This is a genomic window from Sphingomonas sp. J344, assembly GCF_024700005.1.
Classification (GTDB): Bacteria; Pseudomonadota; Alphaproteobacteria; order Sphingomonadales; family Sphingomonadaceae; genus Sphingomonas.
Window position 1 is genome coordinate 2,434,536 of the sequence record NZ_JAJONB010000001.1, and the last position, 444,424, is coordinate 2,878,959.

Consider the following 444,424-nt stretch of genomic DNA (forward strand, 5'->3'; position numbering starts at 1 on the left):
CCTCGGCCTCAGCCATGACCAAAAGGGTAACAACGACATCCTCGCGCTGACCAAGCCCGAGGTGCCCGCGTCGATCCACCGCGCCTATTTCGAGGCGGGGGCCGATATTGCCGAGACCAACACCTTCTCCGCCAACCGCATCAGCCAGGCCGATTATGGCGCCGAGCATCTGGTGCGGGAGATCAACGTCGAAAGCGCGAAGATGGCGCGTCAGATCGCCGACGAGTTCGAGGCGAAGGATGGACGTCCGCGCTTCGTCGCCGGCGCGCTCGGGCCGACCAACAAGACGCTGTCGCTGTCGCCCGACGTCAATGATCCGGGCTATCGCGAGATCGATTTCGATACGCTCAAGGACGTGTATCGCGAGCAGATCGATGCGCTGGTCGAAGGTGGGGTGGACTTCATCCTGATCGAGACGGTGTTCGATACGCTGAACGCCAAGGCCGGCGTGATGGCGGCGATCGAGGCGGGCGAGGCGCTGGGCCGCGACCTGCCGATCATGATGTCGATGACGCTGACCGACCTGTCGGGCCGCAATCTGTCGGGCCATACGGTCGAGGCGTTCTGGGCGGCGATCCGCCACGCCAAGCCGGTGACGATCGGGCTCAACTGCTCGTTCGGGGCGGAGCAGCTGCGCCCGCATGTCGCGACGCTCTCCAAGCTCTGCGACACGCTGATCATGGTCTATCCCAATGCGGGTCTGCCCAACGAACTGGGCGCCTATGACGAGGCACCGCAGACGACCGCCGGGCTGGTCAAGGAATGGGCCGATCAGGGGCAGGTCAACATCCTGGGCGGCTGCTGCGGATCGACCCCGGAGCATATCAAGGCGATTGCCGATGCGGTGAAGGACCTGCCGCCGCGCGCGATTCCGACGCCGCCGGTGCGGACGCAGCTTGCGGGGCTGGAGCCGTTCGTGATGGCGGCGTGACCAAATCCTCCCCGGAACGGGGAGGGGGACCGCGACGCGAAGCGGCGTGGTGGAGGGGGCCCTCCACCAGCGGAAAGATTAGCGGAGGGCCCCCTCCACCATGCTTCGCATGGTCCCCCTCCCCCGTTCCGGGGAGGATTTGGAAAGTGACATGACCTCGACGACCCCCACCTCCACCGCCTTCGTCAATATCGGCGAGCGCACCAACGTCACGGGCTCTGCCAAGTTCAAGAAGCTGATCATGGCCGGCAACTATACCGCCGCGGTCGAGGTCGCGCGGCAGCAGGTCGAGAATGGCGCGCAGGTGATCGACGTCAACATGGACGAAGGCCTGCTCGACGCGCATGAGGCGATGACGACCTTCCTCAAGCTGATCGCGGCCGAGCCGGACATTGCGCGCGTGCCGGTGATGATCGACAGCTCCAAATGGGACGTGATCGAGGCGGGGCTGAAGTGCGTTTCGGGCAAGCCGATCGTCAATTCGATCAGCATGAAGGAAGGCGTGCCGCAATTCCTGGAACACGCCCGCAAATGCATGAACTATGGCGCGGCGGTCGTCGTCATGGCGTTCGACGAGGTCGGACAGGCCGATACCCAGGCACGCAAGGTCGAGATTTGCGAGCGGGCGTACAAGGAGCTGATGGGCATCGGCTTCCCGCCCGAGGACATCATCTTCGACGCCAATGTGTTCGCGGTCGCGACGGGATCGAGGAGCATAACAATTACGGCGTCGACTTCATCGAGGCGGTGAAGGAGATCAAGGCGCGCTGCCCGCATGTCCATTTCTCGGGCGGCCTCTCCAACCTGTCGTTCAGCTTTCGCGGCAACGAGCCGGTGCGCCGCGCGATGCACAGCGTGTTCCTCTACTATGCGATCCCTGCGGGCCTCGACATGGCGATCGTCAATGCCGGTCAGCTCGACATTTACGACCAGATCGAGCCGGAACTGCGCACCGCATGCGAGGATGTGATCCTCAACCGCGATCCCGAGGCGGGTGACCGGCTGGTCGCGCTCGCCGAGAAGTTTCGCGGCACCGATGCGGTGGCGGAGAAGCAAGCGGCGGAGTGGCGCGGCTGGGCGGTCGAAAAGCGGCTGGAGCATGCGCTGGTCAAGGGCATCGACCAATATGTCGTCGAGGATACCGAGGAGTGCCGCCAGAAGGCCGCCAAGCCGATCGAGGTGATCGAAGGCCCGCTGATGGACGGGATGAACGTCGTCGGCGACCTGTTCGGGTCGGGCAAGATGTTCCTGCCGCAGGTGGTGAAAAGGGCGCGCGTGATGAAGAAGGCGGTCGCGCACCTGCTCCCCTATATCGAGGCGTCGAAGGAGCCGGGGGCGAAGGGCAAGGGCAAGGTCATCATGGCGACCGTCAAGGGCGACGTGCATGACATCGGCAAGAACATCGTCGGCGTCGTCCTGCAGTGCAACGGGTTCGAGGTGGTCGATCTGGGCGTGATGGTCCCGTGGTCGACGATCCTGCAGGCGGCAAACGAGAATGACGCCGACATGATCGGCCTGTCGGGCCTTATCACCCCCTCGCTCGACGAGATGGTGACGGTGGCCGAGGAGATGAAGCGCTCCGGCATGACCATGCCGTTGCTGATCGGCGGCGCGACCACGTCGAAGGTGCATACTGCGCTCAAGATCGCGCCGGCCTATGACGGGCCGGTGGTGCATGTGCTCGACGCGAGCCGCGCGGTCGGTGTTGCGACGACTTTGGTCAGCGACACGATCCGCGACGATTATGTCGCCAAGGTCGCCGACGAGTATGAGGCGGTGCGCATTGCCCGCGCCAACAAGGGCCAGAGCGATCTGGTGCCGCTGGAAACCGCGCGTGCCAACGCGTTCGACGCCGATATGAGCCTCAAGCCCGGCAAGCCGCGCATGCCGGGCGTCCACACATTTCCCGATTGGGACCTGAAGGATCTGCGCCAGTATATCGACTGGACGCCGTTCTTCCGTGCATGGGAGTTGGCGGGCAATTATCCGGCGATCCTGGAGGACAAGGTGGTCGGCGAGAGCGCGACCAGCCTGTTTGCCGATGCGCAGAGGATGCTCGACCGGATCATCGAGGAACGCTGGCTGACCGCACGTGGCGTTGCCGGGCTGTGGCCGTGCCGCCGTCAGGGCGACGACATCATCGTCCATGTCGAGGACGAGAAGCATGTCACCCTCCCGATGCTGCGCCAGCAGATCCAGAAGCGCGAAGGCCGCGCCAATATGTGCCTCGCCGACTTCATCGACCGGCAGGGCGACTGGATCGGCGGGTTCGCGGTGTCGATCCACGGGATCGAGCCGCATCTGGCGCGGTTCAAGGCGGCGATCGACGATTACAGCGACATCCTGTTGAAGGCGCTGGCCGATCGCCTTGCCGAGGCGTTCGCCGAGCGGCTGCACCATTTCGTGCGCACGGCTCTGTGGGGCTATGCCGAGGGCGAGCAGCTGACCAACGAGGCGCTGATCAAGGAGCAGTATCGCGGCATCCGCCCGGCACCCGGCTATCCGGCCTGCCCCGAGCACAGCCTGAAGCCGATCCTGTTCGAGATGCTGGGTGCGCACAAGAAGACCGGAATCACGCTGACCGAGAGTTTTGCGATGCTGCCGACCGCGGCGGTCAGCGGATTTTACTTCGGGCACCCGCAGTCGGAATATTTCGGCGTCGCGCGGGTGGGGCGCGACCAGCTGGAGGAATATGCCGGGCGGCGCGGGGTCAGTGTCGAGCAGGCGGAACGCTGGTTGCGGCCGAACCTGGACTAGCCGGTCACGCCGCCGGAAAACTGCCCCGCGTGCGGTTGGCGAAGGCGACGAGGCTGAGCATCACCGGCACCTCGACCAGCACGCCGACCACGGTGGCGAGCGCCGCGCCGCTCGACAGGCCGAACAGGCCGATCGCGACCGCCACCGCAAGCTCGAAGAAGTTCGACGTGCCGATCAGCGCGCATGGCGCGGCGATATTGTGCGGGACTTTCCACGCCTTGGCCGCGGCATAGGCGATGGCGAAGATCGCATAGGACTGGATCAGGATAGGCACCGCGATCAGCGCGATCAGCAGCGGGTTGGCGACGATCGTTTCCGCCTGAAATGCGAACAGCAGCACGACGGTGGCGAGCAGGCCGATGATCGACCAGGGCTTGAGCCGGGCGGTGAAGGCGTCGACCGCTGTTACGTCTCCGCCATGCGCGGCGACCACCCGGTTGCGCGTGACGGCACCGGCCACCAGCGGGATCACGACATAGAGCGCGACCGAGAGCAGCAACGTCTCCCACGGCACGACGATGTCGGTGACGCCGAGCAGCAAGGCGACGATCGGGGCGAAGGCGATAATCATGACGAGGTCGTTCACCGACACCTGCACCAGCGTGTAGGCGGGATCGCCCCTGGTCATCTGGGCCCAGACGAACACCATTGCGGTACAGGGAGCGGCGCCGAGCAGGATCAGGCCAGCAATATATTGCTGGCCCAGGTCGCGCGGGATCAGGTCTGCATAAATCCAGTCGAAGAACAGGATCGCGAGCGCGGCCATGGTGAAGGGCTTGATCAGCCAGTTGACGACCAGGGTGATCACCAGCCCCTTGGGCTTGCGCCCGACATCGCGGATGCTGGCGAAATCGACCCCGACCATCATCGGATAGATCATCGCCCAAACCAGCACCGCGACGACGAGGTTGACCGAGGCAATTTCCAGCCCCGCGAGCGCGGTGGTGACGCCCGGCGCGATCAGGCCAAGCGCGAGTCCGGCAAGGATCGCCAGCGCGACCCAGAGCGAGAGCCAGCGCTCGAACAGGCCGAGCGGGGAGGAGGTGTCGGTCATGGTGGTCCTGTCAGGAAAGTCGGTTGCCGGCGGCGTCGACGACGCGCTCGCCATCTTCCTTGGCGAAGGCGCCGCGCTGGGCGGCGGGCAGCAGGTCGAGTACCGCTTCAGACGGGCGGCATAGTGCGACGCCGAGCGGGGAGACGACGATGGGCCGGTTGATCAGCAGCGGATGCGCCATAATCGCGTCGAGCAGTGCGTCGTCGGAGAGAGTCGGATCGTCGAGGCCGAGCTGCGCATAGGGCGTGCCCTTCTCGCGCAGCCAGTCGCGCGGGGTCGCGCCCGCGCGGGCGAGCAGTTCGACCAGCAGTGCGCGGCTGGGCGGGGTCTTGAGATACTCCACCACATGCGGCTCGATTCCCGCATTGCGGATCATCGCCAGTGCGTTGCGCGACGTGCCGCAATCGGGGTTGTGATAGATGACGATATCGACCGGCTCTGACATTCCCCGACCCTCAGCAGCAGGCGGACTTGGGGGCAGACGCGGGTGGCGCGAGCTGCGGCGCGCAGCAGGCGTCGGGCCGCGCATTGTCCGACAGCGCGGACAAAGCGGGGGAGTCGCCATAGACGGTCGCCTCCCCTTCGGTCAGGAACGCTTCCCACACGACGCCATCGGGATCGGCGATCCAGCTCTTTTCGGACTTGGCATAGCAGCAGGTGGTTGCGCCCTCCTCCAGCACCGGGCGGTCGGCGGCGCGCAGGCGGCCATAGACTTCGACCAGCTCGTCGCCATCCTCGACCTGAATGCCGAGATGTTCGATCCCCGTCGCGGCGTGATTGCCCGCCGAGATCGCGAAATTGACACGCGGATCTTCCAGCATCCACTTGGCATAGTCGGGCTTGGTGACGCTGGGCTGCACCCCGAACAGGGTGGAGTAGAAGGCGATCGAACGATCGAGGTCGGTCACGCCGACATGCACATGCATGCGCTTCATGCGGATTTCCTTTCGGGCTGTTCGGCGGGGGCCGCGCATCCCGCGCCGCCGCAGCAATTTTCCATGAGATAGCCGAGCAGGCCGTTCATCGCGGCATAGTCGGCGGCATAGATCAGCGACCGCCCCTGCCGCGTCTGGCTGACCAGCCCGGCGCGGTTGAGATGGCCGAGATGGAAGGACAGCGACGAGGCGGGGACGCCGAGCTTTTCGGCGATGGTTCCGGCGGGAAGCCCGTCAGGCCCGGCCTGAACCAGCAGGCGGAACAGCGCGAGGCGATGCTCCTGTGCCAGTGCCGAAAGGGCTGCGACGGCGGCGGTGTCGTCTTTCATTTCCATAATCGTGGAAATATCGAATCGTTAGCCGCCGCGCAAGTATTATTTCGAGTATGTTGGAAATGTTGCGGGTCAGCTTGCGCCCGACGCATCCTGATAGAACATCAGCGCATTGCCGTCGGGGTCGTAGAAAGTGAGCAGGCGGACCATGCCGGGGATTTCGTTGATCGGGCCATCCTGTCGCACGCCCGCCGCATCGAGCGCCGCCTTGGCCGCGTCGAGATCGGTGACGCCGAAGGTCAGCGTCGCACCACCGGGGCCGCCCGCGCTCTCGACCTGCGACAGGCCTAGATTGACCCGCGCGACCCCCGTTTCGAGCTCGCACCACGCGATCTCGTCCATCCGGTAGAGCAGTTTCAGTCCCAGCACGCTTTCGTACCAGGGAATCGCGCGGTCGAGGCTGGTGACGCTGAGCGCGCAGGTCAGGCCGCCGTCATAGGGGATCGTCGCGTGAGTTGCCTCAAGGGTAGCTTCGCTTGCCATATCGTCCTCCCGACTCTATGGTTCCATTTGTATAGCAGATTGCGATTTGGTCAAGCGCGTGGATGATCCGGTTCTGACAAGTGCGGTATTGCAGCGGCTGGCGGCGGGGCGGTGGACGATTCCCGTGCTGGCGCTGCTCAGCCGCGAACAGGGGTCGCGCTTTGCGGTGATCGAGCGGCGCTTTTCGATGTCGCGCAACAGCCTGACGCGGACGTTGGCTTACCTGCGCGAACAGGGCTGGGTGATGCCCAATCCCGGCCATGGCCACCCGCTGCGCCCCGAATATGTGCTGACCGAAGCCGGGCGCGCGATCGGCGCGGCGTGCGAGCGGATCGAGGACGTGCGCGTGCGGCTGGGACTGGAGGCGCCCGATCTGTCGCGCTGGACGTTGCCGGTGGCGGATGGGCTGGGGGCGGACTGGACCCGCTTCAACGCGCTCCAGTCGCGGCTCGCGCCGGTCACGGCGCGCGCGCTGTCGCTGACGTTGCAGGCGATGATCGGACAGGATCTGGTCGCGCGGCGACTGGAGGATCGGTTTCCCCCGGTGGCGCTCTATGGGTTGACCGGGCGCGGCGCGGAGCTGGCGGGGGCGGTGGCGGGGTGATCAGGCCGCCGTGCCATGCCCCTGCGCCAGATACTCTTCCGACTGCATTTCCATCAGCCGCGACACGGTGCGTTCGAACTCAAACTTGCCGTCGCCCTCCGCATAAAGATCGATCGGGGCGGCGTCGGCCATCGCCAGCAGCTTGACCTTATGCTCGTACAGCGCGTCGATCAGCGTGACGAAGCGCGCCGCCTCGTTGCGGTTTTCCGGGCCGAGGCGCGGGATGCCGACGATGATGACGGTGTGATAGCGTCGCGCGATGGCGAGATAGTCGGACGCGCCGCGCGCTTCCCCGCACAATCGCTTGAACGAGAAGACCGCGACGCCCTTCAGCGCCTTGGGGACGTGCAGCGTGCGGCCCTGTACCGACAGGTCTTCGCTCGGCACATGCGCGCGGTCCTCGACCGAGAAATCGGTCAGGCGGAAGAAGGCAGCAGAGAGTGTCGCGGTGTTGGCCGGGCTGTTGGGGGTCAGCCACATGTCCATCATCCCCAGCCGATCGCGGCGATAATCGGTCGGGCCGTTCAATGGCAGGACGTCGAGCTTGTCCTTGAGCAGCGCGATGAAGGGCAGGAAGCTGTCGCGCTGCAGCCCGTCCTTGTAGAGATCGTCGGGCGGGCGGTTCGACGTCGCGACCACGCACAGCCCCTCGGCCATCATCGCGGTGAACAGGCGCGAGAGGATCATCGCGTCGGCGGTGTTGTTGATCACCATCTCGTCGAACGCGAGCAGGCGGAGGTTCTCGGCCAGCGCCTTGGCTACCGGCGGAATCGGGTCGCCGGCTTCCTTCTTGCGCTCCTCGGCGATCCGCGCGTGGACCTCGATCATGAACTCGTGGAAATGGACGCGGCGCTTGCGCTCGATCTTCACGCAGCCGAACAGCAGGTCCATCAGCATCGACTTGCCGCGCCCGACACCGCCCCACATGTACACGCCGCGCGGCGCCTCCGGCGCGCGCCGGGCGAGTCGCCACAGCACGCTGCCCTTGCGCGGTCCCTGTTCGAGTTCGTGCGCGAGATGGGCAAGACGGCGCGCGGCAGCGGCCTGATCGGGGTCGGCGCGCAGTTCGCCCGCGGCGACCAGCGCCTGATAGCGTTCGAGGACGCCGGTCATGGGGCTGGAGATGATTTGCGCACGGTGCCGGAAAAGCTGGCGAGAACACTCTCCTCCTGTCGCACCAGCCCGCGCATGAACAGCATCCGCCCGGTTTCACGCAGCAGTTCGACCTCGGCGACGATCGGCTCGCCGATGCGGCTGGTGCCGATGAACTGGGCCGAGAGATCGAGCGTCACTGCGCCGCCCGCGCTGAGCAAACCGAAGCTGCGCGCGGCGGCGAACAGCGCGACGTCCATGAAGCCGAGCAGCGCCCCGCCATGGGTCGAATCGCGCAGGTTGGAGTGTTCACGCCCCGGCACCATCCGCACCAGCGCCTTGCCGTCCACGATCCGGGTCAGGATCGGGCCGAGAAAGGCGTTGAAGCGGGACGGGTCGCGCAGCTCCCAGCGCTTCCAGCCTGGATGGTCCGGGTCGTCGGTGTAGGTGAAATGCGGCTCGGGATTCATGCGGGGCAGTTCTTGTCCAGGTCGCCGCTGCGGATGCGGTTGGCGTAATAATCGGCCATGCCGAGGATGCGCACCTTCTCGGTCGCGAATGTGCTGTGCGACGTTGCGCGGTCGTACCAGCCAGCGGCGCAATAGGTCACCTTCTGCGTCCCGCGTGCGCAGTCGACAAAGGCATCGAAACTCGTCTTCCACGCCAAAAACGCTGCGCGATCCATCGGTGCGCCATGGCCGGGGATCAGCGTGACGAAGGGCGTTGCGGCGAGCGCGTCGAGCGCCTTGCGCCAGCCATCGGGGCAGGCGGTATCGAGGAACGGCGCGGGATCGGTCACCAGATCGCCCGCGATCAGCACGCGGCTCTGCGGATCGTAGAGCCAGACGTCACCTTCGGTCGCGGCGTGGCGGGCGAGGTGGATGTCGATGCGACGTCCGGTGCTTTTGTCCGCGGTCGTTCGGCGGATCACGTCATCGGGGCGTAGCTCCTTACCCCGCGCAAAGGTGGCGAGGTCGCCGCGCACGTCGCTCGCCATCGGTTCGGGGATCTTGCCCGCGTCGAGCGCGGCGCGGGCACCCTCGGCGCTGCGTTTGAGGAAGCCGTCGAGCGCGCCGTCGATCGCATTGCTGGCCGATACGCGGACGTCAGGATGCTTCGCCTTGAGCGCAAGATTGCCGCTGACGTGATCGAGGTGCCAATGGGTGTTGACGATGCGACGGAGCGGCTTGCCCCGGGCCGCGATCGCCGCCTCGACCTTTGCCAGATGCGCTGCGTGGCGGCCGGTGTCGATCAGCAGCAGGCCGTCGGGACCCTCGATCAGCACCGAATTGCCATCGGGCTGGCGGCCGGGTTCGAAGCTGCCTTCGATCAGCCGGATGCCGGGGGCGACCTCGCGATCCTGCGCGGCGGCGGGGGCCGCGAGCAGGACCAGTGCAAGGACGGCGCGCGCGATCAAACGATCCGCTCGGCTTCCATCTTCTTGATCTCCGCGATCGCCTTGGCGGGGCTGAGGCCCTTGGGGCAGACATTCGCGCAGTTCATGATCGTGTGGCAGCGATACAGGCGGAACGGATCCTCCAGCTCGTCGAGCCGCTCGCCGGTCGCCTCGTCGCGGCTGTCGGCGAGCCAGCGATATGCCTGGAGCAGGATCGCCGGACCCAGGAAGCGGTCGCTGTTCCACCAATAGCTCGGGCAGCTGGTCGAGCAGCAGGCGCACAGGATGCACTCATAGAGGCCGTCGAGCTTGGCCCGGTCCTCGGGCGACTGCAGTCGCTCCTTGCCCGAGGGCGGCGGGGTCACCGTCTCAAGCCACGGCTTGATCGACGCGTACTGCGCGTAGAAGTGCGTGAAATCGGGGACGAGGTCCTTGATCACGTCCATCGCGGGCAGCGGGGTGATCTTGATATCGCCCTTGATATCCTCGATCGCGGTGGTGCAGGCGAGGCCGTTCTTGCCGTCCATGTTCATCGAGCACGACCCGCAAATGCCCTCGCGGCACGAGCGGCGGAAGGTGAGCGACGGGTCGATCTCCGACTTGATCTTGATCAGCGCGTCCAGAACCATCGGCCCGCAATCGTCGAGGTCGATGGTGAATTTGTCGTAGCGCGGGTTCTGGCCCGAATCCGGGTCGTAACGATAGATGGTGAAGGTCCGGGGCCGACCCGCGCCCTGCGGCGCCGGATGCGCCCTGCCCTTCGTGATCTTGCTGTTCTTAGGAAGGACGAAATCGGCCATTCTGAACCCCGTACGGTATCTATGGGGGCGTCGCCCCGTCAGCTTTTGCCGGTCAGATACATAACCGCCGCCCCGGCTGCAAACACAAGCGGTGGAAAAGTCGCATGGGCGGTTCGTTGTCGGGCGCACCGGGGGTGTGCAGGGCGGTGGAGAGGGGGCTTGCGAACCCGCCCCTCTCCCGACGACCTACGCTTCGGTCAGGGGAGCCGAGCGCCCGCCCCAGTCGAGGTTGCGGGTCAGGTACATCACCGCCGCCAGCGCCGCGAAGAGCAGCAGCGATCCGATCAGCAGCGAATAGGCCTCCAGGCTGAGCAGGATGTATAGCACGCCGTAGAGCGCGATGAGCAGCCCGGCGATGAACCCGGCCCTGCGACGGCTGCCGAGTACAGCAGCGCTATAGGCAGTGAGCAGCGCGATGATCCCCGCGCCCGCGACCAGATAGGCGGGGGTGAAGCCGATGACTTCGGCAAAGGCGAGCAGCAGGACGAAGAACAGCACCAGCCCCGCGCCGACCAGCAGATATTCGACCGCCGACACCCGCACGCCCGCAACCACATCGAACAGCAGGAATGCCATGAAGGTGAAGCCGATGAACAGGAAGCCGTACTTCACGCTGCGGTTGACCTGCGAATAGAGGTCGACCGGCTGGATCAGGCCGACCTGTGCCTCGGCGGTGGGGACGTTGCTGCCGCGCGCATAGGCGGAGGTCGTCTGCACCTCCGGCGCGCGCAGCTCGACCGCGGAATCGGCGGTGCTGACCAGCGTTACCCCGAGCGCGAGGTTCGAAATCTTGTACGTCGCGGAAAAGCCGTCGGCGGTCACTCCGCGGCTTTCGGGCAGGAAGCCGCCGGTGAAGCTGGGATGCTGCCAGGGCGAGGTGACGGTCCAGCGGGTCGCACCGGCGCGCGGCGCGAGCGCGATCACCGAATGGCCGCGCAGCGCAAACGCAAAACGTGCGGTCACCACCCCATCGCGCAACATTGCGGCGTCGAAGCTGGCGAAGAATCCCGATCCACCGGTCGCGGCAGGGCCGTTGCCGGGCTGGGCGGCAACGGGGGGCTTCGTCGATCGTGATGCGGTTGGCGGGTTTCAGCCCGCGCGGGTCTGCGACCCCGAAGCGCAGTTCGGCCTTGTCGAATTCGAGCGTGGCGACATCGACGATCCGGGCGGTGTCGGCGGGCAGGCGGAAGGTCGCGGCGCCGCTGATATCGGCGTCGTAGACCACCGCCTCATAGATTGAACGCGCGCGCCGCTCGGGCTTCACCTTTGTGTCGAGATCGAGCGTCGTCGGGGCGAGGAAGAGTTCGCGGCGCTGGACGGACGTGCGCGTCACCGGCTTTCCGCCTTCCTGCACGGTCTGCGTCACCTCTTCTTGATAGGGGATGGCGATCAGCGGACCGGCCAGCGTCTGCGGCCCGCCCCATCCCTCGGCGATGCTGCTTCGCGCCGTCTCCGACTGGCTCTGGCGGTCATAGACGAGGAGATAGACGGTGAAGAGCGGGATGGTCAGCACTGCCGCGACGAGCAGCGAGAGCAGCAGTTTCATTCCGGGCGAACGGTCGGGCGCATGCAGATCCATGGTGATCTCCGGTTGGTGAGCGCTTTGGGTAGCGCCGATCCACTCCGGCGGCATGAGCGGGCGGTGAGGAATTTCTGAGCGCGTCAGATCACGTCGAGGACAAGGCCCAGCTCGCGCGCTTCCTCGGCCTCGATATACCAGTTTTCCGGTGCGCGGCGGCAGACCTCCTCGAACGCGATCTTCGATCCGGCGATCAGGTCACGAAACCCCTCCTCCTCGATCCGGATCGAATGTTCGATCTCGTGCAGCTTGGCCTTGAGTGTCGCGGTGAGCGATTTGAGCGGGCCGGACAGATGCATGTCGGCGGTGAGGATGCGTTCATGCACCATGATCCGCGTGCCGCAGGTCAGAATCGCTTGTCGGTCGGGAATGCCGCCATGAAGGTCGCTCCGGCCGAATAGACCGCGACCTTGCCCAGGAACAGCGTCTCGCGTCCTTCATAATCGCGGATCAGCCTCACCTCGTCGCCCATCAGCCGCGCGACCTCCGGGTCGCCGCCGAGGGTGGAGATCGCGACGACGAGCGTTCCTTCGGTCGGCGCGGCGGCGAGCTGGTCGCGGAAGCTCTGGTACATCAGCTGGTCGACCGGGCCAGACAGATGGACATGCGGCGCGGCGAGCAGCGGGTAGTTGGTGGCGTGGGTCATGCCGCGCGTAACCGGCGGCGCGGTGGGAGGTTCCGTCAGGGCGCGCCGAGGCTGTCGACCGACGGCTTGCCGACCGGCGCGGTCGCGACCTTGGGCATGCGCGCTTCGAGCGGGGCGAGCCATTTCTGCACCTCGACCCCAAAGCTCTGCTGGGGCAGCGATGGCTTGAGGCGGCCGCGCGTTTCCCACCCCGCGATCTGGGCGAACGCCTCGGTCACCGCGCTGCCGAGCGGCTGGGGCTTGCGCAGCGCGCGGTTGACCAGCGCATCGCCGAAAAAGGTCCAGTCATTCTCCGCCGCACAGCCAAAGGACGAGCGGTCCGACGCGGCGGCGCTGACGACCGCGCTTTGCGGGCCGGACAGGACGGGGACGAATACGCCCGAATAACAGGCGCTGACGATCAGCAACCGCCGCTCGATGCCGTGCGCGCGGAGCAGGGCGGCGAGGCGGCGGGGCGAGATCGCGCCGAACCCTTCATTGCCGTCATTATACACCACCCCGAACGGTGCGCCGTGACTGGTGGTGTAGAGGACCAGCACATCCTCCTTCTCGTCCATCAGCTCGGCGATGCGCGCGAGCGCCGCCTCGATATTGGCGGGCGATCCCATCGGGAGCGGGGAGGGGGCCTTGCCGTCGCTGCCGCCAAGGATGATCGTGCGCCCGAGCGCGTCATAGCGGCGGCTGAGCACCTTGCCCGCCTCACGCGCCTCGCGCCCGAACACGGGGTCGCTGTCGAGGCCGACCGACAGGACATAGGCATCGACCACTCCCTTGCGGTGGGGCAGCAGCGTGGCGAGTGCACGGGTCAGGCGGCGATGTTCGGCAAGCGCATGGGTTGCGGTCCGGTCGCGTTCGATCTGGAGACCGCCATCGGCCTGCTGCACCACCTCCTCCGGCGTCGAGCGCGCGACGCCCGGCGGCGGGGGGCGGTGTGCTTGGGCGGGGAATAGGGCTGCTGCTGCGCGGAAGCGGCGGGAAGCGCGAGCAGCGCGAAGGCAAACGGCAGGATCGAACGCATCAAATCACCCCCTTGGGGGAAGGTGATTGGCGATAACGATCAGGTCAAGCACCAGCTGGCGGCGGCGCGGTCACCTATTCCATTGTATCGGGCAACGACCCATCCGGTTTTGGCATTCTTTCGGGGCGCTGCGGGATGGGAGTGCCGGGATCGAGCTGCACGAAGATGGCGCCCAGTCGTGCGATTGCAGCCGCAACGCGCGCCTGGTCTGCGTTGCCGATGGTTGCATAAACTCGAACACCCCTGAGCGGGCCGACCTTTGCTTGCGTCGCCTCCAGGACAAGTACGCTCGCGAGATTGGCGGTGTCGTAGGATGCGATGCCGAGTACATCGCCGAGCGGCTCTCTTGACAGAGCTCCACCTAGCCATTTGCGAGATTGAGCATACTCCTCGCTCTCGGGCCGATCGAGGACCTGTGTGTCGGGATACGCTGTCTTCCACTCGGGATCGAGGCGCTGAAACGCTTCGGTCAAGTACCAGTGCAGGGTACGCTTGTCCCTGACTCCATCCGGCGCAACGAGCGGAGAGCGCAGCATTTCGATATGTGCGGCCTGCGCTGCGCGCACCGGAATTGCCTCTCGCTTGGCAATCGCGAGCGCTTGGCGCCAAGCGGTTGTCTCGCGCGGAATTGCTGTCCCTGTCGCGGGGTCGATGGCGATTTCCGTATATTTCTCGTCGTCGTCCGAGCCGCCGGGATACGCGATCTGCAAGACTAGCTGACCATTTTCAAAGCGATGCGTGCCGCCCCACCAAATGGAGCTAACCGATCGCGGAAGTGTCAGGAACCAGTCTTCGGGAAGAAAGTCGGTAAGCGCCATCGCGCGGACGAGCTTTCCGTCCCGATCATAAATGACAACGGCGCTCTTACCCCATCCACCCGAGTGCCAGTTGTCAAAGGTCGCGACATAGTCCCCCAGATCGCTGACGATTGCGCTGGCGGGTGCGACGTCGTTGACCAGCACCGTCTCCCAGACACGCTCCCATCCGCCAGAGGTCGAGCGCTGCTCAAGGATCGCGCGTGGTTCATCTTGGCCGCCGGCGGTTTGCCCGGGCTTACGCTTCTATCGGATCGCATCCGTGAAATAGGACAGCTGGCTGTCAAGCGCGCGAGGCGTAACGGTGAGGCGACGACAACCACCCGGGGAAACATAGGTGGCGGTAGTCGGAAGAGCCCAGCTATCGGCGCAGGCTGGTCGCGGCCAGACGATCGCCGCTGGCGCGACGATTGCCGCGATAGCAGTGATCCAACAAGAGCCGGTCAGCAAAGCGCGCATGGGAAATTGTTAGCGCGCTTCCAGCCTCAATACACCCGCTTCTTCGGCTTGATATACTCGATCTCGTCGGTGAGCGTGTATTCGTGGACCGGGCGGTAATCGATCGCGACAGCGCCGCCCTTGCCGCCCCAGCCTTCGAACGATGCCACCGTGTGCTTCATCCAGGTCGCGTCGTCGCGCTCGGGGAAGTCCTCGTGCATGTGGGCGCCGCGCGATTCCTTGCGATTGTCGGCGCTGCGGATCGTCACGACGGCCTGGCTGATGAGGTTGTCGAGCTCCAGCGTCTCAATGAGGTCGGTGTTCCAGATCAGCGAGCGGTCGGTGACGGCGACGTCCTCCATCCGCTTGTACACCGCGTCCATGTGCGTGACGCCCTCGGCCAGCAGCGCGGTGTCGCGGAACACGGCGCAGTGGCGCTGCATCGTCTTTTGCATGTCCTGACGGATCTGCGCGGTGGGCGAACCGCCCTTGGCGTTGCGGAAATGGTCGAGGCGGGTGAGCGACAGCTCTTCCGACCCCTTGGGCAGCGGCTGGTGCGGTGCGTTGGGCTTGAGCAGCTCCTTGAGCCGCAGGCCGGTTGCGCGGCCGAACACGACAAGGTCGATCAGGCTGTTCGAGCCGAGGCGGTTGGCGCCATGCACCGACACGCACGCCGCTTCGCCCACCGCGAACAGGCCGGGGACGACCGCATCGGGGTTGCCGTCGCGCAGCTGCACCACTTCGCCATGATAGTTGGTCGGCACGCCGCCCATATTGTAATGGACCGTCGGCACCACCGGCAGCGGCTTGCGGGTCAGGTCGACGCCCGCGAAAATCTTGCCCGTCTCGGTGATCCCGGGCAGCCGCTCGGCCAGCACCTTGGGATCGATATGATCGAGGTGCAGGAAGATATGGTCGCTGTCCTTGCCGACGCCGCGTCCCTCGCGGATCTCCATCGCCATCGAACGCGCGACGACGTCGCGGCTGGCGAGATCCTTGGCCGAGGGGGCGTAGCGCTCCATGAAGCGCTCGCCTTCCGAGTTGGTCAGGTAGCCGCCTTCGCCGCGCGCGCCTTCGGTGATCAGCACGCCCGCGCCATAGATGCCGGTCGGGTGGAACTGGACGAACTCCATGTCCTGCAGCGCGATGCCCGCGCGCAGCGCCATGCCGTTGCCGTCGCCGGTGCAGGTATGAGCCGACGTCGCCGACTGATACACGCGCCCGCCGCCGCCGGTCGCGAGGACCACGGCATGCGAACGGAAGCGGTGAATGCTGCCATCCTCCATGCACATCGCGATGACGCCACGACACGCGCCGTTTTCCATGATCAGGTCGAGCGCGAAATATTCGATGAAGAAGTCCGCGTCGTACTTCAGCGACTGCTGGTACAGCGCGTGCAGCATCGCATGGCCGGTGCGGTCGGCCGCCGCGCAGGTGCGCTGCACCGGCGGGCCTTCGCCCATATTCTGCATATGGCCGCCGAACGGGCGCTGGTAGATGGTGCCATTGTCGTTGCGGCTGAACGGTACGCCGGCATGTTCCAGCTCAATCACCGCCGCCGGTGCTTCGCGCACCATATATTCGATGGCATCCTGGTCGCCGAGCCAGTCGGACCCCTTGACGGTGTCGAACATGTGCCAGGTCCAGTGGTCGGGCGAATTGTTGCCGAGCGAGGCGGCGATGCCGCCCTGTGCCGCCACGGTGTGCGACCGGGTCGGAAACACCTTGGTGATGCACGCGGTCTTCAGCCCCGCCTCGGCGCAGCCCATGGTCGCGCGCAGGCCCGAACCGCCCGCGCCGACGACGACGGCGTCATAGCTGTGGTCGATGATCTTGTAGGCGGCGGTCATTATGCGGGCGCTCCGGTGGCAACGGTGGTGAAGGCGATCTTGAGGATCGAGAAGATCGCGAACGTTCCGGCGGCGATGGTGAAATAATTGAGCAGCGTCAGCAGCACGATGCGCGTCTCGTCATGCTGATAATCCTCGATCACTACCTGAAGCCCCAGGCGGAAATGATAGAAGACGCTGATCACCAGCAGGATCATCGGCACGGCGGCGATCGGCGCGGACAGCCATGCCTGGACAGTCTCGTAACCCAGGTCGGGCAGGCGGATCAGGCTGACGATCAGCCAGGTCATCAGGAATAGGTTCGATCCCGCCGACATCCGCTGATGCCACCAGTGATGCGTGCCCTCATGCGCCGAGCCGAGACCGCGCACGCGGCCGATGGTGGTTCCGTTGCCCATTACTTCTTCTCCACCGCGATCGGGGTTTCGGCCTTGGGTGCCTTGGTCAACTCGCCCCGCACGATCCAGCCCCACAGCGCGGCGGTCAGCGCGACCGACACGACCATCGTGAGGACCGCAAAATTCTTGTTGGTCTTCAGCTCATAGCCCGCGCCCGCATCGAGGAAGAAGTGGCGGATGCCGGTCATCGCGTGCTGGAAGAAGCTGAGCGTCAGGCCGACGCCAAGCAGGTAGCCGAGCCAGTTGGGTGCGCCGGTGTCGCTCGTCAGGCAGTCGAGGAACTTGGCATAACCCTCCGGCCCTGATGCCAGTGCGCACAGCCACCACAGGAAGACGCCGACGCCGACGGTGGCCATCCCGCTGCCCGTGACGCGGTGCAGGATCGAAACCAGCATGTGCGGACCCCATTTCCAGACCTGGAGATGCGGCGAGAGCGGGCGGTTGACGTTGCGGGCCTTGGCCAAGGCATATCCCCTATGATTTGCGGTCTCCATTAGCCCGCGTTGCCGCCGATGCAAGATACAGCGACATGGTCGTCCCTAACTCGCCCTTAACCAATTCCCTTTTAGCGTTGTGAGTAAGGCCCGGCGTGAGGTGCGTCCGGGACAATGGGGGACCGATTCCGTGACTCGAGCGCGAGCGAACAAGGACATGCCGGCAACCGGCGCGATGAGCGCGCGGATCGACATTGCCGCGCGGCTGCGGATCTTCGACTTTGACGGGTCGCTGGATCGCCTGAGCCGCGACGTCTGGGACCTGCTCGAACCCGAAATTCGCGCGGTTTCGGAGGCATATTGGCAGCAATGGCTGCGTTGTTTCGCCGACGAGCGCGACTGGGCGCCCGACGATACGAAAAAGATGATCGATGTCGGCGTCGTGTTCCTGCGCAACCGCTTCCTCGACACGCGCGGGCGCGCCTGGGTCGAATCGATCGAGCGTTCGGTCGCCGCCGCCTATGGTGCCGATGTCGAGCCGATGGCTCTGCTGTCGATGATCAACGCCAGCGACCGCGCCGCGCTCGAAGTCCTGGTCCGCCGGGTCGAGCCGGGCGATGCGCGGCTGCCGACGCTCATCGACACGCTGATGCGATTGTCGGCGCTGGAAAGCGACATCACCGTCGAAATCTACAACCTCTATCGCGAACACAGCGCTACCGTGGCGCGCGACCGGCTGGCGGGGCAGTTCCGCGATTCGATCGGCAACACGGTCGAGCGCGCGTCGAGCGAGGGCGAATCGCTCCGCGCCCAGGCCAGCCATACCTCGGCGGCGGCGCGTGGCATGCTGGGCAAGGCGAGCGAGGTCGCCGCAGCGGCCGAGCAGTCCGCGCTGGCGATGCGCGAGGCAGCGCATACCGCTGCAGGACTGATTCGCGCGATCGAGGATGCGCGAACCGAGGTCGAGGTTGCGGCCGATATCGCCACCCGCGCGTCGGCACAGGCGGGCGAGGCCGTGGCGATGAGCGAAATGCTGTCGGATCACGCCAAGTCGATCGAATCGATTCTGGGTCTGATCCGCGACATTGCCGGGCAGACCAACCTTCTCGCGCTCAACGCGACGATCGAGGCTGCCCGTGCCGGGGACGCAGGCCGCGGCTTCGCAGTGGTGGCGCAGGAAGTGAAGAGCCTCGCCAACCAGACGGCGCGCGCGACCGACGATATCGCGGGCAAGATCGCTGCAATCCAGTCGGCAACGCGCAGCACGGTCGAGACCAACGCCTCGATCCGCAACACCGTCCAGGAAGTTCAGGCCAGCGCCGACCGCATTCGCGGCGCGATGGAGGTCCAGGCGCAGACCGTGACCGCGATCACGGCAGCGGTCGACGAGACCGCGCTCGCGGCGGATTCGATGTCCGCTACGATCGGCGCGATCCGTGAAGATACCGAAAGCGTCGCGAGCGATATCGAGCGCGTCGGCCAGGGCTTTGCCGTGCTCGACGGTGAACTCGGCACACTCAAGAACAGCGCGGGCGAATTCATCGCAAAAGTCGCTGCATGATGGAGGGGATCAATGGCCGGAGCCAAGGAGCTCGGGCAGTGGAGCGGCGATGACCGCCCCATTGCCGAGCGAATCCGCGACTATGACTGGGACGGCGCGATCAGCGAGGGCTGCGCCCAGATCGCCGAACTGATCGCCGACGATTTCGAGACGATCGCACGGGCATTCTGGGATCATTATCTGACCCTGCCCGGCACCGAGCATGTCCGCAGCCTGTTCGTGGGCAACCGGCTGGAGGAGCAGATCGTCCTCAGCACGCGCTACACCCGCGTCAAATATTCGCGCCCGTTCGACAGCGAATGGGTCGAGATGGCGGCGAAACATGCCGACGACACGCATCGCGCGCGGATTCCGCTGCGCGCGCTGCTATCCGGCTTTGCCTTTGCCCATGCCCGTACCTTTGAGGTGCTCGGTGACCGGCTGCCCGACGATATCGCGACCTTCCGCAAGCTGAGCGATGTTGCGACACGCATGTCGATGCTGGAGGCGGATTTCATGGCCTCGCAGCTTGGCGTGCGCGATGCGGAACTCGCCCGGCGCGAGCGCAAGGGCCAGTCCGACCGCTTCCGCGCCGACATCGCCGGCACGATCGATGTCGCGAGCTCTCTGGGTGCGCGGGTGCGCGATCAGGCGCGCGGCGCGGCCAATGCGGCGCGGGGCATGCAGGGCAAGACCAACGAGGTCGCCGCCGCCGCCGAGCAATCCGCGTTGGCGATGCGGGAGGCGGCGACCACCGCCGCCGGCCTTATTCGTGCGATCGAGGATGCCCGCGCCGAGGTCGAGGTTGCGGGCGATGTCGCGCAGCGCGCCAGTGTCCATGCGAGCGAGGCGGTGCTGATGAGTGCGACGCTGGCCGGCCATGCCCAGTCGATCGAATCAATCCTGGGCCTGATTCGCGACATTGCCGGGCAGACCAATTTGCTTGCGCTCAACGCCACGATCGAGGCGGCGCGCGCAGGTGATGCCGGGCGCGGCTTTGCCGTGGTCGCGCAGGAGGTGAAGAGCCTCGCCAATCAGACCGCGCGCGCGACCGACGATATCGCCGCCAAGATCGCCGCGATCCAGGCGGCGACCGATCAGACCGTGGCCACCAGCACCACGATCCGCGCCACGGTGAGCGAGGTTCAGTCGAGCGCCGAGCGCATCCGCGAGGCGATGGCGATGCAGGCGCAGACCGTCACCGCGATTACTGCGGCAGTCGACGAGACTGCGCTCGCCGCCGATTCGATGTCCGACACGATAGGCGCGATCCGTGAGGACAGCCATGCCGTGGCGGGCGAGATCGACTCGCTCGAACACGCATTCGGCGAGATCGACGCGCGGCTCGGCCAGCTCAGCGACGCGGCGACGGATTTTTCGGCAAGCGTGGCGGCGTAAGCTCCCCTCCCGCAAGCGGGAGGGAGATTTGACATGCGGGATGTTCCGACTAACCCGTCCGCCATGACGACCCATATCCTCGTGACCGGCGCCAGCCGCGGCATAGGCGCCGCGATCCTTTCCAGCTTCGACGGTCGCGACGTCCGCGCGGTGGGGCAGGGAACCGCGAGCGGCATTCCCGCCGACTTCACCGATTCGGACGCGCCCGCTGCGCTGTGGCGGACGGCGCTCGACCAGCTCGACGGGCGGATCGACGTGCTGATCAACAATGCCGGGATCTTCGAGGCGGCACCGATCGACCTCGACGACGATGCATGGCTCGCCGCGTGGGAGCGGACGATGCAGGTCAACCTGACCGCGTCGGCGCAGCTCAGCCGCTTTGCGGTGAAGCATTGGCAGCAGCGGGGCGAGGGCGGCCGTCTGGTCAACATCGCGAGCCGCGCCGCCTATCGCGGCGATAGCCCGGCACACTGGCATTATGCCGCGTCCAAGGCGGGGATGGTCGGCATGACCAAGAGCATCGCGCGCGGCTATGCGCGCGAGAATATTCTCGCCTTCGCGATCTGCCCCGGCTTCACCATGACCGGCATGGCCGACGACTATCTGGCCAGCCGCGGCGGCGACAAATTGCTCGCCGACATCCCCTTGGGCCGCGTCGCGATGCCCGATGAGGTTGCGACGATGGCGCGCTTCTGCGCGCTGGAGGCCCCCGCGTCGATGACCGGCGCGGTGCTCGACGTGAACGGGGCGAGCTACGTTCGATGAGTTCGTGGAAACTGACCCTGCCCTGTACCCGCGACGAAGCCGAAGCGATCGACTTCGAGGGCGCTGAACTGACCGGCATCGACCCCGCACCGGTGCTGCTGACCAGCGAGACGATCCCCGACGACCCGTTCGCCTGGCAGCTCGAAGCCTATTTCGAGGCCAGGCCGGGCAAGTCGGAGATCGCCGCCGTCCGCACGCTCGTCCCCAGCGCGAAGAAGGCGAAGGAGGTCGTCGAGCAAATTCCCGATGAGGATTGGGTGACGCTCAGCCAGCAGGGGATCGCGCCGGTTCATGCCGGGCGCTTCTATGTCCATACCTCTACAAATCGCGGGACGGTGCCGGTCGACGCAAAGACCTTCCAGATCGAGGCGAGCCGCGCCTTCGGCACCGGCACGCACGAAACCACCGCCGGATGCCTGCGCACGCTCGATGCGATGCGCGCGCGGGGGGAGCGGGTCCACAACCTCGTCGATATCGGCACCGGCACCGGCCTGCTCGCCTTTGCCGCGATGCATTTGTGGCCGCGCGCTTATGCGACGGCATCGGACATCGATCCCGTGGCGGTCGATGTGACGGCGGAGAATGCCGCGATCAACGGCGTGCGGCTTGGCGTGATGCAGGGGCAACTCGCGCTCGCCGCCGCGGCGGGGCTGGAACATCCGCTGCTGATCGGCCGCGCGCCCTATGACCTCGTCATCGCCAATGTCCTCGCCGGCCCGCTGATCGAACTCGCGCCGAGCATCAGCGCGGTGCTGGCCGAGGGCGGGACGCTGATCCTCGCCGGATTGCTGGAGACGCAGGCCGAGCGGGTCGCGAACGCCTATCGCCGCCACGGTCTGCGCCTTGCCGGCAAGACCCCGATGGGCGACTGGCCGACGCTGCGCCTGCGCAAGCGGACGCGCTATGGCTGGGAACGCACCACGCGGCCCGGCCCGGACGGGCAGGGGCTGGCTCCGGGGTTCGGGAGCTGGTGAGGGATCCGCCAGTTACCGTCATCCCCGCGAAAGCGGGGACCCATCTCCTATGCTTTCCACTTACTAACCGGTTCGGCGCGCGGCACGTCCGGGAGATGGGTCCCCGCTTTCGCGGGGATGACGTCGGAGGTGGCAGATCAGGCCGCGTCCCGACTCCGCGCATAGTCCTGCGTCCCCAGCGTGATCACCCGGTCGCCCGGCTCGATCGCCGCAATCGCGATGTCCGGCTGAGCCAGAATCTCGTCGTAAAGCGGCGCGAAATCGGTTTCGATCGTGACGCGCAGCAGCTCGTCGAAGCTGGGGATGACGAAGTAGTTCTGCTGGAAATCGTCGATGCGGTACTCGGTCCGCATCACCCGCTTGAGGTCGAAGCCGATCCGGTTCGGGCTGTCGCTGTCGAGCGCGAAGCGGCTTTCGCCATAGCTCGAGACGATCCCCGCGCCATAGATGCGCAGATCGTCATCCTCCTGAATCAGCCCGAACTCGACCGTGTACCAATAGAGCCGCGATAGCTGCTTGAGCGCGCCATGCTGCAACGCGCGCTGCCCGCCGCGGCCATAGGCTTCCATGTAATCGGCGAACACCGGGTCGGCGAGCAGCGGGACATGGCCGAACACGTCGTGGAAGACGTCGGGTTCCTGCAGATAGTCGAGCTGATCGGCGCGGCGGATGAAATTGCCCGCGACAAAGCGGCGGTTGGCCATATGGTCGAAGAACACGTCGTCGGGGACGAGGCCGGGGACAGCCACCACCTGCCACCCCGTCGCCTTCATCAGCCGTTCGGACAGCTCCTCGAAATTCGGAATGCCGCTCTCGGACAGCTTGAGCAGGTCGAGCCCGCGGAGATACGCCTTTGACGCACGACCGGGCAGCAGCTTGATCTGGCGTTCGTACAGCGTGTCCCACACCGCGTGTTCTTCGCGGGTGAATGCCTCCCAATTCTGGGGGATGGTCCAGTCGGTACCGGCGCCTTCGGGGGGACGCTCCAAAACATGGGTTTCACTGATCATGCCGACAGCATAGCATGAGTGCGCGCGGCGCGGAACCGAGGGGTTTGCCGGAGATTGTGTCCGCGAGGAGTGATGCGATGCCCGTGAACGTCGAAGCCAAGGCCCCGCCCGCATCCGCGCTGCTCGCCGAATGGCCGCGCGCGGCGCTGTCGCTGGGGTCGCTGCCCTTCGCGTGGAAGGAGTTGCTGGCCGAGCCGCGCGGCGACGGGCGTCCGGTGCTGACATTGCCTGGCCTGGTCAACAGCGACATGAGCAACATCGTGATGCGCCGCTATCTCGATGCGCTCGGCTATCGCGCTTACCCTTGGGCGCTGGGCCGCAATTTCGGCGCGCGCGCGATCGGGGCAGAGGGCGAGCGGCTGATCGAGCGGATCGCGCAGGTTCGCGACGAGACCGGGGAAAAGGTGACGTTGGTCGGCGTCTCGCTCGGCGGGATCATGGCGCGGATCGCGGCGCATCGCAGCCCGGAGCTGGTGCGGGAGGTGATCACCGTCAGCTCGCCCTTTGCCGGACTACCCACCGCGACCAATGTGTGGCGGGTGTTCGAGCTGGTCAGCGGCCAGCGCGCCGACGATCCGGCGGTGCGCGCGATGCTTGAGGAGGCGTCGTCGCCGCTGCCGGTTCCGGCGACCGCGATCTGGAGCGCGAGCGACGGGCTGGTCAACGGCGCGGTCTGTCACGAGCCCGACTGCGAAACGGCCCGCTCGATCGAGGTCGATTCGAGCCATCTCTGGGTTCAGATGAAGCCGCAGGTGCTTCGCGCGATCGCGCAGACTTTGGGACGTGGATCGCCACAGAGCTAAGCGCCTCTGTGCTCCTGCGAAGGCAGGAGCCCAGAGCAACGCGCGATTAGCCTCGCCACTCTGGGCTTCTGTCTTTGCAGGAGCACCGAGGGGACTCAAATCAATCGCAGTCGTCGGGGTCCTTGCGGCACTTTTCGTCCTGCTTCTTGCGCTCGCGACCTTCCTTGGCCTCTTTCTCGCGCATCTTGCGGCCGTAATTGCGGTCGGCCTCGTCCTGGCTTGTAGTCGCCCAGTCGGCGGCCTGGCCGACCGCCTTGACCGGCATGGTGACAATGTCGAACGCGGTCTTGGCGACGCAGCCGCCCGACAGCAGCGGCAGAACCGCAACAGCAACAATCAAGCTCTTGCGCATCGCGCGGTCCCTCAGTCGGCCGAGCGGCGGGAGTGCCGGTCGCGTGCCTCAACCGCGAGATAAGGGTAATCGGTGAATAAACCATCCACGCCGGCATCGAGAAATCGCGTAATTTCTTCGGCCAGTCGCCCATGTCCCGCCGGGTTGATCCCTTTCCGCAGTCCGGAGGGGAGAAAGAAATTCTCCGCGCGGAAGGTCCAGGGATGGACCTTGAGCCCTGCGGCATGGGCATCCGCGACCAGGGGGAGACCGTGCCGTCGCCCGCCAACACCATGTCCTTTTGCGGGCCGATGCCGGCGGCATAGGCGGCGATGGCCTTCAGCCCCTCCGGCGTCGCCATCGCCTTGTAGCTTGGCTGCGCCTTGTCCGCCGGGCCGCCGTCCGCCGCCATCAGCTGGATCAGCGGCACCTTGGTCAGCTGCCTCAGCGCCTTCAGATTATTGACCTCGAACGACTGGATGAACACCGGCGCATCGGCGCGGTCCCAGCCCGCCGCCTTGAGTTCGGCGACCAGCAGCGCCTCCATGGCCAGGCCGATGCTGGCGAAATAGCTGGGATGCTTGGTTTCGGGGTAGATGCCGATCATGCGGCCCGTCTTCGCGGTCGCCGCCTTCGCCAGCGCGATGATCTCGCGCAATGTCGGCACCTCATACTGCCCGTCGAACTTCGTATTGCCCCGGCGCAGCAGAGGCAGTCGCTCCTTGGCGCGTAGCGTCTTCAATTCGGCGAGGGTGAAATCCTCAGTGAACCAGCCGGTATGGCTGACGCCGTCGATGACCTTGGTCGCCTTACGGTCGGCGAACTCCTTGCGGCTCGACACATCGGTGGTGCCGCTGATGTCATTCTCGTGCCGCGCGACGAGCTGGCCGTCCTTGGTCACTACCAGATCGGGCTCGATAAAGTCCGCGCCCTGTTCGATCGCGAGTTGATAGGCCGCGAGCGTATGTTCGGGCCGCTCCCCGCTAGCGCCGCGATGCGCGATGATGATGGGATTGGACGAGATGACGGGTTCCTTCGCGGCGGCGGGCGTCGCGATCATGGCCAGCGCCAGCGCCGCTCGCAACATCTTCGACATGGCCCTATCTCCTCCAAGCATCTCAACCGGCTAGGTGATTCGGATGACAGTAGCGAGGCACCATGGCCGATAACGACAGCGTGATCGCCGCAGCGCGCGGATGGGCCGGGGCGCGGATGGCGCTGGCGACGGTGGTGTCGACCTGGGGCTCCGCGCCGCGCCCGCGCGGGAGCCACCTACTGGTCCATGAAGATGGCCGCTTCGAAGGGTCGGTGTCGGGCGGGTGCGTCGAGGCGGACATCATGGCGCTGGCGGCGGAGGTGATCGCGGGCGCGCCGTTCGCGCTGCGCCGTTATGGCGTCGCCGATGCCGCGGCATGGGAGGTCGGCCTGCCGTGCGGCGGCGAGATCGAGGTGATGGTGCAGCCGGTGACGGCAGACGGCTTCGACCCGACGTTGTTCGATGCGATTGCCGATGCGCGGGCGGAGGGGCGGGGGCTGGAGGTTTTCACCGATCTGGCGACCGGGCGCAGCAGCATCGACCCGCAGCCCAACGCCTTCATCAACCGCTACGAACCGCCGCGCCGCTTGCTGATCGTGGGTGCGGTGCAGATCGCGCAGGTGCTCGCGGGGCTCGCTCGCGAACTCGGCATTTCGACCGTCGTGATCGACCCGCGCGGGCGGTTCCTGACGCCGGAGCGCTTTCCCGACGTGACGCTCGACGATCGCTGGCCCGACGAAGCGGTGGAGGCGCTGTGCCCCGATGGCGCGACGGCGGTGGTGACGCTGAGCCATGATCCCAAGATCGACGACCCCGCGCTGATCGCCGCGCTCAAGGACGGCGCGGGTTATGTCGCGGCACTGGGATCGCGACTGAGCCATGCGGCGCGGCGTGAGCGGCTGGCGGCTGCCGGCCTGACGCCCGAGCAGATCGACCGGGTCGAGGGGCCGGCGGGCATCGATATCGGCGCGATCGGCCCGGCGGAGATCGCGCTGTCGATCGCGGCGGGCATGGTGAGGGCGCTGCATGATCCGCGCTGAGCGCACCGCTCTGGTCCTGCTCGCTGCCGGGCGCTCGCGCAGGTTCGGCGACGCGGACAAGCTGACCATTCCCTATCTCGGACGACCGCTGGGGCTGCATGTCGTGGTCGCGCTGGAGGCCGTGCCGTTCTGCTCCCGGATCGGAGTGGTCGCGGACACCGCGCTCGATCTGGCCAACTGCGGCTATACCATCGTCACCAATGACGACCCCGCCGCCGGGCTGGGCCGCTCGCTGCGGCTGGGTGTCGAGGCGGCAGCGCAATTCGACCCCGATGCGATCCTGATCGCGCTCGCCGATATGCCGCGTGTCACCGCGACGCAGATCTATCGCCTGCTCGACGATGCCGATGGCGATGCGGCGATCGTCGCATCGAGTGACGGCGTGGTCCCGCGCCCGCCGGTGCTGTTCGGGCGAGCGCATTTCGCCACGTTGCTGGCGGCACAGGGGGACATGGGCGCGCGCGATCTGGTGCGGCGCGGGCGTCATATCGTGGTCCCGCCCGCCGAATTGATCGACATCGACACGCCGGAGGATCTGGCAAAGCTGGCGCATGGCTGACCAGTCGCTGGCCATTGCGCTCGGGCTGCTCTCGGCCTTCACCCTTGCGCTTGCCAATATGGCGGTGAAGCGCGGGGAGGACATCCTGGTCGGCCGCGCGGTACTGTCGTCGAGCGCGGCGATTGTGATCGCGCCGTTCGCGCTGATCGTGCCGTTGCCCGATGCCGCGACCTGGACCGCGCTCGCCTGGGCGGTGCCGGCGCATTTTGCCTATCAGTTGTGCCTGGTGCGCGCGATGGAGCGCGGTGATCTCAGCCTCGTCTTTCCGATCATGCGGGGGGCAGCGCCGCTGCTGACTGCGGGATTTGCGATGCTGGTGCTGCGCGAACATCTGCCGCTGATCGGCTGGGTCGGGCTGGTGCTGGCGACGGGGGCGGTGATCGCCTTCGCGCTGCCCGCGCGCGGAATTTCGCTCGCCGCGCATCCGGACAAGGTCGCGCTGGGCTGGGCCTTTGCCACCGCAATCGGCGTCGCGCTTTACAATATGGCGGACGCGCGCGGGGTGCGCGTCGCGCCCAGCCCGTTCACCTATATCGTCTGGCTGTTCATGCTCGACTGCGTGTGCATCACCACCACCGCATTGCTGCTGCGCCGCCGCGAGCTGGGGCAGGCGGTAAAGGCGACCTGGAAACACGGCGTGGCGGCGGGGGGCGCTGTCGAGCATCTCGTTCGGCTCGGCGCTCTACGCCTTCTCGCTGATGGAGGTGGCGAAAGTGTCGGCGCTGCGCGAGACTGCGGTGGTTTGGGCGGCGCTGATGGGCGCGTGGATGCTCGGCGAAGGATTTGGCGCGCGCCGCATCGTTGCGGCCCTTGTGTTGGCCTTCGGTCTGATCCTGCTACAGTTCAGCTGAGTTTTACTCGTGCCGCAGCGCGTCGATCGGGTTCAGGCTCGCCGCGCGGCGAGCCGGGAAATAGCCGAAGACCACCCCGATCCCCGCCGCGATGGCAAAGGCGATGATGTTGATCTGCAGGTCGAATGTCCACGGCACCTGCATCACCGGGGTGAGGATCGCGACCGCCACCTGCGCCACCAGCAAGCCGATCACCCCGCCCAGCATCGACAGCACGATCGCCTCGACCAGGAACTGCATCAGCACCTCCCGCGCCACCGCGCCGATCGCCAGCCGGATGCCGATTTCGCGCGTCCGTTCGGTCACGCTGACCAGCATGATGTTCATGATGCCGATGCCCCCGACGATCAGGCTGATCGCGGCCACCGTCGCGACGATGCTGGTCAGCAGCTGGGTGGTGCCCGTCAACGTCGCGCTGATCTGGGCGGTGTCGAAGATGTTGAAATTGTCCTGCTCGCCAGCCTCGATCCCGCGCCGCTCGCGCAGCAGGTCGCTCAGCGAAGCCTGTACCGCAGCAGTGTCATAGGCGCTGTCCACGCCGACCAGCATCAGGCGGATGTCGCGATTGCCCGAAAAGCGGCGCTGCACCGTCTTGATCGGCATGATGACGATGTCGTCCTGATCGCCGCCGAACCCGGCCTGGCCGCGCGTCGACAGCGTGCCGATCACGTCGCAGGAGACATCGTTGATCCGTAGCCGTTGACCCACCGCATTGCCGCCGCGGAACAGGTTCTGGCGGACGGTGTTGCCGATGATGCACACTGCCTTGCCCGCCGCTTCTTCGGCTGGGGAGAAGGTCCGCCCCCCGGTCAGCGGCCAGGGCTGGACGCGGAAATAGTCGTTGGTCGTGCCGTTGATCGTGGTGGACCAGTTGGCACCGTTATAGATCGCCGTGCCGCTTGCCTGCGCTTGCGGAGCCACCGCAGTGACGCCGGCAATCTGTTCGCCGATCGCCTCGACATCCTGCTGTTCGAAATCGGGCGGACGCGGCCCGCCGCCGCCACGACCAAAGCCCTGGCCGGGGCGGACCTGGAGGATGTTGGTGCCGAGGCTGGCGATCTGTTGCTGCACGGCCGCCGTGGTGGCGTTGCCGAGCGTGACCATTGCCACAACGGCAGCAACACCGATGATGATGCCGAGCGTGGTCAAAAACGAGCGCAGCTTGTGGCGCAGGATCGAGCGGATCGCGAGGGTGAAGATGGTGCCGAGCATCAGGCGCTGACCCCCGCCCGGGCGCCGGTATCGATCCGCTCGACCAGCCCGTCCTTGAAATGCACGATGGTGCGGGCGAACGCCGCCATGTCGGGCTCGTGGGTGACCATCAGCACCGTGATCCCGCTGTCCTTGTTGAGGCTGGTCAGCAGCTGCATGATTTCCACCGAGCGTTCGGAATCGAGATTGCCGGTCGGTTCATCGGCGAGCAGCACGTCGGGGCTGGTCACGATCGCGCGGGCTATCGCCACGCGCTGTTGCTGGCCGCCCGACAGTTCAGCGGGTGTATGGTCCCACCACGGGTCCAGCCCCACCTTCTCCAGCGCGGCCATGCCCAGCATGTGCCGCGTCTTCTTGTCCTCGCCGCGATAGAGCAGGGGCAGTTCGACGTTTTCGAGCGCGCTGGTGCGGCTGAGCAGGTTGAACCCCTGGAACACGAAGCCGAGATAGCGGCGGCGCAGTAGGGCGCGCTGGTCGCGGTCGAGCGTTTCGACATGGACATTCTTGAACAGAAACTCGCCGCGCGTCGGCACGTCGAGGCAGCCAAGGATATTCATCGTCGTCGACTTGCCCGATCCGGACGGCCCCATCACCGCGACGAAGTCGCCCTGTTCGATGTCGAGGTCGACGCCTTTCAGCGCCTGGAATGCGGTCGGCCCCTCGCCATAGGTCTTGGTGACGCCGCGCAGGCGGATGATCGGGTCAGCCACCCGTGCCGCCTCCCGCGCCGCCGCCGCCGGAGCGGCGCTGACCTCCGCCGCGCTTCGACTGGCCGCCCTTGGACTGGTCGCCGGCAAATTGGCCGGTGATGACCTCCATGCCCGGCTTCAGGTCGCCCGATAGGATTTCGGTCACCTGACCGTTGGTGTCGCCCGTGGTCACCTCGATCGCGCGCGGTTGACCATCTTCGCCCTTCACATAGACAGTCTGCTTGGCACCGCGCGTGATCGTCGCGCTCTTTTCATTGTCCTGCTGACCGCGACGACCGCGGCGCGGAACCAGTGCACCGGCCATCCCACCGCCACTCGACGCCTGCTCTCCCCCGGTGCTGGGGGTAAAGCGCAGCGCTGCGTTCGGGACCAGCAACAGATTGTCCTTCTGCAGCGTCACAATCTCTGCCGTCGCGGTCATGCCGGGGCGCAACTTTTGCTCCGGATTGGCGACCGACAGGATCGCGGCATAGGACACGACCTGTGCGGTCGTACTGGTGGTGCTGGTGGTGGTCTGTGCCGACAGGTTCGATCCGACATCGACGCGCTGGATCACCGCGGGGAATGTCTCGCCGGGGAAGGCATCGACCGTGAAGCTTGCCTTTTGCCCCTGTTTGACCTGGCCGACATCGGCCTCGTCAATCGCGACCTCCAGCTCCATTGCGCTAAGGTCTTCGGCGATGACGAACAGGGTCGGCGTGTTGAACGACGCTGCGACCGTCTGGCCCGGCTCGACCTGACGCGCCAGCACCACGCCGTTGACGGGGGAGCGGATGATCGCCTTGTTCCGCTGGGTCACCGCCGATCGCAGCGCCGCCTGTTGCGAGGTGACCTGCGCCTGGCTGGCGCGCACCGTCGCGACCGCGCGGGCAAGTGCGGCGCGGGCATTGTCGAGCTCGGTCTTGGCCGGGACGCGCCCGCCCGACAGGCGGCTCACTTCCTCGAACCGGGCAAGCTGGCTCCGTGCCTCCGTCAGCGTCGCCTGATTCTGTGCGACCGTCGCCTGGGCGGCGGCGACCGATGCGCGTGCCTGGGTGATCGAGTCGTCGAGCCGCTCGGGGTCGATCAGCGCCAGTGGCTGGCCGGCCGTCACCCGGTCGTTGACGTCCACCAGCACGCGGTTGACCAGACCTGACAGCTCGGAACCGACCTGAACCTGATTGGTCGGCGCGAGCTTGCCCGTCGCGGAGACGGTGACGGTCAGCGACCCCTTCTCGACCGCGCGCGTGGCATAGCCCGCTTCCTCGGTCCCGCCGAACATCTTCCACGCGCCGAACAGCACCGCGACGACGACCAGCGCCAGCGTGATCCATTTGGCATGGCGCTGCCACGCCGGGGTCGTCTTCCCGCCGAGAAACTCGTCGATCTTGGGGTTCGCAGTTGCGTCGGCCATCAATTGCTTCCGGTGATGATTGCGGGGGCGGGGCGGGGACGGTGTCCGGGGTCGGCGCGACCGAGGCGTCCCAGCCGCCGCCCAGCGCGAGATAGAGCTGGATCAGCGCATTCGCCTTGTCCGAGCGGGCCTGATTGAGGCCATTGCGCGCGGAGATCAGCGACGCCTCGGCCTGGCTGAGCGTCAGGAAATCGGCAAGGCCCGCACGGTACGAGCTGCGCGACAGGATCGCGCTGTTGGTGGCGGCGTCGAGCGCGATGGTGAACTCGCGCTCGCGTGCCTGCGCGGTCTGCAGCGCGACGGCGGCGTTCTCGACCTCTTCGATGCCGACCAGCACGGTCTGTTTATAGGCGTAGAAGGCACCATCCGCCGCCGCCTGCGCCGAGCGCACCTGCGCGCGGTTGCGCCCGGCGTCGAAGATGGTCTGGGCGATATTGGCGAAGACCCGCCCGGTGATGACGTCGAACAGGCTGCCGATGCTGCCCGCGCCCGCATCGATGCTGCCGCCAAGCGACAACTGGGGGAAGAGTTGCGCCTCCGTCACGCCGATCTGCGCGACGGCGGCGGCAAGGTTGCGTTCGGCCAGCCGCACATCGGGCCGCTGGCGCAGCGTGTCCGCGGGAATGCCCACCGCGATCCGTTCGGGTCCCTGGGGGATCGGGCGCACCGCCTCCATCTGCGCCTTGAGCGCCCCTGGAGCCTGACCGGTCAGCACGCCGAGGCGGGAGACGGCGCTGTTGTAGCTTGCTTCGATTGACGGCACGGACGCGGCGGTCTGCGCCCGGCTGGCGCGCGCCTGTTCCTGATCGAGCGAGGAGACGAGACCCGCCTGCACGCGAAAGCCCGCAATCTCCAGATTGTCGTCCTGAATGGACAGGCTCTCGCGCGCATTGGCGAGTTGCGCCTGCGCGGCGCGGGCAAGAATGTAGTTGCGCGCGATCTCGCCCTGAATCGACACGAGCGTGGCGGCGTAGCTGTAGCCGGATGCCTCCAATTGCGCGCGGCTTGCCTCGACCCCGCGCCGCACGCCGCCGAACAGATCGACCTGATAATTCACGTCCGCGCCGAGCGAGAAGCTGGTGCTGCCGCCCTGCGACACGGTGGTGACGGTGCCGTCGGGCAGGGTCACCTGGGTGCTGGTGCCGCGGATCGGCTCGCTGCGCGACGCGCCGCCGCCGGCGCTGACCGACGGGAGAAGCGTCGCGCGCGACTGGACCAGCGCCTCGCGCGCCTGACGGAGGCGAGTGACGGACTGCGCCACGTCAAGATTCTGCGTTGCCGCCTGTTCGACCAGTCCGGTCAGCATCGGATCTTTGAACGCGGTCCACCAGCGTTGCAGATCGGCCTGCGCCTGCTGGTCCGCCGCGACCGAGAAGGTGGGCGGAACCCCGAGTTGCGCGGCGCTGCTCGGACGGTAATCGGGTCCGGCGGCACACCCCGCCAAGGGGAAGCGCGGCGATGCCGAGGATCAGAAACGGGCGAACCATCATCTCGCGAAAATGGCTGTCACCTGCGGGAACGTCCACCAAAAGAGTGTCGCAAATTGTAAGCATCCGCGTTGGAACACGCGCGAAACGAATTAGTTGCGCGGGGGATTTACCGCGTCAGCCATTGATCCAGCGCCAGATGCCGGCGGGCATTTGCGCCAGCGGAAGGTGCGCCCAACTCGCCGCGAGCCACAGGATCGTTCCGCCGACGACCGCAATCCTCCCTGGCCACGCAGCGGCACCCTGTGCGCGACCCTGCGCGATGGCGACGAACGGCCAATAGCTGGTCACGCCCTGCCAGCGCGGCCAGAAATCGGGCTGGAGTTTGCGCTTCTTGTCGTCCTGAAACTTTGCGCCGACCAGGGCAAGCAGGCCGATGCTCGTTGCCAGCACAATCTGCGCCGGCTGCGGAAAGACCAGGATATGCACCAGCGCCCACAGGGCGAAGCTCCACATCATCGGGTGACGGGTGATCGCGAACACCCCGCGCGGGCGCGGCACGGCCTTGGGCCTTCCGGTCGGGTCGGGCAGCGCCGGGTTGCCGATCAGCGACCCGACCAACAGCACCGATGCGAGCAGCATGATCGCGCTGGCGGCAGCCCACAGTGCATCGCCGACCGCCCAGAGCGGCGCTTCGTCTGGAATGCGGCCATAGGCGTGGACCATCCAGCCCAACGTGGCGAATGCGACGAGGGAATAGAGCCCAAGAAAAATCCGCTCGCCGACAGCGTCGACCAGCGGCTTTCGCAAGGGATGGGAGAGGAGAAAATGGGTTCCCAGAAACGCCGCACATGCCGCGATCAAAGTTTCCATTTTCCCTCTCCCGGTGTCAGTCGATCAGCGCTTCTCGTCTTCGAGATGCACGCCCGGTGCTTGCGGCTCGGCCAGCTGGGCAGTCCCGGCGAGCTCGCCGTCGTCGCGCAGCGTGTCGAGGTGCATCAGCTTCTTGATCAGTGGCGATACGACCAAGATCGCTACGCCGACGCCGATCGCGACCCAGCCGATCGTGCTGTACACATCCAGCACCGTCTGAACATTTGCCGCCTCACCGCTTGCACTTTCCGAACCCGTCGCTGCGGCGATCAGTCCGGCGACGAAATTCCCGGTGGCTGACGCGAAGAACCAGGTGCCCATGATGAGCGATGCCATATGGGCCGGTGCCAGTCGGTTCATGGCGCTCAGGCCCACCGGTGACAGACAAAGCTCGCCAGTGGTGTGGAGCAGGTAGATCAGGAAGATGAACACGAGCGGGATCATCACGCCATCGCCCGCTCCCGCGCCGCCCGCGACCAACACGAGAAAGCCGATACCAAGTTGTACGACTGCCAGACCGAATTTGGCCGGGGTGGACGGCTCGATGCCCTTGCGACCCAGCGTGGTCCAAAGCCAGGCAAACAGCGGTGCCAGCAGCACGATGTAGATCGCGTTGAGCGACTGGAACATCGACGCCTTGGCTTCCCACCCAAAGATCGTGCGATCGACATGCCGATCGGTGAGCAAGTTGAGGGACGAACCCGCCTGTTCGAACAACGCCCAGAACAGGATCGATCCGACGATCAGGAACATCGCCGCGAAAATGCGGTCGCGATCGTGATTGGAGCGCCCAATGGATTGCCAGATGACGACGAGCAGGGACAATCCGAAGCCGCCGAGCGCCAGATTTTGCGCGGCGCTGTCCGTCATTGCTCCGATGAACATGGCGAGGAATGCAGCGATCGCGAGCGCGCCGCCGAGTGCGAACAGTCCGAGGGGCAGCTTGGGAGCTGCGGCATAGGAGCCGTGGACGAAGACGAAGGTCGCGACGCCCAGGACATAAAGATCAGGATTGTGCCGCCGATGCCCAGCAGGGTGCCCACGACCGCCTGATTCTGCACCAGCCACCAGCACACCACCACGGCGACTAGACCGACCACATACAGCAGCCATTCGAGCTTGATGCCAAGGACCGGCTTGGCAAGTTTTGCGGCGTCGGGGGCTTCGCCCTTGCCCATGAGCAACGGCTTGCCGAGCACGAAGACGATCAGACCCAGCAGCATGCCGACACCGGCCGCGCCGAAGCCGTAGCTCCAGCCATAGGTTTCGCCGAGATAGCCGCAGAGCAGCGAACCAAGCGCCGCGCCGAGGTTAATCCCCATATAGAAGATCGTGTACGCGCCATCACGCCGCACGTCCGTTCGCGGATAGAGTTGGCCGACGATCACCGAGATATTGGCCTTCAGGAAGCCCGAGCCGACAATGATGAAGGCGAGCGCGAGCCAGAAGACGTTGAGGGCGCTGGGATCCTGACCGCCAGTACCCTCGAACCCCATCAGGAAGTGGCCAAAGGTCAGCAGCACTGCACCGTACAGTACCGCCTTGCGCTGCCCCAGATATTTGTCGGCCAGATAGCCGCCCAGCACCGGGGTGATGTACACCAGCGCGGTGTAGGCGCCGTAGATAACGCTCGAAGACTGGTCGGAAAAGAGCCAGTGCTTGGTCAGGTAGAACATCAACAGCGCGCGCATGCCGTAGTAGGAGAATCGCTCCCACATTTCGGCGAAGAAGAGGATGAAGAGGCCGAGCGGGTGGCCCAAAAAGGTTCGCTCGCCGCCCGGTGCGGCTGCTGGTGTGTGCGCCATCGGCACGAAACTCCCTGACATTTCTTGGCCCCTGGGGCCGGATGGCGGGGAGACTAGCGGCGAAAACCCGCATGTGAAGCATGATTGTTACAGTGGAAACCGTGACCGGTTCGGCTTGGCCCATTGCGACTCGTTCGCAATGGCCCTTTGCGGCGGCGGATCGGCGCGCTAACGGGCGCGGATGACTTTCAACGACACCACCACCCCGCTTTCGCTGCTGCGCACCCGCCGCTCGGGCAAGGCGCGCGACCTGATCGCTCCCGGCCCCGACGCGGCACAGCTGCGCGACATCATCGAGATCGCCGTGCGGACGCCCGATCACGGCAAGCTCGCCCCGTGGCGCTTCGTGGTGGTGCCGGGTGAGGCGCGCGATGCCTTCGCGACGGCTTTGGTCGATGCCTATCGCGCCGAGCGACCCACCGCCGCACGGCTGGAGATCGAAGCGATGGAGCAGTTCGCGCGCCAGGCGCCGACGCTGGTGGTGGTGCTGCACGCGCCGAAGGTCGGCAGCCACATTCCGCTGTGGGAACAGGAGCTCTCCGCAGGCGCGGCAACGATGAACCTGTTGCACGCCGCGCATGCGATGGGATTCGCGGCAAGCTGGTTGACCGGATGGGCGGCGTTCAGTGACACGGTGCGCGACCTGTTCGGCACCACGCCGGAGCGGATTGCGGGCTTTGTCTTCATCGGGACCCCCGCCAAGCCATTGGAAGAACGTCCGCGCCCAGATCTGGATGCGATCGTGTCGGACTGGGTAGCTTGAGCGTCAGACGGTTTCAGTAGAAACCGCATTGGGGGTGGAACTTTAATCCCCCGTGCTGTATTAAGGCAGCATGACAGCACTCGAGCATGAAGACAGCCCGGTTTATCTGAAGCTGCGCGCCAGCATCGCGACCGCGATCCTGCGTGGCGAATACCGGGCGGGGGACCAGTTGCCATCGGTGCGCGCGCTCGCCGCCGAACATGGCGCCAACCCGCTGACGGTGGCCAAGGCCTATCAGAGCTTCCAGGACGACGGCTATGTCGAGGTTCGTCGCGGCGTCGGCATGTTCGTGCTGGCCGGAGCGGTCGAACGGCTGAAGCTGGCGGAGCGCGAGCGCTTCCTGACCGGATACTGGCCCAAGGTGCGCGAGCATATCGCGCTGCTGGGGCTCAGCGCGCACGAATTGCTGGATCGTGAGATCGCCTGAACCAGCCGTCACCCCAGCGAAAGCTGGGGTCTCGTGCCTTTAGAGCTAGGCGCGTTGCAGTAGACCCCAGCTTTCGCTGGGGTGACGATCAGGCCGCGAACGTTTCCGCATCCACGGCGTACAACGCCTCCGCGCTCGCCGTTGCCGCCGCCTTGAGCCCCATCGCCTCTGGCACCACCTGCGCGACATAGAAGCGCGCCGCTGCGCCCTTCATCGCCAGGAACGCCGGGTCGCCCTGCGCCTCCGCCGCGATCCGGCCCTGTGCCTCCATCAGCCAGCCACATACCGCGACCGACAGCATCGTGAGGAACGGCGCGGAGCCCGCCAGCCGGTCGTCCATCTCGCTCGCCAGCATGTGCCGTGCGACCTCTTCGCACGCATCGATCAGCGCGATCAGTCCCGCGTCCTGCGCCTCGCCTTTCATCCGCGCGGTCAGCGCCAGCAACGTCGCACCGCCATCCATGCTCAGCTTGCGCCCGACCAGATCGGCGGCCTGGATGCCGTTAGTGCCTTCATAGATCGGGGTGATCCGCGCATCGCGGAAATGCTGGGCCGCGCCGGTCTCCTCGATATAGCCCATGCCGCCATGAATCTGGACGCCGATGCTGGCGACCTCATTGCCGATATCGGTGCCATGCGCCTTGGCGAGCGGGGTGAGCAGTTCGACCAATGTCTTCGCCTCCGCATCGCCGGCATTGGCACGGTCGAGCTGGCCAAAGGCGAGATAAACCAATGCGCGCGCCGCCATCGTCTGCGCCTTCATCCGCATCAGCATGCGGCGGACGTCGGGGAATTCGACGATCGTCGCGGGCTTGCCGTTGCGACTGCCCTGCACCCGCTCACGCGCATAGGCGACCGCGCGCTGAGTCGCGCGCTCGGCGACCTCGACCCCCTGAAGCCCGACATTGAGCCGGGCATTGTTCATCATCGTGAACATCGCACGCATGCCGCCCATTTCGGGACCGATGAGCTCGCCGATGCAATCGTCATTGTCGCCAAAGCTGAGCACGCAGGTGGGGGAGGCGTGAATGCCGATCTTGTGCTCGATCGACACCACGCGCACGTCATTGGCCGCACCCGGATTGCCATCGGCGTCGAGGCGGAACTTGGGGACGAGGAACAGCGAAATCCCCTTGGTCCCGGCGGGTGCATCGGGGGTGCGGGCGAGGACGAGGTGGATGATATTGTCCGCCATGTCATGGTCGCCAAAGGTGATGAAGATCTTGGTCCCCTTGATCGACCATTTGCCATCGGCGCGCGGTGTCGCGGTGGTGCGGAGCGCGCCGACGTCGCTGCCCGCCTGCGGCTCGGTCAGGTTCATCGTGCCGGTCCATTCGCCGGTCGACAGCTTGGGCAGATACGCCGCCTGCTGCTCCGGCGTGCCGTGGTGGATCAGCGATTCGATCGCCCCGACGGTGAGCATCGGGCAGAGCGTCAGCGCGAAATTGGCGCTGCCGATCGTCTCCATCACAGCGGTCGCGAGCGAGATCGGTAGCCCCTGTCCGCCGAACGCCTCCGGCGTGCCGATCGTCCCCCAGCCACCATCGACATAGGCCTTGTACGCCGCTGCGAACCCGTCGGGCATGCGCACGCCCTCTGGCGTCCATTTCGCGCCGACCGTGTCGCCGGTGCGGTCGAGCGGTGCCCATTCCCCGGCGGCGAGCGCACCGGCCCCTTCCAGCACTGCATCGAGGATATCGGCATCGACGCCGAGTTCGGCGATCTGCGCGACATGCTCCAGCACGAACCGCTGTTCGGCGATGGCGGGGGTGAAGCTCATTTCGTCCTCTCTCTTGCAGCGCTTTTGCCCGCGCTATAGCCACCGGAAATGACCGCGCCAAATATGCAGATTTTACCGTACGGCGAGGCTGCCATCGCGCAGGCCGCTGCCATCATCGCCGCGGGTGGATGCGTCGCGACTCCGACCGAGACGGTGTACGGGCTGGCCGCCGACGCGACCAATGCAGAGGCGGTGGCGGGCATCTATGCGGCCAAGGGGCGTCCCAGCTTCAACCCGCTGATCGTCCATGTCGCCGATCGCCGCGCGGCCGAAGCGATCGCGATGTTCGACCGCGACGCGCGCGCGCTCGCCGATGCCTTTTGGCCCGGTCCGTTGACGCTGGTGCTGCCGCTGCGCCCCGACGCGCCGATCGCCGGGCTGGTCACCGCCGGGCTGTCGACCGTGGCGATCCGCGTGCCGCAGCATCGCGCGATGCAGGCATTGTTGGCGGCTACCGGAAAGCCGCTCGCCGCGCCGTCCGCCAATGCCAGCGGATCGATCAGCCCGACCCGCGCGAGCCACGTAGCCGCGTCGCTGGCGGATCGCATCCCGCTGGTGATCGACGATGGCGCGACCAGCGGCGGGATCGAATCGACCATCGTCGCGCTCGGCGCGCAGCCGCGCCTGTTGCGGCCGGGCCCGATTTCGGCGGCGGATATCGAGCGCGAGATCGGGCGCTGGCTGGGTGTGGCGGGGGACAAGGTCGAGGCGCCCGGCCAGCTCGCCAGCCACTACGCCCCGCGCAAGCCGCTGCGGTTGAACGCGACCGAGGCGCGCGCCGGCGAGTGGTTGATCGGGTTCAGCGACGTGGCTGGAGACGATACGCTGTCGGCCAGTGGCGATGTCGTCGAGGCGGCGGCCCGGCTGTTCGACGCACTGCACCGCGCCGATGCATCGGATCGCGCGGGAATTGCCGTCGCGCCGGTGCCTGACGGCGGGATTGGGCTGGCGATCAACGACCGGCTGCAGCGGGCTGCGGTGCGTTGATTGTCGCGTCACCGGGGTGACGGCAAGCGCTACGCCCCCTCTTTCGCCTTCAACCGCTCGGCAAAGCTCTTGCGCAGCTTGTTGAGCTTGGGCGGGATCACGCCCAGGCAATAGGGGTTCCGCTGGCCTTCGCCTTCCCAGTAATTCTGGTGATAATCCTCGGCCGGCCACCAGGTGTCGGCATGTTCGATCGTCGTGACGATCGGCGCGGGCCATTCGCTGGCATTGCGTTCGATCCCTGCGCGCGCCGCCGCTTCCTGTTCGGGCGACTGGGGGAAGATCGCCGAGCGATATTGCGTGCCGACATCGCCGCCCTGACGGTTGAGCGTCGTCGGATCATGCGTCGCGAAGAAGATGTCGAGCAGATCGTCATAGCGGATCTGTTCGGGATCAAACGTCACCTTCAGCGCCTCGGCATGGCCGGTATCGCCGCCGCACACCGCCTTGTAGGTCGGGTTGTCGACATGGCCACCGATATAGCCGCTTTCGACCGACTCGACGCCGATCAGGTCCTTGAACACGGCCTCCACGCACCAGAAGCAGCCACCCGCGAGGATTGCGGTTTCGGTAGTCATTCGCTTCAACTCCTTGCTACGAGGCCCAAGATAGGATTGAGCGCAACGCGCAACTAGGGGTGAGACGAAGATGCGCGACGGCACGGTGATGGTGACGGGCGGGGCGGGCTATATCGGCAGCCATGCGGTGCTCGCGCTGCTCGATGCGGGGTGGCGCGTCGTCGTTTTGGACAATCTGGTCACGGGTTTCGACTGGGCGGTCGATCCGCGTGCAGCGTTGATCGTCGCCAATATCGCCGATGAGGACAAGGTCCGCGCCGCGATCCGAGAGCATCAGGTGACCGCGATCATGCACTTCGCCGGGTCGGTGGTGGTGCCGGAATCGGTCAGCGATCCGCTCAAATATTACCGCAACAACACCGCCGCCAGCCGCAGCCTGATCGAGAGCGCAGTGGCGGAAGGGGTGAAGCATTTCATCTTCTCCTCCACCGCCGCAACCTATGGAATCCCGGAGGTCGTGCCGGTACGCGAGGAGGCGCCGAAACAGCCGATCAACCCCTATGGCATGTCCAAGCTGATGACCGAGATCATGCTGAAGGACGTCGCCGCCGCGCACCCGATCAACTATTGCGCGCTGCGCTATTTCAACGTGGCGGGCGCTGATCCCGAAGGGCGCAGCGGACAGAGCACGGCGGGCGCCACTCACCTGATCAAGGTCGCAGTCGAGGCGGCGACGGGCAAGCGCGACGGGGTTTCGGTATTCGGCACCGATTTCGCGACACCCGACGGCACCGGGGTGCGCGACTATATTCATGTCAGCGACCTTGCCGCCGCCCATGTCCATGCGCTCGACCTGCTGATCGCCGATCCGGGGAGCAGCCATACACTGAACGCCGGTTATGGGCGTGGCTATTCGGTGCTCGAAGTGCTCGACGCGGTCGATCGCGTGACCAATGTGACGATCGAGCGCCGAATGGAGGGCCGCCGCGCGGGTGACCCGGACGAGCTGGTGTCGGACAATCGCGCGATCCTGGCGGCGCTGCCGTGGCGGCCGCAATATGACGATCTCGACCGCATCGTCCGCGATGCGCTCGCCTGGGAACGCAAACTGGCAGAGAGGCAAGTGCAATGATCGAGCTGTTCCTGTCCGCCTTTGCAATGCTGTTCGTGGTGATCGACCCGCCCGGCTGCGCACCGATCTATGCCGGGCTGACCAAGGGCGCGCGCCCGACCCAGCAGCGCGCGATGGCGGTGCGCGCGGTGATGATCGCCACCGCGATCCTGCTGGTGTTTGCGCTAGTCGGCGAAGCTCTGCTCCGGACGCTCGGCATCAGCCTCAGCGCGTTCCGCATCGCGGGCGGGATCATGCTGTTCATCATCGCGCTCGAGATGGTGTTCGAGAAGCGCCAGGAGCGCCGCGAGGATCGCGCGGAAAAGGTGATGCAGACGCCGGAGGTCGAGGATGTATCGGTGTTCCCGATGGCGATGCCGATGATCGCGGGACCGGGGTCGATCGCGACGATCATGCTGCTGGTCTCACGGGCGGAAGGGCCGGGCGAGACTGCAGCAGTGTTCGGCGCACTGTTGCTGGTGCTCGCGCTCACCCTGTTCGCACTGCTGGCCGCAGGACCGCTGATGCGGGTGCTCGGAGCAAAGATCGAATCGGTCATTACCAGGTTGCTCGGCGTGCTGCTCGCGGCGCTGGCGATCCAGTTCGTGATCGACGGAGTGAAGCGGAGCTTCGGGGTTTAGGGCGCGAGCCTCAGCGGTCGTACCGGATGCGCCACAGCCGGTAGGGGGGCGCCTTTGGGCAGCGGCATCGGCTCCAGCCAGTCGGGGACGTTGCCCTTGGCCAACTGACCGTAGAACCCATCCTTCGCCCGTGCGCGGTACATCGTCGTCTCGGCCATATTGGGGCAGACCAGCAGATATTGCGCGTCATAACGCCGCGCGATGCCGCGAAACGCCTGCGGTGCGCCCTTGAAGGCGTGGTGGACGTCGAGGATCGCGCGCTCGTTGCGGTGATAGGGGCCGGCGATGCCCTTGTGCCGCGTCATCACGATCAGGCGCGGGCCAAGGTCGACATGGGTGAACAGGGTCGAGGGGGGGCAAAGCGCGGTCGAGGGTCCGCATCGCGGCGGCGCTCATGCAGCGGCTGTTCGCCTTGCTTACCGCGACACGGACCTTGCTCGGCGGGCCGTTGACCGGGAGATACTTGACCACGAACCCGGCGAAAAGGCCGGATACCATGAGGAAGGCGGCGACCGATCCCAGCACGCGCACGGCCATCCACTTATGCCCCAGAAACCACGGCATGACCGTCCAGGCGAGCCACACCGCGCCCGGCACCGCGAGCAGCTGTGCCGCCGGTCCCGCGCGCACCTGCCACAACAGCATCGCTCCGGCGAAGGCGGTGAACAGGCCGATCGCGACCCAGGCGACCAACTGGTCGGCGGTCTTCGCACGCCATGCGGCGAACCCCGCGCCGATGATGCCGATCACCGGCAGCACCGCCATCGGAAACGCCATGCCGAAGCTGTGCTTGTAGATCGGCCGGGCCTCTCGGACATTGTTGAGCCAGGTTTCGGCCAGCTCGTCCGACACGCCTTCCGGGCGCTGGAGGCAATTCGGGAACAACCCTGCGAACCCGCCCGCGACGATGCTGCCTGCGATCACGGCAAGGCCCAGCCGGAGAAGTCGATTGGCGGGATTGGCGAGGCTCAGGAGGAACAACAGCGCCCCCGCCGCGACCATCACCGACAGCCACACTGGGGTCAGCGCATCGCAGCGCATCGCGTAATTGGCATTGGACGCAAACAGCACGAAGCCCGCGCTGCTCCCGCCCGCGAGGCTGAGGCCATAAGCGCGCATCCGCGGCATTTCGTCGCGGTCCCACACCCAGCGCAGCGCGACGATCGCTCCGGCCATCGCGCAGAACGGCAGCAGTTCCAGCCCGATCGTCAGCGAGCCCGCGCTCGCCAAACCGACGGTGAGGCCGCCGCGCGTGCGCTGCGGGTCGGCAATGCCCATCACGGCGAGTGCGAGAAAGGCGAGCTGCCAGCCATGATGGTCGATGCGCAGCGGCACGAACTGCGCCATCGTCGCGGTGCAGCCCATCAGGATGATGATCGCCAGCGTCCATGCGGCGGGCGCGATCAGCCGGCGGACGGCAGCGCCCATCGCCAGCATCGTCACGGCGAGTGGAAACAGCGGCGCGATCCCCGCCGCCAGCCGTTCGGCCATCGCCGTGCCGGTAAACGGCTGGAACAGCAGGATCAGCCCCGCGATCGGCAGGTCGACGAGGCGCGACCAGTGGATGTCCAGACCGTTCGGCGGGCTGAGGCGATATTGCCGCAGGTCATACCAGTCCTGCCCGGCGAGCAGGCCGCGTACCTGCATCAGCCGCATATTGTCGTCGGTATCGCTCAGCGTGAGCGCGTTGATCAGCCCCCAGCGCTGCCACAGATACCAGCCCGCGATGACGGCCCAGGCCAGCAGGGCCCAGCGCACCCATCGCGCGGTCAACTCGTGTTCGAGGTCGAACCCCGCGAATCGTGTCGAACTCAAAACTGCTTCCCCTTCTGCAGCGCGAGCATTAGGGCGGCGCGCGAGTTCAGGGCAAGGCGGGCGTGGCTTCACTCATTCATCGACTGGACGATTTGCGGCGGAGCGGGATGCTCGGCCAGCTGATCCGTTTCGGCATCGCGGGGGGCATCTCCACCGTGATCTATTCGGCCGTCTATCTGCCGCTGGTGTGGTGGGTGTTCCCGAACCTCGCCGTTGCGGCGGTGCCATTCGCCTTTGCGGTCGCGGTCACCTGCGGCTTTTTCCTGCATAGCTTCTGGAGCTTCAAGGGGCATGGCAGCCGCGACAATAGCGGGCGCCAGCACTTCAAATTCCTGATCGTCCAGGGCTTTGGGCTGTTGCTCAACGCGCTGTTCACCTGGGTGCTCGCCGACCTGATGCACTATCCCGAATGGGTGCCGCTGATCCCGATCGTGACCGTAACCCCCGTCGCGACATTTGCACTCAACCGCCAATGGGTGTTTGGGTAGAGGGTCTGAACTCACTTGAAACGAGGATCGAGATCGCCCGTGGAAGGCCGCCGACAAGGAGCGCAGCGCAGACGCGTAGCAGCGCTACGCGCAAGCAAGCGACGCTGCTCGGCGGCCTTCCACGGGCGACCGCGCAGGGCGGGCCGAATTTGGCGCCATGCGTCGTCGATCGTCGGTCACGATGTAATCCCATCGCTCCCTCCTCTCCCCTCGCCTGGCGCCAAATTCGGCTCCGTCTCGACCTCGTTTTAAGTGAGTTCAGACCCTAACATGGACCGCATCGTTTACGACCGCATGGCCGAGCATGATTCCACCCATTGGTGGTATGTGGCGCGCCGCGACATCCTCGCCGATTATATCGCGCGCTATGTAAAGCCGCCCAAGGACGCGCGAATTCTCGAGATCGGCTGCGGCACCGGGCACAACCTCCCCATGCTCGGCGCGTTCGGGCAGGTCGACGCGATCGAAATCGACGCCGCCGCGCGCAGCGTCGCCAGCGCACGACTGGGCAAGGAAGTCGGCAGCGCGCCACTGCCCGAGTTGAGCGGTGTGGCCGAGGGTCAATATGACCTGATCGCGGTGCTCGACGTGGTCGAGCATGTCGAGGACGATGTCGCCGCGCTTGCCGGCATGGCCAAGCGGCTGAAGCCCGGCGGGACGATCCTGATCACCGTGCCGGCGCATCAATGGATGTGGAGCGCGCATGACGTGGTGAACCACCATAAGCGCCGCTATTCCAAGGCGACACTGACCGCCGCGCTGGAAAAGGCGGGGCTGAAGTGGCGCAAGCTGCGCTGGTTCAACTCGCTGCTGTTCCCCGCTGCAGTCGCCGCGCGACTGGCGGGCAAGCTGACCGGCAAGGACGACAGCGACGATTCGCCACCGCCGGGGCCGCTCAACTGGGCGTTCGAAAAGATCTTCGGGCTAGAGCGCCATCTGCTCGGCCGCGTGCCGATGCCGCCCGGCCTTTCGATCATCGTGCTGGCACAGCCGAAGTAAGCGATAGCCGCCACGCGACGCGGATACTGGTCGCGAACACGGGCGCGTAGCTGCGCAACTCGTTGCTCGCCGCCGCGTCGAAGGTGCGGAAACGGGCCTGTGACTCCATCGCCCCGGCCATTGCCGCGCGCAACCGGCTGCGGGCTTCGGCTTCCAGTCCGGGGCGGGTGGCGAGCAGGTCGCCCAGGCTCCACTCGCCGATAATGCGGTCGCGATTGTCGGGGGGCAGGAAGCGCGCCTTGATACTCAACGCCTGCCGGTAGCGATCCTCCGCCTCCGCGGTCATCCCGGCGGCGCGGTAATTGGCGGCGAGGCCGTTGAGCAGGTTGGCGACGTCCGGATGATCCGCGCCCGATGCGGCGGTGAACATCCGCATCGCCTCGTTCAACAGATCGCGACCCTGCGTGAGGAAGGCGCGTTTGCGCAGCGGATCGAGGCCGCCGCTATCCTCCATGTCGGTGGGTGCGACCACCGAACGGGTGGCCCCCGCGCGCCGCCGGAACATTGGCGGGATCACCGTTGCGGTCGCCATGCGGTAGAAATTATTGCCGCGATTGTTGAGAAGAATGGCGAGGTCGGGGTCGCCGATCTGGCGAGCAATCGTCACCGCTTCTGCAAACAACGGTTCGGCGTCGAATGCCTTGCCCTGCGCTGCCAGCACCTCGGCCATGGCGTTGAGCGCCCAAGCCAGCTCCATCGCTCCCGGCGACACGGCGCGCTGAATGTCGAGCGAGCGCCGCGCCAGCGCCCCCGCCTCGTTCAGCGCGCCGCGCGCCATCGCCAGCGCGGCGAGCTGGCGCAGGCTGCGCGCGGTGTCGCCATGCTTCTCGCCAAGCTTGGCCAGCCGGATCTCGAACGCGCGACGATAGAGCGGTTCGGCGTCGTTGAGGCGCAACTGCATCGCCAGATTGTCGGCGAGCTTCTCCGCAGCATCTGCCGCCGCGACAGTAGCGGAGCCGCGCCGCTGGACCTGTTCATAGTGCGTCCGGCGCGCGCGCTCGGCGTCGGCGTAGCGCCCCGCCGCTTCGAGCGCGGGGGGCGTCCTGGACCAGCATCATCGCGGCGAGCAGCATGGCCTTCTCCCCCTCATCGGGGGCGGCGTCAGTTCGCTTCGGCGACCGCCACCAATGCCGCGTCGATCATCGGCGTTCCCGACGCATCCCCCGGCACATCATTGGCATAGGCGGCGAAGGTGAGCAATTTTCCACTCTTGCCAATCATATAGCCGGCGAGCGCGTTGGTCGCGTTGATCGTCCCGGTCTTGGCGAAGATGCGGCCTTCCAGCGCGGTGCCCTTGAACCGGCGCGACAGGGTACCATCGACCCCGCCGACCGGCAGCGTCTCACGCCACGCCGCGCCCCAGGGCTGGCGCGCGATCCAGTCGAGCAGGGTGACCATGCCGCGCGGCGCGATGCGGTTATAGGTCGACATGCCCGATCCGTCGGAGAAATCGAACGCGGTGCGCGGCACCCCGGCGGCGGCGAACAATGCGGCAACCCGCTTCTGCCCGTCGGCGACCGATCCGGTCCCCTCGACCAGCCCGGTGCGGCGCAGCAGCAATTCGGTGTGCAGGTTTTGGCTGACCTTGTTGATCGTGTGCACATCCTCCGCCAGCGGAGGCGGGGTCAGTGCGGCGAGCCACACCGGAGCGGGTGGGCGCGGGGGCGGGGCGGCGCGCTTCGCCGGATCGTCGGTAGCGGGATCGAGCGTGCGATAGCGCGAGGTGATCGTGCCGCTCACCTTCACCCCGCGCTCGCGCAGCATCGCGGCGAGCCGCCATGCTGCATAATGCGCCGGGTCGTCGATGCCGAAGCGGATCGTCTGGGGCGTCGCGTCGGCGGCGATGGTGCCGGTGAAGCGGATCGTTCGGTCAAAGGGGAGGCGGTCGAAATCGATATCGGTCTTGCCGCCCGCGACAGTCACGACGCGATTGTCGATCTTTACATAGCCGAGATGCTCGACCTTCGGTGCCTCGCCCGGCTTGCCCGGGGTGACGGTCGCGGCCAGCTCGTTATCGTCGAGGGTGAGCGCGGAATTGGCGGTGCCGTAGCGCGACGGGATGTTGTTCCAGCTCATCCCCGAGCTCCAGCGTTCGTCGGGGAACAGGGTCGCGTCGCCGGTGATGTTGCGGACCCGGCGGATACCTGCTGCGATGGCGTTGGCGAGCTGGCCGAGGCAGTTGGTGACGCAATCCGCCGCGCTCGACAGGCGGGCGTCGCCGCGCCCGGTCAGGATCACGTCCTTGCCCTCGACCCGCACCGCCGCGCCGCCGCTGGTGTCGGGCGCGGTGATCGCGTCAGGCATTGTCCACCATGCTGCGGCCGTGGTCACGATCTTGGTGTTGGACGCGGGGATGAAGCGCTCGTCCGGGCGGATCGACACGATCTCACGCCCCGCGCCATCGCCGACGACCAGCCCGAAGCGCGCGCCGGTCGGGGCCTTGGCGAACTCCGCTTCGACCCGGTCGCGCAACGACGGCGCGTCCTGTGCGAGAACCGGCGCGGCGAGCGCGAGCGCGGCAAGGGCAAAGGCGTGCTTCACAGCAGCGTCGGCGGTTCAGGCTTGCGCTTGGGCGTCTTGGTGGGGGCGGGTGCGGGTTCGTCGGTGTCGGCGCGCGGGGGCGCGAACGGCGCGACGGTGACCTCCCCGAATCCTGGAAGCGGTAGCCGAGTGAGGCGTGACCCTTCACCGGCCCCGCCACATCGGCGACGAGGTAGAGCGGACGCCGCTTCGATTCGACATAGAGGCGGCCGAGATACTCACCGATCATGCCAAGCACGAACATCTGCACCGCGCCGAGGAACACCACCACCAGCATCGTCGAGGTCCAACCCTGCACCGCGTTGCCGAACAGCCACCCGACGACGATGTAAAGGAACAGCAGCGCCGACAGGCCGGTGAGTGCGAGACCGACATGGCTGGCGAAGCGGAGCGGCGCGGTCGAGAAGCCGGTCACCGCATCGAGCGCGAAGCGGACCATCTTGGCCAGCGGATATTTAGTCTCGCCGGCGTGGCGCTCATGCCGGTCATAGACGAACGGTACCTGGCGGAACCCGACCCAGGCGACCATGCCGCGAATGAAGCGCGCCTGTTCGGGCAGTGACAGAAAGGCGTCGAGCGCACGGCGGGTCATCAGGCGGAAATCGCCGGTGTCGAGCGGGATCGGCGTGTCGGTGATCCGGTCGAGCATGCGGTAGAAGAGCGCGGCGGTCGCTTTCTTGAAAAACGTCTCGCCATCGCGCTTGCGGCGCACCGCATAGACCACGTCCGCGCCCTGTTCGCGCATGGTCGCGCGCATGTCGGACAGCAGCTCGGGCGGGTCCTGAAGATCGGCGTCGATCACGAGAATCTCCTCGCCCGCGCACAGGTCGAGCCCGGCGGTGAGCGCAAGCTGATGCCCGTGGTTGCGCGACAGATTGACCGCGACCAGATGCGGGTCGGCGGCTGCCAGTCGCTGCATTACCGCCCAGCTGCCATCGCGCGACCCGTCATTGACCAGCACGATTTCATAATCGTCGCCAACCGCGGCGCGCGCCGCTGCGGAAACGCGACCGTGGAGTAGCTCGAGACAGCCTTCTTCATTGTAGCACGGCACGACGACCGAGAGCTTGGGACGTTGCATGCGACGGCTTCTAACGCGGCGCGCGGCCTTCGTCATGCGCGATTTATGCCGACGTGGTTGACACCCGAAACGACGCCGCCTACTCGAACCGCAAATGAGAATCACTCGCATTCGCAAGTTGAAGGGGTTTGGTATGAAGTCGCAGCGTATCGTTCTTGTCTCGGGAGTCGCGCTCGCCGCGCTGCTCGCTTTGCCCGCGCGGGCAAACGACGCGGATGCCGACCCCAAGGACGTCGTCACCATCACCGCGACCCGCACGCCGATTGCGACGCAGGATGCGCCCGCGACCGTCAGCGTGATCGACGAAGCGCAGATCGCCGATGAACTCGTCACCGACATCAAGGAACTGGTGCGGTTCGAGCCGGGGGTGAGCGTCGCGCGCCAGCCGACCCGCTTCGGCGCGGCGCTGGGCACCACGGGGCGCGCGGGCAATGAGGGGTTCACGATCCGCGGCCTCGGCGGCAACCGCGTGTTGATCCAGGTCGATGGCGTGCGCGTCCCCGACGGGTTCACGTTCGGCGCGCAGGGCGTGGGGCGCGGCGACTATGTCGACCTCGGCCTGATCAAGTCGGTCGAGATTCTGCGCGGCTCGGCGTCGGCGCTTTACGGCAGCGACGGACTGGCGGGCGCGGTCAGCTTCATCACCAGCGATCCCGAGGATCTGTTGCGCACGGGGCAGAATGTCGGTGGCCTCGTGCGTGCGGCCTATTCCTCCGCGGACAACGAGTTCAGCGAGACCGCGATCCTCGCCGGGCGCTCGGGCGACTGGTCGGTAATGGCGGCCTATACGCGCCGCGACTTCCATGAATATGAGAATCGGGGGACCGTCGGTGGCACCGGCGCGGCGCGGACCCAGCCCAACCCGCAGGATGGACGGTCGAACGCCGCGCTCGGGCGGCTGGTCTGGGAGAGCGGCGGGCACCGCATCCGTCTGACCGGCGAGTATCTCGACACGCACCTCTACACCGATGTGCTGACCGGCCACAGCGCGAGCGTGCTCAACCTCGACGCGACCGACACCGGCCATCGCTGGCGCGCAGGACTCGACTGGAGCTGGCAGGGCGACGGCACGATCGAGGCGGCGCGGCTCGCCGTCTATCTTCAGGATTCGGAGGACAGCCAGTTCACGTCCGAGGATCGCAACCCGGCGGTCGATCGCACGCGCCTCAACATCTTCGCCAACCGCGTCTACGGCGCAGCGGGCGAAGCGCGGCTGAACTTCGGGACGGCGGAGGCGCCGCTGCGGATCATCCTGGGTGGCGACGTCAGCCGGACCGAGCAGCAGGGACTGCGCGACGGGACCGTCCCGCCGGCGGGCGAAACCTTCCCGACCCGCGCCTTCCCCGATACCGACTATACGCTGATCGGCTTGTTCGCGGCGGGTGAAGTGGCGCTTGGTCCTGTGACGCTGCACCCGGCGCTGCGCTTCGACCATTTCGACCTGTCCCCCGATACGAGCCAGACCTTCCCGGGCATCACTCCGGTCGCGCAGAGCGGGTCGCGTGTGTCGCCCAAGATCGGCGTGGTCGCGAAGCTGGGCGAGCGCGTTCGCCTGTTCGCCAACTATGCGCAGGGGTTCAAGGCGCCCGAACCGAGCCAGGTCAACGCCTTCTTCGGCAATCTCGGCTTTGGCTATATCGCCGCGCCCAACCCCGATCTGCGCCCCGAAACCAGCGCCAGTTTCGAAGCAGGCGTGCGCTTCCTCAGCGACAATGTCCGGCTCGACGTCACCGCCTTCCACGCCGATTATGACGACTTCATCTCGCAGGAGGTGGTCGGCGGCAGCTTCACCCCGACCGATCCGGCGATCTACAAGTTCATCAACATCGACAAGGCCGAGGTCGAAGGGATCGAGGCCAAGTTCGAGGCGTGGAGCGACACCGGCTTCACCGGCCGCCTCTCGATCGCCTACGCCACGGGTGACGAGATTGCGCCGAGCGGCACCCGCTCGCCCCTGCTGACGGTCGATCCGTTCAAGGTCGTGATCGGCGCGGGCTGGCGCGATCCGGGCGGGCGGTTCGGCGGGCAACTCATCGCCACGCACAGCGCGAAGAAGGAAACCGACCGCGCCGGCGGCGGCTACACCCCGCCCGCCTTCACCACGCTCGACCTCACCGCATTCGTCAAGGTCACTGACAGCATCACGCTGCGCGGCGGCGTCTTCAACCTGACCGACGAAACCTATGCCTGGTGGAGCGATGTGCGCGGCCTGTCGCCGACTTCAACTATCAAGGACGCCTACACCCAGCCGGGCCGCAACGGCAGCGTGTCGGTCAGCTTCCGCTTCTGAATACCGACATCAACGGAGGGTAAGGTGAAACACTGGATTCGATTGAGCATCGCCGCCGCGCTGCTGACCGCAACCGCCGCCCCGGCGCTGGCCGACGGCCCCGTGCGGGTGCGCACGCCCGAGGAAGAGAAGGCGAGTTTCGAGGCCGACCGCCGCGACATTCTGGCGATGGCTGGTAACTACAAGGTCAAGTTCGACATGCGCGAATCGACGCCGTGGCGTGGGGGCTATGCGCCGATCGAGGCGAAGATTTCGGGCGGGCATGAATCGGTCCGCGTGATCGAGGATACCGGCCGCATCATCCGCCTTCAGCACCTGCTGGTCGTGACCCATGAGGGCAAGGACCACGTCATCAAGCATTGGCGACAGGACTGGGAATATGAGCCGGAAAAGGTGCTGGTCTATTCCGGCCCCGACAGCTGGACCTGGGAAGAAGTGCCCGAACGCATGCGCGCCGGCCGCTGGTCGCAGACCGTGTATCAGGTCGATGACAGCCCGCGCTATGGCGGCTGGGGCCAGTGGACGACCGAGGGCGGGGTCCGGCGCTGGCGCTCCAACTGGATCTGGCGTCCGCTCGCCCGCCGCGATGCGGTGCGCGGGCCGGTCTATGACCGCTATCTCGGCATCAACCGCCACCAGAACTTCCCCGGCGGCTGGGTCCATTGGCAGGACAACACCAAGATGGGCCAGTTCGACGGCAAGCTTCAGCCGGTGGTGCAGGAATATGTGCTGAACACCTACACCAGGTTCGACGGCTACAGCGTCAAGGCGGCGGACGAGTATTGGGCGGCGACCAAGGGCTATTGGGCCGCAGTGCGCGCCGAATGGGACCGCATCGCTGCCGTCAAGAACGGCATCCGCATCACCGAAGCGGCCGAGTCCGGCACCGTGATCGCCAGCCGCCTGCTGGAAATCGCTGGCGACGTCCGGTCGGGCAAGCTTGCTGAAGCTGATGCGATCAAGACGGCCAAGGCGCTAATGGATCAGGCCACCCGCGCTGCGAACTGACGTGACCCTCCGGCCCGCGCAACCGTGCCGGTTCCTGCCTGCCCCGGACTTCAGCCCCTGCGGCGGGCGTTTTGGTGGTTGAGGAACGGCGAGATTGGGTAGAGCGTCGCGCGTCCAATTTGGATCGCTCTACTGCCGTTTGCCCTGAGCTTGTCGAAGGGCAGGGGGCTGCCCTCCGTGAGCGCGGCAGCGGTGCTTCGACAAGCTCAGCACAAACGACTGTGTAAGCCTGCCTTGCGCCCTAAACCCGCTCCGCCGAACTCACCGCGTCCGCCGCGCGGAGTGCCGCGATCAGTTTCATCAGATGCGCGGCGTCGCGCACCTCGACGTCGATCAAGTTGGTGTGGAAGGTCGTGTCGCGCGTGTCGAAGCGGATGTTGAGGATGTTCGCCTTGTGCTGGCCGAGCAGAGTCGCGACCGCGCCGAGCGCGCCGGGTTCGTTTTTCAGCGTCACCGCGATGCGCGCAGTGCCCCCCCTCCGCCTTGTCGCCCCAGCCGATATCGACCCAGTCCTGATCCTCGACGGCGTCGAGCCGGGAGCAACTGATCTGGTGAATTTCGATCGGGGCGTCGGGGTGGCGCACGCCGACGATGCGGTCGCCGGGGACGGGGTGGCAGCACGCGGCAAGCGTGAAGGCGACGCCCGGGGTCAGCCCCTTGATCGAGATCGGCATGCGCTGCACCGGCTGGAGCAGCGCTTCGTCGGCGGTCGATCCAGGCATCAACGCTTCCATCACCTGCGCATCGGTGACTTTCTGGCGCGCGATCGCCTCCATCAGTGCGTCGGCATCCTCCAGCTTGAGCCGGGTCAGCGCCGCGCCAAGCGCTTCCTCGCCGATCGGCACCGGCAGTCGGCCGACAATCTCGTCATAGAGCTTGCGGCCGAGCGCGATGGTCTCGTCGCGCTCCTTGTGGCGCAGATGGCGGCGGATCGCGGCGCGCGCCTTGCCGGTGATCGCGAAGTTGAGCCAATTGTCCTGCGGCCGCTGCGCCTTTGAGCGCAGGATCGCCACCTGATCGCCCTGCGCGATCTCGGTGCGCAGCGGGACGACGCGGCCATTGACCTTCGCGCCCACCGCCTGGTCGCCCAGATCGGTATGCACCGCATAGGCAAAGTCGATCGGCGTCGCGCCCTTGGGCAACTGGATCAGCTCACCCTTGGGCGTGAAGGCGAAGATGCGATCCTGATACATCGCCATCTTGGTATGTTCGAGCAGCTCCTCGGGGCTTTCGGCCTGTTCGAGGATATCGACCAGATCGCGGATCCAGCTGACCTGCGTGTCGGGGCGCACCGCATTCTGCTTGTACGACCAGTGCGCGGCGAGGCCATGTTCGGCCTGGCTGTGCATTTCGCGGGTGCGGATCTGGATTTCGACGCGGGTGTCGCCGGCATGGATGATGCTGGTGTGCAGCGAGCGATAGCCGTTGCGCTTGGGCGTCGAGATATAATCCTTGAACCGCCCCGGCACCATCGGCCAGCGGCGATGGATGATGCCGAGCGCGCGATAGCATTCCTCTTCGCTGTCGACGATCACGCGGAACGCCATGATGTCGGACAGCTGCTCGAAGCTGACGTGCCGCTCCGACATCTTCTTCCAGATCGAATAGGGGTGCTTCTCGCGCCCCGAAATCTCCGCCTCGACTCCGCCGCGCGAGAGCAGCAATTTGAGACCCGAGCCGATCTTGGCGATGCGGTCCTCGCCTTCGACGGTCAGCGCTTCTAGCCGCCTGGTGATCGACTCATAGGCTTCGGGCTCGAGCTGCTGGAAGGCGAGCGTCTGCATCTCCTTCATGAATTCGTACATGCCGATCCGCTCGGCGAGCGGGGCATAGATGTCCATCGTCTCGCGCGCGATCCGTCGCCGCTTCTCGGGCTTCGCGATATGGTGCAGCGTGCGCATATTGTGCAGCCGGTCGGCGAGCTTGACCAGCAGCACGCGGATGTCGTCCGACATGGCGAGCAGGAATTTGCGGAGGTTCTCCGCGGCGCGCTCGCTTTCGGTCTGCGCCTCGATCTTGGACAGTTTGGTGACGCCGTCGACCAGCCGCGCGACGCTGGGGCCGAACTTCGCCAGAATCTCTTCGGGGGTGGCGACGGTATCCTCGATCGTGTCGTGCAGGATCGCCGTCGCGATCGTCTCGTCGTCGAGATGCAGGTCAGTCAGAATGCCGGCCACCTCGATCGGGTGGCTGAAATAGGGGTCGCCGCTGGCGCGCTTCTGGCTGCCATGCGCGTGCATCGAAAACACATAGGCGCGGTTGAGCAGCGCCTCATCGGCTTCAGGGTCGTAGGACAGGACCCGGTCGACTAGTTCATATTGACGCAGCACCGGTCGAAGATGGGGGCGGGTGGTGCTGCTTTGCAACAGGATTCACGCGGAACGGGCACCGGCGCTGGCCGATGCCCGTTCAGTGTTGCGTCAAGGTGACGGGTGTGGCGCGATTACTTCGCGCGGGCGTTGCACGCCGCAAGCGCCTCGGCGTCGAATGCGGTGCCGCCGACTGAGAAGCTGGACAGCGCGCCGACGCGCTGCACGACGCGCTCGCACATCACCTTCTCGCTCATCGTCGACTTCGGCGCGGCGCAGATGCCGTCCTTGCACTTCCAGACAGTGGTCTGGGTGATGAAGCTGGCCTTCTTCGGCGCTTGGACCGGGGTGGCAGTGTAGTGGCCGGACTGGGCAAAAGCGGGGGTCGCGGCGCTGACGAGGCAGAGCGCGGCAGCGGCGATCGGGGCAAGGCGGATCATGATACTCTCCCTGGGGTGCACTGCAACAAAGGTTGCGAATCACTACTTACTCCGATAGGTTTTCAGTTGCAACTAGAAACTGTTGCTGCACCGCAAGGAACTAATCGCGTTGTGTGGCCGTCAAAATGAGGTAGATTCAGCGGTTATGGGCCACAATGGACTGCGAGAGCCGCTTCGACAGCTCGCCAACAACTGCAGCCTTCCGGCCGCGCTGGAGGCGATGGGAGAGCGCTGGTCGTTCCTGATCCTGCGCGCGTCGTTCAACGGCCTGTATCACTTCGAGGAGTTCCAGTCGGAGCTAGGCATCGCCCGCAACATTCTCGCCAACCGCCTCGCGCGGTCGGTCGATCATGGCATCCTCGCGCGACAGACCTGTGACGACGATCGTCGCAAGGTCGAATACCGACTGACCGAAAAGGGGTTTGCGCTGCTCCCGACCATGGTTGCGCTGCGGCAATGGGGTGAGCGCTGGGAGACAGGAATGCCCGCGACGCCGGTGCTGGTCGACGCGCGCGACCATCGCCGCATCGCGCCAGTTCAGGTGATGAGCCATGATGGGCGCGTGCTGGGCAAGCACGACCTGATCTGGTCGCTGCCTGAAGATGTTGTCGGGGAAGGCGCAGTCGAAGCCGCTGAATAGTCACGCGGCGGCGAGTTCGCTGCGGTTGCGGCCGCGCGATTTGGCACGGTAGAGTGCGACGTCGGCAATGCGGAACACTTCGTCGGACGACAGGTCGGGGCCGATCGGCGCGATGCCGACACTGACGGTGATGGTGAACGTCGCGCCGCCGGCATGGATACGAGCGTCCTGAAGCGAGTTCCGCACCCGCTCGCACGCTGCCAGCGCGGCGGCGGTCGACAGGCCCGGAAACAGCACCGCGAATTCCTCGCCGCCCAGTCGCCCGATCACATCCTCGACCCGCAGATTGGCGCGCAACACATCCGCGAAGTGCAGCAATGCCGCGTCACCGGCATCATGGCCATGGCCGTCATTGACCTGCTTGAAATGATCGAGGTCGAACAGGGCGAGCGTGCCGGGCCGGTCCGGGGTGTCCATGCGATACTGGTCGATGCGGTCCTGGAAGGCACGACGATTGAGCACGCCGGTCATCGGATCGGTGTTGGCCTGCCGCACCAGATCGGCCTCGCGCGCCTTGCGCTGGCTGACCTCGCGGATCACGGTGACGACGCTCAGCACCGCATCCTGCTGGTTTCGCACGGCGCGCGCTGTCGTCTCGAACCAGCGCACACCGCCCGTCGCGATCTGGCCGCGAAATTCGAAACGGTGGACGCGATCCGGTTCGGCGATCACCCGGCGATAGGCGTCGCGCACGCGCGCGCGATCGACCTCGTGCACCAGCTCGACCGGGCTCTTGCCGATAATCGAGTCGGGCGGATGGCCGGTCACGTCGCGCATCGAGGGCGAGGCGAACTGGACGACGCCGTAAGGGTCCAATGTCATCACCACGTCCGAGACATGATCCGAAATCAGCCGATAACGCGCCTCGCTCGCCGCGACGGCGACGGCGAGTCGCTGGTTTTGCGCGATCATCGTCGCGAACGGGACCGCGATCAGGAACAGCACGGCCAGATAGAATTGGAAGAATAGCAGCTTGAACGCATGGCTCCCGTCGATCAGCTCGATCGGACCCATGCCCGCGACGGTGAAGCCCGCACCGATCACCGCGATCAGGAAGACGCCGAGAGTCGCGCCGGCGACGCGAAAAGCCATCGTCGCCGCAATCAGCGGAAGGATCGGTACGAACAGCAGCGGCAATCGGGTCTGGGCGAAGCAGAGTGTGGTCACACCGACCATCAGCGTCGCGATCACGACGAAACGTGTCACCGTAGCGCGGCTCGCGGCTTGCTCTCGATAGGTGTTGCCCGCCAATGCAAGTAGTGCGATCGGGGTGGCGATCAGCGCGCCCAGGCCATGGCCAATACCCCAGCTCATCCAGACCGCCCAGGGGTTTGCTCCTTGATAGAGCGCCAGCGTCGCGGCGGAAATGACCCCCGTAGCCAGCGGCGCGACCACCCTGCCGCAGCGACAAACCCGGCCAGCGCGCGCAGCGACAGGAACACGCGCGCGTCCGCGCCGAAGCGGGCGAGCAACCCCCAGGCGATCAGCGCTTCGGCGATATTGGCAACGCCAAACACCGGCGCGAGGGGGCGTAGGGCGAGACCGCCAGCGTCGCGGCGACCGATGCGCCAAAGCAGCTCGCAATGTGCAGCGGGCGTTCGGTTGCGGGGCGGGTCAGCAGGGCCGCGACCAGCACGCCATTCGCGATCCACAGTAGCGCCACATTGCCGCTCAGCCGGGTGAATGCAATCGCCCCCGCTGCGCACAGAAAATAGGTGAACGCAATCGCGGCGACCACCAACAAGTCAGTTCGAAACAGGCTGCCGCGATGCATCCACCGACGCTAGTCAGTGCCGGTTAACACCACGTTTCGCGTACCCCCATCCGAACCGCGTATCACAACCGCTTCAATCGCTTGGCAGCATTCGCGCGCGGATGGCGGGCGGTACCGGAGTTGAGCGCCCCGCGTCGAGATCGACGTTGACGTGAACCAGCTCAATCACCGTGTGCAGCACGCCGGTCTGGGCATGGACCAGCTCGACGCGGCTGGTCACGCTCGACGTCCCGATCCGGTCGGTTCGGGCATAGGCATCGAACTCGTCATCATAGCGGAGCGGGGCCCGGTAATCGACGGTCGCGCGGGCGACGTGGAATTCCATCGCGAGCCATTCGGGCAGGTCGGCCAGGGCCAGCCAACGCCAATATTCGCTGAGCGCCACATCGGCATATTCGAGATAGCGGGAGTTGAAGACCACCTTCTGCCCATCGATCTCCGCGTAACGCACGCGCAGCCGGTGGCAGAAGGCAAAGCCCTCTCTCGACGGCGCGATCACGCCGATTTTGCGCCGGTGTTCACGCCCATCGACTGAAGATAGCGCTTCACGTTGCGTGCGGCCTGACGCAACCGTTGCTCATTCTCCACCATCGCGATGCGGACGAACCCCTCGCCATTCTCGCCGTAACCGACGCCGGGCGCGACCGCGACCTTGGCGTGTGTCAGCAGCTGCTTGGAGAATTCGAGGCTGCCGAGATGCGCCAGCGCGGGCGGGAGCGGAGCCCAGGCGAACATCGATGCAGGTGGGGGGCGGGATGTCCCAGCCGGCGCGGCCGAAGCTCTCGACCAGCACGTCGCGGCGTTTGTGGTAGAGCTGCCGGTTCTTCTCGACGATGTCCTGCGGGCCGTTGAGCGCAGCACAGGCGGCGGCCTGAATCGGGGTGAAGGCGCCGTAATCGAGGTACGACTTCACCCGCGTCATCGCGGCGATCAGCTGCTTGTTGCCGACCGCGAACCCCATGCGCCACCCGGCCATCGAATAGGTCTTGCTGAGCGAGGTGAACTCGATCGCGACATCCTTTGCGCCCGGCACCTGCAGGATCGACACGGTGGGCTTGCCGTCGAAATACAGTTCCGAATAGGCGAGGTCGGACAGGATCCAGACCTTGTTGTCCTTCGCCCAAGCGACCAGGCGCTCGTAGAACGCAAGGTCGACGGTCTCGGCGGTCGGGTTCGACGGATAGTTGACGACCAATATGCTCGGGCGGGGGACAGTGAAGGCGATCGCGCGCTCGAGGCTGTCGAAATAGGCCTCGTCCGGGGTCGTCGGCACCGCGCGGATCGTCGCCCCGGCCAGGATGAAGCCGAAGGTGTGGATCGGGTAGCTCGGGTTGGGCGCGAGCACGACGTCGCCCGGCGCGGTGATCGCGGTGGCGAGGCTGGCCAGCCCCTCCTTCGACCCCATCGTCACCACGACCTCGCTATCGGGATCGATATCGACGCCGAAGCGGCGGCCATAATAATTGGCCTGGGCACGGCGCAGGCCGGGGATCCCCTTCGACTGCGAATAGCCATGCGCGTCGGGCTTGCGCGCAACCTCGATCAGTTTTTCGATGACATGATCGGGCGGGGGCAGGTCGGGATTGCCCATGCCCAGGTCGATAATGTCCTCTCCCGCCGCGCGCGCCGCTGCCCGCATCGCATTGACTTCGGCGATGACATAGGGGGGCAGTCGCTTCATGCGGTAGAATTCTTCGGACATACTGCTGGCTTTCGGCTCCTCGTGGTCGCGCATTGCGCTTGGGCTCGTTATACAGGGGGCGGGGCGGCAAGCCAGAGGAGAGGCGCGTGGCGACGGCAAAGAAAAAGACGGCGACCGCAAAGACGAAGCCTGAGCCGACCACCACAGCAAAACCCAAGGCGAAGCGCGCGGCCAAGCCCAAGGCGGCGGGAGTGCCACCGCCGGAATCCGATGCCCCGGCTCAGCCGGGCCTTGAAGATCTGCAGCACTGGACCTGGGTGTTTGGCCGCGCGCAGCAGATGATGATGGAGCAGGGGCTGGACCTCGCCGGGCAGATGTCGGCGATGCCCCAGATGCCCGCCATGCCGACGGTGCCCCCCGCTCGACCCAGCTGCCGCGATGCGTGCGGGGGCCGAATTCTGGGCCGACACGATGAATTTGTGGCAGCGCTTCCTCGATCCCGCCAAGGCGCAGAAGTTCGAGGAAACGCCAGAACAGGCACGTGACAAGCGCTTCAAGGCGCCGCAATGGCGCGAGCAGCCGGTGTTCGACTTCATCCGCCAAAGCTACCTCACCTTGTCGGGACATCTGCTCAAGGGGGTCGACCAGATCGAGGGGCTTACCCCGAAGCAGAAGGAGCAGTTGCGCTTCGCGACGCAGGGCTTCATCGACGCGATGAGCCCGAGCAACTTTCCGGCGACCAACCCGCTGGTGGTCGAACGGACGATCGAGACCAAGGGCGAGAATCTGCTCAAGGGTCTGGCGCACATGCTCAACGACCTTGGCAAGGGCCAGATGACCCAGACGGTCGAGGGCGCGTTCGCGGTGGGGGGAGAATATCGCGACCACGCCGGGCCGGGTGGTCAAGCGCACGCCGCTCTATGAGCTGATTCAGTATTCGCCGACCACCGACACGGTGTTCGAAACCCCGCTGGTGATCTTCCCGCCGTGGATCAACCGCTTCTACATCCTCGACCTGACGCCGGAAAAGAGCTTCATCCGCTGGGCGGTGGAGCAGGGGCTGACGGTGTTCGTCGTGTCGTGGAAATCGGCCGATGCGAGCATGGCCGATGTCGTGTGGGACGACTATGTCGAGCGCGGTCAGATCGACGCGATCGACACGATTCGGGAATTGCTCGGCGTCGAGAGCGTCCACACGATCGGCTATTGCGTCGCGGGGACGACGCTCGCCGCGACGCTGGCGGTGCTCGCCGCGCGGGGTGAGGCGGCGAAGGTCAAGAGCGCGACCTTCTTCACCGCTCAGGTCGATTTCAGCGAGGCGGGCGACCTCAACGTATTCGTCGATGACGAGCAGCTCGCGCTGATCCAGTCGTTGACCAGCGATGGATTTCTCGACGGACGGTACATGGCCGCGACCTTCAACCTGCTGCGCGGGCGCGACCTGATCTGGAATTACGTCACCAGCAATTACCTGCTGGGCGAGGATTATACCCCGTTCGACCTGCTCCACTGGAATTCCGACGTCACCAACCTGCCGGCGAAGTGGCATGCCAGCTATCTGTGCGACCTGTATCGCGACAATCTGCTGGTCCAGCCGGGTGCGCTGGCGATCGGGGGGACGCCGATCGACCTCACCTGCGTCAAGACCCCGGCCTATGTCCAGGCGGGGCGCGAGGATCATATCGCGCCGCCGCGCAGCGTGTGGAAGCTCACCGGCCATCTCGCGGGGCCGATTCGCTTCGTGCTGGCCGGATCGGGGCATATTGCAGGCGTGGTCAACCCGCCCTCGTCGGGCAAATATCAATACTGGATCAACGAGGCGGGCGCGACCAATATTGACGAATTTGTTGCAGGTGCGGTCGAGACCAAGGGGAGCTGGTGGCCGGACTGGATCAAGTGGATCGAAGCGCTGGATGCAGCGCGCGTTCCCGCAAAGAAAGCCAGAATCCCTAGCGTAAATGAGGAACTCGGGGCGGCTCCGGGACGTTACGTCCGAACCCGCTGAATTTTTTGTGCACTGCACAATAAACCTCTTGAAACACGGTTTACATCGGCGTATATGCTGCAATGCAATAGTCGCAGCGAGGACGTCGATATGGCCAGCAAGGGTCCGCGTACCGGGGCGAAGAAGCCGGTAGCCAAGTCGCCAGTCGCGAAGGTCGCGCCCAAGGTTGCAGCTCTGGCCATCGAGCCGAAGCCGGAGCCTGTGGTCGAAGCCGTCGCCGCGCCGGTCGAAGCCGTCGCCGCGCCGGTCGAAGCCGTCGCCGCGCCGGTCGAACCGGTGGTCGAAGCCGTCGAAGCGGCAGAGCCCGTCGTCGCGGCCGAGCCGATTGTCGAACCGGTGGTCGAGGTTGTCGCCGAGACCGTCGAGCCGGTCATCGAAACTGTCGCGGAAACCGTCGAAGCGGTCGCCGCACCTGTAACCGAGATTATCGAAGACACCGCCCCGCAGACGGCGGACACCGCAAGCAAGGGAATTTATACCATGGAAGCCATTGAAAAGACCCAGGCGATGTTCGCCGAGCTGAACGACAAGGCGAAGGCGCAGGTCGAAAAGAACACCAAGCTGGTCGGTGAAATGACCGAACTGGCCAAGGGCAATGTCGAAGCGCTCGTCGAGAGCGGCAAGATCACCGCCAAGGGCCTCGAGACGCTGGGCCAGGACGCTGCGGAATACAGCCGCAAGTCGTTCGAGAACGCGACCGCCACCCTGAAGAGCATGTCGGCAGTCAAGTCGCCCGCCGACTTCTTCAAGCTGCAGAGCGACTATGTCCGCAGCGCGTTCGACTCGATGGTCGCCGAGACCTCGAAGAACACCGAAGCGTTCATCAAGCTCGCCGGCGACGCCGCGCAGCCCGTCTCGAACCGCGTCGCGGTCGCGATGGAGAAGATCAAGACTGCGGCCTGAACCGGCCATCGGTCCTGATTGGACGAAATTGGGGCGGTCGCGGGAGCGATCGCCCTTTTTCTTGTCCTGCACCCGCGATTTCGCACGATCCGCCCCTTGCCCTCCACCCGGGCCTGCCATATTTTTCCGGGCTCATGTCAGCACCGCATCTCACGACCCCGATGGCCCCGATCGCGATGGCCGACGATCCCGACCGCGATGACGAGGACGGGACCAATACCGGCGTCGCGACCCGCACCCGCGCGAAGACCAAGAAGCCGACGCCCTATCGGGTGCTGATGCTCAACGACGATTACACGCCGATGGAATTCGTCGTGCTGGTGCTCCAGCGCTTCTTCAAGCTGGATATGGAAGAGGCAACGCGGGTGATGCTTCAGGTCCATCAGCGCGGCGTCGGGGTGTGCGGCGTGTTCAGCTATGAAGTCGCGGAGACCAAGGTGGCCCAGGTGATCGACTTCGCCCGGCAGAACCAGCATCCGCTTCAGTGCACACTCGAAAAGGCGTGAGCCGCCGATAGCTAGATGTAGCGTCACCCCGGGCTCGACCCGGGGCCCCGCTATCTTGCCTGGTCGAAGAAGCTGGACCGCGGGTCAAGCCCGGGGCGACCGATTGGCTCAGTAATCCCGCCCGCGATAACGATGGTCGGTGCCTTCGACGGGCGTGTCGCCGATGAAGGTCGCCCAGACGCCCGCGGGTTCCCAAACTGAATTCAGTTCGGCGCGTGCGGCCTCCTCGCCAATCGCATCGCGGCGGTAGCGATAGAAGAATGCCGAAACGCGCGCATTGACGATGCAGTGGACATGGACCGCCCGCCCGTCCGCCTCGGCCATGGCGGCGGCGAAGGCGGCATAATCCGATTCGGTCGGGGCTGAGAAATCGACCGGAATATAGGTATAGCGCATGCCCAAGGCTGTGACGCTGGCCGCTTCGTCGGGCAGTGCCTGGACATGTTCGTGCGGGCCGAGATTGATCACATCGGTCACGCCGAGCGCGGCGATCTCGGCTAGCTGCGCTTCGGATGGCTGGCCCGAGCAGGTCAGCGTCGGGCCAAGACGGCGCCAATTGAGGATGGCGGGGTCGCTCATCCCGCACCTATAGCATTGCGGTTGCGGACAGGCGACCGGCTCAGCGCGCCTCCGGCAACCAGCTCAGGTCCAGCCCTTCGTACCGGTTCACATAATTCGCCGCACGTCCCATCGCCGCCTCGTCGAGCAAGGTGACGCGGCCCGATCTGCGACCGATCATCCCCTCTTCCTCCAGCTGGCGCAGCATGCGGTTGACATGGACCGACGTCAGGCCGGTCGCGTCGCCGATCTCTTCCTGGGTCAGGCCGAGGTTAAACGCCTTGTCGATCGTCTTGTCGGTGCCGCGCAGCCGGTTGCGCATCTCCAGCAGCAACGCCGCAACCCGCGCCTTGGCCGAGGTCCGGCCGAGTGCGGCAAGCCGGTCGGTCAGTGCCACCCGCTCGATCTGGCAAAGGACGAGGATCAGCGATGACAGGCGAGGGTGGGCAACGCTCAGCGCGCTGAACGCCTGCCGGTCGAACGGGCAGACGACACAGTCCGAAAGCGCGCACAATGTCTCGGGCGATTCGCGATAGACCAGGCTGGATACGCCCAGCATGTCGCCTGGGAAGTGAAAGCGCAGAATCTGGCGGCTGCCATCGTCGAGCAGGACATAGCTCATCACCAGTCCCTTGCGCAGGACGAATAACTCGCCCGCCGGCTCATTCTCACGCAACAGGATCGCGCCGCGCCGGATATGGCGCTGTCGTTCCTCCAGCCGCTCCAGCGCAGCCCTCTCTCCCGGCACGAGCGTAACCAGCTCGCCGAGAATTTCCGCGAAACAACTCCCTGACACTCTGTCCCTTCCCCCAACTTCCCCCTGCAAAGCATTGCTGCAAAATCAGCGCATTAAAGTCGATCAAGCCGCGTAACGGTTGGCCGCACTTGCGCGCGGATTTCGAGTCGATAGAAGCCCGTCAATGGACCGTATTCTCATCCGCGGCGGAAACCGCCTATCCGGTAACATCGCTATATCCGGTGCGAAGAACGCCGCGTTGACGCTCATGCCGTGCGCGCTGTTAACCGACGAGCCGCTGACGCTGCGCAATCTGCCGCGTCTCGCCGACGCCGACAGCTTCGGGCATCTGCTCAACGAGCTGGGCGCCTCGACCGCGATCGAGGGGACGCGTCCCAATGATTTCGGCCGCGTGCTCACCGTCCGCGCATCCCGCCTGACGTCGAGTGTCGCGCCGTATGACATCGTGCGCAAGATGCGCGCGTCGATCCTGGTGCTCGGCCCGTTGCTGGGGCGTGAGGGCGAGGCGACGGTTTCGCTGCCCGGCGGCTGCGCGATCGGCAACCGTCCGATCGACCTGCATCTGAAGGCGCTGGAAGCGATGGGCGCGGAGATCGAGCTGGCGGCGGGCTATGTCAAGGCGACCGCTCCCGGCGGGCGTCTGGCTGGCGGGCGCTACCGCTTCCCGGTGGTGTCGGTCGGCGCGACCGAGAATGCGCTGATGGCGGCGGCAACCGCGCGCGGCACCACGGTGCTCGAAAATGCGGCGCGCGAGCCCGAGATCGTCGACCTGTGCAACCTGCTGGTCGCGATGGGCGCGTCGATCCACGGCATCGGCAGCGAGACGCTGACGATCGAGGGCCGCGACCGGCTGCACGGCGCGACATACAGCGTGATGCCCGACCGGATCGAGGCGGGCAGCTATGCGTGCGCCGCCGCGATCACTGGCGGCGACGTCGTACTCGAGGGCGCGAAGGCCGACGATATGCGCGCGACGCTGGACGCGCTGGTCGAGGCAGGCGTGACGGTCGAGGAGAAGCCCAACGGCATCCGCGTCGCCGCCGATGGTCCGTTGAGGCCCATCACGCTGTCGACCGCACCCTATCCGGGCTTTGCCACCGACATGCAGGCACAGTTCATGGCGATGCTGTGCAAGGCCGATGGCGCGAGCGTGCTGACCGAGACGATCTTCGAAAACCGCTACATGCACGTGCCCGAACTGACCCGGATGGGCGCGAATATCGACGTGCGCGGGCGCACGGCGGTGGTCCATGGCGTCGATCGCATGGTCGGCGCGCCGGTGATGGCGACCGATCTGCGCGCATCGATGAGCCTGATCCTCGCCGGCCTGGTTGCCGAGGGCGAGACCCAGGTCAGCCGCATCTATCACCTCGACCGAGGGTATGAGCGGCTGGAGGAAAAGCTGCAGGGCGTCGGCGCGGACATCGAACGCGTCGGTGACGGCTGACCCGCAGGCTGTTACCTGACCGGCGAGACCGACTCGCCGGAGACTGCATATGCGCCTGATCGTTGGATTGCTCGCGGGCCTCGCGCTCAGCGGCTGCGCGTCGCAGCGTGCCGCCACGCCCGCCGCGCCCATGACGGTGCGGATCATCGCCTTCAACGACTTTCACGGTGCGCTCGAAACCCCGGCGCGGCCGATCGACTTGCAGGCGGCCGACGGCAAGACGGTCAAGGTGCCCGCCGGTGGCGCGGCCTATTTCGCCTCGGCGGTGAAGGCGCTCAAGGCGGGCAACCCCAACAATGTCGTCGTCGCGGCGGGTGATCTGACCAGCGCCAGCCCGCTCGTCTCCTCGCTGTTCCTCGACGAACCGACGGTCAAGGCGCTGAGCATGGCTGGCCTTGAGTATAACGCCGCGGGCAATCACGAATTCGATCGCGGGACGAAGGAGTTGCTGCGCCTTCAGCGCGGCGGGTGCGAAAAGAACGCCGTCGCCCAGCCGTGCCAGCTCGAGCCGTTCAAGGGCGCGTCCTACACCTATCTGGCGGGCAACACGCTCGACGCATCGGGCAAGAGCCTGATGCCCGCGACGGGCCTAAAAAGCTTCGGCAAGGGCCGGCGCAAGGTCACGATCGGCTTTATCGGCATGACCACGCGGATGACCGGCACCTATGTCGATCCGGCGGGCATCGTAGGATACAGTTTCGCCGACGAGGCAGAGACCGCGAACAAGCTGATCCCGCAACTGAAGGCGCAGGGTGCCGACGCGATCGTCATCCTGGTGCATGAGGGCGGCTATCCCGCGCGGTCGGATCAGCCGGAGAAATGCGAAGGGCTGTCGGGACCGATCCTCGACATCATGGACCGGCTCGATCCCGGGGTGGACGTGATCGTCTCCGGCCATACTCACCGCGCCTATATCTGTGATTACTCGGTCACCAACCCGGCCAAGCCGGTACTGCTGACCAGCGCGGGAAATAACGGGGTAATGCTGACCGCGATCGACCTGACCTTCGACCTCGCGACGAAGAAGGTGTCTGAACGCTCGGCGAGCCAGCGGATCGTTCAGGGCAGCGGCAATGTCAGCGCGGGCGGGCCGGTGAAGAGCAATATGTACTTCCCGGTCTATCCCGCCGATCCGGAAGTCGCCGCGCATGTCGCACGCTATGCCGCCGCCGCCGCGCCGCTCGCCCGCCGCCCGGTGGGCAAGGCGTCGGCACCGATCCTGCGCGACGAGGATAGCGAGACCGTCGAATCGCCGCTGGGCCTGCTGATCGCCGATGCGCAACTGGCGGCGACGAAGAAGGATGGAGCACAGATCGCGCTGATGAACCCCGGCGGCGTGCGTGCGTCGATCACCCCGGCTGCGGACGGGACGGTGACGTTTGGCGACCTCTATACGACCCAGCCTTTCGGCAATAACCTTCAGGTGCGCGAGTACACGGGCGCGCAGCTGCTGGCGGTGCTCGAACAGCAATTCACCAACGCGGACGGGCCGAAGCTGCTGTTCCCGTCGGGCCTGACCTATAGCTATGACCGGTCGAAGCCGGAGGGGCAGCGGATCATTGCGCCGCTGGTCGATGGCAAGCCGCTCGATCCGGCGGGCAGCTATCGCGTGGCGATGAACGGGTTTCTGGCCGGCGGCGGCGACAGCTTCACGACGTTGAGGGTCGGGCGGATCGTCGCGGGCGGCGTGCTCGACCTCGACGCGCTGGAGGCGTGGTTCGCGCGGGGGCAGGTGGTGACCCCGCCCGCGCTCGGACGGGTCAAGGATGTGGGGGCGGAGTAACGCTGGATCGTCACCCCCGCGAAAGCGGGGGCCCATCTCCCGAACGCGCGGCAAACCGCACCGGTGTGGATTTGGAGGGCGCAGGGGGATGGGCCCCCGCTTTCGCGGGGGTGACGGGCGTGGGTTACGCCCGCACCACCTTCGCAATCGCGTCGAGCAGCCCGTTGACGAAGCCCTTCTCGCGCCGATCGTAAAAGGCGTCGGTGACGTCGAGATACTCGCTGATCGCGGCCCCGGTCGGCACGTCCTTGCGCGCCAGCAGCTCATAGGTGCCCGCGCGCAGGATCTGGCGCATCGGGCGGTCGATCCGGTCGAAGCTCCAGTCCGCCGTCAGCTTCGACGCGATCAGCGCGTCGATCTCGTCGCGGCGCGCATCGACGCCCTTGACGATATCGTCGAAGAACATCGGATCGGCGTCGATATATTCCTCATCCTCGATTGTCGCGCCCAGCCGGTGCTGGTGAAACTCGGTGAGCAGCTGGGGCAGGGGGGGTCTTCTCCATCTCCTGCTGATACAGCGCCTGCACGGCGGCGAGGCGCGCGGCGGCGCGGGCCTTGGATCGGGTCTTTGCGGTTGGGCTAGGCATATCTATCTCTTTAACAATTCGGGGCGGCGACGCGCTACGAGCTTTTTTTCGGAGCAAGCATTAAACGTCGGTCCAGAAATCCGAGTTGGGGTCGGCGATGGCCGCCTTGCTATCTTCGCTGGCGTATTCCCAATTTATGATGTGCCGTGCTTCAAAGTCGATCCACGCTCCATGATCTAGCCGGGCATCGTCGGGTCTACTCGCAGGGGTATTCGCCAAACGGCCGCGATACTTGCCGCGATCGTTCGAATGGATGATTAGCCACATTCGTTCGACCGCCTCCCCACCTTCGATTTCAGCGCTGGGAAACCTAAAGATCGCTTTGGCGTATTCGCCCGGCTCCAGTCGGACGCGTGTTTCCTTTGGCGCGATATGGAAGGTGTCAGGATAGAGCTCGGCTAACTCTTCAGCGTCATCCAGCGTCCATCTCACCGCATTCATCGCGGATGTCCGAGCCGCAGCGCCACCGACTTGGCATGCGCCGGAAGCCCTTCGGCCTCCGCCAGCGCCACTGCGGCGGGGCCGATCGCCGCCAGCCCCTGTGCATCGAGTGCGAGGAAGCTGGTGCGCTTCATGAAATCGAGCACCGACAGGCCGCTGGCAAAGCGTGCGCGGCGGCCGGTGGGCAGGACGTGGTTGGGGCCAGCGACATAATCGCCGATCGCTTCGGGCGTCATCCGGCCGAGGAACACCGATCCGGCATGGCGCACGCGCGCGAACAGCGCATCGGGATCGTCCACCGCCAGTTCCAGATGCTCGGGCGCGAGCTTGTTGACCAGCGGGATCGCCTCGTCGAGGTTCGCGGTCAGGATGATCGCGCCGTTGGCGTCCCAGCTCTGCCGCGCGACGTTGCGCGTCGACAGCTCGCCGATCTGGCGATCGACCGCTTCGGCCACCTTGCCCGCCAGCACCGCGTCGTCGGTGATCAGGATCGACTGGCTGGTCGGGTCATGTTCGGACTGGCTGAGCAGATCGGCGGCGATCCATTCGGGGTCGTTCTTGCCATCGGCGACGACGACGATCTCGCTCGGCCCCGCGACCATGTCGATGCCGACCACGCCGTACAGCTGGCGCTTGGCCTCCGCGACCCAGGCATTGCCGGGGCCGGTGATGACATCGACGGCAGCGATCCGCCCGGTGCCATAGGCGAGCGCGGCGATCGCCTGCGCTCCGCCCACGCGCCAGATTTCATCCACCCCGGCGATATGCGCGGCGGCGAGGACGAGCGGGTTGATCTCGCCATCCGGGGTCGGGGTGACCATCACGACGCGATCGACGCCCGCGACCTTGGCGGGGATCGCGTTCATCAGCACCGAGCTGGGATAGGCCGCGCGGCCGCCGGGGACATAGACACCGGCTGCTTCGACGGCACTCCAGCGCGCGCCGGTGCGGATGCCGGCGGTGTCGGTCGTGTCGCTGTCGCTGGGCTTCTGCAACGCATGGTACGCGGTAATGCGTGATGCAGCGAGTTGCAGTGCGTTGCGCAGGTCGGGCGCAAGCGCATCGAACGCCACGGCGCAGTCGCTCTTCTCGATCCGCCAGCCGGTTTCGTTAAGGTCGTGCTTGTCGAACTTGCGGGTAAATGCGTGCAGCGCGGCGTCGCCCTCGTCGCGGACGGATGCGACGATGGTGCGCACATCGCGCGCGACATCGGCGTCGGCCTCGCGCCGCGCATCGACCAGCTCGCGAAACGCCTGGGCGAAGCCGGGTTCGGAGGTGGACAGGCGGATCATGCCGCGACCGCCCGGCGGAAAGCGTCGACCAGTGGCACGACTTCGGCGCGCGTCTTGAACGCGGCGCGGTTGGCGATCAGGCGGCTCGACACCTCCATGATCGTCTCGACCTCGACCAGCCCGTTTTCCTTGAGCGTGCGACCCGACGAAACCAGATCGACGATGCGCGGGGCCAGGTCGAGCAGCGGGGCCAGCTCCATCGCGCCATTCAGCTTGATGCACTCGGCCTGCACGCCGCGCGCCTCGAAATGGCGACGGGTGAGGTGCGGATATTTGGTCGCGACGCGGACATGGCTCCACCCGCGCGGATCGTCGGTCGCGGCGAGCGCGGAGGGTTCGGCGACCGACAGGCGGCAATGGCCGATGCCGAGATCGACCGGCGCGTAAAGCTCCGAATAGGCGAACTCCGCGAGCACGTCCGATCCGACGATGCCCAGCTGCGCCGCGCCATGCGCGACGAAGGTCGCGACATCGAACGCGCGCACCCGGATCAGGTCGATGTCGGGGCGGTTGGTCTTGAAGCGCAGCGCGCGGCTGCCCTCATCCGAAAAGGCCGGTTCCGGCACGATTCCGGCACGCGCGAGCAGGGGCAACGCTTCCTCGAGGATGCGTCCCTTGGGCACGGCCAGGATGATCGGATCGGGCGGGCTGTCGGTCATGGGTTGCGCGCCTTTACTTGGGGGGGCGTTGCGGCGCAACAAGAGCGCAGCTTTATCGGCGGAAAGGGCAGGGCATGACCGACTGGATGGCGCTGGAGGATGTGCGGACCGCGTTCGCCAATCAGGTCGACTATTGCCGCGCCAACGATGCGGCGCTGACCGCCAGCGTGGTGCAGGCGATCCTCGACGGGATGGCCGGGCCGGGGGCGTTCCGCGCAAAGCTGCGCGACTGGCCGGGCAAGCCGATGGCCGACGCGCTGCCGCTGCGTGCGGCGGGCGGGTTGCATGCGCTGTATCTGACCGGTGCCGCGCCGTCGCTTGGGCCGCTCTATGCGGGGGAGGCGGTCGATGCGGGGCAGCTTATCAACGCAGCGATCGACGCGCATGACGCGGCTTTGCTTCCTTGGCTCGACGGCCCGCCGCAGACCAATGAGGCGGCGCGGTCGAGCAACTATGCCGCCGCGATGCTGTGGCTGGCGGCGCAGGGGCTGCCGGGGCGGTTCGAGTGTATCGAGATCGGGTCGAGCGCCGGGATCAACCTGATGATGGACCGCTATCGCTACGATCTGGGCGGGGTCGGGGTGGGGCCGGAAGATGCGGCGATGCGGATCGCGCCTGAGTGGCGCGGCCCGCCGCCGCCTGCGGGTGCGGTCGAGATCGTATCGCTGCGCGGCTGCGACGTCGCGCCGATCGACCTGACCGATCCCGAGGCACTGCTCCGCCTGCGCGCCTATGCCTGGCCGGAGCATCGCGTGCGGGCAGAGCGGCTGGAGATCGCGGCGGCGGAAGCGGCCCGGCGCTCGCCCGATCTGGTGGAGGCCGACGCGGCGGCGTTTGTCGTCGAGGCGCTCGCCCGGCCACAGGCGGCGGGGACGACTCGCGTGCTGATGCATTCGATCGTGTGGCAATATCTTGCGGCCGAGGGGCAGGCGGCGATCACGGAGGCGATGGAGGCTGCGGGGGCGACGGCAACGCCCGAGCGCCCGCTGGCATGGATCGCGGTCGAGGCGAACCGACAGACCTTCCGCCACGAACTGACGGTGCGGATGTGGCCGGGAAGCGGGGAGCCGCAACTGCTGGCGGCGGCGCATGCCCATGGTGCGTGGGTGGAGTGGATGGGGTAGTTATAAATCTTCCCCCGCCAGGGGGAGGTGTCAGCGCAGCTGACGGAGGGGGGAGGACGGCGGCGCACTCGCAAATGTTGTGCTTCCTCCCCCTCCGTCGCCTTCGGCACCACCTCCCCCTTGCGGGGGAGGATTGATCGCCCGTCGGTCGCCCCGCAGACCAACCGTCACCCCGGACTTGTTCCGGGGGCCACCGGGAGGCAGGCGCGAGGCAAGCGGCTCAAGCGACGCGCTGGAGCATGAGTGGACCCCGGCACAAGGCCGGGGTGACGAGCTTGTTTTAAGCTACGAACTTGCAAAAGCCGTCTGTCGAGAAACGACCCCATAGCGGACATTCCGGAATTGGCCTTATGATGGCGCAATGCGATGCCTGCGATACATGCTCCTCTGCCTGCCACTGCCGCTGCTGGCTGGATGCGAACCGGAGCGCGGTATCAGGTCAGGTCGAGATGTTCCTTCGCCAGTAGACATAGCATGCGTTGATCGAGCTCTTCGTTAGGCTTTCGGCAAAATCGAACGATGGGATTATGTTAGCGACGGAGGCATCTTCCCGAAGGGAACCTCTGTCGCACAGTTCGCCTACTTCAAGTCGGATGACGGAACAGGGTGGGCCAAACTACACGTTGGTTCGCTGGGGCAGATGACCCGCATCTCGCACGACTTCACCGGCATTGGCGCGAAGTTGCCTCAATCCGCGTTTCCACCCGCCATCGAGGCAATGGCTAACGCCACAGATATTATTCAGGCTGCATGCGGGCTGAATATCGCCGCAGACGGGTGGCAAGAGATTGGGCAAGATGTGGAAGCGCTAGATTGACCTCGACCTAATGGCCGGTTCCCACCCACAGTCGGACAAACACTCCGCAAATGCGGCCGCATCCAACCTCAGAACCTACGCCCCCGCCTCACTCTTCCCAGTCTTCCCCATCCCCCACGCAAACAACCGCGGGATCGGTGCATTACGCTCCATCCACTCGCTATACGCCCGGTATTCGGGGTCTTCGCCGAGATGCTTCTCCTCGGTCTTGGCGCGGACATAATAGATCAGGCTGACCAGCCCGAGCAGCAGGGTCGCGCGCGCCGCGTCGGCGAGGCTGCCGGTGGTGACGAGCAGCGGGCAGGTCGCGATCCACCAGAACAGGTTCTTCGACAGATAGGCCGGGTGCCGCGTCCACGCATAGGGGCCGTGGGTGATGATGCCGCGATGGGTGAGGTTGGAGAAGCGGAAGCCGAACGCCATCGTCGCCCAGGCATAGATCCCGGTCAGCGCCACCAGCACCGCGCCGACGATCCACAGCAGCACATCATGCCCGGCCAGCCAGTGCGTCCAGTCCGACGTGCCGGGGTGATAGTCGAGCGGGCCGCCATTGCCCATCAGGATGAATGGCGGGTAGCAGATCAGCGCCACCGCCCACGCGCCCGCGTACGGGTTGGCGGTGCGGATATGGCTGTCGAGCGGGCGGAAGGTGAGAATGTAGCCGACCGTCGCGAACGCCACGTCGAGCATGAACATGCCGGTGATCAGCCAGTTGGCGAGCGCGATCGGGTTGGTCAGGATGCCGCTCGCATCCGCTCGCACGAATGCACCGAACCCCGGCGGCACGATGGCGAGCATGAAGGCGAGGAAGAACGCCTTCACCGCCCAGCTGCGCAGGTGATTGTGGATCGCGGCCTCGTCCACTGGCTCTTTCGACCCGATCAGCCATGCGCCGAGCATGAAGGCGCCGTCCTTGGGCTTTTCGAGGTGGCGGTCGATCCACAGCACATAGGGGATCGACAGCACGAACAGCGCGGGTGCGGCCATCTGGAAACACCACATGGCAAAGGCGAAATTGCCCTCCCAGTAGAAGCGGCACACGGCATAGATGCCCGCGATCGCTCCCCAGGTCAGCCACAGGCCGGCGAGCTTGGTGATCGAAATGTCGAGCGTTTCCTTGAGCGGGCGCGGATCGCTCCACTTGACCCCGGTCGTCGGATTGCGATGCACCTTGTCGACGAACACCGCCCACAACACCATCGGGATGCCGCCCGCGGCCAGGTTCACCAGCGCCGCGAACGGCCCGTCGAGGCCATAGGTCCGCGCGACGGTCAGCCAGATCGCCATGCCGACCAGTCCGGCCAGGCCGCATCCGGTGCTGACGGCGGATTTGGGCCGCGGATCGGCCTTCACGCTGCGGGCAAGGGCGGGGTCGTGATACATGGCGTATCGTCTAGCGCGAAAATGGTAAGCAAGCCGTGAAGCACAAATCCTCCCCGGAACGGGGAGGGGGACCATGCGCAGCATGGTGGAGGGGGCCCGAGGCAACCGACTCCTTTGCCTCGGGCCCCCTCCGTCAGCGCTACGCGCTGCCACTTCCCCGTGCCGGGGAGGATTTACGCGCGTCCCGGGCGTGGCTACGGTAACAACATCTCCCGCCTCTCCCGAAAGGTTCCTGCATGCGTCGCGCCGTTGCGCTCACCGCCCTGTTGCTCGCCACCTCTGCTGCCACCGCCCAGAACAGCACGCCCCAGCCACTGCCGTTCGACAACCGAATCCCCGCCGCGCGCGACACCGCCTATCCCGGCACGATGATGGTCAAGGTCGATGCGACCGACATCCAGCAGGCAATCTATCGCGTGAAGCAGGTGATCCCCGTTGCGGATGCGGGGCCGATGGTGCTGATGATGCCCGCCTGGCTGCCGGGCAAGCATGCCGCACGCGGCGAGATCGAGAAGCTGGCGGGCCTCAAGATCAGCGCCAATGGCAAGCCGGTTGCGTGGAGCCGCGACACGGTAGATGTCTGGGCGTTCCATGTCGAGGTGCCGGTCGGCGCCAAACAGCTCGACATCGAGTTCCAGTTTCTCGGTGCCACCGACCGCGATCAGGGGCGCGTGTCGATCGCGCCCAATATGCTCAACCTGCAGTTCGAGCAGGTCAGCCTCTATCCCGCCGGTTACTTCACCCGGCGCATCCCGGTGGCTGCGACCGTGACTTATCCCAAGGGCTGGACCGCCGTGTCTGGCCTGCCCGCGAAGAAGCAGGGCGACGCCTATGTCTATGAGACCACCGATTACGAGACGCTGATCGACTCGCCGGTGTTCGCCGGGCGCCACTATCGCGAGTTCAAGCTGTCCGAGCGCGTCGACCTCAATGTCTTCGCCGACGAGCCAGGCGAGCTTGACGCAAAGCCCGAGCAGATCGAGGCGCACAAGAAGCTGGTCGAACAGTCGATCAAGCTGTTCGGGTCGCAGCATTACGACCGCTACGAATTCCTGCTCGCGATCAGTGAGGAAATGGGCGGCATCGGCCTCGAACATCACCGCAGTTCCGAGAACGGCGTCGGTCCGGGCTATTTCACCAAGTGGAGCGAAGGCCCAGGATCGCGCAACCTGTTGCCCCACGAATTCGTGCACAGCTGGAACGGCAAGTTCCGCCGCGGCAACGACAGCTGGACGCCCGATTTCCGCACGCCGATGCGCGATTCGCTGCTGTGGGTCTATGAAGGGCAGACGCAATTCTGGGGCTATGTGCTGCAGGCGCGCTCGGGGATCGTGTCGAAACAGGATACGCTCGACATGCTCGCCAGCATTGCCGCGAGCCTCGACAACCGCCCGGCGCGGCAGTGGCGTGCGCTGGTCGATACCACCAACGATCCGATCATCTCTGCGCGCCGCCCCAAGGGTTGGGTGAGCTGGCAGCGGTCGGAGGACTATTACAATGAAGGCATGCTGGTGTGGCTCGAAGCCGACGCCAAGCTGCGCGAACTGTCCGGCGGCAAGAAGTCGATGGACGATTTCGCGCGCGCCTTTTCGGGATGCGCGACGGTGACTGGGGCGTGCTGACCTATGACCTGGCCGAGGTCGCGGCGACGCTCAACGGCATTCAGCCCTACGACTGGGCGACATTCCTCAAGACCCGCGTATACGATGTCGCGCCCAAGGCGCCGCTCGCCGGGTTTACGGAAAATGGCTATCGCCTGATCTATACCGATGAGCCGACCGCCGCGTTCAAACATGCCGAGAAGCGCGCGAGCCGCGCGGACTTCAGCTATTCGCTGGGGCTGGCGGTCGGAAAGGGCGGGGCGGTGTCGAGCGTCACCTGGGATTCACCTGCGTTCAACGCGGGACTCGACCTGGGTGATACCATCGTCGCGGTCGCCGGGCGCGAATATAGCGACGACCGGCTCAAGGCTGCGATCACCGAGGCGAAGGCGAGCAAGGCACCGATCAGGCTGCTGGTGAAAAGCGGCACGCGCTATCGCGAAACGACCATCGACTATACCGGCGGCCTGCGCTATCCGCGCCTCGAAAAAATCGGCACCGGAGAGGGTGGCCTGGATAGGTTGTTGCAGGCCCGCTGAGGCGGGCAAGGCATCGGCCGAACCAGATATAAGGAAGACCAATGCGTATCGACATGATCCCTGTCGGCGACAATCCGCCGCACAGCCTGAACGTCATCATCGAAGTGCCGACCGGCGGCGAGCCGGTGAAGTATGAGTTCGACAAGGAATCGGGCGCGCTGTTCGTCGACCGCATCCTGCACACGCCGATGCGCTATCCGGCGAATTACGGCTTCGTGCCGCACACGCTGTCGCCCGATGGCGATCCGCTCGACGCGCTGGTGATTTCGCGCTCGCCCTTCATCCCGGGCTGCGTCGTACGCGCGCGACCGATCGGCGTGCTGAAGCTGGAAGACGAAGCCGGCGGCGACGAAAAGCTGGTGTGCGTGCCGGTCGACACCACCTTCCCTTATTATTCGGACGTGGGCGAGCGGCAGGACCTGCCCTCGATCGTGCTCCAGCAGATCGAGCATTTCTTCAAACACTATAAGGACCTGGAGTCCGAAAAGTGGGTCCGGATCGGCCAGTGGGGCGATGCCGAGGAAGCCAAGCGCATCGTCGTCGAGGCGATCGAAGCTGCCAAGCAGGCCAAGGCTGCCGCGACCGCCTGACCCGCTTTACGCTGAGCAATTTGCAAGGCCCCGGATGCACCTGCATCCGGGCCCTTGTTCGTTCAGAACGCGCCGCCTGCCGGGCGGACGATGATCTCGCTGACATCGACCCCGCCGGGCTGGGCAATGGCATAGGCAATCGCGCGGGCGATGGCGTCGGGGGTCAGCGACTTCTGCCGCCACTGCTTCAGGCCCTCGGCGATCTCCGGCACCGTGATGTCGTCGCCCAGTTCGGTCGCGACCACGCCGGGGGAGATGATCGTGGCGCGGATATCGTCATGCTCCATCCGCAGCCCTTCGGTGATCGCCCAGACGGCATATTTGGTGCCGCAATAGACCGCTGCGGTCGGAGCGACCATGTGCGCGGCGACCGAGGCGACGTTGACGACATGGCCGCTGCCCTGCGCCGTGAAGCGCGGGAGCACCGCCGCAATGCCGTTGAGCACGCCATGGACATTGACGTCGATCATCCGCTTCCACTCGTCGCGCTTGAGCGCATCGAGGCGGGAGAGGGGCATCACGCCGGCATTGTTGACCAGCACGTCGACGCGACTGAAGCGCGCTTCCGCCGCCGCGACGAACGCCTCGAAGCTGTCGTCATCGGCAACGTCGAGCTGCTGCCAGGCGACATTCGCGCCCAGTTCGTCGGCCAGCGCGGCAAGGCGGTCGGTGCGACGCGCACCGATGAACAGGCGGGCACCCGCGGCGGCGAGTTCACGGACGGTCGCCTCACCGATGCCGCTCGATGCGCCGGTGACGAGGATGGTCTTGTCGATGGGCGTGGTCATGGGTCGGTTCCTTTCCGCTGGAGTTGATGGCGGTGAAATGGCCCCGGAGCCGCCGAAGGCGGTAGAGTGATTGCCCGCAGAAATTGCACGATTCTCCAAATCAATCGCGCGCGACTTGCGATCCCGCATCGTGCGCGCGACAAGGCGGATATGGAACGTATCGCGCAACTCGCATCGGTCATCGCTCGCCATACGCCGGAACCCGGTATGTTCGCGTCGCGCGTGCCGCGACTGGCGCTGATCCGCGGGCATGAGCCGACCCAGCCGGTGCCGGCAGTCTATGAGGCATCTCTTTGCCTGATCGCCCAAGGTTCCAAGCGCGTGTCGCTGGGCGAGCACAGCGTCGTCTATGACGCTGCGCATTATCTGGTGGTGTCGGTCGACCTGCCGCTGGTCGGCCATGTGCTTCAGGCCAGCCCGGACCAGCCCTATCTTTGCTGCAAGATTGACCTCGACATGCCGGCGCTCGCCGATCTGGTGGTGGCACAGGGCGGGCCGGGCGCACCGGCGGGGCTTCCTGCGCTCGCGGTTTATCCCAGCGATCCGGGGCTGGTCGATGCGGCGTGCCGACTGGTCGCGCTGCTCGACACGCCCGGCGATATCGCGATGCTCGCTCCGCTAATCGAACGAGAGATCCTCTATCGCCTTCTCGCCGGCCCGCACGGGCCGATGCTGCGCCATATCGCGGCGGGGGACAGCCATTTGCGGCAGGTCAGCCGCGCGATCCAGACGATCCGCAGCGGCTATGACAAGCAACTGCGCATCCGCGACATCGCCGATGCGGCCGGGATGAGCAGATCCTCGCTGCACGCGCATTTCAAGGCGATGACCCGGATGACGCCGATCGAATATCAGAAACAGCTGCGACTGCAGGAAGCGCGGCGGCTGATGCTGGCGGAGGGGGCGAGCGCGGGCAGCGCAGGCTTTGCGGTCGGCTATGACAGCCCGTCGCAGTTCAGCCGCGAATATCGCCGCCTGTTCGGGGCTCCGCCACGCCGCGACATCGCGCAGATGCAGGGCGCATTGGCGAGCGCGTGACGCGCGTCAGCCGCGCTTCTTCTTCACCGGAGCGCGGCGGCTGGCCTCCAGTGCCAGCTCCGCCCAGCGCTGCATCGAATCGGCGTCGTCATAGACATCGTCCGGCGCGCGGCGGTAGTTCATCGACATCGTCTCGCCGTCCTTGCCGGTGAAGGTGAAGGGCGGGCAGCCTGCTTCGTCCCAGACGGGCGCGCTGACCTTGTCGTTCTTGAAGTAGATCGCTTCCTCGTCGACCACCGCGAACACCAGACCGTCGCAATAGAGCGTCGCCGCGCCCATCATCGGGCGGTGCGTGATGGTGCCGAGCGGCTCCAGCGCCTCCTTCGCCCAATCGACCAACCCCGCGTCAAACGCCACTGGCCAGCGCCTCCAGCGCATCGTCCTGCATCCGCCAGCGTTCCCAGCCATCGACATGCGCCGCGCCGATGGTCCGGTAGAAGCCCTTGCCCAGCTCGTTCCAGTCGAGGACGTTCCACTCCAGCCGCGCGCCGCCGCGCTCGATGACCAGGGCGGCAAGGCGCGACAGCAATGCCCGACCGAGGCCCACGCCGCGCGCATGCGGCTCGACGAACAGATCCTCCAGCCAGATGCCCGGCTTCCCCTCGAAGGTCGAGAAGGTCTGAAAGAACAGCGCAAACCCCGCTGGCGTGCCATCCACTTCGCCGATCAGCACCTCCGCAGCCGGGCGAAGGCCGAACAGGTGGCGGCGCAGCGTCGCGTCGTCGAAGCGGACCTCGTGCGCCAGCTTCTCATACTCCGCGAGCTTGCGGATGAACCCCGCGACCAGGGCGAAATCCTGCACCTCCGCCTGACGAATCGTGATCAAATCTGTGCCTCCGTATCGGCGACCGGGGCATGGTCGCGCCGCCGCGCCGCGATGATGCAGCCGCCGACGATCAACGCAGCGCCGGCCACGGTGAAGAAGGAAACGCTCTCGCCGAACACGACCCATCCCCACAAGGTCGCCCACAGAAAGCCGGTATATTCGGTCGGCGCAAGATAATTGGCCTCGGCGCGGGCATAGGCCCAGCTGAGCAGGAACAACGACGCGGTGGCGAGGATCGCGGCAAGCGCGAGCGCGGGGACATGATCGATCGCGGGTAGTTCGAGCAGCCACGGCGCGGCGAGCAGGAAGGCGAGCGAGATGAACAGCGACTGGTAGAAGGACACCTCCATCGGCCCCGCGACCAGCGACTGTTGCCGCATCAGGATGATGTTCCAGGCATAGCAGACCGCCGAAACGAGGATCGCGATGGCGCCAAGGAACGCATCATGCCCCAGCTCAGCCTGCGCCTGTCCCCACAGGATGAGGAGGACGCCGGCAAAGGCCAGCGCGGTGGCGATGATCGTGACGCGCGTAATCCGCTCCCTGAGCAGCCATGCGGCAAGGAACAGCGCGATGATCGGCGCGATGAACGACAGCGCGATCGCCTGCGCCATCGGCACTCGGCCGAGGCCCCAGAAGAACAGAAAGGCCATCACGGCGGACACGGCGGCGCGGACCAGGTGCAACCGCATCGCCTCCCGACTCGGCCGCTTGGGTCGCGACAGCGCATAGGGCACTCCGCTCGCGACGATCCCCGCCATCGTCCGCCAGGTCAGCGCATTGTACGCGCCGAGCGCCAGCACCAGCCCCTTCATCACGGCATCCATCGACGAGAAAATCGCGATGCCGAGCGAGGCGACGGCAAAGGCGATGAGGGGGAGGCGGGGCGCATGGGGGGCGATTGGCGGGCGCGCGCCGCGCGGTCAACCTATCGCGACGTCGCCTTCTCCTTCGCGAGCCGCGCGTCGAGCCGTTTGCCATAGGTCGCGGCGAGCGTGCGGCACGCGCCTGGCTCGATCAGCGGGTTGGGCACACGCCGCCGCGTCAGCATGGCGAGGTGCTCCAGCGTGGCATTGGTGTCGGGATGCGTCGGGATCGCGATGTCACAGCGGAGCGCGGCCAGCCTGGCGGCACCCCGGCGCAGCATGGTGACCCGCTCCGGATGATCGGCGAAACGGTAATCGTCGTCGCTGACCGGATTGATGCTGGCAGCGAACACGATGTTGACGCAGCTTTTGCCTTCGCACGAGCGCCAGGACCAGCTGCTGCTGCCTGTCGTATGCCCGGCGGTCGCGTGCGCGGTGACGGTGACGGAGCCGAGGCGGATCGTCGCGCCATCGCCGACCCCGCGCACGCGGGCAACTGGCGGAAACGGCGCGTGAATGTCCGCCTGCGGATCGTCGGAGCCGACCTGCCCCGCGCGCAATGCCGGCGCGGCCGCCGTGCCGGCGATGACCATCGCCCGGCTGTCGCGCGCTAGTGCCGCGATGCCGCCGGCATGGTCCCAATGCGGCTCGGTGCTGAAGATGTAGCGGATTCGCTTGGGGTCGAAGCCGAGCGACCGGATGTTCGCCTGAAGCGTGCGCACCGATTGCGGGACGCCGCCGTCGAACAGCAGCAACCCGGCACCGGTATCGACCAGCACCACGGCGAGCCCGCGGAACCCGACATAATAGCTGCGCCCATGCAGCCGCTGCGGTGCGATGTGCGGTTCGATCCAGCGTTGTGCATAGTCGGGCGCGATCGGTCGCAGCATCGGGTCTCCCGCGTCGGTCTGCGCGGCCGGGGCGGCGCCAGAGAGCGTTGCAACGGCGATCGGTATGAACGCAATTTTCCTCATCGACTTTCCTCTGCGATCTACGGTCGCTTGACGGTGTCAGCATGGTGCGATCGACACAAAGCATCGTTTCTAGACTTTGCCATGAATTAAGCTCATGCGATCGGGATGGACCGCCCCCAGCTCCCGCTCAATGCCCTGCGTGCGTTCGAGGCCGCCGCGCGGCATCTGAGCTTCACCCGCGCGGCGGTCGAACTCTGCGTCAGCCAGGGCGCGGTGAGTCATCAGGTCGCGGCGCTCGAACGGCGGCTTGGGAGTCAGCCTGTTCCGCCGGTTGCCGCGCGGGCTCGCGCTCACCGATGAGGGGTTGGCGCTCGTGCCGGTCGTGGGCGAGGCATTCGACCGGATCGGCGCGACGCTCGATCGTTATGCGGGCGGGCGGATGCGCGAAGTGCTGACGGTCGGCGTCGTGGGCACCTTTCTCAGTGGCTGGCTGTTGCCGCGCCTCGATGATTTCGACCGGACGCATCCGGAGATCGAACTGCGGCTGATGGGCAACAACAACCGCGTCGACCTGTCAGGGGAGGGGCTGGATTGCGCGATCCGCTTCGGCGACGGCGCGTGGCACGGGACACATGCCGTGCCGCTGATCGACGCGCCGCTGTCGCCGCTCTGCACACCCCTGATCGCCGCGCGGCTGGCGGTGCCGGGCGATCTTGTACGTGAGGTGCTGTTGCGCTCCTACCGCGCCGACGAATGGCCGCGCTGGTTCGATGCGGCGGGGATGGCGTGCCCGCGGCTGGGGGGGCGGTGTTCGACAGTTCGGCGGTGATGGTTGCGGCAGCGCTGGCGGGGCATGGCGTCGCGCTCGCCCCGCCCGCGATGTTCGCCGCCGACCTTGCGGCGGAGCGGCTGGTCCAGCCCTTTGCGACACAGATATCGCTGGGCCGCTACTGGCTCACCCGGCTCCAGTCGAAACGCGAGACGCCGGCGATGGCGGCGTTCGCGGCATGGGTTGCGGAGTTGCGCTAGTCGGGACCCGTCCGGCGCGACCGCACCGCGCTTCGCTAATGGGCGAGCTTGACGCGAGCAGGCTTCACGCCGCCGCCACCGCTGCGGCCTCGTTCGCCGCCTCGATCTCCGCCGCCTTGGCCTCGACCAGCTTTACGATATGCTCCAGCATGTCGGCGTCTTCCACCGTGTGGTCGGTGACGCCGGACAGATAGACCATATGCTTGCCGTTGCCGCCGCCGGTCAGGCTGATATCGGTCTCGCGCGCTTCGCCGGGGCCGTTGACGACACAGCCAAGCACGCTGAGCGACAGCGGGGTGCGGATGTGCTGGAGGCGTTCCTCCAGCGCCTGGACGGTGCGGATCACGTCGAAGCCCTGGCGCGCGCAGCTGGGGCAGCTGACGACGCGGACGCCGCGATTGCGGATGCCGAGCGCCTTCAGGATCTCGAAGCCCACACGGACTTCCTCCTCGGGCTCGGCGGACAGTGATACGCGGATCGTGTCGCCGATGCCGTACCATAGCAAAGATCCCATCCCGATCGCGCTCTTGACCGTGCCCCCGACGAACCCGCCCGCCTCGGTGATGCCCAGATGCAGCGGGCAGTCGACCGCTTCGGCGAGCTGCTGGTACGCGGCGGCGGCGAGGAACAGGTCGCTCGCCTTCACCGCGACCTTGAACTCGTGAAAATCGCGGTCCTGGAGCAGCTTGATATGGTCGAGCGCGCTTTCGACCAAAGCCTCGGGACACGGCTCGCCGTACTTTTCGAGCAGGTCCTTTTCGAGCGACCCGGCATTGACGCCGATGCGGATCGCACAGCCATTGGCCTTGGCGGCGTTGACGACTTCGTTCACCCGCTCAGCCGACCCGATGTTGCCCGGGTTGATGCGCAGGCAGGCGGCACCGGCATCAGCGGCTTCGAGCGCGCGCTTGTAGTGGAAATGGATGTCGGCGACGATCGGCACGCGCGCGGCGCGGACAATCTGCCTGAGCGCGGCGGTGCTTTCGACATCGGGGGCAGGACACGCGGATGATGTCCGCGCCGGCATCCTCGCAGCGTCGGATCTGGTCGATCGTCGCGACCGGGTCCGACGTCGGTGTGTTGGTCATCGTCTGGACGGTAACGGGGGCATCGCCGCCGACGGGGACGTTGCCGACCATGATCTGACGGCTTTGACGGCGCACGATATCGCGCCATGGACGCACGGACATTGGGGTTCCTTCGGTCTTTGCCGCGCCTATAGCCTATCGCCCTGCGCCGAGAAAGGCGGCGACGCGCTGAACCGCATTGTGGCGGACGTCCATCCAGACCAACTGGTAATCGAGCGCGTGGTAGCTGCCGTCGGGACGCATGAACCGCGTGTAGGGGCTGCCCGGGGTCGCGATGACAAGCCGTCCGTCCGCGCCGCAGGTCGCATCGATCAGCCATGTGTCGGGGCCGCGCAGCGGCTCCGGTCGTTCGAGCCCATCGCGGAACCACGCGCCGCGATGCTGGCGATAGACTGACGGCATGTCGGTCGACCAGTTGATCGGATTGATGCACGCTATCGCCGCGCGCGTGCGCGGCACCTTTCTCCCCTCAAGCCAGATCGACCAGCTGGCGATGCATCCGGTATCCGTCGCTGCGGTGCACGCGCGAACCGACTGTCGCGCCTTGAACCAGTCCAACTGGATTGCATGGCCGGGCAGATAGGCGGCCACCATCCGCGCCGCGACCGGCTGGCCGTCGATCGCGCGCTCGATCAGCATCTGCCCAAGCTGCGATCCCTGTCCATGCCCGGCGAGGATGAACGGGCGGTCGCCGACCCGGCGACGAAACTCTACAAAAGCGCGTGCCACGTCCGAATAGGCGATCGCCAGCGCCGCGCCGGACTCCCCGTCCGGGTTCGCCTGGCGATAGCGCGGGGCATAGATCGCGCAGCAACCGTTGAACGCGCTCGCCTGATTTCGGATCGTCGTTTGGCCGACATCGCCGTTGAACCAGACGTCATTGGTGTCGGCGTTCCAGACGGGGCGACGCAGCGGCACGGCGGCGTGGATGAAGAAGACATCGGCAGGCGCGCGCAGCTGGGGTGGCTCGGGCACGCCTTGAGGCGTCGTGTCCCCATCGTCGCGGATCGACGGGAGCGAGGCCCAATGGGTCGGTCCGGCATAATCCGGCGCGGGCGGGGCGGCGGCCGGGTCGAAACGGGCCGGGGGCGGTTGATTCTGGTGCAACACGGCCTGCTGCGCCGCAGCAGGACCGGAGGCAAGCGCACAGGCCATCGGAATGGTCCGCAACAAGGTGAGTCTTCGCCGCATTTACGCTCCCGCTAACCAATTGGTGAGGCCCGCACGCCTATAGCGCAGCGGGTGAACGAAGCGAACGAGTCCCTTGAGCGCACCGGGCGGCACTACGGGTTGGACTGGCTGCGCATCGCCGCGTTCGCGCTCCTGATCGTCTATCATATCGCGATGGTCTTCTCGCCCTGGCCCTGGGTGATCCATACCGACTACAAGTTTCCAGCGCTGATCGCGCCGATGGCGTTGCTGACGCCGTGGCGGCTGCCCCTGTTGTTCGCGGTGTCGGGGTTCGCGTCCTGGCACCTGTTCGCCAAATCGCGCGATCCGGGCGGGTTCGTGCGCGCGCGCAATTTGCGGCTGCTGATCCCGCTCCTGTTCGGAATGGCGGTGTTGATCCCGGTCGAGATGTGGGTGCGGGTGGTCGAGGCGGGCTATCCGCACGGCTATCTGCGCTTCTGGACCAGCGACTATTGGCGCATCGGCGACTATTGGGGGCGCAGCTTCCCGAGCTGGGAGCATCTGTGGTTCGTCGTCTATCTCTGGGCATACACGCTGGTCCTCGCCCTGATCCTGTGGCGCGGACAGCGCGGCTACGACCTGCTGGCCGACCATGTCGTGCCGTGGATGGCGCAGGGCTGGCGGCTGGTCTGGGTGCCGGCGGCGCTGCTCGTGCTGGCGCGACTCGCACTCCAGTTCGTCGTCGCGGACGAACAGGGGTTGCTGCGCGACTGGGCCGGGCATGCGAATTACTTCCCGATCTTCCTGTTCGGCTTTGTACTTGCGGGATCGCCGATGCTGTGGCCGGTGTTGCGCCGGGTGTGGCGCGGCGCGCTGGCGCTGGCCGCGATCAGCGGTGTGGCGGTGGTGCTGGTCGAGACCAGCTATCCGGGCAACGCGGTCCCGCCGCACTGGGTGATGGCGGTGGCGCGCGCGGCACAGGTGGCGATGGGCTGGGCAATGACGATATTTCTGATTCAGGTCGCCGACCGATTCTGGAATTGCGATCATCGCTGGCGCAGGACGGCGGCGGAGGCGGTATTCCCCTTCTACCTCGTTCACCAGCCGGCGATCGTGCTGATCGCGTGGCACACGCTGCCAATGCGCCTGTCGGCCGGAGTGCAGTTCCTGGTCCTGCTCGGTGGGACCGCGCTGGCCTGTACGCTGACATATCTGGTGGGGCGTGAGATCGGCTGGCTGCGACCGTTCATCGGCCTTGGTCCGCGCCAGCACGAAGCCCCCGTGCAGATTTCGACGCAAGCCGCCTGACAAGCGCTTGCACCCTCGCTATGGCGCGCGGGTGGAACGGCATTATGGCATGGACTGGTTGCGGATCGGGGCGTTCGGCCTGCTGATCCTCTATCATATCGGCATGGTCTTCGTGCCCTGGGGGTTCCATGTGAAGACCGCAGACCCGGCTGCATGGGTCACGGTGCCGATGCTGTTCACCAACCCCTGGCGGCTTACCCTGTTGTTCGTCGTTTCCGGCTATGCCAGCCGCGCCTTGTGGCTCAAGTCGCGCGGGCCGGGCCAGTTCGTCGCCAATCGCAGCTGGCGGCTGGTGGTGCCATTGCTGTTCGGCGTCGCGGTGATCGTGCCGCCGCAGAGCTGGGTCGAGCTGCGCACCCAGTGGCCCTATCCCTACGACTTCTGGACCTTCTGGACCCGGCATTACTGGTATTTCGGCGATTTCGGGCCGATCATTCTGCCGACCTGGAACCATCTCTGGTTCGTCGGCTATCTCTATCTCTACACGCTGGGACTGGTGCTGGTCGCCAGCCTGCCCGGCGGCGCGGCGGCGCAGACGATGTTCGACAAGCTGTTCGCGGGCACGCGGGTCTTGTGGCTACCCGCAGCTTACCTGCTGATGACTCAGGTGGTGGTGTTCCAGCGCTGGAGCGACAGTCATGACGTGATCAACGACGGCGTCGCGCACCTTGCCTATTTCCCCGCCTTTCTGTTCGGCTTTGCGCTCGCCGGATCGGAGCCGGTGATGCGCTGGATTGCGCGGCTGTGGAAGCCGGCGCTGGCGATTGGGCTGGCCGGTTACGCCGTCACTGCGGCGATCGACATCGCCTATCCCGCACGAATCCCCTGGCTTCCGGGCCGGATCATGCTCGCGGCGCGCTATATCCAGGCGTGGATGATGATCGCGGCGCTGATCGGCATTGCCGAGGTGTATCTCAACCGCGACCATCGCTGGCGGCCGATGCTGACCGAAGCGGTGTTCCCCTTCTACCTGATCCACCAGACGGTGATCATCGTGGCGATGTACTGGCTGCTCAAACTGGCGCTGCCCGCCGCAGTCGAGTTCGTGGTGCTGGTGCCGGTGACCGCGCTCGGCTGCTGGATCTTCTACCGCTATGGGCGCGAACTTCCCTGGTTGAGGCCGCTGATCGGGCTGCGCTATGCCCGGCGGGACCGGCCGGAACCGACCCGTCCCGCCAGCCCGGAGGCCGCATGAACCGCCTAGCCCTTCTGATCGGAGCCCTGATGATGTCCGCCGCAGCACACGCCCAGACCAAGCCCCAATGGACGCTCGTCATTCATGGTGGGGCAGGCGTGCTGGAGCGCGAGCGGATGACGCCGGAGCGTGAGGCGGCGGCACGCACGGGGCTGGATGCGGCGCTGGAAGCGGGGGCGAAGGTGCTCGCTGCGGGCGGGACGGCACTCGATGCGGTCGAGGCTGCGGTGAAGGTGCTGGAGGACGATCCCCACTTCAACGCCGGGCGCGGCGCGGTGTTCACCTATGAAGGCACCAACGAGCTCGACGCCGCGATCATGGAGGGCGCGACGCGCAAGGCGGGCGCGGTAGCGGGCGTCACGCGCACCAAGAACCCGATCAGCCTGGCACGCAGGGTGATGGAAGACAGCCCGCACGTCATGCTCGCCGGCAAGGGTGCGGACGTGTTCAGCGCCGAGAAGGGGCTGGAGCAGGTCGGCCCCGAATGGTTCGCGACCGACGAGCGCCGACAGCAGCTCGAAACGATGAAGGCGCGCAAGACCAGCTGGTTCGATGTCGACATGAAATACGGCACGGTCGGCGCAGTCGCGATGGATTCGAACGGGGATGTCGCTGCCGCGACCTCGACCGGCGGTGTCACCGGCAAGCGCTGGGGCCGGGTCGGCGATTCGCCGCTGATCGGGGCTGGCACCTATGCCGACAACCGCGCCTGTGCCGTTTCGGCGACCGGGGCGGGGGAGTTCTTCATCCGTGAGGGCGTCGCGCATGAAATCTGCGCGCGCGTCCGCTTCAAGGGCGAAAGCCTGAAGGTCGCCGCCGATGCGGTGATGGCCGATACCAAGGGTCTGGGCGGCACCGGCGGGGTCATCGTCACCGGGCCGAGCGGCGAAATGGCCTGGAGCTTCAACACGCCCGGCATGTATCGCGGCAAGGTGTCGGCGGGGGGCAAGAAGACCGTCGCGATCTACGGCGACGAACAGTAAGGCCCGTCGCATGATTCGCCGCATCCTCGCGCTGTTCGCGTTCGCCGCCAGCCTTTCCGCCACCCCTGCGCTCGCCTATTGGGAGTTCGGGCACGAGACGATCGCGACGATTGCCTACAAGAATGTGAAGCCCCAGACGCGCGCCGCGATCGACCGGTTGCTGCGCCAGCAGGGGCTGCTCGAAACGCCGACCTGCCCCGCAAGGACGCTGGAGCAGGCGAGCGTGTGGGCCGATTGCATCAAGCCGCTCGGGGTGCGGTTCAGCTATGCCTACAACTGGCACTATCAGAATGTGAACATCTGCAAGCCGTTCACGCTCAAGGGCAATTGCCCCGACGGCAACTGCGTGTCGGCGCAGATCGAGCGCGGCGTGAAGCTGTTGCAGGACAAGGACGTGCCGGTCCGCGAGAAGGTGATGGCGCTCGCTTTCCTGACGCACTTTGTCGGGGACCTGCACCAGCCGCTGCACGCGGGCGACAAGGGCGATCTGGGCGGCAACCGCGCGCGCACCGATTACGGCATCTACGCCCCCGAGCGACTCAATCTGCACAGCATCATGGACGGCTGGCTCGCCGAGCGCGCGATCACCACGCCGCCGCCGGTGGTGCAGGTCTATTCGGACGAGGAGCGCGCGAAGGAAAGCGCCGGGACCGTCGAGGACTGGAGCCGCGAAAATTGGCAGGCATCGCACATGGCCTATGAGGCGGCCTTTGACGGCGATCCCTGCCGCGCTGACCTGCCCGCGCGCGGCAAGCTCGACGATGCGGATATCGAAAAGCTGGTCCCGATGATGCAGGCGCAGATCAAGCGCGGCGGCCTGCGCCTTGCCCGGTTGCTTGACGAGGCGTTCGGCCCGCCGCCGCCGATGGAGGCAAAGCGGTAAAGAATAATCCTCCCCTGGCGGGGGAGGATTGGGCAGTTCACCCCTTCGCGTACTGCTCCAGAAAGCCGCAGCGCTGGCAGCGCCAGGTGGCGATATCGACGTAGGTTTTGGGCAGCTTCAACCCGAACCAGCCCGCCACTGGCGCGCCGCGGTACCAGCGGCCGAGTCCCGGCAGGCTGCTGCGCTCATGCGGCACATAGCCTTCGGCCATCGAACCCTGACATTTGGGGCAGCTATTCGAACGCATTGGCGAACTTCCTCGTTAGAGCGCGGCGATGCCGATGACGAGCATCAGCAGCGATGCGGCGAACAGCCAGATCAGGTGCGAGCGGCGGGCGAACATCACGATCAGCATCATTCGTCTCCTTGTTTCGGTGGCCTTCCGCGCTTGGCACGCACCGGGTCGGCCAGTTTCACGCCGCGCCGGCCCAGCGCCTCGCGCAGCAGGCATTCGACTTGCGCGTTGACGCTGCGCAGGTCGGTTGCCGCGCTCCGCTCGATCGCGGCGTAGAGCGCGGGATCGAGGCGGAGCGGGAACGCTTTCTTGGATGGGGCGTCGGCCATCGGCCCGATCCGCTTACTGGTACAGCGACCCGGCGTTCACCACCGGCTGAGTGTCGCGTTCGGAGCAGAGCACGACCATCAGGTTGGACACCATCGCCGCGCGGCGCTCGTCGTCCAACTCGACGACATTCTTGTCGCTGAGCTGCTCCAGCGCCATCTCGACCATGCCGACCGCGCCCTCGACCAGTGTCTTGCGCGCCGCGACCACCGCCTCGGCCTGTTGCCGGCGCAGCATCGCCTGGGCGATCTCCTGCGCATAAGCGAGGTGGGTCAGGCGGCATTCGTCGATGTGCACGCCCGCAGCCAGCACACGCTCCTGCAGCTCGACGCGCAGTTCCTCGCTGACATGCTCGGCATTGCCGCGCAGCGTCACCTCCTCATGGGTGAAATCGTCATAGGGGTAGCGCGAGCCGATCGCGCGGACGGCACTCTCGATCTGGATATGGACGAACTCCCGATAGTCATCGACGTCGAACAGCGCCTGCGCTGTGTCGGCGACGCGCCACACCACGTTCGACGCGATCTCGATCGGATTGCCGCGCAGGTCGTTCACCTTCAGCCGCTCCGAGGTGATGTTGTGGATGCGGACCGAGATTTTCTTCTTGCTCAGCCACGGCCATGCCCAGCGCAGCCCGGTGGTGCGGTCGGTGCCCTGATAGTCGCCGAACAACAGGATCGCTGCCGCCTGATTGGGCTGAAGCAAGTAGAAGCCGCACGACACGAAGGTGAGGATCAGCGCGCCCGCGACCGTGATGAAGGGTGCCCATTGCACCTCACCGATCTGCGGTGCCGACGCGATAATGGCGATGAGCGACAGCAACGCGACGAGCAGCATGACATAGCCGCTGGCGGTGCTGGCGGGCCGCTCCGCACTGGAGCGAAGCGCGCGCAGATCGAAGTCCGACATATTTGCCTCCCTGTAAAATATGATATCATATTTATATCGAATCTTGGGGTTGGCAAGCGGAATCGGACGCCCCCCGCCGCGCGGGGCGGCGGGGGGCAAGGGGTCACCGCGCACCGACCTCCCAGGCCAGCCAGCAGATCACCAGGAAGGGCAGCGCAATCGCTGCGGCCACCACCAGCTGTCGACCGATGCCCAGCCGGAAATGCTCGGGGTGATCCGCCTCGACCCGGCGGATCGCGGCGGCGGTGGCGGGGTCGCCCTTGAGCATCCCGCGATCGACCGCTGGGCCGGACTTGATGAAAGTGATCAACTCGTCGCGCTCGACGGGGTCGAGTGTGGGGTAGCGGCCGAGAAGCACCGCCATGCGATCGCGCAGGCGGGTGTCGTTGGTGTCGTTCATGCTGAAATTCCCGTTGCGGCGCACGCGCACAGGCGCGCGCCGACCGCCGCTGGGGGCGGTCATGTGATACGTCAGATGTCGGGGTTCAGGCTGAGTAAGGCGGCGCGCGTGCTTGATAGGGGCGTCCCCGGCGGGCGAAGGGCGCTATTTCCGGCGTCGCTGGGGCGAACCGGACAGAGGGTGCCGCATGAAGCGGGGTACGCGCGGCGGACTGCGCGGGGATCGGCGGATCCCCATCGCGGTGATCTGGCCCCTTTAGCGCGCGCTGTGCCGCCGCCTCGATCGCGGCGGCAGGGTCGCGGAACTGGGCATGGGCCGGCGTCGGCGCGCTGAGTGCGGCAGAGCGCAGCTCGGCGGGGTCGATACGCGGTGCCCCGGGCAGCGCGGCGGCGGCGTTGATCGCCAGCAACAGCCCGGCAAGCCAAAGCCACAAGCGACGCGAGGCTCGGGCCGTGACGGGGCTGGAGGGCAGAGCGGGGGTCATGCTGCGGTCAGATATAGGGAGGATCGTCGGAATTGCCCGCACAAACAAAAGGGGCGCGACCGCAGTCGCGCCCCCTCGTTCCGGTCGGGACGGCCGATCAGTTGATGACGATCGTCACCGCACGGCGGTTCTGCGCCCAGCTGGCTTCGTCCGAACCCAGCGCGATCGGGCGTTCCTTGCCATAGCTGATCGTCGTGATCCGCGCGGGTGAGACGCCGCGCGCGGCGAGATAGTTCTTCGCAGCATTGGCGCGGCGGTCGCCGAGCGCGAGGTTGTATTCGCGCGTGCCGCGCTCGTCGGCATGGCCCTCCAGCGTGATCCGCGTGTTCGGATACTGCGTCAGCCACTGCGCCTGGCTGTCCAGGATCTGCCGTGCGCGCGCGTCGATGTCGTACTGATCGAAACCGAAATTGATCGTGTCGCTGACCACGTTCTGCCGGAAATGTTCCGCCGTGCCGGGTTGGGCATAGCCGCCGCTGCCACCGCCGCCGGTCGAGCCTGAATCGACTTCACCGCCGGGGCCGGGGGCAGCGTTTCGGGGCGCTTCTTCTGGCAGCCGGCGACCGCGACGGCCATGGTTGCGATGATCAGGGCGGTCTTGAACTTGGCCATTGGTCTATTCTCCCTTGGCTGTTTCGAATATCGATACCCCTGCGTAACGGGCAGGGTGCGGGTGTGTTCCCCTCCGCGTCAACCCCGCATCATGGGCGTAGCGGTCCCCATGCGGGATCTGAACCGTCCAATTGGGTCGGAATCCGGCGCGACGTGCTGCCGGTCAGGTCCACCGACCAGATGTCGGACTTGCCCGACGGCCCCTGCGCCCCGCGCGAGAACAGCAGCACGCGGCCATTGGGCGACCAGCTCGGCCCCTCGTCGCCCCAGGCATCGGTGAGCAGCTTCTCGCCGCCGCCCGACGGGCTCATTACCCCGATGCGGAATCCGCCGCCGATGCGGGTGAACGCGATCAGGTCGCCGCGCGGGCTCCACGCCGGCGTGGCATAGCGCCCGCCACCAAAGCTGATCCGCTGCTGGTTCGATCCGTCGGCGTTCATCACATACAGCTGCTGGCTACCCGAACGGTCGCTCTCGAACACGATCTTGGACCCATCGGGCGAGTAGCTGCCGCCGGTGTCGATGCCCGGCGCGGTGGTCAGCCGCTGCGGGGTCCCGCCACTCGCCGCGATCCGATAGATATCGGCATTGCCCGCGACCGACATGGTGAACAGGATCCAGCGCCCGTCGGGCGAGAAGCGCGGCGCGAAGGCCAGGCTGACATTGGTCACCAGCAACCGCTGCGTGCCATTGGCCAGATCATAGACATAGAGCGACGGCTTGTCGTTCTGGTAGCTCATATAGGCGATGCGCCGCTCGTCGGGCGAGAAGCGCGGGGTCAGCACGATCGACTGGCCATTGGTCAGGAAACGGTGGTTCGCGCCGTCCTGATCCATGATCGCCAGCCGCTTGATGCGACGGTTCTTCGGCCCGGTTTCGGACACGTAGATCACCCGGCTGTCGAAATACGGCCCCTCGCCGGTCAGGCGGGTGTAGATCGTGTCCGAACATTTATGCGCCGCGCGACGCCAGTCCGCCGGGCGCACGATAAACCCCTCCCGCGCCAGTTCGGTGCCGAGCGCCACGTCATAGAGATAACAGCCAACGGTCAGATTGCCGTCGCCATTGGCGCGCACAAAGCCCTGAACCAGTGCCTGCGCTGTCGCGCCGCGCCAGTATCCGAAATCGGGCGCGCTCACCTCGCTCACCGGCACCGCGCGGACGCCGGTGGGGCCAAGCGGCTTGAACAGCCCCGTATTGCGCAGATTGTCGGTGACGATCTGCGCGATCTGGCGGCCGAGCGCATCGGTGCTGCCCGCCGGCGTGTTGACGACCTGCTGCGTCGGCATTGGCGGGACGATGATCGTCAAATCCTGCGCGCTCTCGTCGGTGACGTCGATCGTCGGCAGTTCCTGGCTCTCACCGGTGGGCGGTGCGGGCGCGGGCTGTTCCTGTGCAAGCGCAGGCACAGCCAAGGCGAGCGCCGCGCTTGCGGCGAGAGAGGTGCGCAACTTCATCTACAGTCTCCTGTCGAAGGACAGTCGGAAGGCTTTCCATCCGTCATAATATTCCTCGGGCAACCCTTCAAAGGGCGCGGCGAGCCGGATCGCGGCGAGCGCGCGCTCCTCGTGCAACTCCTGCTGGGGCCGGTTGCTGGCGGTCTTGCCGGTCTGTTCGACGACACGCGGCGGCCCGGCGAGCGATCCGTCGCGGTTCAACCGCACCTCGACAATCGTCGCGAGCAGGTTGACGTCGGCACCGGTCGGCGCGCGCCAGTGCGGCTTCACCTGCCGACGGATCAGCCCGAAGATCGAGGAGCGGACCTCGGGCCCCATCTGCGCGGCCTGGGGTGTGGTCGCCTTGCCCTTGCTTTGCTGGTCGGTCAGTCCGTCGGTGATGCCGGTCAGGCGACCGGTCGGCTTCACCGCACTTCGTTCGGTCTTGGGCAGCGCCTTCGCCGGGGGCGGGGTTCGACTTTTTCGCCTCCGCCTTGGGCTGGGGCCTGGGCGCGGGGGCGGGCGCGGCCTTGGGCGGGGTCGGGTCGGGCTTCGTCACCGGTTCGGGCTGCGTCACCGGCACCGGCGGGGGCGAGTCGAGCTCGGGCGGGCCGGGGACTTCGGCCAGCCGCTCGGCGGGGGCTTCCTTCTCGATCACTGGCGCTTCGCTGACCAGCCCCGCCTCGTCGGTCAGCGAGACCTCGATCGGGGTCGATTCGAGCTTCAGCGGATTGGGCGTGGCGAGGAAACCGACCGAGAGCAGGCCGAACAGCGCGACATGGCCGATCACGGCCACCCCGATCGCTGCGCCTTCCCTCCGGTCGATAGCTACTGCCATCAGTCCTTGCCCTCACCCGTGGTGACGAGCGACACCTTGTTCAGCCCCGCGCGGTTGAGTTCGCCCATGACGCGCATGACCTTGCCGTAATCGAGGCGGGTGTCGGCGCGCAGGAACACCTGGGGCGTGTCCTCGGCGCGCGCGCTGGCGATCTCGGACAGCAGGTTCGGCAGTTGGTCCTCCGCCACCTCGCTATTGTCGAGGAAGATCGCGCCGCGCTCGTCGATCGAAATCTGGACCGGCTTCTGATCCTGGTCGAGCGGTTTGGCGCGGCTTTCCGGCAAATTCACCTGCACCCCCGCGGTCAGCAGCGGCGCGGTGACCATGAAGATGATCAGCAGCACCAGCATCACGTCGACCAGCGGCGTGACGTTAATGTCCGCCATCGGCGCGCGCCGCCCCTTGCCGCGGGAGGAGGGGAGGTTGGCACCCATCAGAGCACCGGCTTGCCGCCCGCAGGCGCACTGTCGAGCTGGCGGCTGAGCGTTGCGTGGAATCCGTCGGCGAAGCGATTCAACCGCGCCTCGACCCGGTCGATGCCGTGGCCGAAGCGATTATAGGCGATCACTGCGGGGATCGCCGCGAACAGGCCGATCGCGGTCGCAAACAGCGCCTCGGCAATACCAGGCGCGACGACCGCGAGCGAGGTGTTCTGCTCGGTCGCGATTGCGGTGAAGCTGCGCATGATGCCCCAGACGGTGCCGAACAGGCCGACGAACGGCGCAACCGATCCCACGGTAGCGAGAATGTTGAGCCGGTCGGACAGCTTGTCGATCTCCAGCGCGACCGCTGCGCCCATCGTCGTCGCCAGCCGCTCGCGCGTGCCGTCCTTGTCGAGCGCGCGCCCGCCGGTCGAACGGCGCCATTCGGTCACCCCTGCGGCAAACACGCGCGCCGAGGGATGGTCCTCGTCACCATGCAGTTTGTAAAAGGCGTCGATATCGTCGCTCTTGCGGTAATCGCCCTCGAAGCGGTCGGCGGACTTGCGCGCTCGCGCGATTCGTCCGCGCAGCGAAAAAATGATGCCCCAGGTCCAGATGCTGGCGAGGAGAAGGCCGATCATCACGCCCTTCACCACCCAATCGGCCTGGTAAAAGAGGCCGAGCGGCGACATCGCGTCGGCGTTGAGGTTTACGAACCAATCCATGTGACGCTCAGTTTCCCTTCCAAACAAGCGGCACGAACGCTTCGACCCACTCTGGCGGTTGCCGCCGCGCGCGCCCCGTCGGGGTCACGAACGCCGCTTCCACATCCGCCTGGGTCAGCAATTCCCCGTGCCGCATGACTCGTTGCTGAATATCCACCGCTGCCGCCCGCACGCGCATCACCCGGCTGACGACCACCAGCGCATCGTCGAGCCGCGCCGGCGCGACATAGCGGATGGCGATATTACGCACGACATAGACGCCTTCGCCCGCCTCATGCGCCGCCCGCTGATCGATCCCGGCACAGCGGAGCATATCGGATCGCGCGCGCTCCATGAACCGCAGGTAATTCGCGTGATACACTACTCCCGACAGGTCGGTGTCCTCAAAATAGACACGTACCGGAAACAGATGCTCGATCCCGTCGAAACGGCCCGATGCCGGGGGAAGGTCAACTACGCTCACCCGTTTGCCCATAGCGGCGGGGGGAATCGAAGTTCAACTGTCACTGTCCAGATGCGCCGCACCCGCGATCAACGGAGGGGCGGGGGAGGGGTTCCGCTCTTGCCGCGTCACCGCTTCGCCATCTCCAGCACCACATCCCATTCCTCGGGGCTGACCTTGCCGACCGACAGCCGCGAATATTTGACCAGCTCCATCCCGGCCAGGCGGGGCTCGGCCTTGACCTGCTTGAGCGTTACCGGCTGCGGCAACGGCTCGACCGGCTTCATCTGGACCGACACCCAATGCTTGCCCTCGCCATCGGGCTTGGCCTCGCGGCTCACCTCCATGACCCCCACGATCTCCAGCCCGATATTGCTGTGATAGAAAAAGGCCCGGTCGCCCAGCTTCATCGCGCGCAGATTGCCTGCGGCGGTGTGGTTGCGCACGCCGTCCCATTCGGTGCTGCCATCGCGCACCAGATCGTCCCAGCTGAACACATCGGGTTCGGATTTCATCAGCCACAGGGCCATCACGCTATCTCCTTTTGCGGCTCCCATCGCCCTCCCTCATCTAAACCGCAAGTGAACATCCAATTCCGCAGTAGTTCAGGCGGGCGGGCGCATTGTGCATCCATGGCGCCCGCTCATGCGTTTTGGCGTCAATCAAGTGCAGAATGCACGAGGAGGACAGTCATGAAGAACACCCTGACCAAGGCAGTGCTCGGCCTGACGCTCGGCGCCACCGCCCTCACCGTGGCGGCGCCGGCAGAAGCCCAGCGCTATCGTCACCGCGACCGTGACAACACCGGCGCAGCCGTTGTTGCCGGCATCGCTGGCGTCGTGATCGGTGCGGCCATCGCGGGTTCCAGCCGCGACCGCTATTATGATCGCCGCTATGATCGCTATGACGGCTATTACCGTCAGCGCGGTTACTACCCGCGTGAGAGCTATTACTATCGCGACTATGAGCGCCGCGGCTGGCGCGGTTGTTCGGTGCGCCGGGTCTATGACCCGTATCTCGGTCGCCGGGTGAAGGTGCGCTACTGCCGCTAAGCGCGGACTATCGAGAACAACGGGCGGCGCGGGTTTATTCCCGCGCCGCTTTTGGTTAGAGGGCGCGCCATGAGCGACACTCCTCCCGACCGGCTCTCGGTCAACCCGAAGAGCCCCTATTTCGATCAGGCCACGCTTCAGCGCGGCATCGGCATCCGCTTCAAGGGCAATGAACGCCGCGATGTCGAGGAATATTGCATCTCGGAAAACTGGATCCGCGTGCAGGTCGGCAAGACCATGGACCGCAAGGGCAACCCGCTGACCATCAAGCTGTCCGGCCCGGTCGAGGCGTGGTTCGAGAGCCCGGCACCGGGTGAGGGCGAAGCCGAAGCCTGACCTGCATAAGCCCCTCCCCTTCAGGGGAGGGGTTGGGGTGGGGCGTTTAAGTCTCACCGAGACCGACGCGCCAAGAGGATAGGCCCCACCCCCAACCCCTCCCCTGAAGGGGAGGGGGCTTTAAGGGCTATCCCAGCAACCCCCGCGCCGCCTCCTCCACCGCGCGCATCGCCGCGCGGAACGGGAACGGCCCATGACTGATCCGCGCGACGCCCGCCGCGGCCACCGCCGCCGCATCCGGCGCTCCCGGAAATGTCATGAAGTTCACTGGCAGCGGCGATTCGCGGCAGACGCGCGCCAACAGGTCGAGATCGGCCAGCCCCGGCACGAAGAACCCGCTCGCCCCCGCCGCCGCATAGGCATGGGCGCGGGCGATCGCCGCATCGACCTTCGCCGCGTCATGCGTGCCTGCCGCCGCCTGCAGGAAGATGTCGGTGCGCGCGTTGATGAAAAACTCCGGCCCGACCGCCGCGCGGATCGCCGCAATGCGTGCCGCCTGGACCTCGGGCGCGTGCATCCCCGACCCGCCGATCACCTGATCCTCGAAATTGCAGCCGACTGCGCCCGTTGCGGCGAGCAGCGCGACGTTCGACGCCACTGCGTCGGGATCGACCGCATATCCGCCTTCGAAATCGATCGATACCGGCAGGTCGACCGCTCCCACGATCCGCCGCGCATTGGCCAGCGCCAGGTCGAGCGGCAGCGCCTCCGCATCCGAAAAGCCGTTCGCCGCAGCGACCGACGCGCTCCCGGTCGCAATCGCCGTCGCCCCCGCCGCCGCGACCGCCCTGGCCGACCCGGCATCCCACACATTGACCAGCACCAGCGGCGTGCCCGGCACGTGCAGCGCGGCGAATTCAGCGAATCGGCTCATGGACATCCTCCTTCGTTCCGGCCCTGATAGGGTCGGAACGAAAGAGGAACAATCCCGATTCTTGCGATCAGTGCGTCAGTGGACGAACCGCGCGACCACGTCGCGATAGCTGCGGCTCACCTTCACCTGCGACCCGGAATCGAGCACCAGGAAGCATTCGCCGTTGGTGTGCGGCTTGACCTGCTTGACCTGATCGAGGTTGACGATGGTCGAGCGGTGGACGCGCTGGAACCGGCGCGGGTCGAGCCGCTTTTCCAGGTCCTTCATCGTCTCGCGCAGGACGAGCGTGTTGTCCGCGGTCTTGATGCACATGTAATCGCCGGCGGCCTCGACCACCTCGATCGTGTCGACATCGACGCGGAAGATCTGGCCGCGATCCTTGATGTTGATGAGCTTTTCGTAGCGGCTCGACGACACGTCGCCGTCGCTGGCGGCAAGTTCCTCGGCGGCTTCCGGCGCGACCTCGGCGAGCACTTCCTTGAGCTTCTCGACCTCCTCCACGCCGCGCTTTTCGGTCAGGCGCTGGCGCACCCGCTCCAGCGTGTCGGCCAGGCGGCCTTCGTCGACCGGCTTCATCAGATAGTCCATCGCATTCGCCTCGAACGCGCGGATCGCATGGTCCGAAAAGGCGGTGACGAAGACGAACAGCGGCGGCTCGACCTCCATCAGCCCCTGAACCACCGAAAACCCGTCGAATCCGGGCATCTGGATATCCAGGAAGACCAGATCGGGCTTGTGCGTCTTGATCGAGCGAATCGCTTCGCGGCCGTTCTGGCATTTGTCGATGATCTCGACATCCTCATGCGCGGCAAGGCGCAGTTCGAGGCCCTGAATGGCCAGAGGTTCGTCATCGACCAGGATGGTGCGGATCGTCATATCTCTCTCTACTCTCATTGACGCCGTTCCGATGCCCCCGGTCCGGCGTCCCACAATCCCCTGCCTTTTATCCTTCGAAATCAATAGTTACGGTCCGGTTCCGATCAGGCTGCCTCCTTGGCTTGCTCCTCAAACTGGAACGGAATCTCGATCTCAACGCGGAAACCGCCTCCGGGGTCCGAATGCGTCGAAAAGCGATGCTCTGCGCCGAATGCCTGCACCAGTCGTTCACGGATATTGGTGAGCCCAACCCCGGTTGAAAGGCTTGGCCGGTTCTTGCCCTCGATCAATCCCGGCCCGGTGTCGGATACGGTGATCTGCACCCGTTCGCCGTTCAGTCGAGCGGCGACGCGGATTTCGGCCCCTTCTTCCTGCGGCGTGACGGCATATTTGATCGCGTTCTCGACCAGCGGTTGCAGCAACAGCGAGGGCAGTCGTGCCTTGGCGGTGCGCGGGTCGATGTCGAACTCGGGCTTCAACCGCGCGTCGAACCGCATCTTCTCGATCTCGAGATAGAGTTTCAGCGTCTCCACCTCCTGCGCCAGCGTGACATGCGCGGTCGGTTCGTTGGCGAGCGTGTAGCGCAGGAAATTGGCCAGGCGGGCGAGCATCGCATTCGCCCGATCGGTCTGCTTGAGCAGCACCAGGGTCGAGATCGAGTTGAGCGTGTTGAACAGGAAATGCGGGTTGAGCTGATAGCGCAGCATCGCCAGCTGCGCCGAACTGGCCTGACTCTCCAGCATCTGCATCCGGTCGCCCTGATCCTCGACGATCAGGTAGAAGTTGATCCCGAAATACAACGCCGACCACCCCGCCAGCACGGTAAAGTTGAGGAACAGGCTGCCCAGAATCAGCGGCAATTCGATCCCCGGATCGCCGCGCATCACCGAGACGGTGAAAGCGTTCAGCACCGCATAAATGAGCGTCGCTGCGGCGAGCGTCGCGATCGACGCCAGGATGCCCGTGATCCGTGGCAGGGTACGGAAATAGCCGAAGAGTGCCGAAAGCAGCAGCGTCAGGCAGTACCCGACGATCGATCCGATCGTGACGCGGATCAGATCCTCGAAGCTGAAGGTGCGGTTCGAGAAGTTGGACACGGCACGCAGCAACAGATAGCCGCCCCAGCCCGCACCCTGGAGCATCCAGAAGGCGCGGGTCTTCTGTTCGAAAAAAGGCCGGGAGAAGATTGTAGGGTTGGTCATTGCGTTGGCGGCTTCTCTACATCGCAGGTCGCCCGGTGGGAAGAATGCGGGAACGTGGGCGTCACGATATCGTTGCACAGGCGGTTCACACCCGCGTCGGGACATCCCATATCCCGATCCCGATCCACCGCAGGAGACATGCCGATGACCACGCGCACCGCCACCGCCCGCTATTCCGGCTTCGGCAAGGAAGGAAAGGGCGCGATCACCACCCAGTCAGGGGTGCTGACCGACCAGTTCTATGGCTTCAATACGCGGTTCGAAGAGGAGCCGGGGACCAACCCCGAGGAGCTGATCGCCGCCGCCCATGCCGGTTGCTTCACCATGGCACTGAGCTTTGCTCTCGCGCGCGGGCTTCAGCGAGGGGACGCTGGAAACCAAAGCCGCAGTGAAGCTGGAGCAGAAGGATGGCGGTTTCGCCATCACCCGCTCCGACCTGACGCTCGAAGCCAGCGTGCCGGGCATCGACCCCGACCAGTTCGCGCAGCTGGCCGATGAGGCGAAGAAGAACTGCCCCGTGTCGAAGCTGATGAACGCCGAAGTCAGCCTGGCGCACACGCTGAGCTAGGTTCCTGTGCTCCTGCGAAGGCAGGAGCACAGGGCATTTGAGCGAGTCGCCCGTGGCTCTGGGCTCCTGCCTCCGCAGGAGCGCAGACCTTACCGTTCGCTCAGATAATAGCGATCCATCGCGGTCAGATCGTCCGCCAGCTCGTACACGATCGGCTGCCCGGTCGGGATTTCCAGCGATGCGATATCTGCGTCCGAAATCCCCGACAGATGCTTGACCAGCGCGCGCAGCGAATTGCCGTGCGCGGCGATCAACACGCGCTTGCCCGCGCGCAGGTCCGGGGCGATCCGCTCTTCCCAATAGGGCAGCACGCGCGCGATCGTGTCCTTCAGGCTTTCGGTCTGCGGGATCGGAATGCCCTTGTAGCGCGCGTCCTTGGCCAGGTCCCAAGGCGACCCTTCCTCGGGCAGCGGGGGCGGGATGTCGAAGCTGCGGCGCCAGATCTTGACCTGATCGTCGCCATGCTTGGCTGCGGTCTCCGCCTTGTCGAGCCCGGTCAGCCCGCCATAATGCCGCTCGTTCAGCTTCCAGCTCTTCTCGGTCGGCAGCCACAGCCGACCCATCGCCTCCAGCGCCAGATTGAGCGTCTTGATCGCCCGGCTCTGAAAGCTGGTATAGGTCATGTCGAAGTCGAGACCCTTCTCGCGCATCAGCTCGCCCGCGGCCCACGCTTCCTTAACGCCCTGTTCGGTCAGGTCGACGTCCCACCATCCGGTGAAGCGGTTTTCCAGATTCCAGGACGACTGGCCGTGGCGGATCAGGACGAGCGTGGGCATGGGCTACTCCTTGCAGGACTTTGCCCGCGTCCTTAGCGAAGTGGGCCGACAGGGCAACGGAGGATGGCCATGGCAATTGAAAGACAGACCATCGTCTATGACGGCCCCGGCGGCCCGTTCGCGGGGGTCGCGGTGGTCGACAGCGACTGGACCGCGCCGCGCCCCGGCGTGCTGATCGTCCCCAATGTGCTGGGCGAAAAGGAACAGGACCGCGTCACCGCTGAGCGGATCGCGGCGCTGGGCTATGTCGGCTTCGTCGCCGATCTCTACGGACAGGGCAAGCGCACCACGCGCGAATCACCCGACCCCGCAATGTATATGAATGCGCTCAACGCGGACCGCCCGCTGCTGCGCGACCGCCTGTTTGCCAGCCTCGCCGCGCTCCAGGCGCTGCCACAGGTCGATGCCGGGCGGACCGCCGCCATCGGCTATTGCTTCGGCGGCAAGTCGGTCATCGACCTCGCCCGCGCGGGTGGCGCGGTGCGCGGCGTGGTTGCATTCCACGGCATCTTCGACCCGCCGGGCTATGCCTATCCGACCCCGATCGCGGCGAAGCTGCTGGTCTGCCACGGCTGGGACGACCCGCTCGCCCCGCCCGACGCGGTCACCGCCCTCGCCGCCGAGCTGAGCACTGCGGGGGCGGACTGGCAGCTCCACGGCTATGGCGGGGCAGGACACGGCTTCACCGACGTGAGCCAGAAAGGCTCAACTCGCCCCGGCTTCGGCTACGACGCGAATGCCGACCGCCGCAGTTGGGCTGCGATGATGGGGTTTCTGGCCGAGGTATTCGCTTAAAAATCCTCCCCGGAACGGGGAGGGGGACCGCCCGCGCAGCGGGTGGTGGAGGGGGCCCGAGGCTAGGGGTCCGGTGCCTCGCCCCCCTCCGTCAGCGCTACGCGCTGCCACCTCCCCGTCCCGGGGAGGATTTGCGACTAAGCAACCGCCGCAACACCCGACGCAACACCACCAGCGCCGCTACCGTCGCCGCCAGCACCAGAACCGCAATCACCACCGCCGCCACCGGGTTCGCCAGCGCCAGAAACAGCAGCCCGCCGGTCAGGATATCCTCGCCCGTCGACACCACGACATTGCTCACCGGCTCCGGACTGACATTCACCGCCGCCCGCGCGCCTGCCTTGGCGCCATGCGTCAGCAGCGCGCCCCCACCGCCGAGCAGCAGCGCAGCGACCTGCCACGCCGGATCGCCCGGATCGACGATGGCGAGCGCGAGCAATGCGCCGCCAATCGGTCGGATCGCGGTGTGGATGCTGTCCCACACCGAATCGATCCACATCACCTTGTCGGCAAAGAACTCCGCGACCGCGCCGATCCCGGCAATGCCGATCACCCACGGGTTCGCCAGCACGTCGAGGGCCTTCAGCTGATGCGGCAGCTCGACCCAGCCGGTCTGCATCGCCAGGCCGACCGCGAACACGCACAGATAAAGCCGCCAGCCCGCGAGCAGGCTGACCGAAGCGGCCAGCCCGATGATCTCGACCGCGCCCACGGGCTCAGGCGGGTGGAGTCTTGGGCTTGGCGGCGCGGGGCGCGCGCGGCTTGGCGGGAGCCTTTGCAGCGGGCTTGGCGGCGGGCTTCTTCGTTGCGGCAGGCTTCGCAGCAGCAGGTTTCGCAGCAGCAGGTTTCGCCGCGGCCGGCTTCTTCGCGGCAGTTGCTTTGAGTGCAGGCTTTTTCGGCGCTGCGGGGTTCTTCGGCGGCGCGGGCGGAGCTTCAGCAGCGGGTGCCGCGGGGGCCTCTGGTGCCTTCGGAGCCTCGGGCGGCTTCTCGCCAGCCAGCCGCGCCGTGATCTTCTCCGCCGCGCGCGCCGCAATCAGCGTGGCGAGCGACGAGGCGTTCCTTGCAAAGTCGTCCATACCCGACGGCTTGGGCGCGTCGCTCGCGGCGGGAGTGGGGGCAGGGGCGGATTGCGCGTCCGCCGCCTTCTTGCGGACATTGCCCGCCAGCGCGACCAGTCCTGCGGCAACGATATCGGCGACCAACGGGTGCTTGGTCAGCTCGAGCAGCTTGGCACCCTGTTCGCGCAATTCCTTGGGCAATTCGATCCCGGCGACCGTCTTGGGCAGCTTGGGTGCCTTGGCGGCCTTCGATGCCTTGGCCGTCTTGCTCTTCTTCGCCTTCGCCCCGTCCTTCGCCTTGGCCATCGTCACGCCTCCTTGGTGTGTCACTCGACTGACACACCCGGAGGCATGTCGTCAATCCGCGAATACCCGTGCGAAAATGGTATCTACCGCCTTGAAATGATAGTCGAGGTCGAACTTCTCCTCGATCTGCTGCGGCGACAGCGCGGCGGTGACCTCGGGATCGGCCTTGAGCAGTTCGAGCAGCGACAGTTCCCCGTCGCTCTCCCACACCTGCATCGCGTTGCGCTGGACCAGCCGATAGCTGTCCTCGCGGCTCACCCCGGCCTGGGTCAGCGCCAGCAGCACGCGCTGCGAGTGGACCAGCCCGCCCATGCGATCCAGATTCTTCTGCATCCGCGCCGGATAGACCAGCAGCTTGTCGATCACCCCGGTCAGCCGGGCGAGCGCGAAGTCGAGCGTGATCGTCGCGTCCGGGCCGATATAGCGCTCGACCGACGAGTGACTGATGTCGCGCTCATGCCACAGCGCGACATTCTCCATCGCCGGGATCACCGCGCTGCGGACCATGCGGGCGAGGCCGGTGAGGTTTTCGGTCAGCACCGGGTTGCGCTTGTGCGGCATCGCCGACGAACCCTTCTGCCCGGGCGAGAAATACTCCTCCGCTTCCAGCACCTCGGTGCGCTGCAGATGGCGCACCTCGACCGCGAGCCGCTCGATCGAACTGGCAATGACGCCCAGCGTCGCGAAGAACATCGCATGCCGATCGCGCGGGATCACCTGCGTCGACACCGGCTCGACCGCGAGGCCCAGCTTGTCGGCGACATGCTGCTCCACGCGCGGGTCGATATTGGCGAAGGTGCCGACCGCGCCCGAAATCGCGCAGGTCGCAATGTCCGCGCGGGCCGCGATCAGGCGGGTCTTGCACCGCTTGAACTCGGCATAGGCTTCGGCAAGCTTGAGGCCGAACGTCACCGGTTCCGCATGAATGCCATGGCTGCGCCCGATGGTCGGGGTCAGCTTGTGCTCATATGCACGGCGCTTGAGTACCGCGAGCAGCTGGTCGAGATCGTCGAGCAGGATATCCGCCGCGCGCGTCAGCTGCACCGCAAGGCAGGTGTCGAGCACGTCGCTCGACGTCATCCCCTGATGCATGAAGCGCGCTTCGTCGCCGACATTCTCCGCGACCCAGGTCAGGAACGCGATCACGTCATGCTTGGTCACCGCCTCGATCGCGTCGATCGCGGCGACGTCGATGGTCGGGTTGGTCGCCCACCAGTCCCACAGCGCCTTCGCCGCCGATTCGGGCACCACGCCCAGCTCGCCCAGCTTCTCGGTCGCGTGCGCCTCGATCTCGAACCAGATGCCGAAGCGGGTTTCGGGCGACCAGATCGTGGTCATGGCGGGGCGGGAATAGCGGGGGACCATGTCAGAGCCTTTCGTGGGACGCGGCGGCCCCTAGCAAAGCCCCGGCGGCGCGGCAAACCCGGCCACACTGAAGTGTTCCAATCGGCTCGTCGCATCGTTCGCACAGAATTTGGTCGAACAGATGCGTTACGGAGGCGAGTTGCGCTGATTGAAATAATATTGTGGAACGTGACAAATATGCAACTCGTTCTCTTGTCACACTCGCTGGAACTAAATGTTCGGCGTTTTCGGAATTAACATTTCTGATGACTGGAGAATGACATGTTGAAATCTATCCTTTTGGCCAGTGCGGTTGCGATCTCGGCCCCGGCACTTGCCCAGGACATGCCCGACCCGCAGACTCCGCCGACTCAGGAACAGCCGGCCCCGGGCGAGACGACCGAGCCTGTTCCGCAAGAGGTTCCGGCACCCGCGCCACAGCCCGACGCTGAGCCGGTTCCGGAAGCGACGCCGACGCCTGAGCCGACTCCCACGCCGACTCCGTCGCCCACGCCGACTCCGGAGCCTCAGGCCGCAGAGCAGGCACAGGCGACTCAGCCCGCTCAGCAGCCTGCGCAGCAGCCCGCCAATGCGGAGCAGATTGCGCAGATCGTCGATCAGGGCTTCCCGACCTATGACAAGGATGCCGATGGCAGCCTGAAGCAGGAGGAATTCGGTGCCTGGATGGTTGCGCTGCGTTCGGCGACCGAGCCTGCGTTCACCGGCGAATCGGCGGCTGACAAGGAATGGCTCGGCAAGGCGCTTGCCTCGGCGGATGCCGACAAGTCGGGCGGCGTGAGCAAGGACGAACTGAAGGCCTTCCTTGCCCCTGCTGCGGCGTCGTAACCGTGTCTCCTCGGAGGGGCGTACCGCATCGCGCCCGTCCACCGGCCGCCGGAGTTCGCTCCGGCGGCCGTTTATCCGGGCTCCTGCGCAGGCAGGAGCCCGGAGCCAAGGCGGATGTCTGGTGCAACTCTGGACCCCTGATCTCGCAGGAGATCAGGTCGCCGGACAGCGCCGAGCGCTACATCAGCCCCTGCGCGCGCAGGCTGACATGCCCGGCGGTGCCGATGACGATATGGTCATGCACCGCAATGCCCAGCCGCTTCCCCGCCTCCACAATATTGCGCGTCAGTTCGATATCCGCCCGGCTCGGGCTCGGGTCGCCACTGGGATGGTTGTGGACCAGGATGATCGCGGTCGATCCCAGATCGATCGCACGGCGGATTACTTCGCGGACATAGACCGGGGCCTCGTCCACCGACCCTTCCTGCATCAATTCGTCGCGGATCAGCATGTTGCGGCTGTTCAGATGCAGTACCCGCACGCGCTCGATCGCATGATGCGCCATGTCGGCGCGGAGATAATCCAGCAGCGCCTGCCAGTTGGACAAGATCGGCCGCGCCGCGACCTCTCCCCTTTAGGAGCCGCAACGCTGCCGCATGCGCGATCTTGAGCGCCGCGACCGAGGTCTCGCCCATCCCCGGCACCCGCGCGATCGCTTCCGCGTCGGCGGTCAACAGTCCGGCGATGCCGCCGAACTGATGGAGCAGCGCCTTGGCCAGCGGCTTGGTATCGCGCCGGGGAATCGCCAGAGCGAGCAGATACTCGATCAGTTCATGGTCGAGCAGCGCTTCATGATCCGCCAGCAACCGCGACCGCAGCCGCGCGCGATGCCCGGTCCCGTCGGTAATCGCCTCGCTGCCGCCGTCCCCCATAAAGGGAGCCTAGCGGCAGAGGCGGGGGCGGGAAAGGGGCGCAAAAACCCTCCCCCTGGCAGGGACGGATTGATCTGTCGGTTGCAACAATGTTGCACCGCGGTTGACTCGGCGACCCCCCTTTCTAAAGCGCGCGTGCCTTGGCGGGCTCGCCGCTCGGCCCATGCGTTTCGCCCTGGAATATGACTGGCGGAGGAAGCGAAATGACCGAGAACGAGCCCGGACTGGACCCCCTCAAGGAGGATTCCCGCATCACTTCGCTCAACGAGCGGCTGGCGCGGGCCAAATCCGAAGAGGCGGATCGGCGGGGCGAGGGGCAGCAGGATGGCGATCGTAACTATCGCCTCGGCAACCGCGTCCTCGCCGAGCTGATCGGAGGAATGGTCGGGGGGCGCTGATCGGGTGGGTACTCGATCGGTTCCTGGGAACCTCGCCATGGCTCCTGCTCACGCTGCTTGCCCTCGGCATCGTCAGCGCGTTCAGGAACATCATCAGGATTTCGAACCAGCGCTCGAAGTGACTTTCGGGCGCTTGCGTTACATGGGAAACGGGCGTGGCTGAAGAAGCAGGCAAGATCGATCCGATGCACCAGTTCGAGGTGACGTCGATTGCCGACATGTTCACCGTGGGCAATCAGACGATCGCCTTCACCAACAGCGCGCTATGGATGGTCCTCGCGACCGTCGCGCTGTGGGTGTTCATGCTGGGCGGCATGAAGCGCGACGTCGTGCCGGGCCGCTGGCAGATGGCGGTCGAGGGCTTTACCGGCTTCATCGACAATCTGCTCAAGGCGAATATCGGGCATGAGGGGCGCAAGTTCCTGCCCTATGTCTTCTCGCTGTTCATGTTCATCCTGTTCGCCAACGTGATCGGCCTGCTGCCGTTCGGCGCGATTCCCGGCGTGCATCCGTTCACCGCGACCAGCCACTTCACCGTCACCGGCGTGCTCGCGATCCTCAGCTTCTCGATCGTGCTGATCGTCGGGCTGGGCAAGCATGGCTTCCGTTTCTTCTCGCTGTTCGTGCCAAAGGGCACGCCGCTGCCCGTGCTGTTCCTCGTGGCGCCGATCGAGTTCGTCTCGTTCATGGTCCGCCCGTTCAGCCTGGCGCTGCGACTCTTCGTCGCGATGACCGCGGGCCACATCCTGCTCAAGGTGCTGGCGGGCTTCATCATCAATTCGACCAATGCCGGCCTGGGCTGGGGCGCGCTGGTGGGCATCCCCAGCTTCGCGCTGATGCTCGGCGTGTCGGCGCTCGAGATTCTGGTCGCGGGCGTCCAAGCCTATGTGTTCGCGCTGCTCACGTCGCTGTACATCAACGACGCGGTGCACCTGCACGATCATCACTGAGTTTTTTCCAACCAACGACTGATTTTTCTAAGGAGTGATTTCAATGGAAGCAGATGCATTCAAGCTGCTCGGCGCCGGTCTCGCGGCGATCGGTGCGGGCCTCGCGGCGATGGGCGTGGGCAACGTGTTCGCGGCGTTCCTTCAGGGCGCGCTGCGCAATCCGGGCGCGGCTGCCAGCCAGCAGGGCAACATGTTCATCGGCTTCGCGGCTGCCGAGCTTCTCGGCCTGCTCGCGTTCGTCGTGGCGGTGCTGCTGATCTTCGTCGCCTGATGTCTCTGCCGCCCTGCGTGATCCACGCGGGGCGGATTTGACGACGGACCAGAGGACGGACCAATGCCCCAGATCGAACAAGTCGCAGCGACCTATGCGTCGCAGATCTTCTGGCTGCTGCTGACCTTCGGGCTCACCTTCGTGATCGTCGGCCTGGGCATTTTGCCCAAGGTCTCCGGCACGATGGATGCGCGCGACAAGTCGGTGGCCGACGACCTTGCGGCTGCGGAAGCGGCGCGCACGGCGGCGGACCAGGCCGAAGAGACGTGGCGTGCGCAGGAAAATGCGGCGCGTGATGCGGCGCGCAAGCGCCTGGCCGAGGCGCGTGCCGAGGGGCAGGCGCAGACCGACGCCGCGCTCGCATCGGCCAATGCCGAGATCGAAGGTCGCGTCACCGCGGCCGAAACCCGGATCGCGGAGGCCAGCGCCGCCGCAGCCGGTGAGATCGAAGCGGTCGCGACCGACGCTGCGCGCGACATCGTCGCCCGCATCTCGGGCGTCAGCGTCACGGCTGCGGAGGCCGGACAGGCAGTGAAGGCGGCGCTCAATGGCTGAGGAAGCAACAGTGACCACGGGAACCGCGGCTCCGGCTGAGGTCCATCACGCGGCGCCGGCGGTGTTCGGCATCGACGCGACCATGTGGGTCGGCCTCGCCATGCTGGGCCTGCTGCTGATCGTGGTGTGGAAGAAGGTGCCGTCGGCGATCGGCGGCATGCTCGACAAGCAGATTGCGGCGATCCGCACCCGGCTTGACGAAGCGAACCAGCTCCGCGCCGAGGCCGAAGCGCTGCGCGACGAATATGCGCGCAAGCTCACCAATGTCGAGCAGGAGGCCGCCGCCATGGTCGCCCATGCCGATGAGGAGGCACAGGCGCTGCTGGTCAAGGCCAAGTCCGATGCCGAGGACCTGATCCGTCGCCGCACCAAGATGGCCGAGGACAAGATCGCCGCGGCCGAGCGCCTCGCGCTCGACCAGGTGCGCGCCACGGCCGCCGAGGCCGCGACCAAGGCGGCCGGTGCGATCATCGCGCAGAAGCACGATGCGAGCGCCGACAAGGCACTGGTCGACCAGACGATCGCGGGTCTCTCGCGGCTCAACTGAGCGGCGGGTTCCGGGTGAAGAAAAAGGGCGTCGGTCGAAAGACCGGCGCCCTTTTTCTGTGCCTGTCGTCACCCCGGGCTTGACCCGGGGCCCCGCTGCCTTTGCCGGTCGAAGAAGCTGGGCCCCGGGTCAAGCCCGGGGTGACGGGTAATGCCTCACTTCCCCAACAAATCCAGCACCGCCACGGTCATCGCGGTCGTCCCCAGCGTCACCGCCGGCTTCGCCTCGACCTTGAAGAAGGGCGAATGGTGCGCGGGCAGCGTCTTCTCGCCGCGCTTGGCCGCGTCCAGCTCGGCCTGCGGTGTCCCGCCGACCACGAAATAGGCCCCCGGCACGCCCAGTTTCTGCTCGATGAAGTACGCGAAATCCTCCGCGCCCATGCTCTCGCGCGGTTCGGTGCGCAGGATGTCCTTGCCGAACGCCTTGGTGAACGCGCCGCGCACCCGCGTCGTCAGCGCCGGATCGTTGAGCGTCACCGGGGTCGATTCGAACCCGACGCGCACCACCGGCAATTTGTCCTCGGGCAGACCGTTCATCCGCCCGACATTGGCGGCGATGCGCTTGATGCCGTCGAGCAGCTTCTTGCGCGTGTCTTCGTCATCCGACCGCACGGTCAGTTGAAGCTCCGCCTTGTCGCTGATGATGTTGTGCTTGAATCCCGAATGGAACGATCCGACGGTGACCACGCCGGGCTTCAATGGCGCGATCTCGCGGCTCACCAGCGTCTGCAGCGCCATGACGATCTGCGACCCCATCACGATCGGGTCCTTCCCCATATGCGGCGCGGCACCATGCGTGCCGATGCCGTGGATGGTGATGTCGACGCTGTCCGACGATGACGAGCTGATCCCCGGCTCCAGCCCGATCTTGCCGGTCGGAAAGCCCGAGGTGACGTGGAACGCCACCGCATAATCGGGCTTGGGGAAACGGGTGTAGAGCCCGTCCTCCATCATCTTGCGCGCGCCGCCGATCCGCTCCTCGGCGGGCTGTATGACGAACACGACGGTGCCCTTCCACCGGCTCTTGAGCTTGGCCAGCTGCCGCGCGGTGCCGATCAGCGAGGTGATGTGCACGTCATGCCCGCACGCATGCATCACCGGCTTCACCACGCCGTCGATATCCTCCTGCGTCACCGTCGAGGCATAGGCGAGCCCGCTATCCTCCTTGAGCGGTAGCCCGTCCATGTCGGCGCGCACCAGGATCGTCGGACCGGTGCCGTTCTTCATCACGCCCACGACGCCGGTCCCGCCGACCCCCTCGGTCACCTCGATTCCACCGACCGCGCGCAGCTCCTTCGCCATGATCGCGGCGGTGCGCGTCTCCTTGTACGACAGCTCGGGATTCTTGTGGAAATCGATGAACAAGGCTTCGAGATGCGCCGCATAATCCGCCTCCACCGCCGGGGCGAAATCGGGCTCGGCCAGTGATGGCGTGGCGAGCAGCGAAGTTGCGAGCAGGGCGGTGAGCAGGCGCATGAAGGATCCCCCGAAATCAGATGGCGGACACGCTAACAGATGGGCCGCCCCGTGCAATTCCCTCGCTCAGCGGTCGCCATGCAGCGCTTGCGCGCGCGCCACGGCGGCGGGCAGTGCGGCATTGAGCAGGCGGGACCGAAATGCCACGCTGTCGGTCGCGCGCCAACCGATCGTCACGTCAGGAACGATGCCCGCCACCTCATTGCTGCCATCGGCGCGGAACCGTGCGCAATCGGGCAGCAGCAAGGTCGCGCCGCTGTGATTGAGCGTCGTCGGCGTGCCGCCCCAGGTATAGCCGCATCCCGCGCCGCCGGTCCGCGCACCGACGATCGTCGCGACGCGCGCGTCCTGTAACAGCGCGGTGAATTGTTCGGCGGCGGACCAGGTCTCCTGATCGACGAGCACCATCACCGGGCCGCGCCACGCGCCCTCCTGATAGGCATGCTGGCCCGCGCTGAACACCCATGCGCCCCATTCGCTGCCCAGCCATTCGCCGGGTTCCGCGCTGCCGACCAGCCCGGTCGCATAGCCAGCGCGACCCAGCCATTGGCAGCCGGTGTCGGGAGCGCAGGGCGTCTCCGCCGCCACGCGCGCCGCATCCGCCTTCTCCGCCAGCGCGCGCAGCTTCGCCCGCTCCGCTTCGGGGGCGGTCCTGGCCCAGCCGTGCAGCAGCTCGGCCAGCCTCCCCCAGGTCCCTGCCCAGTGCGGACCGCGCACGAACCCGACCGGGGCCGAAGTAAGCCGCTTCGCCGTGACCATGCGCGCGGCGGCCTCCGCCCATTCGCTGCCCCCGCCATTCCCGGTCAGGTCGACCAGCAAAGACGTCGCTCCCACAGCCTGTAGCTGGCCCAATCGCGTCGCCATGTCGCGGGTGAGCGCAGCATAGGCGTGGGTGATCACCGCATTCTTGCAGCTATCATCGCACGGCTTGTCGATCGGCAGTTGCAGCGCGGCGACGGCGTCGGCGCATAGCTGAGGAAAGGCGTGCGGATCGAATACGGGGATGCGCAGCACGCCCACCGTCTCACCCGCCGTCGCCACGACGCCCGCATCGAGCGCCCCCTTATCGACCAGCGCGCGGTAGCCGAGGAGTGCAGACGCGATACCGGGCCGCCCCTTGCGCGCGTCATAGCCGATCGACTGGCAGAGCGACGCCACGCTGGTCGGCGCCGGGGCCGTGGCGGGCATAACGGGAGTAGCGGACTGCGGGCGGGGCCAGCGCAGCGCGACATGGCCATCGCCGATGCCCCGGATGGCGCGGTCGAGAATCGCCCGCGCCTCCGCATCGCTTCCGGCGGTCCGGAGCTGCGCCGCCAGCTGGTCGAACGTGCGGGCGATGGCAACGCCGCGCTCCTGCTCCAGCCATTCACGGTTCGCATATTTGGTCTCGAACGCCGCACGCATCTGCGCGACATCGGCGAGCCAAGGCGCGGGGTCCCACGCGCGCGCCTGCCCCTGCGCGCTCCCAACGACGAGCGCAAATCCCGCGAGCGCCGCTAGCATCTTTCGCATCGTTCCTCCCATGTGTGTTGCTGATGCAATACACAAGGATTGTGCTCTGGCCTAGCCCCCCGCGCAATGCCTAGATCGGGCGTTCGATGTCCGACCCCAATTCCCCCAACCGCTTCAACGAAGACTCCGCCACCTATGCCGTGCGCGGGTCGGAAACCCCCGATCTCGACGCCGGGGTCGCGGCCATCCGCAATGTCCTGAAAACACTCCCCGCCCGCCCCGGCGTCTATCGCATGCAGGATGCGCGCGGCGACGTGCTCTATGTCGGCAAGGCCCGCGCGCTCAAGAACCGCGTCGCCAACTACACCCAGCCCGCGAAGCTCTCAATCGGCTGCGCCGCATGATCGCCCAGACGCGGTCGATGACCGTGGTGACGACCAATAACGAGGCCGAGGCGCTCCTCCTCGAAGCGCAGCTGATCAAGCGCTTCCGCCCGCCCTACAACGTCCTGTTGCGCGACGATAAGTCGTTCCCCTACATCCTCCTGCGCGGCGACCATGACTTCCCCCGCGTCCAGCTCCATCGCGGCGCGCGCCGGGCGAAGGGCGACTATTTCGGCCCGTTCGCCGGCGCGGGGCAGGTGCGCAAGACATTGAACGCGCTCCAGAAACTCTTCCTGCTGCGCAGCTGCACCGACAGCTTCTTCAACACCCGCGACCGCCCGTGCCTGCTCTACCAGATCCGCCGCTGCTCGGCCCCCTGCGTCGATCGCATCGACAAGGCGGGCTATGCCGAGCTGGTTGCCGACTCCCGCGACTTCCTGATGGGCAAGTCGACCAAGGTTCAGGCCAAGCTCGGCGAGCAGATGCAGGCCGCCGCCGAAAATCTCGACTTCGAGCTCGCCGCGATCCTGCGCGACCGGTTGAAGGCGCTCACCTTCATCCAGGGCAGCCAGGCGATCAATGCGGAGGGGATCGGCGACGCAGACATCTTCGCCATGGCCGCCAAACAGGGCCAGATCGGCATCCAGGCCTTCTTCATCCGTGGCGGCCAGAATTGGGGCCACCGCGCCTTCTTCCCCGCGCACACCGCCGATGTGCCGGAGGATGAGGTGTTCACCCAATTCCTCATGCAATTCTATGAGGAAGTGCCCCCGCCGCGCACCATCTTCGTCGACCGCAATCTCGACGACCTGAAGCTCCTCTCCGAAGCCCTCGCCGAACGCGCCGGGCGCAAGGTCGCGATCGGCATGCCGCAGCGCGGCACCCGCCGCCGCCTGCTCGATCAGGCCAAGCGCAACGCGATCGAGGCGCTCGACCGCCGCATGGCCGAATCGACCACTCAGGCAAAGATCCTGCGCGATATCGCCGACCTGTTCGGCCTGCCCGAACCGCCCGACCGCATCGAAGTCTATGACAACAGCCATATTCAGGGCGCCCACGCCGTCGGCGCGATGATCGTCGCTGGGCCAGAGGGATTCCGCACCGGCCAGTATCGCAAGTTCAACATCAAGAGCGCCGCCACCGACGACGATTTCGCGATGATGCGCGAAGTCTTCACCCGCCGCTTCGCCCGCGCGCAGGAGGAAGACCCCGACCGCGACAAGGGCGTGTGGCCCGACCTCGTCCTGATCGACGGCGGCAAGGGCCAGCTCAGCGCCGCCCGCGCCGTGCTCGAGGAACTGGGGATCGAGGACGTCTGCATGGTCGGCGTCGCCAAAGGCCCGCACCACGGCCGCGAAGGCCGCGAAGTCTTCCACCTGATGGACGGCAGCGAACGCATGCTCCCGACCAACGCGCCGGCCTTGTTCCACATTCAGAAACTCCGCGACGAAGTCCACCGCTTCGCCATCGGCGCGCACCGGGCAAAGCGTGCCAAGGCCATCGGTGCCAGCCCGCTCGACGAAGTCCCCGGCATCGGCCCCGCGCGCAAGAAGGCGCTGCTGATGCATTTCGGCACGGCCAAGGCGGTGCGCGGCGCGAGCCTGGAGGATCTACAGAAAGCGCCCGGGGTGAGCGCGGCGGTGGCGCAGCAAGTCTATGATTTCTATCATGCGCGGTGACGCGGCGTGACGCAGGGCCGGGACCGGGCGCATCTTCAATTGTCCAACCAGTTCGCAGTGATCATGCCCCGATGCCCCGCCGGTGCGAGCGTGGCACGGAGCGCCTCCAGCAGCGGCGGCAGTTCCTGCGTAAAGGCATAGGGCGGATTGACGATGAACAGGCCCGCGCCGTTGTAGATGCTGGGCTGGTCGGCATCGTACAGCCAATGCTCGACGACCAGGAATTTCGGGATGTTCAGGTTGCGCAGCTTGTTCTTCCACTGCTGATGCGTCGCGCGGTCCTTCAGCGGATACCAGATCACCGTCACGCCATGCGCCCATTTGCGGTGCGCGGCAGCGAGGGTGGCGGTGATCCGGGCGCGCTCGTCGGTCTGCTCGTACGGCGGATCGACTACCACCACGCCGCGCGCCGTGCGGGTCGGCAGCATCGCCAGCCACAGCTCATAGGCATCGCGTTCGTGCACGGCGGCGGGCGTACCGCGCATCGCGCCGCGCAGGGCGTACGCATCCTCGGGATGCTTTTCGTTGAGGATCAGCGCGTCCTGCGGGCGCAGCAGCTGCGCCAGGACCTGTGGCGATCCGGGATAAAGGCGCGGCTCCGCGCCGACATTCACCGCCCGCACGGCAGCGCGATAATCGTCCAGCAAAGGGTTCGCATCGGCAAAGACGCGAAAAACCCCCTGTGCAGCCTCGCCGGTGCGCTGCGCCTGCTCGCCGCCCAGGTCGTAGAGCCCGCAGCCGGCATGGGTGTCGATCAGGGTCAACGCGCCCGGTTTTTGCTGCAATGCCCGGACAAGGGCGATCAGCAGGCTGTGCTTCACCACATCGGCGCTGTTGCCGGCGTGGAAGGAATGGCGATAATTCATTGAAAATCCAAAACCCTGCCGCTTTGCCCTGTTTACGCACTACTGACCGGGGAAGCCGATCCCGACACGATGGATGTGCGCGTCGAACTGCATCGTCGGTCTTGCGTGCCACTGGCAAACCTTGCCTAGACGTTCAGCTAGGCCTTGCAAGATCGGTCATGCTAGAGGCGCGGATATGTCAAAGTCTCAAAGCAAAGGCGGTGCCGTCCAGGTCGACGGTATTCTCTACGATTGGCACCTTCAGCGCGAACCGCATCTGTCCGATGACGAGGGTTGGAGAGGCATGACGATCTCCCTGCAACAGCGTGATGCCAGGCGCGAGGCGCTGGTGGAATTTCCCCCGCCCAAGCGGCTGATGAAGGGGTTGCCGCCCGGTCGCCTCCAGCTCGACGACGCCACGATTTCGCGGTGCGTCCGCGCCGCGCTGTCGGCGGGATGGGAACCGACCACGCGGGGGAAACCGGTGGTATTCATGGTAGACGCCGAGGGCAATTGAGCTGCTTGGCACTAACTGACCGCTTCACCGCATTGCAGAAGCACGGGTCCGAACGCAGCGTCACCTCCAGGGGCTGTCCTACAAGCCCCACAGCCACTACACTCCCGCCATGCCCAGCACCCTGCCACCCCCGCACGCCCGCATCACGCGGAAGTGTCCGGCGGCGCCCCTCACATACGGACATCTTGTCAGAATTGTCAGCATGGTGAACGCGGTCGTTCACCAACCCCGCCCACATTTTGCGATTTCTTCACCCCCGTCCGCTAGACACCGGCCATGCCCACGCGCGTTTTCCTGACGGTCGATACCGAGCTGATGTGGCGGCACCATGCCGCCGGGCTGTCGCTGGCGGAGATTGCGGAGCGGTCGCTGGAGCCGGCCGGGGTCGGCATTGGCTATCAGCTGCGCCGCTTTGCGGAGCATGGCCTCAAAGCCACCTTCTTCGTCGATCCGATGCCCGCAGTGGCGCATGGCCTCGATCCGATCCGCCGCGTGGTCGAGGCGATTCTTGACGCGGGGCAGGAGGTTCAGCTGCACCTCCATCCCAATTGGGCCGCTGCGTGCGACGAGGATCGCAGTGCCGCCGCGTCGTTCGAACTGATCGACTATAATCTGACCGAGCAGCGGGAGCTGATCCGCGCCGCGTCCGACCTGCTCGTCGCCGCTGGGGCACCGCGCCCGATTGCCTTCCGATCGGGCAGCTACAGCGCCAGCGACGACACGCTCGCCGCCCTTGCTGAACTCGGCATCCGTTACGACAGCAGCCATAACGGCTCCGAACATCCCTGGCCCAGCGCGATCGGCCTCGCGCCGCGTCAGATTGCCCCGGTCGAGCATCGCGGCGTGATCGAAGTGCCGGTGACCTTGATCGAGGATGTGCGCGGCCATCTCCGGCATTTCCAGATCTGCGCGCTGTCGACCGCCGAGATGCGCGATGCGCTCGACCATGCGGTGGCGGCGGGGCATGCGGCGGTGACCATCGTCAGCCACGGGTTCGAGCTTGCCAACCGGTCCGGCACCCGCCCCAATGCGGTGCATGTCGCCCGCTTCGACGCGCTGTGTGCGATGCTCGCGGAGCGGCGCGGCGGCATGGAGACGGTGCATTTTGCCGACCTCACCCATCTCCCGCTCGATCAGGACGACGCCCCGCTCGGCCCCAGCCTGATCCGCACCCGGATGCGTCAGGCGCAGCAGCTCTGGTCCAACCTCGTGTCGGAACGCGCCGCATGACCGCGACCGCGCGTCCCACCCCGCTCAACTTCCGCATCGGGGCGCGGACGTTGATGGCGGTGCAGCGCGACATGGTCCGCGTGCCGCTCAGCCTCGACGAGGCACGCGAGGGCCGCTTGCCCGTGCTTCCGCCCTTGCCGCGCGACGCGCATGGCTATGTCGTGACCTCGCTGCCCGAGGATCGGCTGGAGGCGATGGTCTATGCCTCGGGCCGGATGATCGGCTTCGTCCGCCAGAAATATACGCGATACTATGCCGACCTGACCGGCGGGTTCGACGCCTATATGGGCGGCCTGTCGAGCAATGCGCGACAGGGCGTGCGGCGCAAGGCGAAAAAGATCGCACAGGTTTCCGGCGGCGATCTCGACATCCGCAGCTATCGCACGCCGACGGAGCTGGAGACGTTTCACGATCTGGCCCGCCGCATCGCGCTGCGCACCTATCAGGAAAAGCTGATGGGGGAGGGGTTGCCCGCCAATCCGGAGTTCATCCGGGGGATGCTGAGCGCGGCGGCGGCGGACGATGTCCGCGCCTGGCTGTTGTTCATTGAGGGCGAGCCCGCCGCCTATCTCTATTGCCCCGCGCATGGCGAGACTCTGGTCTATGAATATGTCGGGCACGATCCGGCGTTCAACGACTTGTCCCCCGGCGCGGTGTTGCAAGTAGAAGCGTTCCGCGACCTCTTTGAGGAACAAAAATTCGCCAGATTCGACTTTACGGAGGGAGATGGCCAACACAAACGCCAATACGCCACCGGCGGTGTCCCCTGTGTGGACTTGTTGCTCCTGCGCCCAAGTTTGACGAACCGCGTGACGACGGCGGCGCTGGGCGGGTTCAACCGGACGGTGGCCGGCGGGAAGGCACTGGTCGAGGCGGTCGGACTGGAGAAGCTGTCAAAGAAGCTGCGGCGGGGATAAGGGCAGGGCATGCATCTGCGTGCCCCCGCCATCATCGTCGCGATCCGCCCCCATGGCGAGAGCGGCGCGATCGTCCGGGCGCTGACGGCGGAAGCGGGGTTGTTGGCGGGCTATGTCCGCGGCGGTCGGTCGCGGCAACACCGCCCGGTGCTTCAGCCCGGCAACGACATCCTCGGGGATTGGCGGGCCAGGACCGAGGATCAACTGCCGGCCCTGGTGGCGGAACTGACGCACAGCCGCGCCCCGCTGTTCCGCGAGCCGCTCCCCGCCGCGGCGATCGATTGGGCCACCGCGCTGACCGCCGCGGCCTTGCCCGAGGGCCAGACCTATCCGCCGATCCATGCGGCACTTGGCGGTCTGCTCGACGCCATCGAAGCCGCCCCGGCGGCGCGGGGCTGGGCGGTGGCGATGGTCCGCTACGAATTGTTGCTGCTGGCCCTGCTCGGCTTCGGCCTCGACCTCGACCAGTGCGTCGCCACCGGCGGGACCGAGGATCTGGCGTTCGTCAGCCCCAAAAGCGGCATGGCGGTCAGCACCGCCGCAGCGGTGGGCTATGAGGCAAGGCTGTTCCGCCTACCGCCATTCCTCCGCGAGGGCGGCGCAGCGGAGTGGGACGACATCCTGGACGGCCTCCGCCTCACCGGCCATTTCCTCGAACGCGACCTGCTCCACGGCAAGGCGGCGGAGGTGCTGGCGGCACGCGAGCGGCTGGTCGACCGGATTAACAGGGCGGTTGCGTGATGCGGCGCAGCACGGCAAGGGGCCAACACCCTGAGCAGGTGGAGTAGCCATGCCGTTGATCGCAATCCTTCCCGGTGACGGGATCGGCCCCGAAGTGACCGCACAGGCGCGGCGCGTGCTGGATGTGCTCGACCTTGGCCTGAGCTTCGAGGAAACCCCGGTCGGCGGTGCGGCCTATTTCAGCGATGGCCATCCGCTGCCGCCTGCGACGCTCGACCTTGCAAAGCGCGCAGATGCGATTCTGTTCGGCGCAGTCGGTGATCCGCGTTGCGACGCGCTGGAGCGGCATCTGCGCCCCGAACAGGCGATCCTGGGGCTGCGTAAGGAACTTGGCCTGTTCGCCAATCTACGCCCCGCGACGCTGTTCCCCGGACTTGAGGACGCCTCTGCGCTGCGGCCGGAAGTCGCGGGCGCGATCGACATGGTGATCGTGCGCGAGCTCAATGGCGACGTCTATTTCGGCGAAAAGGGGATGCGCACTACCGCGTCAGGCCGCCGCGAGGGCTATGACGTCATGTCGTATAACGAGGACGAGGTCGCCCGGATCGCAAAGGTAGGGTTTGAGACCGCGCGCGCGCGTCGCGGCAAGCTGTGCTCGGTCGACAAGGCAAACGTCCTCGAAACCTCGCAGCTGTGGCGCGATGTGGTGATTGAGGTCGCGGCCGACTATCCCGACATCGAACTCAGCCACATGTATGTCGATAACGCCGCGATGCAGCTGGTGCGCAACCCCGGCCAGTTCGACGTGATCGTCACCGGAAACCTCTTTGGCGACATCCTGTCGGATCAGGCGAGCATGTGCGCCGGGTCGATCGGGATGCTGCCCTCTGCCTCGCTCGATGGCAGCGGCAGGGGGTTGTACGAGCCGATCCACGGCTCCGCACCCGACATCGCCGGGCAGGGCAAGGCCAATCCGTGCGCGACGATCCTGTCGGCGGCGATGCTGCTGCGCTATTCGCTTGGGCTTGCGGAGGCGGCGGACCGGATCGAGGCGGCGGTGACTGCGGCGCTGACCAGTGGCGCACGCACGCCCGACCTGGGCGGAGCGCTGTCGACGGCACAGATGGGCGATGCAGTGGTGAAGGCGCTGGGGTGACCGCGGGCGAACTCGAACTGGCGGTCGTCGTCCCGACCTTCAATGAGTCGCGCAACGTCCCGCTGATGGTGGCCGCGCTCCACAAGGCGCTGGCGGGGCGGCGCTGGGAGGTGATCTTCGTCGACGACAACAGCCCCGACGGCACCGCCGACGCGGCGCGCGCGATCGGGCGCAGCGACCCGCGCGTGCGGGTGGTGCAGCGGATCGGGCGGCGCGGGCTGTCCTCCGCGACGATCGAGGGGATGTGCGCCACCGCCGCGCCGTTCGTCGCGGTGATCGACGGCGATATGCAGCATGACGAGACGCTGTTGCCGAAGATGCTCGATGCGCTGCGTGCCGACGACAGCGTCGACGTCGCGATCGGATCGCGCTTCGTCGAGGGTGGCGGGACCGGCGAATGGGACCGCGACCGCGTGGCCAAGTCCGAGCTCGCGACCCGCATCTCGCGCAAGGTGCTGAAGGCCGATCTCAGCGACCCGATGAGCGGCTTCTTCATGGTTCGCAGCGAGGTGGTGCGCGCGATCATCCCGCATTTGTCCGCGATCGGGTTCAAGATCCTGCTCGACATCCTGACCGCCAGCCCGCGCGCGCTCAAGTTCGTCGAGCTTCCCTATGTCTTCCGCACGCGCCAGACCGGTGAGAGCAAGCTCGATCATGTCGTCGCGATGGAATTCCTGATCGCGCTCTATGACCGCATGTTCGGGCGATTGGTGCCGGTGCGCTTCGTCATGTTTTCTGCAATCGGTGCGATCGGGGCAGGTGTGCATTTCGCAGCGCTCTGGCTGTTCTTCCGCCTGTTCGGCACCAGCTTCCTCACCGGAACGATCGTCGCGACGCTGATCGCGATGACCTTCAACTTCTTCCTCAACAACGCGCTCACCTATCGCGACGCGCGGCTAAAGGGGTTCAGGCAGCTGGTCGACGGCTGGGTCGGCTTTTGCATCGTCTGCTCGGTCGGCGCGGTGGCGAACGTTGGCGTCGCGGCGTTCCTGCACGATGTCCAGCAGGCGCAATGGGCTCCGTCCGCGCTGGCAGGGATCGCGGTCGCGGCGGTATGGAATTTCGCGCTGTCGTCGCGCTTCGTGTGGGGGGCGGTATTAAGCCCAGCCCGGCAGCCACATCCAGCGGGTGAAGGCGCGCGTGCTCGTCAGGTCCTGCGCCGCGATGATCGGGTAGAAATAGGCGAACATCCCGACGGCAGGTACCAGCAGCCATTCGTCGCGCTGCTTCAGCACGTCGCGCCAATGGTTGAGGGCGACAGCCAGTACCACGCACAGGATGATGCTGGGCAGATAGTAATAATAGAAAAAGCCCAGCGACTTGGGGATGATCGCCCAGATGCCGAGCGAGAAGGTCCAGAGGATCGCGGCGGCGAGCGGCACGACTGCCCTTTGCTTCACACCCGCCCACCAGCATGCCGCGACCGCGACCAGCCCGGTCCACATGATGACGGGGTTGCCGATCAGCAGCACGCCGCGCATCGCCCCCTGATCGGGCTCATAGAAATACCAGATCGGGCGCAGCATCAGCGGCCAGCTCCACCAGCTCGACTGATAGTTGTGCGCGGCCAGCACCTGCGTCTGGAGCGCCAGCATCTCGAACTGGAACGGGATCAGCCGGGCCAGCGTCATCGGGTCGGTGCGGTAGAAAAAAGCGGGGGGCGAAGGTCGCGAAATAGGTCGCGATGCTGACGATCCCCATGACCGCCAGCGCGGGCAGCCAGTGCATCCCGCCGAAGCGCTTCGGGTCGCGATAGCGCAGCCACAGGAAGGCGACTCCCGTCAGTGCGACATAGGGGATCGCCGCCCATTTGACGCCCACCGCTGCACCGAACAGCAGTGCGGAGGCGACCCAATAGCCCCAAGCCCGCCGCGACTCGGCGTGCATCGCGGCGAGGAAGGCGACCCCGGCCCAGACCAGAAACCCGCCCATGAAGATGTCGAGCATGCCGATCCGCGCCTGCACGAACACCATCTGCCCGAGCATCGCGAAGATCGCGGCGAACAGAGCCGGGCGGGTCGCGCGGGTGAGCAGCAGCGTGAAGGCATAGACGCCGGCGATCGTCGCGCTGCCAAACAGCGTCGAGAACAGCCGCCATCCCAGCGCATTGTCGCCGATCAGATGAATGCCCAGCGCGATCAGCGACTTGCCCAGCATCGGATGCTCGGGATTGGTGATGTGCGAGAAGTCGAGCAGGATCCGCGCAGCGGGCACATAGTGTACCTCGTCGAACAGCAGGATGCTCGGGCGCTCGACGCCGATGGTGAACAGGGACTGCGCAATGGCCGCGATAAGCAGGCCGAGCAGGACGGGGCGCTGTTCGAGACGGTCGAGCATCGCCCAAGTCGATAGCTGAGCTTCGCGCCCGCGTCATCCGTCGCGCTTGCGCCCGCGCGGCTTCCGCTTCTAGAGGGGCAACATGAAGCGTCGCACCGGACAAGACCGCGAGATCACCCGCCACTGGAAGCCCGCCACGCTCGCGGTGCGCGGGGGGACCGCGCGCAGCGAATGGGGGGAGACGAGCGAGGCGCTCTTTCTGACCTCTGGCTATGCCTATGACTGCGCGGGGGACGCGGCAGCACGCTTTGCCGGCGATCAACAGGGCATGACCTATTCGCGGCTTCAGAACCCGACTGTCGAGATGCTCGAACAGCGCATCGCCTTGCTCGAAGGGGCCGAAGCATGCCGCGCGACCGCGTCCGGCATGGCGGCGATGACCGCAGCCTTGTTGTGCCAGCTGTCGGCGGGCGACCATCTCGTCGGCGGGCGCGCCGCGTTCGGATCGTGCCGCTGGCTCACCGACACGCTGATGCCGCGCTTCGGGATCGAGACGACCGTCGTAGATGCGCGCGACCCGCAGCAGTTCGTCGATGCGATCCGCCCGAATACCAAGGTGTTCTTCTTCGAGACCCCGGCCAATCCGACGATGGATATCGTCGATCTCAAGGCGGTGTGCGACATCGCGCGCGAACGCGGCATCGTCACCGTGGTCGACAACGCCTTTGCCACCCCCGCGCTGCAACGTCCGATGGAGTTCGGCGCGGACGTGGTCGCCTATAGCGCGACCAAGATGATGGACGGGCAGGGCCGCGTCCTTGCTGGCGCGATCTGCGGGAGCGAGGACTTCATCACCAACACGCTGCTGCCGTTCCACCGCAATACCGGGCCGACGCTGAGTGCGTTCAATGCCTGGGTGGTGCTCAAGGGGCTGGAGACGCTCGACCTGCGCATCCAGCGCCAGAGCGAGAATGCGGTGAGGGTCGCGCGCTTCCTTGAGGGGCGCGTGCCGATGGTCAATTATCCCGGCCTGCCCAGCCATCCGCAGCATAATCTGGCGATGAGCCAGATGGCGGCGGCAGGACCGATCTTCTCGTTCGAGGTCGATGGCGGGCGTGCGCAGGCGCACGGCCTGCTCGACGCGCTCGGCCTCATCGACATTTCGAACAATATCGGCGATTCTCGCTCGCTGATGACCCATCCCGCCTCCACCACGCACAGCGGCGTCGCCGAGGATCAGCGGCTGCTGATGGGCGTGCGCGAAGGGATGCTGCGGCTCAACGTGGGTCTTGAGGACCCTGAAGACCTGATCGCCGACCTCGATCAGGCGCTGGGATCGGTCGGGCTGTGAAGGCGCTGTTCGGCCAGGAAGCGGTGACCCGCGACATCACGGTGCTGGTGTCGGTCAGCTACCTGTCCGATCAGTCCGAACCGGGGCGTGGCCGCTGGTTCTGGTCCTATCATATCCGCATCGAAAACGGGTCGCACCAGGCGGTGCAGCTGCTCTCGCGCCGCTGGACGATCACCGACGGGCGCGGCAGCCAGCATATCGTCGAGGGCGAGGGCGTCGTCGGCGAACAGCCGATGATCGCGCCCGGATCGAGTTACGATTATGTCTCGGGCTGCCCGCTGACCACGCCGACCGGGTGGATGGAGGGTAGCTATGTCATGGTCGGTGCGGACGGGCATGAATTCGACGTGGCGATCCCCCGCTTCGCGCTGCGCGCGCCGGCGGTGGCGGAGTAACAGATGAAGCGCACCCACCTCCCCCTCAACGGCCTGCGCGTGCTCGACGCGGCGGCGCGGCATCTGTCCTTCACCCGCGCGGCGGACGAGCTGGCGGTGACCCCGGCGGCGGTCGGGCAGCAGATCCGCGCGCTCGAGGATACGCTGGGCGTCGTGCTGTTCCGCCGGACGACCAAGGGTCTGGAGCTGACCCCGGAGGCGCATGCCGGGCTCGACGCGCTGCGCGCCGGGTTCCTCCAGTTCGAGGAATCGGTGCGCGCGATGCAGGCCGGGCAATCGTCCAAGTCGCTGACCATCGCCGCGCCGCGCGACCTGACCGAAAAATGGCTGATGCCGCGCCTCGCCGAAATCGCGCGTGCGGACCCCGAACTGCGCTTCGTGCTGATCGCGGCGGACGAGGCGATCGACTTCACCGAGGCCAATCTCGACCTTGCGATCCGCTGGGGGGAAGGGCCGGGCGAGCATGAGGGCGAGGCGCTGGAAAGCGACGGGATGGTCACCGTCGCCAAGCCCGGCGGGCGCGGCGAAACGCCCATCGGCTGGCCCGGTTGTGTTGCGGAGGATGGCGCGGCGCTCGTTCGGGTCGGCGACGCAGGCCTTGCACTCGACGCCGCCGCCGAGGGGCTGGGCCGCGCGACCGTGCCGGAACTGCTCGCGCGCGCCGACATCGACGCGGGCCGCGTCGTGGTGGTCGGCGAGCCGATCCCCTCGCGGCTCGGCTACTGGCTGGTCGCGCCGCTGCCGCAATGGCGGCAGAAGAAGGTCAAGTCGCTGGTCGAGGCGCTGGGGGAGGCGTGACACGGATCGTGGCTTGGCTCGCTGCAATCGCGGCGATGATCGCGGTTCCTGCCGTAGCCAGCACGTATTTCACGGTCCGCAAAACCTGCCCGGTGGGTGGCCAGAAATTCAAGTTTCAGGAACTGGGCAGCATCTCGACCTGGGGCGCCTTGCCCGACGGTATGCCCGTGGGATCGGGCGAATTTCCAATCCGGTCTCCACAATGTCCAGGCAACGGACTGGTGATGTTTCGCGATTTCTCCCGACCCGAAATCGCGAAGCTGACGCCCTATGTTCAGGGTGAAGTGTATCGCGGGCTGCGCGCAGCGGGTGAGACGCCCTATTATCTCGCCTTTCACGCGGCGCGGATGTTGGGTGATGCCAATCCCGAATGGCTGTTGCTGTCGGCGACGTGGGAGGCAAAGAACGCCGGGTCCGCTGCCGCTGCCCGTGCTGATCGCTACAATGCCGAGTTTGCCGATCAGGTGAAAGCGCGCGCGGCAAGCGCCGCCGATTTCGTATCGATTGCGATGCGGGCCCGCGCGGCGAACGCTTTGCGAGAGCTTGGTCGCTTTGACGAGGCAGAAGCGTTGCGGGCGGCCATCGTGATCGCTCCGGACGCCGGGGGCAGCGCGGACGATGCTGCTGAAAATCGGGAAGGCTGGGCGAAATATCTGCGCGATCTCGTCGGGCCGATTGCGCGTCGCGATATGACACGCGTCCCGATCGATATGATGACGCAAGACTATGCCGTCTATCGCTGCCTTGAAAAGGAGCAGGCCGCAAAGCATGGCCTGCCCGAGCCCGCTGCGCTGACCGAATTCGAGGTTCGATATTGCGCGCGACCTGAACGGGTTCAGGCCATCGAGCAGGCGCGGAAGCGATCGGCAGATGCGATGTGATCGCACCGCGTGACCCCGTGGTTCTGGAAACCCCGCGCCTGATCCTGCGGCCGCGGCGCTTGCGCGATGCCGAGGCACTGTTCCCCAGCTTCGCCGATCCCGATCTGATGCGCTACTGGTCCGGTCCGCCGCACAGCAGCGTCGATGAGACGCGCGCGGATTTCGAACGCCACGCCTCCGACTGGCGCGCCTGGGCGGTCACGCTGCGCGGCGACGATACCGCGATCGGCATGGTCGCGGCGGGCGAAAAGCGGCAGGGCAATGTCACCGAACTCGGCTATCTCTTTGCACGCACGCACTGGGGCGGCGGCTTCGCGCGCGAGGCCGTCAGCGCAGTGATCGACCGCATCTTTGCCGAGGGGCAGCGCAAGGTGTTCGCCGACACCGACCCCGACAATGCCGCGTCACGCGGTCTGCTCGAACGGCTGGGCTTCAAGCTCGAAGGCTATCTGCGCGCCGAATGGGAAACCCATATCGGCGTGCGCGACACGACCATCTACGGCCTGCTCCGCGACGAGTGGGTGCGCTGACGCACTGCGTCAGGCGTCAATCGCTTCCTCGTCCAGCCGCGCGGCGTTCTCCTGGATGAAGGCGAAGCGGTGCGCCGGGTTGGTTCCCATCAGCCGGTCGACCAGATCCTTGACCCCGGCGCGCTCCTCATATTCCTGCGGCAGGGTGATGCGCAGCATCGATCGGGTGGCTGGATCCATCGTAGTCTCGCGCAGCTGGCCCGGATTCATCTCGCCAAGGCCCTTGAAGCGCGACACCTCGACCTTGCGGCCCTTGAACGGTCCCGCCTCGATCTCCGCCCGGTGCGCGTCGTCGCGGGCGTAGAGGCTCTTGGCCCCGGCGGTGATGCGATAGAGCGGCGGCTGGGCGAGGTAGAGGTGTCCACGCCGGACGATGTCGGGCATCTCCTGGAAGAAGAAGGTCATCAACAACGTCGCGATATGTGCGCCGTCCACGTCCGCGTCGGTCATGATGACGATGCGTTCGTAGCGCAGATTGTCGGGCTGGCAGTCCTTGCGCGTGCCACAGCCGAGCGCGAGGATCAGGTCGGCGATCTCGCTGTTCGCGCCGATCTTTGCGCTGGTTGCCGACGCGACGTTGAGGATTTTGCCGCGGATCGGAAGGATCGCCTGGGTCTTGCGGTCGCGCGCCTGCTTGGCACTCCCGCCGGCCGAGTCACCCTCGACGATGAACAATTCGGTCCCCGCCGGATCGTCGGCGGAGCAGTCGGTGAGCTTGCCGGGGAGGCGCAGCTTGCGGCCGCTGGTCGCGGTCTTGCGCTTGACCTCGCGCTCCTGCTTGCGGCGCAGGCGGTCGTCCATCCGCTCGAGCACATAGTTCAGCAGCGCCTTGCCGCGGTCCATCCGGTCGGCGAGGAAATGGTCGAAATGGTCGCGCACCGCCTTTTCGACCAATGCGGTCGCCTCTGGAGAGGTCAGGCGATCCTTGGTCTGCGACTGGAATTGCGGATCGCGAATGAACACCGACAGCATCAGCTCCGACCCGACCATGATGTCGTCGGCGGTGATGTCTTTGGCCTTCTTCTGGCCGACCAGCTCGCCGAACGCGCGGATGCCGCGCACCAGTGCCTGGCGCAGCCCTTGTTCGTGGCTGCCGCCATCGGGGGTCGGGATGGTGTTGCAATACCAGCTGTAGCTGCCGTCGCTCCATAGCGGCCAGGCGACCGCCCATTCGACGCTACCCTGCGCTTCGCCGGGAAAGTCCTGCCGTCCCGCGAAGAACTCCGCAGTCGCACCCTCGCGCGTGCCGAGCTGTTCCCGCAAATGATCGGCAAGCCCGCCGGGGAACTGGAACATCGCCTCGGCCGGGGTGTCATCCGAAATCAGCTCGGGCGCGCATTTCCAGCGGATTTCGACGCCCGCGAACAGATACGCCTTGGACCGGGCGAGCTTGTAGAGCCGTGCGGGCTTGAAGTGCATCTCACCGAAAATCTCGGTGTCGGGCGTGAAGGCGACGCTGGTGCCGCGCCGGTTGGGCGTCGGCCCGACCAGCTCGATCGGGCCCAGCGTCTGCCCCTGGCTGAAGCGCTGACGATAGAGTTGGCGGTCGCGCGCCACCTCCACGACCATATCGGTCGATAGCGCGTTGACCACGCTGCTGCCCACGCCATGCAGACCGCCCGATGTCGCATAGGCCTTGCCCGAGAATTTGCCGCCCGCGTGCAGCGTCGAGAAGATCACCTCCAGCGCCGATTTGTCGGGGAACTTCGGGTGAGGATCGGTCGGAATGCCGCGGCCATTGTCGGTGATGGTCAGCCGGTTGCCGACGTCCAATGTCACCTCGATCCGGCTGGCATGGCCCGCGACCGCCTCGTCCATCGCATTGTCGAGGATTTCGGCAGCGAGGTGGTGCAGCGCGCGCTCGTCGGTGCCGCCGATATACATGCCGGGGCGACGACGCACGGGTTCCAGCCCCTCCAGCACCTCGATCGAGCTGGCGTCATAGGCGTTGGTGGGGGAAGCGGAACCGGACTGGAAAAGATCGGACGACATTTGTTCTGGCTAGTCCGCCGCACGGGTCGGGGCAAGCGCGGGTGTTGCTGCGTGGCAACATGAATGTGGAAATTCGGAACGGGGCGGGAAAGAAGCGCGTCCTGCCTCGTTAACCTCGCGCAAGTTTATCAACGGAGTATCCTGTAAATGCGTATGCGTACCCTGCTGGGGGCCGGAGCGGCCGCCCTGACCCTCGCTGCTGCCCCGGCTCTGGCCCAGGACGGCGAGCCCGCCTTTGACGGCCTCTACGTCGGCGGTTCGGTCGGCTATACCGTCCAGAACAATGATGTCGGTGAGACGATCGAGTTTGATGCGGGCCGCGACGGCAGCTTCGGCGACACGATCGCAACCTCGACCGGCGCGAACGCCTTCTCGCCGGGCTTCTGCAACGGCGCGGCGACGTCGAGCGCCAATGTCGCCTGCACCAACGACAAGGATGATCTCGAATATTATGGCCGCATCGGCTTCGACAAGCAGATGGGCAAGGTCGTGATCGGCGCGGTGGCCGAGTTCGGCAAGACGCAGGCGCGCGACAGCGTCAGCGCCTACAGCACCACGCCTGCTTTCTACACCATGACTCGCGAACTCGACTGGAACGCGGCGCTGCGCCTGCGCGCCGGCCTGGTCGCGGGCGAGAGCACCCTGTTCTACGCCACCGGTGGCGGCGCCTATGCGAAGCTCGACAACAGCTTCAGCAGCAGCAACACGGCCAACAGCTTTACGCTGGAAGGCGACGACATGGCCTGGGGCTGGCAGGCCGGCGGCGGTGTCGAGCAGAAGATCGGCCGCAATTTCTCGATCGGCCTGGAATATCTCTACAGCCGTTATGACGATAGTAATGCGCGCGTCGCGGTCGGCACCGGCACGGCGGGTGCGACCAACCCGTTCGTGCTGGCGGGTGGCGCGGATTTCCGTCGCAGCTCGGATTTCGACTTCCATTCGCTGCGCGCGACGGCGGCATTCCGCTTCTAAACAACTTCCCGAGCGGGAGTCTGGAGCCGGCGGGGCGACCCGTCGGCTTCTTCTTTTTGTGGGTTTAGGCCGCGTCGAGCTTGGTCAGGAACCCGCGCGTCGATTCGTCGAGCGCCTTGGCGGTGCGGGACAGGGCACCCGCAGCAGCTGCGACGCGGTCGGACAGTTGTTCCGTTTCGCCTGCCATCGCGGCTACTCCGCGCACACGCTCGGCCATGAAGGCCGCACCGGTGGCGGTATCACGCGCCGAGCGGTCGATCGCCGACGCGGTCTCTCGCTGCGCATCCACTGCGGCGCGGATCGCTTCGGCGGCGGTGGCGAGGTCGCCGACCATCGCGGTGATCTCCGACAGGGCATCTTGGGCGACTTCCGCCCCGCCATGCATTGAATCGGCGAGGTGGCGAATTTCGCCGGTGGCGCGCGCAGCCTCGCTCGCCAGTTGCTTCACCTCGTGCGCGACCACCGCAAAGCCGCGCCCGGCCTCACCAGCGCGCGACGCTTCGATCGTGGCGTTGAGTGCGAGCAAATTGGTGCGCGTCGCGATCTCGTGGATCGATTCGGCAAAGCTGGTGATCGTCTGCGACCGCTGAGTCAGCGCCACGACCGCGCCGCGTCCGCCATCCGAAATGCTGCTGGCGTCGTCGCTGCGCTGCGCCTGCTGGTCGGCGCTGGCGGCGATCGCGGTGATCGAGGTCGAGAGCTCGTGGAGGCGAATCGCCAGCGTCTCGGCGGCGCCGGAGGTCTGGCTGGCGCTAGCAGCGGTCTCGCCCGATTCGCGGCTGGCGCGGCGGGCGACGCCGTTGAGCGATCCGGCGAGCTGTTCGAGTTCGCCCGCCGCAGTGCCGACAGTGGCGACGATGCCGCTCATCGATTGCTGGAAGGCTTCTGCGAGGCGGCGGTTGTCTTCACGCCGTGCCGCTTCGGCTTCGCGGCGCTGCGCCTCGGCTTCGCGCGCGAGCGATTCGCGGGCGCTGCGTTCAATGCTTTCGCGGCGTGCAGCGGCGGCGGCTTCCTGCATTGCGCCTTCCGCTTCGATCCGGCGCTGCTCGGCAATCGCGGCGGCGCGGTCGCTCGCCTCGCGCGCTTCGCCGTGCCGCCACAAGAGGTTGCGGATGGTGAGGGTCAGATGGATCAGCACCGCGGCCTGCATCACCACCGCCAGCGCGTGGAACAGCACGCGGCCAAGGTCGCCTGCGCCGGTGAACACCCATGCGGGCGCGGCATATTGCAGGACAAGGTGGTGGACCGCGATCAGCGCCGAGGCGAAGACGATCGCGCGCGCGTCGCACAGGATCGTCAGCGCGGCGAGCGCGACGAAGAAATACATGTGCCCGTCCATCTGCCAGGCATGGCCGCTGAGTGCATAGACGGCGAGCGCGGGCTGGACTGCGGCGAGCGAGGCGATGATCAACCGCGCGTGACGATCGACGCGGCGCTGACGGACCATCAGCGTGGGCAGGATGTTGGCGAGGATGCCAATCACCGCGAGCGGTAGCGTCCGGTCGCTGCCCGCGATCAGGCTGAGCAGGATGATCGCGACGGTGTTGAACCAGCTGACCCCGACCAGGATCGCCGCGCCGCGCAGACGCAGCAGGGTGATGTCCTTCATGCGGCAACTCCCTGGCTGCACAGGCCGCGCGGGGCGGCAAGGGCGATCACGCCGGTTCCGAGCAGCGGCGCGAGATGCGCGCGTGTGCCGCTGACCAGGATCATGTTGGCCATCGGGCCGCGTCCGGCCAGCGTCGCCCCGGCATTCAGTGCGGGGCCGACCAGCCGTGCGCCGTCACGCCCGTCGAGCGCAACCAGCAGCATCGGCCCTTCGCGGGGTGGCCAGAAAGCGAGCGTTGCGGCACCTGCCGCAATGAGCGCGGCCTGTATCAGCACGGGAGCAGATCGGCGGAGGTGAAGGACGCGGGACACGCGCCGGTACTACTGCCGATATGGTTAAGTGAGTCTTGACCATCCGGGCCGGGATTGCCCGCAAGCTACCCGTTCCGGTTAGCAGAAACGCTGGGTCTACCGGACGCGTGGGCCGCCATAGGGCAAAGGCGGCGGCGGACGGCGATCACGGCGCGGAAGCTGCGCCTGATAGGCGTGGCCGCAGTGATCGACGCAATAAGGGAAGCCGGGGTTCACCTTCTCGCCACAGAAATGGAAATCTGGCTCACCCGGATGACCCAGCGGCCATTTACAGATGCGGTCGTTGAGATCGAGCAGGCTGGTCTTTCCCTCGATCTCCTTGCTCGGCTTGGCCGGAACCAGGCGGCGCGGCGGGGCCGGGGCGATCGGCGGGGCCTGTTCGCCGGGATTCTGGCGGATGAAGCCGCCGGGGCCGACCGAGCGCAGCACCGGGCCTTCGCGCACGGCTGCAGGGGCCGGAGTGTCGTCCTCGTCCTCGTCCGCATCATCGACAACCGGCGCGGGCGCGGGTGTAGGCGCAGCGGCCGCCGGTACGGCGGCGCGTGGCGCGGGGGGCTGCCGGAGCAGGCTTGGGCGCGGGCGGCGCAGCTGACGCGGGTGTGGGCTTCGCCTCGGTCGCATTCGCCTTCACCGGCGACGGGCGCGAGGCGAGGCCCAGGCGATGCGCCTTGCCGATCACGGCATTGCGGCTCACTCCGCCGAGTTCCTCGGCAATCTGGGTCGCGGTCAGTCCGCTGTCCCACATCTTGCGCAGCGTCTCGATCCGTTCGTCGGTCCAGCTCATTTGTCGTCCCTAAAGAATCAATCCCGTTGCCGGGTTTGGCGTCAGCGATTAACCGGCCTTTGCATGACCGACCAGTCCCCGCCGCCCGAAAGCATGATCGCCGGCCCCGGCGTTCCGGTAATCCGTAACGTGAATTGGGGCGGGCTGTGGACCCTCTATGTGAAGGAGGTGCGCCGTTTCTTCAAGGTGCAGCTCCAGACGGTATGGGCACCGGCAGTCACGACGTTGTTATTTCTGGTGGTTTTCACGGTCGCTTTGGGCGGAGGCGGGCGCACGGTGACGCTCGGTGGCACCGCGGTTCCCTTTGCCAACTTTCTCGCGCCCGGCCTGATCGTCATGGGAATGCTCCAGAACGCCTTCGCCAACGCCAGCTTTTCGCTGCTGGTCGGCAAGATTCAGGGGACGATCGTCGATTATCTGATGCCGCCGCTGTCGACCGGCGAACTGCTCGCGGCGCTGTGCGGTGGAGCCGTCACCCGCGCCTTCTGCGTCGGTGCGGCAGTGTGGCTGGCGATGGCGCTGTGGCCCGGGGTCACCGTTACCCCGGTGCATTTTTGGGCGATCCTGTGGTTCGGTCTGCTCGGCTCCTTGTTCCTTGCGCTGATGGGGGGTGCTCACCTCGATCTGGGCGGAGAAGTTCGACCATGCCGCTGCGGTCACCAACTTCGTGGTCGCGCCGCTCGCCCTGCTGTCGGGGACCTTTTATTCAGTCGATCGCCTGTCACCGCTGTTTCAGGCGATCAGTCACGCCAACCCCTTTTTCTACATCATCTCGGGTTTTCGTTACGGGTTCCTGGGCGTCGCCGATTCGCCAATCCTGGTCGGGAGCGCGGTAATCCTCGCGCTCGACGTCGCGCTGGCGCTCGCCTGCTATGCGCTGTTGCGCTCGGGCTGGAAGATCAAGAGCTAGCGGCGGCGCTTTCCATCTGCGCTGCGTCGCCCAGCGCAGGGACGGTGAAGCGGAAGGCGGCACCATGCGGCTGGAGACTTTCGGCGACCAGCGTGCCGCCATGCGCCTCGACGATTCGTTTTGAGATGTTGAGGCCGATGCCGAGCCCGGTTTCGCCCTTGGTCGAGGAGAAACGCTGGCCCAGCCGTTCGGCGAATCCCTCGGGCAGACCGGCACCATTGTCGGATACTTCGATCTCGACCAGGTGGTCGCCCGATCGGCGCGCGACAATGTCAATCCGCGCCTCGCGCCCGGCCTCTTCGCATGCCTCGAACGAATTGCGGAGCAGATTGACCATCACCTGCTGAATCTGGATGCGGTCGACATAGACTGGGGGTGTGTCGAACGGGATGTCCACCTTTACCTGACCCCGCATCCGCCGCGATCCAATGCGTACCAGATTCACCGCGTCCTTTACCACGACGTCCAGCGACTCGCGGCGCAGCTCGATTTCACGATTGGCGAGAAAGGCGCGCAGCCGGCTGATAATTCCCCCCGCGCGCAGGAGCTGGGCGCTGATTTCCTTGAGATAGTCGCGGGCCTTGTCGGCGTCGCCGCGCTGGTCCAGCACATAGGCGGCGGTTGAGGCATAATTGGTCGCGGCGGTCAGCGGCTGGTTGATTTCATGTGCGATGTCGCCGGCCAGTTCGCCCATCGCGTTCTGCCGCGACAGGTGCATCAGCTGGAAATTGAGGCCGTTGAGCTGATCCTCCATCGCCATGCGATCGGTCAGGTCGCGGACGAATGCGACGCATACCCGTTCACCTTCCTGCTCGGCGATGCCAAGCCGCAGCTCAGCGGGGAAGGTCGTGTCGTCGCAGCGCTGACCGGTGGTAATGATCGCGCCGCCGCGCGTGCCACTCGGGGTGCGCACCAGGCTGTCGAACGTGTCGATCGGCGCTTCCAACAGGCTGTGGAGTGACTTGCCGGTCAGTTCCATATCACCGCACCGCCACATCAGGGGGTCGAGGCGCTGTAGGTACGGATCACCAGATCATCGCCAGTGACGATCAGCGCATCGGGCGCGGTGCCGAGGATCGAGTGGAGCTTGGCTTCTCCCCCGGCCAGCATACGGTTCTGTACGTTGGCGCGGTGGGTCACATAGGCGAGTAGCGCTGCGAGCACGACGAGGTTGGCCATCGCGATCAGAAAATAGAGTTCGGCCTGTCCCTGTGTGGTCTCGCCACGGATCCAGACCAAGATCAGCGCCGGGAGCACCGCCGCGACGATGATGACCGGCTGAATCCGCTGGAGCGTATTCCATGGCGAGACCGGGGACGTAGCGACGTCGCGCGGCAGGTCTGCGGCGGTCAGAATCGATGCGCACAACAGAATGATTGGCGCGCTCGACGCGATCGTCACGCCAAAGAAGCGGATATTGGCCGAAACCTGCCCGCCAAGGGTGAAGGTGAGCAGCAGCAGCATCCCTGCGAGCGCAATGCTCGCTGCCGGACCCGCCCACCAGCGCGTTTCGCGCCGCCGAGCGCCCAGCAGAAACAGGGCCGTGACCAACAAACCGAGTACCACCAGCGGGCCGAGCGGGATGATCCGGCGCCCGCGCAGCGGAGCAAGTTCGAGCTTCTCGGCGAAGATCAGCCGGGATATTCCGATATCGATGTCAGTAAGATGCTGGATCAGGACAATGCCGAGATAGGTAGCCGGAAGCAACAGGATCAGCCGCGACGCGCAGCGATATCCGATTGCGTGCAGTACCGCCGCCATCGACATCAGCAGGAAAACCAGCGCCGTCCCCGGCAGGATCGGATAGCGCGCCGCCCCCAGCCCGCGCAGAACCGGGACGTCGAACTGCCATCCCGAGAGCACCACAAGTGGCATCAGAGCGGCCGCTGCGGCGAACGCGACCGAAAGCGTGATCGGCCCGCGACCGCGTATTTCGGCTCCCTTTAACGCAAGCATGGCCATCTTCGTCTCGTCAATCCCGCGCCGGGCACCGAGATCTAACCTGGCACCCCGGCACAGGTCGCCGCGACCTGACGGGTCGGGTTGGACTCCAGACTCCGCCGCGACCCGCGCAGCTTAAGCGGTTACGCGGATTTTGCCACCCTTGCAGTTTCCCTAGCGTCGATTCGTTTCGGCCCCGGATTATTGACGCCTTTGGAGCGACATCTTAGGGTCTCGCTCCGGGCGGTTCGCAATGGGCCGCCCTTTTCTGTTGGAAGGAGGCTGCCCGTGTCGATCACCCCGCTCATGCCCGTTTACCCACGGTGCGATGTGCGTCCGGTGCGAGGCGAGGGGTGCTACCTCATCGGCGAGCGTGGCGAGCGCTATCTCGATTTCGCGGCGGGCATTGCGGTCAACGCGCTGGGTCACGGCCACCCGTCCTTTACTAAGGCGGTGCAGGATCAGGTCGCTACGCTGATGCACGTCAGCAACCTCTACGGCTCGCCGCAGGGTGAGGCACTGGCGCAGCGGCTGGTCGATGCGAGCTTCGCCGACACGGTGTTCTTCACCAACTCCGGCGTCGAGGCGATCGAGTGCGCGATCAAGACCGCGCGCCGCTATCATTACATCACCGGCAACCCGCAGCGGCACAAGCTGATCACGTTCAAGAATGCCTTCCACGGTCGTTCGATCGGCGCGATTTCGGCCACCGATCAGGCAAAGATGCGCGACGGGTTCGAGCCGCTGCTCCCCGGCTTCGACTATGTGAAGTTCAACGATCTCGACGGCGCGCTTGCCGCGATCGACGATGAGACGGCGGGTTTCCTCGTGGAGACGGTGCAGGGCGAGGGCGGGATGACCGCCGGCACGACCGAATTCATCCAGGGGCTGCGCAAGGCGTGCGACGAACACGGCCTGCTGCTGATCCTCGACGAAATCCAGTGCGGTTACGGCCGCACCGGCAAGATGTGGGCCTACGAGCATTACGGCATCACCCCCGACATCATGACCGTCGCCAAGGGGATCGGGAACGGCTTCCCGCTCGGTGCCTGCCTCGCCACTGAGGAAGCGGCGAAGGGCATGGTCGCGGGCACGCACGGATCGACCTATGGCGGCAACCCGCTGGCGATGGCGGCGGGGCAGGCGGTGCTCGACGTGATGCAGGAGCCCGGCTTCCTCGATCACGTCACCGCGATGGGGGATCGCCTGCGCGCGGCGTTCGAGCAGTTAATCCCCAACCACGATCATCTGTTCGAGGAAATCCGCGGCAAGGGGCTGATGCTGGGCATCAAGATGAAGGAGCCGGCGGTCAGCCGCGACTTCGTGGCGCATCTGCGCGACCATCACGGGCTGTTGACCGTGGCGGCGGGCGAGAATGTGTTCCGCGTGCTGCCGCCGCTGGTGATCGACGAAAGCCATGTCGCCGAGTGCATCGAAAAGCTGAGTGCGGGCGCGCGCAGCTATGCGGTGCCGGCGGCATAGATGGCCTATCGCAATTTCCTGTCGTTGAGCGACGCTGGCCCTGACGGCCTCGCCGCGATCCTTGCCGACGCGATCGACCGCAAGGCGGCGCGCGCGGGCTGGCCCAAGGGGCGCGTTGATGCCGACGCGCCGCTCGCTGGCCACACCCTTGCGATGGTGTTCGAGAAGAATTCCACCCGCACCCGCGTGAGCTTCGAGATGGCGATCCGTCAGCTCGGTGGCAGCGCGATCGTGCTGGACGCAGCGACCAGCCAGCTCGGGCGCGGCGAGACCGTGGCGGATACGGCGCGCGTCCTGTCGGGCTATTGCGACGCGATCATGGTGCGCACCGACGATCACGCCAAGCTGCTCGAAATGGCCGAATACGCCACCGTCCCGGTGATCAACGGCCTGACCGACGATAGCCATCCGTGCCAGATCGTCGCCGATCTGCAGACGATCCTGGAGAGCGGCAAGGCGCTGCCCGGCCTCAAGGTCGCGTGGCTCGGCGACGGCAACAATGTCCTCGCCTCGATCGTCGAGGCGGCGGGGCTGATGCAGTTCGACGTGGTCGCCGCCTGCCCGCAGAGCTTCTCGCTCCCCGACGCGGCGATGGCGCTGGGCAAGGGGCGTGCGACCTGCGTCAACGATCCCGCCGAGGCGGTGGCGGGCGCGGACGTGATCGTCACCGACACCTGGATCTCGATGGGCCAGCTGCATGCCGAGGCAAAGCTCGCCGCGCTCGCCCCCTATCAGGTCGATGCGGCGCTGATGGCCAAGGCCAAGCCCGACGCGAAATTCCTCCACTGCCTCCCCGCGCATCGCGGCGAGGAGGTCACGCCGGAGGTGATCGACGGCCCGCAATCGCTGATCTGGCCCGAGGCGGAAAACCGCCTGCATGGGCAAAAGGCAGTGCTGCGCTGGTGCTTCGGGCAAATCGGGTGAGTTGACGCGCAAGGCGTCGCTCCCCAATTAGCCGTCACCCCCGCGCGTGCGGGGGCCCATCTCCTGCGCTTACCGCCCGTCCAGCAGCTGTATCGTGCGTGACCCGGACACGAGATGGGTCCCCGCTTTCGCGGGATGACGAAGGAAAAATTGATGACCACCGACCTCGACCGCACGCTCAACTTCACGATTCCCCAGCGCCATGCGCGCGGGCGGATCGCGAGGCTGGGACCGGTGCTGGGCGAGATCCTCGCCGCGCACGCCTATCCCGCGCCGATCGAGCGGCTGCTGGCGGAGGCGCTGACGCTGACCGCATTGCTTGGCTCGACGCTCAAGGATGCGGGCGGGCAGCTGACATTGCAGGCGCAGGCGCAGGGCGGGATCGTCAGCCTGATGGTATGCGACTACAAGGGCGGCGAGTTGCGTGGCTATGCCCAGTTCGATGCCGAGCGACTGGCCGAACTGGGTTCCAGCCCGTCGCTCTATGCGCTGTTCCACAAGGGCTATCTGGCAATCACCTTCGACCAGGCGACCACCGGCGAACGCTATCAGGGCATCGTTCCGCTCGACGGCGGATCGCTGGCCGAAGCAGCGGAGAATTATTTCGACCAGTCGGAGCAGATCCCGAGCCTGGTCCGGCTGGGTGTTGGCCGCGACGCTGCGGGCAATTGCATCGGCGGCGGCCTGTTCCTCCAGCATTTGCCCGAAGGCGAGGAGGGTGGCGAGCGGCTCCATGCGCGCGACGTCCATCCCGAATGGGAACATGTCGAGGCGCTGGGCAGCACCGTCAGCAACGATGAACTGGCCGACGCGGCGACTCCACTCGAAACGTTGCTTTGGCGGCTGTTCAACGAGGATGAGGTACGTGTGCAGACCGGCGGCGATCTCGTCCGCGGATGCCGCTGCGACCCCGACTATATCGGATCGGTGCTGGCGAAGTTCCCCGAAGCGGATCGCGCCGAGATGGCCGAGGATGGCTTCATCACCGTCGATTGCGCATTCTGCGCGAAGAAGTTCCCGATCGCGCTCGACAGTTTCGCCTGACCGATTTCGTCAGCGAATAGACAGGTGAAACGTGGTAAAGGAGCGATGAAATGTTGATGCTTCGCCCCCTGTTGATCGCAGCTGCGCTGCTGGCCCCCTTGCCGCAGGCAGCGCTGCCGGTCGTGCTGATAATGGCCTGACCGCGCTCGCCGGGATCGAGCGGGGCGAGTGGACGTTGCGTGCGCCGGACGGCACCACCCGGTCGATCTGCATTACCGATCCTCAACTTCTGCTCCAACTGCAACATCGCGGTGCGGCGTGCACGCGCTTCGTTGTCGAGGACGGGTCGCTCGGTGGTCGGATTACCTATAGCTGCCCCGGCGTCGGCAATGGCGCGACCCGCGTCGTGGTGGAAACGCCGCGGCTGGTTCGCATCGAAAGCCAGGGGATCAGCCGTGGCCTGCCTTTCTCCTTCGAATATGAAGGTCGCCGCACGGGCGCGTGCCGCTAGTCCTCGTGCCGCCCTTTCTTGCCGCGTTGCGGCAAAGGGGCTAGCGAGACGGGAATGAGCCAATCCAGCTATGCCGTCGCGCTCGTATCGGGCGGACTCGATTCCTATGTCTCGGCCGCGTGCGCGCGTGCCGACGGGCACCGCATCCTTGCCCTGTCGATCGACTATAACCAGCGCCATCAGGTCGAGTTGGCCGCCGCGCGGCGAATCGCCAACGATGTCGGTGCCGAGCGGCACATCGTCCTCCCGCTCGACCTGTCGTTGTTTGGCGGATCGGCGCTGACCGCCGATATCGCTGTCCCCAAAGGCGGCGTCGGGACAGACATTCCGGTGACCTATGTCCCCGCGCGCAACACCATCTTCCTCAGCCTCGCCCTTGGGTGGGCGGAGGCGATTGGCGCGCGCGACCTGTATATCGGCGTCAACGCGCTCGATTACTCGGGCTATCCCGATTGCCGTCCGGAGTTCATCGAGGGGTTCGAGAAGCTCGCCGAACTGGCCACCAAGGCCGGGGTCGAGGGCAATCCGTTCCGCATTCGGGCACCGCTGGCGATGATGAGCAAGGCGGACATTGTGCGCAAGGGGACCGAGCTTGGCCTCGATCTAGGGCTCAGCTGGTCGTGCTACGACCCTGCGCCGGGCGGCGTGCATTGCGGCGAGTGCGACAGTTGCCGACTTCGCTCCAAGGGGTTCGAGGAAGCCGGAATCCCCGACCCAACCCGCTATGCGGTCCCCGTCTGAGGCATTTGCAATGAGCTATGCGGTCAAGGAGATGTTCCTGACCCTTCAGGGGAGGGCGTGAATGCCGGCGCGCGCGCCGTGTTCGTTCGCTTCGCCGGGTGTAATCTCTGGTCGGGACGGGAGCAGGACCGGGCGACCGCGATCTGCAAATTCTGTGACACGCAGTTCGTCGGTACCGATGGCCTGGGCGGCGGCAAGTTTGCCGATGCCGATGCGCTCGCGGACGCGGTCATCGGGTTTTGGGGTGAGGGAACTGAGCGCCGCTTCGTCGTGCTGACCGGGGGCGAACCGATGCTGCAGGTCGATAGCGCGCTGGTCGATGCGCTGCACGCGCGCGGTTTCCGCATCGCGATCGAGAGCAACGGGACCTTGCCCGTCAATCCCGGCATCGATTGGGTGTGCATCAGTCCCAAGGCGGGGAGCGACGTGGTCCAGCGGCGGGGCGACGAACTCAAGCTGGTCTGGCCCCAGCCGGGGACCGATGTCGCGGACATCGAGCGATGGGATTTCACCCATTTCCTGATCCAGCCGATGGACGACGCCGACGCGGCCGCCAATGTCCAGGCGGCGGTCGATTTCGCGCTCGCCCGCCCACGCTGGCGCCTGACGCTTCAGGCGCACAAGACGCTTGGTCTGCGGTAGAGCTTGTTTCAGCTAAGCTGAAACGGTCGCGGGATCGGGCCGGTCCCGAGATTCAGCGCAGCTGAATTCGGCTCCGGGTTAGCGCTTCCTTTTTCTTTTCTTCGCGCCCGGCGCGCACTGTTCGGGGTGATAGCCGCCCTTGTCCCAACAATCCTCATTCGCGAATTCGGGATAGACAAAGGATGATTGAAGCGGCGTCCGCATCGGGAATTGCTGCTCGCCCCAGCGGATCAGGCTATTGCGGATCACCGGCAACTGTTCCGCCGCCAGTTCGCCAAAGCCCCCGCGCGGGGTGAACACCGCCGCGTTCGAGACCGCGTCAGCAGCCTGGCAGAAGGTCAGCTGAGCATGCACCGCCGAATAGCTGGAATAGACGCGCGTGCCATATTGGTCGAGCGCGGTCTGGCCCGCCTTGGGGGTCTTGTGGGTCCGCAAAAATATTTGCTCAGCACGCTGTAGGAACTGTTCAGCTCAACCTTATGATCGCGCAGGATCGTGTTGTAGTTGGGCAGGGTCAGCAAGGTCGGGCCAAACTGACACTGCAGCGCCGCGACGTTGAGCGCAGCGCGCAGATTCCATACCATTGCCGCACGCAGTTCCGCTGGGGTCGCTCCGGGCAGCGGCGATGCGAGCATGCCGGGTTCGTCCCCCGTGATGCGCTGGCTGCCTATCTCGGGTGCCTTGAAATAGAATTGCGCGGAGGCGGGCGTTGCCGCGAGCATCGCCCCGCCCAGGACTGTCGAGAACACCATACGCGAACCGAACATCAACCAACCCTCTCGAACCCTGACTGGCGCTGGGTTACGGAGTTTTGTCGTCGCGCCCAAGCAGTTTTTGGTGCCGAGTCGTTGCGGTCGCGCAAGGGGCCGCGCCCCGCCGTGGGACATGCGGGACGCGCCGCGCGACGACGCGGTCGTCACCGAAAAAGAACAGGGCCGCCCGGTCGCCCGGACGGCCCCGCGTCATGTAAGTGCCGCTTGCGGCAGATTACATGCCGTTACCCATGGTGTCGTTCGCCATGGCGTCGCCCGCCATGCCGGTGTCGTTGCCGGTGGCGCCATCGACCATGGTCATGTTGTCGGTGGTGGTGCCGTCGAGCACCGGGTCGGTCGCGTTCACGTCCAGGACCGTGGTGTTGTCCGCAGTGGTCTCAGTGGTGCCGCCGCAGGCCGAAACGAGCAGCGCGGCGCTGGCGATCATCGAACCGGCAACGGCCTTGGTGAGTAGTGCACGCATATGATTGGGCTCCCTAGATTAAGGCGGGGGCGGTTCACCGCTTAAACCCCGCACCGTGATAGACATTAAACGCTTAGCGCCACGCCCTCAACCCTTGCTGTCGGATGCGCGCGCACATGCCCCGCCCACGGAGTTGAGAAAGGCCGGGAACGCAAACGCCAGCGCCGCGTCAAAGGTTTCAGGCGAGATCGATTTTCCCAGCCGGGCGGCGCTGGTTACGGGAAATTCGGGCAGGCCGCACGGGACGATTCCACCAAAGTCATTGAGGTCGGGGTCCAGGTTCACCGCAAAGCCATGCATTGTCACCCATCGGCGCACGCGCACCCCGATCGCGCCGATCTTCGCCTCCTCGCCACCATCGCGGGTCCAGATGCCGATCCGACCCTCGGCGCGGAATGCGTTGATGCCCAGTTCTCCCAGCGCCGCGATCACCCAACCCTCCACCGCATGGACGTAGCAGCGGACATCCCTGTTGCGCCGCGACAGGTCGAGCATCGCATAGCCGATCCGCTGCCCAGGGCCGTGATAGGTGTAGCGCCCGCCGCGACCGGTCGCGAAGACGGGGAAGCGCGGGTCGATCAGTTCGGCGGGATCGGCGCTGGTCCCGGCGGTATAGACGGGCGGATGTTCGAGCAGCCAGATCTGCTCGCGACCCTCACCTGCCTGGATTGCCGCAACCCGCGCCTCCATTTCCGCCAGCGCCTCGGGGTAGGGGACGTGCCCTTGGGAGACGCGCCATTCGATGCCTTCGACCAGTTCCATCGTCGTCAGATGCGATGCCGGACGCGCCAGCGCAAGCATGTGGGCAAGCATGTGGCGCGCCGCGCGCGGATCGGCTAACGATCACCCAAAGGGGGCTGTTCACATGGTCAGTATGGGTAGTGTCTGGGATCGTACTGCGGAATTCCTCAGCGACAATCTGGGCAATCTATTGCCAATCGCATTGCTCGCGATCTTTGTTCCGACCACCATCTCGGCCAATCTCTCCTCGCTTCAGCCGACCGCTCCGTCGACGACAGCGATGTGGCTCGGGCTCGGCGTTTTTCTGCTCGCCCTAGTCAGTTTTTGGGGCCAGCTGGCGGTGACTGCGCTGGCGATCGACCCGTCGCTCGGTCGCGATGCGACGCGCGTCGCGACTCGTCGCTTTCCCGCCGCATTGCTGCTCGCAATCGTCATGCTGGTTGCGGGGTTGCTGCTGGTCATTCCGCTTGGCGTGATGCTAGCGGTCGCCGGTGTCGACCTCAGCGGGATCGATAGCGGTACGATGCCGACCATTCCCGAAAGCGTCACCCTGTGGGCGAGCCTGTATGGTCTGGTGATCATTGTCCTCGCCGTCTGGGTGTTCGCGCGGCTCGCTGTGGTCGTCCCCGCGATTGTGGGTGACCGGCTGGCGATTGGTGCGATTGCCCGCTCCTGGAGCCTCACGCGCGGCGTTGCGCTAAAGGTCGTCGGCGTGCTGATCCTCTACGCGATCGTCTCGATCGTCGCCAATCTTGCCGCCACCACGGCGTTCGGCGCTGTCATGTATCTTGTTGCCGGGCGGGGTGAGGATGGGCTGTCGCTTGCCTCGGTGCTGACCACTATTGTCGGCGGTACGGTTTCGACCGGCTTCACCGTGCTGGGCACCGCGTTCCTCGCCAAGCTCTACATCGCGCTGCTCGCCCGCAAAGAGGCGGCCGCCGCAGTATGAAATTCTCGTTCCGCGGCGCATTGAGCGACGCCGCGATCCTGTGGCGTACCGACCGTGACCTGATGTGGCCGGTCGCGGGGATGTTCCTGTTCCTGCCGATGCTGGGCCTCTTCATTCTCGCCGTGACCAGCGGCATCCAGCTTCCCGAGGGTGGCGATCGCGAACAGACCCGCGAGGTCATCAACGCATTCTTCCTGTCCAATCTCGGCTGGATGGGGCTGATCATGGCGCTGACCGAGTTTGGTGGTCTGGCGATCCTCAGCCTGTATCTGCGCCGGGGTGAGACGATTGGCGCTTTGCTGACGTCCAGCCTGATGCGGCTCGTCCCCTTTTTCCTGATCGGGGTGCTCGTCAACGCGCTGATTCAGCTCGGCATGTACCTGCTCGTCGTTCCTGCCATCTATGTCTTCGGGCGTACCTGGATGATGGGCGTTGCCTATGCTGCCGAGCCACAGCGCGGCGCGTGGAAGGCGATCACGCGCGGGTTTGAACTGAGCGAGAAAAATGGCTGGAAGATCGGCTTTTTTGCGGTTGGTCTGGCGCTGTTCATCGGCGCGGTCGTGCTGTCGATCGCGCTTGCGTTCGGCGCGTTGGCACCGTTGATCGGCGGTTCGCAAATCGCGCTCGGGCTGATTCTGGTGCCGCTGGCGCTGGCAGTCACCGCGACCTGGGTATTCTTTACCCTGGTGCGGATCGCGATCTATCGGCGGCTGGGCGGGTCGATCAACGGGATGTGAGGAGCGGCGTCCCGCGGCAAATGCCCGGTGACGCGCGGATCGGCGAAAGTTTCGATCACGCGGTTGAATGGCACGAAGCCCGACGCCCGGTAGAAGCCCAGCGCCGTGGGATGGTCGAGCGTGCAGGTGTGCACCCACACCCGGGTTACATCGGGCTGCCAAGCGCGCATCAGGGCGTGCGCCATCAGCCAGCGGCCATGGCCCGCGCCGGTCAGCTCGGGGACAAGGCCGACGAACGACATCTCGCACGTCGCCGTCTCGCGATAGTCTAGTTCGAGCATCCCGACCTCGATCCCCCGGGGATCGACCACTGCGAAAATCTCGATTCGCGGGTCGTGGATGATCGCGGTCAGTCGGGTTTCGTCCATCACGAGGCGGGAGAACCACAACCAGGGCGAGCCGACGCGGGCGAACAATGTCCGGTATTTGTCGGGGCTCGGCGCTTCCCAGCGCACCAGTCGCAGCGGCGAATCGGGCAGGGGGCGGGGGCGCGGTTTTTCGCGCATTTCCAGGCTGGTGACGATCGTCGCCACCTCGCCGGGCTTGACCGGGATCAGGCCCATTTCAAGACCATTTCGCCAGCGGTGGGAGGCTCATCAGGATCGCGTCGATATTGCCGCCGGTCTTGAGGCCGAACAACGTTCCCCGGTCATAGACCAGATTGAACTCGGCATAACGGCCGCGCCATTCCAGCTGCTGCACCTTGTCGGCATCGGTGAAGGGCGTGGCCATGCGGCGGCGGACGATTGCGGGGTAGATATCGAGGAAGGCGCGGCCGACATCCCGGGTGAAGGCGAAATTCGCCTCCCATGTCGCATTGTCCTCACTGTCGAGGTGATCGTAGAAGATGCCGCCGACCCCGCGATGGACATTGCGGTGGGGAATGTAGAAATAGTCGTCGGCCCATGCCTTGAACCGCGGGTAATGCGCGGTGTCGTGCGTGTCACATGCCGCCTGCAGACGTGCATGGAAGTCCACAGTGTCTTCATCATAGGGAATCGGCGGGTTCAGATCCGCGCCGCCGCCGAACCAGCGCTTGGTCGTCACCAGGAAGCGGGTGTTCATGTGGACCGCAGGGACATGCGGGTTGGCCATGTGCGCGACGAGGCTGATGCCGGTGGCGAAGAAGCGGGGATCCTCGCCCGCGCCGTGGATCGACTTGGCGAAATCGCCCTCGAACGTGCCGCCGACGGTCGAGACGTTGACGCCGACCTTTTCGAACACCTTGCCCTTCATCACCCCGCGCACGCCGCCACCGCCTGGCTCGCCCGACGGATCGACGCGGTCCCAGGCGATATAGTCGAAGGCCGCGTCCGACCCGGCCTCACGCTCAATCGATTCGAACTCGGCGGAGATCGCGTCGCGCAGCTCCTCGAACCAGGCGCGGGCGCGCTGTTGCTGGGGGTCGAGTTCGATCATTGCGGATAGCCTTTGGTTTGCCGGAGCGCTTCGGACAGGGCGATGCCCGCCGAGACGGAGAGGTTCAAGGAGCGCATCGCCGGTTTCATCGGGATGCGCAGGCGCAGGTCGGCGCGGTCATGGACATGATCGGGCGCCCCTGCATCCTCCGACCCGAGCAGCAGGATATCGTCGGGCGCGAATTGCGCTTCGTCAAAGCGCGACGCGCCCTTGGTGGTGAACAGTGCGATGCGGCCGGTCACGGTCGCGAGAAACGAATCCCAGTCGCGGTGCCGAGTGACGCGGACATGGTCGATATAGTCCATGCCGGCGCGCGCCACGCGCTTGTCGTCCCACGCGAATCCCATCGGCTCGACCAGGTCGATCTGCGTATCGAAACACGCGCCGATGCGCAGGACCGCACCGACATTGCCGGCAATACAGGGCTGGAACAGGGCGAGGCGCATCATGCCCCGATAGTGCAGGGAGCCCGCCCGTCACAAGGCGCAGTTGCTGAAGTCCGACACCGGCACGCTCCCCCACCCGGCCACCCATCGGCTGGATATTCTGAAATGGGCGGCCGGGTGGGGGAGCGGGCCGGTGTCGAAAACAAACCGGTGTAATGCGCCGGTCAAAAAGGCGGTTGGCAAAGTCGCCCCGTGCCGTCTATCAGGCCCGCCAGCCACCGGGGGCAATCCGGGGGCCTGGCGTGGCGTTCGCGCGCTCCGCCGTCCGGGACAGGGGCGTGAAAACGCCGGAATTTTGAAGTGCAAGGGCTGATGCATGGCAACGCTTGAAGAAGCTGTACCTCCGGGTGACGCGGGTGACGCGCCGGCCGATCCCCGCCGTCGTGACTATTTCGCGATCGGCGCGGTCGCTTTCGCTGGCGTCGGCGCGGGCGTCGTGGCGCTGCCGCTGATCAACCAGATGAGCCCGTCGGCGGACGTGCTGGCGCTGTCGACCACCGAACTCGACATCTCGGCGATCCAGCCGGGCCAGTCGGTCAAGGCGACGTTTCGCAAGCAGCCGTTGTTCGTGCGCAACCTGACGCCGACCGAGATCGAAGAGGCGAACAAGACGTCGCTGTCCGACCTGCGCGATCCCCAGACTCTGGCCGAGCGGACCAAGGAGGGCAAGGCCAACTGGCTGGTCACCCTCGGCGTCTGCACCCATCTCGGCTGCGTGCCGCTGGGCGCAGGCGAGGGTGAGAATAAGGGGCCGTATGGCGGCTATTTCTGCCCGTGCCACGGCTCGGCCTATGACACCGCCGGTCGCATCCGCACCGGCCCGGCACCGACGAACCTCGTCGTTCCGGAATATGCATTCATTTCCGACACCGTAATTCGGGTCGGCTGAGGGGGCACCTTGAAATGAGCTTTCCCTGGGCAAAGCAGTATGAGCCGAAGCATCCGGTGATGAAGTGGGTGGACGATCGTCTGCCCCTCCCGCGCTTCGTCTATAACGCCGTCGGCGCCGGCTATCCGGTCCCGCGCAATCTCAACTATTTCTGGAATTTCGGCGTCCTCGCCGGGATGTTCCTGGCGATCCAGATCGTCACTGGCATCGTGCTGGCGATGCACTATGCCGCCAATGCGGGCATCGCGTTCGATAGTGTCGAGCACATCATGCGCGATGTGAACTCGGGCTGGTTCATCCGCTATGCGCACGCCAATGGCGCGTCGATGTTCCTGCTGGTGGTGTACATCCATATCGCCCGCGGCCTGTGGTACGGTTCGTACAAGGCGCCGCGCGAGATGGTGTGGCTGCTCGGCGTCGTCATCTTCCTGCTGATGATGGCGACCGCGTTCATGGGCTATGTCCTTCCCTGGGGCCAGATGAGCTTCTGGGGCGCGCAGGTGATCACCGGCTTCTTCTCGGCAATCCCCGTGGTGGGCGAACCGATCCGCGTCTGGCTGCTCGGCGGTTTCGCGCCGGACAATGCCGCGCTCAACCGCTTCTTCTCGCTCCACTATCTGCTGCCGTTCGTGATCGCCGGCGTGGTCATCCTCCACATCTGGGCGCTGCACATTCCGGGTTCGTCGAACCCGACCGGCGTCGAGGTGAAGGACGAGCAGGATACCGTGCCGTTCCACCCATACTACACCGCCAAGGATGGTGTGGGCGTGGGCGTGGCGCTGCTGGTATTTGCGTCGCTGATCTTCTTTGCGCCGAACCTGCTGGGGCACCCGGACAACTATATCCCGGCCAACCCGCTCTCGACCCCGGCGCATATCGTGCCCGAATGGTACTTCCTACCCTTCTACGCCATCCTGAAGTCGTTTACCGTCGACTTCATCATGTCGGCGAAGCTGTGGGGCGTGCTGGCGATGTTCGGCTCGATCCTGCTGCTGTTCTTCCTGCCCTGGCTCGACACGTCGCCGGTTCGATCGGCGAATTATCGCCCGACCTATCGCTGGTTCCTGCTGATCCTGCTCGTGGACGTGCTGGTGCTGGGCTATGTCGGTGGCGCGGCCCCGACCCCGGGCGTGATCCTGATCGGTCAGTTCGCGACGGCCTATTACTTCCTGCATTTCCTGGTGATCCTGCCGATCGTCTCGGCAATGGAGCGTCCGCGCCCGCTGCCGAACTCGATCACCGAGGCCGTGCTCGCCGGCAAGGGTGGCACCTCGCCGCTCCAGACCGCAGCTGCCGAATAAGAGGGGCATAGAAAATGGTTCGCATCGGCGGATTTTTGGTCGGGCTGGGGTTCGTCTTCGCCCTGTTCCTTGGGATCATCGACACCTTCTCGAACGGGCTGACCACGCCCAAGACGGTCGAGCAGGAATTCCACAAGCATGCCGAAGCGCCGGAAGGCGGCTTTAGCTTCACCGGCATGTTCGGCACCTATGACCAGCGCCAGCTGCAGCGTGGCTTGCAGGTGTACAAGGAGGTTTGCGCCGCCTGTCACTCGCTGCGTCTGGTGTCGTTCCGTGACCTTGCCGCGCTCGGCTATAGCGAGGGCCAGATCAAGACCATCGCCAAGGGATTCCAGGTTCCGTCGGTCAACCCGGACACGGGTGAACCCGCGACCCGCGACGGTATTCCTGCCGATCGTTTCCCTTCGCCCTATGCCAATGATATCGCCGCAGCGGCCGCGAACAACAACGCGATCCCCCCCGACCTGTCGCTGATGGCCAAGGCGCGCGCGGATGGCAGCAACTATCTCTACTCGCTGCTGACCGGATATCAGGACCAGCCTGCGGAACTGCTCAAGAAGTTCCCGGACGCCAAGACGCCTGAGGGGCTGCACTACAACCCCTATTTCCACACGCTCAACCTCGCAATGGCACCGCCGCTCGCGGACGGGCAAGTGACGTATTCGGACGGTACTGCCGCCACGACCAAGAACTATGCGGCGGACGTCGCGGCGTTCCTGACCTGGACCGCAGAGCCGAAGTTGGAAGCGCGCAAGACCGCCGGTCTCGCGACGCTGATCTTCCTCGTGATCTTCTGCTTCCTGGCCTATGGCGCGAAAAAGCAGATCTGGCGGAACGTGAAGGACTGAACGTTCGCCTGAACTTTTTCCAGCGGCCCGGGAAGCGATTCCCGGGCCGTTTTCTTGGGAGCGATGCCGTGACCCCGACCAATGACGATCTCGCCGCGCTGATCCGCACCATCCCCGATTTTCCCAAGCCGGGGATCATGTTCCGCGACATCACCACGCTGCTGCTCGACCCGTCGGGCTTCGCGCGCGCGGTCGAGCGGATCGTCGAGGCGGTGGACGGGCCGGTCGATCTGGTCGCGGGGATCGAGGCGCGCGGCTTCATCTTCGCCGCGCCGGTCGCGCTGGCGCTGGGGGCGGGGACATTGCTGGTGCGCAAGGACGGCAAGCTGCCCGGCGCGACCGTCGCTGAGGACTATGCGCTGGAATATGGCACCGACCGCATCGCGATCCATGCCGATGCCGTCGCGCCCGGGGCGCGGGTGTTGCTGATCGACGATCTGATCGCGACCGGCGGCACCGCGCGGGCCGCGGCGCGGCTGTTGCGCAAGGTGGGCGCAGTGGTGACGCAGGCGGCGTTCGTCATCGACCTGCCCGACCTGGGCGGTGCGGATGCGCTGCGTGCCGAAGGCGTGCATGTGACCGCGCTGGCCGAATTTCCCGGGCATTGACGCCCGGTAATCCTCCCCGCCAGGGGGAGGTGTCAGCGCCGCTGACGGAGGGGGCGGACGGCGATGTCCTGTCCCTTCAGGCCGATCCCGTTCCTCCCCCTCCGTCGCCTTCGGCGCCACCTCCCCCTTGCGGGGGAGGATCTAGAAGCGCGCCGTATGGAACCCCTGCCGCTTCTCCCCTGTTCTCAATAGATTAGGGCGCCCCCATGGTGTCCGGGAGAAGCATCATGTTCAGTTTGCGTATCGTGAAGCTCGGGCTTGCCGGTGCCGCCGCGCTCGGCGTTGCCGCCTGCACCGACGGCTATGGCTATAGCGGCGTTTCCGTCGGCTATGGCGGCGGAGGTGGCGGCTATTATGCCGGTGGTTATGGCGATCCCTATTGGGGCTGGTATGGCGACTATTATTATCCGGGCACCGGATATTATGTCTATGATCGCGATCGCCGTCCCATTCGTTGGAGCGACAGCCAGCGCCGCTATTGGGAGCAGCGCCGCCAAAACTGGCGTGGCGACCGCCGCGAGGTGCGACAGAATTGGCGCGAGTTTGCGCAGGACCGCCGCCGCGATGACCGCGCCTATCGCCAGGATCGGCGGCAGGATCGCCGGGACTATCGTCAGGGCGAGGTGACGCGGCCCGAAGCGCGCGGCGGAGCGGCGTGACGATCGCCGCGAATATCGGCGGGAATATCGTCAGGATCGACGCGAACTACGCCGCGAAAACCGCCGCGACCGGCGCCGTCCGGGCTAATTGACTGCGGGTTTCCGCGCGACAATCGCGTTGGCGATGAAGCTCAGCACCGGCTCGTCATGCTGGTTGAACACCAGCATGCGCGAGCGGGTGCGACCCATTTCGGGCCGTCGTTCGGATTCGCGCTTTTCGAGCAATTCGGTTTCGCAGCGCAGCGTGTCGCCGGGGAAGACCGGCTTGATCCAGCGCAATTCGTCGATGCCCGCCGCGCCGAGACTGGCGGTGGGGCGGACCTTCATCTGCTCCACCAGCATCGCCATGGTCATCGCCGCGGTGTGCCAGCCGCTCGCTGCGAGCCGCCCGAAATGGGTCCTGGCCGCCGCCTCGTCGGAGATGTGGAATGGCTGGGGGTCGTATTTCTGCGCGAAGTCCAGCACCTCGTCGCGTGTGACCGCATAGGAGCCGAAGCTGGCCTTGTCCCCGACCGTCAGGTCCTCGAAATAGATCATGGGATCAGTTTCTATCCGAAACTGGATTTTGGCAAGAGGGTTCAGCGTCTCAGCGCCGGGGCGAACACCGCCGCGTCACCATCGGCATCCTGCGCCTGTGGCACCCCGGCCAGCAGGCGCAGCAGCGGCGCGACATGGATGTTGTCGAATGCGGGCAGGGTGACGCCCCATGCGAAGGCGGGGCCGTGCGCGAGGAAGAGTGCCGCCATCTCGGGCGCGGCGGGGTCATAGCCATGCGCGCCGCCGGGGCGCAGCGGCTCGGCGGCGGGGCGGATGGTGATCGTCCAGCCGACCCGGGCGAGGCACAGGAAGGACGGCGTGCGCGGGTTGCGGCCATAATGGAGACGCGCGGGGATATCGGCGCGCCGCCAGCACTCCATATTGGGATGTGGCTTTAGCAGCGCCGTCGCGAGCGCTGCCTCGCGCCCTGGCAGCGGCTCGATTGCGGCATAGGGGCCGTCCTCGATCAACCGGAAATCGGTCGCGGCGGCGACGGTGTCGAGCTGAATGCGGCGGCTTTCGTCCACCGCCGCCATACCGTGATCGGCGACGAAGACGAGATTGGCGGGCTGGCCGAGTGTGGCGAGTTCGCCGAGCAATCGCCCGATCAGCGCGTCGATTTCCGCCACTGCTGCGGTCGTCTCCGCCGCATCGGGGCCGTGGCGATGCCCGGCGGTGTCGATCGTGTCGAAATACAGGCCGAGCAGTCGGGGTCGGGTCGCGGCGGGACGGCGCAGCCAGTCGATGATCGCATCGACCCGCTGGCGACCGGTCACTGCCATGCCGAACGCCTGCCAGTCATGCGGGCGCGTGCCGCCGATCTCGACCCCCGAACCGGGCCAGAACATGACGGCGGTCTGCACGCCGGCTCTCTCTGCTGCGGTCCAAAGCGGCTCGGCCTGGTCCCACCAATAGGGCTGGTCGGATGCGAGGGTGAAGCGCTCGCCGGGGCGCGCGGGATCCTCGAAGCGGTTGGCGACGATGCCGTGGCGGTCGGGGCGCTTGCCGGTGACAAGAGTGTAGAAATTCGGGAAAGTCTTGGTCGGGAAGGACGGACGCATCGTTGCGCGCACGCCTTCGCTGGCGAGCTTCGAAAGGACCGGCGTGACCCCGCGATCGAGATAGTCGGGGCGGAACCCGTCGATGCCGATCAGGATCGTCACCGGGGTGCGCGCTTCGGCCTGGGCGGAGGCAGGCGCGGAGTGGACGACCAACAGAACCGCCGCCATGAGCAGGAACCAGCGCATGACGGCGGCCTCTATCGGTTCAAGATGACGCGCGCGAGTCAGTTGCCGAGCGACAGCTTGGCGAACGCGGTGCCGCTGACTGGGCTCTTCCCGTAATAGGGGTCGAGCGCTTGCGGCTTGGCATAGGTCGCGACCGATCCGCCGAGTGCCAGTGTCACCTTGTCACCCAGCGGGATTCGGTAGGCGTAACCGCCCTCGAACCGCGCGACGCGGAACGGCTGGTCGTGCAGCGGATGGTGGTGGTCGGGGAACAGCTCGTCGTTGCGGACCAGTTCGGCGCGGGCGAAGAGGCTGTGGCGCGCGTCCACGTCCCAGTTCGCCTCCGCCACCCAGGCGCTGAGCGTATCGCCGGGGATTCGGTTCTTCGCCGACCAGGCGAGCGTCGCGGACAGGCCGCCGCGGGCGTAATGCACGCTGGCGGTGGTGCGGTGGTGCGCCTCGTCATTGCCGCCGTGCAGCGCTTCGGGGCTTTCGAGGCGGCCATGGCTGACTTGCATCGCCCAGTTGGGGCTGGGGGTGAAGGTCGCGCGCAGGCTCCACGAATCGAGCTTGATGGGATCGAAGCCCCAGCGTTCCTCGTCCGGCTCGCGGCCCTTGAATGCGGAAGCCTCAAGCTGGAATGCGCGGGTGCGCACGCCGGCGGTCACCACGCCGTAGGTGATGTGGGTCGAATCGAACCAGTGATGCGCGATCGGAGACATCGTCTGATAGCGCGCGGAACGGCGGTGCATGAAGGCGGGCGGGCCAAGCGCGGGCTCGCCAACCGGGCCGCCATAGAGGAAGGCGGTGGTGCCGGGGGCGACATCGACCTCGACCCGCGCGGCGAACTCCATGAACAGATCGTGCGGATGCTGGCGATCGACCAAAGCGCGGCCATTGGCGGTCTCCCCCGCCGCGAACAGGTTTGGATAGCCGCGCTTGCCCATCAGCGGGTCGAGGCTGAACATGCCGCGCAGCTCGATCCGTGCGGAGTCGCTGAGCGGGCGGCTGGCGGTGACCATGCCCATGGTCTGGACGAACGCCATGTCGTCGCCGCGCGGGCCGCCCTGGCTGGTAACCGCGCCCCAGGCATAGCCATGCGCCATCAGCATCCAGTCGCCGGCCATGGCGTGCAGCCCGCCATGCTGGCCGCCCTCGGCTGCGGGGAGCAGGGCGGTGCCGGACGCGATTTGGGCGTTGGGCGTCGGGGCGTCGGCGGCCTGATGGTCGCCGTGATGCTGGTGGTCGGTCCTGGCCGGGGCGGGGGTGTGCGTCGGTGTCGGTTGCGCATGTTGCCCATGGTCGTGTGCGGGAGCCGGCGCGGGCGTGGGAGTGGGGGGTGGGGGTGGGGGTGGGTGCCGGCATCGTGTGCTGGCTATGGTCATGAGTCTGCGCTGCGGCCGCAACCGGCAGCGCCGTCGCCGCGAGCAACGCGGCGAGCGTCGTAGGTGTGTTCATTGTCCAAACTCCGTGAATGATCGGGGATGCGGGTCCGTGCCCGCGACCGATCAGCCGCGCGGAGGGGGGTGGTTCGGGCGTCAGCAGCGCTCCGGCCATTGCGCGGGTCGGAGCGGAGGCAGCATGCGCAGCGACGAGCGCGTGCGGCGCGGCTACCGATGCAGTTTTCATCGTGGCGGGGGCGATGCAGCCGACGCACAGCGGCTTGCCCATAACGGGGGCGGGATCGCGTTCCGGCGCGGGCATGTCGTGGTCCATCGGCATCGGCGTCGCCATCGTGCCGGCCGCCTCATGGCACGGCGGTGCCGCCGCCGCAGGGGCGGGCAGGGTGCCGAGCACCAGTGCAATCAGGATCAGCAGTCGCACGATCATCCCGTCGCACTAGCATTGCCGCGCGGGTCGCGACAACCTAGCTTCACCCGATGCCGCCCCCGACCTCGCTGCCGGTCTTCGCAAGCGCCTGATCGGCGTGATCCGCGCGACGTTCAACGATCAGGCCAAGGGCGAGACGCCCGTGGTGCGCAGCGATGACGCGCTGTTCCCGCGCGACAGCGTCACCTGGCGCGTGCATGGCGACGTCACAACGATGATGGTCGGCGGGGTCGCGTCGCTGCTGCTGCAGATGCTGCATCTCCGCGGTGCTGGCGGGGGTGTGGGACCATAGCGCGTTCCGCAAGGATATGCTCGGCCGGCTGCGCCGCACCGCGCGGTTCATCGCCGAGACCACCTACGCCGAACGCGGCATCGCCGAGGCGACGATCGCCAAGGTGCGCGAAGTGCATGAACGAGTCGCGGGGGTACTGCCCGACGGCACGCCGTATCGCGCCGACGATCCCGAACTGTTGGCGTGGGTGCATGTGACGGAGATGTGGAGCTTCCTCGCCGCGTGGCAGCGCTACGGCGTGCCGGTCAGCCGGGCGGAGGAAGATGTCTATTACACCGAAACCGCGCGGATTGCCGAGGCGCTAGGGGCCGACCCGGTACCTCGCAGCCGGTTCGAGGCGGAGGGGCTGATCGCGGCGATGCGGTCGCAACTGGTGGTCGACGATCGCACGCGCGAGGTCGCGCATTTTTTGCTCGGCCACCCGCCCACCAGCCTGGCGATGGCGCCGGCGCAGGCGGCGATCTTCGCGGCAGCGGTCGATCTGCTCCCCGATTGGGCGCGTGCGATGCATGGCCTGCAACGTCCGGTTGCCACGTTGCCGCTGGTGCGGGGATCGACGCTGGCGATCGCCAAGACATTCCGCTGGGCGTTTCACTAGCGGAACCAATTTTGGCCGCTTAGGTTGTCGCGCCATGAGCAATCCCCGCGCTGTCGCCACGCTGATCCTTGCCTTTGCGCAGATCGCCACGCCGTTGCTGCCGATGATCGGCATCGGCGAGCCGGTCGGCGAGCAATCGGGGCAGACCCAGACGCTGATCACGCCCGCCGGATGGGCCTTTGCCATCTGGGCGCCGCTCTATTTCGGCACGATCGCCTATGCGATCTGGCAGCTGTTGCCGGCGCAGCGGGACAGTCATCTGGTGCGGCGGATCGGTTGGCACGCGGCGGGCGCGTTTCTGGGCAATGCGGTGTGGGTCGCCTATACGCAGCTGTGGGGGCTCGGCTTCCCGTCGGTGCTGATCATCATGTTCACGCTGGTCAATCTGCTGGCGATCCTGCGCATCTTTGCCAGCATGCCGCGCTTTACCGCCGGAGAGCGGCTGGCCGCCGTCCTGCCGCTTAGCGCGCTGGCCGGGTGGCTGACAGCCGCGACGATAGTCAATATCGCCGCCGCGCTGAACTTCCACGACATCGTCCTCCCCGGACCGGCACCGCTAATTGCGGCGGCGATATTGACCGTCGGCGGGCTAATCGTCGCGGCGGCACTGGTCGGGACCGGCGGCAATCCCTGGTATCCGCTGCCGTTCCTTTGGGCGCTGTTTGCGATCCACCAAAAGCTCGGCGACGAGTATCCCCCGATCGCCACCGCGACGCTCGTTGCGGGGCTGCTGGTGGTTGCCACGCTGGTCGTGATGCTGGCCAGCGCGGAGCGCCGGGCGCGCTATCTGGGGTAGGACGCCATGCTCCCCTCCCAGTCAGGGAGGGGAAGTGGAAAACGTCAGACGTTGAACCGGAACAGCATCACGTCGCCGTCCTGGACGACATATTCCTTGCCTTCCGAGCGCAGCTTGCCGTTGTCGCGTGCGCCGGTTTCGCCGTTGAACTTGACGTAATCGTCGAACGCGATCGTTTCGGCGCGGATGAAGCCGCGTTCGAAATCGGTGTGGATCTCGCCCGCCGCCTGCGGTGCCTTCGCGCCGACATGGGTGGTCCAGGCGCGCGCTTCTTTGGGCCCGACGGTGAAGAAGGTCAGCAGGTGGAGCAGCGAATAGCCGGCGCGGATCACCCGGGTCAGGCCGGTTTCCTGTAGGCCCAGCTCGGCGAGGAATTCGCCGCGCTCTTCGGCGGGCATCGTCGCGATCTCGGCCTCGATCGCGGCGGAGACGACGACGGCCTGCGCGCCCTCGGCCTTGGCCTTTTCGAACACGCGCGCCGAATAATCGTTGCCGTCGGCGGCATGTTCCTCGTTGACGTTGCAGACATAGAGGACCGGCTTGGCGGTGATCAGCTGCGCCTGCTTGAGGACGCGCTCCTCTTCGACGTCATTCGGTTCGACCAGCCGGGCGGGTTTCCCTTCGCGCAGCAGGTCGAGCGCCTGTGCCAGCACCGTTGCGGCAATCTTGGCTTCCTTGTCGCCCTGCGCGGCCTTCTTTTGAAGGTTCGGCACGCGCTTTTCGAGGCTTTCGAGGTCGGACAGCATCAGCTCGGTCTCGACCGTCTCGGCGTCGGCGATCGGATCGACCTTGTTGTCGACATGCTGGATGTCGTCATTCTCGAAACAGCGCAGAACATGGACGATCGCGTCCACCTCGCGGATGTTGCCGAGGAACTGGTTGCCCAGGCCCTCGCCCTTGCTCGCGCCGCGCACCAGACCGGCGATGTCGACGAACCCCAGCTGAGTCTCGATGATCTTTGCCGATCCGGCGATCTTCGCCAGCGCCTGAAGCCGGTCGTCGGGGACAGCGACGTTGCCGACATTCGGCTCGATCGTGCAGAAGGGATAATTGGCCGCCTGTGCCGCCGCAGTCTGCGTCAGCGCGTTGAAAAGCGTCGATTTGCCGACATTCGGCAGGCCGACAATGCCGCAGCGAAAGCCCATTGGTCTCTAGGTCCTGTGATCCGGGAAAGGCGCGCAGATACGCCGGAGACAGGCAAAAGGCTAGGGGTGCAATTCCTCCCCCGCCGGTGGCGGGGGAGGTTGATCACTCAGCGGCAGCGCACGTTGCCGCGATCCAGCTCACGGCCCAGCACGGCGCCGCCGGCACCGCCAAGGATCACGCCGAGCAGGTCGCCATTGCCGATTCGCGCCGCCGAGGATCCCGCCCAGCGCCGCGCCGACCACAAGGCCGGTGGTGCCGTCGCCACGGCGGCAATAATAGCGCCCGTCGCGGCCGCGATAGATGCGGTCCTGACGGCTCAGCCGACGCTCGCGATAATTGCCCTGACGATAGGCGCGCGAGGCGTCCCAGTTGCGGTCATTGTCGCGCCAGCGATAATCGCGGTCGCGATAGTCCCGCCGCTCGCCATAGCGCCGGTCGCGGCGCTCATTGTATTCGCGGTCACGCTCGCGCTCACGCTCCTGCCAGCTTTGCGCCGATGCAGTGGTGGACATGAGGGCGGTGCTCGGGACGGCGAGCGACAGCGCCAACAGTGCGAAAAGGCCCTTGCGCATGGTCAATCTCCAGATGGACAGGCAGTCTAACCGTATCACGAGCGAAATGGTTCCGCGAGCGATCGGCGCGACCCGAATTCAGCGGTAGTTGAAGCTGATGCTGATCCGCTCGCCTTTGCCCGCATGCGGCATGACTTCGTGCCGCAGCCAGCTTTCCCACAGGAAGATGCTGCCCGGCGCAGGCTGCGCATAGACGAAGGTCTGTAGATCTTCGGGCGCGTCGGGGCGACGGGACGGGGCGGCCATCAGCATGGGGAGGCGCGGGTCCTCCAGCTTGAGCGCGCCGGCGCCCGGCGGCACTTCGATATAGATGGTCCCCGAAACCACGCTGTGCGGGTGGATATGTCCCGAATGGGTCCCGCCGGGCTTGAGGACGTTCACCCAAAGGCTGTCGAGTTTCAGCTTTCGCGACAGATCCAGCGCGCAGGCATCGGCGAAGCGCGCGACCTGGCGGTTGAGGTGGCGGACGAGGTCGGCGAAGCGCGGATCGCGATCCGGGAGGTCGTCGAGCGAGGCATAGCTGGTGTAGCCCCGATACCCATGGTCCTTCGACCAGCGCTGCCCCGCCCGATCATGCGCTGCAAGGTCACGGCACGCGTCGGCCAGCTCGGCCAGCAATGCCGGGTCGTCGAGCGTCGTTTGTGAAAAGCGCGTGGCGAACAGCGTCTTGATCGTCATGCCGCCCGAACAGCATGGACTCGATCGCTGTGCAAGCTGCGCTTGGTTGACAGCGGGCGACGGGGCGTCAAAGTCGCGCGATCAAGATTTGATTGGGGAGGACGTCAAGTCCATGAAGAGGTTCGCATTCCTCGCGCCGCTGGCGCTGTTCGCGCTGGCCGGGTGCGGCGATAATGGCGCGCAGGAGAAGGCTGCGGCGGAGGCCAAGGCCAAAGCCGCTGCGAAGCGCAAGGCGCAGGATCTTCAGGATGCGCTGGCACTCAATGTGCGCTGCTACGCTGCGGTGAAGTGGCAGCAACGGCTGCTCGACAGCCCCGTGCCGCGCAACATCGCGGGGGGGAGCGCGCCGTTCCTCGCCTATTATCGCGGCATGATCGAGAAGAAGCTGGGGGATCAGGTGATCCCGGCCGATCCGCCCAAGCCGGAATTGTCGAAGGCCGGACTCGACGCCTATCTCGACTGGGCAGTGAAGGATCAGATCGACACCAATTTCACCAAGAGCGACCGTGCCCAGGCACATGCTCAGGTCACCACTTGCATCCAGAGTGCCGCTGAATTCGGCACCGGGACGATGGCAAAGATCAGTCCTGCAGAGCGGTTCGGCAAGATTCAGCAGCTGCGCGGCCTGCTCGGGCAGCTGGGCGACTGACGCAGGAACGCGCCGGTGCGGCGAAACCCGCACCGGCGCTCTTCCGTTTCGCGGCTAGCCACGCTACCGCAGCACCCGAGTGGTCGCGGCAACGCGGCCCGTTCATCCACGGTACAGGCGCAACGCGCCTTCCAGACGGCCACGTTACAGGAGTCGCAGTATGATTCGCCGTTCCATCCTGATTGCCAGCACCGCTGTTGTCCTGGTCGTAGCCGGCTGCAGCGGCGGCGACGACGACGCGACGCCGACCCCAACCCCGACGCCCAGCTCCAGCGTGACGCCGACGCCGTCGCCGATCAGCTATTCCACGCTTCCGATAACCGCGGCCAATGCCGCTGAATTCTTCACCGTCAGCGCCGCGACCAGCTATACCGGCGACGCGGCGGCTGGACCGGTCACCCTTGGCGCCGCGGGCACCGACGCATTTTCGAATCGTGTCCGCCTTGCGCTCCAGGGCACCTTGACCTCGACCTCGACGACCGAACTGGTCGTGCGAGAGAATACCGAAGAGTCGCGCTTCACCGGCGCCGACCTCCTCACGGCGCCAGCGCCGGCGGTCACCGAATATGTGCTGCGCGAGACGACTGCGCCGACCACGGCGGGCGCGTTCACTCAGCTGGACCTGCTCAACAACACCGTTTCGGGGCAGGTCACGTCCGATACCGCGCTGGCGCTGACCCGGGTCAGCTATGCCGGCTGGTGGCGCGGCGACAGCACGGCGGGTGCGAAGCGGATCACCTATGGCGTGTTCGGCTATCCGACGGTCGTTTCCGACATGCCGACCACCGGGACGGTGAGCTATACCGTCCGGATCGCCGGTCGTTCGGTGATCGCCCCGGCGGCAGGCGCGAGCCCGGTCGACAAGCTGGGCGGCACGGCGACGCTGTCGATCAACTATGCGACGGGGCTGGTCACGCTGACGCTCAACCTCGAGCGCCTCACGACGGGCGGTAATATTGCGCTCGGCACCTTCACCGGCACCGGCGCGATCCCCGTCGGCAGCAACCAGTTCACCGGCAGCTTCGGCCCGGGCAGCACCGTGGGCGGCACCTTCCAGGGCCTGGCCTATGGTCCGCAGGCGGCCGAGATCGGCATCAGCTTCGCGATCAGCGGCGCGGTCGCCGCGGGCGACGCCCGCGCGGTCGGTGTGGTGGTCGGCAAGAAGAGCTGATCTTTACGCAAAGTCTATGGAAAAGGCCGGGGCGACCCGGCCTTTTTTGTGTCCGGGGTCAGGGTCGCTGCAGTCGCAACGCGATGTCGTTCATGAACCGCGCATCGTCGCCCTTTGCGAGCCATTCGGCCTCGCCCGCGATCGCGCCAAGCAGGTCGGACAGATCTTCGATCTCCGCCTTGGCGTAATTGCCGAGGACGTATCCGGTGACGCGGTCCTTGTGTCCCGGATGGCCGATGCCGATCCGTACGCGGCGGAAATCCGCCCCGATATGCGCGATCGCGCTGCGGATGCCGTTCTGTCCGGCCGCGCCGCCGCCGCGCTTTACCTTGACCTGGAACGGGGCAAGGTCGAGCTCGTCGTGGAACACGGTGACCGCCTCAGGCTCCAGCTTGTAGAAGTCCAGCGCCGCGCGGATCGCCCGGCCGCTTTCGTTCATGTAGGTGGCTGGCTTGAGCAGCAGGATCTTGTCACCGCCGATCCGCCCTTCCTGAAACCAGCCCTGGAATTTCCTTGCGGGCGCCGAAAAGCCGTGCACTTCGGCGATGGCATCGGCGGCCATGAAGCCGACATTGTGCCGGTTCATCGCATATTCGGGGCCGGGATTGCCCAGGCCAACCCAGAGCTGCATCGGTCAATTGTTCCCACAAGCAAGAAGCGCCCCCGCACGCGGGTGCGGAGGCGCTCCTAATTGATCGGCAGATGCCGCGAAAGGCTTACTCGCCGTCCTTGGCCTCGCCCTCGGCAGCGTCACCCTCGGCAGGAGCCTCTTCGGCAGGTGCCTCGGCTTCGGCCTCAGCCGCCTCGGCTGCTTCAGCCTCTTCGGCCTTCAGCGCCGCCGGAGCAGCGATGGTGGCGATGGTGAAGTCGCGGTCGGTGATCGCGCTGGTCACGCCCTTGGGCAGGGTCACCGCCGAGATGTGCAGCGAATCGCCGACTTCGAGGCCCTTGAGCGAGATGGTGATCTCGCTGGGGATCTCGGCCGCGTCGCACACCAGCTCCAGCTCGTGACGGACGATGTTGAGGACCGCGCCCTTCTTGATGCCGGGCGACGCGTCTTCGTCAGTGAACACGACCGGCACCGCAACGGTAACCTTGGCGTGCTCGGAGATGCGCAGGAAATCGACATGGACCGGGCGTTCGGTCACCACGTCGAGCGACACGTCCTTGGGAAGCGTACGGATCGCCTTGCCGCCCAGACCTTCGATCATCACGACCGAGTTCATGAAGTGGCCGGTGTGCAACGCCTTGTACAGCGCGCGCTCATCCAGGTGGATGCTCGTCGGTTCCTGATTGTTGCCGTAAATCACGGCGGGGACGCGGCCTTCACGACGCAGCGCCCGGGAGGCTCCCTTGCCAACCCGGTCGCGCGTCTCGGCCGACAGCGTAAGCGTGTCGCTCATATGTCGTTCCAATGCGCTAAAGTGTTTCCAATTCCGCCCAGGCCTCCAGGGATGACCCTGACCGGAAGCGCGCGCCTATAGGCGGGGAGGGCGCAAAAGGCAAGCTGCGGTCAATAAGCCACCCGCTCGACCTTCAGTCCCTTTTCGCCGAGCAGCGCCTGGACGCTGCCCTTGCCGGCGAGGTGTCCCGCGCCGACCGCAACGAATACCGTGCCCGGGCGATGCATCCGCGCGGCGATCCAGTCGGCGAAGCGGGCGTTGCGGCGGGCGATCACCGCTTCGGCGATTTCGGGTGAGGCCACCGCGCCGCGGTTCATCTCAGCGCCGACGCTTTCGGCATCGCCCTTGGCCCAGGCCGCGACGAACTTGTCGAGCCGCGCCTTGGTCCCGGGCAGCGCCTTGACCGTTTCCTCGAGCATCGCACTCTGCGCCGCGCCCGACAGGCCGTCGAACAGCATCAGCTGCCCGCGTGCGGATTCGAGCGCCTTGACCGGCTTCCCCGCATCCTCCGCCGCCTCCGACAGGGTCGCCTCAACACCGTCGCCGGCGTCATAGCCCGCCTTCTTGACCGCCAGCTGCGCCAGCGTCAGCGCCGCCAGCCACGGCTCCTGCCTGTCGATCGCGCCCGCCGGCATGCCAAGATCGCGCGCCGCCTTGTCCACCTCCGGCGCGAAGGGCGGGCCGCCGCGCGTGCCGAGTTGCGCGGTCAGCGCGGCGATCGCCTGCGGATCGGGCCTGGCGATCTCCAGAACCACCTCGTCGCTCGCATCGAACGCCTCGCGCACGCCCTCGTCGAACCAGTGCATGCGGGGCTTGAGCACATGGACGGTGCCGAACAGATAGATGGTGGTGTCGCCATCCTTGACCACCCACAGGGCTGGGTCGGCATCCTCGCCGAACAGCGAGCAGCTGGAGAGGAGCAGGGCGGCGAGGGGAACGATCAGACGCTTCAACATGATCGCCCCTCCAAAGCCGCCCCTGTGCCCCGCGTCAACCGCAGTTGACCGCCCTTCGCCCTTTCGCCAAAGCCCGGCACCATGACCACGCCGCTCAGCTTCCAGGGCATGATCCTCAAGCTCCATGACTATTGGAGCCAGCGGGGCTGCCTCATCCTGCAACCCTATGACATGCGCATGGGCGCGGGGACGTTTCATACCGCCACGACGCTGCGCGCGCTGGGGCCTGAGCCGTGGAACGCCGCGTTCGTCCAGCCGTGCCGCCGCCCGACCGATGGCCGCTATGGCGAGAACCCGAACCGGTTGCAGCACTATTACCAGTATCAGGTGATCCTGAAGCCCAGCCCGCCCGACCTGCAGGAACTGTATCTCGGCAGCCTGACCGCGATCGGCATCGATCCGCTCAAGCACGATATCCGCTTCGTCGAAGATGACTGGGAATCGCCGACGCTCGGCGCCTGGGGCCTAGGCTGGGAAGTGTGGTGCGATGGGATGGAGGTGACGCAGTTCACCTATTTCCAGCAGATGGGCGGGTTCGACTGCAAGCCGGTGGCGGGCGAGCTGACCTACGGTCTCGAACGCCTCGCAATGTATATCCAGAACAAGGACAGCGTGTACGATCTGGCGTTCAACGACGCGGGCGTGACCTATGGCGATGTGTTCCTCGAGAACGAGCGCCAGATGTCGAAGTACAACTTCGAGGTCGCCGACACCGACACGCTGTTCGAGGGCTTCCGCAAGGCGATGGCCGAGTGCGAGAATTGCCTGACCAACAACGTTCCCATCGCCGCCTATGAACAGGCGATCGAGGCGAGCCATTTGTTCAACTTGCTCCAGGCGCGCGGCGTCATCTCGGTCGCCGAGCGTCAGGCCTATATCGGCCGCGTCCGCGATCTCGCGAAGGGCAGCTGTGAGAAGTACATCGCGCACATGACCCCCGACTGGAGCGCGAAATATCCGGAGTGGTCGCTGTGACCGACTTCCTCCTCGAACTCCGCTCCGAAGAAATCCCCGCACGCATGCAGGACAAGGCGCGCGAGGATCTTGCGCGCCTGTTCACCGCCGAACTCGACAAGGCGGGACTGAAGGCCGCCGAACTCGTCACCTATGCCACCCCGCGCCGCCTCACACTGATTGCGCGCGATCTGCCCGAGCAGACGGAGGCGCTGCGTGAGGAACTAAAGGGGCCTCCGGTTGATGCGCCACAGCCAGCGATCGACGGCTTTCTAAAGAAGGCTCAGATTGAGTTTACTGGCTGCGAAGTTCGCGACGTCAAGGGCCGCGCGACCTTGTTCGCGGTGATCGACAAGCCGGGCCGCGCCACGGCGGACGTGCTGACCGAAGCGATCCCGGCGATCGTGCGAGCTTTCCCCTGGCCGAAGTCGATGCGCTGGGGCGAGGCCTCGCTGTCGACCGAGAGCCTGCGCTGGGTCCGCCCGCTGCAGGGCATAGTGGCGCTGCTGGGCGAGCAGATCGTCGAGTGTGAGGTCGCCGGAGTGAAATCGGGTGCCGCCACGGTCGGGCACCGTTTCCACCATCCGGGCGTCATCACCATCGGCAGCGCCGCCGACTATGTCGAAAAGCTGCGCGCATGCCATGTCATCGTCGACCAACATGAGCGCCGCGCGACCATCGCGGTCGGCGCGAAGCTGGCGGCGAACAAGGCCGGGCTGACCTTGGTCGAGGACGAAGGGCTGCTGATCGAGAATGCGGGCCTCACCGAATGGCCGGTGCCGCTGCTCGGCCGCTTCGATGAAGCGTTTCTGGATGTGCCGCCCGAGGTGATCCAGCTCACCGCGCGCGTGAACCAGAAATATTTTGTCTGCACAAATGCCGAGGGCAAGCTCGCCAACGCCTTCATCTGCACCGCGAATATCGACGCGGCGGATGGCGGCGACAAGATCGTCGAGGGCAACCAGAAGGTCCTCGCCGCGCGGTTGAGCGATGCGCGGTTCTTTTACGAAACCGATTTGAAGACGCGGCTGGATGACCTGCGTCCGAAGCTCGAAAAGATCGTTTTTCATGAGAAGCTGGGGACGGTTGCCGACAAGGTCGATCGCGTTGCCAAGCTGGCCCGGTGGTTGGTTGAGCAACAAATCGTCACCCCAGCGAAAGCTGGGGTCTCCCGCGATGGCACCGCGCAAGAGCCGCAAAAGACCCCAGCTTCCGCTGGGGTGACGGAATTGGCCGACCTCGCCGAACGCGCCGCGCGGCTGTGCAAGGCGGACCTCGTCACCGGCATGGTCGGCGAATTCCCCGAGTTGCAGGGCCTGATGGGCGGCTATTACGCAGCTGCACAGGGCGAAGACCCCGCCGTCGCCGCCGCGATCCGCGACCATTACAAGCCGGTCGGGCAGGGCGACGAAGTGCCGACCTCGCCGGTTACGGTGGCGGTGTCGCTGGCGGATAAGCTGGATACGATTTCGGCATTTTTCGCGGTTGGTTTGCCGCCGTCCGGTTCGAAGGATCCGTTTGCGCTGCGTCGTGCTGCTCTGGGCGTCCTGGCGCTGATGACCACGAACAATCTTCGCTTCGATCTGGCAAATCTCATGCAATTGGCCACCATGTGGCTGCGCTATTCCCGTCACGATCTGACCGGGTTTTCTGCTCAGACTCGTGACTTCTTCGCCGACCGCCTCAAGGTCCAGCAGCGCGAAGCGGGCGTCCGCCACGACCTGATCGACGCGGTGTTCGCGCTGGGCGGGGAGGATGATCTCGTCCGCCTTCTCGCGCGCGTCCATGCGCTGCAGGCGTTCATGGCGACCGAGGATGGGGCGAATTTGCTCGCCGGCTACAAGCGCGCGGCGAATATCCTGAAGAAGGAGGGCGGCGTGCCCGAGGGGGGCGGGGGCCAATGCGTCGCCCGAACCCGCCGAGGCGGCCCTGATCTCCGCGCTCGACGCGGCCGAGCCGAAGGCTGCGGCGGCGGTCGAGGCGGAGGACTTCGAGGGCGCGATGGCCGCGCTCGCGACGCTGCGCGCGCCGATCGACGCGTTCTTTGAGGATGTGACGGTCAACGACGCCGACAAGGACAAGCGCGCCGCACGCCTCGCGTTGCTCGCCCGCATGCGCGATGCCGTTCACCGCGTCGCGGATTTCGGGAAGATCGAGGGGTAGGCGGCGTCTCGGCAACCTGGGAATTTCTGGTCACCCCGGACTTGTTCCGGGGTCCACTCCTCCACTTGGGCGTCCGCGCATGGGGCGCGGTGGACCCCGGAACAAGTCCGGGGTGACGAGGTCAGTTTATTGGGCCACCCCCAAATTTCACACGCCTGTAGCATTTCTTCCCCCTGACAACGGGGGACAAGCCCTTTCGCCTTCTTCGCACCTGCGGTAGGCCCCGCGCCAAGTCACGGAAGGGGTTTGAATGACTCGCTATGTGTACCGCTTCGGCGGGGATGTTTCCGACGGCGGCCAGGGCGACAAGAATCTGCTCGGCGGCAAGGGCGCGAACCTCGATGGGATGGCGTCGATCGGCCTTCCGGTGCCTCCGGGCTTCACCATCTCGACCCCGGTCTGCGCGCTCTATTACGAGAATGGCCAGACCTTTCCCGACAGCCTGAAGGCCGAGGTGTCGACCGGGATCGCGCATATCGAGGGGATTACCGGCAAGCGCTTTGGCGACGCCGCCGATCCGTTGCTGGTGTCGGTGCGTTCGGGCGCGCGGGCGTCGATGCCGGGGATGATGGATACGGTCCTCAACCTTGGCCTCAATGATGCGACGGTCGCGGGGCTCGCCGAAATCTCGGGCGACGCGCGGTTCGCGTGGGACAGCTATCGCCGCTTCATCCAGATGTATTCCGACGTCGTGCTCGAACTCGATCATGGCCGGTTCGAGGAAGCGCTGGAGATCGCCAAGGAGGATCGCGGCTATTTCCTCGATACCGAGATGACCGCCGCGGACTGGCAGAAGCTGGTCGAGGAATACAAGGCGATCGTGGTCGAGCTGTGGGGCAAGCCGTTCCCGCAGGATGTGCACGATCAGCTGTGGGGCGCGATCGGCGCAGTGTTCGGGTCGTGGCAGTCGGAGCGCGCGAAGGTCTATCGCCGCCTCAACGACATTCCGGCCGACTGGGGCACGGCGGTCAATGTCCAGGCGATGGTGTTCGGCAATATGGGCGACACCTCGGCCACCGGCGTCGCCTTCACCCGCGACCCCGCGACCGGCGAGAACGCCTATTATGGCGAGTTCCTGATCAACGCACAGGGCGAGGATGTCGTCGCGGGCATCCGCACGCCACAGTACCTGACCAAGGCGGCGCGCGAGCGGGCGGGGGCCAAGCCGCTGTCGATGGAAGAGGCGATGCCGGAAGCCTATGCCGAGCTGGCGCGCGTGTTCGACCAGCTCGAACGCCATTATCGCGACATGCAGGACATCGAGTTCACGGTCGAGCGCGGCAAGCTGTGGATGCTTCAGACGCGGTCCGGCAAGCGGACGGCTAAGGCCGCGCTCAAGATCGCGATCGACATGGCGAATGAGGTGCTGATCACGCGCGAGGAGGCGATCCTGCGCGTCGATCCGGCGGCGCTCGACCAGCTGCTCCACCCGACGCTGGACCCCAATGCGCCGCGCGACGTGCTGACCAAGGGGCTGCCCGCCTCGCCCGGGGCGGCGTCGGGCATCGCGGTGTTCGACAGCGATACCGCCGAGAAGCGCGCGGCGGCGGGCGAGGCGGTGATCCTGGTCCGCGTCGAAACCAGCCCGGAGGATATCCACGGCATGCACGCCGCCAAGGGCATCCTGACCGCGCGCGGCGGCATGACCAGCCATGCGGCGGTGGTGGCGCGCGGCATGGGCCGTCCCTGCGTCTCGGGCGCGGGCACGCTGTCGATCAAGGCATCCGAAGGCGTCATGCGGATCGGGTCGCGCGAGGTGCGCGCAGGCGAGGTTCTGACGATCGACGGATCGACCGGTGAGGTGATGCTGGGCGCGGTGCCGACGATCCAGCCCGAGCTGGCCGGCGATTTCGGCACGCTGATGGTCTGGGCCGACGAGGTCCGTCGACTGAAGGTCCGCACCAACGCCGAAACCCCGCTCGACTGCCGCACCGCGCGCGAGTTCGGCGCGGAGGGGATCGGGCTGTGCCGGACGGAGCATATGTTCTTCGACGCGGCGCGGATCACCGCGGTACGCCAGATGATCCTGGCAAGCGACGAGGCGGGCCGCCGCGCGGCGCTCGACAAGCTGCTGCCCGAACAGCGCGCCGACTTTATCGAGATATTCGAGGTGATGGCGGGGCTGCCCTGCACGATCCGCCTGCTCGATCCGCCGCTGCACGAATTCCTTCCGCATGAAGAGAGCGAATTCGAGGAAGTGGCGCGGGCGGCTGGACTCGATGTCGAAACGCTGCGTCGTCGCGCGGCGGAGCTGCACGAGTTCAACCCGATGCTCGGCCATCGCGGTTGCCGCCTCGGCGTGACCTATCCCGAGATCTACGAGATGCAGGCGCGCGCGATTTTCGAGGCGGCGTGCGCCGTCGCGGAAAAAGTCCGGCGCGGCGCCGGTGCCGGAGGTGATGATCCCGCTGGTCGGAACCAAGCGCGAGCTGGAGCTGATGAAGGCGGTGGTCGATCGCGCCGCGCAGGCGGTGTTCGCCGAACAGGGGCGGACGATCGAGTATCTGGTGGGTACGATGATCGAGCTGCCCCGCGCCGCATTGCGCGCCGGGGAGATCGCGGAGGCAGGGGCGTTCTTCAGCTTCGGTACCAATGACCTGACGCAGACGACGCTGGGCGTCAGCCGCGACGATGCGGGTCGGTTCCTGACGACCTATGTCGAAAAGGGTATCTACGCCCGCGATCCGTTCGTCAGCCTGGATGTCGAGGGTGTCGGCGAACTGATCAGCATCGCCGCCGAACGTGGCCGCGCGACCCGCCCGGACATCAAGCTCGGCATCTGTGGCGAGCATGGCGGCGACCCGGCGTCGATCGCATTCTGTGAGGAAACCGGGCTCGATTACGTCTCCGCCTCGCCCTATCGCGTGCCGATCGCGCGGCTCGCGGCGGCTCAGGCGGCGTTGCAGGCACGGTGAGTGGAATGGCGCTGGCCGCGATTCTGATCGAGGCCGTCGCCGCCGCGCAGATGACGCCAGTCGACCGCCTCAATGCCGATCTGCTCGCCGCGCCCACCGCGACCGGCGTGCTGGAGGCGCGTTGCGCCGCGCTGGGTCTTGCCGATCCGCCGCGGGTGCGGGCCGAGGTGAAGCGCGGGCGCGTCGTCGCCAGCGCATCGCCCGCGCGGACGCGGCTCAAGGTCGGCAAGGACGAGATGTTGGGCTATCGCCGGGTGCGGCTGATGTGCGGAAGCCATGTCCTGTCGAAGGCGACCAACTGGTATGTTGCCAGCCGTCTCACGCCAGAGATGAACACCGCTCTCGATGGAAGCGATGTGCCTTTTGGCCGAGTCATCCTGCCGCTCTCACCACGCCGCGAAACCTATTCGACATGGCAGGTACGGCCGGGCCGGGTATCGCCCGGCGGTGTTGTTGTGCGCCATCGCGCGATCGTCCTCGACGGCGAGGGGAGGCCCCTCGCCGACGTGGTCGAACATTATCAGGCTATCCTGCTCGGCGGGAGCTGACCCCGTCGCGCGATCAGTGTTGCGGCGCGGTGTCTGCCCGGACGTGCGGGGGCAGCCATTCGTTGCTCACGCTCCCGGTTGGCTCGCCTTGATCAGTCGCTCCCGGCGCAGCTGGATCCGTTCCGCCCGCATCTGCCGACGTTCCGCTCTCTGACGCTGGAAAGGTGGCCACGGGCGAAGCCGGGGCGACCTCCTCCTGCACGGGGGCAGGCGCAGGCGTGGACTCGACGGGCTGCGCTTCGGATGTCCCCATCGGCAATGGGGGCGGGGGCGGTCCCTCCGGAATCCAGTTGTTCGCCGGTTCAGGCGCGGGGGCGGCATCGCCCTTGTCCTGCGCCTTGTCATGCGCGCGCTCGATCAGCGTCGCGGCGGCTGCCCCGGCCACTGCCGCACCGACCACCGGTGCAGCCGACTGCGCGGGGCGCGAATCGCGCAGTTCGCGCTCGAGCTCACGGATGCGATCCTTGGCCGCGCGCAACTCGGCGTCATCGCGGTCGCGCGCACTGGCGTAATTGATCTCGGCATCTTCGAGCTGGCGCTTCCATTTCTTGCCGCCCGAGCTGCTGGCCAGACCAAAGAACCAGCCGGCAACAAGCGTGAAGCCAAGCGCCGCCCATTCGGTGGGCGTGGTGAACAACATGGTCGCGTCTCCCCATTTCGCGTTCGAAACAGGTTAACCAAAGCGGCAGCCGAGCGCCACCCGCCGAATCGACGGGTGGCACGGGAGGTTATCCGCTCATCAGCGCGTCGTTGATCGAGCAGGCCGCCGGACCGAGGATGACGACGAACAGCACCGGAAGGATGAACAGGATCAGCGGTACGGTCATGATCGCGGGCAGGCGCGCGGCCTTTTCCTCGGCGCGCATCATGCGTTCGTTGCGGAATTCGGCAGACAGCACGCGCAGCGCGGAAGCGAGCGGGGTGCCGTATTTCTCGGTCTGAATCATCGTCGTGACGACCCCGCGCACCGAGTCGAGATCGATGCGGGTGGCCAGATTTTCAAAGGCCTGGCGGCGATCGGTGAGGAAACCCAGCTCGATCGCGGTGAGCGAAAATTCCTCGCCCAGTTCGGGATAAGCCTTGCCCAATTCCTTGGAGACGCGACCAAAGGCCGCATCGACCGTGAGTCCCGCTTCGGCACAGATCACCAGCAGGTCGAGCGCGTCAGGAATGCCCTTTCGAATCGCGTGCGACCGCTTCTGGATCTTGTTCTTGAGATAGATGTCCGGTGCCTTGTAGCTCAGGATCGCGCTGCCCGCGACGAGGCCATAAGCCTTGAGCGGCGTCCAGTCGGCGAACATTTCGGTCCCATAGACGAGGAACGCCATCGTACCGCCGATCACGATCGGAAGCACCAGCCGACCGAAGATTACCGCAACGGCATAATCCTTGGACCGGATGCCTGCCTGCATCAGCTTGATCTGCGCGGTCTTGACCTGCGAATCCTGAAGCACCTTGAGCGACGAGAGGAAGTCGCGGATGCGGTCGGTGGTCGCGTTCTTCTGGACCAGCTTCGCCCGGCGCTTGCTGGTCGATGCGGTGATGCCGGCCTTGAGCTGTTCGCGGCGTTCGTTGAGTGCCTTGACGCGCTTTGCCATCGGATCGCGCACCGACGCGGCGGCGTAAATGGCGAGCAGCACGCTGAACGCGGCGACACCTGCCAGGACCGTGGCGACATAGATCACGTCGACGCCGAGCAGGGTGGGGCCGGAGGGAGCGGTCATCATTTCATCAAATCTCGAAATTGATCATCTTGGCCATGATGAAGGCCCCGATACCCATCCAGATGATCCCGCCGCCGCCGGCGATGATCAGCCGCTGGTCAATGAAGAACCCCTGCATATAGGTGTCGTTGATCATCCAGATCATGCCGAAGACGATGAACGGCAGCGCGCCGATGATATAAGCCGATGCCTTGGATTCCGACGACATCGCCTTGATCTTCAGCTTCATCTGGCTGCGCTTCCGCAGCACCTCGGCGAGGTTGGCGAGCGTTTCGGCAAGGTTGCCGCCGGTCTCGCGCTGGATCGCGATCGTGATGCAAAAGAACTGGAATTCGGGTGTACCCAGTCGGTCGGCGGTTTCCTGAAGCGCCTGGTCGAGGGTGCGACCGATCTTCATCTTGTCGCTGATCGAGCGGAACTCCTCGCCTACCGGGCCATCGACCTCCGCACCGACGACACCCATCGTCTCGGTGATCGGAAGGCCCGAGCGCAGGCCGCGCACGAGCAATTCGATCGCGTCGGGGAATTTCGCGGTGAAGCGCGCGATGCGGCGGTTGATCAGGAACCCGACAACCATATGCGGCAGGCCGCCGCCGACGATGATACCGACGAGCAGCGCGAGCAGCGCGGGCAGCCCCTGCACCATCAGCGCAGCTGCGATCACCACGACGATACCGACCGACGCCATGCCATATTGGCCGACGGACCACGGCTTTCCGGTCATTGCCAAGCGTTTGCCGAGCTGGGCCGGGTTGGGCAGGAACCGCGCCGCGGCATTGTCCATCTTGGTCGCGCGCCCGGTCGAGATACGGCGTAGCTGCGCCTCGACCGCGCCCGCGCCGACGACGCCGACGTGACGATCGCGCACGCTGGTGAGGCGGCGCGCGCTCGCGGTCTTCGCCGATGGACCGGCAAAGGCGAGGATGAGCAGCGCGAGCACCATGAAGGTGCCGCCCGCCAGCATCATCATCGGGAGCAATTCCACCCTGTTACGCCTCCGGAAACGGGGAGCCGGCCGTAGCCGACACCGGTTATGCCTTTGCCTTGCGGCCGAGCTTCATCGAACTGGTCAGTTTGCCGAGCAGCGAGCCGCCCTTGGCCCCTGCACCCTTGCCCTTGTCGCGAACGACCTCTTCGCCCGAATCGGTGATCGCGACGACGCGCGCAGCAATCTCGGCCAGCGGGGCGAGTGCCTTGACGTTCTTCCCCGCCTCGGCAAGCGGTTTGCCCAGCTTCGCCGCCTGCACCGCAGTCTTGGTGTCGAGCGGGATCACATAGTCGATCTTGCGCTCGATCGATCCTTCGAAGTCCTTGCGGCTGATTTCGAGCTGACCGGTCGGAACCCGGTTCGCCACGACGATCAGCTGGGTATGCGGCGCGTTCGACTTGAACCAGCTGATGATGCGGATCGCGTCGCGCGCGGCAGCCAGGGTCAGCTCGGTTACCAGCACGGCCACCTGCACATCGGAGATGAGGTGCGGGTAATTGACCAGCATCGCGCGCGGCAGATCGACCACGGTGCACTCGAACGCGGTACGGATCTCCTCCTGCAACTGGAAGAACGCCGCGCCGTCGGTCATCACCGGCGAGTTGATCGGCGCTTCAGCAGACAGCACGGACAATTTATCCGACGCCTTGACCATCGCGCGTTCGATGAACAGTCCGTCGATACGGCTTGGATTTTCGATCGCGTCGGTCAGGCCGCGACCCGGTTCGAGGTCCAGCGTGAGTGCGCCGGTGCCGAAATGTACGTCGAGATCGAGCAGCGCGGTCGAACGGTCGCTTTTCTCGCTCATCAGCCAGGCGAGCGAGGTGGCGAGAGTCGAAGCCCCGACCCCGCCGCGCGTGCCGATCACCGCAACCGCGCAATGCGGGCGGTCCGACGCTACATCGGCATGTTTTGGCGCATTCAGCATCGCCTGGGCATGCACGAACGCTTCACGCATCACGTCGGGATTAAGCGGCTTGAGCAGATAATCCTGAATGCCCGACGCGACGAGGTCGCGATACAGGCGGACGTCGTTGACCTGGCCGGACGCGATCACGACAGTACCCGGCTCGCACACTTCGGCGAGGGCATTGATGTCGTTGAGCGGATCGCCCGATTCGGACAGGTCCACGAACAGGATGTGCGGGCTGGCGGAGACGGAAAGCGTCTGGACCGCATTGCGCAGCCCGCCCTTGTTGACCTTGTCGGGGTTCCAGCCCTGTTCGATCGCGATCGGGCGGATCGTTTCGGCAGTCGTCTCGTCGCACACGAACGCGACGAACGGCTCGCGATGGGCAGCGCGCTGGGGGTTGAAGGGCGCGTTCACTGGTCGCCTCCTCCCGTAGCTTCGGCTTTGACCGTGGTTCCGCCGGTGCCAGTCGGTGCGGCCTCGCGCAGCGCCTTGATCGACTTGCTGATCTGCGCCGGATCGGCGGTGGGCGAGCCGGGCTCACCACGCACCAGATCCTCCGGACGCGCGACCATCGAGGCGAGGTTGCCGTTGACCGCGCAGCCATAGCCAGAGCTGGTCTTGCCGCCGAAATTGCCGTCGCCGGTGTCGCGCCGGTCGGGGCAGCCCGGAACGCTCGCCTTCATGCGGCTGACGATCACGCGGACCATGCCCGGCTGGACCACGCCGGCGGTGACCGGGGCGGGGCCGGACAGCAGCACGCCGTAGCGCGCCGCTTCGCTCGCCACCTGACGCGCTGCGCCGGTGTTGCCGGGATCGTCGACATAGACGCGGTCGCCATGGCCGAGCCGTAGCGACGCGAGCCAGCCGGCGACGCGCGCCTGCTCGCCGGATGCCAGATAGCTGCCGTCGGTGGACGCATCGAACACATAATCGGTGCGCGCGACGACGGGCTGGTTGGCCGATTCGAGACCCGGGGTGCTGCCGACGCCGCATGCGGACAACAGCCCGGCTGCGGCGCTCAGAAAGAGGATCGTATTACGCTTCGACATGGTCGTTCCTCGCCGCGATCAATTGAAACCGAAGCCCGGTGCGGGGGCCGCACCACGCTTGCGCTTGTCCTTGCCGGTGTCCTGCGCCGCCGGTGTAGCGAGCGGCTGGACCGGCTCGCGCTTGGGCTGCGGTTCGGGCTGAACCGGGCTCGCCGCGCCGAGCGAGGGCTCCGCGCCAACCGGGGGGGCCATCTGCGGCGTGGGACGCTTTCCGCCCTTGTCCGACCCGCCAAGGCGACCGAGCAGCACGCGCTCTGCGTCGTCGGGCGCGCGATAGCCGTCGGTCGGCAGCGCGATCTGGTTCCCGTCGACTGGCTTCACCAGATAGGGGGTGATGACGATCACCAACTCGGTCTCGTTGCGCTTGAACCCGTTGGAGCGGAACAGCGCACCGAGCACGGGAACGTTGCCGAGGCCCGGGGTCTGATCGATCGAATTGTCGTGCGAATTCTGGAGCAGGCCGGCAATCATCAGGCTCTGGCCCGACCCCAGCTCGACCGTCGTTTCCGCGCGGCGGGTGGTGAGCGCAGGGATCTGCACGCCGCCGATCGTCACCGATCCGGCGGCCGACAGCTGCGACACTTCGGGGCGGACGCGCAGCGAGATGCGGCCGTCAGCGAGCACCGTGGGCGTGTAGGCGAGGCTGACGCCATATTGCTTATACTCGACCGACACCGCGCCGAGCCCCTGGCTGACCGGGATCGGAATCTCGCCACCGGCGAGGAACGATCCGGTCTCGCCTGACAGCGCGGTCAGGTTCGGGTTGGCGAGCGTCGAGACCTGGCCATTGGTTTCGCCAAGGTCGAGCGCGCCGAGAATGTCGAGGCCGAACAACCGGCCAAGACCGCCGATCGTGGTTCGGCCCGGCCCAGGCGTGATTGCGGTGCCCGGACGCTGGGTGATCGCGCCCGTGATCGGGTCGATCGTGTAGCCACTGACCGTTCCCCCCACGCCCAGCGGGAGGTTGGGGTCGGTGGTCCAGCTGGTCGCAGGCTGGCGTCCGCTGCCGATGCCGAACTTGAACCCGCCCGACCCGTCGAGCGTGGTGAAATTGCTGCCGATATTCTTGGCAAAGCTGCGGCTGACCTCCGAGATCCGGACCTGAAGGTTCACCTGCAGCGGGGTCGAGGTCTTGAGGCGCGAGAGGATCTTGGTCTCTTCGCCGACAAATGCCTGGGCCAGACGTTCCGCCTCTGCCGCATCCTGCGGCGCAGCGACCGTGCCGGTGAGCAGCACGAAGCCGTTCATCGTCGTCGCGGTGATGTTCGAGTCGGGCATCGCCGTGTCGAGCATCCCCTGAACGCTGTCGAAGTTGTTCCCGACACGCACTGTGGTCGAATAGATGACCTTGCCCGCCTTGGTGGTGGCATAGACCGTGGTCTCGCCGACCTTCTTGCCGAACACCCAAAGCTGGGTCGGCGAGCGGACCTGGACGTCGGCGACGTTGCTGTCGGCGACGAAGATATCGGACATCGGCGCGCTCAACGTGATCAATCGGCCACGTCCAGTGGCGATCTGGACCGTGTCGCGCGGCGCGGCATGGACGGTCTGCGCCAGCACTGGTGCCGGCAGCGTCGCCGCCGGCATCGCCAGCACGGACACCGCCGCGAGCGATGCGCCCAGCTTGTTACCCATCACCCGCATTTCAGTTCTTCCCCCCAACGGGAACGACGGTAACCGCGTTGCCCCGTGAAACCTTGACCACCGGCCCGTCGCCGGCGGCTGCCGCGCCGGGATAGTTCCCGCCCGCAGGAGCAGCCCCCGTGCCGGGCATTGCGCTCTCGTCGCGTGCCTTGCCGGGCACCGTGCTGCGCTGGAAGCGCGAGACATCGGCACCGGTCGAGAAGGTCGATCCACCCTCGCTCGGGCGGGCCGCGACACGTGCGATCATCGCCTTTTCGGCCTTGGGATCGTTGCCCTCTGGCATCGTCACCTCACCGGAAGCGATCGCCTCTTCGAGTTCGCTGGCATTGTCGGCGATCGAGCGGAGCGAGAGCGACAGCGTGCCGAGCGTCTGCGCGACCGCGATCTTCTCGGCGATGCGCGGCGTCGCTTCGACCGTCACGGTCGAATAGGTGGCCACGACGGTCTTGCCATTCTCGTCCTGCTGCTTGTCGGTGCGCTGATCGGTGGCGAGCACGCGCAGATTGCGCAGCACCGTTTCCGACGCCTTGAGTGGCGGGCCGTCGCCGCCACCCGCGACCGCCTGGGTCAGGATGAGGTCGACCCGGTCGCCCGGAAAGATGAAGCCCGCGACGGCGGCCTGCGCCGACACCGGGACGGTCACCGCGCGCATACCCGGCGAGAGGGCGGCGGCGAGGAAGCCGCGGTCGCCCGGCTTGACGATCGCGCCCTGGGTCAGCGGCTGGCCTGCGGGAATCGCGAAGCGGACGACGGTGCCCTGCAGCTTGGCAAGGTCGGTGTCTTCCTTCTTGAAATAGGCGCCCTCGACCAGATCCTTGGGCCAGGCGACGAACTTGATCGAATCGGGGCCGAGGATAGTGCCGATCGGCAGCGCCTTGGTCGCGACCAGAACTTCGATCGCATCGACCGGCGCAGGCTGGCCCGGCGCGGGCGCAGCGACCGCGCCCGGGGCCGAGGACCCGGTCATCAGGCTGCGCGCCATGAACGCGGTGATTGCAGCGACGAGTAGTGCTCCCACCAGCAAAATGATCTTGCGTCCATCCATGACGTCTCAGGCCTTTTCTCTGTCGGACCGGGTTGCACCGGCGTTAAGCATCACAAGAAGGGGTTAAAAATCGGTTCGCGGATGGTGAGCAGCGCTGCGATGGCAATCGCGATCCCATAGGGGACCTCCGGTTGCTCGCGTCGCCGACGCACCCATTTCTCGACCAGCATCACCAGCGTGATCGCGCCGCCCGCGAGCGACATGATGATCAGCAGCGTGACCAACTGATTGAACGGAAACCAGAGTGCGAGCGCGGCGATCATCTTGACGTCGCCCCCGCCCATCATTCCGAATTGGAAGGCAGCCGCGAACAGCGCGAACACGCCGACCGCAATGCCCAGCTGGATCGCCATGTCGGGCCAGGGGGACAGGCCCATCGCAAACCACCAGGGCAGCGCCAGCAGCGCGATCGCCGCGTTCTTCCAGTTCGAGATCTCACGGATTCGCGCATCTTCGATCCCGGCCGAAACCAGGATCAGGACCAGCAGGCCCAGCAGAATCACAGGCGCAAATTCCCCCATCGGACTCGAAGTCCTAGACGGGAGGGCTTTCCAAACCGTAACCAGCGCCCATGACCGTTTCCCCGATTGACCGCCGGGCGATTCCCGCCGGTGCCAGCGTCACCAACTGGACCGCCCCCGATGGATGGGTGCTGCGCTGCTTCGCCTGGCCCGCCAGCGGCACGCCGCGCGGGTCGATCCTGTTCCAGGGCGGGCGGGGCGACATCTTCGAGAAATATCTGGAGAGCTTCGCCCACTGGCGGGCGCGCGGCTGGACGATCACCTCGTTCGACTGGCGCGGGCAGGGCGGATCGGGGCGACTGACCGATGCCGCCCATTGTGGGCATATCGAGGATTTCGCGCAGTATATCGCGGACTTTCGCGACTTTGCGCGTGAGTGGATGGCGGCGACGCCGGGGCCGCATGTGATCATGGGGCATTCGATGGGCGGTCATCTGGTGCTGCGCGGGCTGGTCGAAGGCGCGGCGCGGCCGGATGCGGCGGTGCTGATCGCGCCGATGCTGGGGCTGAAGGGGCCGTTCGGTGCGGCTTTGGGCGAGCGGCTGGCGCGCTTTCTGGGCGGGGTGGGCAACAGCGCGCGGCCGGCGTGGAAGTCGAACGAGCGGCCTTACACCACCACCACGCGCGAATCGCTGCTGACGCATGACACCGACCGCTATCAGGACGAGATCTGGTGGCAGCAGGCGAACCCGGGCAACGTCACCGGCCCGCCGAGCTGGAAATGGGTGATCGAGGCGTTTCGATCGACCCGCGAACTGCGCGCCAACCCCGCGCTCAAGCGGATGAACGTGCCGGTACTGGCGCTGATCGCCGAGCATGATGGACTGGTCGATCCAAAAGCGGCGCTGGCGACGGTGGCGAAGCTGCCCGACGCGCGCATTGTCCGGTTCGGCAAGGAAAGCGCGCATGAAATCCTGCGAGAGGCAGACAAGGTGCGCAACCGCGCGATCGGCGAGATCGACATGTTCCTAGAAGCTCGGGTGCGGCGCGGATGAGCCAATATGACGTCGCGATTGTCGGGGCGGGGATTGCGGGGGCGAGTCTGGCGGCGGAGATCGCGCCGCACGCCCGAGTCCTGATCCTGGAGGGCGAGGACCAGCCGGGCTATCACGCCACCGGGCGTTCGGCGGCCTTCTGGTCCGAAACCTATGGCGGACCGGACATTCAGCCGCTGGTGACCGCGTCGGGAGATTTCCTGCACAACCCCCCTGCCGAGATGGGCGGGGAGAGTTTCCTGTCCCCACGCGGTGAACTGTTCATTGCGCAGCGCGATGACCGCGCAGTGATCGACGGCTTCGTCGCGAAGTTCGCGGCGCTCGGGGTCATGCTCGATGAAGTCGATCCGGCGGCCTATTGCCCCGGCCTGCGTCCCGAATGGACCGACGCGCTGTACGACGATGGCTGTTGCGACATCGATGTCGCGCGGCTGCACGGTGCGTATCTTACCGCCGCGCGGGGCGGGGGGGCGGAACTGGTGTGCGATGCCGCAGTGACCGGCCTGTCGCGCCACGGGCATTGGACGATCACGACGCGGGCGGGGGTGTTCACCGCCGATGTGCTGGTCAATGCAGCGGGGGCGTGGGCCGAGGCGGTGGGGATCATGGCCGGTGCGCCGCCGACCGGCATTGCGCCGCTGCGCCGCACGATGGTGCAGCTGCGCGTCGATCCGCCTGCGCCGATGACGTTGCCGCTGGTGCGCGACGCGCATGAGCGGTTTTACTTCAAGCCCGAATCGGGCGGGCGCATCTGGCTGTCGCCGCATGACGAGATCGCGACGGATCCGTGCGATGCGGCGCCCGAGGAGATCGACGTCGCGATCGCGATCGACAAATTGGACAGCGCGGTCGACTGGCGGGTCACGGCGGTCGAGCGGCGCTGGGCGGGGCTGCGCACCTTCGCGCCCGACCGGCGGCCGGTCTATGGCTTCGACCCCGCCGTGCCGGGGCTGTTCTGGTGCGCGGGGCAGGGCGGGTTCGGCATCCAGACCGCGCCCGCCGCGTCGAAGATCGCCGCCGCGATGCTGATGGGCATGCCGGTCGATCCGATGGCGGCGCATCTCGACCCCGAACGCTATTCGATCCGCCGTTTTCGCGGGTGAATCGCTGGACGAGCGCCGCGGCTTCGCTATCGTTCGACCATCGCAACGAAGGAGCATGACATGGCCCACAAGTTCGTGATCGAGCAGAACAAGGCCGGCGAATATGTCGCGAAGTTCAAGTACAACAGCGAAGTGATGTTCTGGACCGAGGGCTATTCGAGCAAGGCGTCGGCGCAGAACGCAATCGATTCGATCAAGAAGAACGGGCCGGGCGCGCCGGTCGAAGAGGGCTGAACGCCCGCGTGCCCGCATGACCAAATATCTGATCTCCTTCCCCAGCGCGGCGATGCAGGTCAGCGATGACGAGCTTCCCGCGGTGGGCGACGCGGCCCGCGCCGTGATCCGCGAAGCGAAGGCGGCGGGTGTCTATGTGTTCGGCGGCGGCATCGCCGAGGATGTTCCGCCGATGCTGGTATCGGGCGACGGCGGAGTCGTTGTCGGGACCTATCCGGGCAGCCGCCTCGACGGCGGGTTCACCGTTCTCGAAGTGCCGACGCGCGCCGAAGCTGAGCAATGGGCGCGCCGGATCGCCGTCGCGTGCCGCTGTGCGCAGGAGTTGCGCGAATTCATGTACGATCCGGAGAGTTAGGCGCGGTTGCGCGCCCGTCGCGGTGCGCTAGAACGGCGTGAACGGTGCTGAGTGCAATCGGGGGATTGCGGCACAAGGGGCGGGTGATGTTCTTCGAAAGCCGGATTTTCCGCGGCTGGTATGGCGGCATGATTCTGCTGTGGGTGATCCTGTTCGCCCTGCTCAACTCGATCCCGTTCCTGATCGACCATTGGCATTATCCGGCGATCATGGTGCTGGGGGCGTTCGTCGCCGGCCTGACGCCCGAGGGCGGCGGCGCGGTGGCGTTTCCGGTGCTCAGCGTCTTTTTCGACATCAAGCGCGAGATGGCGCGCGACTTCAGCCTGATGATCCAGTCGATCGGGATGACCAGTGCGAGCATCTGGATCCTGTCGCGCAAGGGCCGGAAGCTGGCGACCTATGCACCGCTATTGTGGTTCGTGCCGGTCAGTTTTCTCGGCTTCGTGGCGGGCATGTTGCTGCTGCAGACGATCCCGGTGTTCATCATCCAGGCGCTGTTTCTCAGCCTGATCCTGACCTTTGCACTGGCCTATGTGTCGAGCAAGCATCGCGGCGCGCTGCCGGTTCTGACCGCAAAGGGGCCGGTCGATCATGCGATGCTGGCGGGGGTTCTGATCCTGGGCGGCATGTGCGCCAGCCTGTTCGGGACCGGGGCCGATATCGTGCTCTACACGATGCTGGTGACGCGGTTCCGCATGGACGAGAAGGTTGCCACGCACATGAGCATCATGGTGATGGCGGCGATCAGCATCCTTGGCTACGCCTATCGCTTCTTCTGGGACGGCGACATCACCGATTATCAGATCCGCACCTGGCTGTGCGCCTATCCGGTGGTGTTGTTCATGGCGCCGTTCGGCAGCTACATCCTGCACAAGATGCACGTCGAATGGATGCTGCGCGGGATTGTTGCGCTCAATATTTTCCAACTTGGTTATTTCAACCTCAAAAATCCGAGCTGGGAGAAACTCGCCTGGTCGAGCGGATTCAGCGTCGTGCTGTTCGCGATCTTCTGGTTCTCGCTCGCGCATATCGCGCGGCAGACCGAGCGCAGACGGCTGGCGGCGGAGGCAAACTGAGGGGGGCGAGCAACGCCGCGTCGCTCGCCGGTCTGTCCGCCGAGCCTGGAATTGTCGTTGTGGACGCGGCGTGTTGCGTTTGTTCACCGGGTCTCCGTCTGCTGTGGCGTGCGGATAATTATAACCAAATAGGTTCTTGTAGGAAAGCGGGTAGTAATTTTTGGCTGTTTTCCGCGGGTTTTCGCGTGGGCGGCAGATGGCCGCGATGGGTCGGACGGGCGATTTCAGGAGTCGTGCCGGGCGTGGTGCGAACGATGCAATGCGACGATGTCGACGAACTTCGTGTGATGGAGCACCGGTCGGGTGTCGCGTTTGCGGAGGGAAATGTCGAACGCGTGCAACGGTGGGGACGAGCCGATCGAGCAATGCCGGTGGTGAAGTGAATTTCAAACCGAGGCCGCGATGACGGTGGAAGCGGAATGACGGCTAACGACCCCAAGTCGGTCATTCGGCGTCGCCGCTATGCTGCCCAAAGCGGACATTGGCTGCATGGCCCCCTTGCTGTAGCTACGCTGCAAAGGGGCGATTGGTATGGATGCTAAGGACTTCGCAGCAGCTTGCCGAGAGAAACGCGACACGCTGCTTTCATCTTTTGCTGACCTGTCAGGAGGGAGCGCAGTCGCAGCTCATCTTGCAGCCGCCAACCTCACCCAATCTCAACGCAAGCAGGTGTTCGCCGCGATCGACGCGGCGCTGACAGACACCTTCTACACCTTGCTCCTGGCGCTCGATGGCTCCGCTTCATTAGCGGGTAATCAGCATACCTTCGTCTTAATCGACGAGACCGGCAACACTATCGCGAATGGTGACGGCCGCTTGGAAGCGGCGGCGTGGGCGGCTTTTCACTCAGATAGCTGAACGGCAGCTAACCACCCAAAACCCGCCGCCCGTACTAACTCCGCAGCGCGGCGTCGCTCGCGAGCTGGTCGGCGCGTTCGTTGTCGGGGTGGCCGGCGTGGCCCTTGACCCATAGCCATTCGATGCGGTGCGGTTTGGCGGCGTCGAGGAGTTCGATCCACAGGTCGCTGTTCTTGACCGGCTTCTTGTCCGCCGTGCGCCAGCCATTGCGCTGCCAGCCCTTGATCCACTTGGTCAGGCCATCCATCACGTAGCGGCTGTCGGTCGACAGCTTGACCCGGCACGGCTTGTTGAGCGCCTTCAGCCCCTGAATCGCCGCCATCAGCTCCATGCGGTTGTTGGTGGTGTGCGGCTCGCCGCCCGAGAGTTCCTTTTCGACCGTCCCCGCGCGGAGCAGCACGCCCCAGCCGCCGCGCCCGGGATTGCCCTTGCACGCGCCGTCGGTGGCGATTTCGACGAGGGGGAGTTCGGTCATGCGGGGGTGCTCATGGCTTGGTAATGGCGGAGTCGGCGGACATAGGCGAGCGGGTCCTTGCGCGTCACCAGCGCGTCCGCCGGGGTGTTGATCCAGTCGAATGCGCGCGACAGGGCGAAGCGGATGCACGCCCCGCTGGCGAGCAGCGGGAAGGCGGCGCGTTCGGCTTCGCTCAATGGGAAACGGGATTCATAGCCGCGCAGCAGCGCGTCGCCGATTGATGGGTGATAGTCCGCGCCGGTCGCGTCGAAGCTCCATGCGCTGTGCATCACGGCGAGATCGTAGATGCGGATGTCGGTGCTGGCGAAATAGAAGTCGATCAGGCCGGTGACGGTGTCGCCGAGCATCAGCACATTGTCGGGAAACAGATCGGCATGGATCGCGCAGCGGTCGAAGCCGTCGCGCGGCCAGTCCGCCAGCACCTTGTCGAGCGCGGCACCGAGTTCGGCGTGCAGTCCCGGGGCGATGTCGTCGAGGCTGTCGCCGCAGCGGTCGAACAGCGGACGCCAGCTGTCGAAGCCCATCGAATTGGGGCGGTCCTGTCCGAAATCGGCGACCGCGGCGTGCATGTCAGCCATCGCCCGCGCCGCCGCCTCGGCCTGAGCCGGGGTGGGGTGCGACAGCGAGACCCCCGACAGGAATTTGATCAGGCACGCCGGGCGGCCCTCCAGCGTCTGGATCGCCACGCCGTTGCGGTCGGGAATCGCGGGCGGGACCGACAGCCCCTTGGCATCGAGATGCGCGAGCAGATCCATGAAATAGGGCAGGTCGCCCGCATCGACGCGCTTTTCGTAGAGCGTCAGGATGAAGCGGCCGCGGGTGGTGTCGACGAGGTAATTGCTGTTCTCGACCCCTTCGGCGATGCCCTTGGCCGAGACCAGTTCGCCGACATCGTAGCGCGCGAGGAACGCGGCGAGCGATTCGGCCGGGACCTGTGTGTAGACTGCCAATCTGGGTCCCCATGCATGTGGTGTTCGAGGGTCGCGGGTAAATGCTGGGCGGAACCGGGGCAAGGCGGATTTGGCGCTGGAATGTGGTCCAAGCCATTCCTCCCCCAGATTGGTGGGGAGGTGGCAGCGCGAAGCGCTGACGGAGGGCCGCCCTCGTAGAGGGCGGGATTTTGCCGAGCTGTTTACGGCTGTCTGCGCAGCCGCCCCTCCACCACCGCCTTCGGCGGCGGTCCCCTCCCCCAGCGAGCTGGGGGAGGAATGTTGGCTACGCCGCCTCGAGCCCCTTGGGCAGTTTGAAGGTGATCGTTTCCTGTGCGGTTTCGACCTGGCGTTCGGTGATGTCGTAGCGGGTGGCGATATGGTCGATCACTTCCCGCACCAGCACTTCGGGAGCCGATGCGCCAGCAGTGATGCCAAGCGTGCCGACGCCGTGGAGCCAGTCGAAATCGAGATCCTCGGCGCGCTGGATCAGCTTCGACGTCGTGCCCTCACGCTCGGCCAGTTCGGCAAGGCGCAGCGAGTTGGACGAATTGGGCGCGCCGATCACGAGGACCAGGTCGCACGAGCTCGCGATCGCGCGCACCGCCGCCTGCCGGTTGGAGGTTGCGTAGCAAATATCGTCTGCCTTGGGCGCGACGATATTGGGGAAGCGCCGCTGGAGAATGCCCAGGATTGCCGCCGTATCGTCGACCGAAAGTGTGGTCTGGGTCAGGAAGGCGAGGTTTTCGGGATCGGTCGGCGCCACCGCTTCGGCGTCCGCTTCGGTCTCGATCAGCGTCATCGCGCCTTCGGGCACCTGACCGAAGGTGCCGATCACCTCGGGATGCCCGGCATGGCCGATGAACAGGATTTGCCGCCCCGCCGCGACCAGTCGCTCGGCCTGGCGATGCACCTTGGATACGAGCGGGCAGGTCGCATCGAGATAGGAAAGCCCGCGATCCTGCGCGGCGGCGGGCACCGATTTGGGGACGCCGTGCGCGGAGAAGACGACATGGACGCCGTCGGGGACCTGATCGAGTTCGTCGACGAAGATCGCGCCCTTCGCCTTCAGTGTATCGACGACGTACTTGTTGTGGACGATCTCGTGCCGGACATAGACCGGCGCGCCGTGGAGTTCGATCGCGCGCTCGACGATCTGAATCGCGCGGTCCACCCCGGCGCAAAATCCGCGCGGCGCGGCGATGAGGAGTTCGAGGACGGGCTTCTGGGTGTCGGTCATCGCGCTCGCCTTACGCGATCACGGGCTGCTGTGAAAGGCGCGGGATGGGCGTTGCGGGAAGCCGACGCGCTGCCTATGGTGCGCGCCGCCGGGCCGGGTCCGCCAGTAGTGGCGGGGCCAGGCATGTCTTGTTCGGGAAAGGTGCCCCAGTTGAAACTCCGCAAACTCGCTCTTGCCGCTGCGATCCCGTTGGCGCTGGGTGCCTGCTCCCGTGAGGGAGACATTGCCGAGGGCGGCATCACTGCGGTCCGTTCGGCCTGTCCGCGCGTCGGCGTCCCGGCGGGGACGGGCGACGTTACCCTGTTCAATCCCGCTGGCAGCACGGATGCGTCGGCAATCGACGTCACTGCGGTGATGACCAACGTCACCTCGACTTGCGACGACAGCGGCGAAATGATCCGCAGCGACATCGCGTTCGAGGTGCTGGGCAGCCGCCGTTCGACCGACGGCGCGCGCGAGGTGACGCTCCCCTATTTCGTGACGGTGGTTCAGGGCGGCACCTCGGTAGTTTCGAAGCGGGTCGCGCAGGTGACGCTGCGGTTCGAGCCGGGGCAGGCGCGTGCGCAGACGAGCGGTACGGCCAACGCCTACGTGTCGCGCGCCGCCGCGACCTTGCCCGAGGATATCCGCCGCCAGATCCTGGCGAAGCGCAAGGCGGGCGACGAAACCGCAGCGATGGACCCGCTGGCCCGCCCCGAAGTGCGGCAGGCGGTGCTGCGCGCGACGTTCGAGGCGCTGGTGGGGTTCCAGCTCACCGACGCCCAGCTGAAGTATAACGCGACGCGTTAGTTCGGCGATTCAAGCCAATCCTCCCCCGCCAGGGGGAGGTGTCGCCAAAGGCGACGGAGGGGGAGGACGGCTGCGTCCTTTCGGTTCAGACCGAACCCCTTCCTCCCCTCCGTCACGCTGCGCGTGCCACCTCCCCCTGGCGGGGGAGGATTGAAGGCAGGTGCCGGATCTGCATCCGACCGAATCCCCAACTTCGCGATTGACTCGAACGGTGCGGCGCAGCATTCCGGCTGCGTCGACATCGGGCAACCGGTGAAGGCGCGCGCGGGAGAGTTTTCGGGTCTTCGGGTCCGGAACGCCGAAGGAGCAACCGCCCCGGAATCTCTCAGGCACCAGGGACCGCGCGGGCCACGACACTCTGGAAAGCGCTCGCTCCGTCAGGGGTGAGCCACCGAAGGGGTAAGTCCCGGATGTGCTCCGGGATCAAAGCTCTCAGGTTCCCGTGACAGAGGGGGCGACGGATGAATGGCCGCGCTGTGCGGCATTCCGTCGTCAATTCTGGAGCACGCGCGTGACCGATACCCCTGATACCGTAGCGGGCGAGCCCGAATTCGTCGAAGAGCTGATGCTGCTTCCGCTCGATGCGTGGCATCGTGCGCGCGGCGGGCGGATGGTGCCGTTCGCGGGCTATGAGATGCCGGTCCAGTATGAGGGCATCATGGCCGAGCATCTGTGGGTGCGCGAATCGGCCGGGCTGTTCGATGTGTCGCATATGGGGCAGCTGTTCCTGTCGGGCGAGAATCTCGACGCCGAGCTGGAGAAGCTGATCCCCGCCGATGTCGCGGGCGTCGCGGTGGGGCAGCAGAAATATTCGCTGCTGCTGGCCGAGAATGGCGGGATTCTCGATGACCTGATGTTCAGCCGCTGGCCGGGTGGCATCTACATGGTCGTCAACGGCGCGTGCAAATGGGACGACATCGCCCATCTGCGCGAGCATCTGCCCGACGATATCGAGATCAACCATATGGACGAGCATGCGCTGCTGGCGCTGCAGGGTCCCAAGGCGTTCGACGCGCTGAACCGCCATGTGACGGGCGAGTATCCGCTCGATGCGCTGGTGTTCATGAAGGGCGGCAAGTTCGAGATTGCGGGAGTGCCCGCCTATATCAGCCGTTCGGGCTATACCGGCGAGGACGGGTTCGAGATTTCGATCCCTGCAGAGGATGCCGCGAAGGTCGCCGACCTGCTGTGCGGCGAGCCCGAGGTGAAGCCGATCGGGCTGGGTGCGCGCGATTCGCTGCGGCTCGAGGCCGACCTGCCGCTCTATGGCCACGACCTCGATCCCGAGACGACGCCGATCATGGCGGCGCTGAACTTTGCGGTGGCGAGCAAGCGGCGGCGCGAGGAGGCGAACTTCCCGGGTGCCGAGCGCATCCTGATGGAGCGCGAGAACGGCCCGATCCAGCGCCGCGTCGGCCTGATCGTCGAGGGGCGCCAGCCGGTGCGCGAGGGCGCGTTGGTGCTGGACGATGCCGGCAACGAAGTCGGCCGCGTCACCAGCGGCGGTTTCGCCCCGACCGTCCAGAAGCCGATCGCGATGGCCTATGTGCCGACCGCGATGGCCGCAATCGGCACGCGCGTGACGCTGAGCCAGCGCGGCAAGATCCATCATGGCGAAGTGGCGCAGATGCCCTTCGTCCCCCACCGCTATGTCCGTCAGGGAGGCATGAAATGAGCCGTTACTTCACCGAAGATCATGAGTGGATCGAACTCGACGGCGAGATCGCGACCGTCGGCATCTCCGAATATGCGCAGAGCCAGCTGGGCGACATCGTGTTCGTCGAGGTGCCCGAAGAGGGCAAGACCGTCAGCAAGGGCGACGACGCCGCGGTGGTCGAAAGCGTCAAGGCGGCGAGCGACGTCTATGCGCCGGTCAGCGGCACGGTGATCGAGGGGAACCCGGCGCTGGAGGACAATCCCGCGCTGGTGAACGAAGACCCCGAGGGCGATGGCTGGTTCTTCAAGATGACGCTGAGCGACACGAGCGAGCTTGATGGGTTGATGAACGAGAGCGCCTATGCGGAGTTCGTGAGCAAGCTGTGATCTTCTAGCTCCCCTCCCTGCAAGGGAGGGGATGGGGGTGGGTGGCGAGCGCAGCGAGCCCCGTCACCGCATCCCGAAAGCGCCGCCGGAGGCATCGAGCCTCCGCCGCCGCTGACCCACCCCGGCCCCTCCCTTGCAGGGAGGGGGAGACTGTCTGGAATGCGCTACCTTCCCCTTACCCCGTCCGACCGGCAGGCGATGCTCGCCGCGGTCAATGCCGCGACGATCGACGATCTGTTCGCCGATGTCCCCGAAAGCGCGCGGCTGACCGGGCCGGTCGCGGGGCTGCCGATGCATGCCAGCGAGCTGGCGGTCGAGCGGCACATGTCGAAGCTGGCGGGCAAGAACCTGTCGGCGGGGGCGGCGCCCTTCTTCATCGGGTGCGGGGCGTATCGCCACCATGTGCCGGCGAGCGTCGATCACATCATCCAGCGCGGCGAGTTCCTGACCGCCTATACGCCCTATCAGCCCGAGATCGCGCAGGGCACGCTGCAGGTGATGTTCGAGTTCCAGACCCAGGTCGCGCGCTTGCTGGGCACCGATGTCGCCAATGCGTCGATGTATGACGGATCGACCGCGTGCTGGGAGGCGATCGGCATGGCGCGGCGCATCACCAAGCGCGCCAAGGCGATCCTGTCGGGCGGGCTGCACCCGCATTATGTTTCGGTCGCCAACACCATGGCCAAGTACACCGGCGACACGCTGGTCACCGCGACGCCCGAGCTGACCGCCGAGCCGGATACGGCGAAGCTGATCGACCTGATCGACGACGACACCTCGTGCGTCGTGGTGCAATATCCCGACATTCTCGGTCGCATTTCCGACCTGTCCGACCTTGCCGCGGCGTGCCAGGCGAAGAAGGCGCTGCTGGTTGCGGTGGTGACCGAGCCGGTGGCGCTGGGCGCGATCAAGTCGCCGGGCGAAATGGGCGCGGACATCGTCGTCGGCGAGGGCCAGTCGATCGGCGTCGGGTTGCAGTTCGGCGGCCCCTATGTCGGCCTGTTCGGCTGCAAGGAAAAGTACGTCCGCCAGATGCCGGGGCGGCTGACCGGTGAGACGGTGGATGCCGAGGGCAAGCGCGGCTTCGTGCTGACGCTGTCGACCCGCGAGCAGCATATCCGGCGCGAGAAGGCGACGTCGAACATCTGCACTTCGTCCGTGTTGTGCGCGCTTGCATGGTCGATCCACATGACTCTGCTGGGCGAGGCAGGGCTGCGCAATCTCGCAACCGTGAACCATGTCGGCGCAACGACGGCCGCTGATCGCTTGGCCAAGGTGCCGGGGGTCGAGTTGGTGACGCCGACATTCTTTAATGAGTTCACGCTGGAGCTGAGCAAGGAAGCCCGCCCGGTCGTGCGCGAACTTGCCGACAAGGGCATCCTTGCCGGCGTCTCGCTGGGCCGCCTGTATCCGGGTGAGGACGCGCTGGCCAACGGCCTCGTTGTCGCGGTCACCGAAACCACCACGGCGGAGGACGTCGAGACGCTTGCCGCCGCGCTTGAGGAGGTGCTGGCATGAGCACGATCAACCAGTCTGGCTGGCGCCCCGAAATGAACGCAGTCGAGGGCGAGGCGGCCGCCACCTTTACCGGCAACCGCGCCCTGATGCTTGATGAACCGCTGATCTTCGAGATCGGTTCGCTCAGCACCACGGGTGTCGATTTTGATTTTGAAGCAGGACGCGGTGCTTATCAGGATCGCCTTGGCGGTTTGAATCGCAACAAGGATATCGGTCTCCCCGGCCTGAGCGAACCGGAGGCGGTGCGTCATTACACCCGCCTGTCGCGCCAGAATTACGGGATCGACCTCGGCTTCTTCCCGCTGGGCAGTTGCACGATGAAGCATAATCCGCGCCTCAACGAGCGGATGGCGCGGCTGCCGGGCTTTGCCGACATCCACCCGCTTCAGCCGGTCGATACGGTGCAGGGCGCGCTGGAGGTTATCGATCAGCTGGCGCACTGGCTGGTCACGCTGACCGGGATGAAGGCCGTGGCGATGTCGCCCAAGGCGGGCGCGCATGGCGAGCTGTGCGGCATCCTGGCGATCAAGGCAGCGCTGGAAGCACGGGGCGAGGATCGCCGCGTGGTGCTGGTCCCCGAAAGCGCGCACGGCACCAACCCGGCGACGGCGGCGTTCGCGGGCTTCACGGTCGAGGATATTCCGGCGACTCCGGACGGGCGCGTCGATGTCGCGGCGCTCACAGCGCGGCTGGGGCCGGACGTGGCGGGGGTGATGATCACCAACCCCAATACCTGCGGCCTGTTCGAGCGCGATCTCAAGACAATCAGCGACGCGGTCCATGCCGCCGGCGGGTACGTCTATTGCGACGGCGCAAACTTCAACGCGATCGTCGGCAAGGTGCGCCCCGGCGACCTTGGCGTCGATGCGATGCACATCAACCTGCACAAGACCTTTTCCACCCCGCATGGCGGCGGTGGCCCGGGTTCGGGGCCGGTGGTGCTGTCGGAAGCGCTGGCGCCCTTCGCACCGCTGCCGTTCGTCGAGCAGCAGGATGGCCGCTTCGTGCTGGTCGAAGAGGAAACCGCGGGTGAGCATCACGGCTCCAGCTTTGGCCGCATGGTCTCGTTCCACGGCCAGATGGGCATGTTCACGCGCGCGCTGACCTATATCCTGTCGCACGGCGCGGACGGACTTCGCCAAGTGGCTGAGGACAGCGTCCTCAACGCCAACTATGTCCTGCGCAGTCTGGAGGACGTGCTCGACGCGCCCTTCGCGAATAGCGGGCCGTGCATGCATGAGGCGATCTTCAGCGACCGTGGGCTGGCCGAAGGGTTCTCGACGCTCGACATCGCCAAGGGACTGATCGACGAGGGCTTCCACCCGATGACGGTCTATTTCCCGCTGGTCGTGCATGGCGCGATGCTGGTCGAGCCGACCGAGACCGAGAGCAAGGCGGCGCTGGACCAGTTTATCGGTGCGTTCCGGTCGGTCGCACAGCGCGCCAAGGCGGGCGACGCAGCGCTCAAGACCGCGCCGCACTTCGCGCCGCGCCGTCGCCTCGACGAGACGCTGGCCGCGCGCAAGCCGGTGCTGGTATGGAAGGAACCGGCCCAAGTATCGGGGGCTGCACAGGCGGCCGAATAGCGAGGCACAATGGCGACAGGACGGCGATGGCGGCTGGCAGGGGCGGTCGCCGCGCTCGTCCTGTTGCTGGCCGCTGCGGGCGGGGCATTGTGGTGGTTCCTCGGCGACCGCACCGCGCCGATGGTCAACCCCGCGCCGCCGCAGCTGACCGCTGCAGCCGAGCTGCCGTCGCACGCATCGACGATCGTCGTGCCGATGACCACCAGCCTCGACCTGATCGAGGCGGAGCTGAACCGCGCCGTCCCGGCGACGCTGTGGCAGATCGACCAGCGCGAGGCGAGGTGCATTCCCGGCCAGCGGGTGACGATCTGCCCGGTGCCCAAGCGCGAATGCGTCAATGGCAAGTGCCGCAAGGTCGGGTGCAAGTTCGGGCTGCAGCGGACCAAGGTTACCCCCGACATTGCGTGCCGCATCGTCGGCAATGCGCGGCGCGGGCCGATCCGGCTGAGCGGGAGCGGCGAGACGCTGATGCTGCACATGCCGGTGCGCGCCACGGTGCAGGTGCGCGACCTGGGCGGGGTGATCCGTCAGGAGACCGCGACCGGCGCGGCGGATGTGCGCGCGCGGGTGCGGCTCGACCTCAAGCGCGACTGGTCGCCGACCGCGCGGGTCGAGATCGATTATGGCTGGACCAAGGCGCCCGGGATCGACGTGCTGGGGCGCCGCATCCGCTTTACCGACAAGGCCGATGCGAAGCTGGCCCCGGTGATCGCGGGGCTGGAGCGGCAGCTGCCCGGCATCCTGTCGCGGTTGCACCTGCGCAGCGAACTGGACGCGCTGTGGCGGCAGGGCTTTACGTCGATCGAGCTCAACCGCGACAAGCCGCCGGCGTGGATGCGGGTCACGCCGCAGCGGATGGGCTTTGGCGGGTATCGCGTGCAGGGACGCACGCTGGAGCTGACGCTGGCGGCGGAGGCGCTGACCGAGACGTTTATCGGCGACCGGCCGAGCGATCCCGCCGCGACGGCGCTGCCCGCCGGTGCGGGGCGGATCGGCGACCGGGGGCTGCGCTTCTTCATCCCGGTGCTCGCCGATTATGCGCAGCTGGAGCCGGTGGTCGAGCGCGCGCTGACCAAGCTGGCGCGCAAGGGCGTGAGCTTGAGGGGATCGGGCCGATCGACGCCAAGTTCGGCAAGGTGACGGTCTATGCCACCGATGGCGGTCGGCTGGCGGTGGGGGTGACGGCGCAGGCGGATGCGCGCAACACGCCGTTCGGCGCGGCGCATGGCGTGGTGTGGTTGTGGGGGACGCCGTACAACGACCCGGGGTCGCAGCTGGTGAAGGTCCGCGACCTCAGCATCGCGACCGGGACGGATAGCCGTGCGGTCAATCTGCTGGTGCCTTTGTTCGCCGACGCGCAGGTGCTGGCGACGATCCGCGACGCGCTGAGCCATGATTTCGCGAAGGATTATGCGCGCGTGCTGGCGGCGGCGCGGCGCGCGGTGGCTGAGCGGCGCGAGGGCGATTTCCTGCTGTCGGCGCAGATCCGCCGCGTCACCAACGGCACGATCCGCGCGACCGGGCAGGGGCTGTTCATGCCGGTCGAGGCGGAGGGGGTGGCGCGCATCCGCTATGCCCCGCAGCGGCGCTGAACCGATTTCGTCAGTTTCGCGGGGCGGGGTTTCGCGATAGCCTTGGTGCAATAGGGGCGGGTGCGACCCGTGCCGCTGGGGGAGACGATCGATGCGATCCTTTGCACTGCTGCTCGCGCTGGCCATCGCCGCGCCGGTCACCGCACAAACCCATGATCCGCGCATCTCGCGCGAGGAAGCCGACGCCGACCGGATCGCGGCGCAGCGGATGTACGACCAGCAGAAGCAGCGCGATCAGGCCGAGGCGGATCGCGTCGCCAAGACCAATCTCGACCGCAAGGCCGATTACGACCTCTATGTCGCCCGGCAAAAGGCCGAGCATGAGGCGCGGATGGCGGCGTGGCGCGCGGATGTGGCGCGGCGCGAGGCGGAGGCTGCCCGGGTGCGCGCCGAATGGGAGGCAAAGGTCGCGCGGTGCAAGGCCGGCGACCGTTCGGCCTGCGCGCCGCGCTGACCTCTCCGCTTTGACGCGGAGCCTCAGGGGATTAGCGTCGGGTTTCGAGGGAGAAACCCGATGATTCGCAACGTGCTTCTTGCGCTGGCGGCGTTGAGCCTGCCCGTCCTGGCGCAGGCGCAGCCCGCACCGCGGGACGATGCGGCCAAGATCGCCGAATTTACCGCGGCGGTGAAGGCGTATCGCGCCGAGCATCATGTGCTCAGCCTGTCCTGGGCGATCGCGAAGGGCGACAGGATTATCGCGGCGGAGGGCGTCGGCTGGCAGGACCACGATGCCGAGGAGCCGACCACCGCCGATACCAGCTACCTCGTCGCGTCGATCACCAAGACCTTTTCCGCCGCCACGCTGATCGCGATGGATGCGGACGGGGTGATCGACCTGGACGACCCGTTCACGACGCTGTCGGACTGGAAGGACCGCTGTGCGTGGCTGGTGAAGAGCGGAAACATGTTCGGCGGCGGCAAGACGCTCGCTGATGGATATACGCCGCCGAAGATCGATTGTTCGGCCACGCTGACCTTGCGCGACGTGCTGCAGATGCGCGTGCTGGGCAAGCCGGGGACCAATTTCCTGTACAATCCGATCGTGTTCGGGCGGCTGGCGAACTGGGTCGAGGAGAAGACGGGCAAGCCGTTCGACCAATGGGTGCGGCGGTACGTGATCGACAAGGCGGGGCTGAAGGATATCGCGGCCGGCTGGCGTGATCCCGAGGGCGGGCTGGCGCTGGTCAACCTTGCGCCGCCATTCCGCACCGTCGCGCCCGAGGTGGAGGCCGACCGGTTGCAACCGACGCCGCTGCCCAATCCCGAAATGAATGCATCGAGCGGGATCATCGCGAGCGCGCGCAGCCTGGCGCTTTACTCGATCGCGCTCGATCAGGAACGGATCCTGCCGCGCCGCTTGCTGACCCAGATGTGGACCCCGGCGATCGATCCCGACGGGCGCGAGGCAAGCTATGCCTATGGCTGGTGGACGCAGCGTTGGCGGGGGCAGCGGCTGGTGTGGCATGGCGGCTGGTGGCCCGAAGCCTATGCCGGGCTGTTGCTCAAGGTGCCGGAGAAGAAGCTGACGCTGGTGCTGCAGGGCAATACCGACGGGTTACACTGGGGCAACCGCGTGCAGGTGGCGGAGGTGGAGAAGAGTCCGCTGGCGCTCAAATTCCTGGAGCTGTTCGCGCAATGAGCGATGCGACGCCGTGGATCGTGGCCGAGGATCGCGGCGATGTGCGCAAGCATGCGCCAGCGACGCTGCGCAACCGGGAGGCGATCGCGACGGAGCTGGCGGAGTTGCTGCCGGACGCGGGCAGTGTGCTGGAGGTGGCGAGCGGGAGCGGGGAGCATGCGGCGTTCTTTGCCGGGCGCTTTCCGACGCTGAGCTTCGTGCCGAGCGATCCCGACCCGGATGGGCGCGCGTCGATCGCTTCATGGTGCGCGGGGCTGGCCAATGTCGCGTCGCCGCTGGCGATCGATGCGGCAGCACCGGAGTGGCCAATCGGTGCGGCGGATGCGATCCTGTGCATCAACATGGTGCATATCAGCCCGTGGGCGGCGACGCTGGGGTTGCTCGACGGCGCGGCGCGGTTGTTGCCGGTGGGCGGGCCGTTGATCCTTTATGGACCCTATCGCCGCGCCGATGTGCCGACTGCGCCGTCGAACGAAGCGTTCGATGCCTCGCTCAGGGCACGCGATCCGTGCTGGGGGCTGCGTGACGTTGCCGATGTGACCGGGGCGGCGGCGGCGCGCGGGTTGCGGTTCGACCGGCTGGTCGAGATGCCCGCGAACAATATCCTGCTGGTGTACCGCCGATGACCGAACGCGAGACTGGACGCATCGACAATTTCACCGATGCGGCGTTCGCATTCGCGATCACGCTGATGGTGGTCGGCGCCGGAGGATCGGCGGCAGACGGCGGGACGCTGGAAAGCGCGGTCGCGGCGATCCCCAGTTTCGTCATCGGTTTTGCGATCATGGCGCTGTTCTGGTGGTCGCATGTGCGGTGGCGGCGGCTGCGCGGGGCAGGGGACGGGCGGTCGCTGCTGCTGACGCTGCTGCTGATCTTCACCGTGCTGATCTATGTCGTGCCGCTGCGCGCGATGTCGGTGTCGTTCGCGGCGTTTCTGGCGGGCGATCTTGCCGGGTTTCGCGGGAGTCTGGGGCGGCTGTTCACCGTCTATGGCATGGGGTTCACCGCCATGTCGGCGATCACCGCGCTGCTGTTTCGCGACGTGCTGCGGCGGCAGGACATCGATCTGGAGGAGCGGCGCGAGGCGATCGGGCAGGTCTGGATCTGGTTGATCCTGGCGCTGACCGGGCTGGCGTCAACTGCGCTGGCGATGGTGCGGAGCCTAGCTCCGCTCGCGCCCACCCTTTACGCCACGCTCCCCATCAGCATCGGCATCTTCGCCTGGCGCTTCGACTGGACTGGTACGGCGGGCGAGGCCGAGCCGTTGCTCGCGCCAGGCGATGTAGAGGCCGCTGGCGACGATGATCGGCGCACCGACCCAGGTCCACAGGCCGGGTAGCACGCTGAACAGAATATAGCCGTAGAGCGTCGACCAGATCAGGCTGGAATAATCCATCGGCACCACTGCGGAGACGGGGGCGAAGCGCAATGCCGCGGTGAGCGCGAGCTGTCCCGCGCCGCCGACCAGGCCGATGCCGATCAGCATCGCGAAGGTCTGCCAGTCGTGCATCTGCGCGAAAAAGACATAGCCAATCGCGAGCGGGGGGACCGACAGGGTCGAGAACCAGAAGACTGTGGTGGCGGGACTTTCGGTCTTGCCCATGTGACGCAGCTGGATTGCGATCAGCGCGACGAAGAAGGCGGCGGTCAGCCCCACCAGCGCGCCGGTCAGCGGAATGTGGCCGTCGCCCGGCTGGGTCACGATCAGCACACCGACGAACCCGGCCAGCACCGCGCCCCAGCGCCGCCAGCCGGTCGGTTCCCGCAGAATCAGCGCGCCCAGGATCGTCGCAAAGATCGGTGCGGTGAATGAGAGCGTCGTCGCCTCGGCCAGCGGTAATAGGAGCACCGCGCCGAAATTGAACACCATGCCGGTCAGGCCGATCACGGTGCGGTTGAGATGCAGCCCGAAGCGTTCGGTGCGGATGGAGGCGAGTCCAGCGCCGGCGGCGATCCAGGCGAGGATGAAGGGAATGGCGAACAGCTGACGGAACAGCAGGATCTCGGCGAGGTGTGCGCCGCGCATCTCGACCAGCTTGATCAGCGCGCCCATCGTCGAGAGCATGAGGATGGCGACGAGGCGCAGGCCGAGGCCGGTCAGTACGCGATCACTTTGCACCCGCGAATGCCTAGGGGCGAGGCCGCGCGGGGCAACCCGCGAAGGGGCGTGACGGGTCCCGATTCGCACGCTAATCGCGCTTCCATGATCAAACGCGCACTCAACGTCACCCGCGAAGCGGACTTCGCCGCCTGGTATCAGGCCGTCATCACCGAAGCCGATATGGCCGAGGAGAGCGGCGTGCGTGGGTGCATGGTCATCCGGCCATGGGGCTATGGCATCTGGGAGCGCATCCAGCGGCTGCTCGACGATCGCATCAAGGCGACGGGGCATGACAATTGCTATTTCCCGCTGTTCATCCCGCTGTCCTACTTCGAGAAGGAGGCCGAGCATGTCGACGGGTTCGCCAAGGAAATGGCGGTCGTCACGCATCACCGGCTGATCCAGAAGGACGGGCGGCTGGTGCCCGATCCCGATGCGAAGCTGGAGGAGCCGCTGGTCGTGCGCCCGACGAGCGAGACGGTGATCGGCGCGGCGTTCAGCCGCTGGGTCCAGTCGTGGCGCGACCTGCCCGTCCTCATCAACCAATGGGCCAATGTCGTCCGTTGGGAGATGCGCACGCGCATGTTCCTGCGCACCGCCGAGTTCCTGTGGCAGGAGGGGCATACCGCGCACGCCACGGTCGCCGAAGCGCGCGAAGAGACGATGAAGATGCTGGAGGTCTATCGCAGCTTCGCCGAGGAATGCGTCGCGATGCCGGTGATTGCGGGCGAGAAGCCGGAGAATGAGCGCTTCCCCGGCGCGGTCGCGACCTACAGCATCGAGGCGATGATGCAGGACGGCAAGGCGCTTCAGGCGGGCACGTCGCACTTCCTGGGCACCACCTTCTCGTCGGCGCAGAACATCAAGTTCCAGAATTCGGAAGGCGTGCAGGAGCTGGCGCAGACGACCAGCTGGGGCATGTCGACGCGGATGATCGGCGGGCTGATCATGGTGCATGGCGACGATGACGGCCTGCGCGTGCCGCCGCGCGTCGCACCGTGGCAGATCGTGATCGTGCCGATGCTGCGCGACACCGACGAGGACGCCGCGCTGCTCGATTACTGCAAGGGGTTGCAGGCCGAACTGGCGAAGCTGTCGTCGCTGGGCGAGCCGGTGCGCGCGCTGTGCGACGCGCGTCCCGCCAAGGCCGCGACCAAGCGCTGGGGCTGGGTCAAGAAGGGCGCGCCGGTGGTGATCGAAGTCGGCGGGCGCGACATGGCGGGCGGCAATGTCTCGGTGATCCGCCGCGACCGGTTGTACCGCGAGGACGGCAAGCTCGACAGTGCGGTGGTGGCGAAGGGCGACTTCGTTGCTTCAGCCGCGGCGCTGCTGGAGGAAATCCAGGCCGGGCTGCACGCCGATGCGCGCGCACGGCTGGACGGCAATATCGTGCGCGGGGTCGACAGCTTCGATGCGCTCAAGGCGCATTTCGAAGGGTCGGGAAAATATCCCGGCTGGGTCGAGGTGCAGTGGGCGCGGCCCGAGGGGGCGGAGCTCGACGCGGTGGTCGAGCGGATCAAGGCGCTCAAGCTCACCTTCCGCAACGTGCCGCTCGACGCAGCGCCGGCGGATGGCGCGTGCGTGTTTACCGGCAAGCCGGCGGTCGAGCGGATTCTGGTCGCGCGCGCCTATTGATTTGAACCCTCTCCCGGTTCGTGCGTATGCTATTGCATCCACGATCCGGGAGAACTCGCATGCGTTCACTCACGCTGATCGCCGTCGCCGCGCTGGCCGTTGCGGTGCCGGCGGCCGCGCATCATGGCTGGTCGTCCTATGACGAGGCCAAGCCGCTGACGCTGACCACCAGCTTTACCGAGCTCAATTGGGGTAACCCGCACGGGACTGCGAAGATCAAGTGGAAGGGCAAGAGCTGGGACGTGATCCTGGCACCGGTATCGCGGATGGAAGCGCGCGGGCTGAGCAAAGCCGAGGTCGAGCCGGGCAAGCGCGTCCGCCTGACCGGCTATGCCCGCCGCGACGGCACCGCCGAGATGCGGATCGAGCGGGTCATGGTCGGCAGCAAGACCGTCGAACTGCGCTGAGGCGAGGCGGTTGGAAAGCCTGTTGCTGAGCGCCGCCGCGTGGCTCGATGCAGTGGGAATCGCTGGCTGGGCGCGCGGATCGGCGTTGGTCTATCCGATTGCCAATACGCTGCATTTGCTGGGACTCGTCATGCTGGTCGGCGGGATCGGCGTGGTCGATCTGCGCATCGCCGGGCTGTGGCGCGCACTTCCGATCGCGCCGCTGTCGCGCGCGCTGACCCCCGTGGCGATCGCCGGGCTGGCGGTGATGACTGCGAGCGGCATCGTCCTGTTCGCGGCGGACGGGCGCGCGCTGGCGACGTCCGACATCTTCTTCCGCAAGCTGGTGCTGATCGCTCTGGCACTGGTCAACGCGGTGGCGTTCCGGCTCATCTGGGGCGACCGGGTAGCGGGGTGGTCGGGAGAGGTGCCGACGGCGGCGCGACTGATGGCGGTCGTGTCGCTCCTGCTGTGGCTCGCCGCGGGGACGATGGGACGGTGGATCGCCTATGGCTGAGGAAGCCTCCGGTCGCGTGTGACCGGGCGCGCAGTGTAGCCGAGTTCTGGGGCAAGCTTCGCCATTACGTGCTCGGCGAGCGCGCGGGCGGTGGTGATCTTGCCTCCGAAGACGGACAGGACCGGCGCGCCGCGTAAATCGAGTTCGAGATGATAGTCGCGTGTCACGGTGCGCGCCTCTCCGGCTCCATCGTCGTAAAGCGCACGGATGCCCGACCAGCTGCCGGTGATGTCAGCCGGTCCGATCTGCCGCCTGAAATAGCGATTCGCTGCGGCGCAGAGATAGGCGATCTCGCCCGCGTCGATGCCTGCATCGCCGGGGTGTTGCACCGGCACGTCGGTCGTGCCGATCATCGTCTTGCCCTGCCATGGCGCGGCGAAGACGACGCGGCGGTCGGGTTGCTGCAGGATATAGGCGTGGTCCCCGTCCCAAAGAGCGGGCACGGTGATGTGGCTGCCCTTGACCAGCCGCAGGTCGCTGGCGGTCTCTATGCCGATCGTCTTGAGCAGTTCCAGCACCCACGGCCCCGCGGCGTTGACGAATCCGCGCGCGTTGATCGTGCGCCCGTCGGAGAGAGCGACGTCCCAGCCCATCCCGGTCCGTTGCGCGCCGGTCACTGCGACGCCCGTTGCGACCTCCGCGCCGTTCGCGAGGGCGTCAGCGGCGTTGGCGCGGACCAGCGCGGCATCGTCGACCTGTGCGTCCCAGTAAAGAAATCCGCTGCTGTCGGGTGCCAGCGGGGCGAGGCGGGGATCGTCGCGGCCCAGCACGCGCGATCGGGGGAGCGACGAGCCGAGCCCGAGCAGGTCGTAGAGCCAGAGTCCTGCGCGGATCATCCAGCGGGGGCGGACGGCATGCGCGTGCGGCAGGACGAACGCCATCGGGCGGATCAGATGCGGCGCGGCGGCGAGCATCCGCTCGCGCTCGACCAGAGCTTCACGGACCAGCCGGAACTCATAGGTTTCGAGGTAGCGCAGCCCACCATGGATCAGCTTGCTCGACGCCGAGGAGGTGTGCGCGGCCAGGCTATCGCGCTCGACCAGCAGCACCTTCAGCCCCAGCAGCGCTGCCTCACGCGCAATGGCGCACCCATTGATGCCGCCACCGGCGATGAGAAGGTCATAGGTCATCCCGCAACGTTAGCGGGCAGGTCAGCTTTCGTCGATTGACCGCGCGCGGGGCTGTGCCAGTCTCTTGCGATGCGACTGCTTGCCCTCGCCCTGTTACTCGCGCCGATCCCGGTCTCTGCGGCGCAGACAAGGCCGCCCACCGCCGCCGCGCTCAAGGCGGAAGAGAGCGCCTTGCGCAAACAGATCGCGGCGATCACGCCAGAAGAGGTCGATATGGACCTCGATGCCAATCGCTTCGGCCTTTGGATGCAACTGGCCGAAAACCTCGCGAGGCAGGGCAAGATCGAGGCCGCGATTCGCGTTGCCTATGATGGCGCATACGAGATTCCGACGCGCAGTGCGGATTTCCGGGGTACCTCGCGATACGCGATCCAGGAAGCAGCGCTGTTCGAGGAGCGGGTGCGGGGCCGACCGACCGAACAAAGCACGGCAGCGCTGTGGCAGGCCGGTGCCAGCAGACAGCTAGGCATTAGCCCGGTCGATGCTCAAGGCAGAATCCCCGCCTTTTCGGGATACAACCTTGCCACGATCGAACGGTTTCGCGCCATTGGGCGCCATGCGGAGGCCCATGCGCTCGCGTCGGCGGTAATGGTCGAGCACACCGAGTTCAGATTTCGTTCGGCACGGGGATCGAGTCAGCGCGACGATCTGAAGGGCTTTGGTGTGGCGCGCGTGTCGTTGCTGCGGTTCATCCGGCATTCCTGGGATTTTTCGCAGAAGCTGCGCCCGCAGGACGCGCGCGCGCTCATCGCGGCCGAGGCGCTGCTCGATGGCGGCGATGCGCCGGCTGCCGAAGCGGCCTTTCGCACCTTCCTGAAGGAGCGGCCCGCTTTTCTGGTGCTCACGGCGGTACAATCGCGGGCACGGCGCGGACTGGCGCGCGCGATGGTTGCTCAGGGGCCGGCGAGGTATGATGCGGCAAAGACGGAACTGCGATCCTTGCTCGGCACGCTGATGTGGCAATCGTCGCGCGATGATCCGCGCATGTTGGCCGTTGCCGCCGAGTATCGTGCGCTGCTGATCGCGGGGGCCGGTGGCGATGCGCGCGCTGCAACATATTTCGATCGTGCGCTGGCCGATTTCCGTCTCACCGGGCGGATGCGACCCTTCTAGCAGGGCTGTGCGCTGGCGCGCTGGTGCTGCGCGCACTATATTCGGCGCCAATGGCATATCAGAACAAAGCAAAGACCAAGCCCGCTCCGGGCCTGCCGACACGGCAACAGATTATCGATTTCATCACATCGTCGGACCAGCCCGCAGGCAAGCGCGAGATTGCGCGCGCGTTCGGCCTGTCGGCGCAGGAGAAAATCGCGCTCAAGGCGCTGCTCAAGGACATGAGCGACGAGGGGCTGATCGACGTCGCCCCCGGCCGCGCTTTCCACAAGATGGGCGGCGTGCCCAAGGTGGCCGTGCTGCGCATCGTCGAAGCGGACGGCGATACCGTCTGGGCGGTGCCGGAGCGCTGGGAAGCCGAGGGCATTCCGGTGCCGCGGCTGCGCGTGCGCGAAAAGCGTGGGCCGGGTGGCGCGCTGGGCGTCGGTGACCGCATCCTCGCGCGGACCGAGGAGGCCGGGAAGGGCCTGATCGCGCATCCGATGAAGAAGCTCGCCAAGGGCGATGCGGCGGTGCTGGGTGTCGTCCATGAAGAGGGCGGCCGGCTCTATCTGCAGGGCTTGGACAAGAAGGAGCGTACCAGCCCCGTCATCTCCGACCGCAATGGCGCGGAGCCGGGTGACCTGGTGATGGCGGAGGTTACGGGCAAGGGGCCGCGCCTGTTCGCTAAGGTCAGCGAGATTCTCGGCGATCCCTTCGCGCCGCGCAGCTTTTCGCTGATCGCCATCCACAAGCATGAAATCCCGCACATCTTCTCGGAGGAATTGCTCGCCGAAGCCGAACGGGTGGCGAAGCAGCCCTTGGGGGAGGGGCGCGAGGATCTGAGTCATCTGCCGATCGTCGCGATAGACCCGGCCGATGCGCGCGACCATGACGATGCGGTGTGGGCGACGCCCGACGACGACCCTGCGAACAAGGGCGGGTGGAAGGCGATCGTCGCGATTGCCGATGTCAGCTTCTATGTCCGCCCCGGCTCGCTGCTCGACCGCGAGGCACGCAAGCGGGGGAACAGCGTCTATTTCCCCGACCGCGTCGTGCCGATGCTGCCCGAGGTGCTGTCGGCGGATGTGTGTTCGCTGAAGGAGGGCGTCGAGCGCGCGGCGCTGGCGTGCCACATGCGGATTTCGGCCGATGGCGAGATCAAGGACTGGCGGTTCAGCCGCGCGGTGGTCAAGCTGGCTGCGAACATCGCGTATGAGGATGCGCAGGCGGCGATCGACGGTGCGGAGGAGCACCCGCTGACCGAAACCGCGCTGCGCCCCCTATGGGACTGCTGGGCCGCGCTCAACAAGGCGCGGGCGAAGCGTGAGCCGCTCGACCTCGACCTGCCCGAACGGCGCATCGTGCTCGACGAAAAGGGTCGTATCCTCTCGGTCGCGCCGCGCGAGCGACTGGACGCGCACAAGCTGATCGAGGATTACATGATCGCCGCCAATGTCGCGGCGGCCAAGGCGCTGGAGAAGAAGAAGGCGCCGGTGATGTACCGCATCCACGAGCCGCCGAGCCGCGAGAAGCTGGTCGCGCTCAAGGAGTATCTGAAGACGCTCGATGTGGAGTTCGCACTGGGGCAGGTGATCCGGCCCAAGACGTTCAACCATGTCATCGCGCGGACCAAGGAGGCGGATTATCACGCCGAGGTGATGACCCAAGTGCTGCGGACGCAGACCCAGGCCTATTACGGCCCGCAAAATGCCGGGCATTTCGGGCTGGCGCTGGGCAGCTATGCGCACTTCACCTCACCGATCCGGCGCTATGCCGATCTGGTCGTCCACCGCGCGCTGACCGAAGCGTTCAAGCTGGGGCCGGGCGGCGAGCTGCCCGCCGACAAGGACATGGAGAAGACCGGCGAGCTGATCAGCAAGCTCGAGCGCCGCGCGATGGAGGCCGAGCGCGACACGATCGATCGCTATGTTGCCGCCTATCTGGCGAGCCATGTCGGCGAGGTGCTGGATGCGCGGATCACCGGGGTGCAGTCATTTGGGTTCTTTGCGACCGTCGATGGGATCGGCGGCGACGGGCTGGTTCCCGCGCGCGATCTGGGGCGCGAATATTTCCGCTATGACGAGGCGGGGCAACGACTGGTGGGCGAGGATACCGGCGCGGAGTTCGCGCTGGGCCAGCGGCTGCAGCTGAAGCTGGTCGAGGCGAACCCGGTGTCGGGGGCGCTGCGCTTCGAGCTACCCGACGGCAAGGGTAGCGGGTCCGGCCCGCGTCCTGACGGCGAGCGCCGCAAGTCCGGTCCGCCACGCCCGCTCAAGCGGCGTGGGCGGCCTGCGAACATCAAGCATCAGGGGCGGAAACGCTGATGGCGGTCGTTGAATCGGTCCCGATCACCAAATTCGCGCGCGCGCGGCGGAAGATCGTCGATCATTTTTGCGCGCAGCATGCGGTGACGCCGCTCGACACGATCATTTACACGCCGCCCGCCGAGTTGAAGCCGGTGTTCGACAAGCTGATCGCACAGCGCGTGATCCGCCGTGAAGGGCAGGGCTATTATTGGCTCGATCTGCGCGTGCTCGATGCGGTGATCCTGCACCACCGGCGCAAATATGTGCCGGTGGCGATCGTGGTGGCCGTGCTGCTCGCGATCGTCGCGATGGCCTTCTACACGGATATCCCGATCGGCGCGATTGGCTAGCCTCAGCGAACCCTGAACGTCAGCCCCGCATTGGCCTCCAGCCGCGCCTTCAACGGCTCGGCCATCAGCGCACCGGGGGTCCAGACGCCGCCGTCGCCATCGACGTCGCGGATCAGGCAGAGCGCTGCCTCCGCGATCATCTTCGATGTCGATCCATAGCCCGGGTCACGGTCGCCGGTGACGGTGCAGGTCAGGCGCTCGCCGGTCGGCATTTCAGCGATGAAGTCGATTTCGTAGAAGCCGGCCTCGCGCTCTTCCTTCGACGGTCCCTCGCCGGGGGCAGGCCCCTTGTCGGCGTTCATCGGGTTCATCTTCGAGATCGCCTCCGCCGCCGCCTTGCCGAGTTCGCCCAGCCCCGGCGCGACCATCATCTCGTCATAGCGGAAGTCGCGGCCATAGGGGTGGTGGGCGAGGAAATTGGTGCGGTGGACATTCTTGGTGTTGATCACCGCCATCACGAACGGCGCGACCCAGCCGCCGACCGCGTCGTCATATTCGGGCATCACCCCCTTGGGCTGGTCCGGCCCGGTAAAGCCGGGGGTGAGCGCGAAGGGGTCGAGCAGGATCTTGAAGATCGCGGGGTTCTTTGCCGCCGCCGCGGCGGTTGCCTTGCCGCTGGCGAAGGTGCCGCCGGAGAAGGTGCCCTGCATCTTGCGTACGCGGCCCTTTACGCGCGGGGCGGGCTGGCCCCATTTGGCGATCGCGGCCTGCTCGACGGTCCACACGCCAAGGTCGAAGGGGATCGAATCGAAGCCGCACGACAGGACGATCCGCGCGCCGCTTGCCTTCGCCGCATCGTGGTGGCGAGCGATGACGTCGTGCATCCAGTTGGGCTCGCCGCACAGGTCGACATAGCCGGTGGCGGTCTCGACGCAGGCGGCGACGAGGTCGTTGCCGTAAAGCTGATAGGGGCCGACGGTGGTCAGCACGACCTTGGTCCGGGCAGTCAGGGCGCGCAGCGCGGCGGGATCGTCGGCATTGGCGGTGAGCAAGGGCGTGTCAGCGGGCGCGCCGATCTCGTCGCGCACCGCTTCGAGCTTGGTCAGCGAGCGCCCGGCCATCGCCCAGTTGAGCGATCCGTCGCTGTAATGCTGTGCCAGATACTCGGCGACGAGGCGGCCGGTGAAGCCGGTGGCGCCATAGACGATCAGGTCGAACTCGCGGGTCATCATCCTCTCCGGTCTTTTGGCGACCGTACCGCGCTTTCAAATTATTGGGAAGCCGCGCTCCTGCCGCGCCGCACCTGAGCGTGGCCCTCGGCGAGCAAGAGCAGCACGTCGAGATCAAGACCCGCGCAGACGAACACGGTCAGCGCGATGCAGATCGTTGCGCCGACGCACGCGACGATGCGGTCGAGCGGACGGCACCGGCGATGACCGGGCGGAACAGGTGGAACGGCATGGCGCCCTTTGGCGGAGGCGATGGCGACGCGACCAGAGGCCTTGAAACTGCGGACGTGCACGCCGACTATCCGGCACGGCCATGCTCAACGTCCATTCCCTCTCCGCCAATGGCGCGTCCGACCTGTCACAATTCCGGGTCCAGCGTCACTTTGCCGACCACCGCGCGATCTCTCCCGGCACGGCGATCGAATATGCTCCATCGAGTCCCGCCGAGCGCCAGGCGTTCGACCGTCTGCGCGACATGGGGGTGATCCGCGAGGCGCACCCGGCGCATTACTGGTTCGACCTCGACCGGATCGGGCAGGATCGCAGCCGCGAACGCAACCCGAAGCTTCGGGTCGCGATCGTGCTGGGTGCAGTGCTTGCCTTCGCTGCCTGGTATCTCTCGCGCTATTAGGCGCTTTCGCTGAACTGAAGGCTGGCAAGGCGGGCATAGAGGCCGCCCTTTGCGACCAGTTCGCCGTGTGTGCCGGTCTCGACGATGCGCCCTTCGTCCATCACGATGATCCGCTGCGCCGCGCGGACGGTGGCGAGTCGGTGGGCGATGACGAGCGTCGTGCGCCCCTGCATCAGATGCTCGAGCGCATCCTGCACCAGCCGCTCGCTTTCGGCGTCGAGCGCGCTGGTCGCCTCGTCGAGCAGCAGGATGGGCGCGTCGCGCAGCAATGCGCGGGCGATGGCGATGCGCTGGCGCTGGCCGCCCGACAGGCGCGCGCCGTCTTCACCGAGGAAGGTGTCGAGCCCCTGGGGCAGCTCGCGCAGAAAGTCTGCGGCGTTCGCGGCCTCGGCGGCCTGCCAGATCTGCTCTTCCGTAGCGTCCCAGCGGCCATAACGGAGATTGTCGCGAGCGCTGGCGGCGAAGATCACCGTTTCCTGCGGCACCATCGCCATGCGCGCGCGGACCTGTGCCGGGTCGGCCTTTGGCAGCGGCACGCCATCGACGCGGACTTCGCCCGCTTCCGGGTCGTAGAAGCGCTGGACGAGCTGGAAGAGCGTCGATTTGCCCGCGCCTGACGGGCCGACGACAGCGACGGTCTCACCGGGAGCGACCGACAAAGTGAAGTCGTTCAGCGCCGAAACCTCGGGGCGGGTGGGGTAGCGGAAGGTGACATGATCGAAGTCAATCGCACCCTGTGCCGGTTCGGGGAGCGCGACCGGGTTGGCGGGGGCGGCGATCTCCGGCTCTTCGGCGAGCAGCTCGGCGAGCCGCGCGGCGGCACCCGATGCGCGGAGCAGGTCGCCATAGACCTCGGTCAACGCACCGAACGCACCGGTGACGAGGCCGGCGGTGATGACGAAGGCGGTGATCGACCCGCCCGAGATGCGGCCCTGCGCCACGCCATAGACCGCGTCCCACATGATGAGGGTAATCGCGGTGAACAGCGCGAAGATCACCAGCGCCGTCATCAGCGCACGCGTTGCAAACCGCTTGCGCGCGGTCGAAAAGCCGCGATCGACTGCGTCCTGGAAGCGCGCGCTCTCGCGATTCTCCTGCCCGAACGCCTGGACTATGCGCATCGCGCCCAGCGTTTCCGAGGCGATCGACCCGATATCGGCGACGCGGTCCTGGCTGGTCCGCGAAAAGCGGCGGACGCGCCCGCCCAGCCACATGATCGGCAGCACGATGACCGGGATACCGACCAGCAGATAGGCCGCGATCTTCGGCGCGAGGACGAAGAGGTACAGCGTCCCGCCGATCGCGATCAGCAGGTTGCGGAGCGCCACCGAGACCGTCGTGCCGACGATCTGTTCGACCACGGCGGTGTCTGCGGTCAGGCGGCTGGCGATTTCCGACGGGCGGTTTTCCTCGAACCAGCGCGGGGGGCAGGCGCAGCAGATTGCGGTGCACCGCCGCGCGCATGTCCGCCACCGTGCGTTCGCCCAGCCAGGACACGAAGTAGAAGCGCATCGCGGTGGCGAAGGCGAGGACGATAACGACCAGCAACAACCCCTGGAAATAGCCGCCGATCTGGCTGGGGTCAGAATCGGGGCCGAAGCCCTTGTCCACCACCTCCTTGAAGGTGCGCGGAATCCACAGGGTCGCGCCTGCGGCGAGGAGGAGCGCGACGATCGCCAGCGACAGCTGGAGCGGATAGCGGCGGGTATAGCCCCAGACGATCGTCAGGCTGGACAGCTTGCGCTGCGGCTGTGCGGCGGCGGGGGGCGGTGTCGTTTCGGACATGGCCGCCGCCTAGCCCGAAGCGCAGGACAAGGAAACAGGCTTCGCGGATCGAAAATCCGGTACGTCGCGTTTGCACTGCAGCATGAGCCCGCTATAAACCCAATGAGACCGTTGTCATTGCCCCGTGCGGGGCGGGGATGTTGATTGCCGATGTTGTATAACGCCTATGAACTTCAGCGCTCGATGCTGGCCGGCGCGAGCGCGCTGGCGAATTTCAGCGCGGGCCTGCTCAACAATCCGGCCAATCCCTTTGCCTATTTCGGCGGCGGCCCGATCCTCGCCTCCGCGCTCGAAGTGTTCGCCCATGCCTCTGCACCGCGCGGCAAGCCGGAATTCGGGCTGGATTACACCGAGATCGACGGCAAGCAGATCGCGGTGCGTGAGGAGATCGTGCTCCGCAAACCGTTCGGCCAGCTCAAGCGCTTCGTGCGCGAGGGCGTCGAGGGCGGCCCCATGCTGCTGATCGTCGCGCCGATGAGCGGGCATTTCGCGACGCTGCTGCGCGGCACGGTGCAGCGGATGCTGCCGGTTGCCGATGTCTACATCACCGACTGGCGCGACGCGCGACAGGTGCCGTTGAGCGACGGGCGCTTCGACCTCGATGATTATGTCGATTATCTGGTCGAATTCCTCGCGACGATCGGCGCTGAGGGCGATGCGCGCCCGCATGTACTCGCCGTGTGTCAGCCCTCCGTCCCGGCCTATGCCGCCGTGGCGCTGATGAATGCCGACAAGCACCCCAACACGCCGCGTACGCTGACCATGATGGGCGGGCCGATCGACACGCGCGAGGCGCCGACTGCGGTCAACACGCTGGCGACCGAGCGGCCGCATAGCTGGTTCAAGCAGAATGTGATCGCGACGGTCCCCGGCACCTATCCGGGCGCGGGGCGGACCGTCTATCCGGGCTTCCTTCAGCTCGCCGGCTTCATGACGATGAACCTGGGCAACCACATGATTTCCCACTGGGAAATGTTCAAGCATCTGGTCAAGGGCGATGGCGAGAGCGCCGATTCGACCATGCGCTTCTACGACGAGTATCGCGCGGTGTGCGATATGACGTCGGAATTCTACCTCCAGACGATCGACGTGGTGTTCCAGTCGCACGCGCTGCCCAAGGGCGAGATGATGCATCGCGGTCGCCGGGTCGATCCGGGCGCGATCACCGACACCGCGCTGCTGGCGATCGAGGGTGAGAAGGATGATATTTCAGGGCTGGGCCAGACCAGGGCGGCGCTGACCATTGCGACCAAGCTGCCTGCGAAGATGAAGAAATACCACATGGCCGAGGATGTCGGCCATTATGGGATCTTCAACGGCAGCAAGTGGCGCACCCGCATCGCGCCGGTGCTGGAAGAATGGATGGCGAAGCATAGCTGAGCGGGGCGACGGTTCGCCCGCAGCTTCAGCGCTCAGTCATAGCCGAGCATCAGGAACTCATAGACCACCAAGGCGATCAGCGCCCAGATCGCGATCACGATGGCGATGCCCCATTTGCTGACCGGGCGCTCCGCTGCTGCGGCGGCGGTCGCGCGATGTTCGGCGAGCAGCGCGGCGGGGACCAGCTTCCCGAACAGCCACACCCCTGCCGGGATCAGCAGCGCGTCGTCGACCAGCCCCAACACCGGGATGAAGTCAGGGATCAAGTCAATCGGCGAGAGTGCGTAGGCGGCGACGAGCAGCCCGACCAGCTTCGCGAACAAGGGCGTGCGGGGATCGCGGACGGCGAGCCAGACGGCGTGCGCCTCGATCCGGATGCGGTGCGTGAAGCTCATTCCCATGCGCGCGGCTTTGCCCGACGGCGGGGCGGCGTCAAGCGTCGGGACGCAGCGCGCGGGTGACGAGGTCGACCAGCATGTCGGCATAATGGGTCGGCGGCTCGGGGGTCAGGCCCGTGAGCCAGGAACGGGCGAGCCACTGGCTGGGGCCGAAGACGAGCGCGGCGACGAGTTGCGGGTCGATCGGGCGGAGCCGTCCGGCCATCACGTGCGGCGCGCCCCATGCGATGAAGCGCGTCGTAAACTCGGCGTTGAGCGCCTGAACCGGCTCGGCATGCGCGCGGGTCCAGGTCGAACTGGCGCATTCGATCATGAAATTGTGCCGCTCGGGATGTTCCTGCTGATAGGCGAGCGTGGCGCGGACCGCCGCACCCAGCGCGTCGACGGGGTCGCCGTCATGCGCCTCGACCGCCGCGATGGCATGCTCCCAATAGGCGCGGCGTTCGTCGAGATAGACATGGAGCGCAACGCCGTTCTTCGAGCCGAAATGGTGGAAAATGCTGCCGTTCGAGACGCCCGATGCGTCGCGGATATCCTGGATCGACACCGCCTCCAGCCCGCGTTCGGCGAACAGGCGGGCGGCCGCCTCTAGCACACGGGTTCGGGTTTCACCTGCCTTGGTCGCCATACGCATCTACTCGAAACAGTTCAGACTGGATTAATGCTCTAGAGTACAAGTCTAGCGCAACGCTCCAATCGGCATAGCCGCAGCGCGAGGGCAGGGCAATCACACAGCGACGGGAGACGGGACGATGCGACTGATTATTGTGGGCGCGATGATGGCGATCGCGGTGCCGGCGGCGGGCGGGCAGTTTTTGAAGTTCGACGGGGTGAAGGGTGAATCGCGGGACGACGTCCGCTGCATCGACATCGTTGCCGGCGCAGGTGCCGGGGCCGGCAGCGGTGCGATGAAGCAAGCAAAGCTGACCCCGCGCAAAGCAGGTGGCGGCGGCAATGGCGAGGCGATCCAGGGCGGCCTCGACCGTGACATCATCCGCCGAATTCCGAAGGGCCCTCCGCCCAAACCGCAGGAAGCGCGCGGCGGCGTGCAAGTTGCGGTGGGTGACGTCACCGGCGACGGACGCGCGGACGGCAAGGCCCACAAGATGGACTCGATCACGCTGAAACAGGGCGCGGCGGCTGGCCGACCGAAATATGGCGACATCACGTTGAAGCGCGGCGCTGCGGCGGGTTGCTGAGGCACTCCCAAATATGAAAAGCCGGTGGATCGCTCCACCGGCTCTTCAATATTCTGCGCGGGTAAGGCTCAAAGAACCTCGAACAGCCCCGCTGCGCCCATGCCGCCGCCGACGCACATCGTCACGACGACGTACTTGGCACCGCGACGCTTGCCTTCGATCAGCGCGTGGCCGGTGCAGCGCGCGCCGGTCATGCCATAGGGGTGGCCGATCGAGATCGAGCCGCCATTGACGTTGAGCAGTTCGTCCGGGATGCCGAGCTTGTCGCGGCAGTACAGCACCTGCACCGCGAACGCCTCATTCAGCTCCCACAGGCCGATATCGTCCATCTTCAGGTTGAAGCGGTCGAGCAGCGCCGGGATCGCATAGACCGGGCCGATGCCCATCTCGTCGGGCTTGGTGCCCGCGACCGCCATGCCGACATAGCGGCCGAGCGGGGTGAGGCCGCGCTTCTCGGCGACCTTTTCCTCCATCAGCACGCTGGCCGACGAACCGTCCGACAGCTGCGAGGCATTGCCCGCGGTGACGGTGCCATTGGGGACGACCGGCTGGAGCGACTGAAGCCCCTCCAGCGTGGTGTCGGGGCGGTTGCCCTCGTCCTTGGTCAGCGTCACTTCCTTCTGGGTGACTTCCTTCGTTTCCTTGTTGACGATGTTCATCGTCGCGGTGACGGGGATGATCTCGTCGTCGAACTTGCCGGCGGCCTGGGCAGCGGCGGTGCGCTGCTGCGACTGGAAGCCATAGGCGTCCTGCGCGTCGCGACCGATGTTGTAGCGCGCGGCGACCACTTCGGCGGTCTGCAGCATCGGCATGTACACGTCATTGTGCATCGCCAGCAGCTCGGGATCCGGGGCGACGCGCATCTGCGGCGTCTGAACCAGGCTGATGCTCTCGACACCGCCGCCGATGGTGATGTCCATGTTATCGACCACGATCTGCTTGGCGGCGGTCGCGATCGCCATCAGGCCGCTGGCGCACTGGCGGTCGACCGACATGCCCGATACGCTGGTGGGAAGGCCGGCACGCAGCAGCGCCTGACGCGCGATGTTGCCGGCCTGATGCCCCTGCTGGAGCGCCGCGCCGAGGATCACGTCCTGCACTTCGGCCCCGTCGATCCCGGCGCGGGCGACCGCGGCCTCGATCGACCTGGCGGCGAGCGTCTGGGAGGGGAGGGCGTTGAACGCGCCGCGATAGGCGCGGCCGATCGGGGTACGGGCGGTGGAAACGATGACGGCAGAACGCATGCGGACGGTCCCTTCGATTTTATTGTCTATACAAAAAGCTGGCTGATCCATTCGGCGATCAGGGCGGGCTTGTCCTGCCCCTCGATCTCGATGGTGAATTCGACGGTTTGTTGCCATTGGCCAGGGCGCTTCTCGACCAGCTCAAGCGTCTTGAAACGCCCGCGCACGCGGCTGCCAGAGCGTACCGGGGTCAGGAAACGGACTTTGTTGCCGCCATAGTTGACGCCCATTTTCAGCCCCTCGATCCGGGGCTGGGGCGTTTTCTGGCTGAGCAACGGCATCAGTGAGAGGGTGAGGAAGCCGTGCGCGATGGTGCCGCCGAACGGAGTCATCGCGGCCTTGGCCGGATCGACATGGATGAACTGATGATCGCCGGTCGCGTCGGCGAACTTGTCGATCATCTCCTGCGATACCGTGACCCAGTCGGACACACGTTCCTCGCCCATGCCCGCGGCGAGTTGCTGGATCGTGACGCTTTCCACTGTGTCGGTGTCGGACATTCTGGTCCCCGCGATGGCCTGCTCAGGGGCATCTAGGCCAACCCCCAGCCATCGGCAAGAGGTGGCCTACTGCAATCGCGAAAATCGACCATGCCGTAAGGTAAGCTAAGGGCGCGACTGCAAACCCTATATTCGAAAATGTAGGATGTCAGAGCGAATCAGCGTTCTCCGGCGCCCTTGTCCACGCGCATCACGGGCTGCACCTCGGGATAGGGCAAAATCAGCTTCCCGCTGGGATCGGCGGTGTAGGTCGTCTGGGTGGGGTAGGGGATCGAGATGCCCTCTGCGGCGAAACGGCGCAGGATGGCGATGATGACCTTGTCGCGCACTTTGTGCGCGGTCGGCCAGTCGTCTCCGGGAATATCGAACCACAGGAAGAAATCGACCGAACTCGCGCCCAGCCCCTCGAAGCTGGCGCGCGCTATCGTGCCGCCAGCTTCTTCGACGATGCCGGTCAGCATGTCGGGCAGCGCCTCAAGCTGTTCGGGCGGGGTTTCATAGGCGACGCCGATGGACAGCTTGACCCGAACGTGATCGCGGTTCGAGATGTTCTGGATCTCCTTGTCGAGCAACTGCTTGTTCGAGATGACACGGACTTCGCCGTCGAACGAACGCACGCGGGTAGACTTCAGACCGATCTCTTCCACCACGCCGACCGTCTGATCGTACATGACCTTGTCGCCGCGCCGAAACGGCTTGTCGAAGATGATCGCGAGCGCGGCGAACAGGTCGGCGAAGATGCCCTGTGCAGCCAGGCCGATCGCGATGCCGCCGACGCCGAGACCCGCGACGAGACCAGTGACGTTGACGCCGAGATTGTCGAGCACCACCACCAGCGCGATCGCGAACAGCGCCACGGTGACAAGCAGGCGGATCAGGCCGAGCGCGGACAGCAGCGCCTCGCCATGATAATTTTCGGCTTCGGTCTTCTTCTCGATCGCGCCGAGGATGATCTCGCGCGCCCAAATGGCGGCCTGAAACACCGCCGAAACGGTGAACAGGAAATCGATGGTCTGGCCGAGCATCTCGGGCGGGGCGGCGTAGCTGGAGACGAGCCGGGCGGCGATCATGGTGATGAAGAAATTGCCGGTGCGCGACACCGCACGGCCGATGATCGTGCCCCAACCCGCCGGTCCTTCGGAGCGCTCGCACAGCTTCATCCCCCACCGGCGCAGGACATGGAGCAACAGCACGATGCCAATGGCGATGCCGGTGGCGATCAGGATCTGGAGCCAGTGCGATTGCAGCCAGGCCGTGGCATCGACGAAGAATGCCTGGGTCTGCGCCTGCATGGCGTCGACCGTGTTGGTGGCCGCATTCTCGGCAGCGGCGGTGGTGTTGGAAACAGTCATTGAGATCCTTCAGGCAGCCTTTGCCGTGATTCCTCCGCGTTCGAGAAACGCGATGAGGCCACGTTCGGCGCGGGACAGGTAGCGCGTGCTGCGCGGCAGGGCGAGGCCCTCACGAAACGCAGTCTGCGCATCGCGATCCTTGGCGAGTTCGATCAGATCGGGGTGGACATAGGATTTGCGCGCGATGCTGGGCGTATTGCCGAGTGCGGCGGTCACCGGCTCCAGCAGCGCCTTGAGCCCGACGTGACTTTCGGCGGTCGCCAGCGTCTCATAGGCGATCACACTCGCCCCCCAGGTGCGGAAATGCTTGGCAGTGAAATCCTCGCCCATCGCGTCGCGGATATAGGCGTTGACGTCGCTGGACGTCACCGGATGCGCCTCGCCCGCGTCGTCGAGCCAGCCGAACAGATGCTGGCCGGGAAGGTCCTGGCATTTCTTGACGAAGCCGATCAGGCTGTTGTCGGTTATCCGAAGCACGCGGATCCGCCCGGATTTGGCGCGATATTGCAGCCGCAATGTGCGCCCCTCCAGCTTTGCATGGCGGCGACGCAGCGTAGTGGCGCCGAAGCTCTTGTTCGCCTTGGCATAGCCCTCATTCCCGACGCGGACATGGCCGAGGTCGAGCAGGCGGACAACCGCCGCAACGGCGCGCTCGCGGGTCAGTGCACGCGTGCGCAGGTCAGCCTTGATCGTTGCGCGCAGTCGCGCAAGGCGATGGCCGAAGCTGGCGCAGCGGTCATACTTCGCAGCCTCCTGCGCCGCGCGGAAATCGGGGTGATAGCGATATTGCTTGCGCCCGCGCGCATCGATCCCGGTCGCCTGAAGATGACCGTTGGGATGCGGACAGTACCAGGCGTCGGTATAGGCCGGGGGCAGGGCAACCGCGTTGAGCCGGTCGATCTCGTCGCGATCGGTGATGCGGCTCCCGGCGGCGTCCCAATAGCCCCAGCCGCCGCGCACCTTGCGGCGTGTGATGCCGGGCGCTCCGTCGTCGCAATAACGCAGCTTGCCGCTCATTTTGCCCTCATCATGCGCGATCAATGCGCGTCCCGTCGCATCGTTCCGGAACTGCGCTGATGCTGACCGGTTGAGTGGGCAACCCCAACCAACTGGAGACACAAGATGGCCGAGCTATCCCATGCGCGCGTGCTGATGATCGCGACCGACGGGTTCGAGGAATCCGAGCTGATGAAGCCGCGCCAGGCGCTGATCGATGCGGGGGCGCAGGTGACCCTCGCGTCGCTCAAGACCGATCCGATCCAGGGCGAGACCGGCGGAGAGAAGGGGCAGAGCATCACCCCCGACATGCTGGTGAGCGACGTCGACAGCGCCGACTATGACGCGCTGGTGCTGCCCGGCGGGGTCGGCAATCCCGACAAGCTGCGAATGGACGAGACGACGGTCGATCTGGTCCAGGAATTCTTCGACGACGGCAAGACCGTCGCCGCGATCTGTCACGCGCCGTGGCTATTGATCGAGGCCGATATCGTCGATGGCAAGCGCGCAACGAGCTGGCCCAGCCTGCGCACCGATCTGGAAAATGCCGGGGCGACGGTGGTGGACGAGGAGGCCGTCGTCGACGGCAACCTGATCACCAGCCGCAATCCGGATGACATCCCCGCATTTGTCGATGCGATTAAGGCGGCGCTGGTCAAGGAAGCAGCGGACGCCTGACCAGGGCTAAGCCCCTCCCCGCGCCCGGGAGGGGCTTTTAACATTCCGCGCGCATATCCTTCGGCAAACCGCCGGAGCCCATCCCCATGCGCCTGTTCGCACTTGCCGCCGCCCTGCTCACCACGACCGGACCTGCACTGCCACAGGGGCAGGGCACGCCCTTCACGGTCGAGGAGACCGGGCAGTCCTTCGCCACCCTGCAGGAAGCGGTCAGCGCCATCGGCGAGCGCCGCGGCACGATCCGGATCGCGCCCGGTCGTTATGGAGAATGTGCGGTCCAGGAGGCGGGCGACATCGCCTATGTCTCGCTGGTTCCCGGAAAGGCGGTGTTCGACCGGGCGATCTGTGAGGGCAAGGCGACGCTGGTCTTGCGCGGGCGGGGGCGCCAAGGTCGACGGCATCGTGTTCATGCGGACTTTGGTCGAGGACGGCAACGGCGCGGGCATCCGGCTGGAGACGGGCAACCTGCACGTAACCAACGCGATGTTTATCGACGGCCAGTGCGGGATACTGACCGCGAGCGATCCGCGTGGGTCGATCACCGTCGAGCGATCGACCTTCGCGGGGCTGGGCAAGGATCCGACCGGCAATGGCGCGCACGCCATCTATGTCGGCGCTTATGGCAGCCTGAAAGTCGTGGAGTCGCGGTTCGAACGCGGCACTGGCGGCCATTATGTGAAGGTCCGCGCGCCGCGCGTCGAAATCCTCAACTCCAGCTTTGACGACAGCCTCGGCCGCAACACCAACTATGCGATCGACCTGTCCAACGGCGCGTCGGGCCGGATCGCGGGCAATGCGTTCGAACAGGGGCCGACCAAGGACAATTACGGCACGATCATCGCTGTCGCGCCCGAAGGGGTTAAGCACAGCTCGGCGGGCCTGGTGATCGAGGGCAACAAGGCGTGGCTGTCGCCGGGGTTCAAGGAATCGACGACGTTCGTCGGCAACTGGTCGCGCGATGCGGTGACGGTGCGCGACAATGACCTGGCCGAGCGGATCGCGGTGATTGCGCGACGGTGATCGTTCCAGTGCTTCTGCGAAGGCAGGAGCCCAGGGTTTCAACCTCTATCGCTTGTGGCTCTGGGCTCCTGCTTTCGCAGAAGCGCAAGGGTCAGCTCCGGCACACCATCCTGAACGCCGGGTCCTTCGCCGGGTTGGGAATTTTCTGACGCGGGCGCTTGGCGACGGGGAACACGCGCTCGCGCACGACCTTGCCGCGTGCGAGCAGCCGCTGGCCGCGCAGTTCGGTGATCCCGGCGGCACAATCCATCGCGACCGTGCCGATGATCGTCCCCTCCATGCCCAGTGCGGTGGTGCGGGTGCGGAACACGCGCCACTTGCCTTCGCGCTTGATGCCCGCGGTGTCGATCGACAGCGAGGCGTTGGCGGCACCCGGGACCGGCTTCCACGTTTGCGCACTGGCGGGCAGCGCGAACAGGCTGATGATCAGGGCGGCGCGGATCATTGCAGCGGCTTTCCGTCGCAGACGAAGTCGATCAGCTTGCGCATCGTCGGATGGCCGGGATCTGCGGGCTTCCGGTCGGCGGGGGGCGATCTCGTTGGCTTTTCCGGACTTTGCGTCGGTCAGGCGGATCATCACCGCCTCCCGCTTCGTGCAGGACACCGACAGGTCGATATAGATGTCGCTGGTCGCGTTGGTTTCTGCGGTGTCGAGCAGGCGGATAGTCTTCTCCCCGTCCGCATCCTTGACGCTGGTCGGGTCGATATAGACCGGCCCCTGGCCCTCCGCCTGGAACTTGACCCATGGCGCTCCCGGTTCACGGTCGGGCAGGAGCCCGGCCGCAAGCAGCGGGAGCGCCAGGGCGATCATGCTGCGAGCTTCCGCAGCACGTACTGGAGGATGCCGCCATTGAGGAAATATTCCAGCTCGTTGACGGTATCGATGCGGCAACGGGTCAGGAACGTTTCGGTGCTGCCATCGGCGCGGGTCAGCTTGACCTCGACTTCCTGACGCGGGCGCAGGCCCGAGACGCCGGTGATGGTGAAGGTCTCGTCGCCCTTCAGGCCCAGCGTTTCGCGGGTCACGCCCTCGGCGAACTGGAGCGGAAGGACGCCCATGCCGACCAGGTTCGAGCGGTGGATGCGCTCGAAGCTCTCGACGATCACCGCCCGCACGCCGAGCAGGTTGGTGCCCTTCGCCGCCCAGTCGCGCGACGATCCGGTGCCATATTCCTTGCCGCCGATGACGACGAGGGGGGTGCCGTCGGCCTTGTGGCGCATGGCGGCGTCGTAGATCGGCATGACTTCGCCGTGATAGTGGGTCATGCCGCCTTCGACGCCGTCAAGCATCTGATTTTTAATGCGGATATTAGCGAAGGTGCCGCGCATCATGACTTCGTGATGGCCGCGGCGGGCGCCGTAGCTGTTGAAGTCGGCCTTGCTAACCTGATGATCTTGCAGCCATTTTCCGGCCGGGCTGTCGGCCTTGATTGAGCCGGCGGGGGAGATGTGGTCGGTGGTGATCGAATCGCCGAAAATCGCCAGCGGCTTGGCCTCGATGATGTCGGTCACCGGCTTCGGGTCCATCGTAAGCCCCTCAAAATACGGGGGATTTGCGACGTAGGTCGATCCGGCGCGCCAGCTGTAGGTGGCAGAGCCAGTGACGTCGATCGCCTGCCAGCGGGCGTCGCCGGTAAAGACCGTCGAATAACGCGATACGAACATGTCGCGGGTTAGTGCGCCATCCATCACCGCGCGCACTTCATCGTTCGAAGGCCAGATGTCTTTCAAATAGACGGGACCGTCGGTGCCTTCGCCGATCGGGGTGGCGATGAAGTCCTGAATCACCGTTCCCTTGAGCGCATAGGCGACGACCAGCGGGGGCGAGGCGAGGAAATTGGCCCGCACGTCGGGCGACACGCGGCCTTCGAAGTTGCGGTTGCCCGACAGGACCGACGCGGCGACGATGTCGTTGTTGTTGATCGCGGCGCTGATCGGCTCGGCCAGCGGGCCCGAATTGCCGATGCAGGTGGTGCAGCCATAGCCGACGAGGTTGAAGCCGACCTGATTGAGGTAGGTCTGAAGCCCCGCCTTCTCCAGATAGTCGGTCACGACCTGCGACCCCGGGGCGAGCGAGGTCTTGACCCACGGCTTGGGCTTAAGACCCTTTTCGACCGCCTTCTTGGCGACGAGGCCCGCGGCGACCAGCACGCTGGGGTTGGAGGTGTTGGTGCAGCTGGTGATCGCGGCGATCACGACGTCGCCGTCGCCGATGTCGTGGTCCTTGCCCTCGACCGGCACGCGGCAATGCTCGTCCTTGTTATAGACCTTGCTCAGATCGTTGTTGAACACGTCGTCCACCGAGCCGAGCAGCACCTTGTCCTGCGGGCGCTTGGGGCCGGCGAGCGAGGGTTGGACGCTGCCGAGGTCGAGTTCGAGCACGTCGGTGAACACCGGCTCAAGATCCGGGTCGATCCAGAAGCCCTGTGCCTTGGCATAGGCTTCGACCAGCGCGACATTCTCGTCGCTGCGGCCGGTGAGGCGCATGTAATCGAGCGTCTTGTCGTCGATGCCGAAGAAGCCGCAGGTCGCGCCGTACTCGGGCGCCATGTTGGCGAGCGTCGCACGGTCGGCGAGGCTGAGCGAACCCAGACCCGGGCCGAAATATTCGACGAAGCGGCCGACCACGCCCTTGGCGCGCAGCATCTGGGTGCAGGTCAGCACCAGATCGGTCGCGGTTATGCCCTCACCCAGCTCACCGGTGAACTTGAAGCCGATGACTTCGGGGATCAGCATCGACACCGGCTGGCCGAGCATCGCGGCCTCCGCCTCGATCCCGCCGACGCCCCAGCCGAGCACGCCCAGGCCGTTGATCATCGTGGTGTGGCTGTCGGTGCCGACGCAAGTGTCGGGATAGGCGACCAGATCGCCATCGGGGGTGGTCGACGACCACACCGCCTGCGCGATATTTTCAAGGTTCACCTGATGGCAGATGCCGGTGCCGGGGGGACGACCTTGAAGTTGTCGAGGCTCTTGCTGCCCCATTTCAGGAAGTCGTAGCGCTCCATGTTGCGCTGATATTCCAGCTCGACGTTATCCTCGAACGCCTGGGGCGTGCCGAATTCGTCGACCATGACCGAGTGGTCGATGACGAGGTGGACGGGCACCTGCGGATTGATCTTCGACGCGTCCGCGCCGAGCGCGTTCATCGCGTCGCGCATCGCGGCGAGATCGACGACGCAGGGAACGCCGGTGAAATCCTGCATCAGCACGCGCGCGGGGCGATACTGGATCTCACGCTCCGGCGCGCGCGGGTTGTTCTGCCAGTCGACGATTGCCTGGGCATCCTCCGTGCTGACGGTCACGCCGTCTTCGAAGCGGAGCATGTTTTCCAGCAGCACCTTCATGCTGAACGGCAGGCGGCTGACGTCGCCCAGCTTCTCGGCCGCCTTGGCAAAGCTGTAATAGGAATAGCTCTTGCCGCCGACGGTGAGCGTGTCGCGCGTTCCGAGGCTGTCCTGGCCGATGGCTGTCATGTGTGCGGGTCCCTTTCCCTGTCCAGTTGACGCCGGGCGTCACGGGGAGGCGGCAAGATGCCGCACGAGCGCGCCGGTGTGCGAATGCGAAGATTCGCGTGGCCGATAGCAGGGAGGGGGGCGTGGGGGGAAGGGGAGGGGTGTGGGGAGGGGGAGGGATTTTGTTGGGGGGTATAAGGGAAGCTGAGGGATCGCGGGAGGGACGGTGCCGGTGATCGGCCGGCTGGCGGTCGATCGCGCCTATGCCGGGCGCGGGATCGGGAGTTGCAGAGCGAAAGTGACTATCTAAACCATCTCGTGAAGAATGTTGTTCGCTGTCGCCTCTTCATCTCACGATCCCATGTCTCTCCGTCCAAGCGGAGAAAAGTTTCACCTATACTGTCCGACAGACGTAGCATGATCTGTGCCACTACCAGCCGATCGAGGTTTGGTTGCAGCGTGATGACTGGGGTAGTTGCCAAATTGAGAGAGATTGCGGTCATGTGAGCTGGATCCGTCATTCCCGAATTGCTCTCACCGACAGCTAAGACTGGTCGATCTGCTTCCGATGTCGCAAGGGTGCTGTTGGGCCTGCGATATGATCCGTGGGTGTTTATCGCAGACCATTTGTATCTAGGGTCGGGACTCATAACCACCATGTGACGGCTGCGGCGAGGTAGATGGCGCTGAGGAAGTTGGTGGCGAGCTTGTCGTAGCGGGTGGCGATGCGGCGATAATCCTTGAGGCGGCAGAACATGCGCTCGACGGCGTTGCGGCCCTTGTAGAGCGTCTTGGAGAAGCAGCTTTTCCAGCGGCGGTTCGTCTTGGAGGGGATGTTCGGAACGGCACCCTGCCGCTCGATCAGGTCGCGGATCGCATTGCTGTCGTAAGCCTTGTCCGCGAGCACGATGGTGCGCGGCGCGAGATCATCGAGCAACACATCGGCTGCGCGGCAGTCGGCGACCTGGCCACCGGTCAGCAGGAAGCGGAGCGGCCGACCTTCGCCGTCGGTGAGCGCGTGGAGCTTGCTGTTGCGGCCGCCCCGGCTGATCCCGATCGCCTGGACGAGCGCCCCCCTTTTCCACCGCCCGCGGAGCGGTGCGCCTTCATATGCGTGCTGTCGATCAGGACCTCGGCGGGCGGCCCGCCTGCTGCCGCGAGCGTGACGAACAGCTCCTGCCACACACCCTTTGCCGCCCAGCGCACGAACCGGTTGTAGAGCGTCTTCCTCGGCCCGTAGCAGGCCGGCGCGTCGACCCAGCGCCCGCCCGACTTCACCACATGAATGATGCCGCTGATCACCCGCCGATCATCGACCCGCGCCACACCGCGCACCTTGTCCGGCAGCAGCGGACGCAGCCGCTCGAACTGGGCTTCACTCAACCAAAACTCGCTCAAATCCACGCTCCTGCTGGCGCAGCGCATGAATCACATCCCAGCCGCCAAGGGAATCCCGTTTATGGGTCCCGACCCTAGGTCGCCAATGATCCAGCCCCGTCGCAATTTCCAGATCGACAAAAATTGGCTTTTCTTTCCCTAAGCACTCAGCCGCCCAGCCATAATCGTGCCGCATGGCAGGGCCATATTCAGAAATGATCTGATCGTTGGCCTGTTTCAGTTCGACTAGTACCTCATCTTCAATAGGTTCAAGATTCGCGCGCTCATGGTGCTCCATGTAGTTGAGTGCGCGCTTGTACGATGTAATGTGATCATGGAGGATGTACCTCTTGGCGACGGTTGGTCCCTGTTGAGAGAGGAAAACTGAAGTCACCCCAATTTCATGAAGAGTTCTCCATCTGGCTAGAGCTCCATCTGGAAAACCGCCAATCATCAGTGTCATAATTTCTCGGGAAACTTGAACGGCCCGTGCGTGGTTCGTAATAACGGCCTCAAATAGCGCGTCGTTGGCTTCAATCGCTGCCGGGCGCAGCGCCTCATTAATGGCTTGCCCGGTTTCTTGACTTATCACGATCAATTGTTCCAAGAGATCAAAACCCGCCCGCCATCTCCTGAAATTTCTTCGAACAAAACCTTTGCGTATCTTCCGATGCTCCCTCAGCATGGCTGAAGAGCGACGTGAAAGCTCAGCATAGAGCGTGTCGGTCATTTTGGGAAAAGTGCCGTCAATTACCTCATCAATCAGATCGTCAGTGACCACATCTTCGCCGTGAACTGCCATCGCATCGGCAATTAGCGCCTCAATAGCTCGCTGATAGTCGTTGAGATGCCATGCGTCGCTCATTTCGCTATCGTATCTAAAGGCGCCATCAAGCACCACACAGCAATGAATGTTCCCAAAATGTTCTTTCCTACAAGCCCCGTCGCGTATATCTGGTTCCCCCCTCAACGTGACGGACGGGGTGGGGGGATGATCAAGCAACCTTATATGCGCTGGACGCAGGATACCGAGACGGCGTTTCTGCTGGCGCTCAAGGCGACGGGGACGGTGCGGGCGGCGGCGGATGCGGTCGGGCGGTGTGTCGGGTCGGCCTATAAGCGGCGGCAGCGGCGGCCGGAGTTTCGCGAACGCTGGGACGCGATGGTGGCTGAGTGGCAGGCGCAGTGGATCGAGCAGCGCGGGACCAAGGTCGCGGAGACTGCGCCGCGCGAACGCTGGGACGGGTGGTCGGACGTGCGGCGGCGGGCGTTTCTGCGCGCGCTGGCCGAGACGGGCGGGATTGCCGAAGCTGCGGAACGGGTGGGGTTGTCGCGCAGTGCGGTGACGCGGCTGAAGGCGCGCTCACCCGAATTTGCGGCGGCGTGCGCGGCGGCGCTGGCGCGGGCGCTGCCGTGCCTGGAGCAGGTGGCGTGGGAGCGCGCGGTCGAGGGCTGGGACGAGCCGATCGTCCATGGCGGCAAGGTGACGGGGACTCGGCGGCGCTATTCGGAGACGCTGCTGCGCACGTTGCTGGTCCGCGAACAGGCGGCGCGGCAGGCGGAGCGGGTGGTGGCGGCGAAGGCGCGGACGGTGCCGGAATATGCGACGCGCGACGAGACCGACACGGCGTTGCTGAAGGCGCTGGACCGGATCGCGCAGCATCGGCGGCGCGAGGCGGTGGTGCGGGCGGATGCGTGGCAGGAATATGAGCGCGCGGTGCTGGCGGGGGAGCGGCCGGGGCTGGTGCCGTGAGGGGCAATCCTCCCCGGCACGGGGAGGTGGCGCCGTAGGCGACGGAGGGGGAGGACGGCTGTGCGCCTGCGCCTCTTGCTCATTGCTTCCTCCCCCTCCGTCATGCTTCGCATGCCACCTCCCCCTGGCGGGGGAGGATTGAATTGGGCGTTTGGCATTTACGGCACCCTGAGGGATGTGCGAGGCGGCGGGGACGCTGTTTTACCGAGTGGATGCCATGACCTTTACCGCGAAAATCCTGTTGCTGGGCTCGGGCGAGCTGGGGCGTGAGTTTGTCATTTCGGCCAAAAGGCTCGGGGCGCAGGTGATTGCGTGCGATTCCTATGCGGGTGCGCCGGCGATGCAGGTGGCGGACGGGTGCGAGGTGTTTTCGATGCTCGACGGCGATGCGCTGCGCGCGGCGATCGACCGGCATGCGCCCGATTTGGTGGTGCCGGAGATCGAGGCGATCCGCACCGAGGTGTTGGCGCAGGTCGAGGCGGCGGGGGTAACGGTGGTGCCCTCGGCGCGCGCGACGATGATGACGATGAACCGCGATGCGATCCGCGAGGTGGCGGCGGTCGAGCTGGGGCTGCGCACGTCGCGCTACCGCTATGCCGAGAGCCTGGAGGAGGTGCTGGCGGGGGCGGCGCATACGGGGCTGCCGTGCGTGATCAAGCCGGTCATGTCCTCGTCGGGCAAGGGGCAGACGACGGTGCGCGCGGCGGAGGGCCTGGAGGCGGCGTGGGACTATGCGGTCGCGAACATGCGCGGCGACCGGCGGCGGGTGATCGTCGAGGAGTTCGTCGATTTCGATTACGAGATCACGTTGCTGACGGTGCGGACGCGCGAGGGCGCCGTGTTCTGTCCGCCGATCGGGCATCGGCAGGAGCGGGGGGACTATCAGGAAAGCTGGCAGCCGGCGGCGATGACTGCGGGCGCGATTGCCGCGGCGCAGGATATGGCGCGGAGGATCGTCGACGATCTGGGCGGCTATGGGCTGTTCGGGGTCGAGTTCTTTGTGAAGGGGGAGGAGGTGATCTTCTCCGAACTCTCGCCGCGGCCGCATGATACGGGGATGGTGACGTCGATCTCGCAGAATCTGAGCGAGTTCGACCTGCATGCGCGCGCGGTGCTGGGGCTGCCGGTGCCGGAGGTGGTGCTGCGCGGGGCGGCGGCGTCGGCGGTGATCCTGGCGGATCGGGACAGCGCGGGGCCGGGCTATGCGGGACTCGCCGAGGCGCTGGCGACGCCGGGCGGGGAGGTGGATGTGCGCATCTTCGGGAAGCCGACGACGCGGCCGTACCGGCGGATGGGCGTGGCGCTGGCGCTGGCGGGGGATGTCGATGCGGCGCGGCGGGTGGCGGTCGAAGCGGCGGGGAAGGTGCGGATCGTCTATCGCTAGAGATCGCGGGCGCTGTAGCTGCGGGTCGCGAGGGTTGCGTGGAGGAAGGCGAGGATCGCGGCCTGATCCTCCAGCCCGTGGCGGCGACCGATCCAGACCATGAAAGCGCCCATGGCGAGCATCAGCGCGGGGATGGCGACGAAGGGCAGGCTGACCAGCCGCTCGCCGATGCCGTCCGCGAAGGCCATGGTCAGGCCGAAGAGCAGGAACGCGCCGACGAAGCCGAACCAGAGAAGCATGAACAGCGCCACCGACCGCGGTGCGCCGACGCGCCCGCGGATGCGCGTGCCGCCGGCATGCGGTTCCATCGTGGCGCGGAGCATGGTCTTGAAGTCGTTGCGGAAATTTGGACGGTGAACCCACAGGGTCATGCTCTGATCGGTCCCGGTGCCGAGCACACGGCGGGGGGTATCCGGCGTCACCCCCTCCATCGCCGCCTTGAGGCGGTTTGCCGCGTTGACCGGCGAATGGGGGGAGAGGAGATCGATCCGGGCCATGCGGGCGATCAGGGCGCGATGATGGTGAAGCCTGCGACCGGCGCGGTTTCGACATGGTCGTGGTACATGTCGATATAGACCGACACCGGCTGCGCACCTGCGCACTGGACCGTGTAGAGGTCGAGGATGTTGTGATAGGGGCCGATCCCCGCGCTGCCCAGCCTCTGAAATGCGGGCGCAGCGCCGTCCGCACAGCGCAGGCGGGCAAGATAGGCGCGCTCGCCGGGCGGCATATCGGCGCGGATCGGGTTCTTCTCGCTGCCCAGCGGATGCGCCTGCGCGGCGGTAATCGCGGTGCGGAGCTTCTTGCCCTTGAGCCCGTCGAACAGCTGGCCCAGTGCCGGCTGCGCACCGAGCAGGGCGAGGCTGGCGGCGATCAGCGCGATACGAGTCGGTTTCATGCGGTCCCCCGGTCTATTCGGCGCGAGTGTATCGCGCCACCATGCGATCTCAAGCGACGGTCGCGTCGGCGGGGCGTTACAGCGATCCGGCGAGTGCCGCGACGACCCCGGCGGTGACCAGCAGCAGCCCGGCAACCTCGCTGCGCGACACGCGCTCGCCGAGATAGAAATGGCCGAAGGCGATAGTGAAGGCGACCTCGATCTGGCCGACGACGCGGACCAAGGCGACGGGCGCGGTGGCGAAGCCGGTGAACCAGCAGGCCGAGCCGAGCGCGGAGAGCAGGCCGACCTGGCCCGAAACGCGCCAGCCGCGCAGCACCGGGCCGACCTGATCGCGTTCCCGCCAGATGACGAACGCGCCCTGCATCAGCGTTTGAAGCGCGACGGTGGTGGCGAGGACGATCAGCGCGGCGCGGATCGGGTCGGGGGTGCCGACCTGGACCGTCGCGCTGCGGATCGCGATGGCGGTGAGCGCGAAGAAGAAGCCCGAGGCGATGCCGAAGCGCGCGCCGGGCTGGCCGAGCGCGCGGAGCAGTTCGCCGGGCGTCATGCGCTTGCCGCCGGCGGAGAGGATCATCACCCCGGCGACGCCGAGCGCGATGCCGAGCCAGCTTAGCGGAGCGAGATGTTCGCCGAGCAGGACGATCGAGAGCAATGCGCCCTGCACGGCTTCGGTTTTCGAATAGGCGGTGCCGACCACGAAATTACGCTGGTCGAACGCCATCAGGAGGAGGTTGGTGGCGACGATCTGCGCGAGCCCGCCGCCGATGCAATAGGTGAGGAACCACGGGCCGAGCGTGGGGAAGGCGGCGGGTGCGATGAGCCACTGATAGGCGGCCGCCATCGCGAGCGCGAAGGGTAGGCCGTAGAGGTAGCGGACCAGCCCTGCAGCGTTGATCGACAGGTCTTTGCTGACCCGGCGCTGGATCGCGGTGCGCCAGGGCTGGAAGATCGCGGCGAGGAGCGTGGCGGGGAGCCAGATGGGGGAGGTGATCATGGGTTGGGTGGCATCGCGTTCGAGCTCTTCTTCCCTCGCCCCTCCGCAGGAGGGGAGAGGGTTGCGCAGACTTGGTCTTGCGCAGCAAGGCCTTAGTCGGAGCTGGGAGAGGGTGGGCGGCTGCATCGCAGCCGCGCGGAGCGTCGCTCCGCTCTACCCCTCTCAAGCTGCGCTAAGGCAGCAAGCTGCCATGCTTCGCTATCCTCTCCCTATCAAGGGGAGAGGTAATTGAAGACCAAGATCATGGCGGCCCCGGCCCTCGCCGGGGCGACCGTCAGGCCAGCAGCTTTTCCTTCGCGATCTTGTCCTTCCATACCAAAGGCGCGAGTTGGTGGACGTTGTTGCCCTCCGCATCGACGGCGACGGTGACGGGGAAGTCCTGGACCTCGAATTCGTAGATCGCTTCCATGCCGAGATCCTCGAAGCCGACGACCTTGCTGCCCTTGATCGCGCGGGCGACGAGATAGGCGGCGCCGCCGACGGCCATGAGATAGGCGGACTTGGCGTCGCGGATCGCGTCGGTCGCGGCGGGGCCGCGTTCGGCCTTGCCGACCATCGCGAGCAGGCCCTGGTCAAGCATCATGCGGGTGAACTTGTCCATGCGCGTCGCGGTGGTGGGGCCGGCAGGGCCGACGACTTCCTCGCCCACCGGATCGACCGGGCCGACATAATAGATGACGCGGCCCTTGAACTCGACGGGGAGCTCCTGTCCCGCAGCGAGCATGTCGGCGATCCGCTTGTGCGCGGCGTCGCGGCCGGTGAGCATCTTGCCGTTGAGCAGCAGGCGGTCGCCCTGCTTCCAGCTTTGCACGACCTCGGGCGTCAGCGCGTCGAGATCGACGCGGATCGCGGCCTTGTCCGGCGTCCAGTTGACGTTCGGCCATTCGTCGAGCTTCGGCGCTTCGAGATAGGCCGGTCCGCTGCCGTCCAGCGTGAAGTGCGCGTGGCGAGTGGCAGCGCAATTGGGGATCATCGCCACCGGCTTGCCCGCGGCGTGGCAGGGCGCGTCCATGATCTTGACGTCGAGGATGGTGGCGAGGCCGCCCAGCCCCTGTGCGCCGATGCCGAGTGCGTTCACCTTGTCGAAAATCTCGATGCGCAGCGCTTCGAGGTCGTTCTGGGGCCCGCGCTGCTTGAGGCTGGCCATGTCGATCTGTTCCATCAGCGCCTTTTTGGCGAGGAGGACGCAATGTTCGGCGGTGCCGCCGATGCCGATGCCGAGCATGCCGGGCGGGCACCAGCCCGCGCCCATCTGGGGCAGCATTTCGAGCACCCAGTCGACGATCGAGTCACTGGGGTTCATCATCTTGAACTTGGACTTGTTCTCGCTGCCGCCGCCCTTGGCCGCGACGTCGATATGGACCTTGTCACCCGCGACCAGCTCGACATGGAGCACGCAGGGGGTGTTGTCGCGGGTGTTGCGGCGGGTGAAGGCGGGGTCGGCGAGGACCGAGGCGCGCAGCTTGTTTTCGGGGTGGAGATAGGCACGGCGGACGCCTTCATCGACCACGTCCTGAAGCGAGCGCGAGGTGTCGTCGAGCTGGCAGTTCATGCCCCATTTGACGAAGACGTTGACGATGCCGGTGTCCTGACAGATCGGGCGATGCCCCTCGGCGCACATGCGGCTGTTGGTCAGGATCTGGGCGATCGCGTCCTTGGCGGCGGGGGACTGTTCGGCCTCATACGCCACGCCCAGCGCGCGGATATAGTCCATCGGGTGATAGTAGCTGATGAACTGAAGCGCGTCGGCGACGCTGTCGATGAGGTCGTCGGTCTTGATCGTTACCATGGTCGGTCCCTGAGACAATTTGTCCGCCCCTTTAGCCGATGACAGGCGGGTTTCCAGCCGCTAACCGCCACGCCGTGTTCCGGGGGCTGATCCTTTCGCATCGCTGGTGGGCGGCGGCGCTGATTGCGCTGGCGCTGGCGATGAAGCTTGTCGTGCCGGCGGGGTATATGCCGGTGCAGCAGGCTGGCACGATCACCGTGATGGTATGTACCGGCATGGGCCAGCAGCAAGTCGAGATCGACGTGCCGGGGATGCCCACGAAACCGGACGGCGCGAGCCGGGTGGCGGGGCAGCCTTGTACATTTGCCGGGCTGGGGCTGGATATGCTGCCGGGGGTGGACCCGGTGCTGCTGGCCGGGGCGCTGGCGTTCATCCTCGCGCTGGGGTTTGCCGGGGTTGCGGTTCCGCGCGTTGCCCGGGCGCGGCAGTTGTGGCCGCCGATGCGCGGGCCGCCGGTTTTTTCCTGATCCTTTCGACCGTTTTGAATAGCTAGCGCCTCACCGCGTCAGCGCGCCTTGCGGTCACCCTCACCCTTCCGGCGCTTCGCGCCTCCCTCCCTCTCCCAATGGGAGAGGGAAGGGGCCCGCCGCCGAAGGCGGTGGGAAGGGTGAGGGTGACGCGGGCGACGGCCGGTGGTGCGCCGATCAGGAATGCAAATCTTATGAAGACCCATTTTTCGGCCGCGTTGCTTGCGGCCAGCTGCCTTGCGACTCCGGCCCTTGCCGATGACAGCGATCAGGTGCCGGTGATCATCGTCACCGCCAAGGCCAATCCCGAAGACCCGCCCGTCGTCGCCGAAGCCCGCGAGCGGCTGGCGCGGACGCCGGGGTCGGTGTCGGTGGTCGCCGCCGAAGCCTATGAGGATCGGTTCGCGGTCGGGACGCCCGACATATTGCGCGACGTGCCGGGGGTGCTCGCCGCCAAGCGCTATGGCGAGGAGGGGCGGCTGTCGATCCGGGGATCGGGGGCTGGACCAGAGTTTCCACCAGCGCGGCGTGATGCTGGCGCAGGACGGGGTGCCGTTCGCCGATGCCGACGGCTTTTCGGATTTCCAGAAGATCGATCCGCTGGGGGCGCGCTTTGTCGAAGTCTACAAGGGCGGCAATGCGCTGCGCTTTGGCGGGGCGCAGCTGGGCGGGGCGATCAATTTCGTGACGCCCAATGGCAAGACCGCGCAGTCGCCGGTGCTGGTGCGGGTCGAGGGTGGGAGCTACGAGACGGTGCGCGGGGTGGCGCAGGTCGCGGGCACATCGGGCGCGTTCGATTTCTATGCCGGGGTCAACGCCTTCCACAGCGATGGCTATCGCGTGCAGGGCTATCAGGATCAGGTTCGGGGCACGCTGAATCTGGGCTGGTCGTTCGGTGAGGATCATGAGGTCCGCGCGATCCTCTATGCTGCGGACATCTATCAGGGCGTGCCGGGGACGGTGACGCTGGGGCAGGCGCTGACCAACCCGCGTGCGCCGGGGACGACGGTGGTGGCGCAGAACCAGCGGCGCAATCTGGGGACGTTCCGTGGCACGCTCCAGACGCGGTTGCGACTGAGCGACAGCCTGACGTTCGAGGGCGGGGTCTATGCGACGCAGACCGACCTGTATCACCCGGTCGGCGTGTTCATCCTGCAGGACACCGATACGCAGGGCGCGTTCGGGCGGTTCGACTGGAAGGGTGAGCTCGCGGGCATGAAGGCCGATTTGTTCTTCGGCGCATTCTATCGCGAGGGCGGGACGGAGCAGGATCTGTTCGTCAATGCCGCCGGGGCGCAGGGCGCGCGGATTGGCGATGCGCGGCAGATGGCCAATGCGATCGACCTGTTTGCCGAGGGGCGGCTGTTCGTGACCGAGGGACTGGCGCTGGTGGGCGGGGCGAGCTGGGGCCATGCCGGGCGCGATTATCTGAACCGGCTGAACGGGCGCGTGGCCGAGCAGGACTATGAATGGCTCGCGCCGCGTGTCGGGCTGTTGTTCGAGACCGGCGATGCGCAGGTTTATGCCAATGTCACGCGGTCGGTCGAGCCGCCGCATTTCGGGGCGCTGGCGCAGACGAACCTGCTCGGGTCGGTGTTCGTGCCGCTCGATCCGCAGCGGGCGTGGACGGCGGAGATCGGGACGCGCGGGCGCAGCGGCGCGGTGGCGTGGGATGTCACCGCCTATCGCGCGTGGGTGAAGGGGGAGTTGCTGAGCTTCCTGACGTCGCCGACGATTCCTTCGACGATCTTCAACGCCGACGAGACGGTGCATCAGGGGATCGAGGCGAGTGTCGACTGGTGGATCCTGGATGGGCCGGAGGGGCGGTTGCGGCTGCGCCAGACCTATGGCTGGTCGGATTTCCGGTTCGATGGGGATGCGGTCTATGGCGACAATCGGCTGCCGATCGCGCCGGTGCATTCGTACCGGGCCTCGTTGCGGTATGAGGGCGGGAGCGGGGTGTTCGTCGAGCCGAATTTCGACTGGCGACCGCGCGCGACCTGGGCGGACTATCGCAATATGATGAAGGTGCCGGGCTATGCGTTGCTGGGTATCGGCGCCGGGTTTGAGCTGGGTGGGGTGACTTTGTTCGTCGATGCGCGGAACCTGACCGACAGGCATTATGTGTCGGATCAGTCGGCGGCGATCAGCGCGAGCGCGGCGAGTGCAATCTTTCACCCGGGTGAGGGGCGGACGGTGATTGGAGGGGTGCGGGCGCGCTTCTAACCGCCGGTTGGCGACGGGACGGCGGGACAACCGCCGTCCCGGACCCCGCTGACGCTACCTACGCCAAGAATGATTTTCGCCCGGCGGGAGAAGGTCAGGGCCTGCCAGCGGCCGGCATTGCCGGTGGCGGTGCGGCTGCGCAGGAAGGTGAGGTGGAGGAGTTCGTACTGTTCGTCGTCGACGCGGCCTGCGTCGATCAGGCAGGTCCATTGCGCTACGTTCCAGGCATAGTCGCGGCTGACGCCGTCCTGATCGACTGCTTCGCTGAGCCCTTGGTACCAGGCGAGCATCGCCTTGAGCCGTTGCGGGCGCTGTTCGGGCGTGAGGTCGCCGAGCTTGCGGCGGAGGCGGGCGACGTCTTCGTCGCCGGGCAGGGTCTTTTGCTGGACGCGGGTGTCGATCGCCCATTTGACCTTGCGCGGGGTGATCGGGCCGGTGGGCCAGAGGCGGAAGAGTTCGGCGCGGACTTCGAGGAGGAGGGTGACATAGGTGTCGGTCTGGACCTGAAGCATCGCGTCATGTTCGAACAGCGCGGTGAGTTCGGCGAGGGCGGTGGGGTTGAGTTTTCCGTCCTCGCCATGCGCCGCGAGGATGCCGGTGCGGCATTTGTCGCGGACGGGGACTTTCAGGCAGTCCTTCGAGAAGAGCAGTTTGCCATAGGTCGGGGCGAGGTCGCGGAGGGCTCGCTTGAACTTGCGGCGGCTATGGAAGCTTTCGCGCCAGGCGATCAGCTGGGGCTGGAGGCTGCCGGTGCCGTAGTTGCGCTGGGCCATGCCGACCGAGACGAGCTGGCTGTCGAAATTGCCGACGGGCATTGCCCAGCAGCCCATCGTCTCGGGGATCGACGTTTCGCGCATCCGGGCGAAGATCGCGGTGCGGTCGAGGCCGATTTGCGCGAGTTGCTGGGCGGCGTCTGGGGCGATCTGGATGTGGGGGGTGTCGGCGACTTCGCGGCACGGGGGGGCGGTTTTGGGCTGCGGCGGGGAGGGCTGCGAGCAGCGCGGCGGCGATGGCCCAGAGTTTCATCGCCTGCTGTCCTTTTCTTCGTCACCCCGGCCTTGACCGGGGCCCAGCTGCCCTCCCGCCGTTTCAGAAGAAGCTGGGCCCCGGGTCAAGCCCGGGGTGACGAGAGGTTAGAGGACGTATCGGCTCAAATCCGTATTCCGGGCGATGCTCGCCAGCTGGCTGTCGACATAAGCGGCGTCGACGACGAGGGCTGTACCTGAGCGGTCCTCGGCGTCGAAGCTGACTTCCTCGAGCAGCTTTTCCATCACCGTCTGGAGGCGGCGGGCGCCGATATTTTCGATCTCGCCATTCACCTCGGCGGCGATGCGGGCGACGGCGCGGATGCCGTCGTCGGTGAAGCGGACGTCGACCCCCTCGGTGCCGATCAGCGCGCGGTACTGTTCGGGCAGCGACGCCTTGGTGTCCGAGAGGATCGCGACGAAATCATCCTCGGTCAGGCCCTTGAGCTCAACGCGGATGGGGAGGCGGCCCTGGAGTTCGGGGAGCAGGTCGCTGGGCTTGGCGACGTGGAACGCGCCGCTGGCGATGAACAGGATATGGTCGGTCTTCATCGGGCCGTATTTGGTGGCGACCGTGGTGCCCTCGATCAGCGGGAGCAGGTCGCGCTGGACGCCCTCGCGGCTGACGCTGCCGCCGCGCACGTCGCTGACCGCGATCTTGTCGATCTCGTCGAGGAAGACGATGCCGTTCGCCTCGGCGTCGGCCAGCGCGACGCGGGCGACATCGTCCTGATCGAGGCGCTTGTCGGCTTCCTCCTCGACCAGCTTGGCCCAGGCGGCGTGGACATTCATCTTGCGGCGCTTGAGCTGGGGGCCGCCCAGGCCCTTCATCATCTCGCCGAGGTTGATCATCTGCGGCCCCGCGCCGGGGATGTCGAACGGCATGCCGCCCGAGGCTTCGACCTCGATCTCGATTTCGGTGTTGTCGAGATGCCCTTCGTTGAGGCGCGCACGGAAGGCTTCGCGGGTCGCCTGGCTGCTGTCCTTGCCGGTGAGCGCGTCGAGCAACCGGGTCATCGCCGCGGCTTCGGCCTTGTCCTTCACCGCAGCGCGGCGGCGTTCGCGTTCGAGGCGGATCGCCTCTTCCACGAGATCGCGGGCGATCTGTTCGACGTCGCGGCCGACATAGCCGACTTCGGTGAATTTGGTCGCTTCGACCTTCACGAACGGGGCGTCGGCGAGCTTGGCCAGACGGCGGCTGATCTCGGTCTTGCCGCAGCCGGTCGGGCCGATCATCAGGATGTTCTTGGGCGTCACTTCGTCGCGCAGATCGGCCTTGAGCTGCTGGCGGCGCCAGCGGTTGCGCAGCGCGACGGCGACCGCGCGCTTGGCGTCGCGCTGGCCGATGATGTGCGCGTCGAGCGCGGCGACGATGGCTTTGGGGGTGAGGGAGTCGGTCATCTTTTGAATCAAATTCTCTGGTTCGATGCGGTCGATTGAAGTTCGGCGTCGGGTGCTGCGGCGAGCCATGCTTCGGCTTCCGCCATGGTCATGAAGATGCGCAGGCGCGGATGGGTCTGGGTGCGCTCCGCCTGCATCTTGTTGAGGTGGCTGCCGACCACCGATGCGGCGCGGCCGGTGGTGAGCGCCAGTCCGCCCTCGGCGATCTGGGGCAGGAGGTCGGCGACCTCATTGGTCTGAACCGGGAAGTGGCGCGAGTCGATCAGCACGTCGTAATCGTCGCGGATCGCGCGGACCTCCTGTGCCTTGGCACCCGATGCCGCCGCGAAATCGCGCACCGTCTCGACCGTCCACAAGTCGCGGATTTCGACCTGAAGGCGGTTCAGGCGGGGGTTGTAATCGATCCGGAATTTCATGCGGCTGCGTCGAGCGATCCGATGGTGAGGCGGTCGTTGGTATAGACGCACAGCTCGGCGGCGATCGCCATTGCCTTGCGGCACATCGTCTCGGCATCCGGCTCGTAATCGTTGAGCGCGCGGGCGGCGGCGAGGGCGAAATTGCCGCCCGATCCGATCGCGGCGATGCCGGCTTCGGGTTCGAGGACGTCGCCGTTGCCGGTGACGATCAGCGTCGTCGCCTTGTCCGCGACGATCAGCATCGCTTCGAGGTTGCGGAGATATTTGTCGGTGCGCCAGTCCTTGGCCAGCTCGACCGCGGCGCGGAGCAGCTGGCCCTGATGGCGTTCGAGCTTGCTTTCCAGCCGCTCGAACAGGGTGAAGGCGTCGGCGGTGGCGCCGGCGAACCCGGCGATGACGCTGCCGTCACCCAGCGGGCGGACCTTGCGGGCATTGGGTTTCATCACGGTCGAACCCTGCGAGACCTGGCCGTCGCCGGCGATGACCACGCGGCCGCCCTTGCGCACGGAAAGGATTGTCGTGCCGTGCCATTGTATCTTGTCGCTCATGCGCCGGGATATGGGGAAGGGGTCTCGGACTTGCCAAGACCCCCGCCCGAAACTGACGAAGTTCCGCGGAAACGCCGCGATCCTGTCAGCTTCGCGCCCTTATTTCTCGACGCCCTTGATCTTTCCCCATTGGCGCGCGGCGGTGTAGCCGAGATAGCCGGTGCCGAAGAGCGCGTAGAGCGATTCCGGGATGCCGGAGAGATAGGCGTTCATGCTTGCCGCGATGCCCGTGGCCATGTCGGGCTGGACCGCGCCGATCAGGCCCATCGGGATCGCCCAGAGCAGCAGCGCATACATGACGTAGAGGAAGCTGGGGCGGGCGCGGCTGGTCCAGGGGTCGGGGGATTGCGCCTCCGCGACGATTGCCGAGAGCTGGGTGCGGACCGCCTCCATCTCCTGCGTGCCTTGCAGCTTGAGAAGTTCGAGCTTGGCGGCGTCGCGCGCCTTGGGGTCGGGGATGATCTTGTCGATCAGACCGGCGATCGGGCCGATCAGGCTGGCAATGACACTCATGATGGGTCTCCTGACACTGCTGACAAAATTGCGGGCTTACGAACCGATGCGGTTCGCGAGCCAGCCGTAGAGAAAGGCTTCGTTGGCGGGGCGGCCTTCGGCGAGCGCGATGTAGCGTTCGCCCTGCAGTGCCTCGACCGCCTTGAGCAGCACGCGCTCGCCGGGCGGGCCGCGCGTGTCGAGAAACGCGGCGAGGGCGGCGAGGGTGATGGGGCCGATCTGGCCGTCGACGCCCATGTCGGGATAGTCGCGGCCGTTGCGGTTGAGGCCGTTGAGCGCGCGTTGCAGGAAGCGCGCGGCGACCGCCGGGCCCATGTTGACGCCGGTGTCGAACAGTTCGGCGGCGAGCGCGGGCGCGCGCTGCGCGACCTGGTCGAAGCGCGGACGCAGCCAGTAGAGGCGGCGGTAGATGGCGGCGGCTTCGCTGCGGGGAAAGACGCGCATGTCGCCGGAATAGCCGTGGGCGCGGGCGACCCGCTCGGTCACGCCCCAGCGCGTCGGGCCGCCACGGTCGGCGGGGTGGTCGCTATAGCCGCCCTCTCGGGCGATCACGTCGTCGATCAGTTGGTCGATGGTCATGATTTGTTCCTCTTTGCCGACTCGCGATAACCTATATGGTTCGTTGTAGGAAAGGGGGTTTTTCGCTGAGGCACATCGGGCCTCGCCGTCCGGCAGGCAGGCAGAAGAAGCTGGGCCCCGGCTCAAGGCCGGGGTGACGAGAGGGTGGGGAGCGGTTAGACGGGCGCATGGCCAAGACACGACCCGATCAGCTGCTCGTCGAACGCGGGCTTGCCGAGAGCCGCACGCGGGCGCAGGCGTTGATCCTGGCGGGGCTGGTGTTCAGCGGCGACAAGCGCGTGGACAAGCCGGGCCAGCCGATCGCGCCCGATGCGCCGCTGATGGTGAAGGGCCGCGACCATCCCTGGGTGTCGCGCGGCGGGGTCAAGCTGGCGCATGCGCTCGACCATTTCGGGATCGACCCTGCGGGTATGGTGGCGATCGATGTGGGGTCGTCGACCGGGGGCTTTACCGATGTGCTGCTGAGCCGGGGGGCGACCCGCGTCTATGCGGTGGACAGCGGGACCAACCAGCTGGCGTGGAAGCTGCGGCAGGACGAGCGCGTGGTGGTGCATGAGCAGACCAGCGCGCGGGTGCTGACCGCGGCGCACATTCCCGAGTCCGTAGACATCGTGGTGTGCGATGCGAGCTTCATTTCGCTGTCCAAGGTGCTGGAGCGGCCGTTCGCGTTCGTGCGCGAAGGGGCGTGGGTGGTCGCGCTGATCAAGCCGCAGTTCGAGGCGGGGCGCGGCGAGGTCGGCAAGGGCGGCGTGGTGCGCGATGCCGCGGTGCATGAGCGGGTGTGCGGTGAGGTTGTGGCGTGGCTGGAAGAGCTGGGCTGGAGCGTCGCGGGGGTGACGACCAGCCCGATCACCGGGCCGGAGGGGAATGTCGAGTTTCTGGTCGCCGCGCGCGCCGGGGCGGCGGGTGTGTCACCTTGAATCCCGTTTCGGGTATGCTGCGCGCGATGTGACGAATCTGTGACTCGACATCGCGCGTGGAGAGGCGCAGCATGTCCCTACTCTTGGGGGAGAGTGACGATGCGCATACCGTTGATTGCCACCGCAACCGATCTGCTCCGCGAAGTGCCGGAGGATCCGGCGCAGCGCGAACCGCGAATTCTGGTTTATATCGAAGCGATTGCCGCATGCGGCGTACTGGTCGCCGCGGGATGGGTGATCGCTGCCGGCTGAGCGCGCCGGAACCGCTGGCTGAAACGACCCTAGATTAGTTTCGCGCGTTCGGCGGCGCGTACTGCGGTACGGCCGACGGGCGGGGGCTTGGCCGGGTCGGGCCAGGAGGGCGCGGTGGTCCAGCCGAGATGGGGGAGGCTGACGCTACGCTTGCCCGACAGGTCGGTGCGCGCGACGATCAGGCCCTTTTCCTCGATATGCGCCATCATGCGCTTGGCGCGGCCCATCGAGCTGGTGCCGTAGAGCGCGGCGATGCGCGCGTCCGACGGGCAGGGCTCGCCCGCGCGCGCAGCCTTGGCGATGCCGAGGAAGGGGGCGAGCATCTCTTCTGGCAGCGACGCGGCGAGGGTGAGCGCGTCGTCCCAGCCGGTGCGGTCGGTGATCCCGGCGCGGGCGAGCGCGAGCGCACTGCGGAAGGCGGGCAAGTCCATGCCCGGATCGACGCCGCGCATTTTGCAGCGCACGCCATAGTCCTGAAAGATCGTGGCGAGCGGGGCGCGGCTGTCCTCTGACCCGATTTCGGCGAGGATCGCGCGGCGGATCTCTTCCTGTTCGCCTTCCTCAAGCACCGGCATGTCGGGGACAGGTGCGGGCGCGGGGGTGGCGACGGCGCGCATCAGATCGGCCATCGGCACCGGGGCGGGGGGCGGCGGGGGTGGTAGCTCGTCCTCAGTCGGCGGGGCGAAGAGCATGTCGCGCATCTCGCCGGTCGGGGCGGTGGGCAGCGGGGTGAGCTTGGGGCTGACCGCTTTCGACCCGGTCTGCACCGCGCCGATGCGGACGCTGATCGGGCGGCGGGTGATCGCCGGGCCGAGCGCGAGGAACTCGCCGCGCGCAAGGTCCCGGATCGTGTCGGCCTGACGGCGGTCCATGCCGAGCAGGTCGGCGGCGCGGGCCATGTCGATGTCGAGAAAGGTGCGGCCCATCAGGAAGTTCGAGGCTTCGGCGGCGACATTCTTGGCGAGCTTGGCGAGGCGCTGGGTGGCGATGACGCCGGCGAGGCCACGCTTGCGGCCGCGGCACATGAGGTTGGTCATCGCGGCGAGCGAAGTGCGGCGGGCTTCCTCGGTCACTTCGCCGGCGGCGGCGGGGGCGAAGAGCTGGGCTTCGTCGACCACGGTGAGGACGGGGTACCAATGTTCCCGCGGGGCGTCGAACAGCGCGGAGAGGAAGGCGGCGGCGGCGCGCATCTGGCCGTCGATCTCGAGCCCTTCGAGATTGAGGACGACGCTGGCGCGGTGCTCGCGGACGCGCAGCGCGAGGCGGGCGAGTTCGGTGAGGCTATATTCGGCGGCGTCGACCGCGATATGGCCGAAGGCGTCGGACAGGCTGACGAAATCGCCCTCGGGGTCGACCACGACCTGCTGGACGTAACCCGCGCTGCCCTCAAGCAGGCGGCGCAAAAGGTGCGACTTGCCCGAGCCCGAATTGCCCTGAACGAGCAGGCGGGTGGCGAGCAACTCCTCCAGATCGACGGCAACCGGGTTGCCGCCGCTGTCGAGTCCCATGTCGATGCGGGCAGTCATTGCTGGGGGCTTTGGCGTATGGCGGGGGGTGGGGGGCAAGGGGTGATTGGTCGCAAATCCTCCCCGGCACGGGGAGGTGGCAGCGCGTAGCGCTGACGGAGGGGGCCCGAGGCACGGGATCCTTTGCCTCGGGCCCCCTCCACCATGCTGCGCATGGTCCCCCTCCCCGTTCCGGGGAGGAATTTTACTTCTTTAGCCGCTCCGCCAGGAAGGCGAGGATATCGGCCTCCGTCGCGGCCTTGGCCGTCACGTTCGCCGCGACCGACTGGCGCGATTTGGTGGGGGTGTCGTAGCTGTGGGTCGCGCCTTCGAACATGCGGAGCGCGATGTCGTGGCCCTTGGCCTTGCTGCGCGCGACGAAGGTTTCGCAGAGCTTGGGCGAGACCTCTTCGTCGGCGGTGCCCATGAAGACGCGGACGGGGTGGTAGGGTTTGTAGCCGTCCTTGTCGAAACGCTTCTTGAGGCCGCAGCCGGGGTAGAGCGCGACGCCGGCGGCGAAGCCGATCTTGCGCATGTCGCCTGGCTTGTCGTCGGCCATTGCGGCGAGCGTGGCACTGCCGCCGTTCGACCAGCCGAGCAGGGCGACGCGGTTGCCGGTGACATCGGGGCGCGACTGGAGGTAGCGGAGCGCGCCATAGGCGTGGAGCGGGCGGAAATTCACCTCGTCCACCTCGGGCGGGCGATCGGCATAGGTCCCGGCGGCGAAACCGGTGGGATGGCCGACCGCGCCGAAATCATCGACCATCAGCGCGACATAACCATTTTCGGCGAGGAGCTTGCCCCATGCCTTGTGCCGCGAGGCGAGGGTAGAGGCGTCGTACTTGCCCTTGGCGAGGGTCGAATAGGCGCCGCCGCGGCCGTGCATCATCACCACTGCGGGTGCCCTGGCGGGGGCGTCGGTTGGTTTGAACAGATAGCCCTTTACCTGCGTCTTGCCGTCGCGGCTGAGGAACTGGACCTCCTCGACCTGTACCTGCTGGGCGGCGACGGGCGCGGCGATGATCAGGGCGATGGGGGCGAGTAGGTGGCGCATCCTATTTCCTCGCTGGCAGGGTGATGGTTTTCGCCACGCCATCCCGGCGCGGGTCGGCACCGCCGTCGAACTTGCCGTCGCGGATCATCACGCCGTGGAGGCCGGAATCCTCGCCCGATCCGGCGCGGACGGTGACGCCGCGCTCGGCCATTGCGGCGAGCATGGCGGGGGGCGAACTTGTCGGCTTCGCCGTTGAAGCTGGTGCCGCGCGCGACGAGGTTGGGGAGCGCGATGGCGTCGGCGACGGGGAGCTTCCAGTCGATCATGCCCACCAGAGCCTTGGACACGTAACCCAGGATCGCATTGCCGCCGGGCGAGCCGATCGCGCCGGCGAGGCTGCGGTCGGGGTGGAGGATGACCGTCGGGACCATCGATGAGCGCGGACGCTTGCCCGGTGCGATCGCATTCGGGCCGCTGGGCACGAAGGAGAAATCGGTCATCTCGTTGTTGAGGAAGAAGCCATCGACCATTCGGCCGGTGCCGAACAGGCTCTCGACCGTGGTGGTCATCGACACCGCGTTGCCGTCGCCGTCGATGACGATGAAGTGCGAGGTGCCGGCGACTTCGTTGGTGGCATCGATCCGCGCGGTGACCGCGCCGGGGGGCGTACCGGGCTGGGGCGCGGGGCCGGCGCGATCGCCGATCAGCGCGGCGCGGCTGGCGACATAGGCGGGGTCGAGCATGCCCTTGACCGGCACGGTCGCGACATCGCCGACATAGGCGTCGCGGTCGGCGTACATGACGCGGCTGGCCTCGGCATATTTGACCCAGGCGACGGGGTCGTTGGGACCGCGTGCCCCGATGTCGGTGCGCTCGATCATCGCCATCAACTGGAGCAGCCCGACGCCCGATGACGGCGGGGGCGGGGCGCAGAGGATATAGGTGCGATAGGGGTTGCACAGGCCTTCGCGCACGACCGGCTTGTAGGCGGCAAGGTCCGCCTCGGTCATGCTGCCGGCATAGTCGCCTTCGCGCACCCTGGCGACGATGCGGCGGGCAGTCTCGCCGCGGTACATCGCGTCCGGGCCTTGGGCAGCGAGACGGCGGAGGAAGGCGGCATAGGCGGGGTTGCGCAGCGTGTCGCCGGCCTTGGTCTTCGTCCCATCCGCGTTGCGGAAATAGGCGATCGAGTCGGGGGTGCTGGCCTGAGGCGCGGCCGAGTTGATGAAGCGGCCGAGGCGACCGGTGACGGTGAAGCCGTTCGCGGCGGTGCGCTCGCTATCGGCGAACAGATCGCGCCATTTGAGCTTGCCGTGCCTCTCCTGCGCCAGCGCCATCATGCGGACGACGCCGGGGACGCCGGTCGCGCGGCCCGACAGGACGGCGGTGCGGAAGCCTAGCGGCTTGCCGTCCGGGCCCATCAGCATGTCGGGGGTTGCGCCCGCCGGGGCGGTTTCGCGGCCGTCATAGACGGTGACGGCCTTGGTCTTGGCGTCGTAGCGGACCATGAACGCACCGCCGCCAAGGCCGCTGCTCTGTGGTTCGACCAGGCTGAGCATCGCCTGGACCGCCACCGCGGCGTCGACCGCGCTGCCGCCCTTGCGCAGCACGTTGAGGCCAGCTTCGACCGCGAGCGGGTGGGCGGCGGCGACGAAGGCCTGACGCTCCGCAGACGCGGCGGGGGCGGTCGCAGTGGCACTGGTATCGGTTCCCGCGCGCGGCGCGCAGGCGGCTAGCGCGGCGACGGCGAGGGTGAGGGTAAGCGGCTTCAACAGGGAGTTCATGGTTCGATTGCCTTGGCACCGGGACGGCGGGGATCGGCGCCGCCGAGGAAGAGAGAGTCGGTAATCATGATCGACTGGGCGCTGCCCATGGTTTCGTCGGAAGTGATGCGATGCCCCTTTGCCTTGAGCGCCGCAACCGTATCGGGGTTGAACCCGGGTTCAACGCGCAGCGACGCGGTGGTTCCCTGATAGATGCGCGGACGGTGGGTCGCCTCGTCGACGTTGAGGCCATAGTCGATCGCGTTGACGATGATCTGAACCACCGTGGTCGGGATCGTGCTGCCGCCCGGCGTGCCGGTGACGAGCCAGGGCTTGTCGCCCTTGAAGACGATCGTCGGCATCTGGGTGGACAGCATCCGCTTGCCGGGGGCCATCGCGTTGAGCGGGGGCGGGGTGCCGCTGCGCTGTGCCTCCCATGCCTGTTCATGGCTGAAATTGTTCATCTGGTTGTTGAGCAGGATGCCGGTCTTCGCAATCATCACCCCGGAGCCGAAATCGGAGCCGAGCGTGGTGGTGACCGATACGGCGTTGCCGTCGGCATCCGCGACCGAGAAATGGGTGGTCGAGGGGCTTTCATATTTGAGCGGGTCGCCATGCGGGGCATCGGCACCGGGGATCACCTTGTCGGGCGCGATCAGCTTCACCCGTTCGGCGGCATAGGCCTTGGACACGAAGCCCTTGACCGGGGCGGTGACGAAGGCGGGGTCGCCGAGCACGCGGAAGCGGTCGGCATAGGCAAGCTTCATCGTCTCCGCGAGGATGTGGAGCGAGGCGGCACTGCCCTGACCCATCGCCTTCATGTCGAAATGCTCAAGGATGTTGAGCATGTTGAGCAATGTCGCCCCGCCCGCGCTGGCCGGTGGAGGGGTATATACGGTGTGCCCGCGATAGGTGCCGACCAGCGGGTCGCGCTCGACGGCCTTGTAGGCGGCGAGGTCGGCCATGGTGATGAGGCCGCCATTGGCCTTCATGTCCGCTTCGATCCGGCGGGCGATCTCCCCGGTGTAAAAGGCCTTGGCGCCGCCCTTCTGGATTTCGCCCAGCGTCCAGGCGAGGTCGGGCTGTTTCAGCACCTCGTCCTTGGCGTAGAGACTTCCGTCGGGCTTGTAGAAGACCGATTTGCCCGAGACACTGTTGCCGAGCCGCTCGCGGCCCCAGCCAAACACGAAGGCTTCGTCGGCGGTGAGCTTGACGCCATCGCGGGCGAGACGGAGCGCGGGTTCGACGACCTTGGCCCAGGGGAGCTTGCCCCATTTCTTGTGAGCGTGCTCCAGCCCCGCGACGCTTCCGGGCACCGAAGGGGCGAGATAGCCATAGGAAGCGACGCCGCGTTCCTTGCCCTTGTTGTCGACGAACATTGCCGCGGTGGCCGCGCGCGGGGCGATGCCGCGAAAGTCGATGACGCGGACCTGTTTCGCCTTGGCGTCATAGACCGTCATGAAGCCATCGCCGCCGACATTGCCCGCGCGCGGCAGGGTGACGGCGAGGGCGAAGGCGACCGCGACCGCAGCGTCGATGGCATTGCCGCCGTCGCGCATGATCTGAGCCCCGACCGCGCTCGCCATCTCGTTCTGGCTGACCACCATTCCGCGCGTGCCTACGACGGGGGAGTGGATCGAGGGATATTCGAGGAGGTGGCGGCTTTGCGCCAGCGTGGGCGTGGGGAGAGCGAGGGCGAAGGCCGAGAGGCCGAGGGTAAGGGTGCGCAGGAACATGGGATACCTTTCAGATCCTCCCCGTTCCGGGGAGGATTTTGGTGCCTCAAACATCGTCGGCGGAATTGTACACCGCGACGTCCATCTCTCCCTCCCAGCGCGCGACGGCGGTGGCGATGGCGAGGTCCGACGTGACGTTGGGGACGGTGCGGGTCATGTCGAGAATGCGGTCGAACGGGAGGATGAAGCCAACGACGATCGCGGTCTGCTCCGGCGTGATGCCGATGGCGTGCAGCACTGCGGCGAGGACGAACAGCGATCCCGACGGGACCGGCGCGACGCCCATCGCGACGATGGTCGTGGTGGCGGCGATCACCAGATAGTCGGCCATCGACAGATCGACGCCGAATGCCTGCGCCGAGAAGAGGGTGAGCATCGCGACATACATCGCCGCGCCATCCATGCCGATCGTCGCACCCAAGGGCAGGACGGTCGAGGCGACCGGGGGCGAGACGCCGAGGTTGCGCTCGGCCACGCGGATCGCGACGGGGAGGGTGGCAGAGCTGGACGAGGTCGAGAAGCCGACCATGATCGCATCGGCAATGCCGCGGAAGAAGGGAAGTGGCGAGAGCCATGCCATCAGCCGCACGACGATCAGCCCGTGGATCAGCAGGGTGACGATCGCCGAGCCGATCACGACGCAGAGACCCAGCTTGAGCACTGCGAGGAAGCTGGACGGGCCGGTGGTGCCCATCACCACGGCGATCAGCGCGAAGACGCCGAACGGGGCGGTTTCCATCACGAAGCCGACGATCTTGAGCATCACCTCCGACCCGGCGCTGAGGAACTGGCGCACCGGCTCCGCGCCCTTGCCAGCCGCGATGACGCCCGCGCCGACGAGGATCGCGAAGAAGATTACTGCGAGCGTCTTGCCTTCGGCCATCGCGCCGATGGGATTGTCGGGGATGATCTCCATGAACATCTGCGCGGTGTCGGGCGGCGTGCCCATCGCCTTGGGCACCGCCCCCGCGAAGCTTGCGCCGAGGCCCGGGGCGATCAGCGTCGCGACGATCAGACCGGTGGTGACGGCGAGCGCGGTGGTGAAGACATACATTGCCAGCGTCTTGACGCCGATGCTGCCGAGCCTTTTGGGATCGGCGAGCGCGGCAACGCCCGAGGCGATGGTGAGAAAGACGAGCGGCACCACGAGCATCCGGATCAGGCGGACAAACAGCGTTCCGATCCAGCCGATCGACGTCGCACCCTCACCCCAGACAAGGCCCGCCGCAGCGCCCAGAACGAGCGCGGCGAGGATGCGCTTCCACAAGGCAACGCTGAACCACCAGGCGAAGGCGCGCTTGATCGGGCCGCGTCGTTCGGGCGTCTCGGTGGAGTCCGGGGCAGTGGTTTCGGTCATGCGGGGCAGTTCCATTCGGGTTGGCGCGGCTTGGGCAGCGGGCGGCCGGCGAGCGTGCCGGTGAGCTTGCCCTTGTCCACTGCGAGGCGGCCGTTGACTAGGACGTAGCGGACGCCGGTGCTGGGTTCGTCGGGCCGGTCGTATGTGGCGCGTTCGGCGTAGGTGTTTGGGTCCAGGATCGCGATGTCGGCGAACTTGCCCGGCGCGAGGATGCCGCGATCGGGCAGGCCGAGGATTTGGGCAGTCTGGGCCGAGGAGCGCTGAACGAAGCGCTCAGGGCTCATCAGCTGCTTCTCGTGCACGAACATCCGCCAGCCGCGCGCGAAGCTGCCCATGCGGCGCGGATGGCCGTTGGTGGCGTCGGAGGAGGTGACGACCCAATTCTGACGCGCAAAGGCGTCGATATCGGACTGGACCATGTTGAAGCTGGCGATGCTGGTGCCGGGATCGGCGATCAGGATGCGTGCGGCGGCGTCGAGCGGGTCGAGTTTCCACGCGGCGGCGAGGGCGTCGAGGCGCTGCCCCTTGTGCGGGCCGCTGACGAGGAGGATGGCGTTCGCACCGCCGCGGATGCGCAGGCGTTCGGTCATTTCGCTCCGCAACTGCGCGCCGATGTCGCGGAGCCGCGTCACCATCGCCTTGCTCCCGCCCTCTTGCGCATCCGGCGGAACGAGGGCGGCGGCGAGCGAGGTGCTGGAGGCTTCCCACGGATATTGGTCGGCGGTGATCATCACGCCGGACAGGCGGGCGGTGCGGATCTGTTCGATAATGCGCGGCGCAGTGCCCTGTGCATCGACGCCGAGCGCCTTGATATGCGCGATGTGGAGCGGGAGATGCCCCAGACGGGCGATGCGGATCGCTTCGTCGATCGCAGCGGACAGGCCGATCGAGTTGCTGCCCTCGTCGCGGAGGTGGGTTTCGTAGATGCCGTCATACCTGCCCGCGATGCGGGCGAGGTTCGCCACTTCATTCGCGGTCGCGAACATCTGGGGGGCGTAGAACAGGCCGGCCGAAAGCCCGAGTGCGCCATCGCACATCGCACGCTCGACAAGACGCTCCATCTTATAGGCCTCGCCTCCGTCGGTGCCGCTCGGCGGGCTGACGCGGTGGCCGACGACTTGAATTCGGATCGTGCCATAGCCGGTGAAGCTGGCGACGTTCGGGCCGGTCGGGTTGGCGGAGAGGCGCGCGAACAGGCCGGCGATGTCGCTGGCGCCGCCGCCATCATTGCCGATCGCGATACTGGTGACGCCTTGCAGCAGATGGTTGGCGAGCTGGCGCTTCGCCGCGTCGGGGGACGTCGCGTCGGGGCCGCTATGCGTGTGCGGGTCGATGAAGCCCGGGGCGACCGTGAGGCCCTTCGCATCGAGAGTGCGCCGCGCGGTGATGCCGCGCGGACGCTGGCCGACATAGAGGATGCGGTCGCCGTCCACGCCCACTTCCGCCACCCGCGCCGGGGTGCCGGTGCCGTCGATGACCTGGCCATTGATGATGACGAGGTCGATCGTGCGGGGGGCGGGAACCCGGTCCTGCCCCGCCCCGAGGGGCAGGAGCAGGAGCGGTGCCGCGAGAACGCGGACGGCGCGACGCATCAGAACCGCTTGCTGACCGAGAAATAGATCTGGCGGCCGCGGTTGCTGTAGAGTTCGCCCATATAGCCGTTGGAATTGTCGGCAATCGGGGCGAGCTGGTTGAACAAATTGCGTGCGCCGACGCGCAGGCGCAGGCTGTCCATCGGCCCGCCATCGACCTCATACTGTGCGTAGAGGCTGTGGGTCATGTAATCGTCGACGCGGAAGCGGGTGCCATCCGGAAGCGACGCCGAGGTGTCGGTGACCTCGCCGACATAGCCGCCATAATAGCCGAGCCCGAAGCCGTTGTGACGCCAGGTCACGCTGGCCGAGGCGCGCCATTTCGGGCGGCCATTCTGTTCGACGATATCCTGCGCGCCCGCGATCGCGATGGTGTCATCGATCGTACCGGCCGCCTGTGCGTCGATCAGTGCCTGGGCTGCCGGGCTGGGCGTCTGGTAGAATTCGAGCAGGCGCGCAGCGTTCACCCGGACGCTGAAATCGCCGATGCCGGTGTCCTTGACCTGATAATAGACGCCGAGGTCATAGCCCCGCACCGCGCGCGGCGAGAGGTTGGTGTAATTGTCGATGACCTGGATCACGCGACCCACGGGGGCGATGCCGGTGCCGGCAAAGTCCAGAACTTCCTGCGGCGTCGGGGCGGCGCGCTGGACATTGGGGTTGGACGATCCCTGAAGGCGCAGCAGATAGTCGAGGATCAGCGCATTGCCGTCGCCGAACAGGCCGATCACATTCTGTTGACGGATTTCCCAATAGTCAGCGGTGAAGGTGAGGCGACCCGCCTTGCCCATGTTCAGCTGGAACGTGCCACCGACCGAGAGGTTGTCCGATTCCTCCGGCGTGAGCGACTGGCTGCCCGACCGGTTGCTGACCACACCCTGGCTGCGCGTGCAGGCGTCGAAATTGGTGATGCGACCGGCACGGAAGTCGGCTTCGCACTTCACCCAGTCGGTGCGGGTGTTCGACCGCTGGATGCCGTTTTCGAACAGCTGGGGCAGGTTCGGCGCGCGGAAGCCCTGCGACCAGCTGCCGCGCAGCTGGAGATTGGCGAAGGGATACCAGGACGCCGCGACCTTTGGCTTCGCGACCGTGCTGAACCCCTGATAGGATTCGACGCGGCCAGCGAGCTGGAGATCGAGCGAGCGGATCAGCGGCACGTTCATGTCCGGCGCGACCAACGGCACAGCGAATTCGAGATAGCCCGACACGGTGTCGCGAGATCCGCTGCTGTCCGGGGTCGGGCTGGCGCCCATCGTGTCGCTGCCGTTCGAGCTGCCGTCCAGGGCGGTGAACACGATCGTGCCGTCCAGCCGGTCGTCGCGGTCGTCGGCGAAGGTTTCGTGGCGGAACTCGATACCCGCCGCCATGCCGACACGGCCGCCGGGCAGCGTGAACAGGTCGTTCTTGCTGATCTTGAAATCCGCCATCGCCAGCTCGGTCGTGCTGACGCGACCGATGTTCACCATGAAGCTGTCGATCACCGCCTGTGAATTGGGTGACGAATCCAGGCGGCCCGGGTTGAGCGGGTCGCCGCCGTTGAACGGATTATAGGCACTGGCGTCAGTGCGGCTGAGTGCTTCCTGGAACTTGGTCAGGCTGACGGTGCGCATGCTGTCGGAGGTGCGGGCGCGCGAATAGAGCGCGGCGCTGTCGAAGTCGAAGCCGAGCACTTCGCCGCGGAAGCCGGCGAGGAAGCGGGTCGTGTCGTTGCGGACGCTGACCACCAGCGGACCGGCATCGACCGGGCGATAGTCGATCAGCTCGATCGGCACGCCGGTGGTGGCGACGCCGGTCAGGCCGGGGATGCGGAACGCGCTGCCGGTCGGGCCGAACGGGTTGTAATAGCCGTTCGCCGGGATGATCAGCCGCTGGCTGGCGAGCGCGGTATCCTGTTCGCGCTGCGACTGGAAATCGGCGCGATACCAGCCCGCTTCCGCGAAGAATTCGAGCCCGCTGTCGAATTCGTGATTGAGGAAGCCGAACAGGTTGATGCGGTCGTTGCGCCCCTGAAGCGTGCGGACATCGTTGACGTCATATTTCAGGTTGTTGTCGGTCGAGGCGGTCGACAGCGAGCTGTTGTCCCAGCACGTCCCGGCATAGGGCGTCGCGGCGATGCAGCCTTCATTGGTGTTGGGCTGAATATGGAAAATGCCGCTGCTGGTCAGCGTCACGCCATTGACCTGGGCTGCGGTGGTCGATGCGACGTAGCTGTTGGTCAGCCGCTGGAATTCGCCCCAGATGCTGTCGACCGATGTGTTGTCGAAATCGGAATCGCCAGCAAAGGGCGTGCCCGCGACCAGCGGGCGCATGTCGGCCGAGCGCGAGTTGCGGCGGTCGCGCGCATAGAGCGGGTCGCGATGGTTGTACGATCCGAATACCGAGATGTTCGACTTGCCGCCGTTGAAGCGGTGGCCTGCCTCGAACGCGAACTCGGCCTCGACCTGGCCCGAATCCTCGGTAAAGCCGATCTCTGCGGTGGTGCGCAGCCCGCGGAAATTGTCCTTGAGCACGGTGTTGATGACGCCTGCGACCGCATCCGATCCGTAGATCGCGGCGGCACCGTCGAGCAGCACCTCGACGCGGCGGACGCCCAGGACGGGAATGGTGTTGGTGTTGACGCTCTGCACCGGAACGAGGTTTTCGCTCTGCGTGCCGGGGTGGAGGACCATGCGGCGGCCGTTGAGCAGCACCAGCGTGTTGCCGGTGCCGAGCGCGCGCAGGTTGATCGAGGCGGTGTCGCCGCGCGCGTCGTTGATGCCGCCCGCGTCTCGGCTCTCGTTGAAGGCGACGTCGCCTGCCTGCGGGATCGAACGGAACAGCTCGTCGCCGCTGGTGGCGGCGGTGGCGGCGATGTCATCCTCGTTCAGCACGGTGACCGGCAGCGATCCGGCGACGTCGGCGCCCTTGATCTGCGACCCGATGACCACGACTTCCTCGGCGGCCTCGTCCTGCACATCCGCGGCGGTCTGCGGCGCGTCCTGCGCCATGGCGGCGGTGGCGGAGGCGAGAAGCGAGATGCTCCCCAACAGACTTGCGATCCGGATACTGGTTTTCATGATTACACCTTCCCTGAGTTTTGTTCTTTCGTGCCCTGGCGTCTGACGCGCCTTCAGCCCCTCTCTTCGATGATCTCCGCGACGCGCTCCGCGCTGCCTGCGGCGTAGGTCCAGCCCAGAGCGCCATGCCCTGTCGCAGCGATCACGCCCGGCGCGATGGTCCGGGTGATCGGAAGCGAATTGGGGGTCATCGGTCGCAGGCCGGCCCAGCTCGATTCGATTTGTTCATAGTCCGCCGCCTGAGGCAAGGCCGCGCGGGCGCTGTCGACCAGCACGCGCAGCCGTGCCGGTTCGACCCGCGTGTCCCGCTCGCCGAGCTCGGCCAGGCCGGCGATCCGCATACGGTTGCCGATACGGGCGAAGACCACGCGGTTGGCGACATCGGTGATGCTGATGCTCGGCGCGGCGGGGCCGGGCGCAAGGGTGATCGAATAGCCCTTCATCGGCTGAATCGGCAGGCGCACGCCAAGTTGGCGCGCGAGCCGCGCGGAGCCGGTACCCGCGGCGAGGATGATGCGATCGGCACCGACGCGGGTTCCGTCGCTGGTGATCAGCGCAGGACCGGAGCCATTGGCGATGATCCGGTCGATGCCAGTGCCCATCATCGAGCTGCCGCCCGCGCGCAGAAGCGCTTCATGCGCGCTGACGCAGAAGCGATGGGGGTCGCCGACCTCCTCGCCACGGGTCAGCAGCGCGCCGACGATGGAATCGCGCACCGGCGCGAGCATCGGCTCGGCGGCGACGGCAGCATCGGGGTCCAGGATCGTCTGGTCGATGCCGTGCGCTGCCTTGAACGCGGCCATTTCCTGCGCCCCCGCGAAGGACGCTTCGCTGCGGTAGAGATGGATCTTGCCCGGCGCGCCGTGACCGAAGTCGAGCCGGTGGCGCGCGGCAAGCCCCGCCAGTGCCGCACGCGACCGGGCAGCAAGGTCGAGCCCGGCAAGGGTGTTGCGGCGGAAGCGCGCGGCGGTGCCGTTGCGCAGGAAGGCAAGGCCCCACGCGATGAAGTCCGGATCGAGCCGCAGATGGAAGCGCAGCGCGCGATCGAGACCGAGCAGCACTCGCGGTATCTGTGCCAGCGTGGCGGGGCTCGCGAGCGCATCGGTATAGCCATAGCTGAGCTGCGCGCCGTTCGCGAAGGAGGTGCCGAGGCCCGGTCCCTTGGCACTATCGATCACCGTGACGCGGTGGCCGCGTTCGGCAAGCGTCAGCGCCGTGGCCATGCCGACCACCCCCGCGCCCAGCACGATCACCTCACGTGGGTCGGTCATGCCGCCAGCCATGTGTTGCGGTCGAACAGCGTGCATCTCCCCCTGGATACGATTGGATCGACATTCCAATCGCGTTCCCAGATGCGACATTAAAGTGCGCCCCGCCGCGGAAAACCGCGCAATCGCTGCGATAGGTATAGATTTAGGTTATGGCTTTCGCGCGATTATCCTCGAGAACCTGTTCGAAGGTGCGCAGGAAAGCGCGGGCGGCGCGCGACGGCTGGCGCTCCTCCAGCGTCACCCAGGAAATGGTGAACCGCAGCGGCGGGCTGGTCGGTCGCCAGGTGAAGCCCGGCGCGCGCCAGGCTCGTGCAGTAAATTCGTCGATCACGGTGACCCCGCGTTCAAGCTGGGCGAGGCGGGCGGCGATGAAGAAGGTCTGGACCGACACGGTTTCGCGGAACGTGATGCCGCGCGCGCGCGCCGCTTCGGTCAGTACCGCGCCGATCGGGCCGGCGGCGGCGACGCCGATGACGTCGCGGTCGGCGAGTTGTTCGAGCGGGAAACGCGCGCCCGGATCGGGGAACATGCCATCCGGATACTGCACCACCAGTTCGCCCTCTGCCATCACCTCTCGCGCCAGCCGGGATGGGGCGGCGGAGTGTAGGCGATGGCGAGATCCAGCTCACGCTCGATCAGCGAGCGCAGCAGATCGTCATGGTGGTGCGTGTGCACCTCGAACGTGACACGCGGCCAGTCGCGCCGGAACAGCGCCATTGCCTGGGGCACCATGTCGAGCGCGAGACTGGGGACGATGCCGAGCCGGATATGTCCGCCGCCCGAATGCGACAGGTTGCGCGCAGTGATCTGCAGCGTGCCGAGCCGATCGAACAGGTCGCCCGCCTCACGCATCAGCGCATGCGCCTCGTCAGTGGGGATCAGGCGACCGCGCGACAGCTGAAACAGGCGGAAGCCCAGATTGTCCTCGGCATGATGCAGGGTCTTTGACACCGAAGGCTGTGAGACGCCGAGTGCGCGCGCGGCGGCACTGATCGAGCCGTGCTGGTAGACGGCGTGGACGATTTCGAGCTGGCGCAGGCGCATCAGGCAGGGTCAGACATAATGGGGTTCGGGCTTTTCGTGCAGGGCTTCGTAATGGACCAAAGCGGGTTCGGGGCCAAGCGGGACAGGGCGACCGTCGCGGAACGCCCATTCGCCGCGATCGCAGTCCTCCGCGCGGACATAGCCGTTGATGTAGAAGCGACGCTGGTGGTCGGCGGTGTTGCGGCCCGATCCGTGGACCAGATAGGGGCTCCACATCGCGATGTCGCCGGGCGCGAGTTCGAGGTCGACGACGCTGGCGGGATCGATGCCCGCGTCGCGCAGCGCATGGTCGGTCATTTCGTTGCCCAGCACTTCGATATCGGTGTCGAGATCGAGCGGCCCGGCGCGGTGGCTGTTCGGAATCATCCGCATTGCGCCGCTGTCGCGGGTGTGCGGATCGATCGCAAGGCCGGTCTGGATGTAGGAATCGCCGAGGTTGCGATAGGCGGCGTCAGGTTTGCGGAAGCGCGAGTCCTGATGCCAGGCGAAGTCGCCGCGCGACCCCGGTGCCTTCCAGTGAAGCTGGTTGATGATCTGTTTGAGATCGCCGCCGATCAGCGGCCCGAGCAATGCGACCCAGCGCGGATCGAGCCGGACGGAATCGAGCACCGCATTATGGTAGGACGGCCATTGCACCATCCGCACCAGCGGATCGCCGTCGGCATCGGGTGCGATATTGTAGAACAGGTTGCCGTGCCGGAAGCTGCGGCCATGTGCGACACCCTCGGCATGGACGGCGTCGATCGCGGCACCGATCCGTGCCACCTCATCGGGTGAAAAGACGCCGCGGACAATGGCATAGCCGTTTGTCCGATACTGGGCGACATGATCCATGCGGGCCTCCGCTACGCGCTACGCGCACGAGGCTTTCACCGGATCGGAGGTCCGTCAACCCGTTGGCGGGGTCGTTTCCGGCGCGGGTTCGGCGGCATTTGCGTCGAGCAGGTCGGCGGCTGCGTTGAGCTGGGCCGCTTCGTCGGACGAGACACCGGTGGTGTCGTCAGTGCCGCCGCATGCTGCGAGCAGCGCGAGTGGCAGCAGGGCGATGGCGCGCATGATTCCCCCGGAATTGCGCGGGGCCGTCATTGCGACGGCCCCGGCTGGTCTTCAGTTCTTGTCGAGTTCGTCTTCGGCGGCATCGGCAGCATTGCCGACCCGGTCCGCGCCCTCGCCGATCGCCGCGCCTGCACGGTCGGCGGCGTTTTCGGCCGTATCCAGCGCACTGTCGGTTGCGGCCTCGACATCGGCGGCGGCTTCGCTCATCGTCGCATTGGCGTCCGCGCCGATCGCCTCGGCGGCTTCGGCAGTCTCGTTCTGCGCCTTGTCGCTGCACGCGGCGAGGCCAAGCGCGGCGACGGCGGCGAGCGGAAGAAGGGCCTTTTTCATGGAATTTCCTCTCTGAAACTTCGGGTCGTTCCGGGCAGGACGCCCGAAGCGAAACTAGGTTCCGTTTCGGAGGAGGGCAATCGCGCATCGACCGGGGCCAAAATGCTTGCCTCAGCGCCCCCATGCGCCTAAATCCAGCCTGTAGTCGGCCGCCCGTGGAGGGCGGCCCTTATTGTTTCTGGAGACTTTGACGTGGCTCAGCCGCTCATGCCGCATGCGACCGCTTCCTGGCTGGTCGACAACACCGCGCTCAGCTTTGAGCAGATTGCCGAGTTCTGCGGGCTGCACATCCTGGAGGTGCAGGCGATCGCCGACGACACCGCCACGACCAAGCTGACGGGTCGCGATCCCGTCCGCGCGCACGAACTGGCGCTGGAAGAGATCGAAAAGGGTCAGGCAGACCCCGATTATCGTCTGAAGATGATGAAGGGCCCCGACCAGATTCGCCGTACCAAGGGTCCGCGCTACACGCCGGTGTCCAAGCGCGCCGACAAGCCCGACGGCATCGCATGGATCATCCGCAACCATCCGGAAATCAGCGACGGCGCGATCGGCAAGCTGATCGGCACCACGCGCACGACGATCGCCGCGATCCGCGACCGCACCCATTGGAACATCTCCAACATCACCCCCAAGGATCCGGTGACGCTGGGGCTGACCAGCCAGCGCGAGCTGGATTCGGCGGTGGCCAAGGCGGCGAAGGCGGCGGGGATCGAGGCCCCGGTCGACACCAGGCTGGAGGGCGATCGCGAGGCGTTGCTGGAACAGCTGCGCGCCGAGCGCGAGGCGGCGTCGCGCGACGCCACGCCCGGGGTCGAGCTGGACCGGGATACGCTGTTCAAGAGCTGATCGGTCGGTTTTTCGGTTTTACGGTATTGTGACGGCGCGTGGACTCGACAAGCGGGTCCCGCGCCGTCAATGTTTCGGGTATGGCCGACCCTGCCGTTTCCCCTGACATCTCGCTGACGCAGGACGAAAGCTTCGTCGCGACCAGCCATCGTGGGCTGACCTATCCGCTGGGCGAGCGAACGCCGGCGGTGGGCGAGGCGATTGCGGTCGCTCCGGGCGTCCACTGGGTACGCATCCCGATGCTCGGGCCGCTCGACCATATCAATTGCTGGCTGGTCGCCGATGGCGATGCGACGACGATCGTCGACACCGGCCTGAATGTGCCGCCTTCGGTTGACGCATGGCGTGCGCTGTTCGACGCGGAGCCGCTGACGGAGCGGCCGCCGGGCCGGGTGATCTGCACCCATTTCCATCCCGACCATATCGGCCTGGCGGGATGGCTGGCGCGCAAGTTCGATGCGCCGCTGTGGATGACGCGGGGCGAGTGGCTGATGGGGCGGCTGCTGACCGCCGATGTGCGCGATGCGGTCCCAGACGAGCAGATCGCCTTCTGGCGCGCGGCGGGATGGGATGACGAACAGATTGCGGCGGCCAGTGCCAAGGGATTTGGCCAGTTTCGCCGGATGGTCGCGCCGATGCCGCTCGGCTATCGCCGGATCGTCGATGGCGAGACGATCGCGATCGGCGGCGGGATCTGGCGGGTGGTGGTCGGGTCGGGGCATTGCCCGGAACATGCGTGCCTGTGGAACGAGGCCGATGGCGTGCTGATCGCGGGGGACCAGGTGCTGCCGCGGATCAGCTCCAACGTGTCGCTCGGCGTGACCGAGCCGGAAGGCGATCCGCTGGGCGAGTGGTTGGCATCGATCGAGAATCTGCTCGAACTCGCCGATGACCTGCTGGTTCTGCCCGCGCATGGCGCCCCGTTCACCGGCCTGCACGCGCGGCTGGCGGCGCTGCGTGACGAGCATCGCAAGCGGCTCGACATATTGGCCGAGCATCTGGTCGAGCCGCGCCGTGCGGTCGATTGTTTCGGGCGGATGTTTCGACGGACGATTACCGGCGACATGCTGGGCCTCGCGACCGGCGAAACGCTGGCGCATCTGCGGCGGCTTGAGGTCGAAGGGCGAGCGGTGCGCGAGGTGCGCGAGGGCGTGTGGTGGTATCGCGCCTCAGCTTGAGCTTTGCTGGTTCGGCACCGGCCCGCTCCCCCACCCGGCCACCCATAAAATACTGACGTTGGGTGGCCGGGTGGGGGAGCGGGCCGAAGCCGCGCGGTTTCAGTGTAACTGAAACCGACTCTGGTTTAGCCTTCGTTGCCGGGGACGCGAATCTGGAGAGCGATGCGATGTGCGACGATCTGACCAACGCCGATAACGAGAAGCTGATGAAGGGCGTCAGCCGCCGCGAGTTCGGCGCGATGGCGGGCGCGGCGGGGCTTGCCGCACTGCTGCCCGCACCGGCGAACGCCAAGGAGGTGAAGGGCCGCGATGTGACCTTTGCGACGCCCGACGGAACCGCGGATGGCTATTTCGCCGCGCCGACCAGCGGGAAGCATCCCGCGGTGCTGGTGTGGCCCGATGTAATGGGCATGCGCCCCGCGTTCCGACAGATGGGCGAGCGGCTGGCGCAATCGGGCTTTGCGGTGCTGACGGTCAACCCCTTCTACCGATCGGTGAAGGGACAGTTCCTGCAGCCTGGCGAAAGCTATGCCGACCCGGCGGTGCGGGCGAAGATCGGGCCGTGGCGCGCGCTGCTGACCCCCGATGCGGTGGTGCGCGATGCGACGGCCTATGTCGCCTGGCTCGACGCGCAGAAGGAAGTGAACGTCAAGCGCGGGGTGGGGACCACCGGCTATTGCATGGGCGGGCCGTTCACCATGCGCACTGCCGCCGCGCTGCCCCATCGGGTGCGCGGTGGGGCATCGTTCCATGGCGGCGGGATCGGCAGCGACCGGCCGGACAGCCCGCATCTGCTGGTGCCCAAGATGAAGGCGCGCTTCCTGTTCGCGGTCGCCGAAAATGACGACAAGCGCAATCCGGGCGAGAAGGAACTGGTGCGCAAAGCGTTTGCGGACGCGGGGCTGAAGGCGGAGATCGAGGTCTATCCGGCGATGCACGGTTGGTGCCCGCCCGACAGTCAGGTTTACGACCAGGTTCAGGCGGAGAAGGCGTGGGCCCGGTTGCTGGCGACGTTCAAGGCGCTTTGATCGGGCTTCAGCTTTGCTGAAACGGGAGCGGGCTGGCCCCGCAACGACAAAAGGCGCTTGACCTCCGGGTCGAATGAGTTCCTAATTTGTTCTCAATCGACTCGGAGGGACGACGATGGCGATCACGCTCTATACGAACCCGATGTCGCGCGGCCGGATCGCGCGCTGGGCGCTCGAGGAGGTCGGCGCCGACTATGACATCGTGACGGTCGACTGGCGCAACAAGACGGCCGAGTTTTTGGCCGTCAACCCGATGGGGAAGGTGCCGACGATCGTCCATGACGGCGTGGTGGTGACCGAATGCGCGGCGATCTGCGCCTATCTGGCCGATGCCTTTCCGGCGGCCAGGCTCGCCCCGCCGGTCGACGCGCGTGGCGCCTATTATCGCTGGCTGTTCTTCGCCGCCGGGCCGCTGGAACAGGCGGTGACGAGCAAGGCGATGGGGTGGAGCGCCGACGCCGATCCGCAGAAGCAGGGGATGCTGGGCTTCGGCAATTTCGACCGGACGATCGACACGCTGGAGGATGCGGTGACGGCAGCGGGCGACGGCTGGCTGGCGGCGGATCACTTCACTGCGGCGGACCTGTATGTCGGGGCGCATCTGAGCTGGGGCACGCAGTTCGGGACGATCCCGAAACGCGATGCGTTCGTCGCCTTCGTCGAACGGGTGCAGGGCCGCGATGCGGCGATCCGGGCGAATGCGAAGGACGACGCGCTGATGGCGGAGTTGCAGCCGGCGTGAGGACTTTGTGCTCCTGCCTGCGCAGGAGCGCCGAGGGTTACCCCACTACCCGCGACCCCAGCCGGGCGGCGAGATATTCGAGGTTGGCGACGCGGCGCCACACCGCGCTGTCGGTGATGGCGTCGGGGTTGAAGAAGCTACGCATCGCCGGGAAGTCGAGGTCGATGACGCGGCGCATATAGTCGGCGCTCATCGCGCCGCCATGTTCGTCGCCCATCGGACCAAGGCGGCGGCGCAGCGCGTAGCTGTGGCGGCGGAGCCAGACCGGGCGGATCCGGGTCAGCCATTCGGTGCGGCGGTGCGCCAGGCTGGGCGGGCCGGTAAAGTCGTGGCCGTAAGCGGAGGGCTGGGCGGCGAGGACCGGGTCGATCGCATTGAGCAACGCAGCCTCGAACCGCCCGGCATATTTGAGCGGCATCGGGAGCGTCATCGCCTCCGCCACGACGCGATGGTCGAGAAAGGGCATGAGATAGGGGCTGAACCGCGCCTCAAGGCTGATCTCGCGACCAAACAAGGCGCGACAGCGGATGCGGGGGTAGATCTGCTCAACGCGGTTGCGTGCGAGCTTGCCGGTTGCATCAGGCGGGGCGAGCGATGCGCTGATCTTGCCGGAGATGGCGTCGATGAAGCCGCGCGGGTCGAAGCGGTCGGTGGCGTCGGCGGAGGTGAAGCGCGCGAAGAAGGTCTGCGCGATATCGTGCGCGGTGAAGCGGCGGTCGGGGAGGTAGAAGAAATTGCGGTAGATCTCGCCACAGCCCCCGACACGGCGAGCGCGCCATCGGCGTGGCGGGCCAGCTGCGCCGTGCCGTTGGTGCCGTTGTCGAAGATGTTCCCGAAGGTCGGGAGCCCGTCATATTGGCGGTAGTTGCGATCGACCAGATCGGCGAAGGCGTCGGGCGGGACGGTACCGTCCTCCTTGTCGAGCCATTCGATCGGGAAGCCGAGCGTGTCGCCGATCTGCCGGGCGATCACGACATCCTCATCGTCCGGCACGCCGTAGACATAGACGTGCGGGGCGCAGCCGCGATTGCGCAGCGCGGCGAGGACGAGGCGCGAGTCGAGCCCGCCCGACAGCGGCGCGCGGACATTGCCGCCCAGCGCGTCGACATGCGCGCCGACGATTCCGAGCAGCCGGTCGCGGTGGCGCGCGATGCGGTCGGGCAGCGCATCATTGCTGGGCACGACGGGCAGGGGCTTGGCAACGGAATGTCGCACGGTACCGGTCGCGGTCAGCTCGACGACGCTGTTGGGGGACAGCGTCCTGAGCTGTTCGAACACCGTGTCGTCGCCGACCGGCATGACGTTGAAGACGAGTTCGTACACGCCCTGCGCATCGAAGCTGAGGCGCGGGAGGGCGCGGGCGGCGGCGAGGAAGGCGGTGGCGAAGACGCGGTCGTCGGTATCGTGGAACAGCTGGAAGGCGGAGAAATAGTCGCCGAACAGGAAATTGCGGCCATTGCGGCGGACCAACGCGACGAACTGGCCGCCGAGGCGATCCCAGTCGAGCGCGAGCGGGTCCATGTCGAGCAAGGCGGCGAGGGCTGCGTCGCCCATCTTGCCGTCGGCGACCAGGGTACCGGCGACCGCGACGAGATCGTCTCCGCGCTGGAGGATAGCGGGCGGTCCAGCGATGATGTGGCCAGCGTGGAGCAGCGTCCAGCCGGGCAGGCCCAGTTCCGAAGGCTCGGGGAACCCCTGTTCCGAAAGGACTGCCCGTGCCTCGGCCAGCGCGGTCTGCGCGAAGCGCGGGTCGTCGTTCCGGACGAGAAACAGGCTGGCCATGACCGCTTCCTAACCGATCATGCCGTCGCAGGCGCGGGTGAAACGCGCGGCTTGCCCATCGGGCGGATGCCTTCCTCGGCACGCTTCCGCGCGAGATAGGTGTCGAGCCCGATCTGCGCACCGACCAGCATGTAGACGAACGGGTTGAGCGCGATGCCGACGAACAGCGACCCGAACAGATAGATGATGTGCCCATGCTGAAGCGCGGTGGCGAGCGGGGCGATCCATGCCTTGTCCGGGGGGACATCGCGGTAGCGGCGGCGCAGCACCTCCATGCGCAAAATGCCCCCCAGATGGATCATCAGCCAGAGGATGAAGCCGGGCCAGCCCTGTTCGCCGAGCATCTCGAAAAAGGCCGAGTGATAGGCGCGTGCCTTGTCGATTTCGGGCGTGCGAACGACGGTCTGGTTGGGGCCGTCACCGACGATCGAGACCTTGTCGTATTTGATCTCATTCTGGCGGTAGGCTTCGAACCCGCCACCCATCGGGTGAGTCTTGACGTAGTCCCAGGTCCATTTCCAAACCTCGATCCTGGTCGACGCGGAGGCATCGGCCCGATAGGTCTGGATCGTTCCCATCCGCTCGGTGAAGGCGGTGGGCAGGAAGGGAATGGCCGCGATGCCGAGGAAGCCGGCGGCGGCGACGTAGAGGATGCGCCGCTTGACGTCGCGCAGCATCAGCACCGCGAGCAGGCCGGCACAGACCAGTCCGGTGCGCGCCTGGGTCCCGATCGGCATCAGCAGGCAGGCGAAGATCAGCGCGTAGCCGAAAGTTTTCACCCGCCAGTCTGGGGGAAGATCGTGCCATATTTGGTGAACCAGAGGATCAGCGGGATCAGGCAAATCGATACGGCGGAGATGATACTGCCTTCGAACAGGCCCGAGTTGTTGTCGACGATCAGCTTGAGCTGGCCATAGCCGCCGCCGCCCAATGCGGTCTTGACCCCGCCCGCGATGATGATCGTCGCGACCGACAGGAGCATGAACAGCAACAGCGCCTCGATCCGCAATCGCGTGCGCAGCGTGAGGGGCAAGAAGATCGCGAAGGCCAATGCCTTCCACACCCAGTCCCATTTGAACGCCGCGTCGATCGGGAAATCGGCGTTGACCGTGGTGTAGTAGCACCAGCCCAGCAAGGCGAGCATCAGCCCCTGGCGCGGCGCGACGCGCATATCGCGCTTGTCGTCCATCGCCGCCCAGGACAGCACCGCGAACGCCACCGCCATTGCCGAAATCGGAAAGGCGTTGAGCAGGAAATAGCTCATCCGCTGGGGCGAGACGATGTCGATATAGACATAGGCGAGCACGAACAGGAACGGCCGGCGCAGGCCGAGCGCGAAGATCGCTCCGAGGAACGCGATGAAGGCAAGATCACGCACCGGGGCGTTTCCAGCTGCGCCTGGGCGGCGGGGGCTTGCCATCGAGGCTGTCGTCATCGACTGCGGGGCTGTTCATCAGACGCCAGGCGACGATGAGCAGCAGCCCGTGGGTCAGCGCGAGAACCAGCGTGTCGATCATGGTGGAATGGCCATATCCGCATCCGGTTGACGGGCCGTTAAGTGATCGCGTGGCATTGGGGCGGGCATGCGGATCCTGCACGTCCTCGACCATTCGCTGCCGCTGCACAGCGGCTACACCTTTCGCACGCGCGCGATCTTGAAGGCGCAGATGGCGCGCGGCTGGACCGTCGCCGGGGTGACCGGGACGCGATACCATACTGGCGATGCGCCATTCGAGACGCTCGACGGGATCGATTTTCACCGCACGAAGCAGATGCGGCGTCTGCCGCCGGTCGTGGGCGAGCTGGCCGAGATCGCGGCGTTTGCGCGGCGGATCGGGGAGGTGGTCGAGCGGTTTCGGCCCGATATCCTGCATGCACATTCGCCGGTGATCGACCCGCTCGCAGCAATGCGCGCGGCGAAACGCTATGGCTTGCCTTTGCTCTACGAAATCCGCGCCTTCTGGGAGGATGCGGCGGTCGGCAATGGCACCGGGACGGAAGGGTCGGCCAAGTATCGCGCGATCCGCGGGCTGGAGACCTGGGCGGCGCGGCGCGTGGATGCGGTGGCGGTGATCTGCGAAGGGCTGAAACGCGACCTGATCGCGCGCGGGATCGACGCGGGCAAGATCATGGTGTCGCCCAATGGCGTGGACCTGCATCTGTTCGGCGAACCCGCCCCGCGCGACGAAGTGCTGGCGGCGCAGCTGGGGCTGGATGGGGCCGACACGATCGGCTTTATCGGAAGCTTCTATGACTATGAGGGACTGGACGATCTGATCGCGGCGATGCCGGCCTTGCTGGCGCAGCGGCCCAGGGCGCGGCTGGTGATGGTCGGCGGCGGGCCGATGGAGCAGGCGCTGCGCGCTCAGGCGGCGGCGTCGAGCGCTGCCCACGCGATCCATTTCGTGGGGCGCGTTCCGCATGAACAGGTCGAGCGCTATTATTCGCTGATCGATCTGCTGGTTTATCCCCGCAAGCACATGCGGCTGACCGATCTGGTGACGCCGTTGAAGCCGATCGAGGCGATGGCGCAGCACCGGCTGGTCGCGGCGTCGGATGTCGGCGGGCATCGCGAGCTGATTCTGCATGGCGATACGGGGACGCTGTTCCCGCCCGACGATCCGGCAGCGCTGGCGGCGGCGGTGGCAGGGGTGTTCGCCGATCGATCCGGCTGGGACGCGCAGCGGGAACGCGCGCGGCGCTGGGTCGAGACCGAGCGTAACTGGTCGTCAAACATTTCACGCTACGAACCTGTTTACCAAAGATTGATCGACGCCCGATCACGGGAATCCAAATGGTTGCGTACACCCTCGTTCAACGTCTGACCCCCAATGCGGCGCTCGCGATCGCCGGTGGTGCGGGCGTGTGCGCGGTGTTGGCGAGCCTGATTCTGCCCGGCGCGCTGCTGGAGGACATGGTGCTCTCCAGCGGGATCGCGGCGTTCGTTCCTGCGGCCGAGCCGCCGCTGGGAACCACCGCGCGGCTGTGCATCGGCCTGTTTGCAGGTGGCCTGATCGCGCTGGTCGCGTGGATGGGGCTGTCGGCGCTGATGGCCTGGATCGATTCGCGCGATGCGGACGGGCCGGAGGGCGAGCGCCGCCCGACCGTGCGCCGCGCCGACGCGCATCCCGACGCGCGCCCGCGCGTGCCGCTGCGCGCCAGCGATCTGGAGGTGCCGGTCTATGGCCGCGTGCCTGTCGCTGAGCCGGTCGTCGAAGAGATCCTCGACCTGGAGGAGGAAGCGCTGCCCGAAGAGCCAGTGATTGCGCTGGGCGCGCCGTCCGAGGGGCGGGCATTCCATGCGCCGCTGCCCGAGGTGCAGGAGCTGCCGGTCGATCTGAACCAGCCGCTATCTGCGTTCGATCCGTCGGCGATTCCCGCCGTGCCGATCGCCCCGCCGCCGCCGGTGCGCCCGCTCCGCCGCCACGCGCCGCGCCTGCCGATCTATGACGAGGGCGAGCGGTTCGAGACGTTCGAACTGACCCCGCCGGTGCGGCCGGCTGCGACGCCGATGCCGCTTCCAGTGCCTGACCCGGAGCCTTCGCCCGCGCCCCCGATCGCGGCACCCCAGACCGATGCGAGCGTTCACGCGCTGCTCGACCGACTGGAAAAGGGGCTGGGCAAATTCGCCCCGCCGCCGCCCGAGCCGGTTGCGGACCCCAGGCAGAAGCTGGAGGACACGCTGTCCGAGCTGCGCCGGATGGCGATGCGGGCGTAACTCAGCTTTCCTCCACCGTCAGCACGCCGATCCGGAGTTCGACGCGGTCGCCAACGCGCGTGCGCGCTTCGACCGTCAGATCCGCGACCAGGTGGCTGCGCAGCGTGAACTCCGCCTCTGGCAGGGTCGCGATCCAGTCGTCGAGAGCCGGGGAGGGGACAGCGGAGAGGAGCAGGTCGTGGCGCGCGCCGGCAAAGGTTGCGCTTGCCCAGCGGGTCCAGCCCGCCGAGACGATCGACAGCTCAATCCCCGCGTCGGCCGCGTGACGGAGCAGCGCACGTTCGAGCAGCACGCCTGCATCGGGACCGCGGCTCATCGTGCGGCCCCCGGACCGGCGGGGTTGCGCGCCAGTTGTGCCTCGATCCACGCGCAGAGTTCCGGACCTGGGTCACGGCCGTTGCGCAGATCGTCCACGAGCCGCGGATCGTTGACCGCCAGCCGCCCGAATTTGGTGCGCGGCATGTCGTAGCGCCGCAGATACCGTTCGATCTTTCCCAAAATCGCCATTGCCTTTCCTCGACTCGCGGGGCCGCTCCCCGACTCATATGTTCTTTAAATGTTCTCATTTCCAACTTGTCTAGGAAAAATCCTGCGGCTATGGATGCGATCATGGACTCAGGAGATCAGCGGCGCGCGTTGGAGCAGGCGGCGGCGGCGCGGGGGGGAGTCGCTGGCGGCGTTGTCGCGGCTGATCGGGCGCAATGCGGCCTATCTTCAGCAGTTCGTGACGCGGGGCAGCCCGCGCGTGCTGGCGGAGGCAGACCGGCGGCGGCTCGCACGTTATCTGGGCGTCGCCGATGCGGCGCTGGGCGGGGCCGGTCGCGGAGGGGCTGGTCGCGGTGGCGCGGGTGGATGCGGGCGCGGCGGCAGGGCGCGGGCGGGTGGTGGAGAGCGAGCGGATCAGCCCGCTGCTGCTCGACCCCGCGCTGCTGCGGAGACTGGGGGTGCGCGCGGACATGGCCTCGACCGTCCGTGTCGAAGGCGCGTCGATGGAGCCGACCTTGTGCGACGGCGACGAGATCCTGGTCGACGGCGCACGCCGCATGCCGGGGCCGCGTCCGGCGATCCATGTCTTTCGCCGCGACGGGATGCTGGCGGTCAAGCGGCTAAGGCTGATGGGGGGCGAGGTCGAACTGGCCAGCGACAACCCCGATTACGGGCGCGAGATCGTACCCGTGCGCGCGATCGAGGTGGTCGGGCGGGTGGTTTGGATGCACCGCGCGCTGGTGTGAGGACGGGTCAGCGGGACTTCCAGCTAAAGCGATAGGTAATGCGACTGCGGATCGGCTTGCCCTCGGCATCCCTGGCGGGCCGAAACTTGGCGCGCGCCTTGATGATGAGACAGGATTGGGCATCAAGCGTCGCCACGCCGCTCGCTTTCTCGACGAGACAGTCCTTAACCGAACCCGCTTCGTCGATCAGTAGCGAAACTGCGGTCGACCCGTCGCGTCCCTCAATGCTTGCCTGGCGGGGATAGTCGCGCGCGGTGACGTAGCGGTCTGGCGTCAACAGCGCGACTGCCTTGGTGCCGATCCGCGCCTGCCCCGCCTCGTCCACGTTCCAGTGGCTCCGCAAGTCGCGATTGCACGTGTCCATCGCCGCCGCCGCCGCCGCAAAGCCAAGTGTCGAGAGCTCGAGAGCGAGCTTGCGACCCTCGATCTGAAGCGCAGGCTCCTTGGCGAGACGGTCGAAATCGGCGCGCGCGATGTTGATCCAGTAGACTTCTAGACCAGACCCCTTGGGCGTAAAGGTCAGCGCGGTCGTCTTGAGATCGCCGACGGTCACGTTGAAATGGGCGGCGTTCTGATACGATCCCTTGCGCGATAGCATCATGTGAATGACGCCACCGTCGATCGAGGGCTTGAAGACAAAGGTCGTCGGCTTCGCCGGATCCCCATATTTCTGATGCGCGGCGCAGTGGGTCTCACCCCAGTCGACCGTCCATTTTCCGTTTGGCGGCAGCGGATCGGTGGGCGTGGCAATCGCGACGGCGGCGAGAAAAATCTCGAGCATTCCGGCTACCTTGCACGGGCAGGTCACGTCCGCAAGTGTCAGCGGCTGCCGCGCATCCGGTCGATCAGCGCGACGATCAGCAGCAGCACGATCCCGACGCCAAGGCCGGCGAGGAAACCGATCGAGGGCTGGCTCATCCGAACGCCGATGACGGTGCCGACGACCAGCGAGAGGGCGAGAAGCGCGCCGCCGGCGATGGGGGCGGGTTTGGGGGAACGGCTCATGCCCCGCGCCATGCCACGTCCCGCGACGGGACGCCACCGTCCCGGTTCGGCACGGGCGATACGGGGCGGAGAGGCATGGTTGACGGAGATTCACCCTCGCGACCCGCAGTGCTGCGCGGATCGGGCAATGCTGGCACGCGCGATGCGTGCGTGCGCGTGAGCTCTAGTCAAGGATTCTCGATGTCGCCCATCCCCTACCTCGCCGACCGCGCCCATGTGTTCGACGCCGCGGACCTGATCCGCGCATTTGGCGACGATGCGGGGCTGGAAGCGGCGGCGCGCGCGGACAAGTTCCGCGACCTGGGCAACCACATCAATTTCTGTCGCTGGCGCCAGATCGAGCGGCTGATCGTCCTGATGAGCGTGAACCGCGCCGTGGGCACTGTGCACTAAATCAGGCAACCACCGCGCCCTCGCCGCGTTGAGCGGGCATGGGGGCGTTATGACATTGCCGCAGATCCTGTCCGTCACCGTCCTGATCGGGATGATGGCGCTGTTTCTGTGGGGGGCGGTTCCGCTACGACGTCGTTGCGGTGATGGCGCTTCTCGCGGCGGTCGCGGCCGGGATTGTGAAGCCTGACGACGCCTTTTCCGGCTTTTCGGACGATATCGTCATCATCGTGGGTTCGGCGCTGGTGCTGTCGGGCGCGGTGCAGCGATCGGGCGTGGTCGAACGGCTGATGCGGCACTTGCAGAAGCGGGTGACGCGGGTCCGCTCGCAACTGCTGTTGCTTTCTGCCAGCGTCGGGTTCGGATCGGCCCTGGTCAAGAATATCGGCGCGCTGGCGATGATGATGCCCGCCGCATTCCAGATGGCAAAGAAGTCGAACAGTTCGCCCAGCGTCTTCCTGATGCCGATGGCCTTCGCCTCGCTGCTCGGGGGACTGATCACCCTGATCGGCACTTCGCCCAACATCATCGTCAGCCGGGTGCGCGAGGAGATGACCGGCGAGCCGTTCGGCATGTTCGACTATGCACCCGTCGGGATCGGGCTGACGCTGGTCGGGCTCGTCTTTCTGCGCTTCGGCTATCGTCTGCTGCCCGCCGACCGGCGCGCCGCACCGACAATGGGCGAGGCGCTCGACATCCATGACTATGCGACCGAGGCGAAGATCGTCGAACAATCGGCACCCAATGGCGAGCGGGTCGCTGACTTTATCGAGCGACACGAACAGGAGGTGACGATCACCATGTTCCTGCGCGATGGCGTGCGCGCGACGCCCCTCGCCGATACGGTGCTGCACGAGGGCGATATCCTGATCCTGGGCGGACCCCCCGACAGCCTGGAGCGGGTGATCGCGCGCGACAAGCTGGACTTTGTCGGCACGAGCGAGGCGCCCGAAAGCCCGGAAGGCGAGGAGATCGGCGTGATCGAGGCGGTGGTCTCCGCCGGGTCACCGCTGGTCGGCGGCACGGCGGGGTCGCTGATGCTGCGCCAGCGCTATGGCATCAACCTGATCGCGGTGTCGCGCCAGGGCGAACGGATCGTCCGGCGCATGCCCAATGTCGTGTTCCGCGCGGGCGACGTGGTGGTGCTGCAGGGGCCGCTCGGCATCCTGCCCCAGACGCTGAACGAACTGGGCGCATTGCCGCTGGCGGAGCGCGAATTGCGGCTGGGAAGCGTGCGCAAGGGGCTGTTGCCGATCGCGGTACTCGCGGTCGCGATGGCGGCGACGGCGACCGGGGCGGTGCCCGTGACGATCGCCTTTTTCGCGGCGGCTGCGGCGGTCGTGCTGTTCGGCGCGCTGCCGCTGCGTGACGCCTATGACCATGTCGAATGGCCGATCCTGATCATGCTGGGCGCGCTGATCCCGGTCAGCGATACGCTGCGCTCGACGGGGGTGACCGAGCTGATCGGCCAGTGGCTGTCGGTGACGGCCGCGACCTTGCCGCCGTGGGGGCGCGGTCGCGCTGATCATGGCGGCGGCGATGGCGGTGACGCCGTTCCTCAACAACGCGGCGACGGTGCTGGTGATGGCACCGATCGCGGCGACGTTCGCGGGCGACCTGGGGCTGCGACCGGAGGCATTCCTGATGGCGACTGCAGTGGGGGCGGGGTGCGATTTCCTCACCCCGATCGGGCACCAGTGCAACACGCTGGTGATGGGGCCGGGCGGGTATCGGTTCAGCGACTATGCGCGGCTGGGGGCACCGCTGTCGCTGATCGTGCTGATCGTGGGGCCGCCGCTGATCCTGTGGTTTTGGCCGGTCGCCTAGTTGTAGCGACAGCGCGACGTCCCTAGCTCGGATCCGGAACCTGTAGAGGAGAGATCATGCGTACCCCAGAAGCCGTTGCCGGAATGCTTTGCCCCGTGTGCAAGACCGGGCTTCATATGAGCGACCGGCAGGGGATCGAGATCGATTACTGCCCGCAGTGCCGGGGCATCTGGCTGGATCGCGGCGAGCTGGACAAGATCATCGAGCGCAGCGGCGCGGGGGAGGCTCCGGTCGCACCACGGGCTCCGCAATCGCCCCAGCCGCCGCAGGCTAGCCCCTGGCCGCAGCAGGGCGGCGGCTATCCGCAGCAGCAGGGCTATGGCGGCGGATATGGCCATCAGGGCCACGATCCGCGCTATTACAAGCACAAGCGCAAGAAGAGCTTTCTGGAAGAGCTGTTCGACTGAGGCGGCGGACCTTGTGCTCCTGCCAAGGCAGGAGCCCAGGGTTTCGAAGGGAACCGCGCGCGGCTTTGGGCTCCTGCTTTCGCAGGAGCCCAGAATTGCGTCTGCGCGCTAACCCAGCGCGCCGACCAGCGACTTCACTTCCATGAATTCCGCCAGGCCGTATTTGCCGTGCTCGCGGCCATTGCCGCTCTGCTTGTAGCCGCCGAAGGGCAGGTCGGGGTTGGGCTGGCCGCCATTGATATAGACCATGCCGGCGCGCAGGCGTGGCGCGACGCGCTTGACCGCTTCGGGGGAGCCGAACACCACCGCCGACAGGCCATAATCGGTGTCGTTGGCGATGCGAACGGCGTCTTCCTCGGTCTCATAGGGGATGATCGTGACGACCGGGCCGAAGATTTCCTCGCGCGCGATGGTCATGTCGTTGCCGACGCCGGAAAACAGGGTCGGCTTGACGAAATAGCCGGTCTCGATCCCGTCGGGTCGGCCGGGACCTCCGGTTTCCAGCGTCGCGCCCTCCTCCATTCCCTTGCGAATCAGGCCCTGAATCTTCTCCCACTGCGCCTTGTTGACCACCGGGCCGAGATGCCGGCCTTCCTCGGCGGGATTGCCGCAGGTGGTGGCCTTCATCATCTCCGACGCGGCGGCGGCGGCTTCCTTCTCCAGCGCGGCGGGGACGAGCAGGCGCGCGGGGGGCGATGCAGCTCTGGCCCGAGTTCATCAGCACGCTGAACAGCGTCCCCTTGACCGCGGCGCCGACATCCGCGCCTTCAAGCATCAGCGAGGGGGACTTGCCGCCCAGTTCCTGATGGACGCGCTTGACCGTGTCAGCAGCGTTCTTGGCGACCGCGATCCCCGCGCGGGTCGATCCGGTGAAGCTCACCATGTCGACATCCTTGTGCCGCGACAGCGCGGTGCCGACACCGGGACCATCGCCATTGACGAGGTTGAACACGCCCGCCGGCACGCCCGCCGCGTCCATCACCTCGGCAAAGATCGCGGCGCAGCTCGGTGCTTCCTCGCTGGGCTTCAAAATCATCGTGCAGCCAGCGGCGAGCGCGGGAGCCACCTTCGACACGATCTGGTTGAGCGGCCAGTTCCACGGCGTGATCATCGCGACGACGCCGATCGGCTCGTGGACGACGAGGCTGTTGCCGACCTGCTCCTCGAACTGGAATTCCTTGAGCGCGCGCGCGGCGGACATCAGGTGACCGATGCCCGATCCGACCTGCGCGGTCCTGGCGAGGCTGAGCGGCGCGCCCATCTCGGCGCTGATCGCCAGTGCCATGTCCTCGGTGCGCTTCTTATACTCCTCCAGCACCCGCTCGATCAACGCGAGCCGCTCCTCGACGCTGGTGCGTCCGAAACTCTCGAACGCGGCCCTGGCTGCGGCGACCGCCTTGTCGACATCGGCCTGCGACCCGAGGGTGATTTCGGTGGTGGCAGATTCTATAGCTGGATCAATAACTTGATGGCGGGTTCCGCCTTCGCTTTCGATCCATTGGCCGCCGATATAGTGGTTGAGATAGCTGCGCATCCTCGCCTCCGGGAATTTGAGTATCGGGTATGGTCGCTATGTGGCGAGCGGCGGCACGGGTTGCAACCTGAAACCGACTCGCCGCAGGTCAGGGACGCCTCTCCCGGCTGAGCCGAGTGATGAATGCGGCGCTGCGCAATGCCTGGAGCGGGATCGAGGTGAGATCGACCCATTCGCCCTCTGCATGCGCGTTGCCGCCGGCGACGCCGAGACCCGCCAGCGTATCGACATCGGCGGCAACGAAGGCGCTGTCGGCGGCACCGCGGCGGGCGGGGTCCATCTCGGCCATTTCGGGGAGCTTGAGGTCGCGGTTCACCGCGTTGAGCTTGGCCAGCAGCGCGCGGTTGCCGTCGGTCGGGGCCATCGGCGGATAGCCCTCCTGGAAATCGAGCTTCGCGGTGGTGCCGGGCAGATTCTTTGCCGTGATCGCGATCATCGCCGCCCGGGTCTTTGCCTCCTGCTCCGGGGTCAGCGCGCGCAGGTCGCCGCGCGCCACCGCCTCGGCCGCGACGATGTTGGTCTTGCCGCCCGCACTTACCTGATAATTGTTGTCGGCAAGGGTCGCGGGAGTGCCGGCGGCCATTACGCCGACGTTGAAGGTGAGGTTCGGCTCTGGAAGGGTGCGGCGGAATTCGTCCAAGATGCGGGCGAGTTCATAGGCCGCACCATAGCCCAGCGTGGCGTTGAACACGCCGCTGCTGTGCCCGGTCTTGCCGGTGGTGCGCAGCGTCCAGTTGGTCGAACTGCGCCGCGCGATCGTGCCGGTATCCTTGCCCTCGTCGCGCGCGAGATTTTCATATTCCAGTGCGACATCGGCCCATTTTCCTGCGGCGATCAGGTCGCGGCGGGCGACGGCGAGCGGGGCGCCGGTGCGCTCCTCGTCGCCGGTCAGGACGATCTTGATATCCGCGTTCTTGAGCGTCCCCGCCGCCTGCATCGCACGCATCGCGGCGACGATGACGACGATCCCGCCCTTGTCGTCGCCGATGCCGGGGCCGGTGGCGCGGTCGCCGTCACGGACGAATTTCTGGAAGGGTGATTCCGGCTCGAACACCGTGTCGAGATGCGCGATCAGCAGGATGCGCTTGCCCTTGCCGCTACCCGTGTGGGTCGCGACCAGATGCCCGGCACGGCCCGTTTCCTTCATGTCGATCCACTCGACGGCAAAGCCCAGCGGCTCCAGCTCGGCGCGGACCATGGCACCGACCTTGGTCACGCCATCGATGTTGAGCGAACCGCTATTCTGGTTGACCAGCTTCTCCAGCAGCGCGACGTGGCGGTCGGTCTCTGCGGTAATCGTTGCCGCCATCTTGCTTTCGGCAGGGGTCTGCGCGGTGGCGGGGAGGGCGGCGAGGAGCGCGAGCGGCGCGAGGAGCTTCAGCATGGCGATACCCTAACGTACGTGCGGCGAAAGGGAATGGCGCAGTGCGGTTTTCGCCGTTTCGAATGTGCGGTATCGAATCGCTGTTGGAGCGCGAAATTGAACGAAGCGAACATGTCGCGGCACAATGCGCCGCCGGTCTCAACTGGGGTGTCGCATTGCGCCGCGAAATGTCCTGTCAGTAGAATTTAAGCGACGCCAAACGCCGACTTGATGTCCGCTCAGGCGACGAACGTATTTTCGATCAGTCCTTGAACCCGGCGACGCACTTCCCGCCGTCCGGGCCGATCGTCTGGCTGCCGCCTGCATCGCGCGGGCCGGAGCAGAAGCGTTCGGCGATCTTCGGCTCGGCGATCTCGCTCAGCCGGTTGCGGCCGTCGGCGCCCTTGGCCAGATCGAACCCGTCATAGAGCTTGCCCGACGCGGTGAAGGTGCGGAATTTGAGATTGCCGCCGTCGACGTCGACGATCTGGTAGAGTTCGGTCGCCTCGGCGGTGCGGTCGGGCTGGGTGCGGGCGCGGGTGTTGAGGCCGTACATCTTCGATCCGGTGACCGAGACGAGATAGACCGGCCCCTGGATCGATCCGTCCGCGCGCGCCCTGGCGCTGGCCTCGCGGCCCGCCTCGCTGGTCAGGCGGGCGTAGCAATGGTCGTGGCCCTGCAGGACGAGATCGACCCTGCGCGCCTCGAACACCGGCTTCCACGCCGCCTTGATCTTGGCGGTGTCCTTGGGCCGGGCGCAGGTGAAGACCGGCTGGTGGAACAGCACGACGTTCCACTTCGCCTTGCTCGATGCGAGCGTCGCGTCGAGCCACGCCGTCTGCTGCTGCATCGAGCCCAGGTCGATCGCCGCCGTGCCGTCGAGCACGATGAAGCGCACGCCCTGATAATCGACGAAATAGGTGGTCGCCTCGACCGGATCGGTGCCGTTTTTCGGCAGCGCGAACTGGGCGTGCCAATAGGGGCCGAGCACGCGGCTTTCGGTGCCGTCGGGCGCGATCAGGTCGGCATATTCATGGTTGCCCGTCGCCGGAAGCTGCGGGACGCTGGCGTAATTATAGCCGCCCGCCTGGTTCCACTCGCCCCATTCATCGTCATGGTCGAGATCGTCGCGCTGGCCGACCAGATCGCCGGCATGGACGGTCAGGCGGATGTCGCCATGGCCGAGGAACGCCTGGCGGATCACGCGGCTGGCATAAGTGAGGATGCCGTTCTGAACGTCGCCGAGATAGAGGAAGCGAAACGGTCTCGCCTCGGCTGCTGCGGTGCGGAACTGATACCATTCGCTCCAGCCGGCCGCACCCTTGACGCGATAGGCATAGACGGTGTCGGGCGTCAGGTCGGTGAAGCGGAGCTGGTGGTAGAAAGCGCGGCCATAGCTGCTGTCGATCGGCATGGTGATGCCGCTGACGGTCCGGGCCTTTTCCTCAAGCGTCGGGCCGTCGACCGAGACCGCGATCTGCGCCTGTGCGGTCGTCTGCACGGTGTCGGTGCGGAAGGCGACCGCCATCTCGCGCGACGGATCGGCGCCGGGGGTCAGGACGATGCGGTCGGCCAGGTTGCGCGGCGCATAGGGCTTGCCCGGCGAACGGGGGATGGGGGCGCCATCCTCCGTCGTCGTCGGGATCGCGAAGCCGGTTGTCCGGGGCAGCGGGGCCGCTGCCTGTTGCGCCAGTGCCCCGTGGCTCACGGCCGCGACCAGCGCGACCGTGAGGGGAAGGGCGAGTGCCCGGATCTTCTGCGATATCACGGCATCTACCTCCGGTCAGAAATTGGCGCTGACGCCGAACTTGGCGGTCCAGCTATACTTTTCATATTGCAGGATGCGCTTGGCACCGCCGAAATTCTGATAGGCGAAATAGGGCGCGTCGGTGACGTTGATCCACTCCGCGAACAGGCGGACGCCCTTGGTCACGCGATACTTCGCCGACAGGTCGAGCTGGAAATGGTTGTCGACGATGCGATCCTCTTCGGCAGTGTCGGCCAGCTCGTCGAGATATTTGTCGCGATAGGTGCCCGCCACACGCAGCGAGACCGGTCCCTTTTCATAGCCGAGCACGACGTTGAACGTATGCTTCGACGCCGAGGGCAGGGTGATGATGCGCGGGTCGTTCGGATTGCCGTCGATGAACACCGTGCCGGTCGCGTCGGTGTAGGTATAGTTGGCGTTGAGCAACAGCCCGTCGAACGGCGCGGGGAGCGACGCGAACTGCTGGGCAAAGGATAGCTCGATGCCCTTGACCTTGGCGCTCTCGCCATTCTGGAAGGTCACCGCTTCCTCGTAATCGACGCCATAGGCGGTGCCGGGGTCGGTATCGCGGACGGTGACGATGAAATCGTCGATCGACTTCCAGAACACACCGGCGGTGAGCGCCGCGTTCTTGCCGAAATACCATTCCGCCGAAGCGTCGATGTTCCACGCGCTATAGGGACGCAGATCGGGATTGCCGAACTCGGCCTCCAGATCCTCGTTGATCAGGAAGCGCGGGGCCAGGTTGGAGAGCTTGGGGCGGACCAGCGCCTTGTAGCCGCCAAGGCGCAGCACGACGTCGCGCGTCGGCGCATAGCGCAGCGTCACGCTGGGCAGCCAGTCGGTGTAGCTGCGGGTGAAGCGGTTGGGCGTGACGGTGGCGTCGGTGCCGTCGCTTTCGACCAGGAAGCCGCGAATGTCATTGTGGGTGCGCTCGACGCGGACGCCGCCGATCACGCGCAACATGCTGTTGTCCCAGCGACCGAGCAGATAGCCGGCCAGGATATCCTCATCGATCGCATAGTCGGACGATGCCGAATTGATCGCCGAATCGAGTGCGTTGAGCTCGAACCGTGCGCGATTGTCGTTGAAGAACGCAGTGGGTGCGGTTTGCGACGGCAGCGGCAGGATGTTCTGGATGCGATAGGTCTGATCGCCCAGCACGTTGGCAAGGGTGTAGGTGCCGTCATAGCCGTCGAACACCAGCCCGTCGAAATTATAGGACTTTTCGCGCCAGCGCGACTTGATGCCCCCCTGCACGGTGAAGGTGCCGCCTTCGCCGACAAACTCGCGCGATACGTCGGCGCGTGCGGTCCATTCCCTGTCCTGCGAGTCGGAGAGGACGCTCAGCTCCAGCTCGTTGAACGTGTAGCGCGCCGGATCGCTGAAGCGGGCGGTGTTACCCGAAACGGTGAACAGCGGGCGGCGCGGATCGGCATAGTCGAAATTCACATTGACGCCGTGGCCATCGAAGCGCGCGCGGAAGCGGGTCGGGTCAACCGAGCCATTCTCCACCTCGCTCGCATCCGAATAGGCGCCCGAATAGGTGAAGGTCCAGGGGCCGGTCTCGGTCTTGCCGCCGAGCGTCAGCGACTTGATCTGCTGCTCCTCGAACCGGTCCTTCATGCGGCGGCGCACCTCGATGCGGCCATCGGCGTCGGTGAAGAAGGCCGAGGTGGCGGTGCCGGAGGCGGGCGCCTCATCCATGATCAGGATCACGTCGCCGCGATATTCCTGGTCGGAGAACTGGCTGTAGAGGCCACGTGCATAAAGGGTCGTGCTGTCGCCCGCGCGCAGGTCGAGGCTCAGCGAGCCGCCGATGCGCTCACGCTCGACATTATAGTCGCGATACTGGACCTCTTCGGCATAATAGATGCCGCCATCTTCGTTCCAGTCCGCTGCCTCGATATTGTCGGTCTCGAACTTGCGGCGATAATAGCTGACGCCGCCCGCGATGCCGAAATTCTCGGTGATGCGGGTCGAGAAGTCGAGGCTGCCCTTGGGCGTCAGCGAGTCGGCATAGTTGTTGTAGCTGCCCTCCAGCTTGACCGAGAACAGGTCCTTCTTGCGGTCGAAGGCGCTGACGGTGGTGATCTCGATCGACGCACCGAGCGTGTCGGCGTCCATGTCGGGGGTCAGCGACTTCTTGATCTCGATCGATTCGATCAGTTCGGCGGCGACGACGTCGAGTGCGACCGAGCGGACGTCGCTCTCGGGCGCGGGTACGCGGGTGCCGTTGATCGATGCGGCGTTGAGTTCGGGGTCCAGACCGCGGACCGAGACGAACCGGCCTTCACCCTGATCGGCAAGGATATTGACGCCAGGAACGCGACGCAGTGCCTCGGCGACATTCTGGTCGGGGAACTGACCGACATCGTCGCGGGTCAGCACGTTCTGGATACCGTCCGCGGCGCGCTGGCGCGACAGGCTGCTGGCGAGGCTGGCGGCCTGGCCGACGATCAGGATTTCGTTTTCGCCGCCGATCCGCAGCTCTGCAGTCGCGACCGCAGTGTCGGTGACGGTGATGCGCGCGGTGACAGGGTCGGCACCGATATAGCTCGCCTCGATGGTATAGGTACCGGCGGGCACGTCGATGAAGCGGAAGCTGCCGTCGCGCGCCGCTTCGGTCACGCGGTCCAGTTCGATGATGCGGACCTGCGTACCCTGAAGCGCGCGCCCACCGCCGGCATCGGTCACGGTCCCGGTCACGTCGCTTGCGAAGGCAGAAGCAGGCGCGATCAGCGCGGCGGCGAGGCAGGCACCCTGAAGAAAACGAGCGCGGCGAAGAGTCATGATGGTCCCCCGAAATGCGAATCCCGCCGGAGTGGCGGCGACCCGTTCGAGGGGGGCGCTAGGGGCGACTCATGTCATCTGGATGTTAGTTCAGGGACCAATCAGTTTCGGTTGCGTGACAATGGCATGACGGCGACCGAATGGGGCTGTGTCGCGCAAGAAAAACGCCCGGACCCTCGCAGGTCCGGGCGTCCTCGCTGTCCGGCGCCGTCTCCCCCGAGACGGCGACGAAACGGGTCGTCTCAGGCCGAATAGTACATGTCGTACTCGACCGGCGACGGAGTCATTTCCCAGCGCGCGACGTCGCCGCGCTTGAGTTCGACATAGGCCTCGATCTGGTCCTTGGTGAACACGTCACCCTTGAGCAGGAAGTCCATGTCCGCCTCGAGGCTGTCGAGCGCTTCGCGCAGCGAGCCGCAGACGGTGGGGACGAGGCTCAGCTCCTCAGGCGGCAGATCGTAGAGGTTCTTGTCCATCGGGTCGCCCGGATGGATCTTGTTCTGGATGCCGTCGAGGCCGGCCATCAGCAGCGCGGCGTAGCAGAGATACGGGTTGGCCAGCGCGTCGGGGAAGCGGAACTCGACGCGCTTCGCCTTGCTGCCTGCGCCATAGGGGATGCGGCACGAGGCCGAGCGGTTGCGCGACGAATAGGCGAGCAGCACCGGCGCCTCATAGCCCGGGACCAGGCGCTTGTAGCTGTTGGTGGTCGGGTTGGTGAAGGCGTTGAGCGCCTTCGCGTGCTTGATCACGCCGCCGATGAAGTAGAGGCACATGTCGCTGAGGCCGGCATAGCCATTGCCCGCGAACAGCGGCTTGCCGCTATCCCAGATCGACATGTGGGTGTGCATGCCCGAGCCGTTATCTTCCTTGATCGGCTTGGGCATGAAGGTCGCGGTCTTGCCATAGGCATGGGCGACCTGATGCACGACATATTTGTAGATCTGCATGCGGTCGGCGGTCTGCACCAGCGTGCCGAAGGTCAGGCCCAGCTCGTGCTGCGCCGCGGCGACTTCGTGGTGATGCTTGTCGCAGGGCAGGCCCATTTCGAGCATGGTCGAGACCATCTCGCCACGGATGTCGACCGCGCTGTCGACCGGCGCGACGGGGAAATAGCCGCCCTTGGCGCGCGGACGGTGGCCGAGGTTGCCGCTCTCATATTCCTTGCCCGAATTGCCGGGCAGCTCGACATCGTCGATCGCGTAATAGCTGGTCGAGTAGCTGTTCTCGAAGCGGACGTCGTCGAACATGAAGAATTCGGCTTCCGGGCCGACATAGACGGTGTCGCCGATGCCGAGCGACTGGAGATACGCCTCCGAACGCTTCGCGGTCGAGCGCGGGTCGCGCGAATAAAGCTCGCCGGTCGAGGGTTCGACGATGTCGCACACCAGGATCAGCATCGGGGTGGCGCTGAACGGATCGGTCCAGACCGCGTCGAGATCGGGCTTGAGGATCATGTCGGATTCGTTGATCGCCTTCCAACCCTCGATCGACGAACCGTCGAACATCAGGCCGTCGGTCAGCTCGTCCTCACCGATCACCGAAGCGACCATGGTGAGGTGCTGCCACTTGCCCTTGGGGTCGGTGAAGCGCAGGTCGATCCATTCGATCTCCTGATCCTTGACCATCTTCAGAATGTCGGCGGCGGTGTTAGCCATTGGAACCAAGCCCTTTCTGTTTTGTCCTGGTCCGCCTCGGTTCGAAACCGGGTGCGGAGAATCATATTGCGCTGCGGTGCAGCTTCGTGAAATTTTTGCAGTGCGTCAATTCGGCGCGCTGCAGGGGGGTGTCAGATCGCATTCTCGTCACGCTCGCCGGTGCGGATGCGCAGCGCGGTTTCGATTGCGGTGACGAAGATCTTGCCGTCGCCGATGCGGCCGGTCTGCGCGGCGTTGGCGATCGCCTCGACTACGCGCTCGGCCAGAGCGTCCTCGACCACCACTTCCAGCTTCACCTTGGGCAGGAAGTCGACGACATATTCCGCGCCGCGATACAGCTCGGTATGCCCCTTCTGACGGCCAAAGCCCTTGGCCTCGGTCACGGTGATGCCCGACACGCCCACTTCGTGAAGCGCCTCCTTCACCTCATCCAGCTTGAACGGCTTGATGATGGCTTCGATCTTTTTCACGGTTTCTTCCCTTCGTGACGCCGGAGCGAATCCCGACCGGCCCGGTTCCGCCGTCGAAGGTGACGGTGGATTGGATCACGATCAAGCGGAACGCCCCTGTCGCGCGACTTTGCATGGCGCGTGCCAGTTTGCGGATCGACGCAATTGCGCGGAACACCGCCGTCGCGGGTTAACAACTGCCTAACAATTGGGCAGATGCGCGCGTGGCTTGCGCGATTGCGGTGCAGCCTTGCGCGCGGACGGGGTGGGTGTAATGTCCACCTATCACACCCAGTCTCCAAGGATAATCGATGCGCGCTGTTCCGCTTGTTCTCGCCGCCCTGCTCGCCGGCGCTTCCGCTCTGCCCGCCGTCGCGCAGCAGCAGCCCGCGCCCACCGCGCTGCCGGGCGAGGGGGCCGAGGACGCGAAGCTCAAGGCGCTGTTCCATGCGAGCGACGAGGCGTCGCTCAAGCGCAACCCGATCATGGCGCTGTTCCGCGGCGACCTGCGCTATGCCGACCAGCTCGGCACCTATTATACCGACGCCTATCTGGCGGCGGAGAAGGCGGCGAGCGAGGCGGACCTGGCGGGGCTGCGCAAGATCGACCGGGCGAAGCTGACCAAGGTCAACCAAATCGCCTATGACGTGTTCGAGGCGGATCAGACGCGTACGCTCAAGGGTTTTGCGCCCGAGCTGGTCGCGGTGTCCAAATACCTCCCGATCGACCATTTCACCGGCTTTCAGGCATTCTACCCCGGCTTCGCATCGGGCGAGGGTGCGGCGCCGTTCAAGACGCTGGCGGATTACGAGAATAACCTGAAGCGCAACGCCCAATATGCGGCGACCTATGACCGGGTGATCGGCCTGTTCCGCGAGGGGATGAAGCGCGGGATCGTTCAGCCCAAGCTGGTCGTCACCAACATGATCGGCCAGTTCGACAATCTGAACGGGCAGGGGGTCGAGGAGTCGGTCTTTTACGGCCCGGTGAAGAAGTTCCCCGAGGGGATTTCGGCGGCGGACCAGGTGCGGCTGAAGGCGGCCTATGCCGCACAGGTCCGCGACGTGATCGTGCCGGCGCACAAGAAGATCCGCGACTTCCTGGCCAATGAGTATCTCCCCGCCGCGCGTGAGAGCGTCGGGACATCGGCGCTGCCGGGCGGGGCGGCGCTCTATGCCTATGCGATCGAGAGCAACACGACGCTGCCGCTGACCGCCGATTACGTCCATGATCTGGGGCTGTCGGAGGTCAAGCGCATCCTGACCGAGATGGAAGCGCAGAAGGCGAAGGTCGGGTTCACCGGCACGCTGCAGGAGTTCTTCACCCATCTACGCACCGACAAGCGGTTCCAGCCCGAGAGCGCCGACGCGCTGCGCATCGGATATGAGGCGATCGGCAAGCGGGTCGATGCGCGGATCGGCACGCAATTCTCGCTGCTCCCCAAGGCACCGCTCGAGATCCGCCCGGTCCCGGCATATCGCGAAAAAGACCGACGCGGCGGGCAGCTATTCGCAGGGCACGCCCGACGGGTCGCGGCCGGGCATCTTTTACTTCAACGCCTATGACCTGCCGACGCGCTACACCTGGGGGATGGAGACGCTGTACCTGCACGAGGGCGCGCCGGGGCATCATTTCCAGATCAGCCTGGCGCAGGAGAATGCCGCGCTTCCCGCCTTCATGCGCTTTGGTGGGAATACGGCCTATGTCGAGGGCTGGGCGCTCTATGCCGAGACGCTCTACACCGAACTGGATGTCGCGGTGGAGCCGTATCAGCGCATGGGCGGCCTCAACGACGAGATGCTGCGCGCGATGCGGCTGGTGGTCGATAGCGGGCTGCACGCCAAGGGGTGGAGCCGCGACCGGGCGATCGAGTATATGGTCACCAACTCGCCGATGTCGCAGACCGACGCGATCGCCGAGGTCGAGCGGTACATCGCGATGCCGGGACAGGCACTGTCGTACAAGATCGGCCAGCTCACGATCCTGAAGGCAAAGGCCAAGGCGAAGGCGGCATTAGGCGCGAAGTTCGACCCGCGCGGGTTCCATGCCGCAGTGCTGGACACCGGCGCGCTGCCGATGCCGGTGCTGGAGAAGAAGATCGACGATTGGGTGGCGGGGGGTGAAGTGAGCCGGAGCTAGCGGCTCGCCTTCCACGCCGCCTCGACCATCAGCCGTGCCGCTTCGGTGCGTTTGCGGGCGAGGGCGAGGTCGCTGAGGTTGGCGCGCGCCGCGTCGCCAGTGAAGCGGGCTGATGTGCGGGCGGCGAGCGCAATGCGGGCGGGGGTGAGCGCGGCGTCGGGGCGACCGGACTGGAGCAGGGCGCGGGCGAAGGGCTCGGCGACATCGAGCAATTGCGGGCTGTCGGTGCCGTAGATGCGGGTGGTGGCGGCGATGCGTTCGGCGAACAGGCGTGCGCCTTCCTCCTTGCCCTGCATGGTCAGATTGGCGGCGAGCGCGCGGAGCGCTTCGGTGCGATATTCTCCTTCCCACGGGATCATGTCGTTGCCCTCGATCTTCGCGAGCAGCAGGCGGCGGATCGGTTCGCCCTGCGCGGCGCGGCCCTGGCGTTCGAGCAGATGGGCGAGGCGGGCGCGGGCATAGACATTGGGGTCGTCGAACGCGGCGGCGATGTTCATCTTGTCGTCGCTGTCACCGATGCCGAGCGCCTCGCGCGCATGGGCTTCGGCATCGGCCAGCGCTCCCGATGCCTCCAGCGCCTGTGCACGGGCGAGCAGGTAGAACATGCGCCGCCACACATTGATCTCTTCCCCGCCGCGCGGACGCGGGCGATGCCATCGGCGGTGAAGGCGAGCGCGTCAGCGACCAGCCCGCGTGCGAGCAGGGTGCGGGTGATCCCCTCAAACGCTTCACGCGAGTCATCCGGCTCGTAATTATTGTAGCGCAGCGACAGCGCCCAGATGCGGCGGTAGAGCAGTTCCGCCTCCGCCAGCCGGTTCTGCGCCTCGACCGAGGCGGCGAGTTCGAGGACGTACATCAACGCGCCATTCGATTCCGGTCCCCAGCGCTTTTCCGCGCTGGCGAGCAGGCCGGTCAGGATCGGTTCGGCGCGGGCGGGGTCGCCGGTCTCGATATAGAGGTTGGCGAGGATCGATCCGGCATTCTGGAGCTTGAGGTCGTCGAATTTGAGCAGGCGGAGATAGACCGGCCAGACGCGCTCATAGATCGCGATGGTGGCGGCGTTGCCGCTGCCGGTCTGGCCGGCGATCTCGACCAGCCGGTCGGCGGCGGAGCGCGACAGGGCGCTGCCCGGGCTGTCGCCGACCAGTTGCTGGACGGCGCGGATGCCGTCATCGACGTCTCCCATCGCGAACATCAGGGCGAGTTCGGCGTCGTCGGGCGGGGTGCCGGGCTTGCGGGCCTTGGCATAGGCGGCGCGGGCACCGGCAAAGTCTCCGGCGGTGCGCAGGATGACGCCCTGAACGCGGTAGAGGTCGCGGACTGCGTCGGGCGCGCGGGCGGCCGGGCGGTCGAAGGCGGCGATGGCGAAGGCGACGAGACGCGCGGCGCGGGGTTTGTCCTGCCCGCCCCAGCTCTGAACGCTGACCGCGCGCTGCGCCATGTCCTTGGCGAAGGCGGTTTCGAAGGCAGGGTCGGGCGCGGCGATGAAGGGTGCGAGGAAGGCCGTAGCGCGCTGCTCTTCGCCCGCGAGAACGAGGCCGTAGGTCATGAAGAACAGGTCGTCGATATCGTCGAGCTCGACCGGGCCGGTTGCGGTCGTGCGCTCCGCTGCGCCCTTCATGCGATAGGCGGCGGTCAGCCACGTCCAGCGGGCGAAGGTTGCGAAGTCGCGCGCCTTCATCGCGGTGCTGCGGGCTTCGAGCCAGCGGGAATAGATTTCGAACTGGGTCTGTCCTTGCAGCTGCGCGACGTCGTCGGCGGGGCCGGCGAGGGTGAGAGCTTCACGGACCAAGGGTGCGGCATCGGCGCGGCGGCCGGCGATGAGGTGTTCGGCAGCGCGGATCAGGAGCGCGTCGGCGCGGGCCTGAGCTTCGGGCGGAATCGCAGGGAGCTGGGTCGGGGGGTGGCCGGCGCGTCCTGCGCAAAGGCGGGAGTGACGATCAGCAGGCCGAGGGCCAGGATGGTGTGACGCATGCGATCCTCCCGCCGGGCCTTGTGGCAGCGGGGGGCGGGAGCGGCAACGGTCGAAATCGGGCAAGTGTCGGAAAAGGCGTCAGAACGGCGGGCAGTCAGATCGCTTGCCCCGCCGCCCAGCCGCTCGACCATGCCCATTGGAAGTTATAGCCGCCGAGCCAACCGGTGACGTCGACCCCTTCGCCGATCGCGTAGAGGCCGGGCACGGCGCGGGCCTCCATGGTTTGCGAGGAGAGGTCGGCGGTGCTGATCCCGCCGATGGTGACCTCGGCCTTGGCATAGCCCTCGGTTCCGTTTGGGTGGAAGGTCCAGGCGGACAGGCGGCGTTCGGCTTCGGCGAGGCGCTTGTCGGCGGCGGACTGGAGTTCTCCGTCGAGCGCCAGTTGCTCGGCGAGCGTGTCGGCGAGGCGGTTGGGCAGGGCGTCGCCGAGCAGCTTGCGCAGGGTGGTGCGCGGGGCGGCGCGCTTGGCGTCGGTGAGCCAGCCGGGGGCGCGGTCAGGGAGGAAGTCGATCTCGACCGGCTGACCGTGGCGCCAATAGGAACTGATCTGGAGGATCGCCGGGCCGGACAGGCCGCGATGGGTGAACAGGGCGGCTTCGTGGAAACTGGTTTTTCCGGCGCGCGCAGCCACCGGCGCGGCGACGCCGGAGAGTTCACGGAACAGCACCTCGTCGCCGCCGAGCGTTAGGGGGACAAGCGCTGGGCGCGGCTCGACCACCTTGAGCCCGAACTTGCGCGCGAGGTCATAGGCGAAGCCGGTCGCGCCCATCTTCGGGATCGACGGGCCGCCGGTGGCGATGACGAGCGCAGGGGCGGTGGCGGTGCGGTCGCCGATGGTGACGCGATAGCTGCCATCGGCGTGGCTGACGTCGTTGACCGGGTGGCCGAGCGCGACCTCGACTCCGCCCTTGTCGCATTCGTCGAGCAGCATCGCGACGATCTGTTTCGCGCTGCCGTCGCAGAACAGCTGGCCCAATGTCTTTTCGTGCCAGGCGATGCGGTGCCGGTCGACCAGATCGATGAAGTCGTGCTGGGTGTAGCGGCGCAGCGCGGACTTGGCGAAATGCGGGTTGGCGGAGAGGTAGCGGTTGGGGGCTATACCCAAATTGGTGAAATTGCAGCGTCCACCGCCGGAGATCAGGATCTTCTTCCCGACCTGATCGGCGTGGTCGATCAGCAGGATGCGGCGGCCGCGCTGGCCTGCGGTGAGCGCGCACATCAGGCCGGCTGCGCCGGCGCCGAGGATGATGGCGTCGTAGGAGGAGGGGGTATTCAGGACGGCGCTTCCCAAATTTGGTCACCCCGGCCCTGTGCCGGGGTCCACCGGGCGTCAGGCGCGAAGCGAGAGGCTCAAGCGCCGGATGTGCGGCACAGTGGACCCCGGCACAAGGCCGGGGTGACGATTGGGGATTTGGGCCGAAGCGCTAACGCAATTTCGCGATCGACAGGCCGTCTTCCTTGGCGCGGTCCTTGACCGATTCCTCGCTGCGGGTCAGCGCCTTGGCGATGGCCTTGAGCGCCATGCCCTTCTTCGCCAGCGTGTGCAGCTTCTGGATCTCGTCCTGCCGCCAGGGCTGGCGGTGACGTTCGAACTTGCCGTCCGCCATGTCAGGCGTAGGGCGGGTTGTGGCGGCCGGTGGGCGATTGCGTGAAGATTTCGCAGCCGGTCTCGGTGATGCCGATCGAATGTTCGAACTGCGCCGAGAGCGAACGGTCGCGGGTTACCGCCGTCCAGCCATCGTCGAGCAGCTTCACATCGGGGCGGCCGATGTTGATCATCGGTTCGATCGTGAAAAACATGCCGGGACGCAGCTCTGGGCCAGTGCCGGGGCGGCCGACATGGACGACTTCGGGCGCGTCGTGGAACACGCGGCCAAGGCCGTGGCCGCAGAAATCGCGCACGACGCCGTAGCGATGCTTTTCGGCATGGCGCTGAATGGCGTGGCCGATATCGCCCATCGTATTGCCGGGCTTCGCCATCTCGATGCCGATCATCAGGCATTCATAGGTGACGTCGACCAGGCGGCGCGCCTTCAACGGAACGTCGCCGACGAGGTACATGCGGCTGGTGTCGCCGTGCCAGCCATCGAGCAGGGGCGTCACGTCGATATTGACGATGTCGCCGTCCTTGAGCGTCTTCGGCCCCGGAATGCCGTGGCAGACAACATGGTTGATGCTGATGCAGCAACTGTGCGTGTAGCCGCGATAGCCGAGCGTCGCGGGTACCGCGCCGCCGTCGAGCATGCGCTGACGGACGAAATCGTCGAGTTCCGCGGTTGTCACGCCCGGCACGACATGCGGCACGAGCGCGTCGAGAATCTCGGCGGCGAGTTTGCCCGCGGCGCGCATCCCGGTGAACCCGTCGGGGCCATAGAGTTTGATCGCCCCGTCGCGGGCGAAATTGGTGTCGGCGGTTACGGCAACATACTCGGTCATCGTCGCCATATAGGCGAAAGGTCGCCGCTTTGCGAGGGGATCGGCGCGCGCTATGGCGGGTTTATGAGCGAGCGCATCTGGACGGCGGGACTTGTGGTGATCGGGGACGAGATCCTGTCGGGTCGCACCCAGGACAAGAATGTCGCGCAGATCGCGGTGTGGCTGAATGTGCAGGGCATCCGCCTGTCCGAAGTGCGCGTCGTACCCGATGTGCAGGAGCGGATCGTCGAGGCGGTGGACGCGATCCGCACGCGATACGACTATTGCTTCACCACCGGGGGGCATCGGGCCGACGCATGACGACATCACCGTCGATGCGATCGCGGCGGCTTTGGGCGTCCCGGTGGTCATCCACCCGGAGGCGCGCGCGACGCTGGAGCGCTATTACGAGACGCGCGGCGGGCTGACCGAGGCGCGGCTGCGGATGGCGCGGGTGCCGGAGGGCGGCGACCTGATTCCCAACCGCATGTCGGGCGCGCCGGGCATAAGGGTCGGCAATATCTTCATCATGGCCGGGGTGCCGCACATCACCGCGGGCATGCTCGATGCGCTGACGGGCACGCTGGAGGGCGGGCAGCCGGTGGTCAGTGGCACGATCGGCTGCTGGGTTGCCGAGAGCGAGGTCGCAGACGTGCTGCGCGCGACCGAGAAGGCGCATGCAGGGGTCGCGATCGGGAGTTATCCGTTCTTCCGCGAAGGGCGGGTGGGGGCGAATTTCGTCGCCCGTGCAACGGACCCGGCGCTGGTCGAGGCGTGCCTGGCGGACCTGACCGCGCAGCTGGAAGCGGCCGGGCGCGCGGTAATGCAGGGCGGGATCTAGCCCGCCGCGATATTCGACGAACGCCCTTGCCCTCGCGCGCTGTGCTGATAGGCTAACACAGCTGACGAGTCAGAGGGGATTTCCATGGCGATGAAACAATGGGTTACGGCGCTTGCGCTGGCCGGGGCGGCGGTGCCGCTGGGGCTGGTGGCGAGCCCGGCGGCGGCGCAGAGCGCGCCCGCGAAGCTCAAGGTCGAGATGCAGTATTTCACGCTGCCCAATGGGCTGCGCGTGGTGCTGGCCAAGGATACGCTGAGCCCGACGGTCACCGTCGGTGTCTATTACGGCATCGGGTTCCGCATCGAGCCGCGCGAGCGCACCGGCTTTGCGCATCTGTTCGAACATTTGCTGTTCCAGGGATCGAAGAACGCGCCAAAGGGCGTGCATATCAGCACGATCAGCAATGCCGGCGGCGTGCTGAACGGGTCGACGCGCTACGACTTCACCAACTATTTCGAGGTGGTGCCGTCGAACGCTCTGGAGCGGATGCTTTGGCTCGAGGCCGATCGCATGTCCGCGCCGGTGATCAACGACGAGGTGCTTAAGAACCAGCAGGGCGTCGTCGGCAACGAGGTGAAGGTCAACGTCCTCAACCAGCCGTACAGCACCTGGCCGTGGATCGACCTGCCGATGCTGGCCAACACCAACTGGTATAACAGCCACAATTTCTACGGCGAGTTGAAGGAGATCGAGGCGGCGACGGTAGAAGATGCCAAGCAGTTCTTCGACAGCTTCTACAAGCCGTCCAACGCCGTGCTCGTGGTGGCGGGCGACATCGACTATGCCGCGACCAAGGCGATGGTCGAGAAATATTATGGCTGGATGCCCAAGGCGCCGCCGGTCAAGCTGCCCGACATCAGCGAACCGCGCCAGACTGCGGAGAAATATCGCGCGCGTACCGACAAGCTGGCACCCAAGCCCGGCTGGGCAGCGGGCTATCATGTCCCCGCGCGCGGCACGCCCGAATGGTATGCAATGGGCCTGATCGACCAGATGCTGGTGAAGGGTCAGGACAGCCGGCTGTACCGCAAGCTGGTCGCCGAGACCGGAATTGCGGGCGAGGTCGGCGGGGGATCAACTTCCCGCTGGGTAACATGTTCAATTATCAGGGGCCGATGCTGTGGAGCTTCAACTTCACGCATGACGCCAATCGCAGCCGCGACGAGATCAAGGCCGCGGTCGACGCGGTGATCGAGGATCTGCGCACCAGGAAGGTGACGCCGGAGGAACTGGCGCGGGCGCGGACCAAGATGCGCTCCTCGCTCTATTCGACGATCGACGGGACGGGGCGGATCGGCCTGATCGACCTGCTCGCCGTCTATGCGCTGTTCGATAACGACCCGAACAAGGTCAATACGCTGGAGGACGGGTTCGCCAAGGTGACGCCCGAACTGATCCAGAAGACCGCGCAGGAATATCTACGCCCGACCAACCGGTCGATCTATGTCATCGATCCCGGTGCGGCCCAGCCTGCCGCGCCCGCCGCTCAGCAAGGAGGCAAGTGAGATGCGCCGCATGATCGCAAGCCTGACGGCTGCCGCCCTTCTCGCCGCGCCGATGGGGGTCGCCGCGCAGGAGCTTCCTTCCACCCCGCCGCCGATCCCGGCGCCCAAGCCGTTCAAGGTTCCGGCGAGCGAAACCTATGTCCTGGAGAACGGGATGAAGGTGACGCTGATCCCCTATGGCGTGGTGCCCAAGGCGGTCGTGTCGCTGCAAACCTATACGGGGTCGATCAACGAGGGGCCGGACACCTGGCTCGCCGGGCTGACGCTCGACATGATGCGCGAGGGCGCGGCGGGGATGACCGCCGCGCAGATCGCGCAAAAGGCCGCCGAGATGGGCGGCGGTCTCGCCGTAAATGCGGGTACGACCACCTCGGCAGTGTCGATCAACGTCCTGTCCGACCGCACCACGGATGCGATCGGGTTGGTCGCGGACGTTGCGCAGCGGCCGGGCTTCCCCGAAAGCGAACTGGCGCGGGTCAAGGCGAACTGGAACCGCCGCCTCGCCATCGCGCTGACGCAGCCGGGGACGCTGGCCAATGCGGCGGTGACGCGCGCCTATTATGGCACCGACCACCCCTATGGCCGGGTGCTGCCGACCCCGGCGCAGTTCGGAGCCTACGACGCGGGCAAGCTCAAGGCGTGGCATGCCGCCAATTTCGGGGCGAAGCGGTCGCACCTCTATATCGCCGGGCGGTTCGATGCGGCGACGGTCAAGGCGGCGGTCGAGAAGGCGTTCGGCGGTTGGGCTGCGGGGCCGGAGCGGGCGCTGATCCCGGTCAATCCCAAGTCCGGGCCGCAAGTATTGCTGCTCGACCGTCCGGGCGCACCGCAATCGACGATCAACCTCGTCTTTCCGGCTCCCGAGGCGGGGAGCGCGGGGGGATATCCCGACGCGGGTGATGAATGCGCTGTTGGGCGGATCGTTCAGCTCGCGCATCACGCGCAATATCCGCGAGAACAAGGGGTACACCTACTCGCCGGGGTCGAGCGTTGCGCTGTTGCCGACCAATGCGGTGTGGACGTTCAACGCCGATGTGACCACGGCGGCGACAGGGCCGTCGCTGACCGAGGTGTTCAAGGAGATACGTGAGCTGCAGGCGACCCCGCCGGGCGACGAGGAAGCGGCGGGGATGCGGCAATATATGGCCGGCCTGTTCGTCATCCAGAACTCCACCGCCGGCGCGCTGGTCAACACGCTGGCGACGCGCGATTCGCTGGGCCTGCCGCGCGACTGGCTGGAAAATTATGTCCCGGCGACCCTTGCGGTGACCAACGCGCAGATCAGCGAGGCGGCGAAGCGGCTGCCGCTCGACAAGATGACATTGGTGGTTGTCGGCGACCTGAAGGTCATCACGCCGCAGCTTCAGGCGCTTCCCGAACTAAAAGGCGTAGAATTCAAGACGGTGACCGTTCCCTGAACGGTTGTTCATCTTGAGGTGGAACTAAAAACGGGGGTGGCGAAAGTCATCCCCGTTTCGTTTCGGGGGTAGATTGAATCATCACTTGAACGTCGCGCGCCAACAACTCGCCGCAATTTCGAGCCATAGCTGCGACGAATCGCGGGTTCCACTTGTTGACCCCCGTTATGACCCACACAGCACATCATGCGCGACCCGCGCTTCGCCGAGCAGTGGCGCTGCTTTTCGCCGCCGCCGCTCTCCCCGCAACCGCCCTGGCGCAGGAGACGGTGACCCCGCCGACCGTGCTGGCCCCGGCCCAGCCTGCTCCGGCTCCGGCACCACAGCCCGTCACTCCACCTCCGGTCCAGACCCCAGTCGCGCAAACCCCGCCGAGCGGGGAGTCGCGCACAACGATTGCTCCCGGCGTCGCCGAGCAGGCCGAGCAGGAGGCGCGCGAGCGTGCCGCTGCGCGACGCGCCGAAGCTCCGGCTCGTCCGACCCGCGCGGTAGAAACGCCGCAGCGTGCGACCCCCGCTGCGGCTCCGATCCCAGCCCCCGTTGCTGCGCCTGAGATCACGCCTGCCGCGCCTACCTCGGCGGATCCCGTTGCGCAGACTGCGCCGCCGGTCGTCGATCCGGTGACCGAAACCGCGCCCGCACCGATCGAGGCCGCGCCGGGCGATGGCGGCACGATGTGGCTGATCCTGGCTGCGCTGGGCGGTGTTGCCGCGCTGATCGCTGCCGCGATGCTGCTGCGTCGTCGTCGTTCGGACGAGCCCTATATCGAGGATGAGGTCGTGGTCGCTGCGCCGGTCGAGTCGGCCCGTGAACCGGTGATCGAACGTCGCATGCCCGATCCGGTGATCCAGCGTCCGGTTGCCAATCCGGTCGCTGCTGCGCCAGCGTTCATCGCGCCGCGTCATGAGCGGGAGCTTGCAGAGCGCCTCGCGCCGGATGCGAAGCCGGTTACGCCCAAGCATGATGAAGCGAAGCCCGCACTGGAGAATGCGGCGCTGTCCGATGCCGACCCGGCGGATGTTGCCGCAGTGCTTGGCGGTGCAAAGCCGGCGGGCGGTCGTCCGCAGCTCGAGCTCGCGATGCGTCCGATCCGGGCTGGCATGAGCCGGCGTGGTGCTACGGTGGGGTTCGAGCTCACCGTCGCCAATGCGGGTGGTGCGCCTGCGAAGGACGTGCAGATTGGCGCGTTCATGCTGGGCGAGCACGGCGCACAGCAGAGCGAAATCGAGCGGATGCTGAGCAATCCGCCCACGGATTCGAGCCTGCCCGCCGCGACGATCGCGCCGGGGGACGGCACGACGCTGGAGGCCATGCTGACGATGCCGCGCGACGCGGTCGATGCGATCGCGGGCGACGATGACGGGTTTACCCCGGTGCTGGTCGCCGATGCCCGCTACCGCCTGCCCGACGGGCGCGAGGGGCGCACCGCTGCAGCGTTCCGCATCGGGCGCGTCAATGGTGGCACGCATCTGGAGCCGATCGCGATCCAGGACGATCCGTCGATGTACGTCGATGTCGAGGCCGAACTGGTCGGAGTACCGGCCAAGCTTTGATGCCTTATCACAATGCCCGTCCCGGTTTGCGCCGGGGCGGGTCGCTTTTCGGGCGGGCCTGCGCATTTTTTGGTGCGCGGGTCCGCCTTCTCCATGCTAGGCGCGGCGCGTGACTGCGTTGACCCTTCGCGCGACCACCGCGCTGACCACGATCCTGTTGCTTGCGAGCCCCGCTGTTGGCCAGGAGGCGCAGCGACCGACGGTGATTACGCCGCCGATCGGGGATTTCGACATCAACCCCAATCCGACGCCGCGTCCGACGCCGACCCCGACGCCGACGTCGACGCCGACTTCGGCTCCCGCGCCGCAGCCGACGGTGACGCCGGTGCCGATCCCGCCGCGCGCGACGCCCACGCCGCGTGCGACGACGGCACAGCCGACCCCGGTGGTGACGCCGCAGCCAGGTGTACAGCCAACCGGGCAGCCAGCGCCGCAGCCGAGCCCAACCCGGTTCGGGCCGTCCGACTTTACGGCGGTGGCGACGCCACAGCCGGGGCCGAGCCCGGCGGTATCTCCTGATGCCCAGGCTCCAGCGGCCGTGCAGAGTGACGGCCTTGGGGCGACGGTCGAGGCCCTTGATGCCTGGCTCTGGCCCGCTCTCGCTGCGACAGCCGCGTTGGCGGTGGGACTGATTGGCGGGCTTGCGATTGCCGGTCGCCGCCGTCGTCGTCGCGAAGCGGTGGATGAGGTGGAGGTGGCCGAAACTCCGGTGGTCGCGTCGCCGCCGACACCGGGACCGCCGGCGCGTGCCGGGGTGGCCAGCCCGCCCGCGCCGCCGCGCCCCGCGCCGCAACCCGCCGCGCCCGCTCCGCGGCCGGCACCTGCTGCGCCAGTCGCGCCGGTGCCGCCACCGCCGGGGCCGCTGGTGACCGAAATCCGCCCGCTGCGCGCGGCAATCCGTGACGGGATGGTGAGCATCGATTTCGAGCTCTACATCCAGAATCGGGGGCCGGAGTCCGCCGACAATGTCCGCGCGGTGCTCGCGCTATTTTCGGCCAACCCGGATCAGGACGCGCAGATTGCGGGCTTCCATGGCGCGGCGCGGATGGCGCCGGGGTCGGAACCGTTCAGCATCGCGCCGGGTGGCATCCACATGCTGAAGGGCCAGGTCAGCCAGGCGGCCGACCAGATGCGGGTGGTCAATGTCCAGGGCAAGCCGATGTTCGTGCCGATCCTGCCAGTCGCGCTCAAATGGTATGCCGGACTTTCGATCCGCACGCTGCGCGATTGCTTCATGGTCGGCACCGTGCCCGCGCCGGGCAGCGATAGGCTGGGGCCGCTTTGGGTCGAGCGGGCGGCGGATGGCTTCGGGCGGTTGGCGGCGAAGCGGTATGTACCGAAGGATGTGGGGTAACTGAATCCTCCCCCGAACGGGGGAGGCGGACCAGCGAAGCTGGTGGAGGGGGCCCGAGGCAAGGGAATCCGACGGCTCGGGCCCCCTCCGTCAGCGCTGCGCGCTGCCACCTCCCCGTGCCGGAGAGGATTTTTGCAGCTCGCCTCAACGAGGCAGCCGCCCAACGAAAAGGGGCGGCCCGTTGCCGGACCGCCCCCTTCATAAGCTGCTGATGCAGCCGCGAGATTACTTGATCTCGACGGTCGCGCCGGCTTCTTCGAGCTGCTTCTTGAGCTTCTCGGCTTCGTCCTTCGACACGCCTTCCTTGACGGCCTTCGGCGCGCCCTCGACGAGAGCCTTCGCTTCGGTCAGGCCGAGGTTGGTGATGGCGCGGACTTCCTTGATGACGTTGATCTTCTTGCCACCGTCGCCGGTGAGGATCACGTCGAACTCGGTCTGCTCTTCAGCAGCCGGAGCCGCGCCGCCGGCAGCGCCGCCAGCAGCAGCAACCGCGACCGGAGCAGCGGCGCTGACGCCCCACTTCTCTTCGAGGAGCTTCGACAGCTCAGCGGCTTCGAGGACGGTCAGTTCCGACAGCTGGTCAACAAGAGCGTTCAGGTCAGCCATTTGATATTCCCTTCAAAAATTCAGATTGGTTCGAAAAATCGCAAATGGACGTCGGCTCAGGCCGCGTCCTTCTCCGCATAGGCATTGAACACGCGGGCGAGCTGCGCCGCGGGTGCCTGGGTGATCGACGCGAGCTTGGCTGCCGGGGCCTGAAGCAGGCCGACAATCTTGCCGCGCAGTTCGTCGAGCGAAGGCAGCGATGCGAGTGCCTTCACGCCTTCCGCGTCGAGCAGCATGCTTCCCATTGCGCCGCCGACGATTTCGAGCTTGTCGTTCGTCTTGGCGAAATCCGTCACCACCTTGGCGGCGGCGACCGGATCGGTCGAATAGGAAAGCGCCGTCGGACCCGTCAGCAGGTCCGCGAGCACCGAGTAATCGGTGCCTTCGATCGCGATCTTGGCAAGGCGGTTCTTTGCGACCTTGTAGCTCGCGCCAGCTTCACGCGCCTTGTTACGGAGGTCCGTCGACTGCTTGACGGTCATCCCGAGGTTGCGGGTGACGACCACCACTGCGACCTCGTTGAAGGTGCTGTTCAGCTCGGCAACGGCCTGGGTCTTCTGAGAACGATCCATGCCTGTCTCCTCACTATGCCCCGGCCAGGGCCGGAGCGGTTACGCCAGGAACCGGGCGGCTGCCCGATCCCCATTGTCCGTGGGGGGCATGATCGTCAGGGCCGGAAGGGTCCGGCGGGCTGACCCGGAGGCTCCGCAATGCGGATACGACCGGCGTAAATCTCTGTCCCCGTCTTGGCGGGAAATTAAGTGCGGCCAAATGCCGCACACCCACTGTCTCGGACGGAACGCGCACCGGTTGCCCGGTGATGCGAAGGCGCGCTCATAGCGGGTGGGGGACAGGAGTCAAGTGTGGGGTAGTCCAATCCTCCCCCGCAAGGGGGAGGTGTCAGCGCAGCTGACGGAGGGGGAGGACGGCGATGCCCTTAAGGCTCAAGCCGCAGTGCTTCCTCCCCTCCGTCGCCTTCGGCGCCACCTCCCCCTGGCGGGGGAGGATTAACAGTGTCACTCCGCCGGGGCGGCCTGGTTGCCCGAGCTGTCGCCGCGCTGGACGCGGGCGGTCATGCCGACCGATTCGGCGTCGTCCTGAATCTGCGCTTCGTCGGGGGCCGCCGGTTCGGCGACCGGGGCGGGAGCCGTGGCGTTGTCGGTGGTCAACGGTGCCGTTTCGGTGACATTCTCGTCCGCCGGCAGGTCTTCGGTCAGCTCCATCGCGTTGACGGCATTTTCGGCGGGCGCGGCTTCCTCCGACGCGCCCGAGCAGGCTGCGAGCGCGGCTGCGGCGGCGAGGGCGGTGGCGAGTTGGATCGTGCGGCGGTTCATTGGCTTTCTCCCCTTGTTGCTTAGCGCGCCGACTGGGCCTGGGTGGCCGATCGCGCCTCGATCTTCGATGCGAGCGTCTTGTCCCAGTTATAGGGATCGCCGCGGAAGTTCATCGTCCCGCTCGCGCTGCCATAGGCGGTCCAGTAGAGCAGATAGACCGCGACCTGCTTTTGCAGCGGCACGCGGGTGGTCTTGCCCCCGGCGACGGTCTCGGCGATCTTTTCCGGCGTCCATACCGGGTCGCCGGTCAGCAGCAGATTGGCGAGCTCCGCAGGCCGTTCGAGCCGGATGCAGCCATGGCTGGCGAGGCGGTCGAAGCGCGAGAAGGTGCCCTTGGTCGGCGTGTCGTGCAGATAGACCGCGAAGGGATTGTTGAAGTCGAACTTGAACTTGCCCAGCGCCGAGTGCGAGGGAGCCTGTTGCAGGCGGCGGTTGGCACCGGTGCCGATGATCTTGAACCCGTTGCGCGCCAGATAGGCTTCGCCCTTCGGGAACAGCTCACGCGCGGCGATTCCGGCGGGAACGTTCCAGGGCGGGTTCACCACCACCGAGTGGATGTTCGAAACGAGCATTGGCGTCTCGCCGCCGCCCGGCTTGCCCGTCACGCCGCGCATCGACATTACCGGGCGGTCGCCCTCGAACACTGCGACGCTGGCCGAGGCGATATTCACCTGAACCCGGTCGGTCGGCATCGTCTTGGGCATCCAGCGCCAGCGTTCCATGTTTGCCATGATCTGGCGGATGCGCCCCTCGACCGGAACGTTGAGCGCGCCCAGCGTGCCGCTGGAAACGGTGCCGGTGGGATTGAGGCCATAGCGGCGCTGGGCGCGGACCACGGCTTCCTTGAGTTCGGCGTCGAAGCTGTCGCCGAGCCGCGCGACGCCGTCATCTTCAACCGCGAGCCGGGCGCGCAGCGCCGCGACGCGCGGGCCGGTCGCCCCGACGCTCATGTCGGGGCCGGCGGCAATCGCGCTCCAGCCGCCCGCGGATTCGATCAGGCGGTAGCGGGCAAGCCCGGCGCGCAGCGTCTCATAGCCCTCATAGGGCGGGGCGAGATCGGCGAACCATTGTGTCAGGCGGTTCTCCGCCAGCGCGCGGGTGAAGCCGGGCTGCGGATCCCATGCGGCGGGGCGCAGCGCCCAATCCTCCTGGAAATCGGCGGTGTCGAGGCGACCGATATGGATCGCGCGGGCATAATCGAGCGCGGCGCGGACGAGGCCGACATCGTCGGTGGGAAGGATTTCCGCCGCCTGGGTCGAATAGCGCAGTCCGTGCGCGATGCGGCCCTGCACGATCAGGCGGCGCAGTTGCTCCGCCTGATCCGCCGTCACGGTCGGCAGGGGCAAGGGAGTCGGAAGCGGCTGGACCTGAAGCGGCGCGCCGGTCGGCGTCGCGCTGGGCGACGGTGAGGGCGAAGGTGCCGCCGTCTGCGCCAGCACGGGTGCGGCGGCTGCAAGCGCCAGAGAGGCCGCGACCAGACGCGGCCCGGGTCGTGCAAACATCGAAAACTGCTTCCTTGTCACCGGTGACGCCGATGATAGGGCGGGCGCGGGTGAATGTCACCCGCTTCCCGCCGTCAGTTCGGCGCAGGCAGCCGCGCCGCGATCCAACTCTGGATGTCGGCCATCACCTTTTCCTTGCCGGTGTCGGCGAGCAGATCGTGATAATGACCGTCATAGAGTTTGAGCGTCTTGTCCGCCGATCCGGCGCGGTCGAAGAAAAACTGGCTGCCCGCGGGCAGGGTGGCGTGATCCTCGGTGCCATGAATGATCAGGATCGGCATCGAAAAGGCGCCGAACGCCACTTCAAGGCGCTTGTCGGCCCTCCACATCTCGCCCACCGTCCGCGCGGGCTGGGTCTCGTCGGCGATCAGCGGGTCGGCGTCCATCATCGCGACATGCGTCGGATCGCGCGAGAAATCGGCGTTCTTGAGCTTGAGCACGCCGAGGCGGGGCAGGAAGCCGCCGATCCATTGCAGCAGGTTGAGCGCGAAGCGTGGCGCGGGCACGCGGAAGGCGAAGCTATGGCAGATCAGCCCGGCGAGCTGCGCCTGATGCTTGAGCGCATAGCTGGTCGCGATCACCCCGCCCGCGCTATGGCCCATCAGGAAGATGGGAAGGCCCGGATGGTCGGCGCGGGCGCGGTCGAGGGCGAGTTGCAGGTCAGAGAGATAGTCGCCGAAATCCTCGACGAAATAGCGTTCGCCGTCCGACTTGCCGCGCCCGCGCAGATCGACCGCGTAACAGGCATAGCCCGCCGCGTTGAGCTGTTCCGCCGGCCATTGCATGTGCCCGCCATGCGCATTGAAGCCGTGCTGGAGGATGACGACGGCCTTGGCGTCGGCGAGCGGCCAGCTGTGCAGGTTGATTCCGGTTCCGTCGGGGTGGGTGATCCTCGTCTCGGTCATGCGCGCCTCCAGATCAGAGTCGGGATCGCTATCACGCAGCCGTAACGACCGCGATTGCATTTTGAGTAAGCGTCAGCCTAGTCGCGCCAGCCGGTTCAAAGCCTCGTCGAGTGCCGAGAGGAAGCGCGAGCGGTCCTGCTTGGCGAAGGGAGCGGGGCCGCCGATCTGGTCGCCGCCCGCGCGCAGATCGGCCATGATCGCGCGGGTGGCGATGGCAGCACCGATCGAGCTGGTGGTAAAGGGTTTGCCATTGGGCGCGAGCACCGCTGCCCCGGCCTTGAGGCAGCGGTCCGCAAGCAGGATGTCGGCGGTGATGACCACCGTTTTCGGCCCGGCACGCTCGGCGATCCAGTCGTCCGCAGCGTCGAAGCCGTCCGAAACGATCTCGCGCGCGATCAGCGGGTGATCGGGGATGCGGATGAAGCTGTTGGCGACGATCGTGACGGGCACTTCGCGCCGCCACGCGACCTTGTAGATCTCGTCCTTTACCGGGCAGGCGTCTGCATCGACGAGGATGTGGAGGGTGGTCATGCTGCGGTCCACACATCGTCACCCCGGCCTTGTGCCGGGGGAAGAACTATAAGCATCGAGTAGGCATGGGGCTACCACGCCCTGAGTGCTCATAATTTCTGGCTGCACTTCGCAGCTATTCCGGTGCATCGGTACAGATAGGAGTCGCGCCGCCAAGATTGGCGGCGCGACTTTAATCACAAGGCTAGCGGATCAATGGCCGCAGCCTACGCTACCACTTTGGCCGTTGCCGCAGCTCCCATCTCCATCGCACCCGCCGGGGGCGAAGGAAGCGAACACCTGATACTTGTCGATCATCAGTCTATCCTTTCGTCGGTTGTTAATTGCTAGGGTCGGGACTCATAACCACCATGTGACGGCTGCGGCGAGGTAGATGGCGCTGAGGAAGTTGGTGGCGAGCTTGTCGTAGCGGGTGGCGATGCGGCGATAATCCTTGAGGCGGCAGAACATGCGCTCGACGGCGTTGCGGCCCTTGTAGAGCGTCTTGGAGAAGCAGCTTTTCCAGCGGCGGTTCGTCTTGGAGGGGATGTTCGGAACGGCACCCTGCCGCTCGATCAGGTCGCGGATCGCATTGCTGTCGTAAGCCTTGTCCGCGAGCACGATGGTGCGCGGCGCGAGATCATCGAGCAACACATCGGCTGCGCGGCAGTCGGCGACCTGGCCACCGGTCAGCAGGAAGCGGAGCGGCCGACCTTCGCCGTCGGTGAGCGCGTGGAGCTTGCTGTTGCGGCCGCCCCGGCTGATCCCGATCGCCTGGACGAGCGCCCCCTTTTCCACCGCCCGCGGAGCGGTGCGCCTTCATATGCGTGCTGTCGATCAGGACCTCGGCGGGCGGCCCGCCTGCTGCCGCGAGCGTGACGAACAGCTCCTGCCACACACCCTTTGCCGCCCAGCGCACGAACCGGTTGTAGAGCGTCTTCCTCGGCCCGTAGCAGGCCGGCGCGTCGACCCAGCGCCCGCCCGACTTCACCACATGAATGATGCCGCTGATCACCCGCCGATCATCGACCCGCGCCACACCGCGCACCTTGTCCGGCAGCAGCGGACGCAGCCGCTCGAACTGGGCTTCACTCAACCAAAACTCGCTCAAATCCACGCTCCTGCTGGCGCAGCGCATGAATCACATCCCAGCCGCCAAGGGAATCCCGTTTATGGGTCCCGACCCTAATTCAACGGGCTGCAGGTCGAGCGCGCCGACTCCCAAAAAGGATGGGAGCGCAGGTTACCCAAGGATTGAAGCAGAGAACCAAATTCAAGAAGGTCGTTGGCAAGTTCGCGCTCTTTTGCCTTCGGCATCGTTGCCAGCGCATCGGCTTCAAACATCGGCGTTGGTGCATCCATGCCGATATAGCGAGCTTGGCGGGCGAGCGCGGAGAATGGCGTTTCACCCGTTTCACCAATCGGTGTGTGCAGCGCGTCTGCGATCCGGTTTAGGCGATCCCTTGTTTCTGTCAGCGCAACAGGCGCTTGCGGCATAGCGGGAATGGCTTGCGCGGCACCGAGCGTCCTTGCGATCTCCGCCAGTACAACCTTTTTGTTCGCCGATTTGGAATGCAGTTCGAGGCAAACGTCTCGCAGGCCGACTTTGACCAAGCGATCGTGCACTACCGAAAGCGCAGCCATTTTTTCCGCGACGAATAAGACGGTTTTGCCCTCTTTCGCAGCGGCCGCGATGATATTGGTAATGGTCTGACTCTTGCCGGTGCCGGGTGGCCCCTGAACGACCAAGTTCCGACCAGAGCGCACTTCTTCGATCACGCGCGCCTGACTGGAATCCGCATCGACAACATGAAACATCTTTTCAGGTGGCAGAATGTCATCGAGGCGGTCATCGGGTCCAAACAGCGGTTGTTCGGAATCGAACCCTTCGTACAATAGCCCGCGTGTCAGGGCGTGGCCCTCCAACGCGCTGTCAGGCCACGCATCCAGTGCGAGGTCGAGATACATCAGAAGCTTTGAAAACGAGAAAAATCCCAGCTGCATCGCATCGCTGTCGATTTTCCATCGCGCGCGGTCGGCAACTACACCTTGGACCTGCGCGTAATAATCGGAGGGTTTCCAGTTATCTCCGACTTCAACCGGGGGAAGTCTGATCCCGAAATCCTCAGACAGTCTTTGTTGCAGTGGTAGATTTGTGATCAAATCATCATCCCGCAACCTAATGTCATAGGTTGAGGTTCGGGCGTTGCGGACCAGCTCCACCGGCAACAGGATTAGCGGAGCTTCGCGCGCCACGGTTGAGGTTGTGTCCTCGAACCAAGTCAGAAATCCGAGAGCGAGGTACAGAATGTTGACGCCTTGCTCTTCCTCTGCCGTTTTCGCTTCACGCGCGATCTTGAGCAGCTTCTTCGCCAGTCCATCCGGCCCTAATCGCGTCTCTAGCTGGTTGTCGGTGTAGCGGTCGGTTCCGACCTCATCGAAATCCTCATTCGCCAAGACAATATCCGACGCATCATCACCGCGTCGGGTATCATGCCCCAGCGCGCGAAACCGCATGGCTTTGCCTGACGAGAGGATCGCCCACACATCATCGGAACGCTCATTGACGATATTCACAACATTGCCGCGCGTGTTCGCACGGTTGACGTGAACAAGCCGATTTCGCGTACCCGTCTCTACAAGCCGTTTGCGCGTGTCATCGAAGAGCTTCTGTATCGAGCGGGCAGAAGCAGATTGCTCGCCATTGTTATCAAATTTGCCGTCATCCAGCGGTGCTTCTTCATGCACGGGCTGAGAACCTTTCGATACATCGCAGCGGGACTGAATTGCCTGAAAGCGTAGATTTCAGCTCTGGGAATGCGGCTTAATCACCCTTCTTGCTATCAAGCTCGCTGATGCGCGCTTCGATTTGTGGCGCGAGCTTATAAATGTCAGTCAGGTCGCTGATTAGGTTTCGCGTCTCCGTCTGGCCGTCGAATGTCCCGACATATTTCGTCGTGAGGCCATTGAAGTGAAGTCGAGCCAGCGACTTACGATTATTGTCGTCCAGCAGAACTGCGCAATAGGATTTCGCATCGCGCATAACGACCCGCTTGGGATCGATGAGCTTGGAAGCGATGGCCTGTACGATCCTAAAGCCGCTAATTTCTTCCTCGGTGGTGATAACCTCTTCCGTCGAGGATGCCCCCGGTCCCTCGTCATGTTCGGGAACAGCCGAGGCATTCAGCGCGGAGGTAAGCCGATCATTCACATGGTCACGCACAATCGCCGAGAAAGAATTTGCGATGAGCCGCGTGAAGTTATCCTTCACCTGCGATGTTATCTGGCCTGAATAAACGCGCTTCGCGATCAGGCGAGCAAACTCTTCCGATGCCGTACCCATTTCGCTTTCCAGCTCCTTGCGGACGAGCGATTCAAGTTTCAGATTGGATGCCTCACGCACGATAGCGTCGATATCGAAACCGGCTTTGGTGAAACTTTCGAGGATACGCACGTCAGACTTACGCACCGCGTCTAAGCTCAGCGTAAAGAACGGCTGCGTATCCATCTTGTTCGGCTGATCAAGATCAGAGAAAAACTTATAGATTACGCCGTTCGTTAGGATCGCAAGCCGAGCGTCCGTTACGCTAAAATAGCGGAACAGCTGCGATGCGTGGTTGATCGTCAGGTCGCCGGTAGAGGGCTTGCACTCAATCAGGATCGAAAGCTTGCCGTCGATGCAAATTGCATAGTCGACCTTCTCACCCTTTTTGGTGCCAACGTCCGCGACGTATTCCGGCACAACCTCGGAAGGATTGAATACGTCATAACCCAGCAGGTTGATGAATGGCATGACGAGAGCGGTCTTGGCCGCTTGCTCCGTGAGTAAGACTTCCCGATGCTGCTGCGTCTTCGCCGCCAGCTCAGTAAGACGAGTCGCCAAATCCATGCTTTCCCCCTAAAACCCCGAGGCGGGAACTTGCATGTGAATCAGGCGGAACGCAATCGAGCAACTATTCAGAACGGTTGGTTCTCAACACTTGCGCGAGTGGTGTGGTACGCAAGTGTCCATATTCCACCAACAGCTCTTCCCCCGGCCTTGTGCCGGGGTCCACTCATCAACGCTGCCCAACGCTCGTGGCGGGTGCAGCGCAGGAGCTGCGAGCACCGGGACATGCGGCCCAGTGGACCCCGGCACAAGGCCGGGGTGACGAGCGTGGCTGGAAATCACCGTTTCGGCGGCTTGCCGCGATGGGGTTTCGGCGCGCGCGGCGGCTGGCCGCCGCCCGGACCCGCAGGGCGCGCGCGGTGCATCGGGCGGCTATGGTCGCGCGGCTTGAGCTGGCGACGATGATCGTTGGGCGCATGATCGCCGCGCGTTCCGGGCGGCGGCGGACCGTCGGCCTGCTCGATCAGCACATCCTCGTCCGGACCTGCCGACTTGGCGACTTCGCGCATGAAGCGGTCGGCAATCGCGCGCGGCACCTGAAAGCGCGTCTCGCCTGCGCCGATGCGGATCGCACCGATCTCGCTCTTGGTGACATGGCCGCGACGACAGATCAGCGGCAGGATCCAGCGCGGATCGGCATTCTGGCGGCGGCCGATATTCATCCGGAACCACACCGTATCGTCGAAGCCGGGACGATGGACCTGGCCGCGCTGATCGGACGGGCCGCGGTCGATCAATTCCTCGGGCGCGGGCATCGACGCGCGATGCGCACGGACCAGAGCGGCAGCGATATCCTCCGCAGTCATCTTTTCCATCAGCTCGGCGGCGAGTGCGCGATCGTCCTCGTCTTGCTCGACCGGGGCGGTGATCTTCTCGATCAGGCGGTCGCGGTCGCGGGCCTTGATGTCCTCGACGCTGGGGACCGGCAGCCACTCGGCGTTGATCTTGGCCTGCTTCAGCGTCATCTCGACCCGGCGGCGGCGCGGATAGGGGACGATGAGCACGGCGGTGCCCTTCTTCCCGGCGCGGCCGGTGCGGCCCGAGCGGTGCTGAAGCGTCTCGGCGTCGCGCGGCAGCTCGACATGGACGACCAGGCTCAGCGTCGGCAGGTCGATGCCGCGCGCGGCGACGTCGGTGGCGACGCAGACGCGCGCGCGGCGGTCGCGCAGCGCCTGAAGCGCGGCGTTGCGTTCGCTCTGGCTATGCTCGCCCGACAGCGCGACCGCGGCGAACCCGCGCTCGGTCAGCCCGGCATGGAGGTGGCGGACATTGTCGCGCGTCGCGCAGAACAGCATCGCCGTTTCCGCCTCGTGGAAGCGCAGCAGGTTGATGACGGCGTGCTCGATATCGGATGGGGCGACGGCGATCGCCTGATAGCTGATGTCGCCATGGCCGCGATCCTCGCCCACGGTCGAGACGCGGTGCGCGTCGCGCTGGTAGCGGCGAGCGAGCGCGACGATCGGCTTGGGCATGGTCGCCGAGAACAGCAACGTGCGGCGCTCAGACGGCGTGGCGTCGAGCAGCGCCTCCAGCTCCTCGCGGAAGCCCATGTCGAGCATCTCGTCGGCTTCGTCGAGGACGACGGCACGGATACCCGACAGGTCGAGCGCGCCACGCTCCAGGTGGTCGCGCAGCCGGCCGGGCGTGCCCACGACGATATGGGTACCGTGCGACAGCGCGCGCCGCTCACGCGAGGCGTCCATGCCGCCGACACAGGTGGCGATGCGCGCGCCCGCGGCGGCGTAGAGCCAGGTGAGTTCCTTTGCGACCTGCAGCGCCAGCTCGCGCGTCGGTGCGATGACCAGCGCGAGCGGGAGGCCGGGGGGCGGGGAGGGTGTCGCCGTCGAGCAGCTGATCGGCGATGGCGAGACCGAAGGCGACGGTCTTGCCTGAGCCGGTCTGGGCGGAGACAAGCAGGTCGCGGCCGCGCGCGTCGTCCTGCGTCACTTCGGCCTGGACCGGGGTGAGCGCGGTATAGCCGCGCTGGGTCAGCGCCTCGGCGAGGCGGGTGGGGAGGTGCGAAAAAGGCATCAAGCTCACAAATATGCCGCGCGCCCCGCGGGCAGCGCGTCGAAACCGGGATTGTCGCGGGGATTTGACCGGCCCCTAGCGCATTTTTGTGGACTTGGCGAGGGGGGCGATGTGCGCGCGTCAGCAACAAAAAAGGGCCGGGTTTCCCCGGCCCTTTTCGATTTTCGCAGGGTTGCGAAGATCAGATCGCCGAGACCTCGGCGACGTCGACCTTCACGCCCGGGCCCATCGAGGACGAGACCGCGACCTTGCGCAGATACTTGCCCTTGGCGCCCGACGGCTTGGCCTTGACCACCGCATCGACCAGCGCATCGAAGTTCGCGCGCAGGTCGGCGGCCGAGAACGACGCCTTGCCGATGCCCGAATGGATGATGCCGGCCTTTTCGACGCGATATTCGACCTGGCCGCCCTTGGCAGCCTTCACCGCTTCGGCGACGTTCATGGTCACGGTGCCGAGCTTCGGGTTCGGCATCAGGCCCTTCGGACCCAGCACCTTGCCGAGGCGGCCCACCAGACCCATCATGTCCGGGGTCGCGATGCAGCGATCGAACTCGATCTTGCCGCCCTGAACGATCTCGAGCAGGTCTTCGGCGCCGACGACGTCCGCACCCGCTTCACGGGCTTCGTCCGCCTTCGCGCCCTTGGCGAACACGCCGACGCGCACGGTCTTGCCGGTGCCGGCGGGCAGGGTGACGACGCCACGGACCATCTGGTCGGCGTGACGCGGATCGACGCCCAGGTTCAGCGCGACTTCGATCGTTTCGTCGAACTTTGCGGTCGCGTTCTTCTGCGCCAGCGCGATGGCTTCATCGACGCCGTACAGCTTTTCGCGGTCGACGGTGCCGGCCAGGGCCTTCTGCTTCTTGGTCTGCTTAGCCATGGGTTCAGCCCTCCACCACTTCGAGGCCCATCGCGCGGGCGGAGCCTTCGATGATGCGCGTCGCGGCATCGAGATCGTTGGCGTTGAGATCCTTCATCTTCGCGGTCGCGATTTCGGCGAGCTGCGAGCGCTTGATCTTGCCGGCCGAGATCTTGCCCGGCTCCTTCGAGCCCGACTTGAGGTTCGCGGCCTTCTTGATGAGGTAGGTGGCCGGCGGCTGCTTCGTTTCGAAGCTGAAGCTGCGATCGGCATAGACGGTGATGACGGTGGGAAGGGGGGTGCCCTTCTCGACTTCGCCGGTCGCCGCGTTGAACGCCTTGCAGAACTCCATGATGTTCACGCCGCGCTGACCCAGCGCCGGACCGATCGGCGGCGAGGGGTTGGCGGAGCCCGCAGGCACCTGGAGCTTGATATAGCCCGTAATCTTCTTTGCCATGTGTCTCACTCTGTCGCTGGACGCGGCTTGCGGCCACGCCCGGTTCAAGTTTAGCGGTCCAGACGCCCCGGACTTGTGGTCCGATGCTCCCGCAATTCCAACGGTAGCCGGTGGAAGCGCGCGCCCTTAACGGGGAAGCGCGGAGAAGGCAAGCGCGGGCTTTATAGCTTGCAATGTTGGAATTCGTATGTTCTATATATGTTCCGTTCTGCATTTGGTCGCAAGCGGCTCTTGTGTGATTTCCAAAGCGTCGCTAAAGCGCACCACCGCACAGGGGTGTAGCTCAGCTGGTTAGAGCGTCGGTCTCCAAAACCGAAGGCCCTCGGTTCGAATCCGAGCTCCCCTGCCATCTTCTCCGGGCGCGCCCGGACCCCTTGCAGAGGTTTCGCCCCGCATGTTCCGCGCGCTCTATGACTGGACGCTGAGGCTGGCCGGTCATCGCCATGCCGACCGCTATCTCGCGACCGTCAGCTTTGCCGAATCCAGCTTTTTCCCGATCCCGCCCGACGTGATGCTGGTGCCGATGGTGCTGGCGCGGCGCGACAAGGCGTATCGCATCGCGACGATCTGTACGATCGCGTCGGTGCTGGGCGGGCTGTTCGGTTATGCGATCGGATACTTCCTGACCGGGTTCGCGCATCAGGTGCTGGAATTCTTCCGCGAGGGCGCGTTCGAGGAGTTCACGCACTATTACACCGAATGGGGTGCGGCGCTGATCCTGGTCAAAGGATTGACCCCGATTCCGTTCAAGCTGGTGACGATCGCGAGCGGCCTGTCGCACTATCCGCTGGGCATCTTCATCCTGCTGTGCACCATCACCCGCGGTGCGCGCTTCTTCCTCGTCGCGTTCCTGCTCAAGAAATATGGCGAGCCGGTGCAGAAGGTGCTGGAGGAGCGGCTGAACCTGATCGGCTGGCTGGTGCTCGCCGCGCTGATCGGCGGCTTTGCCGTGGTGGCATTGCTCTGAATTTGTTTCGTTAGCGATTTTTCTATTGCAACGCACACAAAGTTCTGAAATAGCGCGCTTGTTCAATTTTTGAGGTGCTCGAGATGTTCATGAAGGTCGCCGCTGCAGCGCTGATGCTGGCCAGCTCCGTTTCCGTCGCGCAGGCGAACTCGGCGCAGTCGCTGAGCCTGAGCAAGGCCCAGGCAGCTCGCGCAACCACCGCCACTGGTGAGAAGAACGAGCAGTTCCAGCTCAGCCCGCTGGTGCTTCTCGGCGGCATCGTCGCGGTTGTCGCCATCCTGGAGCTGACCGGCGCGATCAACATCTTCGACGACACGCCCGATTCGCCGTAATCGGCAATCGACCGTTCGGTCAGTGAAAATGGCGGCCTCAGGCCGCCATTTTTGTTTGTGTTTCCCGTGACGACGACCGCATAGGCGGGCGATGCACGATGCCGACGCAACCCGCCGCCTGATCAGATCCTATTACGCCGCGTTCAACGCGGGCGATCACGACGCGATGCTCGCTTGCCTGACCGAGGATGTCGCGCACGACATCAACCAGGGCGGGCGGCAGAGCGGGAAGGCGGCGTTCCGCGATTTCCTGAAGCATATGGATCGGTGCTATCGCGAGCGGCTGACGGATATCGTGGTGATGACGTCGCAGGACGGCGCGCGCGCGGCGGCGGAGTTTGTCGTGCACGGGGAATATCTGGCGACCGATGAGGGGCTGCCCCCGGCGACCGGCCAGACCTATGTGCTCCCGGCGGGGGCGTTCTTCGAGGTCCGCGACGGGCGGATTGCCCGCGTGTCGGTCCACTACAACCTGGCCGACTGGATCGCCCAGGTCGGCGGATGAGCGTTTCCGTCCGAACGCTCGGCCCCGGCGAGGTGCAGGACCGCATCGCCGATCTCGCGCGGCTGCGGATCGCGGTGTTTCGCGAGTGGCCTTACCTTTACGACGGCGATGCCGGGTATGAGAGCGGATACCTCGCCGCCTTTGCCGCCGCGCCGCACGCGGTGCTAGTCGCGGCGTTCGATGGCGATGACATCATCGGCATGGCAACCGCGTCGCCGCTGGCGGCGCAGGGGGCCGCGGTGCTGGAGCCGGTCGCGGCGCACGGGTTCGATGTCCCCACGACCTTTTACTTCGGCGAATCGGTGCTGTTGCCGCAATGGCGCGGGCGGGGGATCGGGCATGCGTTCTTCGACCAGCGGGAGGCGGGGGCACGGCGGGCAGGGGCGGCGCACGCGACCTTCTGTTCGGTGATCCGGCCCGACGACCACCCGATGCGGCCCGAAGGTGCGCGCAGCCATGCCGCGTTCTGGACCGCGCGCGGCTATCGCGAAGTGCCGGGGCTGGTCTGCACGATGCGCTGGGCGGACATTGGCGATGCGGGCGAAACGCCCCATCAGCTGCAATTCTGGAGCCGCGCCCTATGACCGCCTTCACCCTTGCCACCGCCGCCTATCCGGTCGAGCAACTGACCGACTGGGATGCCTATGCCGCCAAGATCGCGCGCTGGGTGGGCGAGGCGGCGGAGGGCGGGGCGAAGCTCGCGGTGTTCCCCGAATATGCCGGGATGGAACTGACCGCGCTCGATGCGACGACCGTCGAGGACCTGCACGGGTCGATCGCGGCGCTGGGGTCGCTGGTCGAGCGGGTCGATGCGCTGCATGGCGAGCTGGCGGTGCGGCATGGCATCCATCTCTGCGCCGGGAGCCTGCCGGTGCGCGAGGGCGATGGCGTGTTCCGCAACCATGCCCGGCTGTTCGCGCCGAGCGGGAAGAGGGGCACGCAGCGCAAGATCGTGATGACGCGGTTCGAGCGGGAGATCTGGAACATCGGCGCGGGATCGCCGCTGCATGTGTTCGACACCGATCTCGGGCGGATCGGGATCGCGATCTGTTACGATGTCGAATTCCCGTTGCTGGTCCGCGCGCAGGTGGAGGCGGGGGCGACCCTGATCCTTGCGCCATCGGCGACCGATACGCTGCACGGCTATTACCGCGTGCGGGTGGGGGCGCAGGCGCGGGCGCTGGAAAACCAATGCTATGTCGTGCAGGCACCGGTGGTGGGGGACGCCGAATGGACCCCTTCGCTCGGCACCAGCCATGGCGCGGCGGGGATCTATGGCCCGCCCGATCTGGGCTTTCCCGAAGACGGCGTGGTCGCGCAGGGCGCGGTCGATGCGCCGGGTTGGGTGTATGGCGAGATCGACCCGGCCAAGGTCGAACGGGTGCGGCGCGAGGGAGCGGTGTTCAATCACCGCCACTGGGACGACCAGGGCGCGCGGGTGACGCTGCCCCCGTCGAGGTCGTCGATCTGCGTTGAGGCATGCTGTCAGGTTCCGACCGACGACTGCGGCGATGCGTCGCGGCTAATCCGCGTGGCGTCCCCAAACCGGATGGAGAATGCCATGCTGAAGAAATTCATGACCACCGCGATGACCGCCGTCGCATTGATGAGCGCGAGCGCCCATGCTGCACCCGCCCAGTCGCTGAGCCTCACGCATGGCATCGCGCAGGCGCGTGCGACCACCGCAGTAGAGGACGGCAATGCGCTGGCCGGGCTGCAGGGGCCGGGGCTGGTCGCGGTGCTGATCGGGACTGTGCTGGCGGTATGGGGCATTGTCGAACTGGCTGAAGACGACCGGCCCGATAGCCCCTGAGCATCGCGGCGACGGTCGATGACCGGGGCGGGCGCGGAGCTTTGGCTCCCGCCCGCTTCCGCTATTGGGGCCACCCCGCCCGACGATCGCCGGGCATGTTGCCGCGCCCTTGATCGGTTGCGCCCAAGCCCCTTGCCCCCCTGTCGCACAGTCGCTAGATAGCGTCCCCAATCCGACAGCGTGATGGGGTTCGCCGGGTTCCTTACCGTAGGAGCCGGGCGGAGAAACCTGTCCCGAAGCCGGGCATTTTATTTGTGAGGCAGACGTGGCGAAGACCAATCCGCTGGAATTCATGCGCCAGGTGCAGGCAGAGACCAAGAAGGTCGTCTGGCCCACCCGCAAGGAAACGATGATGACCGCGATCATGGTGTTCATCATGGCGACGCTGCTCGGCATCTTCTTCTTTGGCGTCGACCGTCTGTTCGGCGCGATCGTGAACTTCCTCCTCGGCCTTGCAGGCTGAGCGGCCAGATAACGGGAAATATTCCATGGCGGCGCGCTGGTACATCATTCACGCCTATTCGGGCTTCGAGAACAAGGTGCGGGACCAGATCCTGGCCGATGCGACGCGGCTGGGCCTCGACGCGCTGGTCGAATCGGTCGAGGTGCCGGTCGAGACGGTGACCGAAGTGCGGCGCGGCAAGAAGGTGCAGTCGGAGCGGAAATTCTTCCCCGGCTACGTCCTCGCCAAGCTGAGCATGAACGACGACGTCTATCACCTGGTCAAGAATACGCCGAAGGTGACCGGATTCCTGGGATCGTCGGGCAAGCCCCAGCCGATCAGCGAAGCCGAAGCCGCGCGCATCCTGAACACCAAGGAAGAAGCCGCCGCCGCGCCCAAGCAGCAGATCAAGGTCGATTACGAGATCGGCGATTCGGTCAAGGTGCTGGACGGCCCGTTCGCAAGCTTCAACGGCGTGGTCGAGGAACTGGATTTCGACAAGTCGAAGGTCAAGGTCAGCGTGTCGATCTTTGGGCGTGCGACGCCGGTCGAGCTGGACTTCGATCAGGTGGAGCGGTCGAAGTAAGGCTTCGCACCATTAGTGGGTTACGGGAAAGCCGGGGTGGGAGCCCCGGCTTTTTTGTTGGGGCAAATGTCTGAAGGTCGGTTTTGAGGAGGCCGTCAGATAACAGACACAAACGAACGTCGTGTGGCATCAAAAAGGAGCATTCTCGCTCTCCCATAGCTGCGCGAACTCTCGATGCCGCCGGATGAGACCCCCTATATCGTCAGCCGAAACGCCGAGACGACGCAATAAGAGAACGGTCAGCAGTACTATGATGCGGCGGCTTGCCCAATACATTCCCGATCCGTCTAGCTTCTTTTCCTCGAGGTCAGGCGAGAAATGGGTGTAGTAGTTTCTGGTGTCGACTAACTGTTTAATAAAGCTCTTATTTAACGCGGGAGGAAGTTTTCCGAACTCATCTTTGATCGTCCTGGCTATAGATTTAAGGCGCTGGCTCAAACTCGGCTCGTTCGTGAATCTGTAGCTCTGAATGAGTCTTTCTCTCATTTCCTTCGTGGCTGAATCTGGTATCGCGGCAATCAACTCTTCCCGAACTTTCTCGAAGTTGGCTTGGTCCATGACGGTCTGCGCTGAGGTCCTTCGGTGAAAGACCTCAAGCGCCTGAACCGCAAGAATGAAGCGGACGTTAGTATACATCTGGCGCTGCCCTTTGATCGTGAAGAGCAGGTCAAGCGCCGAACCTAGATTCTCGTGCTCACTAAACCATACCGCTGCCGCGTCAGGATTGAATCTCAACAGTTCGGGCCCCGAGACAATCGGTTTGTCGTGCCGCCGCCATTTGTCTGCGACCGGGTGCTGCATCCGGGCGTAGACATGGACCTCGCAGGTCATCGTTTCGCCAATCCCAACCTCTACGTCGGGACCCCGCAACTCCAAGGAGAGTAGTGGAAGATGGTAACCCGAGCAGAGTGATGCGAGACCTTGAATGCGGACCGCGCGGTTGAGGTGCCAGTCAAGTGACTTTGCCTCCGTTGGTCTAATGCCCATCTGGCTCAAGACTTCAATCGAGTATCGAGTGTCGATATCATTGTTCGAGTAGAGATTGCCCACCGTGGTTATTTCAAAATCATCGACCGTTGCGAAGTAGATCTCGCGCGGCTTCTCAGCGCGCAATGTCGCAACTTTGCTCTCCGTTTCGAACGAAAAAGTGAATGGATTGTGCTCCAACCATTTCTCGATTTCTTGAAAGCGCAAGTAGGATTTTGAAAATATCGCATCGTCGCTCTTCGACAGGTGGCACCCCACGAGAAGCATGTTCGAGTTCCATGTCTCGTTCGCGATGCCCGGCATGTTCATCTGCCGATTTGTGCTGAAAGCTCGGAGGAGGGTAACGGGCTTCCCCTTCTTTGTGACACCGTGAATCGTTAGATTCTCGCTGTCGCCGGATAGCGATGCGTTGAATGCCGTTACGAAGTCTTGGAGCGTCCCGAGTAACTTGAGGACCGGACCATCCTCAAGATCGAAGGACAGGGTGCCGGGGACCTGATTCTTGTCGTCACCCTCCAGCCACCAGAGACCTTCCTCGGAAAAAGAGTCGTTCAAACCCGCTGCTGGCATAAATGACTGCCTCCCCACCTCGCCATATGACGCTCGACTTCGACGCTTAGTTCAAACATCGCAAGGAGGTACAACATAGTAGCCCCAAGGGTCGCACTAAATGCCGCTAAGGTATGAAAGATCTTAGAAATTGGGGTGAGCGAAGCGAGGCTCACCCTTTCCCCTTCCGCCACCCCTTGACCTGATCGAGCGCCGGTAGCGTCGGGAACGGCTCCTCAAACGGGCTTTCGCTGGTCGCCGCCGTTGCGGAGCGGCGTTCGGCTTCGGCCACGTCGAAGGCGTCGCGGGCGCGTTGCAGGCGGGCCTTGTACATTTCGGACAGGCGGTAGCTGTGCGCTTCGCTGCTTTCGCCGCGGCGGCGCTTGAGGTGCGGGGGGTTCTTCCTGGAGGCGGACGCTCTGGTGGTGGAGGCGGAGCAGCATCATCGCCTCGTCCGCGGTCATGCTGGGGATCGCCGGGGGATCATTGTGGCGCCAGGCGTCGTCGCGATAGCTGGATGCCAAGGCGGCCTCCATCAGCGCCAGTTCGACGCGCTCATAGCCGGTTTCGAGCGCGAGCTGCATCTCGCGGGCGAAGGCGGGGCTCTGGCGGCGGCGGGCGTAGAAGGCGGAGTGGCTGAAGCCGGCGGCTGCGGCGGAGAGGCGGACGTTGGCGGTGGCGCTGAGCGCGGAGAGGAACGCCTGTTCGGCGGCGCGGTCGAGCGCGCGGGCAGGGAGGGCGCGCAGCTGCATGCGGCTTGATGCGGTGCGGACCGCGCGGGGTTCGCTGGTGTCGGGTTGCTGCCCGGCTGTGTTGAGGTTCGCATGGGCGAAGACGAGTGCGGCGTCCCATTCGGCGGCGAAGGCGGGGTCGCGGGCACGACGCTTGGTCATGGTCGAGCGGTGGAAGCCGAGGCTGCGCGCTGCCTCGCGCGCATTGCCGGTGCGGCGCAGCGCGGCGAGGAATGCGGCGTTCTCGTGCGCCTGACGGCGGTTGAAGGGGCGGGGTCCGGTCACTGGCCAGTGTTCCGAAACCAAATCCAACATTGCAAGGGGGTATGTTGGGGGGCTGCTCCCTCTCTCCGCTTGCGGGGAGAGGGTTGGGGAGAGGGGGCTTGGGGTTTGGGATTTGCCTACCGGACTGCCCCTCTCCCGGCCTCGCTTTGCTCGGCCACCCTCTCCCCTGAAGGGGAGAGGGGAGATAGGTCACGCCACGCGGACCGCGTCGTGCTGGCTGTCGCGGGTGGCGAGGGTGCGGGCTTCGGCGACGGGGAGGGGGCGGCCGAAATAATAGCCCTGGACCTTGGTGCAGCCGAGCGACTGGATCAGCCGGTGCTCGTCCTCGGTTTCGACGCCTTCCGCCGTGGTGGCCATGCCGAGGCTCTGGGCGAGCGCGACGACGGCGCGGATGATGGCGATCGCCTCCTTCTGGCCCTTCGACGCGCCCTGGACGAAGCTGCGGTCGATCTTGATCGAGCTGAAGCGGGTACGGCTGAGGTAGCCGAGCGAGGAATAGCCGGTGCCGAAATCGTCGAGGCTGAGGCGGACGCCCATGTCGAGGATCGCCTCCAGTGTCTGAACCGCGGCGGTGCCTTCGCGCATGAACACGCTTTCGGTGACTTCGAGCTCGAGGCGGCTGGGGTGGAGGCCGCTTTCCTTGAGCGCCTTGGCCACGAAGGGCGCGAAATTGGCGTTGTGGAGCTGTTCGGGGCTGACATTGACCGCGACGCGGATCGGGTCGTCCCATTTCGCCGCCTCGATGCAGGCCGCGCGCAGCACCCATTCGCCGATCGGGGCGATCAGGCGCGCATCCTCGGCGAGCGGGACGAACTTGACCGGGGAGATCGGCCCCAGTTCGGGGTGGGTCCAGCGCAGCAGCGCTTCGAATCCCATCAGCGCGCCGGTGCCGGCCTGGACGACGGGCTGGTAGAGGAGGTGCAGCTCGTCGTTCTCAACCGCGGCGCGCAGCGCGATCTCGAGGACGCGGCGTTCCTCTGCCTCGACATGGAGCTGGGGTTCGTAGGAGTGGAAATTGCCGCCGCCGGCGTCCTTCGAGCGATACAGGGCGAGGTCGGCGGAGCGGATCAGCATTTCCGCAGTACGCCCGTCGCGCGGTCCGAACGCGAGGCCGACGCTGGCACCGATATAGAGGGTGTGGTGATCGACGTCATAGGGGGCGGACAGGACGTCGATGATCGTCCGGGCCAGCGCCTCGACTGCAACCGCGTCATTGGCATCGCGCACCACCACGGCGAACTCGTCGCCGCCCAGGCGTCCGATCGTCTCATTGGGGGTCATCAGCTTTTTGAGGCGTTCGGACACGCGCATCAGCAACCGGTCGCCGACCGGGTGGCCGAGCGTGTCGTTGACCGCCTTGAACCGGTCGAGGTCGATCATCATGAAGGCGCAGCGCGCGTTCCACTTGTCCGCCTCGGCCATTGCGGTCGCCAGCGCTTCGTTGATCAGCAGGCGGTTGGGCAGGCCGGTGAGCGTGTCGTAGCGCGCCATCTTGCTGATCTTGTTCGCCGATTCGCGCGCTTCGGTGACGTCGGAGCCGACCCCGCGAAAGCCGATATAGCCGCCCTCTTCATTGAAGCGGGGCGAGCCGGTCAGCTCCCACCAGCGTTCTTCGCCATCGACGATGACGGGCAGGAGGATGTCGCGGAACGGCTCGCGCTTCTTGAGCGATTCGGCGAGGTCGCGCAGCCCTTGCGAGAAATTGCCGCTTTCCCAGGCCGAGCCGGCGAGCACCTGAAGGAAGGGCATGCCGTTGATCGCCTTGGGATCGACCCCGAGCGAGACGGCGAAACGGGGATTGGCGCGGAACACGCGGCGCTGGGCGTCGGTCTCCCACAGCCAGTCGGCGCTCTTGTCCTCGAACTCGCGCAGCAGCAGGCTCACTGTTTCGTCGCGTTCGCTGAGCGCGATCTCGTTGGCGCGAATGACGACCAGCGCCTTGCCGCGGGCATAGCAGGCGATGACGAGCAGGAGGGTGAAGAGCAGGGTCGCGGCACCGAGCGCGGGCGATTGGGTCAGGGCAAGTGCGGTGGCATTGGCGCTGCCGAGCACGACGAGGAAGCTGATCGTCGCGAGCGGCAATGCGGCCATCGCGACGGAGGAGGCGACCATGAGAATCGACAGGACGATCCACAGTCCGGTCGCGGCCTCGGCATTGGCGAAGGAGCCGAACAGCAAGGGCGCGATCGACCACACCGCGCCGAGTGCGATGCCGTCGAGCATCGTGTCGCGCACGTCGCGCAAGCTGGCGGTGCGTTCGGTGCGGTGACGCACGGCGAGGCGGCGGAAGGCGACCGCGACGCCGACTGCAGCGACCAGGGCACCCCAGCTGGCGAGCTTCCACAGCGGGACCAGGCTGGAGAAGTTGAGCACGATCAGCGTCGCGCCGAGCACATTGGCGGCGAGCATGAACAGCGCGAGCTGGCTGCCCGCATTCATTTGCGCAGCACGGATCGGTCCCCAGTCGGTGGTATCCGCTGGGTCATAAAGGCCGAGCAGCGCGCGCATGTCGATGCGCGGCCGCGCGAACTGGGAGGTGGTCTGGCTCGTCACCCGGGCAGATTACCGGGGTGGAGGTTAGCGATCCGTTAGAGTTCGCGGGGGTGGCGGAAAAAATTTCCGCCAGTTTGGCGTGACTCTCAAGGGGGTTAGGGGGAGGCGCTCCCGTTTCCCCCTCCCGTGCAGGAAGGGGGTAAGGGATCAGGCGGCGATGCTGTAGGGCTTGATCTCGCCGTTGAGATACTGGTTGCGCGCCTTGGCGCGGCTGAGCTTGCCCGAGCTGGTGCGGGGCAGGGTGCGTGGCGGGATCAGTTCGATCACGCAGTTCATGCCGGTCACCGCGCGGACGCGTTCACGGATTTCCTCGCGCAGCTTCTGGCGCTCGCTGTCGTCGCTGGTGCGGCACTGGACGAGCACGGCGGGGGTTTCCTCGCCGCCCGGGGTGGTGATCGCAAAGGCCGCGACGTCGCCCTGCTTGAACGCGGGGAGCTGTTCCACCGCCCATTCGATGTCCTGCGGCCAGTGGTTGCGACCGTTGACGATGATCATGTCCTTCGCCCGGCCGACAATGTAGATATAGCCTTCGGACATATAGCCCATGTCGCCGGTGTCGAGCCAACCGTCCTTCATGCAGGCGGCGGTCGAATCGGGGTCGCGGAAATAGCCGACCATGACGCTGGGGCCGCGGCACCAGACCTTGCCGATCGCGCGGTCGGGCAGCGGGGTGCCGTCCTCCTCGCGGATCTCGATCTCCATGTCCTTGACCGCCTTGCCGCAATTGACGATCGCGCGATAGCGCTGGGGGCGATCGCCGCCGTTGACGCCGCCCGACAGCTGGGTTTCCTCGACCAGTTCGACCACGATGCCCTCACCCGGGGGCATGATCGACACGGCGAGCGTCGCTTCGGCAAGGCCGTAGCTGGGCAGGAAGGCGCTGGCCTTGAACCCGGCATCGGCAAAGGCATCGACGAACGCCTGCATCACGTCGGGACGGATCATGTCGGCGCCATTGCCCGCGACCCGCCAGCGGCTGAGGTCGAAGCGTTCCGACGCCTTGGTCTGGCTCGACATGCGGCGCGCGCAGATGTCGTAGCCGAAGGTCGGCGAGTAGGAGAGGGTCGTGCCCTGATTGCGGGTGATCAGGTCGAGCCAGGCGAGCGGACGCCGCGCGAAATCCTCGGTCTTGAGGTAGTCGGTCGACACCTGATTGGCGACGACCGAGAGGAAGCAGCCGACGAGCCCCATGTCGTGATACCAGGGCAGCCACGAGACGCAGCGGTCGCTGTCCTCCAGCTTCATCCCGTGGCTGTGCGCCGACAGATTGTTGAGCAGCGCGTGGTGGGTGATCGCGACGCCGTGCGGGAAGCGGGTCGAGCCGCTGCTGTACTGGAGGTAGGCGATGTCGTTGGTGTCGGCCTGGGGCAGTTCGACGTCGGGGGCTTCGCGGGTCGCGAAGCTTTCCCAGTCGATGCCCTCGACGCCCTTGAGGCGCGCGGCTTCGCCGGCCATCGCCGACAATTCGGCCGGATAGAACAGCATCGACGGGTCGCAGCTTTCGAGCTGGACCGAAAGCTGGTCGATATAATGCTGGCTGCCGCCGAAGCTGGTGGGCAGTGGGAGCGGCACCGGCCACGCGCCGGCATAGATGACGCCGAAGAACAGCGAAGCGAAGTCGGTGCCGGTTTCGGCGATCAGCGCGATGCGGTCCTGCGGCTTTACGCCCGCTGCGATTAGGCGACGCGCCTGGGCCAGCGCATCGTCGCGCATTTCGCGGAACGGATAGGGGCGGGTCAGCGTGCCGCGAGCATCGTGAAAGTTCAGCCCCCGGCTACCCTGCGCGGCATAGTCCAGCGCATCGCCGAGCGTGGCGAATTCCGCCAGTCGACGGGGTAACGTGCATTCGGTCGGGGTCGGCTGCATCGTGGCGCCTTTCGCTTCGACCTGATCCTTGACGTCCAAAGCCATATCCTAAAATCCGTGCCCCCTGATCGTGTCAGGCCACCCGCCCGTCATCGACGATAGGCCCCACATCAGAAACGCGGGCGGCTCTGCTACGCACTGTCGTTCAAATTCGGTTGGCAGTGTGGCACAAACAAGGCGCATGCGTTCTCCACGTCGCCCCATCCCGCCATTGGACCGCGGATCGCTCGACCGGCTGGCGCTGCGCTATGTCGAGCGCTTCGCAACGACTCGCGGCAAGCTGACCGCGTATCTGGTCCGAAAAATCCGCGAGCGCGGCTATGACGGAACGCCTCCGGACCCCGCCGAAATCGCCGAACGCTTTGCCGAGCTCGGTTATGTGAACGACCGGCTCTATGCCGAAAGCAAGGCGGCGGCGATGGCGCGTCGGGGGCTGGGCGCGCGTCGGGTTGGGGAGGCGCTACGCCATGCCGGGGTGCAGGCGGAGGATGCCGAGGCGATCGCGCCACAGGTCGATGCACGCACCGGACAAAGCGCAATCGATTTTGCCCGTCGCAAGCGAATCGGTCCCTTTGCCGCAGAGCCCGCCGACCGCGACCGGATCGCCAAACAGGTCGCGGCGATGGTGCGTGCGGGTCACGCGCCGGGACTCGCCTGGCGAATTGCCGGGATGCAGCCGGGGGACGACACGGATTTCCTGCTCCACGACCGTTAATCACAAAGGATTCGCGCCTTTCGGAAATGCTGTGTTAATGTCTGCGGTCAGGGGGAAATACTGTAATGCGAGCCGACCCGCAGCGTGTGTCGAGCATTGAAGGGGAGGTGGCCGTCCCGGCGGCCATGCCCGTGCTCGTCCCTGAGCCAGACGAAACGCGCTATTGGGGCACCGTCAAATGGTTCGACGTGACTCGCGGCTTTGGCTTCATCGTCGCGGACGACACCGAGGCAGGCGACATCCTGATCCATTTTTCCGTGCTCCAGCCGCATGGACGCCGCAGCCTGCCGGAAGGCGCGCGGGTCGAATGTTTGGTGGTGCAGCGCGAGCGCGGCCTGCAGGCGCGCGAAATCCTGTCGATTGACCTGACCGATGTGGTCGAGCCGGTGCGGTTGCGCCCCGGCGGGGGCGACCGGATCGACCGGATCAAGCTGATCGAGGAGGCTGGCCCGTTCGAGCCGGTGACGGTGAAATGGTTCAACCGTCTCAAAGGCTATGGGTTTCTGGTGCGCGACGGCGAATCGTCGGATATATTCGTTCATATGGAAACCCTGCGCCGCGCGGAGATTTATGACGTTGAACCCGATCAGCCGCTTCGTGCCCGCATCGTCGATGGCGACAAGGGGCCGCTCGCGGTCGTTGTGGAGCCGGCCTGAAATCGGATTGAACCGGGCGCTGATGCTCGCGCTGGGCGCGGCGCTGTTGTTGCCTGCCTGCACCGCGAGCGAGAGTGAAAAGGCCGGTCAGGCCGAGGCTGCCCGCGCCATCGTCACGATCGAATCGGGCGAGGCAAAGCATGTCTTCAAGGTCGATGTCGCCCGCACGTCGGAGCAGCAGAAACAGGGGCTGATGTTCCGGACGAATATTCCTGCCGATGGCGGGATGCTGTTCGCGCCCTATCCACCCGAAGGCGGCGGTCCGCGAGAAGCGAGCTTCTGGATGAAGGATACGCCGAGTCCGCTCGATATCATCTTCATCCGCGCCGACGGCACGATTGCGACCATCGCGGAGAATACCGTGCCCTTCTCCGAAGACCCGGTGCGGTCGGGCGAGCCGGTCGCGGCGGTGCTGGAGATCAATGGCGGGCGCGCGGCCGAACTGGGGATTTCGCCGGGGGACAAGGTGAAGTGGTAGGCGCGCGCTGCGCATCCCCCGTTGCCCCCGCCGCGCGTGCCGCGTAAAGCGCGGGCCATGGGTATCTTCGCGAACATCTTCACCTGGTGGAACGGCTCCACCTTTGGCACCTGGGTCGGGCTGCGCGGCAAGGATCAGGTTGGCGAGGACGCGCTCGGCAACCTGTATTACCAGGGCGGGGCCGACATGCATGGCCGCCCGCGCCGCTGGGTGATCTACAAGGGGGCCAACGATTCGAGCCGTGTGCCGCCGGAATGGTTCAGCTGGCTCCACCACCAGATCGACGATGTGCCCGATCGGGCGCTGCCCCCGGTGCGCCAGTGGGAGCAGCCCGCTGTGCCGAACATGACCGGCAGCGCGCTCGCCTATCGCCCGCCCGGTGCGATGGAGAAGGGCGGCCAGCGGATCGGTGCGACCGGCGACTACGAAGCCTGGAACCCCGGCGCCTGATGGGCCGGACCCGGACCGTCGCGCTGCTCCTGGTCCCGCTCGCGATTGCCGCGTGCGGCGGAAAGCCGACGGAGAATGCGAGCGACGCGGCGGACATGGTTGAGGTTCAGCCGAAGGCGGGCGGGACTACGGCGGCTGGTGCCGAGGTTGTCGCGGTCGACGCGGCCCCGACTGCGTCGGTCGTCGGCGTGACGCCGATGGGTGAGCGGGTGGCGGTGCTGGGGCTGCTCAACAAGCGCAACGGCGTCGCGCGCGACCTGACGATCAAGCCTGGCCAGGCGGTGCGCGCGGGCGATGTCATCGTGCGGCTGCGCGCGTGCGAAAAGACCGCGCCGTGGGAGACCGACCAGCTGACCGGGGCGTTCGCGCAGGTCGATATCCGCGGGACGGACGGCAAGTTCACCCGCGCCTTTTCAGGCTGGCTGTACAAGGAGCGACCCGCGCTCAACGTGGTGCAGCACCCGATCTATGACGTCTGGGTCAAGAGCTGTGCGATGACCTTCCCCGATACCGGGGGCGAGGTGGTCGGTGGCGGATCGGCGGACGCGCCCAAACGGTCGAGCGCGCCGAAATCGGCGGAGACGGAGGCCGCACCTGCGCCCGCAGCCAGCCCGGCCGAACCTTCGCCCAGCGAATCGGACAAGAGCGACAGGTAACGGTCGCGCGGTATCTCCACCGCACCGAGCGAGGCCAGGTGGTCGGTCATGAACTGGCAGTCGAGCAGGGTGAAGCCGCCGACGCGCAGCCGGGCGACCAGGGCCGCGATCGCGACCTTCGACGCATCGCGCGCGCGGCTGACCATGCTCTCCCCCGAAAAAGGCGCGGCCAAGCGCGAGGCCGTAGAGCCCGCCGACGAGGCGGTCGCCGTCCCAGCATTCGACCGAATGCGCAAAGCCGCGGCGGTGAAGCGCAACGAACACCCGTTCGATCGCGGGGTTGATCCAGGTATCGGGCCGGTCAGGTGCGCTCTCGGCGCAGAGCGCGATGACCTGATCGAACGCGGTGTCGGCAGTGATGCGGAAGCGGTCGGCGGAGAGCGTCTTGCGCAGCGAGCGCGTGAGGTGAAAGCCGTCGAGCGGCAGGATCGCGCGCTGGCGCGGTTCGACCCAGAAGACGCTGGGGTCGTCGCGATGCTCGGACATCGGGAACACACCCATCGCATAGGCGCGCAGCACCAGATCGGGGTCGAGGTCGCTGGCACGGGGGGGTGGGCCGCGTCACTTGCTGGCCTTGCGCGGCTTGGCGAGGCGCTTTTCGATCGCCTGCCACAGGGTATCGACGGCAATCGCGCCGGGGCTGCGCGGAGCGAAGGCACCGAGTGGGGCGCGGCGTACCGCCATCGCCTCGACCAGGCTGGCCATCGGAATGACCGGCCAGTCGATGTTGCGCTCCAGTGCCTCGGCATGAAGCTTACGGCGACGATCGACCATCGAATGGACCGGCATCAGCGGCACTTTTGCCTTTCCGCCCAGATGCCGCTCGACTTCCTCCAGCGCGCGTTCCGACAGCGGGGAGGGGATGACCGGCACGACGATCAGGTCGGCGGCGCGCATCACCTGTTCGCTGGTCTCGGTCAGGCCGGGCGGGCAGTCGAGGATGACGCGGTCGTAATCGCCGGCGAGCTGGGCGAGCAATTTCGCCAGCCGCTTCTTCTTGTCGAGTTCATGGAACAACAAGTCGAGACCGCGCAACGACGCGTCGGCGCCGAGAAGGTCGAGGCGGTCGATCGCGGTCAGGTGGATCAGCTTTGCCGGCTCGACATCCTTGCTGAACACCGACTGCGCGACCGCCTTGCCGCGCCCGCCACCGAGCAGGAAGGTCGATGCTGCCTGCGGATCGAGGTCCCAGAGCAGGGTGCGGCGTGCCGAGCGGGTCGCGGCGCACCAGGCGAGGTTGACCGCAAGCGATGTTTTGCCGACGCCGCCCTTCAGACTGTACACCGCGATGGTCGCCACGCCCGCTTCCTCCCGCCAAAATCCGCGCCATCTTCCTTGTTCCCGACAGAGATAACAAGATGACGACAGGCGCGATCAATGCAGGTGACGCAATTTATCGGGATTGCGGGTGATGTAGATCGCGACGATCCGGTCGCCCTCGATCTCCAGCGCGGTGGTCTGGATCTCGCCGTCTGCTTCCATCGTGATGAAGCCGGGAAGGCCGTTGACGAAGCCAGCGCGAATGAGCTGTGAGCCATATTTGCGGAACAGCACCGCGAGCGATTTGTGCAGCTTCATCACATGTTTGATGCCCTGCACCAGCCGGATCGCCGCCGCACGCTTGCCGCCGCCGTCGGAATGGATGCTGACATCGTCGGCGAGCATCGCGCCGAGCGCGGTGAGGTCACCGGTGCGGCTTGCGGTGAAGAAGGCGTTGGCGATCTCCAGCCCGCGCTGCTGCTCCACCTTGAACCGGGGACGCGCGGCGCGGACATGGTCGCGGGCGCGCCCCGCGAGCTGGCGACAGGCGGCGGCGTCGCGGTCGAGCGTTCCCGCCACCTCATCGAACGACGCGCCGAACACGTCGTGCAGGAGAAAGGCGGCGCGTTCGAGCGGGGAGAGGCGTTCGAGCGCGAGCATCAGCGGGAGGGTCACATCCTCGTCGGGTGCTTCCTCGACCACCGGATCGGGCAGCCAGGGGCCGATATAGGTTTCGCGCTGGTGGCGCGCCGATTTGAGCCGGTCGAGGCACAATCGGGTGACGGTGCGGCGCAGAAACGCCTCGGGTTCACGTACTGCCGTGCGGTCGGTGCCCATCCAGCGGATGAAGGCGTCCTGCACCGCATCCTCGGCATCGGCGACCGAGCCGAGCATGCGATAGGCGACGCGGATGAGTTTGGGGCGCAGCGGATCGAATGACTCCGCTGCGCCCTGATGCTCGTGCGGCGTCACGCCGCGGCCTTGGCAGCGGCGGGTTCGATCCACAGGTCGAAGCCGACCGCGAGGCGATTCCAGCCGGTGATGATGTTGATCATCAGCGTCAGCTTCACCTGTTCCTCCTCGCTGAACTCCGCGGACAGCGCCTCATAGGCTTCGCGATGGGTGTGGCCTTCGGACAGGCGCGTCAAGGCGTCGGTCCAGCCCAGCGCGGCGCGCTCGCGCGGAGTGTAGCAGGGGGCTTCCTGCCAGGCGGAGAGGAGGTAGATGCGCTGCTCGCTCTCGCCCTTGGCGCGGGCTTCGGCGGTGTGCATGTTGAGGCAGTTGGCGCAGCGGTTGATCTGCGAGGCGCGGATCTTGACCAGTTCGATCAGTGCGGGCTCGAGGCTGGCGGCGATCGCGGTGGAGGCGGCGAACCACGGTTTCATCACGGCGGGCGCTGCGGCGAAGGGGTCGAGTTTGGCGGTCATGGTCATGCTCCTTGTTGGGTTGCATGAGCATGACGAGGCAGCAGCGCCGGGTGTGACATCGACTACAAAAAAAGAGCCGGATTTCTCCGGCTCTTTCGTTGAATTCGGAGATGTCGCGATCAGCCCTTGCAGCTGAGCGTGCCCTTGCCCGGGATTTCGACCGTGGCCGATGCCGAGCTGCCGGTCAGCTTCCAGCCGCCGTCGGCGACGAAGGGCTGGCCGGCTTCGGGTGCCTTGAGGTCGGTCGGCGTGCCGCCCTTTTCGGTGCGGAGGCGGACCAGCTTGTCGCCCTGGAAGAACTCGGCGAAGACCAATGCGTTACCGGGCTGGCAGCGCATCGACACGCTCGCCTTGATCGCCGGCGGCAGTTCGACGGGCGCAGCATTGGCGAGCTGCGATTCCATCGGATCGGGCGCACGTTCGCTGATCACTTCGGGTTCGGGATTACAAGCGGACAACGCGAGCAGCGCGACCGCAGCGGCGGGGAGGAGACGCATGTTCATAGCGAGTGATCCCTTTGCGCACGCAACATCGGCGGTCAAGATATAACGGATAACAGTGCCCCAACGCATATTGCGTCGCATCGTTACAATATCATGTTTCATGCGGATTTCACTCGTGAAACTCGTCCAGATCCGGGATTCGACCAAAGGCGATCTTGGTGCCGACGCGATCGGTGCGGCTGCCGTCCATTGGCCCCACCGACACTGCGTGCCGCCCGAATTTCTCGTTGATTCGGTCCATCGCCTTGCTGAGCGACAGCGTCCGGGTTTCGCGCGCCAGCGGGTCGTTGGGGTCGAGCGCGCCGAACAGCGATTCCTGCGCCGCGCCCAGTGGTGCGATTTCCGCCAGGGTCACACCGATCAAGCGGATCGCGAAGCCGCCGGGACGGGTGCGCCCCGCCTCGGCCAGCCGGGGGAAGATCGCGTCGAGCGCGGCGAGGACGGTGAAGCTGTCCTGCGTCGCGGGCAGTTTGATCGAGGTGCGCCAGGTGGATTTGTCGTCTTCGAATTTCGCATGGAGCACCAGCAGGCGGCTGACATATTCCTTGCGCCGCAAGCGGCTGGCGGATTTGAGCGCGAGGCGGCGCGCGGTGAGGCGGACGGGTTCGAGGCCGCGCTTTCGCGGCGACAGAACGTGGCTGTGACCGATGGTCCGGTTCTGGGTCGGCTTTTCGGGCAGGTCGAAGCCGTGGAGGAGATACCAGAGCCGGTCGCCATTGACCCCGCCCCACGCCGACCCGGCGTCGCGCGGGCGGCGTTCGCAGAGCTGGCCGATGTCGAGAATGCCCTGCTGCGCTAGCCGCTTTTCCATCTTCGCGCCGATCCCCGCGATGTCGCGCAGCTTGAGGTCAAACAGGCGGTGGGGGAGCATGTCCTGGGTCAGCACGGTCAGGCCGTCGGGCTTTTGCATGTCGCTGGCGAGCTTGGCGAGCAGCCGGTTGGGCGCGATGCCGACCGAGCTGGTCAGGCATTCGCCGACATTCGCCCTGATCCCCGCCTTGATCCGCCGGGCGAGCGCCATCGCGGTTTCGGCGTCGTTTTCGTTGTCGAGGAGACGGCACGCGACCTCGTCGATCGAGCAGACGGCGGTGACGGGGATGTGCTTCCAGATCTCGGCGACGATCGCCTCGTGAAACTCGACGTACTTCTCGTGCTGGCCGGGGGTGACGATCAGGTCGCGGCACAGCCGCTTCGCCTCCCACACCGGGGTGCCGGTGCGGATGCCGTATTTCTTGGCCTGAACCGATGCGGCGATGGCGACGGTGGTGTCGCTGGCGACCGGGGCGACGATGATCGGCTTCCCGCGCAGATCGGGGTTCAGCTGCTGCTCGACCGCCGCGAAATAGCTGTTGAGATCGAGATAGAGCCAGCGCAGCGGGCGGGGCGGAAGATCGAGGAACGCCGGGTCGGGCATGGCGGAACAATAGCGGAACGCGGGGGCGAAGTCACGCGGTTGCGGGCGGACAGTGCCTGACAGTGTTTGGTGGGGAACCTGACGAAAAGAGGCATGTGTCATGCGCGGGTGAAAGGTGCGCGTGGGGGTGCCGACGAGGCTGCGGGCGAGGGGATGGGAGAGCGGCATGGGGCGTCCCGGCGGTGCGACAAGGGACGGACGAGATATGCCGGATCGGGGATTGTAGGAAAGGGGGGCGAAGCGGGAATGCGGCCGGTTGCCGGACGGCGGCTGTCAGCTGCACCGACCCGCAATTGGTCATCCATCTCCCCTTCCGAGCGATCAGCACCAGCGCTGCGTTGGATCGCGGGTATTTGGGGCGTATAGTGTGAACGATCGGCGCCGCCGATCGCTCAGGAGGCTTCAAAAGCCGTGCTCGTCACCATATTTGCTCCGCTCAATGCGCATTTGCTGGAGATCGCCGGCGTTCAGGACGCGTTGTTCGAGGCGAACTGCAAGCTGCAATCCCGGCCGCCCTACATTGTTCGCCTGGTCACCGAACACGGCACTCCGCTGAAATGCGCGTCCGGCTCCACGGTGCTTCCCGATGCAGGGGTCGAACAGGCGACGGAGCCTAGCGATACTTTGATCGTGATTGGTCCCTTTGGGGTTCCGCGCGCGCCGAACGCCGCGGTCGCGGACTGGTTGCGCAGGCAGGCGCGCACGGCACGGCGTTACGGCTCGACCTGCACCGGGGCGTTCCTGCTCGCCGATGCGGGCCTGCTGTCCGGGCGGCGTGTCACCACGCACTGGCAATATGCCGACCACCTCGCGCTTGCTTACCCCGATATCCATGTCGAACCCGACCGTATCTTCGTCCGCGATGGGCCAGTGTTCAGTTCGGCCGGAGTGACCGCAGCGATCGACCTGGCCTTCTCGCTAATCGAGGAGGATCACGGCCGCGCGCTCGCGCTCTATGCAGCACGCCGACTGGTCGTCTTTCTGAAGCGCCCCGGCGGCCAGTCGCAATTCAGCGACGCGCTGACCGCGCAGAGCGCCGGCACCCGTCCGCTTGACAAGGTGCGATTGCATATTCTCGAAAACCCCCGCGCGCCGCTGGATCTCGCCGCGCTGGCGACCGTCGCCGGGACCAGCCCGCGGCATCTGTCGCGGCTGTGTCGCGAACAGCTCGGAACGAGTGCCGCCGCCTATGTCGAACTCACCCGGATCGATATCGCGCGGCGGTTGCTCGAGGAGAGCGACGCGCCAATCAAGGCAATCGCCCACGCCGCGGGCTTCGGATCGACGACCACGCTTCGCCGAGCCTTTCTGCGCCGGATCGGCGTCGCGCCGCTCCAATATCGCCTGCGGTTCCAGACCACAGGGCAAGGCGACAAAAGCGCCGCCATTATGTCCTGAACCGCCGCCCCCTCGCCGTTGAAGCGCCAGCCCCATGGCCGCAACTTCGGGGCCGGAGGTCATGCCATGCACGTTCAACGCGCCGAGCAAATTGCAACCCGTCCCACCCCGAAAACGTCGAGGCGAGCCGCATCGGCTGGCCGCAGCGCGAATGCGGCCTATGCGCTGCTCGTCGCGCAATGCCGCGCCCGGGTCGAAAATCTTGCCCCCCGCCAGCGCGACGTGCTCACCGGGCTCGCCGCCGGTCGCAGCAACAAGCAGATCGCGCATACGCTGGGCCTCAGCCCCCGGACGGTCGAACTCTATCGCGCCGGAATGATGACCCGGCTCAATGTACGCACCCTGGCGCAGGCGATGCAGATCGCGTTCGTGGCCGGGCTCGTGCCGCTCGACATGCTGTTGTCTTGAACCGGGTCGGGCGCTTCGCAACGCAGGGAACGCGGCGATGAAATTCTGGAACAGCCGGCGCGCAGCGGTGCCCGTGACGGTGCCGGAGGTGGTGTCGCCACCCCCGGCGTCCGCCGCCGCACTCGCGGTGGCGCAGTGCACGGACGGCGTGATGGTCGCCGACATGCGCATGCGCGGCCAGCCGATCGTGGCGGTGAACTCCGCCTTCACGGCGATCACCGGCTATTCCGCCGAGGAGGCGATCGGCAAGAATTGTCGCTATCTTCAGGGCAGCGACCGGCTTCAGCCCGAGATCGCCGAAATCCGCGACGCGCTGGCCGATGGCCGTCCGTGCGCGGTGACGATCCGCAACTACCGCCGCGACGGTACGATGTTCCGCAGTGCACTGCGCCTGCTTCCGCTGCGCGACGATAGCGGGCAGGTCACCCATTTCGTCGGCCTGATCCGCGACGTGACGCATGAAGCGGGCATCGACCGCCTCACCGGCCTGTTCGACCGCTATGGGCTGCTCGACCGGATCGCCGGGCTGACCGCGTCGGCGACCGGCGCCGTGCTGGTGGTCAAGACCGACATCGTCCGGTTCCACGACGTCAATAACGGCTTCGGCTACGACGTCGGCGATGCGCTCATTCGCTCGGCCGCCGCGCGGCTGGCGACGCTCCCGGCGGCGGCCGTGGCGCGGATCGGCAGCAACAGTTTCGCGCTCGCGTTCGAACTGGACGATCCGCGCCGCGCCGCCGGCGTGGTCGACGACATCGTCGAACTGCTCAAGCCGCGCTTCGTCCTGCCTGGCGCATCGCTCGCGGTCCAGTTCGCCGCCGGTTATACGCTGGGCTCGGCCGGCGCGGAGCCGCGCGCGCTCGTGCGACAGGCCGGTGCGGCGCTCCAGCGGTCAAAGACCACCCCCGGCTACCCGCCCCATGCCTTTGTCGATGCGGACGAGCGCGATGCGCGCAACCGCATCCGGCTGGCCAGCGAATTGCGCATGGCTGCCGCCAATCAGGAGCTGCTGTTTCACTACCAGCCCCAGGTCGATCTCGCCACCGGCGAGCTGGTCGGGGCCGAGGCGCTGCTGCGCTGGAACCACGGCGCCTTCGGACTGCAGCCGCCGGCCCGCTTCATCGGAATCGCGGAGGAAACCGGGGCGATCCTCGACATTGGCGCCTGGGGTCTTCAGATGCTCGCCGCCCATGCCGTGCAGGTCAATCAGTGCCGCCACACCCCGATCCGCTTCTCGCTCAACGTATCGGTGATGGAGTTCATGCAGCGCGACATGGTCGCCGTGGTGCGGCAGGTGCTCGACGCGACCGGGTGTCGCGCGGAGTGGCTCACGCTCGAACTCACCGAGAATCTGATGATCCCCGAACCGGCGAACATCCGCCGCGCGTTCGAAGATCTGCGGCACATGGGAGTCGGCATCTCGATCGACGATTTCGGCACCGGCTACTCCAACCTGCGCTATCTGGAGAGCTTCCCGCTCAGCGAGATCAAGGTCGATCGCAGCTTCGTGCACGACCTCGCGCACAGCGTGGCCAAGCGGGTCATCGTCGAAGGCATCATCAAGCTCGGTGCCGCGCTCGACATCCGCGTCGTCGCCGAGGGGATCGAGACGGAGGCCGAGCGTGCGATCATGCTGGCGCTGGGCTGCTCGGTCGGCCAGGGCTATCTCTTCGCCGCCCCGCTCGACGAACCGGGCTTTCAGCGGCTGCTCGACGAAGGCCTGCTCCTGCGCGAGGCCTGGGATGCGCGGCGACTGCTGACGATGTTGGACAGGGGGTAGGTTCTGCGGGGTTGCCGGTCGTTCAGGCTGCAACCAGGGAATGCAAGCTGATCTCGCCAGACGCAGCGCCGGTCCGGCACAGGCCGCGCGGCAGGTTTCGGGAGTCATTGCGAACCCCGCGAGTGGCCGGATCAGGGGGCACAGCAGACCCGCCCGTTCAACTCCCCAAAACCTCCCGCAATCCCAGCCATGCCGGCAGCTTCGCCGCCAGGCCGGCCGTGTGGAGCGGGCTGGACGAGGGAAGGGCAAGGATCATCCACTTCCCCGCCGCCGTGCCGAGCGCGCGCAGGCCGAGGCGGTGGGCGGTGGTGCCGTTGAAGGCGATGGCGCGCAGATCGGGCAGGGTGGCGGCGAGGGTGGGGAGGTCGTTGGGCTCTGCCGCGGCGATTGCCGCGTCGGTGCTGCCCGGGCGGGTGGCGCTGGCGACCGCGTCCCACAAGCCGATGCGCGCGTCGCGGAGCGCGGCGAGGCGGGCTTCGTAGGACAGGGCGGGGAGGTCTGTGCGGTCGATGACGGCGGCGATCAGGCGCCAGAACTGGTTCTGGGGGTGGGCGTAATATTGCTGGGCGGCAAGGCTGCGGTCGCCGGGGAGGCTGCCGCAGATGAGGACGCGGGTGCGGGAGTCGGCGACGGGCGGGAAGCTTGCCTTGCGGGGTGGAGTTGATTGCGACACGCCGTCGTCCTAGCATTCCCGCATGGCCCGCGCGATTACCCGCTATGCCGACTTCTGGCCCTATTATCTGCGCGAGCATGCCAGGCCGCAGACGCGGGCGTTGCATTATGCCGGGACGGCGCTGACCTTCGTGGCGCTGGCGGCGGGGGTGGCGTGGAGCGCGTGGTGGCTGCTGGCGATCCCGTTGGCGGGGTACGGCTTTGCGTGGGGCGCGCATTTCGGGGTGGAGAAGAACCGGCCGGCGACCTTTACCTACCCGCTCTGGTCGCTGGGCAGCGATTACCGCATGTTCTTTCTGTGGCTGACCGGGCGACTGGGGCCGCATCTGAAGCAGGCCGGCGTCGCGGCATAGTTTCGCTTGCTTGCCCGGGGCGGGCAGGCGCGGCTAACGAGGGTCTATGGTAGCCAAAGATACGATCGCGCTGATCGGAAACACGCCGCTGGTCCGGCTCAAGGGGCCGAGTGAAGCGGCTGGATGCGACATTTTCGGGAAGTGCGAATTCGCCAATCCCGGTGCGAGCGTGAAGGATCGCGCGGCGCTGTTCATCGTCGAGGATGCCGAAGCGCGCGGGCTGATCGCGCCGGGCGGAACGATTGTCGAGGGGACGGCGGGCAATACCGGGATCGGGCTGGCGCTGGTCGCCAATGCCAAAGGCTACAAGACGATCATCGTCATGCCCGAGACGCAGAGCCGCGAGAAGATGGACACGCTGCGCGCGCTGGGTGCCGAGCTGGTACTGGTGCCGGCCGCGCCTTACTCCAACCCCGGCCATTTCGTGCACACCTCGCGCCGCATCGCCGAGGAGACGCCGAACGCGATATGGGCGAACCAGTTTGACAATATCGCCAATCGCCGCGCGCATATCGTGGGAACTGCAGAAGAGATCTGGACCCAGATGGAGGGTCGGATCGACGGGTTTACCTGCTCGGCGGGGACCGGTGGAACGATCGCGGGCGTCGGGCTGGGCCTCAAGGAAAAGGACGAGAAGGTGCGGATCGCCTTGTCCGACCCGCATGGCGCGGCGCTGTACAGCTATTATGCGACCGGTGAGCTGAAGGCCGAGGGGTCGTCGGTCGCGGAGGGCATCGGTCAGGGGCGGATCACCGCAAACCTGGAGGGCGCGCCGATCGACACGCAGTTCCGCATCTCCGACGAAGAGGGGATGGAGTGGGTCCGCCGACTGCTGGCCGAGGAAGGGCTGTGCCTCGGGCTGTCGTCGGGGATCAACGTCGCGGGCGCGGTGCGGCTGGGGCGCGAGCTGGGGCCGGGCGCGCGGGTCGCGACGATCCTGTGCGATACGGGATTCCGTTACCTTTCAACGCTGTACAACCCGGAATGGCTGCGTGAGAAGGGGTTGGGCGGGGCCTAGGGTCGCGAGCCACTGCACATCCCATTCGACAATAGGCTGTGAAGGCGTTACATTTATGCCACAGCTTATGAAGTCATTACCTTCAGATCCCCAGTCGAGCATGCAGCGGGTCCGCGTCGGACTGACCGGCCTCGCCACCGTGCTGCTGCTGATCGGGGTGGCGAGCGCGATCTTCTCCTCCGCCAAGGAAGAGGCACCCGTCCTGGCCGAAGGGGCACCCAAGCCCGAGGTGGTCGCGAACATGACCGAGGGCATGGTGACCAACAGCGCCACCGCGCCGAAGGACGAGCCGATCGCCGAACTGGGCATTGCTCCGCGTACCGCCGAAAGCCCCGCACCCGATATCGACCCCGCGCGCCCCGAGGGCGAATGAGCGCCCGCCGCCCGGGACTCGCCGCCATCGCGCGGGAAACGACGGGAATCGCCGCCACTGACCGCCATTCATGCCCGATTCCCGGCGCACACCCCGATGTCCCCCAAAAACTGCGCGGAACATAAGGTGCTCACTTAACGAATGAAGTGAAAACGACGGTAAGCCGAGGCACGAAGTGGGGCAAATTACCGCGAAATCCCGAGTTCAGGCATTGAAAACCCAAGTCGCTTGCGATAGGCCGGTGACTAACAGGGTAACCTTTATCGTCGGCCATCATGGGTCCGGGGTGCGCGATGGCGTGCACCCGGAGGCGGAAAAGGCATGCCCGGGGAGCAAGGGGCAGAGTGGCACGCAGCGGCTACAGAGGGGTTGGCTTACAGCTGGTGGACGACAAGGGTCGTGTCGCCATCCCCGCCGGGCTGCGTGCGACGCTGGAGAAGAACAGCGGCCACCCGACCGACAGCAAGGACGCCCGCGTCGCGATCCTGTCGACATCCGAAACCGACAAGTGCCTGGTCGCCTATGACGAGCCCTATTTCGACTCGCTGATGGAGCGGCTCGACGCGCGCGCGACCGAGTTTGCGGGCGATCGCGGTCAGGCCGATGCCAATATCTGGCGCGACGGCGTGGGGACGAGCGAGAATATCGCATTCGACCCCTCCGGCCGCTTCGTGCTGCCGGGGATGCTGGGGCACCTCGCGGGGATCCCGAAGGGCAGCTACGCCTTTTTCATGGGGGTCGGCGCGACGATCGAGGTGTGGAACCCGCGCACCCTGCTCGACCATCCGACTATCTCCGAACAGATCAAGGCGGCGTGCCGCTACTGTCTGGAAGAAAAGGGGGTGACGCTGTGACCGCGCCCCTGACCCACGACGCCGTTAACCCTGATCGTCCACATATTCCGGTGATGCTGGCCGAGGTGCTCGACGCCCTCGCCATCCAGCCCGGCGAGCGCCACGTCGATGGGACGTTCGGCGCCGGCGGCTATACGCGCGCGTTCCTCGAGCGGGGCGCCGAGGTGGCCGCCTTCGACCGCGACCCAAGCGCGATCGAAGGCGGTCAAGCCCTTGTGGACGCGAGCGAAAATCGCCTGATCCTGATCCAGTCGCCGTTCTCTGCGATGGACCGCGAGCTGGACGCGCGCGGGCTGTCGCCCGTCGATGGCGTGACGCTGGATATCGGCGTGTCGTCGATGCAGCTCGACCAGGCGGATCGGGGATTCAGCTTTCAATCGGACGGTCCGCTCGACATGCGGATGAGCCAGTCGGGCATGACCGCGGCCGAATTGGTTAACGAAATCAGTGAGTCTGATTTAACCACGATATTGCGGAATTACGGGGAAGAAAAGCAGGCCCGACGTGTGGCACAAGCGATTGTGAAGGCACGGCCCCTTACGCGCACGGGGGACCTGGCAAATGTGGTGCGGCGGGCCCTTGGGTACCGTCCGCATGAGAAGAAGGACCCGGCCACCCGGACCTTCCAGGCGATCCGGATTCACCTCAACCGCGAGCTCGACGAGCTTGAGGAAGGGCTGGCTGCGGCCGAACGGGCATTGAAGCCCGGCGGGCGGCTGGCGGTGGTGACATTCCACAGCCTGGAGGACCGGATGGTCAAGAAATTCCTGCGCGAACGCAGCGGGAGCGAGCCGACCGGATCGCGGCATCGCCCGATGGTCGCGGCGGAACAGGCGCCGAGTTTCGAACCGCCCGCAAAGGCGGTTCGGGCCGGCGAGGACGAGATAGCGGTGAACCCGCGTGCCCGGTCGGCGACGTTGCGCGTCGCGCGACGCACCGCGGCACCGGCATGGAGTTGAGGAGGCGGTTATGGCGATCAAGGCGTTGAGCGGCTTCGGATGGTTCCTGACCGGTGTCGTCGTGGCACCGGCCTGTTATCTGGTGTCGTCGCAGGTCGCGGCCGAACGGTCGAAGGTCGAGGCTGTCGAGCGCGCGATCCTGAAGGCGCACAAGGATATCCGCGGTCTGGAGACAGAGTTCGACACGCGCGCGAACCTGGCCCAGCTCGAGCGCTGGAACGGGGAGGTGATGCGTTACACCGCACCGACCCCCGCCAGTTCCTGGCGAGCGATACCGAACTGGCCGGCCTCCGCCCGATGGAAGGTGACGGCACCGCCGAGCGCTATGCCGCGATGGTCGTGCCGCAGGGTCTGCCCGAAGTCGTTGCGGGTGCGAAGGTGGCGAACGACGCGGTGGCTCCGGTCAAGGCGGTAGTGGCCGAGCGGGCTGCGCCGGCACCCGTCGCAGTCGCCGCCGTCGCCAAACCCAAGCGTGCAGCCGCCCCGGCCCCGGTGGTAGCAAAGGATGCGGCGGTCGCGTCGCTGGACAGCAAATTGCTCAAGGATTCGAGCTTTGGCGACCTGATGCAGGGCGTCCGTGCCGAGGCGCGCAAGTTGCGGTGACGGTCCTCGTCGCCCCTGCACAGCGGATCCGCACGCGCGACGGCAGAGGCGCGTCGCCGATTGCGGTCGCGCATGTGCGGCTGATGATCCTGACCCTCTTGTTCGCCGCGGCGTTTGCGGTGATCGTCGGGCGACTGGCGCTGCTGGCGGTTTTCGCCGAGCCGCAACGCGCGCCGAGCGTCAATGCGATGCTGGTGCCGCTGCGCGGCGACCTGGTCGATCGCAACGGCGCGCCGCTCGCGCGGACGATCGACGCCTGGTCGATCGGCGTGCGCCCGGATCGGGTGATCGGCGACAAGGCGGCGCTGGCGCAGATGCTGGCTGCAACGCTGCCCGGGAAGAGCGCCGGCGAATATGCCAAGCTGCTCAACAGCGGCGCGAAATTCACCTATCTTCAGCGCCGCGCGGTGCCGGAGCTGGTCGCCGCCGTTCACGCGCTGGGTGAGCCGGGGATCGAGTTCGCGCGCGAGCCGCAGCGCCTTTACCCGCAGGCGACGCTGGCTGCGCACGCGCTGGGCTTTGTCGATTTCGACGGCAAGGGCGTGAGCGGAATGGAGCATATCCTGGACCGCCAGCTGACCGATCCGGCGCAACGCGGGCGACCGGTGGCCCTGTCGATCGATCTGCGCGCGCAGGCCGCGCTGGAGAGCGAGCTGGGCGCGGCGATGACGAGTTTCCAGGCGCAGGGCGCGGCTGGGGTGATCCTTGATGTCGCGTCGGGCGAGGTGGTGGCGATGACGTCGCTTCCCACCTTCAACCCGAACAACGTCAAGGGTGCGAACCCGGAGCATTTCCGGAACAATGTGACGCAGAGTGTCTATGAGCTGGGGTCGACCTTCAAGCCGCTGGCGATGGCGTTCGCGATCGAGACCGGCGTCGCGCCGTCGATGTCGAAGCGCTATGATGCCACCGAACCGCTGCAGGTCGGCGGGTTCCGGATCCGCGACGATCACGCGCAGAAGCGCTGGCTCAACATCCCCGAGACGCTGATCCATTCGTCGAACATCGTGACGGCGCGGATCGCCGACGAACTGGGCAAGGACCGGATGGCAGAGATGTTCAGCCGCCTTGGCTTCGACACCAAGGCGCCGATCGAGCTGGGTGGGGTGGCCGGGCCGATCTGGCCGAAATACTGGGCGCGCACGACGGTGATGACCACTGCCTATGGTCATGGCATCGCGGTTACGCCGCTGCATCTGGCCAGCGCCTATGCCGCGATGGTGAATGGTGGGGTATGGCGTCCCGCGACGCTCAAGAAGGTCGAGCCGGGCAAGGCACCGGTGGGTCGCCGGGTGATTTCGGAGGCGACCAGCGCGCGGATGCGCCAGCTGATGCGGCTGATCGTCACCCATGGCACGGGCAGCAAGGCGGATGCGCCCGGCTATCGCGTCGGGGGCAAGACCGGCACCGCCGAAGTGCCGGGACGCGGCGGATATCAGCGCAACAAGAACGTCTCGACGTTCGCGGCGGCTTTCCCGATGGACGCACCGCGCTATGTGGTGCTGGTGATGCTTGATTCGCCGATCGGTAATGCCGAGTCCGCAGGCCAGTCCACTGCAGGGTGGACTGCGGCCCCCGTCGTCAACCGCGTCGTGATGCGCACCGGCGCGATGCTGGGCGTGGTGCCCGACGAGCGCCGCGACGTCGATGTCGCCGATCTCACCCCGCTGCTGTGGAAGGCGGAGGCGAAGAACAAGACCGCGCCCGCCGCGCTCGGCGCGGGGGCGGACGAGTGAAGCTCGCAGACCTGACCGGCGGCGACGAGCAGGACATCGTCACCGGCTTTGCCATCGACCATCGCAAGATCGCCCCTGGCACGGTGTTCGGCGCGTTCCGCGGCACCCGCTTCAACGGCGAGGATTTCATAGCGGAGGCGGTGGCGCGGGGCGCGGTCGCCATCGTCGCCCGGCCCGAGGTGAAGGTGGAAGGCGCGGCGCATATCGCGAGCGACCATCCGCGCACCGAATTCGCGCGGATCGCGGCGCGCTTTTACGCCCCGTTCCCGGAAACATCCGTCGCCGTCACCGGGACCAACGGCAAGACGTCGACCGTCGAGATGGTGCGGCAATTGTGGCGGATGGCGGGGCATCATGCCGCGTCGATCGGGACTTTGGGGGTCACCACGGCGGGGGGAGATGGTGTCGACCGGATTGACCACGCCGGATGTCGTCACCTTCCTGTCGAATGTCGCGGGACTTGCCCGCGAAGGCGTGACGCATCTGGCGTTCGAGGCGTCGAGCCACGGCCTGTCGCAATATCGCACCGAAGGACTGCCGGTGCGCGCGGCGGCGTTCACCAATCTGAGCCGCGATCACCTCGACTATCACAAGGACATGGCGGACTATTTTACCGCCAAGCTGCGGCTGTTCGCCGATGTGCTCGATCCCAATGGGACGGCAGTCGTGTGGGCCGACGATCCGCATAGCGAACGGGTGATCGACATCGCCCGGATGCGCGGCAACCGCATCATCACGGTCGGCGAACATGGCGACACGATCCGGCTGGTGTCGCGGGCGCCGACGTTGCTCGACCAGAAGCTGGTGATCGCGTTCGGGGGCGTCGAGCATCGCGTCGGGCTGCCCCTGATCGGCGGATATCAGGCTGCCAATGCGCTGATTGCGGCGGGGCTGGTGATCGCCACCGGGGGCGATCCGGCGCAGACCTTTGCGAACCTGGCGCGGTTGCAGCCGGTGCGGGGGCGACTGGAGCGGGCGGCGATCAGCCGGACCGGGGCTCCGGTCTATGTCGATTATGCGCACACCCCCGACGCGATCGAAGCGGCGATTTCCGCGTTGAAGCCGCATGCGGCGGGACGATTGATCCTCGTCTTCGGCGCAGGCGGCGACCGCGATCCGGGCAAACGCGAACCGATGGGACAGGCGGCGGCTGCGGGCGCGGATCTGGTGATCGTCACCGACGACAACCCGCGCGGCGAGGATGCCGCGTCGATCCGGCATGCGGTGCGAAAGGGCTGTCCGCAGGCGACCGAGATCGGCGACCGGCGTGCAGCCATCGAGGCTGCGATCGCGGCGGCGGGGCCGGAGGATATCGTGCTGATCGCCGGCAAGGGACATGAACAGGGCCAGATCGTGGGCGACATGGTGCTGCCGTTCGACGATGTCAGCGTCGCGCGCGAGGCGGCAGCGTGAGTGCGCCACTCTGGACCTCGGTCGAGATCGCGGCGGCGACGGGCGGGGCGGCGTCTGCCGAGTTCGAGGTCGAGGCGGTCGCGTTCGACAGCCGGGAGGTAGGGCCGGGCGCACTGTTCTTTGCGCTGACGGGGGAAACCACCGACGGGCACAAGTTTCTGGAGCAGGCCTTCGCCAGCGGGGCGGCGGGGGGCCGTCGTGTCGCACGACACGCCGCACCCGCATGTCCTGACCGGCGACACGACCGTCGCGCTCGAAAACCTCGCCCGCGCCAGCCGCAAGCGAATGACTGGCGTTGTGATCGGCGTCACCGGTTCGGTCGGCAAGACCGGGACCAAGGAGGCTCTGTTCGCGTGCCTCGACCGGCCCGATCCGGGGCAGGCGCATCGTTCGGTCAAGAGCTACAACAACCATACCGGCGTGCCGCTGAGCCTTTCGCGGATGCCGCGCGATACGCGGTTCGGCGTGTTCGAGATGGGGATGAACCATGCTGGCGAGCTGCTGGCGCTGACCCATATGGTGCGGCCGCACATCGCGATCGTCACCACAATCGCGCCCGCGCACACCGAATTCTTCGACAGCGAAGAAGCGATTGCCGACGCCAAGGGCGAGATTTTCCAGGGGCTGGTGCCGGGCGGGACGGCGATCGTGCCGTTCGACAGCCCGCATCGCGACCGGCTGATCGCCGCGGCGACGGGCCATGCCGCGCGGATCGTGACCTTTGGCCTGGGCAATGGCGCGGACGTGCGCGCGGTCGAGGTGATGCACGGGCAGCCGGGCGGCACCTTCGTGACCGCGAAGATCGGGACTGAGAAAACGCTGAGCTTTACCCTGTCGCAGCCGGGCGACCATTGGGTCGCCAATGCGATGGCGGTGCTGGCGGCGGTCGATGCGGCGGGTGGCGACCTGGAGCAGGCGGGCCTTGCGCTGGGCGAGATGGGTGGGCTGGCCGGACGCGGCGCGCGGTTCGCGGCCAAGGTCGCAGGCGGCGAGGCGCTGGTGATCGACGAGAGCTACAATGCAAACCCGGCGTCGATGCGCGCGACGCTGGCGGTGCTGGCGGCAACCCCGGCGGCGCGGCGCGTGGCGGTGCTGGGCGAGATGCGCGAACTGGGCGACCAGTCGGACGATTTCCATGCCGATCTTGCAGTGCCGGTGACCGAGGCTGGCGTCGAAGCGGTGCTTCTTGTCGGTGAAGGGATGACGCCGCTCGCACGGGCGCTTGAGGGTCGGGTCGAATTGGTCCATGTGCCCGACGCCGCCACCGCGCGCGCGTCGCTAGAAGCGATGCTGCGGGCCGGGGACGCGGTGCTCATCAAGGGGTCGAACGGGGTCGGGCTGTCGCGGGTCGTCGCGGCGCTGGCCCAAAGGATTTAGGCAGGGGGCCGATGCTGTACGAGATCGCCGAATGGCTGGGTTTTCCGGGACTGCTGAACCTGTTCCGGTACCTGTCGTTCCGCACCGGCGCGTCGGTCGCCACCGCGCTGCTGATCGGCCTGATCATCGGGCCGCGCTTCATCGGTTGGCTGCGTGTCCGTCAGGGCAAGGGACAGCCGATCCGCGCCGACGGGCCGCAGAGCCACCTGGCCAAGCGCGGCACGCCGACGATGGGCGGGCTGATGATCCTGACCAGCCTGACGCTGTCGCTGTTCCTGTGGATGGACCTCAGCAATCCGTACATCTGGGCGTGCATCTTCGTGACGCTCGGGTTCGGGATGATCGGGTTCCTCGACGACTATGACAAGGTGCGCAAAGCAAGCACCGCGGGCGTGTCGGGACGCGTCCGGTTGCTGGGCGAATTCGCGATTGCGGGCGTCGCGGCCTGGGTCATCACGCTGCAGAACGGGACGATGCTGTACGTGCCGTTCTTCAGCCAGTTCAGCGTCGATCTGGGCTATTTCTACATCGTATTCGCCGCGTTCACGATCGTGGCGTTCGGCAATGCCGTCAATCTGACCGATGGGCTGGACGGGCTGGCGACGATGCCGGTGATCATTGCGAGCAGCGCGTTCCTGCTGATCGCATATCTTGTCGGCAACAAGATCTATGCGACCTATCTGGGCATTCCGCATGTGCCGGGGGCCGGCGACCTTGCCATCTTCTGCGGCGCGATCATCGGGGCGGGGCTTGCCTTCCTGTGGTTCAACGCGCCGCCGGCAGCGGTGTTCATGGGTGACACTGGGTCGCTGGCGCTGGGTGGTGCGCTGGGCGCGATTGCGGTGACCACGCATCACGAGCTGGTGCTGGGGATCATCGGCGGGCTGTTCGTGGTCGAGGCGCTGAGCGTCATCATCCAGGTCTTCTGGTACAAGCGCACCGGGCGCCGCGTGTTCAAGATGGCGCCGATCCACCATCATTTCGAGCAGCTCGGCTGGAGCGAGCCGACGGTCGTGATCCGTTTCTGGATCATCGCCTTCGTGCTGGCGCTCGCGGGGCTGGCGACGCTGAAGCTGCGGTGATCGTTTCCGCGGCCTGGCGCGGGAAACGCTTTGCGGTACTCGGGCTGGCGCGGTCGGGGGCGGCGAGCGTGCGCGCGCTGGTCGCGGGCGGGGCGAGCGTACTCGGTTGGGATGACAATGAAGCTGCGCAACAGAGCGTTTGGGAGCAGCTCAAGGTCGACCGGGAGGAGCTGGGCACCGAGCCGGGTTTCACGACGAAGGATTGGGTCAGTTTCCCTGTCGATCTGAAGGGCTTCGAAGCTGTCGTAGTTTCGCCCGGCGTGCCGTTGAATCGACATCCCGTGGCCGCCAAGGCGCGCGAGTCCGGCGTTCCGATCATCGGCGATATCGAACTGTTCGCACAGGCGCGGGGCGAGCTCCCGGCGCACAAGGTGGTCGGGATTACCGGGACCAATGGCAAGTCGACCACCACCGCGCTGATCCACCATATTATCGAGAGCGCGGGCGTTCCGGCGCGGCTGGGCGGGAATATCGGGCTGCCCATTCTCGGGCAGGAGCCGTTGCCGGAGGGGGGCGTCTATGTGCTCGAGCTGTCGAGCTATCAGATCGACCTGACCCAGAGCCTTGATTGCGACGTGGCGGTGTTGCTCAACATCACGCCGGATCATCTCGATCGTTATGACGGGTTCGATGCCTATGCCGCGTCGAAGGCGCGGTTGTTCGAGATGCAGTCCAAGGGCCATGCCGCGATCATCGGGATTGGCGATGAGGCGTCGCAGGCGGTGGCCAAGCAGGTCGCGCGCTCGGGCCGGGCCGAGGACCTGACCAGGATCGCGCCGGGCGTGTGTATGGATCAGTCGCGCTGGCCGTCGCTCCAGGGACCGCACAACGCCCAGAACGCGCTGTGCGCGATCGCGGTATGCCAGGCGCTGGGCGTCGCGCAGGCGCAGATCGATATGGCGCTGGAGACCTTTACCGGCCTGCCGCACCGGATGCAGCGGGTGGGGGTGCGCAACGGCGTGCTGTTCGTCAACGACAGCAAGGCGACCAACGCGGAATCGGCCGCGCCCGCGCTCGCGGCCTATCCGCGCATCCACTGGATAGTGGGCGGCAGGGCCAAGAGCGCCGATCTCGATGCTTGCCGACCGGGTTTCCCCCATATTGTCCGCGCCTATGCTATCGGCGAAGCGACGGAGATGTTTGCGCAAATCCTGAAGGACGTCATGCCGGTCGAGCGATCGGGCACGCTGGCGGAGGCGGTACGCGCTGCGGCGGCGAATGCGGTGGAGGGTGAGGTGGTGTTGCTGTCGCCTGCCTGTGCGTCGTTCGACCAGTTTCGCGACTATGAGGATCGCGGCGACCAGTTCCGCGCCGCGGTGAGGGCATTGGCATGAGCGACGTCATCCGCGCGACGACCAAGCGCAAGCCGCTGCGCGAACGGTTCGAGGATCAGTTGAGCCGGGGAGCAAGACCCCGCTGGGCCTGTGGTTCTGGGAAATCGACCGCATCCTGTTGCTGCTCGCCTTCCTGCTGATCGGCATCGGGCTGGTCGCGGTGGCGGCGGCGTCGCCGGCGTCGGCGGAGCGCTATTCGGACGCGAGCAAGCAGTTCGCGGCGATGCACTATTTCTGGCGGCAGACGGTGTGGATCTGTCTGTCGATCCCTGTGCTGTTGATCGTGTCGATGTTGCCGGTCGGATTTGCGCGGCGCGGGGCTATTCTGGGCACCGCGATATGCGTGGTGCTGGTCGGCATTGCCGCATTTTTCGGTTCGGAGATCAACGGCGCGCGGCGCTGGATCGGGTTCGGCTTTGCTTCGTTTCAGCCGTCGGAATTCCTGAAGCCGCTCTACATCGTCACCACTGCCTGGCTGTTGTCGATGCGCGCCAAAGACCCGAGCCTGCCGGTGATCCCGGTGACGGGGGTGCTAACCGCAGTGATCGCGGCGTTGCTGATGAAGCAGCCCGATTTCGGCCAGACGGTGATTTTCGGCGCGGTGTGGGTGATTCTGCTGATGCTGTCGGGCATTTCGACCCGCGCGATCGGCGTGCTGGGCGGGGGCGTCGTGGCGGGGGTGGTCGCGGCCTATCTGTTCTACGACACCGCACGCACGCGCATCGACAGCTTCCTGTTCCCCGATCCCGAAAAGGCGGCGGCGGAGCATTACCAGACCGACATGGCGCACGCGGTGCTGACCGGGGGCGGGGCGACCGGCACCGGGCCGGGCGGCGGGACGGTCAAATTCAAGCTGCCCGAGGCGCATACCGATTACATCTTCTCCGTCGTGGGCGAGGAGTTCGGATTGATCGCGTGCATCATCATCGCGCTGATCTACCTCGCCATCGTCGTTCGGGTGCTGATCAAGCTGCTGGACGAGGAGGATGGGTTCCGCCTGCTCGCCTCCGCCGGGCTCGCGGCCCAATTCGGGATTCAGGCGGTGATCAACATGGCCGTGAACACCGGCCTTGCGCCCTCCAAGGGAATGACCTTGCCCTTCATTTCCTATGGCGGATCGTCGATGGTGGCGCTGTCGATCGGGATGGGACTGTTGCTCGCTTTCACGCGACGAAACCCCTATCTCAAGCGCTCAAACTACACGGTGCGGGGTAACAGCAAATGACATCGGGACGGCATTACGTCCTCGCCGCCGGGGGCACCGGTGGACATATGGTTCCCGCCGCTGCACTTGCGGCGGAATTGATGCGGCGTGGTCACAAGGTCGCGCTGCTTTCCGACGAGCGGGGCGTGCGATTCCCGGACCTGTTCGAGGGGATCGAGACGCAGATCGTCCCGGCGTCGCGCTTTGCCGGCGGGCCGCTGGGGTGGTTGCGCGCATTGCGCACCATGGCGAAGGGCCGGGCGCAGGCGCGCAAGCTGTATCGCCAGTTCCGTCCGGCGGCGGTGGTCGCGTTCGGTGGCTATGCGTCGATGCCCGCGCTGTCGGCGGCGTTCGCGATGAAGGTGCCGACCGTCATTCACGAGCAGAATGCCGTGCTGGGCCGGGTCAATCGGCTGGTCGCGGGCAAGGTGGGGGCGATCGCCACCAGCTATGCCGAGGTCGCGCGGCTGAAGCCGGCCTATGCCAAAAAGGTCCATCTGACCGGCAATCCGGTGCGCGAGACGGTTCTGGAGCTGCGGTTGCGGCCCTATCCGCCGCTGGAGGAGGATGGCATTTTCCGCGTGCTGGTCACCGGGGGAAGCCAGGGCGCGTCGGTGCTGAGCCAGGTGGTGCCCGACGGCCTTGCGCTGCTGCCGGTCCACTTCCGCCGCCGGATGCAGGTGACGCATCAGGCGCGGGTCGAGGATATCGACGAGGTGCGCCGCAAATATGCCGAGCATGGCATTCCGGCAGAGATCGCGACCTATCTGCCCGACCTGCCCGAGCGGCTCGCCTGGGCGCATATCGTGATCGCGCGTGCGGGGGGCGTCGACGATATCGGAGCTGACCGCAGCGGGGCGTCCGGCGATCCTCGTGCCGCTGCCGACCGCGACCGACGATCACCAGACCGCGAACGCGCGCGAGATCAGCGCCGCAGGTGGCGCGCGGACAATTCCGCAGCGGGCGTTCACCGCGCAGGAGCTGGCGAAGCAGATCCAGAAACTGGGGCTGGACCCCGAGGGGCTGGCGCACGCCGCGGCGTGCGCACGCAGCGTCGGTCGCCCCGATGCAGTCCGCGACCTGGCGGACCTTGTGGAATCGATCGACGCCGACTGGGCGTCGGCAGGAATGGGACATGCCGAGCCGGTGAAGATCGCGCAGGGCGGGGAGGCGTTTGCGTGAAGGGTGTCGCCAAGGATATCGGCACGATCCATTTCGTCGGCATCGGCGGGATCGGCATGTCGGGCATTGCCGAGGTGATGCACAATCTGGGCTATAAGGTGCAGGGCAGCGACAGTGCCGAGGGCTATGTCGTCGAGGGGCTGCGCAAGCGTGGCATTGCGATCACCATCGGGCAGAGCGCCGACAATCTGGGCGATGCGGCGGTGGTGGTGACCTCGACCGCGATCAAGCGCGACAATCCGGAAGTGCAGGCCGCCTATGCCGCGCGCATCCCGGTGGTGCGGCGCGCGGAGATGCTGGCCGAGCTGATGCGATTGAAGTCCACCGTCGCGGTGGCGGGGACGCATGGCAAGACGACGACGACGAGCATGATCGCGGCGCTGCTGGATGCGGGCGGGATCGACCCGACCGTGATCAATGGGGGCATCATCAACCAGTACGGCTCCAACGCGCGGCTGGGCGACAGCGAGTGGATGGTGGTCGAGGCCGACGAGAGCGACGGCAGCTTCCTGCGGCTCGACGGCACGATCGCGGTCGTGACCAATATCGATCCCGAGCATCTCGACCACTATGGCAGCTTCGAGCGGGCCAAGGATGCCTATGTCGAGTTCGTCGAGAATGTGCCCTTCTACGGCGCGGCGTTGCTGTGCCTCGACCATCCCGAGGTGCAGGCGATCATTCCGCGTGTGCGCGACCGGCGGATCGTGACCTATGGCTTTGCGGCGTCGGCGGATGTGCGCGGGGTCAATGTGACGCCGCATGCCGGGGGCAACAAGTTCGAGGCGATCATTCGCAGCCGCGACGGCACGACGCGGTCGATCGAGGGGATCGACCTGCCGATGCCGGGCCGCCACAACGTCCAGAACGCGCTCGCCGCGATAGGCGTGGCGCTGGAAATGGGCATCGACGACGCGACGATCCAGAACGGCTTTGCCAAGTTCGGCGGGGTGAAGCGGCGCTTCACCAAGGTCGGCGAGATCGGGTTCGAGGGCAAGCTGCCGGCGATCGTGATCGACGATTATGGCCACCACCCGGTCGAAATCCGCGCGGTGCTGTCGGCGGCGCGGGAGAGCGCGCAGGGGCGGGTGATCGCGGTGGTGCAGCCGCATCGTTACTCGCGGCTCGGCAACCTGATGGATGACTTTGCGCAGGCGTTCAACGACGCCGACATGGTGCTGGTGACCCCGGTCTATGCCGCGGGCGAGGCGCCGGTCGAGGGGGTGAGCGGCGCGGCGCTGGTCGAGCGGACGCTGGCGCGCGGGCACCGGCTGGCGGAAAGCGTGGCCGATGCCGATGCGCTCGCGGCGCGGATCGCCGAGGTCGCGCAGCCGGGCGATCTGATCGTGTGCCTGGGCGCTGGCGACATCACCAAATGGGCCGCGGGCCTCGCCGAAGCGGTCGACGCCAAGCGGAGCGTGGCGGCATGAGCGACTGGTTCACCCTCGCGACCGATATGCAGCGCGAAATCCTGCGCGCGCAGAAGGCGCAGATGGACGCGGCGCAGACGATGCTCGACGCGGGCAAGAAGGTGGCCGCGTTGCAGGAGACCGGGGCGAAGGCGGCCGAGGCGAATATGAAGTTCTGGAAGCAATGGGCCGGGCTGTGGGGGGTGAAGTGAGCGCAGCGCTTCTCCCCAAAGTGCGGGGGAAGCTGACCCCCGAAGCGCCGCTGGCCCCTCTGGTCTGGTTCAAGAGCGGCGGGACGGCGGAGTGGCTGTTCGAGCCGGCGGGTGTCGCGGATTTGTGCGACTTCCTGCGCGATCTCGATCCGGCGGTGCCTGTGATGGCGCTGGGGCTGGGGTCGAACCTGATCGTGCGCGATGGCGGGGTGCCGGGCGTGGTGGTGCGGCTGGGCAAGGCGTTTGCCAAGGTTCAGGCCGAGGGTCAGACGCTGACCTGTGGTGGCGGGGCGAGCGGGATTCTGGTGTCCTCAACCGCGCGCGATGCGGGGATTGCGGGCGTCGAGTTTCTGCGGTCTATCCCCGGCACCGTCGGCGGCTTCGTGCGGATGAATGGCGGCGCTTACGGGCGCGAGACCAAGGACGTGCTGGTCGATTGCGAAGTCGTGCTGCGGTCGGGCGAGCGAGTGACGCTGCCGGTCGCGGCGTTGGGTTACACCTATCGTCACTCCGAACTGCCCGAGGGGGCGATCGTGGTGAGCGCGACCTTTCGTGGTGAGCCGGGCGAGCCGGCGGCGATCCAGGCCGAGATGGACCGCATCGCCGCCGCGCGTGAGGCGTCGCAGCCGCTGCGGAGCAAGACAGGTGGGTCGACCTTCAAGAATCCCGAGGGCGACAAGGCGTGGCGGTTGGTCGATGCGGCGGGCTGTCGTGGCCTCACGCGCGGTGGGGCGCAGGTGAGTGAGAAGCATACCAATTTCCTGATCAACACCGGTGATGCGACCAGCGCGGATATCGAAGGGCTGGGGGATGACGTCCGCGCGCGGGTGAAGGCGGCGAGCGGGGTTGACCTTGAGTGGGAGATTCAGCGTGTCGGCGTGGCGGCCCGGAGAGGGGTGCCCCAATGAAGGCGCAATTTCACGGGACCATGAACGCGTTCGAGCAGCAGATTGTTGAGAACGTTGATCGCCATGGTTGTCACATCAACTGGGTGTTCGATGCCGAAGTGCCTGAGCCGCCCTTCGCCTATTCGATCGGCTTCACTAAGACGCTCGGTGTCCCGGAAGTCATTCTTTTTGGACTCCCGCAGGAAACGTGCGGACCGGCGATCAATGCGCTGCTGCAGATGTGCGCGGCGGGCATGAAATTGGAAGAGGGGCAGATCATTCCCGAATTCTTCGGTGAATATGATTGCACCGTCCGCATGGTCCACGAAAGCTGGCTGACCGAGGAGTATTTCGCCTCGGCGCTCTGGTATCATCGGACTCAGATGGGCCAAGCTCTGAGGCATGTTGCGATGATCGTGTGGCCCGACGAGCATCACCGCTTTCCATGGGATGGTGGTTGCGCCGATTGGGTCCGCACAGACCAACCCGCTTTATACAAATCAAAGGTTTCGTTGTGACCATTACCCCCCTCCACGTCGCAGTCCTGATGGGCGGCTGGTCGGCCGAGCGGCCGGTGTCGCTGATGTCGGGTGCGGGGATTGCTGAGGCGCTGGAGTCGCTTGGCCATCGCGTCACGCGGATCGATATGGATCGCGACGTTGCTGCCAAGCTCGCCGAAGCGAAGCCCGATGTCGTGTTCAACGCGCTGCACGGGACGCCGGGCGAGGACGGGACGGTGCAGGGGATGCTCGACCTGATGGGGCTGCGCTATACCCACTCCGGCATGGTCACGTCGGTGATTGCGATCGACAAGGTGCTGACCAAGCAGGCTTTGGTGCCGCATGGCATTCCGATGCCGGGCGGGCAGATCGTGTCGACCGCGTCGCTCTATGAAGCCGATCCGATGCCGCGGCCTTATGTGCTCAAACCCGTCAATGAGGGGGTCGTCGGTCGGCGTGGCGATCGTCACCGCCGAGGGGAATTACGGCAACCCGATCAGCGCCGAGGCCAAGGGGCCGTGGCAGGAGTTTGACGAACTACTCGCCGAGCCGTTCATTCGTGGGCGCGAGCTGACCACGGCGGTGCTGGGCGACAAGGCTTTGCTGGTGACCGAGCTGAAGCCCAAGAGCGGCTTTTACGACTTCGACGCGAAGTACACCGACGGGATGACCGACCATGTCTGTCCGGCGGAAATCCCCGAGGAGATTGCCGAGGCGTGCAAGCAGATCGCGCTCGACGCGCATCGCCTGCTCGGCTGCAAGGGCGCGTCGCGGTCGGACTTCCGCTGGGACGACGAACAGGGGCTGGGCGGGCTGTATCTGCTGGAGGTCAACACCCAGCCGGGGATGACCCCGCTGAGCCTGGTGCCCGAACAGGCCAAGGCGATGGGGATGAGCTATCCGCAGCTGGTGCAGGCGATCGTAGACGAAGCGCTTCGCGAGGAGGCGGGATGAGCCGCAAGCCGACGCCCAAGCGCCCCACGGTCAAGCCCAAGCGCCGCGCGCAAGCGAAGCGCAAGCAGCCGCATCTGCTCGACCGGATGGTCGCGGCGCTGCCGGTGAGCGAGGCGACGCTGCACCGGATCATCGCGTGGAGCATCACCGGCATCGCGGTCGCGTCGCTGATCGGCGTGGCGACGCTGTTCGGCGTGCCCGGCGCGGTCGGCACCGCGCTTGCCGAAGGCGTGGGACAGGCGGGGTTTCGCGTACAGCAGGTCGAGGTGACCGGGATCAAGCGCGCCGACAAGATGACGGTGTACAATTACGCGCTGGACGAGAAGAGCCGCGCGATGCCGCTGGTCGATCTGGACGAGGTACGCGGGCGGCTGATGACGATCGGCTGGGTCGCCGATGCGCGCGTGTCGCGCCGGCTGCCCGATACGCTGGTGGTCGATATCGTCGAGCGCAAGGCGGCGGCGGTGTGGCAGCATCAGGGGCAGTTGATGCTGATCGATGCCGAGGGCGTATTGCTGGAGCCGGTATCGGCAGACGCGATGCCGGATCTGCCGCTGGTCATTGGCGACGGGGCCTATGCGCAGCAGCCGGCGTATCAAAAGCTGCTTGCTGCCGCGCCGGCGCTCAAGCCGCTGGTCAAGGCGGCGACCTGGATTGGCAATCGCCGCTGGGATCTGTCGTTCAACACCGGCGAGCGGCTCGCGTTGCCCGAGGGCGAGGAGGAAGCGGCGAAGGCTTTGGTCAAGTTCGCCGAGCTGGACGGGGCGGATCGACTGCTGGGACGCGGATACCTCCGCTTCGACCTGCGCGATCCGACGCGGCTGGTAGTGCGGATGCCGGGGCAGGTGGTCCGCAAAGAGATTGAATCGGCGGCAGAAACTGCCAGTGTGAATGTGCAGGGGGAATAAGACATGGCCAAGACCGCGCCCGAGGGACTGATTACCGCACTCGATATCGGGTCGTCCAAGGTGTCCGCGCTGATCGCGCAAAAGGGCGATGGCGGCGAGCTCGTCGTGCTCGGCACCGGCCAGCGCGAGAGCCGCGGCGTGCAGCGCGGCTATATCGCCGACATGGCGGCCACCGAGGTCGCGGTGCGCGAGGCAGTCGAACAGGCCGAGCGGATCGCCGGCACCAATATCGAGGATGTCTGGGTCAGCTTCTCCGCCGGGGGGCTGGAGTCCAGCATCCTGCGGCTCGAAGTCGATCTGGGCGGGCATCGCGTCGAACAGTCGGACATTGACGACCTGCTGCGCGCGGGGCGTGAGGCGATCAACCCGGGCGGGCGGATGGTGCTGCACGCGCAGCCGACGCGCTACACGCTGGACGGGCTGGCGGGCGTCAAGCAGCCGCGCGGTCTGCATGCCGAGCGGCTGGGGGTCGATATCCATGTCGTGTCGACCGAGGGGGCACCTGTCCGCAACCTCGACCTGTGCGTCCGCTCGGCGCATCTGGAAGTGCGATCGATCATCGCCGCGCCGGTCGCGACGGGACTTGCCTGTCTGTCCGAGGAGGAGCGCGAGCTGGGCGTGGCGCTGGTCGAGATCGGTGCGGGGGTGACCAATGTCTCGGTCTACAAGGACGGTGTGCTGACCGGCCTGTCGTCGATCCAGCAGGGATCGGCGGACATCACCGACGACATCGCCAGCGCGTTCGGGACGCGGCGCGGACAGGCCGAACGGATGAAATGCTTCTATGGCAGCGCGAACATGACGCCGCGCGACAATCACGACATGATCGACATCGCACCCGCCAGCCTTGAGGAAGAGGGCGAGGGCGCGCGCATCACGCGGGCGCAGCTGATCGCGGTGATCCGCCTGCGGCTCGACCGTCTGATGGCCGAGATTACCAAGGAGCTCGTGCGCCTCAATTTCGAGGAACCGGTGGGGCGGCAGATCGTGCTGACCGGCGGCGGTGCCGAGTTGAAGGGCGTGGCCGATTATGCGCAGCAGGCGCTGGGCCGGTCGGTCCGGGTTGGACGCCCGCGCGGCCTGACCGCTCTGCCCGAGGCACATGCCGGGCCGGCCTTTGCGACGCTGGCAGGGCTGGCGTCGTTCGCTGCCGCCGACCCGGTGGATCTGCGCACGTTGGAGCCGTCGCGCGGCCAATTGGTCGTGCGGAGCAATCCAAAGGCGATGTTGTCGCGGATGATGGCAGCGTTTCGAGCCAATTATTGACATTTCCTGTGGGCGAGCGGCGGATATCGCTGGAACGGCCCACATTCATGGTGCAGAAACAGGGTTACAAACAGGTGTCGCTTCTGGGGTGCGCACCTGAGGAGATACAAAGAAGATGAGCATCGATTTCCTTCCGCCCGACCTGGATGAGCTGACGCCGCGCATCACGGTGATCGGCGTAGGCGGCGCGGGCGGCAACGCCATCGCGAACATGATCCGCGCCGAAGTGCAGGGGGTCGAGTTCCTCGTCGCCAACACCGACGCACAGGCGCTGAAGCAGTCGAGCGCGACGCATCGCATCCAGCTGGGCGCGAAGATCACCCAGGGCCTGGGCGCGGGCAGTCGGCCCGAGATCGGTCGTGCCGCGGCGGAAGAGACGATCGAGCATGTGCAGGAGGCGCTGAAGGGCGCGCATATGTGCTTCATCGCGGCCGGCATGGGCGGCGGCACCGGCACCGGTGCCGCCCCGGTGATCGCCAAGGCTGCGCGCGACATGGGCATCCTGACCGTCGGCGTGGTGACCAAGCCGTTCGCGTTCGAGGGCAAGAAGCGCGCGAATTCGGCGGAAGCGGGCATCGAGGAACTGCAGAAGTTCGTCGATACGCTGATCGTCATTCCAAACCAGAACCTGTTCCTGGTCGCCAATGCCAACACGACGTTCAAGGAAGCGTTCGAGATGGCGGACGAGGTGCTGCAGCAGGGCGTGCGCGGCATCACCGACCTGATGGTCATGCCGGGCCTGATCAACCTCGACTTTGCCGACGTTCGCGCGGTGATGAGCGAGATGGGCAAGGCGATGATGGGCACCGGCGAGGCGAGCGGCGACAGCCGCGCGATCGAGGCGGCGCAGCAGGCGATTGCCAACCCGCTGCTCGACGGCGTGTCGCTCGACGGCGCGAAGGGCGTGATCGTGTCGATCACCGGTGGCGAGGACATGCGCCTGCTCGAGGTCGACGAGGCCGCGAACCATATCCGCGAGCTGGTCGACGACAATGCCAACATCATATGGGGTTCGGCGTTCAACCCCGAGCTGGAGGGCAAGATCCGCGTGTCGGTCGTCGCCACCGGCATAGAGGCGGACGCATCGGCCAAGCCGGCGGCCCCGGCAGCGCCGGAGACCAGCCGCAGCTTCTCGTTCGGCACGGTGCGTCGCCCGATGGGCGCGGCCGCCCCCGCTGTCGAAGAGCCTGTCGCCGCTGCACCGGAGCCGGAGCCCGAGCCCGTTGCCGAAGCGCCTGTGCCGGTGTCATTCGACGATACCGCGCCAGTCGCAGCGGATGAGGACGAACTGACGCTGGAAGCGCCCGATGCGCTGCCCGTGGAGGAATCGGACGAACTGGTGCTCGACTCCGACGCGGTGGTGCCCGAGGAGCCCGTCGAAGCGGCGCCGCGCGAGCCGACGATCCGTCGGCGCTGGCTGACCGGCGGCGACGAGGAAGAGGCCGCAGCGCCTGCGCCGGCCCCGGCCGAAGCGCCCAAGAAGGGCGGCGGCACGCTGTTCGAGCGGATGGCCGCGGCGCGCAACGGTTCGAAGGATGATGACGACAAGGATCCGCTGGACATCCCGCGCTTCCTAAACCGTCAGAACAACCAGTAGTCCGGCCGGGCTCCGCATGGTCGCCATGCGGAGCCCCCGGCATTCTGTCGCGGTTGCGCGTCGGCCCGTCGCCACCCGCCCATGACGACAGCAAGCATTCAGCCCCGGATGGTGTAGGCGGTCGGACCAGCATGACACGCGAAGCCAAACCTTTCCGAATCCCGCTGCTCCTGAGCGCCGCGCTCGCCGCGCTGGCACCTGTGACGGTGCCACACGCGACCGCGCAGGAAGTCGTGCCGCCGCCGACGCCCAATGCCGATCGGCTGGCCGAGCAGATGCGCATCCTTGCCACCGATCCGCGCAACATTCCCGCCCTGCTCGCGGCGGGCGAGCTGAGCGCGCGGCTCAATGATCCGTCGGCGGCGGCCGGCTTTTTTCGCCCGCGCGCAGGCGCTGGCTCCCGGTAATCCGCGCGTCGCGGCGGGGCAGGCGATGGTGATGGTGCGATCCGAGCGGCCCGGCGAGGCGCTGCGGCTGTTTGCGCTGGCCGAGCGCGGCGGGGTCGCGATGGAGCCCTATGCCTCCGATCGCGGCCTGGCCTATGACTTGATCGGCGCGCAGGCGCATGCCCAGCGCGAGCATCGGATTGCGATGGCACGCGACGGCGATGACGAGACCGCGCGCCGCTTCGCCTATTCGCTGGGGATCAGCGGGCGGACCGATGAGGCGATGAAGATCCTCGACCCGCTGCTCCGCCGCAGCGACCGCGCGGCGTGGCGCGCGCGCGCCTTCATCCTGGCGATGAACGGCGATGCAGCGGGTGCGGACAGGATTGCTGCGACGATGATGGGCGGGGTGGGCACTGCGCTCGCCCCATTCTTCCGCCGCTTGCCGACGCTGGCTGCGGCGGACAAGGCGTTCGCGGTGCATTTCGGCGAGCTGCGGCGGACCCCGTCGCGGGTTGCCGACGCGGCGAATGCACCGCCCTTGCCATTCATTGCACCCGAACGTGTGGCGTCCGCGCCGCCTCCGCCTGCGGTACCTGCAGCGACTCCGGCTGCACGGCCCGAGCGGCGGCTGAGCGCTCGCGAGCGGCGGGCACAAGAAGCGGCTGCGGCGAAGCAGGCAGCGGCAGATGCCGAAGCGAAGCGGCTGGCCGATGCGCGGGCTGCGCAGGAGGCGGAGACGCGGCGACAGGCCGAGGCAGCCAGGCTGGCCGAGCAGCAGCGGCTGGAGATGGAGCGCGTTGCGGCGGCACAGCGTCAGGCGGAGGCCGCGCGCCTCGCGGAGGCCGAGCGCGCCGCGCAGGCACAGCGCGAGGCCGACGCCCGCGTCGCGCAGGAACGCGCCGCGCGTGAGGCCGAGGCGCGCCGCGCTGCGGAAGCGGCGACGGCGTCGGCTGCGCAGCCCGCTGCCCCGCCCCCCATTGCAGTAGCGCGTGCGCCTGAGGTTGCGCCTGAGCCCGAACCCGCCCCGACGACTCCATCCGAACCCGCCTCGCGTCCCGCCGCGCCGCGTGTCGGAGCCGAGGACAATGTGATCGCGCGGATCATGGCCGGGATCGTCATTCCTGCGTCCGAGCTGGAAGTCGCGCCCTTGCCCGGTCGCGAGCCGACCCCCGCGCCAGCACCCGCACCTGCCCCGGAAGTGGCGCAGCCCAAATCTGAATCGGTCGCCAAGCCGCCCGCCAAGCCAGCCGCGAAGCCTGCGACCGCCAAAACGGACCCCAAGGCAAAACCCAAGCCCAAGGTCGATCCCGCCAAGGCCGAGCCTGTGCGCCATTGGGTGCAGGTCGCAGGCGGGGCGGATGTCAAGGCGCTCCCAAAGGCGTGGAAGGCGGCGGTGGCCGATGCGCCTGCTGAATTCCGGGGCAAGCAGGCATGGACTACGCCGCTGCGCTTCACCAACCGGTTGCTGGCAGGGCCGTTCAAGACACCGGCAGCGGCGCAGGACTTCGTTAACGCGATCCGCAAAAAGGGTGTCGAGGCCTTTGCCTGGACCAGCGAGGCGGGTCAGAAGATCGAGAAGCTTCCGGTAAATTGATCTATGCGAGCGGCATGTCGATTCGCCTGACGTTCGCCGCATGACCCTCGCCCGCTATGCCAGCGACCCGGCCCACAGCCGGGGACGGCTGCACGATGAGGGGCAGGGGACCGCGCGCGGGCCGCGCGATGCGTTTCAGCGTGACCGCGACCGCATCGTCCATTCGATCAGCTTTCGCCGCCTGCGCCACAAGACTCAGGTGTTCATGGCCCCGGATGGCGACCATTTCCGCGTGCGGCTGACGCACAGCCTGGAGGTGGCGCAGATCGGGCGGACGGTGGCGCGGACGCTGGGGCTGAACGAGGATCTGACCGAGGCGCTGTGCCTGGCGCACGATATCGGCCATCCGCCGTTCGGCCATGCCGGGGAGCGGGCGCTGGAAGAGGCGCTGAACGGACAGGGCGGGTTCGACCATAATGGCAATACGCTGCGCGCGTTGATGGTGGTCGATTGCCCCTATCCGGGGTGGGACGGGCTGAACCTGAGCTGGGAGACGCTGGAGGGGCTGGCCAAACACAACGGGCCGGTGGCGGAGCCGGGCTGGGCACTGGCGGCGGCGGATGCGGCGTTTCCGCTGGAACTGGGTCAGCATAGCTCGCTGGAGGCGCAGGTTGCGGCGATCGCCGACGACATCGCCTATGACAATCACGATATCGACGACGGGTTGCGCGCGGGGCTGCTGACGCTCGATCAGCTGCTGGCGGTGCCGCTGGTCGCACGCGGATGGGACGCAGTGCGCGCGCGTTTTCCCGATGCGTCGGAGAAGCGGCTGCTGCGCGAGCTTGTGCGTGCGCAGATCGGGACGATGGTCAATGACCTGCTCGACGAGACGCGGCGGCGGGTCGCAGAGGCGCGGGTCGGGACGGCGCAGGATGTGCGCGATGCCGGGCGGGCGCTGTGTGGCTTTTCCGACGCGATGCGCGAGGAGGAGCGGGCGCTCAAGCGCTTCCTGTACGCCAACCTCTATCACCATCCGCACCAGCTGGCGGCGGCGGAGATGGCGCATGGCGTGATCGCGGGGCTGTATGCGGCCTATGCGGCGGACCCGGCGCTGATGCCCGAGGCGTGGCGCGCGACTTTGCCCGAAGGCGAGCCGTGGCGGAGCCGGCATATCGCCGATTTCATCGCAGGGATGACCGATCGGTACGCGATTTCGCGGTACCGCGAGGTGGTCGGGCCGATCGAACTGCCCGAGGGCTTCTAATTCATCGTCACCCCGGCCTCCGAGCCGGGGTGACGAAGTAGGCTTAGCGCGACGCGGTCTGGACGGTCGGCGCGAGCGGCTTGGCGATGCGGAACGACACCGGGGTGCCGCCGACGCGGCCGGTGACCTGCTTGCCGCGGACGGTCAGCGTGTAGCTCGATCCGCCGGGGAATGCCTTGCCCTCAAGCACGGTGACGTCGCCGTCGCGCTTGCTGGTATAGGTGTAGGTGACGCCGTCACGCTTGAAGGTGCGCTCGCCCGCGAAGGCGGCGACCGGCAGGCTGAGGAGGACGGCGGCGCTGATGAAGGTCTTGATCACGATCTTTCTCCCTTGAGACACAGAAGGGCCAGATCGGCATCCAATATTGTTCTGTTCTTGCCCCCGAAGATATGCTGCGACGCAACAATGCCAAGCGCGAAGGATGCAAGCGCGATTGCGCGGGACGCATCGGGGACGAAATGAGCGACTTGTGCGATAAATTGCGTGGCTGGCACAGATTTGCGACAATGCGGGCGTAGCGATCGATGGTCGCTTTTCGGGATGTTGCCCATGTCGGACACGAGCATTGCCCTTAACCGGTTCGGACTAGGCGGGAGGGCGGATGCGTCCGTACCCGCCGATCCGCGCCGCGGTCTGATCGACCAGATGGCGCGGTACGATGCGCGGCCCGGCGCGGTTGCGGCACTGCCCGCGACGGCGCACGTCGCCGCGCAGCTCGCCGATTACATGGAGCAGCAGCAAGCGGCGCGGCGTGAGATGCGCAAAGGCGACGAGCCGGAAGGCGCTCCCGGCGACGATGCCGTTCAGCGCGCACGCCAATTTGCCCGACAACAGGCCCGAGAGAATTATGTCGCTTTCGCGGGGGCGAGGGCTCAGGTCGCGGTGGCGAGCGACACCCCGCTTGTAGAGCGGCTGGTGCATTTCTGGTCGAACCATTTTGCAGTGTCGGCGGATAAGGTGACGATGATCGGCCTGGCCGGGGCGTTCGAGTTCGACGCGATCCGCCCGCATGTGCTGGGCAAGTTCCGCGACATGCTGCACGCGGTCGAGCGGCATCCGGCGATGTTGCTCTATCTCGATCAGGCGCAATCGGTCGGGCCGGGGAGCATCGCGGGGCAGCTGGCCGCGCGGCGCGGCGGGCCACAGCGGGTGGGCCTCAACGAAAATCTCGCGCGCGAGATATTGGAGCTGCACACGCTGGGCGTGCGGACGGGCTATAGCCAGGTCGATGTAATCGAGTTCGCCCGCGCGATGACCGGGTGGAGCGTCGCGGGAATTACGCGCGGGCCGGCGGCGCGCTTTGCGGGGCTGGAGGGGAAGTCGGGCAGTTTCGTGTTCGCCGAGCGCATCCATGAGCCCGGGACGCGGACGATATTGGGCAAACGTTACGACCAGCAGGGCGAGCGCCAGGCATCGGCGGTGCTCGATGATCTGGCGGTGCATCCGGCGACGGCGAAGCATATCGCGGCCAAATTGGCGCGGCATTTTGCGGGGGACGAGCCGCCGGCTTCGCTGGTCGGCAAGCTGGAAACGGCGTTCCTGAAAACCGGCGGCGATCTGCCAAGCGTTTATCGCGTGCTGATCGAATCGCCAGAGGCGTGGGTCGCGCAACCGGTCAAGTTCCGCACGCCCTGGGAATGGTCGATCGCCGCGATGCGGGCGCTGGGTACACGCGAAATCCCGGGCGAGGCGGTGCTGGGGCTGATGAACCAGCTCGGCCAGCCGGTATGGCGACCGGGTTCGCCCGCCGGGTTCGACGATATCGCGGCGAGCTGGGCCGGGCCGGACGCGGTGATGCGCCGGGTGGAGGCAGCGGAGCGGATGGCGGCGCGGACGCGCGACACGATCGACGCGCGGGCGCGGATGGCGACGCTGTTCCCCGGCGCGCTGAGTGCGACCACGCAGCAGGCTATCGCGCGCGCCGAAAGCGCCTCACAAGGCGTCGCGCTGATGCTCGTCGCCCCCGAATTCATGCGGAGATAAGGCCATGATCAACCGCCGCAATCTTGTCCTCACCGGCGCAGCGGGCGCGCTGTCGCTCGGCTTCGCGCCACGCCTTGCCTTCGCACAGGCGGCGAGCGACCGCCGGTTCGTGTTCATCATCCAGCGGGGCGCGGCGGACGGGCTCGGCACGCTCGCCCCGGTCGGCGACCCGGCCTTTGCCACGCAGCGCGGGGCGTTGGCGCAAGATTTCGCCGATGCGGCAAAGCTGGATGCGATGTTCGCGCTGCACCCGAACCTGAAAAACGTTGCGGAGATGTACGCCGCGAAGGAGGCGCTGTTCGTCCATGCGGTCGCGTCGCCCTATCGCGACCGGTCGCATTTCGATGCGCAGAACGTGCTCGAGACCGGCGGCGCGGCGGCGTATCAGCTCAAGGACGGGTGGATGAACCGGCTGCTCGGCGTGCTGCCCGCCGACGAGCGCAAAGGTATCGCCATCGCCGCGACGATCCCCGTGGCGCTGCGCGGCAGGGTAGAGGTCGCGTCCTATGCGCCGTCGGTGCTGCCCGATGCGTCGGATGACCTGCTGAATCGTGTCGCGATGCTCTATGCCGAGGATCCGCAGTTGCATGCGATCTGGAAACAGGCGACCGCGACCCGCGCGCTGACCGGCGATCTGGCGGCCAATAACGGGCGCAACGCGGCGGCGACCGGCGCGCTCGCGGCGCGGCTGCTGGCGGCGGACAATGGCGCGCGGATCGCGATGATCGAGACGGGCGGGTGGGACACGCATGCGCAACAGCGTGGGCGACTGGGCGTGCAGCTGAACGGGCTGGATCAGATGATCGCCGCGCTCAAGACGGGCCTCGGGCCGCACTGGGCCAAGACGATGGTGCTGGTGGCGACCGAGTTCGGACGGACGGTCAAGGTCAACGGAACGCAGGGGACCGACCACGGCACCGCGTCGGTCGCCTGGCTGCTGGGCGGTGCGGTGCAGGGCGGGCGCGTGGTCGCCGACTGGCCGGGGCTGGGCGACTCGGCGCTGTATGAGGGCCGCGATCTGCGTCCGACCATGGGACTGGACGCGGTGATCGGCAGCGCGGCGGCGTCGCATTTCGGCGTCGATCCGGCGCGCGCGATGCCGGCGCTGTTCCCGGGGCAGAAGAGCGCGCGGGCGATGGACGGGCTGGTGCGGGTCTGACCGCTCAGCCCGGCTTTCGCGCGATGCCGATCAGCGCGGTGGAGTAGATGCCCTCCGGCGGGAGATCGGCGGCGAGGCTGGCTGCTTCCTCGGCGAAGGCGGTGCGCTGATTTTCGTTGAGCATCCGCCACACCGGCGACCAGCCATAAGCGAGCTTGGCGTTGTCGCGGAACCAGTCGACCGGTGGGGCGGGCCAGGCGAACTCGATGCCCTGGACGCGCTGCGGTGACAGCCCAGCCTCGATGAAGGCGCCTTCGAGCAATTCGGGTGAATTGAACAGCCGGTCCATCGGCAGCGGGACCGGCTGGTCCGGAAACATCCGCTGCGCAGCCCTGGCAAAAAGCTGTGCGGGGCCTGCGCCGCCGGCATTCTCCCATACTGCGACGACCGCCGCGCCGCCCGGGCGCAGCACGCGCGCCATTTCGGCAAAACCGGCAACGGGATCGGGGAACATGAACACGCCGAAGATCGAGAAGGCGGCGTCGAAGCTGTCGGAGGGGAAGGCGAGATTCTGGCCGTCCATCACCAGTGCGCGCTCGCCCGGTGCGATCGCGGCGGCGCGCTGGCTGGCAATCTCGACCATGCCCGGCGAGAAGTCGATGCCCACCGCATCCGCACCGTCGCGCAATGCCGAGACCAGCAGCGCGCCCGCACCGGTGGCGACATCGAGCACGCGTGCGCCGCTCGGAAGCGCGGCGAGGTCCCATGCCGCTTGCGCATAGCGACCGGTCATCCGGTCGGCTTCAGCAGCATAGTTGGCGGAAATCGAATCCCAATGTCCGGGATCGTGAATGGCCGGGGGCTTTGAAGACATGCCTCCTTTAATGATACATTATCTCATTAGTCAACGCACTTGCATGCCGGTCGATTTCCCCGCACCCCGGTGGCGATGGGCTATATCTCGCTGTTCCTGCTGGCGTTCGGGGTCAATCTGCTCCCCGCATTCGGGCCGCCGACCTGGTCGATCATCGTGTTGTACGGGATCAATGGCGACCAGCCGCTCTGGGCGCTGGTGCTGATCGGGGCAGCGGGAGCGGCGCTTGGGCGGCTGACGTTGGCGATCGGGGCGCGGCATTTCGGGAAATGGCTGCCGCAGCGGATGCGGGACAATATCGCGGCGGCGCGCACGGCGGTCGAGCGGCGCAAGCATAATGTTGTGCTCGCACTGGCACTGTTCGTGATCTCGCCCCTGCCATCTGCGCAATTGTTCATCGCGGTCGGGCTGGCGCGGGTGCCGCTGCTGGGCTTTACCGCCGCCTTTTTCACCGGGCGGCTGTTCACCTATGCCTTTTATGGCTGGACCGCGCGCAAGGTGCGGCAGACCGACTTTGGCGAGGCGATGTTCGCGCACCTCACCAGCCCGGGCGGCATCGCGTTGCAGGTAGCGATGCTGGGGCTGTTGGTCGCACTGGTGAGCATCGATTGGGGCAAGTGGCTGAAGGTCGATCGCGACGAAATGCGCAAGGACTGAAGCAAGGGCGTCGCGGTCTAAACCAAATCTTTCCCGCCGCGCCTCTTTCCGCAGCGCAGCATCGCCCCCATCTCCGCGCGCATGGCCCGGTCCGATCCGTCCCCTGCAGCGCCTGAGCGCATCGACCGCGCCGGGTTGATCCAGGGGTTGGGAGCCTATGGCATCTGGGGCGTGCTGCCGATCTTCTTCTGGTTCCTGAAGGGGGTTGGTGCGGGCGAAGTGGTCGCGGGCCGCGTATTGTGGTCACTCGGGCTGCTCGCGATCGTGATCCTTGCGCTGGGCCGCACCCCCGCGATCGTCGCGGCGCTGCGCAACCGGCGCGCGATGCTGTTGCTGTCGGCCAGCGCCGCGCTGATCTCGGTCAACTGGCTGGTCTATATCTGGGCGGTGCAGAACGGGCATGTGCTGGAAGGGAGCCTTGGCTATTTCCTCAACCCGTTGATCAATGTGCTGCTGGGCGTGGTGCTGTTGCGCGAGAAGCTCGGTCGGGCGCAGATCGTCGCGGTGGTGCTCGCCGGGATCGGCGTCGCGGTGCTGGCGGTGGGTGCGGGGCAGGGAATCTGGATCAGCCTGACGCTTGCCTTCTCGTTCGGCTTCTACGGGCTGGTGCGGAAGGTCGCGCCGGTCGAGGCGCTCGAGGGGCTGACGCTGGAGACCGCGATCCTCGCGCCGTTTGGCCTCGCCTATCTGTTCTGGCTGTCGACGCATGGTGGGTTGGAGTTCGGAAACGAGGCAGTGGCGACGACGTTGCTGGTGCTGTCGGGCGTGGTGACGGCGGTGCCATTGCTCCTGTTCGCCGGAGCGGCGCGGCGCTTGCCTTATTCTACGCTGGGGCTGCTGCAATATCTCGCGCCGACGATGCAGTTCGTGCTGGCGATCACCTATTTCGGGGAGCGGGTGACGACCGCGCACCTGATCTGTTTCGCGCTGATCTGGACCGGGTTGGCGATCTATGCCGCCGACGGACTGCTGGCTGCGCGGAGACGCCGCGTCATCGCGTGACGAACCGCGTGACCTGCGCTAGAGGGTCCGCCTCCTGAAACCATCGGACCCGCACATGACGCTCTATCCCCGTTTCGCCGCCCATCTCGACGCCGCGCTGGATGCCCTGGTCGCATCCGGCGATCTGCCGGCGGGGCTGGAGCGACGCGCGGTGACGGTGGAGCCGCCGCGCGACGTGACGCATGGTGACCTGGCGACCAACGCCGCGATGGTGCTGGCCAAGCCGGCGGGCACCAATCCGCGAGCGTTGGCGGAGAAGATCGCGGGCGAGTTGAAGAAGCTCGACGACGTGTCCACCGTGTCGGTCGCCGGGCCGGGCTTCATCAACATGAGCCTGACCGACGCGACCTGGCGCGGCGAGCTGGCGGCGATCACGGACGCCGGCGACAGCTATGGCCGGTCGCAGTCGGGCGTGGGCGTGACCGTCAACGTCGAATATGTCTCCGCCAACCCGACCGGGCCGATGCACATGGGCCATTGCCGTGGCGCGGTGGTGGGCGACGCGCTCGCCAGCCTGCTCGAAGCGGTCGGGCACAAGGTGATCCGTGAGTATTATGTCAACGACGCGGGCGGGCAGGTCGATGTCCTCGCGCGCTCGGCGCACCTGCGGTATCGCGAGGCGCTGGGCGAGACGATCGAGATCCCCGAGGGCCTGTATCCGGGCGAGTATCTGAAGCCCGTCGGCGAACGGCTGGCGCGCGAGCATGGCGATGCGTTTGTCGGCAAGGACGAGAGCGCGTGGCTGGCGCTGTTCCGCAAGGAAGCGGTCGCCGACATGCTCGTCATGATCCGCAACGATCTGGCGCTGCTGGGCATCCATCATGACCTGTTCTCCTCCGAGGCGGAGTTGCAGGCGGCGGGGAAGCCCGAAGAGGCCGAGGCATGGCTGCGCGCGCGCGACCTGATCTATGATGGCGTGCTAGAAGCGCCGAAGGGCGAGTTGCCCGACGATTGGGAGCCGGTCGAGCTGCCGCTGTTCCGTTCGACGCAATTCGGTGACGATCAGGATCGCCCGATCAGGAAGTCGAACGGGCAATGGACCTATTTCGGCGCGGACATGGCGTATCACTTCCAGAAGGCGCAGTCGGCCGACCAGCTGATCGACATCTGGGGCGCGGACCATGCCGGCACGGTCAAGCGGATCGTCGCCGCCGTGACCGCGCTGACCGAGGGCAAAACGCGGTTCGACGTCAAGCTGGTGCAGATGGTCCGGCTGATGCGCAACGGTGAAGCGGTCAAGATGGGCAAGCGCACCGGGAATTTCGTGACTTTGGCCGACACGGTGCAGGAAGTGGGCAAGGACGTGGTCCGCTTCACCATGCTGACCCGCAAGGCCGATGCGCAGATGGATTTCGACTTCGCCAAGGTGGTCGAGGCGTCGAAGGACAATCCGGTTTTCTATGTCCAATATGCCCATGCGCGGGTCGCATCGCTGCATCGCCGGGCGGTCGAGGCTGGGCTGGACGTATCAGGTGCGGCCGACCTGTCCCTGCTTGATACACGCGAACTGGGGCTGGTGAAGCTGGCGGCGCAGTATCCGCGGGTCGTGGAGGGCGCTGCGGCGGCGCGTGAACCGCATCGAATCGCCTTCTATCTCTACGACTTGGCGGCGGAGCTGCATTCGCTGTGGAATCTCGGCAACGACGATCCGTCGCGGCGCTTCCTGTTGACCGACCAGCCCGAGCTGACCCGCGCGCGGCTTTTCCTAGCCGACGCAATCGGGCAGGTTATTCGTAACGGCCTCGATATCATGGGGGTCGAGGCGGTTCAGGAGCTGAGCTGAATGAACGCGGGTGAGGACTATAACGACGATCGTCTCCCCTGGCTGGAGACGGCCGATGACGATTATCGCGAGGGACCGTCGTTCCTGCGCATCGTCCTGCTGGTGCTGGTCGGGCTGGCGATCATCGCCGCCGCGATCTTTGGCTGGTGGTGGTATCAGCGCACCGTGACCGGTGAGGGCACCGGCGCGCTGATCAACGCGCAGGAAGGCGATTACAAGATCAGGCCCGACGAGCCGGGCGGGATGAAGGTCGAGGGCGAGGGCGACACCGTCTTCGCGGCCAGCGAGGGCGCGACCACCAACGGATCGGTCGATGTTTCGGCGATGCCCGAGGCACCAGTCGACGGCAAGGCGGCGCCAAAGGCGAGCCCGACGCCGGTCAAGGGCGCGAGCCGCGTGGTGGCACCGGTTCCGAGCGGGTCGGTGCCCAAGGCCGCCGCGCCGACCCAGGCGGCACCCGGGCCGTCAGCGGGTAGCGCGACGATCCAGTTGGGGTCGTTCCCGACCGAGGCGGAGGCCAATGTCGCCTGGGCGCGGCTGTCGAAGCGGTTTTCCTACCTTGCGCCGCTGGGCAAGGGGATCGCTAGGGCGGATGTGAACGGCAAGACCTTCTACCGGCTGCGCGTCAATGCGGGCAGCAACGGGCAGGCGCGCGAACTGTGCGGCAAGCTGAAGGCTGCGGGCGAGGCGTGTTTCCTGGCGGCGGGGTGACCAAATCCCTCCCCTGCGGGGCAGGGGAGGAATTGGGCTGGAAAATCCTGTTCGCCCCTGTTCTAACCGCGCCATGAAGCCCGTGATCTTCGGCCTGTCCGGCCCTGTCCTTACCCCTGACGAAGCCGCGTTTTTCCGCGATGCAGACCCGCTCGGTTACATATTGTTCGGGCGCAATTGCATCGATCGGGCGCAGATGCGCGCGCTGACCGACAGTTTGCGTGAGCTGTCCGGGCGCGACGATGTTCCGATCCTGATTGACCAGGAGGGCGGGCGCGTGGCGCGGATGCAGCCGCCCGAGTGGCCCGCCTTTCCCGCCGGCCCGGCGTTCGATGCGCTGTACGAGGTCGCGCCGTCTTCGGCGATCGAGGCGGCGCGGGCGAATGGGCAGGCACTGGCACTGATGCTGGCCGAAGTCGGGGTGAATGTGAACTGCGCGCCGCTGCTGGACGTGCGCCAGCCGGAGACGACCCCGGCAGTGGGGGGGGCGGACGTTCGGCAGCGATCCGATGCGCGTCGCGGCGCTGGGACGCGCGATGCTCGACGGGATGGCCAAGGGTGGCGTCGTCGGCGTGGTCAAGCATATGCCCGGCCATGGCCGCGGGGTGGTCGACAGCCATTATGAGCTGCCGGTGGTCGATGCGGACGAGACGGCGCTGGAGAAGGATATCGAACCGTTCCGGACTCTGAATACCGCACCGATGGGCATGACTTGTCACGTCGTGTTCAAGGCATGGGACGCGGACAATCCCGCGACACTCTCGCCGACGGTCATCCGCGAGGTCATCCGGGGGCGGATCGGGTTCGATGGGCTGTTGATGACCGACGATATCGATATGAAAGCGCTGAGCGGCACTGCGGGCGAAAAGGCGGCGCAGGCGATCGCGGCGGGGTGCGACGTCGCGCTCGATTGCTGGGCGCGGATGGGCGAGATGGAGGAGATTGCCGGACGACTGGGCGACGCGCCGCCAGCGACGCTGGCGCGGCTGGAGCGGGCGATGGCGAGCGTGCGGCCTGAAGCGGCTGAGATCGATGCGTTGATTGCCAAGCGGGAGGCGTTGCTCGCGCTGGCATGACCGATCCCGCGCCCCTCACCATCGACATCGACGGCTGGGAAGGGCCGCTCGACCTGTTGCTGGCGCTCGCGCGGAGCCAGAAGGTAGATCTGCGCCAGCTGTCCATCCTTCAGCTGGTCGATCAGTACCTCACCTATGTGAATGAGGCGCGAGAGCTTCGCCTTGAGCTGGCGGCGGATTATCTCGTGATGGCGGCGTGGCTCGCCTATCTCAAATCGGCATTGCTGCTGCCGCGTGACCCCGAGGTCGAACCGAGTCCGGAAGATATGGCGCTGCGGCTGCAATTGCGGCTGGAACGGCTCAGCGCGATGCGCGAGGCCGGGGCGCGGCTGGTGGCGCGTGACCGAATGGGACGCGACGTGTTCACCCGCGGCGCGCCCGAGGGGCTGCGGACGGTGCGCAAGTCGCGCTGGCAGGCCGAAATCTATGACCTGATTTCCGCTTATGGCCAGATCAGCGCGCGGACGCGACCGGTGATGCACATCGTGGCGGTGCGCCCGGTAATGACGCTGGAGGATGCAATCCATCGCCTGTCCGAATTGATCGGGCAGCGCATCGAGTGGAGCACAATCGAGAGCTTTTTACCCGAGGATGCCAGCGGGAGTTACCGCAAGTCGGCACTCGCCAGTTCGTTCGTCGCGGCGCTGGAACTGGCCAAGCAGGGACGGGTCGAAATTCGCCAGAAATCGGCCTTCGCGCCACTCTATCTGAAGGGCATCGAGGCATGACGCCGCCGGATGAAACGATGCGCGCGGTCGAAGCCGTGCTGTTCGCGTCCGAGCAGCCGTTGACGCTCACCGATTTGCGCGCCCATGTCGGTGAGGAGGCGGATATCGCGGCGGCCCTTTCGGCGCTCGCCGAGACCTATTCCGGGCGCGGGGTCGAACTGGTCGAGCGCGGCGGGCGCTGGCATTTTCAGACCGCGCCGGACCTGGCCAATTTCCTGCGCCGTGACCGGGAGGACAGCCGCAAGCTTTCCCGCGCGGGGATCGAGACACTGGCGATCATTGCCTATCACGAACCAGTCACGCGCGCCGAGATCGAGGCGATCCGCGGCGTCCAGATCAGCAAGGGCACGCTCGACGTGCTGATGGAGGCTGGCTGGATACGTCCGGCTGGACGCCGCGAGGTGCCCGGTCGACCGCTGACCTATGCGACGACTCCCGAGTTCCTCAGTCATTTCGGGCTGGCGAGCCGCCGCGACCTTCCCGGAATTGACGATTTGCGCGCTGCCGGACTGCTCGATCCGGTCGATCTGGCCTTTGAAGCGGCACATTCGGAGGCCGGCGAAGGGGAAGCGGTGGAAACCCGGGATGAAGACGACTAGATAGACCGGGAATCAACGGAGAGTTCCGATGGGTAGCATGAGTCTGATGCACTGGCTGATCGTCGGTGTTCTCGTAATCCTTCTGTTCGGAGGCAGCCGCTTCTCGAACATGATGGGTGACGTCGCCAAGGGCATCAAGCAGTTCAAGAAGGGCATGGCCGACGACGACGAGGCTGCCGCCAAGCCCGCCGAGATCGAGGCGAAGCGTGTCGTCGACCCGCAGCCCCAGACGCAGACCGACGCGCGCCCTGCGCAGGAAGAGCGCTGAGTTTTTCGCCGCGGCCCCGTGCCGCGGCCTTGCGGACCGGCTGATCGATGCTCGATTTCAACGCACCCGAATTTCTGGTGGTGGGCATCGTCGCCCTGCTGGTGATCGGGCCGAAGGACTTGCCAAAAGCGATGCGCTTCGTCGGTCAATGGGTCGGCAAGGCGCGCCGCGTCGCGAGCCAGTTCCGCAGCGGGCTGGACACGATGGTGCGCGAGTCCGAACTGGCCGAGATGGAAAAGAAATGGGCCGAGGAAAATGCGCGGATCATGCGCGAATACCCGCCCGAAAAGATGCTCGCCGGGCCGATGCACAATCCTGACGAGGCCGGCGCGGAGTCGGCCCGATTGGCTGAGGATATGGGCGACGCTGCGCCGGTGTTGACCCCTGCACCCGAGTTCAAGGGGGATCCAGTGGAACCTGTCCCTGATGCCCCGGTGGCCACGCCCGCCCGCAAACCCCGCACGCCGCGCAAGAAGAAGGCGGAGTCGTGAGCGACAGCGACGAACTGGCCAACACCGAAGCGCCCTTGCTCGACCATCTGATCGAGCTGCGTCGCCGATTGCTCTATTGCGTGATGGCGTTGGTCGCGACCTTCATCCTGTGCTTCTATTTTGCCAAGCCGATCTTCGGTTTCCTGGTCCATCCGCTGGCGGCGGCGGGACAGGACAAGCTGATCTTTACCCAGATTTTCGAAGCGTTCATGGTGCAGATCAAGGTCGGATTTTTCGGCGCGCTGATGCTGTCCTTCCCGATCATCGCAAACCAGCTGTGGCAGTTCGTCGCGCCGGGGCTGTACCGCAAGGAAAAGCGCGCGCTGCTGCCGTTCCTGCTGGCGACGCCGGTGCTGTTCGGGTCGGGCGCGGCGCTGGCCTATTATTTCGCAATCCCGGTGGCGCTCAACTTCTTGCTCGGTCTGGAAGGCGATCTGGGCGGCGGGGTGACGCAGGAAGCGCTGCCAGCCGTCGGCAATTATCTCGACTTCGTGATGCAGTTCATCTTCGCGTTCGGCATCTCGTTCCTGCTGCCGGTGCTGCTGATGCTGCTCGAGCGGGCGGGTATCGTCACCTATGAACAGCTCAAATCGGCCTGGCGCTACGCTGTTGTTGCCGCCTTTGCGATCGCCGCTGTGCTGACTCCGCCGGATATCGGATCACAATTGTTGCTCGCGGGGCCGCTGTGCGGGCTCTATTTCCTGTCACTGGTGGCGATCTGGTTCACCCGCAGGCGGCGTGAAAGGAAGCGGCGGCCGAAGCCGCCGCAGGTGAGGGATAGGGTAAGCTTCGGCTTATTTGGCGCCGTCGGCGGTTTTCGCGACCGTTTCGCCTGCGGAGGATACGTCGCGGCCAACGCCTTCGATCGTGTTGCATGCCGACAGGGCGAGGCCGCTCGCGAGCATCGCCAGGGTCAAAATCTTGCGCATCACTCTTCTCCAAATCGCGCTGTTGCGCAGGACTAATGCACGGCGCGCGGGTTCGTTCCGCGTGTGATTCGAACGGGTTGGGTGATGTCGCCGAGACGAATAAGGCCCGAAAGCGTCACCGGGGGGAGGGGTTGACGCTTCCGGGCCTGTGTCGTGGATAGCGAGAGCGGGGGGCAAAAGGTCACTATCCGAAGTGTAAAACGGCGAACCCGATCCGGGGTTCCGCGCGCTGCACGATTTTTCGAATATTTTTTCAGGTGCGCCCGGTGATGGCTACGGCGAGTTCGAACGCGCCGATCATCGGGTCGTGATGCAGATGTGAGCGGAGCTGCCGCACCAGCCCGCCGATGACGCGACCGTAGCGGTGCTCGTATAGTGCAGCGAATTCGGAGGAGTCGGCGAGCGCAGCCGAACTGATGCGCAGCGTCGCGCTTTCCGGCGTCGCGGGGTCGGTCTGGGTCGAGATGTTGATCTGCGGGCCGGGCGACGCCTGCATCGCCAGCTCGACGATCTCGGTAATCAGGAACGAGATCGCGACTGCCGCGTCCTGTGACACAAGCAGCGGTTCGATATTGAGCAGGATGCCGACGGCATTGCCCTGAGGCGCGGTGGCGCGGATGTTGGACGCAAGCTCGCCGATTACGGCCCGGATCTCGATCCCGCGCGTATCCTCGAACCCGGCATAATGGTGGCGGTGGACGACGGCGAGGGCGTCGACCCGGCGCTGGATCGACGCATATGCCTCCAGCGCGCCCGGTTCGGCGGCGACGCGGGCGTGGAAATTGATGAGGCTGGCGATCACCTGAAGGTTGTTCTTGACCCGGTGATGCACCTCGCGAGTCAGCTTGGTCTGGCGGGAAAGACCTTCCGCCAGGTCGCGCTCGTGCAGTTGCACGGTGCGACTCAGTTCCCGGAACGTGTCGCCCAGCGCGCGGATTTCCTGCGCGGGAATGTCGCTGCCCGCTACGGGGTCGATCACTTCGCCCGGTTGATAGGCGCCGACGGTGGTGCGCAGCCGCCGCAGCGGGCGGATCAGCAGTCGATCGACCACGAACCAGGCGATCGCGGCGGCGAGGAACCACATCAGGAAGGGCGACAGTGCGGCGATGATCGCGGAAGAGGTGACCGGCGCGCTGGGGACCGTCATTTGCAATCCCAGATTCTCGATATCCAGATCGACGACCTGGGTCTCGGTCCGCGCGAGCAGGGTGGGGGGCATTGAGTTCGCGCAGGACCAGCGAACGATCCGCGCTGAGCAGTTCCATGCCGAACTCCCCCGTCATACCGGTCGGTGCGGCAGACTTTGCGAGGAAATCGGTGGGGAAAAAGGCACGCGCAACGTGACCCGCAGCGCCCGTCACCTCGATCTGCGCCCCGGTGCCGGGGATCAGGCGAATCGGAACCGTGTCAGAAGCACCACCTGCTGAGGCGACCGAGGGCAGGGGCTGCCCGCAGATCAGTCGTTTCGACGGGTCGAGCACCGCATAACGAATACCCTCCGGCGCTAGAGGTTCGAACAGGCCGGCGAGGCGACCGCAATTGGGTGCTTCGCTGGGTGTTGCCGGGAGCGCGCTGCGCACTTCGCGCAATTCCCACGCAAGCTCGCCGCGAAGCGAGCGTGCGGACTCGCCGATCGCGATGCGCAGACGCGCGCGAACTTCCTGATCGGCGATGCGGGTGGTTTGCAGCGAGGCGAGAAAGGCGATCAGCGCGAGCGGCAACAGCGCACCGCTTAAAATCAGGAAAACCTTGGCACCGGTCGGCATCCGCGCAACCGCCGCCAAGGGGCTGGCGCTGGTGCGGCGCGTAAGCTCATCCCCCTCCATCGGGCCCAAGATTAATCGAGCTTGCGGAGCAGGTCGAGCAGGTCGTCGGGAACATCCTCGCTGGCGGCATCCTGATAGACGCGACGCAATGCATCGCCAATGTTGCGGTCAGCCTGAGGCGCCGCGCCGCTCTTGCGCGACGGCTGGTCTCCGCCTGTCCGCTGCGGTGTTTTACTTTTATCGTCGGCCGAAAACACCTCGTCCCCCTGATTGCCCGGGTCGTGGGCGGATGCACAAAAACTGACGCGGCTGCAAGTCGCGGACTGAACGACGTCATGGTCGTGCAGCGGGGATGAAACCAATCCCAAGCTCGTTTGTTCCACAGGCGATGCGAAATCCGGGGAGGGGCTTCCTTTGGACCAGCAGCCGACTTGTAATGCACCGATACCGCAGCCAAACAGCCGGTATCGCCGAAGGAGAATATGTTCCCATGTCGCTTGGACAGCAGCTCGCGCCTCATCTTCCCTTTTTGCGCCGCTATGGCCGCGCGCTCACCGGCAGCCAGACCGAGGGCGACCGTTATGTCCGCGCGACGCTTGAAGCGATCGTCGCGGCACCGGACGAATTTCCGCGCAGCGTGGACCCGCGGCTCGGCCTGTACCGCACCTTCCAGGCAATCTGGGGTTCGACGCATCCCGACGCCGATCGCGATCCAGGCGATGTCGGCAATCCCACCGAGAATGAGGCGATTGCCCGCGCCCGGCTCGCCCGGCTCGCGCCGCGTTCGCGCCAGGCGCTGCTGCTGACCGCGATGGAGGGATTCACCAGCGAGGACGCTGCCTATCTGCTCGACGAATCCGCCGATTCGGTCGAGGACCTCGTCTCGCAGGCGTTGTCGGAGATCGAGCGCCAGACCCGCGCGCGCGTGCTGATCATCGAGGATGAGCCGCTGATCGCGATGGACCTTGAGACGATCGTCCGCGATCAGGGCCATGACGTCACCGGGGTCGCGGTTACCCGCGACGAGGCGGTCGCGCTGGCGCTGGAGGATCGCCCCGGCCTTGTCCTTGCCGACATTCAGCTGGCCGACGACAGTTCGGGCATCGATGCGGTCAAGGACATCCTCGCACAGTTCAACGTGCCCGTGATCTTCATCACCGCGTTCCCTGAGCGTTTGCTGACCGGGGAGCGCCCCGAGCCGACCTTCCTGATTACCAAGCCGTTCCAGCGTTCGACGGTGAAGGCGGCGATCAGTCAGGCGCTGTTTTTCGACCAGGCGACCGTGCCCGCGAACTGAAAGTTCCATTTCTTACGGACCTAAAACGGTTCTGGGGGGTTGAGAGGGTCATGGCTGACCCAAACGACCCCCCCCATTACGAGACGGATCGTGTCCGCGCCGGGGCGACCCCGCACATGACCCGTTACATCCTCGCCATCTCACTGACGCTGATCGTGGTGATCTATGCAGTGTATCTGCTGATCTGACCCGTGCGGGATGGCAGATGCGGCCGGCACACCTATCTTCAGCGGGCGGTAGAACGCCGCGCCAGATGAACGGACTCCAATGAGCGATACCGAAGATTACACGCAAGTGGAGCATGTTGCGCTCTCCGATCCGGAGTTCAAGAAACAGCTTGCGCTCGTGATCCCGCATTTGCGCGCGTTCGGACGTTCGCTTTCGGGCAGCCGCGACCTTGCCGACGATCTGGTTCAGGAGACGCTGATGAAGGCGTGGGCCGCGCGTCAGCGGTTTCAGGCCGGGACCAATATGCGCGCCTGGACCTTCATCATCCTGCGCAACCTGTATCTCAGCCAGATGCGCCGCGCCCGGTTCAAGGGCGAATGGGACGATCTGGTCGCCGATCGCATCCTGGCGGCGCCGGCCAGCCAGGACCGCCATGTCGAACTGGCCGATATGCAGCGCGCGCTGCTGCACCTGCCTCAGCCGCAGCGCGAGGCGCTGATTCTGGTTGGTGCGGGCGGTTTTGCCTATGAGGAGGCGGCCGAGATCTGCGGCGTCGCGGTCGGCACGATCAAGAGCCGGGTGGCGCGCGGTCGCGTCGCGCTGGAAGCGTTGATGAGCGGCGGCGACCTGCCCTCACGCGCTGACCATGTCAGCGACGGGCGCAGCGCTCTGGACACGATCATGGATGAAGTGGACGAACTGAGCCGGGACTGATCGAACGTTCGCGGCAGTTCGATCACCCGTGACTGTCGCGTCCGCCGGTCTCGCTGCGCATTTCGCACAGCTGGCTCAACAAATCCTGCATCTCATCGGGCAGCCCGTGGTCGCCGACATAGGCGTCGCGCAGCACGAAGCCGATCGCGTCGGTCGTGCGTGGCGCTTCGACCCAGTAGCCGCTATCGCTGCGCCGTTCAGGCGATCGAGGTGCGTGAGAACCCATGCAGTACAGAACGTTTCTTTTTGAAATTTGTTGCTTGACAGATCAGAAATCGTCTGATCGCAAACCGAAACAAAACGGATGAGCGGATCCGATCTCGCGCTCGACAGTGCCATCGCGCGGGCCGCGCGCCACTCGCCCTTCCTCTCCAATCTGATCGAGCGGGAGGCGGAGCTGATGGCCAATATCGCCGTCGCATCCCGCGATCCGCTGGGCTCGGCGCGGGTCAACGATCCCGATATGCCGCTGCCCCGCAGACTGCGGATCGAACGGCGGCGGCTGGCGCTGGCGGCGGCGATCGGCGACATGTCGGGACAACTCGACTTCGTTTCGATCACGCGCAACCTGTCCGATTTCGCCGATTACGCGCTCGACGCAGCGATCGGGGCAGCGATTGTCGAGCGGGTGCCCGGGGGCGAGCCGCGCGGGCTGGCCGGCATCGCGCTGGGCAAACAGGGGAGCCATGAACTCAATTATTCATCCGACATCGACCCCATTCTGATTTTTGACCCCGCCACACTGCCGCACCGCGAGCGCGACGCAGTCGAGGAGGCGGCGGTGCGGATCGGCCGGCGCGTGGTCGAAATCCTGCAGGCGCGCGACGCCGATGGCTATGTGCTGCGGATCGACCTGCGGCTGCGGCCATCGCCCGAGGTCACCCCCATCGTGCTGCCCGCCGAGGCGGCGATCAGCTATTACGAGTCACAGGCACTGCCCTGGGAGCGCGCTGCATTCATCCGTTCGCGTGCGGCTGCGGGCGACTGCGCGCTGGGGCAGGGGTTCCTCGACACGATCCGCCCGTTCGTGTGGCGCCGTGCGGTGGACTTCGGGACGATCCGCGAGATCCGCGGCATCTCGCGCCGCATCCGCGACCATCATGCGCAGGGTCAGGCGTTCGGGCCAGGGTTCGACCTGAAGCGCGGGCGCGGCGGCATCCGTGAGGTGGAGTTCTTCGCGCAGATCCACCAGCTGATCCATGGCGGGCGCGACCCCGCCTTGCGCGCACCGGCGACGCTCGACGCGCTTGCCGCACTGGCGGCGGCGGGGCGGATCGATGCCGAAGAGGCGCGGCAGCTGCGGGAGGCGTATATCCTGTTCCGCACGATCGAGCATCGCGTGCAGATGGTCGATGACCGTCAAACCCACAGTCTGCCGCATGGCGAGGCGCTGGACGGCGTGGCGCGGCTGCACGGGCTCGACGACGGCGGCGACCTGCTCGACCTGCTGCGTCCGCATGTCGAGGCGGTCGGGCGAATCTACGATGCACTCGACAGCGAGGATGGCGGGGCCGGTGCAACGGGGGCTGCGGTGGGCGAGGCGGGGTTGGCCGAGGCGGGGTTCGCCGATCCAGCCGGGGCGACGCGGCTGATCGAGGGGTGGCGCAGCGGGCGTTATGCCGCGCTGCGCAGTCCGCCCGCGCGGGCGGCGATGGAGGCGGCGTTGCCCCCGCTGATCGCGGCAATTGGCCAGTCGCCCGATCCGGGTGCCGCGCTGGCGCGGCTCGATACGATCCTGTCGCGGCTGCCGACCGCGCTCAACCTGTTCCATTTGCTCGAAGCGCGGCCCACGCTGGCGCGGCTGCTCGGGACGATTCTGAGCCATGCGCCGACCTTGGCCGATGCGCTGGCACGGCGGGTGGATCTGCTCGACGGACTGATCGACGCGAGCGCATTGGCCCCGGTCGGACCGGTCGCGGAGTTGGCCAAAGCGATGACACAGCGCGAGGCCGGGGACGATTATCAGCGATTACTCGACCATGTCCGCCAGATTGTCGGCGAGAAAAGATTTGCGCTGGGCGCGCAGATCGTCGCGGGTGCAGGCGACCCGCTTGAGGTCTCCGCAGGCTATGCGCGGGTGGCCGAAGCGGCGCTGGCGGTGCTGGCGCAGGCAACGGTGGAGGAATTCGCGGTTCGCCACGGCCGTGTTCCCGGCAGCGAACTGGTGATCCTCGCGCTCGGCAGATTTGGGGGCGGGGCGCTGACCCATGCCAGCGACCTCGACCTCGTCTTCGTCTTTACCGGCGATCACCTAGGCGAATCCGATGGCGAGAAGCCGCTTGGTGCAGTCACCTATTACAACCGCCTTGCCCAGCGCGTGATCGCGGCGCTGTCGGTCGCGACCGCCGCCGGGGCGCTGTACGAGGTGGATACGCGGCTGCGGCCGTCCGGCGCGCAGGGGCCGCTGGTGGTCTCGCTCGAAGGCTTCGCCCGCTACCAGCGCGAGGAGGCATGGACCTGGGAGCATATGGCCCTCACGCGCGCCCGTGCGGTGTTTGGCTCTCCGACGGGGCGCGGGGCGGTGGTGCAGGTCATCGACCAGGTGCTCCACGGCGATCGTCCAGCTCGCGACATCGCGGCAGAAGCGGCGAAGATGCGCGCCGACATGGCCGCCCACAAGCCGCCAAAGGGGCCGCTTGATGCCAAGCTGCTCCCGGGCGGGCTGGTCGATCTGGAATTCGCGGTTCACACGCTCCAGCTGGTTCGACGCACCGGATTTGCGCCGGGATTGCGCGATGCGGTGGATGCGCTGGTGGCCGATGGATTGCTCCCGGCGACGATTGGTCCGGCGCATGATTTCCTGACCCGCCTGCTGGTGACGATGCGGCTGGTGGCACCCGACGCGCAGCCGCCAGGCGAGGCGACCCGCGCGATGGTAGCGCATGCCGTCGGAGCAGCGGAGTGGAACGAGGTGGTTGCGTCGCTCGACCGGCACCGGCAGGAGGTCGCGACGGCCTGGGCAGGCGTGGCACGGGCGCAAGGGAGCTGACGATGCGTATCGAGGAAGGCGACAAGATTCCCCCCGTCGAGCTGATCGACATCGATGGCAATGGATTTCGTCTGGACGGGATGATCGGGGCACCGCTGGTGCTTTATTTCTACCCCAAGGACGACACGGCGGGCTGTACCCGTGAGGCGCAGGATTTCAGCGCGTTCAAGAACCAGTTCGATGCGCTGGGCGTGCGGCTGCTCGGCGTGTCGCGCGACAACACGATCAAGCACCAGAAGTTCGTCAACAAATACGACCTGACCATCCCGCTGGCGACCGACCCTGACGGCAAGGCGCTGGAGGTGTTCGGTTCGTGGGTCGAAAAGTCGATGTACGGCAAGAAATATATGGGCATCGACCGATCGACCTTCCTGTTCGACGCCGATGGCGCGCTGGTTCGCGCGTGGCGCAAGGTGCGCGTGCCGGGCCATGTGATCGAGGTGCTGGAAGCCGCGAAGGAGCTGAAGGCGGCGTAATGGCGAGCGTGGCAGAGGCGGCGCGCGCGGTCCTGCTGGCCGGTGAGCCGATGGCGAAGGTGGCTGCCGCCCGGCGTGCCGCGCGCGACTGGCGATTGGGGCGGCTGGCATTCGATTTCGACGTCGCGATGCCGGTCGAACCGGCGCGGCCCGCCACGCCTGAATTGCTGCCGCCGAACCGGATGCCAAAGCGCGGCAAGGGGTCGGAGCATGGCCGGATCGCGTTGATCCATGCGCTGGCGCATATCGAGTTCTTCGCGATCGACCTGGCCTTCGACCTGGTCGGGCGGTTTGGCGCGCAGTTCCCGCGCGCATTCACCGACGACTGGATGAGGGTCGGGGCGGATGAGGCGATGCACTTCGCGTTGCTCAGCCGGCGGCTGAAGCAACTGGGCAGCCATTATGGCGCGATGCCCGCGCATGCCGGGCTGTGGGAGGCGGCGACCGATACCGCGGACGATGCTGCGGCACGTCTCGCGGTAGTGCCGATGGTATTGGAGGCGCGGGGACTGGATGTAACTCCCGCGACGATCGAGCGGTTCGAGGCCGCCGGAGACATGCCGACTGCGGCGGTATTGGGCCGGATTTTCCGCGACGAAATCGTCCATGTCGCCGCCGGGACGCGGTGGTTCGAATCGCTTTGCGCAGATCGACGAATCGATTCGCGGAGGGAATGGCGGGCGCTGATCGATCGTTACTTCCGGGGAACGGTTAAGCCTCCGTTCAACGACTCGGCGCGCGAGTCAGCCGGTTTGACGCGCGACTATTACGAAAGCCTTGCCGTGGAGTGAGCCTTCGGGTTCAACCCAATCCGTCGGATGCGGAGGGGCTGCTTCCAGACGCGATTGTTTAACGAAGGCGTGTGCCGCTCTATTGGCGCGTGTCTGTGGTTGCCGGGGACTCATGGTCAGCACTGCACTCAACGCGAATTTCGTAGCGCGGTTCCGCGATCTCTTCACGACCCGTGATTTCATCTTCCACGATGGCCGCGACCTCAAGCGGTTCAGCGTCGCCGGACGGACCCAGGCGATCCTCGCCGGCGTCGCCGCGATTACCGTTACCTTCTCTGCCTATGGCGTGTCGCAGGCCGCATTCGGCGCGATCATGGCCACTGGTGTTGCGGGAACCCAGGCAACTCCCGAAGCCCGCATGGAAAAGATGCGCGCCGAAATGACCCGGCTCGAGGCCGATGTCGCGGCGATCAAGGAAGCCGCCAAGGTTCACGCGGCGCGCGTCGAGCAGCGCCAGAAAATCATCGCCGGGGTGCTGAGCGGCACGGGTTCGCCCGCCGATGTCGGTGCGCCGATCGCCAATGTGTCGTTCGACGCGGACAGCGACATGGCCAATGAGGTGCTCGCTCCGCTCCGCCAGGTCGAGGCGCGCCAGGCACAGCTCGCCGCCAGGGCCCAGCGCACCGCGCAGATCCGCCTGCACCTGACCCAGCAGCAGCTGCGCAGCATGGGCATTCAGCCCGAACGCTTCGTCGGCGGCGGCATGGGGGGCCCGTTCGAGGCGGCACCCGAGGGCGCTGCAGCCGGTGGCGAAGCCAGCGCCGATGCGCAGTTCCGCTCGCTCTTCCAGACGTGGCAGAAGCTCGACGTGCTCGAACAGTCGGTAATCGCGATCCCGTCGCTCCAGCCGGTTGAGAACATGCGGTTGACCAGTAGCTTCGGTGTCCGGTCAGATCCGTTCCACGGCGCCGCCGCGATGCATGCCGGCATCGACATTCCCGGCCCGGTCGGCACGCCGATCTATGCCACGGCGGATGGCGTGGTCGGCCGCACCGGTCGCTTTGGCGGCTATGGCAATCTGATCACCGTCAATCACGGCAAGGGCATCGAAACCCGTTACGGCCATCTGTCGAAGATCCTTGTCGCGCCGAACACCCGCGTGCGGCGTGGCCAGTTGATCGGCCTGATGGGGTCGACCGGTCGGTCGACCGGCAGCCACCTTCATTACGAAGTGCGCGTCGATGGCAAGGCGCTCAACCCGATGCCGTTCATGCAGAATGCCAGCGTGATCGAGCAGGTCGAGCAGCGCGCGGCGAAGCTTCAGGCGACCGCCGTCGGCGGCAACTGAGCTACACGAGATAACAGGAGAGGGATGGGGCCGCACCGGCACAGCCGGGCGGCCCTTTTCCGTTTAGGTTGCGGCCATCGCCGCGGGCGCCTATCTGCCCTGCATGGCAACTGCGCTTTCCGAAGAAATCAGTCTCACGCCCGCCGCCGCCGCGCGTGTCGCGGCGATTGCAGCGAAGCAGGGCAAGCCCGCAACGCTGCGCTTGTCGGTCGAGGGTGGCGGATGTTCGGGGTTTCAGTACAAGTTCGAGCTCGCCGATGCGCCGGCCGAAGACGATGCGATCGCGCAGACCGATGGCGTAACTCTGCTGGTTGATTCAATCAGTCTGGACCTGGTCCGGGGCGCAAGCGTCGATTACGTCGAATCGCTTGGCGGTGCGGCATTTCGCGTGACCAATCCAGTTGCCGCATCGGGTTGCGGCTGCGGCACCAGCTTCGCCGTCTGATCGCGCTGTGAAGATCGTCAGCTACAATGTGAACGGGATCAAGGCGCGGCTGCCGCGCCTGATCGAATATCTCGGCGAACAGCAGCCGGACGTGGTCTGCCTTCAGGAGTTGAAGTCCGCAGATGAGGGCTTTCCGGAGGCGGATATCCGCGCCGCCGGCTATGGCGCAGTGTGGCACGGGCAAAAGGGCTTCAACGGCGTCGCGATCCTGGCGAAGGGCATCGATCCGGTCGAGCGCAAACGCGGTCTGGCAGGCGAACCCGAGGACGAGCATAGCCGCTATATCGAGGCGGAGGTGAACGGCGTGATCATCGCGTCGATCTACCTGCCCAACGGTAATCCGGTGCCGGGGCCGAAATTCGATTACAAGCTGCGCTGGATCGAACGATTGTCCGGCCATGCGCGCGACCTGCTCGCGGAGGAGCGAGCGGTGGTGCTGGCGGGCGACTATAATGTCATCCCGAACGACGATGATGTCTATTCGGTCAAGGCGATGGCGGACGACGCGCTGATGCAGCCGGAATCTCGCCAGGGCTATCGCGCGCTATTGGCGCAGGGATGGACCGACGCACTGCGCACGCGCTGTCCCGCCGGGCGGGTGTGGACCTTCTGGGATTATCAGGCAGGCGCTTGGCAGCGCGATGCGGGATTCCGGATCGATCATTTGCTCCTCAGCCCGATTGCCGCCGATCGCTTTGCCGATGCCGGCGTCGACAAGGAGTATCGCGGCCGCGAAAAGGCCAGCGACCACGCGCCGACCTGGGTACGGTTGCGCGCCTGAAACGATTGCGCATTGTTGGCGCAATTTACCACCCTTCGGTGAGAAATCTCCTGCTCGTTTCATTCGGAACGACCTAAGTGACTGATATTGCTTAGCTCCAGTGTTTGGCATGACTAATGCACTAACACAGCTGCGACACAAGAGCCCAGGCCGGGTCGCAGCCCCAACAGTACCCAGGAGCAATTTCATGTCCATCGCCCTGATCGCCAGTGCCACCGCTTTGTTCGCGGCCGCATCGGCCACCCCCAATTCGACCGCCGCGACGCCGAACGCGCCGGCACCCGCACCCGCCACAGCCCCGGTCGCTGATGAGGATGCGCGCTATTGCGTGCGCTTCCAGATGACCGGCATCAGCCCGCCGCGCCGGGCCTGCAAGACGCGCGAAATGTGGATCGGCACCCAAGGTTACGATCCGCTCGCCCCCAGCAAGTAAGCGTCTCGTCAGACGAATATCTCACTGAAGTTCAAGGGAGATTTGTTATGCGTACCACGATGTTCGCCCTCGCTGCGGGTCTGGTCACCGCCAGCCTGTCCGAACCTGCGCTCGCCGCGCCAACGCCACGGGACACCCCCGCAGCAGCGCCATCGCCCTCCGGCACCGAGGCCGCCGCCGACACCAAGCGCTACTGCGTCAAGTACACGGTCGCCGGTTCGCGGCTGGAGAAGAAGATGTGCAAGACCCGCGCGGAATGGATCCTCGAAGACGAATTCGATCCCCTCGCCCCCCGACGGTAGCGAGGGTGCGGCCCGCAGTGCCCCTAACGCTGCGGGCCGCCTATCCTGGGGCTTTAGCCCAGATTCTTCGCGTAGATTTGGTACACGCGATTGACCTTGCTCTCGATCGTGTCGGCGATGGCATTCATCCCCTGATTATCGTCGAGCACCCAGCCGATCTCCCCTCGGGTCGCGCCGAAATCGACGATCGCGTCGCGACGGATATATTCGATCATCATGAAGGCGAGCTGGCTCGCCATGCGCGATCCCTTGCAGCTTCTTGAGGACGCCCATCAGCGGGACGCGCATGCCCCTCGCCTTGCCGCGATGCAGCCACCACAGCAGCTTTGCCCAGCCGAACGGGAAGAGGTTGCCGTTGAGTGGCCCGAGCACCTCGTTGAGGTCGGGGAGGGTGATCATGAACGCCACCGGTTCGCCATCCAGCTCGGCAATTCGGATCAGCTTTTCGAAGACGATCGGCTTCAGCTTTTTTCCGACATCGTCGATTTCCGGCTGGGTGAGGGGGACAAAGCCCCAATTGTCCGACCATGCGTCGTTGAGAATGCTCAGGATCAGCGCGGCTTCCTCAGCGAAGCGCGATTTGTCGACTGTGCGGATGCGGATGCGGTCGCTCTTTTCGCCCATCGCAACGATCCGCTGGACTAAAGGGGGAAAGTCTCCGGTGATATTCAGGTCATAGGTCTTGAGCTGCTTCACAGGTACGAAGCCCGCATCCTCGATATAGTTGCGATAGGCGGGCTTGTGGTGCCCCATCATCACCATCGGGGCGTGGTCATGACCCTGGATCAACAGGCCGGGCTCCTCCCAGATCGACAGCGAGATCGGGCCGACGACGCGGGTCATGCCTTTCTTGCGCAGCCACTCCTGCGCGGTGTTGATCAGCGCGCGCGCGACATTGTCGTCCTCCGACTCGAACAGGCCGAAAAAGCCGGTGCCGGGGCCGAAACCCTGCTCGACGGGCATTTCCAGCGCCAGCCGGTCGATATGCGCGGCGATCCGCCCAACGGGTCGCCCGTCGCGTTCGGCCAGGAATAATTGTGCCTCGGCATGGCTGAACCAGCCATTCTTCTTCGGGTCGATCGCGGCGGCGACTTCGCTGCGCAGCGGCGGTATCCAGTTCGGATCGCCACGGTTGAGGCGGTACGCAAGTTCGATGAAGTCGCGCTTGTCCGCCTTGGTGGTGACCGGGCGGATGGCGAGCGGGGCAATGGCCACGAAATGGCACCTTTCGTTGATTTGCGCCAATTCAGTCACGCCTTGTCGCGCCCAAGTCAACTGGGGGACCGAGTCCCACCGGGGCGGTGTTGAAATGCCACGCAATGGCCACGATCTGATGCCAATGCCGGACGCTATGAATAGTCTCGCCCTTGATGCGGCCGCGCGGGAGCGTGTTGCCGATGCGCCGGTCGCGGCGTCGAAGATCCGCTTGTCCGGCATGGCCGACGACAAGGCGATGCTGCGCGCCGCGTCGGAGCTGACCCGCGATTTGCAGACGCCGAGCGCGCGCATCTATTGGAGCGATTTCCTCGTTTCGGCAGGAGTCGGCTATGCCGCGCTGGCGGGCGCGATCCTTGCCCCGTCGATCGGCTGGGCGCTGGCAAGCGGCGTGCTTGCCGTGCTCGCGCTCTATCGCGCCAGCCTGTTCATTCACGAGATCACGCACCTTAAGCACTCGTTGCTGCCCGGCTTCCGGGTGGGGTGGAACCTGCTGCTCGGCATCCCGATGATGCTGCCGAGCTTCATGTATGAGGGCATTCATACGATCCACCACACGCGCACCCGTTATGGCACGGTGGAGGACCCCGAATATCTGCCGCTCGCGCTGATGAAGCCGTGGACGCTGCCGGTGTTCCTGCTGGTGTCGACGCTGATGCCGGTCGGGCTGCTGCTGCGCTTCGGCGTGCTGGGGCCGCTGTCGCTGCTGTCGTCAAAGCTGCGCCGCGTTGTCGTGGGCCGCTATTCGGGCCTCCAGATCAACCCCAAGTTCGAGCGCAAGGCGCCCGAGGGCGAGTTCGCCCGCCAGTGGCGCTGGCAGGAAATCGGCGCGAGCGTGGTCGCGGTGACGCTGATCGCCACGGTTTCGACCGGCGTGCTGCCGCTCAAGGCGTTCCTCACCTGTATGGTGGTGATCTCGGGCGTCGCGGTGCTCAACCAGGTGCGCACTCTGGTCGCGCATCTGTGGGAGAATGAAGGCGAGCCGCTGACGGTGACCGCGCAATATCTCGACAGCGTCAACGTGCCGGGCGGGTTCCTGCCCTATCTGTGGGCACCGGTTGGGCTGCGCTTCCATGCGCTTCACCATCTGCTGCCGAGCCTGCCCTATCATTCGCTGGGCGAGGCGCACCGGCGGCTGTCGGAGGCGCTGGGGGCCGACTCGACCTACAGGCAAGCGAACTACCCGACGCTGCGCGGCTTGATGGCGCGGCTCGCGGCGAGCACGATGAAGGTACGGGCGCAATAATCGCGTCGTCTGCCCGGGCTTGACCCGGGCCGGGGCATCTTCCCTCAGGCGCGCAAGGCAGCCCGGCCCCGGGTCTAGCCCCGGGGCGACGTTGGGAGGGCTATTCCTCGCTCTTGAGCAGCACCGCCTCGCCGATCATCGCGAACAGCAGGAACGGCGCCCAGGCAGCGAGGAAGGGCGGGTAGGCGCCGAGATTGCCCATCGCCAGCGCGAAATTGTCGGCGACGAAGTAGAGGAAGCCGAGGCCCATCCCCATCACCGCGCGGACGAACAATTTGCCCGATCGCGCGATGCCGAACACGGCGGCGAGCAGCGGCATCAGCACCGCCGAGAGCGGGCCGGACAGTTTGTGCCACAATGACCCTTCGAGCGCCTTGGTCGGGCGGCCGGCGGTCTTGAGGTCGTCGATCGCCTCGCTCAGCGCACCGAACGACATGCTTTCGGCATCGACATTGGCGAGGGTGAACTGGTCGGGGCGCACGCCCTGCCCGACGATCACATCGCCCAGCGGGGTGAGCTTGCCCGTCGCCACATCGAACCGCTCCGCGCCCTGAACCCGCCAGCCATTGCCCTCACGCCGCCCGGCCTTGGCACGGACGAGCGACTTCAGCACGGCCCCGTCGCGCTCATAGACCGTAACGCCGCCCAGGATCGCTGCGTCGCCCCGGCCCTTGATCTGTTGGGCGTGGATCAAATGACTGCCGTTGCGGACCCAGACGTTCGAGCGGTCGCCCCGGTCGATCGGCAGCGGGCCGTATTCGACCTTCTTCCAGGCGGCGAGCGTGGAACTGGCCCGCGCGACGACCCGGTCGTTGAAGCTGAAGGAAATGATCGCGACGCCCAGCCCGGCGATCATCAGCGGCGCAAGCACCTGATGCGCCGACAGGCCCGATGCCTTGAGCGCAATGATCTCGCTATTCTGGTTCATCGTGCTGAACGTGACGATGGTGCCGAGCAGCACCGAAAAGGGCAGGAAGGTCGCGATGATCTGCGGCGCGCGCAGACTGACATAGGTCCAGACCTGGGCATCGCCATTGCCCGGGAAAGCGAGGATGCGGCCGGATTCGCTGAGCAGATCGAGCGTTTGCAGGATCAGCACCAGCCCGAACAGAAAGGCGAAGGTGTTGATGAGGAACGAGCGCGCCATGTAGAATGACACGGTTTTCGACGGGAAGAAGTCGGTGAGCGCGTGAATCATGCCGTCACCTTCCGCTTGCGGCGCCCGGGCAGGTATTTCGCCACGGCTTTCCAGGTCTTGGCGAAGAATTTCTCAAGCGCGCCGATCGGCTGTCCGCCCGGCACATAGGCGATGGTGTAGTACATCCACAGCACCAGGCCCGCGAAGATCAGGAACGGCCCCCACAAGGCGAGCAGCGGATCGACCAGTCCGAGACTGCCCACTCCCTGCGCATATTCGTTGATCTTGTGATATGTGACGATCATCACGATCGACAGAAAGACCCCCCAGCGCCGAGGTCGATCGCTTGGGCGGCACGCCAAGTGCCAGCGCCAGCAGCGGCAGCAGGAACATCGTCGCGACCTCAACCACGCGGAAGTGGAAGGCGGAGCGGCTGGTATCGCGTTCCTCCTCCGACTTGCTGCGGTCGCCGCCGATCTTGGCGAGTTCGGGCAGGGTCAACTCAAGGTTACGCTCGCCGCGTTGCCGGAATTGCTCGAATTTCGGCAGATCGATCGGCAAATCGTGCGCGTCGAAGGTGAGAACGCGCGGAACGTCGAACTTGGGCGACTGGTGGACCAGCGTGCCCTTGGTTAGGCGAAAGATGATGACATCGGGATCATCGGTGCGCAGAAACTGTCCCTTTTCCGCGGTCGCGGAGACGATGTCGCCGCCCGGCGCGCGCGCACTGACGAAGATGCCCGACAGGTCGCGGCCCTCGTTGCGGCTCTCCTCGATCCGCAGCGTCATCCGGTCGCCCATATTGGTGAACTCGCCGACCTTGATCGACGCGCCGAGCGCACCGGTGCGCAACTCGAACCGCAGCCCTTCGTAATTGTAGCGGGCATAGGGCTGGATATAGCCGACGATCGCGAGATTGAGCGCGGCGAGCGCGAAGGCGTACATGAAGGGGACGCGCAGCATCCGCCCATAGCTCATGCCGACAGCGCGCAGCACGTCGAGTTCGGAAGTGGTGGCGAGGCGGCGGAAGGCGAGCAGGATACCGAGCATCAACCCGATCGGAATGCCCAGGCCGAGATATTCGGGCAGCAGATTGGCGAGCATCTGCCACACCACACTGACCGGTCCGCCCTCGCTCGCGACGAAGTCGAACAGCCGCAGCATCCGGTCGAGCACCAGCAGCATCGCAGAGATCAACAGCGTAGAGATCAGCGGAACCGCGATCAGGCGCGCCATGTACCGGTCGAGTGCGGTCATCGAGTGTGGTTCGCGCCTTCAAAACTGACTGACTGCCGGCCGGCCCGGCATGAACACTCCCGCTATATCGAAGGTTGCAGCTAAATCTAGCCTGTGGGCGCGTCGGCAGGTGCCTGCGCGGCTATCGCATCCGCCAGCGCCTGTTCGAGCGCGGCCAGCGTAAACGGCTTGCGCAGTACCGGTCGCCCGGCGAAACGATCCTGGTCCGCTTCGCCGGCATAGCCGGTCACGAACAGCACGCCGACCCCGTCGAGCTGGGGCTGGAGCCCTGCGATCATTTCGGGGCCGGTCTGTCCGGGCATCAGGACATCGGACATGATCAGGTCGAGCGAACGCAGTCCGGCGACGATCTGCGGCGCAGTGAGCGGGTCGGAGCAGGCAATCGGACGATGGCCGAGCTCCTCCAGTGCGGCGAGCGTGGCGGACAGGACGCGCGGGTCATCCTCGACCACCAGAATGTCGAGCGCACGGTGCGGTCCGGCGCGCGGGCCGATCCGCTCCGGCGCGACCTTTTCCTTGGGGGTTGCGGCGTGGCAGGGGAGGAGCATCGTCACCGTCGTCCCTTCGCCGACGACCGACTCGATCCGCACTTCCCCGCCCGACTGGCGCGCGAAACCGAAAATCTGGCTGAGGCCGAGCCCGGTTCCCTTGCCCACCGGTTTGGTGGTGAAAAAGGGTTCAAACACGCGGTCCATGACTTCCCTGGTCATCCCGGTACCCGTGTCGCTCACGGCGATGCTGACATAGTCACCCGGCGCGCATTCTCCGGCAGCATCGCCCTCGAGCGCGACATGGCCCGATGCGATCACCAGCGTCCCGCGCCCGTCCATTGCGTCGCGGGCGTTGACGGCCAGGTTCAACAGCGCATTTTCGAGCTGCACGCGGTCGGCCCAGACGTGCCACTGCGTTCCCGCGCTGCGTGTCTCGATCGTGATGCCGTCGCCCAGGGTGCGATCGAGCAGCACCGACATGCCCTCGATCAACTCGGTCGGCTCGATCGCTTCGGGGGCGAGCGCCTCCGACCGTGCGAAACCGAGCAACTGGCGGGTCAGGGCGGCAGCGCGGCTGGCACCTTCTCCGGCGTTTTCGATATGACGCAGCGCTTCGGTTGCGTCGTCGGGCAAGTTACGTTTGGCGAGCTCGATCCCGCCCAACACGACCGCGAGCATATTATTGAAATCATGCGCGATTCCGCCGGTCAGCTGGCCTACCGCCTCCATCTTCTGCACCTGGCGGAGCTTCTCCTCGGCGGCGGCGCGTTCGCGCGCTTCGGCCTGAAGCCCGGCGGTGGCGGCGGCGACGGCGGCTTCCAGCTCCTCGGATCGGGCGCGCTGCGCTTCGATCTCGGCGGCGGCGGCGGCGCGGTCGCGGATCGCGCGCACGCTGAGCCAGCCAAGGATGATCGCGCCGACCGTCAGCAGCACGCCGAAGATCGCGAGGTTGCGGGTATCCGCCGCCGCGCCCGCAGCGGTCAGCCGCGCTTCTTCCGCGCGGGCGCTGAGCAGCAGCCGTTCGGCGTCGAAGATCGCCCCCGTCTCGCGCGACAGGGCGGCGAGATGGGGCGAGCGCCGCGCTTCGTTGAAATAGGCATAGGCCGCTTCGTTCCGGCCGAAATTGGTGTTCTGGGCGACTTCGGCCAGCTCCGCGCCCCGCGCGGTGAAGGCGTTGCGCAACCGCGTGGCGCGGGCAGTCTGTGCGGCATTGCCGCGGACGCGACGTTCGAGCAGGCCGAGCTGGCCGTCGGCGCGGCGCCATTGGTCGACAAAGTCGCGCCCAACCCGGCGCTCGCCTGCCACGACATAGCGGCCCAAAGTCGCCTCGGCCTGTGCCACGGTCGCGGCGAATCCCTGGGCGAGGACCATTACCTCATAGCTGTCAGACTGTCGCGCGAGCGCCGCCTGGCGCTGGGCGTCGGCGTTGCGCTGGCTGACCACCAGCAGGCCGAGCACGGCGATGCCGAGCAGCGCGATCAGGATCATGAGGCCCGCGCGCCAGTCCAGACTTGTCAGGCGGCGCATAAGCCCGGTGATGCGGCTATCGCTCATGGTCTCACGTCTAGGCGGTGGTCGTGACCAGCGCCAGCGTTCAGGCGATCACCCCGACTGCCTGTCCCGCCGCCTTGAACATGCCCAGCACGCGGTGAATCTGCTCGGGCGTATGTTCGGCGCAGAGCGAGCAGCGCAGCAGGAAGGTGCCGGCCGGCGTCGCGGGAGGACGCGCGAGATTTACGTACAGCCCGTTCTCCAGCAACGTCTGCCACATCGCCGCGCCCTGCACCTGATCGGTCAGGATCACCGCGATGATCGCGCTGTCGGCCTGTTCGGTGCCGAGCTTGAAGCCCATTTCCTTGAGCCCCGCGTGCAGCGTGCGGGCATTGTCCCACAATTGCTCGCGCTTCTTCGTCGCGGTCATCAGCTTGCGGATCGAGGTCGCGGCGGTGGCGACGACACTCGGCGGAAGCGACGCGGTGAAGATGTAGGGGCGGCAGGTGAGGCGAATCGCCTCGAACTTCGGGTGGTTCGACACACAGAAGCCGCCGACGGTGCCGACCGACTTGCTGAAGGTGCCGACGATGAAGTCGACATCGTCCTCGCACCCCAGCGCTTCGTACACGCCGCGGCCATTGGGACCGTAAAAGCCCATCGAATGCGCCTCGTCGGACAGGACCATCGCGCCATGCTTCTTGGCGACGGCGACCATTTCCTTGAGCGGTGCGATGTCGCCGAGCATCGAGTAGACGCCCTCGAGCACCACCAGCTTGCCGGCTTCGACGGGGAGGCGGCCAAGTCGCTTGTCGAGATCCTCGACGCTGTTGTGGCGGAAGCGCACGATTTCGGCGACGCCCTGCTTGCACCCGTCATAGATCGACGCGTGGCTGTCGGCGTCGAGGATGATGTAATCGCCCTTGCCCGCCAGCGTCGAAATCATGCCGAGATTGGCCATGTACCCGGTCGAGAACACGATCGCGCCGGTCGTGCCGTAAAACTCACGCAGCGCCTGTTCGACCTCCATATGGTCGCGGAAGGTGCCGTTGAGCATGCGGCTGCCATTGGTGCCGCTGCCAAACTTTTCGAGCGCTTCCTTGCCCGCCGCGATCACGTCGGGGTCGAAGGTCATGCCCATATAGTTGTAGGTGCCGAGCAGGATCGTGTCCTTGCCCTTGATCACCGCCTCGGTCGGCGACTTCACCTGCTCCATCACCACCGCATAGGGATCGGTGAAGCCGGCATCGAGCAGCGCCTGACGCTCCGCGATGATGGCGTCGAACTTGCTCATCAGGTCGGGCTTGGCACCCGTCATGGGAGCGGGGGCGTCGGAGGTGGCGATTGCGTCGGTCACGTGGGTCAGCCCTTCAGCTTCTGGACCGCGTCGACCAGCTGGCCGACGGTTTCGATCTCCGCCTGCATGTTCATGGTGATGATGATGTCGAACTCGTCCTCGATCGCGGCGACGAAATCCATCACCGTCAGGCTGTCCCATTCGAGATCGCCCGCAAAGGTGGTGGAATCGGTCAGTTCGACGCCCTTCTTGTTGAAGGGTTCGATCTGTGCGGAGACGGTTGCGAAGATGTCGTTACGGTCGCTCATGCGCGGTCCTTAATGATGTGGGCTGGCACTGCCAAGCGATTGCGGCGGAATTGGGGGGAGAGCGGGGCGGTGCCTGACACCCCTTGGAGGGAAAGCTGACGATTTTGATGGGGTGTCATGCGCGGTATCAGGCCGACTGTGCGACGCGATGCGGCAAGGGGGAGGGCCGGGACCATCGGCCGACCCAAGCAGCGAAAATCCAACATTTCAAGGCTGTCCGACTGCCTAGAGCAAACCCTGCGACCGGTACCAGTCGGCGGTCTGCACCAGCCCGTCGAGCGTCTCTATCTGCGGTGCCCATAGCTGCGCCGGGGGCGGTGGTGCGGGGTTGCGGTCCAGTCGGGGTGGCTGAGATAGGCGGCGCGGTCGGGGGTCAGCTTGGCGTTGGCTTCACGCAGGAAGCGGTCGGCATGGCCGACAAGGTGGAGCAATGCGCGCGGGACGTGGATCGGGATCGGGCGGCTGCCGACCGCGCCGCCGACCAGCCGGGCGAACTCGGCATGGGTGTAGCCTCCGTCCACGCCGTCGTCGCATTCATAAATGTGGCGACCTGTATCGCTTTCCGCCATCGCGACCAGCAGCCGAGCGAGATCGTGGACATGGACCAGTGAGATGCGGCCCGCCGGGGGCAGCACGACGAACCCGAATTTCGCCATGCGGAAGATGTCGCGCATCTCCATGTCGCCCGGGCCATATACGCCGGGCGGGCGGATCATCGTCCAGTCGAGCCCGGACTTGCGCACCTCTTCCTCGGCGCGTTCCTTGGACCGGCCATATTCCGATAGCTGCGGCTCGCGTGCGGAGAGCGAGGATACGTGGACGAAGCGGCGCACGCCCATGGATGCTGCGGCGGCGGCCATGCGCGCGGTGCCGTGGACATTGCCGTTGATGAAGCCGGCGGGGTTGGGGGCGTTGACCACCCCGGCGATGTGGACGACCGCGTCCGCGCCGCTGGCGAGCCGGGCGAGCGCATCCTCGCTGTCGAGATTGCCCGCGATCCAAGTGACGCCTTCCCGCGCCGGTTGCTCGCGGCGGGTGAGCGCGCGGACGCGGTGGCCGCGAGTGAGGGCGTGGTCGACGGTGGCCTTGCCGACGAAACCGGTGGCTCCGGTGAGCGCGAGGACTGCCATCTCTAAAGCCCCTCCCTTTCAAGAGTGGCGGGTTGGGTTGCCCCCGGCAATCCAAGCCCAGTCCGGGGGACTGGGCGACCCGCCACTGGGTTGGGGGTGGGTGCGAGACGCGCAGCGGCTCGCCCGGCGCGAAGCGACGGCCGGGGCATCGAGCCCCGTCCGCCGCTGGACCCACCCCTAGCCCCTCCCTTGAAAGGGAGGGGAAGAAGAACCGGCAGGGTGAGGGTCAGCGTCACAGCAGCACCATATGGTTGCGGTGGACCAAAGCCGAACGCGGGGCGTAGCCGAGGATCTCGCCCTGATCCTCGCTGCGGGTGCCGAGGATCGCCTGCGCTTCGCCCGCATCATATTCGGCGAGGCCGCGCGCGATCGGGCCGTTCGGACCTTCGATCGTGACGAGGTCGCCGCGGAAGAACATGCCGCGCACGCCGGTCACGCCGATCGCGAGCAGGCTGCGCCCCTCCGCCAGCGCGGCGGCGGCGCCCGCGTCGATCGCGATGCTGCCCTTGGCGGTGAGGCGACCCGCCAGCCAGGCTTTCCGGGCGCGGGTGCGTTTTTCGGGGAGGAAGATGGTGTGGCGCGCGTCGGCGGACAGCGGGCGGTCGATCCGGCCGCTGGCGATGGCGAGGCTGACCCCGGCGCTGGCGGCGATCCGCGCCGCCTCGATCTTCGACACCATCCCGCCCGATCCCATGCCGGAGGCGGAGCCGCGATCGGCCATCCCCTCGATCCGCGCGTCGATCTGCGTGACCTGCGCGATATGCTGCGCGCCGGGGAGGGCGGGGTTGCGGTCGTACAGGCCGTCGATGTCGCTGAGCAGGACGACGCCATTGGCATCCGCCGCCTGCGCGACACGCGCTGCCAGCCGGTCATTGTCGCCGAAGCGGATCTCGGCCGTGGCGACGCTGTCATTTTCGTTGATGATCGGCACCACGCCGAGGCTGAGCAACCGCCCGAGCGTCGCGGCGGCGTTGAGGTAGCGGCGGCGATCCTCAAGATCGTCGAGCGTCACCAGCATCTGTGCGGCGGTGAGGCCGTTTGTCGCCAGCATTTCGGCCCAGACCTGGCTGAGCGCGATCTGGCCGGTCGCGGCGGCGGCCTGCGCATCCTCAAGGCTGGCGCGGCCGCCCTTGGGGAGGTTGAGGCGGCGCGCACCGAGCGCGATGGCGCCGGAGGAGACGACCGCGACCTGCTGTCCCGCCCGCACCCGTTCGGCGATGTCGGTAGCGATCCCCGCCAGCCAGTCGCGCCGCACGCCGCCATCGGGATCGACGAGCAGCGCCGATCCGATCTTGACGACGAGACGCGGGCAGCAGGCGGGCGGAAAGAGATGCATCGAGGGCCGCATACAGGCGCGGCGGGTGATGTGGGAAGTGCAGAAGCGATTGTGCCGAATCAATCACGCCTTGCGCCTCTTTGTTATCCCGGGCTTGATCCGGGACCCCGCTTCTTCGACCGGCCAAGGCAGCTGGGCCCCGGGTCAAACCCGGGGTGACGAGAGGGTCAGGGTTGGAAACGCGTTTTCAGCCAGGCGTCGACCACCGGCGTCGCAGGATAGCCGGCCTGCCCCAGCTTCCGGTTGATTTCCATATGGCCGATCAGGCCGCGCCCGGCCATCCGCGTGACCTGGGCCGGGGTACCGGCCTTGCGCAGCGCGGCACCGAGTGCTTCGGACTGGCGCTTGCCGTCTTCGCGATCGACATGGAGGATCAGGAATGCGGGGGCGTTGGGGCCGTCGGCGTGCGCGGTGGGGGACAGCGATTTTTGCCGCGCGGGATCGCTGCCGAAGGCCTGGGCATAGGTGTCCTGCATGATTCCCGGGCCATCGGCCATCTGGGCGGCGACGTCATAGGCCGCGCCGTCGAGCGGGATCACGCCCTTGATGTCGGACAGCGCGAAGCCCGCTGCGCGGGCATAGGCCGGGTCGGTGCCGACCAACGCGACCAGATGCGCGCCGGCGCTGTGGCCCATCAGCACCATGCGCTTCGGGTCGATGCCCAGTTTCGCGGCGTTGGTGCGCAGCCAGGCGAAGGCGGCGGCGACATCGGCGGCCTGATCCTCGACCTTTGCCGCGGGGACGAGGCGATAGTTGACCGAGGCGACGGCATAGCCCTGTCCGAGATAGTGCGTCACCTTGTCCGCGCCGGTCGCATTGCGCTTGTCGCCGCGCTTCCACCCGCCGCCATGGACGAAGATCACGATCGGCGCGGGTCTGGCGCTGTCCTTTGCTGCCCAGAAATCGAGCTTTTGCAGGGCGTCGCGGCCATAGGCATGCTCGACCATGCCGGTTGCGGGAGCCGTGGCACCGCCCGCGGCCATGCGCTCCGCGATCCGCTCACGGAGGCGCTGCGCGTCGGCGGCCTGTGCAGTCAGCAACGCCGCCCCGCCGAGCAATGCGATCAGTCTCAACATCCGCGCCTCCCGTCGATGTTGCGCCGTCATGCCCGGTTGTTGCTGAACTGTAACTGTCCCGGCGTGGTTACTCGCCGCCGAACGTATAGCTGAGCGCCAGCCCGACCGAGGGCTGGCTGCGCGATCCGGCGGCGCGGACATAGGGGAGCGACCCGCGTCGCCGACCAGATGGTCGTAGCGGGCATAGGCGCTGATCCCGACCCGCTTGCCGAGCTGGCGCAGATAGCCGGCGGCGATGCCCAGCCCCTCGACCCCGCCATCGGGGCGGAACTGCGCCAGACCGGAGGCTGCGCTGTCCGCCGGGGTGATCCCATACCAGGCGCGGTGATAGGTCGCGTCGGCGAGCGTCACGCGCGGACCGATCGAGAACAGCCAGTTGTCGCCATCGCGGGCGATAATGTCGGCGCTCAACTCGCCCACCAAGCCGTCGTGGCCGCTCACCGCCTTGCGCGCCTCGGCACGGACGCGCAGGTTGGGGGCAGGGTAGGTCTGCGCGAAGCCGCCGATCTCGAAGCTGAACCCGACTTCGTGGAGCGGCACGCCGATGTCCGCAGCCTTGCGCTTGCCCTTGAAGCCGAGCGCGGGGCCGAATTCGATTCCGCCCGCGTCGGCGACGACGAACCCGAAACTTTCATCGGGTGCCTCGAAATCGAACGGATCGTCGCCGCGCGCGCGCGAAACGTCGAAAAAGGGGCCGAACGAGAGATCCTTGGCACCGGGCGTCGCGGGCGACACTTGCGGCCCGACATAGATTCGGGTGCGCAGCGGTTCACGCGACGGGGCCTCTTCCTGTGCGAGAACAGGGGACGCGAACAGCAAAGCGGGCAAGGTGACGCGGATCAACATGCCCTCGAAACTATCATTTTGGGTTACCCGCGCCAGCCCCTAGATCGGCGACCACTCCACCACTTCCTCGCCCTCATCGTCGTCGCTGACCCGCGCGTGATCGGGGCCGATCGCCTCAAGCAGCTTGTCGAGCGCCCAGTCGACGCCGATGCCCGCCGCGCCGGAGATCGCGATGACTTCCGCACCGCTGGCTTCTTCGAGCTCGGCGGAGAGGGCGGCAATCAGCTCGTCGTCGAGCATGTCGATCTTGTTCAGCGCGACGATGATCTTCTTGTCGAGCAGCCCCGCGCCGTAGGCGTCCAGCTCGTCGCGGACGATACGGTAGCTGGTGGCGACGTCCTCGTCATTGGCGTCAACGAGGTGGAGCAGCACCTTGCACCGTTCGATATGGCCGAGGAAGCGGTCGCCGATCCCCGCGCCTTCCGCCGCGCCCTCGATCAGCCCGGGGATGTCGGCGATGACGAACTCATTGCCCTTGTGCCGCACCACGCCAAGCTGGGGGCGGGTGGTGGTGAAGGCATAGGCGCCGACCTTTGCCTGGGCGTTGGTGACGGCGTTGATGAAGGTGGACTTGCCGGCATTGGGCAGGCCGACCAGACCCGCATCGGCGAGCAATTTGAGCCGCAGCCAGACGAACATTTCCTCGCCCGGCCAGCCGGTGCCGTGCTGACGCGGGGTGCGGTTGGTGCTGGTCTTGTAGCTGGCGTTGCCGCGCCCGCCATCGCCGCCCTTCAGGAAGACGATGCGCTGCCCTTCCTCGGTCAGGTCGGCGAGCAGGGTGCGCTCCTCGTCATCGGCGAGGATTTGCGTGCCGATCGGTACCTTGATGACGAGATCGTCGCCACCCGCGCCGGTCTTGTTGCTGCCCGACCCGCCATGGCCGCGCTGGGCGCGGAAATGCTGAGTGTAGCGGAAGTCGATCAGCGTGTTGAGGCCGGGCACTGCTTCGAAGATGATGTCGCCGCCCTTGCCGCCGTCGCCGCCGTCGGGACCGCCATATTCGATATACTTCTCACGCCGGAAGCCGACGGCACCGCCGCCGCCCCAGCCGGATTTGATGTAGATTTTTGCCTGGTCGAGAAAATGCATGACTAGATGTCCTGGCCCCACATCTTGAGAAAGCGGGGGGAGCCGATGAGCTGACGCAGCGCGATTTCGCGCGCGGCGCCACGGGGAAGGTCGAGCGATCGGGCGAGCTGTTCGCCGAGCAGCGCGTCGCCCATCGCCATCAGGACGAGGGCGAGCGTGTCCTCACGCAGCGCGGTACCGGTGTCTTCGCCCTCGACCGCAGCGATCTGATCGACAAGACCGTGAATGACTTCGAGGATCGGGTCGAGCGCGTCCTCGTTCCCCGAAAGGATCATCCAGCTTGCCAGCGCGCCTGCGCCGGATTTGTCGAAGGCGTCAAAGGCGAGGTCGACGACCTGCCGGGGCTTGTCCTCCGTCGGTGCCTGTCCGTCGGCGCGCGCTTCCTGAATCAGGCAGACGATGCGCGTGCAGACTGTCTCGGCGAGGCTGCGGGCGAGCGCGCGCTGCAACCCCGCCGCCGACCCGAAATGGTGGAGGAGGTTGGCATGGGTGCGGCCGATGCGCGCGGCAACGGCCTTGAGCGTCACCGCTTGCGGCCCCGCCTCAATCAACAGGGCGCGTGCGGCCTCCAATGCGGCGTCGCGCGATTCCTCAGGGCTGAGGCGTTTGCGTTCGGGGATCGGTGTTATTGACATTTGTGTAAGTAAGAGGTAGCTGTCATCGCAGATGCCTTGGAGCAAAACCATGTCGAACGCAAAGACTCCCGCTGACCTGACCATCACGCCGCGCGACCGCCGTTTCGGGCGCGGGCAGCGGCAGGACCGCTGGTGGCTGGGCGGCGATGTCACCGCGACCGCCTTTTACAACGCGCTGTCGGTCACGTTTCCGAAGGGCGAAGCCTATTTCATCGAGAGCGTGAAGGCGTTCCGCGAGGGAGTGGACGAGAAGCTGGCGCGTGAGATCAAGGCGTTCACCGTGCAGGAAGTTGTGCACAGCCGTGAGCATGTTGCGTTCAACAAGCGCGTGCTGGACCATGGTTATGACATCAGCCGGCTGGAATCGCGGATCGACCAGGTGCTGGAGATCGCGCGGGCGCGGCCCAAGATCGTCCAGCTCGCCGCGACGATGGCGCTGGAGCATTACACCGCGATCCTCGCCTCGGAGCTGATCAGGAACCCGAAGCATCTCGACGGTGCCGATCAGGAGAATGGCGATCTGTGGCGCTGGCATGCACTGGAGGAGATCGAGCACAAGGGTGTCGCATACGACACCTATCTCCACGCGACCAAGGGCATGAGCCGGTGGAAGCGCTGGAAGATCAAATCGCTGACGATGCTGCTCATCACCGGGACCTTCTGGAAGCACCGGATCGAGGGAACGCTGGACCTGATGGCGCAGGACGGCGTCACCGGCTGGCGCGCCAAGGCGATGGTGGCGAAATATCTGCTGGTCTCCCCGGGCATCGTCACGCGGATGATCCCGGCCTGGATCAGCTACTTCCTGCCCGGCTTCCATCCGTGGAATCATGACGATCGCGCGCTGATTCAGAAGGTGGAAAGCGACTATGAGGCCGCGATTCTGCCCAACGGAACCGTGGCCGCATAGCCGCGTATTTAATTACTGAACGGAAAATATCAGAAATTATCCGTTGCGGGGTTGAAACCGCTTTTCCGCCTCCCCCAATTGCTGCACCGCAATAAGGGGAAATACGATTATGCGTGTCCTGGCAGGCTTTGTGGCGCTGGCGGCTTTGAGTGCTTGTGGTGGCGGCCAGCCGCCCGCCGCGCCGCCACCGCCCGAAGTGATGGTCGCAACCCCGCTCCAGCGTGAAGTGGTCGACTGGGACGATTACACCGGGCGCTTTGTGGCACCCGAGGATGTCGAGCTGCGCGCGCGGGTCAACGGTGTCATCACCGCAGTGCATTTCCGCGACGGTCAGGATGTTCGCAAGGGCCAGGCGCTCTTCACGATCGACCCGCGCCCCTATCGCGCCCAGCTGATGCAGGCGCAGGCGCAGATCGCCCGCGCCCAGGCCGCGCTCAACAATGCCCGTCAGGTCACGGCGCGCAGCCGCGCGCTCGCACAGGCGCAGGCGGTGAGCGCCGAGGAGCTGGAGGCGAATGTTGCGGCGGAGCGCAGTGCCGCTGCCGATCTGGCCGCTGGCCGCGCGTCGGCGTCGCAGGCGATGCTCAATCTGGGCTTCACCACCGTCCGCGCGCCGTTCAGCGGGCGCATTTCGGATCGCAAGGTGAGCATCGGCGATTTCGTGGCCGAGGGGCAGACGGTGCTGACCCGTGTCGTCTCGCTCAACCCGATCTGGTTCGAATTTGAGGGCGCCGAGGCCTTCTACCTCAAGAATCTGCGTCAGGATCAGCGCGGTGAGCGCGGGTCATCGCGCAACACCGCCAACCCGGTGCAGATCCAGCTCGCCGACGAAAACGAGTACCGCTGGAACGGCCGCATGGCGTTCCTCGACAATGCGGTCGATCCCAATTCGGGGACGATCCGCGCGCATGCCGTGGTGCCCAACCCCACCGGCTTCCTCACACCGGGCATGTTCGGTCGCGCGCGCCTGCTGGGTTCGGGCAGCTATCGTGCGATGCTGGTCCCGGACGAGGCGATCGTGACCGATCAGACCCGTCGCCTGGTCTATGTGCTGAGCAAGGACAACAAGGCGACCCCGCGCGTCGTCGAGGTCGGGGCGAAGGCCGAGGGGCTGCGCATCGTGCGCGACGGGCTTGCGCCCACGGATCGCGTGATCCTGACCGGCGTCGGTCGGCTTCAGCCCGGTGCTCCGGTTACGCCCAAGGTAGGCAAGATCACCCCCGACGCGAGCAAACAAGCTGCGCCGACGCGCCCCATCGATCCGCCGGCTTCGGGCCAGGCGACCGTCCAGTAAGGGGCGCAAGCCATGAAATTCCCGCATTTCTTCATCGAGCGGCCGATCTTTGCGGCGGTGCTGTCGATCCTGATCGTGATCGTCGGCGCCATCGCCTATCCCTCGCTCCCGATCGCGCAATATCCCAATATCGCGCCACCGACGGTGGTCGTCACCGCCGCCTATCCGGGGGCGAGCGCCGAAACCGTCGCGGAAACGGTCGCCGCGCCGATCGAACAGGCGATCAACGGCGTCGATAACATGCTCTACATGACGTCGTCGTCGATCGGAAACGGCCAGACCCAGATCACCGTGGCGTTCAAGCAGGGCACGGATGTCGATAAGGCGCAGGTGCTGGTCCAGAACAAGGTCGCGACCGCCGAGCCGCGCCTGCCCGAGGATGTGCGCCGCATCGGCGTGACGGTGAACAAGAGCTCGCCCGACTTCCTGATGGTCGCGTTCTTCACCTCGCCCGACAACAGCCTCGATATCCAGTATATCTCGAACTACGTCACGCTGCAGGTCCAGGATCGCATCGCGCGTATTCCGGGAGTGGGGCAGGCGCAGGCGTTTGGCGGGCGCGACTACAACATGCGCGTGTGGATCGACCCCGGCCTTGCCGCCGCCCGCGACATGACCGTGGACGAGGTGGTCAATGCGATCCGTGGACAGAACGTCCAGGTCGCCGCCGGCACTGTCGGCGCGCCACCCTATGGCAACGCCAGCCCGGCGTTCGAACTGGGCGTCCAGACCAAGGGCCGACTGACCACGCCGGACGAGTTCGGCGCGATCGTGGTCAAGCGCGACACGATGGGTCGCCTGACGCATCTGCGCGATGTCGCGCGGATCGAGCTTGGCGCACAGGATTACAACTTCAACGGCTATCTCAACGACAAGCGCGCGGTCGGCGTCGGCATCTTCCAGCTGCCCGGCTCGAACGCGCTTGCGACCGCCGATGCGGTGAAGGCCGAGCTGGCGTCGCTGGCGAAGGACTTTCCCCGGGGATGACCTATTCGATCGATTACAACCCGACCGAATATATTGCCGAGTCGATCACCGCGGTCGAGCACACGCTGATCGAGGCACTGGTGCTCGTGGTGCTCGTCGTCATCGTGTTCCTGCAGAGCTGGCGCGCGGCGATCATCCCGATCGTGGCGATCCCGATCTCACTGGTCGGCGCGTTCGCGGTGCTGCTGGCGTTCGGCTATTCGCTCAACACGCTGTCGCTGTTCGGACTGGTCCTCGCGATCGGCATCGTCGTCGACGACGCGATCGTGGTGGTCGAGAATGTCGAGCGATTGATGGAAGAGGAGGGGCTGTCCCCCAAGGAAGCCGCGCACAAGACGATGGACGAGGTGTCGGGCGCGATCATCGCGATCAGCCTGGTGCTGACCGGGGTGTTCATCCCGACCATGTTCATCCCGGGAATCTCCGGCGCTTTCTACCAGCAGTTCGCGATCACCATCGCCTCGGCGACGGTCATCTCGGCCTTCGTCTCGCTGACGCTGTCGCCCGCGCTCTGTGCGCTGGTGCTGAAGCACAAGGGGCATGACACCATCCCCGCACCCGGCTGGCGCGGCTATCCCGCGCGGGCAGGGGCGGCGTTCAACCGTGGGTTCAACCGGCTGTCGGAGAATTACGGCAAGCTGACTGCGCGACTTGTGCGGATGCTGATGGTCGTCGGTGTCGTCTACATGGCGCTGATCCTCGTCGCTGGCTGGCGCTTCACCTCGACCCCGTCGGGCTTCATTCCGCCGCAGGATCAGGGCTATCTGATCGGCGCGGTGATGCTGCCGCCCGGCGCATCGCTCCAGCGCACCGATGCGGTGGTGCAGCAGGCGATCACCGAGGCGCGCAAGCTGCCGGGCGTCAAATATGTCGTCGGCTTTGCCGGTCTCGATGGCGCGAGCTTTTCGACCGCGCCGAACACCGGCGTGCTTTTCTTCGGCCTGGCCCCCCATGCCGAGCGTGAGGCAACCGCAGATCAAATCCAGGGCGCGCTGTATGGCGCGCTGGCCCCGATCAAGGGCGGCGACATCCTCGTCATCGCTCCGCCCCCGGTTCCGGGGATCGGCACCGGCGGCGGGTTCAAGATGATGATCCAGGACCGCGAGGGGCTGGGTTACAACGCGCTCGCGCAGTCCGCCTTCGGCATGATGATGGGCGCGAACCAGCAGGAAAGCGTCACGAATGCCTTCACTTTGTTCAACACCGGCACGCCGCGGCTGACCGCAGATGTCGATCGTGAGCGGGCGGAGCGGATGGGCGTGCCGGTGTCCAACGTCTTCTCGACGCTGGGGGCCTATCTGGGATCGTCCTATGTCAACGATTTCAACTATCTGGGCCGCACCTTCCGCGTGACGGCGCAGGCCGATGCACCCTATCGCGACGATGCCACCGACATTCAGGGTCTCAAGACCCGGTCGGCGTCGGGCGAGATGGTGCCGATGAGTTCGGTGATGACGCTGCGCAACGACAGCGGCCCGTATCGCGTGGTGCGCCACAACCTCTATCCGGCAGCGGAACTGCAGGGCGATTCCAAGCCCGGCTATTCGACCGGCCAGACGCTGGATGCGATGGAGGCACTTGCGGCGCAGACCCTGCCACAGGGGATGAGCTTCGAATGGACCGAGCTGGCGCTGGAACAGAAGTCCGCCGGCAATACCGGCACGATCGCCTTTGGCCTGGCGGTGGTTTTCGTCTTCCTGTTGCTCGCCGCGCTCTATGAGAGCCTGGTGCTGCCGCTGGCGGTGATCCTGATCGTGCCGATGTGTCTGCTCGCCGCGATCCTGGGCGTCAATTTGATGGGGATGGACAATAATATCCTCACGCAAATCGGGCTGGTCGTGCTGATCGGCCTGGCGGCGAAGAATGCGATCCTGATCGTCGAATTCGCCCGTCAGAACGAGGATCAGGGCATGGACATGTTCGAGGCGGCGAAGCACGCGGCGCATCAGCGCATGCGTCCGATCGTGATGACCTCGATCGCCTTCATCCTCGGCGTGCTGCCGCTCGTGATCGCGAGCGGGGCGGCGGCGGAGCTGCGCCAGGCGCTGGGTGTCGCGGTGTTCTTTGGCATGATCGGCGTGACGATCTTTGGCCTGATCTTCACCCCGGCCTTTTACGTCATCAGCCGCAAGTTCGGCATCTGGGCGAGCGCGCAATCGGCACGCTTCCGCTCCAAACCCCATGATCCCGTGACGGAGCCCGCAGCATGAAGCGCCTTTTCATCATAAGCGCGAGCGCGGCGTTGCTGGCGGGCTGCGCGGTCGGCCCGACCTATCAGCGGCCCGAAACGCCACCCACGGCGGCGGCGGCCTTTGTCGATCCCGGCATGACCAAGGTGTCGCCAAGCGCGGTCGAGGGCGAATGGTGGCGGCTGTTCAAGGATCCGGTGCTCGACCGGCTGGTGGTGGAGGCGCTGACCTACAACACCGATATCCGTCAGGCGTCGGCGAACCTGAAGCGGGCGCGCGCGATCCTGTCGGAATCGCGCGGGCAGCGGCTGCCGTCGACCAATGTCGGTGCGGGCTATACCCGGTCACGCACCGGGGCAGAGAGTGCCCAGGGCGCGTTGCCGCCGGGCGTGGACGGGGTCGAGGGCGACTTCTTCCAGGTCGGTCTGGACGCGTCCTATGAGATCGACCTGTTCGGCCGGGTGAGCCGTTCGATCGAGGCGGCGCGGGCGGATGTCGATGCGGCGCAGGCGGCGCTCGACGGTGCGCGCGTGGCGATCGCGGCGGAGACGGCGCGGACCTATGCTGCGGCGTGCGGCTTTGCCGCGCAGGCGGCGGTGGCGCGCGAGACGGTGCAGCTGCAGACCTCGCACGCTCGACCTGACCCAGCGGCTGTTCGACGCCGGGCGCGGGACGATCCGCGACGTGGATCAGGCGCGCGTGCTGGCCGAGAATGCCCGCGCACAGGTGCCGGCGTTCGAGGCGGAGCGGCGCGCGGCGCTCTATGCGCTGGCGACGCTGACCGGCAAGCCGCCGGCGGAGCTGGACGGGCAGGCCGATGCCTGCGCCACGCCGCCGGGCGTATCGGCGCTGATCCCGGTCGGTGACGGCCAGGCCTTGCTCGCCCGCCGCCCCGATGTGCGTCAGGCCGAGCGTCAGCTGGCGGCGGATACCGCGCGGGTGGGGGTGGCGACCGCCGCGCTCTATCCGTCGATCACGCTGGGCGGTTCGGTGTCGCTGGGCGCGCAGAATATCGAGGATCTGGGCAAGAGTTCGTCGTTCAACTTCTCGCTCGGGCCGCTGCTCAGCTGGAACTTCCCGAACCTGACCGCCGCGCGTGCGCGCGTGCGTCAGGCTGAGGCGGGGGGCGGAGGGTTCGCTCGCCGCGTTTGACGGCACGGTGCTGACCGCATTGCGCGAGGTCGAACAGGCGCTGGCGCGCTATTCGGGCGAGATCGAGCGCAACGTCGCACTCCGCCGCGCCGATGCCTCGGCGACCAACGCCGCGCGGATCGCGATCCTGCGGTTCGAGGCGGGGCGCGACAGCCTGCTCCAGCGGATCGACGCCGAACGCGAACGGGCAGGCGCGCGCGCCGCGCTCGCCCAGTCGAATGCGGCATTGGCCGAGGCGCAGGTTGCGCTGTTCAAGGCGCTCGGCGGGGGCTGGGAAATCGCGCCGAAACCGGTTCGGCGCGAGGCTGCCGCCGTCGATTGAGGTTCAGGGTTTCGGGCGGAGCCGTGTTGCGTAACTGGCTCCGTCCGATCATTTGAGGCAAGGTTCGCTCTCAGGCCCTCCCCTTCAGGGGAGGGGTTGGGCGGCTTACGATCCCATTGCGGTCATTCGGTCGATCACGACGCTACTTAAGGGGGGTGATTGCCGCCCGGATGGCGCTGGGTTCGACGTCGTTACTCCTATCAAAACAGACAGGTTTTCCTTCGGCACGACATTCGTTCGTCACCCTGCCGGTAATCACGACATAGCTGTTTGCGTAAAAAGTAGCCTGCATCTCGAAGAATGCGAACCGCGCCCCTTGGCCAAGCCCAAGGGCAGGATAATTCGGAAACCCGAAACCTGATACGTCAGTAGCCCCGGCCGCCAGCGCCGCTCGCATCGCGTCCATGGAGCGGTCTACGTCGTCGGCCTCCGCCTTGTTGCGGTATAGACGGCAACTGTTCACTTCACACCTCGATAGATAGCCAACAACGCTGACCGTTTGACCGTTTAGTCGATCTATCTGGGGTATCAGTTCCGCAACGGTCATAGTCGTCTTCGACGGCGCACTGCCACAAGCCGCCACAGCGAGTGCCGCAAGTAGTCCAATAACCGGTCGGAAGACTGATGTGATCCGCATTGTCTTAGACTACCATTGTCGATGGCAGCTAACCACCCAATGCCGGACGTTTGTACCTCGTTCGGGCGGATGTGTGGGTGAGGCAAGGGCCGTCGTCCGTGCGTAGTCTCGGTGAGACGCGACGGCCCCACCCCAACCCAGTGGCGGGTCGCCCAGTCTTCCGGACTGGGCTTGGACTGCCGGGGGCAGTCCAAGCCGCCACTCCTGAAGGGGAGGGGCTTTTAGTGCTTCACGCCGCCATTCGGTCGCAGGGATCGGTACAGTCTGAGTCCGACAGGCGCTGCTCGAACTCCACCGTCACATCCTCACCGCCGCGACCGAGCGAGTGGCGGGAGATGGTGCGCCCCGTCGGGCGGAAGCCGAGCTTGCGCAGGACACGGCCCGATGCCGGATTGTCGGCGAAGTGGCTGGCGGTGAGCGTGGGCACGCGCAGCGTGCGGGCGATGTCGATCACCGCGCGGCCGGCCTCGGTCGCATAGCCGCGACCCCAGGCGTCGGGAGCGATCCAATAGCCGAGTTCGACAGTGCCGCGCTCCATCCGGTCGAGCCCGATGCAACCGACGATGCGGCTGGTGGCCTCGTCCAGCGCGCAGATCAGGAACACCGGCAGGTCGCTCGCCTTGCGCTCGATCATCAGAAATTCTTCGGCGTCGCTCACCGCATAGGGCCACGGAGCGCGGCTGAGGTTGCGGACAACCTCATGATGGCCGATCGCGCGCGCCAGTTCGGGCGCATCCTCGATCCAGCCGGGCCGCAGCATCAGTCTTTGCGTTCTTGCGAACATGTCCGCTTACTCCTCTTGCCCGCCATTCCCGCCAAGCATGACGCGGGAAAGACGATCGGGTTTCGAGGGAGCAAAGAAAAAGGGAGACCGGGGTGACCCGTCTCCCTTTTGCGGTCTCCTGATGCGGAGACCCGGGTCACCCTGGCGGGCAACCCGGATGGTTGCCCAGCTTATTCGGCCGCAGCCGCAATCATTTCTACCGAGCAGAATTTGCGACCGAGCTTGCCGTCGTGGAATCGCACGCGGCCGTCGGTAAGCGCAAAGAGGGTATGGTCCTTGCCGATGCCGACATTGACGCCCGGATAATATTTGGTCCCGCGCTGACGCACGAGAATGTTGCCCGCAATGGCGACTTCGCCACCGAACTTCTTCACGCCGAGACGCTTGGACTGCGAGTCGCGACCGTTGCGCGAAGAGCCGCCTGCCTTCTTATGTGCCATTTCGGATTACTCCTTACGCTTCCGCGGCCGCCGGGGCATCGCCCTCGGTCGCCTTGGCCTTCGCGGCCTTCTTCTTGGTCTCCTGCGCACCGATCGCGGTGATCTTCAGGATGGTGTGGTTCTGGCGATGGCCGTTCTTGCGGCGATAGTTGTGCCGACGGCGCTTCTTGAAGACGATGATCTTCTCGCCCTTCTGCTGGGCGACGATCTCGGCCGAAACGGTCAGGCCGTCGGTCGACTTCAGATCCGAACCTTCGCCAGCGAGCAGCACGTCACCCAGGGTGATCGTCGAACCGGCTTCGCCGTCGAGCTTCTCGACGACGATCTTGTCTCCTGCGGCAACGCGATACTGCTTGCCGCCCGTGCGCACGATAGCGAACATGGGCCTCATCTCAATTTCAAAGCATGTGCCCGCGCAGGACAAGCCCGGCGGGAGGAACGGCGCGGTTATGGGATTCGGGTTAGGAAGTCAACCGTTATGCGGGGCTGTCGCCCCATAGTTTCGGCACCGGCCCGCTCCCCCACCCGGCCACCCGTTCCCGAATATCCTGCCGATGGGCGGCCGGGTGGGGGAGCGGGCCGGTGCCGCAGAACGCGCCAGTGTTCTCAAACAAACCTAATGCCGATGCTCGCGCTTCAACTGATACCGCCCGTCGCTCAACTCGTCGAACAACCCGCTGATCGCGGGATGCTCGACCGGCTCGTCGCTGTCGTCCGCGACCAGGTTCTGCTGGCTGACATAGGCGACGTAGCTCGACTCCGCATTCTCGGCGAGCAGGTGGTAGAAAGGCTGGTCCTTGCGCGGGCGCACATCCTCCGGGATCGCGTCATACCATTCGTCGGTATTGGCAAAGACCGGATCGATGTCGAAAATCACCCCGCGAAAATCGAACAGCCGGTGTCGCACCACATCGCCCAGGTTGAAGCGCGCATGCGCGACCGGAGGGACGGGGACACCGGCAATCGCCAGATCGAGCGGGTCGGAGGCGCGAGTCATGGGTTCAATCTAATGCGCTTTGCGGTCCATACAAGAAGCGTGCGCAAGGCGCTTGCAAGCCCGCGAGCCTTGGTCTAGAGGCCCGCGCTCGACCGGACGGAGCGGCATGTACATGCCCTGCGGACCCCTCGCGGAGAGGTGGCAGAGTGGTCGATCGCGCCGCACTCGAAATGCGGTTTACGGGGAACCGTAACGTGGGTTCGAATCCCACCCTCTCCGCCAGTTACTTCTTGCAGATCAGATGGTTCGCCGAAGGGCGGGCCATCATGCGCGCACAAGAAAAAGGGCCGCGCCATCCCCCGGATGGCGCGGCCCCCTTTGCCCCACGCAACGAACTGGTGTCAGGCGACCGCGCTGACCGCGCCGGCCGCTTCCTCGGGCTCGCGCAGCACATAGCCGCGGCCCCAGACGGTCTCGATGTAATTCTCGCCCTCGCACGCCATGCTGAGCTTCTTGCGCAGCTTGCAGATGAAGACGTCGATGATCTTGAGCTCGGGCTCGTCCATCCCGCCATAAAGGTGGTTGAGGAACATTTCCTTGGTGAGCGTCGTGCCCTTGCGGAGCGAGAGCAGCTCCAGCATCGCATATTCCTTGCCGGTCAGGTGGACGCGGGCACCATCGACCTCGACGGTCTTGGCGTCCAGGTTCACCGCCAGCTTGCCGGTGCGGATGACCGACTGGCTGTGACCCTTGCTGCGGCGCACCACGGCGTGGATGCGGGCGATCAGCTCTTCGCGATGGAAGGGCTTGGTCACGTAATCGTCGGCGCCGAAGCCGAACGAGCGGACCTTGCTGTCCATTTCGTTGATGCCCGAGAGGATCAGGACCGGGGTCTGAACCCGCGCAACGCGCAGCTTCTTCAGCACGTCATAGCCGTGCATGTCGGGAAGGTTCAGGTCGAGCAGGATGATATCGTAATCATACAGCTTGCCCAGATCGAGGCCTTCCTCGCCCAGATCGGTGGTGTAGACGTTGAACCCCTCGGTCGCGAGCATCAGCTCGATGGCCTTGGCGGTCGTCGGTTCGTCTTCGATCAGCAGCACGCGCATCGGCTGATTTCCCCTGTGCCGGTTGGACGCCCCCTGTGACGAACAACGCGACTGATTCATTAACCTAAGCTGGAATGAAGGCAAAAGGTTAATTTTTGGCTAACCGGCCTGAATCCACGAGTCGCGGGGGGTGGGGCAGGAGTGGTGAACCGTCAGTGTCCAGCCGGACTTGCGGCGAACCCTGTCAAGTCTTGACGCGAATCATATAAACTCAGGTTATAGGCTTCGCCGTTATTTTGCATTTGCACACATAGAATATGCATGATTAATTTCCCGGTTTCTGGCGAAGCCGACACAAAAATGCGCGCCGGGTCAAAAGGGGGTTGGGTATGAAGTTCAAGACCGCATTGTTCGTGACCGCGTGCAGCCTGGCGGTTCCGGCGTTCGCGCAGGATGCGCCTGCACCCGCGACCGGGGAGGAATCTGGCGAGCGTGAGGTGACGATCACCGGATCGCGCATCGTTCGCGACGGATTTCAGTCGCCGACCCCGCTGACGGTGCTGACCAGCGAAGATATCGACAATACGTCGCCAACCAACAATATCGCCGACTTCGTCAACCAGCAGCCGCAGCTTGCCGGATCGACCAAGCCGGCCAACTCGCGTCTCAACCTGTCCAACGGCTCGGCGGGCATCAACGCGCTCAACCTGCGCAACCTGGGCGAGGGGCGGACGCTGATCCTGTTGAACGGTCGCCGATCGGTCGGTTCGACGATCTTCGGCTGGGTCGATGTCAACAACATCCCGCAGGGACTGGTCGATCGTGTCGAGATCGCAACCGGCGGCGCGTCGGCGGCCTATGGCTCGGACGCGGTCGGCGGCGTGGTCAACTTCGTGCTCAACAAGGAGCTTGATGGGCTGCGCATCAGCGGAGAGACCGGCGTCACCACCTATGGCGACGGGTTCAACTATCAGGGTACCGTCACGGGCGGCACGTCATTCGCCGGCGGCCGTGGGCACGTCATGTTCAACGCGGAAATTTCGCATCAGGACGGCATCTTCGAGATCGATCCGATCGACCGCAAGTGGAACCACACCGGTTATGTGCGGGTCGAAAACCCGGCGTGGAGCGCCAATGCGACCGTGCCGCGCTATATCACTACGCTGCGCAATGTCGGTGCGTCGAACTCGACGCCGGGCGGCCTGATTACCAGCACCGCGCTGCGCGGGCTGTATTTTGGTCAGGGCGGTTCTGTGAACGTGTTTGACTATGGTACCTTCCAATTCCCGGCGCTTGGCGGTGCCTCTGCACCGTCGGTCGTCCAGAACGGATCGTGGCAGGTCAATGATTCTGGTCGCCGTATCGGCCTGATGCCCGAGGATGATCGCTGGGGCGTGTTCGGTCGACTGACCTATGAGGTTACGGACAATGTCGAGGCGTTCTTCGAAGCTTCGTACAATCACCAGAAGGTCTTGTTCAACGCGGGTCCGAACCTGGCGACCGGCATCACCTACAACACCACGGGCTGCACCGTGGTGCCGACGCCCATCACCTGTAACGCATTTGCGCTCCAGACACTGGGCACGGCGCGCCTGACCGGCGTCAACAGCTTTACGCTGGCGACGACTGCGGCTGACCTGCCGTTCCGCGCGATCAATAACGAGCGTGAGGTGATGCGCTTCGTCGGCGGGTTCGAAGGGACGTTCGAGGCGTTCGGCAAGACCGCGCGCTGGGACGTCTATGCGCAATATGGCCGTTCGGACGTGCGTGAGCAGCTGCGCAACATCATGCACAATGCGCGCATGGCCGCCGCCACCGCAGCCGCGTTCGCGCCCGCTGGCAACGCGCGCGGCTATGCGGTCGGGTCGATCCAGTGCCTCATCAACGTCGATGCCAGCACGACCAACGACGATCCCAACTGCGTGCCGCTCAACCGGCTCGGCATTGGCGTCGCGAACCCTGCGGCGATCGCCTATGTGCTCGGCGATCCCTATCGCGACCAGACGCTCGAACAGTTTGTCGCGGGCACGAACTGGTCGTTCACCCCGTTCGCGACCTGGGCTGGCGATGTCAGCATCGCATTCGGTGGTGAATATCGCGAAGAGAAGATCCGCGGCAGTGTGCCGACCGAGTTCCAGCCGGTGATCAGCCCGACGGGCACCACCAGCAACGCCTGGTCGGTCGGAAACTATCTGCCCTTCACCGGTGCCTACAATGTGAAGGAAGCCTATCTCGAGACCGTGGTGCCGCTGGGCTTCGGGCTTGAGTTCAACGGTGCGGTGCGCGGCACCGACTATTCGAACTCGGGCTATGTCACGACGTGGAAGCTGGGCGCGACCTGGCAGCCGATCGAGGACATTCTGTTCCGCGTGACGCGTTCGCGCGACATCCGGGCACCGAACCTCAACGAACTCTATCAGGCGGGTACCGCGAACAGCGATTCGGTTGCCAACCCGGTCTATACGCAGGACGGACTCAACGGTCCGCAGCGCTACAGCTATTCGGGACTGGTGACGGGCAATATCAATCTGCGCCCTGAAGTCGCCAATTCGTGGAACATCGGCGGCGTGCTGTCGCCGCGCTTCCTGCCGGGCTTCAAATTCTCGGTCGATTATTTCCGCATCGACCTGGAAGGCGCGATCGACTCGATCTCGGCTCAGGAAGTCGTCAACCGCTGCTATGCCGACGGCAATCAGGATTTCTGCGCCGCGATCACGACCGATCCGGTGCGGTCGACGCCGACCGCACCCTATCTGCTGATCCGGACTCAGCCGTTCAACTATGTGCGCCGCCTGGTGCGTGGCGTCGATTTCGACGCGGCCTATCGCATCCCGATGGGCGAAAGCGCGATCACCCTGCGCGGTATCGCGACCCGCTACATCGAAAATCTGGCGGTCACCGGCATCGCCGGATCGGCTCCGGTCAACACGGTGGGCGCGAATGGCGGTCAGGCGAGCACGCCGACGTGGATCTTCCGCGGCAGCGTCGCCTACACCACGCCGACCTTCTCCGCGACCTTGACCGGCCGTGGGGTCAGTTCGGGCAGATACGCCGCGAGCGGCATCGAGTGCACTTCGGGCTGCCCGCTCTCGACCACCAATTTCCCTACCTATAACAACAACCGCGTGTCGGGCCTGTTCTATGCCGACCTCAACCTGACCCAGAAGGTCCAGGTGGGCAGCTCCGAGGCGGAGTTCTTCTTCAACGTCACGAACCTGTTCAACCGCTGGCCGTTGCTGGTGCCGGAAACGGGCAATGCGTCGAACACGACCTATTCGGACATGTTGGGCCGCCAGTTCCGCGTCGGCTTCCGCTACAAGCTCTGACGTCACCTGACCCAAGCAAGGGGCCGGTCCGCAGCGATGCGGGCCGGCCCTTTGCATTGGGGCGCGATCAAACCCGTGTGCAGAGGTTACGGAAGCGCTGCGATAGAAACTCAATCACCAGCTCGACCCGCGCCGGGCGCAGGGAACTGGGCGGGGGTGAGCAGATGAAGCGCAATGTTCATCGGCGACCAGTCGCCGAGGATCTCGACCAGCCGCCCGTCCGCCAGTTCGCGGTCGATGATGAAGTCGGGCAGCCGAGCGATGCCCAGCCCGGCGAGCAGTGCGGGGGTCATCGCGTCGCCATTGTCGGTGATCAGTGGCCCGGTCGGGCGTACCGCCGCTTCCTCGCCATCCGCCTTGCGGAAATGCCACGCGCCGATCGCGTTCGCGTAGAGGAAGCAGGCGTGATGCGCGAGGTCGGCCGGATGCTGCGGCGTGCCATGCTGCGCGAGATAGGCGGGGGGCGGCGACCACGCGTGCCTTGACCGGTGACAGGCGGCGTGCGCGCAGCGAGCTGTCGGGCAGGTCGGCGATGCGTAGCGCGATGTCGAATCCGTCGGCGACGATGTCGACCCGCGCGTCGGACAGGCGCAGGTCGATCTGGATACCGGGATGTGCGACCAGCAGGTCGGCGATGGCGTCGGCGACGAAGCGGATGCCGAAGGTGATCGGCGCTGCGATGCGGACCATGCCCGACGGCGCGCGCGCGGCGTCGAGCGCGGCCTCCTCCGCCGCTTGTGCTTCGGCCAGGATGCGTCCGGCGCGTTCGGCGAGCGCGGTGCCGCTGTCGGTCAGCGTCAGGCGGCGCGAGGTGCGGTGGAACAGCGCGGTGCCGAGATGCGCCTCCAGCCGGGCAATCGCCTTGGACACGGTGGCTTTGCTCACCCCGATCGCGGTCGCCGCGCCGCTGAACGAGCGATGCTCGACCACGCAGGCGAAGATCGCCCAGGCTTCGAAATCGGGCAGGCGCATTGGCAACTCCTGTGCGCGTTGTTCCTCTGCTTTCGCAGGGGACTGAATGCATAAAATACAAAACGATCCGTTTCAAACGTTTCCATTTACGACTCTCTCGTCATGCCTATCTTGGCCCTCAAGCAAGGAGGTTCTCATGATCGAGAAGCGTTCGTTCGACAGTTTGGGCCATGCCGATCACGGGTGGCTCAACGCGCGGCATCATTTCAGCTTCGCCAATTACTATGACCCCGCCCGCATGGGATGGGGTGCGATCCGGGTCTGGAATGACGACGAGATCGGCCCGAATAGTGGCTTTCCGCCACACCCCCACAAGGACATGGAAATCATCACCTATGTCCGCACCGGCGCGATCACCCATCAGGATCCGATGGGCAACCAGGGCAAGACCGGCGCGGGCGACGTTCAGGTGATGAGCGCGGGAACCGGCGTGCGTCACGCGGAATATAATCTGGAGCCGGTCACGACGACGCTGTTCCAGATCTGGATCATGCCGCGCGAAGCGGGCGGTGCGCCGAGCTGGGGCGCGAAGCCGTTCCCCAAGGGCGAGCGGTCCGGCAAGTTCGTGACTCTGGCGAGCGGCTATGCGGAGGACACTGACGCGCTGCCGATCCGCGCCGATGCCCGCGTCCTGGGTGCGACGATCAAGGCCGGTGAGAGCGTGACGCATATCGTGGGTGAGGGGCGGCACGCCTATCTCGTCCCGGCGGTCGGCAAGATCGAGATCGACCCCGGCCCGGAGGCCGGGGCAGGCGCGCAGACGTTCAACGCCCGCGACGGCGCCGCGCTGAGTGGTGGGCAAACCGTCACGATTATCGCGATCGAGGACGCCGAAATCGTCCTGGTCGATTCCGACTAGACAGACCCCCGGAGCGGTCCGCAACCTCCCCCTCCCAAGGCGGGCCGCTCCACCCCTTTTCATCGCTATCCAAGGAGACACGCCGTGACCAAGGTTCTGGTGCTCTATTACTCGTCCTACGGCCATATCGAGGCAATGGCCGAAGCCGTTGCCGAAGGCGCGCGTTCGACCGGCGCGACCGTCGATATCCGCCGTGTCCCCGAAACCGCGCCGGAAGCCGTGGTCGCTGCCGCCGGGTTCAAGACCGACAGCGCGCATCCACTGATCGACGGCCCCGACGCGCTCAAGGAGTATGACGCGATCATCGTCGGGTCGCCGACCCGCTTTGGCCGCATGGCGAGCCAGATGGCGAGCTTCTGGGACACCGCCGGCGGCGTGTGGTATCAGGGCGCGCTGCATGGCAAGGTGGGCGGTGCCTTCACCTCCTCGGCCACCCAGCATGGCGGCAACGAGACGACCTTGTTCAGCATCATCACCAATCTGCTGCACTTCGGCCTGACCATCGTCGGCCTCGATTATGGCCATGCCGACCAGATGAAGATCGACGAAGTGCTGGGCGGCGCGCCCTATGGCGCGACCACCGTGGCGGGCGGCGACGGCAGCCGCATGCCGAGCGAGATCGATCTGGCGGGCGCACGCTATCAGGGCAAGCGCATCGCCGAAGTCGCGGCAAAGCTGGCCGCCTGACATGACGCGCGCCGTACAACCCGCCCTGTTCGTGTCGCACGGCTCGCCGATGATCATGTTCGAACCCAGTCCGGCGCGAGATTTCCTTGCCGGGCTGGCATCGCAGGTCGCACGGCCCGACGCGATCCTGATGATCTCCGCGCATCACGATATGGCGGAGGCGGTGGTGACGTCGGGCGGCGACCTGCCGACGATCCACGATTTCGGCGGCTTTCCGCAGAAATTATTCGACCTGCGCTACCCGGCAAAGGGCGATCCGGCGCTGGCCGAAGCGGTCGCGCAGATGGTTGCCGATGCCGGGCATCCTGTGTTCCTCGACCCCGCGCGCGGGCTGGACCATGGAGCTTGGGTGCCGCTGATGTTGGCCTGGCCCGACGCCGACATCCCAGTCGTGCAACTGTCGATCAGCAGCGCGCATCCGCCCGAATGGCACCACCGCATTGGTCAGGCGATCGCGCCGCTGCGCGAACGCAATGTGCTGATCATCGGGTCCGGCAGCCTCACCCATAATCTTCGTGCGATTTTCATCGAAGGGCGCAACCATGACGCACCGATCCCCGAATGGACATCCGACTTTGCCGACTGGGTGAAGGACCGGTTCGACGCCGGGGACACCGATGCGGTGCTCAACGCGGTCGAGCGCGGGCCGCACGGCCGTCAGAACCATCCGACGATGGACCATATCCTCCCCCTGTTCACCGCGATGGGGGCGGGCGGGGCGCAGGCCGAGCGGCTGCACCACAGCTACACCTATGGCGTATTGGCGATGGACGCTTACCGCTTTGGGTAAGCCATTCACCAGTTCGAAACGGCTTCAGCACTAGGCATGGTCCCGAGCGCGCAACGCGCCGGACGATGGAGCCGAATACGGACGTGCTGGGGGGCAGGACTCGCGAACAGCGCAAGATGCGCGTGGATGCTGCTCAGCCCGGGCCCCGGACCAATGCACCCGACATATTGGGGTCGGTCGAGACGCTGCGCACCAACTGGTTCTGGTCCACCGACGCCGATGGTCGCATCGCGTATCTCAGCGAGTGGCTGGCGGGAGAACTGACGACCCCCGCCGAGGGGCTGGTCGGTCGCGACCTGACCGACATGTTCCGTGCCGAGGGTCTGTCGACCGATGCCGGCGGCTCGATCGGCTATGCAGTCGCGCGGCGCAAGCCGTTCCGCGCGGTCAATGTCCGATGCCCGGTCGATCCCGACGAGCGGATCTGGACGATTTCGGGCAGCCCGCAGCTCGACGCACAGGGCAACTTCATCGGGTTTCGCGGGGTAGGCGCTGATGTGACCGCGATCGAGCAGTCGGCGGGGAAATCGCGCGGCTCGCCAGCTATGACACGGTGACGGGGCTGCGCAACCGACGCGGCATGGCGACATTGGTCGAGCAGGCGATTGCGGTGGCCGCGACCGCGCGCGAGGCGACGCCTTTTTCGGTCCTGCTGATCGATCTCGATCGGTTCAAGCAGGTCAACGACACGCTGGGTCATCCGGCGGGCGACCAGTTGCTGATCCAGGTCGCAGATCGGCTGAAACGGGAGATTGCCAATATCGATTGCATCGGGCGGATTGGCGGTGACGAGTTCCTGATCGTCTTCCCGACCTGTCCGGGGCGCGAGGCGCTCGAACAGACGGCGGCGTCGATGATCGAAGGGCTGTCCAAGCCCTATTTTCTGGGCGACAGCCGGTGCGTGATCGGCGCGTCGATCGGCATCGTGCGGTGCGATCAGGGTGACGAAACGCCCGAGGGAATCGCGCGCAACGCCGATCTGGCGCTCTACGCCGCGAAGCGGGCGGGGCGCGGTTGTGCGCGCTTCTTCACCCAGGACATGGCCGAGGCCGCCGAGGACCGGCGCTCGGTCGAGCAGGACCTGCTCGACGCGCTCGATCGCGGCCAGTTGGAGGTCAATTACCAGCCTTTGGTCGCCGCAAATTCCAACCGGGTGGCGGGGTTCGAGGCGCTGTTGCGCTGGAATCACCCGACGCGCGGGCGCATTTCGCCGGCGCTGTTCATCCCGATCGCCGAGGAAACCAACCTGATCGTCCGGCTGGGCGAATGGACTCTGCGTCAGGCGTGCATGGATGCGGCGGGCTGGCCCGGCGACCTGCGGGTCGCGGTCAATGTCTCGCCGATCCAGTTTGCCAACCCCAATCTGCCGCAGATTGTGGTCAGCGCGCTTGCAGCATCGGGGCTGCGTCCCGACCGGTTGGAGCTGGAGATCACCGAGAGCGTCTTCCTCGACAGCGGCGAGCAGGCCGACAAGATGTTCGAGACGCTGAAGAAGATCGGCGTGCGGCTGGCGCTCGACGATTTCGGCACCGGCTATTCCTCGCTCGGCTATCTGAAGAGCGCGCCGTTCGACAAGATAAAGATCGATCAGAGCTTTGTCCGCGACGCATCCGACCCCAAGTCGCGCAACAGCGCGATCATCACCGCGATCGTCGCGCTCGCCAACGCGCTGGGCATGGATACCACCGCCGAGGGGGTCGAGACGGTCGACCAGCTCGAGACGATGCGCGCATTGGGCGTGGGGCTGATCCAGGGCTATCTCTACAGCCTGCCCGTCTGCGCCCAGACCGTGTCCAACGCCGTGATCGGTGGCGCATGGGAAATCCAGCCGATCGGCCCGGCCAAGCAGCGCGAGCATCGCCTTGCCACTTTCCGCCGGATCGGGGCGGTGCATGACGACCATTATTACCCGGTGATCCTGCGCAACCTGTCGAGCACCGGGGCGCTGATCCAGGGGATTGTGGGGGTGCCGGTGGGGACGCGCTTCGTCGTCGATTTCGGCGATCGGCGCTGGATGCTGGCGACGGTACGGCGGTCGCACCACGATCATCAGGGCGTCGAGTTCGACGAAGCGCTGGCGAGCGACGGGCAGGGCGGATATCGCCCGCGTTATCAGGTGTCGGCGACGATGCTGAGCCAGACCGGACTGGTGCTGCAGCGCCCGGTCGAGGGCGGTGCGATGCAGCCGACGCATCGCGATGTCCGGCTGGGGCTGCCGGCCTTCGCCACCTCGGGCGCCTGACCCTTCCGCATTGCGGTTCGCCGCCACTTCCCGCAAGGGGGCGGTATGATCCAGGATCACGTACTATTCATCGATGGCGAGGCGATCGTCCTCGACAAGCCCGCCGGGCTTCCAGTCGATCCGCCGCGCGACGGGTCGATCAGCCTTGAAAATCATCTCGGCAACCTGACCTTCGGGTTTCAGCGCTGGCCGACGCCGGTCCACCGGCTCGATCGCGATACCAGCGGCTGCTTGCTCCTCGCGCGCAATCCCAAGGCGCATGCCCGGTTCCAGCAGGCGTTCGAGGCCGGGCAGGTGACCAAGCGCTACCTCGCGGTGATCGACGGCATCCCCGACGCGCCGTCGGGGCTGATCGACCTGCCGCTGATCAAGGTGTCGAGCGCCGAGCGCGGCTGGCGGATGACCGGCGGCGCAAACGGCAAGGCGGCGCGGACCCGCTGGCGGATGCTGGCGAGCAAGGATGGGCGCGCGTTCATCGCCTTTTACCCGGAAACCGGGCGCACCCATCAGATCCGCGTCCATGCCGCCGAGGGGCTGGGCTTCCCGATCACCGGCGACCCGGTTTACGGCGTCGCCAACGGGCGCAAGATGATGCTGCACGCCGCGCAACTGACCGTGCCGCGTCCGGGCAAGCCCGACATCCATGCCGAGGCGCCGACGCCGGATGCGTTCCGCGCGCTGGGCTTTGCCGGCGGGCAGACTGACGATGCCGATTGAGCTGCCCGAGGCCGCGATCGTCGAGGAAAAGTTCCTCGCCGCGTCGGGGCCGGGCGGGCAGAATGTCAACAAGGTGTCGACCGCGGTGCAGCTGCGCGTCAATGTGTTCGCGCTGGGCTTGCCACCCTATGCCTATGCCAAGCTCAAGGAGCTTGCCGGGAGCAAGATGACGTCAGGCGGCGAGCTGGTCGTCACTGCGCGCAAGTTTCGCACGCAGGACGCAAATCGCGAGGACGCACGTGCGCGCGTGCTGGAGCTGATCGAGAAAGCCCATGAGCGTCAGGCGCGGCGGATCAAGACCAAGCCGGGCAAGGCCGCCAAGGCGCGGCGGGTGGACGAGAAGAAGGGGCGGTCGGCGATCAAGGCGGGGCGGGGCAGAGTTCAGCTCGATTGATCCTGACGCGCAACGATCGCGCCGTGCCGTGCGTTGGCGCGCGATGATCCGACTGACCCTGATGCTTCCGCTCGCCCTTGTCGCCGCCTGCTCGCAGGAGCCGGTGCTCGACGATGTCACTCAGAACAATATGCAGGAGGCGGAGCCGCTGAGCCTGCCCGACCCGGTCGAGCCGAGTCCGGTCCCCGTCAGTGGCACCGACACCATTCCCGCGCCATTTCAGGGCGACTGGAGCGCAAAGGCGTCAGACTGCGGAAAAGGAAACGACGTGACGCGGCTGACCATCGCCCCCGGCGAATTGCGCTTTTACGAAAGCAGCGCCAGCGTCACCGGGGTCACCGGCACGCGCGGCGAGATCAAGGTGAGCGCCCGCTATACCGGCGAGGGCGAGACCTGGGATGCGACACGGACCTTCATGCTGTCGGCAGACGGCAACAGCGTGACATCGGACGGAATGACGCGGGTGCGCTGTCCCTAGACCCTTGCATCGTGGCGCGGCGCGCGCCACCTGCGGCGCATGTACAGTTTCGACATCGCCGCCGGGTCCAAGGCCGAACTCTATCGCGATCTTCATGCCGCGCTCGATGCGCTGACGGCGGGAGAGAGCGACGCCATCGCCAATATGGCCAACGCCGCGTCCTTGATCGCTCAATATCTGCCCGACCTCAACTGGGCGGGCTTCTATCGCAATGTCGGCGGCGAGTTGGTGCTCGGCCCGTTTCAGGGCAAGGCGGCATGCATCCGCATTGCGTTCGGCAAAGGCGTGTGCGGCGCGGCGGCGGCGACGCGCGAGACGCAGCTGGTCGAGGACGTGCACGCCTTTCCCGGCCATATCGCGTGCGATGCGGCGAGCAATGCCGAGCTGGTCATCCCGATCGTACATGATGGCGTGCTGATCGGCGTGCTCGACCTCGATAGCCCGGTGACAGGTCGGTTCGACGCCGAGGATGCCGCGGGTTGCGAGGCGTTGATGGCCCTGCTCGGTCCCCGGATCGCAGGTTAATCCCTGCCCCGGATCGGGACTTCCTTAACCACGACGCGCGGTGGGAACGCCGCGCAAACACTGTTAAGAATCTGTAAAGAGGCGCGGCCTTTCTACCCTGCTTGAATGGCCGCGTCTCGCCCGAACAGCGAGTAGTGCCCATGCGTGTTCTGACCTTAGCCACTCTGTCGATCGCCACCATCGCGGTTGCGACCCCTGCGGATGCGCAGCGCGTGTGGCGCGACGGGCAATGGGTGCAGCGCGAGCGCGAGCCAGTGCGTTATCCTGCGCGCTCGGTCCCCGCGACGCGGATCGATCCGCCGCGCGCGACGCAGAGCGGTAGCCGCTGGGGGCCGATGATCGGTGGGCGCTGGCACGCCGGAACGCGCGCGCCCGGTGGGTGGAGCGCCTATCGCCGCCCGGTGCGCGGCTGGACGCTGCCAAGCTATTGGATCGGCGGCGGTTTCTGGATCAGCGACTGGTCGGGCTGGGGGCTGAGCCGCCCGCCGCATGGCTATGGCTGGCTGCGCTACTATGACGACGCGGTGCTCGCCGATGGCAATGGCCGGGTGTGGGATTCGGTCAGCGGTATCGACTGGAATGGCGGCGGTGGTGGCGGCGCAGCGGTGGCGACTGCGGGCGGCGGCTATGCCGCAGCGGCGGCTGCCGGAGGCGGCGGTGGCGGCGGCGGCGGTTATGGCGCGCGCTACGACGCACCCGAGTACGACGATGAAGATTATGAGGACGACCGTCATGTCCGGCGGCCGATCCCCGCACACCCATACCCGGGGGTATGCGCCGCCGTCCTGCGCCAACCCGTGCGGCGCGCAGGGCGGCGGCTACGCCCGCGGCTATCATGGCAGTGGCTATTACATGGTCGGGCCGACCGTGACGACGATCGTCATCCAGTCGGGCGCGACCACGACCACCACCGTCACCGAAGAGGTGATCGAGGAGGTCGAGGAGGTCCGCACCTATCGCACGCCGGTGAAGACGGTGCGCCGCTATCCGAGCAAGACGGTCGTGCGGCGTTCGACCAAGGATTGCTGTCGGTAAAGCCTAGTTCCGCGGCGGCCGCGTCCCGAACGTCACGATGCTCTCGCTGCCATCCGCCGCGACCGCCGACACGCCGATGAAGTGGTCGTCGACGACGACGTCCTTCAGCACCGTCTCGGTCCGCCCGGCAACGCCGCGCACTTCGGCCCAATTCTGGGTGTCGTTGCGCCGCCAATACACCTTGTAGCTGCGCGCGCCGGGGACGGCGTTCCACTTCACCTTGGTATCCGCGCTCACCGCGCCGTCGAGGACTACGCCGGACGGAGCCGATGGTGCATTGGCGAGGCGGCGGATCGTCGCGACGTTGAGCGCGGTGACCTTCGCCAGATAGGGGAAGTCCATCTTGTCGACCGTGTCGCCATAGACCTGGCCATTTTCGGTGCGCAGCGTCTGGTGCTGCTGGTCGTAATTCTCCGCCGCGACCGAAAAGCGGACGGCGGGATAGCCGAGGCGCAGGAACGGTTCGTGATCCCCGCCGCGCCCGAACCGGTCGGGGCGCCGCACGACGAACACGTCGAGCGCGTCCTTGTCCTTCTCGCGCATCCCGTCGGCAACCTTGTCGATCGCCTTGGCGAGCGCGCGGCTGGGGCCGTCATCCTCGCCGCCATCGCCGCGCCGGCCGAGCTGGCCGGGAATGTCCTCCGATGCGCGGATGCCTTCGGAGAACACGCGCACGCGGTCGGCGACGCGCACACCGTTCTGGCCGACGGTATTGCCGACGATGTCGTTGTTGAGGACCGCGATCACCTCCCATCCGCGCTCCTTAGCGGTTTCGGCGAGCAAGGTGCCGCCCCACAGCCCCTGTTCCTCGCCCGACAGCAGGGCATAGACGATCGTCGCCTTGAGCTTCTGCTTCGACAGGATGCGTGCCGCCTCGATCACCAGAGCAGTGCCGGACGCGTCGTCGTTCGCACCCGGCGCATCACTGGTGAAGTCCATCACGTCGCTGACGCGCGAATCGATATGGCCCTGGACGATGATAACGCGCTTGGGGTCCTCGCCCTCCTGAAAGCCGAGGACGTTGACCACCTCCACCCCGTTCGGCGCGCGCGGGCCGGTGAAGGTGCGGCCGATCCGGGCGACCTTGATGCAATTGCCGCACGCCGCGCCGATCCGGTCGAGTTCCTCCGCCCCCCATTTGCGCGCCGCGCCGATGCCGCGCACCGGATCGTCGGGGGAAGACAACGTATGGCGTGTGCCGAAGCTCACCAGCTTTTCGACGTCGGCCTTGAGCCGTTCAGGGCTCGGCGCGTCGGCGGGCCTTTGCTGGGCGACGGCAGGGGCTGCGATCAGCAGCGCAGGGAGAAGAAGGGTTCGCATAGGGCCTCAGCTTAGCCGGTCGATCGCCTCGCGGTCGAGGCTTCCTGGGATGATCATCAGCGGGACCGGCAGGACCGCCATGTCGCCGCTGGTGAAGTGCGTGACGATCGGGCCGGGCTTGCCACCGACCGCAGCGCCGAGCACCAGCGCGGCGATCTCCGGATTCGCCTCGATCATCTCGCGGATCACCTTCGGACCATCGCCCTCGACCACGGTGATGCTTGGCTTCAGCCCCGATTCCTGGATCAGCGTGCCCGCCGCGCCCGCGACCAAAGCCTCGGCCCGCTGGCGTGCCTCTTCCTCGATCGTCGCCATCACGCCGCCCCACTGGACGAAGTCGGGCTTGGGAATCAGCGCGAGAATCTCGACCCCGCCGCCGGTCTTGACCGCGCGGCGTGCGGCAAAGCGGAGCGCGATCTGCGCCTCGGGGCTTTCGTCGATCACGACCAGATAGGTACGCATGAAACTAGTTCCCCCCTCCGTTGGTGACAGGTGGTGACGCCTCACGCACCCGAGCGCAAGGGGCGGGGTTGACCCGCGCCGTTCATCGCGCAAGGAGGGCGCGTTCATAACACCACGGCAGGATCCTCCCCACCCATGTCGATCGAAATCAAGATGCCCGCGCTTTCTCCGACGATGGAGGAGGGCACGCTCGCCAAATGGCTGGTCAAGGAAGGCGATACCGTCAAGGCCGGCGACCTGATGGCCGAGATCGAAACCGACAAGGCGACGATGGAGTTCGAGGCGGTCGACGAGGGCGTGATCGCCAAGATCGTCGTGGCCGAGGGCACCGACGGGGTGAAGGTCGGCACGGTCATCGCGGTGCTGGCCGGCGAGGGCGAGGATGCGTCATCGGTGTCCGCGCCGAAGGCTGAGGCTCCCAAGGCGGAAGCTCCCAAGGCCGAGGCCGCTCCGACACCTGCAGCAGCGCCCGCATCGGCCCCGGCCGCCGCACCGGCAAACAGCGGCGACCGCGTCAAGGCGAGCCCGCTGGCGCGCCGGATCGCCGCCGAAAAGGGCGTCGACCTGTCGGGCGTGAGCGGCTCGGGCCCGAACGGCCGTATCGTCAAGGCGGATATCGAGGGCGCGAAGCCCGGTGCGGCTCCGGCAGCAGCACCCGCCGCCGCGCCGGCAGCTGCGGCCCCCGCCGCTGCTGCTGCTCCCGCTACCGCCCCGGCATCGGTCTGGTATGACGAAAGCATCCCGCACGAGGTCGAAAAGCTTAGCAACATCCGCAAGACGATCGCGCGCCGCCTGACCGAGGCGAAGCAGACGATCCCGCACATCTACCTGACCGTCGATATCCAGCTCGACGCGCTGCTCAAGCTGCGCGGCCAGCTCAACAAGAGCCTGGAAGGGCGCGGGGTGAAGCTGTCGGTCAACGACATGCTGATCAAGGCGCTGGCCGTCGCACTGACGCAGGTGCCCAAGTGCAATGTGACCTATGCGGGCGACAAGCTGGTCAAGTACAGCCGCGCCGACATCTCGGTCGCGGTGTCCACCCCGACGGGGCTGATCACCCCGATCATCCGCGACGCGGCGAATATCGGCCTCGCGTCGATCTCGACCCAGATGAAGGCGCTGGCCGACCGCGCGAAGGAGGGCAAGCTCCAGCCGCACGAATATCAGGGCGGTACCGCCAGCATCTCGAACATGGGCATGTTCGGGATCAAGCAGTTCGATGCGGTGATCAACCCGCCCCAGGCGATGATCCTGGCGGTCGGCGCGGGCGAGAAGCGTCCATATATCGTCGACGACGCATTGGGCGTCGCGACGGTGATGTCGGCGACCGGCAGCTTCGATCACCGCGCGGTGGACGGGGCCGATGGCGCCGAGCTGATGAAGATCCTCAAGGCGCTGATCGATCGCCCATGGGCCTGCTGGCCTGAGATTGCGGCCATGCGGTCCTCCGAACACTTTACGTCCAGTCTTCGGGGCGCGGGCATGTTTGGGGTGATGGCTGGCGCGGCGGCGCTGCCATGGGCCTCGATGTCTGACAATGAAGGTTTGCTGGGCGGATCCTTGGTTGAGCTGTTTGTGATTTGGGTAGTATCGACGGCTCTCGTTGCCGCTTTCCTGGCATGCCTCCTCATCCTTCCGGTGTTCATGGTGCGAGTGTTTGGCCAACTGGCCTCTGCGCGTGTGCCGCAACCCCTCGCAGAGTTCGGGCTGGCGACAATTTGCGGCCTAGTCGTCGCTGAGCTTGGCTCGCTCGTGTTCGCGAGCGGATCGCTCGCCCACGACCTGTGGTATTTTCTCTTGCTTGCCCCGGCCGCTACCGCGCTGATCGCGCGTGGCTTGGACAGAATGAAGCGCGATAACCCATGCGAGTCCTGATCGAAGCATTGCATATCGCCGCAGGGATCGCGGTCGCGTTGCTGATCGGGGCGTTGGCGAGCTGGGCCTATCCGCTCGCTCGGGCCGATGTGTGGCTGGTCACGGGCATCGCGATCCTGTGCATCATCCTGATGGGTATCGGGCCGATGCGCCGCGCGATGTGGCTGCAGCGCAACCCGCAGGGCGGTGAGGGCGGCGACGATGCCTGATCGGGAGCCCCCGGCGATCGAACCCGCGATCCGCGTCAGCACCATGCCCGCCGACGCCAATGCCTATGGCGACATTTTCGGCGGCTGGCTGGTGGGACAGATGGACCTTGCCGCCGGCCTGGTCGCGGCGCGCCGCGCCAAGGGTCGCGCGGTCACCGTCGCGATGGACGGGATGCAGTTTCATGCGCCCGTCGCGGTCGGTGATGAAGTGTCGGTCTATGCCCAGATCGCCAAGATCGGGCGGAGTTCGATGCTGATCGAGGTCGAGGCCTGGCGCCGCTGTCGTCATGGCGAGGAGCGCGAGCTGGTCACCCAGGCGAACTTCACCTTTGTCGCAGTCGGCGAGGACCGCAAGCCGCGACCGGTGGACGGATAGTCCGCGCGACCCCATTTCTCCTTTCAACCCTTTTTCCCCAGGGGCAAAAATATGGCTGAATCCTATGACGTGATCGTGCTTGGCTCCGGACCCGGCGGCTATGTCGCGGCGATCCGCGCGAGCCAGCTCGGTCTCAAGGCCGCGATCGTCGAGCGCGAACTGCTCGGCGGCATCTGCCTCAACTGGGGGTGCATCCCGACCAAGGCGCTGCTGCGCTCGGCGGAGATCTTCCACTTCATGCAGCATGCCAAGGATTATGGCCTCACCGCCGAAAAGATCAGCGCCGACCTCGACGCGGTGGTCAAGCGCTCGCGCGGGGTCGCCAAGCAGTTGAATGCGGGCGTCACGCATCTGATGAAGAAGAACAAGATTGCCGTGCACATGGGCACCGGCAAGCTGACCGGTAAGGGCAAGCTGTCGGTCACCGGCGCGGACGGCAAGGTGACCGAGCTGGCCGCGAAGAACATCATCCTTGCGACGGGCGCGCGCGCCCGCGACCTGCCGAACCTGCCCGCCGACGGGAACAAGGTGTGGACCTATCGCCACGCGATGACGCCGAAGGAGATGCCGAGCAAGCTGCTGGTCATCGGATCGGGCGCGATCGGGATCGAGTTTGCGAGCTTTTACAACGACATGGGCTCGGATGTGACCGTCGTCGAAATGCTCGACCGCATCGTGCCGGTCGAGGACAAGGACATCTCCGCGCATCTGGAGAAGGCGCTCAAGAAGCAGGGCATGACGATCATGACCAGCGCCAGGATCGATTCGATCAGCGCGGATGCGAAGGGCGTGAAGGCGACGATCACCGGCAAGGATGGCAAGCCGGTTGTGGGCGACTTTAGCCACGTTATCGTCGCGATCGGCATCGTGCCGAACACCGCGGACATCGGCCTCAAGGAACTGGGCGTCGATGTCGACGATCGCGGCTTCCTGAAGACGGGGCCGGACTGCAAGACCAATATCGACGGCCTCTATGCGATCGGCGACATCACCGCGCCGCCCTGGCTGGCGCACAAGGCGAGCCATGAGGGTGTGATCGCGGCCGAGGCGATTGCGGGCAAGCATCCGCACGCGATGGACCCGCGCAACATCCCCGGCTGCACCTATTGCCACCCGCAGATCGCCAGCGTCGGCCTGACCGAGGCGAAGGCGAAGGAGGCTGGTTACGAGGTGAAGGTCGGCAACTTCCCCTTCATCGGCAACGGCAAGGCGATCGCGCTGGGCGAGCCGGAAGGGTTCGTGAAGACGGTGTTCGACGCCAAGACCGGCGAACTGCTCGGCGCACACATGATCGGCGCGGAAGTGACCGAGATGATCCAGGGCTATACCATCGGCAAGACGCTGGAGACGACCGAGGCGGAGCTGATGGAAACCGTCTTCCCGCATCCGACGATCAGCGAGTCGATGCATGAGAGCGTGCTGGCGGCTTACGGGCGGGTGATCCACATCTGATTTGTCCGAACGTGATTGACCTTGATCCGGTTCGCGGCGAGCGTGTCGCGGACGGATCAAGGGAGTATCGCATGAAACTGGGCATGATCGGGCTTGCGCTGGCTCTGGCCGCCGCCACCCCCGCCGCCGCGCAAACCGTCGTTGTCACCGCCGACATGATGATCGACGTGGTCAGCGGCAAGGTGGTCGAGCATCCGGCGATCTTCATCACCGATGGCCGCATCACCAGCATTGCCGACGCGCGCACAGTGCGCTGGGGCGCGGATGTCCGGCATATCGACCTGAGCGGCAAGACGGTGCTGCCCGGGCTGATCGACATGCACGTCCATCTCGACAGCAATCCGCTCTATGGCGGCTATACGGGCCTGCAATTCACCGACAGCTTCTGGGCGATCCAGGGGACGGCGAATGCCCGCGCCATGCTCAAGGCGGGCTTCACGACGATCCGCAATGTCGGATCGGACAATTACAGCGACGTGGGCTACAAGCAGGCGATCCAGGAAGGATTGATCGCCGGGCCGCGCATCGTTCCCGGCGCGCATTCGCTGGGCGCGACCGGCGGGCATTGCGACAGCACTTACATGCCTCCTTCGTTCAAGCAAAAGGGCGTCGCGGTCGGTGACGGCGCGCAGGAGCTGCGCCGGATCGTGCGCGAGCAGCGCAAATATGGCGCGGAGGTCATCAAGATCTGCGCGACCGGCGGCGTCTTCTCACGCAACACCGAGCCGGGGCAGCAGCAGCTGTCCGAGGAAGAGATGCGCGCCATCGCGGACGAGGCGCATCAATGGGGGCTGAAGGTCGCCGCGCACGCGCATGGCGCGGCAGGGATCAAGGCCGCGATCCGCGCCGGGATCGACACGATCGAACACGCCAGCCTGGTCGATGACGAGGGGATCAAGCTCGCCGCCACGCGCAAGCAGCCGGTTTGGTTCGCGATGGATATCTACAACACCGAATATACCCAGGCCGAGGGCAAGAAGAACGGCGTGCTGGAGGATAACCTGCGCAAGGACCGCGAGATCGCGCAGATCCAGCGTGACAATTTCCGCAAGGCACACGCCGCCGGGGTCAAGATGGTGTTCGGAAGCGACGCGGGCGTGATGCCGCACGGCACAGCGGCGGGGCAGTTCAAGTATATGGTCGAATACGGCATGACCCCGATCGAGGCGATCCGCGCCGCGACGGTCAACGCCGCCGAAGCGCTGGGGCGGACCAAGGATGTCGGCGCGATCGAGGTGGGCCGCTATGGCGACCTGATCGCGGTCGAGGGCGATCCGTTGAAGGACGTGACGGTGCTGACCAAGGTGACCGACGTCATCAAGGGCGGCGCGCGCGTCGCCGACTGAGGCAGCACAAGAAAAAAGGGCGCGTTCACACCGGAACGCGCCCTTTTCAATTTCGGAAGATTCGAGCTCAGTTCGATCCCATCACCGATGCGACGGTGACCGGCTGACCCGCCACCGGCCCCTGCTGGACCGGTTCGGCGCGCAGCGGGGCGGCGGTAATCGCGCTCATATGCTTCAGGCGCCCGTCGATATGTCCGCCATTTTCGATCGTGATATTCTCATACTCGACGTCACCGGTGATGCGCGCGGTGCGCTCGACGGTGAGCAGTTTGGCGCGGACGGTGCCCTCGATCGCGCCGGCGAGGCGCGCGGTTTCGGCGGTGACGCTGCCGAAGATCTGGCTTTCGGCGCCCTGTGCCAGCGTGCCGCAATCGACATCGCCCTCGACCCGGCCCTCGATATGCAGTTCACTGCTCGCCTTGATGCTGCCGGTAATCACGATATCCGGCCCGATGACCGAGAACATGCCGCGCTTCGACGAACCGCTGCTCTGCGCAGGCGGCGCGGGCGGCATTGCCGGACGGTCGTCACGCGAACGATTATTGTTGAACATTGCTACTCCCCACTTCCCCGGAAACTGAGTCGCTGTTCAATATCATAGCGGAAACCGGGCCGCAGCACGGCTGGTCGCGGATTTCGTCCCGTTGGGGGGATTATCGTTTGCATTCGGGACCGCTAGCGGTCTGGCAGCGATCCACGTCGCCGCGATCATACACAGCGCGCCGATTGCGACCATCGGTGCACCCAGTCCCAGATAGCCGGAGATCGCCGCGAACGACCCGATCTGGACCAGCCCCGCCAGCGCGAAGGCAGGACGCGTGCCCCGGGCGACGGCGAAGGCGAAGATCAGCATGTCGGCGAGCAGGAAGTAACGCTCGTGCATCCGCGGAAGCAGCCCTGCGGTGAGCAGGGCGGCGAGCGCGGCCATGCCGACGAGCCCGACATTGTCTAACCGGACGATCTGCATCTTGGCGATGAACCATGCGGCTGCGCCCAAGGCAGAGGCGAGCGCGAGGCCGAACAGGCGCGGCGCGAACTCGGGCGCGATCATCCCGGCGAGCGACCAGATATTGGGTGCATTGCGCGCGATGTCGTTGCCGAATGTCCCCGCCTGACGGAAATAGACCGTCGCAAGGTCGGCGGGTGGCCAGCCGGCGAGCAGGGCGGGCGCCATCAGCGCCAGCAATGCCGCGGGCGCTGCAAACCACTCGACCAGCGGCACGCGGCGCTGGATTGCGATGGCGAGGAAGAAGGGGGCGACCAGTATCGCCTGCGCCTTGAACGCGACGGCGACTCCGCACCATATGAACATCGCAATATGCCGCCGCTCGACCGCCATCGCGACGGCCATCACGCAGGCCGCGACGTAGATGGCATCGCACTGGCCCAGCAACAGCGCGTTGAACGCGACCGAGGGCAGGGCGACGACCAGCGCCGCCCAATGCGCGCGCCGGGCTACGCCAAGCGCCCCCAGCAGCCGGTGCATCGCCAGCGCCAGCGCGATGGTTCCGGCGACCGAGAGGAGTTTGATCACGCTCATCGGGTCGAACCAGGCGGTGAGCGGGCTGACCAGAGCGAGCAGATAGAGATAGCTCGGCATGTAGTTGGAGAAGGGGCGCTCGAACGCCTCCGTCACGCCGCGTTCGCGGATCGTCTCAAGCCACGGAATGAGATAGGCCGTCATGTCGGGGGTGAAGAACGGCCACAATAGCCATGCCAGCGCCGCCGCGAAAAGCGCGACCAACCAGGGTGCAGAGGCACGCAGGATAGAGCACTGAGCGAGCGGCATGATCGACCCATGCCCATGCCGGATTGAAATCGCGTTAAGCATCGTTCCGGTTGCGAGACAATCATGCTATAGTGCGCGCCGTGCATCGGGAGAGGCGGCATGGCCGCGTTTTCGTTCCGGTTCGTTGCAGGGATGGCGTGCGCGGCGCTGCTGGCGATCTTGCCGGTGGGTGCGGTTGCCGTGTCTGCGGAAGAGATCGATACCAAGCTGCTCGCCGTGCGCGATGGCTGGCCGGTTCGACCGTGGAAGATGCCGACGCCCCCAGCGCCCCCCTGGTTTCTTCTGCACCGAAGAACATCGGGCGCGTGCGCTCGTCGAAGGGGCCGCACTGGAGAAGGCGGCGAATCTGAATGCCGACCAGGCACGGGCCTATTTTGTGACGATGCGCCGGATGATCGCGGCAGAGCGCCAGCGCGGCGCAAAGGCAGAGGCGATCAATCAGCGCGTGCGCGAAGTCGCTGCATTCGAGGCGGAAGACCTGCCCGATATGACGATCGTCCACCCGCAGATGGTCGAAGCGCATCTGGACGGGGTCAAATCCGCGCCGGTGATCGACTGTTCCAAGCAACTCGATGTGCAGCAGCCCAAGGTTCAGCTGGATGCCATTCCGGAGCTGTCTACCCGCTATTGCAGCCAGACCCAGATCGACGCCGACTTGCGCGATCGCCGCGCCCGACTTGAACGCGCACTGCGTGACATCCAGAATCTGACCAACTTCAAGAACGACCTTCAGCGGTCGCTGAGATTCTTCGTTGACCAGGGGAAGGAGCTGCAGCCGCTTCGGGACAAGATTCTCTTTGCGCGTCGAATGGCGGACGACCACATCGAACGGCTCGAACGAAATGCGACGACGTTGCGGGAGCAGATTTCCCGGCTGGAGAGCGAAAAGCCGGTCGATTGCAGCGATGACGCCGAAAAGGCCCGGATCGGCGGCGATCCGCCCCCGCCGGTGCCGCCGACCGAGACCGGATTCGTGCCGCCTCCACGCCCCGACCTTGCGCCGGTTACCGCGCCAGCGGCCGGGGCGATCTGCACCGTCGAACAGAAGAATGCCCGACTGGAACAGCTCGATGCGCTGACCGCCGAAGCCGACCGGCGGCTGGTGGCGGCGAACAATCATCTGAAGGGGCTGGCCAAGCTGTCCGGGGAAATGTCCGGGGCGCGTGCGCCGATTGACCATATCGCTGCGGTCACCAAGGAGACACGGGACTATCAGGCTGTCGTCAACGCCATGCGTGACGCCGCTGCCGCGATCCGCGCCGAGCGCGCGGCGACGCTGAATCGCCCGCTCGACCCCTGTCCGGCCGAGGGGCCGGTTGATCCACCCGCTCCCGCGACGGAGATGCAGCTCCAGCCGGACTCGCCGCGCAAGGACATGGAGAAAGACGCAAAGGCCGAGCCGCCATTGCCGAGCACCGAGCGCAAGAAGCGCAGGACCGACCTGCGCAAGCCGATTATGGTCGGTTCGAACGGCAAAGTCGGATCGGGTGCCCGTGCGACCAAGAAACTGCTCGGCACGCTCGGCGGTCTGGCTGGCGGCCTGTTGGGCGGCGGAGGAGGGGGTGGTGGCGGTGGCGACGGCGGACCACGCGTCGCGGACTGCAAGATCAAGGATTCGGAAAAGACACTTTTTACCGATCCAGTCACTGGCACGACGTTGAAGGTCGGTGCGAAGCGCAGTGGCGACACGGTGGTGGTGTTTGCCGATATCGGCAAGTCCGCTGACAAGGGCACGTTCCAGGGCGGCTGGGTCGAGACGCCCGAGGGGGATGTGTTCGGGCCGCATAGGGCGGACATTTGCGAATTGTGGGGCGAATGGAAGCTGACGGTCAGCTGGACCCGTTCGACTTATGTCGATGGGCAACTCGTCTCACGCGAGTCGGGCGGATTTTCGAAGGGTGGGTTGTTCAGCCTGCCCGGCATCGTGTCGACCGACGCCGCCCCGTCCGGACTGTGGCAGCAACTCGGCTTTTCCAATGCCCAGGCCGGCGCACGGGGTGTAGCCATGCAGTATCGCATCCCGGCGGCCGAACTGGCGCAGGGCCCGATGAATATCGTCATCCACGTCACGCGCCCGTCGCAAAAGATGGTCGACACCGTCCCATTTGACCTCGTGCTGAGCGAGGGTGCAGGAGGCTTTTCGATAACCAGCGCACCAAAGACCGTTGAGGATGATTCCGCGCCCTCGCCACCGGCCCCGGTGTCCGAACCTGTCCGCGATCCCCCGGCGCGACCGTCCGCCATGACTGAAAGCTGGCCGCTCGAATTCGATTCCCCCCGCGCCATCTGCCGGGGTGAGATCCGACCAAGCGGCAGCTGCGCCGAGCGTGCCGACGCGGCGGGGCAGCTTTCTGCTGGGGCACCTGCTCGAGCCCAAGGGGACCATCACACAGCCGGGGATTTCGGAGCAGCCGCTCAGCATATGCGGCAGCGGCTTGCCCGGGGGCGCGCGCGCGAGCGGGATCGACGTCTATCTGTTCTGTGTGCCGAAAGAGAGCGCGGACGGCGCTGCCCTTGAGGGCAGCATGGTCCGCGAGGACGGTCGCCGCTGCACCTTGCGCGGGCGCCCGGAGCGATCCGATACGCACCTGTTCATTCTGTGCGATCCACTCTCCCAGACCGCAGCTGAAGCCGCCGATCCTGCGATTTCGCTGTGCCCGCCGGAGCCGCTGGAGGGAGCAACACCGGTCGAGGGGTGCCCCGGCGGTGCGATCGAGATCGAGGAATGCCCGCTCGGCCTGCCATCGGGAGAGACTGCGCTTTGCCTTCCTGGCGATTCGAACCCTTTTGGTAGCCATGCGGTCCTGCGCATTCGACCGGCAACCGATGGCGGAGCCGGGCCGATCTCTCCGGAGCTGTCGGCAACCGACGACGTCGACCGGACGGACCCGAGTGGGCCGCGCCGACCGGATGACTTCTGGGCGATCGAATTTGAGGGAGCGGATGGGGCGGAAGTTACCGAGTCCGCGCCAGCTCCGCCATCCCCCCTGATGGCGGCGAGAGTGGACAGGCGGCGGAGGTCGCGGCAGTAGTCGTTCGCGAATGCCCCCATCACCGTCCTCCGCCACGCTCGTTCGGATTGCCGCGCTCCTGCTGGCCGTGCTGGCGCTTGGGCTGATCGCGCTGGGCGGGCGCTGCATGTTGCCGACGATGGTGAGCTGTTCGGCGACAACTCTCTTTGGCGGCCCGGCGCTCGACGTGCCGTACAAGACCACGCGGCGCGATGTGGTCGCGCTGATGCTTGAGATGGGGGAGGTGAAGGCCGGCGATACGGTGATCGACCTTGGCACGGGCGACGGGCGCATCCTGATCGCGGCGGCGAAGGAGCGCGGCGCGAAGGGGCTGGGCGTCGACCTCGATCATGTGCTGATCGCCAAGGCGCGAGATGCGGCCGCGGATGCAGGAGTCGCCGACCGGGTGCGATTCGAGGCAGCGGATTTGTTCAAGACCGACCTCAGCTCCGCCGACGTCGTCACCATGTACCTTTTGCCCGAGGTCAATCTGCGGCTGCGTCCGCAACTGTTCGCGCAGCTTAAGCCCGGCACGCGAGTGGTCAGCCACGCCTTCGACATGGGCGACTGGAAGCCGGAGGCGAAACGACGGGCGGGGGGATCGACGGTCTATATGTGGCGGATACCGCAAACCCCTCCCGCGACCGCCCAAACACCCCGTTGACCGTCGGGGGGTCCGCGTATATAGGCCGCGCGCTCGCAGGGATTCCGTCCCGCGAGCTTTATTGAGCTGAACGTTGTTGGAGACGCCAGGGCCCGGAGGCCGCGCTAAGGGCCGCCAGGGTCCTTTCGTATTTTCCGGTCACACGGCTCCAGCAAAGTAACCATTGGAAGGTGAAGGGCTTCATGCCGACGATTAACCAGCTGGTCCGCAAGGGCCGCGAACCGCAGAAGGCCAAGAGCAAGGTCCCTGCGATGGAACAGAACCCGCAAAAGCGTGGCGTCTGTACCCGCGTTTATACCACGACCCCGAAAAAGCCGAACTCGGCGCTGCGCAAGGTTGCGAAGGTCCGCCTGACCAACCAGCGCGAAGTGATTTCGTATATTCCGGGCGAAGGTCACAATCTTCAGGAGCACTCGGTGGTCCTGATCCGCGGCGGTCGCGTTCGCGATCTTCCCGGTGTGCGCTACCACGTTCTGCGCGGCGTTCTCGATACCCAGGGTGTCAAGGATCGCAAGCAGAGCCGTTCGAAGTACGGCGCGAAGCGTCCGAAGTAAGCCCCAGAGGCTCCCTTAGTAAGCCCCGGACAGGTTCCGGAACCGGCTGAAGTTCTAGAAGGAATTCAAGATGGCTCGTCGTCGTCGTCCCGAAAAGCGGGAAATCCTGCCCGATCCCGTGTACGGAGATCAGGTTCTGTCGAAGTTCATGAACAGCGTGATGCTGGACGGCAAGAAGGCCGTCGCCGAAGGCATCGTCTATTCGGCGCTTCAGGTTGTCGAACAGCGTGCGAAGAAGGACCCGATCGGCGTCTTTCATGAGGCGCTCAACAACATCAAGCCGGGCATCGAGGTCCGCAGCCGCCGCGTCGGCGGTGCGACCTATCAGGTCCCGGTCGAAGTGCGCCCCGAGCGCGCCCAGGCGCTGGCGATCCGCTGGCTGATCAGCTCGGCCCGCAACCGCAGCGAGAACACCATGTCGGCGCGCCTGTCGGGCGAACTGCTGGATGCTTCAAACAACCGCGGCAACGCGGTGAAGAAGCGCGAGGACACGCACCGCATGGCGGAAGCGAACCGCGCGTTCAGCCACTACCGCTGGTAACAACACTCACTATATCCTGGGAGCCGCCGCAAGCGGCTCCCCACATTCCTAAGGAACCCCGATCATGGCCCGCAGCCATCCGCTCGAGCGTTATCGCAATATCGGCATCATGGCGCACATCGACGCCGGCAAGACGACGACGACCGAGCGCATCCTTTATTACACCGGCAAGTCCTACAAGATCGGCGAAGTGCATGAAGGCACGGCGACGATGGACTGGATGGAGCAGGAGCAGGAGCGCGGGATCACGATCACGTCGGCGGCCACCACGTGCAAGTGGAAGGCCGAGGACGGCAACGGCCCCGAGCATCTGATCAACATCATCGATACCCCGGGCCACGTCGACTTCACCATCGAGGTCGAGCGTTCGCTGCGCGTGCTCGACGGCGCGGTTGCGTGCTTCGACGGCGTTGCCGGCGTTGAGCCGCAGTCGGAAACCGTGTGGCGTCAGGCGGACAAGTACAAGGTTCCGCGGATGTGCTTCGTCAACAAGCTCGACCGCACCGGTGCAGACTTCTATTTCTGCGTGGACACGATCGTCGAGCGTCTCGGCGCGCGTCCGGCCGTGCTGTATCTGCCGATCGGCATGGAAGGCGGCTTCAAGGGCCTGGTCGACCTGGTCAACAACCGCGCGATCATCTGGCTCGAAGAGTCGCTGGGTGCCAAGTTCGAATATCAGGACATCCCCGATGACCTGAAGGAAAAGGCTGCCAAGTATCGCAGCGACCTGATCGAAATGGCCGTCGAGCAGGACGACGACGCCATGGAAGCGTACCTGGAGGGCAATGAGCCCGACGTCGCGACGCTCAAGAAGCTGATCCGCAAGGGTACGCTGGAAATGGCGTTCGTTCCGATCCTGTGCGGCTCGGCGTTCAAGAACAAGGGCGTTCAGCCCTTGCTCGACGCGGTCGTCGACTACCTGCCGTCGCCGCTCGACATTCCGGACGTTCAGGGCGTGAAGCTCGACGGCGAGACCCCGGATTCGCGTCCGGCGGACGACAAGGCGCCGTTCTCGGGCCTGGCGTTCAAGATCATGAACGACCCGTTCGTCGGCTCGCTGACCTTCACCCGCATCTATTCGGGTACGCTGACCAAGGGCAGCTACCTGAACTCGGTGAAGGACAAGAAGGAAAAGATCGGCCGTATGCTCCTCATGCACGCGAACTCGCGTGAGGACATCGATGAGGCGCGTGCGGGCGACATCGTCGCGATCGCGGGCCTGAAGGAAACCACGACCGGCGACACGCTGTGCGACGCGGCCAACCCGATCATCCTCGAGCGGATGGAATTCCCCGAGCCGGTGATCGAGCTGTCGGTGGAGCCGAAGACCAAGGCCGACCAGGAGAAGATGGGCCTCGCCCTCAACCGCCTGGCCGCCGAGGATCCCTCGTTCCGCGTTTCGACCGACCATGAGTCGGGCCAGACTATCATCAAGGGCATGGGCGAGCTCCATCTCGAGATTCTGGTCGACCGCATGAAGCGCGAGTTCAAGGTCGAGGCGAATGTCGGCGCGCCGCAGGTGGCGTATCGCGAGTATCTCGCGAAGCCGGTCGACATCGACTACACCCACAAGAAGCAGTCGGGCGGCACCGGCCAGTTCGGTCGCGTCAAGGTCAAGCTGACCCCGGGTGAGCGCGGTTCGGGCTTCGTCTTCAAGGACGAGATCAAGGGCGGTAACATTCCGAAGGAATATATCCCTGCGATCGAAAAGGGCTTCCGCGAGACCGCGCTGACGGGTTCGCTGGTCGGCTTCCCGATCATCGACTTCGAAGTGCTGCTGTATGACGGCGCGTACCACGACGTCGACTCGTCGGCGCTGGCGTTCGAAATCACCGCCCGCGCAGCCATGCGCGAAGCGGCGCAGAAGTCGGGCATCAAGCTGCTTGAGCCGATCATGAAGGTTGAGGTCGTGACCCCCGAGGATTATCTCGGCGACGTCATCGGCGACATCAACAGCCGTCGTGGCCAGATCCAGGGCACCGACACCCGTGGCAACGCGCAGACCGTCGATGCGATGGTCCCGCTGGCCAACATGTTCGGTTACGTGAACCAGCTTCGTTCGTTCACGCAGGGACGCGCGCAGTACAGCATGCAGTTCTCGCACTACGACGAAGTGCCGCCGAACGTGGCCGAGGAAGTTAAGGCAAAGCTGGCCTAAGGCTGGCGTAGTTTGAAATTGATCGCTATGGGGCCGCGTTCTCGCGAGTCCCATGCGGTCCGGGAAAATTGAACCAGAAGGTAGGAAACAATGGCGAAGGCAAAGTTCGAGCGGACCAAACCGCACCTCAACATCGGCACCATCGGTCACGTCGACCACGGCAAGACCTCGCTGACCGCCGCGATCACGAAGATTCTGGCTGAGAACGTCGCGGGCAACGCTGCGGTCGACTTCGCCAACATCGACAAGGCTCCCGAAGAGCGCGAGCGCGGCATCACCATCTCGACCGCGCACGTCGAGTATGAGACCGATTCGCGTCACTATGCGCACGTCGATTGCCCCGGCCACGCCGACTATGTGAAGAACATGATCACCGGTGCGGCGCAGATGGACGGCGCGATCCTGGTCGTGTCGGCCACCGACGGCCCGATGCCGCAGACCAAGGAGCACATCCTGCTCGCCAAGCAGGTCGGCGTTCCGACCATGGTCGTCTTCCTCAACAAGGTCGACCTGGTCGACGACGAGGAAATCCTCGAGCTGGTCGAGATGGAAATCCGCGAGGAACTGTCGCGTCGTGAGTTCGACGGCGACAATATTCCGATCATCCGTGGTTCGGCGACCGCCGCTCTGTCGGGTTCGGACGACAAGCTGGGCAAGGACGCGATCCTCGCGCTCATGGCCGCTGTCGACGAGTCGATCCCGCAGCCGGAGCGTCCGCTGGACAAGCCGTTCATGATGCCGATCGAAGACGTGTTCTCGATCTCGGGCCGCGGCACCGTGGTGACCGGCCGCGTCGAGACCGGCGTTGTGAAGGTTGGCGAGGAAGTCGAGATCGTCGGCATCCAGCCGACCGTCCGCAAGACCACCGTGACCGGCGTCGAAATGTTCCGCAAGCTGCTCGACCAGGGCCAGGCTGGCGACAACATCGGCGCGCTGATCCGCGGCGTTGCACGTGACGAAGTCGAGCGCGGCCAGGTTCTGGCGAAGCCCGGTTCGATCACCCCGCACACCGACTTCCAGTCGTCGGTGTACGTCCTGTCGAAGGACGAGGGTGGCCGTCATACGCCGTTCTTCGCGAACTATCGTCCGCAGTTCTACTTCCGCACCACCGACGTCACCGGCACCATCGAGCTGCCGGCTGGCACCGAGATGGTCATGCCGGGCGACGAAGTCGCGCTGGGCGTGAAGCTGATCGCGCCGATCGCGATGGACATCGGCCAGCGCTTCACGATCCGCGAAGGCGGCCGCACCGTCGGTGCAGGCGTCGTCGCTTCGATCGACAAGTAATCGACGCCCTTCGGGGCTGAGAATGAAGAGCCCGGCTTCCCCCAGGGGAGGCCGGGCTTTTTGTTTGTGTGCGCTTCTTCTTAGCCCTCTCCCGCTTTCGCGGGAGAGGGTTGGGTGAGGGTCTTCTTTCTTCTATTCTGGGTCGATGTATCCCGTCCGCCGTCAGATCAGTCGCCATGCCGCCAGTTTGGGTGAGAAGCGGACGGATGCTGAAAACTGCTTTTGGCAGGCGGTCCGCAATCGGAGACTGGATGGCTTCAAGTTTCGGTTCCAGCATTCGCTCGGACCCTATGTCGTCGATTTCGCGTGCGTGGAGATGACGCTGATCGTCGAGATCGACGGGGCACAGCACAATGACGCCGCTGATGCAGCTCGGACCACGTTTCTGGAAAGCCAAGGTTTTAGGGTTATCCGGTTTTGGAACAACGAGGTGCTTCAGAATCTCGACGGGGTGATTGAGATGACCCGTGCGGCGCTGCTGGCGCGGCAGTCGTAGGCAGGTGTGTGCCAGTAAAGAAGAAGACCCTCCCCAACCCCTCCCGCGAAGGGGGGAGGGGCTTAAATCGGTAGGCGTTGAAAAATACGCCCCGCTCCCCCTTGCCATTCCCCCGCTTCCGCTGTAGTGGCGCGCCTTCGTTTTAGCGTATGAACCAGCAAGAGGCGTGTTTCACGCGCCCCGCTCTTTCGCATTGGTAGGGACATGGACAACAATATCCGCATCCGCCTGAAGGCGTTCGACCACCGCGTGCTCGATCAGGCCGCAAGCGATATCGCCGACACCGCGCGCCGCACCGGCGCGATGATCCGTGGCCCGATCCCGCTCCCGACCCATATCGACAAGTTCACGGTCAACCGTGGTCCGCACATCGACAAGAAGTCGCGCGAGCAGTTCGAGACGCGCACCTACAAGCGCCTGCTCGACATCGTTCAGCCCACCGCCCAGACCGTTGACGCGCTGATGAAGCTCGACCTCGCCGCTGGCGTTGACGTGGAGATCAAGCTGGCCTAAAGGCCGCGCTCTCCCAACGAGATTCGCGATTCCACTGGAGTCGCGCAGGGCTGGCCGGATCGATCCCGATCCGATGATTCAACCCAGAGCCAAGGCTCAAAAACGACATAGGGATACCGCCGGACTTCGGTCCGGGCTGCGTCCCCCGTCTTTCCTGCCTTCGGGCGGGAATTCAGCCCGGACGGGGGCTCGCATCATATTACGGGCTGAGGCACGCACCCTTCGGAATGGTCCGTGGGGTGCCTCTGTTATGGAGTGAACTGATCATGCGCACTGGCGTGATCGCGAAGAAGCTGGGGATGACCCGCCTGTTCAAGGACGATGGCCGCCACGTGCCGGTCACCGTCCTGAGCCTCGAAGGGCTGCAGGTCGTCTCGGTTCGCGAAAAAGATCGTGACGGCTACACCGCCGTCCAGCTTGGCGCTGGCAGCGCCAAGGCGAAGAATGTCGCCAAGCCGCAGCGCGGCCAGTTCGGCAAGGCCGAAGTGGAGCCCAAGGCGATTCTCGCGGAGTTCCGCGTGGACGAAGACGGTCTGCTTGACGTGGGCGCCGAGATTTCGGCCGACCATTATGTCGCGGGCCAGTTCGTCGACATCCAGGGTCGCACGCAGGGCAAGGGCTTTGCGGGCGGCATGAAGCGCTGGGGCTTCGGCGGCATGCGCGCCACCCACGGCGTCTCGATCAGCCACCGTGCGCTGGGTTCGACGGGTAACCGTCAGGATCCGGGCCGCGTCTTCAAGAACAAGAAGATGGCCGGTCACATGGGTGACAAGAACCGCACGCAGCAGAATCTCGAGATCGTCGGCACCGACGTCGAGCGCGGCCTGATCTTCGTCAAGGGTTCGGTCCCTGGCTCGAAGGGTGGCTGGCTGTTCGTCAAGGACGCCGTCAAGCTTCCTGCTCACAAGGATGCGCCGTTCCCGGCCGGCATCAAGCAGGCTGCCAACAGCAACAACGACACCGCCGCAGCGGACACCCCGGCCGACACGGTCGAGGCGCCTGAGGCGACCGAAGGCCAGGAGGGCTGAACGTGAAGGTCAAGGTTCAAACCCTCGACGCCAAGGCGTCGGGCGACATCGAGCTGAAGGACGACGTGTTCGGCCTTGAGCCGCGCGCCGACATCCTGCACCGCGTCGTCACCTGGCAGCTGTGGAATCGTCGCGGCACCGCCCGCCCGACCCGCGAGCGTTCGGAAGTGTCGCGCACCGGCAAGAAGTTCGGTCGCCAGAAGGGTGGCGGCACCGCCCGTCACGGCGATCGCGCTGCTCCGATCTTCATCGGCGGCGGTAAGGCTCACGGTGCGCGTCTGCGTGACTTCAACATCTCGCTGAACAAGAAGGTTCGCGCGCTGGGTCTGAAGATGGCGCTGTCGAGCCATGCCAAGGCGGGTTCGCTGATCGTTCTCGACGGGTTCGAGGCGAGCAAGACTTCGGCGCTCAAGGACCAGTTCGCTGGCCTGAAGGTCGGCAAGAAGACGCTGGTGATCGACGCAGAGGCCGGCAACGGCTTCCTCGCCGCGCGCAACCTGGCGGACGTCAACGTCCTGCCGGCTGCTGGTGCCAACGTCTATGACATCCTGAAGCACGACACGCTGGTCCTGACCCGCGCTGCCGTCGAGAAGCTGGAGGCGCGCTTCAATGGCTAAGAAGCAGGAGCAGATCGACATCCGTCATTATGACGTGATCGTCGCGCCGCATATCACCGAGAAGTCGACCCTGGTCTCCGAGCACAACGCGGTGGTCTTCAAGGTCGCCGGTGAAGCGACCAAGCCGCAGATCAAGGCGGCGGTCGAGGCGATCTTCGGCGTCGGTGTCACCGCGGTGAACACCATCGTCCAGAAGGGCAAGACGAAGCGCTGGAAGGGCAAGCCCTACACGCGCAGCGACATCAAGAAGGCGATCGTCACCCTCAAGGATGGTGACTCGATCGACGTGACGCAGGGGGTCAACTGACCATGGCGCTCAAGAATTACAACCCGACCTCGCCGGCGCGGCGTGGCCTGATCCTGGTGGACCGTTCGGGTCTGCACAAGGGTGGCCCCGTCAAGGCGCTGACCGAAGGCAAGCGCAAGACCGGCGGCCGCAACAACAAGGGTCATGTGACCTCGCGCGGCATCGCGGGGGGCCACAAGCAGCGCTATCGCATCATCGACTTCAAGCGTCGCCTGTGGGACGTCGATGGCGTCGTGGAGCGGATCGAGTACGATCCCAACCGCACCGCCTTCATCGCGCTCATCAACTATGGTGCCGACGAAGCGGGCAAGGATCGTCTGGCCTACATCATCGCTCCCCAGCGCCTCGGCGTTGGCGACAAGGTGATTGCGGGCAAGAAGACCGACGTGAAGCCGGGCAACGCCATGGAGCTGGGCCAGATGCCGGTCGGCACCATCGTCCACAATGTGGAGATGAAGCCGGGCAAGGGCGGTCAGATCGCACGGTCGGCCGGCACCTATGTGCAGGTCGTCGGTCGCGACCGCGGCATGGTGATCGTTCGCCTGAACTCGGGCGAGCAGCGCTACATCCGCTCGGACTGCATGGGCACCGTTGGCGCCGTGTCGAACCCGGACAATGGCAACACCAACCTCGCCAAGGCTGGCCGCAACCGCTGGAAGGGCATCCGCCCGCTGACCCGCGGTGTCGCCAAGAACCCGGTCGACCATCCGCACGGCGGTGGTGAAGGCCGGACCTCGGGCGGCCGTCATCCGGTCACCCCGTGGGGCAAGCCGACCAAGGGTGCGCGCACCCGTCACAACAAGGCAACGGACAAGTTCATCATCCGTAGCCGCCACGCGAAGAAGAAGGGCTAACCTATGGCTCGCTCCGTATGGAAGGGTCCGTTCGTGGACCTCCACCTCCTGAAGAAGGCGGAAGTCGCTCAGGAGAATTCGGGCCGCAGTGGTCCGATCAAGACCTGGTCGCGTCGTTCGACCATCCTGCCGCAGTTCGTCGGCCTGACCTTCAACGTCTACAACGGCCGCAAGTTCGTGCCAGTGTCGGTGAACGAGGACATGGTCGGCATGAAGCTCGGCGAGTTCGCCCCGACCCGGTTCTTCCCGGGCCACGCGGCCGACAAGAAGGGTAAGCGCTAACATGTCGAAGCCCAAGGCTCCCCGTCGCGTCGGCGACAATGAGGCGCTGTCGGTTGGCACGCAGATCCGTGGTTCGGCGCAGAAGCTGAACCTGGTCGCTGGCCTGATCCGCGGCAAGAAGGCCGGTGACGCCCTCAACATCCTCTCCTTCAGCACGAAGGCGATGGCGGTTGATGCGCGCAAGGTGCTGGCTTCGGCCATCGCCAATGCCGAGAACAACCACAACCTCGACGTCGACGCGCTCGTCGTCGCCGAGGCGTCGGTCGGCAAGTCGATCACCATGAAGCGGTTCCACACCCGTGGTCGCGGCAAGTCGACCCGCATCCTGAAGCCGTTCAGCCGTCTGCGCATCGTGGTGCGCGAAGTGCAGGAAGAAGCATAATGGGTCACAAGAGCAACCCGATCGGTCTGCGTCTGCAGATCAACCGCACCTGGGACAGCCGCTGGTTCGCAGAAGGCGCCGATTATGGCCGCCTGCTGCTTGAAGACCTCAAGATGCGCCAGTTCATCATGAAGACGCTGCCGCAGGCGGCGATCTCCAAGGTGGTGATCGAGCGTCCGGCCAAGCTGTGCCGCGTCAGCATCTTCGCTGCGCGCCCCGGCGTGATCATCGGCAAGAAGGGCACTGACATCGAGAAGCTTCGCAAGAAGCTCGCGTCGATGACCAGCTCGGACGTGTCGCTGAACATCGTCGAGATCCGCAAGCCCGAAGTCGACGCCAAGCTCGTCGCGCAGGGCATTGCCGATCAGCTTGAGCGCCGCATCGCGTTCCGCCGCGCCATGAAGCGCGCCGTTCAGTCGGCGATGCGTCTGGGCGCGGAAGGCATCCGGATCAACTGTGGCGGTCGTCTGGGCGGCGCGGAAATCGCGCGTTCGGAATGGTATCGCGAAGGCCGTGTTCCGCTGCACACGCTGCGCGCGAACGTCGATCACGCGACCGCCGAAGCGCACACCGCCTATGGCGTGTGCGGCGTCAAGGTCTGGATCTTCAAGGGCGAGATCCTGGGCCATGATCCGATGGCGACCGATCGCCTGAACATGGAATCGCAGACGTCGGGCGTTCGCCCGGCCCGCGATGACCGTCGCTAAGGGTTAGAGACAATGTTGCAACCGAAGCGCACCAAGTTCCGCAAGGCCTTCAAGGGCCGGATCAAGGGTGAGACCAAGGGCGGCGCGACGCTGAACTTCGGGTCGTACGGCCTGAAGGCGCTGGAGCCGGAGCGGATCACCGCACGCCAGATCGAGGCGGCGCGCCGCGCGATCACGCGTCACATCAAGCGTCAGGGCCGTTTGTGGATCCGCATCTTCCCGGATCTGCCGGTTTCGAGCAAGCCTGCCGAAGTCCGCATGGGCTCGGGCAAGGGTGCCCCTGAATATTGGGCAGCGCGCGTTGCGCCCGGTCGCATCCTGTTCGAGCTGGACGGCGTTCCCGGCCCGCTCGCGGCGGAAGCGTTCGAGCGTGCGGCGATGAAGCTGCCGATCAAGACCAAGGTCGTGGCCCGCCTCGGCGACACGTCGCACCTGGAGGGTTAAGAGATGACCAAGGCAACCGATCTGCGCGCGAAGAGCGACGATCAGCTGGGCGAGGAGCTGGGCAACCTGAAGCGCGAGGCATTCAACCTGCGCTTCCAGGCGGCGACCAGCCAGCTCGAGAAGCCGAGTCGCGTGAAGGAGGTCCGCAAGGACATCGCCCGCATCAAGACGCTGCAGAACGAGCGTTCGCGCTCGGCTGCGAAGTAAGAGGACACAGGAACCATGCCGAAGCGCGTGCTGACCGGGCAGATCGTGTCCGACAAGGGCGACAAGACGGTGGTCGTGAACGTTGAGCGCAAGGTCAAGCACCCGCTCTACGGCAAGATCATCCGCCGCTCGAAGAAGTATCACGCCCATGACGAGGCGAACGAGTACAAGGCTGGCGAGACCGTGCGGATCGAAGAGACCGCGCCGATCAGCAAGCTGAAGACCTGGAAGGTGATCGAGCGGGTGAACACCCACGCGACCCCCGAGCGGGCCGACATCGCTTAAGACCTTCGGGTCTCAAGAGTTCAACTGGAACCCCCGGGACGTGTCCCGGTAGGCCAAGAGAGAAGGAACCGGATCAATGATCCAGATGCAGTCCAATCTCGACGTCGCAGACAACAGCGGCGCGAAGCGGGTGCAGTGCATCAAGGTGCTGGGCGGGTCGAAGCGTCGCTTCGCCGGCGTCGGCGACGTCATCGTCGTCAGCATCAAGGAAGCACAGCCCCGCGGCAAGGTGAAGAAGGGTGACGTGCACCGTGCCGTCATCGTCCGCACCGCCAAGGACGTTCGCCGCGCCGATGGCTCGGTCATTCGCTTCGACGGCAATGCCGCCGTCCTGGTCAACAAGAACGAGGAGCCGATCGGCACCCGTATCTTTGGCCCGGTGGTCCGCGAGCTCCGCTCGAAGGGCTTCATGAAGATCATTTCGCTCGCCCCCGAGGTGCTGTGATGGCTGCTGCGAAGATCAAGAAGGGCGACCAGGTCATCGTCCTGTCCGGCAAGGACAAGGGCAAGACCGGTGAAGTCGTCAAGTCGATGCCGAAGGCCGACAAGGTCGTCGTGTCGGGCGTCAACATCGCCGTGCGTCACACCAAGCCGAGCCAGGGCGACCCGCAGGGTGGCCTGAAGCGCGCCGAGGCCCCGATGCATGTCTCGAAGGTCGCGCATGTGACCAAGGACGGCAAGGCGACCCGCGTCCGTTTCGAAGAGCGCGACGGCAAGAAGGTCCGCGTTGCGGTCAAGACCGGGGAGGTCATCTGATGGCTGACACCTATATCCCGCGCATGAAGTCGAAGTACGATTCTGAAATCGCCAAGGCGATGACCGCGAAGTTCGGCTACAAGAATGCGATGGAAGTGCCGAAGATCGAGAAGATCGTGCTCAACATGGGCGTCGGCGAAGCGACCCAGGACAAGAAGAAGGTCGAGCAGGCGGCTTCCGAAATGGAGCTGATCGCGGGCCAGAAGCCTGTCGTGACCAAGGCCAAGAAGTCGATCGCGCAGTTCAAGCTGCGTGAAGGCATGGCGATCGGTTGCAAGGTGACGCTGCGTCGTGAGCGCATGTACGAGTTCCTCGACCGCTTCATCACCATCGCGCTGCCGCGCGTGCGCGATTTCCGCGGCCTGAACGACAAGTCGTTCGACGGCCGTGGCAACTACGCCTGCGGCATCAAGGAACAGATCGTGTTCCCCGAGATCAACTATGACCGCATCGACAAGGTGCGCGGCATGGACGTGATCGTGACCACCACCGCCAAGACCGACGAGGAAGCCCGCGAGCTTCTCCGTCTCTTCGGTTTCCCGTTCCCCATCGAGGCGGACGGCGAAGCGAAGCAGGCAGCGTAAGGGAAAGAGAACTTAAGTCATGGCGAAACTGAGTTCCGTGCTCAAGAACGAGCGTCGCAAGCAGCTGGTGAAGAAGTACGCCGGCCGCTACGCGAAGCTGAAGGCGATTGCGAACGACAAGTCGCTCGATGAGACCGAGCGTCTGATCGCGCGTCTCAAGATGGCCGAGATTCCCCGCAACGGGAACCCGACCCGCATCCGCAACCGGTGCGAGCTGACCGGTCGTCCGCGCGGTTACTACCGCAAGTTCCGTCTCGCACGTGTCATGCTGCGCGATCTGGCCAACAAGGGCCTGATCCCGGGTGTCACGAAGTCGAGCTGGTAAGGATCACGAAGATGGCATTGACCGATCCTCTGGGTGATATGCTCACCCGCATCCGCAACGGCCAGCGCGCCCGCAAGGACTCCGTCCTGACGCCGGCAAGCAAGCTGCGTGCGCGTGTCCTCGACGTTCTTCAGCGCGAGGGGTATATCCGTGGCTACAGCGAAGAGCAGATGGGCCCCGCGGCCGGCATCCGCATCGAGCTGAAGTATTTCGAGGGCCAGCCCGCGATCAAGTCGATCGCGCGCGTCTCGAAGCCGGGTCGCCGCGTCTATTCGGGCTCGAAGGAGCTTCCGAAGGTGCGCAACGGCCTGGGCATCACCATCGTTTCGACGCCTCGCGGCGTTCTGTCGGACGCCGAGGCGCGCGACCAGAATGTCGGCGGCGAAGTGCTCGCGGAGGTGTTCTGATGAGCCGCACCGGTAAAAAGCCGATCACCGTTCCGGCTGGCGTTTCCGCCAGCGTCGAGGGCGGCACGATCAGCGTCAAGGGCCCCAAGGGTACCCTGACCATGCCGACCGCCGACGACATCTCGTATGAGGTGGGCGATGGCACGATCACGGTGAAGCCTGCGAACGACACCAAGCGCGCCAAGGCGTTCTGGGGCATGCAGCGTACGCTGGTCCAGAATCTGGTGACCGGCGTGAGCGAGGGCTTCTCGAAGAAGCTGCTCATCACCGGCGTCGGCTATCGCGCCAACGCGCAGGGTCGCAAGCTGAAGCTTCAGCTCGGCTACTCGCACGATGTCGATCTGGACGTGCCGGAAGGTGTGGAGGTGAAGACCCCCGACCAGACGACCGTCGAGATCTCGGGCAACGACAAGCAGGCCGTCGGCCAGTTTGCCGCGGAAATTCGTCGCTGGCGTAAGCCTGAGCCCTACAAGGGCAAGGGCATCAAGTACGAGGGCGAGTTCATCTTCCGCAAGGAAGGGAAGAAGAAGTAATGAGCAAGGGTCTCTCTCTCTTCGAGAAGCGGCGTCGCCGCAACCGCACCGCACTCCGCGCGCGTGCCGGCAGCCGTCCGCGGCTCTCGGTGCACCGTTCGGGCAAGCACATCTATGTGCAGGTGATCGACGACGCCCAGGGCAAGACCCTGGCCGCCGCTTCGACGCTGGACAAGGACGTGCGCGGCCAGAATGGCGGCAACGTCGATGCGGCCAAGGCCGTCGGCACCCGTATCGCGGAAGCGGCCAAGAAGGCCGGCGTGACGCAGGTGGTGTTCGACCGTGGCGGTTTCCTGTTCCACGGGCGCGTCAAGGCGCTGGCGGATGCCGCGCGTGAAGGCGGATTGGAGTTCTAAGATGGCTGACGAACAGAATCAGGCGCCCGTCGAGGGCGTAGCAGCCGAGGCTGGCGCAGCCGATGCTCCCCGTCGTGGCCGTGGTGGCCGTGGCGGCGGCGACAATCGTGGTGGTGGCGGCCGTGGTCGCGACGGCAATCGTGGTCGCGACAATCGCGGTCGTGGTGGTCCCGGTGCCGACGATGGCGGTGAAGAGCTGATCGAAAAGCTCGTCCACATCAACCGCGTCAGCAAGACGGTGAAGGGCGGCAAGCGCTTCGGCTTTGCGGCGTTGGTCGTCGTGGGCGACGGCAAGGGCCGTGTCGGTTTCGGTCATGGCAAGGCACGCGAAGTGCCGGAAGCCATTTCGAAGGCGACCGCAGCTGCCAAGAAGAAGATGGTCCGCGTGCCGCTGCGCGAGGGCCGGACGCTGCACCATGACGGCAAGGGCCATTTCGGCGCTGGCCAGGTGACCGTCCGCTCGGCGCCTGCAGGTACCGGCATCATCGCCGGTGGTCCGATGCGCGCCGTGTTCGAGAGCCTGGGCGTTGCGGACGTGGTGACCAAGTCGGTCGGCACTTCCAACCCCTACAACATGATCCGCGCGACTTTCGAGGCACTGGGCGACCAGTATTCCCCGAAGGCGGTGGCCCAGCGTCGCGGCAAGAAGATTGCCGACCTGCTCGGCCGTGGCGGTTCGCAGACCGCCGAGGCTGATGCCGCGGCGATCGTGGAGTAATCGACATGGCGAAGATCAAGGTGAAGCAGATCGGTTCGCCGATCCGTCGGACCAAGGACCAGCGCGCGACGCTGATCGGTCTGGGCCTCAACAAGATGCACCGGGTCAGCGAACTGGAGGACACTCCCGAGGTCCGCGGCATGATCCGCAAGCTGCCCCACATGGTCGAGATCGTCGAGGGCTGAACCCCCGGCATCTTTTCCAGGTGACAATATAAGGGGAGGGGGCTATCGGCCCCCTTTCCGATTTTCCCGGCCCGCCGGGGAATTTCATCAGCGCGACAAAAGCGAAAGCGAGTGCACGACATGAATCTCAACGATCTCAGCGACAATGAAGGCGCCCGCAAGGGCCGGATGCGCGTCGGACGCGGCATCGGTTCGGGCAAGGGCAAGACCGCAGGCCGCGGCCAGAAGGGCGCCAAGGCGCGCTCGGGCGTCGCGATCAACGGCTTCGAGGGCGGTCAGATGCCGCTCCACATGCGCATTCCGAAGCGCGGCTTCAATGTTCCCAATCCCAAGGACTATGCCGAGGTCAATCTGGGCATGATCCAGAAGCTGATCGACGCCGGCAAGCTGACCGCGACCGAAATCGACCACGAAGCGCTCAAGGCCGTCGGCCTGGCGCGTGGCGGCAAGAACGGCGTCCGCCTGCTCGGCAAGGGCGAGCTGAAGGCGAAGCTGAGCTTCACCGTCGCCGGCGCGTCGAAGGGCGCGATCGAGGCGGTCGAGAAGGCTGGTGGCACCGTCACCATTCCGACGATCGTTCCGGCCGCCGAGAAGCATGCCGCCAAGCATCGCTCGGTCCAGAAGGTCATCGCCGCCAAGAAGGCCGGTAAGGCCTGACTTTAGCTGTGGATGGGGTTGCCAAGCGCATTGCCCTGATCCGACAGTAACCTATATGGGCGGCGGGGGAGCGGCGAACGCTTCTCCGCCGCTTTGGTTTCCGGGATAGTATTTCAATGGCATCCGCAGCCGATTCAATGGCATCCGGCCTCAACCTGTCCAAGTTCGGACAGGCCACCGAACTCAAGAAGCGCCTGTGGTTCACTCTGGGCGCGTTGATCATCTTCCGGATGCTCAGTTTCGTGCCGCTGCCCGGCGTCGATCCGACGCAGCTGGGGCTGCTGGCCGAGCGCACCCAGGGCGGTGTGCTCGATTTCTTCAACACCTTCTCGGGCGGCGCGCTGGAGCGCATGTCGGTGATCGCACTCGGCGTGATGCCCTACATCACGGCATCGATCGTCGTGCAGCTTGCGACCTCGCTGTCGCCGACGCTGGCTTCGATCAAGAAGGAGGGCGAAAGCGGGCGCAAGAAGCTCAACCAGTACACCCGCTATGGCACCGTCGCGCTGACCGCGATCCAGGGCTATTTCATCGCGGTTGGCCTTGAGACGCTTGGCGCCACCCAGGGGCTGGCACCGGTCGTCGAACCGGGAATGCTGTTCCGCATCGCTGCGGTCATCAGCCTGATCGGCGGCACGATGTTCCTGATGTGGCTGGGTGAGCAGATCACCAGCCGCGGCGTCGGCAACGGCATCTCCCTCATCATCATGGCGGGCATCGTCGCGCACCTGCCGACCACGCTGGTACAGCTGTTCGAGGGCGGCCGTTCGGGGTCGATGAACCCTGTGACGCTGGTCGCGATCCTTGCGGCGGTTGCGGGCCTGATCCTGTTCATCTGCTTTATGGAGCGCGCCCAGCGCCGGATCCTGATCCAGTATCCCAAGCGCCAGACGCAGCGGGGCGTGCAGAGCGAGCGCAGCCACCTGCCGCTCAAGATCAACACCGCGGGCGTGATCCCGCCGATCTTCGCCAGCTCGCTGTTGCTGATGCCGCTGACGGTGAGCCAGTTCGCCGGCCAGTCGCAGGCGGGCGAGAGCTGGGGCGGTGACCTGATCATCACGCTCAACCAGTATCTGCAGCACGGTTCGCTCGTGTACATGCTGCTCTACGGCGCGGGCATCATCTTCTTCTCGTTCTTCTACACGGCGGTTGTGTTCAACCCCGAGGAGACGGCCGAGAATCTCAAGAAGCATGGCGGGTTCATCCCCGGCATCCGACCGGGCAAGAACACCGAAGCCTATTTCGATTACGTGCTGACGCGGATCACCGTGATCGGTGCGGCGTACCTGACCTTCATCTGCCTTGTGCCGGAATATCTTGTGTCGGCGCTCGCAATTCCCTTCTATCTCGGCGGGACCAGCCTGCTCATCGTCGTCAACGTGACGATGGACACGGTCACGCAGATCCAGTCGCACTTGCTGGCGCACCAATATGGTGACCTGATCAAGAAGGCGAAGCTGAAGGGTGGTCGACTGCGCTGACAAGGCGCAGCGACGGAAAAGGGGAAGCCAGTTGAATATCATCCTGTTGGGGCCTCCGGGCGCGGGCAAGGGGACCCAAGCGTCGCGGCTCGAAAGCGAGCGCGGCATGGTCCAGCTCTCGACCGGCGACATGCTGCGCGCCGCAGTCAAGGCGGGAACGCCGGTGGGTCTGCAGGCGAAGGCGGTGATGGAGGCGGGCGAGCTCGTTTCCGACGCAATCGTCAGCGGGATCATTGGTGAGAGCCTGGATGCACTGGGCGACAAGGGCGCCATCTTCGACGGTTATCCCCGGACCGCCGCGCAGGCTGAATCGCTCGACACCCTCCTGGCGGAGCGCGGCCGCAGCCTCGATCATGTAATCGAACTGGTTGTGGACGAAGACGCCTTGGTCGCGCGGATCACGGGGCGCTTCAGCTGTGGCAGCTGCGGTGCCAATTATCACGACAGCTACAACCAGCCCAAGGTCGACGGCGTTTGCGATGTGTGCAGCGGCACCGAATTCAAGCGTCGCCCCGACGATAACGAACAGACCGTGCGCACCCGCATGGCCGAATATCGCGCCAAGACCGCGCCGATCCTGCCGATCTATGAAGCGCGCGGGCTCGTCCAGCGAGTCGATGGAATGGCCGACATCGCCGAGGTCACCGAGGCGATCGAGGCGATTCTGGACGGGCGGAGCTGAACGGCGTAGTGCAGTAGCCCGGCCTGCGGGTCGCTCAATTGTCGGAAGCACATCGCCTGGCGGTGCATGCGCGGCGAGCCGCCTTATTTTTTCTCGCGGTCCCGTGTGGACTGCGGCTCATCGGTCGATAGCTCTGCGCTGGCCGAACTCATTGGAACAATGCATGCCTTCATATCGGGAACCGTCATTTCAGGATCGCACTGCCGCCGCCGCCAAGGCGAAGCAGAAGGCGCTGGAACTGTTGCGCGCAAAGCCGTCTGCGGATCCGGCCGTGCTGGAGGAGCGCCGGAAGGCCAGGGAAGAGCGCGAGAGGGCTCTGGCCGAGGAACGCGCGGCAAAGGCCGAGGCGCTGGCCGCAGCCAAGGCCGAGAAGCTGGCAAAGAAGCAGGCCGAGGCCGAGCGGAAGGCCGAGGAACGCGCCGAAGCCGAGGCTGCTGCGGCGCTCAAGGAGGCGCGGCTGACGCCGCCGAGCGCGGCGGAGATGAAGGCAGCGCGGGATGCGCGCTACGCGGCACGAAAGGCCCGGAAGTAGTCCCACGAAAATGGGCCGCCATCCATTCGGACGGCGGCCCTTTTTCTGTCCGTTCAGCGGCGCGCGCGGCGCTTGAACTGGTCGAGGCTGACGACGTTGGTCGGGCGTTCGATCGCGATGCCCGAATAAAGCGTCGCCATCGGTTCGTCGGTGACGGTGTGGACGGTGTCCACGCCAAAGCCGTTGAACGCGGTGCGCATCGCGCAGCCATAGGCGCCGAGCATCCCGACCTCGATATAATCGCCGGCCTGGATGTCCGACGGCAGCTCGAACGGGCCGGCCATGTGATCGAGATCGTCGCAGGTCGGGCCGTAGAAGCTGTATTCGGTCATCTCCGCCGCGTCGCCGGCATCGTCGCGCAACACGCGCACCGGGAAGCGCCAGCCGACATGCGCCGCGTCGAACAGCGCACCATAGGCACCGTCGTTGATGTACAGCTCGTCCCCGCGGCGCTTTTCGACGCGGACGATCAGGCTGCTATACTCCGCGCACAGCGCCCGGCCCGGCTCGCACCACAATTCGGCGCTGTACGAGATCGGCAGATTCTCGAACGCGTTGTGGATCACGCCGAAATAGGTTTCGAGCGGGGGCGGTTCCATGCCCGGATAGGTCGACGGGAAGCCGCCGCCGACATCGACGATGTCGACCGTGACCGACGAGGCGACGATCGCCGCGCGGACGCGCTCCATCGCCTCACTATAAGCCGCCGGGGTCATCGCCTGGCTGCCGACATGGAAGCAGATGCCCAGCGCGTCGGCGGCCTGACGGGTCGCGACGAGCAACTCGGCGACATCCTCCGGCTCGGCACCGAACTTCGCCGCGAGGCTCAGCTTCGAATGGTCCGACGACACGCGGATGCGGACGCACAGGTTGAGGTCGGTCGCACCACGGGTGGCGCGAACGATCTTTTCCAGCTCGTCCATCGTGTCGAGGCTGAAGGTGCGGACGCCGTGGACGAAATAGGCTTCCTCGATCGCTTCCTCGGCCTTGACCGGGTGCATGAAGCACAAGGTCGCCTTGGGCAGGGCGCGGCGCGCCATGCGCACCTCGCCGATCGACGCGACGTCATAATGCGTCACGCCGCTGTCCCAGAGGATCTGGAGCAATTCGGGAGAGGGGTTCGCCTTGACGGCATAGAGCACCGTTCCCGGAAACTTCTCGACAAAGAAGCGGGCGGCGCGCTTTGCAGCGTGCGGACGAACGAGCGTTACCGGCTCGACGGGACGAAGGGCTTTCGCTAGCCCCAGCGCGCTATGATGCTTGTGCAACTCAAGGGACCTCCAATTGCCTTGCGGCAGACGAAAAAACACTGCCTTGCGGTGGAAGTCCCATGGGGCAGCGGAGGGGTCATTTAGGGTCGACACCCCCCCTTGTAAAGTGATTATGGAGGGGTTCGAGCGATGTGGGGTGGGAAGTGACGATATTGCGACAGCCGACACGGGCGGGGGTGCGGGACGCGGCGGCAAAGGTGGCGGCGATATTGCCGCCAACCCCCTTGTTTGTAGGCGAAATTCGCGGCGTGCCGGTGATGTTCAAGGCCGAAAGCTTGCAGCCGATCGGCGCGTTCAAGATTCGCGGCGCATGGCACCGGCTGACCGCACTCGACGCCGAAGCGCGGGCCAAGGGCGTGGTCGGCTTCTCCTCCGGCAACCATGCGCAGGGCGTCGCATGGGCGGCAAAGCGACTCGGTATCCCGGCGGTGATCGTGATGCCGGCCGACGCCCCGGCACTGAAGCGCGAGGCGACGCTGGCGCTGGGGGCCGAGGTGGTCAGCTATGACCGGATGACCGAGAATCGCGACAAGATCGCTGCGCACCTCGCCCATGCCCGCGGCGCCACGTTGGTGCCGCCGTTCGACGACCCCTGGGTGATCGAGGGGCAGGGGAGTCTGGGGATCGAGGTGCTGACGCAAGCGGCCGAGATGAAGCTGCCCGATCCGGCGCATGTCGTGGTGCCGTGCGGCGGCGGCGGGCTTGCTGCGGGCGTCGCGCTGGCGCTGCCCGATGCGCAGGTGACGGTGGTCGAGCCTGAGGGCTGGGACGATATGTGCCGCAGCCTGGAGGCGGGATGGATAGAGCCGATCGGCGACAACCCGCCGCCGACGGCATGCGATTCGCTCCAGACGCTGCGCGTATCCCCGCTGACCTTCGACGTGCTGTCGCGGCGCGGGGCGACCGGGGTGACGGTGACCGAGGCCGAAGTCCGGGCGGCACAGCGCTGGGCGGCGGCGAAGCTGAGGCTGGTGGTCGAACCGGGCGGGTCCGTGGCGCTGGCCGCGCTGCTGGCGGGGAAGGTCGAGGCGCGCCCCGACATGCTGGTGGTGCTGAGCGGCGGCAATGCCGATCCGGCGGCCTATGCCCGGGTGCTGAGCGGGGCCGACTGACGGCATCCTACGAAGCTGACGAAAAATGCGGGGTTTCGGGCTGTCGGGACGGGTTTGCGACTGGCTGACACCTGCGACGCGACTGTGACGCGACACCTGTGCGACGGCGACGCGACAGGTGCGCGACTGTGTCGAGACACCCGCGCGACTGGAGTCAGGCGCGGGGCTTTTTGGAGGGGAATGAGGCGGGTCGGGGTTCACCGATCAGTTTAGATCAGGGAATTTCCAACATTGGAAGGGGGCTGCTTGGCGCGGAAAAGCCGCGGGCGGAACTTGGCCGCAAAGTGGCTCTGAACTTGTCTGAGGCGCAACGGCGAGGTCTCTGCTAATTCAGCCGCTGTCATGATCTGGCTGGCCGGACTCCTCGCTGTTGCCACTGCGCCCCCGCAAACGCCGGGCCGAGCCGAACTGCCGCCCGAATTCTTCCCCGCCTATGAGCGCAAGGACCTGACTACCGCAGTCGGCATTCTGGAAAAGGCGGCGGCGGTGTGCGTAGCGAACCGACCGGCGAACGATCATTGCCTCGACCTGATGCTTGGGGGTGCGAATATCGCGTGGCGCATCGGCGACATCGAGCGTAGCGAGAAATTCGCGCGCGCGGCGGTAGAGATCGCCAATCGCACCTTGCCTGTGTCCCATAAGGATCGCGGGGTCGCGGCCGACTATTTCCTCCGGGCGCTGATCGCCGGGAACAAGGATGCCGAAGCCGTCCCGTTGTTGCGCGCTGTGATCGCCACCCGCCCGCCGGAGCATCCATCGCTGGCGACGCTCAACGCGCAACTTGGCCAGTCGCTGTTCGCTCTTTCGCAATATGCCGAGGCGGAGGCCGCGTTGCGCCGTGCGGCGGCGCTGTTCGAAAAGGGCGCGGACGCGGGCAAGTTTGACCATGCGCTGGTTCTCACCGACCTTGCCGTCGCGCTTCGCGAACAGGATCGCGATCATGAAGCCGAACCGTTCGCCCGCCGGGCGCTTGCGCTCTACGAAGCGCTCGTGCCACTCGGCGACCCGCGGCTGGTTCCCCGCTATCGCGTGCTTGGCCTGATCCTCAACGAACTCGGTCGCTATGCCGAGGCTGAACAGGTTCTGGTCAAGGCCGTCATGCTGGTTGAAGCCGATCCCAACGCCGACAAAATGGGGCAATCGACGCTCTACACCAGCCTGGCGTTTTCGGTCGATCAACAGGGGCAGGTCGATAAAGGCGAAGCATTGATCCGCAAGGCGCTGGCCATCCAGGAAGCGGTGCTTCCGCCCGGCCACCGCCTGATTGCAGAGAATTACAGTAACCTTGGCTGGAACCTGCAATCCCAGGGCAATTATGCCGGGGCAGAAGCAGCGATCCGCACATCGCTGCGGCTGCGCGAGGCGCATATGAAGCCGGGCGATCCAGGAATCGCGGCCGGATATGAGGCGTTGGCCTCGATCCTTTCCAGCCAGGGGCGGCGCGAAGAGGCGGACCCGATCTATCGCCGCGTTCTGGCATTGCGCGAGACCGCAAACCGGCCTGTTTTGCGCGACATCGCCTTTGCCTTTTCCAATCTCGCGACGAACCTGAATGAAATGAACCGGTATGAAGAAGCGGAGCCGCTGCTGCGCAAGGCGCTGGCGATCGCCGAACGGACCTTTGGGCCTGATCACCCGGAAATTTCGATCATCTACGAAAATCTCGCCGATAATCTGAGCTGGCAGCAGCGTTTCACCAGAATCCGAACCTTTGCACCGCAAGGCGCTGGCGGTGCGGCAAAAGACCTTGCCTCCCACGCACCCGCTCGTCGCCGCCGCGATGGTCACGCTGGCCCGAAACCTCGAATCGCAGGGCCGCACCGCTGATGCGGAAGCACTCATGCGACAGGCACGGGCCATCGTGGAGGGGCTGCCGCCATCGCACCCCAACCGCATCGCGGGAAGCTGGACGCTGGCGGCGCTGCTGCGCAAGCACGCAAGGTCACCCGCCGAAGCGCGAAGCCTGTATCGCCGGGCCGAAGCCGGTGCGATGGAGCGGATGCGCAGCTTCGCCGCGTTCGATGCGACTGCTCAGGCGGAACTGCGCAAATATGCGCCGATCTTTGCCGGACAGGTTTCGGTGGCGTGGCAGCTGTCTAATCCGGCCGCACCAAAGCGCTGATCCGCGCTCGATACACTCATATTCGGTCGCGTGGCGACAGCCTCACCCCCGCATCCGCCCATCCGGGAACAGCTTCACCGTCCGCCCATCCCGCGCCGACGCATAGATCGCCTCCATCAGCCGTGCGTCGCGCAGGCCCATTTCGCCGCCGGTCAGGATCGGGGTGCCGTCGCGGATGGCGCTGGTGAAATGGTTGAGTTGGCCGGCGAACTGGGTGGTGGGGTCGCCAGGGGTTAGCTCGCGGGCATCCTGGCCTTCGATCCGCATCTTCTGCCCGGCATAGCTGGTGGCGGGGTCCATGATCAGAGCGCCGTTTGTGCCGCGGACATGGGCGAAATTGGCTCCGGCGCTGTCGTAGGAGGTGGCGAGGTGGGCGACGGCGCCCGAGGGGAAGCGCCATTGCGAGGAGACGTGCGCGAAGATTTCGGTGAAGCGCGGGTCGCCCCTGGGCTGGAAAGTGGTGGCGCTGATGCTCTCCGGCATTTCGCCGGTGAGGTAGAGCGCGGATTGCAGGCCGTAGATGCCGAAATCCTCGAGCGGGCCGCCGCCGGCCAGTGCGCGGTTCATCCGCCAGTTCTGGGCCGGGGTGGTGGGGCCGGCGCGATAGGATTGCTCGCTGCGGATCAGGCGGATGTCGCCGACCGCTTTCTCGCGCATCAGGCGCATCGCCTCGACATTGTAGGGTTCGAAGTGCGAGCGATAGGCGATCATCAGCTTGCGGTTCGCGCGGCGGCCGGCGGCGATCATCGCTTCGCATTGCGCGCTGGAGAGCGCCATCGGCTTTTCGCACAGGACATGCTTGCGCGCGGCGAAGGCGCGGATCGCGAAGTCGGCGTGGAAGGCGGTGGGGAGGATGATGTACACCGCGTGGATGCGGTCGTCGGCGGCGATCTTGTCGAAGTCTTCATAGGAATAACGGGCGTCGACAGGGACGCCGTATGCGTCGCCGACCTGGGCGAGCTTTTGCGGATTGCCCGAGACCAGCGCGGCGATGTGCGCGCGATCGGCCTGGTCGAAGCGCGGCATGATCTGGTGAAGCGCATAGCCGCCGAGCCCGATGATCGCGAAGCCGACACTGTCGTCGCGTTTCTTGCGCGGCGGGGTGGCGGGGGAGGCGGGTACCCGGGGGAGGGGGAGGCCCTTGAGCCGGGCGGCGGGGGACTGGAGCAGGGGCGTTGCGGCGCTGGCGCTGGTGGTCAGCGTGGCGGCGAGGGCCCCGCCGACTTCGATGAAGCTGCGTCGTGAGATGGGGGTGTGGGGCATCGCCGTCCTCTCCGAATGTTGGTTCGGAGGGATGATAGCGTTACCATTGTGGCGGGGGCAATCGGGGAATGGGGGCGATAGCCAGTTCCCCTCCCTTTCAGGGAGGGGGGCTTTAGCCGACGAAAGCGCGCTCGATGACGTAATGGCCGGGCTTGCTGTTCGAGCCTTCCTCGAAGCCCATTCCGTCCAGCATCGCGGAGAGATCCTTGATCATCTCCATGCTGCCGCACAGCATGATGCGGTCGGTTTCGGGGTCGAGGCGCTTTTCGCCCGCCATGTTCGGGCCGGTGAACAGCGCGCCATTCTCGATCAGCGTGCCGATGCGCTGATTGGTCGGGAAGGGCTCGCGGGTGACGGTGGGCAGGTAGCTGAACTGCACCAGCGCCTGATCCTGAACCAGCGGGTCGCCGGCGAGCAGGCCCTCCAGCTCTTCGCGGAAGGCGAGGTCGCTGACGCGGCGGACCGAGTGGACCAGCTGGATCTGGTCGAACATCTCATAGACGTCCGGATCGCGCGCGAGGCTGAGGAACGGGGCGAGGCCTGTGCCGGTCGACAGAAAGAACAGGCGCTTGCCGGGCAGCAGCGCGTCGGTGACGAGCGTGCCGGTCGGCTTGCGGCCGAGGAACAGCTGGTCGCCGGGCTGGATCAGCTGAAGCTTCGAGGTCAGCGGGCCATCGGGCACCTTGATCGAGAGGAATTCGAGCTCCTCGGCCCAGGCGGGGCTGGCGATCGAATAGGCGCGCAGCAGCGGGCGGCCTTCGCCGGGCAGGCCGAGCATCACGAACTCGCCCGAGCGGAAGCGGAAGCTTTGCGGGCGCGTGATCGTGAAGCTGAACAGATGCTCGTTCCAGTGGCGCACACTGAGAACGGTCTCCACGGTGAGCGCGGCGGACGGGGCGAGGGGGATGGCGTTACGGTCGGACATTTGCGGGCTCCGCTAGATGGCGGGGCGATGGCGCGCAACCCTTTGTCGGCTAATGCGGCCAAAGCTTTATCTATCAGCGCCGTTAGGGGATTATCTATTGCGAGGCAATCGCAATAGTCGGGGGGTCTCTCGACGGGGGGCGGATGGGCGGTGCAAGAAGGCGCGATGCGACCCGAACTCTCTACCGCCGCGTCGATGACGCTCACCTTGCTGACCATCGCCGCGATCATATTGGTGTGGGGCGGGGTGACGATGATCCGCAAGGGCGACCGGACCAAGGGCGTGCTGATGATCGTGTGCGCGCTGGTGCTGGTCGGGAATGTGCTGATCTGGACGGTCTGAACCCTGTTCCCGCGCGATTCTGTTTTCGATTTCAGCGGGCTGCGCGCTAGGCTGACCGGGTATCAAAGGGGGATTTCATGAAACGATGGGTGGCTGGCGCGATTGCGGGGGCGATTGCAATGGGAAGCATGCCAGCCATGGCTGCAGACGATGACCGGGTGCGCGCGCGATTGGCGAAGGGGTTGGAAGCGTTCGACCGCGGCGATTGCCCGGCGGCGCTGAAGGCACTGCGCCCGCAACTCAAGCCCGGATCGATGGCGGCATTTCCGGGGGAGGTCGTAGCGGCAGTCTATCAGATTGCGGTGCTATGCGAAGCGCAGGCAAATCGGCTGGTCGAGGCGCGCGCGCTTGCGGTCGCGGGGACCGCGATCGACGCGGCGTCGGACGATCTGTGGCAATTGCGCTTTGCCCTCGATCTGGAGATGAAGGACCTGGCGGCAGCCGTCACGACGGTCGAGGCGATGAGCGCAGGGCGGGGCGCGGCGCTCAACGGCGTGGAAATCCGCTGGCTGTATCGCCTCGACACGCTCCTTCGCGACGCGAAGCAGGAGGGGGAGCGCGAGCGGCTGCTGAAGGTGGTGACCGCGAGCGGCTATGCCCCCGATGAGCCGATGGCGTCGAAGGACGGGTTTCGCATCAGCCTGATCAAGATCCTGCA

General features: G+C 66.1%; 428 protein-coding genes, 2 tRNA genes, 56 pseudogenes and 1 riboswitch (2 of these 487 only partly in view). Of the genes and pseudogenes, 263 read left to right on the top strand and 223 right to left on the bottom strand.

Going from position 1 to position 444,424, the window contains the following annotated elements; translation table 11 throughout:
* Together LRS12_RS12270 and metH are read left to right on the top strand one after the other, a co-directional pair.
* On the top strand, positions 1-931 hold the 3' portion of the coding sequence (locus tag LRS12_RS12270; RefSeq protein ID WP_257844788.1) for a homocysteine S-methyltransferase family protein. 116 nt of this gene lie to the left of the window's left edge; 931 of the gene's 1,047 nt are visible here — the last part of the coding sequence; the start codon falls outside the window, past its left edge; the stop codon is at positions 929-931.
* A gap of 151 nt (positions 932-1,082) precedes the next feature.
* Positions 1,083-3,688, top strand: a pseudogene (metH, locus tag LRS12_RS12275) (methionine synthase).
* Positions 3,689-3,692: 4 nt separating this feature from the next.
* Here the strand turns inward: metH and arsB are convergent.
* From arsB to LRS12_RS12300, 5 genes are all read right to left on the bottom strand, one after another.
* Complete coding sequence (arsB, locus tag LRS12_RS12280; protein WP_257844789.1) at positions 3,693-4,742, bottom strand: ACR3 family arsenite efflux transporter; 1,050 nt, start codon at positions 4,740-4,742, stop codon at positions 3,693-3,695.
* Positions 4,743-4,752: 10 nt separating this feature from the next.
* On the bottom strand, positions 4,753-5,187 hold the full coding sequence (arsC, locus tag LRS12_RS12285; RefSeq protein WP_257844790.1) for an arsenate reductase (glutaredoxin): 435 nt from the start codon (positions 5,185-5,187) through the stop codon (positions 4,753-4,755).
* Positions 5,188-5,197: 10 nt separating this feature from the next.
* Complete coding sequence (locus LRS12_RS12290; protein ID WP_257844791.1) at positions 5,198-5,677, bottom strand: ArsI/CadI family heavy metal resistance metalloenzyme; 480 nt, start codon at positions 5,675-5,677, stop codon at positions 5,198-5,200.
* Positions 5,674-6,006, bottom strand: a complete 333-nt coding sequence (locus LRS12_RS12295; protein ID WP_374580915.1) for an ArsR/SmtB family transcription factor — start codon at positions 6,004-6,006, stop codon at positions 5,674-5,676. The genes LRS12_RS12290 and LRS12_RS12295 overlap by 4 nt, the downstream gene beginning before the upstream one ends.
* A 75-nt stretch (positions 6,007-6,081) precedes the next feature.
* The gene (locus tag LRS12_RS12300; RefSeq protein ID WP_257844793.1) at positions 6,082-6,492 is read right to left on the bottom strand and encodes a VOC family protein; all 411 of its coding nucleotides are present in this window, start codon (positions 6,490-6,492) and stop codon (positions 6,082-6,084) included.
* Positions 6,493-6,550: 58 nt separating this feature from the next.
* Here LRS12_RS12300 and LRS12_RS12305 point away from each other — a divergent pair, with 58 nt between their 5' ends.
* A complete protein-coding gene (locus LRS12_RS12305) occupies positions 6,551-7,096 on the top strand; it encodes a helix-turn-helix domain-containing protein (protein ID WP_257844794.1) in 546 nt (181 codons plus the stop codon).
* On the opposite strand, the gene zapE is transcribed toward LRS12_RS12305, so the two are convergent.
* From zapE to sdhC, 12 genes and pseudogenes are all read right to left on the bottom strand, one after another.
* Positions 7,097-8,209 (bottom strand): cell division protein ZapE, encoded by a 1,113-nt coding sequence (gene zapE, locus LRS12_RS12310; RefSeq protein ID WP_257844795.1) that lies wholly within the window; start codon positions 8,207-8,209, stop codon positions 7,097-7,099. It lies immediately after the preceding gene.
* Positions 8,206-8,658 (bottom strand): PaaI family thioesterase, encoded by a 453-nt coding sequence (locus tag LRS12_RS12315; RefSeq protein WP_257844796.1) that lies wholly within the window; start codon positions 8,656-8,658, stop codon positions 8,206-8,208. Before LRS12_RS12315 ends, zapE begins: the two co-directional genes overlap by 4 nt.
* Positions 8,655-9,605 carry an MBL fold metallo-hydrolase gene (locus LRS12_RS12320; RefSeq protein ID WP_257844797.1) on the bottom strand — a complete coding sequence of 317 codons (951 nt, stop codon included), beginning with the start codon at positions 9,603-9,605 and terminating at the stop codon, positions 8,655-8,657. The genes LRS12_RS12315 and LRS12_RS12320 overlap by 4 nt, the downstream gene beginning before the upstream one ends.
* Positions 9,602-10,384 carry a succinate dehydrogenase iron-sulfur subunit gene (locus LRS12_RS12325; RefSeq protein ID WP_257844798.1) on the bottom strand — a complete coding sequence of 261 codons (783 nt, stop codon included), beginning with the start codon at positions 10,382-10,384 and terminating at the stop codon, positions 9,602-9,604. Before LRS12_RS12325 ends, LRS12_RS12320 begins: the two co-directional genes overlap by 4 nt.
* A gap of 186 nt (positions 10,385-10,570) precedes the next feature.
* Positions 10,571-11,377 (bottom strand): annotated as a pseudogene (locus LRS12_RS12330) (inner membrane CreD family protein); the annotation flags it as partial.
* A 127-nt stretch (positions 11,378-11,504) separates the two neighbouring features.
* Positions 11,505-12,017: pseudogene (locus LRS12_RS12335) on the bottom strand (inner membrane CreD family protein); the annotation flags it as partial.
* 29 nt (positions 12,018-12,046) lie between these two features.
* Positions 12,047-12,609 (bottom strand): annotated as a pseudogene (locus LRS12_RS12340) (ATP-dependent Clp protease proteolytic subunit).
* A 35-nt stretch (positions 12,610-12,644) separates the two neighbouring features.
* The gene (locus tag LRS12_RS12345; RefSeq protein ID WP_257844799.1) at positions 12,645-13,493 is read right to left on the bottom strand and encodes a C13 family peptidase; all 849 of its coding nucleotides are present in this window, start codon (positions 13,491-13,493) and stop codon (positions 12,645-12,647) included.
* 208 nt (positions 13,494-13,701) lie between these two features.
* Positions 13,702-14,589, bottom strand: a complete 888-nt coding sequence (locus LRS12_RS12350; protein WP_257844800.1) for a hypothetical protein — start codon at positions 14,587-14,589, stop codon at positions 13,702-13,704.
* 338 nt (positions 14,590-14,927) lie between these two features.
* The gene (gene sdhA / locus LRS12_RS12355) at positions 14,928-16,730 is read right to left on the bottom strand and encodes a succinate dehydrogenase flavoprotein subunit (protein ID WP_257844801.1); all 1,803 of its coding nucleotides are present in this window, start codon (positions 16,728-16,730) and stop codon (positions 14,928-14,930) included.
* On the bottom strand, positions 16,730-17,128 hold the full coding sequence (gene sdhD, locus LRS12_RS12360) for a succinate dehydrogenase, hydrophobic membrane anchor protein (RefSeq protein WP_257844802.1): 399 nt from the start codon (positions 17,126-17,128) through the stop codon (positions 16,730-16,732). The genes sdhA and sdhD overlap by 1 nt, the downstream gene beginning before the upstream one ends.
* Positions 17,128-17,592, bottom strand: a complete 465-nt coding sequence (gene sdhC / locus LRS12_RS12365) for a succinate dehydrogenase, cytochrome b556 subunit (protein WP_374580921.1) — start codon at positions 17,590-17,592, stop codon at positions 17,128-17,130. The genes sdhD and sdhC overlap by 1 nt, the downstream gene beginning before the upstream one ends.
* 187 nt (positions 17,593-17,779) lie before the next feature.
* Between sdhC and LRS12_RS12370 the strand changes: the two genes are divergently transcribed.
* The 4 genes from LRS12_RS12370 (at position 17,780) to LRS12_RS12385 (ending at position 22,239) form a co-directional block, all read left to right on the top strand.
* Positions 17,780-19,123: a methyl-accepting chemotaxis protein gene (locus LRS12_RS12370; RefSeq protein WP_257845501.1), complete on the top strand. Its 1,344-nt coding sequence runs from the start codon at positions 17,780-17,782 to the stop codon at positions 19,121-19,123.
* Between the two features lie 12 nt (positions 19,124-19,135).
* On the top strand, positions 19,136-20,500 hold the full coding sequence (locus LRS12_RS12375) for a methyl-accepting chemotaxis protein (RefSeq protein ID WP_257844804.1): 1,365 nt from the start codon (positions 19,136-19,138) through the stop codon (positions 20,498-20,500).
* A gap of 63 nt (positions 20,501-20,563) precedes the next feature.
* Positions 20,564-21,265 carry an SDR family NAD(P)-dependent oxidoreductase gene (locus tag LRS12_RS12380; RefSeq protein ID WP_257844805.1) on the top strand — a complete coding sequence of 234 codons (702 nt, stop codon included), beginning with the start codon at positions 20,564-20,566 and terminating at the stop codon, positions 21,263-21,265.
* On the top strand, positions 21,262-22,239 hold the full coding sequence (locus tag LRS12_RS12385) for a 50S ribosomal protein L11 methyltransferase (RefSeq protein WP_257844806.1): 978 nt from the start codon (positions 21,262-21,264) through the stop codon (positions 22,237-22,239). The genes LRS12_RS12380 and LRS12_RS12385 overlap by 4 nt, the downstream gene beginning before the upstream one ends.
* 137 nt (positions 22,240-22,376) lie before the next feature.
* Here the strand turns inward: LRS12_RS12385 and phhA are convergent, their stop codons facing one another.
* Positions 22,377-23,249: a phenylalanine 4-monooxygenase gene (phhA, locus tag LRS12_RS12390; RefSeq protein ID WP_257844807.1), complete on the bottom strand. Its 873-nt coding sequence runs from the start codon at positions 23,247-23,249 to the stop codon at positions 22,377-22,379.
* Between the two features lie 77 nt (positions 23,250-23,326).
* Between phhA and LRS12_RS12395 the strand changes: the two genes are divergently transcribed.
* The gene (locus LRS12_RS12395; RefSeq protein WP_257844808.1) at positions 23,327-24,052 is read left to right on the top strand and encodes an alpha/beta hydrolase; all 726 of its coding nucleotides are present in this window, start codon (positions 23,327-23,329) and stop codon (positions 24,050-24,052) included.
* Positions 24,053-24,152: 100 nt separating this feature from the next.
* On the opposite strand, the gene LRS12_RS12400 is transcribed toward LRS12_RS12395, so the two are convergent.
* Both LRS12_RS12400 and LRS12_RS12405 read right to left on the bottom strand, forming a co-directional pair.
* Complete coding sequence (locus LRS12_RS12400) at positions 24,153-24,404, bottom strand: hypothetical protein (RefSeq protein ID WP_257844809.1); 252 nt, start codon at positions 24,402-24,404, stop codon at positions 24,153-24,155.
* An 11-nt stretch (positions 24,405-24,415) separates the two neighbouring features.
* Positions 24,416-25,443: pseudogene (locus LRS12_RS12405) on the bottom strand (glycerophosphodiester phosphodiesterase).
* A 98-nt stretch (positions 25,444-25,541) separates the two neighbouring features.
* On the opposite strand from LRS12_RS12405, the gene LRS12_RS12410 reads away from it, so the two are divergent.
* From LRS12_RS12410 to LRS12_RS12420, 3 genes are read left to right on the top strand one after another with little or no spacing between them, the layout of a single operon-like run.
* A complete protein-coding gene (locus LRS12_RS12410) occupies positions 25,542-26,459 on the top strand; it encodes an XdhC family protein (RefSeq protein WP_257844810.1) in 918 nt (305 codons plus the stop codon).
* Positions 26,446-27,018: an NTP transferase domain-containing protein gene (locus LRS12_RS12415; protein WP_257844811.1), complete on the top strand. Its 573-nt coding sequence runs from the start codon at positions 26,446-26,448 to the stop codon at positions 27,016-27,018. Before LRS12_RS12410 ends, LRS12_RS12415 begins: the two co-directional genes overlap by 14 nt.
* On the top strand, positions 27,011-27,976 hold the full coding sequence (locus LRS12_RS12420; RefSeq protein WP_257844812.1) for a DMT family transporter: 966 nt from the start codon (positions 27,011-27,013) through the stop codon (positions 27,974-27,976). Before LRS12_RS12415 ends, LRS12_RS12420 begins: the two co-directional genes overlap by 8 nt.
* Here LRS12_RS12420 and LRS12_RS12425 read toward each other — a convergent pair.
* The 6 genes and pseudogenes from LRS12_RS12425 to LRS12_RS20380 all read right to left on the bottom strand — a co-directional run bounded on the left by LRS12_RS12425 (position 27,873) and on the right by LRS12_RS20380 (position 35,289).
* On the bottom strand, positions 27,873-29,081 hold the full coding sequence (locus tag LRS12_RS12425) for an ABC transporter permease (RefSeq protein ID WP_257844813.1): 1,209 nt from the start codon (positions 29,079-29,081) through the stop codon (positions 27,873-27,875). The two genes, LRS12_RS12420 and LRS12_RS12425, sit on opposite strands and share 104 nt — an antisense overlap.
* The gene (locus LRS12_RS12430; RefSeq protein WP_257844814.1) at positions 29,081-29,791 is read right to left on the bottom strand and encodes an ABC transporter ATP-binding protein; all 711 of its coding nucleotides are present in this window, start codon (positions 29,789-29,791) and stop codon (positions 29,081-29,083) included. The genes LRS12_RS12425 and LRS12_RS12430 overlap by 1 nt, the downstream gene beginning before the upstream one ends.
* Complete coding sequence (locus tag LRS12_RS12435) at positions 29,784-31,184, bottom strand: efflux RND transporter periplasmic adaptor subunit (protein WP_257844815.1); 1,401 nt, start codon at positions 31,182-31,184, stop codon at positions 29,784-29,786. The genes LRS12_RS12430 and LRS12_RS12435 overlap by 8 nt, the downstream gene beginning before the upstream one ends.
* Positions 31,185-31,317: 133 nt before the next feature.
* Positions 31,318-32,628: pseudogene (locus LRS12_RS12440) on the bottom strand (efflux transporter outer membrane subunit); the annotation flags it as partial.
* Between the two features lie 160 nt (positions 32,629-32,788).
* Positions 32,789-33,484, bottom strand: coding sequence for an NnrU family protein (locus LRS12_RS12445; RefSeq protein ID WP_257844816.1), 696 nt, complete (start codon positions 33,482-33,484; stop codon positions 32,789-32,791).
* A 24-nt stretch (positions 33,485-33,508) separates the two neighbouring features.
* Positions 33,509-35,289: pseudogene (locus tag LRS12_RS20380) on the bottom strand (peptide MFS transporter).
* Positions 35,290-35,470: 181 nt separating this feature from the next.
* Between LRS12_RS20380 and LRS12_RS12460 the strand changes: the two are divergent.
* Together LRS12_RS12460 and LRS12_RS12465 are read left to right on the top strand one after the other, a co-directional pair.
* Positions 35,471-36,052: a nitroreductase gene (locus LRS12_RS12460; RefSeq protein ID WP_257844818.1), complete on the top strand. Its 582-nt coding sequence runs from the start codon at positions 35,471-35,473 to the stop codon at positions 36,050-36,052.
* A 70-nt stretch (positions 36,053-36,122) separates the two neighbouring features.
* Positions 36,123-36,479, top strand: a complete 357-nt coding sequence (locus tag LRS12_RS12465; protein WP_257844819.1) for a GntR family transcriptional regulator — start codon at positions 36,123-36,125, stop codon at positions 36,477-36,479.
* 88 nt (positions 36,480-36,567) lie between these two features.
* Here LRS12_RS12465 and LRS12_RS12470 read toward each other — a convergent pair whose 3' ends face one another.
* Complete coding sequence (locus LRS12_RS12470; protein WP_257844820.1) at positions 36,568-38,259, bottom strand: acyl-CoA dehydrogenase; 1,692 nt, start codon at positions 38,257-38,259, stop codon at positions 36,568-36,570.
* A gap of 48 nt (positions 38,260-38,307) precedes the next feature.
* On the opposite strand from LRS12_RS12470, the gene LRS12_RS12475 reads away from it, so the two are divergent.
* Positions 38,308-39,246: an L-threonylcarbamoyladenylate synthase gene (locus LRS12_RS12475; RefSeq protein ID WP_257844821.1), complete on the top strand. Its 939-nt coding sequence runs from the start codon at positions 38,308-38,310 to the stop codon at positions 39,244-39,246.
* A gap of 29 nt (positions 39,247-39,275) precedes the next feature.
* Here LRS12_RS12475 and msrA read toward each other — a convergent pair whose 3' ends face one another.
* Positions 39,276-39,821, bottom strand: a complete 546-nt coding sequence (gene msrA, locus LRS12_RS12480) for a peptide-methionine (S)-S-oxide reductase MsrA (protein WP_257844822.1) — start codon at positions 39,819-39,821, stop codon at positions 39,276-39,278.
* Between the two features lie 70 nt (positions 39,822-39,891).
* On the opposite strand from msrA, the gene galE reads away from it, so the two are divergent.
* Both galE and LRS12_RS12490 read left to right on the top strand, forming a co-directional pair.
* Positions 39,892-40,893: a UDP-glucose 4-epimerase GalE gene (gene galE / locus LRS12_RS12485; RefSeq protein WP_257844823.1), complete on the top strand. Its 1,002-nt coding sequence runs from the start codon at positions 39,892-39,894 to the stop codon at positions 40,891-40,893.
* On the top strand, positions 40,890-41,513 hold the full coding sequence (locus LRS12_RS12490; protein WP_257844824.1) for a MarC family protein: 624 nt from the start codon (positions 40,890-40,892) through the stop codon (positions 41,511-41,513). The genes galE and LRS12_RS12490 overlap by 4 nt, the downstream gene beginning before the upstream one ends.
* Here the strand turns inward: LRS12_RS12490 and LRS12_RS20035 are convergent.
* Positions 41,510-41,818 (bottom strand): hypothetical protein, encoded by a 309-nt coding sequence (locus LRS12_RS20035; RefSeq protein WP_308223014.1) that lies wholly within the window; start codon positions 41,816-41,818, stop codon positions 41,510-41,512. The genes LRS12_RS12490 and LRS12_RS20035 overlap by 4 nt on opposite strands.
* Positions 41,700-43,286: an AcrB/AcrD/AcrF family protein gene (locus LRS12_RS12495; protein ID WP_308223015.1), complete on the bottom strand. Its 1,587-nt coding sequence runs from the start codon at positions 43,284-43,286 to the stop codon at positions 41,700-41,702. Before LRS12_RS12495 ends, LRS12_RS20035 begins: the two co-directional genes overlap by 119 nt.
* 149 nt (positions 43,287-43,435) lie before the next feature.
* On the opposite strand from LRS12_RS12495, the gene LRS12_RS12500 reads away from it, so the two are divergent.
* Together LRS12_RS12500 and LRS12_RS12505 are read left to right on the top strand one after the other, a co-directional pair.
* On the top strand, positions 43,436-43,816 hold the full coding sequence (locus LRS12_RS12500; RefSeq protein WP_224921476.1) for a GtrA family protein: 381 nt from the start codon (positions 43,436-43,438) through the stop codon (positions 43,814-43,816).
* Between the two features lie 270 nt (positions 43,817-44,086).
* Entirely contained in the window at positions 44,087-44,815 is a 729-nt protein-coding gene (locus LRS12_RS12505) for a bifunctional 2-polyprenyl-6-hydroxyphenol methylase/3-demethylubiquinol 3-O-methyltransferase UbiG (RefSeq protein WP_257844825.1), read from the top strand.
* Here LRS12_RS12505 and LRS12_RS12510 read toward each other — a convergent pair.
* The 4 genes and pseudogenes from LRS12_RS12510 to LRS12_RS12525 form a co-directional block, all read right to left on the bottom strand.
* On the bottom strand, positions 44,790-45,347 hold the full coding sequence (locus LRS12_RS12510) for a tetratricopeptide repeat protein (protein ID WP_374581293.1): 558 nt from the start codon (positions 45,345-45,347) through the stop codon (positions 44,790-44,792). The two genes, LRS12_RS12505 and LRS12_RS12510, sit on opposite strands and share 26 nt — an antisense overlap.
* A gap of 9 nt (positions 45,348-45,356) precedes the next feature.
* Positions 45,357-45,827, bottom strand: a pseudogene (locus tag LRS12_RS20385) (tetratricopeptide repeat protein); the annotation flags it as partial.
* A gap of 89 nt (positions 45,828-45,916) precedes the next feature.
* Complete coding sequence (gene dacB / locus LRS12_RS12520) at positions 45,917-47,287, bottom strand: D-alanyl-D-alanine carboxypeptidase/D-alanyl-D-alanine-endopeptidase (protein WP_257844826.1); 1,371 nt, start codon at positions 47,285-47,287, stop codon at positions 45,917-45,919.
* A 187-nt stretch (positions 47,288-47,474) separates the two neighbouring features.
* A pseudogene (locus tag LRS12_RS12525) lies at positions 47,475-48,437 on the bottom strand (glycosyltransferase family 2 protein); the annotation flags it as partial.
* Positions 48,438-48,570: 133 nt separating this feature from the next.
* Here LRS12_RS12525 and LRS12_RS12530 point away from each other — a divergent pair.
* Positions 48,571-50,727 carry a TonB-dependent hemoglobin/transferrin/lactoferrin family receptor gene (locus LRS12_RS12530; protein WP_257844827.1) on the top strand — a complete coding sequence of 719 codons (2,157 nt, stop codon included), beginning with the start codon at positions 48,571-48,573 and terminating at the stop codon, positions 50,725-50,727.
* A gap of 24 nt (positions 50,728-50,751) precedes the next feature.
* The gene (locus LRS12_RS12535) at positions 50,752-51,735 is read left to right on the top strand and encodes a DUF6607 family protein (protein WP_257844828.1); all 984 of its coding nucleotides are present in this window, start codon (positions 50,752-50,754) and stop codon (positions 51,733-51,735) included.
* A 241-nt stretch (positions 51,736-51,976) separates the two neighbouring features.
* On the opposite strand, the pseudogene LRS12_RS12540 reads toward LRS12_RS12535, so the two are convergent.
* Positions 51,977-54,065: pseudogene (locus LRS12_RS12540) on the bottom strand (bifunctional (p)ppGpp synthetase/guanosine-3',5'-bis(diphosphate) 3'-pyrophosphohydrolase).
* Between the two features lie 113 nt (positions 54,066-54,178).
* The gene (locus LRS12_RS12545; RefSeq protein WP_257844829.1) at positions 54,179-54,484 is read right to left on the bottom strand and encodes a hypothetical protein; all 306 of its coding nucleotides are present in this window, start codon (positions 54,482-54,484) and stop codon (positions 54,179-54,181) included.
* A 145-nt stretch (positions 54,485-54,629) separates the two neighbouring features.
* Here LRS12_RS12545 and LRS12_RS12550 point away from each other — a divergent pair, with 145 nt between their 5' ends.
* On the top strand, positions 54,630-55,124 hold the full coding sequence (locus LRS12_RS12550) for a helix-turn-helix domain-containing protein (RefSeq protein ID WP_257844830.1): 495 nt from the start codon (positions 54,630-54,632) through the stop codon (positions 55,122-55,124).
* Here LRS12_RS12550 and LRS12_RS12555 read toward each other — a convergent pair whose 3' ends face one another.
* From LRS12_RS12555 to LRS12_RS12570, 4 genes and pseudogenes are all read right to left on the bottom strand, one after another.
* Positions 55,125-56,708 carry a diguanylate cyclase gene (locus LRS12_RS12555; RefSeq protein ID WP_308223016.1) on the bottom strand — a complete coding sequence of 528 codons (1,584 nt, stop codon included), beginning with the start codon at positions 56,706-56,708 and terminating at the stop codon, positions 55,125-55,127.
* The gene (locus tag LRS12_RS12560) at positions 56,608-56,898 is read right to left on the bottom strand and encodes a hypothetical protein (protein ID WP_257844832.1); all 291 of its coding nucleotides are present in this window, start codon (positions 56,896-56,898) and stop codon (positions 56,608-56,610) included. Before LRS12_RS12560 ends, LRS12_RS12555 begins: the two co-directional genes overlap by 101 nt.
* Before the next feature lie 73 nt (positions 56,899-56,971).
* Entirely contained in the window at positions 56,972-57,397 is a 426-nt protein-coding gene (locus LRS12_RS12565) for a thioesterase family protein (RefSeq protein ID WP_257844833.1), read from the bottom strand.
* Positions 57,394-58,600, bottom strand: a pseudogene (locus LRS12_RS12570) (LL-diaminopimelate aminotransferase). The gene LRS12_RS12565 and the pseudogene LRS12_RS12570 overlap by 4 nt, the downstream one beginning before the upstream one ends.
* A gap of 278 nt (positions 58,601-58,878) precedes the next feature.
* Here LRS12_RS12570 and LRS12_RS12575 point away from each other — a divergent pair.
* The 3 genes and pseudogenes from LRS12_RS12575 (at position 58,879) to clpS (ending at position 61,954) form a co-directional block, all read left to right on the top strand.
* A pseudogene (locus LRS12_RS12575) lies at positions 58,879-60,545 on the top strand (PHA/PHB synthase family protein).
* A gap of 90 nt (positions 60,546-60,635) precedes the next feature.
* Complete coding sequence (locus tag LRS12_RS12580; RefSeq protein WP_257844834.1) at positions 60,636-61,448, top strand: phasin family protein; 813 nt, start codon at positions 60,636-60,638, stop codon at positions 61,446-61,448.
* A gap of 161 nt (positions 61,449-61,609) precedes the next feature.
* Positions 61,610-61,954, top strand: a complete 345-nt coding sequence (clpS, locus tag LRS12_RS12585) for an ATP-dependent Clp protease adapter ClpS (RefSeq protein WP_257844835.1) — start codon at positions 61,610-61,612, stop codon at positions 61,952-61,954.
* Between the two features lie 108 nt (positions 61,955-62,062).
* Here the strand turns inward: clpS and LRS12_RS12590 are convergent, their stop codons facing one another.
* Together LRS12_RS12590 and LRS12_RS12595 are read right to left on the bottom strand one after the other, a co-directional pair.
* A complete protein-coding gene (locus LRS12_RS12590) occupies positions 62,063-62,533 on the bottom strand; it encodes a protein tyrosine phosphatase family protein (protein WP_257844836.1) in 471 nt (156 codons plus the stop codon).
* Positions 62,534-62,573: 40 nt separating this feature from the next.
* Complete coding sequence (locus tag LRS12_RS12595; RefSeq protein WP_257844837.1) at positions 62,574-63,308, bottom strand: Crp/Fnr family transcriptional regulator; 735 nt, start codon at positions 63,306-63,308, stop codon at positions 62,574-62,576.
* Between the two features lie 124 nt (positions 63,309-63,432).
* Between LRS12_RS12595 and murA the strand changes: the two genes are divergently transcribed.
* Positions 63,433-64,716 carry a UDP-N-acetylglucosamine 1-carboxyvinyltransferase gene (murA, locus tag LRS12_RS12600; protein ID WP_257844838.1) on the top strand — a complete coding sequence of 428 codons (1,284 nt, stop codon included), beginning with the start codon at positions 63,433-63,435 and terminating at the stop codon, positions 64,714-64,716.
* Positions 64,717-64,765: 49 nt separating this feature from the next.
* The gene (locus tag LRS12_RS12605; RefSeq protein WP_257844839.1) at positions 64,766-66,499 is read left to right on the top strand and encodes a bifunctional UDP-sugar hydrolase/5'-nucleotidase; all 1,734 of its coding nucleotides are present in this window, start codon (positions 64,766-64,768) and stop codon (positions 66,497-66,499) included.
* Positions 66,500-66,623: 124 nt separating this feature from the next.
* Here the strand turns inward: LRS12_RS12605 and nusB are convergent.
* The 4 genes and pseudogenes from nusB to hisG all read right to left on the bottom strand — a co-directional run bounded on the left by nusB (position 66,624) and on the right by hisG (position 69,478).
* Positions 66,624-67,086: pseudogene (gene nusB / locus LRS12_RS12610) on the bottom strand (transcription antitermination factor NusB).
* Positions 67,087-67,146: 60 nt separating this feature from the next.
* Entirely contained in the window at positions 67,147-67,527 is a 381-nt protein-coding gene (locus LRS12_RS12615; RefSeq protein ID WP_257844840.1) for a hypothetical protein, read from the bottom strand.
* Entirely contained in the window at positions 67,524-68,819 is a 1,296-nt protein-coding gene (gene hisD / locus LRS12_RS12620; protein WP_257844841.1) for a histidinol dehydrogenase, read from the bottom strand. Before hisD ends, LRS12_RS12615 begins: the two co-directional genes overlap by 4 nt.
* Positions 68,816-69,478 (bottom strand): ATP phosphoribosyltransferase, encoded by a 663-nt coding sequence (gene hisG, locus LRS12_RS12625; protein WP_257844842.1) that lies wholly within the window; start codon positions 69,476-69,478, stop codon positions 68,816-68,818. The genes hisD and hisG overlap by 4 nt, the downstream gene beginning before the upstream one ends.
* A gap of 74 nt (positions 69,479-69,552) precedes the next feature.
* Here hisG and LRS12_RS12630 point away from each other — a divergent pair, with 74 nt between their 5' ends.
* Both LRS12_RS12630 and LRS12_RS12635 read left to right on the top strand, forming a co-directional pair.
* Complete coding sequence (locus LRS12_RS12630; RefSeq protein ID WP_257844843.1) at positions 69,553-70,602, top strand: DUF2332 domain-containing protein; 1,050 nt, start codon at positions 69,553-69,555, stop codon at positions 70,600-70,602.
* 640 nt (positions 70,603-71,242) lie between these two features.
* Positions 71,243-71,419 carry a hypothetical protein gene (locus LRS12_RS12635; RefSeq protein ID WP_257844844.1) on the top strand — a complete coding sequence of 59 codons (177 nt, stop codon included), beginning with the start codon at positions 71,243-71,245 and terminating at the stop codon, positions 71,417-71,419.
* 75 nt (positions 71,420-71,494) lie between these two features.
* Here LRS12_RS12635 and LRS12_RS12640 read toward each other — a convergent pair whose 3' ends face one another.
* Positions 71,495-72,802: an isoprenylcysteine carboxylmethyltransferase family protein gene (locus LRS12_RS12640; protein WP_257844845.1), complete on the bottom strand. Its 1,308-nt coding sequence runs from the start codon at positions 72,800-72,802 to the stop codon at positions 71,495-71,497.
* Between the two features lie 236 nt (positions 72,803-73,038).
* Here LRS12_RS12640 and LRS12_RS12645 point away from each other — a divergent pair.
* Together LRS12_RS12645 and ppa are read left to right on the top strand one after the other, a co-directional pair.
* Positions 73,039-74,942 (top strand): annotated as a pseudogene (locus LRS12_RS12645) (M61 family metallopeptidase).
* A 41-nt stretch (positions 74,943-74,983) separates the two neighbouring features.
* Complete coding sequence (ppa, locus tag LRS12_RS12650; RefSeq protein WP_257844846.1) at positions 74,984-75,532, top strand: inorganic diphosphatase; 549 nt, start codon at positions 74,984-74,986, stop codon at positions 75,530-75,532.
* A 62-nt stretch (positions 75,533-75,594) separates the two neighbouring features.
* On the opposite strand, the gene LRS12_RS12655 is transcribed toward ppa, so the two are convergent.
* Complete coding sequence (locus tag LRS12_RS12655) at positions 75,595-76,320, bottom strand: SDR family oxidoreductase (RefSeq protein WP_257844847.1); 726 nt, start codon at positions 76,318-76,320, stop codon at positions 75,595-75,597.
* A 150-nt stretch (positions 76,321-76,470) separates the two neighbouring features.
* Here LRS12_RS12655 and LRS12_RS12660 point away from each other — a divergent pair, with 150 nt between their 5' ends.
* A complete protein-coding gene (locus tag LRS12_RS12660) occupies positions 76,471-77,358 on the top strand; it encodes an AraC family transcriptional regulator (RefSeq protein WP_257844848.1) in 888 nt (295 codons plus the stop codon).
* 6 nt (positions 77,359-77,364) lie between these two features.
* Here LRS12_RS12660 and LRS12_RS12665 read toward each other — a convergent pair whose 3' ends face one another.
* From LRS12_RS12665 to bla, 4 genes are read right to left on the bottom strand one after another with little or no spacing between them, the layout of a single operon-like run.
* Positions 77,365-77,715 carry a TfoX/Sxy family protein gene (locus LRS12_RS12665; RefSeq protein ID WP_257844849.1) on the bottom strand — a complete coding sequence of 117 codons (351 nt, stop codon included), beginning with the start codon at positions 77,713-77,715 and terminating at the stop codon, positions 77,365-77,367.
* Positions 77,705-78,184, bottom strand: a complete 480-nt coding sequence (locus LRS12_RS12670; RefSeq protein WP_257844850.1) for a GNAT family N-acetyltransferase — start codon at positions 78,182-78,184, stop codon at positions 77,705-77,707. Before LRS12_RS12670 ends, LRS12_RS12665 begins: the two co-directional genes overlap by 11 nt.
* Entirely contained in the window at positions 78,181-79,086 is a 906-nt protein-coding gene (locus tag LRS12_RS12675) for a DMT family transporter (RefSeq protein WP_257845503.1), read from the bottom strand. The genes LRS12_RS12670 and LRS12_RS12675 overlap by 4 nt, the downstream gene beginning before the upstream one ends.
* Positions 79,087-79,112: 26 nt before the next feature.
* Positions 79,113-79,940 (bottom strand): subclass B3 metallo-beta-lactamase, encoded by an 828-nt coding sequence (bla, locus tag LRS12_RS12680; protein WP_257844851.1) that lies wholly within the window; start codon positions 79,938-79,940, stop codon positions 79,113-79,115.
* A gap of 189 nt (positions 79,941-80,129) precedes the next feature.
* Between bla and LRS12_RS12685 the strand changes: the two are divergent.
* Positions 80,130-80,993 (top strand): annotated as a pseudogene (locus LRS12_RS12685) (LysR substrate-binding domain-containing protein).
* 64 nt (positions 80,994-81,057) lie between these two features.
* On the opposite strand, the pseudogene ispG reads toward LRS12_RS12685, so the two are convergent.
* Together ispG and LRS12_RS12695 are read right to left on the bottom strand one after the other, a co-directional pair.
* A pseudogene (gene ispG / locus LRS12_RS12690) lies at positions 81,058-82,183 on the bottom strand (flavodoxin-dependent (E)-4-hydroxy-3-methylbut-2-enyl-diphosphate synthase).
* Between the two features lie 33 nt (positions 82,184-82,216).
* A complete protein-coding gene (locus tag LRS12_RS12695; RefSeq protein WP_257844852.1) occupies positions 82,217-83,236 on the bottom strand; it encodes a DUF3089 domain-containing protein in 1,020 nt (339 codons plus the stop codon).
* Between the two features lie 87 nt (positions 83,237-83,323).
* Here LRS12_RS12695 and LRS12_RS12700 point away from each other — a divergent pair, with 87 nt between their 5' ends.
* The 4 genes from LRS12_RS12700 to LRS12_RS12715 are packed head-to-tail and all read left to right on the top strand — an operon-like array spanning position 83,324 to position 87,581.
* On the top strand, positions 83,324-84,520 hold the full coding sequence (locus LRS12_RS12700; protein WP_257844853.1) for an acyltransferase family protein: 1,197 nt from the start codon (positions 83,324-83,326) through the stop codon (positions 84,518-84,520).
* A gap of 7 nt (positions 84,521-84,527) precedes the next feature.
* Positions 84,528-85,715 (top strand): acyltransferase family protein, encoded by a 1,188-nt coding sequence (locus LRS12_RS12705; RefSeq protein WP_308223017.1) that lies wholly within the window; start codon positions 84,528-84,530, stop codon positions 85,713-85,715.
* Positions 85,712-86,698 carry an isoaspartyl peptidase/L-asparaginase family protein gene (locus LRS12_RS12710; protein ID WP_374580946.1) on the top strand — a complete coding sequence of 329 codons (987 nt, stop codon included), beginning with the start codon at positions 85,712-85,714 and terminating at the stop codon, positions 86,696-86,698. The genes LRS12_RS12705 and LRS12_RS12710 overlap by 4 nt, the downstream gene beginning before the upstream one ends.
* Before the next feature lie 10 nt (positions 86,699-86,708).
* Positions 86,709-87,581: a S1/P1 nuclease gene (locus LRS12_RS12715; protein ID WP_257844854.1), complete on the top strand. Its 873-nt coding sequence runs from the start codon at positions 86,709-86,711 to the stop codon at positions 87,579-87,581.
* 37 nt (positions 87,582-87,618) lie between these two features.
* Here the strand turns inward: LRS12_RS12715 and LRS12_RS12720 are convergent, their stop codons facing one another.
* The 8 genes and pseudogenes from LRS12_RS12720 to LRS12_RS12755 all read right to left on the bottom strand — a co-directional run bounded on the left by LRS12_RS12720 (position 87,619) and on the right by LRS12_RS12755 (position 92,413).
* A complete protein-coding gene (locus LRS12_RS12720) occupies positions 87,619-87,792 on the bottom strand; it encodes a hypothetical protein (protein ID WP_374580949.1) in 174 nt (57 codons plus the stop codon).
* Positions 87,793-87,935: 143 nt separating this feature from the next.
* Entirely contained in the window at positions 87,936-88,154 is a 219-nt protein-coding gene (locus LRS12_RS12725; protein WP_257845506.1) for a toxin-antitoxin system HicB family antitoxin, read from the bottom strand.
* Between the two features lie 4 nt (positions 88,155-88,158).
* Positions 88,159-89,052 carry an SPFH domain-containing protein gene (locus LRS12_RS12730; RefSeq protein ID WP_257844856.1) on the bottom strand — a complete coding sequence of 298 codons (894 nt, stop codon included), beginning with the start codon at positions 89,050-89,052 and terminating at the stop codon, positions 88,159-88,161.
* Between the two features lie 103 nt (positions 89,053-89,155).
* Positions 89,156-89,452 (bottom strand): hypothetical protein, encoded by a 297-nt coding sequence (locus LRS12_RS12735; protein ID WP_257844857.1) that lies wholly within the window; start codon positions 89,450-89,452, stop codon positions 89,156-89,158.
* Between the two features lie 85 nt (positions 89,453-89,537).
* Complete coding sequence (locus LRS12_RS12740; protein WP_257844858.1) at positions 89,538-89,861, bottom strand: hypothetical protein; 324 nt, start codon at positions 89,859-89,861, stop codon at positions 89,538-89,540.
* Between the two features lie 172 nt (positions 89,862-90,033).
* Positions 90,034-90,548, bottom strand: a pseudogene (pal, locus tag LRS12_RS12745) (peptidoglycan-associated lipoprotein Pal).
* An 89-nt stretch (positions 90,549-90,637) separates the two neighbouring features.
* On the bottom strand, positions 90,638-92,005 hold the full coding sequence (gene tolB, locus LRS12_RS12750; RefSeq protein ID WP_257844859.1) for a Tol-Pal system beta propeller repeat protein TolB: 1,368 nt from the start codon (positions 92,003-92,005) through the stop codon (positions 90,638-90,640).
* Positions 92,006-92,413 (bottom strand): TonB C-terminal domain-containing protein, encoded by a 408-nt coding sequence (locus tag LRS12_RS12755; protein WP_257844860.1) that lies wholly within the window; start codon positions 92,411-92,413, stop codon positions 92,006-92,008. It abuts the gene before it with no gap.
* A 65-nt stretch (positions 92,414-92,478) separates the two neighbouring features.
* Between LRS12_RS12755 and LRS12_RS12760 the strand changes: the two genes are divergently transcribed.
* Positions 92,479-92,847 carry a hypothetical protein gene (locus LRS12_RS12760; RefSeq protein ID WP_257844861.1) on the top strand — a complete coding sequence of 123 codons (369 nt, stop codon included), beginning with the start codon at positions 92,479-92,481 and terminating at the stop codon, positions 92,845-92,847.
* Here LRS12_RS12760 and tolR read toward each other — a convergent pair.
* The 4 genes from tolR to LRS12_RS12780 form a co-directional block, all read right to left on the bottom strand.
* Complete coding sequence (gene tolR / locus LRS12_RS12765) at positions 92,822-93,256, bottom strand: protein TolR (protein ID WP_257844862.1); 435 nt, start codon at positions 93,254-93,256, stop codon at positions 92,822-92,824. The two genes, LRS12_RS12760 and tolR, sit on opposite strands and share 26 nt — an antisense overlap.
* Positions 93,256-93,969 carry a protein TolQ gene (gene tolQ, locus LRS12_RS12770; protein WP_257844863.1) on the bottom strand — a complete coding sequence of 238 codons (714 nt, stop codon included), beginning with the start codon at positions 93,967-93,969 and terminating at the stop codon, positions 93,256-93,258. The genes tolR and tolQ overlap by 1 nt, the downstream gene beginning before the upstream one ends.
* A 7-nt stretch (positions 93,970-93,976) precedes the next feature.
* Positions 93,977-94,432, bottom strand: coding sequence for a tol-pal system-associated acyl-CoA thioesterase (gene ybgC / locus LRS12_RS12775; protein ID WP_308223019.1), 456 nt, complete (start codon positions 94,430-94,432; stop codon positions 93,977-93,979).
* Between the two features lie 107 nt (positions 94,433-94,539).
* Entirely contained in the window at positions 94,540-94,941 is a 402-nt protein-coding gene (locus tag LRS12_RS12780) for an EVE domain-containing protein (protein WP_257844864.1), read from the bottom strand.
* A gap of 162 nt (positions 94,942-95,103) precedes the next feature.
* On the opposite strand from LRS12_RS12780, the gene LRS12_RS12785 reads away from it, so the two are divergent.
* Positions 95,104-95,463 carry a hypothetical protein gene (locus tag LRS12_RS12785; RefSeq protein ID WP_257844865.1) on the top strand — a complete coding sequence of 120 codons (360 nt, stop codon included), beginning with the start codon at positions 95,104-95,106 and terminating at the stop codon, positions 95,461-95,463.
* A 69-nt stretch (positions 95,464-95,532) separates the two neighbouring features.
* Entirely contained in the window at positions 95,533-95,799 is a 267-nt protein-coding gene (locus LRS12_RS12790) for a DUF3297 family protein (protein ID WP_257844866.1), read from the top strand.
* A 127-nt stretch (positions 95,800-95,926) separates the two neighbouring features.
* On the opposite strand, the gene LRS12_RS12795 is transcribed toward LRS12_RS12790, so the two are convergent.
* The 3 genes from LRS12_RS12795 to LRS12_RS12805 all read right to left on the bottom strand — a co-directional run bounded on the left by LRS12_RS12795 (position 95,927) and on the right by LRS12_RS12805 (position 98,751).
* Positions 95,927-96,673, bottom strand: coding sequence for an isocitrate lyase/phosphoenolpyruvate mutase family protein (locus LRS12_RS12795; protein WP_257844867.1), 747 nt, complete (start codon positions 96,671-96,673; stop codon positions 95,927-95,929).
* Between the two features lie 75 nt (positions 96,674-96,748).
* Entirely contained in the window at positions 96,749-97,549 is an 801-nt protein-coding gene (locus LRS12_RS12800) for a LytTR family DNA-binding domain-containing protein (RefSeq protein WP_257844868.1), read from the bottom strand.
* Positions 97,550-97,653: 104 nt separating this feature from the next.
* Positions 97,654-98,751, bottom strand: coding sequence for a sensor histidine kinase (locus tag LRS12_RS12805; protein ID WP_257844869.1), 1,098 nt, complete (start codon positions 98,749-98,751; stop codon positions 97,654-97,656).
* 144 nt (positions 98,752-98,895) lie between these two features.
* Here LRS12_RS12805 and LRS12_RS12810 point away from each other — a divergent pair.
* A pseudogene (locus LRS12_RS12810) lies at positions 98,896-99,319 on the top strand (OsmC family protein).
* A gap of 89 nt (positions 99,320-99,408) precedes the next feature.
* On the opposite strand, the gene gpmA reads toward LRS12_RS12810, so the two are convergent.
* On the bottom strand, positions 99,409-100,095 hold the full coding sequence (gpmA, locus tag LRS12_RS12815) for a 2,3-diphosphoglycerate-dependent phosphoglycerate mutase (protein WP_257844870.1): 687 nt from the start codon (positions 100,093-100,095) through the stop codon (positions 99,409-99,411).
* Positions 100,096-100,164: 69 nt separating this feature from the next.
* Here gpmA and LRS12_RS12820 point away from each other — a divergent pair, with 69 nt between their 5' ends.
* Entirely contained in the window at positions 100,165-100,890 is a 726-nt protein-coding gene (locus tag LRS12_RS12820) for a dienelactone hydrolase family protein (RefSeq protein WP_257844871.1), read from the top strand.
* 97 nt (positions 100,891-100,987) lie between these two features.
* Here the strand turns inward: LRS12_RS12820 and LRS12_RS12825 are convergent, their stop codons facing one another.
* From LRS12_RS12825 to purB, 3 genes are read right to left on the bottom strand one after another with little or no spacing between them, the layout of a single operon-like run.
* Entirely contained in the window at positions 100,988-101,602 is a 615-nt protein-coding gene (locus LRS12_RS12825; RefSeq protein ID WP_257844872.1) for a DUF4126 domain-containing protein, read from the bottom strand.
* A 4-nt stretch (positions 101,603-101,606) separates the two neighbouring features.
* Positions 101,607-102,278 (bottom strand): hypothetical protein, encoded by a 672-nt coding sequence (locus tag LRS12_RS12830; RefSeq protein WP_257844873.1) that lies wholly within the window; start codon positions 102,276-102,278, stop codon positions 101,607-101,609.
* 27 nt (positions 102,279-102,305) lie between these two features.
* Positions 102,306-103,619, bottom strand: a complete 1,314-nt coding sequence (gene purB / locus LRS12_RS12835; RefSeq protein ID WP_257844874.1) for an adenylosuccinate lyase — start codon at positions 103,617-103,619, stop codon at positions 102,306-102,308.
* A gap of 261 nt (positions 103,620-103,880) precedes the next feature.
* Here purB and LRS12_RS12840 point away from each other — a divergent pair, with 261 nt between their 5' ends.
* Positions 103,881-104,444 carry an EF-hand domain-containing protein gene (locus tag LRS12_RS12840; protein ID WP_257844875.1) on the top strand — a complete coding sequence of 188 codons (564 nt, stop codon included), beginning with the start codon at positions 103,881-103,883 and terminating at the stop codon, positions 104,442-104,444.
* 178 nt (positions 104,445-104,622) lie between these two features.
* Here the strand turns inward: LRS12_RS12840 and radC are convergent.
* Positions 104,623-105,316, bottom strand: a pseudogene (gene radC / locus LRS12_RS12845) (DNA repair protein RadC).
* 203 nt (positions 105,317-105,519) lie between these two features.
* Here radC and LRS12_RS12850 point away from each other — a divergent pair.
* From LRS12_RS12850 to LRS12_RS12870, 5 genes and pseudogenes are all read left to right on the top strand, one after another.
* A pseudogene (locus LRS12_RS12850) lies at positions 105,520-105,836 on the top strand (AtpZ/AtpI family protein).
* Between the two features lie 63 nt (positions 105,837-105,899).
* Positions 105,900-106,664 (top strand): F0F1 ATP synthase subunit A, encoded by a 765-nt coding sequence (locus LRS12_RS12855; RefSeq protein ID WP_257845508.1) that lies wholly within the window; start codon positions 105,900-105,902, stop codon positions 106,662-106,664.
* 43 nt (positions 106,665-106,707) lie between these two features.
* Positions 106,708-106,935, top strand: a complete 228-nt coding sequence (locus tag LRS12_RS12860; RefSeq protein WP_257844876.1) for a F0F1 ATP synthase subunit C — start codon at positions 106,708-106,710, stop codon at positions 106,933-106,935.
* A gap of 63 nt (positions 106,936-106,998) precedes the next feature.
* Positions 106,999-107,490, top strand: coding sequence for an ATPase (locus LRS12_RS12865; RefSeq protein WP_257844877.1), 492 nt, complete (start codon positions 106,999-107,001; stop codon positions 107,488-107,490).
* Between the two features lie 10 nt (positions 107,491-107,500).
* Entirely contained in the window at positions 107,501-108,037 is a 537-nt protein-coding gene (locus tag LRS12_RS12870) for a hypothetical protein (protein ID WP_308223020.1), read from the top strand.
* A 155-nt stretch (positions 108,038-108,192) separates the two neighbouring features.
* Here the strand turns inward: LRS12_RS12870 and LRS12_RS12875 are convergent, their stop codons facing one another.
* Together LRS12_RS12875 and LRS12_RS12880 are read right to left on the bottom strand one after the other, a co-directional pair.
* Positions 108,193-109,512 (bottom strand): amidohydrolase, encoded by a 1,320-nt coding sequence (locus tag LRS12_RS12875; RefSeq protein ID WP_257844879.1) that lies wholly within the window; start codon positions 109,510-109,512, stop codon positions 108,193-108,195.
* Between the two features lie 66 nt (positions 109,513-109,578).
* On the bottom strand, positions 109,579-111,024 hold the full coding sequence (locus tag LRS12_RS12880) for a S41 family peptidase (RefSeq protein WP_257844880.1): 1,446 nt from the start codon (positions 111,022-111,024) through the stop codon (positions 109,579-109,581).
* A gap of 86 nt (positions 111,025-111,110) precedes the next feature.
* On the opposite strand from LRS12_RS12880, the pseudogene uvrC reads away from it, so the two are divergent.
* A pseudogene (gene uvrC, locus LRS12_RS12885) lies at positions 111,111-113,026 on the top strand (excinuclease ABC subunit UvrC).
* 35 nt (positions 113,027-113,061) lie between these two features.
* On the opposite strand, the gene LRS12_RS12890 reads toward uvrC, so the two are convergent.
* On the bottom strand, positions 113,062-113,892 hold the full coding sequence (locus LRS12_RS12890; RefSeq protein ID WP_257844881.1) for a 23S rRNA (adenine(2030)-N(6))-methyltransferase RlmJ: 831 nt from the start codon (positions 113,890-113,892) through the stop codon (positions 113,062-113,064).
* A gap of 175 nt (positions 113,893-114,067) precedes the next feature.
* On the opposite strand from LRS12_RS12890, the gene LRS12_RS12895 reads away from it, so the two are divergent.
* The 6 genes and pseudogenes from LRS12_RS12895 to LRS12_RS12920 form a co-directional block, all read left to right on the top strand.
* Positions 114,068-114,388: a hypothetical protein gene (locus LRS12_RS12895; protein ID WP_257844882.1), complete on the top strand. Its 321-nt coding sequence runs from the start codon at positions 114,068-114,070 to the stop codon at positions 114,386-114,388.
* A gap of 276 nt (positions 114,389-114,664) precedes the next feature.
* Positions 114,665-115,618 (top strand): polysaccharide deacetylase, encoded by a 954-nt coding sequence (locus LRS12_RS12900; RefSeq protein ID WP_257844883.1) that lies wholly within the window; start codon positions 114,665-114,667, stop codon positions 115,616-115,618.
* Entirely contained in the window at positions 115,615-116,535 is a 921-nt protein-coding gene (locus LRS12_RS12905) for a GNAT family N-acetyltransferase (RefSeq protein WP_257844884.1), read from the top strand. The genes LRS12_RS12900 and LRS12_RS12905 overlap by 4 nt, the downstream gene beginning before the upstream one ends.
* Positions 116,536-116,544: 9 nt before the next feature.
* On the top strand, positions 116,545-117,276 hold the full coding sequence (gene recO, locus LRS12_RS12910; RefSeq protein WP_257844885.1) for a DNA repair protein RecO: 732 nt from the start codon (positions 116,545-116,547) through the stop codon (positions 117,274-117,276).
* Positions 117,277-117,325: 49 nt separating this feature from the next.
* Positions 117,326-118,372 (top strand): 3-isopropylmalate dehydrogenase, encoded by a 1,047-nt coding sequence (gene leuB, locus LRS12_RS12915; RefSeq protein ID WP_257844886.1) that lies wholly within the window; start codon positions 117,326-117,328, stop codon positions 118,370-118,372.
* A 65-nt stretch (positions 118,373-118,437) separates the two neighbouring features.
* Positions 118,438-119,463 (top strand): annotated as a pseudogene (locus LRS12_RS12920) (glycosyltransferase); the annotation flags it as partial.
* 6 nt (positions 119,464-119,469) lie between these two features.
* Here the strand turns inward: LRS12_RS12920 and LRS12_RS12925 are convergent.
* Both LRS12_RS12925 and LRS12_RS12930 read right to left on the bottom strand, forming a co-directional pair.
* A complete protein-coding gene (locus tag LRS12_RS12925; protein WP_257845509.1) occupies positions 119,470-119,967 on the bottom strand; it encodes a hypothetical protein in 498 nt (165 codons plus the stop codon).
* Positions 119,870-120,709 carry a phospholipid carrier-dependent glycosyltransferase gene (locus LRS12_RS12930; RefSeq protein ID WP_257844887.1) on the bottom strand — a complete coding sequence of 280 codons (840 nt, stop codon included), beginning with the start codon at positions 120,707-120,709 and terminating at the stop codon, positions 119,870-119,872. The genes LRS12_RS12925 and LRS12_RS12930 overlap by 98 nt, the downstream gene beginning before the upstream one ends.
* Positions 120,710-120,791: 82 nt before the next feature.
* Here LRS12_RS12930 and LRS12_RS12935 point away from each other — a divergent pair, with 82 nt between their 5' ends.
* From LRS12_RS12935 to LRS12_RS12955, 5 genes are read left to right on the top strand one after another with little or no spacing between them, the layout of a single operon-like run.
* Positions 120,792-122,000, top strand: coding sequence for a PLP-dependent aspartate aminotransferase family protein (locus tag LRS12_RS12935; protein ID WP_257844888.1), 1,209 nt, complete (start codon positions 120,792-120,794; stop codon positions 121,998-122,000).
* Entirely contained in the window at positions 121,997-122,395 is a 399-nt protein-coding gene (gene apaG, locus LRS12_RS12940; RefSeq protein WP_257844889.1) for a Co2+/Mg2+ efflux protein ApaG, read from the top strand. Before LRS12_RS12935 ends, apaG begins: the two co-directional genes overlap by 4 nt.
* A gap of 3 nt (positions 122,396-122,398) precedes the next feature.
* On the top strand, positions 122,399-123,193 hold the full coding sequence (locus LRS12_RS12945; protein ID WP_257844890.1) for a LysR family transcriptional regulator: 795 nt from the start codon (positions 122,399-122,401) through the stop codon (positions 123,191-123,193).
* Positions 123,190-124,074: a hypothetical protein gene (locus LRS12_RS12950; protein WP_257844891.1), complete on the top strand. Its 885-nt coding sequence runs from the start codon at positions 123,190-123,192 to the stop codon at positions 124,072-124,074. The genes LRS12_RS12945 and LRS12_RS12950 overlap by 4 nt, the downstream gene beginning before the upstream one ends.
* Before the next feature lie 17 nt (positions 124,075-124,091).
* Positions 124,092-124,604, top strand: coding sequence for a GNAT family N-acetyltransferase (locus tag LRS12_RS12955; RefSeq protein ID WP_257844892.1), 513 nt, complete (start codon positions 124,092-124,094; stop codon positions 124,602-124,604).
* A gap of 9 nt (positions 124,605-124,613) precedes the next feature.
* On the opposite strand, the gene parE is transcribed toward LRS12_RS12955, so the two are convergent.
* Positions 124,614-126,596, bottom strand: coding sequence for a DNA topoisomerase IV subunit B (gene parE, locus LRS12_RS12960; RefSeq protein ID WP_257844893.1), 1,983 nt, complete (start codon positions 126,594-126,596; stop codon positions 124,614-124,616).
* Positions 126,597-126,743: 147 nt separating this feature from the next.
* Here parE and LRS12_RS12965 point away from each other — a divergent pair, with 147 nt between their 5' ends.
* Positions 126,744-127,568: an outer membrane protein gene (locus tag LRS12_RS12965; RefSeq protein WP_257844894.1), complete on the top strand. Its 825-nt coding sequence runs from the start codon at positions 126,744-126,746 to the stop codon at positions 127,566-127,568.
* 64 nt (positions 127,569-127,632) lie between these two features.
* On the opposite strand, the gene LRS12_RS12970 is transcribed toward LRS12_RS12965, so the two are convergent.
* The 3 genes and pseudogenes from LRS12_RS12970 to LRS12_RS20040 form a co-directional block, all read right to left on the bottom strand.
* Complete coding sequence (locus LRS12_RS12970) at positions 127,633-129,177, bottom strand: methyl-accepting chemotaxis protein (protein WP_257844895.1); 1,545 nt, start codon at positions 129,175-129,177, stop codon at positions 127,633-127,635.
* Positions 129,174-129,452, bottom strand: a complete 279-nt coding sequence (locus LRS12_RS12975) for a hypothetical protein (protein WP_257844896.1) — start codon at positions 129,450-129,452, stop codon at positions 129,174-129,176. The genes LRS12_RS12970 and LRS12_RS12975 overlap by 4 nt, the downstream gene beginning before the upstream one ends.
* A gap of 132 nt (positions 129,453-129,584) precedes the next feature.
* Positions 129,585-130,272 (bottom strand): annotated as a pseudogene (locus LRS12_RS20040) (GcrA family cell cycle regulator).
* Between the two features lie 63 nt (positions 130,273-130,335).
* Between LRS12_RS20040 and LRS12_RS12990 the strand changes: the two are divergent.
* A pseudogene (locus tag LRS12_RS12990) lies at positions 130,336-131,182 on the top strand (ABC transporter permease).
* On the opposite strand, the gene LRS12_RS12995 reads toward LRS12_RS12990, so the two are convergent.
* A complete protein-coding gene (locus LRS12_RS12995; RefSeq protein WP_257844899.1) occupies positions 131,172-132,161 on the bottom strand; it encodes a sensor histidine kinase in 990 nt (329 codons plus the stop codon). The pseudogene LRS12_RS12990 and the gene LRS12_RS12995 overlap by 11 nt on opposite strands.
* Positions 132,162-132,178: 17 nt before the next feature.
* Positions 132,179-133,138 carry a hypothetical protein gene (locus LRS12_RS13000; protein ID WP_257844900.1) on the bottom strand — a complete coding sequence of 320 codons (960 nt, stop codon included), beginning with the start codon at positions 133,136-133,138 and terminating at the stop codon, positions 132,179-132,181.
* Between the two features lie 273 nt (positions 133,139-133,411).
* On the opposite strand from LRS12_RS13000, the gene LRS12_RS13005 reads away from it, so the two are divergent.
* The 6 genes and pseudogenes from LRS12_RS13005 (at position 133,412) to queE (ending at position 138,407) form a co-directional block, all read left to right on the top strand.
* A complete protein-coding gene (locus tag LRS12_RS13005) occupies positions 133,412-134,605 on the top strand; it encodes an aspartate aminotransferase family protein (RefSeq protein WP_257844901.1) in 1,194 nt (397 codons plus the stop codon).
* Entirely contained in the window at positions 134,606-135,529 is a 924-nt protein-coding gene (gene argF, locus LRS12_RS13010) for an ornithine carbamoyltransferase (RefSeq protein ID WP_257844902.1), read from the top strand. It begins immediately after the preceding gene.
* A 153-nt stretch (positions 135,530-135,682) separates the two neighbouring features.
* Positions 135,683-136,573 (top strand): Hsp33 family molecular chaperone HslO, encoded by an 891-nt coding sequence (locus LRS12_RS13015; RefSeq protein ID WP_257844903.1) that lies wholly within the window; start codon positions 135,683-135,685, stop codon positions 136,571-136,573.
* A gap of 175 nt (positions 136,574-136,748) precedes the next feature.
* On the top strand, positions 136,749-137,024 hold the full coding sequence (locus LRS12_RS13020) for a hypothetical protein (RefSeq protein ID WP_257844904.1): 276 nt from the start codon (positions 136,749-136,751) through the stop codon (positions 137,022-137,024).
* Positions 137,025-137,078: 54 nt separating this feature from the next.
* Positions 137,079-137,765: a 7-cyano-7-deazaguanine synthase QueC gene (queC, locus tag LRS12_RS13025; protein ID WP_257844905.1), complete on the top strand. Its 687-nt coding sequence runs from the start codon at positions 137,079-137,081 to the stop codon at positions 137,763-137,765.
* Between the two features lie 10 nt (positions 137,766-137,775).
* Positions 137,776-138,407: pseudogene (queE, locus tag LRS12_RS13030) on the top strand (7-carboxy-7-deazaguanine synthase).
* A 78-nt stretch (positions 138,408-138,485) separates the two neighbouring features.
* Here queE and LRS12_RS13035 read toward each other — a convergent pair.
* The 3 genes from LRS12_RS13035 to lipB all read right to left on the bottom strand — a co-directional run bounded on the left by LRS12_RS13035 (position 138,486) and on the right by lipB (position 140,405).
* Positions 138,486-138,842, bottom strand: a complete 357-nt coding sequence (locus tag LRS12_RS13035) for a hypothetical protein (RefSeq protein WP_257844906.1) — start codon at positions 138,840-138,842, stop codon at positions 138,486-138,488.
* Positions 138,843-139,394: 552 nt separating this feature from the next.
* Positions 139,395-139,643 (bottom strand): hypothetical protein, encoded by a 249-nt coding sequence (locus LRS12_RS13040; RefSeq protein ID WP_257844907.1) that lies wholly within the window; start codon positions 139,641-139,643, stop codon positions 139,395-139,397.
* A gap of 87 nt (positions 139,644-139,730) precedes the next feature.
* Positions 139,731-140,405: a lipoyl(octanoyl) transferase LipB gene (lipB, locus tag LRS12_RS13045; protein ID WP_257844908.1), complete on the bottom strand. Its 675-nt coding sequence runs from the start codon at positions 140,403-140,405 to the stop codon at positions 139,731-139,733.
* 103 nt (positions 140,406-140,508) lie between these two features.
* On the opposite strand from lipB, the gene LRS12_RS13050 reads away from it, so the two are divergent.
* Positions 140,509-141,333, top strand: a complete 825-nt coding sequence (locus tag LRS12_RS13050) for a hypothetical protein (protein ID WP_257844909.1) — start codon at positions 140,509-140,511, stop codon at positions 141,331-141,333.
* On the top strand, positions 141,330-142,070 hold the full coding sequence (locus tag LRS12_RS13055) for a hypothetical protein (RefSeq protein WP_257844910.1): 741 nt from the start codon (positions 141,330-141,332) through the stop codon (positions 142,068-142,070). Before LRS12_RS13050 ends, LRS12_RS13055 begins: the two co-directional genes overlap by 4 nt.
* Here LRS12_RS13055 and LRS12_RS13060 read toward each other — a convergent pair.
* Genes LRS12_RS13060 through LRS12_RS13070 form a run of 3 tightly spaced genes read right to left on the bottom strand, consistent with a single transcriptional unit; the run spans position 142,034 to position 143,935 of the window.
* Positions 142,034-142,633 (bottom strand): GNAT family N-acetyltransferase, encoded by a 600-nt coding sequence (locus LRS12_RS13060; RefSeq protein ID WP_257844911.1) that lies wholly within the window; start codon positions 142,631-142,633, stop codon positions 142,034-142,036. The genes LRS12_RS13055 and LRS12_RS13060 overlap by 37 nt on opposite strands.
* 1 nt (position 142,634) lies before the next feature.
* The gene (hemF, locus tag LRS12_RS13065) at positions 142,635-143,489 is read right to left on the bottom strand and encodes an oxygen-dependent coproporphyrinogen oxidase (RefSeq protein WP_257844912.1); all 855 of its coding nucleotides are present in this window, start codon (positions 143,487-143,489) and stop codon (positions 142,635-142,637) included.
* Entirely contained in the window at positions 143,486-143,935 is a 450-nt protein-coding gene (locus LRS12_RS13070) for a tRNA (cytidine(34)-2'-O)-methyltransferase (RefSeq protein WP_257844913.1), read from the bottom strand. Before LRS12_RS13070 ends, hemF begins: the two co-directional genes overlap by 4 nt.
* A gap of 316 nt (positions 143,936-144,251) precedes the next feature.
* Here LRS12_RS13070 and petA point away from each other — a divergent pair, with 316 nt between their 5' ends.
* The 5 genes from petA to LRS12_RS13095 all read left to right on the top strand — a co-directional run bounded on the left by petA (position 144,252) and on the right by LRS12_RS13095 (position 148,240).
* Complete coding sequence (petA, locus tag LRS12_RS13075) at positions 144,252-144,824, top strand: ubiquinol-cytochrome c reductase iron-sulfur subunit (protein ID WP_257844914.1); 573 nt, start codon at positions 144,252-144,254, stop codon at positions 144,822-144,824.
* 14 nt (positions 144,825-144,838) lie between these two features.
* Complete coding sequence (locus tag LRS12_RS13080; protein ID WP_257844915.1) at positions 144,839-146,125, top strand: cytochrome b/b6; 1,287 nt, start codon at positions 144,839-144,841, stop codon at positions 146,123-146,125.
* 14 nt (positions 146,126-146,139) lie between these two features.
* Positions 146,140-146,973 carry a cytochrome c1 gene (locus LRS12_RS13085; RefSeq protein ID WP_257844916.1) on the top strand — a complete coding sequence of 278 codons (834 nt, stop codon included), beginning with the start codon at positions 146,140-146,142 and terminating at the stop codon, positions 146,971-146,973.
* A 68-nt stretch (positions 146,974-147,041) separates the two neighbouring features.
* A complete protein-coding gene (locus LRS12_RS13090) occupies positions 147,042-147,581 on the top strand; it encodes an adenine phosphoribosyltransferase (RefSeq protein ID WP_257844917.1) in 540 nt (179 codons plus the stop codon).
* Positions 147,582-147,808: 227 nt separating this feature from the next.
* The gene (locus tag LRS12_RS13095; protein ID WP_308223021.1) at positions 147,809-148,240 is read left to right on the top strand and encodes a hypothetical protein; all 432 of its coding nucleotides are present in this window, start codon (positions 147,809-147,811) and stop codon (positions 148,238-148,240) included.
* Between the two features lie 84 nt (positions 148,241-148,324).
* Here LRS12_RS13095 and LRS12_RS13100 read toward each other — a convergent pair whose 3' ends face one another.
* The 3 genes from LRS12_RS13100 to LRS12_RS13110 are packed head-to-tail and all read right to left on the bottom strand — an operon-like array spanning position 148,325 to position 151,130.
* Positions 148,325-148,777: a MaoC family dehydratase gene (locus LRS12_RS13100; protein ID WP_257844918.1), complete on the bottom strand. Its 453-nt coding sequence runs from the start codon at positions 148,775-148,777 to the stop codon at positions 148,325-148,327.
* Positions 148,778-148,818: 41 nt separating this feature from the next.
* Entirely contained in the window at positions 148,819-150,024 is a 1,206-nt protein-coding gene (locus LRS12_RS13105) for an ectonucleotide pyrophosphatase/phosphodiesterase (RefSeq protein ID WP_257844919.1), read from the bottom strand.
* Between the two features lie 38 nt (positions 150,025-150,062).
* Complete coding sequence (locus tag LRS12_RS13110; RefSeq protein ID WP_257844920.1) at positions 150,063-151,130, bottom strand: hypothetical protein; 1,068 nt, start codon at positions 151,128-151,130, stop codon at positions 150,063-150,065.
* Positions 151,131-151,705: 575 nt separating this feature from the next.
* On the opposite strand from LRS12_RS13110, the gene LRS12_RS13115 reads away from it, so the two are divergent.
* The 4 genes from LRS12_RS13115 (at position 151,706) to LRS12_RS13125 (ending at position 153,519) form a co-directional block, all read left to right on the top strand.
* Positions 151,706-151,846 carry a hypothetical protein gene (locus LRS12_RS13115; RefSeq protein WP_257844921.1) on the top strand — a complete coding sequence of 47 codons (141 nt, stop codon included), beginning with the start codon at positions 151,706-151,708 and terminating at the stop codon, positions 151,844-151,846.
* Positions 151,847-151,930: 84 nt separating this feature from the next.
* Complete coding sequence (locus LRS12_RS20045; protein ID WP_308223022.1) at positions 151,931-152,125, top strand: hypothetical protein; 195 nt, start codon at positions 151,931-151,933, stop codon at positions 152,123-152,125.
* Complete coding sequence (locus tag LRS12_RS13120; RefSeq protein ID WP_308223023.1) at positions 152,100-152,723, top strand: oxygenase MpaB family protein; 624 nt, start codon at positions 152,100-152,102, stop codon at positions 152,721-152,723. Before LRS12_RS20045 ends, LRS12_RS13120 begins: the two co-directional genes overlap by 26 nt.
* A gap of 34 nt (positions 152,724-152,757) precedes the next feature.
* On the top strand, positions 152,758-153,519 hold the full coding sequence (locus LRS12_RS13125) for a hypothetical protein (protein ID WP_257844922.1): 762 nt from the start codon (positions 152,758-152,760) through the stop codon (positions 153,517-153,519).
* A gap of 44 nt (positions 153,520-153,563) precedes the next feature.
* Here the strand turns inward: LRS12_RS13125 and ychF are convergent, their stop codons facing one another.
* The 3 genes and pseudogenes from ychF to LRS12_RS13140 all read right to left on the bottom strand — a co-directional run bounded on the left by ychF (position 153,564) and on the right by LRS12_RS13140 (position 155,915).
* The gene (ychF, locus tag LRS12_RS13130; RefSeq protein ID WP_257844923.1) at positions 153,564-154,664 is read right to left on the bottom strand and encodes a redox-regulated ATPase YchF; all 1,101 of its coding nucleotides are present in this window, start codon (positions 154,662-154,664) and stop codon (positions 153,564-153,566) included.
* A gap of 107 nt (positions 154,665-154,771) precedes the next feature.
* Positions 154,772-155,237, bottom strand: a pseudogene (locus tag LRS12_RS13135) (glycine zipper 2TM domain-containing protein).
* Positions 155,238-155,315: 78 nt separating this feature from the next.
* Positions 155,316-155,915: a TIGR02466 family protein gene (locus tag LRS12_RS13140; RefSeq protein ID WP_257844924.1), complete on the bottom strand. Its 600-nt coding sequence runs from the start codon at positions 155,913-155,915 to the stop codon at positions 155,316-155,318.
* Between the two features lie 112 nt (positions 155,916-156,027).
* Between LRS12_RS13140 and LRS12_RS13145 the strand changes: the two genes are divergently transcribed.
* Both LRS12_RS13145 and LRS12_RS13150 read left to right on the top strand, forming a co-directional pair.
* Positions 156,028-156,564, top strand: coding sequence for a hypothetical protein (locus LRS12_RS13145; protein ID WP_257844925.1), 537 nt, complete (start codon positions 156,028-156,030; stop codon positions 156,562-156,564).
* A gap of 160 nt (positions 156,565-156,724) precedes the next feature.
* A complete protein-coding gene (locus LRS12_RS13150; RefSeq protein WP_257844926.1) occupies positions 156,725-157,735 on the top strand; it encodes a transferrin-binding protein-like solute binding protein in 1,011 nt (336 codons plus the stop codon).
* 58 nt (positions 157,736-157,793) lie between these two features.
* Here LRS12_RS13150 and pth read toward each other — a convergent pair whose 3' ends face one another.
* The 3 genes from pth to LRS12_RS13165 all read right to left on the bottom strand — a co-directional run bounded on the left by pth (position 157,794) and on the right by LRS12_RS13165 (position 160,094).
* A complete protein-coding gene (gene pth, locus LRS12_RS13155; protein ID WP_257844927.1) occupies positions 157,794-158,366 on the bottom strand; it encodes an aminoacyl-tRNA hydrolase in 573 nt (190 codons plus the stop codon).
* 85 nt (positions 158,367-158,451) lie between these two features.
* Complete coding sequence (locus LRS12_RS13160) at positions 158,452-159,138, bottom strand: 50S ribosomal protein L25/general stress protein Ctc (RefSeq protein ID WP_257844928.1); 687 nt, start codon at positions 159,136-159,138, stop codon at positions 158,452-158,454.
* A 110-nt stretch (positions 159,139-159,248) separates the two neighbouring features.
* The gene (locus LRS12_RS13165) at positions 159,249-160,094 is read right to left on the bottom strand and encodes a TraB/GumN family protein (protein WP_257844929.1); all 846 of its coding nucleotides are present in this window, start codon (positions 160,092-160,094) and stop codon (positions 159,249-159,251) included.
* Between the two features lie 81 nt (positions 160,095-160,175).
* Between LRS12_RS13165 and LRS12_RS13170 the strand changes: the two genes are divergently transcribed.
* The 4 genes and pseudogenes from LRS12_RS13170 (at position 160,176) to LRS12_RS13185 (ending at position 166,674) form a co-directional block, all read left to right on the top strand.
* Complete coding sequence (locus LRS12_RS13170; RefSeq protein ID WP_257844930.1) at positions 160,176-161,069, top strand: glycine--tRNA ligase subunit alpha; 894 nt, start codon at positions 160,176-160,178, stop codon at positions 161,067-161,069.
* Positions 161,066-163,211: pseudogene (glyS, locus tag LRS12_RS13175) on the top strand (glycine--tRNA ligase subunit beta). The gene LRS12_RS13170 and the pseudogene glyS overlap by 4 nt, the downstream one beginning before the upstream one ends.
* Before the next feature lie 250 nt (positions 163,212-163,461).
* Positions 163,462-166,126, top strand: a pseudogene (ppdK, locus tag LRS12_RS13180) (pyruvate, phosphate dikinase).
* Positions 166,127-166,131: 5 nt separating this feature from the next.
* Positions 166,132-166,674, top strand: a complete 543-nt coding sequence (locus LRS12_RS13185) for a hypothetical protein (protein WP_257844931.1) — start codon at positions 166,132-166,134, stop codon at positions 166,672-166,674.
* A 13-nt stretch (positions 166,675-166,687) separates the two neighbouring features.
* On the opposite strand, the gene LRS12_RS13190 is transcribed toward LRS12_RS13185, so the two are convergent.
* From LRS12_RS13190 to LRS12_RS13225, 8 genes are all read right to left on the bottom strand, one after another.
* A complete protein-coding gene (locus tag LRS12_RS13190) occupies positions 166,688-167,314 on the bottom strand; it encodes a hypothetical protein (RefSeq protein WP_257844932.1) in 627 nt (208 codons plus the stop codon).
* An 88-nt stretch (positions 167,315-167,402) separates the two neighbouring features.
* The gene (locus LRS12_RS13195) at positions 167,403-168,398 is read right to left on the bottom strand and encodes a type II secretion system F family protein (RefSeq protein WP_374580984.1); all 996 of its coding nucleotides are present in this window, start codon (positions 168,396-168,398) and stop codon (positions 167,403-167,405) included.
* 7 nt (positions 168,399-168,405) lie between these two features.
* Complete coding sequence (locus tag LRS12_RS13200) at positions 168,406-169,383, bottom strand: type II secretion system F family protein (protein ID WP_257844934.1); 978 nt, start codon at positions 169,381-169,383, stop codon at positions 168,406-168,408.
* A gap of 46 nt (positions 169,384-169,429) precedes the next feature.
* A complete protein-coding gene (locus tag LRS12_RS13205; protein WP_257844935.1) occupies positions 169,430-170,713 on the bottom strand; it encodes a pilus assembly protein CpaE in 1,284 nt (427 codons plus the stop codon).
* Entirely contained in the window at positions 170,710-171,348 is a 639-nt protein-coding gene (locus tag LRS12_RS13210; RefSeq protein WP_257844936.1) for a CpaD family pilus assembly protein, read from the bottom strand. Before LRS12_RS13210 ends, LRS12_RS13205 begins: the two co-directional genes overlap by 4 nt.
* 18 nt (positions 171,349-171,366) lie before the next feature.
* Entirely contained in the window at positions 171,367-172,992 is a 1,626-nt protein-coding gene (locus LRS12_RS13215; RefSeq protein WP_257844937.1) for a type II and III secretion system protein family protein, read from the bottom strand.
* Position 172,993: 1 nt separating this feature from the next.
* Complete coding sequence (cpaB, locus tag LRS12_RS13220) at positions 172,994-174,037, bottom strand: Flp pilus assembly protein CpaB (protein ID WP_257844938.1); 1,044 nt, start codon at positions 174,035-174,037, stop codon at positions 172,994-172,996.
* A 50-nt stretch (positions 174,038-174,087) separates the two neighbouring features.
* Positions 174,088-174,558, bottom strand: coding sequence for a prepilin peptidase (locus LRS12_RS13225; protein ID WP_257844939.1), 471 nt, complete (start codon positions 174,556-174,558; stop codon positions 174,088-174,090).
* A gap of 50 nt (positions 174,559-174,608) precedes the next feature.
* Between LRS12_RS13225 and LRS12_RS13230 the strand changes: the two genes are divergently transcribed.
* The 6 genes from LRS12_RS13230 (at position 174,609) to LRS12_RS13255 (ending at position 179,179) form a co-directional block, all read left to right on the top strand.
* Positions 174,609-175,553, top strand: coding sequence for an alpha/beta fold hydrolase (locus LRS12_RS13230; RefSeq protein ID WP_257844940.1), 945 nt, complete (start codon positions 174,609-174,611; stop codon positions 175,551-175,553).
* Entirely contained in the window at positions 175,550-176,656 is a 1,107-nt protein-coding gene (locus LRS12_RS13235) for an FAD-binding oxidoreductase (RefSeq protein ID WP_257844941.1), read from the top strand. The genes LRS12_RS13230 and LRS12_RS13235 overlap by 4 nt, the downstream gene beginning before the upstream one ends.
* Before the next feature lie 60 nt (positions 176,657-176,716).
* Positions 176,717-176,890 carry a DUF1508 domain-containing protein gene (locus tag LRS12_RS13240; RefSeq protein ID WP_257844942.1) on the top strand — a complete coding sequence of 58 codons (174 nt, stop codon included), beginning with the start codon at positions 176,717-176,719 and terminating at the stop codon, positions 176,888-176,890.
* A 16-nt stretch (positions 176,891-176,906) separates the two neighbouring features.
* Positions 176,907-177,245: a YciI family protein gene (locus LRS12_RS13245; protein WP_257844943.1), complete on the top strand. Its 339-nt coding sequence runs from the start codon at positions 176,907-176,909 to the stop codon at positions 177,243-177,245.
* A gap of 44 nt (positions 177,246-177,289) precedes the next feature.
* On the top strand, positions 177,290-178,321 hold the full coding sequence (locus LRS12_RS13250; RefSeq protein ID WP_257844944.1) for a sulfite exporter TauE/SafE family protein: 1,032 nt from the start codon (positions 177,290-177,292) through the stop codon (positions 178,319-178,321).
* 531 nt (positions 178,322-178,852) lie between these two features.
* Positions 178,853-179,179, top strand: coding sequence for a hypothetical protein (locus LRS12_RS13255; protein WP_257844945.1), 327 nt, complete (start codon positions 178,853-178,855; stop codon positions 179,177-179,179).
* A 34-nt stretch (positions 179,180-179,213) separates the two neighbouring features.
* On the opposite strand, the gene rnhA is transcribed toward LRS12_RS13255, so the two are convergent.
* From rnhA to ispH, 3 genes are all read right to left on the bottom strand, one after another.
* Complete coding sequence (rnhA, locus tag LRS12_RS13260) at positions 179,214-179,654, bottom strand: ribonuclease HI (RefSeq protein WP_257844946.1); 441 nt, start codon at positions 179,652-179,654, stop codon at positions 179,214-179,216.
* Positions 179,651-180,604: a homoserine kinase gene (gene thrB, locus LRS12_RS13265; RefSeq protein ID WP_257844947.1), complete on the bottom strand. Its 954-nt coding sequence runs from the start codon at positions 180,602-180,604 to the stop codon at positions 179,651-179,653. The genes rnhA and thrB overlap by 4 nt, the downstream gene beginning before the upstream one ends.
* Before the next feature lie 265 nt (positions 180,605-180,869).
* Entirely contained in the window at positions 180,870-181,823 is a 954-nt protein-coding gene (gene ispH, locus LRS12_RS13270) for a 4-hydroxy-3-methylbut-2-enyl diphosphate reductase (protein ID WP_257844948.1), read from the bottom strand.
* A 123-nt stretch (positions 181,824-181,946) separates the two neighbouring features.
* Here ispH and LRS12_RS13275 point away from each other — a divergent pair, with 123 nt between their 5' ends.
* From LRS12_RS13275 to LRS12_RS13325, 11 genes and pseudogenes are all read left to right on the top strand, one after another.
* Entirely contained in the window at positions 181,947-182,612 is a 666-nt protein-coding gene (locus LRS12_RS13275) for a hypothetical protein (RefSeq protein ID WP_257844949.1), read from the top strand.
* 255 nt (positions 182,613-182,867) lie between these two features.
* A riboswitch (glycine riboswitch) is annotated at positions 182,868-182,964 on the top strand.
* A 213-nt stretch (positions 182,965-183,177) separates the two neighbouring features.
* On the top strand, positions 183,178-184,287 hold the full coding sequence (gcvT, locus tag LRS12_RS13280; RefSeq protein ID WP_257845510.1) for a glycine cleavage system aminomethyltransferase GcvT: 1,110 nt from the start codon (positions 183,178-183,180) through the stop codon (positions 184,285-184,287).
* Positions 184,284-184,655 (top strand): glycine cleavage system protein GcvH, encoded by a 372-nt coding sequence (gene gcvH / locus LRS12_RS13285; RefSeq protein ID WP_257844950.1) that lies wholly within the window; start codon positions 184,284-184,286, stop codon positions 184,653-184,655. Before gcvT ends, gcvH begins: the two co-directional genes overlap by 4 nt.
* 159 nt (positions 184,656-184,814) lie before the next feature.
* Positions 184,815-186,173, top strand: a complete 1,359-nt coding sequence (gene gcvPA, locus LRS12_RS13290; protein ID WP_257844951.1) for an aminomethyl-transferring glycine dehydrogenase subunit GcvPA — start codon at positions 184,815-184,817, stop codon at positions 186,171-186,173.
* The gene (gene gcvPB, locus LRS12_RS13295; protein ID WP_257844952.1) at positions 186,170-187,759 is read left to right on the top strand and encodes an aminomethyl-transferring glycine dehydrogenase subunit GcvPB; all 1,590 of its coding nucleotides are present in this window, start codon (positions 186,170-186,172) and stop codon (positions 187,757-187,759) included. Before gcvPA ends, gcvPB begins: the two co-directional genes overlap by 4 nt.
* 9 nt (positions 187,760-187,768) lie before the next feature.
* Positions 187,769-188,899 (top strand): DUF4403 family protein, encoded by a 1,131-nt coding sequence (locus LRS12_RS13300; protein WP_257844953.1) that lies wholly within the window; start codon positions 187,769-187,771, stop codon positions 188,897-188,899.
* A complete protein-coding gene (locus LRS12_RS13305; RefSeq protein WP_257844954.1) occupies positions 188,896-189,351 on the top strand; it encodes a DUF4403 family protein in 456 nt (151 codons plus the stop codon). The genes LRS12_RS13300 and LRS12_RS13305 overlap by 4 nt, the downstream gene beginning before the upstream one ends.
* Before the next feature lie 91 nt (positions 189,352-189,442).
* On the top strand, positions 189,443-189,805 hold the full coding sequence (locus LRS12_RS13310; RefSeq protein ID WP_257844955.1) for a hypothetical protein: 363 nt from the start codon (positions 189,443-189,445) through the stop codon (positions 189,803-189,805).
* 60 nt (positions 189,806-189,865) lie between these two features.
* Positions 189,866-190,990, top strand: coding sequence for a serine hydrolase (locus LRS12_RS13315; protein WP_257844956.1), 1,125 nt, complete (start codon positions 189,866-189,868; stop codon positions 190,988-190,990).
* Complete coding sequence (locus LRS12_RS13320) at positions 190,987-191,616, top strand: class I SAM-dependent methyltransferase (RefSeq protein WP_257844957.1); 630 nt, start codon at positions 190,987-190,989, stop codon at positions 191,614-191,616. The genes LRS12_RS13315 and LRS12_RS13320 overlap by 4 nt, the downstream gene beginning before the upstream one ends.
* Positions 191,613-191,864, top strand: a pseudogene (locus tag LRS12_RS13325) (TMEM175 family protein); the annotation flags it as partial. The gene LRS12_RS13320 and the pseudogene LRS12_RS13325, both read left to right, overlap by 4 nt.
* Positions 191,865-192,152: 288 nt before the next feature.
* On the opposite strand, the gene LRS12_RS13330 reads toward LRS12_RS13325, so the two are convergent.
* Positions 192,153-193,109, bottom strand: coding sequence for a DMT family transporter (locus LRS12_RS13330; protein WP_257844958.1), 957 nt, complete (start codon positions 193,107-193,109; stop codon positions 192,153-192,155).
* 84 nt (positions 193,110-193,193) lie between these two features.
* On the opposite strand from LRS12_RS13330, the gene LRS12_RS13335 reads away from it, so the two are divergent.
* Genes LRS12_RS13335 through LRS12_RS13345 form a run of 3 tightly spaced genes read left to right on the top strand, consistent with a single transcriptional unit; the run spans position 193,194 to position 195,629 of the window.
* Positions 193,194-194,726, top strand: coding sequence for a proline--tRNA ligase (locus tag LRS12_RS13335; RefSeq protein ID WP_257844959.1), 1,533 nt, complete (start codon positions 193,194-193,196; stop codon positions 194,724-194,726).
* A 59-nt stretch (positions 194,727-194,785) separates the two neighbouring features.
* Positions 194,786-195,133, top strand: a complete 348-nt coding sequence (locus LRS12_RS13340; RefSeq protein ID WP_257844960.1) for a DUF6152 family protein — start codon at positions 194,786-194,788, stop codon at positions 195,131-195,133.
* Positions 195,134-195,143: 10 nt separating this feature from the next.
* Entirely contained in the window at positions 195,144-195,629 is a 486-nt protein-coding gene (locus LRS12_RS13345) for a DUF6644 family protein (protein WP_257844961.1), read from the top strand.
* Here the strand turns inward: LRS12_RS13345 and glpD are convergent.
* Entirely contained in the window at positions 195,620-196,759 is a 1,140-nt protein-coding gene (gene glpD, locus LRS12_RS13350; RefSeq protein WP_257844962.1) for a glycerol-3-phosphate dehydrogenase, read from the bottom strand. The two genes, LRS12_RS13345 and glpD, sit on opposite strands and share 10 nt — an antisense overlap.
* Before the next feature lie 69 nt (positions 196,760-196,828).
* On the opposite strand from glpD, the gene LRS12_RS13355 reads away from it, so the two are divergent.
* Genes LRS12_RS13355 through LRS12_RS13365 form a run of 3 tightly spaced genes read left to right on the top strand, consistent with a single transcriptional unit; the run spans position 196,829 to position 200,510 of the window.
* On the top strand, positions 196,829-197,872 hold the full coding sequence (locus LRS12_RS13355) for a hypothetical protein (protein WP_257844963.1): 1,044 nt from the start codon (positions 196,829-196,831) through the stop codon (positions 197,870-197,872).
* Positions 197,873-197,922: 50 nt separating this feature from the next.
* A complete protein-coding gene (gene rnr / locus LRS12_RS13360) occupies positions 197,923-200,178 on the top strand; it encodes a ribonuclease R (RefSeq protein WP_257845511.1) in 2,256 nt (751 codons plus the stop codon).
* Positions 200,178-200,510 (top strand): hypothetical protein, encoded by a 333-nt coding sequence (locus tag LRS12_RS13365; protein WP_257844964.1) that lies wholly within the window; start codon positions 200,178-200,180, stop codon positions 200,508-200,510. The genes rnr and LRS12_RS13365 overlap by 1 nt, the downstream gene beginning before the upstream one ends.
* Positions 200,511-200,512: 2 nt before the next feature.
* Here LRS12_RS13365 and LRS12_RS13370 read toward each other — a convergent pair whose 3' ends face one another.
* Positions 200,513-201,679, bottom strand: coding sequence for a trans-acting enoyl reductase family protein (locus tag LRS12_RS13370; protein WP_257844965.1), 1,167 nt, complete (start codon positions 201,677-201,679; stop codon positions 200,513-200,515).
* 41 nt (positions 201,680-201,720) lie between these two features.
* A complete protein-coding gene (locus LRS12_RS13375) occupies positions 201,721-201,972 on the bottom strand; it encodes a hypothetical protein (protein ID WP_257844966.1) in 252 nt (83 codons plus the stop codon).
* Between the two features lie 20 nt (positions 201,973-201,992).
* Between LRS12_RS13375 and LRS12_RS13380 the strand changes: the two genes are divergently transcribed.
* Positions 201,993-202,310, top strand: coding sequence for a hypothetical protein (locus LRS12_RS13380; protein ID WP_257844967.1), 318 nt, complete (start codon positions 201,993-201,995; stop codon positions 202,308-202,310).
* Here the strand turns inward: LRS12_RS13380 and LRS12_RS13385 are convergent.
* Positions 202,307-204,095, bottom strand: a pseudogene (locus LRS12_RS13385) (ABC transporter transmembrane domain-containing protein). The gene LRS12_RS13380 and the pseudogene LRS12_RS13385 sit on opposite strands and share 4 nt — an antisense overlap.
* Positions 204,096-204,245: 150 nt before the next feature.
* Between LRS12_RS13385 and LRS12_RS13390 the strand changes: the two are divergent.
* Positions 204,246-205,475, top strand: coding sequence for a polyhydroxyalkanoate depolymerase (locus LRS12_RS13390; protein WP_257845512.1), 1,230 nt, complete (start codon positions 204,246-204,248; stop codon positions 205,473-205,475).
* A gap of 32 nt (positions 205,476-205,507) precedes the next feature.
* Here LRS12_RS13390 and LRS12_RS13395 read toward each other — a convergent pair whose 3' ends face one another.
* Positions 205,508-205,876, bottom strand: a complete 369-nt coding sequence (locus tag LRS12_RS13395) for a YkvA family protein (protein WP_257844968.1) — start codon at positions 205,874-205,876, stop codon at positions 205,508-205,510.
* A 31-nt stretch (positions 205,877-205,907) separates the two neighbouring features.
* Positions 205,908-206,501 (bottom strand): TetR/AcrR family transcriptional regulator, encoded by a 594-nt coding sequence (locus LRS12_RS13400; protein WP_257844969.1) that lies wholly within the window; start codon positions 206,499-206,501, stop codon positions 205,908-205,910.
* A gap of 124 nt (positions 206,502-206,625) precedes the next feature.
* Between LRS12_RS13400 and LRS12_RS13405 the strand changes: the two genes are divergently transcribed.
* The gene (locus LRS12_RS13405; RefSeq protein WP_257844970.1) at positions 206,626-207,072 is read left to right on the top strand and encodes a hypothetical protein; all 447 of its coding nucleotides are present in this window, start codon (positions 206,626-206,628) and stop codon (positions 207,070-207,072) included.
* 68 nt (positions 207,073-207,140) lie between these two features.
* Here the strand turns inward: LRS12_RS13405 and LRS12_RS13410 are convergent, their stop codons facing one another.
* The 4 genes from LRS12_RS13410 to LRS12_RS13425 form a co-directional block, all read right to left on the bottom strand.
* Complete coding sequence (locus tag LRS12_RS13410) at positions 207,141-208,316, bottom strand: acetyl-CoA C-acyltransferase (protein ID WP_257844971.1); 1,176 nt, start codon at positions 208,314-208,316, stop codon at positions 207,141-207,143.
* Between the two features lie 26 nt (positions 208,317-208,342).
* Positions 208,343-208,762, bottom strand: coding sequence for a MaoC family dehydratase (locus tag LRS12_RS13415; RefSeq protein WP_374581299.1), 420 nt, complete (start codon positions 208,760-208,762; stop codon positions 208,343-208,345).
* A 212-nt stretch (positions 208,763-208,974) separates the two neighbouring features.
* On the bottom strand, positions 208,975-210,168 hold the full coding sequence (locus LRS12_RS13420; RefSeq protein WP_257844973.1) for a mechanosensitive ion channel family protein: 1,194 nt from the start codon (positions 210,166-210,168) through the stop codon (positions 208,975-208,977).
* 9 nt (positions 210,169-210,177) lie between these two features.
* Entirely contained in the window at positions 210,178-211,185 is a 1,008-nt protein-coding gene (locus tag LRS12_RS13425; RefSeq protein WP_257844974.1) for a DNA topoisomerase IB, read from the bottom strand.
* A 105-nt stretch (positions 211,186-211,290) separates the two neighbouring features.
* On the opposite strand from LRS12_RS13425, the gene LRS12_RS13430 reads away from it, so the two are divergent.
* On the top strand, positions 211,291-211,842 hold the full coding sequence (locus tag LRS12_RS13430) for a type 1 glutamine amidotransferase domain-containing protein (RefSeq protein ID WP_257844975.1): 552 nt from the start codon (positions 211,291-211,293) through the stop codon (positions 211,840-211,842).
* 408 nt (positions 211,843-212,250) lie between these two features.
* Complete coding sequence (locus LRS12_RS13435) at positions 212,251-212,862, top strand: right-handed parallel beta-helix repeat-containing protein (RefSeq protein WP_257844976.1); 612 nt, start codon at positions 212,251-212,253, stop codon at positions 212,860-212,862.
* A 91-nt stretch (positions 212,863-212,953) separates the two neighbouring features.
* Here the strand turns inward: LRS12_RS13435 and LRS12_RS13440 are convergent, their stop codons facing one another.
* The 4 genes and pseudogenes from LRS12_RS13440 to LRS12_RS13455 form a co-directional block, all read right to left on the bottom strand.
* Positions 212,954-213,673, bottom strand: a complete 720-nt coding sequence (locus LRS12_RS13440; protein WP_257844977.1) for a hypothetical protein — start codon at positions 213,671-213,673, stop codon at positions 212,954-212,956.
* Positions 213,670-216,338 (bottom strand): annotated as a pseudogene (gene acnA, locus LRS12_RS13445) (aconitate hydratase AcnA). Before acnA ends, LRS12_RS13440 begins: the two are co-directional and overlap by 4 nt.
* Before the next feature lie 625 nt (positions 216,339-216,963).
* A protein-coding gene (locus LRS12_RS13450; RefSeq protein ID WP_374580061.1) for an IS5 family transposase occupies positions 216,964-217,742 on the bottom strand; the annotation gives its coding sequence in 2 pieces (ribosomal slippage) (positions 216,964-217,385 and positions 217,385-217,742; 780 coding nt in all).
* Complete coding sequence (locus tag LRS12_RS13455) at positions 217,693-218,559, bottom strand: DUF5677 domain-containing protein (protein WP_257844978.1); 867 nt, start codon at positions 218,557-218,559, stop codon at positions 217,693-217,695. Before LRS12_RS13455 ends, LRS12_RS13450 begins: the two co-directional genes overlap by 50 nt.
* A gap of 126 nt (positions 218,560-218,685) precedes the next feature.
* Between LRS12_RS13455 and LRS12_RS13460 the strand changes: the two genes are divergently transcribed.
* A complete protein-coding gene (locus LRS12_RS13460) occupies positions 218,686-219,447 on the top strand; it encodes a LysR family transcriptional regulator (protein WP_257844979.1) in 762 nt (253 codons plus the stop codon).
* A gap of 217 nt (positions 219,448-219,664) precedes the next feature.
* Complete coding sequence (gene purT / locus LRS12_RS13465) at positions 219,665-220,831, top strand: formate-dependent phosphoribosylglycinamide formyltransferase (protein ID WP_257844980.1); 1,167 nt, start codon at positions 219,665-219,667, stop codon at positions 220,829-220,831.
* On the opposite strand, the gene LRS12_RS13470 is transcribed toward purT, so the two are convergent.
* The 4 genes from LRS12_RS13470 to LRS12_RS13485 form a co-directional block, all read right to left on the bottom strand.
* Positions 220,828-221,328: a hypothetical protein gene (locus LRS12_RS13470; RefSeq protein ID WP_257844981.1), complete on the bottom strand. Its 501-nt coding sequence runs from the start codon at positions 221,326-221,328 to the stop codon at positions 220,828-220,830. The two genes, purT and LRS12_RS13470, sit on opposite strands and share 4 nt — an antisense overlap.
* Before the next feature lie 8 nt (positions 221,329-221,336).
* The gene (locus tag LRS12_RS13475) at positions 221,337-221,729 is read right to left on the bottom strand and encodes a hypothetical protein (protein WP_257844982.1); all 393 of its coding nucleotides are present in this window, start codon (positions 221,727-221,729) and stop codon (positions 221,337-221,339) included.
* Positions 221,730-221,805: 76 nt separating this feature from the next.
* The gene (locus LRS12_RS13480) at positions 221,806-222,726 is read right to left on the bottom strand and encodes a DMT family transporter (RefSeq protein WP_257844983.1); all 921 of its coding nucleotides are present in this window, start codon (positions 222,724-222,726) and stop codon (positions 221,806-221,808) included.
* A gap of 274 nt (positions 222,727-223,000) precedes the next feature.
* The gene (locus LRS12_RS13485; RefSeq protein WP_257844984.1) at positions 223,001-224,515 is read right to left on the bottom strand and encodes a fumarate hydratase; all 1,515 of its coding nucleotides are present in this window, start codon (positions 224,513-224,515) and stop codon (positions 223,001-223,003) included.
* Positions 224,516-224,589: 74 nt separating this feature from the next.
* Here LRS12_RS13485 and LRS12_RS13490 point away from each other — a divergent pair, with 74 nt between their 5' ends.
* From LRS12_RS13490 to LRS12_RS13495, 3 genes and pseudogenes are all read left to right on the top strand, one after another.
* On the top strand, positions 224,590-224,982 hold the full coding sequence (locus LRS12_RS13490) for a hypothetical protein (RefSeq protein WP_257844985.1): 393 nt from the start codon (positions 224,590-224,592) through the stop codon (positions 224,980-224,982).
* A gap of 194 nt (positions 224,983-225,176) precedes the next feature.
* Positions 225,177-225,425 (top strand): annotated as a pseudogene (locus LRS12_RS20390) (TonB-dependent receptor); the annotation flags it as partial.
* A 19-nt stretch (positions 225,426-225,444) separates the two neighbouring features.
* Entirely contained in the window at positions 225,445-227,208 is a 1,764-nt protein-coding gene (locus LRS12_RS13495) for a TonB-dependent receptor domain-containing protein (protein WP_257844986.1), read from the top strand.
* Here the strand turns inward: LRS12_RS13495 and LRS12_RS13500 are convergent.
* The 6 genes from LRS12_RS13500 to LRS12_RS13525 form a co-directional block, all read right to left on the bottom strand.
* A complete protein-coding gene (locus tag LRS12_RS13500; RefSeq protein ID WP_257844987.1) occupies positions 227,205-228,065 on the bottom strand; it encodes a hypothetical protein in 861 nt (286 codons plus the stop codon). The genes LRS12_RS13495 and LRS12_RS13500 overlap by 4 nt on opposite strands.
* A gap of 276 nt (positions 228,066-228,341) precedes the next feature.
* Positions 228,342-229,634: an ATP-dependent protease ATPase subunit HslU gene (gene hslU / locus LRS12_RS13505; protein ID WP_257844988.1), complete on the bottom strand. Its 1,293-nt coding sequence runs from the start codon at positions 229,632-229,634 to the stop codon at positions 228,342-228,344.
* A gap of 8 nt (positions 229,635-229,642) precedes the next feature.
* Positions 229,643-230,050: a hypothetical protein gene (locus LRS12_RS13510; protein ID WP_257844989.1), complete on the bottom strand. Its 408-nt coding sequence runs from the start codon at positions 230,048-230,050 to the stop codon at positions 229,643-229,645.
* A complete protein-coding gene (gene hslV / locus LRS12_RS13515; RefSeq protein ID WP_257844990.1) occupies positions 230,047-230,598 on the bottom strand; it encodes an ATP-dependent protease subunit HslV in 552 nt (183 codons plus the stop codon). Before hslV ends, LRS12_RS13510 begins: the two co-directional genes overlap by 4 nt.
* A 99-nt stretch (positions 230,599-230,697) precedes the next feature.
* A complete protein-coding gene (locus LRS12_RS13520) occupies positions 230,698-231,111 on the bottom strand; it encodes a holin family protein (protein WP_257844991.1) in 414 nt (137 codons plus the stop codon).
* A gap of 36 nt (positions 231,112-231,147) precedes the next feature.
* Entirely contained in the window at positions 231,148-231,690 is a 543-nt protein-coding gene (locus LRS12_RS13525) for a glycoside hydrolase family 108 protein (RefSeq protein WP_257844992.1), read from the bottom strand.
* Positions 231,691-231,857: 167 nt separating this feature from the next.
* Between LRS12_RS13525 and LRS12_RS13530 the strand changes: the two genes are divergently transcribed.
* Both LRS12_RS13530 and LRS12_RS13535 read left to right on the top strand, forming a co-directional pair.
* Positions 231,858-232,610 carry a TlyA family RNA methyltransferase gene (locus LRS12_RS13530; RefSeq protein WP_257844993.1) on the top strand — a complete coding sequence of 251 codons (753 nt, stop codon included), beginning with the start codon at positions 231,858-231,860 and terminating at the stop codon, positions 232,608-232,610.
* Between the two features lie 99 nt (positions 232,611-232,709).
* Positions 232,710-232,862 carry a hypothetical protein gene (locus tag LRS12_RS13535; protein ID WP_257844994.1) on the top strand — a complete coding sequence of 51 codons (153 nt, stop codon included), beginning with the start codon at positions 232,710-232,712 and terminating at the stop codon, positions 232,860-232,862.
* Positions 232,863-232,891: 29 nt separating this feature from the next.
* On the opposite strand, the gene LRS12_RS13540 is transcribed toward LRS12_RS13535, so the two are convergent.
* The 12 genes and pseudogenes from LRS12_RS13540 to LRS12_RS13600 all read right to left on the bottom strand — a co-directional run bounded on the left by LRS12_RS13540 (position 232,892) and on the right by LRS12_RS13600 (position 248,566).
* On the bottom strand, positions 232,892-234,388 hold the full coding sequence (locus LRS12_RS13540; protein WP_257844995.1) for an ATP-binding protein: 1,497 nt from the start codon (positions 234,386-234,388) through the stop codon (positions 232,892-232,894).
* 184 nt (positions 234,389-234,572) lie between these two features.
* Positions 234,573-235,421, bottom strand: a complete 849-nt coding sequence (locus tag LRS12_RS13545; protein WP_257844996.1) for a dienelactone hydrolase family protein — start codon at positions 235,419-235,421, stop codon at positions 234,573-234,575.
* The gene (locus LRS12_RS13550) at positions 235,391-237,145 is read right to left on the bottom strand and encodes a gamma-glutamyltransferase family protein (protein WP_257844997.1); all 1,755 of its coding nucleotides are present in this window, start codon (positions 237,143-237,145) and stop codon (positions 235,391-235,393) included. Before LRS12_RS13550 ends, LRS12_RS13545 begins: the two co-directional genes overlap by 31 nt.
* Positions 237,142-238,860, bottom strand: coding sequence for a gamma-glutamyltransferase (ggt, locus tag LRS12_RS13555; RefSeq protein WP_257844998.1), 1,719 nt, complete (start codon positions 238,858-238,860; stop codon positions 237,142-237,144). Before ggt ends, LRS12_RS13550 begins: the two co-directional genes overlap by 4 nt.
* 46 nt (positions 238,861-238,906) lie before the next feature.
* Entirely contained in the window at positions 238,907-240,217 is a 1,311-nt protein-coding gene (locus LRS12_RS13560; protein WP_257844999.1) for a dicarboxylate/amino acid:cation symporter, read from the bottom strand.
* Entirely contained in the window at positions 240,214-241,809 is a 1,596-nt protein-coding gene (locus LRS12_RS13565; protein ID WP_257845000.1) for an amidohydrolase family protein, read from the bottom strand. Before LRS12_RS13565 ends, LRS12_RS13560 begins: the two co-directional genes overlap by 4 nt.
* On the bottom strand, positions 241,809-244,865 hold the full coding sequence (locus LRS12_RS13570; protein WP_257845001.1) for a TonB-dependent receptor domain-containing protein: 3,057 nt from the start codon (positions 244,863-244,865) through the stop codon (positions 241,809-241,811). Before LRS12_RS13570 ends, LRS12_RS13565 begins: the two co-directional genes overlap by 1 nt.
* 53 nt (positions 244,866-244,918) lie before the next feature.
* The gene (locus LRS12_RS13575) at positions 244,919-246,136 is read right to left on the bottom strand and encodes an FAD-dependent oxidoreductase (RefSeq protein ID WP_257845002.1); all 1,218 of its coding nucleotides are present in this window, start codon (positions 246,134-246,136) and stop codon (positions 244,919-244,921) included.
* A gap of 142 nt (positions 246,137-246,278) precedes the next feature.
* Positions 246,279-247,180: pseudogene (locus LRS12_RS20395) on the bottom strand (LysR family transcriptional regulator).
* Positions 247,181-247,189: 9 nt separating this feature from the next.
* On the bottom strand, positions 247,190-248,014 hold the full coding sequence (locus LRS12_RS13590) for a phytanoyl-CoA dioxygenase family protein (RefSeq protein ID WP_257845005.1): 825 nt from the start codon (positions 248,012-248,014) through the stop codon (positions 247,190-247,192).
* Between the two features lie 54 nt (positions 248,015-248,068).
* Complete coding sequence (locus LRS12_RS13595) at positions 248,069-248,236, bottom strand: hypothetical protein (RefSeq protein ID WP_257845006.1); 168 nt, start codon at positions 248,234-248,236, stop codon at positions 248,069-248,071.
* 51 nt (positions 248,237-248,287) lie between these two features.
* Entirely contained in the window at positions 248,288-248,566 is a 279-nt protein-coding gene (locus LRS12_RS13600) for a hypothetical protein (protein WP_257845007.1), read from the bottom strand.
* A gap of 192 nt (positions 248,567-248,758) precedes the next feature.
* Here LRS12_RS13600 and LRS12_RS13605 point away from each other — a divergent pair, with 192 nt between their 5' ends.
* The 4 genes from LRS12_RS13605 (at position 248,759) to LRS12_RS13620 (ending at position 252,363) form a co-directional block, all read left to right on the top strand.
* Positions 248,759-249,415: a DUF1013 domain-containing protein gene (locus LRS12_RS13605; protein WP_257845008.1), complete on the top strand. Its 657-nt coding sequence runs from the start codon at positions 248,759-248,761 to the stop codon at positions 249,413-249,415.
* Between the two features lie 80 nt (positions 249,416-249,495).
* Positions 249,496-250,593 (top strand): MBL fold metallo-hydrolase, encoded by a 1,098-nt coding sequence (locus LRS12_RS13610; RefSeq protein ID WP_257845009.1) that lies wholly within the window; start codon positions 249,496-249,498, stop codon positions 250,591-250,593.
* A 167-nt stretch (positions 250,594-250,760) separates the two neighbouring features.
* Positions 250,761-251,621, top strand: a complete 861-nt coding sequence (locus LRS12_RS13615; protein WP_257845010.1) for a dienelactone hydrolase family protein — start codon at positions 250,761-250,763, stop codon at positions 251,619-251,621.
* 115 nt (positions 251,622-251,736) lie between these two features.
* Positions 251,737-252,363, top strand: a complete 627-nt coding sequence (locus tag LRS12_RS13620) for a glutathione S-transferase family protein (RefSeq protein ID WP_257845011.1) — start codon at positions 251,737-251,739, stop codon at positions 252,361-252,363.
* A 37-nt stretch (positions 252,364-252,400) separates the two neighbouring features.
* On the opposite strand, the gene LRS12_RS13625 is transcribed toward LRS12_RS13620, so the two are convergent.
* The 4 genes and pseudogenes from LRS12_RS13625 to LRS12_RS13640 form a co-directional block, all read right to left on the bottom strand.
* Positions 252,401-252,829 carry a hypothetical protein gene (locus LRS12_RS13625; RefSeq protein ID WP_257845012.1) on the bottom strand — a complete coding sequence of 143 codons (429 nt, stop codon included), beginning with the start codon at positions 252,827-252,829 and terminating at the stop codon, positions 252,401-252,403.
* Positions 252,790-254,145 (bottom strand): hypothetical protein, encoded by a 1,356-nt coding sequence (locus LRS12_RS13630; protein WP_257845013.1) that lies wholly within the window; start codon positions 254,143-254,145, stop codon positions 252,790-252,792. The genes LRS12_RS13625 and LRS12_RS13630 overlap by 40 nt, the downstream gene beginning before the upstream one ends.
* Before the next feature lie 17 nt (positions 254,146-254,162).
* Positions 254,163-255,523: pseudogene (locus LRS12_RS13635) on the bottom strand (DUF5935 domain-containing protein).
* Positions 255,516-255,662 carry a hypothetical protein gene (locus LRS12_RS13640; RefSeq protein WP_257845014.1) on the bottom strand — a complete coding sequence of 49 codons (147 nt, stop codon included), beginning with the start codon at positions 255,660-255,662 and terminating at the stop codon, positions 255,516-255,518. The pseudogene LRS12_RS13635 and the gene LRS12_RS13640 overlap by 8 nt, the downstream one beginning before the upstream one ends.
* A 66-nt stretch (positions 255,663-255,728) precedes the next feature.
* Here LRS12_RS13640 and LRS12_RS13645 point away from each other — a divergent pair, with 66 nt between their 5' ends.
* Positions 255,729-256,970, top strand: coding sequence for a TIGR04063 family PEP-CTERM/XrtA system glycosyltransferase (locus tag LRS12_RS13645; RefSeq protein ID WP_257845015.1), 1,242 nt, complete (start codon positions 255,729-255,731; stop codon positions 256,968-256,970).
* On the top strand, positions 256,940-257,863 hold the full coding sequence (locus tag LRS12_RS13650) for a hypothetical protein (protein ID WP_257845016.1): 924 nt from the start codon (positions 256,940-256,942) through the stop codon (positions 257,861-257,863). Before LRS12_RS13645 ends, LRS12_RS13650 begins: the two co-directional genes overlap by 31 nt.
* 1 nt (position 257,864) lies before the next feature.
* Here the strand turns inward: LRS12_RS13650 and LRS12_RS13655 are convergent, their stop codons facing one another.
* Positions 257,865-258,179 carry a hypothetical protein gene (locus LRS12_RS13655; RefSeq protein WP_257845017.1) on the bottom strand — a complete coding sequence of 105 codons (315 nt, stop codon included), beginning with the start codon at positions 258,177-258,179 and terminating at the stop codon, positions 257,865-257,867.
* On the bottom strand, positions 258,176-258,370 hold the full coding sequence (locus LRS12_RS13660; protein WP_257845018.1) for a hypothetical protein: 195 nt from the start codon (positions 258,368-258,370) through the stop codon (positions 258,176-258,178). The genes LRS12_RS13655 and LRS12_RS13660 overlap by 4 nt, the downstream gene beginning before the upstream one ends.
* Positions 258,371-258,660: 290 nt before the next feature.
* Between LRS12_RS13660 and LRS12_RS13665 the strand changes: the two genes are divergently transcribed.
* Positions 258,661-259,095, top strand: a complete 435-nt coding sequence (locus tag LRS12_RS13665) for a S24 family peptidase (RefSeq protein WP_257845019.1) — start codon at positions 258,661-258,663, stop codon at positions 259,093-259,095.
* 7 nt (positions 259,096-259,102) lie between these two features.
* Here the strand turns inward: LRS12_RS13665 and LRS12_RS13670 are convergent, their stop codons facing one another.
* Both LRS12_RS13670 and LRS12_RS13675 read right to left on the bottom strand, forming a co-directional pair.
* Positions 259,103-259,876: an energy transducer TonB gene (locus LRS12_RS13670; RefSeq protein WP_257845020.1), complete on the bottom strand. Its 774-nt coding sequence runs from the start codon at positions 259,874-259,876 to the stop codon at positions 259,103-259,105.
* A 38-nt stretch (positions 259,877-259,914) separates the two neighbouring features.
* Complete coding sequence (locus LRS12_RS13675) at positions 259,915-260,100, bottom strand: hypothetical protein (protein ID WP_257845021.1); 186 nt, start codon at positions 260,098-260,100, stop codon at positions 259,915-259,917.
* A 180-nt stretch (positions 260,101-260,280) separates the two neighbouring features.
* On the opposite strand from LRS12_RS13675, the gene LRS12_RS13680 reads away from it, so the two are divergent.
* From LRS12_RS13680 to LRS12_RS13695, 4 genes and pseudogenes are all read left to right on the top strand, one after another.
* The gene (locus LRS12_RS13680; protein ID WP_224923392.1) at positions 260,281-260,493 is read left to right on the top strand and encodes a hypothetical protein; all 213 of its coding nucleotides are present in this window, start codon (positions 260,281-260,283) and stop codon (positions 260,491-260,493) included.
* Between the two features lie 143 nt (positions 260,494-260,636).
* Positions 260,637-261,620, top strand: a pseudogene (locus tag LRS12_RS13685) (SLC13 family permease); the annotation flags it as partial.
* Positions 261,621-262,029: 409 nt separating this feature from the next.
* Positions 262,030-262,317 carry an SLC13 family permease gene (locus tag LRS12_RS13690; RefSeq protein ID WP_257845513.1) on the top strand — a complete coding sequence of 96 codons (288 nt, stop codon included), beginning with the start codon at positions 262,030-262,032 and terminating at the stop codon, positions 262,315-262,317.
* 56 nt (positions 262,318-262,373) lie between these two features.
* On the top strand, positions 262,374-262,724 hold the full coding sequence (locus tag LRS12_RS13695) for a zf-TFIIB domain-containing protein (RefSeq protein WP_257845022.1): 351 nt from the start codon (positions 262,374-262,376) through the stop codon (positions 262,722-262,724).
* 108 nt (positions 262,725-262,832) lie between these two features.
* Here the strand turns inward: LRS12_RS13695 and LRS12_RS13700 are convergent.
* The 6 genes and pseudogenes from LRS12_RS13700 to LRS12_RS13725 all read right to left on the bottom strand — a co-directional run bounded on the left by LRS12_RS13700 (position 262,833) and on the right by LRS12_RS13725 (position 272,307).
* Positions 262,833-264,258, bottom strand: a pseudogene (locus tag LRS12_RS13700) (aldehyde dehydrogenase family protein).
* 88 nt (positions 264,259-264,346) lie between these two features.
* On the bottom strand, positions 264,347-265,642 hold the full coding sequence (locus LRS12_RS13705) for a M20/M25/M40 family metallo-hydrolase (protein ID WP_257845023.1): 1,296 nt from the start codon (positions 265,640-265,642) through the stop codon (positions 264,347-264,349).
* 241 nt (positions 265,643-265,883) lie between these two features.
* Positions 265,884-267,329, bottom strand: coding sequence for a metallophosphoesterase family protein (locus LRS12_RS13710; RefSeq protein WP_257845024.1), 1,446 nt, complete (start codon positions 267,327-267,329; stop codon positions 265,884-265,886).
* Between the two features lie 75 nt (positions 267,330-267,404).
* Complete coding sequence (locus LRS12_RS13715) at positions 267,405-270,182, bottom strand: TonB-dependent receptor (RefSeq protein WP_257845025.1); 2,778 nt, start codon at positions 270,180-270,182, stop codon at positions 267,405-267,407.
* A 242-nt stretch (positions 270,183-270,424) separates the two neighbouring features.
* Positions 270,425-271,837 (bottom strand): type I glutamate--ammonia ligase, encoded by a 1,413-nt coding sequence (gene glnA, locus LRS12_RS13720; RefSeq protein ID WP_257845026.1) that lies wholly within the window; start codon positions 271,835-271,837, stop codon positions 270,425-270,427.
* Between the two features lie 131 nt (positions 271,838-271,968).
* Entirely contained in the window at positions 271,969-272,307 is a 339-nt protein-coding gene (locus LRS12_RS13725) for a P-II family nitrogen regulator (RefSeq protein WP_224923404.1), read from the bottom strand.
* Positions 272,308-272,597: 290 nt separating this feature from the next.
* On the opposite strand from LRS12_RS13725, the pseudogene LRS12_RS13730 reads away from it, so the two are divergent.
* A pseudogene (locus LRS12_RS13730) lies at positions 272,598-274,425 on the top strand (DUF885 family protein).
* Here LRS12_RS13730 and LRS12_RS13735 read toward each other — a convergent pair.
* The 5 genes from LRS12_RS13735 to map form a co-directional block, all read right to left on the bottom strand.
* Entirely contained in the window at positions 274,422-275,030 is a 609-nt protein-coding gene (locus LRS12_RS13735) for a hypothetical protein (protein WP_257845027.1), read from the bottom strand. The pseudogene LRS12_RS13730 and the gene LRS12_RS13735 sit on opposite strands and share 4 nt — an antisense overlap.
* Entirely contained in the window at positions 274,919-276,217 is a 1,299-nt protein-coding gene (locus LRS12_RS13740; protein WP_257845028.1) for a tetratricopeptide repeat protein, read from the bottom strand. The genes LRS12_RS13735 and LRS12_RS13740 overlap by 112 nt, the downstream gene beginning before the upstream one ends.
* A gap of 277 nt (positions 276,218-276,494) precedes the next feature.
* Entirely contained in the window at positions 276,495-277,619 is a 1,125-nt protein-coding gene (locus LRS12_RS13745) for an NAD(P)/FAD-dependent oxidoreductase (RefSeq protein WP_257845514.1), read from the bottom strand.
* Positions 277,620-277,824: 205 nt separating this feature from the next.
* Positions 277,825-278,007 carry a hypothetical protein gene (locus tag LRS12_RS13750; RefSeq protein WP_257845029.1) on the bottom strand — a complete coding sequence of 61 codons (183 nt, stop codon included), beginning with the start codon at positions 278,005-278,007 and terminating at the stop codon, positions 277,825-277,827.
* A 1-nt stretch (position 278,008) separates the two neighbouring features.
* Positions 278,009-278,836: a type I methionyl aminopeptidase gene (gene map, locus LRS12_RS13755; RefSeq protein ID WP_257845030.1), complete on the bottom strand. Its 828-nt coding sequence runs from the start codon at positions 278,834-278,836 to the stop codon at positions 278,009-278,011.
* A gap of 63 nt (positions 278,837-278,899) precedes the next feature.
* Between map and LRS12_RS13760 the strand changes: the two are divergent.
* From LRS12_RS13760 to LRS12_RS13790, 7 genes and pseudogenes are all read left to right on the top strand, one after another.
* Positions 278,900-279,656 (top strand): annotated as a pseudogene (locus LRS12_RS13760) (competence/damage-inducible protein A).
* A gap of 90 nt (positions 279,657-279,746) precedes the next feature.
* A complete protein-coding gene (locus LRS12_RS13765; protein ID WP_257845031.1) occupies positions 279,747-280,847 on the top strand; it encodes a pitrilysin family protein in 1,101 nt (366 codons plus the stop codon).
* A complete protein-coding gene (locus LRS12_RS13770; RefSeq protein ID WP_257845032.1) occupies positions 280,772-281,161 on the top strand; it encodes a hypothetical protein in 390 nt (129 codons plus the stop codon). Before LRS12_RS13765 ends, LRS12_RS13770 begins: the two co-directional genes overlap by 76 nt.
* Positions 281,162-281,315: 154 nt before the next feature.
* Positions 281,316-281,999: pseudogene (locus LRS12_RS13775) on the top strand (M16 family metallopeptidase); the annotation flags it as partial.
* A gap of 61 nt (positions 282,000-282,060) precedes the next feature.
* The gene (locus LRS12_RS13780) at positions 282,061-282,579 is read left to right on the top strand and encodes a pitrilysin family protein (protein WP_257845033.1); all 519 of its coding nucleotides are present in this window, start codon (positions 282,061-282,063) and stop codon (positions 282,577-282,579) included.
* Positions 282,580-282,791: 212 nt separating this feature from the next.
* Entirely contained in the window at positions 282,792-284,132 is a 1,341-nt protein-coding gene (locus LRS12_RS13785) for a hypothetical protein (protein WP_257845034.1), read from the top strand.
* A gap of 109 nt (positions 284,133-284,241) precedes the next feature.
* Positions 284,242-285,486, top strand: a complete 1,245-nt coding sequence (locus LRS12_RS13790) for a hypothetical protein (protein WP_257845035.1) — start codon at positions 284,242-284,244, stop codon at positions 285,484-285,486.
* Between the two features lie 225 nt (positions 285,487-285,711).
* Here LRS12_RS13790 and rplL read toward each other — a convergent pair whose 3' ends face one another.
* The 12 genes and pseudogenes from rplL to rplK all read right to left on the bottom strand — a co-directional run bounded on the left by rplL (position 285,712) and on the right by rplK (position 297,579).
* Positions 285,712-286,092 (bottom strand): 50S ribosomal protein L7/L12, encoded by a 381-nt coding sequence (rplL, locus tag LRS12_RS13795; RefSeq protein WP_257845036.1) that lies wholly within the window; start codon positions 286,090-286,092, stop codon positions 285,712-285,714.
* 56 nt (positions 286,093-286,148) lie between these two features.
* Positions 286,149-286,664, bottom strand: coding sequence for a 50S ribosomal protein L10 (gene rplJ, locus LRS12_RS13800; protein ID WP_257845037.1), 516 nt, complete (start codon positions 286,662-286,664; stop codon positions 286,149-286,151).
* Positions 286,665-287,108: 444 nt separating this feature from the next.
* Complete coding sequence (locus LRS12_RS13805; protein WP_257845038.1) at positions 287,109-287,426, bottom strand: hypothetical protein; 318 nt, start codon at positions 287,424-287,426, stop codon at positions 287,109-287,111.
* A 20-nt stretch (positions 287,427-287,446) separates the two neighbouring features.
* Positions 287,447-288,928, bottom strand: coding sequence for a murein L,D-transpeptidase (locus tag LRS12_RS13810; protein WP_257845039.1), 1,482 nt, complete (start codon positions 288,926-288,928; stop codon positions 287,447-287,449).
* A gap of 74 nt (positions 288,929-289,002) precedes the next feature.
* The gene (locus tag LRS12_RS13815) at positions 289,003-289,833 is read right to left on the bottom strand and encodes an alpha/beta hydrolase (RefSeq protein WP_257845040.1); all 831 of its coding nucleotides are present in this window, start codon (positions 289,831-289,833) and stop codon (positions 289,003-289,005) included.
* A 72-nt stretch (positions 289,834-289,905) separates the two neighbouring features.
* The gene (locus tag LRS12_RS13820; RefSeq protein WP_257845041.1) at positions 289,906-290,364 is read right to left on the bottom strand and encodes a YaiI/YqxD family protein; all 459 of its coding nucleotides are present in this window, start codon (positions 290,362-290,364) and stop codon (positions 289,906-289,908) included.
* 339 nt (positions 290,365-290,703) lie between these two features.
* A protein-coding gene (locus LRS12_RS13825) for an IS5 family transposase (protein WP_374579991.1) occupies positions 290,704-291,481 on the bottom strand; the annotation gives its coding sequence in 2 pieces (ribosomal slippage) (positions 290,704-291,121 and positions 291,120-291,481; 780 coding nt in all).
* A 47-nt stretch (positions 291,482-291,528) separates the two neighbouring features.
* On the bottom strand, positions 291,529-293,091 hold the full coding sequence (locus LRS12_RS13830; protein WP_257845042.1) for a DUF4011 domain-containing protein: 1,563 nt from the start codon (positions 293,089-293,091) through the stop codon (positions 291,529-291,531).
* A 76-nt stretch (positions 293,092-293,167) separates the two neighbouring features.
* On the bottom strand, positions 293,168-294,232 hold the full coding sequence (locus LRS12_RS13835) for a type I restriction endonuclease (RefSeq protein ID WP_257845043.1): 1,065 nt from the start codon (positions 294,230-294,232) through the stop codon (positions 293,168-293,170).
* A 278-nt stretch (positions 294,233-294,510) separates the two neighbouring features.
* A pseudogene (locus tag LRS12_RS13840) lies at positions 294,511-296,263 on the bottom strand (DEAD/DEAH box helicase).
* Between the two features lie 181 nt (positions 296,264-296,444).
* Positions 296,445-297,143, bottom strand: a complete 699-nt coding sequence (gene rplA / locus LRS12_RS13845; protein WP_257845044.1) for a 50S ribosomal protein L1 — start codon at positions 297,141-297,143, stop codon at positions 296,445-296,447.
* Positions 297,144-297,147: 4 nt separating this feature from the next.
* Positions 297,148-297,579, bottom strand: coding sequence for a 50S ribosomal protein L11 (gene rplK, locus LRS12_RS13850; protein ID WP_257845045.1), 432 nt, complete (start codon positions 297,577-297,579; stop codon positions 297,148-297,150).
* Positions 297,580-297,851: 272 nt separating this feature from the next.
* On the opposite strand from rplK, the gene LRS12_RS13855 reads away from it, so the two are divergent.
* From LRS12_RS13855 to nusG, 8 genes are all read left to right on the top strand, one after another.
* Positions 297,852-297,928, top strand: a tRNA-Trp gene (locus LRS12_RS13855).
* A gap of 45 nt (positions 297,929-297,973) precedes the next feature.
* Positions 297,974-298,546 carry a YqaA family protein gene (locus LRS12_RS13860; protein ID WP_257845046.1) on the top strand — a complete coding sequence of 191 codons (573 nt, stop codon included), beginning with the start codon at positions 297,974-297,976 and terminating at the stop codon, positions 298,544-298,546.
* Positions 298,547-298,635: 89 nt separating this feature from the next.
* Positions 298,636-298,878: a hypothetical protein gene (locus LRS12_RS13865; RefSeq protein ID WP_257845047.1), complete on the top strand. Its 243-nt coding sequence runs from the start codon at positions 298,636-298,638 to the stop codon at positions 298,876-298,878.
* A gap of 91 nt (positions 298,879-298,969) precedes the next feature.
* Positions 298,970-299,383 carry a ketosteroid isomerase-related protein gene (locus LRS12_RS13870; protein ID WP_257845048.1) on the top strand — a complete coding sequence of 138 codons (414 nt, stop codon included), beginning with the start codon at positions 298,970-298,972 and terminating at the stop codon, positions 299,381-299,383.
* Positions 299,380-299,967, top strand: coding sequence for a GNAT family N-acetyltransferase (locus tag LRS12_RS13875; protein WP_257845049.1), 588 nt, complete (start codon positions 299,380-299,382; stop codon positions 299,965-299,967). Before LRS12_RS13870 ends, LRS12_RS13875 begins: the two co-directional genes overlap by 4 nt.
* Positions 299,964-301,196, top strand: coding sequence for a carbon-nitrogen hydrolase family protein (locus LRS12_RS13880; RefSeq protein ID WP_257845050.1), 1,233 nt, complete (start codon positions 299,964-299,966; stop codon positions 301,194-301,196). The genes LRS12_RS13875 and LRS12_RS13880 overlap by 4 nt, the downstream gene beginning before the upstream one ends.
* 265 nt (positions 301,197-301,461) lie before the next feature.
* Positions 301,462-301,659, top strand: a complete 198-nt coding sequence (gene secE, locus LRS12_RS13885) for a preprotein translocase subunit SecE (protein WP_257845051.1) — start codon at positions 301,462-301,464, stop codon at positions 301,657-301,659.
* A gap of 25 nt (positions 301,660-301,684) precedes the next feature.
* Entirely contained in the window at positions 301,685-302,224 is a 540-nt protein-coding gene (gene nusG / locus LRS12_RS13890) for a transcription termination/antitermination protein NusG (RefSeq protein WP_257845052.1), read from the top strand.
* A 129-nt stretch (positions 302,225-302,353) separates the two neighbouring features.
* On the opposite strand, the gene LRS12_RS13895 is transcribed toward nusG, so the two are convergent.
* The 4 genes from LRS12_RS13895 to LRS12_RS13910 form a co-directional block, all read right to left on the bottom strand.
* A complete protein-coding gene (locus tag LRS12_RS13895; RefSeq protein WP_257845053.1) occupies positions 302,354-303,781 on the bottom strand; it encodes a HEPN domain-containing protein in 1,428 nt (475 codons plus the stop codon).
* Positions 303,782-303,996: 215 nt separating this feature from the next.
* Complete coding sequence (locus tag LRS12_RS13900; protein WP_257845054.1) at positions 303,997-304,776, bottom strand: hypothetical protein; 780 nt, start codon at positions 304,774-304,776, stop codon at positions 303,997-303,999.
* A 189-nt stretch (positions 304,777-304,965) separates the two neighbouring features.
* A complete protein-coding gene (locus tag LRS12_RS13905) occupies positions 304,966-307,284 on the bottom strand; it encodes a bifunctional diguanylate cyclase/phosphodiesterase (RefSeq protein ID WP_257845515.1) in 2,319 nt (772 codons plus the stop codon).
* 192 nt (positions 307,285-307,476) lie between these two features.
* Positions 307,477-309,240 carry a fatty acyl-AMP ligase gene (locus LRS12_RS13910; RefSeq protein ID WP_257845055.1) on the bottom strand — a complete coding sequence of 588 codons (1,764 nt, stop codon included), beginning with the start codon at positions 309,238-309,240 and terminating at the stop codon, positions 307,477-307,479.
* A 136-nt stretch (positions 309,241-309,376) separates the two neighbouring features.
* Between LRS12_RS13910 and LRS12_RS13915 the strand changes: the two genes are divergently transcribed.
* The 5 genes and pseudogenes from LRS12_RS13915 to LRS12_RS20050 form a co-directional block, all read left to right on the top strand.
* On the top strand, positions 309,377-309,910 hold the full coding sequence (locus LRS12_RS13915; protein ID WP_257845056.1) for a regulatory protein RecX: 534 nt from the start codon (positions 309,377-309,379) through the stop codon (positions 309,908-309,910).
* A 125-nt stretch (positions 309,911-310,035) separates the two neighbouring features.
* A complete protein-coding gene (locus tag LRS12_RS13920; protein WP_257845057.1) occupies positions 310,036-310,566 on the top strand; it encodes a cold-shock protein in 531 nt (176 codons plus the stop codon).
* A 22-nt stretch (positions 310,567-310,588) separates the two neighbouring features.
* A complete protein-coding gene (locus LRS12_RS13925; RefSeq protein WP_257845058.1) occupies positions 310,589-311,044 on the top strand; it encodes a DUF192 domain-containing protein in 456 nt (151 codons plus the stop codon).
* Positions 311,045-311,101: 57 nt separating this feature from the next.
* Complete coding sequence (locus LRS12_RS13930) at positions 311,102-311,494, top strand: NADH:ubiquinone oxidoreductase subunit NDUFA12 (RefSeq protein ID WP_257845059.1); 393 nt, start codon at positions 311,102-311,104, stop codon at positions 311,492-311,494.
* 197 nt (positions 311,495-311,691) lie between these two features.
* A pseudogene (locus tag LRS12_RS20050) lies at positions 311,692-311,925 on the top strand (DUF2155 domain-containing protein); the annotation flags it as partial.
* A 35-nt stretch (positions 311,926-311,960) separates the two neighbouring features.
* Here LRS12_RS20050 and aat read toward each other — a convergent pair.
* The 6 genes and pseudogenes from aat to LRS12_RS13970 form a co-directional block, all read right to left on the bottom strand.
* Positions 311,961-312,651: pseudogene (gene aat / locus LRS12_RS20055) on the bottom strand (leucyl/phenylalanyl-tRNA--protein transferase).
* A gap of 60 nt (positions 312,652-312,711) precedes the next feature.
* The gene (locus tag LRS12_RS13950; RefSeq protein WP_257845060.1) at positions 312,712-313,449 is read right to left on the bottom strand and encodes a ParA family protein; all 738 of its coding nucleotides are present in this window, start codon (positions 313,447-313,449) and stop codon (positions 312,712-312,714) included.
* Positions 313,450-313,524: 75 nt separating this feature from the next.
* Positions 313,525-314,382 (bottom strand): sigma-70 family RNA polymerase sigma factor, encoded by an 858-nt coding sequence (locus LRS12_RS13955; RefSeq protein ID WP_257845061.1) that lies wholly within the window; start codon positions 314,380-314,382, stop codon positions 313,525-313,527.
* Positions 314,379-314,837 (bottom strand): carboxymuconolactone decarboxylase family protein, encoded by a 459-nt coding sequence (locus tag LRS12_RS13960; RefSeq protein WP_257845062.1) that lies wholly within the window; start codon positions 314,835-314,837, stop codon positions 314,379-314,381. The genes LRS12_RS13955 and LRS12_RS13960 overlap by 4 nt, the downstream gene beginning before the upstream one ends.
* A 119-nt stretch (positions 314,838-314,956) precedes the next feature.
* Positions 314,957-315,340, bottom strand: a complete 384-nt coding sequence (locus tag LRS12_RS13965) for a hypothetical protein (RefSeq protein ID WP_374581034.1) — start codon at positions 315,338-315,340, stop codon at positions 314,957-314,959.
* A 109-nt stretch (positions 315,341-315,449) separates the two neighbouring features.
* On the bottom strand, positions 315,450-316,754 hold the full coding sequence (locus LRS12_RS13970; protein ID WP_257845063.1) for a type VI secretion protein ImpB: 1,305 nt from the start codon (positions 316,752-316,754) through the stop codon (positions 315,450-315,452).
* 411 nt (positions 316,755-317,165) lie between these two features.
* On the opposite strand from LRS12_RS13970, the gene LRS12_RS13975 reads away from it, so the two are divergent.
* The 3 genes from LRS12_RS13975 (at position 317,166) to LRS12_RS13985 (ending at position 320,340) form a co-directional block, all read left to right on the top strand.
* The gene (locus tag LRS12_RS13975; RefSeq protein ID WP_257845064.1) at positions 317,166-318,152 is read left to right on the top strand and encodes a GlxA family transcriptional regulator; all 987 of its coding nucleotides are present in this window, start codon (positions 317,166-317,168) and stop codon (positions 318,150-318,152) included.
* Positions 318,153-318,218: 66 nt separating this feature from the next.
* The gene (locus LRS12_RS13980; protein WP_257845065.1) at positions 318,219-318,560 is read left to right on the top strand and encodes a response regulator transcription factor; all 342 of its coding nucleotides are present in this window, start codon (positions 318,219-318,221) and stop codon (positions 318,558-318,560) included.
* A 37-nt stretch (positions 318,561-318,597) separates the two neighbouring features.
* On the top strand, positions 318,598-320,340 hold the full coding sequence (locus tag LRS12_RS13985; RefSeq protein ID WP_257845066.1) for a bifunctional diguanylate cyclase/phosphodiesterase: 1,743 nt from the start codon (positions 318,598-318,600) through the stop codon (positions 320,338-320,340).
* Between the two features lie 157 nt (positions 320,341-320,497).
* Here the strand turns inward: LRS12_RS13985 and LRS12_RS13990 are convergent, their stop codons facing one another.
* Entirely contained in the window at positions 320,498-321,013 is a 516-nt protein-coding gene (locus tag LRS12_RS13990; RefSeq protein WP_257845067.1) for a DNA-deoxyinosine glycosylase, read from the bottom strand.
* Between the two features lie 22 nt (positions 321,014-321,035).
* Between LRS12_RS13990 and LRS12_RS13995 the strand changes: the two genes are divergently transcribed.
* From LRS12_RS13995 to LRS12_RS14110, 24 genes and pseudogenes are all read left to right on the top strand, one after another.
* The gene (locus LRS12_RS13995; RefSeq protein WP_257845068.1) at positions 321,036-321,365 is read left to right on the top strand and encodes a DUF962 domain-containing protein; all 330 of its coding nucleotides are present in this window, start codon (positions 321,036-321,038) and stop codon (positions 321,363-321,365) included.
* Between the two features lie 46 nt (positions 321,366-321,411).
* The gene (locus tag LRS12_RS14000) at positions 321,412-322,383 is read left to right on the top strand and encodes a cysteine synthase A (protein WP_257845069.1); all 972 of its coding nucleotides are present in this window, start codon (positions 321,412-321,414) and stop codon (positions 322,381-322,383) included.
* 55 nt (positions 322,384-322,438) lie between these two features.
* The gene (locus tag LRS12_RS14005; protein ID WP_257845070.1) at positions 322,439-322,756 is read left to right on the top strand and encodes a hypothetical protein; all 318 of its coding nucleotides are present in this window, start codon (positions 322,439-322,441) and stop codon (positions 322,754-322,756) included.
* Between the two features lie 383 nt (positions 322,757-323,139).
* Entirely contained in the window at positions 323,140-323,610 is a 471-nt protein-coding gene (locus tag LRS12_RS14010) for a division/cell wall cluster transcriptional repressor MraZ (RefSeq protein ID WP_257845071.1), read from the top strand.
* Positions 323,607-324,569 carry a 16S rRNA (cytosine(1402)-N(4))-methyltransferase RsmH gene (gene rsmH / locus LRS12_RS14015; protein ID WP_257845072.1) on the top strand — a complete coding sequence of 321 codons (963 nt, stop codon included), beginning with the start codon at positions 323,607-323,609 and terminating at the stop codon, positions 324,567-324,569. Before LRS12_RS14010 ends, rsmH begins: the two co-directional genes overlap by 4 nt.
* Positions 324,570-324,866: 297 nt before the next feature.
* A complete protein-coding gene (locus LRS12_RS14020) occupies positions 324,867-325,172 on the top strand; it encodes a hypothetical protein (RefSeq protein ID WP_257845073.1) in 306 nt (101 codons plus the stop codon).
* Positions 325,169-326,908: a penicillin-binding protein 2 gene (locus LRS12_RS14025; protein WP_257845074.1), complete on the top strand. Its 1,740-nt coding sequence runs from the start codon at positions 325,169-325,171 to the stop codon at positions 326,906-326,908. The genes LRS12_RS14020 and LRS12_RS14025 overlap by 4 nt, the downstream gene beginning before the upstream one ends.
* Positions 326,905-328,321 (top strand): annotated as a pseudogene (locus LRS12_RS14030) (UDP-N-acetylmuramoyl-L-alanyl-D-glutamate--2,6-diaminopimelate ligase). Before LRS12_RS14025 ends, LRS12_RS14030 begins: the two are co-directional and overlap by 4 nt.
* A pseudogene (gene murF / locus LRS12_RS14035) lies at positions 328,318-329,698 on the top strand (UDP-N-acetylmuramoyl-tripeptide--D-alanyl-D-alanine ligase). The pseudogenes LRS12_RS14030 and murF overlap by 4 nt, the downstream one beginning before the upstream one ends.
* 11 nt (positions 329,699-329,709) lie before the next feature.
* On the top strand, positions 329,710-330,780 hold the full coding sequence (gene mraY / locus LRS12_RS14040) for a phospho-N-acetylmuramoyl-pentapeptide-transferase (RefSeq protein WP_257845075.1): 1,071 nt from the start codon (positions 329,710-329,712) through the stop codon (positions 330,778-330,780).
* Entirely contained in the window at positions 330,777-332,114 is a 1,338-nt protein-coding gene (gene murD, locus LRS12_RS14045; RefSeq protein WP_257845076.1) for a UDP-N-acetylmuramoyl-L-alanine--D-glutamate ligase, read from the top strand. Before mraY ends, murD begins: the two co-directional genes overlap by 4 nt.
* A gap of 118 nt (positions 332,115-332,232) precedes the next feature.
* The gene (locus LRS12_RS14050; protein WP_374581043.1) at positions 332,233-333,339 is read left to right on the top strand and encodes an FtsW/RodA/SpoVE family cell cycle protein; all 1,107 of its coding nucleotides are present in this window, start codon (positions 332,233-332,235) and stop codon (positions 333,337-333,339) included.
* Positions 333,336-334,500, top strand: a pseudogene (murG, locus tag LRS12_RS14055) (undecaprenyldiphospho-muramoylpentapeptide beta-N-acetylglucosaminyltransferase). The gene LRS12_RS14050 and the pseudogene murG overlap by 4 nt, the downstream one beginning before the upstream one ends.
* On the top strand, positions 334,497-335,927 hold the full coding sequence (murC, locus tag LRS12_RS14060) for a UDP-N-acetylmuramate--L-alanine ligase (protein ID WP_257845077.1): 1,431 nt from the start codon (positions 334,497-334,499) through the stop codon (positions 335,925-335,927). Before murG ends, murC begins: the two are co-directional and overlap by 4 nt.
* On the top strand, positions 335,924-336,118 hold the full coding sequence (locus tag LRS12_RS14065) for a hypothetical protein (RefSeq protein WP_257845078.1): 195 nt from the start codon (positions 335,924-335,926) through the stop codon (positions 336,116-336,118). Before murC ends, LRS12_RS14065 begins: the two co-directional genes overlap by 4 nt.
* Positions 336,115-337,026 carry a UDP-N-acetylmuramate dehydrogenase gene (gene murB, locus LRS12_RS14070; protein ID WP_257845079.1) on the top strand — a complete coding sequence of 304 codons (912 nt, stop codon included), beginning with the start codon at positions 336,115-336,117 and terminating at the stop codon, positions 337,024-337,026. The genes LRS12_RS14065 and murB overlap by 4 nt, the downstream gene beginning before the upstream one ends.
* The gene (locus LRS12_RS14075; RefSeq protein WP_257845080.1) at positions 337,023-337,523 is read left to right on the top strand and encodes a DUF4262 domain-containing protein; all 501 of its coding nucleotides are present in this window, start codon (positions 337,023-337,025) and stop codon (positions 337,521-337,523) included. Before murB ends, LRS12_RS14075 begins: the two co-directional genes overlap by 4 nt.
* Before the next feature lie 29 nt (positions 337,524-337,552).
* A pseudogene (locus tag LRS12_RS14080) lies at positions 337,553-338,459 on the top strand (D-alanine--D-alanine ligase).
* Entirely contained in the window at positions 338,456-339,367 is a 912-nt protein-coding gene (locus LRS12_RS14085; RefSeq protein ID WP_257845081.1) for a cell division protein FtsQ/DivIB, read from the top strand. Before LRS12_RS14080 ends, LRS12_RS14085 begins: the two are co-directional and overlap by 4 nt.
* A gap of 3 nt (positions 339,368-339,370) precedes the next feature.
* A complete protein-coding gene (gene ftsA / locus LRS12_RS14090; RefSeq protein WP_257845082.1) occupies positions 339,371-340,633 on the top strand; it encodes a cell division protein FtsA in 1,263 nt (420 codons plus the stop codon).
* 115 nt (positions 340,634-340,748) lie between these two features.
* A complete protein-coding gene (gene ftsZ / locus LRS12_RS14095) occupies positions 340,749-342,230 on the top strand; it encodes a cell division protein FtsZ (protein WP_257845083.1) in 1,482 nt (493 codons plus the stop codon).
* Between the two features lie 131 nt (positions 342,231-342,361).
* The gene (locus LRS12_RS14100; RefSeq protein ID WP_257845084.1) at positions 342,362-342,637 is read left to right on the top strand and encodes a hypothetical protein; all 276 of its coding nucleotides are present in this window, start codon (positions 342,362-342,364) and stop codon (positions 342,635-342,637) included.
* Between the two features lie 31 nt (positions 342,638-342,668).
* Positions 342,669-344,213 (top strand): SPOR domain-containing protein, encoded by a 1,545-nt coding sequence (locus LRS12_RS14105; protein ID WP_257845085.1) that lies wholly within the window; start codon positions 342,669-342,671, stop codon positions 344,211-344,213.
* Between the two features lie 40 nt (positions 344,214-344,253).
* Positions 344,254-345,417 (top strand): deoxyguanosinetriphosphate triphosphohydrolase, encoded by a 1,164-nt coding sequence (locus LRS12_RS14110; RefSeq protein ID WP_257845086.1) that lies wholly within the window; start codon positions 344,254-344,256, stop codon positions 345,415-345,417.
* Between the two features lie 43 nt (positions 345,418-345,460).
* Here LRS12_RS14110 and LRS12_RS14115 read toward each other — a convergent pair whose 3' ends face one another.
* Positions 345,461-345,736 carry a hypothetical protein gene (locus tag LRS12_RS14115; protein ID WP_257845087.1) on the bottom strand — a complete coding sequence of 92 codons (276 nt, stop codon included), beginning with the start codon at positions 345,734-345,736 and terminating at the stop codon, positions 345,461-345,463.
* 231 nt (positions 345,737-345,967) lie between these two features.
* Here LRS12_RS14115 and LRS12_RS14120 point away from each other — a divergent pair, with 231 nt between their 5' ends.
* Complete coding sequence (locus tag LRS12_RS14120; protein WP_257845088.1) at positions 345,968-347,401, top strand: DUF1800 family protein; 1,434 nt, start codon at positions 345,968-345,970, stop codon at positions 347,399-347,401.
* A gap of 4 nt (positions 347,402-347,405) precedes the next feature.
* Positions 347,406-348,560: a DUF1501 domain-containing protein gene (locus tag LRS12_RS14125; protein WP_257845089.1), complete on the top strand. Its 1,155-nt coding sequence runs from the start codon at positions 347,406-347,408 to the stop codon at positions 348,558-348,560.
* A 4-nt stretch (positions 348,561-348,564) separates the two neighbouring features.
* Here LRS12_RS14125 and LRS12_RS14130 read toward each other — a convergent pair whose 3' ends face one another.
* A complete protein-coding gene (locus LRS12_RS14130; RefSeq protein ID WP_257845090.1) occupies positions 348,565-349,374 on the bottom strand; it encodes a class I SAM-dependent methyltransferase in 810 nt (269 codons plus the stop codon).
* Between the two features lie 75 nt (positions 349,375-349,449).
* Here LRS12_RS14130 and LRS12_RS14135 point away from each other — a divergent pair, with 75 nt between their 5' ends.
* The 10 genes and pseudogenes from LRS12_RS14135 to tatC form a co-directional block, all read left to right on the top strand.
* On the top strand, positions 349,450-350,031 hold the full coding sequence (locus LRS12_RS14135) for a hypothetical protein (RefSeq protein WP_257845519.1): 582 nt from the start codon (positions 349,450-349,452) through the stop codon (positions 350,029-350,031).
* An 81-nt stretch (positions 350,032-350,112) separates the two neighbouring features.
* Positions 350,113-351,033 carry an EamA family transporter RarD gene (gene rarD / locus LRS12_RS14140; RefSeq protein ID WP_257845091.1) on the top strand — a complete coding sequence of 307 codons (921 nt, stop codon included), beginning with the start codon at positions 350,113-350,115 and terminating at the stop codon, positions 351,031-351,033.
* A gap of 55 nt (positions 351,034-351,088) precedes the next feature.
* Complete coding sequence (gene argS, locus LRS12_RS14145; RefSeq protein ID WP_257845092.1) at positions 351,089-352,816, top strand: arginine--tRNA ligase; 1,728 nt, start codon at positions 351,089-351,091, stop codon at positions 352,814-352,816.
* Entirely contained in the window at positions 352,817-353,527 is a 711-nt protein-coding gene (locus LRS12_RS14150; protein ID WP_257845093.1) for an SPOR domain-containing protein, read from the top strand. It abuts the gene before it with no gap.
* A 73-nt stretch (positions 353,528-353,600) separates the two neighbouring features.
* Positions 353,601-354,603, top strand: a pseudogene (gene nagZ, locus LRS12_RS14155) (beta-N-acetylhexosaminidase).
* Positions 354,600-355,331: a ScpA family protein gene (locus LRS12_RS14160; protein WP_257845094.1), complete on the top strand. Its 732-nt coding sequence runs from the start codon at positions 354,600-354,602 to the stop codon at positions 355,329-355,331. Before nagZ ends, LRS12_RS14160 begins: the two are co-directional and overlap by 4 nt.
* On the top strand, positions 355,328-355,930 hold the full coding sequence (gene scpB / locus LRS12_RS14165) for an SMC-Scp complex subunit ScpB (protein ID WP_257845095.1): 603 nt from the start codon (positions 355,328-355,330) through the stop codon (positions 355,928-355,930). Before LRS12_RS14160 ends, scpB begins: the two co-directional genes overlap by 4 nt.
* 28 nt (positions 355,931-355,958) lie before the next feature.
* Entirely contained in the window at positions 355,959-356,198 is a 240-nt protein-coding gene (locus tag LRS12_RS14170; protein ID WP_257845096.1) for a twin-arginine translocase TatA/TatE family subunit, read from the top strand.
* 47 nt (positions 356,199-356,245) lie between these two features.
* On the top strand, positions 356,246-356,689 hold the full coding sequence (gene tatB, locus LRS12_RS14175) for a Sec-independent protein translocase protein TatB (RefSeq protein ID WP_257845097.1): 444 nt from the start codon (positions 356,246-356,248) through the stop codon (positions 356,687-356,689).
* Positions 356,686-357,438, top strand: a pseudogene (gene tatC / locus LRS12_RS14180) (twin-arginine translocase subunit TatC); the annotation flags it as partial. The gene tatB and the pseudogene tatC, both read left to right, overlap by 4 nt.
* A 45-nt stretch (positions 357,439-357,483) precedes the next feature.
* On the opposite strand, the gene LRS12_RS14185 reads toward tatC, so the two are convergent.
* The 3 genes from LRS12_RS14185 to LRS12_RS14195 form a co-directional block, all read right to left on the bottom strand.
* The gene (locus tag LRS12_RS14185; protein WP_257845520.1) at positions 357,484-357,618 is read right to left on the bottom strand and encodes an entericidin A/B family lipoprotein; all 135 of its coding nucleotides are present in this window, start codon (positions 357,616-357,618) and stop codon (positions 357,484-357,486) included.
* A 253-nt stretch (positions 357,619-357,871) separates the two neighbouring features.
* The gene (locus LRS12_RS14190; protein ID WP_257845098.1) at positions 357,872-358,837 is read right to left on the bottom strand and encodes a sensor histidine kinase; all 966 of its coding nucleotides are present in this window, start codon (positions 358,835-358,837) and stop codon (positions 357,872-357,874) included.
* 618 nt (positions 358,838-359,455) lie between these two features.
* On the bottom strand, positions 359,456-359,767 hold the full coding sequence (locus tag LRS12_RS14195) for a NepR family anti-sigma factor (protein ID WP_257845099.1): 312 nt from the start codon (positions 359,765-359,767) through the stop codon (positions 359,456-359,458).
* Between the two features lie 107 nt (positions 359,768-359,874).
* On the opposite strand from LRS12_RS14195, the gene LRS12_RS14200 reads away from it, so the two are divergent.
* The 3 genes from LRS12_RS14200 to LRS12_RS14210 all read left to right on the top strand — a co-directional run bounded on the left by LRS12_RS14200 (position 359,875) and on the right by LRS12_RS14210 (position 361,563).
* Positions 359,875-360,681, top strand: a complete 807-nt coding sequence (locus LRS12_RS14200) for a response regulator (protein WP_257845100.1) — start codon at positions 359,875-359,877, stop codon at positions 360,679-360,681.
* 50 nt (positions 360,682-360,731) lie between these two features.
* Positions 360,732-360,869: a hypothetical protein gene (locus LRS12_RS14205; RefSeq protein WP_257845101.1), complete on the top strand. Its 138-nt coding sequence runs from the start codon at positions 360,732-360,734 to the stop codon at positions 360,867-360,869.
* A gap of 79 nt (positions 360,870-360,948) precedes the next feature.
* Positions 360,949-361,563, top strand: a complete 615-nt coding sequence (locus tag LRS12_RS14210) for a sigma-70 family RNA polymerase sigma factor (protein WP_257845102.1) — start codon at positions 360,949-360,951, stop codon at positions 361,561-361,563.
* A gap of 22 nt (positions 361,564-361,585) precedes the next feature.
* Here the strand turns inward: LRS12_RS14210 and LRS12_RS14215 are convergent, their stop codons facing one another.
* Positions 361,586-361,789 carry a hypothetical protein gene (locus tag LRS12_RS14215; protein ID WP_257845103.1) on the bottom strand — a complete coding sequence of 68 codons (204 nt, stop codon included), beginning with the start codon at positions 361,787-361,789 and terminating at the stop codon, positions 361,586-361,588.
* Between the two features lie 78 nt (positions 361,790-361,867).
* Between LRS12_RS14215 and glnE the strand changes: the two genes are divergently transcribed.
* The 8 genes from glnE (at position 361,868) to LRS12_RS14255 (ending at position 369,068) form a co-directional block, all read left to right on the top strand.
* Positions 361,868-364,552 (top strand): bifunctional [glutamate--ammonia ligase]-adenylyl-L-tyrosine phosphorylase/[glutamate--ammonia-ligase] adenylyltransferase, encoded by a 2,685-nt coding sequence (gene glnE, locus LRS12_RS14220; protein ID WP_257845104.1) that lies wholly within the window; start codon positions 361,868-361,870, stop codon positions 364,550-364,552.
* A gap of 2 nt (positions 364,553-364,554) precedes the next feature.
* The gene (locus tag LRS12_RS14225) at positions 364,555-365,028 is read left to right on the top strand and encodes a peroxiredoxin (RefSeq protein WP_257845105.1); all 474 of its coding nucleotides are present in this window, start codon (positions 364,555-364,557) and stop codon (positions 365,026-365,028) included.
* Positions 365,028-365,819: a ferritin-like domain-containing protein gene (locus LRS12_RS14230; RefSeq protein ID WP_257845106.1), complete on the top strand. Its 792-nt coding sequence runs from the start codon at positions 365,028-365,030 to the stop codon at positions 365,817-365,819. The genes LRS12_RS14225 and LRS12_RS14230 overlap by 1 nt, the downstream gene beginning before the upstream one ends.
* A gap of 112 nt (positions 365,820-365,931) precedes the next feature.
* Positions 365,932-367,107: a M23 family metallopeptidase gene (locus LRS12_RS14235; RefSeq protein ID WP_257845107.1), complete on the top strand. Its 1,176-nt coding sequence runs from the start codon at positions 365,932-365,934 to the stop codon at positions 367,105-367,107.
* A gap of 103 nt (positions 367,108-367,210) precedes the next feature.
* Complete coding sequence (gene erpA / locus LRS12_RS14240; protein ID WP_257845108.1) at positions 367,211-367,552, top strand: iron-sulfur cluster insertion protein ErpA; 342 nt, start codon at positions 367,211-367,213, stop codon at positions 367,550-367,552.
* Between the two features lie 7 nt (positions 367,553-367,559).
* Positions 367,560-368,333, top strand: a complete 774-nt coding sequence (gene xth / locus LRS12_RS14245; protein WP_257845109.1) for an exodeoxyribonuclease III — start codon at positions 367,560-367,562, stop codon at positions 368,331-368,333.
* A 187-nt stretch (positions 368,334-368,520) separates the two neighbouring features.
* Complete coding sequence (locus tag LRS12_RS14250) at positions 368,521-368,766, top strand: hypothetical protein (protein ID WP_257845110.1); 246 nt, start codon at positions 368,521-368,523, stop codon at positions 368,764-368,766.
* Between the two features lie 47 nt (positions 368,767-368,813).
* On the top strand, positions 368,814-369,068 hold the full coding sequence (locus LRS12_RS14255; protein ID WP_257845111.1) for a hypothetical protein: 255 nt from the start codon (positions 368,814-368,816) through the stop codon (positions 369,066-369,068).
* A gap of 53 nt (positions 369,069-369,121) precedes the next feature.
* Here LRS12_RS14255 and LRS12_RS14260 read toward each other — a convergent pair.
* A pseudogene (locus LRS12_RS14260) lies at positions 369,122-370,283 on the bottom strand (N-acetyltransferase).
* Positions 370,284-370,419: 136 nt separating this feature from the next.
* Here LRS12_RS14260 and LRS12_RS14265 point away from each other — a divergent pair.
* Entirely contained in the window at positions 370,420-371,529 is a 1,110-nt protein-coding gene (locus LRS12_RS14265) for a fatty acid desaturase (protein WP_257845112.1), read from the top strand.
* A gap of 100 nt (positions 371,530-371,629) precedes the next feature.
* Here the strand turns inward: LRS12_RS14265 and lptG are convergent, their stop codons facing one another.
* From lptG to LRS12_RS14320, 11 genes and pseudogenes are all read right to left on the bottom strand, one after another.
* A complete protein-coding gene (gene lptG, locus LRS12_RS14270; protein ID WP_257845113.1) occupies positions 371,630-372,727 on the bottom strand; it encodes an LPS export ABC transporter permease LptG in 1,098 nt (365 codons plus the stop codon).
* A pseudogene (gene lptF, locus LRS12_RS14275) lies at positions 372,724-373,924 on the bottom strand (LPS export ABC transporter permease LptF). The gene lptG and the pseudogene lptF overlap by 4 nt, the downstream one beginning before the upstream one ends.
* A gap of 86 nt (positions 373,925-374,010) precedes the next feature.
* Entirely contained in the window at positions 374,011-375,969 is a 1,959-nt protein-coding gene (locus tag LRS12_RS14280) for an ATP-binding protein (RefSeq protein WP_257845114.1), read from the bottom strand.
* A 40-nt stretch (positions 375,970-376,009) separates the two neighbouring features.
* Positions 376,010-377,224 (bottom strand): aminotransferase class I/II-fold pyridoxal phosphate-dependent enzyme, encoded by a 1,215-nt coding sequence (locus LRS12_RS14285; protein ID WP_257845521.1) that lies wholly within the window; start codon positions 377,222-377,224, stop codon positions 376,010-376,012.
* Between the two features lie 44 nt (positions 377,225-377,268).
* On the bottom strand, positions 377,269-377,511 hold the full coding sequence (locus LRS12_RS14290; RefSeq protein ID WP_257845115.1) for an acyl carrier protein: 243 nt from the start codon (positions 377,509-377,511) through the stop codon (positions 377,269-377,271).
* A 284-nt stretch (positions 377,512-377,795) separates the two neighbouring features.
* A complete protein-coding gene (locus LRS12_RS14295) occupies positions 377,796-378,641 on the bottom strand; it encodes an NAD(P)H-binding protein (RefSeq protein WP_308223024.1) in 846 nt (281 codons plus the stop codon).
* A gap of 232 nt (positions 378,642-378,873) precedes the next feature.
* Positions 378,874-379,977, bottom strand: coding sequence for a glutamate 5-kinase (proB, locus tag LRS12_RS14300; protein ID WP_257845116.1), 1,104 nt, complete (start codon positions 379,975-379,977; stop codon positions 378,874-378,876).
* A 167-nt stretch (positions 379,978-380,144) separates the two neighbouring features.
* The gene (locus tag LRS12_RS14305) at positions 380,145-380,960 is read right to left on the bottom strand and encodes an alpha/beta hydrolase (RefSeq protein ID WP_257845522.1); all 816 of its coding nucleotides are present in this window, start codon (positions 380,958-380,960) and stop codon (positions 380,145-380,147) included.
* A 240-nt stretch (positions 380,961-381,200) separates the two neighbouring features.
* Positions 381,201-381,899 (bottom strand): annotated as a pseudogene (locus LRS12_RS14310) (MipA/OmpV family protein); the annotation flags it as partial.
* Positions 381,900-381,938: 39 nt separating this feature from the next.
* Positions 381,939-382,988, bottom strand: coding sequence for a GTPase ObgE (gene obgE, locus LRS12_RS14315; RefSeq protein WP_257845117.1), 1,050 nt, complete (start codon positions 382,986-382,988; stop codon positions 381,939-381,941).
* 2 nt (positions 382,989-382,990) lie between these two features.
* Positions 382,991-383,623 (bottom strand): TetR/AcrR family transcriptional regulator, encoded by a 633-nt coding sequence (locus tag LRS12_RS14320; protein ID WP_257845118.1) that lies wholly within the window; start codon positions 383,621-383,623, stop codon positions 382,991-382,993.
* Positions 383,624-383,672: 49 nt separating this feature from the next.
* Between LRS12_RS14320 and LRS12_RS14325 the strand changes: the two genes are divergently transcribed.
* From LRS12_RS14325 to LRS12_RS20075, 7 genes and pseudogenes are all read left to right on the top strand, one after another.
* Positions 383,673-384,533, top strand: a complete 861-nt coding sequence (locus LRS12_RS14325; protein ID WP_257845119.1) for a metal-dependent hydrolase — start codon at positions 383,673-383,675, stop codon at positions 384,531-384,533.
* A gap of 109 nt (positions 384,534-384,642) precedes the next feature.
* Complete coding sequence (locus LRS12_RS14330; RefSeq protein WP_257845120.1) at positions 384,643-385,827, top strand: efflux RND transporter periplasmic adaptor subunit; 1,185 nt, start codon at positions 384,643-384,645, stop codon at positions 385,825-385,827.
* Between the two features lie 12 nt (positions 385,828-385,839).
* Positions 385,840-389,024 (top strand): annotated as a pseudogene (locus LRS12_RS14335) (efflux RND transporter permease subunit).
* A gap of 116 nt (positions 389,025-389,140) precedes the next feature.
* Positions 389,141-389,569: pseudogene (locus tag LRS12_RS20060) on the top strand (TolC family protein); the annotation flags it as partial.
* Positions 389,565-389,729 (top strand): annotated as a pseudogene (locus LRS12_RS20065) (hypothetical protein); the annotation flags it as partial. The pseudogenes LRS12_RS20060 and LRS12_RS20065, both read left to right, overlap by 5 nt.
* Positions 389,730-390,155 carry a TolC family protein gene (locus LRS12_RS20070; protein ID WP_308223042.1) on the top strand — a complete coding sequence of 142 codons (426 nt, stop codon included), beginning with the start codon at positions 389,730-389,732 and terminating at the stop codon, positions 390,153-390,155. It abuts the pseudogene before it with no gap.
* A 7-nt stretch (positions 390,156-390,162) separates the two neighbouring features.
* Entirely contained in the window at positions 390,163-390,477 is a 315-nt protein-coding gene (locus LRS12_RS20075; protein ID WP_308223025.1) for a TolC family protein, read from the top strand.
* Between the two features lie 142 nt (positions 390,478-390,619).
* Here LRS12_RS20075 and LRS12_RS14345 read toward each other — a convergent pair whose 3' ends face one another.
* The 5 genes from LRS12_RS14345 to hspQ form a co-directional block, all read right to left on the bottom strand.
* Positions 390,620-391,024: a hypothetical protein gene (locus LRS12_RS14345; protein WP_257845121.1), complete on the bottom strand. Its 405-nt coding sequence runs from the start codon at positions 391,022-391,024 to the stop codon at positions 390,620-390,622.
* Between the two features lie 319 nt (positions 391,025-391,343).
* Entirely contained in the window at positions 391,344-391,898 is a 555-nt protein-coding gene (locus LRS12_RS14350; protein WP_257845122.1) for a GNAT family N-acetyltransferase, read from the bottom strand.
* Positions 391,899-392,068: 170 nt separating this feature from the next.
* Complete coding sequence (gene rpmA / locus LRS12_RS14355; RefSeq protein ID WP_257845123.1) at positions 392,069-392,338, bottom strand: 50S ribosomal protein L27; 270 nt, start codon at positions 392,336-392,338, stop codon at positions 392,069-392,071.
* 13 nt (positions 392,339-392,351) lie between these two features.
* The gene (gene rplU, locus LRS12_RS14360) at positions 392,352-392,720 is read right to left on the bottom strand and encodes a 50S ribosomal protein L21 (RefSeq protein ID WP_257845124.1); all 369 of its coding nucleotides are present in this window, start codon (positions 392,718-392,720) and stop codon (positions 392,352-392,354) included.
* Positions 392,721-392,954: 234 nt separating this feature from the next.
* The gene (gene hspQ / locus LRS12_RS14365; RefSeq protein WP_257845125.1) at positions 392,955-393,335 is read right to left on the bottom strand and encodes a heat shock protein HspQ; all 381 of its coding nucleotides are present in this window, start codon (positions 393,333-393,335) and stop codon (positions 392,955-392,957) included.
* A gap of 132 nt (positions 393,336-393,467) precedes the next feature.
* Here hspQ and LRS12_RS14370 point away from each other — a divergent pair.
* Positions 393,468-393,557: transfer RNA gene (locus LRS12_RS14370), tRNA-Ser, on the top strand.
* Between the two features lie 119 nt (positions 393,558-393,676).
* Here LRS12_RS14370 and ctrA read toward each other — a convergent pair.
* The gene (gene ctrA / locus LRS12_RS14375) at positions 393,677-394,384 is read right to left on the bottom strand and encodes a response regulator transcription factor CtrA (RefSeq protein WP_066656563.1); all 708 of its coding nucleotides are present in this window, start codon (positions 394,382-394,384) and stop codon (positions 393,677-393,679) included.
* 329 nt (positions 394,385-394,713) lie between these two features.
* On the opposite strand from ctrA, the gene LRS12_RS14380 reads away from it, so the two are divergent.
* Positions 394,714-397,650: a TonB-dependent siderophore receptor gene (locus LRS12_RS14380; protein ID WP_257845126.1), complete on the top strand. Its 2,937-nt coding sequence runs from the start codon at positions 394,714-394,716 to the stop codon at positions 397,648-397,650.
* A gap of 110 nt (positions 397,651-397,760) precedes the next feature.
* Here LRS12_RS14380 and LRS12_RS20080 read toward each other — a convergent pair whose 3' ends face one another.
* Both LRS12_RS20080 and LRS12_RS20085 read right to left on the bottom strand, forming a co-directional pair.
* Positions 397,761-398,264, bottom strand: coding sequence for a substrate binding domain-containing protein (locus LRS12_RS20080; protein ID WP_308223043.1), 504 nt, complete (start codon positions 398,262-398,264; stop codon positions 397,761-397,763).
* Positions 398,158-398,622: pseudogene (locus LRS12_RS20085) on the bottom strand (LysR family transcriptional regulator); the annotation flags it as partial. The pseudogene LRS12_RS20085 and the gene LRS12_RS20080, both read right to left, overlap by 107 nt.
* 136 nt (positions 398,623-398,758) lie before the next feature.
* On the opposite strand from LRS12_RS20085, the gene LRS12_RS14390 reads away from it, so the two are divergent.
* From LRS12_RS14390 to LRS12_RS14440, 11 genes and pseudogenes are all read left to right on the top strand, one after another.
* On the top strand, positions 398,759-399,481 hold the full coding sequence (locus LRS12_RS14390; protein WP_257845127.1) for a pirin family protein: 723 nt from the start codon (positions 398,759-398,761) through the stop codon (positions 399,479-399,481).
* 84 nt (positions 399,482-399,565) lie between these two features.
* On the top strand, positions 399,566-400,168 hold the full coding sequence (wrbA, locus tag LRS12_RS14395) for an NAD(P)H:quinone oxidoreductase (protein ID WP_257845128.1): 603 nt from the start codon (positions 399,566-399,568) through the stop codon (positions 400,166-400,168).
* Position 400,169: 1 nt separating this feature from the next.
* A complete protein-coding gene (locus LRS12_RS14400; RefSeq protein ID WP_257845129.1) occupies positions 400,170-400,958 on the top strand; it encodes a dioxygenase in 789 nt (262 codons plus the stop codon).
* Between the two features lie 65 nt (positions 400,959-401,023).
* Positions 401,024-401,515, top strand: coding sequence for a PAS domain-containing protein (locus tag LRS12_RS14405; RefSeq protein ID WP_257845130.1), 492 nt, complete (start codon positions 401,024-401,026; stop codon positions 401,513-401,515).
* Positions 401,512-403,200, top strand: a complete 1,689-nt coding sequence (locus LRS12_RS14410) for a bifunctional diguanylate cyclase/phosphodiesterase (RefSeq protein WP_257845131.1) — start codon at positions 401,512-401,514, stop codon at positions 403,198-403,200. The genes LRS12_RS14405 and LRS12_RS14410 overlap by 4 nt, the downstream gene beginning before the upstream one ends.
* Before the next feature lie 45 nt (positions 403,201-403,245).
* On the top strand, positions 403,246-403,917 hold the full coding sequence (locus LRS12_RS14415; RefSeq protein ID WP_257845132.1) for an RluA family pseudouridine synthase: 672 nt from the start codon (positions 403,246-403,248) through the stop codon (positions 403,915-403,917).
* Positions 403,907-404,311 (top strand): alternative ribosome rescue aminoacyl-tRNA hydrolase ArfB, encoded by a 405-nt coding sequence (gene arfB / locus LRS12_RS14420; protein ID WP_257845133.1) that lies wholly within the window; start codon positions 403,907-403,909, stop codon positions 404,309-404,311. The genes LRS12_RS14415 and arfB overlap by 11 nt, the downstream gene beginning before the upstream one ends.
* 43 nt (positions 404,312-404,354) lie before the next feature.
* On the top strand, positions 404,355-404,789 hold the full coding sequence (locus tag LRS12_RS14425; protein ID WP_257845134.1) for a hypothetical protein: 435 nt from the start codon (positions 404,355-404,357) through the stop codon (positions 404,787-404,789).
* A 39-nt stretch (positions 404,790-404,828) separates the two neighbouring features.
* Complete coding sequence (locus LRS12_RS14430) at positions 404,829-405,314, top strand: GAF domain-containing protein (RefSeq protein ID WP_257845135.1); 486 nt, start codon at positions 404,829-404,831, stop codon at positions 405,312-405,314.
* Between the two features lie 335 nt (positions 405,315-405,649).
* Positions 405,650-405,853 (top strand): annotated as a pseudogene (locus tag LRS12_RS14435) (RcnB family protein); the annotation flags it as partial.
* 40 nt (positions 405,854-405,893) lie between these two features.
* The gene (locus LRS12_RS14440) at positions 405,894-406,349 is read left to right on the top strand and encodes a hypothetical protein (RefSeq protein WP_257845546.1); all 456 of its coding nucleotides are present in this window, start codon (positions 405,894-405,896) and stop codon (positions 406,347-406,349) included.
* A 3-nt stretch (positions 406,350-406,352) separates the two neighbouring features.
* Here the strand turns inward: LRS12_RS14440 and LRS12_RS14445 are convergent, their stop codons facing one another.
* Entirely contained in the window at positions 406,353-407,669 is a 1,317-nt protein-coding gene (locus tag LRS12_RS14445) for a M28 family metallopeptidase (RefSeq protein ID WP_257845136.1), read from the bottom strand.
* A 6-nt stretch (positions 407,670-407,675) separates the two neighbouring features.
* A complete protein-coding gene (locus tag LRS12_RS14450; RefSeq protein ID WP_257845137.1) occupies positions 407,676-408,131 on the bottom strand; it encodes a universal stress protein in 456 nt (151 codons plus the stop codon).
* A gap of 135 nt (positions 408,132-408,266) precedes the next feature.
* Between LRS12_RS14450 and LRS12_RS14455 the strand changes: the two genes are divergently transcribed.
* From LRS12_RS14455 to LRS12_RS14475, 5 genes are all read left to right on the top strand, one after another.
* Positions 408,267-410,006, top strand: a complete 1,740-nt coding sequence (locus LRS12_RS14455) for a pyruvate dehydrogenase complex dihydrolipoamide acetyltransferase (protein ID WP_374581075.1) — start codon at positions 408,267-408,269, stop codon at positions 410,004-410,006.
* Entirely contained in the window at positions 409,994-410,215 is a 222-nt protein-coding gene (locus tag LRS12_RS14460) for a hypothetical protein (protein WP_257845138.1), read from the top strand. The genes LRS12_RS14455 and LRS12_RS14460 overlap by 13 nt, the downstream gene beginning before the upstream one ends.
* On the top strand, positions 410,208-410,591 hold the full coding sequence (locus LRS12_RS14465; protein WP_257845139.1) for an acyl-CoA thioesterase: 384 nt from the start codon (positions 410,208-410,210) through the stop codon (positions 410,589-410,591). Before LRS12_RS14460 ends, LRS12_RS14465 begins: the two co-directional genes overlap by 8 nt.
* Before the next feature lie 51 nt (positions 410,592-410,642).
* Positions 410,643-412,043, top strand: coding sequence for a dihydrolipoyl dehydrogenase (gene lpdA / locus LRS12_RS14470; protein WP_257845140.1), 1,401 nt, complete (start codon positions 410,643-410,645; stop codon positions 412,041-412,043).
* Between the two features lie 71 nt (positions 412,044-412,114).
* The gene (locus tag LRS12_RS14475; protein ID WP_257845141.1) at positions 412,115-413,389 is read left to right on the top strand and encodes an amidohydrolase family protein; all 1,275 of its coding nucleotides are present in this window, start codon (positions 412,115-412,117) and stop codon (positions 413,387-413,389) included.
* A gap of 67 nt (positions 413,390-413,456) precedes the next feature.
* Here the strand turns inward: LRS12_RS14475 and LRS12_RS14480 are convergent, their stop codons facing one another.
* Positions 413,457-413,942 (bottom strand): polymer-forming cytoskeletal protein, encoded by a 486-nt coding sequence (locus LRS12_RS14480; RefSeq protein WP_257845142.1) that lies wholly within the window; start codon positions 413,940-413,942, stop codon positions 413,457-413,459.
* Positions 413,943-413,984: 42 nt separating this feature from the next.
* Positions 413,985-415,133, bottom strand: a complete 1,149-nt coding sequence (locus LRS12_RS14485; protein ID WP_257845143.1) for a hypothetical protein — start codon at positions 415,131-415,133, stop codon at positions 413,985-413,987.
* A gap of 427 nt (positions 415,134-415,560) precedes the next feature.
* Between LRS12_RS14485 and LRS12_RS14490 the strand changes: the two genes are divergently transcribed.
* The 31 genes from LRS12_RS14490 to LRS12_RS14640 all read left to right on the top strand — a co-directional run bounded on the left by LRS12_RS14490 (position 415,561) and on the right by LRS12_RS14640 (position 436,731).
* Positions 415,561-417,696: a hypothetical protein gene (locus LRS12_RS14490; RefSeq protein ID WP_257845144.1), complete on the top strand. Its 2,136-nt coding sequence runs from the start codon at positions 415,561-415,563 to the stop codon at positions 417,694-417,696.
* Between the two features lie 581 nt (positions 417,697-418,277).
* A complete protein-coding gene (locus tag LRS12_RS14495; RefSeq protein WP_257845145.1) occupies positions 418,278-418,853 on the top strand; it encodes a cyclopropane-fatty-acyl-phospholipid synthase family protein in 576 nt (191 codons plus the stop codon).
* Positions 418,854-419,035: 182 nt separating this feature from the next.
* A complete protein-coding gene (rpsL, locus tag LRS12_RS14500; RefSeq protein WP_019831557.1) occupies positions 419,036-419,407 on the top strand; it encodes a 30S ribosomal protein S12 in 372 nt (123 codons plus the stop codon).
* Between the two features lie 70 nt (positions 419,408-419,477).
* A complete protein-coding gene (gene rpsG, locus LRS12_RS14505; protein ID WP_257845146.1) occupies positions 419,478-419,948 on the top strand; it encodes a 30S ribosomal protein S7 in 471 nt (156 codons plus the stop codon).
* 64 nt (positions 419,949-420,012) lie between these two features.
* Positions 420,013-422,106 (top strand): elongation factor G, encoded by a 2,094-nt coding sequence (gene fusA, locus LRS12_RS14510; protein WP_257845147.1) that lies wholly within the window; start codon positions 420,013-420,015, stop codon positions 422,104-422,106.
* Between the two features lie 90 nt (positions 422,107-422,196).
* A complete protein-coding gene (tuf, locus tag LRS12_RS14515) occupies positions 422,197-423,393 on the top strand; it encodes an elongation factor Tu (RefSeq protein ID WP_257845148.1) in 1,197 nt (398 codons plus the stop codon).
* 145 nt (positions 423,394-423,538) lie between these two features.
* A complete protein-coding gene (locus LRS12_RS14520; protein ID WP_257845149.1) occupies positions 423,539-423,889 on the top strand; it encodes an endonuclease domain-containing protein in 351 nt (116 codons plus the stop codon).
* Positions 423,890-424,093: 204 nt separating this feature from the next.
* A complete protein-coding gene (gene rpsJ / locus LRS12_RS14525; protein ID WP_066664400.1) occupies positions 424,094-424,402 on the top strand; it encodes a 30S ribosomal protein S10 in 309 nt (102 codons plus the stop codon).
* A 266-nt stretch (positions 424,403-424,668) separates the two neighbouring features.
* Positions 424,669-425,430 carry a 50S ribosomal protein L3 gene (rplC, locus tag LRS12_RS14530; protein WP_257845150.1) on the top strand — a complete coding sequence of 254 codons (762 nt, stop codon included), beginning with the start codon at positions 424,669-424,671 and terminating at the stop codon, positions 425,428-425,430.
* Positions 425,431-425,432: 2 nt separating this feature from the next.
* Entirely contained in the window at positions 425,433-426,047 is a 615-nt protein-coding gene (gene rplD / locus LRS12_RS14535) for a 50S ribosomal protein L4 (RefSeq protein ID WP_257845151.1), read from the top strand.
* Complete coding sequence (locus LRS12_RS14540; protein WP_224920540.1) at positions 426,040-426,354, top strand: 50S ribosomal protein L23; 315 nt, start codon at positions 426,040-426,042, stop codon at positions 426,352-426,354. Before rplD ends, LRS12_RS14540 begins: the two co-directional genes overlap by 8 nt.
* Positions 426,355-426,356: 2 nt before the next feature.
* Complete coding sequence (rplB, locus tag LRS12_RS14545) at positions 426,357-427,208, top strand: 50S ribosomal protein L2 (RefSeq protein WP_257845152.1); 852 nt, start codon at positions 426,357-426,359, stop codon at positions 427,206-427,208.
* Between the two features lie 3 nt (positions 427,209-427,211).
* Positions 427,212-427,490: a 30S ribosomal protein S19 gene (gene rpsS / locus LRS12_RS14550; protein WP_257845153.1), complete on the top strand. Its 279-nt coding sequence runs from the start codon at positions 427,212-427,214 to the stop codon at positions 427,488-427,490.
* A gap of 1 nt (position 427,491) precedes the next feature.
* Entirely contained in the window at positions 427,492-427,872 is a 381-nt protein-coding gene (gene rplV / locus LRS12_RS14555) for a 50S ribosomal protein L22 (RefSeq protein ID WP_066664412.1), read from the top strand.
* Positions 427,872-428,579, top strand: coding sequence for a 30S ribosomal protein S3 (gene rpsC, locus LRS12_RS14560; protein WP_224920544.1), 708 nt, complete (start codon positions 427,872-427,874; stop codon positions 428,577-428,579). Before rplV ends, rpsC begins: the two co-directional genes overlap by 1 nt.
* Positions 428,580-428,591: 12 nt before the next feature.
* On the top strand, positions 428,592-429,023 hold the full coding sequence (gene rplP, locus LRS12_RS14565; protein WP_257845154.1) for a 50S ribosomal protein L16: 432 nt from the start codon (positions 428,592-428,594) through the stop codon (positions 429,021-429,023).
* A gap of 3 nt (positions 429,024-429,026) precedes the next feature.
* Complete coding sequence (gene rpmC / locus LRS12_RS14570; RefSeq protein WP_257845155.1) at positions 429,027-429,230, top strand: 50S ribosomal protein L29; 204 nt, start codon at positions 429,027-429,029, stop codon at positions 429,228-429,230.
* A 15-nt stretch (positions 429,231-429,245) separates the two neighbouring features.
* The gene (gene rpsQ, locus LRS12_RS14575; RefSeq protein WP_066574429.1) at positions 429,246-429,515 is read left to right on the top strand and encodes a 30S ribosomal protein S17; all 270 of its coding nucleotides are present in this window, start codon (positions 429,246-429,248) and stop codon (positions 429,513-429,515) included.
* Between the two features lie 76 nt (positions 429,516-429,591).
* Positions 429,592-429,960: a 50S ribosomal protein L14 gene (gene rplN / locus LRS12_RS14580; RefSeq protein ID WP_066574426.1), complete on the top strand. Its 369-nt coding sequence runs from the start codon at positions 429,592-429,594 to the stop codon at positions 429,958-429,960.
* Positions 429,960-430,271, top strand: a complete 312-nt coding sequence (gene rplX, locus LRS12_RS14585) for a 50S ribosomal protein L24 (RefSeq protein WP_257845156.1) — start codon at positions 429,960-429,962, stop codon at positions 430,269-430,271. The genes rplN and rplX overlap by 1 nt, the downstream gene beginning before the upstream one ends.
* Positions 430,271-430,855 (top strand): 50S ribosomal protein L5, encoded by a 585-nt coding sequence (gene rplE, locus LRS12_RS14590; protein ID WP_257845157.1) that lies wholly within the window; start codon positions 430,271-430,273, stop codon positions 430,853-430,855. The genes rplX and rplE overlap by 1 nt, the downstream gene beginning before the upstream one ends.
* Before the next feature lie 19 nt (positions 430,856-430,874).
* A complete protein-coding gene (gene rpsN / locus LRS12_RS14595) occupies positions 430,875-431,180 on the top strand; it encodes a 30S ribosomal protein S14 (protein ID WP_224920549.1) in 306 nt (101 codons plus the stop codon).
* Between the two features lie 11 nt (positions 431,181-431,191).
* Positions 431,192-431,587 carry a 30S ribosomal protein S8 gene (rpsH, locus tag LRS12_RS14600; protein WP_224920550.1) on the top strand — a complete coding sequence of 132 codons (396 nt, stop codon included), beginning with the start codon at positions 431,192-431,194 and terminating at the stop codon, positions 431,585-431,587.
* Positions 431,587-432,120 carry a 50S ribosomal protein L6 gene (gene rplF, locus LRS12_RS14605; RefSeq protein WP_257845158.1) on the top strand — a complete coding sequence of 178 codons (534 nt, stop codon included), beginning with the start codon at positions 431,587-431,589 and terminating at the stop codon, positions 432,118-432,120. Before rpsH ends, rplF begins: the two co-directional genes overlap by 1 nt.
* Positions 432,120-432,476 (top strand): 50S ribosomal protein L18, encoded by a 357-nt coding sequence (rplR, locus tag LRS12_RS14610; RefSeq protein ID WP_257845159.1) that lies wholly within the window; start codon positions 432,120-432,122, stop codon positions 432,474-432,476. Before rplF ends, rplR begins: the two co-directional genes overlap by 1 nt.
* Before the next feature lies 1 nt (position 432,477).
* Positions 432,478-433,194, top strand: a complete 717-nt coding sequence (gene rpsE / locus LRS12_RS14615; RefSeq protein WP_257845160.1) for a 30S ribosomal protein S5 — start codon at positions 432,478-432,480, stop codon at positions 433,192-433,194.
* Positions 433,195-433,199: 5 nt separating this feature from the next.
* On the top strand, positions 433,200-433,379 hold the full coding sequence (rpmD, locus tag LRS12_RS14620; RefSeq protein WP_257845161.1) for a 50S ribosomal protein L30: 180 nt from the start codon (positions 433,200-433,202) through the stop codon (positions 433,377-433,379).
* A 120-nt stretch (positions 433,380-433,499) separates the two neighbouring features.
* The gene (rplO, locus tag LRS12_RS14625) at positions 433,500-434,036 is read left to right on the top strand and encodes a 50S ribosomal protein L15 (protein ID WP_257845162.1); all 537 of its coding nucleotides are present in this window, start codon (positions 433,500-433,502) and stop codon (positions 434,034-434,036) included.
* A 116-nt stretch (positions 434,037-434,152) separates the two neighbouring features.
* Complete coding sequence (gene secY, locus LRS12_RS14630; RefSeq protein WP_257845163.1) at positions 434,153-435,517, top strand: preprotein translocase subunit SecY; 1,365 nt, start codon at positions 434,153-434,155, stop codon at positions 435,515-435,517.
* 31 nt (positions 435,518-435,548) lie between these two features.
* On the top strand, positions 435,549-436,199 hold the full coding sequence (locus LRS12_RS14635) for an adenylate kinase (RefSeq protein WP_257845164.1): 651 nt from the start codon (positions 435,549-435,551) through the stop codon (positions 436,197-436,199).
* Between the two features lie 163 nt (positions 436,200-436,362).
* The gene (locus LRS12_RS14640) at positions 436,363-436,731 is read left to right on the top strand and encodes a DUF6481 family protein (RefSeq protein WP_257845165.1); all 369 of its coding nucleotides are present in this window, start codon (positions 436,363-436,365) and stop codon (positions 436,729-436,731) included.
* Positions 436,732-436,784: 53 nt separating this feature from the next.
* On the opposite strand, the gene LRS12_RS14645 is transcribed toward LRS12_RS14640, so the two are convergent.
* Positions 436,785-437,999: a type III PLP-dependent enzyme gene (locus tag LRS12_RS14645; RefSeq protein WP_257845166.1), complete on the bottom strand. Its 1,215-nt coding sequence runs from the start codon at positions 437,997-437,999 to the stop codon at positions 436,785-436,787.
* A gap of 146 nt (positions 438,000-438,145) precedes the next feature.
* Between LRS12_RS14645 and LRS12_RS14650 the strand changes: the two genes are divergently transcribed.
* The 3 genes from LRS12_RS14650 to LRS12_RS14660 all read left to right on the top strand — a co-directional run bounded on the left by LRS12_RS14650 (position 438,146) and on the right by LRS12_RS14660 (position 441,236).
* Positions 438,146-439,114 carry a threonine/serine dehydratase gene (locus LRS12_RS14650; protein WP_257845167.1) on the top strand — a complete coding sequence of 323 codons (969 nt, stop codon included), beginning with the start codon at positions 438,146-438,148 and terminating at the stop codon, positions 439,112-439,114.
* Positions 439,115-439,456: 342 nt separating this feature from the next.
* Positions 439,457-440,941: a tetratricopeptide repeat protein gene (locus LRS12_RS14655; RefSeq protein ID WP_257845168.1), complete on the top strand. Its 1,485-nt coding sequence runs from the start codon at positions 439,457-439,459 to the stop codon at positions 440,939-440,941.
* Positions 440,826-441,236: a tetratricopeptide repeat protein gene (locus tag LRS12_RS14660; protein WP_374581096.1), complete on the top strand. Its 411-nt coding sequence runs from the start codon at positions 440,826-440,828 to the stop codon at positions 441,234-441,236. Before LRS12_RS14655 ends, LRS12_RS14660 begins: the two co-directional genes overlap by 116 nt.
* Before the next feature lie 42 nt (positions 441,237-441,278).
* On the opposite strand, the gene LRS12_RS14665 is transcribed toward LRS12_RS14660, so the two are convergent.
* On the bottom strand, positions 441,279-442,499 hold the full coding sequence (locus LRS12_RS14665; protein WP_257845170.1) for a Gfo/Idh/MocA family protein: 1,221 nt from the start codon (positions 442,497-442,499) through the stop codon (positions 441,279-441,281).
* A gap of 112 nt (positions 442,500-442,611) precedes the next feature.
* Positions 442,612-443,424 carry a ferredoxin--NADP reductase gene (locus LRS12_RS14670; protein ID WP_257845171.1) on the bottom strand — a complete coding sequence of 271 codons (813 nt, stop codon included), beginning with the start codon at positions 443,422-443,424 and terminating at the stop codon, positions 442,612-442,614.
* A 165-nt stretch (positions 443,425-443,589) separates the two neighbouring features.
* Between LRS12_RS14670 and LRS12_RS14675 the strand changes: the two genes are divergently transcribed.
* Both LRS12_RS14675 and LRS12_RS14680 read left to right on the top strand, forming a co-directional pair.
* Complete coding sequence (locus tag LRS12_RS14675) at positions 443,590-443,766, top strand: hypothetical protein (protein ID WP_257845172.1); 177 nt, start codon at positions 443,590-443,592, stop codon at positions 443,764-443,766.
* A gap of 137 nt (positions 443,767-443,903) precedes the next feature.
* On the top strand, positions 443,904-444,424 hold the start of the coding sequence (locus LRS12_RS14680; RefSeq protein WP_257845173.1) for a hypothetical protein. It continues 904 nt past the right edge of the window; only the first 521 of its 1,425 coding nucleotides appear in the window; its start codon is at positions 443,904-443,906; its stop codon lies beyond the right edge, outside the window.

What these genes read in the sequence shown, in the direction of transcription:
- arsB (WP_257844789.1), bottom strand. Translation starts at nt 4,742, where the DNA reads ATGACCGACACCTCCTCCCCGCTCGGCCTGTTCGAGCGCTGGCTCTCG.
- arsC (WP_257844790.1), bottom strand. Translation starts at nt 5,187, where the DNA reads ATGTCAGAGCCGGTCGATATCGTCATCTATCACAACCCCGATTGCGGC.
- LRS12_RS12290 (WP_257844791.1), bottom strand. Translation starts at nt 5,677, where the DNA reads ATGAAGCGCATGCATGTGCATGTCGGCGTGACCGACCTCGATCGTTCG.
- LRS12_RS12295 (WP_374580915.1), bottom strand. Translation starts at nt 6,006, where the DNA reads ATGAAAGACGACACCGCCGCCGTCGCAGCCCTTTCGGCACTGGCACAG.
- LRS12_RS12300 (WP_257844793.1), bottom strand. Translation starts at nt 6,492, where the DNA reads ATGGCAAGCGAAGCTACCCTTGAGGCAACTCACGCGACGATCCCCTAT.
- zapE (WP_257844795.1), bottom strand. Translation starts at nt 8,209, where the DNA reads ATGACCGGCGTCCTCGAACGCTATCAGGCGCTGGTCGCCGCGGGCGAA.
- LRS12_RS12315 (WP_257844796.1), bottom strand. Translation starts at nt 8,658, where the DNA reads ATGAATCCCGAGCCGCATTTCACCTACACCGACGACCCGGACCATCCA.
- LRS12_RS12325 (WP_257844798.1), bottom strand. Translation starts at nt 10,384, where the DNA reads ATGGCCGATTTCGTCCTTCCTAAGAACAGCAAGATCACGAAGGGCAGG.
- sdhA (WP_257844801.1), bottom strand. Translation starts at nt 16,730, where the DNA reads ATGACCGCCGCCTACAAGATCATCGACCACAGCTATGACGCCGTCGTC.
- sdhD (WP_257844802.1), bottom strand. Translation starts at nt 17,128, where the DNA reads ATGGGCAACGGAACCACCATCGGCCGCGTGCGCGGTCTCGGCTCGGCG.
- LRS12_RS12370 (WP_257845501.1), top strand. Translation starts at nt 17,780, where the DNA reads ATGCCGGCAACCGGCGCGATGAGCGCGCGGATCGACATTGCCGCGCGG.
- LRS12_RS12375 (WP_257844804.1), top strand. Translation starts at nt 19,136, where the DNA reads ATGGCCGGAGCCAAGGAGCTCGGGCAGTGGAGCGGCGATGACCGCCCC.
- LRS12_RS12380 (WP_257844805.1), top strand. Translation starts at nt 20,564, where the DNA reads ATGACGACCCATATCCTCGTGACCGGCGCCAGCCGCGGCATAGGCGCC.
- LRS12_RS12385 (WP_257844806.1), top strand. Translation starts at nt 21,262, where the DNA reads ATGAGTTCGTGGAAACTGACCCTGCCCTGTACCCGCGACGAAGCCGAA.
- phhA (WP_257844807.1), bottom strand. Translation starts at nt 23,249, where the DNA reads ATGATCAGTGAAACCCATGTTTTGGAGCGTCCCCCCGAAGGCGCCGGT.
- LRS12_RS12395 (WP_257844808.1), top strand. Translation starts at nt 23,327, where the DNA reads ATGCCCGTGAACGTCGAAGCCAAGGCCCCGCCCGCATCCGCGCTGCTC.
- LRS12_RS12400 (WP_257844809.1), bottom strand. Translation starts at nt 24,404, where the DNA reads ATGCGCAAGAGCTTGATTGTTGCTGTTGCGGTTCTGCCGCTGCTGTCG.
- LRS12_RS12410 (WP_257844810.1), top strand. Translation starts at nt 25,542, where the DNA reads ATGGCCGATAACGACAGCGTGATCGCCGCAGCGCGCGGATGGGCCGGG.
- LRS12_RS12415 (WP_257844811.1), top strand. Translation starts at nt 26,446, where the DNA reads ATGATCCGCGCTGAGCGCACCGCTCTGGTCCTGCTCGCTGCCGGGCGC.
- LRS12_RS12420 (WP_257844812.1), top strand. Translation starts at nt 27,011, where the DNA reads ATGGCTGACCAGTCGCTGGCCATTGCGCTCGGGCTGCTCTCGGCCTTC.
- LRS12_RS12425 (WP_257844813.1), bottom strand. Translation starts at nt 29,081, where the DNA reads ATGCTCGGCACCATCTTCACCCTCGCGATCCGCTCGATCCTGCGCCAC.
- LRS12_RS12435 (WP_257844815.1), bottom strand. Translation starts at nt 31,184, where the DNA reads ATGGCCGACGCAACTGCGAACCCCAAGATCGACGAGTTTCTCGGCGGG.
- LRS12_RS12445 (WP_257844816.1), bottom strand. Translation starts at nt 33,484, where the DNA reads ATGGAAACTTTGATCGCGGCATGTGCGGCGTTTCTGGGAACCCATTTT.
- LRS12_RS12460 (WP_257844818.1), top strand. Translation starts at nt 35,471, where the DNA reads ATGACTTTCAACGACACCACCACCCCGCTTTCGCTGCTGCGCACCCGC.
- LRS12_RS12465 (WP_257844819.1), top strand. Translation starts at nt 36,123, where the DNA reads ATGACAGCACTCGAGCATGAAGACAGCCCGGTTTATCTGAAGCTGCGC.
- LRS12_RS12470 (WP_257844820.1), bottom strand. Translation starts at nt 38,259, where the DNA reads ATGAGCTTCACCCCCGCCATCGCCGAACAGCGGTTCGTGCTGGAGCAT.
- LRS12_RS12475 (WP_257844821.1), top strand. Translation starts at nt 38,308, where the DNA reads ATGACCGCGCCAAATATGCAGATTTTACCGTACGGCGAGGCTGCCATC.
- msrA (WP_257844822.1), bottom strand. Translation starts at nt 39,821, where the DNA reads ATGACTACCGAAACCGCAATCCTCGCGGGTGGCTGCTTCTGGTGCGTG.
- galE (WP_257844823.1), top strand. Translation starts at nt 39,892, where the DNA reads ATGCGCGACGGCACGGTGATGGTGACGGGCGGGGCGGGCTATATCGGC.
- LRS12_RS12490 (WP_257844824.1), top strand. Translation starts at nt 40,890, where the DNA reads ATGATCGAGCTGTTCCTGTCCGCCTTTGCAATGCTGTTCGTGGTGATC.
- LRS12_RS20035 (WP_308223014.1), bottom strand. Translation starts at nt 41,818, where the DNA reads ATGACGCGGCACAAGGGCATCGCCGGCCCCTATCACCGCAACGAGCGC.
- LRS12_RS12500 (WP_224921476.1), top strand. Translation starts at nt 43,436, where the DNA reads ATGCTCGGCCAGCTGATCCGTTTCGGCATCGCGGGGGGCATCTCCACC.
- LRS12_RS12505 (WP_257844825.1), top strand. Translation starts at nt 44,087, where the DNA reads ATGGACCGCATCGTTTACGACCGCATGGCCGAGCATGATTCCACCCAT.
- LRS12_RS12510 (WP_374581293.1), bottom strand. Translation starts at nt 45,347, where the DNA reads ATGGCGACCGCAACGGTGATCCCGCCAATGTTCCGGCGGCGCGCGGGG.
- LRS12_RS12530 (WP_257844827.1), top strand. Translation starts at nt 48,571, where the DNA reads ATGAAGTCGCAGCGTATCGTTCTTGTCTCGGGAGTCGCGCTCGCCGCG.
- LRS12_RS12545 (WP_257844829.1), bottom strand. Translation starts at nt 54,484, where the DNA reads ATGATCCGCCTTGCCCCGATCGCCGCTGCCGCGCTCTGCCTCGTCAGC.
- LRS12_RS12550 (WP_257844830.1), top strand. Translation starts at nt 54,630, where the DNA reads ATGGGCCACAATGGACTGCGAGAGCCGCTTCGACAGCTCGCCAACAAC.
- LRS12_RS12560 (WP_257844832.1), bottom strand. Translation starts at nt 56,898, where the DNA reads ATGCATCGCGGCAGCCTGTTTCGAACTGACTTGTTGGTGGTCGCCGCG.
- LRS12_RS12580 (WP_257844834.1), top strand. Translation starts at nt 60,636, where the DNA reads ATGGCCAGCAAGGGTCCGCGTACCGGGGCGAAGAAGCCGGTAGCCAAG.
- clpS (WP_257844835.1), top strand. Translation starts at nt 61,610, where the DNA reads ATGGCCCCGATCGCGATGGCCGACGATCCCGACCGCGATGACGAGGAC.
- LRS12_RS12590 (WP_257844836.1), bottom strand. Translation starts at nt 62,533, where the DNA reads ATGAGCGACCCCGCCATCCTCAATTGGCGCCGTCTTGGCCCGACGCTG.
- murA (WP_257844838.1), top strand. Translation starts at nt 63,433, where the DNA reads ATGGACCGTATTCTCATCCGCGGCGGAAACCGCCTATCCGGTAACATC.
- LRS12_RS12605 (WP_257844839.1), top strand. Translation starts at nt 64,766, where the DNA reads ATGCGCCTGATCGTTGGATTGCTCGCGGGCCTCGCGCTCAGCGGCTGC.
- LRS12_RS12615 (WP_257844840.1), bottom strand. Translation starts at nt 67,527, where the DNA reads ATGAATGCGGTGAGATGGACGCTGGATGACGCTGAAGAGTTAGCCGAG.
- hisD (WP_257844841.1), bottom strand. Translation starts at nt 68,819, where the DNA reads ATGATCCGCCTGTCCACCTCCGAACCCGGCTTCGCCCAGGCGTTTCGC.
- hisG (WP_257844842.1), bottom strand. Translation starts at nt 69,478, where the DNA reads ATGACCGACAGCCCGCCCGATCCGATCATCCTGGCCGTGCCCAAGGGA.
- LRS12_RS12630 (WP_257844843.1), top strand. Translation starts at nt 69,553, where the DNA reads ATGACCGACTGGATGGCGCTGGAGGATGTGCGGACCGCGTTCGCCAAT.
- LRS12_RS12635 (WP_257844844.1), top strand. Translation starts at nt 71,243, where the DNA reads ATGACCCGCATCTCGCACGACTTCACCGGCATTGGCGCGAAGTTGCCT.
- LRS12_RS12640 (WP_257844845.1), bottom strand. Translation starts at nt 72,802, where the DNA reads ATGTATCACGACCCCGCCCTTGCCCGCAGCGTGAAGGCCGATCCGCGG.
- ppa (WP_257844846.1), top strand. Translation starts at nt 74,984, where the DNA reads ATGCGTATCGACATGATCCCTGTCGGCGACAATCCGCCGCACAGCCTG.
- LRS12_RS12655 (WP_257844847.1), bottom strand. Translation starts at nt 76,320, where the DNA reads ATGACCACGCCCATCGACAAGACCATCCTCGTCACCGGCGCATCGAGC.
- LRS12_RS12660 (WP_257844848.1), top strand. Translation starts at nt 76,471, where the DNA reads ATGGAACGTATCGCGCAACTCGCATCGGTCATCGCTCGCCATACGCCG.
- bla (WP_257844851.1), bottom strand. Translation starts at nt 79,940, where the DNA reads ATGCTGCGACCGATCGCGCCCGACTATGCACAACGCTGGATCGAACCG.
- LRS12_RS12695 (WP_257844852.1), bottom strand. Translation starts at nt 83,236, where the DNA reads ATGGCCTGTGCGCTTGCCTCCGGTCCTGCTGCGGCGCAGCAGGCCGTG.
- LRS12_RS12710 (WP_374580946.1), top strand. Translation starts at nt 85,712, where the DNA reads ATGAACCGCCTAGCCCTTCTGATCGGAGCCCTGATGATGTCCGCCGCA.
- LRS12_RS12715 (WP_257844854.1), top strand. Translation starts at nt 86,709, where the DNA reads ATGATTCGCCGCATCCTCGCGCTGTTCGCGTTCGCCGCCAGCCTTTCC.
- LRS12_RS12720 (WP_374580949.1), bottom strand. Translation starts at nt 87,792, where the DNA reads ATGGCCGAAGGCTATGTGCCGCATGAGCGCAGCAGCCTGCCGGGACTC.
- LRS12_RS12730 (WP_257844856.1), bottom strand. Translation starts at nt 89,052, where the DNA reads ATGTCGGACTTCGATCTGCGCGCGCTTCGCTCCAGTGCGGAGCGGCCC.
- LRS12_RS12735 (WP_257844857.1), bottom strand. Translation starts at nt 89,452, where the DNA reads ATGAACGACACCAACGACACCCGCCTGCGCGATCGCATGGCGGTGCTT.
- tolB (WP_257844859.1), bottom strand. Translation starts at nt 92,005, where the DNA reads ATGAAGTTGCGCACCTCTCTCGCCGCAAGCGCGGCGCTCGCCTTGGCT.
- tolR (WP_257844862.1), bottom strand. Translation starts at nt 93,256, where the DNA reads ATGGGTGCCAACCTCCCCTCCTCCCGCGGCAAGGGGCGGCGCGCGCCG.
- tolQ (WP_257844863.1), bottom strand. Translation starts at nt 93,969, where the DNA reads ATGGATTGGTTCGTAAACCTCAACGCCGACGCGATGTCGCCGCTCGGC.
- LRS12_RS12780 (WP_257844864.1), bottom strand. Translation starts at nt 94,941, where the DNA reads ATGGCCCTGTGGCTGATGAAATCCGAACCCGATGTGTTCAGCTGGGAC.
- LRS12_RS12785 (WP_257844865.1), top strand. Translation starts at nt 95,104, where the DNA reads ATGAAGAACACCCTGACCAAGGCAGTGCTCGGCCTGACGCTCGGCGCC.
- LRS12_RS12790 (WP_257844866.1), top strand. Translation starts at nt 95,533, where the DNA reads ATGAGCGACACTCCTCCCGACCGGCTCTCGGTCAACCCGAAGAGCCCC.
- LRS12_RS12795 (WP_257844867.1), bottom strand. Translation starts at nt 96,673, where the DNA reads ATGAGCCGATTCGCTGAATTCGCCGCGCTGCACGTGCCGGGCACGCCG.
- LRS12_RS12800 (WP_257844868.1), bottom strand. Translation starts at nt 97,549, where the DNA reads ATGACGATCCGCACCATCCTGGTCGATGACGAACCTCTGGCCATTCAG.
- LRS12_RS12805 (WP_257844869.1), bottom strand. Translation starts at nt 98,751, where the DNA reads ATGACCAACCCTACAATCTTCTCCCGGCCTTTTTTCGAACAGAAGACC.
- gpmA (WP_257844870.1), bottom strand. Translation starts at nt 100,095, where the DNA reads ATGCCCACGCTCGTCCTGATCCGCCACGGCCAGTCGTCCTGGAATCTG.
- LRS12_RS12820 (WP_257844871.1), top strand. Translation starts at nt 100,165, where the DNA reads ATGGCAATTGAAAGACAGACCATCGTCTATGACGGCCCCGGCGGCCCG.
- purB (WP_257844874.1), bottom strand. Translation starts at nt 103,619, where the DNA reads ATGGTCCCCCGCTATTCCCGCCCCGCCATGACCACGATCTGGTCGCCC.
- LRS12_RS12840 (WP_257844875.1), top strand. Translation starts at nt 103,881, where the DNA reads ATGTTGAAATCTATCCTTTTGGCCAGTGCGGTTGCGATCTCGGCCCCG.
- LRS12_RS12855 (WP_257845508.1), top strand. Translation starts at nt 105,900, where the DNA reads ATGCACCAGTTCGAGGTGACGTCGATTGCCGACATGTTCACCGTGGGC.
- LRS12_RS12860 (WP_257844876.1), top strand. Translation starts at nt 106,708, where the DNA reads ATGGAAGCAGATGCATTCAAGCTGCTCGGCGCCGGTCTCGCGGCGATC.
- LRS12_RS12865 (WP_257844877.1), top strand. Translation starts at nt 106,999, where the DNA reads ATGCCCCAGATCGAACAAGTCGCAGCGACCTATGCGTCGCAGATCTTC.
- LRS12_RS12875 (WP_257844879.1), bottom strand. Translation starts at nt 109,512, where the DNA reads ATGCGCCTGCTCACCGCCCTGCTCGCAACTTCGCTGCTCGCCACGCCA.
- LRS12_RS12880 (WP_257844880.1), bottom strand. Translation starts at nt 111,024, where the DNA reads ATGCGAAAGATGCTAGCGGCGCTCGCGGGATTTGCGCTCGTCGTTGGG.
- LRS12_RS12890 (WP_257844881.1), bottom strand. Translation starts at nt 113,892, where the DNA reads ATGAATTATCGCCATTCCTTCCACGCCGGCAACAGCGCCGATGTGGTG.
- LRS12_RS12895 (WP_257844882.1), top strand. Translation starts at nt 114,068, where the DNA reads ATGTCAAAGTCTCAAAGCAAAGGCGGTGCCGTCCAGGTCGACGGTATT.
- LRS12_RS12900 (WP_257844883.1), top strand. Translation starts at nt 114,665, where the DNA reads ATGCCCACGCGCGTTTTCCTGACGGTCGATACCGAGCTGATGTGGCGG.
- LRS12_RS12905 (WP_257844884.1), top strand. Translation starts at nt 115,615, where the DNA reads ATGACCGCGACCGCGCGTCCCACCCCGCTCAACTTCCGCATCGGGGCG.
- recO (WP_257844885.1), top strand. Translation starts at nt 116,545, where the DNA reads ATGCATCTGCGTGCCCCCGCCATCATCGTCGCGATCCGCCCCCATGGC.
- leuB (WP_257844886.1), top strand. Translation starts at nt 117,326, where the DNA reads ATGCCGTTGATCGCAATCCTTCCCGGTGACGGGATCGGCCCCGAAGTG.
- LRS12_RS12925 (WP_257845509.1), bottom strand. Translation starts at nt 119,967, where the DNA reads ATGCTGGCGCTCCAGACGCAGGTGCTGGCCGCGCACAACTATCAGTCG.
- LRS12_RS12930 (WP_257844887.1), bottom strand. Translation starts at nt 120,709, where the DNA reads ATGCTCGACCGTCTCGAACAGCGCCCCGTCCTGCTCGGCCTGCTTATC.
- LRS12_RS12935 (WP_257844888.1), top strand. Translation starts at nt 120,792, where the DNA reads ATGAAGCGTCGCACCGGACAAGACCGCGAGATCACCCGCCACTGGAAG.
- LRS12_RS12945 (WP_257844890.1), top strand. Translation starts at nt 122,399, where the DNA reads ATGAAGCGCACCCACCTCCCCCTCAACGGCCTGCGCGTGCTCGACGCG.
- parE (WP_257844893.1), bottom strand. Translation starts at nt 126,596, where the DNA reads ATGTCGTCCGATCTTTTCCAGTCCGGTTCCGCTTCCCCCACCAACGCC.
- LRS12_RS12965 (WP_257844894.1), top strand. Translation starts at nt 126,744, where the DNA reads ATGCGTATGCGTACCCTGCTGGGGGCCGGAGCGGCCGCCCTGACCCTC.
- LRS12_RS12970 (WP_257844895.1), bottom strand. Translation starts at nt 129,177, where the DNA reads ATGAAGGACATCACCCTGCTGCGTCTGCGCGGCGCGGCGATCCTGGTC.
- LRS12_RS12995 (WP_257844899.1), bottom strand. Translation starts at nt 132,161, where the DNA reads ATGGAACTGACCGGCAAGTCACTCCACAGCCTGTTGGAAGCGCCGATC.
- LRS12_RS13000 (WP_257844900.1), bottom strand. Translation starts at nt 133,138, where the DNA reads ATGCTTGCGTTAAAGGGAGCCGAAATACGCGGTCGCGGGCCGATCACG.
- argF (WP_257844902.1), top strand. Translation starts at nt 134,606, where the DNA reads ATGGCCTATCGCAATTTCCTGTCGTTGAGCGACGCTGGCCCTGACGGC.
- LRS12_RS13015 (WP_257844903.1), top strand. Translation starts at nt 135,683, where the DNA reads ATGACCACCGACCTCGACCGCACGCTCAACTTCACGATTCCCCAGCGC.
- queC (WP_257844905.1), top strand. Translation starts at nt 137,079, where the DNA reads ATGAGCCAATCCAGCTATGCCGTCGCGCTCGTATCGGGCGGACTCGAT.
- LRS12_RS13040 (WP_257844907.1), bottom strand. Translation starts at nt 139,643, where the DNA reads ATGCGTGCACTACTCACCAAGGCCGTTGCCGGTTCGATGATCGCCAGC.
- lipB (WP_257844908.1), bottom strand. Translation starts at nt 140,405, where the DNA reads ATGGAACTGGTCGAAGGCATCGAATGGCGCGTCTCCCAAGGGCACGTC.
- LRS12_RS13050 (WP_257844909.1), top strand. Translation starts at nt 140,509, where the DNA reads ATGGTCAGTATGGGTAGTGTCTGGGATCGTACTGCGGAATTCCTCAGC.
- LRS12_RS13055 (WP_257844910.1), top strand. Translation starts at nt 141,330, where the DNA reads ATGAAATTCTCGTTCCGCGGCGCATTGAGCGACGCCGCGATCCTGTGG.
- LRS12_RS13060 (WP_257844911.1), bottom strand. Translation starts at nt 142,633, where the DNA reads ATGGGCCTGATCCCGGTCAAGCCCGGCGAGGTGGCGACGATCGTCACC.
- hemF (WP_257844912.1), bottom strand. Translation starts at nt 143,489, where the DNA reads ATGATCGAACTCGACCCCCAGCAACAGCGCGCCCGCGCCTGGTTCGAG.
- LRS12_RS13070 (WP_257844913.1), bottom strand. Translation starts at nt 143,935, where the DNA reads ATGCGCCTCGCCCTGTTCCAGCCCTGTATTGCCGGCAATGTCGGTGCG.
- petA (WP_257844914.1), top strand. Translation starts at nt 144,252, where the DNA reads ATGGCAACGCTTGAAGAAGCTGTACCTCCGGGTGACGCGGGTGACGCG.
- LRS12_RS13080 (WP_257844915.1), top strand. Translation starts at nt 144,839, where the DNA reads ATGAGCTTTCCCTGGGCAAAGCAGTATGAGCCGAAGCATCCGGTGATG.
- LRS12_RS13085 (WP_257844916.1), top strand. Translation starts at nt 146,140, where the DNA reads ATGGTTCGCATCGGCGGATTTTTGGTCGGGCTGGGGTTCGTCTTCGCC.
- LRS12_RS13095 (WP_308223021.1), top strand. Translation starts at nt 147,809, where the DNA reads ATGTTCAGTTTGCGTATCGTGAAGCTCGGGCTTGCCGGTGCCGCCGCG.
- LRS12_RS13100 (WP_257844918.1), bottom strand. Translation starts at nt 148,777, where the DNA reads ATGATCTATTTCGAGGACCTGACGGTCGGGGACAAGGCCAGCTTCGGC.
- LRS12_RS13105 (WP_257844919.1), bottom strand. Translation starts at nt 150,024, where the DNA reads ATGCGCTGGTTCCTGCTCATGGCGGCGGTTCTGTTGGTCGTCCACTCC.
- LRS12_RS13110 (WP_257844920.1), bottom strand. Translation starts at nt 151,130, where the DNA reads ATGGCCGGCGACTGGATGCTGATGGCGCATGGCTATGCCTGGGGCGCG.
- LRS12_RS13115 (WP_257844921.1), top strand. Translation starts at nt 151,706, where the DNA reads ATGTCGTGGTCCATCGGCATCGGCGTCGCCATCGTGCCGGCCGCCTCA.
- LRS12_RS13125 (WP_257844922.1), top strand. Translation starts at nt 152,758, where the DNA reads ATGAGCAATCCCCGCGCTGTCGCCACGCTGATCCTTGCCTTTGCGCAG.
- ychF (WP_257844923.1), bottom strand. Translation starts at nt 154,664, where the DNA reads ATGGGCTTTCGCTGCGGCATTGTCGGCCTGCCGAATGTCGGCAAATCG.
- LRS12_RS13140 (WP_257844924.1), bottom strand. Translation starts at nt 155,915, where the DNA reads ATGACGATCAAGACGCTGTTCGCCACGCGCTTTTCACAAACGACGCTC.
- LRS12_RS13145 (WP_257844925.1), top strand. Translation starts at nt 156,028, where the DNA reads ATGAAGAGGTTCGCATTCCTCGCGCCGCTGGCGCTGTTCGCGCTGGCC.
- LRS12_RS13150 (WP_257844926.1), top strand. Translation starts at nt 156,725, where the DNA reads ATGATTCGCCGTTCCATCCTGATTGCCAGCACCGCTGTTGTCCTGGTC.
- pth (WP_257844927.1), bottom strand. Translation starts at nt 158,366, where the DNA reads ATGCAGCTCTGGGTTGGCCTGGGCAATCCCGGCCCCGAATATGCGATG.
- LRS12_RS13160 (WP_257844928.1), bottom strand. Translation starts at nt 159,138, where the DNA reads ATGAGCGACACGCTTACGCTGTCGGCCGAGACGCGCGACCGGGTTGGC.
- LRS12_RS13165 (WP_257844929.1), bottom strand. Translation starts at nt 160,094, where the DNA reads ATGTTGAAGCGTCTGATCGTTCCCCTCGCCGCCCTGCTCCTCTCCAGC.
- LRS12_RS13170 (WP_257844930.1), top strand. Translation starts at nt 160,176, where the DNA reads ATGACCACGCCGCTCAGCTTCCAGGGCATGATCCTCAAGCTCCATGAC.
- LRS12_RS13185 (WP_257844931.1), top strand. Translation starts at nt 166,132, where the DNA reads ATGGCGCTGGCCGCGATTCTGATCGAGGCCGTCGCCGCCGCGCAGATG.
- LRS12_RS13190 (WP_257844932.1), bottom strand. Translation starts at nt 167,314, where the DNA reads ATGTTGTTCACCACGCCCACCGAATGGGCGGCGCTTGGCTTCACGCTT.
- LRS12_RS13195 (WP_374580984.1), bottom strand. Translation starts at nt 168,398, where the DNA reads ATGACCGCTCCCTCCGGCCCCACCCTGCTCGGCGTCGACGTGATCTAT.
- LRS12_RS13210 (WP_257844936.1), bottom strand. Translation starts at nt 171,348, where the DNA reads ATGTCGAAGCGTAATACGATCCTCTTTCTGAGCGCCGCAGCCGGGCTG.
- LRS12_RS13215 (WP_257844937.1), bottom strand. Translation starts at nt 172,992, where the DNA reads ATGCGGGTGATGGGTAACAAGCTGGGCGCATCGCTCGCGGCGGTGTCC.
- cpaB (WP_257844938.1), bottom strand. Translation starts at nt 174,037, where the DNA reads ATGGATGGACGCAAGATCATTTTGCTGGTGGGAGCACTACTCGTCGCT.
- LRS12_RS13225 (WP_257844939.1), bottom strand. Translation starts at nt 174,558, where the DNA reads ATGGGGGAATTTGCGCCTGTGATTCTGCTGGGCCTGCTGGTCCTGATC.
- LRS12_RS13230 (WP_257844940.1), top strand. Translation starts at nt 174,609, where the DNA reads ATGACCGTTTCCCCGATTGACCGCCGGGCGATTCCCGCCGGTGCCAGC.
- LRS12_RS13235 (WP_257844941.1), top strand. Translation starts at nt 175,550, where the DNA reads ATGAGCCAATATGACGTCGCGATTGTCGGGGCGGGGATTGCGGGGGCG.
- LRS12_RS13240 (WP_257844942.1), top strand. Translation starts at nt 176,717, where the DNA reads ATGGCCCACAAGTTCGTGATCGAGCAGAACAAGGCCGGCGAATATGTC.
- LRS12_RS13245 (WP_257844943.1), top strand. Translation starts at nt 176,907, where the DNA reads ATGACCAAATATCTGATCTCCTTCCCCAGCGCGGCGATGCAGGTCAGC.
- LRS12_RS13255 (WP_257844945.1), top strand. Translation starts at nt 178,853, where the DNA reads ATGGATGCTAAGGACTTCGCAGCAGCTTGCCGAGAGAAACGCGACACG.
- rnhA (WP_257844946.1), bottom strand. Translation starts at nt 179,654, where the DNA reads ATGACCGAACTCCCCCTCGTCGAAATCGCCACCGACGGCGCGTGCAAG.
- ispH (WP_257844948.1), bottom strand. Translation starts at nt 181,823, where the DNA reads ATGACCGACACCCAGAAGCCCGTCCTCGAACTCCTCATCGCCGCGCCG.
- LRS12_RS13275 (WP_257844949.1), top strand. Translation starts at nt 181,947, where the DNA reads ATGTCTTGTTCGGGAAAGGTGCCCCAGTTGAAACTCCGCAAACTCGCT.
- gcvT (WP_257845510.1), top strand. Translation starts at nt 183,178, where the DNA reads ATGCTGCTTCCGCTCGATGCGTGGCATCGTGCGCGCGGCGGGCGGATG.
- gcvH (WP_257844950.1), top strand. Translation starts at nt 184,284, where the DNA reads ATGAGCCGTTACTTCACCGAAGATCATGAGTGGATCGAACTCGACGGC.
- gcvPA (WP_257844951.1), top strand. Translation starts at nt 184,815, where the DNA reads ATGCGCTACCTTCCCCTTACCCCGTCCGACCGGCAGGCGATGCTCGCC.
- gcvPB (WP_257844952.1), top strand. Translation starts at nt 186,170, where the DNA reads ATGAGCACGATCAACCAGTCTGGCTGGCGCCCCGAAATGAACGCAGTC.
- LRS12_RS13300 (WP_257844953.1), top strand. Translation starts at nt 187,769, where the DNA reads ATGGCGACAGGACGGCGATGGCGGCTGGCAGGGGCGGTCGCCGCGCTC.
- LRS12_RS13310 (WP_257844955.1), top strand. Translation starts at nt 189,443, where the DNA reads ATGCGATCCTTTGCACTGCTGCTCGCGCTGGCCATCGCCGCGCCGGTC.
- LRS12_RS13315 (WP_257844956.1), top strand. Translation starts at nt 189,866, where the DNA reads ATGATTCGCAACGTGCTTCTTGCGCTGGCGGCGTTGAGCCTGCCCGTC.
- LRS12_RS13320 (WP_257844957.1), top strand. Translation starts at nt 190,987, where the DNA reads ATGAGCGATGCGACGCCGTGGATCGTGGCCGAGGATCGCGGCGATGTG.
- LRS12_RS13335 (WP_257844959.1), top strand. Translation starts at nt 193,194, where the DNA reads ATGATCAAACGCGCACTCAACGTCACCCGCGAAGCGGACTTCGCCGCC.
- LRS12_RS13340 (WP_257844960.1), top strand. Translation starts at nt 194,786, where the DNA reads ATGCGTTCACTCACGCTGATCGCCGTCGCCGCGCTGGCCGTTGCGGTG.
- glpD (WP_257844962.1), bottom strand. Translation starts at nt 196,759, where the DNA reads ATGACCTATGACCTTCTCATCGCCGGTGGCGGCATCAATGGGTGCGCC.
- LRS12_RS13355 (WP_257844963.1), top strand. Translation starts at nt 196,829, where the DNA reads ATGCGACTGCTTGCCCTCGCCCTGTTACTCGCGCCGATCCCGGTCTCT.
- rnr (WP_257845511.1), top strand. Translation starts at nt 197,923, where the DNA reads ATGGCATATCAGAACAAAGCAAAGACCAAGCCCGCTCCGGGCCTGCCG.
- LRS12_RS13365 (WP_257844964.1), top strand. Translation starts at nt 200,178, where the DNA reads ATGGCGGTCGTTGAATCGGTCCCGATCACCAAATTCGCGCGCGCGCGG.
- LRS12_RS13370 (WP_257844965.1), bottom strand. Translation starts at nt 201,679, where the DNA reads ATGACCCGCGAGTTCGACCTGATCGTCTATGGCGCCACCGGCTTCACC.
- LRS12_RS13380 (WP_257844967.1), top strand. Translation starts at nt 201,993, where the DNA reads ATGCTCAACGTCCATTCCCTCTCCGCCAATGGCGCGTCCGACCTGTCA.
- LRS12_RS13390 (WP_257845512.1), top strand. Translation starts at nt 204,246, where the DNA reads ATGTTGTATAACGCCTATGAACTTCAGCGCTCGATGCTGGCCGGCGCG.
- LRS12_RS13395 (WP_257844968.1), bottom strand. Translation starts at nt 205,876, where the DNA reads ATGGGAATGAGCTTCACGCACCGCATCCGGATCGAGGCGCACGCCGTC.
- LRS12_RS13400 (WP_257844969.1), bottom strand. Translation starts at nt 206,501, where the DNA reads ATGGCGACCAAGGCAGGTGAAACCCGAACCCGTGTGCTAGAGGCGGCC.
- LRS12_RS13405 (WP_257844970.1), top strand. Translation starts at nt 206,626, where the DNA reads ATGCGACTGATTATTGTGGGCGCGATGATGGCGATCGCGGTGCCGGCG.
- LRS12_RS13410 (WP_257844971.1), bottom strand. Translation starts at nt 208,316, where the DNA reads ATGCGTTCTGCCGTCATCGTTTCCACCGCCCGTACCCCGATCGGCCGC.
- LRS12_RS13415 (WP_374581299.1), bottom strand. Translation starts at nt 208,762, where the DNA reads ATGGGCGAGGAACGTGTGTCCGACTGGGTCACGGTATCGCAGGAGATG.
- LRS12_RS13420 (WP_257844973.1), bottom strand. Translation starts at nt 210,168, where the DNA reads ATGACTGTTTCCAACACCACCGCCGCTGCCGAGAATGCGGCCACCAAC.
- LRS12_RS13425 (WP_257844974.1), bottom strand. Translation starts at nt 211,185, where the DNA reads ATGAGCGGCAAGCTGCGTTATTGCGACGACGGAGCGCCCGGCATCACA.
- LRS12_RS13430 (WP_257844975.1), top strand. Translation starts at nt 211,291, where the DNA reads ATGGCCGAGCTATCCCATGCGCGCGTGCTGATGATCGCGACCGACGGG.
- LRS12_RS13435 (WP_257844976.1), top strand. Translation starts at nt 212,251, where the DNA reads ATGCGGACTTTGGTCGAGGACGGCAACGGCGCGGGCATCCGGCTGGAG.
- LRS12_RS13440 (WP_257844977.1), bottom strand. Translation starts at nt 213,673, where the DNA reads ATGATCGCCCTGGCGCTCCCGCTGCTTGCGGCCGGGCTCCTGCCCGAC.
- LRS12_RS13455 (WP_257844978.1), bottom strand. Translation starts at nt 218,559, where the DNA reads ATGAGCGACGCATGGCATCTCAACGACTATCAGCGAGCTATTGAGGCG.
- LRS12_RS13460 (WP_257844979.1), top strand. Translation starts at nt 218,686, where the DNA reads ATGATCAAGCAACCTTATATGCGCTGGACGCAGGATACCGAGACGGCG.
- purT (WP_257844980.1), top strand. Translation starts at nt 219,665, where the DNA reads ATGACCTTTACCGCGAAAATCCTGTTGCTGGGCTCGGGCGAGCTGGGG.
- LRS12_RS13470 (WP_257844981.1), bottom strand. Translation starts at nt 221,328, where the DNA reads ATGGCCCGGATCGATCTCCTCTCCCCCCATTCGCCGGTCAACGCGGCA.
- LRS12_RS13475 (WP_257844982.1), bottom strand. Translation starts at nt 221,729, where the DNA reads ATGAAACCGACTCGTATCGCGCTGATCGCCGCCAGCCTCGCCCTGCTC.
- LRS12_RS13480 (WP_257844983.1), bottom strand. Translation starts at nt 222,726, where the DNA reads ATGATCACCTCCCCCATCTGGCTCCCCGCCACGCTCCTCGCCGCGATC.
- LRS12_RS13485 (WP_257844984.1), bottom strand. Translation starts at nt 224,515, where the DNA reads ATGGTAACGATCAAGACCGACGACCTCATCGACAGCGTCGCCGACGCG.
- LRS12_RS13495 (WP_257844986.1), top strand. Translation starts at nt 225,445, where the DNA reads ATGGCGAGGAGGGGCGGCTGTCGATCCGGGGATCGGGGGCTGGACCAG.
- LRS12_RS13500 (WP_257844987.1), bottom strand. Translation starts at nt 228,065, where the DNA reads ATGCGCGAAACGTCGATCCCCGAGACGATGGGCTGCTGGGCAATGCCC.
- hslU (WP_257844988.1), bottom strand. Translation starts at nt 229,634, where the DNA reads ATGACCGACTCCCTCACCCCCAAAGCCATCGTCGCCGCGCTCGACGCG.
- LRS12_RS13510 (WP_257844989.1), bottom strand. Translation starts at nt 230,050, where the DNA reads ATGAAATTCCGGATCGATTACAACCCCCGCCTGAACCGCCTTCAGGTC.
- hslV (WP_257844990.1), bottom strand. Translation starts at nt 230,598, where the DNA reads ATGAGCGACAAGATACAATGGCACGGCACGACAATCCTTTCCGTGCGC.
- LRS12_RS13520 (WP_257844991.1), bottom strand. Translation starts at nt 231,111, where the DNA reads ATGAGTGTCATTGCCAGCCTGATCGGCCCGATCGCCGGTCTGATCGAC.
- LRS12_RS13525 (WP_257844992.1), bottom strand. Translation starts at nt 231,690, where the DNA reads ATGACCATCGACCAACTGATCGACGACGTGATCGCCCGAGAGGGCGGC.
- LRS12_RS13530 (WP_257844993.1), top strand. Translation starts at nt 231,858, where the DNA reads ATGGCCAAGACACGACCCGATCAGCTGCTCGTCGAACGCGGGCTTGCC.
- LRS12_RS13535 (WP_257844994.1), top strand. Translation starts at nt 232,710, where the DNA reads ATGCGCATACCGTTGATTGCCACCGCAACCGATCTGCTCCGCGAAGTG.
- LRS12_RS13540 (WP_257844995.1), bottom strand. Translation starts at nt 234,388, where the DNA reads ATGACTGCCCGCATCGACATGGGACTCGACAGCGGCGGCAACCCGGTT.
- LRS12_RS13545 (WP_257844996.1), bottom strand. Translation starts at nt 235,421, where the DNA reads ATGCGCCACCTACTCGCCCCCATCGCCCTGATCATCGCCGCGCCCGTC.
- LRS12_RS13550 (WP_257844997.1), bottom strand. Translation starts at nt 237,145, where the DNA reads ATGAACTCCCTGTTGAAGCCGCTTACCCTCACCCTCGCCGTCGCCGCG.
- ggt (WP_257844998.1), bottom strand. Translation starts at nt 238,860, where the DNA reads ATGTTCCTGCGCACCCTTACCCTCGGCCTCTCGGCCTTCGCCCTCGCT.
- LRS12_RS13560 (WP_257844999.1), bottom strand. Translation starts at nt 240,217, where the DNA reads ATGACCGAAACCACTGCCCCGGACTCCACCGAGACGCCCGAACGACGC.
- LRS12_RS13565 (WP_257845000.1), bottom strand. Translation starts at nt 241,809, where the DNA reads ATGCGTCGCGCCGTCCGCGTTCTCGCGGCACCGCTCCTGCTCCTGCCC.
- LRS12_RS13570 (WP_257845001.1), bottom strand. Translation starts at nt 244,865, where the DNA reads ATGAAAACCAGTATCCGGATCGCAAGTCTGTTGGGGAGCATCTCGCTT.
- LRS12_RS13575 (WP_257845002.1), bottom strand. Translation starts at nt 246,136, where the DNA reads ATGACCGACCCACGTGAGGTGATCGTGCTGGGCGCGGGGGTGGTCGGC.
- LRS12_RS13590 (WP_257845005.1), bottom strand. Translation starts at nt 248,014, where the DNA reads ATGGATCATGTCGCCCAGTATCGGACAAACGGCTATGCCATTGTCCGC.
- LRS12_RS13595 (WP_257845006.1), bottom strand. Translation starts at nt 248,236, where the DNA reads ATGCGCGCCATCGCCCTGCTGCCACTCGCGCTGCTCGCAGCATGCGGC.
- LRS12_RS13600 (WP_257845007.1), bottom strand. Translation starts at nt 248,566, where the DNA reads ATGAAAAAGGCCCTTCTTCCGCTCGCCGCCGTCGCCGCGCTTGGCCTC.
- LRS12_RS13610 (WP_257845009.1), top strand. Translation starts at nt 249,496, where the DNA reads ATGGCCGACCCTGCCGTTTCCCCTGACATCTCGCTGACGCAGGACGAA.
- LRS12_RS13615 (WP_257845010.1), top strand. Translation starts at nt 250,761, where the DNA reads ATGTGCGACGATCTGACCAACGCCGATAACGAGAAGCTGATGAAGGGC.
- LRS12_RS13620 (WP_257845011.1), top strand. Translation starts at nt 251,737, where the DNA reads ATGGCGATCACGCTCTATACGAACCCGATGTCGCGCGGCCGGATCGCG.
- LRS12_RS13625 (WP_257845012.1), bottom strand. Translation starts at nt 252,829, where the DNA reads ATGCCCTTTCTCGACCATCGCGTCGTGGCGGAGGCGATGACGCTCCCG.
- LRS12_RS13630 (WP_257845013.1), bottom strand. Translation starts at nt 254,145, where the DNA reads ATGGCCAGCCTGTTTCTCGTCCGGAACGACGACCCGCGCTTCGCGCAG.
- LRS12_RS13640 (WP_257845014.1), bottom strand. Translation starts at nt 255,662, where the DNA reads ATGATCGACACGCTGGTTCTCGCGCTGACCCACGGGCTGCTGCTCATC.
- LRS12_RS13645 (WP_257845015.1), top strand. Translation starts at nt 255,729, where the DNA reads ATGCGGATCCTGCACGTCCTCGACCATTCGCTGCCGCTGCACAGCGGC.
- LRS12_RS13650 (WP_257845016.1), top strand. Translation starts at nt 256,940, where the DNA reads ATGGTTGCGTACACCCTCGTTCAACGTCTGACCCCCAATGCGGCGCTC.
- LRS12_RS13655 (WP_257845017.1), bottom strand. Translation starts at nt 258,179, where the DNA reads ATGAGCCGCGGTCCCGATGCAGGCGTGCTGCTCGAACGTGCGCTGCTC.
- LRS12_RS13660 (WP_257845018.1), bottom strand. Translation starts at nt 258,370, where the DNA reads ATGGCGATTTTGGGAAAGATCGAACGGTATCTGCGGCGCTACGACATG.
- LRS12_RS13665 (WP_257845019.1), top strand. Translation starts at nt 258,661, where the DNA reads ATGCGGCGCTGGGCGGGGCCGGTCGCGGAGGGGCTGGTCGCGGTGGCG.
- LRS12_RS13670 (WP_257845020.1), bottom strand. Translation starts at nt 259,876, where the DNA reads ATGCTCGAGATTTTTCTCGCCGCCGTCGCGATTGCCACGCCCACCGAT.
- LRS12_RS13675 (WP_257845021.1), bottom strand. Translation starts at nt 260,100, where the DNA reads ATGAGCCGTTCCCCCAAACCCGCCCCCATCGCCGGCGGCGCGCTTCTC.
- LRS12_RS13680 (WP_224923392.1), top strand. Translation starts at nt 260,281, where the DNA reads ATGTCGCCCATCCCCTACCTCGCCGACCGCGCCCATGTGTTCGACGCC.
- LRS12_RS13690 (WP_257845513.1), top strand. Translation starts at nt 262,030, where the DNA reads ATGGCGGTGACGCCGTTCCTCAACAACGCGGCGACGGTGCTGGTGATG.
- LRS12_RS13695 (WP_257845022.1), top strand. Translation starts at nt 262,374, where the DNA reads ATGCGTACCCCAGAAGCCGTTGCCGGAATGCTTTGCCCCGTGTGCAAG.
- LRS12_RS13705 (WP_257845023.1), bottom strand. Translation starts at nt 265,642, where the DNA reads ATGCTGAAGCTCCTCGCGCCGCTCGCGCTCCTCGCCGCCCTCCCCGCC.
- LRS12_RS13715 (WP_257845025.1), bottom strand. Translation starts at nt 270,182, where the DNA reads ATGACTCTTCGCCGCGCTCGTTTTCTTCAGGGTGCCTGCCTCGCCGCC.
- glnA (WP_257845026.1), bottom strand. Translation starts at nt 271,837, where the DNA reads ATGGCTAACACCGCCGCCGACATTCTGAAGATGGTCAAGGATCAGGAG.
- LRS12_RS13735 (WP_257845027.1), bottom strand. Translation starts at nt 275,030, where the DNA reads ATGTTCTACCTGCTCGCCCGTGCACAGGCGCTGGAGGCATCGGGAGCG.
- LRS12_RS13745 (WP_257845514.1), bottom strand. Translation starts at nt 277,619, where the DNA reads ATGTGCGCGCTCACCGCAGGCCAGCGCGGCCGCCGCATCCTGCTGATC.
- LRS12_RS13750 (WP_257845029.1), bottom strand. Translation starts at nt 278,007, where the DNA reads ATGGCGGACGGCAAGTTCGAACGTCACCGCCAGCCCTGGCGGCAGGAC.
- map (WP_257845030.1), bottom strand. Translation starts at nt 278,836, where the DNA reads ATGACCGAGTATGTTGCCGTAACCGCCGACACCAATTTCGCCCGCGAC.
- LRS12_RS13765 (WP_257845031.1), top strand. Translation starts at nt 279,747, where the DNA reads ATGAAACAATGGGTTACGGCGCTTGCGCTGGCCGGGGCGGCGGTGCCG.
- LRS12_RS13770 (WP_257845032.1), top strand. Translation starts at nt 280,772, where the DNA reads ATGCTGTGGAGCTTCAACTTCACGCATGACGCCAATCGCAGCCGCGAC.
- LRS12_RS13780 (WP_257845033.1), top strand. Translation starts at nt 282,061, where the DNA reads ATGAATGCGCTGTTGGGCGGATCGTTCAGCTCGCGCATCACGCGCAAT.
- rplL (WP_257845036.1), bottom strand. Translation starts at nt 286,092, where the DNA reads ATGGCTGACCTGAACGCTCTTGTTGACCAGCTGTCGGAACTGACCGTC.
- rplJ (WP_257845037.1), bottom strand. Translation starts at nt 286,664, where the DNA reads ATGGATCGTTCTCAGAAGACCCAGGCCGTTGCCGAGCTGAACAGCACC.
- LRS12_RS13805 (WP_257845038.1), bottom strand. Translation starts at nt 287,426, where the DNA reads ATGAACCGCCGCACGATCCAACTCGCCACCGCCCTCGCCGCCGCAGCC.
- LRS12_RS13810 (WP_257845039.1), bottom strand. Translation starts at nt 288,928, where the DNA reads ATGTTTGCACGACCCGGGCCGCGTCTGGTCGCGGCCTCTCTGGCGCTT.
- LRS12_RS13815 (WP_257845040.1), bottom strand. Translation starts at nt 289,833, where the DNA reads ATGACCGAGACGAGGATCACCCACCCCGACGGAACCGGAATCAACCTG.
- LRS12_RS13820 (WP_257845041.1), bottom strand. Translation starts at nt 290,364, where the DNA reads ATGACCACCCTCCACATCCTCGTCGATGCAGACGCCTGCCCGGTAAAG.
- LRS12_RS13835 (WP_257845043.1), bottom strand. Translation starts at nt 294,232, where the DNA reads ATGGATTTGGCGACTCGTCTTACTGAGCTGGCGGCGAAGACGCAGCAG.
- rplA (WP_257845044.1), bottom strand. Translation starts at nt 297,143, where the DNA reads ATGGCTAAGCAGACCAAGAAGCAGAAGGCCCTGGCCGGCACCGTCGAC.
- rplK (WP_257845045.1), bottom strand. Translation starts at nt 297,579, where the DNA reads ATGGCAAAGAAGATTACGGGCTATATCAAGCTCCAGGTGCCTGCGGGC.
- LRS12_RS13860 (WP_257845046.1), top strand. Translation starts at nt 297,974, where the DNA reads ATGTTCCGCGCGCTCTATGACTGGACGCTGAGGCTGGCCGGTCATCGC.
- LRS12_RS13865 (WP_257845047.1), top strand. Translation starts at nt 298,636, where the DNA reads ATGAAGGTCGCCGCTGCAGCGCTGATGCTGGCCAGCTCCGTTTCCGTC.
- LRS12_RS13870 (WP_257845048.1), top strand. Translation starts at nt 298,970, where the DNA reads ATGCACGATGCCGACGCAACCCGCCGCCTGATCAGATCCTATTACGCC.
- LRS12_RS13875 (WP_257845049.1), top strand. Translation starts at nt 299,380, where the DNA reads ATGAGCGTTTCCGTCCGAACGCTCGGCCCCGGCGAGGTGCAGGACCGC.
- LRS12_RS13880 (WP_257845050.1), top strand. Translation starts at nt 299,964, where the DNA reads ATGACCGCCTTCACCCTTGCCACCGCCGCCTATCCGGTCGAGCAACTG.
- nusG (WP_257845052.1), top strand. Translation starts at nt 301,685, where the DNA reads ATGGCGGCGCGCTGGTACATCATTCACGCCTATTCGGGCTTCGAGAAC.
- LRS12_RS13895 (WP_257845053.1), bottom strand. Translation starts at nt 303,781, where the DNA reads ATGCCAGCAGCGGGTTTGAACGACTCTTTTTCCGAGGAAGGTCTCTGG.
- LRS12_RS13905 (WP_257845515.1), bottom strand. Translation starts at nt 307,284, where the DNA reads ATGCGCGCGCTGCTCGGCCTTTATGACCCAGCGGATACCACCGACTGG.
- LRS12_RS13910 (WP_257845055.1), bottom strand. Translation starts at nt 309,240, where the DNA reads ATGGCTTTGGACGTCAAGGATCAGGTCGAAGCGAAAGGCGCCACGATG.
- LRS12_RS13915 (WP_257845056.1), top strand. Translation starts at nt 309,377, where the DNA reads ATGCGTTCTCCACGTCGCCCCATCCCGCCATTGGACCGCGGATCGCTC.
- LRS12_RS13920 (WP_257845057.1), top strand. Translation starts at nt 310,036, where the DNA reads ATGCCCGTGCTCGTCCCTGAGCCAGACGAAACGCGCTATTGGGGCACC.
- LRS12_RS13925 (WP_257845058.1), top strand. Translation starts at nt 310,589, where the DNA reads ATGCTCGCGCTGGGCGCGGCGCTGTTGTTGCCTGCCTGCACCGCGAGC.
- LRS12_RS13930 (WP_257845059.1), top strand. Translation starts at nt 311,102, where the DNA reads ATGGGTATCTTCGCGAACATCTTCACCTGGTGGAACGGCTCCACCTTT.
- LRS12_RS13960 (WP_257845062.1), bottom strand. Translation starts at nt 314,837, where the DNA reads ATGACCGCCAAACTCGACCCCTTCGCCGCAGCGCCCGCCGTGATGAAA.
- LRS12_RS13965 (WP_374581034.1), bottom strand. Translation starts at nt 315,340, where the DNA reads ATGAACATGCGTCTCCTCCCCGCCGCTGCGGTCGCGCTGCTCGCGTTG.
- LRS12_RS13970 (WP_257845063.1), bottom strand. Translation starts at nt 316,754, where the DNA reads ATGCCCGACCCGGCGTTCCTCGATCTTCCGCCCCGCCCGCTGCGCTGG.
- LRS12_RS13980 (WP_257845065.1), top strand. Translation starts at nt 318,219, where the DNA reads ATGCACGTTCAACGCGCCGAGCAAATTGCAACCCGTCCCACCCCGAAA.
- LRS12_RS13985 (WP_257845066.1), top strand. Translation starts at nt 318,598, where the DNA reads ATGAAATTCTGGAACAGCCGGCGCGCAGCGGTGCCCGTGACGGTGCCG.
- LRS12_RS13995 (WP_257845068.1), top strand. Translation starts at nt 321,036, where the DNA reads ATGGCCCGCGCGATTACCCGCTATGCCGACTTCTGGCCCTATTATCTG.
- LRS12_RS14000 (WP_257845069.1), top strand. Translation starts at nt 321,412, where the DNA reads ATGGTAGCCAAAGATACGATCGCGCTGATCGGAAACACGCCGCTGGTC.
- LRS12_RS14005 (WP_257845070.1), top strand. Translation starts at nt 322,439, where the DNA reads ATGCCACAGCTTATGAAGTCATTACCTTCAGATCCCCAGTCGAGCATG.
- LRS12_RS14020 (WP_257845073.1), top strand. Translation starts at nt 324,867, where the DNA reads ATGGAAGGTGACGGCACCGCCGAGCGCTATGCCGCGATGGTCGTGCCG.
- mraY (WP_257845075.1), top strand. Translation starts at nt 329,710, where the DNA reads ATGCTGTACGAGATCGCCGAATGGCTGGGTTTTCCGGGACTGCTGAAC.
- LRS12_RS14065 (WP_257845078.1), top strand. Translation starts at nt 335,924, where the DNA reads ATGAGCGACTGGTTCACCCTCGCGACCGATATGCAGCGCGAAATCCTG.
- LRS12_RS14075 (WP_257845080.1), top strand. Translation starts at nt 337,023, where the DNA reads ATGAAGGCGCAATTTCACGGGACCATGAACGCGTTCGAGCAGCAGATT.
- LRS12_RS14085 (WP_257845081.1), top strand. Translation starts at nt 338,456, where the DNA reads ATGAGCCGCAAGCCGACGCCCAAGCGCCCCACGGTCAAGCCCAAGCGC.
- ftsA (WP_257845082.1), top strand. Translation starts at nt 339,371, where the DNA reads ATGGCCAAGACCGCGCCCGAGGGACTGATTACCGCACTCGATATCGGG.
- ftsZ (WP_257845083.1), top strand. Translation starts at nt 340,749, where the DNA reads ATGAGCATCGATTTCCTTCCGCCCGACCTGGATGAGCTGACGCCGCGC.
- LRS12_RS14100 (WP_257845084.1), top strand. Translation starts at nt 342,362, where the DNA reads ATGACACGCGAAGCCAAACCTTTCCGAATCCCGCTGCTCCTGAGCGCC.
- LRS12_RS14105 (WP_257845085.1), top strand. Translation starts at nt 342,669, where the DNA reads ATGGTGCGATCCGAGCGGCCCGGCGAGGCGCTGCGGCTGTTTGCGCTG.
- LRS12_RS14110 (WP_257845086.1), top strand. Translation starts at nt 344,254, where the DNA reads ATGACCCTCGCCCGCTATGCCAGCGACCCGGCCCACAGCCGGGGACGG.
- LRS12_RS14120 (WP_257845088.1), top strand. Translation starts at nt 345,968, where the DNA reads ATGTCGGACACGAGCATTGCCCTTAACCGGTTCGGACTAGGCGGGAGG.
- LRS12_RS14125 (WP_257845089.1), top strand. Translation starts at nt 347,406, where the DNA reads ATGATCAACCGCCGCAATCTTGTCCTCACCGGCGCAGCGGGCGCGCTG.
- LRS12_RS14130 (WP_257845090.1), bottom strand. Translation starts at nt 349,374, where the DNA reads ATGTCTTCAAAGCCCCCGGCCATTCACGATCCCGGACATTGGGATTCG.
- LRS12_RS14135 (WP_257845519.1), top strand. Translation starts at nt 349,450, where the DNA reads ATGGGCTATATCTCGCTGTTCCTGCTGGCGTTCGGGGTCAATCTGCTC.
- rarD (WP_257845091.1), top strand. Translation starts at nt 350,113, where the DNA reads ATGGCCCGGTCCGATCCGTCCCCTGCAGCGCCTGAGCGCATCGACCGC.
- argS (WP_257845092.1), top strand. Translation starts at nt 351,089, where the DNA reads ATGACGCTCTATCCCCGTTTCGCCGCCCATCTCGACGCCGCGCTGGAT.
- LRS12_RS14150 (WP_257845093.1), top strand. Translation starts at nt 352,817, where the DNA reads ATGAACGCGGGTGAGGACTATAACGACGATCGTCTCCCCTGGCTGGAG.
- LRS12_RS14160 (WP_257845094.1), top strand. Translation starts at nt 354,600, where the DNA reads ATGACCGATCCCGCGCCCCTCACCATCGACATCGACGGCTGGGAAGGG.
- scpB (WP_257845095.1), top strand. Translation starts at nt 355,328, where the DNA reads ATGACGCCGCCGGATGAAACGATGCGCGCGGTCGAAGCCGTGCTGTTC.
- LRS12_RS14170 (WP_257845096.1), top strand. Translation starts at nt 355,959, where the DNA reads ATGGGTAGCATGAGTCTGATGCACTGGCTGATCGTCGGTGTTCTCGTA.
- tatB (WP_257845097.1), top strand. Translation starts at nt 356,246, where the DNA reads ATGCTCGATTTCAACGCACCCGAATTTCTGGTGGTGGGCATCGTCGCC.
- LRS12_RS14185 (WP_257845520.1), bottom strand. Translation starts at nt 357,618, where the DNA reads ATGCGCAAGATTTTGACCCTGGCGATGCTCGCGAGCGGCCTCGCCCTG.
- LRS12_RS14190 (WP_257845098.1), bottom strand. Translation starts at nt 358,837, where the DNA reads ATGCCCCCCACCCTGCTCGCGCGGACCGAGACCCAGGTCGTCGATCTG.
- LRS12_RS14200 (WP_257845100.1), top strand. Translation starts at nt 359,875, where the DNA reads ATGTCGCTTGGACAGCAGCTCGCGCCTCATCTTCCCTTTTTGCGCCGC.
- LRS12_RS14205 (WP_257845101.1), top strand. Translation starts at nt 360,732, where the DNA reads ATGGCTGACCCAAACGACCCCCCCCATTACGAGACGGATCGTGTCCGC.
- LRS12_RS14210 (WP_257845102.1), top strand. Translation starts at nt 360,949, where the DNA reads ATGAGCGATACCGAAGATTACACGCAAGTGGAGCATGTTGCGCTCTCC.
- LRS12_RS14215 (WP_257845103.1), bottom strand. Translation starts at nt 361,789, where the DNA reads ATGGGTTCTCACGCACCTCGATCGCCTGAACGGCGCAGCGATAGCGGC.
- glnE (WP_257845104.1), top strand. Translation starts at nt 361,868, where the DNA reads ATGAGCGGATCCGATCTCGCGCTCGACAGTGCCATCGCGCGGGCCGCG.
- LRS12_RS14225 (WP_257845105.1), top strand. Translation starts at nt 364,555, where the DNA reads ATGCGTATCGAGGAAGGCGACAAGATTCCCCCCGTCGAGCTGATCGAC.
- LRS12_RS14230 (WP_257845106.1), top strand. Translation starts at nt 365,028, where the DNA reads ATGGCGAGCGTGGCAGAGGCGGCGCGCGCGGTCCTGCTGGCCGGTGAG.
- LRS12_RS14235 (WP_257845107.1), top strand. Translation starts at nt 365,932, where the DNA reads ATGGTCAGCACTGCACTCAACGCGAATTTCGTAGCGCGGTTCCGCGAT.
- erpA (WP_257845108.1), top strand. Translation starts at nt 367,211, where the DNA reads ATGGCAACTGCGCTTTCCGAAGAAATCAGTCTCACGCCCGCCGCCGCC.
- LRS12_RS14250 (WP_257845110.1), top strand. Translation starts at nt 368,521, where the DNA reads ATGTCCATCGCCCTGATCGCCAGTGCCACCGCTTTGTTCGCGGCCGCA.
- LRS12_RS14255 (WP_257845111.1), top strand. Translation starts at nt 368,814, where the DNA reads ATGCGTACCACGATGTTCGCCCTCGCTGCGGGTCTGGTCACCGCCAGC.
- LRS12_RS14265 (WP_257845112.1), top strand. Translation starts at nt 370,420, where the DNA reads ATGAATAGTCTCGCCCTTGATGCGGCCGCGCGGGAGCGTGTTGCCGAT.
- lptG (WP_257845113.1), bottom strand. Translation starts at nt 372,727, where the DNA reads ATGATTCACGCGCTCACCGACTTCTTCCCGTCGAAAACCGTGTCATTC.
- LRS12_RS14280 (WP_257845114.1), bottom strand. Translation starts at nt 375,969, where the DNA reads ATGAGCGATAGCCGCATCACCGGGCTTATGCGCCGCCTGACAAGTCTG.
- LRS12_RS14285 (WP_257845521.1), bottom strand. Translation starts at nt 377,224, where the DNA reads ATGACGGGTGCCAAGCCCGACCTGATGAGCAAGTTCGACGCCATCATC.
- LRS12_RS14290 (WP_257845115.1), bottom strand. Translation starts at nt 377,511, where the DNA reads ATGAGCGACCGTAACGACATCTTCGCAACCGTCTCCGCACAGATCGAA.
- LRS12_RS14295 (WP_308223024.1), bottom strand. Translation starts at nt 378,641, where the DNA reads ATGGCAGTCCTCGCGCTCACCGGAGCCACCGGTTTCGTCGGCAAGGCC.
- proB (WP_257845116.1), bottom strand. Translation starts at nt 379,977, where the DNA reads ATGCATCTCTTTCCGCCCGCCTGCTGCCCGCGTCTCGTCGTCAAGATC.
- LRS12_RS14305 (WP_257845522.1), bottom strand. Translation starts at nt 380,960, where the DNA reads ATGGCCGCGGGCGGTGCCACGGCTCCCGCAACCGGCATGGTCGAGCAT.
- obgE (WP_257845117.1), bottom strand. Translation starts at nt 382,988, where the DNA reads ATGCATTTTCTCGACCAGGCAAAAATCTACATCAAATCCGGCTGGGGC.
- LRS12_RS14320 (WP_257845118.1), bottom strand. Translation starts at nt 383,623, where the DNA reads ATGTCAATAACACCGATCCCCGAACGCAAACGCCTCAGCCCTGAGGAA.
- LRS12_RS14325 (WP_257845119.1), top strand. Translation starts at nt 383,673, where the DNA reads ATGTCGAACGCAAAGACTCCCGCTGACCTGACCATCACGCCGCGCGAC.
- LRS12_RS14330 (WP_257845120.1), top strand. Translation starts at nt 384,643, where the DNA reads ATGCGTGTCCTGGCAGGCTTTGTGGCGCTGGCGGCTTTGAGTGCTTGT.
- LRS12_RS14345 (WP_257845121.1), bottom strand. Translation starts at nt 391,024, where the DNA reads ATGACCGTTGCGGAACTGATACCCCAGATAGATCGACTAAACGGTCAA.
- LRS12_RS14350 (WP_257845122.1), bottom strand. Translation starts at nt 391,898, where the DNA reads ATGTTCGCAAGAACGCAAAGACTGATGCTGCGGCCCGGCTGGATCGAG.
- rpmA (WP_257845123.1), bottom strand. Translation starts at nt 392,338, where the DNA reads ATGGCACATAAGAAGGCAGGCGGCTCTTCGCGCAACGGTCGCGACTCG.
- rplU (WP_257845124.1), bottom strand. Translation starts at nt 392,720, where the DNA reads ATGTTCGCTATCGTGCGCACGGGCGGCAAGCAGTATCGCGTTGCCGCA.
- hspQ (WP_257845125.1), bottom strand. Translation starts at nt 393,335, where the DNA reads ATGACTCGCGCCTCCGACCCGCTCGATCTGGCGATTGCCGGTGTCCCC.
- ctrA (WP_066656563.1), bottom strand. Translation starts at nt 394,384, where the DNA reads ATGCGCGTGCTGCTGATCGAAGACGAACCGACGACCGCCAAGGCCATC.
- LRS12_RS14380 (WP_257845126.1), top strand. Translation starts at nt 394,714, where the DNA reads ATGAAGTTCAAGACCGCATTGTTCGTGACCGCGTGCAGCCTGGCGGTT.
- LRS12_RS14390 (WP_257845127.1), top strand. Translation starts at nt 398,759, where the DNA reads ATGATCGAGAAGCGTTCGTTCGACAGTTTGGGCCATGCCGATCACGGG.
- LRS12_RS14400 (WP_257845129.1), top strand. Translation starts at nt 400,170, where the DNA reads ATGACGCGCGCCGTACAACCCGCCCTGTTCGTGTCGCACGGCTCGCCG.
- LRS12_RS14405 (WP_257845130.1), top strand. Translation starts at nt 401,024, where the DNA reads ATGGAGCCGAATACGGACGTGCTGGGGGGCAGGACTCGCGAACAGCGC.
- LRS12_RS14415 (WP_257845132.1), top strand. Translation starts at nt 403,246, where the DNA reads ATGATCCAGGATCACGTACTATTCATCGATGGCGAGGCGATCGTCCTC.
- arfB (WP_257845133.1), top strand. Translation starts at nt 403,907, where the DNA reads ATGCCGATTGAGCTGCCCGAGGCCGCGATCGTCGAGGAAAAGTTCCTC.
- LRS12_RS14425 (WP_257845134.1), top strand. Translation starts at nt 404,355, where the DNA reads ATGATCCGACTGACCCTGATGCTTCCGCTCGCCCTTGTCGCCGCCTGC.
- LRS12_RS14430 (WP_257845135.1), top strand. Translation starts at nt 404,829, where the DNA reads ATGTACAGTTTCGACATCGCCGCCGGGTCCAAGGCCGAACTCTATCGC.
- LRS12_RS14440 (WP_257845546.1), top strand. Translation starts at nt 405,894, where the DNA reads ATGGCGGCGGTGGTGGCGGCGCAGCGGTGGCGACTGCGGGCGGCGGCT.
- LRS12_RS14445 (WP_257845136.1), bottom strand. Translation starts at nt 407,669, where the DNA reads ATGCGAACCCTTCTTCTCCCTGCGCTGCTGATCGCAGCCCCTGCCGTC.
- LRS12_RS14450 (WP_257845137.1), bottom strand. Translation starts at nt 408,131, where the DNA reads ATGCGTACCTATCTGGTCGTGATCGACGAAAGCCCCGAGGCGCAGATC.
- LRS12_RS14455 (WP_374581075.1), top strand. Translation starts at nt 408,267, where the DNA reads ATGTCGATCGAAATCAAGATGCCCGCGCTTTCTCCGACGATGGAGGAG.
- LRS12_RS14460 (WP_257845138.1), top strand. Translation starts at nt 409,994, where the DNA reads ATGCGAGTCCTGATCGAAGCATTGCATATCGCCGCAGGGATCGCGGTC.
- LRS12_RS14465 (WP_257845139.1), top strand. Translation starts at nt 410,208, where the DNA reads ATGCCTGATCGGGAGCCCCCGGCGATCGAACCCGCGATCCGCGTCAGC.
- lpdA (WP_257845140.1), top strand. Translation starts at nt 410,643, where the DNA reads ATGGCTGAATCCTATGACGTGATCGTGCTTGGCTCCGGACCCGGCGGC.
- LRS12_RS14475 (WP_257845141.1), top strand. Translation starts at nt 412,115, where the DNA reads ATGAAACTGGGCATGATCGGGCTTGCGCTGGCTCTGGCCGCCGCCACC.
- LRS12_RS14480 (WP_257845142.1), bottom strand. Translation starts at nt 413,942, where the DNA reads ATGTTCAACAATAATCGTTCGCGTGACGACCGTCCGGCAATGCCGCCC.
- LRS12_RS14490 (WP_257845144.1), top strand. Translation starts at nt 415,561, where the DNA reads ATGCGCCGGATGATCGCGGCAGAGCGCCAGCGCGGCGCAAAGGCAGAG.
- rpsL (WP_019831557.1), top strand. Translation starts at nt 419,036, where the DNA reads ATGCCGACGATTAACCAGCTGGTCCGCAAGGGCCGCGAACCGCAGAAG.
- rpsG (WP_257845146.1), top strand. Translation starts at nt 419,478, where the DNA reads ATGGCTCGTCGTCGTCGTCCCGAAAAGCGGGAAATCCTGCCCGATCCC.
- fusA (WP_257845147.1), top strand. Translation starts at nt 420,013, where the DNA reads ATGGCCCGCAGCCATCCGCTCGAGCGTTATCGCAATATCGGCATCATG.
- tuf (WP_257845148.1), top strand. Translation starts at nt 422,197, where the DNA reads ATGGCGAAGGCAAAGTTCGAGCGGACCAAACCGCACCTCAACATCGGC.
- LRS12_RS14520 (WP_257845149.1), top strand. Translation starts at nt 423,539, where the DNA reads ATGTATCCCGTCCGCCGTCAGATCAGTCGCCATGCCGCCAGTTTGGGT.
- rpsJ (WP_066664400.1), top strand. Translation starts at nt 424,094, where the DNA reads ATGGACAACAATATCCGCATCCGCCTGAAGGCGTTCGACCACCGCGTG.
- rplC (WP_257845150.1), top strand. Translation starts at nt 424,669, where the DNA reads ATGCGCACTGGCGTGATCGCGAAGAAGCTGGGGATGACCCGCCTGTTC.
- LRS12_RS14540 (WP_224920540.1), top strand. Translation starts at nt 426,040, where the DNA reads ATGGCTAAGAAGCAGGAGCAGATCGACATCCGTCATTATGACGTGATC.
- rplB (WP_257845152.1), top strand. Translation starts at nt 426,357, where the DNA reads ATGGCGCTCAAGAATTACAACCCGACCTCGCCGGCGCGGCGTGGCCTG.
- rpsS (WP_257845153.1), top strand. Translation starts at nt 427,212, where the DNA reads ATGGCTCGCTCCGTATGGAAGGGTCCGTTCGTGGACCTCCACCTCCTG.
- rplV (WP_066664412.1), top strand. Translation starts at nt 427,492, where the DNA reads ATGTCGAAGCCCAAGGCTCCCCGTCGCGTCGGCGACAATGAGGCGCTG.
- rpsC (WP_224920544.1), top strand. Translation starts at nt 427,872, where the DNA reads ATGGGTCACAAGAGCAACCCGATCGGTCTGCGTCTGCAGATCAACCGC.
- rplP (WP_257845154.1), top strand. Translation starts at nt 428,592, where the DNA reads ATGTTGCAACCGAAGCGCACCAAGTTCCGCAAGGCCTTCAAGGGCCGG.
- rpmC (WP_257845155.1), top strand. Translation starts at nt 429,027, where the DNA reads ATGACCAAGGCAACCGATCTGCGCGCGAAGAGCGACGATCAGCTGGGC.
- rpsQ (WP_066574429.1), top strand. Translation starts at nt 429,246, where the DNA reads ATGCCGAAGCGCGTGCTGACCGGGCAGATCGTGTCCGACAAGGGCGAC.
- rplN (WP_066574426.1), top strand. Translation starts at nt 429,592, where the DNA reads ATGATCCAGATGCAGTCCAATCTCGACGTCGCAGACAACAGCGGCGCG.
- rplX (WP_257845156.1), top strand. Translation starts at nt 429,960, where the DNA reads ATGGCTGCTGCGAAGATCAAGAAGGGCGACCAGGTCATCGTCCTGTCC.
- rplE (WP_257845157.1), top strand. Translation starts at nt 430,271, where the DNA reads ATGGCTGACACCTATATCCCGCGCATGAAGTCGAAGTACGATTCTGAA.
- rpsN (WP_224920549.1), top strand. Translation starts at nt 430,875, where the DNA reads ATGGCGAAACTGAGTTCCGTGCTCAAGAACGAGCGTCGCAAGCAGCTG.
- rpsH (WP_224920550.1), top strand. Translation starts at nt 431,192, where the DNA reads ATGGCATTGACCGATCCTCTGGGTGATATGCTCACCCGCATCCGCAAC.
- rplF (WP_257845158.1), top strand. Translation starts at nt 431,587, where the DNA reads ATGAGCCGCACCGGTAAAAAGCCGATCACCGTTCCGGCTGGCGTTTCC.
- rplR (WP_257845159.1), top strand. Translation starts at nt 432,120, where the DNA reads ATGAGCAAGGGTCTCTCTCTCTTCGAGAAGCGGCGTCGCCGCAACCGC.
- rpsE (WP_257845160.1), top strand. Translation starts at nt 432,478, where the DNA reads ATGGCTGACGAACAGAATCAGGCGCCCGTCGAGGGCGTAGCAGCCGAG.
- rpmD (WP_257845161.1), top strand. Translation starts at nt 433,200, where the DNA reads ATGGCGAAGATCAAGGTGAAGCAGATCGGTTCGCCGATCCGTCGGACC.
- rplO (WP_257845162.1), top strand. Translation starts at nt 433,500, where the DNA reads ATGAATCTCAACGATCTCAGCGACAATGAAGGCGCCCGCAAGGGCCGG.
- secY (WP_257845163.1), top strand. Translation starts at nt 434,153, where the DNA reads ATGGCATCCGCAGCCGATTCAATGGCATCCGGCCTCAACCTGTCCAAG.
- LRS12_RS14640 (WP_257845165.1), top strand. Translation starts at nt 436,363, where the DNA reads ATGCCTTCATATCGGGAACCGTCATTTCAGGATCGCACTGCCGCCGCC.
- LRS12_RS14655 (WP_257845168.1), top strand. Translation starts at nt 439,457, where the DNA reads ATGATCTGGCTGGCCGGACTCCTCGCTGTTGCCACTGCGCCCCCGCAA.
- LRS12_RS14665 (WP_257845170.1), bottom strand. Translation starts at nt 442,499, where the DNA reads ATGCCCCACACCCCCATCTCACGACGCAGCTTCATCGAAGTCGGCGGG.
- LRS12_RS14670 (WP_257845171.1), bottom strand. Translation starts at nt 443,424, where the DNA reads ATGTCCGACCGTAACGCCATCCCCCTCGCCCCGTCCGCCGCGCTCACC.
- LRS12_RS14675 (WP_257845172.1), top strand. Translation starts at nt 443,590, where the DNA reads ATGCGACCCGAACTCTCTACCGCCGCGTCGATGACGCTCACCTTGCTG.